Genomic DNA, 342,065 nt, shown 5'->3' with positions numbered 1-342,065 from the left:
TGTGCGGGGTCTGGGTGAAGGTGCCGGTGCCGGTGGTGTCGGTGGTGGTGGTGGCGATGGTGGTCCAGCCGGTGCTGGTCTGCTGCTGGAGCTGCATCGGGATGCCGGCGGGGGTGAGGGCGTTGGCGACGGTGCCGGTGAAGGTCACGGGGTCGCCGTCGACGGCAGCCGTGCTGCTGACGGCCGAGCTGAGGACCACCTTGGGCCGTACCGCCACCGTCGTCGTCGCACCGCTGGTCAGAGCGGCTTGCGTCGCCGTCGCCGTGGTGACGATGCGGTAGGTCGCGCTGGTGTGGGGGGTCAGCACCCACACGACCGAGCCAGCCGCGTCCGTGATGCCGGACGCGACGGGAGTCCACCCGCCTCCGCTCTGCTGCTGGAGGGTCGCCGTGACGCCCGACAGCGTCGGCAGGTTGTGCACCACTCCCTGGAAGACGACAGGGTCGGTGTCCATGACCGTCGAGACGTTCGCCGAGACGGCGACGGACGGGTCGGTGGCAGAGGTCGGGGCCGTGGGCGGCGGGGCAGGGGCGCCGGCAGGTGCCGGAGGGGCCGCGTCGAGCGCGGGGTACGCACCGGCCGCCGGCTCGGGGAAGCCCGTCCCGGAGTCCATGCCGAGGACCTGCAGCTCCATCGCCGGCTCGGAGGCGAGCCCGTACCAGGGGTTGGGGCCGTCGTACTGGAAGTCGGCGGTGTAGTTGGCCTCGATCGTCGAGAGCTGGCTCTGCGCGGCGACCTCGAGGTCCGACCGGCCGCCCCGCCCGGCGAGGATCCCGAGAGCTGGGGTGATGAAGTACCGCCAGTGCGTGCCCGTGTGGCGAGTCCCGTTGCTCGTGTCCAGCTGCCACGTGCTCTGGTCAGTGCGCTGCAGCAGCTGGTTCGTCAGCAGGTTGAGCAGCCGCAGCACCCGGGGGCTGCCGGTGAACAGGTACAGCGCAGACAAGAAGTCGTCCTGCACCATGGTGTACTCGCCGTCGAAGCCGGTGCCTCCCGCTCCCTGCTCGGCGAAGAAGCCCGCGCCGTCCGAGCCGTCGGCGCGCGTGGGCGGAGTGGTCAGGATGAGGCCGGTGCCGGGCCAGACGGTCTGGTTGGACGTGACCGCGAAGGAGAGCGCCGTCCACGTGGCGTCTGCGTACTTCTGGTTCCCCGTCATGCGGTACGCGGCGGCCATGACGGCCGCATTGCCGAGGTTGATGTTGCCGTTGGTGTACCAGCGCAGGTTGCCGTTCTTCACCAGGTAGTCCGCCGCACCGGCGACAGCAGCAGTCCACGAGGCCTTGTGCGCGTCGTCGAGGGATGACTGCATGGCGAGGTACGCCTGCGCGATGCTCACGCAGATGAAGGTGGTGTTGACCTCACTGCCCGAGGTGGTCACGGACGTGCCGAAGGAGCCGTCGCTCAGACGGTGGTCGCGGATCATGGCATCGACTGAGTCGACCGCCAGCTGGCGCTGAGCGGCACTGCCGCCGGCGACAGCCCCGGCGACACCCGGACCCATCAGGACGCGCCAGACGTCCGAGACCGCGGTCGGCACGTTCCAGGACCCGTCCGCGTACCAGTTGTCGTCCTTGTCGTCGACCTTCGCCACCAGCCTGTCCACCTCGCTGCTGACGAGCGTGCGGAGGCGAGCGTCCGCCACGCTCCGGAAGCTCGAAGCGTCGGCATGGGCAGGCAGGGGCAGGGCGAGGACGGAGAAGCAGGCAGCGGCGGCGATGCCCTTGATCAGGCGACGGGGAGCGGTGCGGGTGGTCCTGGGGAGCATGACCTATGTCTCGGTCTCATCGGATGCTCATCTGGAGCCCGACCGCCACTCCAGAGCCATCTCCACCCGTCTGGGCGCGTCCATCCTCACGCGTGACACTCGGTGACGAGCGGGGCGTAGCGGGAGGATCGCGGCCAAGGGGACGCGGGACCCGAGCCTCCTCGTCCGGGACGTACTTCTCCTCGGGGGCGCAACCGCGCTAGGTTGGACAGGTCCCCAACGTGGTGGTGCGCGCGCCGGCCCGCCCGGCGCGTGCTTCGGCCCATCGGACGTGACGGGAAGGGACCAGAGCGTGCGCATGACGACCGCTGACGCAGTGGCGCTCCTCCGAGCGGATCTCGCCGCCTACCGGGAGGACGCCGACCGACCTCCCCGGACGGCGATCGACCAGGTCGTGCGCGTCGTGCTGCTGCAACGTCTGCAGGCCGTCGCGCTCTTCCGTCTCGCGCAGTTCGTCTTCCCCCGCTCCGCTGTCTTGGCGTACCTCATCAAGGCGGTCAACGTCGCCCTCACCGGTGCGGACGTGTCGCACGAGGCGGCGGTGGGTCCTGGGCTGCAGCTCTACCACCCGACAGGGGTCGTCATAGGTCCGCGGGCCCGCATCGGCTCGAGGTGCCGGATCATGGCGGGGGTCGTGTTCGGACACGGTCGCGGAGGTTCTCCGCGGGTTGGCGACGACGTCTTCATCGGGTCCCACGCCGTGCTCGTCGGAGGGATATCAGTGGGTGACCGTGCGTCGATCGGCGCGCAGGCCGTCGTCACCGTCGACGTGCCTGCTGGCGGCGCGGCGCGCGCTCCCCGCAGCGAGATCAAGGGCCCTCGCGAGCCCGCGGTGCTGGACCTCGACAAGGTCGCGCAGTGATCGGGCGGTGGCAGGACCTGCGTGAGCACGTGCAAGCCGATCTCGGGCGGTACCGCGGCAACGTGCTCCGCACGCTGGTGACCGAGCCGCAGACCAGGTGGCTCGTGCGCCTGAGGGTGACCGAGTGGTGGTGCAACACCCGCCGTTCCCCCCTGGGACGTGCCGTGGGCGTCCTGCTCCGGCTGCGCTTCATCGCGCACAGCCGTCGCATGGGGTACACGATCCCCTTGAACATCGTCGATGCAGGACTCCGCCTCCCGCACTACGGCACCATCGCCGTCAGCGGCGGGGCGCGAGTCGGGCGGAACTGCCAGATCCTCCACGGGGTGACCCTGGCCGGCACGGCCAAGGGGGCGCCCGTGCTGGAGGACGACGTCTTCGTTGGCCCCGGAGCCACGGTGCTCGGACCGGTGCGGGTCGGCGCAGGGGCCCTCATCGGAGCGAACTCGCTCGTGACCAAGGACGTTCCTGCGGGAGCGACGGTGCTCGCGTCGCCTGCCGAGCCGCGGGTCCTGGACCTGCGCCGGGCCCCTGCCGTCAGCTCCTGACAGGTCGGACGCGGCGCAGCGCGGTGCTTCCCGCAGTGGTCGCCGGAGGAGCGGGGAACCCCGGGGCGAGCCGTGCGACCAGGAGCTGCAGCTCCAGCGCCGGCTGCGAGGACAGCCCGTACCAGCCGTTCGGGCCGTCGTACTGGATGGGCATGGTGTAGTTCTCGTGGACGGCTCGGGTGAACTGGGCCTGCGCGCGGCTCTGCAGATCAGGACGGCCGCCGCGCCATGCCATGAGGGCCAAGGCAGGCGTCGTGAAGAAGCGCCAGTCTCTGCCCGTGTGCCTGCTGCCGCCGCTCGTGTCGAGGTGCCAGTCGCCCACGTCGACCCGCGACATCATCTGGTTCACCAGCAGGTTCACGAGTCGGAGCACCTCAGGTCGACCGCTGAAGAGGTAGAGCTTGGACAGGAAGTCCGCCTGCACGGTGGTGTACTCCGGGTCGTAGCCCGTCCCGCCGGCACCGGTCTCGGCGAAGTAGCCCCTGCCGTCCGCCCCGTCGCCACGTCGTGGAGCCTGCGTGAGGATGAGCCCCGCGCCAGGCCACCTAGACTGGTCGGGAGCGACCGCGTAGGACAGAGCGGTCCACGTGTCCTGCGCGTACTCGGCGCGACCGCTCAGCCGGTAGGCCGCAGCCATGACGGCCGCGTTGCCGATGTTGATGTTGCCGTTCGTGTACCAGTGCAGGTTCCCGTTGCGGACGAGGAAGTCCGCCGCGCCGGTGACGCTGTCGCGCCACCGCAGGGCAGTGGCCGCGTCGAGCCCCGGGCCCAGCGCGAGGTAGGCCTGCGCGATGGTGGTGGACAGGAAGACCGTGTCGACGTCCCCCGACGACGCGGCGATCGAGGTGCTGAAAGCGCCGTTCGGCAGGCGGTACTTGCGGATGGTGGCGTCCACTCCCGCGATGGCGAGGCGCCGCAGCGCCGTCGCTCTCGCCCCGGTCGTCCGCGAGCTGGCGACGGCTGCGGCTACCGCGACCCCCAGTGACGCACGGCTGCTCGCCAGGACGGCAGTCGGTGCGGTCCAGGTCCCGTTGGCGTACCAGTCGGTGTCGCTCGCGGACGTCCTCCTGGTGAGGTCGTCGACCTGACCGAGCAGCAGGTCCTCGAGTTGTCGTGCCAGAGCCGTCTGCGCGGTCGGAGCCGCCACCGCGGCGGCGCGTGTCCTCGCCGAGGTCGTACCTGCCTCAGCGGGGAAGGAAGGGCTCGAGAGAGCAGCCGCTGTCGCGAGCAGGCAGATGAGGGGCGAGCGGAAGCGGACTGCCATGCCGCACACGTCGTCCCGTTGGCCGGGCGCTGTAGCCGCGTCACCCGGCTGCCGACCTGGACCACCCACCCGGCCCAGCGGGACGACCGTGCCGAGAGGCACAGCGCCCTGTTGTCATGACGCCCTGCCGCCCCCTAGGTTCGAACCGACGCCAGTCCATCTGAGGGGGCACCCGTGGTGCGCAGCAGGATCGTCGCCGGCGCAACGACTGCAGGTCTGCTCCTTCCCGCCGCGCTCACGGCGGCAGCATCCCCGGCTGGTGCCGCCGTGCGCACCTCGGTCATCGGCAACGGTCCCGCCTCCGAGGCGGTGACGACGGGCCGCGGGCGCGACGTCGCGTTCACGAGCGAGGCCAGCAACCTGGTCCCGGGCGACCTCAACGGCCGCAGCGACGTCTTCGTCCGCGGCCTGAAGAGCGGGAAGACCCTGCTGGTCAGCGCCTCGACCACGGGAGGGACGGCGCACGGCACGTCGTTCGAGCCCTCGATCTCCGACGACGGCCGCTACGTCGCCTTCAGCTCCACGGCGCCGGACCTCGTCTCCGGCCAGACGACCCCCAGCAGCAACCAGCCCTTCGGCGTCTTCGTGCGGGACACGGTGCTGGGCACCACCCGGCAGGTCCCGCTCCCGCCGTACACCGGCTCCGTGGACTACGGCGACCCGTTCCCTCACCTGTCCGGGGACGGCCGCTACGTCGCCTTCACCGCGCAGTCCGACGACTTCCCGGAGGAGCCCTTCTACCCGGTCCAGGTCTACCGCTACGACCTCGCGACCGGGGAGCTCCGGCTGGTCAGCGCGTCCAGCGCAGGGGTCCCTGGGGATGACGGCTCCCGGGTCGGGGACATCAGCGCGGACGGCCGCTACGTCGCCTTCGAGACCCTCGCGAACACGTTCGGCGGTGGGCAGTGGCGGATCGTGCGCAAGGACATGGTCACCGGCGCCCTGGTCCAGCTGGGCTTCAGCCCGCAGGAGACGAACCCGCTCGGGACCGCCTCCTCGGCCATCGACCTCGACGGCAAGGGCGACACCGTGGCGTACTGGCGGCGGGTGTTCGCCTACGAGGACGGGCCGCCGTTCCGCTCGCCGGTCGTCGTGAGGGACGTGGCCAGCGGGAGGGAGCGGTCGTTCGGGCTGCCGGCGGACCCCACGGCGAGCGGGGATGCGAACCACCCGGCGCTCTCCGAGCACGCCACGGCAGTGGTCTACGACTCCAGCACGCCGGGGCTGACGGCGGACGACCCCGACGGTGAGGGGCGGGACGTGTTCCTCACGACCCTCGGAGCGGGCGGCAGCACCACCCTGGTCGCGGCGGGAGCGGACCGCCCCGACATCTCCGGCAACGCCGCCTACGTCACCTTCCAGACCTACGCCGCCCTCGTGCCGCAGGACACGAACGCCACCTCGGACATCTACCGCAAGGACCTCGCCACGGGGGCTGTCGACCTCGTGAGCGTGGGCTGACGCCACCCCCTCGCAGTCCCACCGCCCCGGAGGTCCCCGTGCGCTCGAAGCGGCTCGCCGTCGTCACCGCCATCGCCGTGCTGGCCCCCGCCGGCCTGCTCGCCGCGCCCAGCGCCGCGGCCGCCGACCGGACGCCGGTCGTGGGGAACGGCCCGTCTTACCAGGCGCTGACGACGGGCCGCGGGCGCGACGTCGTGTTCTCCAGCGAGGCCACGAACCTGGTCCCGGACGACCGCAACGGCGCGACCGACGTCTTCCTCCGCAACGTCAAGGCGGGGAGGACGCTGCTCGTGAGCGCGTCGGTGCACGGGGGGACGGGGAACGGGCTGTCGTACGACCCGTCGGTGTCCGACGACGGTCGCTACGTCGCCTTCTCGTCGTCCGCGACAGACCTCGTCCCGGGGGACGTACGGCCGCCTGACGACCCGCTCGTCGGGAACTTCGTGCGCGACACGGTGCTCGGCACGACGCGGCGTATCCCCTTCCCGACGCCCAGCGGCACGCCCCTCGAGACCGCCGCTTCCCACCCGCGCATCTCCGGGGACGGCCGCTACGTCGCGTTCACGGCGGACTCGGCCGAGTTCACCTCCACGCCCTTCTACCCCGAGCAGGTCTACCGCGTCGACCTGCAGACCGGTGAGCGGCGACTGGTCAGTGCGACGAGCTCCGGGGCGCCCGGCGACGACGGTTCGCGCGTCAGCGACATCAGCGCGGACGGCCGGTACGTCGTCTTCGAGACGGTCGCGGCCGCGTTCGGCGCCCGGAGCCTGAGCGACTGGCAGATCGTCCGCAAGGACATGGTGACCGGAGCCGTGGTCACCGTCGGGTCGAGCCCCTTCGAGCTGTCGCCCTACTCCGCCGGGCCCACCGGCGCGGTGGTCGACGCCGGGGGCGGAACCGTGGCGTACGAGCGGCGCATGTACGAGCCGGAGGACGGGCCGCCGTGGCGGACGCCCGTCGTCGTCCGCGACGTCGCTCCCGGGACGGACCGCCTGCTCGGCCTGCCCCCCGACCCCGACGGCAACGGCTCCGCGCTGCACCCGTCGCTCTCGGAGCACGGCCGCGAGGTGGTCTACGACTCCACCACCCCCGGCCTCACCCCGGACGACCCGGACGGGGCGGGCACCGACGTCTTCCTCACCAGCCTCGCGCCGGGCGGAGGGACACGGCTCGTCGCAGCGGACGCAGAGCTCCCGGACATCTCTGGCAACGCGGCGTACGTCATCTTCCGCACCCGCGACGCCCTCGTGCCGAGCGACACCAACGGCACGTACGACTTCTACCGCAAGGACCTCGCGACCGGCGCGGTCGACCTCGTGAGCGTCGGCTGACCCGCCGCGCGGACGGCGGATACGGTGGGCGCGTGCAGATCCCCGTCCGGTCGGCATCGGCGCTGACCCTCACCGTCCTGCTCGCCCTCGGTGCCGCGGGCTGCGACCCGTCACGACCCGGTGCCGCCGCCGTCGTGGGCGGGACCCGCATCTCCGCAGCCTCGATCTCGAGGCAGGTCTCCGACCTCGAGGCGGAGTCGCCTGGGGCCACGGGGTCGGACGCGGTGCAGAAGACCCTGGAGTACGCCGTCCAGCGCGTCCTCTTCGAGCAGGTCGCGGCGCGACAGCACCCGGCCGTGACCGTGAGCCAGGGCGACCTCGACGCGCTGCGCGCCCAGGCGGTGGCCCAGCTCGGCGGCGAGCAGCAGCTCCAGCAGACGCTGCTGCAGCAGGACGTGCCGAGATCGGGCACGGACGACTACCTGCGGCTGGTCGTCCTGTCGCAGAAGGTCGGCGCCGTGCTCGTGCCCGGCGGTGCGGAGGTGGCCGACCAGCGCGACGCCGCCATCAGCAAGGCCCTCCAGGAGCAGGCGGTCCGCTCGGGCATCCACGTCAGCCCGCGCTTCGGGAGGTGGGACCCGCGCAGCGGGATCGTGCCCCTCGCCAGCGGGGGGCTCGCGACCCCGGCCGCGGGCTCCGGCGCGGGAACCGGCTCCAGCGCGGGATGACCGAGCTCGTCGCCGTCCTGGTCTCGCGACGGGTCGCCCCCGGTCTGCTCACCGCCGAGGCCTGGGACGCGCTGCGCGCCGCGTCCGCGGTGGCGTTCCACCCCTCGGCCGCCCCGCACGTGCCCGCCCTGCGGGCGGCCGGTCTGGCGGTGGAGGAGTCCGTCGACGCACCGGGCGACGGCGCCTGGGTCGTGGACGGGGAGGTCGCTGCGGCCGTGCCGGACGGGTCCGCGGTCGTCGTGGGAGCCGTCGAGCTGCCGGGCTCGCGGCTGCTCGACCTCGTCGCGCTGATGGACCGGCTCCGCAGTCCCGGGGGCTGCCCCTGGGACGCCGAGCAGACGCACGAGAGCCTCGTGCAGTACCTCGTGGAGGAGACCTACGAGGTCATCGAGGCCATCGAGCAGGGGTCAGCGACCGACCTGCGCGAGGAGCTCGGCGACCTCCTGCTGCAGGTCGTCTTCCATGCGCGCATCGCCGAGGAGCGGACCGAGGAGGAGCGCTTCGGCATCGACGAGGTCGCCACCGGCATCACGGACAAGCTCGTCCGCCGGCACCCCCACGTCTTCGCCGGGACCCCGTCCGACGCGCACACGGAGCGGGGTTGGGACGCGATCAAGCGGCAGGAGAAGGGGAGGGCGTCGGCGGTCGACGGCGTGCCCATGGGGCAGCCGGCGCTCGCCCTCGCGGCCAAGGTCCTCGGCCGGGTCGACCGCGCCGGGCTCGACGTCCCGGTGCAGGGGGACGACCCGGGCGACGACCTGCTGCGCACCGTCGCCCGGCTGCGCGCCGACGGGGTCGACCCGGAGGCGACGCTCCGCGCGGCCGTGCGGCGCTACGCCGCCACCGTCCGCTCCGCTGAGGGCGCTAGCGGACCGTGAGGACGCGGACGGGGCTCGTCGTCCGCGTGCCGGCCACCCGCCACTGGTAGCTCGCGGTCACCGCGGGGACGAGCCGCACCGAGACGCTCCCCGTCTGGTCCGGGCGCAGGGTCCGCAGCCGGTGCCACGACCCCGTCGTCCGGGTCCACAGCTCCAGCCGCGCCGAGGTGACCGCGCCCGCGGTCGCGCGGGCGCGGGCGCGGAGGACGACGGCGGACCCCCTGGTCGTCCGCCGCGGGAACGCGTCGACGAGGATGCTCGCCCCGGGCGCAGCGGCGGCCCGGACCGCGGGCAGCGCGGCTCGGCAGGCGGTCGCGCTGGCGAAGGAGCGGAAGGCCTGCCACCCCGTACTCGCGCAGTCCGCTGCCACGGCGGAGCGGACGAAGACCTGCAGCAGCCCGTAGTTGTCGCCCGGGATGCTGTCTTGGATGCGCAGGGCGAGCCGGTGGCCGCTCCCGGCGAGCGCGTACCGGTAGGCGTGGTCGGGGCTCGGGCGGCTGCCGACCGCGGTCAGCAGGGCCGGGTGCTGGAACCCCGCTCCGGCGTCGACCTGCAGCCCCTCCCGTGCCGGCAGCGCGACCGGGAACTGCGGGCAGGCGTAGGGCACCCCGAACGTCCACTCCGCGTCGGAGCCCGCGTACGCCTGGCGGACGGAAGGCGAGCTGGGGGCCTGCGCGCTCCTGTCGGGGTGGCCGCAGACCGTGCCGTGCCGCCAGAAGTCCGCGCCCCACTTGGAGTACGTCCCGCGCACGACCACCACGGCGTACTCGCCGGTGGCCCAGGTGCGCGCCGTCCGGACTGCCGGCACGGGCGCCGTCGCCGTCCCCCCGGCCGAGGTGTCGAGCCAGAGGGTCTCCGGCTTGGCGACGGGCGGGGCAGCGGCGCCCGCCGGCGCGGCGGGCAGCACCGCGAGGGCCGCACCGAGCACGGCGACGGCGAGACTCCCAGCGCGTACGCGCTCCATGCATCCTCCTGGTCGGCGTCGAGACGCAGAGTCTGCCCATTCTCGAGCACGCGCGAGGGCGCTTCGACCACACCGGCGGCGACTCCGTCCCCTCGTCCGCCGGTAGGCTCTAGCCGCATCCCCTCCGTCAACGTCGCCCGGGGCATGCGCCCCGGACCCGTCAAGCGACAGCCAACGATGAGGAGTACGACGTGGCGAGCATCGACGCCGTAGGAGCGCGGGAGATCCTCGACTCGCGAGGCAACCCGACCGTCGAGGTCGAGGTCGCCCTCGACGACGGCACCATCACCCGCGCCGCGGTGCCGAGCGGCGCCTCGACCGGTGCCTTCGAGGCCGTCGAGCTGCGTGACGGCGAGTCGCGCTACGGCGGCAAGGGCGTCGAGAAGGCCGTCACCGCGGTCCTCGACGAGATCGGCCCCGAGCTGCTCGGGATCGACGCCAGCGAGCAGCGGATCATCGACCAGACGATGATCGACCTCGACGGCACGCCCAACAAGGCCCGACTCGGCGCCAACGCGATCCTCGGCGTCTCCCTCGCGGTGGCGAAGGCCGCTGCGGAGTCCGCGTCGCTGCCGCTGTTCCGCTACCTCGGCGGCCCGAACGCCCACGTGCTGCCCGTGCCGATGATGAACATCCTCAACGGCGGTGCGCACGCGGACACCGGCGTCGACATCCAGGAGTTCATGGTCGCGCCGCTCGGTGCGCCGACGTTCCGCGAGGCGCTGCGCTGGGGCGCGGAGGTCTACCACTCGCTGAAGTCCGTGCTCAAGGCCGAGGGCTACGCGACCGGCCTCGGCGACGAGGGCGGCTTCGCCCCCGACCTGCCCAACAACCGCGCCGCGCTCGACCTCATCGCGCGCGCCGTCGACAAGGCGGGCTTCACGCTCGGCACCGACGTGGCGCTCGCGCTCGACGTCGCGGCGACCGAGTTCTTCGCAGACGGCACGTACTCCTTCGAGGGCAAGAAGCTCTCGTCGCAGGAGCTCACGGCCTACTACGCGGAGCTCGTCGCGGCGTACCCCCTCGTCTCGATCGAGGACCCGCTGTCCGAGGACGACTGGGACGGCTGGAACGCCCTGACCGTCGAGCTCGGCGGCAAGGTGCAGATCGTCGGCGACGACCTGTTCGTCACCAACCCCGAGCGCCTCGGCCGCGGCATCGCCGCAGGCACGGCCAACGCGCTGCTCGTCAAGGTCAACCAGATCGGCACGCTGACCGAGACCCTCGACGCGGTGTCGCTCGCGCAGCGCGCCGGCTACCGCGCGATGCTCTCGCACCGCTCGGGCGAGACCGAGGACACGACGATCGCGGACCTCGCGGTCGCCACGGACTGCGGCCAGATCAAGACCGGTGCCCCGGCCCGCTCGGAGCGCGTGGCCAAGTACAACCAGCTGCTCCGCATCGAGGAGGAGCTCGACGACGCGGCGGTCTACGCCGGTCGCTCGTCCTTCCCGCGCGCGGCGCAGGGCTAGATCCCCTGCCCCTGAGGCAGACTGCTGCCGTGACTGCACGCCGGACCCCTGCTCGCGCCGCTCGCCAGCGGCCGGGCTCGGGTCCGGCGCGCGGCCCGGTGGCGCGTCCCGCCGCCCGGCGTGACGCCCCTCCCGCCCGGCCGCGGCCCCGCGCCCTCGTGCCCCGCAGCGGGCTCACGACACGGGCCGCCGTGCTCGCCCTGGTCGTCTGCGTGCTCTCGCTGTCGCTGGCGTACCCCCTGCGCGAGTACCTCGCCCAGCGCTCGGAGATCGCGGCCCTGCGCACCAAGGTCGCCCAGCAGCACGCCGACCTCGACGTCCAGGTCGCCGACTACCAGCGCTGGCAGGACCCCGCCTTCATCGCCGCCCAGGCCCACGCCAGGCTGCACATGGTCTACCCCGGTGAGCGCCAGTACGTCGTGGTCGGCGCCCCGAGCAGCCGCTCCACCGCTCCCGCGCGCGCGACCGCCGTCTCGTCCGAGCGGCCGTGGTTCGGCAACGTCCTCGAGTCGGTCCGCGCCGCCGACACCGCCAAGTGACCTCGCCCGTCGACCCGCGCGACCTCGAGGCCGTCCGGCTCCAGCTGGGCCGCTCGCCCCGCGGCGTGCGCGCGGTCGCGCACCGCTGCCCCTGCGGCAACCCCGACGTCGTCGAGACCGAGCCTCGGCTGCCGGACGGCACGCCGTTCCCGACGCTCTACTACCTCACCTGCCCGCGGGCGACCGGCGCCACGAGCACGCTGGAGTCCGCCGGGACCATGCGTGAGATGACCGAGCGGCTGGTCGGGGACGAGGAGCTGCGGGCGGCGTACGCCGCTGCCCACGAGGACTACCTGGCTCGGCGGGCCGCGGTCGAGGACGTCCCCGAGATCGAGGGCGTCAGCGCGGGCGGCATGCCGGAGCGGGTCAAGTGCCTGCACGTCCTCGTCGGCCACGCGCTGGCGGCGGGGCCCGGCGTCAACCCGCTCGGCGACGAGGCGGTCGCCGCGCTGGGGGAGTGGTGGCGGGCGGGACCGTGCGTCACACGTACGGGTGGTGCTGGCCCGTCCCTGTAGATTCCGGCATGCCCCCGGATGTTCCGGGGCACGTCGACACGAACCACGCATCCTGGAGGTCCTGTGAGCCGGAGCCGCCCGCGGCCGCTGTCCGCTGCCGCCCCGGCCCTGCTCCTCGCCCTCGTGGGTGCGGCAGCCGGTGCCTCCCCCGCGCTGGCCGCCGGGTCGTCGGCGCCGAGCGGCAGCGCCGCGGCCGCGCCGTCGCCGAGCGCGACCTGCTCGTACGGCCGTAGCGCCTTCAGCTACACCTTCGACGGAGCGTCCGGGACGGCGACGATCACGCCGAAGGCGGACGCCTGCCCCGACGCCCTCGCGACGCTCGTCTCGTACGTCCGCGACGCGCCTCCGGCGCAGTACCCGCAGACCCGCTTCGACGTGGTGCGGGGGTTCGGGACGCTGCACGTGCGCGTCCCGGCGTGCGCGCAGGTGGACCTCGTCATGGGTCCCGCTCCTGAGCGGCTGACGTCCACCCTCTGGCCGGTCGGGACCTTCTACTTCATCGGCTACCTGTCCCCGCTGAGCACGTGCAGCACCACGCCGTCGGACAGCCCGACACCGACGTCCAGCCCCAGCCCGACGGGCACGTCGTCGAGCCCCTCGCCCACGTCCGCGAGCCCGAGCCCCACGACCAGCCCGAGCCCGACGACCACGTCGCCGAGCCCCTCGCCGTCGGAGCTGCTCCCGTCCGACGCGCCGTCGACGGGCTCCGCTTCGCCGACGGTCCCCTCCGGGGGGACGACGACCACCTCCCCCTCGTCGACGGCCCCTGCGTCCTCGCCCGCCGCTGCGCCGCCCGCTCCGTCGGGCACTCCCACCCCCCGGACCCCCGGTGACGTCGTGCCACCGACCACCCCTCCGGCGGCGTCCTCGCCCGCTCCGTCCGCCCGGCCCACCGAGAGCGCGGCCGGTGACTCGCCCGCAGCCTCACCGACCCGGCCGTCCTCCAGCCCCTCCGCCACCGAGAGCACGGCGCCCGACGCGCCGACCGTGACGACGCCGGCCCGTCCGGTGCCCGGGGAGCTCGCCCACACCGGCGCCGGTCCCCTCGGCGCGCTCGCCGTGGTCGGGGCGGTCCTCCTCGCCCTCGGCACTGCCCTCGCCTCGGTGCGCCGCCGGCTGTCCTGACCCTGTCGGGGCCGCCCAGTAGGGTCGGGCCGTGACCTCCCGCCGCGTCGCCGCCATCGACTGCGGCACCAACTCCATCCGCCTGCTCGTCGCCGACGTCGACGCCGAGACCGGCACGCTCGTCGACGTCGACCGGCGCATGGAGGTCGTGCGGCTCGGCCAGGGCGTGGACCGTACGGGCCGCATCGCCCCCGAGGCGCTCGAGCGCACGCTCGCCGCGACGCGCACCTACGCGGAGGCGCTCCGCGAGCACGGCGCGACCGCGGTCCGGTTCGTCGCGACGTCGGCCAGCCGCGACGCCGAGAACCGGCAGGACTTCGTCGACGGCGTCCGCGACGTCCTCGGCGTCGAGCCCGAGGTGGTGACGGGCGAGGAGGAGGCAGCCTTGAGCTTCGCCGGCGCCACCCGTGAGCTGACGGCGGCGGGCGTGCCGGGCCCGTACCTCGTGGTCGACATCGGCGGCGGCTCCACGGAGTTCGTGCTGGGCGACGCCTCGGGCGTCCGCGCAGCGCGCTCGGTCGACGTGGGCTGCGTGCGGCTGACCGAGCGGCACGTGCGCCACGACCCTCCGACCACGGACGAGGTGGCCGCGGTCCGCGCCGACGCCGAGGCCGCCGTCTCGGCCGCCGGAGCCGAGGTGCCGCTGCGCGAGGCGCGCACGCTGGTCGCGGTCGCCGGCACCGCGACCACGGTGGCCGCGATGGCGCTGGACCTGCCGCGCTACGACTCCGCGCTCATCCACCGCAGCCGCATCGCCGCCGACGACGTCCGCGACGTGACGTCGCGGCTGCTGCTCGCGCCGGCGGCGGAGCGTGCGGCCCTGCCGTTCATGCACCCGGGGCGCGTCGATGTCATCGGTGCCGGCGCGCTGGTGCTGCAGACCGTCGTGGACCGGCTCGCGGTGACCGAGGTCGTCATCAGCGAGCACGACATCCTCGACGGCATCGCCTGGAGCATCGGCTGAACCTCGGCTGAGCCGGCTGACCGGGGGACTGGAGGCCGCCGCAGGGGGCAGAACCCCCTCGACGGCCCCACCGAGCAGGAGGACACCATGACGGTCACTCCCGACGAGCCCACCGGCTCCACCACGGACGACGAGGGCGTGGGTCTCATCGCGCCGGCGATCTCCGGCGGCAGCTCCAGCGGCACGGGGCCCGGCGTGGTCCCGGTGGCGCCCATCGTCGAGGGCGGTGGCGAGGGCGTGCGGGACGACGACCCGGACGACGAGGCCTTCCGCAGCGGCGAGACCGAGGTCGGCGGCAGCGACGGCCCCGTCGGCGGGACGCCCGGCCCTGCCTGAGCGCGCTCGAGCCGGCTCGGGTCAGAGGTCGCGGGTCCGGGCGGCGGGGACGCCGGCGTACAGGCCGTCGGGCTCGGTCGAGCGCGTCACGACCGCTCCGGCCGCGATGACGCAGCCCGGCGCGACCGTGACGCCGGGCAGGACCACGGCCCCCGCTCCGATCCACGAGCCGCGCCCCACCCGCACCGGAGCGCGGCGCAGGTCGCCGGCGCGCTGGTCCGGGCCGGCGATCTCGTGCGTGGTGCCGAGCAGGCGGACCCCGGGAGCGAGGTAGACCTGGTCCTCGACCACGACTGACCCCTCGAGGTAGCACTGGGCGTTGACGTACGCGCGGTCGCCGATCTGGACGTCGCCGTAGACGAGGCAGCCGGGGCCGACCCGCGTGCCCGCGCCGACCTGCACCCCGAGGGCGACCAGTGCGCGGCGCCGCTGCTCCATCGACACCGGGAGGACCGGCATGACGTTCTGCAGGAGCCACTTGCGACCCGAACTCGTGCGCATGCCCGTCCCCTCGCCCCGTCCGTCCTGGCAGGACTAGACCATGGTTCCGCCGCCGGCAGGGGGGCCGGGCCCGGCCCTGCCCGGTGAGCGGCACCCCTTCGTCCCGCCCGGCTCCGGCTGGCCCGGCGACCCCGCCACGCCGTCGACCCCCGTCGCGCGCGACGCCGACGAGGTCCTCGAGCTCGCGCGCACGGACGACCTCGCCGAGCTCGACGCCCGGGTCAGCGTGTGCCGCGCCTGCCCGCGCCTCGTCGCCTGGCGCGAGGAGACCGCGCTCGCCCGCCGCCGCGCGTACGCCGACCAGGCCTACTGGGGCCGGCCCATCGCCGGCTGGGGCGACCCCGCGCCGCGGCTGCTGGTCGTCGGGCTGGCGCCCGCGGCCCACGGCGGGAACCGCACGGGCCGGATCTTCACCGGCGACGCCAGCGGGGACTTCCTGTTCGCGGCGCTGCACCGCGCGGGTCTCGCCGCGCTGCCGACGAGCCTCGCGGCGGGGGACGGGCAGCGCCTGCTCGGCGTGCGGATGCTCGCCGCCGTGCGCTGCGCACCGCCCGACAACAAGCCGACGCCGGGGGAGCGGGACACGTGCGCGCCGTGGCTCGACCGCGAGCTCGAGCTCGCCACAGCGAGCGCCTCCGTCGCCGTGGCCCTGGGCGGCTTCGCCTGGCAGGCGCTGCTGGCGGCGCTGGCGCGGTCGGGGGCCGCAGTGCCCCGGCCCGCGCCACGCTTCGGCCACGGAACCGAGGTGCGCGTCGGCTCGTTGACCGTGGTGGGCAGCTACCACCCGAGCCAGCAGAACACCTTCACCGGCAGGCTGACCCCGAGCATGATGGACGCGGTCCTCGGGCGCGCGGCGCAGCTCGCCGGGCTGCCGCTCGCGGCCGTCGCGGACGAGCCCGTTTCGGCTGCGTCGGTCCGCTCCGATACCCTGCTCCCATGACCGTTCGACCGGAGACCTCGGGCCGACCGCGCATCGTGATCGTGGGCGGCGGCTACGTCGGCATGTACACGGCGCTGCGCCTGCAGAAGAAGCTGCGCAGCGACGAGGCCGAGGTCGTCGTCATCGACTCCCGGTCCTACATGACCTACCAGCCGTTCCTCCCCGAGGCCGCTGCGGGCAACATCGAGCCGCGCCACATCGTGGTGCCGCTGCGCCGCGTGCTGCCGAGCGCGAAGATCGTGACCGGTGACGTCACCGGGATCGAGCACGGCCGCAAGGTCGTCAAGGTCAAGCCCCACGACGGCGAGCCGATCGAGCTCTCCTACGACCACATCGTGGTCGCGCTCGGCTCGGTCGCGCGCATCCTGCCGATCCCGGGCCTCGCCGAGCAGGGCATCGGCTTCAAGCGCGTCGAGGAGGCGATCTTCCTCCGCAACCACGTGATCGACCAGCTCGACCTCGCCGAGTCCAGCACGGACCCGGAGCTGCGCAAGCGCGCGCTCACCTTCTGCTTCGTCGGCGGCGGCTACGCCGGCATCGAGGCGTTCGCCGAGCTCGAGGACATGGTCCGCTACGCGACCCGCCTCTACGAGACGATCACCCCGCAGGACCTGCGCTGGGTGCTCGTCGAGGCCGCCGACCGGATCCTCCCCGAGGTGGGCCCGGAGATGGGCGTCTGGACGCTCGACTCTCTGCGCGCCCGCGGCTCGGAGATCAAGCTCAAGACGTTCCTCAACTCGTGCGTCGACGGGCACGTCGTGCTCTCCGACGGCACCGAGTTCGACACCAACACGGTCGTCTGGACCGCCGGCGTCAAGGCCAACCCGGTCCTCGGCACGAGCGACCTGCCGCTCGACGAGCGCGGCCGCCTCAAGTGCACCGCCGAGCTCGCGGTCGACGGCGCCGACGGCGCCTGGGGCGCGGGCGACTGCGCCGGCGTCCCCGACCTCACCAAGGGCCCGGGCGAGTTCTGCAGCCCCAGCGCCCAGCACGCCGTGCGCCAGGCGCCGGTGCTCGCGGACAACATCGTGGCGACGCTGCGCGGCGAGCCGCTGAAGAAGTACGAGCACAAGTACGCCGGCTCCGTCGCGGGCCTCGGCCTGCGCAAGGGCGTGGCCAACGTCTACGGCGTCAAGCTCAAGGGCTGGCCGGCGTGGATGATGCACCGCGTCTACCACATGAGCCGCGTCCCCACGCTGCGCCGCAAGATCGAGGTCCAGCTGGACTGGGCGGCCGCGCTGCTCTTCCGCCGCGACGTGGTCTCGCTCGGCTCGCTGCAGCGCCCGCGCCGCGAGTTCATCGAGTACGCGCCGCGCCCCAAGGCCGACCCGGCCCCCGCCGCCGCCGACAAGCCCGAGCAGAAGGTCATCTCCGGCCCGGGCAAGGGCGCCGGCCAGTAGCGTGCCCCAGCTCGCCGTCACGGTCCTCGGCGAGGACCGGCCCGGCATCGTCGCCGAGACCACGCGCGCCCTCGCCGCGGTCGGGGGCAACCTCGAGGACTCGACGATGACGCTGCTGCGCGGCTCGTTCGCCATGGTGCTCGTCGTCACCGCGGAGGCCGGCGCCGCCGAGGTCGAGGCCGCGCTCGCGCCGCTCGCGGACGACGACCGGCTCGCCGTCAGCGTCCGCGAGGTCCACCCCTCCGCGGGGGAGCGGGCGGCGGGCAGCGCGTACCTCCTGTCCGTGCACGGCGGCGACCGCCCGGGCATCGTCTCCGCGCTCACCGGCGAGCTCGCCGCGGTCGGCGGCAACGTCACCGACCTCACCACGCGGCTGTCCGGCGAGCTCTACGTCCTGCTCGCCGAGGTCGACCTGCCGGAGGGCACGGACGTCCCCGCCCTCGAGGCGGCCGTCCGCAGCGCCGCGACGGGCCTCGGCGTCGACGCGACGCTGCGCCCGCTCGACGCCGACCTGCTCTAGGCCGCTTCCGTGACCAGCGCGACCAGCGGCAGCCTGCTGCCCGAGCTGCCCGGAGGGCGCGTCCTCCCCGTCGTCCGGGCCCCCGCCGCCGTGCTCTCGGCCCCCTCGCCCGAGGTGGACCCGCTCGACCCGGACGTCGTGCAGCTCGCCGCCGACCTGCTCGCGACGCAGCGGGTCTCGCCGGGGTGCGTGGGGCTGGCCGCCCCGCAGGTGGGCGTCGCCGCGCAGCTCTTCTCGCTCGACGTCACCGGGCACCCCAAGGCGCGGACCGTGCACGGCACCGTCGTCCTGGCCAACGCCCGCGTCGCGGAGGCCAGCCGGTGGGAGCGCGGGCGCGAGGGCTGCATGTCGGTGCCCGACCTGACCGGTGACGTCAAGCGCGCGGGCCGGCTCGTCGTCGTCGGGCGCGTGCCGGGGACGGGCGAGGAGCTGGTCGTCGACACCGACGCCTTCGAGGCCCGGGCCTACCAGCACGAGATCGACCACTGCGCCGGCCTGCTGTTCCTCGACCGGGTCGCCGGCGCGCACGCGCTGCACCAGCGGAAGACCTACCTGTGACCGGTCGCGCGCCGCTGCCGCGCGGCACCCGCGCGGTCTGGCATCGTGCTGCAGTGGTCCGCCCTCTGGGGGACGTGGACCAGGGTCGTCTCCTCCCCCAGCCCGACGACGGGCCCGGCGCGCCGGGTGGAGGCTACCGAGCGTGAGGACGACGACGCCCCGGCACCGCGCCCTGCCCGCACCCCGCCGCGCCCCGGACACGGCGGAGGCGACGGCTCCCGTCCACGCCGACACCCGGCCGGCGGTCCTGCTCGTGTCCGCGAGCATGGGCGCGGGGCACGACGGGGTGGCCTACGAGCTGGCCCGCCGCATGCAGGCGTCCGGCGCGCGGGCCGACGTCGTCGACTACCTCGACTTCCTGCCGCTGCGCCTCGGGCGGGTGGTCAAGCGGGCGTACCTCGCGCAGCTGCGCTACGCGCCGGAGACCTACGAGTGGCTCTACGCCAACCTCGACCGCAACCGCGCCATGGAGGCGGTGGCGGACGCGTTCGCCGGGCTCGCGCGGCGCCGCCTGCTGCGCGCCGTGCGCCGGGGCCGCTACGGGCTGGCGGTCGCGACGTACCCGCTCGCCGGGCAGGCGCTCGGCCGGCTGCGCCGCGAGGAGCGGCTCGACGTCCCCGCGCTGACCTTCCTCACGGACCCCGACGTCCACGAGATGTGGCTCGACGAGGGCACCGACGCGTACCTCGCGGTCTACACGAGCACCGCCGAGGAGGCGCTGCGGCGCGGCGCGCGCGCCGCGCTCGTCGTCGGTCCGGTCATCCCGCCGGTGCACGCCTCGCCGGTGACCGCGGCCGAGCGCGAGTGCGCGCGGCGCTCGCTCGGCCTGGCCGGCACCTCCGACCCCGTCGTCCTCGTCGTCGCCGGCTCCTGGGGCGCGGGTGACGTCGAGCGCACGGTCGCGGCCCTCGCCGACGGCGCCGCCGCCCGCGCCATCGTGCTCTGCGGTCGCAACGCCGAGCTGCGCGAGCGGCTCGAGGAGCGCACCGACGCCCTGTGCGTCGGCTGGACCGACGACGTACGCCGGCTGCTCGCCGCCTCCGACGTCGTCGTGCACAACGCCGGCGGCCTGTCGAGCCTCGAGGGCTTCGGTGCGGGGGTGCCCGTCATCGGCCACGCCTGCCTGCCCGGGCACGGGCGGCGCAACGCCGCGGTCATGCGCGACAACGGCGTCGCGGCGATGGCCGCCGACGACCGCGAGCTCGTCGGGCTCGTCCGCCGCTACGCGGGCACCGACGAGGGCCGTGCCATGTCGGGCCGGGCGCGGGCGCTGTTCCAGGCCGACCCGACCCCGCTGCTCCTCGAGCGCGCGCGGCCGGTGCCGCAGCGGCGTCGACTGGCGGCGGCTCCGCGCCGCGTGCCCCGTGCGGTGACGGCCACCGCGGTGCTGGCCGCGCTGGCCCTGCCGGTCAGCGGGCCGTCCTTCGCCTTCGCGGTCTCCGAGGCGGCGGAGCACGGGATCGGCGTGACCCGTCCGCCGCAGAGCACCGACGCGGTCTTCGTCGGCGCGCTGCTCGACGCCCGCGAGGTCGCGTCGCCGGAGGCCTCGGCCGCACTGGTGCGCCGGGGGATCAGTGCCGTGGTCCCGGGCGCCGTAGCCGCGGCAGCGCCCGACTCCGTGCGCCGCATGCGCGCGGACGGCGTCAGCATCCTCACGGGCCCGTGCCCGATGCGCGGCGGCCTCCACCTCATGGCCGACCGGCGCCGGGTCCTCGACAGCGCCCGGCTGGTCGCCAGCGCGAGCGGGCAGAGCCGCGCCCCCGTCGTCGTCCCTCCCGACAGCCCGCGCTCGGTGCTGCTGACGCGCACCGCGACGACCGTGGGCCTGGCCGACGCCGTCGTGCAGCCCGACGTCCTGCCGCGCCTGCGCGACGCCGAGGAGGTCGTGCTGGACCTCCGCGGCGTCGACCCGTCCGACGTCGACACGGACATCGCGGCCTTCGAGGCGGACGCCCGGGAGCAGGGCCTGGCCGTCAGGCCGTGGGGCGGGCTGTGGCGGCTCTGAGCCTGCTCCGCCGGAGGGGCGCGGCGCTCGCGCTGCCCGCCGCACTGGGGGCCGTGCAGGCCGCGCCGCTGCTGACCTTCGTCCCCCCGCTCAAGCCGCTGTGGCCGCGCGTCAACGGCGCGGGGAGGACCGACCACGTCGCCCTCACCTTCGACGACGGCCCCGACTCCGCGAGCACGCCCGCCTTCCTCGACCTGCTCGCCGAGCGGGGCGTCCGCGCGACCTTCTTCCTGCTGGGCACCATGGCCGTGCGCCACCCCGGGCTCGCCCGGCGCATCGTCGACGAGGGGCACGAGGTCGCGGTCCACTCGTGGGACCACCGCAACCACCTGCGCCACCTGCCCGGGCCGGCGACGCGCGAGCAGCTCGAGCGGACGGTCGACCTGCTCGAGGCGCAGACGGGCGTACGGCCCAGGTTCTTCCGCCCGCCGTACGGCGCGCTGACCGCCGCGGACCTCGTCGCCGCGCGCCAGCTCGGGCTGCAGACCGTCCTCTGGACGGCGTGGGGCCGCGACTGGGAGGAGCAGGCGACGCCCGAGTCGGTCGCGGCGCTCGTCGGGCGCGACCTGCGCGGCGGGGCGACCGTGCTGCTCCACGACTCCGACTGCACCTCCTCGCCGCTGTCCTGGCATGCCACGCTCGGCGCGGTGCCGCTGGTGCTCGACGCCTGCGAGCGGCTCGGGCTGGCCGTGGGCACCGTCGGCGAGCACGGCCTCACGCCTCCTCCGATCGCGGCCTGACGGGTCGCCCGGTGTCCGTCGCCCTCGCCGTCGGCTGCGCGGCTGGTTCTGCGGCGTGCTTCGGCCTCGCGAGCGCGCTCCAGCACGCGCAGGCCGGACTGGTGCAGAAGCGCGGGCCGCTCGACCCGGCCCTGCTCGGCAGCCTCGCCCGGCGTCCCGCGTGGCTCGCGTCCTGGCCGCTCGAGCTGACCGCGATCGTGCTCCAGGCCCTGGCGCTGCGCTGGGGTGCGGTGACGCTCGTGCAGGCCGTCATCGTCGCCGGCCTGCCGGTCGCCGTCGTGGTCGCCGCGCTGCTCGCCCGCCGGCGTCTCGCCCTCGCCGAGCTCATCGGGGTCGTGGCGTGCTGCGGCGGGATCCTGCTCGTGCTCGCGGGGCTGGCCCGGGTCTCCGCCCGCTCGGCCTCCCCCGATGCGCCGCCGAGCGCCGTCGCCGTCGTGGTCCTGGTGGCGCTCGGGGGTGCGCTGCTGGTCGCCGCCCGCGAGTGGACCCGCGGCGCGGGAGCGATGACGGGCGCCGCGGCCGGTGTCGCGGCCGGTGCGGCCGCCGTGCCGCTGGCCGTCGCCGTGCGCGGGCTGTCCGGCTCCGGGCTCGGGGTGCTGCTCGGCTGGTCGCCCTGGCTCGCGCTCGCCGCGGGGACTCTCGGGCTGCTGCTGAGCCAGGCGGCCTTCCAGCACGGGAGCATCGGCGCGCCGCTCGCGGCGCTGACCGTGGTGGAGCCCGTGGTCGGTGCCGTCCTGGCTGCGGCCCTGCTGCGCGCGCCGCTGGCGCACGGGGTGCACGGGTGGGCCGAGCTGGTCGCGGGCGCCGTCGTCGCGGCCGGTGGGGTCGTGCTGCTCGCCCCATCGGCAGCCGTGGAGACGCCGGTGTGACGAGTGCGAGCGGCGTACCCCCGGTGGGGTTCGAACCCACACTCGACGCTGTTTAAGAGCGCTGCCTCTGCCAGTTGGGCCACGGGGGCGTACGCGACCATCCTGCCGCGCACGCCCCCGCCGCTCCTAGCGAGCAGAGGACCTACCGGCCGCCTTCGATCTTGCGGCTGCGCTGCTGCACGCCCGGCACGCCGTACGGGTAGTCCGCCGCCCCCGGGTCACTCGCCTCGTCGAGCCGCGCGGTCTGCTCGGCGGAGAGGTGCAGGTCGGCCGCGCCGAGGTTGTCCTGCAGCTGCTCGAGGCTGCGCGCGCCGAGGATCGTGGACGTCACGGCGGGCCGGTCGGTCACCCACGACAGCGCGACCTGCGCCATGGACGCTCCGGTCTCCTCCGCCACCCCACGCACGGCCTCGACGACGTCCCACGTGCGCTGCTGCACGCTGCGCCGGGCGTACGACTCGACGCCCCGGTCGGGGTTCTCCCCGAGCCGGGTCGCGCCGGTCGGCGGGGTGTCGGGCTGGTACTTGCCGGTGAGCCAGCCGCCGCCGAGCGGCGACCACGGGAGCAGGCCGAGGCCGTTCTCCTGCGCGGCCGGCACGATCTCCCACTCGATCTCGCGGACGAGCAGGTTGTACTGCGGCTGCAGCGTCACCAGCGGCGCCCAGCCGCGGACGGCGACGATGTCGCAGGCCTTCTGCAGCTGCCAACCGGTGAAGTTCGAGACGCCGGGGTAGACGATCAGCCCGGCGCTGACGGCGTCGTCGAGGAAGCGCAGCGACTCCTCGACAGGCGTGTACGGGTCCCACGCGTGCAGCTGGTAGAGGTCGACGTGGTCGCGGCCGAGCCGGCGCAGCGACGCCTCGAGCGCGTGGCGCAGGTGCCGGCGCGAGGTGCCGAGGTCGTTGGGGCCCGAGCCCATGGGGAAGCGGCCCTTGGTCGCGAGCACGACCCGGTCGGTGACGTCGGCGGGTCGGGCGGCGTACCAGCGCCCGATGATCTCCTCCGAGACGCCGGCCGAGTAGACGTCGGCGGTGTCGACGAGCGTCCCGCCGGCCTCGACGAACGCGTCGAGCTGGGCGAAGGACACCTCCTCCGAGGACTCCGAGCCGAACGTCATGGTGCCGAGGGCGAGGTTCGAGACGGCCGCCCCGCTGGCGCCGAGAGTGCGGTACTGCATGTGCTGCTCCTTCGCATCGATGCGGTTCGAGCAGCCTAGGAACGGCTCAGGGCACGAGCACCGGCGGGTACGCCTCGGCCGTCCCCGGCAGCGCCGTCCCGCCCCGGCTGACGACCGCGAGGGCGAGCTCCTCGTCGTCCGTGCCGGGCTGGTCGCGCACGACGAGCCGGGTCCCGTCGGGCAGCGTACGGGCGGCGAGCGCGCCGCTCTCGACGCGGACCACGGCGTGACCGGGCTGCGCGGGGTCCCAGGTGTAGACGTCGGGGCCGACGAGCGGGCTGTGCGGGCACGGCGAGCCCGGGTCGCCGTTCGAGCCGGAGTTCTCCCAGCCGAACGTCAGCCGCCCGGTGGGAAGCCAGGAGACCTGCGTGGTGAAGACCTCGACACCGTGCCGCAGGGCGGCGGGGAGGTGCGGGGTGACCGTGCGGCCGGTGCGCAGGTCGAGCACCGTCGGCAGGTGCTCGTCGGCGCAGGCACCGCCGCGGAAGCCGTCGTCGTACGCCAGGTGCGTCCCGTCCGGAGAGAGCGCGGCCTGCCCGGCGCCCACGTTGCCCGCGGTCGTCGTGACGCGGTGGGCGCGGCCGGACCAGTCGACGGTCCAGACCTGCAGCGGACCGCCGTACGCGCTGACGCCCGCCGGGTCCGGCAGCAGCAGCACGACGCCGGAGCTGCGGACGCCGGCCAGCGTCCAGCCGACGGGGCGCTGGAAGGCCGGCTGGCGCGGCAGCCCGCGGACCGTCGCGAGCGAGGTGCGGCGGAGCGTCGCGTCGAAGCGCGCGACCCGGCCGGTGGACCCGTCGCTCGACAGCGTCAGCAGGCCCACGGTGCTGCGGTCGTCGACGGCCACGCCGACCTGGCAGGCGGGGCAGCCGGCGCGGGCGACGGTCGAGCGGGAGGGGACGTCGACGACCGCGAGCCAGAGCCGCGGCGAGTAGTCCCGGTCCTGGCCCTGCACGAGCAGGCGCGTCGGGCTGAGCCAGCCGACGGGGGAGCTGGGGTGGCGCCCCGCGGGGCCGGGCGGGGTGGGCAGGGCCACCGGACCGGAGGCGTCGGCGACGGCCACTACGCCGTACGCCATCGCCTGGTCGTGCCGGACGTACGCGACCGGCGTGCCGGACGGCGTCGCGGCGTGCGCAGGCGCGGCGGGGGTCACCAGCAGGGCGGCGAGCAGCAAGGTCCGGCGCATCGGGCATCTCCTCGGGCGTGGGGCGCGCGAGGCAGAGGATGGCAGGTGGCCGGCTGATACGTGCGGAACTAAGCGAGCCGGGTCTAGCGTTGATCCGGATGCAGGGCCCCGCACGGTGCGGTCGCCCCACGGAGGTGCCTCGTGGCCAGCAGGAACCCGGTCTTCAACCGCAGCGCTGCGTTCTCGCAGCGCGGCGGGTACGCGACGTTCCGGGACGTCCCCACCCCCACGCCCGGCTCGCTGGAGGACATGTACCGCCGCCCGGCGGCCAGCGCGGTCGACATGGGCCGCATGACGGTGGACGACGCCGTCATGAAGACCCTCATCAGCTTCGTCGTCCTCGTCGGCTTCGCCGCGCTCGGCTGGTTCGTGCCGGCGCTGGCGTTCGTCGGGATGATCGTCGGGCTCGTGCTCGGCCTGGTCGTCTCGTTCAAGCAGTCGACCAACCCCGCGCTCGTGCTCGGCTACGCCGCGGCCGAGGGCCTGTTCGTCGGTGGCATCAGCAGCGTGTTCCAGGACCGCTGGCCCGGCATCGTGAGCCAGGCCGTCATCGGCACGCTCGTGGCGTTCGGCGCCATGCTCGCGCTCTACGCGACCGGCGTCGTCAAGGCGACCCCGAAGTTCGTCAAGGTCGTCGCCACGGCGGGCCTCGCCTACATGGGCATCGCGCTCGCCTCGCTCGTCGGCGCGCTGTTCGGCGTCGGCGGCGGCTGGGGCTTCTACGGCGTCAGCGGGCTCGGCCTGCTGCTCTGCGCGGCGGGCGTGGCGCTCGCGGCGGCGTACCTCGTGCTCGACTTCGACTTCGTGGAGCAGGGCGTCCGCAACGGCCTGCCCGAGCGCTACTCCTGGCTCGCGGCCTTCGGCCTCCTGGCGACGGTGGTCTGGCTCTACGTCGAGCTGCTCCGCCTGCTCGCGATCCTGCGCGGCAACGACTGACGCTGGACCAGCGTCGGTCCCGTACGGGCCGGTCCCCCTCGGGGGGCCGGCCCGTCCGTGCTTCCCCGCACCCCTCCCCGTGATCATGCACATCCTGGGACGGGTGCCCCACGCGTGATCATGCAGATCCTGGCGCACAGGACCTGCATGACCACGAGCCTCAGGCGGCGTACGGGACCTCGGCGCGCGCTGCCCGCAGCGCCCGCCCCCACCACAGCAGCTGGTCGAGCAGGGCGTCGAGGTCGCCGATGACGGGCACCTCACCGCGCGCGCGGCCCTCCTGGTCGAACGCCGCGTAGACCGCGGGGACCGCCACCTGGTCCCGGACGGTCGTCCCGTGCAGCTCGACGACCACCTGGCGCAGCTGCTCGACCGCGCGGACGCCGCCGAAGGCCCCGCCGTACGAGACGAACCCGACCGGCTTGGCCGCCCACTCCCAGTAGGTCGCGTCGATCGCGTGCTTGAGGGCGGCCGGGTAGCCGTGGTTGTACTCCGGCACGACGAGCACGAAGGCGTCCGCGGCGCTGAGCCGCGCGGCGAGGGCGGCGGCCGGGGCGTCGTACTGGCCGGAGCGGGGCGGGAGCGCGGGACCGTCGGCGGGGAGCTCGAGGTCCGCGACGTCGAGCACGTCCAGCTCGAGGTCCGCCCGGTCGCCGACGGCGTCGACGAACCAGCGGGTCACGGCCGGCGCGTACCGGCCGGAGCGGCTGCTGCCCGTGACGACGGCGAGGCGGAGGGGGACGGGGGCGGTGGTGGTGGTCATGGGCCGAGCCTGCGCCGCTCCGGCCGGGAGCGGGAGAGGCGGGCTCGGCCCGGGCCGGCTGAGCCGGGGTCTGCCAGGCCCTGGCTACCTCGACGGCGACCAGCGACGATGGGGGAGTGAGCACCGAGCTGGGGGAGTTCCTCCGCACCCGCCGCGAGTCCGTGCGACCCGAAGACGTCGGGCTGCCGGCAGGCCGCGGACGTCGTACGCCCGGGCTGCGCCGCGAGGAGGTCGCGTCGCTGGCCGGGCTGTCGGTCGACTACTACACGCGCCTCGAGCAGGCCCGCCGTCCGAGCCCGTCGCGCCAGGTGCTCCTGGCCCTGGCCCGCGCCCTCCAGCTCACCGAGGCCGAGCGCAGCCACCTGCTCGCGCTGGGTGGGTACGGCGCCTGCCAGGGCCTCGGCATGTCGCGCGAGGTGCCGCAGAGCATCCTGCAGCTGGTCGACCGGCTCGACCACGTCCCGGCGCTCGTCATCTCCGCGGCCCGCGACGTGCTGGTCTGGAACTCCTTGGCAGCAGCGCTCTTCGGCGACCTCACGCGCCTGGCGCCGGAGGACCGCAACCTCGTCTGGCTCACCTTCGTCGGCTGCGGGGAGGACCGCTTCGCGCACGCGGACCGGCCCGGCTACGCGCGTGACAGCGCGGCGGAGCTCCGGGCCGCGTCCGGGCGCTACCCGCAGGACCAGCAGCTGCAGCGGCTCGTCCGCCGCCTGCTGGAGCGCAGCCCGGAGTTCGCGGAGGCGTGGGCGCGCCACGAGGTCGCCGAGCACCAGAGCCGGACCAAGCGGATCATCCACCGCGAGGTCGGCGAGCTCGTGCTGGACCAGGAGCTGCTCGTGCTCCCCGAGCAGGAGCAGCGGCTCATCCTGCTGACGGCTGCGCCGGGCAGCGCGTCGTACGAGCGCCTGCAGCTGCTCCGCGTGCTGGGGACGCAGCAGCTCTCCGCCGTCTCCTGACTCTCGTGATCATGCACGTCCTGGCCCCTGGACGTGCTCGGGGTCGCCCGGCAAGTGCCTGACAAGTGCGTATCAAGGGGGCGGGGACACGCTCTGGACCTCGGACCACCGACTCCAGGAGAACCCCGTGAACCGCACCCGCACCCGCACTCTCGCCGCCTCCGCCGCCGTGCTCGCCACCGCGGTCGGGCTCGCCGCGCCCGCCTCGGCGGCGCCCGCCAAGAAGGACGGTCGCGACCCGCAGACCGTCGCGCTCGTCGCCTCGATCGCCAGCACGTACGGCGTCTACGACAAGGACCTCGACCGGGCGTACGCCGACGGCTTCCAGCAGGCCGGCGAGTGCGAGGCCGACCCCGCCGGCAGCGGCGCGAAGGGCATCGCGTTCGTCGACTGGCAGCAGGTCGTCGACGGCTTCGACCCGGCGCACCCCGCCGTGCTGCGCTACCGCACCGACGACCACGGCCGCTACCGGCTCGTCGGCGCGGAGTTCCTCGTCTTCGACGCCGACCAGGACGCGAGCACCGTCGAGCCGCTGCGCTTCGGCAGCGTCCCGCTCAACGGCCCGCTGCGCCTCGACGGGGACGGCCCGCTCGTCTACGAGCTGCCGGTGTGGGCGTGGAAGCACGAGGTGGCCGGGACGTTCGCCGACTGGAACGCCCAGGTCAGCTGCCCCGACCTGCACTGAGCCCCGGCGTGGTCATGCACGTCCTGGGACCCCCAGGACGTGCATGATCACGGGGAGGGATCTGTCAGGGGAGGGTCAGGACGACGGGGCCAGCGACCTCGTGCCCGGGAACGCCTTGCGCAGCTCGGGCAGGAGCTCCGACTCCGACCACGCGAGGAACTCCTCCTGCGTGTCCGCGCCGATCTGGCAGAGCGCCACGTGCGTGAAGCCCGCCTCGTCGAAGGCCTTCAGCGCCTCGACGATCGCCGCCGGGTCGTCCCCGCACGGGATCGACTCCGCCACGTCCTCGGGCCGCACGAACTGCGACGCCGCCGCGAAGGCTGCCGTCCCCGGCAGCTCGGCGTTGACCTTCCACGTCAGCCCGAACCAGCGGAACTGGTCGTGGGCGCGCTGCACCGCCGCGTCCTCGTCGCGCCCGAAGCTCACCGGCAGCTGACCCACGCGCGGCTTGCCCGCACCGCCTGCGGCGTCGAACAGCTCGCCCAGCTCGGGCTTCGGCTCGGTGGCGATCATCAGGTCGGCGTACTCACCGGCCAGCGAGCACGACTGCGGCCCGGAGACCGCGATGCCGATCTGCACCTGCTCGTCGGGCAGGTCCCAGAGCTTCGCGGACTCGACGTCGTAGTGCTGGCCGTGGAACGTCACGTAGCCGCCGTCGAAGAGCCCCTTGATGATCTCGAGGGCCTCCGTGAACATCTCGTGACGCACGTCGACCGGCGGCCAGCCGAGGCCGACCACGTGCTCGTTGAGGTTCTCGCCCGCGCCGAGCCCGAGCGTGAACCGCCCCTCCGACAGCAGCGCCAGCGTCGCCGCCTTCTGCGCCACGACCGCCGGGTGGTAGCGGAACAGCGGGCAGGTCACGTACGTCATGAACGGGATGCGCTCGGTCGCCTGCGCGACTGCGCCCAGCACCGACCAGGCGTACGGCGCGTGGCCCTGGCTGTCGAGCCAGGGGAAGTAGTGGTCGGAGGAGACGAGGAAGTCGTAGCCGACCTGCTCGGAGCGGACCGCGTCGCGCACCAGCTGCCGGGGACCCGCCTGCTCACCCATGATCGTGTAGCCGATGTCCATGCTCGGCAGGGTTCCCGGTCGCAGGTTGGCCAATCCAGCCGGCAGGACCTCCCGCTGGAGGGCCGTGCTAGCTGAAGGAGCGGTGCGCCCGGCGCAGGTCGTGCTCGTGCACGATCGCGGCGGCGTAGCCGTGCGGGAGGTCGTGCTCGGTGCGCAGCCACTCCACGCGCTCGTCGAAGCGGAGCAGGCTCGGGCCGGCCTCGAGGGCCTGCAGCCAGTCGCCCACCTCGCGCCCCGTCGTGGTCGGGATGCGCGAGATCAGCTGCGCGTGGGTCTCGTCGGAGTGGCCGTGGGACATGCATGCCTCCTGGGTGACGACGCTGTCCTCATGAGGGTGCCTGCAGGAGTCCCCGCTGCACAAGTACGCGGCTGGCAGGATCGGTCCGTGGCGACCGAGGACCTGCAGACCGAGCTGCGCCGCGCCGTCGACCGGCTGCGCACGACCGCGCTCAGCGCGCTCGCCCGGCCCGGCGCCGACGGCCGCACGCCCGCCGACGCGGCGTACTCGGTGGCGCAGGAGCTCGCGGACGCCGCCGCGCGCCTGGAGGGGGAGCCTGCCCGGCCGCTGCCGCGGCTGGGCGACCCGGTCGTGGCGGACCAGCTGGCCGTCTGCGGGGCGGACCTGCTCGCGCTCGACCCGCCGGCGTCAGTGGCCGAGCGGCTGCGCGAGCGGGTCGCCGGCCTGCGGCGTACGGACCCCTAGGACGTCGAGCACGGCCGGCAGCAGCGCCTCGGCCACGGCGCGGTAGCCCGCGGCGGACGGGTGGAAGCCGTCGGAGCTGAACATCTCGCCCGGCCGGGTGTGGAAGTCGCGGCCGAGCAGGTCGCCGAGCGGGACGCTGGTGCCACCGGCCGCCACCGTCGCCGCCGCCTGCTGGGCCGCGAGCCGACGGGACGCGACCCGGGCCCAGGTCCGCAGCGGCTGGGCGATCGGGCGCACGGTCCCGAGGTCGGGGCAGGTCCCGACGACGACGGCGCACCCGCCCGCCCGCAGGGCCCGGACGGCCGCCGCCAGGTGCGCCGCCGCGACCTCGGGGCGCACCCGGTGGGTGACGTCGTTCGCGCCGGTCATGACGACGGCGACCTCGGCGCCGGCGGACAGGGCGGCCTCGACCTGCGGCCGGAGGTCGGAGGTCTGCGCGCCGACGACGGCGAAGGTCCTCAGCTCCACCCGGCGCCCGGTCGCGGCGGCGAGCCCGCGGGCCACGAGCACCGCGGGGAGCTCCAGTGCGTCAGCGACACCGAGGCCAGCCGCGCTCGAGTCCCCGAGCACGGCGAGGCGGATCGCGTCGGCACCGTCCCCGTGCGTCCCGTCAGCGGCGTACGGCGTGGACAGCCGGCCGATCCTGCGCCGCGCGAGGCGCACCTCGGCCCTGACCAGCGCGCGCAGGGCGGCGCTCACGCCGACGAGGCCCGCGACCGCGAGCGCCCCGCTCCGCCTCCGCATGCCGACCTCCCCGGGATCAGGTCCAGTAGAGCAGCCGCGCCTGCGGCAGGTGCTCGGCCAGCATCCCCTCGAGGCTTTCACGCAGCTCGCGCATCGTCTCCTTGGGGTAGACGTGCTTGACGCTGCCGAACTTCGTGCGCTTCTGCGTGCGTCGCGACTCGTCGAGGTCGAGCTTGGTGCGGGGGTACCACTCCAGCAGGGTCTCCTTCGAGCCCGGCGTGAAGCGGTGGGTGATGCACTCGATGGTGAGGTCCGCGGTCGCGGGGATCGCGCCGGCGGCGCGGGCGAGCAGGTCGGCGTACGCCTCCTGCCAGCCGTCGACCGGCATGACCGGTGCGACGACGAGGCCGACGGGGTAGCCGTCCGCGGCGAGCTTGCCTGCGGCGGTGAGCCGGTCGTCCACGGGCGCCGTACCGCCCTCGAAGCGGGTCGAGACGGGCGCGGCGTTGACGCTGACCCGCACGCGGGTGCGGCCGCGGTGGTCGAGGCCGAGCAGCGGGTCGACGTCGGCGTACTTCGTCGTGAAGCGCAGCTGCACCGGCCCCGCGAACTCGTGCGCGCCAAAGTGCCTGACCGCAGCGGATAACGAGCCCGTCACGTGCTCGATGCCGAGCGGGTCGGTGTAGCACGACGCCTCGAAGGTCGTGCCCTCGTGCGCGCGCTCCGGGCTCGCGCTCGTGACCGTGCCGGCGCCGACCTTGACGTCGAGCTCGCCGAGGATCTCGTCGAGGTTGGCGTACGCCCGGGTGATCGGCGGGCCGCTCAGCGAGCCGGCGAGGTAGCAGTACTGGCAGTGCGCGGGGCACCCCTCGGCGAGGTCGAAGCGCCAGTCCGCGCTCGGCGGGATCGGCTGGGGGCGGCGCTTGGAGGGCGGGGAGACGACGACGGCGAGCGTCTGCTTCGCCAGCGCGTACGTCGCCCGGGGGTCGCCCTCGTCGGTGCGCGGCAGCCGGTCGCCGGGCAGCAGCTGGATGTCGGTCACGCCGGCCGCCGCGCAGCGGGCGACGATCTCCTGCCCGTGCGGGCGCTCGGCCGCCGACCTGGTCACGAGGACGCGCTTCGGCGTCCAGAGCTTCATGCCCTGTCCAACACCGTGCGGCGCCCGTGCCTGCCCTGTCGGCGGTATGAGGTGCGCAACTAGGCTCGTGGGCATGGACTACGCCGCCTCCGTCGTCGACCTCATCGGCGGCACCCCGCTGGTGCGCCTGAACAAGGTCACCGAGGGCATCGCCGCCACCGTGCTCGCCAAGGTCGAGTACTTCAACCCCGGCGGCTCGGTGAAGGACCGCATCGCCGTGCGGATGATCGAGGCGGCCGAGGCGTCCGGCGCGCTGCAGCCCGGGGGCACGATCGTCGAGCCCACCAGCGGCAACACCGGCGTGGGCCTGGCGATCGTCGCCCAGCAGCGCGGCTACCGCTGCGTCTTCGTCTGCCCGGACAAGGTCGCGGTCGACAAGCGCAACGTGCTCAAGGCGTACGGCGCGGAGGTCGTCGTCTGCCCGACCGCGGTCGAGCCGTCGGACCCGCGGTCCTACTACTCGGTCTCCGACCGGCTGGCGCGCGAGCTGCCCGGGGGCTGGAAGCCCGACCAGTACTCCAACCCGGAGGGGCCGCGCTCGCACTACGAGACCACCGGGCCCGAGATCTGGAAGGCGACCGACGGGCGCGTCACGCACTTCGTGACCGGCGTCGGCACCGGCGGCACGATCACCGGCACCGGGCGCTACCTCAAGGAGGCCTCCGGCGGCGCCGTGCGCGTCATCGGGGCCGACCCGCAGGGCTCGGTCTACAGCGGCGGGACGGGTCGTCCGTACCTCGTGGAGGGCGTGGGCGAGGACTTCTGGCCCACCGCGTACGACCCCGCGGTGCCGGACGAGATCATCGCCGTGTCCGACCGGGACTCGTTCGCGATGACGCGGCGGCTCGCGCGCGAGGAGGGGCTGCTCGTCGGCGGGTCGTGCGGGATGGCCGTGGTCGCGGCGCTCGAGGTCGCGCGCGCGGCGGGTCCCGACGACGTCGTGGTCGTGCTGCTGCCCGACGGCGGCCGCGGCTACCTCTCGAAGATCTTCAACGACGACTGGATGGCGTCGTACGGCTTCCTGTCGACCTCCGCCGAGGCGACCGTCGGCGACGTCCTGCGCGCCAAGGACCACTCGGACACGCCGGCCTTCGTCCACACGCACCCAGGCGAGACCGTGCGCGAGGCGGTCGACATCCTGCGCGAGTACGCCGTCTCGCAGCTCCCCGTCGTACGCGCCGAGCCCCCGGTCAAGGCCGCGGAGATCGTGGGCTCGGTCTCGGAGCGCGACCTGCTCGACGCGCTGTTCGCCGGGCGGGCCTCGCTCGCCGACCGGCTCGAGCAGCACATGGCCGAGCCGCTGCCGATCATCGGCTCGGGGGAGTCCGTGTCCGCGGCGGTCGCGGCACTGGAGAGCGCGGGCGCGGCGGTGGTCATCGCGGACGGCGACCCGGTGGGCGTCATCACGCGGCAGGACCTGCTGGCGCACCTGGCGCGGTAGGTCGTCCTGGCTGCGGCCCGCAGGATCGAACAAGGTGCCCCAGTGGCGGTGGGAGCCGTACTGGGTGCCCTTGTTCGCTCGGGAGGCGCGGCCCCCGGAGTGAACAGGGTGCCCCAGTGGCGCTCCGAGGCGTACTGGGTGCCCTTGTTCGGTCAAGGGGGGCGGGCGGGCGCCGGGCTGGAATCCCGCACGCCCGCCGAGCGTTCACCAGGCATGTTCGGACGCCTGAAGACCGCCCCCGTCACCCGCGAGCAGGCCCTCCCCGGCCGCGCCGTCCGCCCCTACGCCGTCCCGTCGACGCACACCGTGCTCGGCACGCCCGTCGAGGGCCCGTTCCCCGAGGGGCTCGAGACCGCGTACTTCGCCATGGGCTGCTTCTGGGGCGCGGAGCGCGCGTTCTGGCAGGTCCCGGGCGTCTACAGCACCGCGGTCGGCTACCAGGGCGGCTACACGCCGAACCCGACCTACGAGGAGACCTGCACGGGCCTGACCGGCCACACCGAGGCGGTCCAGGTCGTCTACGACCCCGCGCAGGTGTCGTACGAGCAGCTCGCCAAGGTCTTCTGGGAGTCGCACGACCCGACGCAGGGCAACCGGCAGGGCAACGACGTCGGCACGCAGTACCGCTCCGCGGCGTACTGGACCAGCGAGGCGCAGCGCGAGGCGATCGAGCGCACGCGCGGGACGTTCCAGGAGCGCCTCGCCGCCAAGGGGTACGGGCCGATCACGACCGAGGTCGGCCCCGCGGGCGAGTTCTACTACGCCGAGGGCTACCACCAGCAGTACCTCAGCGAGGCGAAGAACCCGTACGGCTACTGCGGTCTCGGCGGCACGGGCGTCTCCTGCCCGGTGGGCCTCCAGGCCTGAGCAGCCGGGCTAGTCCTTGAGCGGGTCGTGGCCCCAGTTCATCAGCGACGCCCTCCAGCGCGAGCCCTCGACGTCCTCCTTCGTCGGGCGCTGCGCGAGGTGGCGGTGGACGTAGGCCACGACCCGGCCCATCTGCTCCTCGTCGTCGGCGTCGAGGTCCGAGCGCCCCTTGCGCAGGATCTCGACGATCCGCCGGCCGCTCTCGTGTCCCGTGGACTCCTTGCCGCCGGGCGCTGACTTCTTCTCGCCCCCGGCGATCCCGACGGAGCGCGACTCCTCGGTCTCGAGCCACTGCTCGAGCTGGTGCGGGGTCATGTTGACCGCCTCGCGGAAGCGGGCGTACGTGTCGTCGTCGGCCATGCTCCAGGGTCTTCCCCCGGCTCCCGGCCCGCACCCCGGAGGTAGCGTGGCGGCATGAGCGAGCGGCACGGCTTCGAGACCCTGGCGATCCACGCGGGCCAGGAGCCCGACCCGGTGACCGGCGCAGTGGTGCCGCCGATCGTGCAGGCGAGCACCTACAAGCAGGACGGTGTCGGCGGCCTGCGCGGCGGCTACGAGTACAGCCGCTCTGCCAACCCGACCCGCACCGCGCTCGAGGAGTGCCTGGCAGCGCTGGAGGACGGCTCGCGCGCCCTCGCGTTCGCCAGTGGCCTCGCCGCCGAGGACACCGTTCTGCGCACCCTGCTGAGGCCCGGCGACCACGTGATCGTCCCGAACGACGCGTACGGCGGCACCTACCGGCTGTTCGCCAAGGTGTGGGCGCCCTGGGGCGTCGAGTACGACCCCGTCGACCTGCGTGACCTCGACGCGGTGCGCGCGGCGGTCCGGCCGGGGCGTACCAAGCTGGTCTGGGTCGAGACGCCGTCCAACCCGCTGCTCTCGGTCGTCGACATCGCCGCAGTCGTGCAGATCGCGACCGACCACGGCGCGCAGGTGCTGGTGGACAACACCTTCGCGTCGCCCTACCTCCAGCAGCCGCTGTCGCTCGGCGCCGATGTCGTCATCCACTCCACGACGAAGTACCTCGGCGGCCACTCCGACGTCGTCGGCGGTGCCCTCGTCGTCCGCGACGCCGAGCTGGGGGAGCGGCTGGCGTTCCACCAGAACGCGGCCGGGGCCGTCCCCGGCCCCTTCGACTCCTGGCTCGTCCTGCGCGGGGCGAAGACGCTCGGCGTCCGCATGGACCGGCACTGCGCCAACGCCGAGCGGGTCGTCGAGCTGCTGACCCGCCACCCGGCCGTCAGCGAGGTGCTCTACCCGGGGCTGCCGGGCCACCGCGGGCACGACATCGCGAGCCGGCAGATGCGGGCGTACGGCGGCATGGTGTCGTTCCGCCTCGTCGACGGCGAGGCCAAGGCCGTCGAGGTGTGCGGCCGCACCGAGGTCTTCACGCTCGGGGAGTCCCTCGGCGGGGTCGAGTCGCTCATCGAGCACCCGGGCCGCATGACGCACGCATCGGCCGCAGGCAGCCCCCTCGAGGTGCCCTCCGACCTCGTCCGGCTCAGCGTCGGCATCGAGACCGCGGACGACCTGCTCGCCGACCTGGAGAAGGCCCTGGCGTAGCCGCGCTGAGCCGTTCGCGGGACGCGCGTCCCGCGGAGTACGGCTGCGGCCGCCCCCTGCCGATGAGAGCGGGGTGAGCAGTCAGCAGCTGGACCGCACCGTCGCGGTCCCCGACGAGGTGCTGCTCAGCGTGCTGCTCGACCACACCTCCGACCTGCTGCTCGTCGTCGCGCCTCCGGGCGAGGTGGTCTACGCGAGTCCCTCGCTGCTCGCCCAGCTCGCTGACGGTGACGCGCTCGTCGGGCGCACCGCGCTGCACCTGGTCCACCCAACGCAGCGCGAGCTCGCCCGCGAGGTGCACTACCGCTGCCTGCAGACGGGCCAGCCCGAGACCGTCGACCTCCAGCTGCTGCTGCGCACCCCGTCGGTCGAGCTGGCCTACGAGCCGGGCCGCTGGTTCCAGGTCACCATGCACCCGCGCCCGGGCCTCGGCCTCGTCGTCACCGGCCACGACATCAGCGCCCGCATCGCGCACGCGAAGGAGCTCGAGCACCTCGCGTTCCACGACCGGCTCACCGGCCTGGCCAACCGGGTGCGGCTGGAGCGCGAGCTCGACCGGCCCGTGCGCGGCCGCCGCGCGATCATGGTGCTCGACCTCGACGGCTTCGCCCGCATCAACGAGCGCGTCGGCGAGACCGGCGGCGACGCCGTGCTCCGCTCGACGGCCTGGCGGCTGCGGCGGATGATCCCGGCGGGAGGGCTGTGCGCGTACCTCGGCGGGGACGAGTTCGCCCTGCTGCTCACCGGGATCCGCTCTCCCGCCCAGGCGGAGGTGCTGGCCGAGCAGGTGGTCGGGGCGCTCGCCGAGCCCGTACGCGTCGGTGACGACGTCCTCACGGTGACCGCCAGTGCCGGGCTCGCGATCGACGTGGGCGACGCGCTGCACGGGGACGAGCTGCTGCGCCGCGCCGACTCCGCGATGCACCTGGCCAAGCAGCAGGGTCGCGGCCGTACCGTCGTCTTCGACAGCGCCGCTGCTGCTCGCGCCGCCGCTCGCGCGGAGGTCGCCCGGCGGCTCGCCGCTGCCGCTGACGAGGACGAGCTCGTCCTGCACTACCAGCCGCTGCTCGCGCTGGCGAGCGGCCGGGTCCACGGTGCGGAAGCCCTGCTGCGCTGGGACTCCTCGACCGGCATGGTCCCTCCGGACGAGTTCATCCCCGTCGCCGAGGAGGCCGGGCTCGTCCACGAGCTGGGCCGGTGGGCGCTGCGCCGCGCGTGCGCCGATCTGGTCGCGCTGCCCGGGCTGACCGTCTCGGTCAACGTGTCCGCGCGCCAGCTGCACCACGACTCGTTCGCGCGCAGCGTCGAGCAGGCGCTCAGCTCCTCCGGCATCGCGCCCGAGCGGCTCGTCATCGAGCTGACCGAGAGCGCCGTGGTCGAGGATCCTGCTGCCGCGCAGGCAGTCCTGGGCCGGCTGCGCAGGCTCGGGGTCGGCATCGCGCTCGACGACTTCGGGACGGGCTACTCGTCGCTGAGCTACCTGCTGCACCTGCCGGTGGACACGCTCAAGGTCGACCGCTCGTTCGTCGCGGACATCGTCACCGACCGGCGTACGCAGCTGCTCGTCCACGGCATCACGACGCTCGCGCACGACCTCGGCATGTCCGTCACGGTCGAGGGCGTCGAGACCGAGGAGCAGCTGGAGGCGATCCGGCAGACCGGGTGCGACGCGGTGCAGGGCTACCTCATCGGGCGCCCGGTCCCGCTCGCCGCCCTCTCCTCGTGATCATGCGCGTCCTAGGCGCCCAGGACGTGCATGATCACGGGGAGAGGGTGGGATCGAGCCGCGGAGCCCGGGGGTCACGCGGCGCGGCCGCGGGGGTCAGGCGGCGCGGCCCCGGCCGCCGCGGCCCTTGCGCATCCGCAGGTAGTCGCTGACGACGTACGACCCCAGCCGCTGCGCCGACGGCTGCAGCACGCGGCCGCCGTTGCGGCGCGCGACCTCCTGCACGAAGTCGACGAGCCGCGGGTCGTCGTCGAGCAGGAAGAAGTTCAGCCCCACCCCACGCCGCGTCATGCGGTCCACCTCGGCGACGGTCGCGGCGATCGCCTCCGGCAGCGGCGGCCAGTCGAACCACGCCTCGCCGCTCGGCAGCAGGTGCGCGGTCGGCTCGCCGTCGGTGACGACCAGCACGACCGGCTCGGCGTCGCGGTGCTCGTCGAGGAACCGCCCGGCCAGCATCAGCGCGTGCTGGAGGTTGGTGCCCTGCACCATGTCGGCGTCGAGACCGGCCAGCTCGCCCGGCTGCACGACGCGCGCGTAGCGCGAGAACCCGATGAGGCGCACGGCATCCTGCGGGTACTGGCCGGTGACGAGCGCGTGCAGGGCGAGCGCGGTCTGCTTCGCCGCACCCCACGTGTCGCGCAGCACCATCGAGTAGCTCATGTCGACGAGCAGGACGACCGCCGCGCTCGACCGGCGCTCGGTCTCGACCACCTCGAAGTCGTCCACCTCGACGCGCACGCGGCCGGCCGCGGCCCCGCCACGGCGTACGGCGTTGGTGAGGGTGCGGACCACGTCGATCGGCTGCTCGTCGCCGAAGCGCCACTGCCGGCTCGCCCCCGTCGGCTCGCCGGCGGCCCCCGCGTCGTGGACGTCGTGCGACCCGCGCTGGGCGGCCTCGAGGTCGGCGAAGACCCGGCGCAGCGCGGTCTGCCCGAGCCGGCGGATCGCCTTCGGGGTCAGCTGCAGGTCGCCGCTCTGCCGGCTGAGGTAGCCCTGGCGCTCCAGCTCGCGCTCGAGGTCGCGCAGCGCCTCGAGGTCGTCGACGGCCTTGCGCCCGAGGGCGCGGCGGACCGCCTCCTCGTCGATGTCCTCGAGGCTGGCGCCCGGGTAGTCCTGCCCCATCGCGGACTCGAGCTCGTCGAGGTCGGCGAGCTCCTCCAGCGCGGTGGTCGCGTCGCCGAGGCCCATGCCCTCCTCGCCGCGCATCCGCTCACGGCCCTGCCAGTCGAGGTCGGGCCGCCGGCCGCGCAGGTGGCCCTGCAGCTGCGACATCATGTTGGCGAGGTCGAGGTCCTGCATCGCCTGCTGCATCAGCGACCCGAGCTCCGAGCGCTGCTCGGGTGTCAGCGAGTTGAGCAGCCGCTCCGCTGCCGCAGCGCGGCGGGCGAGCGAGTCCACGAGCTCGTCGAGGTCCTCGGGGCCGTCGGGGAAGAACTCCCCGTGCTTGGCCATGAACTCGTCGAAGTCCGCCTGCGTGTGCTCGCCGCGGGCGTCCTTCGCGAGCATGTCGTTGAGGTCGGACATCATGTCCTTGACCGCCTGCATCGCCTCGGGGTCGGGCGACTCCAGGGCCTGCTTCATCCCGCGGAACTGGCTGTCGAGCGTCTCGCGGCGCAGGAGGTCCTGCAGCTCCTGGAAGCTCTGCTGCGCCTGCGGCGACCTCCACTGGTAGTCCGCGAGCTCACGGACGGCGCGCGAGGTCTCCCGCGGCAGCGCGTCGAGCTGCGCCTCCCGGAAGCGGGCGTCGTCGCTCGGGTCGGGGAACAGCTGCGCGCGCTCCTGGCCGACCGCCTGGTCGAGCAGCCGGCGCACCTCCTCCAACGTGCCGTCGAGCCGGCCGCGGCGCTGGGTCTGCTTGCGCTGCTGGCGGACCCGGCGCAGCAGGTCGTCCAGACCGCGCCGGCCGTCCATGCCGCGCCGCATGAGGTCGTTCACCGCGTCGCGCAGCGACGACCCGCGCATGACCTCGTCGCCGAGGGCGTCGAGCGCCCGGCGGACGTCGTACGGCGGGGCGAGCGGGTCCGGGCCGTCGTGGTACTGGCCGTAGCGCGAGGACACGCTCAGCCGCCGTAGACCGCGCGGCCGGCGTCCTCGTCCTTGGAGATCCTCCGGTTGAGGAAGAGCCCCTCGAGGGCGAAGTCGAGCGCGCTCGCGGCGTAGACGGGTGCGTCGACGTTGTCGCCCATGCCGAGCCGGTCGAGGATGCCGCCGAGGCCGGGCAGCGGGCCGACCTGCTCGAGCAGGCGCGTCCCCGGCACCAGGTCCCCGGTCTCGACGACGAGCCCCTCCTCGAACTTCTGCAGCAGCCCGGTCAGGTCGCTCGCCGAGAGGTGCGCGCGGAACGTCTCGACGGTGGCCCGGCGCAGCAGGTGCGCCAGCACCTCGCGCTCGTTGCCCTCCTCGGTCACCTCGAACTCGACCTTGCCGAGCAGGGTGTCGAGCACGGCCGGGAGGTCGGAGAAGCGCGCGACGGCAGGGGACTCACCGGTGAGCGCGGCGCGGCGCAGCGCGGACGCCGCGACCGTCTCGACGGCGGCGACGGAGAAGCGCGCCGAGACACCGGAGCGCGCGTCGACGCTCGGCGACTCGCGCACCAGCCGGGTGAAGCGGGCGACGGTCTCGACGAGGTGCTGCGGCACGACCGCGGGCAGGGCGGCCTCCTGCACGACGAGCTCCACCTCGGCGTCGAGGTCCAGCGGGTAGTGCGTGCGGATCTCCGCGCCGAAGCGGTCCTTCAGCGGGGTGATGATCCGGCCGCGGTTCGTGTAGTCCTCGGGGTTCGCGCTCGCCACGAGGATGAGGTCGAGCGGCAGGCGGAGCTGGTAGCCGCGCACCTGGATGTCGCGCTCCTCCAGCACGTTGAGCAGCGCGACCTGGATGCGCTCGGCGAGGTCGGGCAGCTCGTTGATGGCGAAGACGCCGCGGTTCGTCCGCGGCACCAGGCCGAAGTACACCGTCTCGGGGTCGCCGAGCGTGCGGCCCTCGGCGACCTTGACCGGGTCGATGTCGCCGATGAGGTCACCGACGCTGGTGTCCGGCGTCGCGAGCTTCTCGCCGTAGCGCTCGCTGCGGTGCTTCCAGGCGACGGGCAGGTCGTCGCCGCGCTCGGCCAGCAGGCGGGTGCAGCGGCCGCAGACCGGCGCGTACGGGTGGTCGTTGATCTCGCAGCCCTCGACCACGGGCGCCCACTCGTCGAGCAGGGTGATGAGCGTACGGATCAGGCGCGTCTTGCCCTGGCCGCGCTCGCCGAGCAGCACCACGTCGTGGCCGGCGATGATCGCGCGCTCGAGCTGGGGGAGGACGGTCTCGTCGAAGCCGACGATGCCCGGGAAGCGCCCCTCGCCGGAGCGCATCGCGGCGAGCAGGTTGTCGCGGAGCTCTTCCTTGACCGTGCGGTGGACGTGTCCGGAGGCGCGCAGGGCGCCGAGGGTGGCGGCTCTCACGCTCCGACCGTACGTCCGGCGTCCCGCCCGCGCGAGAGGGCGGCTGTCCGCGCAGAGCGGAACCCAACGTTGTGGTGCTGGTTCGCGTGATGGCACCGAACCAGCCACACAACGTCGGGTGTCAGCGGGCGGTCACCGGCAGCCAGTAGAAGACGATCAGCGCGGCGAACACCAGCAGCCCGAGCAGCGGCACCGCGGCCCCCAGCGCGGTGCCGGCCGCGTACAGCGCAGGGCCGAGCAGGAAGCGCCGGCTGACCGCCCGCGCCCCCGCGGGGTCGATCGAGGTGCCGAGCAGCTGGTGCCCGCGCCGCGCCCACTCCCAGATGGCGTTGAAGAACACCCCGCCCACGACCAGCGTGCCGCCGTAGAGCACGACGGCAGTGCGCTCGCCGTGCCCGTCACGCAGGGCGGCGGCGAGCACAGCAGCGGCGAACGGGAGGAACGAGACGTTCATCAGCAGCAGCGTGTTGAGGAACAGCAGCGGCCGGTCGGCCGCGCGGATGTGCTCGAACATCACGTGGTGGTTCGCCCACACCAGCCCGACCAGGAGGAACGAGACGCCGAAGGCGAGGTACGACGGCCACAGATCGAGCAGCCCGTGCGCCAGGTGCCTCGTGTCCTCCGGCACGCGGATCTCCAGCACCAGCAGGGTGATCGCGATCGCGAAGACGCCGTCGCTGAAGGCCTCGACGCGCGAGGTGCTGGCCGCGGGCACGGCCGCATCCTGCCAGGACCGGGCGGTGCGGTGGGAGACGCTCCCGTAACAGGACGGATCCGCGCCGGAGAAGTCCGGGTGCGATCCTCGGCCCATGGACCTCGTGCCTCCACCGGAGCACAGCCCGACGCGCGCCGAGCTCGAGGTGACGACCCTCGGGCCGCGGGCGTACGGGTCGCCGCTGGCCGGCCTGCTCGCGGGCCGCCGCACGACCGAGCACTACGTCGCCGAGGACGACCGGGTGCTGCTCGACGACACGGTGTCTGCCCTCGCTGCCCACGAGGGTCTCGCCGACCTGCCGTCGTTCGAGCCCGGAGGGCCGCGACGCCGGCTCTTCTTCGACCCGCGGACCGTACGCGCCGGCATCGTCACGTGCGGAGGCCTGTGCCCGGGCCTCAACGACGTGATCCGCGCGCTGACCCTCGAGCTGACGACGCACTACGGCGTCCGGCGGGTCCTGGGCTTCCGGGACGGGTTCCGCGGCCTCGTGCCGCGCTACGGCCTCAGCCCGGTGGCGCTCACCCTCGAGTCCGTCAGCGGCATCGGCGAGTCCGGCGGGTCGGTGCTCGGCAGCTCGCGCGGCGAGCAGGACCCCGAGGAGGTCGTGGACACCCTGCAGCGCTGGGGGATCGACGTCCTGTTCGTCGTCGGCGGCGACGGCTCGATGCGCGGTGCGCTGCGCATCGCCGAGTGCGCGCGCAGCCGCGGGGCGGCCATCGCCGTCGTCGGGGTGCCGAAGACCATCGACAACGACATCCCCTTCATCGAGCAGAGCTTCGGCTTCCAGAGCGCCTACGCGGCTGCCGCTGAGGCGATCCGCGCCGCGCACGTCGAGGCGCGCAGCGCGCCCGCGGGTGTCGGCCTGGTCAAGCTCATGGGGCGGCACAGCGGTTTCATCGCCTGCTACGCCGCTCTCGCCCACCGCGGTGCTGACGTCGTCCTCATCCCCGAGGTGCCGTTCGCGCTCGACGGGGAGGGCGGCCTGCTCGACCACCTGCACCGGCGGGTGCGCGACCAGGGCCACGCGGTGGTCGTGGTCGCCGAAGGTGCCGGCCAGGAGTACCTCCCGGCCTCGCGGCAGCGCGACGCGTCGGGCAACGCGAAGCTCGGCGACGTGGGCGTGCTGCTGCGCGACCGGATCCAGGAGTCCTTCGCCCGCAAGGGCGAGGAGCTCAACCTGCGCTACATCGACCCGAGCTACGCGATCCGCAGCGTGCCGGCCAACGCGTACGACAGCGTCTACTGCATGCGGCTGGCCCACACCGCGGTGCACGCGGCGATGGCCGGACGGACCGCGATCGTGGTCGGCCGCTGGCGCGGCCGCTTCGTGCACGTGCCGATCCCGCTGGCGGTCAGCGCGCGCAACACCGTCGCCCCCGACGGCGACCTCTGGCTGGCCGTCCTCGAGGCGACCGGCCAGCCGCCCCGGCTGGGCCCTCCGCTGCTGGAACCGCTGCCCGCGCAGTGGAACACCCCGGCTGTGCGGACGGCCTAGCTCGGGGTCAGGGCAGCAGAGCCGCGAGCACGAGGGGCTCGGCCTGTCCCTCCCAAGTGCCGGTGAGCACCGGCGCGCCCGCAGGCACGTCCCAGCCGCCGTCGAGGTGGCGGCGGACGACCAGCTCCGACCCGGCGCCGCCGCTGCCGCGTACCGACGCGGAGGCCGCCCGCGGCACGAGCTCGCCGTCGGTCTCGACGTACTCCTGCGCCTCGCCGGCGCCGGTGCGTACGGCGTCGGCGAGCAGCGCGACCGCCACCGGGTCCGCGCACCCGTCGTAGACCCAGCGGTGCCCGAGCACCGAGTGCTGCGTGGTGCCGACGAGGTGCTCGTCGGCCCCGTCGAGCGGCGCCGCGCGGTAGGTCAGCGGCACCTGCCACCGCCCGCCACCGGACACGAGCAGCACCTCGACCCCGACCTCGCCGGCGGGATCGTCGAACCGGTACGCGCCCAGCCGTTCCAGTGGTGCGGACCCGGCGTACCAGGACTGCCGGGGGAGCCACTGCTCGAGCAGCTCGAGCTTGCCGGGGGTGAGCTCCGCCCGGTGGATGATCGCCATGGCCCGGAGGCTAGCGCCAGGCACCCGACGTCGTGGCCCTGGTGCGGTGCCGGAGCGCGAACCAGGGCCACGACGTTGGGTACCGAGGGTCAGCCGGTCGTGGTCGGCGCGCCCACCACGGGCGCGGTCTGGCCGGCGAGCCGGGCGACCATGGCCTCGCCCAGTGCTGCGAGCCACGTCGGCGAGAGGTGGGCGTCGTACTGCGCCTCGGTCTTCCCCCAGACGTTCAGGTCGGACTCCGCCACGACGTCGCCGTCGCGCGCCAGGACGACCCACTGCCACTGGCCGTTGCCGTCGTCGGCCACGACGGTGAACTCCTTGACCGCGACCCACCCCGGCCCCGCCCCCAGGACGCTCGCCTGGTGGTCCTTGCTCGTGCAGGTCAGCAGGCGGAGCGCGGAGGCGTAGACGGTGTCCGCCTTGCCCGGCGCGAGCTTCGCGACGACCTCGCCCAGCTCGAAGTGCTGGCCCTTGGCGTCGTCGGCGGAGGTGAAGTCCGTGGACGCCGCGCCGACGTACGCACTGGCGTCGGCAGTGCCGCGGAAGCCGCGCGCCGAGCCGGCGCCCGGCCCCTTCTGCGCCGGCCAGCCGAGCAGGGGCGGGGTGAGCAGCTGCTCAGCCTGCGCGGAGGCGGCGGCGGGCAGGTCGACCTCCGCCGGGCCGGAGCCCGACGTGCTGTACGTGTCGGGGTCCGTGCACGGCGCCGGCACCGGGGTGACGACGACGTCGGGCTCGTTGCCAGCGACGACGGTGCGGCCGTGCCCCTGCGCGAACGGCCCCCAGTCCTCGGCGGCCGCGGTGCCGGTCAGCGCGGCGGCCACGACGACCGCCGTGCTCCCCGCGGTGGCGCGACGGACGACGTGCCGGCGCTGCGCGCGGCGGACGAGGTGTGCCGGGGCGGCTCCGGGGTCGACGGGCAGTTCGTCGTCGAGCCGGTGGAAGGCCTCAGCGAGGCGCGGTTCGGACACGGGGTTCCTCCGGAGTCGGGTCGTGGAGCGAGTCGTCGAGCAGCGGCGCGAGCGCGCTGCGGGCCCGGAACAGCCGGGACTTCACCGAGCCGAGCGACGTCGAGGTCTCGACGGCGATCTGCTCGAGGGGCAGGTCGTAGAGGTAGTGCAGGACCGTGACGACGCGCTGGGCGTCGGGCAGCCGCTGCAGCGCGGCGACGAGCGCGACGCTGTCCGGTGAGAGGCCGGGTACGTCGGGCGGCGGACCGTGCCGCCGCCAGGCCGCCGCCGACGTCCGCGCCCGCCGCCACCTGCTCACCGCGAGGCGCAGCGCCACCGTGCGCAGCCACGCCTCGGGCGCGTCGACGTCACCGAGCGTGCGGCGCTTCGTCCAGGCGCGGACGAAGGTCTCGCTGACGACGTCCTGCGCCTCGCCGAGGTCGCCGGTCACCGCGTACACCGCCCGGACCAGCCGGGGCTGGCTGGCGGCGTACAACTGGCTGAACTCGTCCTCCGTCACGCCCCCACGCTCCTCCGCTCGCTGCTCCCTACGACCGGTTGACGCGCCCCGAGGGGTCCTGGTTGCGGTCCGACCGCGCACCGGTCCGCCGAGCGGGCGCCCCTTCGGGCAGCGTGCGGGAGGAGCGGCGTCGCGCGGGCGCCCGACCTCCTAGCGTCACGTCGCAGCCAGCACCGCTCCCACCTGGAAGGACCTCCGTGCACAAGCGCATCCTCGCGGCACTGCCCGCGGCCGCCCTGCTCCTCGCGGCCGCCCCCGGCGCCGCCTCGGCCGCCGACCCGGCCGCGGCCCCCGGTGCCGACGTGACCGTCTCGCTGACCGCGAAGGCGTTCCACCTCTCGACCACGAAGGTCACGCACTCCGGCGCGGTCTCCTTCGCCGTCTCGACGCCGACCGTGCCCGCTGACGAGACGGTCGGCTTCCTCGTCTTCAAGCCCAAGAAGGGCTACACCTCGAAGCAGATCGCGGGGTGGATCCGCGTGGTCAGCGGCGACGGCACGACGCCCGCCCAGGCAGCCGCCACCACCCGCAAGCTGCACGCGGGCGCGACCTTCTACGGCGGCGCCGACGTCGGCAAGGCGACGCCGCTGACCGCGTGGCTCACCCTCACACCCGGCACCTACTACGCCATCGACGAGGCGAGCTTCTCGGTCCGCACGCTCACCATCAGCGGGGCCGCGACGCACACCGCCCCGAAGTCCACCGCAACGGCGACGATGGTCGACGGGGAGCGGTTCCGCCTGCCGTCCACCCTGCCGAAGTCCGGGACGCTGCTGGTCAAGAACACGAGCGACGACCTGCACTTCCTCTTCCTCGAAGGGCTGAAGAAGGGCTCGACGAAGGCGAAGCTCGCGGCCTTCCTCAAGCTCGCCGCCGCCGGCAAGAACCCCGGCCCGCCGCCGCTCACCGGCATCGCCTTCGGCACCGACGTGCTCTCGCCCGGGCAGTCCCAGCTGCTGACGTACTCCGCGCCCGCCGGCCCGTACGGCGGCTTCTGCTGGGTGCCGGACGAGACGACCGGGATGCCGCACGCGCTCATGGGGATGTGGGCCTTCAGCCCGCTGAAGTAGCCGCAGGACAGCAGGAGGGCCCGGCAGGAGAGATCCTGCCGGGCCCTTCTTGTGCGGGTCTGCGTCAGTCGAGCGCGAAGACCGGGGCGACCTCGGCTGCCTCGCCCTCGGCGCGCTGCTCCGGCGAGGGGGTGCGCCCGCGCAGCGGGACCTCGCGCAGCAGCAGGGAGAACACGAACGCCACCACGGCGACCGGGATCGACCAGAGGAAGACGCTCTGCAGCGCGTGGACGAAGGACTCGACCACCTCGCCGTGCACGGGCTCGGGGAGCTTGACGATGGCCGCCGGGTTCTCCAGCTGCTTCGGGTCGCCGAGCCTGGCTGCGGCCGACGCCGGCACCCGGTCGGCGAGCTCGTTGCCGAGCCGCGAGGTGAGGACCGCCCCGAGCACCGCGATGCCGAAGGTGCCGCCCATGCTGCGGAAGAACGTCGACATCGAGGTGGCCACCCCGAGGACCGAGAAGTCCACGGCGTTCTGCACCGCGACCATGAGCACCTGCATCACGAGGCCGACGCCGGCGCCGACGACGAACATCGCGATGCCCGAGTAGAGCGCCGAGGTGTCCGCGGCGAGCCGTGACATGAGGAACAGCCCGATGGTGAAGGTGATCGTCCCGATGATCGGGAAGACCTTGTAGCGGTTGAAGCGCGAGATCAGCCGGCCGGACGTGATCGAGGCGATCGCGATGCCGAGCATGAGGGGCAGCATGCGCAGGCCCGACTCGGTAGGGGAGTAGCCCTTCACGATCTGCAGGTAGAGCGGGATGTAGATCGTCGAGCCGAACATCACGGTGCCGAGGACGAAGCCGATGACGCTCGTCACCGAGACCACGTCGTTGCGGAACAGGTCGAGCGGCACGATCGGCTCGGCCGCGCGGCGCTCCTGCAGGACGAAGACCACGCCGAGCACGACGCCGAGGGCGGCGAGGGCGAGCGAGCGGCCGTCGACCCAGCCGTACTCGGTGCCGGCCCAGGACAGGTAGAGCAGCAGCGAGGTCACGGCGGCGACGAGCAGAGCGGCACCGGTGTAGTCGACCTTGTGCTGCTGCTTGTGCACCGGCAGCTTCAGCACCGCGGCGACGACGACGAGGGTGACGGCGCCGACGGGCAGGTTGACGTAGAAGATCCAGCGCCACGACAGGTGCTGGGTGAAGAAGCCGCCGAGCAGCGGGCCCGCGACGCTCGCGAGGCCCCAGACGCCGACGAACGGCGCCATGTACTTCGGGCGCTCGCGCGGCGGCACGATGTCGCCGATGATCGCGAACACCAGGGCCATGAGGCCACCGGCCCCGATGCCCTGCAGGGCCCGGGTCGCGATGAGCTCGCCCATGTTCTGCGACGCGCCGGCGAGCGCGGAGCCGAGGAGGAACGTGACGATCGCGAACTGGAACACCAGCTTGCGGCCGAACATGTCGCTAACCTTGCCGTAGAGCGGGGTGGCCGCCGTCGAGGTCAGGAGGTACGCCGTGGCGACCCACGACAGCTTGTCGACGCCGCCGAAGTCGCTGACGATGCGCGGGAGCGCCGTCGAGACGATCGTCTGGTCGAGCGCCGCCAGCAGCATGCCGAGCATGAGCGCACCGATGACGGTGATCAGCTGGCGCTGCGGCAGGTAGGTGGGGGTGGGGGGTGCGGTCGTCGCACTCATCGGGGGTCTCCCGTCTCGCGGTCGCTGACCGGGGTGGTCGCGACCGGGGTGGTCGTGCGGGTGGTGGGCGCCTTCGCGAGGTCGTCGGCGAGGCGGCGGAGCAGCTGCTCGAGCTGCGACAGGTCGGTCGGGTCCCAGGACTCGACGGCGGAGGTGAGCATGGCGGTCCGGGCCGCGATGCTGGCGGCGTGCGCCGCGCGCCCCGCCTCGGTGCACGTCACCCGGAAGGCACGCCCGTCGGCGGGGTCGCGCTCCCGGCTCACGAGGTCGAGGCGCTCGAGCGCCTGGAGGTGCCGGCTCACGGTGGAGCCGTCCAGGCACATCTCGGCCGCGAGCTCGCTGGGCCGGACGGCGCCCTTCGCCAGCAGGTAGTGCAGGACGAAGGACGCAGCGCCGTCGACGCCGGTCTCGGAGCCGGCGCGCTTGAGCGTGCGCAGGCTGCCGTAGAGCGCGGTGACGACGCCCTCGACGGTGCTCTCGAGACCCTCGACCGGCGTCTCGAGCGGAGTGCTCGTGCTGGTTGCTTGGGCCATGCAAGGAACTGTAGGGCGGATGCCTGCAGCATGCAAGTTCTTTTCCGCGGCCCCGTCGAGGACCACTCGGACGGGCGCGTACGGAGCGGCGGGCGCGCCCGCCCCGCTGGGAACGGGGGCACCCACTGGCACTCCGGCCGCCACTGGGTGCCCCTGTTCGATGGAGGGGCCGCGCACCGCACGCGAACAGGGGCACCCAGTTCCGGCCGGAGCCGTCCTGGGTGCCCCCGTTCGCTGACCGGGCGGGAGGAGCGTCAGCGGGCGTACGGCGCCGCCGCCTTGACGACGACCGTGATCTCCTTGCCGTTCGGCGCGGTGTACGACGTGGTGGACCCCACCCGCTGGCCGAGGATCGCCGCGCCGAGCGGGCTGTCGGGGGAGTAGACGTCGATGTCGCCGGAGATGCCCTGGCGCGAGCCGAGCAGGAAGCGCTCCTCGAAGCCCGCGACGTCCGCGGTCACGACCATGCCGGGCGCGACGGTGCCGTCGGCGGCCTTGGGGGCGCCGATCTGGGCGCGCTCGAGCAGCTGCTGCAGCTGGCGGATGCGCGCCTCCTGCTTGCCCTGCTCCTCCTTCGCGGCGTGGTAGCCGCCGTTCTCCTTGAGGTCGCCCTCCTCGCGCGCCGCCTCGATGCGCTTGACGATCTCGGCCCGGGCCGGGCCCCGGAGCTGCTCCAGCTCGGCCGTGAGCCGGTCGTACTGCTCCTGCGTGAGCCAGGTGGTGCTGGTCGTCTCGCTCATCGGGTCCTCCTCCGTCGTGCCATCCGGTCGGGCTCCGCGCGGTCGCGGTGCCGCCCCGGCGTCGTCGTGGGCGAGCCCCGGTGGTCGTCAGCGACCGCCGGGGCGTGGGAACCGTCCACCCTACCCCTGCCGCCCCCTGCTGCCGCACCCCCGCTGGTGGGACCCCTACGGTGCCGCGGGCCGGGCGACCGAGCAGGACACGACGTCCACCCCGCTCGCGGGGGAGACCGTCGGGACCACGACGCGCGCGGTGCGCGTCCGGCTGCCCGCCGGCAGGACGACCCGCAGCCGGCCCACCGTGCCGCCGCTGCCGTCGGTCGCGCGGACGGCGCAGGCGAGCGCCTCCCCGGCGGGACCGGTGGCGGTCAGGTCGGCGGACAGGCTGGTCGGACCGAGGCGCATGAAGCGGGCGACGCTGCCGGTCGGTCCGGAGCCCGTGCCCCGCAGCGCGACCCAGGCGAGGAACGCCACGAGCAGGGCGGCGACGGCGGCACCGCCCACGACCAGCGCCCGGCGCGCACCGGGTCGCGGGTCGCCGTAGCGCTCGGCCGGGCGCGCCCGCGCTGGTGCAGGTGCGGCCGGGCCGCCCGCCGCGCTCCCGCTCACCGCTCGCCCCCTGCTGCTCGCCCCCGCTGCGGACCGCCGCGCCCACGCCGGGGGCAGCCGCGCCGCCGGTGGGGGAAGATGGCCTGCGACCCATCCTGCCACCAGCCCGAGGGAGTGCGCGTTGCCCGACCGCCTGCGCCTGCTCGCGGTGCACGCCCACCCCGACGACGAGTCGAGCAAGGGTGCCGCCGCCATGGCCCGCTACGTCGCCGAGGGCGCGGACGTCCTCGTCGCCACCTGCACCGGCGGTGAGCGCGGCTCCGTGCTGAACCCGCGCCTCGCCGAGGACCCCGCGGTGCTCGCCGACCTGCCGGCGATCCGCGCCCGCGAGATGGACGCCGCCCGCGAGATCCTCGGCGTCCGCCAGGTCTGGCTCGGCTACGTCGACTCGGGGCTCCCGGAGGGCGACCCGCTCCCCGCGCTGCCCGGGGGGTGCTTCGGCCTGCAGGACCCCGCCGTCGCGGCGGAGGCGCTCGTGCGGGTCATCCGCGAGTTCCGCCCGCAGGTCGTCACGACCTACGACGAGAACGGCGGCTACCCCCACCCCGACCACATCATGTGCCACCGCATCACGAGCATCGCCTTCGACGCGGCCGGCGACCCCGCGGCGTACCCGGAGGCCGGGGAGCCCTGGGCGCCCTCGAAGCTCTACTACAACCAGGGCTTCACCCGCGCCCGCACGCTCGCCCTGCACTCGGCGATGGTCGAGGCGGGCCTCGAGTCGCCGTACGCCGAGTGGCTCGAGCGCTGGGCGGAGCGCCCCGAGCGTCCGATCACGACCCGCGTGCCCTGCGCCGAGTGGTTCGAGGTGCGCGACCGGGCCCTGCTGGCGCACGCGACGCAGATCGACCCCGACGGGCCGTTCTTCGCCTGCCCGATCGAGCTGCAGCAGAAGGTCTGGCCCACCGACGACTACGAGCTCGCCCGCTCGACCGTCGGCGTACGGTTGCCGGAGGACGACCTGTTCGCGGGCGTCCGCGACCTTGAGGAGACGGCATGAGCGCGTACGCCGCGGCGCACACCGCGCAGGCCGGGGCGCGCGTGCTCGCCGCGCTCGACGAGAGCAAGGTCACCCCTGGTGTGACCGGCTTCCTCGTCGTGGCCCTCCTCGGCATCGCCCTGTGGTTCCTCCTGCGCTCGTTCGTCCGCCACCTCGGCCGGGTGCGCTTCGACGAGGACGCCGTCGAGCAGCGCGAGGTGGGCCGCGCGGGTGCCGCCTCCGCGGACGGGCGTCGGGCCCGGGAAGGCCGCCGGACCCAGGACGGACGTCACCCCTAAGGACGGATCAGGGCGCGGGGCGCCCGGCCGATGACACCAGTGGAGGCCGACAGCGGAGCCTCCCCGGATCATCGGAGAACCCCCCGTGCTCACACCTGCCGGAACCCTCGGCACCCGGCTGCGGCTGCTGGCCCTCAGCGCGGCTGCCGTCGCCCTCGTCCTGCCGGCGACCCCGGCCGGCGCCACTGACCTCGCGACGACCGCGTCGTGCGCGGTCAAGCCGACCACCGTCACGAAGCCGACGGTCAAGAAGCCCGCGGCGAAGAAGCCGACGGTCAAGAAGCCCGCGGCGAAGAAGCCGACGGCCAAGAAGCCCGCGGCCAAGAAGCCGACGGCCAAGAAGCCCGCGACGAAGAAGCCGGCGGCCACCAAGCCGTCGGTCGTCAAGCGGTCTGTCGTCGCCCACGTCGCGAAGGCGCCCGTCGCCACGAAGGCGGTGACGAAGAAGCCCCTTCCGAAGCCGCTCGCGAAGAAGCCCCTCGTCAAGAAGCCGCTGGTCAAGAAGCCGCTGGTCAAGAAGCCGCTGGTCAAGAAGCCGGTCACGAAGGCCCCGGTGGCACCGCGGACCTCCGCCTGCCCCCTGCCGGTGATCCCGGTCGTCGCCGGCGCCCTCGCCGCGCAGCCGGGTCCCGTGAGCGCGCCCGTCGACCGTCCGCTGGTCCCGTCGGTGCAGCCGCTGGGCCGCACGCTGGCGTCGTACTTCGGCATCCACGGCGCCCCCGACGGCTCGGCGCAGCGCGGCTTCGGCAGCGTCCGCCTCTGGGACACCGGCACGACCTGGAACGACCTCGAGCCGGCGCAGGGGGTCTGGAACTGGGCGCCGCTCGACGCCGCCGTCGCCGACGCCCAGGCCCGCGGCTACTCGCCGATGCTCGTGCTCGGGCAGACGCCCACCTGGGCCTCGTCCAACCCCTCGGCGCCCGGGTACGGCGACGTCGCCGGGGCGAGCGTGCCGCCGGCCGACCTCGGCCAGTGGACGGCGTACGTGTCGGCGGTCGCGAGCCGCTACAAGGGCCGCATCGCGGGCTACGAGATGTGGAACGAGCCGAACTTCGTCGGTGACTACTGGCACGGGACCGAGCAGCAGCTCGCGACGCTGACGAGCCTGGCCCACGACGCGGTCAAGGCCGCTGACCCCAAGGCGCTCGTCATCTCGCCCGGGTTCGCGACCCGGACCCGCGGCCAGCAGGGGTGGCTCTTCCGCTACCTCGACGCGGTGGACGCGAGCGACCTCGACGTCGTGTCGCTGCACCTCTACCCGATGCCGCAGCAGACCCCCGAGGTCGCCGCTGCGCAGCTGCAGAGCGTCGTCGACGCCCTGCGCAGCCGGGGCATCTCGAAGCCGGTCTGGAACACCGAGGTCAACTACGGCGTCACCGGCGGGACCGCGGACGCGGTGCCCGTGCCGGACCCGATGGGCGGCGCGTACATCGTGCGGACGCTGCTCGCGGACCGCGCGGCCGGCATCGACCGCGTGTTCTGGTACCGCTGGGGGGTCTCGCGCATCCTCGGCATCGGCGTGTACGGCGACGCCAGTGGTCTCACCCCGGCCGCGCAGGCGTGGTTCCACGTCGCCGGATGGCTGACCCACTCGGTCCTCGTCGGCTGCACGACGCAGGGCGAGGTCAAGGCCTGCACCCTGCGTCCGGACGGCGGCGGCTGGGCGCAGGTGCTGTGGTCCACCGGCGGTGACCACACGCTGAGGGCCCCGGCGGCGACGACGGGCACGGTCGGGATCGACGGCAGCACGGCCAGCGTCGCGCCCGGCGCGCCCGTCACGGTCACGGGTGTCCCGGTGCTCGTCGCGGGTGGGGGTGCCCACCTCGGCACCCTCGCCACCGAGCTGCCGAACTAGCGCTCCGCCCCCCTCGGCCCGGCCCGCTGCTCGCGGGCCGGGCCGACGTGCGCTGATCTGTGCATGAGGCCAAGCATCTCCGTTTCTGCTGCTACTCGGCGGGAACCACGACTCCATGGCTGCATCCGAGGTGCCTCCGGGCCAGCGGCACGACCCCTCGAGCTGGTCGGCTCGCCTGCCCCTGGTCGCGCTGGCCGCGGTCGGGCTCGTCGTGGCGACGTACCTCACCGTCGCGCAGCTGGGTGGCATCGCCTCGGCGTGGGACCCGGTGTTCGGGGACGGGTCGGACCGGGTGCTGCACAGTGCGTTCTCGGAGTCGCTGCCGGTGTCCGACGCCGGGCTCGGCGCCGCGGCGTACGCCGTGGAGGTGGTGCTCGGGCTCCTCGGCGCTCCGGGCCGTTGGCGGCGCTCGCCCTGGCTCGCGCTCGCGTTCGAGGCCGTCGTCGCGGGTGCTGCGGGTGGCGGCCTCGCCCTCGTGGTCGTGCAGGCAGCCGTGGTGCACCACTACTGCTCGCTGTGCCTGCTCTCGACCGCCGTGTCGGTCGCCATCCTGGGCCTCAGCCGGCTGCGCGAGGCGCGAGCGGCCACGGGGGAGGTGCTGCGGCGGCGGGCGACCGGCGTCGGGTGGCGCGACGCCGTGCTCGGCGAGGCCGCGGGCCGCCCGGTCGACCTGGTGCGGGGCGCCCGGCTCCAGGAGGCCCGCGCGACCGTCGCCGCTCTCACGCATCTCGCGGCCGGGCTGGTGCTCGTCGTCGTCGCCACCGGTGCGTACGAGCAGCACGGGGGGACCGGGACCCAGCTGTGGCGCGACGTCGTCGTCGGTGCGGTGCTCCTCGTCCTGGGCGCGGCCGGGAGCCGGGCGCCGCTGGCGGTACGGCGCTCGCCGACCGTGGCCCTGCTGCTCGGGCTGCTCCTCATCGGCTGCGCGGCCGCTGCGGACGGCACGCCCGACGGCCGGTACGCGGTGGCGCTGTGGACGGAGCTCGCCTGCGGCCTCGCGGTCCTCCTCGCGGCGGCGGTCCAGCTCGCGAGCGGGTTGCGTGGTCGGCACCTGCTGGCGGAGTCGCACCCGCAGCACTGAGCCGCTCTGACCGGGCGCTGAGCCCTCCTCAGCTGTCCCAGCTGACCGGCGGCTCCTCCTCCGGTGCCTCCCCGGTCACGCGTGACAGGGCCTGCATCCCGGCCCGCAGGTCGACCAGCTCCTCGTCGCTCAGCTGGGCGAGGATCTTGCGCAGCTCGCGCTTGCGGTACTCCGTCATCCGCCGCAGCAGGCCACGCCCCGCGGGCGTGAGGGTGAGTCGCAGGGCGCGCCGGTCCGCCGCCTCCACCGAGCGGTTGAGCAAGCCCTTGCGCACCAGGCGGTCCACCAGCCGCGTCGCCGTCGACGTGTCGATCTCCAGCTCCGCCGCGAGGTCGGAGAGCCGCAGAGGACCCTTGCCGCGGACGAGGGTCAGCGCGCGCAGCTGCGGCAGGGTGACGTCGTCGGCGTGCGCGACGAGCGAGCGGGCCGCGATGCCGACGAGCACGCGCCCGCCGTTGATGACGGCGTCGAGGTCATCGTCCTCCATGGCGCCAGCCTGTCAGACGGGACCGCTCTGCGGCAGGCGGACGCAGGACCAGCGGTCTGCGATGCGCCAGATGGTGGCCGACGGCACCCACCCGTGCCCAGTCAGTTGCACTGCTGCACATGATCTGCGCTCCGTCCGGGAAGGACGAGGGAGAACAGCCCGCCCTCGCCCGTGGAGTCCCGCGTGTCCTCGCTGCCGTCCCTCGTGCTGCTCGTCATCTTCCTTGCCTGCGCGGCCGCGATCTGGGGCGCCGGCATCAAGCTCTCCGACACCACGGACGTGCTCTCGGAGCGGCTCCACCTGGGCTCGGCCCTCGGCGGCGTGGTCCTGCTGGCGATCGCGACGAACCTCCCGGAGCTCGCGATCACGGCGAGCGCCGCCCTCGCCCACCAGCTCGACGTCGCCGTGGGCAACATCCTCGGCGGGATCGCGGCGCAGACCGTGGTCCTCGTCATCCTCGACGCCGCAGGGGTCCGGCCGCGCAAGCCGCTGACCTACCTCGCCGCCTCGCTGACCCTGCTGCTCGAGGGTGCCCTCGTCGTGGCCCTGCTGCTCGTCGTCGTCGCCTCGACCCAGCTGCCGAAGGACCTCATCGCGGCGCGGCTCACGCCCGGTGCCGTGCTGATCGCCGTGCTCTGGGGCGTCGGGCTCTTCCTCGTGCGCAAGGCCGGGCAGGGACTGCCCTGGCACGAGGGGGGTGCCGCGCCGGACAGCCAGCAGCAGCCGCAGGGGCACTCGCAGACGACGAAGGAGGGGACTGCCACCAAGCAGGGGCAGCGGACGGGCACGGTCGCGACCGTCTTCGTCGTCGCCGCCGTCGTGACCCTCGTCGCCGGCGTCCTCATCGAGCGCAGCGGCGAGGAGCTCTTCGGCCGCTGGGGGATGTCGGGCGTCCTGTTCGGCGCGACCGTGCTCGCCGCCGCGACATCGCTGCCCGAGATCTCCACCGGCCTGACCTCGACGCGGATGGGCGACTACAAGCTGGCGGTCAGCGACATCTTCGGCGGCAACGCCTTCCTGCCCGTGCTCTTCCTGGTGGCGACCGTGCTGTCCGGGTCGTCGGTGCTCCCCGACGCCCACCGCTCTGACATCTACCTGACGGCTCTCGGTGGGCTGCTCACCGTCGCGTACATGACGGGGCTGGTCTTCCGCCCCCGCAAGCAGTACGCGCGGATGGGCCCCGACTCGATCGCCGTGCTCGTGCTCTACGTCCTCGGCATCGTCGGGCTCGCCCTGGTCTCCGACTGACGCGGACGGGCTCGCGCGGCGGGCCTAGGAACTCAAGCGGAGTGCGGTGTTCACCAGTCCGACGTGGCTGAAGGCCTGGGGCACGTTGCCGAGCTGACGCCCGCTCGTCGGGTCGTACTCCTCGCTGAGGATCCCGAGGTCGTTCCGCAGCGCCAGCAGCCGCTCGAAGACCTGCCGGGCCTCGTCCGTGCGGCCGGTGCCGTGAAGGGCGTCGGCGTACCAGAAGGTGCAGGCGAGGAAGGCGCCCTCGGTGCCGGGGAGGCCGTCGACGCCGCCGTCCGCGCTCGGGTCGTAGCGCTGCAGGAACCCCTCGTGCATCAGCTCGCGCCCGACCGCCTCGACGGTGCCGACCACGCGCTCGTCGTCCCAGCCGAGGAAGCCGACGCGGGGGATGAGCAGCAGGGACGCATCGAGCCCCTGCGAGCCGTAGGACTGGGTGAAGGTGCGCCGGTCCGCGTCGTACCCGCGCGTGCAGACCTCGTCGTGGATCTGCTGGCGCAGGGCCCTCCAGCGCTCGAGCGGGCCGTCGAGACCGTCCTGCTCGACCGACCGCACCGCCCTGTCGACGCCGGCCCAGGCCATGACCTTGGAGTGCACGAAGGGGCGCCGCGGGCCGCGCACCTCCCACAGGCTGCTGTCGTCGTCCTGCCAGTGGCCCTCGAGGAAGTCCAGCAGCACGCGCTGGACCGCCCACGCGTCCTCGTCGGAGTCGAGCCCCGCCTGGCGCGCCTGGTAGAGCCCGTCGATGGTCTCGCCCCACACGTCGAGCTGGAACTGGCCCGCGGCCGCGTTCCCGACGCGCACGGGGGAGGAGCCGGCGTAGCCCGGCAGCCAGTCGACGGTGTACTCCGTCAGCCGCCGGGTGCCGTCCACCGCGTACATGATCTGCAGGTCGGCCGGGTCGCCGGCGACGGCGCGGAGCAGCCAGTCCCGCCAGGCCTTCGCCTCCTTCGTGTAGCCGCCGCCCAGGAGCGCCTGCAGCGTGAACGTCGCGTCGCGCAGCCAGGAGAAGCGGTAGTCCCAGTTGCGCGGGCCGCCGAGCTGCTCGGGCAGCGAGGTCGTGGCCGCCGCGACGATCCCGCCGGTGGGGGCGTAGGTGAGGGCCTTCAGCAGCACCAGGGAGGAGCGCACCTCGGACTGCCACTCCCCGCGGTAGGAGCAGTGCGCGAGCCAGCCGCGCCAGAAAGCCTCCGTCTCCGCGAGGGCCCGCTCGGCCTCAGCCTGCCGCGGGCGCGGCTGGTGCGAGGGGGCGTAGGTCAGCACGAAGGGCACCCGCTCACCCGCAGCCACCTCGAACTCCGCCTGGTGCTGCTGGCCTTGCGGCTCCAGGACGACAGGAGTGCGCAGCCAGACGGCGTCGGGGCCCGCGACCGCGCGCAGGTCCCCGTCGTCGTGGCGGACCCACGGCAGGATGTGGCCGTAGTCGAAGCGCAGGCGCAGCTCGGTGCGCATCCGCACGCGGCCGGAGACCCCCTCGACGATCCGCACCACGTCCGCCGCTTCCCCGCGCGGGGGCATGAAGTCCAGCACGCGTACGGTCCCTGCGTCGGTGCGCCACTCGCTCTCGAGCACGAGGGAGTCCTCGCGGTAGCGCCACGAGGTGCACGTGCCGCCCGCCGCGGGTGCGAGGAGCCACCGTCCGTGGCCCTCGTCGCCGAGCAGGGCGGCGAAGCACGCGGGGGAGTCGAAGCGCGGCAGGCACAGCCAGTCCACGGAGCCGTCGCGCCCCACGAGTGCAGCGGTGTGCAGGTCGCCGAGCAGCGCGTAGTCCTCGATCCGCTTGCTCACGCCTGCTCTCCGAGCGTCAGCACGACCTTCACGTCCTCCTCCTGCGCGGTGAAGCCCTCGGCGAACTGCTGGAGCGGCACCCGCCGGGACACCAGCCGCTCCAGCCAGGGCACGTCCGCCTTCGCCAGCGCTTCCGCGGCCAGCTCGTAGTGGTGGAGGTTGGCGTTGACCGAGCCGAAGACCACGTCGTTCTCCAGCACGATGTCGCGGTTGAGCCCACCGATGTCGAGCGACAGCGGCCGCCCGACGGAGGAGACGCCGGTGAGGCAGACGATGCCGTACGCCGCGGTGTGCGCCATCGCCCCGGCGACGAGGGTGGGGACCCCCGTCGCCTCGATGACGACGTCGGGGGCACCGCCCGCGACCGCGTCCTCCAACGAGCCGGAGTGGTACGTCGCCCCCAGGTCCCGCACGAGCCCCGGCTTCGGCCCGTCGGTCACGCGGTCGAGCACGTGCACGTCCAGCCCGCGCTGCACGCCGAGCAGCGCGGCGAGCAGGCCGATCGGGCCGGCACCGGTGACGAGGACGCGCCGCGGCTCGAACCACGCGCGCCGCCCGATGAGCTCGACCTCGTCCCAGGCCTTCGCGACGACGGTCGTGGGCTCCATGAGCATGCCGACGTCGGCGAGCAGCGGGTCGAGCTTCACCGCGTAGTCCTCCTCGACGACCCACTGCTCGCTGGCGTAGCCGTCGATCTCCTTGATGCCGCGCTCGGTGTACTCGCCGTTGCGGCACATGTCGAACTGCCCGTGAGCGCACGCACCGCAGGGCTCGGGGTCGGGCCGGCGGACGACGCCGACGACCAGGTCGCCCGCGCTGAACGACGAGCCCTCCGGCGCCTGCCGCACGCGGCCGAGCGACTCGTGGCCGAGGACGAGGCGGTCGCGACCGGGAGGCGCCCAGCCGTACTCGCCGGAGGCGATCTCCTTGTCCGTGCCGCAGATCCCCACCGCGAGCCCGTCGACGAGCAGCTCTCCCTCGCCCGGCTGCGGGTCGGGCACCTCGGTGACCCCGACGGATCCTGCGGTGCCGGGCACGACGGTCAGGGCGCGCATCGGTCGTCTCCTCCTGCTGGACGGCGTCGCGCGGCTCCTTCCCCGTCCCGGGCCGGTCCACGCCGGGAATGGTTGCCGTGGTGCACACGACTGAGGGCAATCGGAGCAGTACCTATCGGTCGATAGTCATCAAGACAGGCGAGCAGCGGCCGACAAGGTGACGGAGGGACGGCCCCTCGCGCTCGTCGTCAAGGAGTGTCCCGATGCCTGGTGCCCGTACGCCCCTGCAGCGCGTCCTGGACCTCCCGGTCCTCGTCAAGATCCTCGCCGCGGTGTCCGTCGCCGTCCTCGTCTCCGTGGTCGTGGGCACGGTGGGCCTGGTCAAGCTGTCCGCCACCGCAGGGCAGGTGCAGGCGATGTACGAGGTGCAGGTGAAGCCGCTCGGCGTGCTCGCCCAGGCCGAGCGCGAGGCGATGCAGGTCCGCCTCGACCTCTACAAGCACGCGACGACCTCCGACCCCGCGGGCAAGGCGGCCTTCGAGGCCGCGATCGGCCAGGACGAGACCACGCTGGCCGCGCTCGCCGCGCGGTACCGCCCCACCGCGGCGGACCCGACCAAGGTGGACGCCTTCACCGCGGACTGGCGCACGGTGCACCAGCTGATGACGAGCACGATGCTGCCGCTGAGCCGGGCGAACGACCTCGCCGGCTTCCAGCAGGCGCGCGACAAGGAGTTCTCGCCCGCGGCGCAGAAGGCGCTCGGGGACCTGGATGCGGCGTTCGCCGCCGAGAGCGCGCAGTCCGCAGGACGCGCGACCAGCGCGCAGCGGGACTTCAGCAGTGCGCGCACGCTCATGGTCGCCCTGCTCGTCCTCGGCGCGGCGCTGGCCCTCGGGCTCGGCGTCCTCGTGGCCCGACGGATCGTGTCCACGCTGGGCGCCGTCGCGGGCATGACCGCCGCGCTCGCCCGCGGCGACCTGACGGCACGGGTGGAGGTCGACTCGCGCGACGAGGTGGGGACGATGGCGAGCGACCTCGGCGGGGCCGTCGAGTCGCTCCGCACGACGGTGCGCGCCCTCGAGGAGAACGCCGTGGTGCTGGCCGGATCCAGCCAGGAGCTCTCCGCCACGAGCACGCAGATCGCCGCAGCCGCCGAGGAGGCCAGCGCGCAGGCCGGCGCCGTGTCCGCGACCGCGCAGCAGGTCGGCGCCAACATCGCCACCGTCGCCGCCAGCTCGGAGGAGATGGGCGCCTCGATCCGGGAGATCTCCGGCAACTCGACCGAGGCCGCCCGCGTCGCCGCCGAGGCCGTCGCCCTCGCCAGCAGCACCGGTGTGACGATGGCCCGCCTCGGCGAGTCCTCGGCCGAGATCGGCAGCGTCGTGAAGGTCATCAACACCATCGCCGAGCAGACCAACCTGCTCGCGCTCAACGCGACCATCGAGGCGGCGCGCGCCGGCGCGGCCGGCAAGGGCTTCGCGGTCGTCGCCGGTGAGGTGAAGGACCTGGCGCAGGAGACCGCTCGCGCCACCGACGACATCGCGCGACGGGTCGAGGCGATCCAGCTGGACACGGTCGGCGCGCAGCGCGCGATCGAGCAGATCGCTGAGGTCATCGGGCGGATCAACGACTACCAGACCACCATCGCCTCCGCCGTCGAGGAGCAGACCGCGACCACGGGCGAGGTCGTCCGCAACGTGAGCGACGCCGCGACGGGTGCCGGCCAGATCACGGACAACGTCACCGGGGTGGCCGAGGCCGCGCAGACCACGGCGGCCGCCGTGACCCAGGCGCAGGCCGCGGCGAACGACCTGGCCCGCATGAGCAGCGAGCTCCAGCAGATCGTCGGGCGGTTCACCGTCTGACGACATCGCTGGAGCCCGGGCCCCGGCCGTTCCGCGCGGCCGGGACCGGGGCAGGCTGCGTACGTGCCGAACCGCCTCGCGTCGTCCACCAGCCCGTACCTCCTGCAGCACCAGGACAATCCCGTCGACTGGTGGGAGTGGGGCGACGACCCGCTCGCCGAGGCGCAGCGGCTCGACAAGCCGCTGCTCATCTCGATCGGGTACGCCGCCTGCCACTGGTGCCACGTGATGGCCCACGAGTCGTTCGAGGACCCGCAGACCGCGCGGGAGATGAACGACGCGTTCGTCTGCGTCAAGGTCGACCGCGAGGAGCGCCCCGACGTCGACGCGGTCTACATGGAGGCCACGCAGGCGATGACCGGCGCCGGTGGCTGGCCGATGACGGTGTTCGCGACCCCGGACGGGCAGCCGTTCTTCTGCGGCACCTACTTCCCGCCGCGCCCGGCGCACCGCATGCCGTCGTTCCGCCAGGTGCTCGCGTCGGTCTCCTCGGCCTGGAGCGAGCGGCGCGAGGAGCTGCGGGCGTCGGCGGCGTCGATCCTCGCCCAGCTGCAGGAGCGGGCGCAGCTGCCGGTGGGCGAACGCCCTCCCGGCGAGGACGACCTGCGGGCAGCGGTGGCGGCGCTCGCGCGCGAGCACGACGGCGTACGCGGTGGCTTCGGCGGCGCACCCAAGTTCCCGCCGTCCACGGCCCTGGAGTTCCTGCTGCGCCACGCGGCGCGCACCGGTGACGCGACCGCGCTGGCCCTCGCCGGCCACACGCTCGAGGCGATGGCACGCGGCGGGATCTACGACCAGCTCGCGGGCGGGTTCGCGCGCTACTCCGTCGACGACTCGTGGACGGTGCCGCACTTCGAGAAGATGCTGTACGACAACGCCCTGCTGCTGCGGGTCTACCTCCACTGGTGGCGCCTCGATGGCAGCCCCCTCGGCCGCCGCGTCGCCGAGGAGACCGGGGAGTTCCTCCTCCGCGAGCTGCGCACCGCCGAGGGGGGCTTCGCCAGCTCGCTCGACGCCGACAGCGAGGGCGAGGAGGGGCGCTTCTCCGTCTGGACGCCGCAGCAGCTCGTCGACGTGCTCGGCGCGGACGACGGGGCATGGGCGGCGGAGGTCCTCGGGGTGACCGCCGCCGGCACCTTCGAGCACGGCACGAGCGTGCTGACGCTGCTGGCCGACGCCGACCCCGCACGGCTCGCCCGGGTCCGCGCCGCGCTCTCCACCGCCCGGGAGCAGCGCGTCCGGCCGGGGCGCGACGACAAGGTCGTCACCGCGTGGAACGGCCTCACGATCGCCGCGCTGGCGGAGGCGGGGGCGCTGCTCGACCGGCCCGAGTTCGTCGCCGCAGCACGCGAGGCCGCGGACCTCGTGCTCCGCCTGCACCGTCCAGGTGGCCGGCTGGTCCGGACGAGCCGGGGTGGCGTAGCGGGCACCGGCGTAGCCGTCCTCGAGGACCACGGCGACCTGGCCGAGGGGCTGCTCGCGCTCCACGCGGTGACCGGGGACGCCGCGCTGCTGCCCGTCGTCCAGGAGCTGATCGACACCGCGCTGCAGCGCTTCGCTGCCGCAGACGGCGGTCTGTACGACGCCGCCGACGACGTCGAGCTCGTGCGGCGCCCCCGCGACCCGCTCGACGGTCCGACGCCCTCGGGGGCCTTCGCGCTCGCCGGGGCGCTGCTCTCGTACGCCGCCCTCACCGGCTCCGCGGCGCACCGGGCCGCGGCCGAGCGCGCCCTCGCCCCCGCGGCGCTGGTCGCCGCGCGCTACCCCCGCGCCGGCGGCTGGGGGCTGGCGGTCGCGGAGGCGCTCGTGGCCGGCCCGCTGGAGGTCGCCGTCGTGGGGGAGGGGTCGTCGGCCCGCGAGCTGCACCGCACCGCGCTGCTCAGCCCCTCACCGGGCGCGGTCGTCGCGGTCGGCCAGCCCGGTGCAGGCGGCGCACCGCTGCTCGCCGACCGGCCGCTCGTCGGCGGTGCTGCCGCGGCGTACGTCTGCCGCGGGTTCGTCTGCGAGCGGCCGGTCACCTCGGCCGAGGAGCTCGCGCGCAGCCTCGGCGTTCGCCGGGCGTGAACCGCCCTGGTGCAAGTGGTGCAAGCGAGTAATCATCGCTGCATGACACACCAGGAGCACGACGCCATCCGCGGCTGGTTCGCCGGCCGCCTGCCCGACGGCCTGTTCGCAGGCACCCCGGAGGTCACGGTCGACCGCGAGGAGGTCCTCGTCGTCGGACCGCTGGACGAGCCCGCCCTCGCCGAGGGGGCGTCCGACGCCGAGCGCGCCGCCGCGCTGCAGGGCCGGGTCAAGCGCTACCGCGAGGAGACCCGCGAGCAGCGCATGGCGCTGGCCGCCGAGGCCGAGCACCGCTTCGGGCGCAAGGTCGCCTGGGGCGTGCGGGCCGGCGGCGAGACGTGGATGTTCACCAACCTCGCCGTGCCGGTGATGACGCGGCTGCGCCAGCGCGAGCGGGTCGTGCTCGACACGCTCGTCGACGCCGGCGTCGCCCGGTCGCGCGCGGACGCGCTGGCGTGGTGCGTGCGCCTCGTCGGCCAGCACGCCGACGAGTGGCTGGGCGAGCTGCGCCAGGCGCTCGAGGAGGTCGAGCGGGTGCGCGGGCGGGGGCCTGGGCGCGACAGCGCCTGATCCGAGTCCGTCTCGGGGAGCTGAGGGGCCGTCCGGCTCAGGGGGCCGAGCGTCCGCCGGTCGTCGGCAGGCCCACGGCCCGCCAGGCCTTGAACCCGCCCACGAGGTCGGTCGCCCGGTGCACGCCCAGGTCCTGGAGCGACGCCGCCGCCAGGCTCGAGGTGTAGCCCTCCGAGCAGAGCACGACCACCTGCAGGTCGTACGCCGCCACCGGCAGCCGCGCCTCGCTGGCCGGGTCGAGCCGCCACTCGAGCACGTTGCGCTCGATGACGAGGGCGCCCGGGACCTCGCCCTCGAGCGCGCGCTGCGCGGCGGGGCGGATGTCGACGAGCAGCGCGCCCTGCTGCCAGGCGGCGTGCGCCTCGAGCGGGCCGAGCCGGACCAGCCGGGAGCGCGCCTCGGCGAGGACGTCGGCGATCGAGCGGGCGCCGGCGGGCCGGGTCGCGGTGGCAGTGGTCACCAGTCCGCCCCCGCCCGCTCCGTCGCGCCGGCGACCAGGCGGTCGCCGGCCCACGCGTACCGCGTCATCGTGCGCAGCGCGGGGGCGTAGACGTGCATTGTGACGGCAGGGCCGCCGGTCGCGGCGACGTCGTGCACGTGCTTCTGGCCGAACGGCCGCAGCGTGCCCTCGGGGAGGGTCCGGGTGGCGGGCGACGTCGCGCCTGGGCCGCCGAGCCCGGCGAACGTCGTCTCCGCGACGCTGCCCTGGAGGACGAGCATCGCGCCGGAGCTCCCGCCGTGGTCGTGCGGGCCGGTGGACTGACCGGGCAGCCAGGAGAGCAGCCACGCCTCGTACGCGTCGGTCGCGACCAGCCGGACGTACCACCGCTCGGCGGGGTCGTACTGGACGAGGTCGCGCCAGCCGGAGGCGCGGGCGACGGCGCGGGCCGTGACAGCGAGGTCGAGGAGGTCCGCGCGCGCCGGTGACGCGGGCGCGGCGGGGAGCAGGGGCGTGCGGGCGGGTGCCAGCGAGGGCGCGGTCATGGGGGAGTCCTGGGGAGTGCGTCGCGGTGCCGCCCGCCCGGGCAGGGCGCAGCGGCGGGGCTAGGAGGCAGCCGTGCGACGACAGCGCTCGTCGAACGAGTCGGCGCGCTGCGCCGACCAGTCCCGAGTGCTGCGGATCCCGTGCATGGGCAGCAGCGTGCGGTGCGCCCCGCGCTCCCGGCAACCCCCACCCCCGGTGCGTCCAGATGGTGGACACCACGGGGCACCCCTTGACACTGCGTCCGCCCCCCCGCAGCATGGTCGCCATGTCGCGCCAGCCTTCCACCGCCGGTGACCTCCTGGTCACCCGGCGGTTCGTCGACCTCGGTCGACAGGCCAGCGCGAACTGTTGTCGCCGGTGAGAGGTGCGGGCGTGCGCCCGCGACGCGAGATGCCGGTCCCCCGTGCAGTGCTCTGCAGCGGACCGCCCCGTCCTCCCTCCCGGCGCTGACCCCCTGACGGGCCGCCGGTGCTTCCTCCCGGCTCGAAAGGCCTCCTGTGCCCACCGCTGCACCGCGCGACCCGCGCGCCACGTCCACCCCTGCCACGCCGGCCCCGGTGCCGTTCCGCCCGGCGTACCCGGAGATCGAGCTCGCGTTCCACGAGCCGTTCTTCTTCACGGCCCGCCGCCCGGCCGCCTCCGTGCAGGCCCAGGGCGGTGCCCGGTGACCGCCGTCCCCGTCGCCCCGGCCCGGCTGCCCGAGCCCGTTCCCCAGCCCGACCTGCTCCGCGCGACCCTGCGCCGCCAGGCCGTGGGGGTCGTCGTCGTCAGCACGTTCGCGGACGACCGTCCGGTCGGTCTGACGGTCGCGTCGTTCACCAGCGTGTCGCTCGAGCCGGCGCTCGTCTCCTTCTGCATCGCGGAGTCCTCCCCGCTGATCGACACGATCGAGGCCAGCGACACGTTCGTCGTCAACCTGCTCGCCTCCGAGCAGGCCGCGCTCGCGGCCCGCTTCGGCTCGGGCGCAGGGGAGCCCTTCGCCGGCGTGCCGTGGACGAGCTCGCCGGCCGGACCGCGCGTCGACGGCGCGCTGGCCTGGCTGTCGTGCACGACCTCGACGCAGATCCCCGTCGGGGACCACCTGCTCGTCATCGGTGCCGTGACCGGGCTGCGTCCCGGGCGCCCGGGGCGCCCGCTCGTCCACAGCGACGGGCGCTTCGCGACCACCGCACCGCTGGGCGTGCCGCAGCCCGGCCCCGCCGGCCGGCCCGCGCTGCGCCGGGTCTGACCAGCGCGTCCCGCGCTGCGTCCGACCAGCGCGTCCCGCGCTGCGTCCGACCAGCACGTCCCGCGCTGCGGCGGACCAGCGGGGGCCGCCCGGCCCGCGGGATAGGGTGCCCCGACACGGGTGCGACGCCGGCCGCCTGACGGTGGCGCCGCCGTACGGGGAAGGAGCGCGCGTGGGCCTGCGGGACGTCGCCTACGGCGCGTACGCCCGCCGGGTCGCGCGCCGGCTCGACCCCACCGGGGTGCCGAAGCACGTCGGGATCATCCTCGACGGCAACCGGCGCTGGGCGAGGTCCGTGGGCGAGCACCCGCACGCCGGCCACCGCCGCGGCGCCGACAAGATCGCCGAGGTGCTCGGCTGGTGCGAGGACGCCGGCGTCGAGGTCGTCACGCTGTGGCTGCTCTCGACCGACAACCTCACCCGCCCCGCCGCCGAGCTCGGCCCGCTGCTGCGCATCATCGAGGACGTCGTCCGCGAGCTCGCCGCCCACGGGCGCTGGCGCGTCCACCACGTCGGTGCCCTCGAGCTGCTGCCGCGCGACACCGCGGAGCTGCTGGCGGCCGCCGAGCGCGAGAGCGGCAGTGCTCCCGGTCTGCTCGTCAACGTCGCGGTGGGCTACGGCGGGCGCCGCGAGATCGCCGACGCGGTGCGCTCGCTGCTGCAGGAGCACGCCGCGAAGGGGACCTCGATCGAGGAGCTCGCCGAGGCCCTCGACGTCCAGCACATCGCCGAGCACCTGTACACCCGTGGTCAGCCCGACCCCGACCTCGTCATCCGCACCTCGGGGGAGCAACGGCTCTCGGGGTTCCTGCTGTGGCAGACCGCGCACTCGGAGTTCTGGTTCTGCGACGCGCTGTGGCCGGACTTCCGCTACGTCGACTTCCTCCGAGCGCTGCGCGCGTACGCCGCCCGGCAGCGCCGCTTCGGCAGCTGAGACTCCCGCAACCGCAGCGCCTTCATCCGTTCACGTGACATCCAGGCGCGCCTGCCGTGCGCGCCGCCGGCAGGACCGTAGGCTCGCAGTCGACGGCGGGCACGGGCCCGCCGCCTCGGGAGGCCCGCCTTGCCCAGCCGATCGCGCCCCGCTCAGCGGGACCGTCGTGGGGAGAGGGGGCCGGCACCCGGCTCCCGGGTCCGGTCCCGGTCGAGCGCCGTGATGCCGAGCGGGACCACACCGCCGGCTGGCTGAGATCGGGCGGGGTGCGCGCCCGTGGGGAGAGTCCCGTGGTTCCAGCGACTCCTGCGACTCCTGCCGTCCAGAGCCGTCCCGCGGACGGCCGACGCACCTACGTCCTCGACACCAGCGTGCTGCTCAGCGACCCGCGCGCCACGCTGCGCTTCCACGAGCACGAGGTCGTCCTGCCGCTCGTCGTCATCACCGAGCTCGAGGCCAAGCGGGCGCACCCGGAGCTCGGGTGGTTCGCCCGCGAGGCGCTCCGCATGCTCGACGACCTGCGCATCGTCCACGGCCGGCTCGACGAGCCCGTCCCCCTCGGCGAGGACGGCGGCACGCTGCGCGTCGAGCTCAACCACAGCGACCCCTCCGTGCTCCCCGCGGGGTTCCAGCTGGGAGACAACGACACCCGGATCCTGTCGGTCGCCCGCAACCTCGCCGCCGAGGGCCGCGACGTCGTCCTCGTCTCGAAGGACCTGCCGCTGAGGGTCAAGGCCTCGGCGGTCGGCCTCGTCGCCGAGGAGTACACCAGCGGGCAGGTCGTCGAGTCCGGCTGGACCGGCATGACCGAGCTCGAGGTCAGCGCGGACGTGCTCGACGCGCTGTACGCCGACGAGCGGACCGACCTCCCCGCCGCGCGCGACCTGCCCTGCCACACGGGCCTGCGGCTGCTCAGCGACCGCGGCAGCGCGCTGGGCCGGGTCACGGCGGACAAGCAGGTCCGGCTCGTCCGCGGCGACCGCGAGGCGTTCGGGCTGCACGGCCGCAGCGCCGAGCAGCGCATCGCGCTCGACCTGCTGCTCGACCCTGACGTCGGCATCGTCTCGCTCGGCGGCAACGCCGGCACGGGCAAGTCCGCGCTCGCGCTCTGCGCCGGGCTCGAGGCCGTGATGGAGCGCCGCCAGCACAAGCGGGTCGTCATCTTCCGACCGCTGTACGCCGTGGGTGGCCAGGACCTCGGCTACCTCCCGGGCTCGGAGTCCGAGAAGATGACGCCCTGGGCGCAGGCGGTGTTCGACACCCTCGGTGCGCTGGTGTCCTCCGACGTCGTCGACGAGGTGCTCGACCGCGGGATGCTCGAGGTGCTGCCGCTCACGCACATCCGCGGCCGCTCGCTGCACGACTCGTTCGTCATCGTCGACGAGGCGCAGTCGCTCGAGCGCAACGTGCTGCTGACCGTGCTCTCCCGCGTGGGCCAGGGCTCGCGCGTCGTGCTCACCCACGACGTGGCGCAGCGCGACAACCTGCGGGTGGGCCGGCACGACGGCGTCGCCTCCGTGATCGAGGCGCTGAAGGGCCACCCGCTGTTCGCGCACGTGACCCTGACCCGCTCGGAGCGCTCGCCCATCGCCGCGCTGGTCACCGAGATGCTGGGGGACCTCGCCCTGGGCTAGCCCCGCACGTCGCCCGTGATCATGCACATCCTGGGCCCCCTCCGCGGTAATCACGGACACCCGGCGCCCCCTCCGCGGTGATCATGCAGCTCGTGGCTCCCTCTCGCGGTGATCATGCAGATCCTGGCTCCAGGACCTGCATGATCACGCCCAGGGACGGGGTCGGCGCAGTCGGGGTGGGCGGACGCGAGCGCGGCGCCGTGATCGGGAGCGCGCCCCTGCTCCGCGGTGATCATGCACATCCTGGTCATCCAGGAGTGCATGATCACGCGCAGCCCTGGGACCCACCATGTGCATGATCACCGGGAGGGGGCGGTCCAGGACGTGCATGATCACGGGGAGGGGGGTGAGCCCAGGACGTGCATGATCACGGGGTGGGGGGTGAGCCCAGGACGTGCATGATCACGGGGAGGGCCCGGCCAGGGCGGGTCAGCCCTCCGAGGGGTGCGTCATCGACAGCACGTCGAGCGCAGCGTCGAGCTGCTCGACCGTGAGCTTGCCCTGCTCGACGTAGCCGCGGTCGAGCACGACCTGGCGGATCGTCTTGCGCTCGGCCAGCGACTGCTTGGCGACCTTCGCCGCCTCCTCGTAGCCGATCCACCGGTTGAGCGGGGTGACGACGGACGGGGAGGACTCGGCGTACTCCTTGCAGCGCTCCTCGTTTGCCACCAGGCCCTCGACGCAGCGGTCGGCGAACAGCCGGGAGATGTTCGCCAGCAGGCGGATCGACTCGAGCACGTTGCGCGCGAGCACGGGCAGCATGACGTTGAGCTCGAAGTTGCCCGCGGAGCCCGCGAAGGCCACTGTCGCGTCGTTGCCGATGACCTGCGCGCAGACCATGCACAGCGCCTCGGGGATGACCGGGTTGACCTTGCCCGGCATGATCGACGAGCCCGGCTGCAGGTCGGGGAGGAACAGCTCGGTCAGGCCCGTACGCGGGCCGGAGCCCATCCAGCGCACGTCGTTGCTCACCTTGTAGAGCCCGACGGCGATCGTGCGCAGCTGGCCGGAGAGCTCGACCAGCCCGTCGCGTGCGCCCTGCGCCTCGAAGTGGTTGCGGGCCTCGGTGAGCGGCAGACCGGTGGCGGAGGCGACCTCGGCGATGACGCGGGCGGCGAAGCCGGCGGGGGTGTTGATGCCCGTCCCGACCGCGGTCCCGCCGAGCGGGAGCTCCGCGACGCGGGGGAGCGAGGACTGCAGCCGCTCGATGCCGAACCGCACCTGCGCGGCGTAGCCGCCGAACTCCTGCCCCAGCGTGACCGGCGTCGCGTCCATGAGGTGCGTGCGCCCCGACTTGACCGTCGTCGCCCACTGCGCGGCCTTGCGCTCGAGCGCCTCGGCGAGGTGGGTCAGCGCCGGCACGAGGTCGTTGACGACCGCGCTGGTGGCCGCGATGTGGATCGAGGACGGGAACACGTCGTTGGACGACTGCGAGGCGTTGACGTGGTCGTTGGGGTGCACCGGCGAGCCGAGCCGCTCGGTCGCCAGCGTCGCGATGACCTCGTTGGTGTTCATGTTGCTCGACGTGCCGGAGCCGGTCTGGAACACGTCGATCGGGAAGTGCGCGTCCCAGTCGCCACGGGCGACCTCCTCGGCCGCGGACTGCACGGCCTGCGCGACGTCCGGCTGGAGGATGCCGAGCTCGGCGTTGACCTTGGCGGCCGCCGCCTTGATGCGGGCGAGCGCCTCGATGTGGGCCCGCTCGATGGGCTGCCCCGAGACGGGGAAGTTCTCGACCGCGCGCTGCGTCTGCGCCCGCCACTTCGCCGCCGCCGGGACCCGCACCTCACCCATGGAGTCGTGCTCGACCCGGTACTCGCCGTCCGCTTCGATCGTCATGACCGACGATCGTGCCAGATCCGCCGGGGACCGCCCGCGCTGACCAGGGCCGACCGGTGAGGACAGGGCGCTGACCCGGCGCTGACCCGGCGCTGGCCCGGCGCAGGCGTACGGCCCGGGACCTCCGACTGCGCGGCACGAGTGCACTTCGCTGCTCTGCGTGGACGTCCTCTCACCCAGCGCTCATCCTCGGAGCAGGCGGACCGCACCCGGCGGCCGCAGGGGGAGGAACCACATGAGCAAGGTCCTGCGCGGCGCGGCGGCGCTGGCACTGGTGGCGGCCGTCGGCGGGGGGACCGCCGGCCTGCTGGGCGGAGGGTCGGACCACGCCTCGTCCGGCGCCGTCTCGGCGCTGTCCCGCTCCTGGTCGAAGTAGCCCTCGGCCCGGCCCGCCCCGGCGAGCGGAGCAGGCCCAGCGGGCAGGGGGGTCGCGGGGGAGTCCCCCTGCCCGCTGGGGCAGACTCGGCGCCATGCCGTTGAGCGGAGAGTACGAGCCGAGCCCCGAGCAGTGGGTCCGCGACCAGGTCGAGGCCTACGAGCGGACCGGGGGCCAGGAGAAGGGCGACCTGCGCGGGGTGCCCGTCATCGTCGTGACGAGCAGGGGGGCGCGGAGCGGCAAGCTGCGGAAGAACCCGCTCATGCGCGTCGAGCACGCCGGGACGTACGCGGCGGTGGCCTCCAAGGGCGGCGCGCCCGAGCACCCCACGTGGTACTGGAACCTCGTGGGCGAGCCCCTCGTCGAGGTGCAGGACGGCCCGGCGCGCCAGGACTACCGCGCCCGCATCGCCGAGGGCGCCGAGCGCGCCGAGTGGTGGGAGCGCGCGGTGGCGGTCTGGCCGGACTACGCGGCGTACCAGACGAAGACCGACCGGGAGATCCCGGTCTTCCTGCTGGAGCCCGTCGAGGGCTAGGCGGACCGGACTGGGCGGACCGGGCTAGGCGGACTGGGCGCGCAGCCGGGCCTCGACCTCGGCGCGGGTGGGCGGGTTCGCACCCGCCCGCTCGCAGGTCAGCGACCCGACGGTCGCGGCCTGCCGCACGAGGTCGAGCAGGGCGGCCTCGTCGAGCGCGTCGAGCTGGCCGATCCGGGCGATGGTGAGCAGCCCCGCGCGGCGCAGCGCGTCGAGCAGGCCGGCCTCGAAGGCGTCGCCCGCGCCCACGGTGTCGACGACCTCGGTGGGCTGGGCCGGCAGGTCGACGCTGACCGACCGGGTCGCGGCCCACGCGCCGTCGCCGCCGCGGGTGACGACGACGAGGTGGGTGCCCGTACCGCGCAGCCACCGGGCGGCGGCCGCGCGGAAGTCCTGGTCGGGGTAGAGGAACGCGAAGTCCTCCTCCGAGGCCTTGACCACGTGCGACAGCGAGGCGGCCTCCTCGACGCGGCGCACCAGCGCCGGCACGTCGGGCGTCAGCCCGGGGCGGGCGTTCGGGTCGTAGGACACCACCACCTCGCGGCGCGCCTCGCGCATCGCGGCGAGCACGACCGAGGCCCCGGGCTCGATGGTCAGCCCCAGCGAGCCCGTGTGCAGGGCGCTGGTGCCAGGGGGCACGGGCAGCGCCGGCAGGTCCCACTCGAGGTCGAACTCGTACGACGCCACGCCCTCGGGGTCGAGCGTCGCCGTCGCCGTGCTGGTGCGGGGCAGCCCGGCGGGCTCGCCCAGCAGCGTCACGCCCTCGGCCTTCGCGTGGTCGAGCAGCGCCTGGCCGCGCGCGTCGGGGCCGACGCGGGTCGCGAGCGCCACCTCGGCGCCCTGCCGGGCGAGCCCGACGGCCACGTTGAAGGGGCTGCCGCCGAGGTGCTCGCTGGCGCTGCCGTCCGTGCGGCGCACGACGTCGATGAGGGACTCGCCCACGACGGTGATCACGGTGGTCTCCCGGTGCTCGCGGCTCAGCGCGCGTGGTCGAAGTCGATGGAGGAGTAGGCCCGCAGCTTGGAGAGCTGGTGCTCGGACTTGATGCTGCGGATCGTGCCGGACTTCGAGCGCATGACGATGGAGTGCGTGTGCGCGGCGCCGTGCTGGTAGCGCACGCCGCGGACGAGCTCGCCGTCGGTGATGCCCGTCGCCACGAAGAAGACGTTGTCGCCGCCCACGAGGTCGTCGGTGCGCAGGACGCGGTCGAGGTCGTGGCCCGCCGCGAGCGCGCGCTCCCGCTCGGCGTCGTCGCGCGGCCAGAGCCGGCCCTGGATCTCGCCGCCGAGGCACTTCAGCGCGCAGGCCGCGATGATCCCCTCCGGCGTCCCGCCGATGCCGAGCAGCAGGTCGACGCCGGTGCCCTCGCGCGCGGCCATGATCGCGCCGGCGACGTCGCCGTCGGAGATGAACTTGATGCGCGCGCCGGTCGCGCGGACGTCGGCGATGAGCTGCTGGTGGCGCGGCCGGTCGAGGATGACGACGGTGACGTCCTCGGGGCGCCCGCCCTTGGCCTTCGCCACCCACTTGATGTTGGCGCGGATCGGCGCGGTGATGTCGACGACGTCCACGGCCTCGGGACCGACGGCGAGCTTCTCCATGTAGAACACCGCCGAGGGGTCGAACATCGCCCCGCGCTCGGCGACGGCGAGCACGGACACCGCGTTGTCCATGCCCTTGGCGCACAGCGTCGTGCCGTCGATCGGGTCCACCGCGACGTCGCACTCAGGCCCGTCGCCCGAGCCGACGACCTCGCCGTTGAACAGCATGGGGGCGTCGTCCTTCTCGCCCTCGCCGATGACGACGGTGCCCTTCATGCTCACCGTGGTGATGAGCTGGCGCATGGCGTTGACCGCCACCCCGTCGGCGCCGTTCTTGTCGCCGCGGCCCACCCAGCGGCCGGCGGCGAGCGCCGCGGCCTCGGTCACGCGCACCAGCTCCAGGGCGAGGTTGCGGTCGGGGGCCTCGGACCCCACGCGCAGGACGGGCGGGACGTCCGCTCCGACGGCCATCGGTGCTCCTCGCGCTCGGGGGTGCTGGCGCCGTGATCATCCGGCGTACGCGCATCGTAGTTGCCGCCCCCGACAGCGGCGGCCGTCCTCCGGGTGCCGGGGCTCCGGCGGCGTGCGGGACGATGGGCGGGTGAGCACGAGCACGACGGCCGTCGACGCCCCGTGGCGGCGCGGCCCGCGCGTGCGCTCGCTGCTCGGCGTGCTCGCGGTCGTGACCGTCTCGGTGCTCGTCCTCCCGCGCGAGTCGGCGAGCCCCGCGACCTCCGTGCCGTACGCCGGCGCCCTCGCGCGCGCCCGCCACGACGCGCCCTTCGACGTGCTCGCCCCCGTCGGCCTGCCGGCCGGCTGGCGCGTGACGGGCGTCCGCCTCGACCACCACGACGGGCGGTTCCACTGGCACCTCCAGCTGGCCGCGCCCAGCGAGGCGGTGGCCTCGGTGGACCAGTCCGACCGGCCGGTCGGGCCCTTCGTGGGAGAGATGACCGAGCACGGCGGCGGCCAGGGCGTCGTCACCGCCGGGTCGCGGACGTGGGTGCGGACGTACTCGCCGCTGCGCGACCACCGCGCGCTCTGGAGCTCCTCGCTGCAGCTGCTCGGCAGCGGGCCGGACGCCGCGGTCGTCGTCGGCGGGACCGCCAGCTGGTCCGAGCTCGAGCTCGTCGCCGCCGCGCTGCGGGGGCGGTCCGGGGCGCTGGCGGCGGGCTGAGCCGCTAGGCCCGGTCGCCTGGCCCCGGGGTCCCGCGGGTCCCGGTCGCCTCCGTCTGCACGGCCTCGTCGAGCCGGCGCCGCGCGCCCTCGAGCCACTCCTCGCACACCCGGGCGAGCTGCTCCCCGCGCTCCCACAGCGCCAGGGCCTCCTCGAGCGTGCCGCCGCCGGCCTCGAGCCGGCGCACCACCTCGGCCAGCTCGTCGCGCGCCTGCTCGTAGCCGAGCGGCTCGTCTCCCGTCTCGTCAGCCACCGCGCCACTCTAGGGTCCGGCGCCGCTGCAGCCCGAGCCCCTCGACCCAGTCCGCGACCGCGGTGGTGCCCCACGCGGCGCAGGAGCGCAGGGCCGCGGCGCTGAGGCGCGAGGCGCTGTCGTCGTCGCCGACGGCGGCCGCCGCCATGGCGAGGTACGCGTCGACGGGACCGAGCTGCACCCCGCTGCCGGCGCTGACCGTGCCCCCGGACAGGTCCGCCAGCAGCCGGCGCCCGCGCTCGGCCAGGTCGGGCAGGCCGAGCCGCCAGCCGGCCTCGGCCGCGGCGGCCGCCTGGACCGAGGCGATGAAGTCCTCGCGCTCGAGGGGGAGCGGTTCCTCCGCGAGGTGGGCCCGCGCTGCGGGGAGGTCGCCGGCGCGCAGCAGGGCCAGCAGGACGGCGGACTGCAGCGGCGAGCCGGGCGGGACGGCCTCGACCAGGGGACCGGGGTCGACGGGGCCGCCGCTCCAGAAGGACAGCGCGGCCGTCGTGCTGACGAGGACCTCGCCGCGGTAGGGGACGTCGGCGGTGATCACCGTGCGCATGGTGCGCCCGGCGAGCTCGCGGGCGTCGTCGGCGCGTCCGCGCATCGCGAGCCAGCCCGTCCCCAGCGTGCCGAGGACGGCGAGGAGGTACGGCGAGCCCAGCCGCTCGGCGTGGCGGCGGGCGGCCGCGACGTCGCGGTCGTGGTCGGCGACGTACCCGGCCTCGGCGGCGGCGGAGGCCCGCTGCAGCAGCGCGGCGGTCAGCCACGCCTCGTCGCCGACCGCGGGGGCGAGGACGAGCGCCTCGGTGAGCAGGGCGATGCGCTCGAGCGCGTTGCCGGCCCACCAGGTCGCGCCGGCGGCGAGCTGGCAGGCACGGGCGAGGGCGGCCTCGTCACCGTCCCGGCGGGCGAGGCGGAGCCCCTCCGCCGCGAGCGACTCGCGCCGCTGCCGGCCGCCGGGGGCGTAGTGCACTTCCGCGGCCAGCGCCAGGAGCACCCGTGCGCGCAGCGGTCCGTCCTCGGGCGGCAGGCGCTCGAGGGCCTCCTCGAGGGCCGCGACGGTGACCGGGTCGACCTCGCCGTACGGCCGCGGCAGCCACAGCGAGGTCTCGGCCGCCACCAGCGCCGCGCGGGTCAGCGGCTCGGGCCCGGGGAGGAGGCGCGCGGCGTCCAGCGCCGCGTGCAGCGCCGCGCCGAGCCCCCGCAGGTCCCCGGCCCAGCGCAGGGCCTCGGCCTGCGCCATGCGCAGCTCCCAGCGCTCGGCCGGCGTCGAGGCGGGGTCGAGGGCCTGCGCCGCGAGCGCGTCGTCGAGCAGCCGGGCCGCCTCCTCGTACGCGTGCAGCGCCGTGGCGTAGCGGCCCGCCTCGACCGCCGCGCGCCAGGCCCGGCGGGCGTGCCGGGGGCCCGCGTGCAGCCAGTGCCACGCGACCTCGGCCGAGCGCGGCCCGACGACCCGCTCCCCCTCGAGGCCCTCGTGGCCGTCCTGCTCCTCGAGCGCCCGGGCGACGGCGGCGTGGGTCCGCGCCCGGGAGGTCGCCGGCAGCGCGTCGTAGACGGCGTCGCGGACCAGGGCGTGGGAGAAGCGGAACTGCTCCGCGGCCTCCTCCACCACGAGGCCCACCGCGGCGGCGGGGGCGAGGGCACCGAGCACGTCGTCCTCGTCCCGACCGCCCGCGGCGGCGACGAGCGGCACGGCGTACGAGCGCCCGACGACCGCCGCGACCCCGAGCGCCTGCCGCGTGCCCTCCGGCAGCTGGTCGACCCGGCGGCGCACGACCTCCCCCACGCCCTGCGGGACGACGGCGGGGTCGCCGGCGCCCAGCCGCAGCAGCTCCTCGAGGAAGAAGGGGTTGCCGTCGGCGCGGTCGCGCAGCGCGGCTGCCTCCCCGCCAGCGGGCTCGCGGCCCGTCGAGCGGCGGACGAGCTCGGCGGTCTCCTCCTCGGTGAGGCCGGCCAGCTCGACCCGGAGCGCCGACGCGCGGGCCAGCGCCTCGCCGACCTCGGCGAGCGCTCCCGTCGGCTGCGGGCGGGCGCGCCGCGTGACCAGCACGACCAGGCGGGCCGGCTCGGTGGTGTCGAGCAGGTAGCGCAGGAGCCGCAGCGAGGACGCGTCGGCCCAGTGCAGGTCCTCGAGGACGACGAGCAGCGGCAGCCGGGCGGCCGCCGCGCGCAGCAGCCGCGCCACCGCGTCGTACGTCCGGAAGCGGTCGCTCCCGCCACCCTCGGCGGGGGAGCCGAGCCCGGGCAGGACCGCCGCGTCGATGCCGGCGACCTCGGCGAGCCCCTCGAGCTCGACGTGGCCGGCGAGGCCGCGCAGCACGCCCGTCCACGGCCAGAGCGGGGGAGCCCCCTCGTCCTCGGCGCAGCGCCCCAGCAGGACGGTCCAGCCCGCGGCCGTCGCGCGCTCGGCGAACGCCGAGGCCAGACGGCTCTTGCCGATGCCGGGCTCGCCGACCAGCGCGGCGCACCCCTGCCCGGCCGCGAGCAGCCCGTCGAGCGCCCGGAGCTCGCGCTGCCGCCCGATGAGCCCGGTGCGCGCAGGCGGAGCCGGAGCTGGGGTGACCGCCGGGGGCTGCTCCTGGCGGAGCACCGCGGCCTCGAGCTCCACCAGCGCGGGCCCGGGGTCGATGCCCAGCTCGTCGCGGAGCAGGCGACGGACCTCGCGCAGCTCGGCGAGGGCGTCCGCCTGGCGCTGGGAGCGCGCGAGCGCGGCGACGCGGAGCAGCCACAGCCGCTCGCGCAGCGGGTGCTCCTGCAGGGCGGCCGCGAGCCCGGTCACGACGGGGGCGGGCTGGCCGAGCGCGAGGCGCAGGGCGGCGGCGTCCTCGAGCGCGACGAGCCGGAGCTCCTCCAGGCGCACGCGCTCCGAGGCGACCGTGAGCCCGTCCCCCAGCTCGACGTACGCGGCGCCGCGCCACGCCGCTCGTGCCTCCTCGACCTGCTCGAGCAGCTCCGCCGCCCGCGTCCGGGCGGCCGGGTGGACGGGCGCGGGCACGCCGTCCCCGAGCAGGCCGGTGGTCTCCGCGTGCACGGCGAGCACCGTGCGGGCGAACCGGTGCGCGTCCACCGCACCGTCGGGCAGCTGCAGCTGGTAGCCGGCGCCGGAGCGGAGGAGCAGCTCGGGGCGCGCGCGCGAGGCACGGCCGGGTTCGAGCAGCTGGCGCAGGCGGGCGACGTACGCGTGCAGCGACGCGACCGCGTCCCGCGGGGGCCGCCCGGCCCAGACCAGCTCGGCGAGCGCATCCGTGTCGACGGGTCGGCTGCAGTGCAGGGCGAGCGCGGCCAGCAGGGCGCGCTGCTTCGGCGGCCCCGCCTCCAGCTGCGCGGTCCCCCGCCGCACGCGCAGCGGGCCCAGCACGTCGACGGCGGGCACCTCCAGCGCCGGGACGTCCAGCAGCTGCGCGTCGGCGGCAGGCGCGGGAGAGGGGTCCGGCACCGGCACAGCGTACGGAGGACGGAGGGCTCGCGCGGGCGCACTGCGGAACTCCGCCTCGGGCCCGACCGGCCCGGGAGCGGCGCCCGTCGGCCGCGCCTCCCCGCGCGCCAGGACCGGCCCCGCCCGCGGGACTAGGGCCCGGACCGGCCGCGGCGGGCGGGGGGCCGTGCCCCGCTCACGGCGGCGAGCTCGCCCTCGGCGAGCCGGAGCCGCAGCGCCGTGCCGCCGGGCGCGTCGGCGGGGTCGCGCACGACGACGCCGGCGGCGGTCTGCACCACGGCGTACCCGCGCGCGAGGGTGGCGGCGGGCGAGAGCGCCGTGACGCGGGCGCGGGCGTGGCGCACGTCGTCGCCGGCCCGCTCGAGCCGGTGGCGCAGCAGCGTGCGCGCGCGCTCGCGGTCGGCACCGACGCGGGCGGCCTGCTCGTCCAGCAGCCGGTGCGGCGCCGCGAGCACCGGCCGCGACCGCAGGGCGTCCACGCGGGCCTGCTCGCGCGCCACGCGGGCGACGACGGCGCGGCGCGAGCGGTCGCGCAGCGTACGCAGGCCGGCGAGCTCCTCGGCGAGGTCGGGGACGACGCAGCGCGCGGCGTCGGTCGGCGTGGACGCCCGGACGTCAGCGGCGAGGTCCACCAGCGGGGCGTCGACCTCGTGGCCGATGGCACTGACCACGGGGGTGGCGGCCTGCGCGACCGCGCGGACCATGGCCTCGTTGCTGAAGGGGAGCAGGTCCTCGACCGAGCCTCCGCCGCGGGTGAGGACGATGACGTCGACCTCGCGGTCGCGGTCGAGGCGGCGCAGCGCGTCCACGACCTCCGTCACCGCGCTCGGCCCCTGGACCGCGACCTCCTCGATGCGGAACTGCACGGCCGGCCAGCGGCGGCGGGCGTTCTCCACGACGTCGCGCTCGGCCGCGCTCGCGCGTCCGCAGACGAGCCCGACGACGTGGGGGAGGAACGGCAGCGGCTTCTTCCGCTCGCGGTCGAACAGCCCCTCGGCCGCGAGGACGCGCTTGAGCTCCTCGAGCCGCGCGAGCAGCGCGCCGACGCCGACCGGGCGCACGTCGTCGGCGCGCATCGACAGCGAGCCGCGCTCGGGCCAGAAGCTCGGGCGGGCGTGCACGACGACCTGGGTGCCCTCGCGCAGCGGCGGGGCGAGGGCGTCGAGCAGGTCCGCGGGCACAGTGACGCTCAGCGACATGTCGGCGGCGGTGTCGCGCAGGGTGATGAACGCGGTACGGGTGCCGGGCCGCCGCGTGCACTGGGTGACCTGGCCCTCGACCCAGACGGCGCCGAGCCGGCCGATCCACCCCGCCAGCAGGTTGCTCACCGTGCGCACCGGGACCGGGGTCTCCGGGCTCGTCTCGAGTGGCACCCGCCGAGTATGCGCGACCTACCATGGAGCCATGACGTCTCCCGCTCCGGCCAAGCGCGTCCTGCTCGCCGCTCCGCGCGGCTACTGCGCCGGGGTCGACCGCGCCGTGGTGACGGTGGAGAAGGCGCTCGAGCTGTACGGCCCGCCGGTCTACGTCCGCAAGCAGATCGTGCACAACACCTACGTCGTGCAGTCGCTGGAGGCCAAGGGCGCGGTGTTCGTCGAGGAGACCGAGGAGGTCCCCGAGGGCTCCACGGTCGTCTTCTCCGCGCACGGCGTGGCGCCGAGCGTGCACGAGGAGGCCCGCCAGCGCGGGCTCAAGGCCATCGACGCCACCTGCCCGCTGGTCACGAAGGTCCACCTCGAGGCGCGCCGCTTCGCCGCGGAGGACTACGACATCCTGCTCATCGGCCACGAGGGCCACGAGGAGGTCGTCGGCACGACCGGCGAGGCGCCGGCGCACATCACGCTCGTCGACGGTCCGGAGGCGGCGGACGAGATCGAGGTGCGCGACCCGTCCCGCGTCGCCTGGCTCTCCCAGACCACGCTGTCGGTGGACGAGACGCAGGAGACCGTGCGCCGGCTGCGCGCGCGGCTGCCGCTGCTCATGGACCCCCCGAGCGACGACATCTGCTACGCCACGCAGAACCGCCAGACCGCCGTGAAGCAGATCTCCGCGCAGTGCGAGCTCGTCATCGTCGTCGGCTCCCGCAACTCCTCCAACTCCGTGCGCCTCGTCGAGGTCGCGCTGGAGTCGGGGGCGCGCACGTCCTACCTCGTCGACGGCGCCGACGAGCTGCGCGACGAGTGGCTCGACGGCGTCAGCACCGTGGGGCTCACCAGCGGGGCCTCGGTGCCCGAGGTGCTGGTGCGCGACGTGCTCGGCTGGCTCGCGGAGCGCGGCTACGCCGAGACCGAGGAGGTCGTCTCCGCCGAGGAGAGCCTGCTGTTCGCCCTGCCCGTGGAGCTGCGCCGCGACCTCAAGGCCGCTAGGCAGGCCGCCGGCTGACCTGGGGCTCCTGCTCCGCCGCGTCGCCGGCGGCGTCGTCCGTCGGCTGCTCGGACGCACTGCCGCCCTGCTCGCCGGCTTCGTCGGCTGCCTCCTCCGCGCCACCCTGCAGCGGGACGAGGACGGGCGCGGGCGCCGCGCGCCGCTCGAGCGCCCACCGGGTCCCGGCCGCGCCGCAGCCCGCGGCGAGCGCGAGCAGCAGCAGCGGCGCCCCGGTGCCCAGCGCCCCGCCGAGCGCGAGGGCGAGGCCCAGCGGGAAGCGGCTCTCGTGCGCCGCCGCGGTCAGCGGGACGCAGAGGAAGGCCGCCACGGCGTACGCGAGCGGCGGGAGGATCGCCGCGAACACCAGGTCGCGGCCCGCCAGCCGCAGGCCGAGCGCCCCGGACCCCACGACGAAGGCCGTGCCGAAGCCCCAGCCGAGCGAGCCGGTGAGCGCCACGTCGACGAGGCCGCCGAGGAACGCCGCCGTGCTGAGCAGCAGCCCGGCTCCGGAGGCGGGCAGTCCTGCGTCGGGGTCGGGGAAGAGCGGCACTCCCCGACGGTAGCCAGCGGGCCGCGCCCGGCCGGGCTGCCACGCCGGGCGTCAGGCGGCGCCGTCGTGCGCCTCGTCGCGGTCGTGCTGCGGCGCCCCCTCCTCCGGGAGCTCGGCGGTGACGGGCCGCGGCACGACCTCGAGCGGGACCGGGGGGACGGTCCGCTCGGCGGCCGCCTCCGAGACCGCGAGCGCGGCCAGCGTGCGGGTCGCCGGGACGACCGAGCGCTCGAACGAGCCGACGGTCGCGTTGTAGTCCTCCACCGCGCGGCCCAGCGAGCGGCCGAGCTTGTCGACGTGACCGCCGAGGCGCCCCAGGCGCCGGTGCAGCTCGCGCCCCGTCGCCACCACCTCCCGCGCCCCCTCCGCGAGCGACGCCTGCTGCCAGCCGAAGGCGACGGTCCGCAGCAGCGTGAGCAGCGTCGTGGGCGTGGCGATGACGACACCGCGCCCGAGCGCGTCGTCGAGCAGCGCGGGGTCGTGCTCGAGGGCCGGGGCGAGGAACGCCTCTCCCGGCACGAAGAGCACCACGAGCTCGGGACCCGGCTGGAGCCCCGCCCAGTAGTCGCGCGCGGCGAGCGCGTCGACGTGGGCGCGGAGGGCGCGGGCGTGCCGGCGCAGCCCGTCGGTGCGGTCGGACCCGTCGGGGCGCTCGAGCGCCTCGAGGTACGCCGTCAGCGGCACCTTCGCGTCGACGGCGACGGCGCGGCCCCCGGCGAGCCGCACGACGAGGTCGGGCCGGACCGTGCCGTGCGGCGTCGCCAGCACGACCTGCTCGTCGAAGTCGCAGTGCGCGAGCATGCCGGCCAGCTCGACCACGCGCCGCAGCTGCATCTCGCCCCAGCGGCCGCGCGCGTTGGGGCTGCGCAGCGCCCCCGACAGCGCCGCCGTCTCCGCCCGCAGCCGCTCGGACGCCCGCTGCACCCCCACGACCTGCTCGACCAGCCCGGCGTGGGCGGCGGCGCGCTGGGTCTCGAGCTGGCGCAGGTGGGCCTCCATGCGGCCGAGCGCCTCGTGCACCGGCGTGACCAGGTCGGCCACCTGGCGCTGCTGCTCGCCCACCCTGCTGCCGCCGACCGCCGCCGCCTCCCGGAAGCGCGCGTCGGCGAGCTCGAGCAGCCGCCGGTCGCGCGCGTCGAGGGCGTCGGGCGTCAGCCCGCGGCGGGCGCCGAGCAGCAGCCCGAGGCCCACGCCCGTGGCGAGGCCGAGCGCCGTGCCGAGCAGGAGCAGGAGGACACCGCTGGGACCCATGGGCCCAGGGTGCCGGGAGGCACCGACAGTGCGGGGGAGGCGGCGCGCGGTCGGTGCTCGTGCGACGTTGATCGGGCTGCCCGATCGACTGCCCGCCCGACCGCACGGGATGACCGCGACCCCCACGAGATCTCGTGGGGATGGCGCACGCCTCGTGCGGTCTGGTGCGCGGCGCTGGTGGTCGGGCCGCCCGTTCGTCACTGGTCGGGCCGCCGTACGCGCTGGTCGGGCCGCGGCGCACCAGGTCCCTAGACTGTCCCGTCGTGGCTCTCACCATCGGCATCGTCGGTCTGCCCAACGTCGGCAAGTCGACGCTCTTCAACGCCCTCACCCGCAACGACGTGCTCGCCGCGAACTACCCGTTCGCCACCATCGAGCCCAACGTCGGCGTCGTCGGCGTCCCGGACCCCCGGCTGGGCACGCTCGCCGAGCTCTTCTCCAGCGCGAAGACGATCCCCGCGACGGTGAGCTTCGTCGACATCGCGGGCATCGTGAAGGGCGCGAGCGAGGGCCAGGGGCTGGGCAACAAGTTCCTCGCGAACATCCGCGAGGCGGACGCGATCTGCCAGGTCATCAGGGTCTTCACCGACCCCGACGTCATCCACGTCGACGGCAAGGTCGAGCCGCAGGCCGACCTGGAGACCATCAACACCGAGCTCATCCTCGCCGACCTGCAGACGATCGAGAACGCCCTGCCGCGCCTGCAGAAGGAGGCGCGGATGCAGAAGGACAAGCAGGCCGTCGTCGCCGCGGTGGAGAAGGCGCGCGAGGTGCTTGACGCCGGGCAGACGGTGTTCGCGAGCGGCATCGACCGCGAGCCGCTGCGCGAGCTGCACCTGCTGACGGCCAAGCCGTTCCTCTACGTCTTCAACCTCGACGACGAGGAGCTCGGCGACGCCGACCTCAAGGCCCGGCTCCAGGAGCTCGTCGCGCCGGCGGAGGCCGTCTTCCTCGACGCGAAGCTCGAGGCCGAGCTCGTCGAGCTCTCGCCGGAGGAGGCCCTCGAGCTGCTGCAGTCCAGCGGCCAGGAGGAGTCCGGGCTCGACCTGCTGGCCCGCGTCGGCTTCGAGACGCTCGGGCTGCAGACGTACCTCACGGCGGGCCCGAAGGAGGCGCGCGCCTGGACGATCCGCAAGGGCGCCACGGCCCCCGAGGCTGCGGGTGTGATCCACACGGACTTCCAGCGCGGGTTCATCAAGGCCGAGGTCGTCTCGTTCGACGACCTCGTCGCCGCCGGCACGATGGCCGAGGCGCGCTCGCGCGGGCGGGTGCGCATCGAGGGCAAGGACTACGTCATGGCCGACGGCGACGTGGTGGAGTTCCGCTTCAACGTCTAGCCGGAGCGGCGAGGGCGGGCACCCACTGAACCTTCCGGGTGATCAAGCGTCTCCTCAGGTCACCGGGGCCAGGGGGCCCCAGCACGCCTGGGGGGACGATGCACCGGACTCTGCTCGTGGCACTCGCGTTGACCGTGCTCGCGCCGACCGGCCCGGCGCACGCCGACGACGGCCGCTTCCCGCTGCCGGCGCCGCCCGCTGAGGACCTGGTGGTCCAGACCTCCGCCTGCGACGGGTGCGACTCCGTGAGCTACCGCGCCCCCGCGGACGCCCAGGACGACCGCGCCGTCCTCACCCGTGGCCCAGCGGGCGCGCTGCCGTCGCCCGACGGCGGCAGGCAGGCGTACGTCGCCCGTCGAGCCGGCGCGTGGCAGGTGGGGCTCGCCGGTCCGGACGGCGAGGACCCGGCGCTCGTCGCGACCCTCCCTGGCGAGGACCCCGTGACCGTCGCCGACTGGTCGGCGGACGGCTCGACGCTGCTGCTCGTGCAGGCCCCCGACCCGCGCGCCGTCGTCGACGGCGCGTACCTGCTCGCCGCCGGAGCCGGTGGCGACCCGCAGCCCCTGGTCCCCACCGACCGGGCGGCTGCGCTGGGCCTGCGCCCCGGGATGGTCTTCGCCCCGGGCACCGCCGACCGCGTCGTCGCCACGGGGAGCCTGCAGCAGACCCCGGTCTCCGACGCTGCGTACCTGCTGCAGCCCGGTCAGGCGCCGGTGACCCTCGTGCCCGGGACCGCGCGGTTCTCCGACGCGACCAGCAAGGCCGGCCCCTCGTGGTCGCCGGGGGTCGCCGTATCGCCCGACGCTCGCAGGATCGCCTTCGACGGCGGTCCGGTGCAGTCCCTCGTCACGGGTGAGGTCCTGCGCTGGTCCGGCGCTGCGTCGCCCGTCTTCTCCCGCGACTCGCGGTGGCTCTACGGCGTCGACCGGGGGCAGGTGCGCCGGTACGACCTCGAGGGGAGCACCGAGTCGCAGGTGCTCGCCCCCGTCGGCAGCTCCTGGCCCAGGCTCGTGCGGGCAGTGCCGGGGCAGCCGGTGGACACGGTGCGGCCCGTCCGGCTCGCCCTGCAGCTGCGGGGGCGGGAGGTCGCCCTGTCCTGGTACGCGACGCCGGGCGCTGCGGCCTTCACGCTCCAGCGCTACGACGGGGAGCGCGCTGCCGGACCAGCGACGCGGGTCCCGCTGGCTGCCGGGGCGGCGAGCGTCGTCGACAGCGTCGTCCCCGGGCGCACCTACACCTGGCTCGTCACCGCCCTGGACGACTCGGGCGCGCCGAGGGGAGCCGCTGTGCGCACGGCCACCGCGACCGACCCCCTGAGCCCGATCGTGCCCACCGTCGTGTCGGACGTCTCGGCCACAGGGAGGTACGTCCTCCGCTTCAGGCCGACCAGCGGACCGCCGGCCGCCGTGGGACAGCTGCTGCCCGACGGCGTGGCCCCGCCCTCCTGCGCGGGCGGGTGGGGGCTGCCCGGCTACGGTCCGCTGCCGGCAGGGGTGGGCCCGGGCCAGCGGGACACCTCGCCGGTCGTCGCGTGCGACGCCTACTCCAACCGCACGAGCCCCGTCCCCGTGGTGGCCACGGGCCCCCTCGACGACGACACGGGCGTCCGTACGGGCCGGTGGAGGCGCTCGTCGCCCGCCGACCGTTGGGCGTCCACGCTGAGCACCAGCGCGAGCCGGGGCGCCGCGCTGACGTTCCTCGTCCGCGGCACGGCGGCCGGTGCCCGGGGCGAGCGGCGGTTGTGGCTCGTCGGCGACACGGGCCCGCGGCAGGGTTCGCTGCAGGTACTCGTCGACGGCAGGCGCACGGCCACGGTCTCCACGCGGGCCGCTCGCGCCGCCGTCCGGCAGCACCTGTGGACCGGGGTCGTCGATGCGCGCTCCCACCGCGTCCGGGTCGTGGTGGTCGGGGACGGACTCGTGGCTGTCGACGCGCTGGGAGCCTCCGCATGAACCGCCCGCTCGGGCTCGTCGTCGCCCTGGCCGCGGTCCTCGCCCCACCCGCGCTGCCCGCCTCTGCCCGCGCGGGAGCGGCGACGCCGTCGGTGGACCGCGTCCTGCTCCTCACCGCACCGCCGAGCGGGATGCCGCTCTCGCCGGCGGGTCCGTCCGCGGCCGCCGCCGTCAGCCTGAGCGCCGTGGCGAGCGACCGCCCGGGCTACCGCGAGTGGCTGGCACAGGTGCCGTACGCGCAGGACGTGCTGCTCGCGGCAGACGGCAGCACCACGGCCACCACGACGCGCGACGACCAGACGTGGGTGGGGGTCCGGAGCACCGACGGCACCCGCGAGCGGAGCTACCCCTTCCCCGGCAGGGGCCACCCCGCCCTCCTGGCGGCGGAGTCGACCGACGGGAGGACGCTGGTCCTGCGGTCGGCGCAGAGCGCGGGCACCGACGAGTACCTGCTCTGGAGGCCCGGCGCGGCCGCGGCCGCGAGACGCATCGCCGACGCTTCCGGACCCGTGGCCGTCGACCCCTCGAGGCCGGGCACCGTCCTCCTCGCCTCCGCCGCTGACGGGGTCCGGCGGTGGGCCGCGGGTCGCCTCACGACCCTGGTCAGCCCGAAGGAGCTGGGCTCGCTGGTAGGGGAGCCTGCCGCGGTGGCGGCGTCCCCCGACGGCACGCGGGTCGCCGTGGAGGACTCCGCGGGGCACCTGGTCGCGTTCGACGCGGAGGGGAGGCCGCTGCGGCGGACGCCCGTCGCGGTCCCGAGCCAGCCGACCGCGCGGCCGCTGCTGGCCTTCTCCCGTGACGGGGAGGCCGTCTACGCGACGACCGGCGCCCCCGGCCCCGACCCCGCCCTCAGCGCGCTGACCGGGCTGGTCCGTGTGCCGGTCACGGGTCCTGCGCGGACGACGACCCTGCTCCGGCCGGGCCAGCAGTCGGTGTCCGCCCTCGCGGTGGCGCCCGGGAGGCCTCGTGACCCGCAGGCGCCCGCCGGCCTTGCCGTCACCCAGGCCCTCGGGGGCGTCGCCGTCGGGTGGCCCGCTCTGCCCGCCGGCTCGCGCGCCCGACTGGTGCGCTACCCGGGCGACGTCGCCGCCGGCCGCGGCACGGCCCTGCGGCTCCCGCACGGTGCGCGACGACTGGTCGACCCGCTCGTCGCGGGTTCGCGCGCGACGTACGTCCTGTGGGCGGTCGACAGGAGCGGCCGCGCCCACGGCCCGCTGACGGCGCACGTGGTCGCCCTGTCGCGGCCCCGCGCGACGGGGGTGGTCGTGCCCAGCGATGCCGGACCCGGAGTCCTCGGTCCCCTCTCCTGGAGGTCCCCAGGAGCACCCGCCGGCACGCACTACCTCGTGTCCGACGGCCGCTGGGCGTACAGCGGCAGCGAGACCGCGCTGGCCACGTCCGCCTACGGTCCGGGCGTCGGCGGCACGTACTCCATCACGGCCTTCGACCCCTTCGGGAACGCCACCGCGGTCGCGCGCACCTCGCTCGCTGCCGAGACGGACCAGGCCGACGGCAGCTTCACCGGACGCTGGACGAGGGTGGCGGACGCGGGTGCGTGGGGCGGCTCGCTCAGCGGGACGACGGAGCCGGGAGCCGCCCTGCGCAGCGGGGTCGCCTTCGTGGGATCCGCCGACCCCCTGACGCTCTACGTCATCGGCGAGCAGGGGCCCGACCACGGCGAGCTCGCGGTCGAGCTCGACGGGAAGCGGGTGGCGGTCGTCGACACGCAGGCGCCGGCGCTCGTCGAGCGCGCCCACCTCTGGTCGGCCACCCTGCGGACAGGCCCGGGCGACCACACGCTGCGGGTCGTGGCCCTCGGCACCGCCGGGCGGCCCCTCGTCGTCGTCGACGCCTTCGCGGGGACAGGGGTGACGAGCGGCCTTGGACCGGAGTAGCCGTCACCCCGGTGCCAGCAACCCCGCCCGCTGCGCGCGGAACACCGCCTCGGTCCGGCTGGCGGCGCCGAGCTTGGCCATGACGTTGGACAGGTGGACGCTCACGGTCTTCGCGCTGATGAACAGCCGCTGGCCGACCTCGCGGTTGCTCAGGCCCTGGGCGACCAGCTCGAGCACCTCGCGCTCGCGGGCGGTGAGCAGCTCCGCCGACGGCGCGCTCCGGAACCCGAGGGCGGCGACCTCCCGCAGCAGGGGCGCTGCGCCGAGCCGCGCGGCGACCGCTTCGGCCGCTGCCGCCTGCTCGGCCCCGCCCCGGCCGGTCGCGCGCAGCACCGCGGCGAGCCGCGCCTGCGACCGGGCCGTCTCGAAGACGTGCCCGAACTCCGCGGAGCGGGAGGCCGCCTCCTCCCAGGCGGCGACCAGCTCGTCGGCGGACACCGGTCCGCCGGTGGCGTGCTGCAGCCGCAGGTGCTCGGCGTGCACCCGGGCCAGCCACGCCCGTGCCTCCGGACCGGTGCGCGTCGCGGCGGCGACCGCGAGCTCCGCGTCCGCCACCAGTGCCGCCGCGGGCGTGAGCGCGACGCCCGCCGTCGCGTACTGGCCGAGCAGCAGCGCGCTCAGCCGGACCAGCGCGCCGGGGTGCTCGTCGGCCCAGGCGGCCCGGAGGACGCGTACGCCGTCGCCGTGCAGCGCGGCCGCCGCCTCGAGCTCGCCCCGGTCGCCGAGCAGGTCGATGCCGGCGGCCGTGCAGTTGAGCGCGAGCAGGCTGTCGTGGTCCCACCAGCGGCGCAGCTCGGACAGCCGCCCTGCTGCGCTGCCGTCGTCGCCGCGCCCGGCGAGCAGGTAGAGCCCGGCCGCGGCGAGCACGGCCTGCGGCAGCGGCGGCGCCTGCTCGCCCTCGAGGGAGACCAGCCGCCCGGCCTCCTCCCACTCGCCGCGCACGTACGCGACGAGCGCGGCGAGCACGCGGCTGCTGATGGCGTACGGCGCCCACGGCTGGTGCGCCTCCACGGCCCGCGCCGTGATCGTCGAGAGGTCCTGCTGCGCCTGGGCCAGCCGGCCCTGCTCGTAGTGCAGCGTCCCGAGGCTGAACCCGCCGCGCAGCTCGGTGCCGACGTCACCGGCTGCGCGGGCGGCTGCCGTGCTCGTCAGCAGGCCCGCCTCGGCCTCGCCGCCGGCGGTGGCGAACTGCAGGCGGGCGAGCGTCGTGCGCGCGTCGACGAGGACGGCGGGGAGCTCGAGCTCGGTCGCGAGCTCCACCGCCCGCAGCGCCCAGTCCGCAGCGTCCTCCTGGCGCCCGCGGCCGAGCCACCCGCGCGCGTGGAGGGCGAGCAGCCGGGCGCGCAGCTCGCCGGGCAGGTCGTCCGGCGCGCGCTCCAGCGCCGTGCTCGTGAGCTCCACGGGGTCGGCGACGCCGTCGACCAGCAGCAGCGCCGCGGCGAGCTCGACGACGACGAGGGTGCGGCGGGCGGGGTCCGCGTCCTCGGGCAGCCGGGCGAGCAGGTCGCGCAGCAGGACGACGCCGCGGTGGAGCTCCCCGGCCGAGACCGCGGCGGCCGCCGCGCGGACGACGAGGTCCAGCTGCTCGCCGGCGGGGTCGGCGTCGCCGCCCTCGGCCAGCAGCTCCAGCGCGTGCTCGTAGTGCAGCAGCGCCTCCGCGAAGCCGCCGACCCCGGCCGCCTCGTCGCCCGCGCGCACGCTCGCCGGGAGGGCGGTGGCGGTGTCGTGGGCTGCGGAGGCGTGCCGGGCCAGCTCCGCGGCGCTGCCGGGACGGGTGGCGCCGGCGAGCGCGGCGGCGTACCTGCGGTGCCAGCGCACCCGCTCGCCCGGCAGCAGGTCGTCGTAGACCGCCTCGGCGAGCAGCGCGTGGCGGAAGGCGTACGTGTCCGCGCCCGCCGTCAGCACGTGCGCGTCGACGGCCTCGCGCGCTGCCGCGTCGAGCTCGCCGTCGGGCAGCTCGGCGACCACCTCGAGCAGCGCGTGCGAGGTCTCCCGGCCGCCGACGGCCAGCGTCCGCAAGAGGGTACGGGCCGGTGCCGACAGCGCGTCGAGCCGCAGCAGCAGCAGGTCCGCCAGGTCGGCCGAGAGGGCGCGCTCCCCGCTGCCGGCCGCGGCGACGAGCTCCTCGGTGAAGAACGCGTTGCCCTCGGCGCGCTCGACGATCCGCTCGACCACGCCGTCGGGCAGGCCGGTGCGCAGCGCCTGGACCAGCCGGCGCACGTCCTCGCTGCCGAGCGGGGCGAGCGCGGTGCGCGACACCCCCGCCAACCGCGCCCAGGTGGGCACGTCGGCGCGCAGCGGGTGGCGGCGGTGGAGGTCCTCCGCGCGGTAGGTGACCAGCACCGAGACGGGGGAGCCCGGCAGCCGGGCCAGCAGGTGGCCGAGAAGGCCGCGGGTGGAGGCGTCGGCCCAGTGCGCGTCCTCCACGACGAGGAGGACGGGGCGCTCGGCGCCGAGCCGGCGCAGCAGCGCCCAGACCGCGTCGACGAGCTCGGGGCGCGACGGGGCCCGGCCGCCGCTGTCGCCCGGCAGGAGGGCGACGAGCGCGGGGTGCTGCTCCTGCACGGCGGCGACGGCGCCCGGCACGTCGTCAGCGGCGGCGCCGACGATCTCGGCGAAGGGCAGGTGGGGCAGCGAGTCGCCCCCGAAGTCGAGGCAGTGCCCGACGAGCACGCGCCAGCCCGCGTCGCCCGCGCGCGCCCGCAGCTCGTCCGCCAGGCGGGTCTTGCCGACGCCGGCGTCGCCCGCGAGCAGCACGCCCCGGCCGGCGGGGGCGGGCACGCCGAGCAGCTCCTCGACGCGGGCGAGGTCCGCCGCCCGGCCGACGAGCTCGCCCTGCCCCGGAGCAGCCACGGCGCCATTCTGCCCGTCCTGCTGGTCGACCCGCCCGGGGCCGCGGGGCCCTGGCTGTCGGCCGTGCCGCGTACGGTGCTGCCCGTGCCGCTCCCGCTCGTCACCGCCACCACCTACCTCGCGCCCCTGCGCGAGGGCGGCTCGCTGCCGGGCCTCGTCGAGGCCAGCGACGAGGGCGTCTACGTCGTGAAGTTCCGCGGGGCCGGGCAGGGCCGCAAGGCCCTCGTCGCCGAGGTCGTGGTGGGGGAGCTCGCCCGCCGGCTCGGCCTGCCCGTCCCCGACCTCGTGCGCGTCGAACTCGACCCGGGCCTCGCGCCGGGGGAGCCCGACGAGGAGGTGCAGGACCTCCTGCGCGCCTCCGCCGGGCTCAACCTCGGGATGGACTACCTCCCGGGCTCCTTCACGCTCGACCCGGTGGCCGACGCCGGGCTCGTCCCGCCGCCCCTGGCCGCGCGGGTGCTGTGGCTCGACGCGCTGACGCTCGACGTCGACCGGAGCTGGCGCAACCCCAACCTGCTGCGCTGGGGCTCCCGGCCGTGGCTCATCGACCACGGTGCGGCGCTCTACTTCCACCACGACTGGCCGCGAGCGCGGGCGGGAGCCGCCCGGGCGTACCCCGTCGGGGCGGACCACGTGCTGCTCGGCCTCGCCGGCCCGCTGGCGGAGGCCGACGCCGCGCTGGCCCCGCGGGTGGACCGCGGCCTGCTCGACGAGGTCACCGCGCTCGTGCCGGACGAGTGGCTGGCGGGCGAGGAGGGGTTCGCGGGCCCCGAGGAGGTGCGCGCGGCGTACGCCGAGGTGCTGCTCGCGCGCCTCGAGCAGCGCGCCGCGTGGCTCGACCCGCTCGAGCGGCTGCGGGAGGAGGTGCCCGGTGCCCGGGCCCGCTGAGCGCGTCCCCTTCGAGTGGGCGCTGCTGCGCGTCGTGCCCCGGGTGGAGCGCGGGGAGCTCGTCAACGCCGGCGTGCTGGTCTACTGCCAGGCGGCCGACGTGCTCGAGGCCCGGCTCGCCCTCGACGAGCCGCGGCTGCTCGCGCTCGACCCGCACACCGACGTCCCCGCCGTGCGCGCGCACCTCGACGCGGTGGCCGCGCTGTGCGCCGGCGACCCCGCGACCGGCGCCAGCGGGCAGCGCTCCCGCGGCGAGCGGTTCCGCTGGCTCGTCGCGCCGCGCTCCACCGTCGTGCAGGCCGGGCCCGTGCACACCGGGGTGTCGGCGGAGCCGTCGGCCGAGGGTGCGCGGCTGCTCGCGCGCCTCGTGCTGCCCGTGGGAGGTGCCGGGTGACCCGGCGGGGGTGGGCGCTGTTCGCGGCGATGTGCCTGGTCTGGGGCGTGCCGTACCTCCTCATCAAGGTCGCGGTCGACGCGGGGCTCGCCGCCCCGGTCGTCGTCGCCGGCCGCTGCCTGGTGGGCGCGGTGCTGCTGCTGCCCTTCGGGCTGCGGCGCGAGCCGGTCCGCCTGCTGCTCCGGCACTGGCGGGCCCTGGTCGCGTACTCCGCGCTCGAGCTGGCGGGTCCCTGGCTCATGCTCACCGACGCCGAGACGCGCATCTCGAGCTCGCTGGCCGCCCTGCTGCTGGCCGCCACGCCCGTCGTCGCCGCGGTCGCCACCACGCTGCTCGGGGACGAGCGGCTCGGGCGCCGCCGCGTCGGCGGGCTCGTGCTCGGCGCGGTCGGGGTCGCCGCGCTCGTCGGCATCGACCTCGGCTCGGTCGACGCGCGCGCGGTGGTCGAGGTGCTGCTCACCGCAACCGGCTACGCGCTGGGCCCCATGGTCGTCGCCCGGCGCCTGCGCGGGGTCCCCACCATGACCGTGATCGTCGCGAGCCTCCTCCTCACCGGCCTGCTCTACCTGCCGCTGGCGCTCGCCCAGCGGCCGGCGCACCTCCCGGCGCACGCCGTCGAGGCGGTGCTCGCGCTGGGCGTCGTCTGCACGGCGCTGGCGTTCGTGCTGTTCTTCGCGCTCATCGCCGAAGTCGGGGCCGCGCGTGCCCCGGTCATCACCTACGTCAACCCGGCCGTCGCCCTCGTGCTCGGCGTGGTCCTGCTCGACGAGCCGCTGACGCTCGGCATCTGCCTCGGGTTCCCGCTGGTCGTGCTGGGCTCGGTGCTCGCGACCAGCCGGTCCGCGCCGCGAGGTGACGGAGCGGCGGCCGCGCCGGAGCCGGCAGCGGAGGGAGCGGCCGCGCCCGGCGTGCCCGGAGCTGCGACGCGGGACGTCCCCGCGTGAGCGACCCGCCCGTGCCGCCGGAGCTCGCGGGGCGGTGGGAGCTCCCCGGCGGCAAGGTCGAGCCCGGCGAGACCGAGGACGCGGCGCTGCGCCGGGAGTGCCGCGAGGAGCTCGGCGTCGAGGTGCGCGTGGGGGAGCCCGTCGGCGGGGACTGGCCGGTGCGCCCCGGTGTGGTGCTCCGCGTGCGCCGCGCCGAGCTGGTGGCGGGCGAGCCGCGCCCGCTGCAGGACCACGACGAGCTGCGCTGGCTGGCGCCGGGGCGGACGCACGAGGTCGAGTGGCTGCCGGCGGACCTCCCCGCCGTCGCCGCGCTCGCGGAGCCGGAGGAGCAGCCCCCCTGAGCGGCGGCCCGCGCCCTGCTCCGGCGCGTCGCGCGCTGACCAGCGGGCGGACCGGTCCTCCGGGGTGCACGATCTCCTCGAGGCGTCCCTTGTGGTGCACTTCGTGGCCGTTACATCATTGGTATCGCATGGCGATATTCCCTTTACATACTGTCGGGTAGTGTGCTCCGAGCCCACCGATCCGGCGGGCTTGACGAGTGCTGGGTGCAGTCCTGGTCGCACCGACCAGGCGCAGGAGCCGACGCCGACCCGGCGGCGGTCGCCGAGGACGAGGAGAACATGTGATGCAGAGTCGAGTGCTCGGCCGTTGGGCCGTCGGCGCGACGGCGCTGTCGCTGGCGCTGGCCGCGTGCGGTGGCAGCAGCGGCGGGAGCAAGGGGGGCAGCGGCGGGTCCACCGCCGCGGCCACCACGGCCGCCAAGGACGGCGGGACCGTCTCGATCAGCCTGAGCGACCCCCAGTTCCTCACCCCCGGCAACACGCAGGACACGAACGGCGCCGAGGTCCTCGACGCGCTGTTCACCGGCCTCATCAAGTTCGATGCCCAGAACAAGCCCGTCCTGACCGACCTCGCGCAGTCGATCGACTCGAAGGACGGCCTCACCTGGGACGTCAAGATCAAGTCCGGGTGGACGTTCTCCAACGGCGAGCCGGTCACCGCCGACTCGTTCATCAACGCGTGGAACTACGCGGCCTACGGCCCCAACGGCCAGCAGAACTCGTACTTCTTCGGCCCCGGTGACCTCGACATCAAGGGCTTCGACGACCTGCAGGCGGCCAAGGAGGGGGAGACCCCCAAGGCCAAGGAGATGTCCGGGCTCAAGAAGGTCAGCGACACGGAGTTCACCGTCACGCTGGCCAACGCCACCAACATCTTCAAGCAGATCATCGGCTACAGCGCGTTCTACCCGCTGCCCAAGGCCTTCTTCACCGACCCCAAGTCGTTCGAGAACGCCCCGATCGGCAACGGCCCCTTCAAGATGAAGGGCACCTGGGTCCGCAACCAGTTCATCGACGTGGTCCGCAACGACTCCTACGCCGGCGCGCAGAAGCCGCACGTGCAGGAGATCGACTACAAGATGTACAAGTCGGCGGAGACGTCCTACAACGACCTGACCGCGGGCGCGCTCGACATCGTCACGCAGATCCCGTCGACGGACATCGCGCGGGCGAAGCAGGACCTCGGCGACCGCTACCAGGAGTCGCCGTCGTCGAACTTCGGCTTCCTCGGGTTCCCGACCTTCGACCCGAACTACAAGGACGTCAACGTCCGCATGGCCATCTCGATGGCCATCGACCGCGCCGCCCTGTCGAAGACCATCTTCAGCGGCACGCGCGTCCCGGCCGACGACTTCATCGCCCCGATCATCCCCGGCTACCGCAAGGGCGCGTGCGGCCCCGCCTGCACGTACGACCCGGCCAAGGCCAAGCAGCTGTGGGACGCGGCGACGACCAAGCCGAGCACCATCACGCTCTACTACAACGCCGACGGCGGTCACAAGCCGTGGATCGACGCCTCGTGCAACAGCATCCAGCAGGCGCTGGGCGTGTCCTGCGTCGGCAAGGCCGCGCCTGACTTCGCGACGCTGCAGAACGACCTCAACAAGGCCAAGAAGCAGCACGTCTCCTTCGGCGCCTTCCGCCTCGGCTGGTCGATGGACTACCCGTCGATGCAGGACTACCTCGGCCCGATCTTCCAGACCAACGCGTCGAGCAACTACACCGGCTACAGCAACAAGGCCTTCGACGACCTCGTCAACAAGGGCCTGACCGAGGCCACGGAGGACGCGGCGGAGAAGGACTGGCAGCAGGCCGACGACATCCTCGCCAAGGACGTCCCGGTGGCTCCCGTCTACTTCGGCAGCAACCAGTTCGGCTCCTCGGACAAGGTGGCCAACGTGCACGTCGACCCGTTCTTCCGCGTCGACAAGTTCGCCCTCTCCACGAAGTAGGCTCTCGCGCGGGGGGCGGGCAGGTGATACCTGCCCGCCCCTTCCGCGCGTCGGGGTCCAGTCCCGCCCCCGGGCGGAGCCGGCCGACCCGCCCCGGGCAGCTCCACCGCCCGCCGCAGTTCGACCGCTCGATCCAGGGGCATCCTTCGACCGGGACGCGTCCGCCAGGGCGCGCAGCCCTTCCCTCCGAGGAGGTGGCCGGTGGGGCGCTACACCGTCCGTCGGCTTCTGCAGATCGTGCCGCTGCTGTTCGGCACCACGTTCCTCATCTTCGTCATGATCTACGCGCTGCCCGGGGACAAGGTCACCCGGCTGACGGGCTCGGAGAAGGCTCCGAGCGCGGCCCGCATCGCGTACCTCAAGCACGAGTACAACCTCGACGACCCGCTGGTCGTGCAGTACGGCAAGTACATCGGCAAGCTCGCCACCGGTGACTTCGGGCTCACCAACACCCAGCAGCCGGTCACCCAGCTGCTGAAGAACGAGTACCCCGTCTCCCTCAAGCTCGGCCTCGTCGGCATCATCATCGAGGCCGCCATCGGCATCACGATCGGCGTTGCCGCCGGACTGCGGCGCAACGGCGTCGTGGACAAGACGGTGCTGATCGTCACGCTCGTCATCGCCGCGATCCCGTCGTTCGTCATCTGCTTCGTGCTCCAGCTGCTCATCGGCGTGGAGCTCCGGCAGGTCTTCCACCTGCCGGTGTCCGGGATCTCGCGGGGCTTCCCGGTCTCGTTCTTGCTGCCGGGCGTCTGCGTCGCCGCACTGGGCCTGGCCGTGCTCTCGCGGCTGACCCGCACGACGATCGTGGAGAACCTGCGCTCCGACTACGTCCGCACGGCGGTGGCCAAGGGCCTCCCGCGCCGGCGGGTCGTGGGCGTGCACACGCTGCGCAACACGCTGATCCCGATCGTCACCCAGATCGGCTCCGACCTCTCCTCGATCATGGGGACCGCCGTCGTGACCGAGACGATCTTCAACCTGCCCGGCATCGGGTTCCAGGTCGCCCAGTCCGTCCGGGCGGGTGACACCCCCACGGTGGTGGGCATCGTCACGCTGCTCGTCCTGATCTACGCGGTGGTCAACCTGCTGATCGACCTGCTGTACGCCGTGCTCGACCCGCGCATCCGGTACGAGTGAGGAGGCTGCGATGAGTGACGTCGACACCCACGCGACCGGTTCGGACGGCAGTGCCGTCGTCAACCCGGGCGCCGTCCAGGGCCTGCAGACCCTGGGCGCCCCCGGCGGCGACGTCGGCCAGGGCAAGCCCGTGGCCGAGCGGCAGGGCTCCCTGTGGAGCGACGCGTGGCGCGAGCTGCGGCGCAGCCCCACCTTCTGGATCTCCAGCGCCGTGATCCTGGTGTTCCTCGTGATGGCGGCCTTCCCGGCGCTGTTCACGCTGCGGATGCCGGCGAGCGCGCGGAACCCGTACGACCTCCACCAGTGGAAGTGCAACCTCAGCAACAGCCTCAAGGGCAGCTCGAGCGGGCACCCCATGGGCTTCGACTTCCAGGGCTGCGACGTCTACGCCCAGACCATCTACGGCGCCCGCGCCTCGATCTCGGTCGGGTTCCTCGTCGTCATCCTCGCCACGCTGATCGGCGCGACGCTGGGCATCGTGGCCGGCTACTACGGCGGCTGGGTCGACGGGATCATCTCCCGCGTGGTCGACGTCTTCTTCGGCCTGCCCTACGTCCTCGGCGGCATCGTCATCCTCACGATCCTGCAGCTGCCGGGCATCACCGGCGTGGTCGTCGCGCTGACCGCCCTGGGCTGGGTGGGCACCGCCCGCATCGCCCGCTCCTCGGTGATCTCGGTGCGCGACGCCGACTTCGTCGTCGCGGCACGCTCGCTCGGCGCGAGCTCGACGCGGATCCTGCTGCGGCACATCGTCCCGAACTCCCTCGCCCCGCTCATCGTCATCTCGACGGTCGGGCTGGGCGCGATCGTGGCGAGCGAGGCGACGTTCTCGTTCCTCGGCATCGGGGTGCAGCCGCCCACGATCTCGTGGGGCACGCTCATCTCGGACGCCTCGGGCAACTTCATCCAGGCCGCGCACCCGCTCCTGTGGCCGTCGGGCACCCTCACCGTGGCCGTGCTGAGCTTCATCGTGCTCGGCGACACGGTCCGCGAGGCCCTCGACCCCAAGCTGCGCTGAGCGCACCCCTCCCTCACGACAGAAGGCCCGCATGACGACCTCCTACCTCGAGTCCTCGCCCGACGGCTCGGCAGCCGAGGACTCCTCCGCGCCGCTGCTCGAGCTCGACGACCTCCACGTCGAGTTCCGTACGCGCGACGGCGTCGCCCGCGCCGTCAACGGCGTGAGCTACACCGTCGAGGCGGGCAAGACGCTCGCGGTGCTGGGCGAGTCCGGCTCCGGCAAGAGCGTGACGGCGCAGGCGATCATGGGCATCCTCGACACCCCGCCGGCCTTCATCCCCCGAGGCGAGGTGCGCTTCAAGGGGCGTGACCTGCTCGCGATGCCCGAGCGGGAGCGGCGCGCGATCCGCGGCCAGCGGATCGCGATGATCTTCCAGGACGCGCTGTCGGCGCTGAACCCCGTCTTCCCCGTCGGGGACCAGATCGGGGAGATGTTCCGGGTCCACCGCGGGATGTCGAAGCGCGACTCCCGGCTGCGGGCGATCGAGATGATGGACCGCGTCCACATCCCCGCGGCGCGCCAGCGGGTGCGGGACTACCCGCACCAGTTCTCCGGCGGCATGCGCCAGCGCATCATGATCGCCATGGCCATCGCCCTCGGTCCCGAGGTGCTCATCGCCGACGAGCCGACGACGGCCCTCGACGTGACCGTGCAGGCGCAGATCATGGACCTGCTGCGCGAGCTGCAGGCCGAGACCAACATGGGCCTCATCCTCATCACCCACGACCTCGGCGTCGTGGCCGACGTGGCCGACCGCATCGCGGTGATGTACGCCGGGCGCATCGTCGAGGAGGCCTCGGTCTACGACATCTACAGCCGACCCGCCCACCCGTACACCAAGGGGCTGCTCGAGTCGGTGCCGCGCGTGGACCAGAAGGGCCAGAAGCTCAAGGCCGTCGAGGGCCTGCCGCCGAACCTCATGCGCATCCCGTCCGGGTGCCCGTTCCACCCGCGCTGCCCGTACAAGCAGGAGCCGGTCTGCACGACCGAGCTGCCGCAGCTCTACCCCACCGGCGCCGACAGCGGCGCTGCCTGCCACTTCTGGGAGGACGTGCGCCGCGAGTCCACCGCGGAGTTCGCCCTCGCCGGGAAGACGCAGGCCCAGCTCAACCAGGAGGGGGGACGGCGTGGCTGAGCCGATCCTCGAGGTCCGCGACCTCGTCAAGCACTTCCCGCTCACCCAGGGTGTGCTGTTCAAGCGGCAGATCGGCGCGGTGCGCGCGGTCGACGGCGTCAGCTTCGACCTCGCCAAGGGCGAGGCGCTCGGCGTCGTCGGTGAGTCCGGCTGCGGCAAGTCCACGCTCGCGAAGCTGCTGATGTCGCTGGAGAAGCCGACGTCCGGCACGGTGAAGTGGCGCGGCAAGGACATCTTCTCGCTGCGCGGCAAGGAGTTCCGCGAGATGCGGCGCAGCATCCAGATGGTGATGCAGGACCCGTACTCCTCGCTCAACCCGCGCATGACGGTCGGCGACATCATCGGCGAGCCCTACGAGGTGCACCCCGAGGTGGCGCCGAAGGGCGACCGCCGCCGGCGCGTCCAGGAGCTGCTCGACCTCGTCGGGCTCAACCCGGAGCACATCAACCGCTACCCGCACCAGTTCTCCGGCGGCCAGCGCCAGCGCATCGGGATCGCCCGCGGGCTCGCCCTGCGCCCGGACATCGTCATCTGCGACGAGCCGGTGTCCGCGCTGGACGTCTCCGTGCAGGCGCAGGTGATGAACCTGCTGGCGGACCTCCAGAAGGAGCTCGACCTCTCCTACGTCTTCATCGCCCACGACCTCTCGGTCGTGCGGCACATCTCGACGCGCGTCGCGGTCATGTACCTCGGCAGCGTCGTCGAGATCGGGACGGACGAGAACATCTACGACCACTCCACCCACCCGTACACCCAGGCGCTGCTGTCGGCGGTGCCGGTGCCGGACCCGACGCAGCGCAACAGCCGCGAGCGGATCCTGCTCCAGGGCGACGTCCCGTCCCCGGCGAACCCGCCCTCGGGCTGCCGCTTCCGCACGCGGTGCTGGAAGGCCCAGGACATCTGCGCCACCGAGCCCCCGCCGCTCGTCGACCGCCCGGCGCACGGGCACCCCAGCGCCTGCCACTTCGCGGAGGAGAAGAGCGCCGCGCAGCTCGCCGGCTGACGCCGTGATCATGCACGTCCTGGGTGGCCATCACGAGCGCAGGACGTGCATGATCACGAGAGGGGTCTGGCGTCAGGTGAGGTGCGTGCGCAGGAACTCCACCTGCAGCAGCATGAGGTTCTCGGCCACGACCTCCTGCGGGGTCATGTGCGTGACCCCCGACAGCGGCAGCACCGAGTGCGCCCGACCGGCGGCGAGCAGCGCCGAGGAGAGCGCGAGCGTGTTCGCGACCACGACGTTGTCGTCGGCGAGCCCGTGGATGAGCAGCAGCGGGCGGGTCAGCCGGGGGGCGTCGTCGATGAGGGAGATCGCGGCGTACCAGTCGGGGTGCTCGTCGGGCGTCCCGAGGTAGCGCTCGGTGTAGTGCGTGTCGTAGAGCCGCCAGTCGGTGACTGGCGCGCCGGAGACGGCCGCGTGGAAGACGTCGGGACGGCGCAGCACCGCGAGCGCCGCGAGGTAGCCGCCGAACGACCAGCCGCGGATCCCGACGCGGCCGAGGTCGAGGTCGTCGGGGAACCGCTCGGCGGCCGCGTGGAGCGCCGTGACCTGGTCCTCGAGCACGGCGTCCGCCCAGCCGCCGCCGGCGATGGCCTTCTCGAACGCGGGGCCGCGCCCGGGCGTCCCCCGGCCGTCCGCGACCACGACCGCGAAGCCCTGGTCGGCGAACCACTGCGGCTCGAGCCACATCGCCTGCGAGCGGACGACCTCGCGGTGCCCGGGGCCGCCGTACGGGTCGAGCAGGACCGGGAGCGGCCCGGGGAAGCGGTCGCGGTCCGTGGGCAGGTGCACCGCGGTCCGCAGCTCGCGCTCGCCGGCGTGGAGGATGCTGCGCGGTGACACCGACGCCATCGGGTACGCCGCAGCCAGCGAGCGGATGACGTGCTCCTCGCCGCCCCGGCCCTGGACGGTGGTGCGGGTGCCCTGCCACGCGCCGGAGGCTGACGCGAACACCGTGGTGCCGCCACCCCGCACGGCCGTGTGCACGCCCTCGTCCCCGCCCGCCGGCACCGGTACCGGGGTGCAGCCGCCCTCCGCCGTCCACTGCCACACCTGCACGTCCACCGCGTCCGGCGTCGCCCGGAACAGCACGCCGTCGTCCGCGGCGAGGACCCCCTCGACCTGCAGCCCGTCGGGCGAGACCGGCTCCCCGTCGACGGCGAGGTGGCGCGTCTCCCCGCGGTCGAGGGTGTGCACCAGCCGGCCGTCCGGCAGCAGCGCGGGCGACCCGGGCACGAGCTCCACCCAGTGCTCGTCGGCGTCCTCCCGGAGCACGCGGAGCGCGGCCCCGCCGGAGAGCCCCAGCACCTGCGTGCGCCGCTGGTCGCGCGACTGCACGTGGAGCAGGGCGTCATGGCCCGCGCGCCAGGAGACGGAGACGAGGTACGGGAACGCCGCCGTGTCCCACGGCACCGGCGTCACCGAGCCGTCGAGCCCGAGCAGGGCGAGCGAGACGTCGGCGTTGGCCGTACCGGTCGCCGGGTAGCGGACCGCGGTCGGGGCCACGGCGGGTGTCGCGGGGGAGGAGATCCACCACTGCTGCACCGGGGACTCGTCGACGCGCGCGGCGAGCACCGAGTGCGAGTCCGGTGCCCACCAGAAGCCGCGCAGCCGGCTCATCTCCTCCGCGGCCACGAACTCCGCGAGCCCCCACGTGACCTCGGGCGCGTCCGGGGACGCCAGCACCGTGACCTCGCCGGTCGCGAGCTCGACGACGTGCAGCGCACCGCCCGCGACCCAGGCGACGCGGCTGCCGTCGGGGGAGGGCCGGGGGTCGACCACCGGACCCGGCACATCGAGCACGCGCGGCTCCCCGCTCTGGAGCGGAGCGACGACCAGCCGGCCGCCGAGCGCGAGCGCGGCGGTGGCGCCCGCCTCGTCCAGCGCGTACGCGGTCACCCCGCCCGCCGCCTCGCGCAGCCGCTCGCGCCGCGCGCGCTCCTCGGGGGGCAGGTCCGCGTCCGAGGCGTCGAGCGTGGCCGGGTCGACGACGAGGCGCTCCTCGCCTGTGGCGACGTCGAGCAGCCACAGCCGCCCGACGCGGTCCTCGGGCCCGCCGGAGCGGACGAACAGGACGCCGTCGCCGCCCGGCAGCACCGACACCGTGCGGGGGGCGCCGAGCCGGAACCGCTGCGTCCGCGCGGAGAGCCGCGGATAGGTGACCTCGCCATCGCTCATGCCCGCATCCAACCAGCCGATGGGCAGCGCGAGCAGGACGGCGGTGCAGCACCGCCGCGGGAGCGGGTCGACCAGGAGGGGGACGACGGATGCGCTGGCGGGACGTGACGTCGCCGCGAGGGCCGCGCCAGGCCCTGGCCGCGATCTACGCCGTCGGCGCCGTCCTCACCCTGGGCACGTGCTGGGTCCCCGGCTGGCTCGAGCGCGGCCGCCTCGTCGTCACTGGCGTCGGCGTCGCCGCCGCGCTCGCCTCCATCCTGCTCGTCGTCTGCCGCCAGCTCGCCGACCGGCTGGTCCAGCCCGTCATCGCCGGCGGCGCGGTGCTCATCGCCGCCGAGACGTGGGCCACGGGCGGCGGAGTCGAGTCGGCGACGTACGCCAGCTTCAGCGTCTGGGCGGCGATGTTCGCGGCGCTCTACCTGCGGCCGGTCGCGTACGCCGCGCAGGTCACCTGCTCCGTCGTCATCACGGGCAGCGCGCTGGCCCTGGCCGCGCACGAGCCCACCGTGGTGCCGTTCGTGCTGCTCGCGGGGCTGCAGGTGACCAGCGGCCACCTCATCCGCGTTCTCGTCCGCCGGCTCACGCTGCTCGCCCACCGCGACGCGCTCACCGGCCTGCTCAGCGAGTCGGGGCTCCGCGCGGTCGGCGCCTCGCCCACCGCCAGCCAGGTCCGCGCCCTCGTCCTGATCGACGTCGACGGGTTCTCCGAGGTCAACGAGGCGGTGGGCCGCGAGGGCGGGGACGAGATCCTCACCGCGTTCGCCGCCGAGCTGCCCCGCCTCGCGCCAGGCGCCCCCGCCGTCGCCCGGCTCTCGAGCGACGTCTTCGCGCTGCTGCTCGTCGGCGGCGACGCGGAGCCGGCCGCGGTCCAGGCCCTGGCCGAGCGCGCGTCGGAGCAGCTGCGCCGCGCGTACTCCGTCGGCGGGATCGAGATCGACGTCGAGGTCGTCGTCGGCGCCGCTGTCGCCAGCACCGGCGAGCTGTTCGACCTGCTGCTGGACCGGGCGACCTCCGCGCTGAGCGCGGCGAAGCGCGAGGACCGCGCGGTCCGGGTCTGGAGCTCCGACCTCGCGCGCAACGCCGCCGACGAGCTGGTCCTGCAGTCGCAGCTGCGCCGCGGCATCCCCAAGGGCGAGCTCGTCCTGCACTACCAGCCGCAGTACGCCGCCCACTCCGGCGCCCTGACCGGCGTCGAGGCGCTGGTCCGGTGGGAGCACCCGGAGCGCGGTCTGCTCGGCCCGTACGCGTTCCTCCCGCTCGCGGAGCGCAGTCCCGTCATCGTCGAGCTCACCACCTGGGTGCTCTCCCGGGCGGTCGCGCAGGCGGCCTGGTGGCGCCAGGTCGCCGAGGTGCCCGTCTCGGTCAACCTCTCGCCTCGGCTGCTCGCGCACGAGGGGCTCGTCGACCTCGTCCGCGCCGTGCTCGCCATGCACGGCCTCCCGGCCCGGCTGCTCACCCTCGAGGTCACCGAGACCGCCGTCATGGCGCAGCCCGAGCGGGCGCGCGAGGTGCTCGGCGAGCTGCGCGCCCTCGGCGTGCGGATCTCGCTCGACGACTTTGGGACGGGCTACACGAGCCTCGCGATGCTCGCCGACCTGCCGCTGGACGAGCTCAAGGTCGACCGCCGCTTCGTCTCCGCGATCCTGACCGCGGACCGCGACGCGGCCATCGTGCGCTCGATCGCTGCGCTCGCCCGCCGGCTCGACCTCGAGCTCGTCGCCGAGGGCGTCGAGGACGAGGAGACCCGCAGGCTGCTCGCCGAGTGGGGCTACGACGTGCTGCAGGGCTTCCTGCTCGGCCGTCCCTCGCCGGTCGAGGGGCTCGGCCCGGCGCTCGGGCGCGCCCGCGTCCCCGCGCTCGCGGAGCCGCTCCCGGCCGACGTGCAGGTGGTCGACGAGGCGGCCCGGCTGCGGGCCCTGGCGCGGGTGCGCACCGACCGCTCGGAGTTCCTCGACTCCGTCGCGCGGCTCGCCGCGCAGCTCTGCGGGACGCCGATCGCCCTGGTCGACCTCGTCGGCGAGGAGGAGCTGGTGTTCGTCGGCGCGACGGGGACCGTCCTGCCCGGCGGCCCGCGCGAGCACTCGTTCTGCACGCACCTCGTCGCGGCGCAGCGCCCCGTCCAGGTGCCCGACGCCCGCCAGGACCCGCGCTTCGCCTCCAACCCCCTCGTCACCGGGGCGCGCGGGGTCCGGTTCTACGCCGGCGCCCCGGTCCGCTCCCAGGGTGAGGTCGTGGGCACCGTCTGCGTGCTCGATCGCGCGCCCCGCACCCTGGACGGGGAGCAGCGCGCGGCGCTGGAGGACCTCGCGCGCATCGTGGAGGCGCACCTCGAGGTGCAGGCCGCGGTCGGCGGGTAGCCGCTGTCCTCGGGAGGCGCCGCACGCGGGCGTAGGGTCGGGCGCATGACGACGCCGATCGCGCCGGACGGCGCCGAGGAGCCCGCCGGCGCGCCGCTGGCCAGCACCGATCCCTTCGCCGCCGAGCGCGACGTGCTCGACGAGGCCGCCGCCGCCGTCGAGGCCGCGCCGCTCACGGCCGAGGCGGAGCAGGAGATGGCCGTGCTCGACGTGCCGCGCCGCCTGCTGCTCGTGCACGCGCACCCCGACGACGAGACCATCGGCAACGGCGCGACGATGGCGACGTACGCCGCGGCCGGCACCCACGTCACCCTGCTCACCTGCACCCTCGGCGAGGAGGGCGAGGTGCTCGTCCCCGAGCTCGCGCACCTCGCCGCCGGCCGCGACGACACCCTCGGCCAGCACCGCGCGGGCGAGCTGGCGGGGGCGATGGAGGCCCTGGGCGTCCGCGACTCCCGCTTCCTCGGCGGCGCAGGCCGCTTCCGCGACTCCGGGATGATGGGCGTGCCGAGCAACGAGCGCCCCGACTGCTTCTGGCAGGCCGACCTCGAGGAGGCTGCCGCCCTGGTCGCCGAGGTGGTGCGCGAGGTGCGCCCGCAGGTGGTGGTGACCTACGACGAGAACGGCGGGTACGGCCACCCCGACCACATCCAGGCCCACCGCGCCGCCATGCGCGGAGTGGAGCTCGCGGCGGACGAGGCGTTCGCCGACGGCCGGGAGCCGTGGGCGGTGAGCAAGGTCTACTGGACCGCGTGGCCGGAGTCGCGGATGCGCGACGGGCTGCGCCGGCTGCGCGACGAGGGCGACGGCACGACGTTCTTCGGCATGGACCCCGAGGGCCCGCTGCCGGACACGACGCCCGACGAGCTCGTCACGACGGTCGTCGACGGGACCGCGCAGGTCGACGCGAAGCTCGCCGCGATGCGGGCGCACGCGACGCAGATCGCCGTCGACGGGCCGTTCTTCGCGCTGTCCAACAACCTCGGCAACGAGGTGTGGGCGCTCGAGCACTACCGGCTGGCGCGGGGCGAGCGCGGGCCGGTGGACCCGGAGTCGGGGCTCGAGACGGACCTGTTCGCGGGGCTCTGAGCCTGCCGGTACGCCCGTGACGCGGCGACGACCTCCTCCGTCGCGCTGCGCAGGCGGCGCAGCACGTCCTCGCCGACCGCGGCCCCGACCGCGTCGGCCCAGGCGTGCTGGGCCTCCCTCAGCTCCAGCAGCGTGGCGCGGCCCTGCTCCGTCGGGGTGAGCAGCTTCGCCCGGCGGTGCTGCGGGTTGGGGACGTACGCCGCCCACCCCCGCTCCACGAGCACGTCCGCGCTGCGCTGCACGCTCTGCCGGGCGAGCCCCAGCCCCACGCGCCGCGCGACCTCCGAGACGGTCCGCGGCTCGTCGAGCGTCGCGCCGAGCACCTGCCACAGCGCGGGGGTCAGCCCGGTGCCCGCGGTGATGTCGTGCGCCGCGGCGAGCAGCTCGCCGTTGAGCTCGAACGCCGGCAGGACCAGCGCGGTGAGCGCGTCGCCGGCGGGCGTACGGGTCACGCCGCGCCCGTCAGCTGGTCGAAGTAGCGGCGCTCGCCGGTCGTGTAGAGGCCGTACCACGCGTCCAGCACGTGCGGCGGGAACAGCCCGATCTGCGCGAACACCGCGCGGGCGAAGTCCACGGGCGCGGTGGCCGGCGCGGTGACGAGCCCGCGGTCGACGACGACCCGGGCCTCCTCGTAGCGGTCCGCGCCGGCGTAGCCCGGTGCTCCGGCGAGGAAGTCCGGCGCGTTGCTGGTGTGCTGGCGGTCGTCGAGCAGGCCGGCGCGTGCCAGGCCGTAGGTCGCCCCGCAGACCGCGGCGACCGGCACGTCCCTCGCGAGGCAGTCCGCCGCCAGCGCGAGGACCTCCTCGTGGCCCTCGCCCCAGGTGGCCGCACCCGGCAGCACGAGCACGGCGAGCCGAGCGGGGTCGAGGTCGGCCACCGCGACGTGGGGCGTGACGCGCAGCCCGCCCATCGTCGTGACCCCGCTGGGCTCCCCGGCGGTGACCAGGCGGAAGCGGTCGCCCCCGCCGAACGACGTGACGCCCGCGGTGACGTAGCCGAACTCCCAGTCGGCGGCGGTCTCGGGCAGGTAGAGCGCGACGTCCTGCACGGCCCCTCCTCGTTGTCAGGATGCTGTCATCTTCGTGCTTTGACAGGGGACTGTCAACCGTCACCCGTCCGGGTGGGATGCGCCTGCACCACCCGTTCGGCTCTGCAGCCCTCCTCCGCCGCCGGGGAGGATCGGGCCACCGGTCGCGTACCCGTCGGACAGCGCAGCGCTGCCGACCGCGCGCCCGGGGGAGAGGACGACATGGCGCAGCCGCTGGCGAACGAGGTCCTGGGCGGGGTCGACGTCCTCCGCGACCGGGAGGTGCTGCGGATGCGGCGCCTGCGCCGGATCCTGCTCGTCCTGCTGCCGGTGCTGGCGTGGGTGCTGTGGCGCGACCTCAGCGGGGACCCGCTGTCGTTCGGCCTCCCGCAGGTCGACTGGACGCTGGCCGGCATCGTCGTCTACCCCCTGGTCCTCATCGGCCTGGCGCTCTCGCAGATGCGGATGGGCGGCCGCTCGCCGCACCAGCTCGTGCCGCCGGAGCGCATCGGGCTCACCTTCGACGACGTCGTCGGCATCGACCCGATCAAGGCGGAGGTCGAGCGGACGCTGCAGCTCTTCCTGGCGCACAAGCAGTTCTCGGCGGTGATGGGCGGTCGTACGCGGCGCGGCCTCCTGCTCGAGGGACCGCCCGGCACGGGCAAGACGTACACCGCGAAGGCCCTGGCCGCCGAGGCGGGCGTGCCGTTCCTCTTCGCGACGGCCACCACCTTCATCTCCGGCCTGCAGGGCGCGTCGCAGCGCAAGGTGCGGCAGTACTTCCGCGCCCTGCGCAAGGCCGCGCGCAAGCACGGTGGCGCCATCGGCTTCATCGACGAGATCGATGCGATCGCCCTGTCGCGCCACGGCGTGGTGAGCGGGGCGTCGGTGTCCTCCGCGCCGGTGTCCTCCGCATCGGTGTCCTCGGCTTCGGTGTCCTCGGCGTCGGTGCAGTGCTGCGGCGGGCTCGAGGGGCTGCCGATGGCGGTCGCTGCTTCGACCGTCGTCTCGGGGTTCAGCGGTGGCGGCGACGCGCAGCACGTGGTCAACGAGCTCCTCGTGCAGCTGCAGTCCTTCGACGAGCCGACCGGCTGGGAGCGCGCCAAGACCTGGCTCGCGGCCCAGGTGAACCTGCTGCTCCCGGAGGACCGGCGCATCGAGGTGAGGGTCAGCCCCGCACCCAACGTGCTGCTCGTCGCGAGCACCAACCGGGCAGAGCTGCTCGACCCCGCGCTGCTGCGCCCCGGCCGCTTCGACCAGCGGCTCTCCTTCGACCTCCCGACGAAGCGGGGGCGGCGCGAGCTCGTCGAGTTCTTCCTGCGCAGCAAGGCGCACGACGAGGGCATGGCCACCGACGAGACGCGCGAGGCGCTCGCCGCGATCACGACGGGCTACAGCCCGGCATCGCTGGAGGGCCTGCTCGACGAGGCGCTCGTGCAGGCGCTGCAGCAGGGGCGTACGGCGATGACGTGGCAGGACGTCGAGCGCGCTCGCATGCTCCTGGAGGTCGGGGTCGCGCAGCCCGTCGACTACACCGCTGCCGAGGCCGAGCTCATCGCCACGCACGAGGCTGGTCACGCGACCGTCGCCTGGCTCGTGGCACCGCACCGCCGGCTCGAGATCCTCACGATCATCAAGCGCCGCAGCGCGCTCGGCCTGCTGGCGCACGGCGACCGCGAGGACGTCTTCACCCGCTCGCGCGCCGAGCTCGCCGGCCTGGTGCAGATCGCGTTCGGGGGCCAGGTCGCCGAGGAGCTCTTCTTCGACGAGGTGTCGACGGGCCCGTCGGGCGACCTGCAGTACGCCACGGGCATCGCCGCGCAGATGGTCGGCTCCGCCGGCATGGCGGGCAGCCTGCTCTCGCTGACCGGCAAGGGGTCCTCCCTGGTCGAGTCCGTGCTGGGCGACGGCGAGGCGCGGGCCCGCGCGGAGGAGCTGCTGCAGGAGCAGAAAGCCGTCGTGCGCGACCTGCTCGAGGCCAACCGGCACCTCGTCGCCGCTCTGCGCGACGCGCTGCTCTCGCGGCACGAGCTGATCGGGACGGAGATCACCGACGTGCTGGAAGGTGCAGCGCAGGCCGGGGTGGTCGGCGGGGCTCCGGTCGCCGGGCAGCTCGAGATCGACCTGCGGGACGGCGCGCGGCAGCGCACGGAGTAGGGCGTCGCGCCTCGTCACCACAGGCGCCTCGTGGTGCCGGGGCTGCGGTCGGTGGCGTGGGTCGCTGGTACGGGGTCTCTGCCGTCGGGTGGTCGCCAGCGGAATCGTCCTGCTCGGTCGGGGTCGGGTTCGAGCTGCCAGCCTCCTTGGTGGAGCAGGTGGTGGTGGCGGCTGCAGAGCAGGCACATGGTGGTGATGTCGGTGAGGCCTCCGTCGGACCAGTGGATGACGTGGTGGGCTTGGACGCGGCGGTTGCGGCAGCCGGGGGCGATGCAGCCGCCGTCGCGTACCCACAGCGCTTTCAGTTGGGCTCGGGTGGCGAGGCGGGTCTCGCGGCCGAGGGCGAGGGGGACGCCGGGCGCCACGCGGATCTCGGGGTCCTGCGCCGGCTTGTCGGCGTGGGGGCTGAGCGTGGCGGTGAGCAGGACGCTGACGTCGGCGGTGCAGGTGAGGTAGCGGAGCTCCTCGGCGGTGAAAGCGGTGCCGAGGATGGCGCTGATGCCGGTGTGCCCGTCGCCGGGGTCGAGCTCGTCGCGCAGCGTCGGGAGGTCGACGACGAGGGTGGTGTCGAGGCGCAGGCTGGTGACGCCGGGCTGGGAGCCGAGGTGGGTCTGGACGATCTCGATGAGGGCATCCGCTTGGCGCTGGGCGGCGGTGCGGGGGTCGACGGTCTGCCCGGGCTCGGGGTTGGGTCGGGATCCGGCGCGGATCGCCTTCTGGACCAGCATGCCGTGCGCGCGGTCGAGCCGTCCGGTGATGATGACCGTGCCATCGAGCCCTTCGGAGAGCAGCAGGTAGCGGCCCTCATGGATCCGCTGCGCGCGCTCCTCGCGGGACTCGTCGGCCTCGACCGCGGCTTCGAGCCGGCTCACCGCGGTGCGCACGTCGGCGGGCGCCGCGGCCTTCGCCAGAGGCACGAGCGTGTCCTCGGCTTCGAGCATGACGTGGGCGCCGAGACGCTTGTGCCCTGTCGCCATCTCGTCGACGTGCCGTGCGCTCACGGTGCCCGCGGCCAGTGCTGCAGCGGTCTGGGGCAGGTCGCGCAGGGCCCGCGCCGCGGTCACCGCTCGGCGGGCGTCGAGGGCGTCCATGCGCGCGTGGTGCCGGAGCCACGCTTGCGCGGTCACCTGGTTGTCGGCGACGAACTCACCAGCCGTGTCGAACTCGGCGAGCTCGGTGAGGAACTCGGCCTGCAGCCGGGCGATCGCGGCGTGCTTCTCGAGCAGCGCGATCCCGCGCGCCGTCCCCGATCGGGGGTCGCGCGACGGGCTGCTGTTCGAGCTCATGCCGACAACGTACAAGCCACCACTGACAGAGTCGGGTCAGCAGAACCGGCTGCCGCACAGCCACTCCTCGGCCGCCCGGAGTGATCCCACTTGATCGGGGACCTCGATCAAGTGGGGGTGCTCCGCGGCCCCCAAGAGCTGCATGATCACGGCGGGGTGGGGGTGGGCCGCCCACACGAACTGACCGCCGCCAGCACCGGATTCCACCCCCTCGGCCACCACCTGGTGCGGTCGCACACCACTCCGTACCGCTCGACCTCCAACTCGATCGGGCAGCCTGATCAATTTCGCGGCCGCCACCGAGCGAGCGCCCGCCGCGGCGGGACCTAGCATCGGGCGGGTGGCCGAGTCCCTGCGCACCACCGCCGCGGTCGTGCTCGCGGCCGCGACCGGCGCGCTCGCGGGCACCGTCGGCTCCTTCGTCCAGGCCTGGCGCGTGCAGGGCGTGACGGTGGGCGTCGTGCTGGCGCTGCTGTGGTCGGTCGGGGCGGTGCTTGCCTGGTCGCGCTGGCCCGGCTCGCGGGTACCCGGGGTCGTCACCGCCATCGCCTGGATCGCCGTCGTCGTGCCGCTCTGCAGCCGCCGCGGGGAGGGCGACCTCGTCGTCGCGGGGGACGGGCCGGGGTCGACCTGGGCCTACGCCGGCATGCTCCTCGTCACGGCGACCTGCCTGGTGACCACCTTGCGGAGGGCGGCGCGGTAGTCTCCTGCCGCAGCCCGAGGCTGCCCAGCACGCCGTGGAGGAGAGCGACCCGTGACCTACGTCATCGCCCAGCCCTGTGTGGACGTCAAGGACAAGGCCTGCATCGAGGAGTGCCCTGTCGACTGCATCTACGAGGGCGAGCGGATGCTCTACATCCACCCCGACGAGTGCGTCGACTGCGGTGCCTGCGAGCCGGTCTGCCCCGTCGAGGCGATCTTCTACGAGGACGACGTCCCGGAGCAGTGGAAGCCCTTCCACGCGGCCAACGTCGAGTTCTTCGGCGACCTGGGCTCGCCCGGCGGCGCGAGCAAGCTCGGCCTCATCGAGAAGGACCACCCGCTCGTGGCCGCGCTGCCCCCGCAGACCGAGGGGTGAGCTCGCCCGCTCGAGGGGTGCTCCTGCCGGACTTCCCCTGGGACCGGCTCGTCCCCGCCAAGCAGCGGGCGGCGGCCGCGCCCGGCGGGCTCGTCGACCTCTCGGTCGGCACCCCCGTGGACCCCGTGCCCGCGCTGGTGCAGGCGGCGCTGGCCGCCGCCGCTGACGCCCCCGGCTACCCGACGACCCACGGGACGCTCGAGCTGCGCACGGCCGTGGCCCGCTGGTTCGAGCGCCGGCTCGGCGTCCCCGGGCTGGACCCCGCCGCGGTGCTGCCGACGGTGGGCTCCAAGGAGCTCGTCGCGTGGCTGCCCACCCTGCTCGGGCTGGGCGCGGGCGACGTCGTCGGGCTGCCCGCCGTCGCGTACCCGACCTACGCCGTCGGCGCGCTGCTCGCGGGCGCCGAGCCGGTGGCCACGGACTCCCTGACGGCGCTGGGCCCAGCGCCCGTGCGCCTGCTCTGGGTCAACTCGCCGGCCAACCCCACCGGGCGCGTGCTGCCCGTGGAGCACCTGCGCAAGGTCGTCGCCTGGGCCCGCGAGCGCGGGGTCGTCGTCGCCTCCGACGAGTGCTACGCCGAGCTGTCCTGGTCTCCCGACGCCCGGCCGGTCTCGATCCTGCACCCGGACGTCTGCGGCGGCTCGCACCAGGGCCTGCTCGCCGTGCACTCGCTGTCGAAGCGCAGCAACCTCGCCGGCTACCGCGCCGCCTTCCTCGCGGGCGACCCCGGGATCGTCGCCTCGCTGCTCGAGGTCCGCAAGCACGCCGGCATGATCGTCCCGGCGCCGGTGCAGGCCGCGATGGTGGCCGCGCTCGACGACGACGCGCACGTCGACGAGCAGCACGCGAGGTACGCCGCCCGCCGCGAGCTGCTCCGCACCGCGCTGGTCGCCGCCGGCTTCCGCATCGAGCACTCCGAGGCCGGGCTCTACCTCTGGGCCACCCGCGACGAGCCGTGCTGGCAGACCGTCGACGCCCTCTCCGCCGTCGGCGTCCTCGTCGCTCCCGGCGAGTTCTACGGACCGGCGGGGGAGCGGCACGTGCGCGTCGCGCTGACGGCGACCGACGAGCGCGTGGCCCGCGCGGCCGAGGCGCTGCGCGCGCTGGCATGAGCGGCATCACCGAGCGGCTGCTGCACGTCAGCTCGGTCTGGGTCTACCTCTGCGTCGGGCTCGTCGTCTTCGCCGAGGACGCGTTCTTCGTCGGGTTCGTGCTGCCCGGCGAGACCGTCGCCGTGCTCGGCGGGGTCGCCGCCTCCCGCAGCACGGTCTCGCTGCCGCTCATGCTGGCCGTCGTCATCGGCGCGGCGGTCCTCGGCGACTCCGTCGGGTACGAGGTGGGGCGCACGCTCGGCCGGCGCCTCCTGCGCTGGCACCGGCTGGACGGGCGCCGCGAGCGGATCGAGCGGGCTCAGGCGTTCCTGGGGCGCCGGGGTGGGCTCGCGGTCCTGCTCGGGCGCTGGACGGCCTTCTTCCGTGCGGTGATGCCCGCGCTGGCCGGCAGCTCCCACATGCCCTACCGCACGTTCCTCGCCTTCAACGCCATCGGCGGGATCCTCTGGGGCTCGGTCGTCGTCATGCTCGGCTACCTCGCCGGCGACTCCTACAGCCGCGTCGAGAAGTACCTCGGCCGCGGCACCGCCGTCGCCCTCGCGGTCGTCGTCGTCGCGGGTCTCGGCTTCTGGTCGTGGCGGCGGCACCGCTCCGAGTAGTCGCGCAGGAGCGAGCGCCGCTCACTGCAGCAGGCTGACCCCGCGCGCGATCACCAGCACCGACAGCAGGATCGCCGACACGGACTGCACCGCCATCATCAGCTTCGCCCGCCACGACAGCGGCATCGTGTCCGTCGGGCTGAACGCCGAGGAGTTGGTGACCGAGACGTACAGGTAGTCGACGAAGCCCGGTCGCCAGTCCGACGCGCGGGACGAGCGGCGCGCCACCTCGCGCACGGCGTCGTGGTCCTCGTCCTGCGGGAAGCGGAAGTCCGCCGTCGGGAGCTGGTCGCGCGGCACCTGCGTCCGCGTCACCGGACCACCGCGGTCCAGCTCCCAGAACCCCAGCGCGAAGACCAGGATGTTGGTCAGCCACACCTGCGCCGCGCTCGTCAGCAGCGCCTTGCCCTGCTGCTTGCTGCCGTCGACCAGCTGGAGGACGAGCTCCACCAGCGCGACGGCGTTGGTGCAGGCGATGAGCAGCAGCACCACGATGGACATGGTGCGGAAGCGCCTGTCCTTGCGGGTGAGGCGCCGCGGGTTCACCGCGAGCACCGGCACGAACAGCAGTGCCTCCAGCGCGGGGATGACGAAGCGCGGGCCGACGATGAGCTTCTCGGGCAGCAGGGCGTACAGCGCGATGGCGGCGACCACCGCGAGCGCCGCGGGAAGGCGGATCTCGCCCGGGTGGGAGTACTCCTCCGCGCCGGGCGACACCTGCTGCTCCTCGCTCACGACGGCTTGCCTACCCGCTCCCGCGCGGGTCAGGCTTGCGCCGTGACCGACGACCTCCAGCGCTTCGTGGCAGCCCAGGACTCAGGCGGGACCTACTCGGAGGCGTTGGCCGAACTGCGGCGGGGGCGGAAGACCAGCCACTGGATGTGGTTCGTCTTCCCGCAGCTCGCCGGGCTCGGGTCGAGCGCCATGGCCCAGCGCTACGCGCTCTCCGGACTCGAGGAGGCCCGGGCGTACCTCGCGCACCCCGTGCTCGGGCCGCGTCTGCTCGCGTGCTGCCAGGCCCTCCTCGCCCTCGACGTGACCGACCCGGTGGCAGTGCTGGGGGGCATCGACGCGCAGAAGCTGCGCTCCTCCATGACGGTGTTCGCCGCCGCCGACCCGGCGCTCGAGGAGCCGGACGCGGTGCTGCAGCGGTTCTTCGGGGGCCAGCGCGACGAGCGGACGCTCGAGCTTCTCGGCTAGCCCCCGCGGACCACGTCGACGTGGACGTGGTCGCGGTGCTGCTTGATGGCGTTGCTCGGGTCGTCGCTGACGTAGGGCCGCCAGCCCTCCTTGCTGCGCGCCGCTGTCCAGATGCGGTCGTCGTAGATGACCGTCGCGAGCTGGAGCGAGCCGGAGTTGGCGACGAGCCAGTGCGCCATCGCCCACCCGTCGCGCCGCTGCGCCGGCGTCACCGGCCGGAAGAAGATGTCGATGGCGCGGCCCTCGTAGTGCGCGGAGCGCTCCATGTGCCCGGTCGTGACGCCGCCCGGAGCGAACCCGCCGAGGGACTGCCTGCCCCACACGCGCTCGACGGCGGAGCGGACGCGTACGGCGCGGGGCGTGAGGCCCGTCGCGCCCTCCGGCTCGACCTTCCCGCTCGCGACCTTCGTCCGGCAGCTCAGCGCGGCCTGCGCCGAGCCAGTGAGCGCGGCGCTGAGCACCGTGGCATCCCGCTCGTGCTTCGCGTACGCGCCAGGCAGTCCGCTGCGCTGGACCGCCTGCGCCGCGCGGGTCAGCGGCATCCGCTCCCAGCCGTCGACCCGCTCCAGCGCGGCGTAGAACTTCCCGGCCGCGTAGACGGGGTCGCGGATCTGCACGGGGGTGCCCCAGCCCTGCGAGGGGCGCTGCTGGAAGAGCCCCACGCTGTCCCGGTCACCCGAGGACAGGTCGTGCAGCTTGGACTCCTGCATCGCGGTCGCGATCGCGATGGTCACCCCCCGGACGGGCACGCCGCGGCGCAGCCCGACCGCGGCGATGGTCGCGGCGTTGGCCGCCTGGTCGCGCTCGAGCCGGACCTGCCGGCTCCCTGCCTCGACGACGCACGGCTTGCTGCCGGTGGGCACGAACGGCAGCTGCGGCAGGCTGTCCGGCAGCAGCGCGTCGAGCGCGTGCTGCGTGGCGGACACGACCCCGAGACCGAGCAGCAGCACCAGGGCCGCACCGAGCCACCGCTGGTCGAAACCGCTGCGCTGCCGACGCTTCTGCGCGGGGCGACGGCGCGCGGGGGCAGCCTTCGGTGCGGACCCGGGCTTCGGCCTGGACCCGGGCTTCGGCTTCGTCTGCGCAGGGCTCACCCGACGGCTGCCGCCCGGTCAGTCGTTCGCGTGGAGGACGGCGTTGAGGCCGCCCCAGTCACCGGTGCGGGGTACCGCCTCGACCCCGCCGGTGAGCGAGTTGCGGCGGAACAGCAGCCCGGCGACGCCGGACAGCTCGCGGGCCTTGACGACCCGGCCCTCGCCGACGCCGACCTTCGTGCCGGCGGTGACGTAGAGCCCGGCCTCGACGACCGAGCCGTCGCCCAGCGAGATGCCGGTGCCGGAGTTGGCGCCGAGCAGCGCGCCCGCCCCGATGACCACGCGCTCCTTGCCGCCGCCGGACAGGGTGCCCATGATCGAGGCGCCGCCGCCGATGTCCGAGCCGTCGCCGACGACGACGCCCTGGCTGATGCGCCCCTCGACCATGGAGTGCCCGAGCGTGCCGGCGTTGTAGTTGACGAAGCCCTCGTGCATGACGGTCGTGCCCTCGGCGAGGTGGGCCCCCAGCCGCACGCGGGTCGCGTCGGCGATGCGGACCCCGGTCGGGACGACGTACGCCGTCATCGCCGGGAACTTGTCGACCCCGAGCACCTGCGGCGCGCGACCCGCGGCCGCGAGGCGCAGCCGGGTCAGCTCGAAGCCCTCCACCGCGCACGGCCCCTGGTCGGTCCAGACCACGTTGGGCAGCGCGGCGAAGATGCCGTCCAGGCTGATGCTGTTGGGCTGCACGAGCCGGTGGGAGAGCAGGTGCAGGCGGAGGTACGCGTCGCTGGTCCCGCCCGGCGCCGCCGCGAGCGGAGCATGCAGGTCGGCCTCGACCTCGACGACCTCGGTCCGGACGCCGCGGGCCTCGTCCTCGCCCGCGAGCTCCTCCAGCGCCTGGCGCACCTCGGTCTCGTCCGCGCCCTCCCCGCGGCGGCCGAGGGCCGGGGCGGGGAACCGGGTGTCGAGCACCGCGCCCGAGGAGGTCACGGTCGCGAGGCCGGTCCCGTGCGCGTGCGTCGGGGTGCTGGGAGCGGTCGAGGAGGTCGTGTCGGACACCCGGATACGGTACCCGCGTGGCCCTCCTGGACCTGACCTCCGACGCGGTGGCACTGACGGCCGCCGTGTGCGACATCCCGTCCGTCAGCGGGGACGAGCGCACGCTCGCCGACGCCGTGGAGACCGCCTTGCGCGGCTGCCCGCACCTGCGCGTCGAGCGCGACGGTGACGCGGTCGTGGCGCGCACCTCCCTGGGGCGGGGCACTCGCGTGGTGGTCGCGGGGCACCTCGACACCGTGCCGTTGGCGGCGGGCTCGCTGCCGACGCGGTTGGAGGACGGCGTCCTGCACGGCCGGGGCACCGTCGACATGAAGGGCGGCGTCGCGGTCGCCCTGCACCTCGCGGCCACGGTCGCCGAGCCCGTCCGCGACGTCACCTGGGTGTTCTACGACCACGAGGAGGTCGAGGCCGCGCGCAACGGGCTCGGCCGGATCGCCCGCACGCACCCCGAGTGGCTCGAGGGCGACTTCGCGATCCTCATGGAGCCGAGCGACGGCGTGGTCGAGGGCGGCTGCAACGGCACCCTGCGCGCGACGATCTCGGTCCCGGGGGTCACCGCGCACTCGGCCCGCGCGTGGATGGGCCGCAACGCGATCCACGACGCCGCGGAGGTGCTAGCCCGGCTGCAGCGCTACGAGCCGCGGACCATCGAGGTCGACGGGCTGGCCTACCGCGAGGGGCTCAACGCCGTGGCCATCACCGGCGGCATCGCCGGCAACGTCATCCCCGACTCGTGCGTCGTCACCGTCAACTACCGCTTCGCGCCCGCCTGGTCGGTCGAGGAGGCGGAGGCGCACGTGCGCGAGGTGTTCGCGGGCTTCGCCGTCGAGGTCACCGATTCCGCGCCCGGCGCGCGGCCAGGGCTGGACTCGCCTGCCGCTGCGGCCTTCGTCGCGGCCGTCGGGGGGGAGCCGAAGCCGAAGTACGGCTGGACCGACGTCGCCCGGTTCAGCGCCCTCGGGGTGCCCGCGGTGAACTACGGCCCGGGCGACCCGCTGCTCGCGCACAAGGACGACGAGCGGGTCCCCGTGCAGCAGATCACCGACTGCGCGGAGCGGCTCCGGGCCTGGCTCACCACGCCCTGACGCTCGCCCCCCTTCCTCCCGTGATCATGCACGTCCTGGGGCCCGAGCGCGGGTTGCACGCAGGTGGCGGGCGGGCGACCGCGCCGTGAACGCGGCCGCCCGCCCGCCTCAGGGGGCCTTCGGTCAATAGGCTGACCCGCATGGCTGATGAGGGACGCCGCCCGGAGAGCTCGCACCGCCCGCGCCTGGAGCGGCAGCGCGGGCCGGTACGGCTGCGGGGCGACCAGGTGCCGCTCAGCACCACGGACCAGCGCCTGCTCGACAGCCGCGGCCCCTCCGACTGGGTGCACACCGACCCCTGGCGCGTGCTGCGCATCCAGAGCGAGTTCGTCGAGGGCTTCGGGGCGCTGGCCGAGCTGGGCCGCGCCGTCAGCGTCTTCGGCAGCGCACGCACGCCGGCCGACTCCCCGGAGTACGCGATGGGCGAGGAGCTCGGCCGGCTGCTCGTCGACGCGGGGTACGCGGTCATCACCGGGGGTGGTCCCGGCGCGATGGAGGCGGCGAACCGCGGCGCCTCGGAGTCCGGCGGCGTGAGCGTCGGGCTGGGCATCGAGCTGCCGTTCGAGCAGTCGATGAACGAGTGGGTCGACCTCGGCGTGAACTTCCGCTACTTCTTCGCCCGCAAGACGATGTTCGTGAAGTACAGCGTCGGCTTCATCGTGCTGCCAGGCGGTTTCGGCACCTTCGACGAGCTGTTCGAGGCGTTGACCCTGGTGCAGACGCAGAAGGTCACGCAGTTCCCGGTCGTGCTCGTCGGAAGGGCGTACTGGCAGGGACTCCTCGACTGGCTGCGCGGTCCGGTGCTCGAGGGCGCCAAGGTGCGCGAGGCCGACCTCAAGCTCATCACCCTCGTCGACGACCCCGCTGAGGCCGTGCAGATCATCGTGCAGGCCGAGGCCGACCGCGACGCGGGGGAGCAGCTCCACGAGGAGCAGATGGCATCTGTCCGCGGCACCAAGTACGACGGAGCGTGAGATGGCGGCGATCTGCGTGTTCTGCGCCTCGGCCGAGGCGATCGACGAGTCCTACAAGGAGCTCGCCGCAGAGGTCGGCACGCAGATCGCGCGGCGCGGCCACTCGCTGGTGTCGGGCGGCGGGCGCGTCTCGATGATGGGGCGCGTCGCGCGTGCGGCGCGGGCGGGCGGCGCCAGGACGTACGGCGTCATCCCGCGCGCCCTGCACGAGCTCGAGGTGGGGGACACCGACTCCGACGAGCTCGTCCTCACCGACACGATGCGCGAGCGCAAGGCGCTCATGGACGAGCACGCCGACGCCTTCCTGGCGCTGCCCGGCGGGATCGGCACGCTCGAGGAGCTCTTCGAGATCTGGGTGGCGCGCAGCCTCGGCATGCACAGCAAGCCCGTGGTCGTGCTCGACCCCGACGGCACGTACGCGCCGCTGCGCGAGCAGGTGGAGCTCCTGGCGCAGCGGGGCTTCGTGCGGCCCGAGGCGCTGCACGCGTGCCACTGGGCGACGACGCCGGAGGAGGCGCTGGACACGGTCGAGCGGGTCTGGGCCGAGGAGGGACACGACCCGAGCCGCGAGCGCGCGGTCGAGGAGATGCTCGAAGCGGACCTCTAGCTGGTCCGGGCAGCCGCTCGCCGCCGGGCGCAGCCGTGAAGTTGATCAGGCTGCCCGATCGAGTACGGGCCCGACCGCGCGAGATGAGCGCCGTACCGGTGGAATCTCGTCCGCACGGCGACCAGTTCGTGCGGCAGCCTGATCAACTGCCCCGCTGACGGGCGGGTCCGTGGGCGCACGGACCGGCGCGTCCGCAGCGCAGGCCCCGCCCTACGCCATGCCAGGCCCTACGCCATGCCCCGCCGCACCACCGCCGGCTGCTGGGTGCCCCGGATGCAGCCCACCATGTCGAGCACCCGCCGCGTGGCCACCACGTCGTGCGCCCGGAAGATCCGCGCTCCCAGCCAGGCCGAGACCGCGGTCGCGGCGAGGGTGCCCTCGAGCCGCTCGTCCGCCGGCAGGTCCAGCGACTCGCCGACGAAGTCCTTGCGCGACAGGGCGACCAGCACCGGCCAGCCGAGTCCCGTGAGCTCGTCGAGCCGCCGCGTGACCGCGAGCGAGTGCCGCGTCGCCTTGCCGAAGTCGTGCGCGGGGTCGATGACGATGCCGTCGCTCCGCACCCCGGCCGCCTCGGCCCGCTGCGCGAGCGCGACGAGCGCGTCGCGCACGTCGGCCACGACGTCGTCGAAGGCCGGCCGGTGCGGGTCCGTACGCGGTGGCAGCCCCGCGGTGTGCGTGCACACGTAGCCCACGCCGTGGCGCGCGGCGACCTCGAGCAGCCCGGGCTCGTGGCCGCCCCACGCGTCGTTGAGCAGGTCGGCACCGGCCCGCGCGACCGCGTCGCCCACGTCGGCCCGCCAGGTGTCGACGCTGATGACGACGTCGGGGTGGCGCTCGCGCACGCGCCCCACGAACCCGACGACCCGGCGGGACTCCTCCTCGGCGCTGACCACGTCGCCGTACCCGGCCTTCACGCCGCCGATGTCGACGATCGCGGCGCCCCCGGCCACCGCCGCGTCGACGGCCTCGAGCGCGGCCTCCTCCGCGTAGGTCGCGCCCCTGGTGAAGAACGAGTCGGGCGTGCGGTTGACGACGGCCATGACGACGAGCTCGTCGGGCCCGAACGTCCGCGTCCCCAGGCGCAGCGGCGCTCCGGACATGCTCGTGCAGCCTCCTGTCGGCGGGTGGTGGCACGATCCTCTCGTGAAGGTCGTGTTCCTGCTGCTCCTGCTGGCCATCGTCGCCGGCGTCGCGCTCGTGGCCGCGGGTCGTGGCACCTCCCTGTCGGAGGTCGAGCCCGACGCGCCGCCGGTCGGGCTGCCTCAAGGCCCGCTCGCCCCGGACGACCTGCACCAGGTGCGCTTCCCCTCCGCGCTGCGCGGCTACCGGATGCGCGAGGTCGACGAGGTGCTCGACCGCCTGGCTGAGGAGCTCGGCAGGCGCGACGAGCGGATCGCCGAGCTCGAGGGGGCCGTGCCGCCGCGCCGCCCCGAGGAGCACGTGCCGACCACGTCGTCCACCACTCCGACCGCCACGACCGACCTGACGAAGGGCGAGGGCTGATGGCCACGGTTCGCGACTCGGTCGAGGTCCCCGCCTCCGCGGACCGCGTGTGGGCCGTGCTCACCGACTGGGAGCGGCAGGGCGACTGGATGCTGCTCACCCGCGTGCGCGCCACGGCGCAGGACGGCCAGGGCGTCGGCGGCGGCATCGAGGGCTGGACCGGCGTCGGGCCCGTCGGCGTGCTCGACACGATGGTCATCCGCACCTGGGAGCCGCCCCGCCGCTGCGTCGTCGCCCACACCGGCAAGGTCGTGCGCGGCTCCGGCATCTTCGAGGTCGAGCCGCTCGGGCCGGCGCGCTCGCGCTTCACCTGGGTCGAGGAGCTCGACCTCCCCCTGGGGGCGTTCGGCCGGGCCGGGTGGGTGCTCGCGCGCCCGGTGTTCCTCCTCGGCGTGCGCTGGTCGCTGCGCCGGTTCGTCGCGCGCGTCCAGGGGTGAGCGGCTCGGACGCCGTCCCGGGTCCGGACGGGCTCCCGCGCTGCCCCTGGGCGGTGTCGGGGGACCCCCTCTACCTCGGCTACCACGACGACGAGTGGGGCCGAGCGGTCCACGGGGACGCGGCGCTCTACGAGCGGGTGTGCCTGGAGGCGTTCCAGTCCGGGCTCGCCTGGATCACGATCCTGCGCAAGCGCCCGGCGTTCCGCGCGGCGTTCGCCGGCTTCGACCCGGAGCTCGTCGCCCGCTTCGGCGACGACGACGTCGCGCGGCTGCTCGCCGACGCCGGCATCGTGCGCAACCGCGCCAAGGTCGAGGCCGCCATCAGCAACGCGCGCGCCGTCCTCGACCTGCAGGAGCAGGGCACCAGCCTCGACGCCCTCGTCTGGTCGTACGCCCCGCCGCCCGCCGCCCGTCCCGCCACCACGGCCGAGGTGCCGGCGGTCACGCCCGCGTCGACGGCCCTGGCGAAAGACCTCCGGCGCAGGGGTTTCCGCTTCGTCGGGCCCACCACGGCGTACGCCCTGATGCAGGCGTGCGGGCTGGTCGACGACCACCTTGCACGCTGCACCGTCACGATCCGGCGATAATGGACGGGACAGACGACGCCGTCGCTGCCCCCGCGGGGGTGCGGCGGCGCCGCCCAGCAGGAAGGGGAGACGCATGGCGGCCATGAAGCCGCGGACGGGCGACGGCCCGCTCGAGGTCACCAAGGAGGGGCGCGGCATCGTCATGCGCGTCCCGCTCGAAGGGGGTGGCCGGCTCGTCGTCGAGCTCAACGCGGAGGAGGCCGCGGCGCTCCGTGACGCGCTCTCGTCCGTCGTCGCCTGACGCGGGTGCCGCCGAGCAGGGGGTCGCAGGGACGGGCGCCGCAGGGCGCGCCGTCGGCCCGGCCGTCCCGCGGCCGAGCCGCCGCGCCGCTGGCGCGCGCTGACGCCCTGCCGGTCGTCTCCGTCGCGGACGACGGCCCGCTCGGGCAGAGCGGCGCCCAGGTCGTCGCGGTCGCCCTCCGGTCCGGGGACGGGTCTCCCGTCGCCGGACCGGAGGCGTCCGCGGTGGCCGCCGCCGGCGGAGCGGACGTCGACGCGGCGCTCGCCCGGGCGCAGGCCCGCGGCAGCGCCGGCGAGGTCGTCGACCTCCCGTTGACGGGTGGCGGGCCGGAGCGCCTGCTGATCGTCGGCACCGGCGGGGCCACGCCCCTCGAGCTGCGCCGCGCCGGGGCCGCCCTGGCCCGCCGTGCCGCCGCCCCCACCCTCGCCACCACCCTCGTCGCCGGCGCCGACCCCGCGGGCGTCCGCGCGGGCGTCGAGGGCGTGCTCGCCGCGGCGTACCGCGCTCCCCGCCGTGGGCTCACCGGCACCGACGAGTCGCGCCTGCGCAGCGTGCGCGTCGTGCTCCCGCGCGGTCGCGCCCGCGCCGCCGCCGAGGAGGCCGTGCGGCGCGGCGTCGTCACCGCCCGTGCGCTGGCCGTCGCCCGCGACCTCGCCAACACCCCCGCCGACCTCGCCGGCCCCGTCGAGCTGGCCCGCGAGGCCGAGCGCCTCGGCGCAGCGGCCGGGCTCGAGGTCCGCGTCCGCGACGAGACCGACCTGCGGGACGGGGGCTTCGGCGGCCTGCTCGCCGTCGGCTCCGGCTCCGCGCGGCCGCCGCGCCTCGTCGAGCTCTCCTACGCCCCGCAGGCCGCGGGCCCGCGCGCCCGGCACGTCGTGCTCGTCGGGAAGGGCATCGCGTACGACTCCGGCGGCCTCTCGCTCAAGCCGCGCGAGGCCATGGTCCCGATGAAGACCGACATGGCGGGCGCGGGCGCGGTGCTCGCCGCGATGACCGCCCTGCCGGAGCTCGGCGTGCGCGTCCGGGTCACCGCCCTGCTCGCGATCGCCGAGAACCTCCCCAGCGGGTCGGCCTACCGCCCGGGCGACGTCGTCACCCACTACGGCGGGCGCACGACCGAGGTGCTCAACACCGACGCCGAGGGGCGCATGGTGCTGGCCGACGCGCTGGCCTACGCCGATGCGGAGCTCGCCCCCGACCTCGTCGTCGACCTCGCGACGCTGACCGGCGCGGCCTCGCTCGGGCTCGGCCGGCGCCACGGCGCGCTGTTCGCGACCGACGAGGCGCTCGCCGCTTCGCTGCTCGCCGCGGCCGACGCGAGCGGGGAGCGGCTGTGGCGGATGCCCCTCGTCGAGGACTACCTGCCGGCCCTGCGCTCGCCCGTGGCCGACCTGGCCCACGTGCCGCACGACAGCAGCGTGGGGGGCGGCGCCATCACGGCGGCGCTGTTCCTGCGGTCCTTCACCGGTGGGCGGCCCTGGGCGCACCTCGACATCGCCGGGCCGGCGCGCGCCGACGGCGACGAGCACGAGGTGACGAAGGGCGGCACGGGCTTCGGCGCCCGCCTGCTGCTGCGCTGGCTCGAGACCGCCCGCTGAGCGGGGGCTCAGCCGCGCTTGACCGCGGCGAGCAGCCCGTCGCCCACCGGCAGCAGCGCCGGCACCAGCCGGTCGTCGGCCTTCACGGCCGCGAGCAGGTCGCGCACCGCAGTGGTGCGCTCGTCGCGCTGCGCGGGGTCGGGGACCCGCTCGTCGGCCAGGGCGCCGTCGACGGCGAGCAGACCGCCGGGGCGCAGCAGGCGCAGCGCCTGCTCGAGGTACGCGGCGTACTCCCGCTCGTCGCCGTCGGCCAGCACGAGGTCGTAGCTGCCGTCGGCGAGGCGGGGGAGCACGTCGAGCGCGCGACCCGAGATCACCCGGGCGCGGCCGGGCGCGAAGCCCGCCGCGGCGTACGCCTCCTTGGCCGCGCGCTGGTGCTCCGGCTCGATGTCGACGGTCGTCAGGACGCCGTCGGGGCGCATGCCGCGCAGCAGCGCGACGCCCGAGACGCCGGTGCCGGTGCCGATCTCCACCACGGCGCGGGCGTCGAGCGCCGCGGCGAGCAGGCGCAGCGCGGCGGCGGTGCCGGTGCCGACGGGGGTGACGCCGAGCTCGGCCGCCCGGGCCCGTGCCTCCGTGAGGACCTCGTCCTCGCCCGCCCAGGTCTGCGTGTAGTCCCACGTCGCGTCGCGCACGGGGGCAGCCTAGCCACGAGGAGGCGTGCGGACGGCCCACCCGTCCGGCGGGTGCGGAGTCACCGCTACGGGGAACCCGCGGCCCGCGCGCGACGTTCGACAGGATGAGGAGCCGGGGACCCGGCCGCGAGGACGGAGGACGAGTGGGAGCACCGCGTGCCGAGCGCACGGCCGCGCCGGAGCAGGCGGCCTGGACACCGCCCAGCTGGGACGAGGTCGTCCGCACGCACTCCACGCGCGTCTACCGGCTCGCCCTGCGGCTCACGGGCGACCGGCACGACGCCGAGGACCTCACCCAGGAGGTCTTCGTCCGCGTGTTCCGCTCGCTGTCGTCCTACGCGCCGGGCACCTTCGAGGGCTGGTTGCACCGCATCACCGTCAACCTCTTCCTCGACGGGGTCCGCAAGCGCTCGCGCGTCCGGCTCGACCCGCTCCCCGACGACGCCGACGTCCGCCTCGCGGGACGGCAGCCGAGCCCGGAGGCGGTGCTCGTCGACAGCGGGCTGGACCCCGACGTCGAAGCCGCGCTGGCCGCCCTGCCGCCGGACTTCCGCGCCGCGGTGGTGCTCTGCGACATCGAGGGGCTGAGCTACGAGGAGATCGCCGCGACGCTGGGCGTGAAGCTCGGCACCGTGCGCAGCCGGATCTCCCGGGGCCGCGCGCAGCTGCGCGCCGCGCTCGCCCACCGCGAGCCCAGCGTCCGCCGCACGAGCACGAGCAGCAGCACGACCACCACGACGGGGGCCGCGCCGGCCCCCGCACCCGACGCGGAGGTGAGCGCATGACCTGGCCCACGGGCTTCGGCAGTCCCCTGAACGGCCACCTCGGCTCCCGCGTCGACGCGCTCGTCGACGGCCAGCTCGCCCACGGCGAGCGCGAGCGCGCTCTCGCCCACGTCGCGCACTGCCCGTCGTGCCGCCGCGAGCTCATGGCCGCCCGCGAGGTCAAGGCCACGCTCGGCCGGCTCGGCGAGCCGCCGGTGCCGGGGGACCTCACGAGCCGGCTGCTCGCCGTGGCCGGCCCGGACGACCTCGGCGGGCCGCTGCCGGGACCGCCCCCCGCGCTCGCCAGCAGCCGCCGCGTGCCGGCCGGCGCGGTCGGGGCGCTGGGCCTCGCCGTCGGTGCCGTGCTGCTCGTCGGCCTCCCCTCCGCCGGGTCGGGGGGCGGGCCCTCCCCGCGCGCGACCCCCGCGGTCCGCGGCACGGGCGCCCGCGCCGGGACGACGGCCCGTACCCCGGTCCGGGCGCAGAGCGCCGCGGTCGTCCGCACGTCCAGCGGTGTCTCCACGGCCGCCCGCCCGGAGCAGCGCCGGGCCGCGGAGCCGCCGCTGCTCGGCGTCGAGAGCGCCCGCCACGAGCCCGTGCTCGCCCAGCTCACGGCGGTGCGCGCGGCCGCCGCTCCCACCGGGACGCGCGCGCAGCGCTAGCGGCTCGCGCGCGACCCGCAGCACCCCCGAGGTGAGCGGGAGCGCGGAGCAGGGGACCCTTGTCCCGAGGGCGCGCACGCGCCCACGAGGACGGGTACGCGCGCGATGACGAACAGGGAACCAGTCCCCGAGGGGGCGTGGTGGGCCGCCACGGGCGACGACCCGTGGGCCGCGCCGCAGCCGGCGCCCGCGCAGCAGCCCGACCGCGGGGAGCCCTCGCCCCACCCCGAGGCCGCCACCCAGCCAGTCCCGCCGCCCGCGACGCAGCCCTGGCAGGCGCCCCGCACCCAGCCGCCGTACGGCCAGCCGCCGTACGCGCAACCCCAGTACGCCCAGCCGCCGTACGCCCAGCCGCAGTACGCCCAGCCGTACCCGCCCCTCCCGCCCGTCGGCCCGCACCTGCCGGGCCACGCGCCGTACGACGGTCGCCCGATCCCGTGGGCAGCGGCGCCCCTGCCGGCTCCCGCTCCCGCCCCGGTGCGCCGCGGCCTCCCCGCGGCGGCCGTCGTCGTGCTCAGCGTGGTCCTCGCGCTCGTCGCCGGGCTGGTGGGCGGGGCGCTGGGCTACGGCGCGGCCCGACGCTCCGACGACGGGACCGCCCGCGCGCTGCCCGCGGTCAGCGGACGGGCCACGCCGCCGCGCCCTCCGGGCAGCGTCGCCGCGATCGCCGCCGACCTGCTCGAGCGGGTCGTCTCCGTGCAGGTCTCCGACGGCTCGGGCTCCGGGATCATCATCCGCGGCGACGGCTACGTCCTCACCAACAACCACGTCATCGCCGAGGCGCGCAGCGGCGGCCCGGTGCGGGTCGTGTTCCAGGACGGCTCCAAGGCGGCGGCGACGATCGTCGGTGCCGACGCGAGCTACGACCTCGCGGTGCTGCGGGTCCGTACGGGCCGCACCCTGCCGACCGCGACGCTCGGGGACTCCTCCGCGGTCGTCGTGGGCGACCCGGTCATCGCGGTGGGCTCGCCGCTGGGGCTCTCGGGCACGGTCACCACGGGCATCGTCAGCGCGCTCGACCGGCCGGTGACGGCGGGCAGCAGCGGGGGAGGGGGCTGCGGGTCCTCGTCGTCGTCGTACTACAGCGCGATCCAGACCGACGCGGCGATCAACCCCGGGAACTCCGGCGGCCCGCTGGTCGACGCCCAGGGCGACGTCATCGGCATCAACAGCGCGATCTCCAGCCTCGGGGGAAGCGAGGGCCAGCAGACCGGCAGCATCGGGCTGGGCTTCGCGATCCCGAGCAACCAGGCCAAGCGGATCGCGGAGGAGATCATCCGCAACGGCGTCGCCGTGCACCCCGTCCTCGGCGTGGCCATCGACTGCGCGTACACCGGGGAGGGCGCGCGGCTGCAGTCGGTCACCGCGGGCGCTGCGCGCTCGGCCGGGCTCCGGGCGGGGGACGTCGTGACGGCGGTGGACGGGCGGCAGGTCGCCGACTCGCAGGAGCTCATCGTCGCGATCCGCGCGCACGTCCCCGGCGAGACCGTGACCGTGGCCTACCGCCGGGGGAGTGGGACGGGCAGCGCGCGGGTGGTCCTCGGCCGACAGCGCGGGAGCTAGCGGTTACGCTCGGAGCCAGGGAGCAGCAGCGGCCGCTCCCGTGCCCGTGGGAGGCGACGTGTTCGGGATCAGCGGCATGGAGTTCGTGGTCCTCGCGGTCGTCGCGCTGGTCGTCATCGGGCCGGACAAGCTGCCGGGCTTCGCGCAGGACGCCGGCCGGTTCGTGCGCCAGGTGCGGCGGATGGCCAAGGACGCGCAGGCCGACGTCGCCGAGCACCTCGGGCCGGAGTTCGCCAACATCGACGTCCGCGACCTCAACCCGCGCGCGTTCGTGCAGAAGCACCTGCTCGACGACCGGCTCGACGAGGAGCTCGCCGAGCTGCGGGCGCTGACCTCGCTCGACGACGCCCCGCCGCCCCCGCGCGCCGCCCGCAGCGAGGCCGCCGGCGGTGCGAGCGCCGTGGACCTGCACAAGCCGGGCGTCCCGCCCGTCCGCCAGCGTCCCGCCGGGTCGCCGCCGCCCTACGACGGCGACGCGACCTGAGCCTGCTGCGACCTGACCGCAGCGGCTAGGCGCTGACCGGCGTCAGGCCGAGCGGCCGGCCGGCGAGACCGCGCGGCGTGCGGCCGAGGCGCAGCGCGACCTCGCGCAGCGTGACCGCCGCCGGCGCGGTGGGGTCGGCGAGCACGAGCGGGAGCCCGCTGTCGCCGCCCTCGCGCAGCCGCGGCTCGATCGGGATCGAGCCCAGCACCGGGACCGGCAGGCCGAGCGCGGCCTCGAGCGCGCCGGCGACCGCCGCGCCGCCGCCGCTGCCGAAGACGTCCAGCCGGTGGTCGCGGCCCTCGGCGGCGCAGTGCGGGCAGGGCAGGTAGGCCATGTTCTCGATGACGCCCGCGACCCGCTGGGACGTCTGCCGCGCGAGGGTGCCGGCGCGCTCCGCGACCTCCGCTGCCGCGGCCTGCGGCGTGGTGACGACGAGGACCTCGGAGCTCGGCAGCAGGTGCGACACCGAGATCGCGATGTCGCCGGTGCCCGGCGGCAGGTCGAGCAGGAGCACGTCGAGGTCGCCCCAGGCGAAGTCGGTGAGGAACTGCTCGAGCGCGCGGTGCAGCTTCGGGCCGCGGAACGCGACCGGGGCGTTGTCGCGGACGAACAGCCCCATCGAGACGACCTTCACGCCGAGCGCGACCGGCGGCATGATCATGTCGCCCACCTTGGTGGGACGGCCGGTGACGCCGAGCATGCGCGGGATCGAGAAGCCGTAGATGTCGGCGTCCACGAGCCCGACGGACAGCCCGTCGGCGGCCATGGCCGCGGCGAGGTTCGCGGTGACCGAGGACTTGCCGACCCCGCCCTTGCCGCTCGCCACGGCGTACACCCGGGTCAGCGAGCCCGGCTGCGCGAACGGCACGGCCCGCTCCGGCACGCCGCCGCGCAGCGTGGTCTTGAGGGTGCCCCGCTGCTCGTCGGTCATGACCCCGAGCCGCACCTGCACGCCCGTCACGCCGGGCACGCGCTCGACCGCGGCGGTGACGTCACCGACGATCCGCTCGCGCAGCGGGCAGCCCTGGGTGGTGAGCAGGACGACGACGTCGACCCGGCCCCCGTCGACGGAGACCGACTCCACCATCCCGAGCTCGGTGATGGGGCGGCGGATCTCGGGGTCGAGGACGGTCGCGAGCGCCGCGCGCACCTCGTCGGGCGTGGGGGCAGTCATGGCGAGCATGCTACGTCGGGCCCGCGCGCCCGCCCCCGCGCCTCCGAGTGGTGGACGACCGGCGGTGCACCACGTTGCTGGCTGTGCGGACCCGATATCGTCGGGTGATGCAGACTTCGGCCCCTGGGCAGCGCGCCCCGGAGCGGTTGTCCTCGGGGGAGATGCAGGCCTGGCGCGCGTTCCTGCGCGCGCACGCGGTGCTCACGCGCAACCTCGAAGGTGACCTGCTCCGCGAGCACGAGCTCCCCCTCCCGTCGTACGACGTGCTCGTGCAGCTCGTCGAGTCCCCGGAGCGCAAGCTGCGGATGACCGAGCTCGCCGACGCGGTGATGCTGTCGCGCAGCGGGCTGACCCGGCTCGTCGACCGGCTGGAGCGCGAGGGCCTGGTCGTGCGCGAGGCGTGCCTCACCGACGGCCGCGGCCTGTACGCCGTGCTGACCGACGCGGGCTACGCGCGGCTGCGTGAGGCGTCCGGCACGCACCTGCGGGGGATCCAGCGCTGGTTCGCAGCACGGCTGGGCAGCGACGACGTGGCGGCGCTGCAGCGGATCCTCGGTCGGCTGCTCGAGGAGCCGGGCCAGCCGTCGGTGCTGAGCGCGTAGCCGCAGCCCGGTCCGCGGGGCCCGTCCCGAGCAGGTGGGGCCCGTCCCGAGGACATCCCCTCGGGACGACCCCCCGTTGATCGGGGACCCCGATCAAGTGGGGTCACGCGCTACGCGTAGCGCGGCACCACCCGGGCGACCTCGGCGAAGGTCGTCGTGCCCTTCGCGGCCAGCGCCAGCGCGCTCGAGCGCAGCGAGCGGAAGCCCTCGGCCTCGGCCGCCGCGGCGAGCGCGTGCTCGCTCGGGTCGCGCAGCAGCACCGAGCGCAGCGAGGGCGTCACCTCGATGACCTCGTAGATGCCGCTGCGGCCGCGGTAGCCCGTGCCGGCGCACACCGAGCAGCCCTCGCCCTTGCGCGGCGTCGCGCCGTCGAGCGACGAGGGGTCGAGCCCGAGGGCCGCCACCTGCTCGGCCGAGAGCTCGTCGGGGCGCGCGCAGCTCGCGCAGACGGTGCGGACGAGCCGCTGCGCGACGACGCACGACAGCGACGAGGCGACGAGGAACGGCTCGATCCCCATGTCGACGAGGCGGGTCAGCGCGGCGACGGCGGAGTTCGTGTGCAGCGTCGAGAGCACGAGGTGGCCGGTCATCGACGCGGTCAGGGCCAGCTCGGCGGTCTCGCCGTCGCGGATCTCGCCGACGAGGACGACGTCGGGGTCCTGGCGCAGGATCGCGCGCAGGCCCTTCGCGAACGTCATGCCGGCGCGCTCGTTCGTCTGCGTCTGCGTGATGCCGGGGATCTGGATCTCGACGGGGTCCTCGAGCGTGACGATGTTGCGCTCGGGGGTGACGATCTCGGACAGCGAGGCGTACAGCGTCGAGGTCTTGCCCGAGCCCGTCGGCCCGGTGATGAGCATGAGGCCCTGCGGCTCGCGCATCGAGGCGCGGATCTTCTCGAGGTGCTCGGCGTCCATGCCCATGGAGTCGAGGTGCTTGATCTGCTCGGCGCCCATGAGCAGGCGGATGACGACCTTCTCGCCGTGGATCGAGGGCATCGTCGAGATGCGGGTGTCGACCGAGCGGGAGTCGACGCTGATGCGCGCGCGGCCGTCCTGCGGGATGCGCCGCTCGGCGATGTCGAGGCCCGAGGTGATCTTGATGCGGCTGACGACGGCGGGCGCCGCGCGCCGCGGGACGGTCATGACGTCGCGCAGCATGCCGTCGATGCGGTAGCGGATGCGCAGCACGTCGCGCTGCGGCTCGATGTGGATGTCCGAGGCCCCGGCGCGTACGGCGTCAGAGAGCACCATGTTGACCAGGCGCACCGTCGGCGCGTCGTCGATGCTGCCGCTGATCTCCTGCGCGTCGTCCTGGTCGGGCGAGATGCCCTCCAGGACCGTGGCGACGTCGGCGTTGTCCTCGGACAGCGACCACGCGCGGTGCAGGTGCTCCTTGATCTGCGAGCTGGTCGCGACGAGGACCTCGAGGCGCGGCGCGTTGGTGTAGAGCCGCACGTCGTCGAGGGCGAGCACGTTGGTGGGGTCCGAGGTCGCGACGCGCAGACCGCCGTCGGAGAGCTTGTCGACGACGAACACGCCCGTACGCTCCGCGACCGCCCGCGGCAGGCTGCGGGCGACCTCGGGGCTGACGACGATGCCGCCGAGGTCGACGAGCTGGATCGCGAGGACGTCCGCGAGCGCCTGCGCGACCTGGCGCTCCGAGGCCAGGCCGAGCTCGCTGATGATCTCGCCGAGGCGGCGGCGCTCGCCGCTGGTGTCGCTGCGCTGCGCCTCGAGCGCGCGGTCGAGGTCGCCCTGGGTGAGGACGCCGGCCTCGATGAGCACGTCGCCGATCCGGCGGCGGGGGCCGGTCGCGTACGACGGGGTCGAGGGCGCGTAGCCGCCCTGGGCCGGGAGAGTCGCGCCCGTCCCCACCTGTCCGCCAGACGTCCTCATCACGCTGCTCCCATCGGCTGACCGGGGGGCCGACCTGAGCGTGCCGGGGTCAGCCGCCTAGCGGCCGATAGGTGCCGAGCGCGACGCTGACGGCGACGGCGGCCCCGACGAGCAGCATCGCGCCCCCCACCGCGGCGGCGTCGAGCGGCCCGAGCCGGGACCGGCGGGCCCGGCTGCGCGGGACGCCCGAGTCGAAGCCGCGCGCGTCCATGGCGAGCGCGAGCCGCGAGGCGTGGCGCACGGTGCCGACGAGCAGCGCGAAGGCCCGTCGCCCGAGCAGCTCGACCGCGCGGACCGGGCTGCGCCCGGCGTCGAGGCCGCGGGAGCGCTGGGCGAGGCCGAGCACCTGCCACTCCTCCTGCAGCAGCGGCAGCATGCGCAGCGCGGCCAGCACGGCGTACGCGGGGCGGGGCGGCACGCGCAGGTGCTGGACCAGCGCGTCGGCGAGCTCCGTCGGGTCGAGCGCGGTGAGCAGGAGCAGCCCGGGCAGGCCGACGGCGAGCACGCGCAGGGCGGTGGCGAGCCCTGCCAGCCCGTCGAGCCCGCCGCCCGGCGCGAGCAGCGCGTTGGAGAACCCGACGCCGACGGCGCCGAGGACCACGACGACCGCGCCCGGGACGAGAGGGCGCCACTCGCGGACGCGCACGAGGGCGAGCAGCAGCACCGCGCCGACGAGCACCGCGGGCGTGACCGGGTCGAGGGCCGCGAGCGCGCCGAGGCCGAGCACGAGGCAGGCTGACGCACCGGCGAGCGGGTTGAGCCTCACGGCAGCACCACCTCCCGCGCCCCGAGCGCCGCGACGAGGGCGCGGTCGTGGGTCACCGCGGCCACCGAGGTGCCCTCGCGCAGCAGCTCCTGGAGCAGGGCGACGAGCTCGGACCAGGTACGTGCGTCCTGCCCGAACGTCGGCTCGTCCAGCACGAGCACCGCGGGGTCGCGGGCGAGGACGGTGGCGACCGAGAGCCGGCGCTGCTCGCCGCCGGACAGCGTGTGCGGGTTGGCCCGCGCGAGGTGCGCGAGCCGCAGCCGCTCGAGCAGCTCGGCCACCCGCGCGGGGTCGGTCGTCGTCCCGCGTGGAGCCAGGGCGACCTCGTCCTCCACCGTGCCGGTGAGGAACTGCTGGGCGGGGCGCTGGAAGACGCTGCCGACGGTGCGAGCGAGCCGGGCGGCCCGCCAGCGGTGCAGCGGCTCCGGCTCCCCGGGGACGACCACGGGGCCGTACGCCGGGCGGAGCAGCCCGCCGAGCGCGCGCCCGAGCGTCGTCTTGCCGGCGCCGTTGCGGCCGGTCACGGCGACGGCCTCGCCCGCGCGCAGCTCGAGGTCGAGCGGGGCCGGGGTGTCGCGCTCGGCGCCGCGGTGCCGGTGGCCCACCCCGCGGGCCTCCAGCACGACGGCGCCCGGCGAGGGGACGAGCGGGGCGGGCACCGGCTCGTACCCCGGCACCCAGACGCCGTCCTCGGCCAGCGCGCGGCCGCGCTCGCCGGCGAGCACGGCGTCGGGCGGCCCGTCGGCCTCGACGCCGGTCGGCCCGAGCACGACCACCCGGTCGACGAGGTCGAGCCAGGGCCCGGGGCGGTGCTCGACGAGCAGGAGCGTGGCGCCGCTCTGCTCGAGCACGTCGCCGACGGCGCGGCGCACGTCGGCGACGCCCTCGGGGTCGAGGTTGGCGGTGGGCTCGTCGAGCAGGACCAGGCCCGGGCGCAGCGCGAGCAGCCCGGCGAGCCCGAGCCGCTGCGCCTCGCCGCCGGACAGCCCGGCGGTGGGGTGGTCGAGCGGGTGGCGGAAGCCGACGGCGTCGACGGCGGCGCGGACCCGCGGCCAGATCGCGTCGGGTGGCACGCCCCAGCTCTCCAGCCCGAAGGCGACGTCGTCGCCGGCCCGGGCGAGGACCAGCCCCGCCTGCGGGTCCTGCTGGAGCAGCCCGGCCCGGGCGCGGGCCGCGCGGGCCGACGTGCCGTCGAGCAGCAGCTCGCCCGCGCTCTCCTCCGCCGTGGCGGGGTCGAGCAGCCCGGCGACGCCCGCCAGCAGCGTGCTCTTGCCCGCACCGGAGCGCCCCACGACGAGGACGCGCTCACCGGCGCGGACGGCCAGGTCGACGTCGCGGACCGCCCACGCGCGGCGGCCGGCGTGCCGCCACCCCCACCCGCGGGCGCGGACCTCGACGGGCCGCAGCCCGGCGGCGGCGGGAGCGAGGCCGAGCTGCCCCACCGGCCTCAGACCAGCTCGCGCTCGCGCCCGGACGGGAACGCCGCGAGCGCGCCCGTCGGCGCCAGCGCGCGGACGAGCAGCCACGACACCCAGCCGGAGAGCACGGCGCCGGAGACCGCGACGATCGGGACGTAGGCCAGCTTCCATCCCGCGGACCAGTCGGCGTAGTAGCCGGCGATGTCGAGGACGGCCGCGGCGACACCGCCGAGGGCGCCGCTGAGCAGCGCGGTCGGGAGGTTCCAGCGGCGGTAGCCGAACGCGGCGAACGCGGCCTCGGCGGCGAGCCCCTGCAGGACGCCGTAGACGAGGACGAGCGCGCCGAACTGGTCGAGCAGGAGGTACTCCACGAGCGAGGCGACGAACTCCGCCAGCAGCGCCGCGCCCGGGCGCCGGACGACGAGCGGCACCAGGCTGCCCGCGAGGAACCACGCGCCGTAGAGCACCGCCTGCGCCGGCGGGAACCAGCCGAACGCCCCGCTCACCGCGTCCCACAGCGCGGACCAGCCGCGGAAGACGACGCCGCAGGCCACGGCGAGGGCCGCGGCGACGAGCATGTCGACCGTGCGCCAGCGCCCGACCGGGCGGGTGAGCACGCCGTGCACGGCGGCACCGACGAACGCCAGCGCCAGCACGGCGGTGACGAGCGCGGCCGTGCGGCTCGCGCCGTCGACCTCGTGGCGGGTCGCGACGTACGCGACGACGGCCAGCGCGACCGCGAGCAGACCGCCGAGGGCGAGCTCCGACGGGCTGGCCGAGCGCCGGGCGGCGCTGGTGGACGTACGGGTCGTGGCCATGGGCCGGGTCCCTCCTGCGTGGTGCGGACAGGAGGGGAGACGTGCACGGCGAAAGTGGACCGGCTCCCTGCGCCGGCATGACCCGGATCAGGTTGGAGGGTCTGTGGACCTGGTGCCCACACTCTCAGCGCTGCGGCGCTCCCCTGCGGTTGTGCACGCGAAGACTACCGGAGTGGTCATGTCGGTGCCCGCCCGGCCGATCCGGGGGACATGCGTGGGGGGAAGCGCACACCAGGTGCGCTGGACATGCGGCGCCTGACGGCCCGGAGCTTCGGTGGCTCCGCGCTCGTCGGGTGCGTCTCCATGCTGCTCTCCCTGCCCGACGTCGAGGGCGGCCAGGGGCTCGCGACCGCCTGCATCTCGGTGGTGGCCCTCCTCACCGGGATCGCGTTCTTCGTGCTGCCCTTCTCGCGGTGGCCCCGGGCCGCGGTGACGCCCGCGCTGCCGCTGTTCGCCGGGCTCGTCGCCTGGGCGAACGCCATCGCGCCCAACCCCTTCGACTCCGGCTTCTTCCTCGTCGCCCTCGCCGTCCTCGTCGGGATGGCGCTGCCCAGCGGGGGCTCGCTGCTCGTCGCCCCGCTGCTGTGCGTGGCGTTCTACCTCCCGGTCGCGCAGTGGGCGGACGCCGCCCAGACCACGGAGCTCCGGCGCGCGGTGCCCGACGTGCTCGTCGTGTGCGTCCTCGTCGGCGAGCTCGTCGCGTACCTCGTCACCAAGCTGACCCGCGCCGCAGCCGAGCTGCACGAGCACGACGAGCGCCGCTTCGCCGCCCTGGTCGAGAACTCCCCGGACATCACCATCATCGTCGGGCGGGACCGCCGGGTGCAGTACGCGAGCCGCGCCCTCGAGGAACTGCTCGGCGTCCCCGCCGACACGCTGCCGGGCGTGCTCTTCGACGAGCTGCTCGACTCCCGGCTCCACCCCGCCGACCGCGCCATCCCCGTCGGCTACCTCGGCCCCGGCGAGCACGACATCCGGGTGCGCGAGGCCGGCGGCGGCTGGCGCACGATCGAGTACGTCATCTCGCCCGGCCAGGACGGCTCGATCGTCGTCAGCGCCCGTGACGTCACCGAGCGCCGCCGGCTCGAGTCCGAGGTGCGCGAGCGCGCCCTGCACGACGGGCTGACCGGCCTGCCGAACCGCGCCCTGCTCGAGGAGCGGCTCGCCGGGCTCGACGCGGAGGGGGCGGCGTACGCGCTGGTCTACTGCGGCATCGACGGCTTCCGCACGATCAACGACCGGCTCGGCCGCGCCGGCGGCGACCTCGTGCTGCGCACCGTGGCCGGACGGCTCGCCGCCGTCGCCCCGGGGACGGGTTCCCCGGCCCACCTCGAGGGCGACGAGTTCGCCCTGCTGCTGCCCGGCGTCGCGCTGGAGGGCGCGGAGCAGGCGGCCTCCGACCTGCTGGCGGCGGTCGCCCGGCCGATCGAGCTGCCCGGCATCGGGCGCACGACGCTGACGGCCAGCCTCGGCATCGCGGGGACCTGGTCGGGCGGCCCGGACGCGGAGCGCGACGTCCTCGGCGACGCCGACATCGCGATGTACGACGCCAAGTCCGCCGGCGGAGGGGTGGCCCGGGTCTACGGCCCGTCGCTGCGCCAGGAGCTCATGGCGGACCTCGCGCTGCGCGAGGGGGTCGCGCTCGCCCTGCAGGAGGAGCAGCTGCGGCTGCACTTCCAGCCCATCGTCGACGTCGCGACCGGCGTGCCGCACGGCATGGAAGCGCTCATCCGCTGGCAGCACCCGGAGCGCGGGCTCGTCGGGCCGTTCGCCTTCCTCGAGACCGCCGAGGCGATGGGGCTCATGGGCGCGATCGACCGGTGGGTGCTGCGGACCGCCTGCTGCACGATGGCGCGGCTCTCCCGCACGGTCCCGGAGCTCGCCACCGCGTACGTCAGTGCCAACGTCTCACCCGCCCGGCTCGAGGAGGACGGCTTCGCCGGCGAGGTGCTGGCGGTCCTCGCCGAGAGCGGGCTGCCGCCCGAGCAGCTCGTGCTCGAGATCACCGAGAGCGCGGCGCTCGGCGTCGAGCGCGTGGTCGAGGCCGTCCGCCAGCTGCGCGCGATGGGGATCCGCTTCGCCGTCGACGACTTCGGGACGGGCTACTCGTCGCTGAGCTACCTGCAGCGCCTGGACTTCGACATCCTCAAGGTGGACAAGAGCTTCACCGACGAGGTCACCGAGCAGCAGGAGAGCGCGCACCTCGTCGAGGTCATCGCCCGACTGGCCGACTCCCTCGGGCTGCACACCGTCGTCGAGGGCGTCGAGACCGAGGTGCAGGCCGCCGCGCTGCGCCGCCTCGGCGTCGCCTCGGCGCAGGGCTACCTCTACGCCCGTCCGGTCGCCCCCGAGGAGCTGGCCCGCGTCCTGCCGGCCATCGCGGCCGCGCGCGTCTGAGCCCTACCGGTCGTCCGACGGGTCCTCGCCGTCGGCGGCCGGCAGGCGGTCGTCGAGCTCCTCGAGGATCGCGCGCAGCTCGCTGCGCAGGAAGTCGCGGGTCGCGACCTCGCCGAGCGAGATGCGGATCGCGGCGACCTCGCGGGTGAGGTACTCGGTGTCGGCGATGCCGCGCTCGCTGCGCGAGCGGTCCTGCTCGTAGGTCACCCGGTCGCGGTCGGCTTGCCGGTTCTGCGCGAGCAGGATCAGCGGCGCGGCGTACGACGCCTGCAGGGACAGGATGAGCGTGAGGAACTGGAGCGGGTACGCGTCGAAGCGCAGCCGGTCCGGCGCGAGGACGTTCCAGCCGATCCACACGCCGATGAACAGCGACATGTAGCCGATGAAGGTCCAGGTGCCGAGGAAGCGCGCGATCCGCTCCGACACCGCGCCGAACCGCTCGGGGTCGACGTTGGGGCGGCGTACGCGACCGGTCCGCTCCCGGGGGACGTCGAGCGCCGCGGCGGTGCGCCGCGGCTCACGCGCCACCGCTGACCTCGACCTCCGCTGCGGACTCGCGCCAGTCGTCGGGCAGGAGGTGGTCGAGGACGTCGTCGACGGTCACGGCGCCGAGCAGGTGGTCGCGCTCGTCGACCACGGCGATCGCGACGAGGTTGTAGGTCGCGAGGTGCTGGGTGACCGCCTTGAGGCTGGTCTGCGGCAGCAGTGGGGCGATGTCCTTGTCGACCACGCCGGACACCAGGCTCGAGGGGGGTTCGCGCAGCAGCCGCTGGATGTGGGCGGTGCCGAGGTACTTGCCCGTCGGCGTCTCGAGCGGCGCGCGGCAGACGTAGACCGCGGAGGCGAGGGCGGGGGAGAGCTCGGGGTTGCGGACCCGGGCGAGCGCCTCGGCGACGGTGGCGTCGGGCGGGAGGATGACCGGCTCGGTCGTCATCATGCCGCCGGCGGTGAGCTCGTCGTAGCTCAGCAGGCGGCGCACGTCGGCGGCCTCGTCGGGCTCCATCAGCGCGAGCAGCCGCTCCTGCTCGGCCTCGGGCAGCTCGCCGAGCAGGTCGGCGGCGTCGTCGGGGCCCATGGCCTCGAGCACGTCGGCGGCGCGGCGCTCCTCGAGCTGGCCGAGGATCTCGACCTGGTCGTCCTCGGGCAGCTCCTCGAGGACGTCGGCGAGCCGCTCGTCGTCGAGGGCGGCCGCGACCTCCGCGCGCCGCTTGGGGGAGAGGTCGTGCAGCACGCTGGCGAGGTCGGGCGCGCGCATCTCCTCGAACGTCGCGAGCAGGCTGGCCGCGCCCTGGTCCTGCTCGACCAGGGTGAAGCCCGTGACCGCGTCCCAGTCGACGGTCGCGGTCTCGCCCTTGCGGCGCAGCCCCTGGCGCAGGTCGCGCGAGAGCCCCTTCGCCGGGCGGCGCACGTGGACCTTCTGCACGACCCAGTCCTGGGTGCGCTTGGTCTGCTCGAGCGCGACGTCCTCGACGGTGACGGTGGCGCCGTCCTCGAGCAGCGTCACCTTCCGGTCGAGCATCTCGCCGAGCACCAGCGTCTCGGTGGGGCGCTGGCTGAACTTGCGCATGTTGAGCGTGCCGGTCGTGATGACCTGGCCCGGGTCGACCGCGGTGACGCGCGTCATCGGGAGGAACACCGGGCGGCGGCCGAGGACCTCGACGACGAGGCCGAGCACGCGCGGCCGCTTGCCCGCGCGCAGGGCGGCGACGACGTCGCGCACCTTGCCGACCTGGTCACCGGTCGGGTCGAAGACCCCTGTCCCCGCCAGGCGGGAGGCGAAGACCCGGGTGCTCGTCACGCTCGCAGGGTAGTCGACCCGACCCACGTCCCCACGGCGGTCGCGAGTGCCGGGAGCGGCACCGCGCCGGTGCCCAGCACCGCCCCGTGGAAGCCGCGGACGTCGTACGCCGCACCCAGCTCCTGCTCCGCGGCCGCACGCAGCCGGAGGATCTCGCGGTAGCCCGTGTAGTACGACAGGGCCTGCCCCGGCATGCCGAGGTAGCGGTTGATCTCGGACTCGAGGAACTGCTCGGGCAGCGGCACGTGCTCGACGAAGAAGGCCAGCGCCCGCCCGCGCGACCAGCCGAGCGCGTGCATGCCGGTGTCGACGACGAGGCGCGCCGCGCGGGTCATCCGCATCGCGAGCGCGCCCAGCCGGTCGAGGTCGCTGGTGTAGAGCCCCATGTCCTCGGCGAGGTGCTCGGCGTACAGCCCCCAGCCCTCGGTGTACGCCGTCACGTTGCTCTCCCGCTGCAGCGCGGGCAGGTCGAGCTGCAGCTGCGCGCGCGAGAGCTGGAGGTGGTGACCCGGCACCGCCTCGTGGTACGCGGTGGCCTCCAGGTCCCAGCCCGCCCCGGCGCCCGGCTTGAGCGCGTTGAAGAGGTACGCGCCCGGCCGCGAGCCGTCGGGGGACGGCGGGAAGTACATCGGGGGGAGCCCCGCGGCCGCGAGGTGCTCGGTCATCGGCTCGATCGTGCACGGGCCGGGAAGCGGCTCCGGGAACCACGCGGGCGCCGCGGCCTCGGCGCGACGCACGGCGGCGCTGGCCGCCGCCATGGCCTCTCCCGCGTCGCGCTGGGCGGACGCGCTGCGGGCGCCCGCGAGGACCTCGGGGAGCCCGACGGTGCCGAGCCGCGCGCCCAGCTCGACCATCCGGGCCGCCAGCTCCTCGACGGCGTCCTGCCCGGTGGCGTGGATCTCCGCGGCGTCGAGCGGCAGCGTCGTGTGGACGCGGACCAGCCGGGCGTAGTCCTCCTCGCCGCCCGGCAGGTGCACCAGGCCGCAGGCCTCATCGGCGCGCGAGAGCGGGCGCAGCTCGTCCGCGACGACGTCGCGGTAGCGCCCGAAGGCCGGCCGCACGACCGTGCGGGCCAGCTCGTGCACCTCGTCGCGCCAGGCGCTCGCGCCGTCCCACCCCTCGGGTGGAGCGACGGACGTGACCGGGTCGCCACCGGAGGACGGGTCGGAGGCGAGGTAGCCCCCGAGCTGGGCGAGCACGACATCGACCAGCGCGGCGACCGGGGTGCGTCCCTGGGCGGCGCCCTCGCGCAGCCGCTCGAGGCAGCCGTCGACGTACGACGGCAGGGCCCGCAGCCGGTCGAGGTAGTCCTCCGCGGCGGCGGGACCGGAGATGCCGGATTGCGAGGCCACGAGCAGCGCCGTCGCGGGGCCCGGGCCCATCGTCGACACCACGTGCTCCACGGTCGCGGCGTCGAGCGCGTCCACCGCCGAGGCGACCGCGTGGCGCGCCGTCGCGAGCGTCACCGCCTCGGGACCGGCGGCGGCGTCCAGCCCCTCCGCCGCGCGCGCGAGCTGCAGGAGCTCGTCGCGCTGGGCGTCCTGGGCGGCGCGGCGCACGTCCGGCACGTCAGCGTCGTGGCCCGGCGCGCCCATCATCGAGGCCTCGAACGGGTCGCCGGCGAGCAGCAGCGCGTGCACCTGGTCGGCGAGTGCGCGGGCCGTGCTCGTGCTGCTGGTGGGCTCGTCCGTGCTCACGGGGTGCGCCTCCTGCCGTCGGGACTCGGTCGGAGCCCAGCCTGCCACCCGTTCGTCCAGCACGCCCCGGACGCGGCGGTGGACCCGTCCGCCTGGAAGATCTTGCTGCTCTTCTCCATCGGCGACGACGGCGAACTACCTGGAGCAGAGGACCTCTTGTGCGTCCTCTGCCGTGGAGTCGGGTGTTGACCCCTGACGGGGGGCTGTCTACTGTGCAAGAACTTGCAGACGATGACGTGCTGCCGACCCAATGGAGGGTTCATGACCCGCAGACCGCTGGCGCTCGCCGCCGCCGCGGCCCTCGCCGCCGGACTGGCCGGACCGGTCCTCGCCACCACCAGCGCGGCACCGGCCGCCGCGTCCCCGCCCGCCGGGCAGGACGACACGATCGTCCACCTCTTCGAGTGGAGCTGGCGGTCCATCGCGAGCGAGTGCACGAGCACCCTCGGGCCCAAGGGCTACGGCGCCGTCCAGGTCTCCCCGCCGCAGGAGCACATCGTGCTGCCGGACAAGGGATACCCGTGGTGGCAGGACTACCAGCCCATCAGCTACAAGCTCGTCACCCGCCGCGGTGACCGCGCGGCCTTCGCGTCGATGGTGTCGACCTGCCACGCGGCAGGCGTGAAGGTCTACGTCGACGCCGTGCTCAACCACATGCAGGGCGCCGGGCAGTCGGGGACGGGCAGTGCGGGCAGCAGCTTCTCCGACGAGAACGACCCGGGCGTGCCGTACAGCTCGTCGGACTTCCACAGCCCGTGCGCGATCCAGAGCTGGACCGACCGCTCCCAGGTGCAGGGCTGCCAGCTGTCCAACCTCACCGACCTCAAGACCGAGTCGAGCTACGTGCGCGGCAAGGAGGACGGCTACCTCAACGACCTCATCTCGCTCGGGGTCGACGGCTTCCGCCTCGATGCGGCCAAGCACATCCCCGAGGCCGACATCTCCGCCATCGAGAGCGGGCTGAGCAAGCAGGTCTACGTCTATCAGGAGGTGATCGAGGGCGGGCAGGGCGAGATCAGCCCGACCGAGTACACCCCGACCGGAGACGTCACGGAGTTCCGCTACGGCGACACCGTCGGGAACGCCTTCCGTGGTGGCAACCTCTCGGGCCTGCAGGGCCTCCCCTCGCAGATGCTGCTCGCCTCGGACAAGGCGCAGGTGTTCATCGACAACCACGACACCGAGCGGAACGGGCGCACCAAGCTCAACTACACGAACGGCGACCGCTACTACCTCGCCGAGGGCTTCATGCTGGCCTACCCGTTCGGCACGCCGTCGGTCATGTCGGGCTACGCGTTCTCGAACCCCGACCAGGGCCCGCCCGCGACGAGCGACGGCACCACGACGGCGGCGGTGTGCGGCAGCGGGACCTGGACCTGCCAGCACCGAGACCCCCGGATCGCGGGCATGGTGGGCTTCCGCAACGCGACCCGAGGGGCAGCGGTCACCGACTGGTGGAGCAACGGCGGGTCGCAGATCGCCTTCGGGCGAGGCAGTTCGGGCTACGTCGTCTTCAACACCGACGGCTCGTCCCTGACGCGGACGTTCCAGACGAGCCTGCCCGCCGGGACGTACTGCGACCTCATGACGGGCCAGCTCTCCGGCAGCAGCTGCACCGGCGGCACCGTCACCGTCGCGTCCGGCGGGACGTTCACCGCGACCGTCGGCGCGAACCGCGACCTCGCCATCGACACCGCCCAGCGGGTGGGCACCACGACGTCCCCCACGCCGACGCCGACGCCCACCCCGACCTCGTCGACGGGCACCGTGCAGGCGACGTTCTCCGTCAATGCCACCACGACGTACGGCCAGGGCGTCTACGTCGTCGGTAGCATCCCTGCGCTCGGCTCGTGGGACCCGAGCAAGGCGGTCGCGCTGTCGAGCGCGGCGTACCCGGTCTGGCGCGGCTCGGTGACCCTGCCGGCGGGGACGCCCTTCCAGTACAAGTACGTCAAGAAGGACGCGAGTGGCACCGTGACCTGGGAGACGACGGGGAACCGGAGCGTGACCACTCCGGCATCGGGGAGCGTCGGCTTCAGCGACAGCTGGTCCACGACGACGAGCCCGACGCCGACGCCCTCGGCGAGCGCGACTGCCGGCGCCGTGAGCGCGACGTTCGCGGAGTACGCCACCACGACGTACGGGCAGGGCGTCTACGTCGTCGGCAGCATCCCGGCCCTGGGCTCGTGGGACCCGAGCAGGGCGGTGGCGCTGTCGAGCGCGGCGTACCCGACGTGGCGGGCGACGGTGACCCTGCCGGGCGGCACGTCGTTCGAGTACAAGTACGTCAAGAAGAACCCTGATGGCAGCGTCGTCTGGGAGAGCGGGTCGAACCGGACGCAGACCACGCCGGCCTCCGGGTCCGCGTCCTGGTCGGACAGCTGGAGGTAGCCGCCTGGCGGTCGCGGCGTTCGCGGCTGCGGTGCGGGGGTAGGTCCGGGGCCATGAGCCTCGACCAGCCCCGGTACGCAGCGCCCGAGCGCCGCGACCGCGTGCCCGTCCGCACCATCGCCGCGACGATCGGCATGGTGCTGCTGACCGTGCTCGCGCTGCTCGTCGTCCAGCGCATCGCGCGCACGCTGGTGTGGCTCGCGATCGCGCTGTTCTTCGCCGTCGCGCTCAGCCCACTGGTCGACCTGGTGCAGAACCGCCTGCGGTTGAAGCGCTCCTTGGCCACCCTGCTCGTCTACGTCGTCGGCCTCCTGCTGCTCGCGGGGCTCGTCACCGCGTTCGTCACGCCGTTGGTCAACCAGGTGGGGCAGCTGTCGAACGAGATCCCCAAGTACGTCCAGGACGCCCAGACGGGCCACGGGCCGTTCGGCAGCCTGCTCAAGCGCTACGACGTCGACCAGTACATCACCAAGAACCAGGACAAGATCCGGTCCGCGCTCGCGGGAGCGGGCGTGCCCGCGCTGCACTACGTCGCGGTCGCGGGTGAGGCCGTCATCGCCCTGGTCACGATCACGGTGCTGTCGTTCCTCATGGTCCTCGAGGGCCCGAAGCTCACCGAGGCCGCGGTCGCCCAGCTGCCCGACGACCGGCAGACGCGCGTCCGGCGCGTCGCCCACGACTGCGCGCGCACCGTCACGGGCTACATCACCGGCGCGCTGCTCATCGCCGTGATCTGCGGGGTGCTGACCTTCGCGGTCCTCTACTTCACCGGTGTGCCGTTCGCCGGCGTGGTGGCGCTCTTCGTCGCGGTGTGCGACCTCATCCCGCTGGTGGGCGCGACCCTCGGGGCGGTCGTCGCCGTGGTGGTCGCCCTGTTCGCGGGGGTCCAGGAGGCCATCATCGTGGCCGTGTGGTTCGTCATCTACCAGCAGCTGGAGAACCACCTGTTCCAGCCGGTCGTGCAGTCGCGCACGGTCAAGCTGAACCCGCTCGCGGTGCTGGTCAGCGTGCTCGTCGGCGTCGAGCTCGCCGGGATCCTCGGCGCGCTCGTCGCGATCCCCGTGGCGGGGATCATCCAGGTCATCATCCGCGACGTCTACGACGTGCGCCGCGGTCAGCCCAAGCAGCAGCCCACCGTCGGCGAGGAGCGCCGTCCGGTGGGCTGATGCTGGGTGGTGCTGGTGCTCGTGGTGCTGTGGTGTGGTTCAGGCAGCGGCCCGGCGCTGCACCGGGGAGCTGCGGCGGGCCAGCAGGGCCCGGATGTGCACGGGGTCGGAGACCACGTTCCCCGTCGCGCGGGGGTCCTTGCTCATGGTCGGCATCGCGGGTCCTCGTCGATCCGGGTGTCGTCAGGCCGCGCGGTGGCGGCCGCGGGGCGCGAGGAGGGCGAGGGTGCGCTCGGGGGTGTAGATCTGCAGGCCCGAGGGACGGTAGGTGCTGCTGTTCATGGGGTTCTCCTGAAGCGTTCCGGTGTGGATCTGGTGGGCTGCCGGCGCTCCGCCTGACACATGATGCTTCGGTGAGCGGCCGTCCCCCCGCGCAGGGCCGGGCGAGCGACATCGTGCGACCCACGCCGTACCGGGACCTTCGGCCCACCCTCGGCGGTGATCATGCACATCTTGGGCGGCCCTCGCGCCCGCCCGACATCCCCGTGATCATGCACATCGTGGGTGCGCGCCGCCCAACATCCTCGTGATCCTGCAGACCTGAGGCGCGGGCTCGCGGCACGTTCCTTGCCGTCTTCAGGAGAGGACGACGTACGGGCCACCCCCAAGATCTGCATGATCACGAGGAGGGGTCAGCGGCCCCACCGCCCCAAGATGTGCATGATCACGGGGGAGAGGTGGGTCAGTCCGTGGGCTCCACCGCGCCGGCGCCGGGGGCCACGTCCTCCTCCGGCGGCACCACACGGTCCTCCGTCGCCCCGCCCGTGGACCTGGCACCACCGGACAGGGTCTCCACGTCCGGGTCCTCGGACACGATGCGGTCCTCGAGGTCCTCGACGCGCACGCGGTCGTCGGGGGAGTCGGTCGGCTCGAACGGCGTGGTCGTCATGATCAGCGTCGTACCCCCGGCGCCCGGGTACAACGCGGGCATGGCGCAGAACATCACCCCCGGCCGCAGCGGCCGGCTGACCCTCCCCACCCCGCCCACCGGCCTGCCCGTCGGCAGCTTCGACACCTACGAGGCGGCGCAGCGCGCCGTCGACTACCTCTCCGACGAGAAGTTCCCCGTCGAGGGCGTGACCATCGTCGGCAGCGACCTGCAGCTCGTCGAGCGGGTCACCGGGCGGCTGACGTACGGCCGCTCGGCCGCCGCCGGCGCTGCGAGCGGTGCGTGGTTCGGTGCCCTGGTCGGGCTGCTGCTCGGGGTCTTCGCCTCGCACCAGGACAGCACGTTCGCGCTGCTGCTCTCCGGCATCCTGTACGGCGCGGTGTTCGGCGCCGTCTTCGGCCTGATCTCGTTCGCCGCGACCGGCGGGCGCCGCGACTTCACCTCCGCCACGCAGGTGGTGGCCAAGCGCTACGACGTGCTCTGCGACTCGCGCACGGCGGAGGAGGCACGCCAGCACCTGGCCCGGCTCAGCCTGCGGAGCTAGTCAGAGCCAGCCGTTGCGCTTGAACCCCCGCCAGAGGAAGGAGCAGACCACGGCGATGAGGCCGAGGGCGTACGGGTAGCCGTAGGTCCACTGCAGCTCCGGGATGTGCTTGAAGTTCATCCCGTAGATCCCCGCGATCATCGTGGGCACCGCCGCGATGGCGACCCACGCGGAGATCTTGCGCATGTCCTCGTTCTCGTGGATCTGCACCTGGGCGAAGGCCACCTGGAGGATCGACGTGAGCAGGTCGTCGTAGCCGCCGACCTGCTCACGCACCCGGGTGAGGTGGTCCTCCACGTCGCGGAAGTACTGCGTGAGGTCGCCGTGCCCCACGGCGTACCGGTCGACGAGCATCCGCATGGGCATCTCGAGCGGCGCGACCGCGCGGCGCAACTCGAGGACCTCGCGCTTGAGCTGGTAGATGCGCTCGATCTCCCGGGTCCGCTCCGGGGAAAGCACGGACTGCTCGATCTCGTCGACGTCGTCGTGCACCGCGTCGGTCACGGCGACGTAGTCGTCGACGATCCGGTCGGCGATGGCGTAGAGCACGGCCATCGGGCCGATCCGCACCAGCGCCTCGTCCTCCTCGACGCGGCGGCGCAGCCCCTTCAGTGAGCCGTGGTCCCCGTGGCGCACGGTGACGACGAAGTGCTCGCCGACGAAGACCATGACCTCGCCGGTCTCGACGATCTGGCTGGTCTCGGTGACGCTCTCGTGGGGGACGTAGTTGACCGTCTTGAACACGGCGAACAGCGAGCCCTCGTAGCGCTCGAGCTTGGGGCGCTGGTGCGCCTGCACCGCGTCCTCCACGGCCAGCGGGTGGAGCCCGAAGTCCTTGGCGATGGCGGTGAGCTCGTTCTCGCTCGGCTCGTGCAGCCCGATCCAGACGAAGCCGTCCTCCTCGCGGGCCCGGCGCAGGGCGTCCTCGTAGGACTCCTCGTCCTCGCGCCGCTTGCCGTCGCAGTAGACCCCGCAGTCGACGACGGCACCGCGACCGCGGTCGATGCGGGTCCGGGAGGCGTCGGGGGACCCGGCGGTGCGCAGCCGGGTGAGCGAGCCGAGCATCGTCCGCGACAGGGGCGGTCGCATCGTCATGGGCCCTCCCTCCGCCGCCGGCTGCCGTCCCCGACTCTAGGCGAGGCCCCACGGCCGCGGACGTGGAGTCGCTAGCGTCGCCCCATGGGAGTCGCCCCGCCCGGTCTGCCGCGCCTGCTCCTCGACCAGGCCGGGGCCTGCGCGGCCAACGGCTCACCGATGTACGCCGCCCTCCTCGAGCGCGCCGCGGCAGACTGCGCCGCCGGCGGGGTGGTCGCCGACCTGCTCGCGCCGTGGGCCGGTGCGGGCGTCGGTGATGCGGTGCCGCTCCGGTTCACCGGCGCCCTGCACCGCCTCGTGCTGGAGCGCCGGGCGCCCGAGCTCGCGCTGCACTACCCCTCGGTGGGCGGCAGTGCCGCCGACCCCGACGGCCTGTGGGACGCCGTACGACGCCTGCTCGCCGCCCGCGGTGACGAGGTCGCGCCCCTGCTCGACTCGGTCCCGCAGACCAACGAGGTCGGGCGGGCGGCCGCGCTGGCGGGCGTCCTGCGCCACCTCGCCGCGCGGGGCGAGCGCCGGGTCCGCCTGGTCGAGCTGGGGGCCAGTGCCGGGCTCAACCTGCTCGTCGACCGCTTCCGGGTGACTGGCGCGGGGCAGCCCTGGGGGCCCGAGGGCTCGCCCGTCGTGCTCGCCGACGCGTGGGCCGGGGACGCCCCGCCGGCCGGCCAGGTGGAGGTCGTGGACCGGCTCGGCGTCGACCTCGCCCCGGTCGACGCGACGAGCCCGCAGGGGCGGCTGCTGCTCACGGCGTACGTGTGGGCCGACCAGGTCACCCGCTTCGAGCGGCTGCGCGCTGCGCTGGAGCTCGCCCGGCGCGACCCGCCGCGCGTCGTGCGCGGCTCGGCAGCGGACCTGCTCGACGCGCTCGAGCCGGACGCCAGCGCGATCACCGTCGTCTGGCACAGCGTCTTCTGGCAGTACGTCGCGCCGGGCGAGCAGCAGCGCCTCCGCGAGCGGGTCGACGCGCTCCTGCGACGGGACGCGCTGCTCACGCCAGCCTCGAGACGGGAGCCAGCGACGCGGGCGCCGGGCGCCGGTTCGACGTCGTCCTGGAGCACGGCGGTCGGCGGACGGTGCTCGGCACCGCGCCCCCTCACGGCGTGCCCGTGACCTGGGCGGACGGCTGACCCAACCTCCCAAGGGGTCCCGCACGTCCTCCTGGTCATGAGGATCCCCCGCGCCCTGAGCGCGCTCGCCGCCCTCGTTGCCGTCCCGCTCCTCGCCGCCGCTGCCCCGCCGCCCGGCACCCCGTCGGGGCCGCCCCCGACGAGCCCGGCGACCGTCGTCAGCGAGGCGCAGGTCGTGGGGCCCGGCACCTCCCTGACGGGGTCCGCCACGGCGACGCTCACGGTCGGGGTGCACCTCACCAGCACCGCTCCGGTCAAGAGCACCCTGTCCGTCGGCAGCGACCACGCCATCCTCTGCCCCTGCGTGGTGATCCGCGCCGACCGGACGCTGGACCCGCTGAGCCCGCCGATCCGCGTCGTCACGCTCCACCTCGACCTCGGCACCGACCGCGACGGGCACTGGACCGGGACGACGAACGTTCTCGCCGCGGACGCGGGTCGCTGGCACATCGACGCGATCGGCGCGGGGGACCGGTACGCCCTGGACAGCGCCGGGTACCCCGCCCCGGCTCCCGCTGCCGCGGTCCTCGGGGGGACTCCGCCCTCTACCGTCGTCCATGGCGGGCAGTGGACGCGGGTGCAGGTGAGCGCCGTGCGCCCCGCCGGGACTCGGACCAGCGCCGGCCGACGGCAGTACGCCTACCGCATCACCGGGACGGCCACCACGGCGTACGGGACGCCCGCTGCCGGCGCCGTCCTCTACCTCTCGTCCGAGTGCCCGGGCCACCTCGGCCTGCCCTTCTGGCGTGCCCGGGCGAGGGCCGACGGCGGCTTCGGCGCGGTGGTCTGGTTCGTCCGGCCGCCCTCGAGCGTCTGCGCCGAGCTCGCGCCGAGCGCCTGGACCGGGGTGACGCCCGGCATGGTGGACGCCGTCCCGCTGCGACTCCCGCGCCCGACCCTCGCCGTCTCCGCGCACGTCGTGCGCCGCGGCGGCCGCGTCACCCTCACCTCGACGGGGTTCGCCTCGAGCGCGAAGCCGGTCCTGCAGCGCTGGGACGGCCGGGACTGGGTGGACGTGCGCACCGCCTCGCGCCGCGGGCGTGCGGTCATCGCCGTGACGACGCCGCCCAAGGGCACCTCCGCGTACCAGTTCACCTGGCGGGGCCGGACGACCCCGAGCGTGCTGCTCACCGCACGCTGAGCGGCCCTCGCGCGGACCTTGACGGGGGCGCGGGGGGCGAGGAACGTGAGGGGGCATGAGAGGCACGCCGACGTGCCCCCGCTGCGGCGGCACGGTCAAGCCCCCCGGGCTCTGGTCCAGCTCCTGGACCTGCGCCAGCCACGGCGAGGTGCTGCCCCAGCAGCCCGCCCACCGGCCCAGCGTCGAGGGTCTCGCCGACCTCGTCCAGCGCGCCCGCGTCCCCGTCTGGCTGCCCTGGCCGCTGCCGCACGGCTGGGTGCTGACCGGGTTCTCGTGCGTCGGTGACGAGCGCTCGGGCGCGCGGGCGGTGGTGCTCGCCCTCGGCGGCCCGGCCCCGCTCGGCGGCGCGGGCGAGCTGCTCGTCGTGGCGGAGGAGCCGGGCATCGGGCTCGCCGCCCGCTACGCCGGGCTGACCACGCCCGACCCGGGCCCGCTCGACGGCCCGCCGGCGGCGAAGGTCGACGTCGCCAGCCACCCGACGGCGCTGTGGTGCGTGGCAGGTGCGGGACCCTGCGCGGCGTACGCGGGGGAGGCCCTGGGGAACTGGCTCTGGCTGCTCAGCTGGCCGGAGCGCTCGGCGGCGCTCCTGCTCGAGGAGCTGCGGCTGGTCGACGCCCGCGAGCTCGGGCACGAGACCGACCTGGTGCCGACCGGCGCGCTCTCGCCGCGGCTGGCCGGGGCGCCGCTGCCGGTCTGACGCTGCCGGTCGGCGCGGGTCCCGTACGGCGCCCGGGCGCAGCCGTCCCGCTACGCTCGGCTCGCCATGCGGATCGACCTGCACACCCACTCCAGCGCCTCCGACGGCACCGACGCGCCCGGCACCGTCGTGCGCGACGCGGCCGCCGCGGGGCTCGACGTCGTGGCGCTCACCGACCACGACACCACCCACGGGTGGGACGAGGCGGCCGCGGCCCTGCCGCCGGGGCTCGCGCTGGTCCGCGGCGCCGAGATCTCCTGCCGCTTCAGCGACGTCAGCCTGCACCTGCTGGCGTACCTGTTCGACCCGGAGGACCCGGCGCTGGCCGCGGAGCTGTCCCGCGTACGCGACAGCCGGGTCCCCCGGGCGCAGGAGATGGTCTCCCGGCTGCGCGCGGCGGGCGTCGACGTCGGCTGGGACGACGTGCTGGAGCAGGTCGAGGACGGCGCCACCGTCGGGCGGCCGCACATCGCCGACGCGCTCGTGCACCGCGGCGTCGTGGAGGACCGCGGCGAGGCCTTCCGCGGGCTGCTGAACTCCCGCAGCGCCTACTACGTCCGGCACCACTCGCTCGACCCCATCGCGGCCATCCGCACGGTGCGCCGCGCAGGTGGGGTCCCCGTGCTCGCGCACCCCTTCGCCCGGCACCGGGGCAAGGTGCTCGACGACTCCGCCGTCACCGCGATGGTCGAGGCCGGGCTCGCGGGCCTCGAGGTCGACCACCGCGACCACTCCGCCGAGGACCGGGCCCGGCTGCTCCGCCTCGCGCGGGGGCTCGGGCTGCTCGTCACCGGGTCCAGCGACTACCACGGCAGCGGCAAGGAGAACCGGCTCGGCGAGCACACGACCGACCCCGCCGTGCTCGACGCGATCGTCGCGCAGGCCTCCGGCGTGCCCGTCCTGCAGGGCTGAGCATGGGCAGCGCCGACGCGAAGCTCTTCGGCGAGGTCGTCGTGACGCTGTTCGTCATCATGGACCCGCCCGGGACCATCCCGCTGTTCCTGTCGCTGACGGCCGGGCACACGGTCGCGGCGCGCACGCGCACGGCGTGGCAGGCGGCGTCGACGGCGCTGCTCGTCATCGCGGTGTTCGCGGTCTTCGGCGAGCAGCTGCTGCACTACCTCGGGATCACGCTGCCGGCCCTGCAGTGCGCCGGCGGGCTCCTCCTCCTGCTCGTCGCCCTCGAGCTGCTCACCGGGGACGAGAGCGAGCCGAAGGCCGGGCAGGGCACCAACGTCGCGCTCGTGCCGCTCGGCACGCCGCTGCTCGCCGGGCCGGGCGCCATCGTCGCCGTCATGGTCTTCGTCCGCCGCGTCGACACCTGGCACGGCGCGCTCGCCCTCGCCGGCGGCGTCCTCGCGGTGCACCTCGTGCTGTGGCTGGTGATGCGCTACAGCGTCGTCGTCATCCGGGTCATCCGGGACTCCGGCGTCCTGCTGGTGACCCGGATCTCCGGCCTGCTGCTCAGCGCGATCGCCGTGCAGATGGTGGCGAACGCCGTCCGCGCGTTCATCACCGGCTCGTCCTGACGGCCTCGCGCTCGGGCACGGCCGCGGGCGCCCGCGAGGTCACGCGGCGCAGCACCGCGAGGCCCACGGCGCCGCCCACCGCCGAGCAGCCGCCCGCGACCAGGACCTGCGCGGGCACCGGCAGCCCCGAGAGCCCCGCGGCCAGCAGCGCCCCGCCCGCGCCGGCCGTGGTGCGCAGCCCGGCGCTCAGCGTGAAGACCTGCGCGCGCACGGCCGGCGGCGAGAGGGTCTGGCGCGCCGTGAAGATGGCCCCCATGAACGGCCCGGTCGCGAAGCCGCCCAGCGCGAACAGCACGGCGACCGCGGCGACCGAAGCGGGGCTGCGGCCCACCACGGCGGCCGCGGCGGCGAAGCCCGCCCCGCTCGCCACCAGCGTGAGCATCGAGACGAGCGGCGCGCGCTCCGGCGGCTGGGGGCGCACGGTCCACGCGAGCGAGCCGAGCAGCGAGCCGGCCGCGGTGCACGTCATGAGCACCCCGGTCAGCCCGGTGCGGCCCGTCGACACGGCGACCCCGGCGGCCACCACCGGCAGGGCACCGAGCGTCACCATCTCCAGCGTGCTGGTGAAGGTCACCACCGCGAGCACGGGCTCCGCGACCACGGCGCGCAGGCCCGCCGACACGCTCGGCGGCTCCTCGTGCGCCGCCCGGACGTGCCGGCGGCCGGTCGGCAGCGCGGCGAGCACCAGGGCGCCGAGCGCCGCGCAGCCCGCCATCGCGTACGCGCCGACGCGCGCGTCGATGAGCGCGAGCGCCGCAGCCGCGGCCGGCCCGCCGATCGCGGCCGAGTTGTAGAGCAGGCTGTCGAGCCCGAAGGCGCGCGGCAGCTGCGCCTCCGGCACGAGGCCCGAGAGGTGGCTCGTGAGCGCGCCGGTCAGCGCGGGACCGCAGCAGCCGCCGGCGACGAGCACGGCGACGACGAGCACGTCGGGGGCGCGACCGAGCAGGGGCGCGGCGAGCGCGAGGCTCAGCCCGAAGCCGAGCGCCAGGGCCGCGATCGCGCGCTGGGGACGCCGGGAGCGGTCCGTCAGCACGCCGACCGCGGGTCCGGCGAGCACGTGCGGGACCATCAGCGCGGCGATGAGCACGCCCCCGAGGCCCGGGCCGCGCCCGCTGTCCACGGCGAGGGTGACGAGCGTGACGCGGGCGCCCTCGTCCGCCAGCCGGACGAGGACGGCTCCGGTGGCGTACTGGGCGAGGGTCGCAGCCCCCCTCACCGCGCGACCTGCGGGCAGGACCGCTCGGCGGCGCGCACGACGGTGGCGAGCACGTTGTCGTCGTACCCCGACGTGGTCCCCGCGTAGCCTCCCGGCTCCAGCGTCCCGGTGAACTGCAGCAGCGCCGCGCCGCTGAGGTCCGCGGGCAGCCGCAGACGGGCGCAGCTCGGCACGTCGAGCAGCACCGGCACGAGCACCGGGCGCGAGGACAGCTGGATCCCGAGCGCCGACTCCGCGCGCACGCGCACGCCGGGGAGGGCCCCGTGCACGCCGGTGAGCCGGGGGCGCAGGCCAGCCGACGGCGACTGGCCGCGCAGCGCGAGGACCAGCCGGTACGCGCCGCGCCCCACCTCCGCGCTGTGCACCACCGTGACCGAGACGAAGGCCGCGGAGAACGAGCGCGGCGCGCAGGACGGCGCCTGCAGGGAGTCCACGGTGACGAGGTAGTCGTCGACGGGCTGCAGGGTCCGGGTGCGGGTGCGACCGTCCGCGGTGCGCGCCGTGACGACGATCGGGCCGCCGGGCGTGGGCGAGCTGCCGGTCGTGCAGGGCGAGGGCAGCGCCGCCGACCCCGTCCACGAGGCGCCCGCCGGGATCCCGGGCGGTCCGCTCAGCGGCAGCCCCCCGATCGTGACGGAGACCCCGGACAGGGGCAGCGTGCCGGCGTTGCGCACCACCGCGTACACGCTGCCGGGGTCGCCCTCGCTCGCCGAGGCCCCCAGCACGACCACGTCGAAGACGGAGCGGGCGGCGGCGGCCTGCCGGGCGCGGTACTCCTGCCGCGCGTGCGACACCCCGCCCCACCCGCCCGCCGCGACCCCGACCGCCAGTGCCAGCAGCAGCGCGGCGGCACGACGGGGCGACGACGGCCGCGGCGCCGGGGGCGCGGGCCGGTCGTCGAGCAGCTCGACGGGGCCGACCGGGGAGTCGGGCTCGCCGTCGACGAGGTCCATGGGGGGAGCGTAGGACGGTCCTCGCGGGGCCGCTCAGCCAGTCGCGCTCACGTGAGGTCGATCTCGAACCACACGCACTTGCCGCTGTCGTCCTCGTCGAGGCCCCAGCGCGAGGCGAGCGCGTCGACCAGGCGGAGGCCGCGACCACCCAACCGCTCCTGCGACATGCTGCTGCTGGTGGGCAGGTGCAGCGCCGCCTCGCGGTCGGCGTCGTGGACCTCCACGTGGACGCGCCCGGCGGGCAACCCGATCCGCAGCTCCACCGGCGGCTCGCCGTGGAGGATCGCGTTGGTGACGAGCTCGCTCACCAGGAGCACGGCGCTGTCGGTGACGTCGCTGTCGACGCCCCTGGCGCGCAGGTGCGTGAGCATGGCCCGCCGCGCCTCCGCGACCTGGCGAGGGTCGGCCGAGAGGGGCGTGCGCAGGTCGACCGTGGCGCGGATGACCGGCCCTCCTCCCTGACGGCGGGGGGCCCGGACGACCCCTCCGCCCTCCTAGGTGCCCGGTCCTGCCGCCGTTTGCACCTCCTGCCCGGAGATCGCAACCGGAAGGGCGCTCAGGGCAGGAGGCCCCAGTGCCCGAGGAGCAGCTCGGCCGTCGCGGCCGGCGCCTCGTAGGCGGGGGAGTGGGCGGCGTCGGGCACCACGGCGTACGCCGCCCCGAGCCGGCGCGCCATGTCGGCCTGCTGCTCGGCGGGCCAGGCGTTGTCGTCGACGCCGTGCGCCACGAGCACGGGGACGTGGGCGTCCTGCAGCGCGCGCGCCAGCCCGTCGACGCCGTCGGCGTGCTCGAGCAGGGTGCGGGCGACGACGAGGTAGTGCTCCCGGTCGGTGCTGGTCCAGCGCCGCCGCAGGAAGTCCTCGACCTCGGGCGCCTGCTCGGGGCGCGGGTCGAGCTCGCGGCGCGCCTGCCAGGCGTGCTCGAGGTCGAGCCCGGGGAGCCGGTCCAGCAGGAGCCGCGCGTCCCGGCTGCGTCGGCCCTCGGGCAGTGCCGCGGGGCCGGAGCAGAGCAGGACCAGCGAGGCGAGCCGCTCGGGCACCGCCGCGGCCGCCGCCTGGGCGACGAGCCCGCCGAACGAGTGCCCCAGCAGGTGCGCCCGCCCGCCGAGGACGTCGAGCACCTCGACGACGTCGGCCGCCAGGCGCGGCACGGTGTACGCGTCGGGGGCGTCGTCGTGGTGCGACTCGTGCTGGCCGCGCTGGTCGACGGCGACCACGCGGACACCTGCGTCGGCGAGCAGCGGCAGCAGTGGGAGGAAGTCCTCCTTCGACCCCGTGAACCCGGGCACGAGCAGCGCGGTGGCGCGGGCGGCGCCCTCCGGCCGCGCGTCGAGGGCGGCGAGCCGGGCGCCGTCGGCGAGCGGCACGGACAGGTCGGTGACCCGCTCGCCCCGGCGGACGCTGCGCTGCTCCACTACTGCCTCACGCCCCGGGCGTCTGCTCCGCCTCCGCGGGCGCGCCCGCGACCGGCTGGCCGCTGCGGGTGCGCCGCCGGCTGCGCGAGCGGCTGCGGGGCGCGCGCTCCTCGGTGGCGGGAGCCGCCTCGGCCGCCGACCCCTCGGTGGACGCGCCGGAGCCGGAGGAGCCGGAGCCGCCGCGCCGGCGCCGGCTGCGGGAGCCGTCCCCCTCGGTGCCGCCGCCGCTGCTGCCGCCGGTCGTGCGCGGGCGGCGCTGCCCGGTCTCGCCGAGGTCCTCGACCTCCTCGGCGTCCAGCCCGGCGCGGGTCCGCTCGGCCCGCGGCAGGACGCCCTTGGCGTCGGCGGGGATGTCGAGCAGCGAGAGCAGGTGCTCGGAGGTGGAGTAGGTCTCGACCGGCGTGTAGAACGACAGCCCGAGCGCCTTGTTGATGACCTGCCAGCGGGTGATGTCCGCCCAGTCGACCAGCGTGATGGCCACGCCGGACGCGCCGGCCCGGCCGGTGCGGCCGATGCGGTGCAGGTAGGTCTTCTCGTCCTCGGGGCACTCGTGGTTGACCACGTGCGTGACGCCCTCGACGTCGATGCCGCGGGCCGCGACGTCGGTCGCGACGAGGATGTCGACCTTGCCGTTGCGGAACGCGCGGAGCGCCTGCTCGCGCTGGCCCTGGCCGAGGTCGCCGTGCACGGCAGCGGCCGCGAACCCGCGCTCGGTGAGGTCCTCCGCGACGCGGGCGGCGGTGCGCTTGGTGCGGCAGAAGACGATGACGAGGCCCCGGCCGCGGGCCTGCAGGACGCGGGCGAGCAGCTCGGGCTTGTCGAGCTGGTGGGCCTGGAAGACGTGCTGCTCGGTGTTGGCCACCGTCGCGTCGGCGTCGTCGGGGTTCGTCGCGTTCACGCGCACGGGCTGGGTGAGGTACTGCCGCGCCAGGGCGACGACCGCGCTCGGCATCGTCGCGGAGTAGAGCAGCGTCTGCCGGCCGTCGGGGATGCGCGAGAGGATCCGCTCGACGTCGGGCAGGAAGCCCAGGTCGAGCATCTCGTCGGCCTCGTCGAGCACGAGCATGCGGACGTGGCCGAGCTCGAGGGTCCCCTGCTTGGCCAGGTCGAGCAGGCGCCCGGGGGTGCCGACGACGACCTCGACGCCCTTGCGCAGCATCTCGACCTGCGGCTCGTACGCGCGGCCGCCGTAGACCTGCGCCACGCGCACGCCGCGCCGCCCGCCGGCCGCCTCGAGGTCCTTCGCGACCTGCACGGCGAGCTCGCGGGTCGGGACCACCACGAGGGCCTGCGGCTTGCCGGGGTCGGGGAGCTCCGCGAAGCCCTCGTCCTCGGGCGCGAGGACCTGCTGGACGATCGGGATGCCGAAGGCGAGCGTCTTGCCCGTCCCGGTCTTGGCCTGCCCGATGATGTCGTTGCCCGCGAGGGCGACGGGCAGGGTCATCTCCTGGATGGGGAAGGCGTCGACGATGCCGACGGCCTCGAGGGCGTCGGCGATCAGGGGGAGGACGCCGAGGTCGCGGAAGCTGGTCAGGGCGGGGAGCCTCTCGGACGCGCGGCGGGAGCCGCCGCGAGGGGGTGCCGGCGCGGGTGCGCGCACGGATCTCAGTCCCATCGTACGCGCAGGTGCGGTGCCGCTGGCCGCTCCGCCGCGGCCGGCTCCCCCGCGCGCCCGCCAGTTGATCAGGCTGCCCGATCCAGTGCTGCCCCGCTCCGAGCAGATGGGGCTCGGCTCGAGCGCATGTCGTCGCGCTGGAGCCCAGTTGATCTTCGTGAGCCTGGGCGCGGGGACTGGTCCCGCTGCGCTCGACGGTGAGCTCACTGCGCTCGCGCTCCGCCCAGTCGATCGGGGACCCCGATCAACTGGGGGTGGCATCGAGGAGATGTCCTCGTGCTGACCCCCAGTCGCTCGTGCCGGGCCCCGTTCGATCGGGGACCCCGATCGAACGGCACGACCGACGGGCAGGATCGACCGGGACGCGGAGCGGCGTACGAGCCCCGGCCGAGCGCGGTGCGCCGCAGGGCCGCGCCGCCGCACTAGGCTCCCCGCCGTGGAGCAGGACGACGCCCTCGCCGGGCGGGCCGACGACGCCGTCGAGCAGCGGTCTCACGACGCCCTCGACGGGCGTGCCGACGACGAGGGCTACCGGCGCGGGGTGACGGCGCTGCTCGGGCTGCTCGCGGTGGGCGAGCTGCTCGGCTTCGAGCGGCTGGCCGCCGACGCCGCGAGCGCGCCGACCCTCACCGACCGGGCCGCCCTGCAGGCGCTGGCCGCGCAGGAGCAGGCCCACTTCGCCCAGCTGCGCGCGCGGCTCGCGGAGATCGGCGGCGACATCGAGTCCGCGATGGGGGAGTTCCTCCCGGTCTTCGAGGAGTTCCACCGCCGTACCTCCCCGAGCGACTGGCTCGAGGGTCTCGTCAAGGCGTACGTCGGGGACGCGATCGCCCGCGACTTCCTCCGCGAGGTCAGCGTCGCGGTGGGTCCGTCCACCCGCGCGCTCGTGCTCGCCGCGCTCGAGGACGCGGGGCAGGCCGACTACGTCGTGCGCCGCGTGCGCGCCGCGATCGAGGCGGACCCGACCGTCGCCGGGCGGCTGGCGCTGTGGGGGCGTCGCCTGGTCGGCGAGGCGCTGAGCCAGGCGCAGCGCGTCGCGGGGGAGCACGCCGAGCTCACCGACCTGCTCGTGGGGACGCCTGACCGGCCGGGCATGGACCTCGGGGAGCTCGGGGCGCTGTTCACCCGGCTCACCGAGGCGCACACCCGGCGCATGGCCGCGCTCGGCCTGTCGGCCTGAGCCGCGCTCGGCCTGTCGGCCTGAGCCGCGCTCGGCCCGACGTCCTGAGCAGCAGGGCGCCCCGGAGGGGCCCCGTCAGAGCGCGCCGAAGCCCACCCGGCGCACCTCGGGCTCGCCGATCTCGACGTACGCCAGCTTCTCGACCGGCACGACGACGCGGCGGCCCTTCTCGTCGGTGAGCGTGAGCACGCCGCCGTCGGCCAGCGCCTGCGACACGACCGAAGCCACCTCGTCGGCTCCCTGCGCGCTCTCGATCACGAGCTCGCGCGGCGCCTGCTGGACCCCGATCTTGACCTCCACGGCCGTCTCCTCCGTCGTCGCTGCTGGCCGCGGCGTCCCCGCGGCCGGTCCCGGCTGCACGCTACCCGGCGGCGCCCCCAGCGGCGCCCGCGGCGCGTTCGCCCGGAGCGGAGCGCTCCTCCGGCTCGCCATCGGCGGCGGGCAGGCGGCGCAGGCCGCGCCAGGCGACCGACGCGACCAGGCCGGCGGCGTCCTCGAGCGGCACCGGGCGCTCCTGCGTCAGCCACCAGCGGGCGGCGTGCTGCTGCAGGCCGACGAGCCCGGCCGCGAGCAGCCGGGCCTGCTGCTCGTCGAGGCCGGCGTCCGCGCGGATGAGCCCGCTCACCGCGTCGACGCAGACGTCGGTGACGCGCGCGAGGCGCTCGCGCACCTGCGGCTCGCTGGTGAGGTCGGACTCGAACACGAGGCGGAACGCCCCGGCCTCGTCGTCGGTGAAGCGGAAGTACGCCTCGGCCGTCGCGAGCGCCCGGTCCCGGTTGACCGTGGTGGACGCCAGGGCCTCCTGCACGGCCTCGGTCAGCGCGTCGCAGGCCTCGTCCAGCAGGGCGAGGTAGAGCTCGAGCTTGCCGGCGAAGTGCTGGTACAGCACGGGCTTGCTCACGCCCGAGCGCTCGGCGATCTCGTCCATGGACGCCGCGTGGTAGCCCTGCGCGACGAACACCTCGCGTGCGGCGGACAGCACCGTGCGGCGCCGCTGCCCGCGCGAGGGGCGGGGCGGGTCGGCGCTCAGCGGTAGTCGTCCTCGTCCAGCGGGACGGACTGGTGCTGCTCCACGACGTCGGCCGGGTCGGCCTCGTCGGGCAGCGCGCCGGGGTCGCTGGGCGCGCCGACCTGCTGGTCGGCCGGCTGCGCCTGCTCCAGGGCGTCGGCCGCGGGCAGGTCGTCGCCGGTGACGTCATCGGCGGGCGGGGTCGTGGGGTCGCTCACGGCTCTCCTCGGGCTCGGGGCGCGGGTCGGCGCGCCGGGGCACGTCCGTCGCTGCGATCTTCCCGCGAGCGGGCGTCCCATGCCAGGCGCCGTGCCGTCCCCGACGCCGCCCGGCCCCCCCCCAGCCGGACGGGCGGCGTCTCGGCCTCCGGGACGGGTGTCCGGCGTACGGCCGGTGCTGCGATGCTTGTCCCCGCTCCCTGCCGGGCGGTGCGTGCCCTCGGTACGTGCCACGGCCGACCGGACCGCCGGGGGGAATGCCGCGCCGCCGACCGCGGTTGCGGCGGGAAGACGGAAGGAGTCCTCGTGCCTTTGCCCCCGCTCGTCGAGCCCGCAGCCGAGCTGACGGTCGACGAGGTGCGCCGCTACTCGCGCCACCTCATCATCCCCGATGTCGGGATGGCCGGTCAGAAGCGGCTGAAGAACGCCAAGGTGCTCGTCGTGGGCGCCGGCGGCCTCGGCAGCCCCGCGCTGCTCTACCTCGCGGCGGCCGGCGTCGGCACGCTCGGCATCGTCGACTTCGACACGGTCGACGAGTCCAACCTGCAGCGCCAGGTCATCCACGGCCAGTCCGACATCGGCAAGCCGAAGGCGGTCTCCGCCAAGGAGTCCGTGGCCGAGGTCAACCCGTACGTGAACGTCGTGCTCCACGAGGAGCGCCTCGACGAGGACAACGTGCTGCGGATCTTCGAGCCGTACGACCTCATCCTCGACGGCACGGACAACTTCGCGACCCGCTACCTCGTCAACGACGCGGCGGTCCTCCTCGGCAAGCCCTACGTCTGGGGCTCGATCTACCGGTTCGAGGGCCAGGTCAGCGTCTTCTGGGACGAGCACGGGCCGAACTACCGCGACCTCTACCCCGAGCCCCCGCCCCCCGGGATGGTCCCGTCCTGCGCCGAGGGCGGCGTCCTCGGCGTGCTGTGCGCCTCGATCGGCTCGATCATGGTCACCGAGGCGATCAAGCTCATCACCGGGATCGGCGAGCCGCTCCTCGGCCGGCTCATGGTCTACGACGCACTCGAGATGTCCTACCGGACGCTCAAGCTGCGCAAGGACCCCAGCAGCCCGAAGATCACCGAGCTGCTCGGCGACTACGAGGCGTTCTGCGGTGCCGTGTCCGAGGAGGCCTCCGAGGCCGTCAAGGGCTCGACCATCGGGGTCCAGCAGCTCGAGCAGTGGCTCAAGGAGCGCACGGAGGGCGAGCGCGACTTCGTCCTCGTCGACGTCCGCGAGCCCAACGAGTGGGACATCAACCGGATCCCCGGCGCGGTGCTCATCCCCAAGGGGGAGTTCCTCAACGGCTCCGCCCTGGAGAAGCTCCCGCAGGACAAGCAGGTCGTGCTCCACTGCAAGACGGGCGTGCGCTCCGCCGAGGTGCTCGCGGTGCTCAAGGGCGCCGGCCTCGCCGACGCGGTGCACGTCGGTGGTGGCGTCTCCGCCTGGGTCAGCCAGATCGACCCGAGCCAGCCGGCGTACTAGACCGGAGCTCCACGAAGGGCCCGCGCGACTCCGGTCGCGCGGGCCCTCGCGCGTCTGCGCTAGCGTCCGCCGCGTGCAGCCCACGCCCTTCGCCGAGCGCGTGCTCGACCTCGTCGCGCTCGTCCCCGTCGGCTGCGTGACGACGTACGGCGACGTGGCCGAGCTGCTCGGCGAGGGCGGCCCCCGGGGCGTCGGGGCGGTCATGGCCCGCTGGGGCGGGGGAGTGCCGTGGTGGCGCGTCATCCGCGCGGACGGGACACCCCCGCCGCACAAGGCCGAGGAAGCGCTGCGGCTGCTGGGGTCCGAGGGCGTACGCGCCGCGGGAGGCCGGGTCGACCTCCGGCGGCACCGCTGGGACGGCGAGGCGCGGCAGGCCTAGGAGCCGCCGCGGGCCTCGCTGCTCCCTGGAGTCCCGGGGTGCGAGGGGCTCAGGGTCAGCGGCCCCAGAACTTCCACCACGGACGGCGCTCCTCGTCGTCGTCGACGTCCGCGACGACCGGCGGGCGCGCCTCGGGCGTGAGGATGTCGCCCGTCTCCGTGTCGTACGCGGTGACCCGCAGCGCCCGCGCCAGCTGCAGCACCGCCTCGACGGCCTCGCCGCTGTCGCCGGTGACGTACATCGAGACGTCGTGCACCTGCGGGGCCTTGCCCAGCAGCGCCTCGACCTGCCAGTCGGCGCCGGTGAGCCGGACCCACAGCGGGTCGCTGAGGTCGGCCTGCGGCAGCGCGGCGCGGACCCGGTCGCGCACCTCGTCGTGCGTCCCGATGGCCGGCGGCTGCCAGCCCTCGGGGATCTGCTCGACGTTGCGCGCGCCACCGGGTCCGCGCAGGGCGTAGATGTCCCAGGTCATGCCATGACCCTACGAGCAGGACGTCCCGCGCCCCCGTGCCGCCTCCACTACGGGGTGGGCATGCCGCCGGTGACCGCGAGGGTCTCGCCGGTGACGTAGCTCGATTCCTGGCTCGCGAGGAAGACGTACGGCGGGGCGAGCTCCGCGGGCTGCGCGGGGCGGCCGAGCGGGGTCTGCTCGCCGAACGACGGCAGCTTCTCCGGCGGCTGGCCACCGGCGACCTGCAGCGGCGTCCACACCGGGCCGGGAGCGACGACGTTGACGCGGATGCCCTTGGGGGCGAGCTGCTGCGCGAGGGCCTTCGAGAACGTGTTGATCGCGGCCTTCGTCGTCGCGTAGTCCACGAGGATCGGTGCGGGGGAGTACGCCTGGATCGAGGACGTGTTGATGATCGACGAGCCGGGCGTGAGGTGCGGGACGGCTGCCTTGACGAGCCAGAACAGCGCGTAGACGTTGGTCTTCAGCGTGTCGTCGAACTGCTCGTCGGAGATCTCGGTGATGTCCTCGTGGAACTGCTGCTTCCCGGCGACGTTGACGAGGACGTCGAGCCCGCCGAGCTCGCTCACGGCCTTCGCGACGAGGGCGCGGCAGTAGTCGCGGTCCTTGAGGTCGCCGGGGACGGTGACGGCCTTGCGGCCCGCCTTCTCCACCAGCTCGACGACCTGCTGGGCGTCCTCCTCCTCCTCGGGCAGGTAGGACAGGACCACGTCGGCGCCCTCCCGCGCGTACGCGATGGCGACGGCGCGCCCGATGCCGCTGTCGGCACCGGTGATGAGCGCCTTGCGCCCCTCGAGGCGGCCGGTGCCGCGGTAGGACTGCTCGCCGTGGTCGGGCTGCGGGTCCATGTCCTCCGCGAGGCCCGGACCGCCCTGCTGCTGCTTGTCGATGTCGGGGTCGGGGTACTGCGTCGTCGGGTCCTGGAACGTGTACTGGTCAGCCATGCTCCGAGCCTGCCCAGGGCGGAGATCGACATTCCGGCGCCTAACCGACGCCGCGGAACGTCCGCCGGTACGCCGAGGGCGTCGTCCCCACCTCCTTGCGGAAGTGCAGCCGCAGGTTGTCCGCACTGCCCAGCCCCGCCCGTCCCGCGACGAGCTCCAGCGGCAGGTCCGTCGTCTCGAGCAGGCGCCGGGCCAGTCCGACCCGCTGCACGAGCAGCCAGCGCAGCGGGGAGCACCCGGCCTCGGTCGACCAGCGGCGGGCGAGGGTGCGCGGGCTCACGTGCGCGTGCGCCGCGAGATCGGCGACCGTGAGCGGCTCGGCGAGGCGCTCCGCGGCCCAGGACCTGGTCGCTGCCAGCGAGTCTCCCGCCTCGGCCGGCAGCGGGGCGTCGAGGTACTGCGCCTGTCCGCCGTCACGGTGGGGCGCCACGACCACCCGGCGGGCGATGGAGGCCGCGACCTCGGCGCCGAGGTCCTGGCGGATCACGTGCAGGCAGAGGTCGAGGCCCGAGGCGACGCCGGCGGAGGTGAGGATCTGGCCCTCGTCGACGTAGAGCACACGCGGGTCCACGTCGACGAGCGGGTACTCCCGCGCCAGCGCCTCGGCGTGCATCCAGTGGGTGGTCGCCCGGCGCCCGTCGAGCAGCCCGGCGGCGGCCAGGGCGAAGGCGCCGGTGCAGATCGACATCACCCGAGCGCCGCGGCGGGCGCAGGACCGCAGCGCCCGCAGCACCTCCTCCGGCACCCCGTCCGGCGGCGCGTGGAAACCCGGCACGACGACGGTGTCGGCGCGTCGCAGGGCGCCGAGCCCGGCGGTGGCCACGACCGGGAAGCCGGCGGTCGTGCGCACCTGGCCGGCGCGTACGCCGCAGACGGTGACGACGTAGGGCAGCTCGTCGGTGTAGCTGAAGACGTGCGCCGGGATCGCGAGGTCGAGCGTGACGACCCTGTCGAGCGCGAGCACGGCGACGCGGTGTGGCGCCACGGCAGGAGCGTAGTGGCAGGATCCTCCCGAAGGATGGCTCTCCGGCCAATGGCGGTGCTCGCCACCAAGGGCCACGATCTCCTGCATGAGAGCAGAGATCCTGGTGTTCGACGGTTTCGAGGACCTCGACGTGTTCGGACCGCTCACGCCCCTGCGGCTCGGCGGGTGGGACGTAGTCCTGGTCGGGGTCGACGGGGCGGGCAGTGTCCGGTCCAGCGCCGGCGTCCGCATCGAGGCGGCGGAGCTGACCGCGCCCGACGTGCTCGTCGTGCCCGGCGGCGGCTGGCTCGACCGCGCGGAGCAGGGGGCGTGGACGCAGGCGCACCGGCCCGAGACGCAGGACCTGCTGCGGGCCAGCGCTTCCTCCGGCGTGGTGCTGGCGAGTGTCTGCACCGGCGCCCTGCTGCTCGCGGTCGCGGGCCTGCTCGACGGCCGGCCCGCGGTGACTAACGCGAGCGCCCTGGACGACCTCGCGGGCTACGGCGCGGGCGTCGTCGCGGACGCCCGGGTCGTCGACGACGGGGACCGCGTGACCGCGGGAGGGCTCACCGCCGGGCTCGACCTCGGGATCTGGTTCGTGGAGCGGTACTCCGGGCGCGAGCGCGCTGAGGCCGTGGCTCGCAGCATGGAGTACGTGCCGCAGGGCCGGGTCGCGGTGGTCCGCCGCCTCGAGCAGGCGGGGGGCGGTTCCTAGCCCGCTGCCAGGCCTCGCACAGCCTGCGCACAGGGACGGCCGTCACCGTCTGGCCCGTGATCCCGCTGCCGTACGCCGACGGGGCCCGCCGATGAAGCGGACCGTCCTCGTCCTGAACGTCGTGCTCGCCCTCCTGCTCGTGGGAGGAGGTGCAGGAGCGTGGCTGCTGGTGACCCACCCGGCTTCGGCGCAGCAGACGGCGACGACGCGTACGGCGACGGCCGTCCGCGGGACTGTGAGCCAGTCGGTCACCGCGAGCGGCAACGCCGAGCCCGTGCAGAGCGCCTCGTTGTCGTTCAGCAGCAGCGGCACCGTGACCTCGGTCCTGGTGAAGGTCGGCGACAAGGTCCGCAAGGGCCAGCAGCTGGCGACGATCAACACCACCACGGCGGACGCGGCGCTCGCGTCAGCCGAGGCGCAGCTCGCGTCGGCGCAGGCCGACCTGACGAGCAAGGAGGGCGGAGCCGACTCGACGACGGCGACGAAGGACGCCCTCGCGGTCGAGCAGGCGGAGCTCTCGGTCGCGAAGGCGACGACGGCGCTGGCCCAGGCCAAGGCCCAGCGGGCGCTGGATGCCAAGCAGCAGGCGGAGAACGTCGCCGCGGCGGTCAAGGCCGCAGCCGCCACGGCGACGAACGCGGCGGCGCGGCCGGCCGCGAGCGCGCCCGCCGGCGGCTCGTCCGGGTCGAGCGGGTCCTCCGGCTCGGGAGGGTCCAGCGGTTCCTCAGGCTCCAGCAGCGGCAGCGGTTCCTCGGGCTCGTCCGGATCGTCGGGCACGTCCTACGTCGACGCCGTGACCAAGGCCAAGCAGCAGCAGGCGCAGGTCGCGCTGTCTGACGCGAACTCCGTGGAGTACGCCCAGCAGTCGCTCGACGAGGCGCAGAACTCCCTCGCCCAGGCGAAGGCGACGCAGACCTCCGACGCGGCGGGCGGGAGCAGTGCTGACATCGCCCAGGCGAAGGCGTCGGTCGAGAGCGCGCAGCAGGCCGTGACCAACGCGCAGACCGCGCTCGCCGGGACCACCCTCACCGCGCCCTTCGCGGGCACGGTCACCGCGGTCAACGGCGCCGAGGGCGACACCGTCGGCAGCAGCGGCAGCGTGAGCGGCGGCAGCGGCTCAGGGTCCAGCGGCTCGGGGTCCAGCGGCTCGGGCGGCGCCGGCGGCGGCTCGACGTCGTCCAGCTCGTCCTCGGGCTCCTCGTCCAGCGCGTTCATCTCGCTGGTCGACGCCTCCGCCCTGCAGGTGACGGCGAACGTCGCCGAGGCCGACGCCGCGAAGGTCAAGGCCGGGCAGACCGCCAGCATCACGTTCTCCGCGACCGGCACCACCGTGTCCGGGTCCGTCAGCGAGGTCGCCGTGGTGGGCACGACGAGCAGCAACGTCGTGCAGTACCCCGTCACGGTCTCGATCGGCTCCGTACCCGCCGGGGCGAAGCCGGGCGCCTCGGTCAGCGTCACCATCACCACCGGCAGCGCACCGGACACGCTCTCGGTGCTGAGCAGCGCGGTCACCACTCGCGGGACGACGAGCACCGTGACGGTGGTCAAGGACGGCAAGCGCGTCGTGACCCCGGTGACCGTCGGCCTGGTCGGCAACACCTCCACGCAGATCCTCAGCGGGGTCAGCGCGGGAGACCAGCTCGCCGTGGCGACGACCACGACGTCGGGCGCGACCACCGGCGGTGGCAGCGGCTTCGGCGGCGGCGGGTTCGGCGCAGGCGGGTTCGGCGGCGGGCCGGGTGGACGGTGAGCGCCGCGCCGGTCATCGACCTCCGCGCCGTGATGAAGGTCTACGGCTCCGGTGACACCGAGGTGCGCGCAGTCGCGGGGGTGGACCTCGTCGCCGAGCGCGGGGAGTACCTCGCCATCATGGGCGCATCGGGCTCCGGCAAGTCGACGCTGATGAACATCCTCGGGTGCCTCGACGCGCCGACGAGGGGGCGCTACCTTCTCGACGGGTACGACGTCGGCCGCCTCACCGAGCGCCAGCTGTCCATCGTGCGCAACCGCAAGATCGGCTTCATCTTCCAGTCCTTCAACCTCATCCCGCGCACGTCCGCGCTGGCGAACGTCGAGCTCCCCCTCGCGTACGCCGGGGTGAAGCCGGCCGAGCGGCGGGAGCGCGCGCTGGCCGCGCTCGAGCGGGTCGGGCTCGGCGAGCGCGTGCACCACCTGCCCTCGGAGCTCTCCGGCGGCCAGCAGCAGCGCGTCGCGGTGGCGCGGGCGATCGTCACCGACCCGGTGATGCTGCTGGCCGACGAACCGACGGGCGCGCTGGACTCCCGCAGCACCGGCGAGGTCCTCGACCTGTTCGACGCGCTGCACGCCGCGGGCCGCACGCTCGTCGTCATCACGCACGAGGACGAGGTGGCCCAGCGGTCGCGTCGCGTCGTCCGCATGCGCGACGGGCTCGTCGCGTCGGACACGGCGTCCCTGCAGGCCGTCTCGTGAACCTCCGCGAGAGCCTGCGGTTCGCCCTGCGCGGCATCGCCGCGAACAAGCTGCGCTCGGCGCTCACGACCCTCGGCATCCTCATCGGCGTCGCGGCCGTCATCGTGCTCGTCGCCGTCGGCACCGGGTCGAGCAAGGCCGTCGCCGACCAGATCAACCGGCTCGGCTCGAACGTGCTGACGGTGACCGCCTCCCAGGGCGGCACGGGAGGACGCCGTGCCACGGGCGGGTTCGGCGGCTTCGCGCCCGGCGGCGCGGGGCGGGTCAGCTCGGGCAGCCAGACGCGGACGGCGGAGCTCACCCTCGACGACGCGCTCGCGCTCACCGACGAGGCCTCGGCGCCGGACATCCTGTCCGTGGCACCGGTCGTCTCTGTGTCGTCCGTGACCGCGACGTACGACGGGGCGACCCACAGCGTCGGCAGCTTCGTCGGCACCTCGCCGAGCTACCTCGCGATCGACGACGACAGCGTGCAGAAGGGGGCGCCGTTCAGCGAGGACGACTACGCCCAGCGTCGCCGAGTGGCCCTGCTCGGCACCGACGTGGCGACGGACCTGGTCGGTGGCAACGGGTTCGACGCCGTCGGCAAGACGATCCACCTCAACGGCGCGGAGTTCGAGGTCGTCGGCATCCTCACCGACAAGGGGACGACGGGGCCGGTGAGCGGCGACGACCGCATCGTCGCACCGCTGCCGGCGGTGCAGGACACCCTCGCGGGGTACGCGTCGCTGTCGAGCATCTCGGTGAAGGCGAGGTCCGCCGGGGCGGTGGGCAACGCCGAGGCGGAGGTGGCGGACATCCTCGACGGCCGGCACCACGTGACCGCCGCGACCGCGGACTACACGGTCCGCTCGTCCTCGTCGATCCTCTCGGCGGCGACGTCGAGCAACCGGACCTTCACCGTGCTCCTGGCCTCGGTGGCCGCGATCAGCCTGCTGGTGGGCGGGATTGGCGTCATGAACATCATGCTCGTCACCGTCACCGAGCGGACCCGCGAGATCGGCATCCGCAAGGCCATCGGGGCCAGGAAGGGCGACATCGTCGGGCAGTTCCTGCTGGAGGCGGTGCTGCTCTCGATCCTCGGCGGGCTCGCGGGGGTCGCGGTCGGCCTGCTGGGCTCGAGGTTCTCGATCGTCGGGGTGCACCCGGTGGTCGCGCCGTACTCCATCGCCCTGGCGTTCGGCGTCTCGGTGCTCGTCGGTCTGGTCTTCGGCCTCTACCCCGCCAACCGGGCCGCCTCGCTGCGGCCCATCGACGCGCTGCGCTACGAGTGAGGGACGGCATGGACAGGACAGGTGCGGAGACGGGCGACCTGCTCGGCAGGCACGCCGCGGACGAGGCGCACACGCAGGTGCTGCCGCCGGTGGAGGGCGCCGTCCCCGCGGACTACCTCTCCTCGGAGGACACCTCCACGGGCGCGAGGAGCGGGGACCTCGACGAGCTGCTCGCGAGCACCGCGGGGCCCGCCCTGCCGCGGACGACGCGGGTGCTGGGCGGCGCGGTGCTGGTCGTCCTGGTCTTCGTCGCGGGCGCGGCGCTCGAGCGCCACGAGCTGCGCTCCTCGGGGACGACGCCGGCGGCCGGGGCGCGTGCCGGGGGGCTCGGCGGTCTCGGTGCCGGCGGGTTCGGCGCTGGTGGGTACGGCGGGTTCCGCCAGCGGACCGGCACCGGCACCGGCCGGGGGAGCGGGGCGGAGGCCGGCGGTGCCGCCGGGGAGCTGCCGGGCGGCGCTCCGGCGGGCGCACCCGGTACGGGCGGTGCCGCCGGCTCCAGCGCCGCGGCGGGCCCCGCGGTCGTCGGCACCGTGGTCAAGGTCTCCGGGAGCACGGTCACCGTGCGCAACTTCGCCGGGAAGCTCGTCACCGTCCAGGTGCCGGCCGGCACGAGCGTGACTCGGACGACGACCACTCCGCTCCGCGCGCTGGAGGCCGGCTCGACCGTGTCCGTCAGCGGCACGGCCGGCACCGACGGCAGCGTCACGGCCAGCGCGTTGACCCAGAGCGCCGGATGACGGCCGCCGCCCACCGCCCCACTCCTCGCACACCACAGAGACGGAACCCCATGCTCTCCACCACCCGGGCCAGGTCGGTCCTCGCCGCCGGCGCCGTCGTCCTCGGCGGCAGCCTCGTCCTCACCGCCTGCGGCGGGTCGGGCGGCTCGAGCGGCTCGAGCGGCACGGCGTCGGCTGCCGCGCCTGCTCCTGCCGCGAGCGGCGCCCCGCGCTCCGGCGGCTTCCGGCAGGACCCGCAGATGGCCGCGGAGTTCACCAAGATCCGCCAGTGCCTGCAGGCGGCCGGCATCCCGGTGCCGACGCCGAGCGCCCGCCCGGGGTACACCCCTGGAGCGAGCCCGCGCCCCCGCTTCACCCCTGGAGCCACGCCGCGCCCGGGCTTCACGCCCGGTGCGCGCGGCGGGCGCCCCGGCGGCTTCGGCGGCGGCGGCCTGGGGCGCATCACCCAGGACCCCCAGGCCCAGGCCGCGATCAAGGCGTGCGGCCTGACCCTCCCGACCTTCGCCCCTCGGCCGGCGGCGTCCGGGGCCGCGGGCGGCTGAGGCGCGGCCCCGGGAGTCGCCCGCCCGCGCAGCGGCTCGGCGGGGGCGTGGCTGTCAGTGGCGTGTGGTGCCATGTCCCCGTCATGCCGAGCACGTCGCCAGCCCCCGCCCGAGCGCGCCGCGCCGCCGTCCCCGTGACGGCGGCGCAGGCCGCGCTGTTCGACCTCGCCCCGCCGCCGGGCTACGTCCTCGTCCCGGGCGCCACCGCCCCGTCCGCGCCCCCGGTCCTCGACGCCGCGCAGGCCGCCGTCGCCGCGCACCGCGACGGCCCGCTGCTCGTCCTCGCGGGGCCGGGGACCGGCAAGACGACGACGCTCGTCGAGTCGGTCGCGAGCCTGGTGGAGGACCCGGAGCGGCCGCTCGACCCCGCCTCCGTGCTCGTGCTCACCTTCAGCCGGCGTGCGGCCGACGAGCTGCGCTCGCGCACCACCGCCCGGCTCGGCCGTCCGACCGGTGCGCCCGTCGCGTGGACCTTCCACTCCTTCGCGTACGCGCTGGTGCGCGCCCACGCGCCCGCCGAGGGCGAGCCGCTGCGCCTGCTCAGCGCCCCCGAGCAGGAGGTCGTCGTCGCCGAGCTGCTCCGCGGCTCGCAGGAGGGCGAGGGCTCCGTGCGCTGGCCGGACCGGCTGGCGGCGGCGCTGTCCACCCGCGGGATGGCCGACGAGGTGCGCGCCGTCCTCGCCCGGGCACGGGAGCTCGGCCTCGAGCCGCCGGACCTCCAGCGGGCGGCACGGGCGGCGGGTCGCGAGGACTGGGCGGCGGTGGCCGAGTTCCAGGCGGAGTACCTCGACGTCCTCGACTCCTCCCTGGCGGTGGACTACGCCGAGCTGGTGCACCGCGCCGGGCTGCTGGCCGAGCAGCCTGCGGTCCGGGCGGCCCTGCGCGAGCGCTACCGCGCGGTGCTGGTCGACGAGTACCAGGACACCGACCCCGCGCAGGAGCGGCTGCTCCGCGCCCTCGCGGGCGACGGCCGCCACCTCGTCGCGGTCGGCGACCCGGACCAGTCGATCTACGCCTTCCGCGGCGCGGACGTCAGCGGGATCCTCGAGTTCCCCACGCGGTTCCCCCAGCACGACGGCACCCCCGCCCCCGTGCGCACCCTGGCGGTCTCGCGGCGCGCGGGGGAGCGGCTGCTCGCGGCGAGCCGGTCGGTCGCCTCGCGGGTCCCCGTCCGGGCGCTCCCGCGCGACGCCGTGCGCGCGCACCGCGCGCTCGCGCCCGGCAGCGCCGAGCCGGGGGAGGTGCGGGTGCTCACGTTCCCGACGGCGGCCGCCGAGGCCGGGGCCGTCGCCGACCTGCTGCGCCGCGCGCACCTCGAGGACGGCACCCCGTGGGGCCGGATGGCCGTGCTCGTCCGCAGCGGCCCGCGCTCCGTGCCGCTGCTGCGCCGGGTGCTCGGCGCCGCAGGCGTGCCCGTCGAGGTCGCCGGCGACGAGCTCCCGCTCGCGCAGGAGCCCGCGGTCGCCCCGCTGCTGCTCGCCCTGCGGGTGGCGGCCGGGATGGGAGCCGACGGCGGCCGCGCCAGCACCGACCAGGTGCGCACGCTGCTGCTCTCGCCGCTCTGCTCGGCCGAGCCGGGCGCGCTGCGCTCGCTCGCCCGCGAGCTGCGGGCCCAGCAGCGGACCGCCGGGCTGGCCCCGGCCTCGTCCGACGAGCTGCTGCGGACCGCCGTCGAGCACCCGGAGGAGCTCGCCCTGCTCGAGGACCGCCTGGCCGCGCCCGTGCGGCGGCTGGGCCGGCTGCTCGAGCGCGCCCGGCAGTCGCTGGCGGACGGCGGCACCGGCGAGCAGGCGCTCTGGGCGCTGTGGAGCGGGACGGCCTGGGGACGCCGGCTGGAGCGCGCCGCGCGCGCCGGCGGACCGGCCGGGCGCAGCGCCGACCGCGACCTCGACGCGGTGTGCGCGCTGTTCGAGGCGGCGGCGCGGCTCGAGCAGCGCCCCGGTGTCCGCGGTGCCCGCCTGCTCCTCGAGGAGCTCGAGGCGCAGCGCATCCCCGGGGACACCCTCGCCGAGCGGGCCGTGCGAGGCGAGGCGGTCCGCGTGCTCACCGCCCACCGCTCCAAGGGGCTCGAGTGGGACGTCGTCGCCGTCGTCGGGGTGCAGGAGGGCTCCTGGCCCGACCTGCGCCGCCGCGGCTCGCTGCTCGAGCCCGACCGGCTCGGCGTCGACGGGCTGGTCGAGCCGCCCTCCCCGAGCGACCAGCTCGCCGAGGAGCGCCGGCTGCTGTACGTCGCGGTGACCCGCGCCCGCCGCCTGCTCGTCGTCACGGCGGTGGCCAGCGGCGACGACGACGGCGAGCGCCCCTCCCGCTTCCTCGAGGAGCTCGGGGTCCCGGTCGAGCCGCAGGGCCGTCGTGCCCGGCGCCCGCTCACCGCCGCCGGGCTCGTCGCGGAGCTGCGCCGCGTCGCCGTCGACCCGGACGAGCCCGAGGGGCTGCGCCGCGCGGCCCGCGCCCGGCTGGCGCGCCTCGCGGCCGCGACCGATGCCGCCGGGCTGCCCCTCGTCCCGGCCGCGCACCCGTCGCGCTGGTGGGGGCTCGTCGCCACCAGCGACCCGGGCCGTCCGCTGCTGGCCGAGGGGGCGCCGGTGGCGCTGTCCGGCTCCACGCTGCAGCGGCTGGGCGACTGCCCCCTGGCGTGGTTCCTCGAGCACGAGGCCGCCGCCGTCAGCGCGCGGACCACCGCGCTCGGGTTCGGCAGCATCGTCCACGTCCTCGCCGACGAGGTCGCCCGCGGCACGCTGCCGGCCGACCCCGCCGTGCTCGACGCGCGCATCGACGCGGTGTGGAGCGAGCTCGCCTTCGAGGCGCGCTGGCAGTCGGCGCAGCAGCGCGCCGAGGCGAGCGCCGCCGTCCGCCGCTTCCTCGACTGGCACGCCCTGACCGCGCAGCGGGGGCGCCGCCTGCTGGGCTCGGAGGAGCGGTTCGAGGTGCAGGTCGTCCTGCCCGACGGGCCGGTCCGGCTGCGCGGGAGCGCCGACCGGCTCGAGCTCGACGGCGACGGCCGCCTCCACGTCGTCGACTTCAAGACCGGCCGCTCGGCGCCGGGCCCCGGCGAGGTGGCGCGGCACCCGCAGCTCGGCGCGTACCAGCTGGCGGTCGAGCACGGCGCGTTCGCCGACCTCCCGGGTGCGCCGCCCGCGGGGTCGCCGCCGGGCGGGGCCGAGCTCGTCCACCTGCGCCTCGAGTCCGCGGGCTCGGTCAAGGTCCAGTCCCAGGCCCCGCTGCAGCCGGCGGACGACGGCGGTCCCAGCTGGGCCGAGGAGCTCGTCGCCGACGCCGCGGGCGCGGTGCGCGCCGAGCGGTTCGCCCCGACGCCGGGGGAGCAGTGCTCGCGGTGCTCGTTCCGCCGCGCCTGCCCCGCGCAGCCCGAGGGACGGCAGGTGGTCGAGTGAGCGCGCCGCTGCGCCGTCCCGAGCAGCTGCGCGACCTGCTCGGCGTGCCCTTCAGCGAGCCGCAGCTCGCGGCCGCCACCGCGCCCCTCGCGCCCGGCGTGGTCGTCGCCGGTGCGGGGAGCGGCAAGACCACCGTCATGGCCGCCCGGGTCGTCTGGCTCGTCGGCACGGGCGCGGTGCCCGCGGGCCGGGTGCTGGGCCTGACCTTCACCAACAAGGCCGCCGCCGAGCTCGACGCCCGGGTGCGCGCCGCGCTGGCGCGCGCCGGGCTGGCGCCCTCCCCGGTCCCCTCCGCTCCCCCCGCCGGCCGCACGAGCGGGACGTCCGAACGAGGCGAGGGCATCGAGGGCACGGACGAGCTGCCCCCGACCATCTCGACCTACCACGCCTTCGCCGGCGAGCTGGTGCGCGAGCACGGGCTGCGCCTCGGCGTCGAGCCCCGTGCGGCCCTGCTCGCCGACGCCACGCGCTTCCAGCTCGCCGAGCGCGTCGTGCGCCGTGCCCCCGGGCCGTTCCTGGCGCTGACCAAGCAGGTGGCCTCGCTCGTCACGGACCTGCTCGACCTCGACGGCGAGCTGGCCGAGCACCTCGTCGAGCTCGAGGAGCTGCGGGCCGAGGACCGCGCCCTCATCGCCGAGGTGGCCGCCGCACCCCGGCAGACCCGGAAGGTGCTGGGGCTGGCCGAGACCGCGCAGGCGCGGCTCGAGCTGTCCACGCTGGTCGAGGCCTACCGGGCGGAGAAGTCCGCCCGGGCGCTGCTCGACTTCGGCGACCAGCTCTCGCTCGCCGCGCGGCTGGCCGAGGGGCACCCCGAGGTGGGCGAGGCGCTGCGCGAGCGCTACGCCGTGGTGCTCCTCGACGAGTACCAGGACACCTCCGTCGCGCAGCGGCGCATGCTCACCGGCGCGTTCGGCGGCGGCCACCCCGTCACCGCGGTGGGCGACCCCTGCCAGGCGATCTACGGGTGGCGCGGCGCGTCGGTCGCCAACCTCGACGAGTTCCCCGAGCACTTCCCCGACCGCGACGGGCGGCCCGCGCCGCGCTACAGCCTCGTCGAGAACCGCCGCAGCGGCTCCCGGCTGCTCGAGCTCGCCAACTCCCTTGCGCGGTCGCTCCAGGTGCGCCACCAGGTGGAGCCGTTGCAGCCGTGCGCCGCGCGCCAGGGCCAGGGGACGGCGGTGGTGGCGCTGCACCGGACCTACGCCGAGGAGGTCGCCTGGTGCGCCGACCAGGTGCGCGCCGCCCTCGACGCGGGGACGCCGCCCGCGGAGGTGGCCGTCCTGGTCCGCGCCCGCAGCGACTTCGCCGCGCTGCACGCGGCGCTGGCCGAGCGCGACGTGCCCGTCGAGGTCGTGGGGCTCGGCGGGCTGCTGGCCCTGCCCGAGGTCGCCGACGTCGTCGCCCTGCTCGAGCTCGCGACCGAGCCGACGGCCAACGCCGCGCTCGTCCGCCTGCTCACCGGACCGCGCTGGCGGGTCGGCCCGCGCGACCTGGCGCTGCTCGGCCGACGGGCCCGCCAGCTGGTGCGGCCGGTCGCCGGCGGGCCCGACGAGGAGGCGAGCGGCACCGCTCGCGTGGACGCCGCGCTCGCCGAGGCCGTCTCCGGGGTCGACCCGGCCGACGTCGTCGCCCTGCTCGACGCGGTGGAGAGCCCGGGGGAGCAGGCGTACAGCCCGGAGGCGCGCGCCCGGTTCGCGGCCTTCGCGGCGGAGGTCGCCCAGGTGCGCCGCATCCTCGGGGAGCCGCTGCTCGAGGTGCTCACCGCGATCCCGGCGCTCACCGGGCTCGACGTCGAGCTCGCCGCGAGCCCCTCGGCGGTCGCCGCCGGGCGCGCGGAGTCGCTGTCGGCGTTCCTCGACGTCGCCGCGCGCTTCGTCGACCTCGACGGGGCGGCCTCGGCCACCGCGTTCCTCGCGTTCCTGCGCGCCGCCGACGAGTTCGACCGCGGGCTCGACACCACCGCCCCCAGCACCGCCGACGCCGTCAAGCTGCTGACCGCGCACAAGTCCAAGGGGCTCGAGTGGGAGGTCGTCGTCCTGCCCAGCCTGAGCAAGGACGTCTTCCCGGCCAAGCGCGGGCGGGCGCGCTGGACCAGCACCTCGAGCGTGCTCCCCACGCCGCTGCGCGGGGACGCCGCGACCCTGCCCGCGCTCGACGGGCTGACCGGGCCGGAGATCGACGCGTACGTCGCCGCGGAGCGCGAGGCCTCGCTCGTCGAGGAGCGCCGGCTGGGCTACGTCGCCCTGACCCGCGCGCGCAGCACGCTCATCGCCAGCGGCTCCTGGTGGGGCCCGACGCAGAAGCGGCCGCGCGGCCCGTCGCCGTACCTCGAGGAGGTGCGCGCGCACTGCCTCGCCGGCGGAGGGACGGTGGCCGCCTGGGCGGAGCCCCCGGAGGCGGACGAGGCCAACCCCCTGCGCGAGCAGGGGACGGGCGCCTGGACCTTCCCGGCCCCGCTCGAGCCCGCCGCCCTCGAGCGGCGGCGCAGCGCGGCCGGCGACGTCCTCGCGCTGCTCGCCGAGGGGGGAGCGGACGCAGCGGACGACGGGCTCGACCCGCGCGAGGCCGAGGTGGTCGCCGGGTGGGACCGCGACCTCGAGCTGCTCGTCACGGAGCTCGAGCGGCTGCGCACGCCGGTGCGGGAGGTCCCGCTGCCGGCGACGCTCTCGACGACGCAGCTGCTCCGGCTCGCGCAGGACCCGCAGGGGCTGGCCGCGGACCTCGTCCGGCCCGTACCCCGTCCGCCGGTGGCGGCCGCTCGGCGCGGCACCGCGTTCCACTCCTGGGTGGAGGCGCGCTTCGCCCAGCAGCCGCTGCTGGCGGCCGACGACCTGCCGGGCGCCGCCGACGAGGGGCTGGAGCTGGACGCTCCGCTCGAGGAGCTGCAGCGCGCGTTCCTCGCCACGCCGTACGCCGAGCGGGCGCCCCACGCCGTCGAGGCGCCGTTCGAGGTGGTGCTCGGCGGCCGCGTCGTGCGCGGGCGCATCGACGCCGTCTACCGCACGCCGGACGGCGACGAGGTCGTCGACTGGAAGACCGGCCGCGAGCCGGCGGACCCGCTGCAGCTGGCGGTCTACCGGCTCGCCTGGGCCGAGCTGCACGGGCTGGCACCCGAGGCCGTGACCGCGAGCTTCGTGCACGTCCGCACCGGCGAGGTCGAGCGGCCCGCGCGGCTGCCCGGGCGTGCGCAGCTGGAGCGGCTGCTCAGCCGTGCGACGGCGGGAGCGCCCGCACCAGCTCCACGCTGAGCGCCGCGTGGTCGCCCACGGGCAGCGCGTGCGAGCACGAGGAGGCCACGCGCCAGCCGCCGGCGCCGACCCGGTCGCCGAGCACGCCGTCGAGCGAGACGCGCGGCGCGGCGGCCGGCCAGCTCGCCTCCCGCGTCAGCCGCTGCCACCCGCTGGCCGCGGCGGCCAGCGAGGTCGGCAGGTTGAGGTCCCCGAGGAGCACGCGCGGCCCGGGCAGCTCCGCCCGGGCCCAGGCCACGACGCGGCGCAGCTGCCAGGCGTTCCACCCGGGCACGAACGACAGGTGCGCGGTGATGACGCTGAGCGGTCCGGCGGCAGTCTCGACCACGGCGGCGAGCGCCGCCCGCGGCTCGTCGGCGACCGGGACGACGACCGGGCGTCCCTTCGGCCCGGGCACGACGAGCGGCAGGCCGAGGGGCGCCCCCGGCAGACCGATCGAGGCCCAGCGCAGCACCGGCAGCCGGGAGACGAGGGCGACGCCGTACTCCGGGCCGACCGGGGCCACGGGCAGCGGCACCGCGGGCACCGGCAGCGGTGACCAGTCCTTGCGCCGACCCGGTGTGCCGCGCACCGTCGCCACGAAGCGCACGTCCGCGGCGCCGAGCACGTCGGCGGCCAGCCCGGCCTGGTCGACCCCGCCCGAGCGGGGCTGGTGCCGGTCGACCTCCTGCAGCGCCAGCACGTCGGCGTCGACCAGGCCGTACGCCGCCCGCAGCGCGTCAGCGTCAGGGGCGCCCGACCGCGGGGCCACGCCGTGCAGGAGGTTCGCGGTCGTCAGGCGCAGCCGGTCGCTCACCTGCCCAGCATCCCGGCAGCACGGCCGGCGGGCGACCCCAGCGCCAGCCCGGCTGAGGGGCGGCTAGCGCGGCAGCACGCGGATGCTGCCCGAGTTCGCGCTCACGTCGATGTGCCGCGACGACCGCGAGTCGGTCGGCACGGTCACGCGGGTGGAGCCCGAGTCGGCGGAGGCGCGCACCGCGTACGCCTCGCTGGCCGGCACCCGCAGCGTCACCGAGCCGGAGTCCGCGCTGACCTCGACGTCGGTCGGCGGGGCGTCCAGCGAGACCGACACCGAGCCGGAGTCGGCCGAGACCGCGACGGTCTGCGCGCGCGTGCTCTCGACGTGCACGGAGCCGGAGTCGGCGGAGAGATGGAGGTCTCCGATCACGTTGGTGACGTGCACGCTGCCGCTGTCGGCGGAGACGCGGACGTCGTTCCAGATGTGGTCGACCGTCACGCTCTCGCCGCTGACGCTCACGGCCGCGGTGCGCGGGACGCTCAGCACGAGCCGGCTGTCGGGGCCCCAGGAGGCGGCGAAGCTGCACGACGTGTGCACCTGCAGCGTGCCTCCGGCGTCGAGGTGCACGTCGTGGCGCGGGCGGCCGAAGGACCAGAAGTCGTGCCAGCGCAGCGAGGCTCGAGTCGGACCGCCGCCGTCCTCGTCACCGAGGCCGAGCACGGAGACCGAGCTGTTGCACAGCCCGCTCGCCGACACGTGCACGGTGCGGATCGTGCCCGATCCGCTCACCGTGCCGTAGCTCACCTCGTCGTGCCGGCCCATGACGCTCGCGAGACTGAAGGCGCCCCACCCGGTCGCGAGGACGGCGACGACCAGGCCCACGACCAGCAGGGGCTGCCGGGCGCGGTGCGGGGGCGCCGCGGGTGCGGGTGCCGGGGGGAGGGTCGTGCTCATGACGGCGTACCTCCACACGGGACGACGGCGGTGAGGACGGTCGGGCCTCCTGGCGGGCTCTCGACGGCGAGGGTCCCGTCGACGGCGGCGAGGCGCTGGGCGAGGCCGCGCAGGCCCGTACCCCCGTCGGCGGAGGCGCCGCCGCGGCCGTCGTCGCGCACCTCGACCTCCAGCCGGTCGCCCCGGCGCCGCACGGTCACGGCCGCGGTGCTCGCGCCGGCGTGCTTGGCGACGTTGGTGAGCGCCTCGACGACGGTGAAGTACGCCGCCCCCTCGACGTCCGCGGCCGGCCGCGGCTGCACGTCGACGTCGAGGACGACCGGCACGGGCAGCCGGGCGGCCACCGGTCCGAGAGCCGCCTCGAGGCCGCGGTCGGTGAGGATCGAGGGGTGGATCCCGCGGACGAGGTCGCGGATCTCGGCGAGCGCCTGCTTCGCCTCGTCGGAGGCCTGGGCGAGCAGCAACCGGGCGCGCTCGGGGTCGGAGTCGAGCTGGTGCTGGGCCCGGCCGAGCGACATCGCCAGCGAGACGAGCCGCTGCTGCGCCCCGTCGTGGAGGTCGCGCTCGATCCGCTGCCGCTCGAGGTCGGCGGCGGCGACGGCACCGGCGCGGGACTCCACGAGCGTGTCGACGCGGGCGACGAGCGCGGCCCGGTCGTCAGCGCCGAGCAGCCCCCGGGCGAGCCCGACGTCGACGAGGACGGCCAGGCGCACCGCGGGGACGACCAGGGCGAGCGCGACCAGCCCGAGCAGGGTCCACGCGGCGAGCAGCCAGCCGGAGTCGAGCAGGCCCACGCGGCTGCGGTCGAGCAGGGTCGACCAGCCGAGCACGCTGACGAGCGCGACCCCGGCACCGGCGAGCACGACGGGGAGCAGCGAGACGACCAGGGCCACCGGCAGCGCGCACAGGTGGTACGCCACCTGCTTCCACTGCGCCCGGCTGCGCAGCCGGGCACCGACCCGGGCGACGAGGCCGGGGGCGCGGGGGACCGGCCGCGCGGGGGCGGGGACGACCACGCCGAGCACGGCGGCGAGCCGGGCCCGCTGCGCCGCCGCGAGCCGGTCGCTGACGAGCAGCGTGAGGGCCAGGAGCGGCAGGCCGAGGAGGAACGCCGCGACCAGTCCCGCGGACACGCTGAGCATCACCACGACGACGATGAAGCCGACGAGCGCGACCCAGGGGTCGAGGGCGACGTGCGCGACGGCCGCGAGGAGCGGGGGGCGCTCGCGCGGAGCGGGCGCGGGCTCCGGGGCGGGTTCCGGGATCATGCTCCGAGGCTAGGGAGCCCGAGGTGCCTCCCACCATGAGGCGGGCAGCCGGGACCAGGGTGGGGTTTCCCCCACCCGGCGGCGGTGGAGGGCCGCCGGCAGCACTGGCCTAGTGTCGGGCGGGTGGACGAGGCGCAGGACGTACGGACCTTCATCGACAGCAACGCCGACCAGTGGCTGGCGGGGCTCCAGGAGTGGCTCCGCATCCCCAGCCAGTCCGGAGACCCTGCGCTCGCGGGCGAGGTGCGGCGCAGCGCGGAGTGGCTCGCCACGGCGCTGCGGGAGGCCGGCTTCCCGACCGTCGAGGTCTGGGAGACGCCCGGGCTCCCCGCGGTCTACGCCGAGTGGCCCGCCGACGACGCCGGCGCCCCGGTCGCCCTCGTCTACGGCCACCACGACGTGCAGCCCGTCGAGCCCCTCGAGCAGTGGACCGCACCGCCGTACGACCCGGTCGTCGTGGACGGCCGGCTGCTCGGGCGCGGCGCGGCCGACGACAAGGGCCAGGTCGCGATGCACCTGCTCGGGCTGCGGGCCCACCTCGCCGCCACGGGCCGCAGCGCCCCGGCCGCCACGGTCAAGGTGCTCGTCGAGGGCGAGGAGGAGTCCGGCTCGCCCCACTTCGTCGACCTGCTCCGGGCCCAGCGCGAGCGGCTGCGCTGCGACGTCGTCGTGGTGTCGGACACCGGGCTGTGGCGGGCGGACGTGCCCTCGACGGTGATCGGGCTGCGCGGACTCGTGTCCTGCCAGCTGGACCTCGTCGCCCGCGACGTCGACCTGCACTCCGGCAGCTTCGGCGGCGCGGTGCTCAACCCGGCGACCGCGCTCGCCCGCATGCTCGCCACGCTGCACGACGAGTCGGGCCACGTGGCCGTGCCCGGGTTCTACGACAGCGTGCTGGAGCCGGGCGAGGAGGAGCGGGCGATGACCGCCGCCCTGCCCTACGACGAGGCGCAGTGGCTGGCCGACGCGCACTCGACCGTGCCCGCCGGCGAGGCCGGGTGGTCGACGCTGGAGCGGGTGTGGGTGCGGCCCACGGCGGAGGTCAACGGCTACTGGGCCGGGCACACCGGCGCCGGCACGAAGACCATCATCCCGCGCGAGGCGCACGCGAAGCTGAGCTTCCGGCTCGTCGCCGCGCAGGAGCCCGACCAGGTGCGCGCCGCCGTCGAGGCGTGGGCGCACGCCGCCGCGCCGGCAGGAGCGACGGTCACGCTGACGTGGGAGGGCGACGGCGTACGCCCCTGTGCCACGCCGCTCGGAACCCCTGCGCTGCAGGCACTCCACCGGGCGATGGCCCGCGCGTGGGGTACGGACGTGCTCGTCACCCGCGAGGGCGGCTCCGGGCCGGAGGCCGACCTGCAGGACGTCCTCGAGGCGCCCCTCGTCTACCTCGGGGTGAGCCTGCCGGACTCGCGGGAGCACGCGCCGAACGAGAACGTCCCCGTCGAGATGCTGCTCAAGGGCGCGGAGTCCGCGGCGTACTTCTGGAGCGAGCTGGCGGCGCAGGCGTGACCGAGATCCTGCCCCCCGCCAAGGAGTTCCTCGACCTCCCGCTCTCCCGTGCGGCCCTCGACCGCTCGGCGCACCTGCGCACGCAGCCCGAGGAGCTGGAACGGCGGTGGGCCGACCCGCGTACCCGCGTGCTGCGGCTGCTCCCGAAGGGCCGCTTCCTCGTCGACGGCGACCCGCCCGCGCTCGTGCTCGTCGCACCGCGCGAGGAAGCCCTGCAGCGCAGCCTGTTCCTCGGGCTCGACGACGCAGACGTGGCGTACTACGCCCTGCTGCCGGACGATGCTGGCGCTGACGGCGCTGACGACGCTGACGACGAGCGCGCGGTCGGCCTGCGCGACGTCGGTGCGCTGCTCGGTGCCCGCGATGTCGGGCTGGCCGTCAACGCCGTCGCCCTCGCCAACTGGCACGCGACGCACACGCACTGCCCGCGCTGCGGCGCGCCGACGCGCGTCACCGACGGCGGCCACGTGCGCGTCTGCGAGGCCGACGGCACGCAGCACTACCCGCGGACGGACCCCGCCGTGATCATGGCGATCGTCGACGAGGCCGACCGCCTGCTGCTCGGGCGGCAGGCCTCCTGGCCCGAGGGGCGCTTCAGCACCCTGGCCGGGTTCGTCGAGCCGGGGGAGTCGCTGGAGCAGGCGGTCCGCCGCGAGGTGGCGGAGGAGGTCGGCGTGAGCGTCGGCGACGTCGTCTACCTCGCCAGCCAGGCCTGGCCCTTCCCGGCGAGCATCATGCTCGGCTTCGTCGGCCGGGCGCTCACGACCGAGCTGCACGCGGACCGGACCGAGATCGAGCAGGCCCGCTGGGTCACCCGCGAGGAGCTGGGGCGGGCCGTCGACGACGGCAGCCTGCTGCTCCCGCCGGGCGTCTCGATCGCCCGCAAGCTCATCGAGCACTGGTACGGCGCGACCCTCGACGCCGAGGTCGCCTGGCGCTGACCGGTTCGGCCTATCCAGCGGCAGGCGCGGACGCCCGAACCTCGGGCATGACCTCGTCTCCCGCGCGCCGTGCCCTGGCGCTCCTCGCCGTGCTGCCGGTCCTCGGCTTCGCCGGCTCGCCGGCCCTCGCCGCCACGAAGAAGGCCGACAAGCACGCCCCGGCCGCTGTCTCGTGCGGCGGGCAGCGGGCGACCCTCGTCGTGCCGGTCAAGGGCCCGGCCGTCGTGCGCGGGACCGCCCACCGCGACGTCATCGTCGTGCTGGGCGGCAGCCACACGGTGCTCGCCGGAGCGGGGGACGACCTGGTGTGCGGCGGTCCTGGCAAGGACGTGCTCCACGGCGGCCCCGGCAACGACGTGCTGCTCGGCAACGGCGGCGACGACACGCTGCTCGGCGAGGACGGCGACGACGTCCTGCTGGGCGGCGCGGGCAAGGACGCGTGCACCGGCGGCGGGGGGACCGACGTCGTCGACGGCGTGAAGGACCGCGCGGGCAAGGTGCGCGGCCCCTCGGCGCGACCCTCGGCCTCCGCCGGCAGTGACGACGGGACGGACGGCACCGGCGACGGGACGGACGACGGCACGGACGGCACCGACGACGGCACCGACGGCACCGACGACGGGGCGCTCCCCGGCGGCAGCGACGACGGGACCGTGACCGGCGGCAGCGACGACGGCACCGGCCTCGGCAGCGACGACGGGACCGACGACGGCGACGCGGGCCGGCGCGGCGGGAGGGACCCCCGCCCCGCGTCGAGCCTCGCACCGAGCCCGGCGCCCAGCCCCGTGTCGAGCGCCGTCACCGCACCCCCGGCTCCCGCCGCTCCCGTCTCCGGCCCGACGCCCTCCCCGTCCGACCGGCGAGGTGGCCGCCGCTAGCCTGCGCAGATGCGTCCCGACCTCGAGGCCCAGCTGCTCGCCCGCGCCGCCCGCTCGCAGGCGGAGGGGCGGCTGCCGTCCCTCGCCGCCGGCGTCGTGCAGGACGGTTCGCTGAGCTGGTGGTGCGGCCGCGGCTGCATCGACGGGACGCCCTCGGGCAGCGAGCCGGACGCCGACACGCAGTACCGCATCGGCTCCATCACCAAGACCTTCGTCGCCGTCCTCGTCATGCGGCTGCGCGAGGAGGGCCGGCTCGAGCTCGACGACCCGCTCGAGACCCATGTCCCCGGCACGCCGTTCGGGGACCGCTCCCTGGGCCAGCTGCTCGCGCACGCCGGTGGTCTCACGGCCGAGTCGCCGGGCGACTGGTGGGAGCGCACGCCCGGCGTGCCGTTCGACGAGCTGGCGCAGCGGCTCACCACCGAGCACGAGAAGCTCGCGACCGGCACCCGCTTCCACTACTCCAACCTCGGGTTCGGCCTGCTCGGCCGCGTCGTCGAGGTCGTGCGCGGCCGGCCGTGGCTCGACTGCGCGCGTGAGGAGGTGCTCGAGCCGCTCGGCATGGTGCGCACCACGCCGCGCCCGGAGGCGCCGGCGGCCCAGGGGTTCGCCGTCCACCCGTGGGCCGACGTGGTGCTGCCCGAGCCGGAGGAGGACGCCGTCGCGATGGGGCCGGCCGGCCAGCTCTGGTCGACGCTCACCGACCTCGCCAAGTACGCCGGCGTCTTCCTCGGCCGCGCCCCGCAGGTGCTCTCGCCCGAGACGGTCCGCGAGATGTCCGTGCCCGGCGTGGTCGACGCGCGGCCCTCGGGCTGGAGCGCGTACGGGCTGGGCCTGCAGGTGCACCAGCGCCCCGACGGCCGGCGGCTGACCGGTCACGGCGGGTCGATGCCCGGGTTCCTCGCGTCGTTCCTCGTCGACGCCGAGCAGCAGACGGCCTCGATCGTCATGGCGAACGCCACGAGCGGGCTCGACGGCACCATCGGTGCCGACCTGCTCGACCTGCTCAAGGAGCGCGAGCCGTACGTCGTCCCCGCCTGGCGGGCCGTCCCGGAGCAGCCGGGCGACCTGGAGATCGCCGGCCCGTGGTACTGGGGCGTGACGCCCCTCGCCGTCCGGCTGCGCGGCCTCGACGCCCTCGACCTCGTGCCGCTCGGCCCCGCGGGTCGCGGTGCCCGCTTCGTCCGGGTGGACGGGGCGTGGGTCGGGCTCGACGGCTACTACGCGGGCGAGACGCTGCGCGTGGTGCGGACGCCCGAGGGGGCGGTGTCGCACCTGGACCTCGCGACGTTCGTCCTCACCCGCGAGCCGTACGAGCCGGCCGCGGTCCAGCCCGGCGGTGTCGAGGCGCCGGGCTGGCGCCCGCTCTGCTGAGCGCAGCAGGCGGCGGCCCGGTCCTCAGCCTCCCAGCGGCAGGGTGGCGCGGACGTCGCCCAGGCCGCGCGCCAGCACCAGCTCCCCGCCGTCCGCGAGCCGGGACCAGCCGCCGGCCGCGGTGTCCCAGCGGCGCCACAGCCGCTCGTCGGTCGCGACGACGACGGCCGCGCTCTCGCCGGGGGCGAGCGCGACGGACGCCCAGCCGACGAGGCGGACCGGCTGGTCGTCCTCCGCGGGCCGCAGGTAGGCCTGCACCACCTCGCGCCCCGGACGGCTGCCCGTGTTGGTCACGTGGACGCGCACCCGCGGGCTGCCGCCGTCGGCGGCGAGCAGCTCGGCCCCGGACCACTCCCACGTCGTGTAGCCGAGCCCGTGGCCGAACCAGAAGGCCGGCTCGGGCGCCGCACCGGCCGCGTAGCCGCGGTAGCCGATGGCCGTGCCCTCGGCGTACTCCAGCTTCCCGTCGACCGGCGTGACGGACCAGGCGGGGGAGGCCCCGTCGGCGGCCGGGAAGCTCGTGACGAGGCGCCCGGCGGGCTCCTGGTCGCCGAGCAGCGCGGCGGCGACCGCGTGGCCGCCCTCCTGCCCCGGCAGGCCGGCCCAGAGAACCGCGTCGACCTCGCCGAGCCACGGCATGAGGACCGGGGTCGCCGCGTTGACGACGACCACGGTGCGCCGCGCCGCGGCCGCGACCGTGCGGACCAGCTCGTCCTGCGCCCCCGGCAGGGCCAGCGTGTCCTTGTCGACCGCCTCGGTCTCCTGCTCCTCGGTGAGGCCCACGACGACGACCGCGACCTCGGCGCCCCGAGCGGCGGCTGCCGCCTGCTCGAGCACCTCGGCCTGCGGGCGCGGCGCCGGGCGTGCGATGACCGCGAAGATCCCCGCGCCGCCGAGCGGGCGCTCGGGCGTGGGCTCCGCGAGTCGCGCGGTGGCGTCGAGGACGAGGCCGCCGTCGGTCTCGACGAGCGAGGTCGTGGCCGGCGGCCGCAGCATCTCCTCGCCGAAGCCGGTGCCGGCGACCCGCAGCTGGTGCGCCGAGCGGGCGTCGCCGACGGCGAGCTCCCAGTCGGCCTGGCCCATGACACCGACCTCGAGGCGCCCCGGCCCGGCGACGACGGCCTGGAAGCGGACCGCGGCGACGCGCTCGGGCAGGTCGTCGTCGAAGCCGACGGCGGTCACGGCGGGGGCGCCGGCGCGCTCCTCGAGCACCCGGCCGTCCGCGGCCAGCAGCGTCACGCGGACGCCGGGCTGCCCCGTCACCGGGTCCTGCACGAGCTCGGGGCGGGCGGGCACCGGGCGGGTGCGCACCTCGACGCCGTCCACGACCGTCAGCGCGTCGCCGAGCAGCGCGCCGAGGCCATCCGCGACGCTGACCTGGTACGGCGGGTTGACCTGCGCGGAGCCGCCGCCCATGTCGATGGTCTCGACGGCGTGGCGGCCGATGAGCGCCACGCGGGTGCCCGCGGCGAGCGGCAGCGTCCCGTCGGTGTTGGTGAGCACCGTCATGCCCGCGGCGGCGAGCCGGGTCAGCTGCTCGCGACGCTCGGGGCTGTCGGGCGCAGGGACGGACGGCCAGCTGCGCTCCTCGCCGAGCGCGCCGACGCGGCCGGCCAGGCGGAGCAGCCGCGCCAGCGCGTCGTCGACGCGGGCCTCGGGGACCTCGCCGCGGCGTACGGCGTCGACGAGGGCCTGCCCCCACGGGCCCAGCGGACCGGGCATGACGAGGTCGAGGCCGCCGTTGGCCGCGGGCGCCGCCGTCTTCGTCGCGAACCAGTCGGACATGACGAGCCCGTCCCAGCCCCACTCGCCCTTGAGGACCCCGTTGATCACGTGGTCCTGCTCGGTGGCCGCCACCCCGTTGACGTCGTTGTAGGCCGCCATCACCGTCCAGGCGCCGCCGTCGCTGACCGCGATCTCGAACGGCAGCAGGTAGAGCTCGCGCAGCGTCGCCTCGTCGACGACCGAGTCGACGGTGTTGCGCTCGGTCTCCGACTCGTTCGCGACGAGGTGCTTGAGGCAGGCGGCGACGCCAGAGCCCTGCATGCCCCGGACGTACGCCGCGGCGAGCCGCCCGCTGAGCAGCGGGTCCTCGGAGAACGCCTCGAAGAGGCGCCCGCCGAGCGGCGAGCGGTGCAGGTTGATGGTCGGGCCGAGCACGACGTGGATCTGCTGGGCGGCGGCCTCCTCGGCGAGCAGCCGGCCGACCTCGGCGAGCACGGCCTCGTCCCACGCGGAGGCGAGCAGGGTGGCGTTGGGGAACAGCGCGACGACCCGGCCGCCGGAGAACTTCAGTCCGCGCACGCCCGTCGGTCCGTCGGAGAAGCGCAGCTCGCCCAGCCCGAGCGCCGGCTCGGGGGCGAGCGTGAACGCCGTGGCCCCCGTCAGCAGCTCGACCTTGCGCTCCAGCGGGAGGCGCGCGGTGCTGGGGACGGACGGGCTCGGCGTGCTCGCCAACGGGACCTCCGAAGATCGACTGACACGAGTAACTTGCTCGTGCCAGTACGGTAGGTCGGATCCCTGCCCCTTGTCGAGCGGCAGGACGCGACGGGGGGAGCACGGGTGCCGCGGCGACCGACCAGCGCCGACGTCGCGCGCGAGGCCGGGGTGTCGCGCGCGACCGTCAGCTACGTCCTCAACGACACGCCCCACCAGTCCATCCCCGAGGTGACCCGCACCCGCGTGCGCGACGCCGCCGCGCGGCTGGGCTACGCCCCCTCGGTCGCGGCCCGGGTGCTGCGCCGCGGGCGCTCCGACGTCGTGCTGGCGCTGCTGCCGGACTGGCCCATCGGCCCGTCGGTCGGCACCATGCTCACCGAGCTCTCCGCGGCCCTCGCCGCCGACGGGCTCACGCTCGTCGCCCACCCGTACGACCGGGCGGGGCGGCCCGCGGCCGACATCGCCGGCGCGCTCGGCCCCGCGTGCGTGGTCGTGCTCGACGCCCTCGCCGAGGAGCAGGCCGACGCGCTGGAGGCCGCGGGCATCGCGCTCGTCCAGGGGCTGCTCAGCGGGCCCGGCGACGTGGAGCGCCGCGTCGGCCGCGCGCAGGTCGAGCACCTGCTCGAGCGCGGCGCGGCCCGGCTGGCCTACGCCTGGCCGGCCGACGTGCGCGTGACGGGGTTCGCCCGCGAGCGGCTGGCGGGGGTGCGCGCCGCGGCCGAGGAGGCGGGGACGGGCGGCGTCGACGTGCGCGAGGTGGCCCTCGACCCGGCCGCCGCGGCGACCGCGGTCGCGGCGTGGACCTCCGGGCGGGTGGGGGTCTGCGCGTACAACGACGAGGTGGCGCTCGCCGTGCTGGCCGGTCTGCGGGTGCACGGGGCGCGGGTGCCCGCGGGCGCCCTCGTCGTGGGCGTGGACGACGTGCCCGCGGCCGCCCTCGCGGTCCCGGCGCTGAGCACGGTGGCCGTCGACCTCGGCGCGCTCGCGGGGCACCTCGCCGATGCGGTCGCGGCGGCGCTCGGCGCGACCCGGACCGGCCCCACCGCCGCGGGCGAGCTGGTCCGGGTCGTGGCGCGCGCGACCTCGTGAGCGCGGCGGGTCAGACGCCCGCGAGGCGCGACTGCACGTCGCGCAGGCTCGGGTTGGTCAGCGCCGAGCCGTCCGGGAAGACGACCGTCGGGACGGTGCGGTTGCCGCCGTTGACCTGCTCGACGAGCTTCGCGGCCTCGGCGTCCTGCTCGATGTCGACCTCGGTGTAGGCGACGCCGGCGCGCTCCATGGCCGACTTGAGCCGGCGGCAGTAGCCGCACCACACGGTCGAGTACATGACGACGGACGCCATCCCGGCTCCTCCTGCTCCTCGTGCGGCGCTGCTCGCCGCCCGTCACTGCTGGAACCCCCCAGTCGGGCGGATCCTTCCCGCGACGGGCGCGGCTGTCCCCAGGGGGCGCCGTCGCGCGCGGCACTGTCGCCTGCGGCTGGGAGGATGGGGCCGTGACGGCAGCCGACGCGATCCTCGACGGGCTCGACCCGGAGCAGCGCCAGGTGGCCGAGGCGCTGCACGGGCCGCTGGTCGTCCTGGCCGGCGCCGGCACCGGCAAGACGCGGGCGATCACCTCCCGCATCGCGTACGCCGTGGCGAGCGGCACGTGGAGCCCGCAGTCGGTCCTCGCGGTCACCTTCACCTCGCGCGCGGCGGGGGAGATGCGGACCCGGCTGCGCGCGCTGGGTGCGGAGGGCGTGCAGGCGCGCACGTTCCACAGCGCGGCCCTGCGCCAGCTGCAGTTCTTCTGGCCCCGCGCGGTCGGCGGCGAGCTGCCGCAGCTCGCGCCCTACAAGGCCCCGCTGGTCGCGGAGGCGGCGGGCCGTCTCCGGCTGCCCACGGAGCGCACGGCCGTGCGGGACTACGCGGCCGAGGTCGAGTGGGCCAAGGTCACCCAGGTCCACCCCGACGACTACGCCGCGGCGGTGGCGCGGGCCGGGCGCACGCCGCCGGCCGGGCTCGACGCGGCGGCGACGACGCGGCTGCTCACGGCGTACGAGGAGGTGAAGCAGGCGCGCGGCGCGATCGACTTCGAGGACGTGCTCGTGCTGCTCGTGGGCCTGCTCGCCGAGGACCGGTCGGTGGCCGACACCGTGCGCCGGCAGTACTCCCGGTTCGTCGTCGACGAGTTCCAGGACGTCAGCCCGCTGCAGCACAGCCTGCTCGACCTGTGGCTCGGCGACCGGGAGGACCTCTGCGTCGTCGGGGACCCGAGCCAGACCATCTACTCGTTCACCGGCGCCACGCCGGACTACCTGCTGGGCTTCCGGCGCCGCTTCCCGTCGGCGACCGAGGTGCGCCTCGTCCGCGACTACCGCTCGACCCCGCAGGTCGTCGCCGTCGCCAACGGCCTGCTGGAGCGCGCACCCGGCCCGCGCGGCCAGCGACTCGAGCTCCTGGCGCAGCGCCCGTCGGGTCCGGCGGTGCGCTACCAGGAGCACGCCGACGAGGCGGCGGAGGCGGACTGGGTGGCCTCCGAGGCGAAGCGGCTCGTCGCAGCGGGCACCCCAGCGAGCCAGATCGCGGTGCTGTTCCGCACCAACGCGCAGAGCGAGGCCTACGAGCAGGCGCTCGCGGACGCGGGCATCCCCTACGTCCTGCGCGGCGGCGAGCGCTTCTTCGAGCGGCGCGAGGTGCGCGAGGCCCACCTGCTGCTGCGCGGCGCGGCCCGCTCCGGAAGCGGCGACGACCCGGCCGGCGAGGCGGCGCGCGCCGTCCTGTCGAGCACGGGATGGTCTGCCGAGGCGCCGTCCACGAGCGGAGCGGTGCGCGAGCGCTGGGAGTCGCTCGCGGCGCTGGTCCGGCTGGCCGACGAGCTGCCCGCGACCCGGCCCGGCGCCACGCTCAGCGACCTCGTGCTCGAGCTCGACGAGCGCGCCGCCGCCCAGCACGCCCCTGTGGTCGACGGCGTGACGCTCGCGTCGCTGCACGCGGCCAAGGGGCTCGAGTGGGACGCGGTCTTCCTCGTCGGCGTCGTCGAGGGGCTGCTGCCGATCTCGTTCGCCGAGACGCCGGAGGCCGTCGAGGAGGAGCGCCGGCTGCTCTACGTCGGCGTCACCCGGGCGCGCACCGCCCTGTCCCTGTCCTGGTCGCGCGCCCGCGGGCGCCGGCCCTCCCGCTTCCTCGACGGGCTCCGGCCCGCGGAGGCCGGGGCGGCGCGGGGACGTGCGGGAGCGAGGGGGGAGCGCCCTGCTCGGGGGAAGGCGCCGCTGCCGACCACCTGCCCGGGGTGCGGCCGTCCCCTCTCGACGCTCGCCGAGCGGCGGGTCGGGCGGTGCGACGACTGCCCGCCGGCGTACGACGAGGAGCTGTTCGAGCGGCTGCGCGCCTGGCGGCTCGAGCAGGCGCGCGAGCAGTCGGTGCCCGCATTCGTCGTCTTCACCGACGCGACGCTCGCGGCCCTCGCGGAGAAGCGCCCGCGCGACGAGCGTGCGCTCGCGGCCATCCCCGGCATCGGTGCGTCGAAGCTCGCGAAGTACGCCGCCGGCGTCCTCGAGGTCCTCACCGCGGAGTGAGGGTCAGCCGCGGGCGGCCGCCTCGAGAGCGCGGATGTCGAGCTTGCCCATCTGCATCATCGCCCGCATCACGGGGACGGCGACGGACTCGTCCGCGAGCAGCTCCGGCAGCCGTCGTGGCACGACCTGCCAGGAGAACCCCCACCTGTCCTTGAGCCAGCCGCAGGGTCCCTGCTCGCCGCCGTCGGACAGCGCCTCCCAGTAGTGGTCGACCTCGTCCTGGTCCGCGCACATCACCTGGACGGAGACGGCCTCGGTCGGGCGGTAGAGCGGACCGCCGTTGAGCCCGAGGAAGGGCCTGCCGTCCAAGGAGAACTCCACGGTCAGCACCGTGCCCGGCTCGCCCGGGCCGGCCTCGGTGTGGCGGTGCACGGCCGTCACCTCGGACCGCGGGAAGACCTCGACGTAGCGGCGCGCAGCCTCCTCGGCGGCCCCGTCGAACCACAGGCACACGACGGTCTCCGGCATGTCTCCTCCTCGCTGCTGCTGCGGGCGCGTCAGGGGTGGGACGACGCAGCGGAGCCGGACTCATCGTGGAGCGGCTGGCAGACCGCGGGATCTCGTTGCGGCTGCACGTGTCCTCCTCCTCGAGGACGACATTTCGCGGACGGGTGCTAAAAGGGCTTGCTCCTGCTCGAGCGCCCCCGCTACGGTCGTGATCGCCGCCGGAGGATCCGGCAGCGCGCCCGGGTCGACCGGGCCGGCCCCGCAGGAGGTGACGCGCCATGGAGACCATGACGTACGCGTCCGCTCCCGCCGCGCCGAAGATGCGCGCTGCCGTCACGATCCCCTGCTACGCCGCGGATGTCGCCGCTGCCGGGGTCGTCGCTGCCGACGTCATCGCCGTCGATGTCGTGAAGGCCGATCTCGTCGCTGCCGTCGCGCATGTCGATGAGAACGCCCTGGCGACGACGTCCTCCATGACGGGTGGCGTCGTCGGCTCGACGCCGGCAGTGGCAGCAGTGCCGGCAGCGGGCTGGGCCGGCACGACGGCCATCGCGAAGCAGGGCGTGAAGCAGGACAAGCGCCAGGCGCGCCGCCTCGGGCGCCACGGGTTCCAAGCTCGGAGACCTCCGGTCTGAGAAGACCAGAGCGTGCCTCCCAGGGCCGCGGAACCCGATCACCTCGGGCTCCGCGGCCCTTTCTGCATCTCCCCGACAGTCCAGATCTCCGAAGGAGGCACCGTGCAGCTCCTCGAGCTGTCCCTCACCATCGAGGACGTCGACGACGACATACCGTGTCGCGGCGACGACCCCGAGCTGTTCTTCGCCGAGTCCCCCTCGGACGTGGAGCTGGCCAAGGCCCTGTGCCGCACCTGCCCCGTCCGCGCCTCCTGCCTCGACGGCGCGTTGCTGCGCCAGGAGCCCTGGGGCGTCTGGGGCGGCGAGCTCTTCGTCCAGGGGGTCGTGGTCGCGCGCAAGCGCCCCCGCGGCCGCCCGCGCAAGACGGAGGTCGCGGCCTGATGCTCGACGCCGTCGCCCTCCTCTGCCGTGCGCAGGACCTGCCTGTGCCCGGCCCGGCGGACTCCGGTCCGCACCACGACCCGCTCCAGCGCGTACGTACCGCACCGGCCGACGCGCTGGCAGCTCCCGCACTCCCCAGAAGGCAGATCCCGATGCTCCTCCACGAAGCCCTGGCACTCGCGCAGTGTCGACCGACCAGCTCCCGACCGGCCCCGTCCACGCCGCACGACCGGCACCGGCGCGAGCTGCTCGCCCGGCGCCGGCTCGACCTCGCCCTCCGTCGCCTCGACCGGGCCTCGGGCGAGGTCACCCGGCTCCAGTCCCAGCTCGAGGCCAGCGTCTGACGCCGGACCTCCAGCGAGCGACGGCCGGAGGATCCCTGCAGCAGCAGGGGTCCTCCGGCCGTAACGAGCTGCGCCGCGCTGGCCTGCGCCGAGCGTCCGGCGCGCCTAGCGCCGGGCGCGCGCCTTGCGCGAGCCCAGCAGGGCCACCACCAGCACCACCAGACCGAGCAGGAGCAGGACGCCTGCCGTCATGCCCAGGAAGAGCACGACCCCCATGACCAGCACACCCCTTCCCCACTACGTCGTCCGTCGCATCCTCGCAGCAGCCCTGCTCGAGCGGCGGACCCAGGTCCCCGTCCGCGGGCTGCGCGGCTGACCCTGCCCGCACGACCCCTGCTCGACGGCCCGAGTCGCCGTCGCGGGCCGTCGAGCATCAGGCGGTCTTGCGGGCGCGCCGCCCCTCGGTGGCCGCGGGAGCGTCCTGGGACGCGGCGCCACCCGCGGTCGCCTTCCGGGCGGGCGCCTTCTTGGCGGGAGGCCGCTTCGCCGCCGCCTTCGTGGCAGGCGCGCCTGTCGCACCCTCCCCCGTGGTCGAGGCCTTCCGCGCGGGGGCCTTCTTCGCGGGGGCCTTCTTGGCGGGTGCCTCCTCCGCGGCAGCCTGCTCCGCCGCAGCCCTCCTCGCGGGTGCCTTCTTCGCGGGCGCCTCCTCCACTGCGGCCTTCTCCCCAGCGGCCTTCTTCCGAGCGGCCCTCTTCGGAGCGGCCTTCTTCGGAGCGGCTTCCGCCGGAGCCCGCTCCGGCGCCGCGGCCTCCCCTGCACCGGCGGCGGAGCCGGTGCCCTCGTCGCCGCGCCGCGACCGCGCCGCCTCCACGCTCGCGCGCAGCGCGGCCATGAGGTCGACGACCGTCCCGCCGGTGTCGGCCTGCTCCGCGGGCTCCTGGACCGCGCGCCCGGACACCTTCGCCTCGACGAGCTCCTCCAGCGCCACGCGGTAGTCGTCGCTGAACTGCTCGGGGTCGAAGTCGCCCGACAGCGTCTCGATGTAGGACTGCGCCATCGCGACCTCCTGGTCGCGCACCTCCACCGCCTCGTCGGGCGCGAAGGCCCCCGCGTCGCGCACCTCGTCGGGCCACAGCATCGTCTGCACGAGCAGCGCGCCGTCCTTCGGGCGCAGCACCGCCAGCGACTCGCGGTTGCGCAGGGCCACCTTGACGAGCGCCGCCCGGCCCGCGGCCTCGAGGGCGTCGCGGAGCAGGACGTAGGGCTTGGTGCCCGGCCCCTCGGCGGCGAGGAAGTACGGCTTCGACAGGTAGATGCCGTCGACCTGGTCGAGCGGCACGAACTCGAGCACGTCGATGACGCGCTTCGTCGGCAGCGGGAGGGCCCCGAGGTCGTCGTCGGTGAGCACGACCATCTCGCCGTCGGGCAGCTCGTAGCCCTTGACGATGTCGCGGTACGCGACCTCCTCGCCGTCCACCGAGCACACGCGCTTGTAGCGGATGCGCCCGCCGTCCGCGTCGTGCACCTGGCGGAACGAGATGCCCTTCTCCTCGGTGGCGGCGTAGAGCCGCACCGGGATCGACACCAGGCCGAAGGAGACGGTGCCCTTCCAGATCGCCTGCATGGGGGCAGTGTCCCCGATCGCGGGCAGCATGGGAACAGGCGCGCCGTCCCGGCGCCCACCAGCGGGGACGGAGGCGGCGTGGCGGGGACCAGGACGACGAGGACGACGAGGACGACCGTGGAGGTGGAGGGCCGCCAGCTCGTGCTCTCGAACCTCGACAAGGTGATGTACCCGGCGACGGGGTTCACCAAGGGCGAGGTCGTGGACTACTACGCGCGGGTGGCGCCGGTCATGCTGCCGCACCTCGCCGGCCGGGCGGCGACGCGCAAGAGGTACCCCGACGGCGTGGACGGCGGCGACTTCTTCGAGAAGAACGCGCCTCGCCACACCCCGGACTGGGTGCGGACGGCGACCCTCGACTCGCCGGGCAGCACCAAGGGCCGGAGCACCATCGACTACGTCGTCGTCGACGGGCTGCCGACGCTCGTGTGGCTCGCGAACCTCGCCGCCCTCGAGCTCCACGTGCCCCAGTGGCGGGTCGACGCGGACGGCGCGCCCGCGGGCGCTGACCTGCTCGTGCTCGACCTCGACCCCGGGGCCCCGGCGGACGTCGTGCAGTGCTGCCAGGTCGCGGTGCTGCTGCGCGACACCCTCGCCCGGCCGGAGTGGGGCGGGCTGGAGGCGTGGGTGAAGACGAGCGGCTCCAAGGGCCTCCAGGTCTACGTGCCCGTCGCCCCCGTGCCGTGGGAGCGCACGCACGCGTTCGCGCACGCCCTGGCCGAGCACCTCGAGCGCGTCGAGCACGAGCTGGTGGTGTCGCGCATGACGCGGTCGCTGCGCCCCGGCAAGGTGCTGCTCGACTGGAGCCAGAACAACGGGGCGAAGACCACGGTCGCGGCCTACAGCCTGCGCGCCCGGGAGCGGCCGACCGCCTCGACTCCGGTCACCTGGGACGAGGTCGCCGGCTGCCGCTCGGCGGAGCAGCTGCGCTTCACGGCGCCGGAGGTGCTCGACCGCGTCGAGCGGCACGGGGACCTCCTGGCGCCGGTCCTCACGCAGCACCAGCGGCTCCCCGAGCCGCCGACGGCCTGACCGGCTCCGCGTCCCGTACGTCCGGTGAGCCCGTCTCGTCCCGCACGCCCGGCACACCGGGGGCCCCGGCGTCCGGCGCCGGCACCACCGGGAGCACCGCGGGCGGCGGCTCCGGCCCGAGCGCGGCGTCGGCTCCGCACGGGCAGCAGGGGTGCGGGAGCCAGCGGCGCTCCCGCACCACCCCGACGGGCGGCGGGACCTCCAGCGTCACGACCGCGCCGGAGCCGTCGGGCGCGTGCGCGTCCTCCCCGTCGAGGTGCGCGAGCGCCCGCAGCGCGGCGAGGGCGGCGGCCGCGCTCAGCAGCGCGCCGTCAGCGGCCCGGGTGCGCGGACCGGCGGCGTGCAGCTGCGCGGCGACCCGCGGCCAGGCCGGGTCGCGGTCGGTGCGGTGCAGGTCGAGGCAGCGCAGGCAGGCCGTCGCCCCGGGGACCACGAGGGGACCGACGACCGGCGTGCCGTCGCGGACGCCGAGCAGCAGGTGCGGCGCCCCTCGGCGCACCAGCCGGTCGACGAGGGCGGGAGCGGGCGGGGCGTCCCCCGCGAGCACGGTCAGGTCGGGCGCGTCGCGCGCGAGCCGGCCCGGAGGAGCGCCGGCCCTCCGGCGGACCTGGCGCAGCCGTGCGGCGAGCTCGGGAGGGACGGGGGCCTCGCGCTGCAGCAGGTCCGCGGCGGCGAGCGCCCGCGGCCGGCCCTCGTCGCCGGGCCGGTAGCCGCCGGGCAGCAGGTCGGCGGGGGCGACGAGCGCGTCGTCCTCCACCTCCACGCGACCCACGCCCCCGGCGGCGAGCAGCCGGGCGACCGCCGCGCCGGCGCGCCCCGCCCCGAGCAGGAGCACCGAGCTGGCTGCGCGGCGCTGCAGCCGCTGCCGGCCGGACGGCGGAAGCGCCCAGGCGGCGACGTCGGGGGCCAGCCGGTCGCGCGAGGCGAGGGGGAGGCTGCGCAGCACGGCGCCCCCGGACGGGGAGGAGGCCAGGAGCCCGGCCTCCTCCAGCAGGTGGAGCAGCCGCGCCGACCGGGGCCCTGCCGACGGGTGCCCCAGCAGCTCGTCGTGCTCGACCGAGCCGTCGAGCCGCCCGAGCAGGTCGAGCTCGGCCGGGCCCAGCCCGCCGATGACGACCGCGCGCTCCGGGTCCACGCCGAGCTGCACCTCCGTGGCGGAGCGCCGGAGCACGACGACCGCCTCGGGCAGCCGCGGCCGCGCCTGCGCTGGTCCCATCCCGGCACCTCCTCGGCGCCGGGCTGGTCGGGACCGGCCCGTCCGGTCGCCCTCGGCGCTGGCCCAGCCTCGTCGCTCGGGCGGGGCGCGGCGAACGGCTGTCCACAGGCCGCGCTCAGGGCCGGTCGTCCACAGCTCCGGGTGACGGCCTGGACAGCAGGAGGGGCGGTCGCCGTACGGCGACCGCCCCTCCTGAGCGCCCCCGCGGAGGGGGCCGGGTCGTGCGTCAGGCCTTGCCGAGGATGCGGTTGAGCTTGGTGCCGCACACCGGGCAGGTGCCCTGCGCCATGCGGCGGCCGGACTCGCTCACCTTGACCTCGCCGGTGAACTCGCGCTTCTCCTTGCACTTCACGCAGTACGCGTCGCCGCTGTAGCTCTCGGCCATGGGGGACTCCTCGTCGTCGGGGGGCGGCCGTCGCGCGCCCCCGATGGGCTCCGGCCCGGCGGTCGCCGAGCGGGCGGTCAGGTTCGGCGTCACCCTACGACACCGCTCCACGGGCTCCGCGGAGCGGCGCGCCAGGCACTGCGCGGGCCGTGCGCGGCCCCTCCCCGCCGGGGCCGCGGGGGCCCGGCAGCAGGTGTCGCGCGGATCGTCCCGTCCTGTCCGCCCTGGCACGGTAGCGTCCCTCCATGAGGACGGCGCAGCGGGGCGCGGCCCGCGCCGAGCTGGAGCTGCAGCACGCCCTCGCGCTGCAGAGCGCCCCCGACGACGCTCCGGCGCCCGTCGCGGTGGCCCAGCCGCCCGAGCCCGCCGAGCCGCCGGAGCCCACCGAGCCGCCGGGTGCCGGCGGGCCGCCCCCCGCCGTCCGGGTCGAGGTCCGCCGCAGCTCCCGCCGGCGGCGGACGGTGTCGGCGTACCGCGACGGCGACGCCGTGGTCGTGCTGCTCCCCGCCGGCCTGCCGCCCGCGCAGGAGCAGCGGTGGGTCCGCACGATGCTCTCCCGCCTCGACGCCCAGGAGCAGCGGCGCCGGCCGGGCGACGGCGAGCTGGCCGCGCGCGCCGCCGACCTCTCCCGGCGCTACCTCGGCGGACGCGCCGTCCCGAGCAGCGTGCGCTGGGTCGACAACCAGGCCAACCGCTGGGGCTCGTGCACGCCGTCCGACGGGACCATCCGCATCTCGCGCCGGGTGCAGGGCCTGCCCACGTGGGTGCTGGACTACGTCCTGCTCCACGAGCTCGCCCACCTGCTCGAGCCGGGGCACGGGCCGGGGTTCTGGGCGCTGCTGGAGGCGTACCCGCGCACCGAGCGCGCCCGCGGCTTCCTCGAGGGCGTCGACTCGGCCGCCGGCACGGGGCCGGGCGCCTAGCCCCTCGGCTGCGGCAGCAGCAGCGCCGCGGCGACCAGCCGGCGCACGCTGTCGTCGGTCCCCTCCGGCAGGGCGTCCGGGGCGAACCAGCGCAGGTCGCTCGACTCCTCGCTGATGCGGGTCGTCGCGCCGCGGGGGGCGAGCACGGCGTACTGGACGTCGAGGTGGGCGACGCTGCTCCCCGGTCCCGCGCACGGCACGTGGTGGCGGTCCAGGCGGAGGGGCTGCGCGGGCTCCGGGAGCCCGTCGATGCCGGACTCCTCGCTCGCCTCGCGCAGCGCGGCGGCCGCCAGCGTGGCGTCACCCGGCTCGCAGTGCCCGCCCGTCTGCAGCCAGCGGCCGAGCCGGCGGTGCAGGGTCAGCAGGACGCGGCCGTCGGGGTCGACGACCAGCGCGCTGGCCGTCAGGTGGCCGGGGAGGCACGAGCGGGTCATCGCGTCGGGGTGGGCCGCCAGGTGCTCGAGGTACGCGGTGCGCAGCTCCTCCTGCCCGGCGTCCGGCGGCTCCCAGGTGCGCAGCACCCGCACCGCGTCGTCGTGCAGCGTCACGCCTGCGGCCCGTCGCCGTCCGGTCCGAGCAGCTCGTCGAGGTCGACCTCGACGCTGGAGGTGCTCGCGAACAGCTCCGGCTCGTCGAGGTCCGAGGTTCCCGGCATGAGGTCGGGCGCCGTCCAGAGCGCGTCGCGCCCGTCGGTGCCCCTCGCCCGGGCGACGAGCTCCCAGAGCCGGGCGGCGTCGCGCAGCCGCCGCGGGCGCAGCTCGAGGCCGACGAGGTTGGCGAACGTCTGCTCCGCCGGGCCACCGGTCGCGCGGCGCCGGCGCACCGCCTCGCGCAGGGCGGCAGCGTGCTTGAGGTGCGGCTCGGCGGCGGCGGCCGTGACCGTGTCGACCCAGCCCTCGACGAGCGCGAGCAGCGTCTCCAGGCGGGTGAGCGCCAGCTGCTGCTCCGGGGTCGGGTCCGGGGCGAACAGCCCGGAGCCGAGCGCCTCCTGCACCGCCGCCGGGTCGCTCGGGTCGAGCTGGGAGACCGCGCTCTCGATGGCCGCGGCGTCGATCGCGATCCCGCGGGCGTACGCCGTGACGTCGCCGAGCAGGCGCGGGCGCAGCCAGCCCGCGGCGGCGTACAGGCGCTGGTGGGCGGCCTCGCGCAGCGCGAGGAAGACGCGCACCTCCTCCTCGGGGACCTCCAGCCCGGCGCCGAAGGCGGCGACGCCGGAGGGGAGCAGCGCGCTGCGTCCCGTGCCGGCGAGCGGCAGCCCGACGTCGGTGGACCCGACGACCTCGCCGGCCAGCGCCCCGAGCGCCTGGCCGACCTGCGCGCCGAACATCGAGGCGCTCATCGCCTTGAGCATCGGGCCGAGCTGGCTCTGCAGCTGCTGGGCGAAGGTCTCCGGGGAGACGCCCGCCCCGAGCAGGCCCTCCATGCCGGGCGGGAGCCCCTCGGCGCCGGCACCGGAGAGCTGGTCGCGCAGCGCGGCGGTCATTGCCTCCTGGACCCGCTCGGCGACCGGCTCCGCCAGCTCGTGCCAGACCGGCAGCGTCCGCTCCACCCACTCAGCGCGGCTCCAGGCCTCGACCCGGCCGCCGGCGGCCGGCAGCGTGGTGGCGTCGTCGAGCCAGAGCTCGGCGAGGCGCAGGGCCTGCTCGACCAGGCTGCGGTCGCCGAAGGAGGGGGAGGGGTCACCGCCGGCCACGGCCTGGCGGGCCGTGTCGCGCGCGAGGTCCCAGTTGACCGGGCCGCCCTGCCACGACAGCAGGCGCCCGATCTGCGCGAACGCCTCCGCCATCTGGGAGGGGTCGCCGAAGGCCCCGAGCCCGAACGGGTCGCCCGATCCGCCGGAGCCCTCCCCGCCGCCGGTGCCCGGGCCGAAGCCGAAGGGGGTGCTCATGCCGCGCTCCTCGCCGTCGTCCCCGCGGTCGCGGCGGGGCGGGGCGCCGTCGTGCGCCGCACCCGGACCGTGTGGGGGAGGGCCGCGCAGGGCAGGATGGGGATCCTCATGGACCCCTCGAGCACCGCGGCGCGCGCCCTCATGCGCTTCACCGTATCCGCGCGCGCCGGCTCCCCGGCGGCCCGCGGGGGGTCGCGGTGACGCTGCCCCCGTCCGCTGAGCGTGGCGTTCGCGGACAGCGCACGCCCGGGCTGCGGGTCGCGGTCGCGGGGGCGGACGGCCCGGTCGGCGCTGCGGTGGTCGCCGCCCTGGCGCAGGACCCGGGCGTCGCCGAGGTCCTGGCCCTCGTCCCCGAGGACGCCTCCGAGCCCGGCGGTACGGGCCCCGACGCTGCCGCACCCGACGGGGCCGGGCTCGACGGTGCCGCCCCTGCCGGCTCGGGGTCCGAGGGCCCCGGCGCGCGGGTGCTCCCCGTCGACCTGCACGGCCCGGGCCTCGCGGCCGTGCTCGACGGCGTCGACGCCCTCGTCGCCCCGAGCCGCGCGGTGCAGCCCGTGCTCGCGGCGGCGACGGCGCTCACCGCCGCGGCGGCGGCCCGCGTGCCCCGCGTCGTCCTCGTGACGAGCGCGGAGGTCTACGGCGCGCTGCCGGACAACCCGGTCCCCCTCGACGAGGACGCCCCGCTGCGGGCGGCGCCCGGCGAAGGGCACCTGCGCGACCTGCTCGAGGTCGAGGCGATGGCGGCCCGCGCGCCGCTCGCGCACCCCGGTCTCGAGGTCGCCGTGCTCCGGCCCGCGACGCTCGTCGGACCAGGGCTCACGCCGGCGCTGGCCGGGCACTTCGCGGCCCCGCGCCTGCTCGTCGTCCGGGGCAGCGTGCCCCGCTGGCAGTTCTGCCACCTCGACGACCTGGCCACGGCCGCTGCGCTCGTGGTCACGTCGGGCCTCGCCGGACCGCTCCCCGTCGCGAGCCCCGGGTGGCTCGAGCAGGAGCAGGTCGAGGTGCTCTCCGGGCTGCGCCGCATCGAGCTGCCCCCGGCCCTCGCCTTCAGCACGGCCGAGCGGCTGCACCGGGTCGGCGTCGTCCCTGGTCCGGCGACGGACCTGGCCTACGTCGTGCACCCCTGGGTCGTGTCGCCGGCACGGCTGGAGGCGGCGGGCTGGGTGCCGGCGCACGACAACGTCGCGGCGTTCCGCGCCCTGCTCGACGCGCTCGACGCCGACGGGCGGCGCGGCCTCGGGCGCGACGCGACGCTCGCGTCCGCCGGTGCCGCGGTCGCCGTGGTCGGGACGGCCGCGCTCGTGCGCGCCGCCCGCCGGCGGAGGTCGGGGCGGTGAGCGCGGCCGGAGCCGTGCGCCTGGTCGACGTGCGCGAGAGCGCGCTCGACGTCGAGGAGGTGCGGGGCGCCGTCGCGGACGAGCAGGCCGGCGGTGTCGTGGTCTTCGTCGGTGCGGTCCGCGACGCGGACGGCGGGAAGGGCGTGCGCGGCCTGGCCTACACCGCCCACCCCTCCGCCGTCGACGCCCTGCGCGAGGTGGCCGAGGAGGTCGCGACGGGCGAGGTCGTGGCGGTGGCCGTCGTGCACCGCACCGGCGAGCTCGGGCTGGGCGACCTCGCGCTGGTCGCCGCCGTCTCCGCCGTCCACCGTGGCGAGGCCTTCGCCGCCTGCGAGCGCCTGGTCGACGAGCTCAAGCGCCGCGTCCCGATCTGGAAGCACCAGCGCTTCACCGACGGCACGGAGGAGTGGGTGGGCTCGCCGTAGCCGCCCGGTTGCAGCGCGTGCCCTCCGGGCACCACCAGACTGGGAACCCCGCGGGAACACTCCTCCGCACCTGCGGCGTTGTCCGACCGCCAGCACCACGACCGCCCTGCCCTAGACCAGAACGCCTGACCGGACCAGACCGACGGAGCGAGACCCACGTGACCCCCCTGCTCTGGGACGCGATCCCGGTCGTCGCCGTCGCGCTCGCGATCGTGCTGGTGGCGCTCTCGCGGCGGACCCGCCGACCGGAGGGCACGGAGGAGACCGTGCGGCGCCACGCGCGGTTCCGCGAGGCCCTCCGCACGGCGAGCGGCGAGCGGCCCGGCCCCCCGGCGGCCGGCGCGTGACCACCGTCGACACCGCGCCGGCGAGCGGTCGCCGGGTGCGCCTCGCGCCGCTCCAGCCGCGGACGCTGAGCCTCGCGGTCGCCGCCGCGCTCGTGATCGCGCTGACCGCGCTCGCGGCGCTGCTGCCCGTCCCGTACGTCATCCTCACGCCGGGGCCCACCGCCAACACGCTCGGCGTCGACGGCAGGAACGGCGACGTCATCTCGATCTCGGGGCACGCGAGCTACCCCGCGAGCGGTCACCTCCAGCTGCTCACCGTCAGCCTGTACGGCGGTCCCGGCCGCAGCGTCGACCTCCTCCAGGCCCTGCGCGCGTGGTTCGACCGGGCCGACGCGGTGCTGCCCGAGCGCTCGCTGTTCGCGGACAAGAGCGAGAAGCAGGTGAAGCAGGAGGACGACCAGGAGATGCAGCTGTCGCAGAGCACGGCGGTCACCGCCGCGCTCAACCAGCTGCGCATCCCGATCGGGCGGCGGCTCGTCATCCAGGCCGTCGCGGGGGACGCGCCGGCGAAGGGCGTCCTGGAGCCCGGCGACCAGATCGTCCAGGTCGACGGCAAGGCCGTGTCGACCCCGGACCAGGTGCGCGCCGGCATCCAGGCCCACGCCCCCGGCCAGACCGTCGCGGTGCAGGTGCTGCGCGCCGGCAAGACGCTCGACCTCACCGTGCCGACGCGCGACGCGAGCGGCAAGGCGCAGGTGGGGATCACGCCCGCGCTGGACGCGGTCTACCCCTTCAGGGTCTCCATCCGGCTGCAGGACGTCGGCGGTCCCAGCGCCGGGATGATGTTCACGCTCGGGATCATCGACAAGCTCACGCCCGGCGACCTCACCGGCGGCGCTTTCGTCGCAGGCACCGGGACGATCGACGACGCGGGCGACGTGGGGGCGATCGGCGGCATCCAGCAGAAGCTCGTCGCCGCGCGGCGTGCCGGCGCGACCTTCTTCCTCGCGCCCGCCGCGAACTGCGGGGAGACCAAGGGCGCGGTGCCCTCCGGCCTGCAGGTCATCAAGGTCGCGAAGCTGCAGGACTCCCTCAACGCGCTGCAGGCCATCCGCGAGCACCGCACCGCGAGCCTGCCCAGCTGCAGCTGAGCCCGGTGCAGTCGCGCCAGGTCGAGGTCGCTCCAGAGCGGCTCGTGCGCTGGGTCGAGGGCTTCGCGGCCCGGCACGGCGCGCCGGCGGCCGACGTCCAGGGCGCTCGCCTGGTCCTGGCCGCGCCAGACGGGGCCAGCGCGGAGCTCGCGGCGCCGTACCCGCCCGTGCCTGAGCTGCCCACCGACCCTGCGGCCGCCGCTGAGGTCCTGGCGGCGCACGCGGCGCTGACACGGCGTACGGGCGTCCTGCTCGTCCGCCGCGGCGGGCACGCCGCCGGCGTCTTCACCGGCGCCACCCTCGAGGGGGGCCGCGCCGGGTCGCGGCACGTCCAGGGCCGTACCGCCGCCGGGGGCTGGTCGCAGCAGCGGTTCGCACGGCGGCGCGAGGGCCAGGCGAGGGTCGCGTACGCCGCGGCCGCCGACCTCGCCGCCGCCGTCCTCGTGCCGGAGGCCGCCACGCTCGCTGCGCTCGTCACGGGCGGCGACCGCCGCTCCTGCGAGCTCGTGCTCGAGGACCCGCGGCTCGCGGTGCTGCGCCCCCTCGTCTCCGAGCGCCGCCTCGACGTGCCGGAGCCGCGCCGCGCGGTGCTGGAGGAGTGCGGGCCGCGGCTCGTCGCGGTCCGGGTCCTCGTCCGCGAGCCCTAGCGTCCCGGGCGACCCCGGTCAGCCGAAGGTGGCGGCGAGCGCCTCGCGCAGGCCGGGCACGAGGTCCTGCCCGACGAGCACCTCGAGGTCGTCGTCGTGGTCGCGCAGCCGCACGACGCTGGCGCGCTCCCCGTCGCGCAGCACGCCGACCGCGAGGCGCACCTCCTGGCGCCGGGGGTGCTCCGCGACCCAGCGCAGGGCGTCCTGCTCGTCGTCGGGTATCGCGCCCTCGGCGTCCGCGGGCAGCACGAGCCGCTCGACCACGAGCGCCGCTCCGACCACCGCGTCCGGCCAGGCGATGCCGCCCAGGAGGTCCTCGAGCGAGTCGGCGCTGGGCAGGTCCTCCTGCTCCACGGGGGTGTACGCGCCGGCGTCCGCCAGGGAGGCGGCGAGGCCGGGCTCGGCGGCCAGCAGGTCGCTCGTGGGGACGAGCGCGAACAGCCGCGGGGGAGCGTCCCAGCCCCCGCGGGCCACGTGCCGCTCGACCTCGACGACGACCTCCTCGAGCGGGCTGGGGGGCGTGCTGGTCATGGCCGGGAGTCTGGCAGACGCGCTCAGCGGGGAACCCACAGCACGGGTGGGTAAGTTGAGCCGACGACCGGTCCCGTCCGGGCCCGGCGAGCCGAACCGGTAGGTGCTGTCCGCGTGAGCTTCTCCATGCCGAGGGACCCAGGACGGCCGCGCGCGTTCGTCCGCCGCAGGGGGCGCGTGCTCGTGCCCACCGTGATCATCCTGGTCCTGCTGGTCATCGGCTTCTTCGCCTTCGCCGCGTACTACAGCGAGCTGCTGTGGTACCGCTCGGTCGACGAGTCCGGTGTCTTCGTCCGCCGCATCGGCGTGCACGTCGGGCTCTTCCTCGTCTTCGGGGCCGTGCTCGGCGGGGTCGTCGGCGGCAACGCCTACCTCGCCTTCCGGCTCCGGCCGGTCTACATCCCGAGCTCGCAGGAGCAGCAGAGCCTCGACCGCTACCGCATGGCGCTCGAGCCGGTCCGCCGGCTCCTGCTCATCGCTGCGTCGGTGCTGCTCGGCGTCATCGCCGGGCTGTCCGCGGCGACGCAGTGGAAGACCTACCTGCTCTGGCGGCACAGCACGCCGTTCGGCAGCAAGGACCCGCAGTTCGGGCTCGACACGTCGTTCTTCGTGTTCAAGCTGCCGTGGTACCGCTTCCTGCTCGACTACGGGTTCTCGCTGCTGCTGCTGACGATCGTGGCGGCGACCGTCGTGCACTACCTCTACGGCGGCATCCGCGTGCAGAGCGGCGGTGACCGGACGAGCGACGCCGCACGCGTGCACCTCAGCGTGCTGCTGGGGCTGTTCGTCCTGCTGAAGGCCGTGGCCTACGTCCTCGACCGCTACTCCCTCGAGGTCTCCGACAGCACCGTGGGGCGCAGCGACTTCACCGGGCTGACCTACACCGACATCAACGCCGTGCTGCCCGCGAAGACGATCCTCGCGTGGGTCGCGCTGATCTGCGCCGTGCTCTTCTTCGCCAACGTGTGGCGCCGCACCTGGCTGCTGCCGGGGCTCGGACTCGGCTCCCTGCTCGTGGCCGCGGTGCTCATCGGCGGGCTCTACCCGGCGCTCTTCCACCAGCTGCGGGTCAAGCCCAGCGAGGCAGACAAGGAGTCGGGCCAGATCACGCGCAACATCGCGGCCACGCGGACGGCGTACGGCCTGGACCGCGTCGTCGCGAAGTCCTACACCACCGCGCGCGACACCGACGTCGCCGCGGCCGCGAGCAGCCCGACGCTGGCGGCCGCGCGGCTCATCGACCCGTACGTCGTCTCGCCGACGTTCACCGCGTCCCAGCAGAGCCAGACGTGGTACGAGTTCCCCGACCCGCTCGACATCGACCGCTACACCATCGGCGGCAAGCAGGTGGAGACCGTCGTCGCGGTGCGCGAGGTCGACGCGAGCAAGCTCAACCAGTCGCAGCGCAACTGGACCAACGAGCGGACCGTCTACACCCACGGCTACGGCTTCGTCGCCGCCCCCGCGGCGCAGCCCGACACCGAGGGCGAGCCGAAGTTCTTCGCCGCGGACGCGTTCGGCGAGTACCAGCAGCAGATCTACTTCGGGGAGGAGTCGCCCGAGTACTCCATCGTCGGCGCCCCTCCGAGGAGCCAGCCGGTGGAGGCGGACGACCCGAACGCCGGCACCACCTCGACCTACCAGGGGAAGGGTGGCGTCCCCATCGGCGGGCTGTTCGACCGCCTCGTCTACGCCGCGAAGTACCGCGACACCAACCTGCTGCTCTCCAGCCGGGTGAACTCCGCGTCCCAGATCCTCTATGACCGGCAGCCGCGCGAGCGCGTGGAGAAGGTCGCCCCGTGGCTCACCGTCGACGGCGACCCGTACCCCGCGGTGGTGAACGGCCGCATCGTGTGGATCGTCGACGGCTACACGACCTCGAACTCCTACCCCTACTCCACGCGCCAGGAGCTGGGAGCCGCCACGACGGACATCGTGACGAAGACCTCGAGCGTGGTCGCCGCGCAGGACGACCGGCGGGTCAACTACATCCGCAACTCGGTCAAGGCGACGGTCGACGCGTACTCGGGCAAGGTCACGCTCTACGCCTGGGACGAGACGGACCCCGTGCTCAAGGCCTGGCGCAACGCCTTCCCGGGCACCGTGCTGGACCGCAGCTTCCTGGAGAAGGACACGCAGCTGCTGTCGCACGTGCGCTACCCCGAGGACCTGTTCAAGGTGCAGCGCGAGCTCTACTCGCGCTACCACGTCACCGACGCGAAGGTCTTCTACAGCAACAACGACTTCTGGCGCATCCCCAGCGACCCGACGAGGAGCGACGAGACGCAGGACGTCCCGCCCTACTACCTCACCGTGCAGATGCCGGGGACGGCGAAGCCCTCCTTCTCGCTCACGACGCCCTTCGTGCCGATCGGCAACCGCGAGAACCTCACGGCCTTCATGTCCGTGGACAGCGACCCCACCGACTCCACCGCGTACGGCACGCTGCGGGTGCTGCTCGTGCCGACGTCGGGCTCGGGCTCGCAGACCTTCGGCCCGCAGCTGGCGCAGAGCTCCTTCAAGAGCAACGTGGGGATCGCGCAGCAGATCAGCCTGCTCTCCCGCGGTGGCGCCTCCGAGGTGGACTACGGCAACCTGCTGACGCTGCCCGCGGGCGGGGGGTTCGTCTACGTCGAGCCCGTCTACGTCAAGCCCGCGTCGGGGACGGCGCGCTTCCCGACGCTGCAGCTGGTCCTCGTGTCCGACGGCACGAACGCGGCCTACGGCAGCACGCTCGAGGCGGCCCTGCAGAACCTCGCGCAGGGCGGCTCCCCGACGACGGGGGCGACCGGCGGCTCCGGGGGCACGGGCAGCTCCACGAGCCCGACCCCCAGCCCGTCCGCGAGCAGCGGTGGGACCACGACCGGTGGGGCCACCGCCGTACCTGCACAGGTGACGGCGCTCGTGGACGAGGCGCTGCGGATCTACCAGGAGGGCCAGCGGGACCTGCAGGCCAAGGACACGGTGGGCTACCTCTCGGCCCAGACCCGGCTGCAGGCGGTCCTGCAGCAGCTCCAGCAGCTGACGGGGTCCGCGACGCTGCCGAGCGTCGGCCCGAGCTCGTCGGCCAGCGCGACGCCGAGCGCGGTGCCCAGCCCCTCGCCGTCGGGCTGACCGCCCGCGATTTGGTCCGTCCCCGTCGGTCGCGTATGCTGGCAGAGCCGACGCGGGGTGGAGCAGCTCGGTAGCTCGCTGGGCTCATAACCCAGAGGTCGCAGGTTCAAATCCTGCCCCCGCTACACAGGGTCCTCAGGCCCCTCACTTCCGAGTGGGGGGCCTGAGGCGTCTCCCGGCCCGTTCCCTGGCGCGTCGTCCGTGCCGTGCTAACGCTCCGCGCCGGACCCGGACGCGCACGTGGACCGCCCACGCTGCAGCGCGACAGGTCGAGGGTGCGCCACGCACGACGAAGGGCCAGCGGCTGCTGCCGCTGGCCCTTCGTGCGATGTGCAGTCCCGGCTCAGCCGGGGGATGTGCAGGTCCCGGCGAGGCCGGGAGTCGTCAGGACGACGTCAGATGACGCGGACCTGCGAGGCCTGCGGGCCGCGCTGGCCCTGCGTGATCTCGAACTCCACGCGCTGGTCCTCGGCGAGGCTGCGGAAGCCGGTCGCCTCGATGCTGGTGTGGTGGACGAACAGGTCCTGGCCGCCACCGTCCTGCGCGATGAAGCCGAAGCCCTTCTCGTCGTTGAACCACTTCACGGTGCCCTGAGGCATGGGATCTCCTGTGGGGGAGGGGTTCAGGTGCTGCGGACGCCGCACCCGGGTCTGACCGGCACCGGGGGCGTCACCACTCGGGAGATGCCTCGATCGCCTGCTGTCTCACTCCGCGGCGTTCGAGAAACGAGCGTGAAGCAAAAACCAACCACTGACGACAGTACGAGGTCATCCAGCCCCTGTCAAAGACGGCGCCGCCCTGGGCTGCCGGACGGAGGGCCGAGGTGGGCCGACCCGGCACGCGGCCGCGGAGCGTACGCCCGGAGCCGGTTGTGCGCCTGCCGGCGTGGGCACGACTGGCGGTGGAGGCCCGTCGAGCAGCGGCGGGCCGTGACGCTGCGGAGGACACCGGTGCGGCAGTGGTCGGTCTCGCACGAGCTCCCCGGTGACGAGCGCGCCTGCGGCGTCGCGCGGCAGTTCGTGACCTCCTCCCTCGCGCGCTCGACGCAGCGCGACCTCCTCGACGCCGCGCTGCTCGCCGTGACCGAGCTCGCGAGCAACGCCCTGCGCCACGGCAGACCGCCCTTCCGGGTCGGCGTCTCGCTGGACGACGACCAGGTCCAGGTGCACGTCTCAGACGCCGACCCCCACTGCCCGCAGGCCCGTCGTGCCGGCGCCCACGCCGACCCGCTGGCGGAGTCGGGGCGGGGGCTGGAGATCGTGCAGGCCCTGGTCCAGCACTGGGGGTGCCGCCACCGGCCGGACGGCAAGGAGATCTGGTTCGAGCTGGGGGAGCCCGCCGCCCTGCCGGCCGGCTGACCGGACCCGCTGGGTGGCGGGACGGGCTCGCTGACAGGACCGGCTGGCTGGCGCGACCGGTCGGCTGACGGCGGATCTCGCGCGCGCGGAGCGCCTGCGCGGCCGTACCATGTGCGCAGACACCGGCGTCGACCCGTCGGGCCGCTCCTCGAGCGCCCGATCCTCCGCCGGACCACGACCCCGCCGCTGCGGTCGAGATCCTCCCTCCCCGGATCCTCGAGAGGACCGCCATGACCGACCCCCGCGGCTTCCTCAAGGCCCCGCGCGAGAGTGCGCCCCGTCGTCCGGTCGAGGTGCGGATCCGCGACTGGCGCGAGGTCTACGAGGAGATGAGCACCGAGTCGCTGCGCACGCAGGCCGGTCGCTGCATGGACTGCGGCATCCCGTTCTGCCACAACGGCTGCCCGCTCGGGAACCTCATCCCGGAGTGGAACGACCTCGCCTGGCGCGACGACTGGGCCGACGCGATCGAGCGCCTGCACGCGACCAACAACTTCCCGGAGTTCACCGGCAAGGTCTGCCCCGCGCCCTGCGAGTCCGCCTGCGTGCTCGGCATCGGCGACGACCCGGTGACGATCAAGATGGTCGAGGCGGCGATCGCCGACCGCGCGTGGGACGAGGGCCTGGTCCAGCCGAAGCCGCCGACCCGGCTCACCGGCAAGACCGTCGCGGTCGTCGGCTCGGGGCCCGCGGGCCTCGCGGCCGCCCAGCAGCTGACCCGGGCCGGCCACACCGTGGCGGTCTACGAGCGCGACGACGCCCCCGGCGGGCTCATGCGCTACGGGATCCCGGAGTTCAAGATGGAGACGCGCTACCTCGAGCGCCGCATCGCGCAGATGCGGGCCGAGGGCACGCGCTTCCGCTGCGGCGTCGAGGTCGGCGCCGACATCACCGCCGAGGAGCTGCGCGAGCGCTACGACGCCGTGCTCCTCGCGGTCGGCGCGACCGCCCGCCGCGAGCTCGACGTCCCCGGGCGCGAGCTGGCCGGCGTCGTGCAGGCGATGGACTACCTGCCGCACGGCAACCGCACGGCGCGTGACGCGACGTACGTCCCGGCGATCACTGCCGAGGGCAAGGACGTCGTCATCATCGGCGGCGGCGACACCGGCGCCGACTGCTACGGCACCGCCATCCGGCAGGGCGCGCGCTCCATCACGCAGATCGACATCAACCCCCAGGCGCCCACCGACCGGCCCGAGCACGACCCGTGGCCGGTGCACGCCCGGGTGCTCCGGCTCTCCAGCGCGCACGAGGAGGGCGGCGAGCGGGCGTACGCGCTCAACACCGTCGAGCTCGTCGGCGACGGGGCGGGCAGCATCGCCGAGATCGTCGTCGTGGAGGGCACCCGCGTCGAGCGGGTCTTCACCCCCACCGCCGGGACCGAGCGGCACTTGCCGGCCCAGCTCGTCATCCTCGCGCTGGGCTTCACCGGGCCCGAGCGCAGCCCGCTGCTGGCCGGCCTCGGGGTCGAGCTCGACGCGCGCGGCGGGCTCGTCCGCGACGAGGACTACATGACGCGGGTGCCGGGCGTCTTCGTCGCCGGTGACGCGGGCCGTGGCCAGTCCCTCGTGGTGTGGGCGATCGCCGAGGGCCGCGCGGCGGCGGCGGGCATCGACGCGTACCTCACCGGGGCCACGGAGCTGCCGTTCCCGATCCCGCCGAGCGCGCGGCCGCTCGCGGTCTAGGGCTGCGCCCAGGGCACCACGCAGGCGACGCCGGGGACCTCGAGCACCTGCTCCGGCTCGCCGCCGTCCTCGGGGAGCACGACGAGCCGTCCGGCCCGCTGCACGGCCACGAGCACCCGCCCTGCCCACAGGCAGAAGTCGCGCAGCTCGTCGCCCTCGACCACGACGTGGGCGGCGGGTGCGCCGCCGGCGGCGAGGTCGAAGCGGCTCAGGCAGCTGTGGTGGCGGTTGGCGACCCAGAGCCAGCGCCCGTCCGGGCTGGTCCGCAGCGCGGAGACGCGCGCGTCGTGCTCGCGCCCGGCGGCGCACGACGGTGCTGCTGCGAGCAGGGTCCAGCCGCCGTCGGCGCGGCCGTAGTGCAGCACGGTGCCGTCCAGCTCCCCGGTGACCCAGCGCGTCCCGTCGGGGTGCTCCGCACTGCTGCGCGGGCCGCTGCCCGCGGGAGCGGCCGCCTCCTGCACGACGCGTGCGCCGTCGGCGGAGACCTCGAGGTCGACGACCAGGTCGCGCCCCAGGTCGGCGACCCAGGCCCGTCCCCCGCCGAGCAGCGCCGAGTGCGCGCGGGGCACGCGGCCGTCCCGCCGCTCGAGGCGGAGCACGTCGTGGCGCACGAAGCGCCCGGCGCCGTCGAGCCGGGAGACGGTGACCGCGCCGTCGCCGTAGTGCGAGGTGACGACGTGGGTGCCGTCCGCGGCGACCGCGACGTGGCACGGGGCCGCGCCGCCGCTCGGCACCGTCTCGAGGAGCTCCAGCGAGCCGTCGGGGCCGAGGGCCACCGTGCTGAGCGTGCCCTCGTCGCCCTCCCCGAGGACGTACGCGACCGGCAGCACCGGGTGCGTCGCCAGGAAGGACGCGTCACTCAGCGGCAGGGTCGCGAGCAGGTCGCCGACGCCGTCCTCGGGGTCCAGCGCGTACGCCCGCACGGCGCCCGGCTCGCCGGGGGTGTCGTACGACCCGACGAGCAGCAGGCTCCGCGTCATGATCGTCATCCTGCCAGCAGGGGAGTGCCCGTGCGCCGCGGGGTGCTGGACCGGTTCAGTCCGCAGGTGGTCGCGCGGACCCCACGCCGGCCGGGGACGCGGTCAGACGGGACGGACCGAGCGCGCGTGCGGGCCCTTGTCCGTCTGGACGACCTCGAAGGCGACCCGCTGCCCGTCGTGCAGGCTGCGGAACTTCCCCTCCTCGGCGATCTCCGAGAAGTGCACGAAGACGTCGTCGCCCCCACCGTCCGGGGTGATGAAGCCGAAGCCCTTGTCCGCCTTGAACCACTGGACGGTCCCGTTGCCACCGGAGCCGGCCCCGCCGCTGCGGCCGCCGCTGCGCGGGGCGTGCTCGCGCGGGCCGCTGTCGCGCCCGCCTCGCCGGTCGCCGTCCCGGCCGCGCGGGCGGTCGCCGCCACCCCGCCGGTCGTCACGGTGCCGGTCGTCACGGGGCGGAGCGGGTGCCGCGCCGGTCACGCGCACCTTCTCCGCCTGCAGCCCGCGCTCGCCGGGCGCGATCGAGAACTCGACCTTCTGCCCCTCGCGCAGCGTGCGGTAGCCGGTGGCACCGCTGATCTGGGTGAAGTGGACGAAGACGTCGTCGGGCGTGATGAACCCGAAGCCCTTCTCCTCGTCGAACCAGTGGACGGTGCCGCTGATGACGAGGCGTGATCCGGGCTCCTCGGGGAGCACCTGCACCTGCTCGGCCTGCGGGCCGCGGGGGCCCTCGCCGAGGAAGTACTCCACCCGGTCGCCGCCCTCGGGCAGCGCGCCCGGGGCGAGGGCCGAGGAGTGCACGAACACGTCGGCGCCCTCGTCGTCGGGCGAGAGGAAGCCGAAGCCCTTGTCCGGGTCGTACCAGGTGACGGTGCCAGTGACCGCCCCCTCCCGCGGCTCGTACGGGCCGGCCGGCTCCGGCTCGACCGCGCGCACGTCGGCCGCCTGGGGGCCGCGCTCGCCCTCGACGAGGTCGAACTCCACGCGCTGGCCCTCGAGCAGCGTCCCCAGCCCCTCGTGGAACGCCGAGACGTGGACGAACACGTCGTCGCCGCCGTCCTCCGGGGTGAGGAAGCCGAAGCCCTTGTCCGCCTTGAACCACTGCACCGTGCCGAGCATCGTCCGCTTCCCTCCGCCTCCCCGGCGCACGTCGCCGGGCCCCGCCGACCGTCTCGCGGGCATCCCAGGATGACGCACGGGCGGCGCGGAGGGCCAACCCGCGCGCCGTACCAGCGCCACGACGGGGCAGGGACGACGACGGCGGCCGCCTCCCGGAGGAGGACGACCGCCGTCGTGGCGGCTGCGCGCCGTCAGATCGTCGCGGAGACCGAGGGCTTGGCGTTGATCGTCGCCGTGTCGTCGCGGACGGCCGCGCCGAGCTCCATCAGGCGCGCCATCGCCTCACGGCCGTGGTGGCCGCAGAAGAGCAGCTCGCCGCTCTCGAGCCGGGCGCGCACGAAGGCCTGCGCACCGCACTGGTCGCAGCGGTCCGCGACAGCCAGGGGGGCGAGGTCCTCGCCCATGCTCTCGACGTCGGGCCGGGCGCTGAGAGTGTTCGTCATCTGCTCTGCTCCTGTCTCGCCGGTCTCCCGGCACCGTTCCGGCTTCCGAACTGCTCCGCGCCGTTGCGTCTGCCTATGCAACCAGGAAGTGGGCCGCTTCGTTCCCCGGACCCACCGGTGTTCACCCCTCGGACCCCGTCCGCAGGGCCCAGGCGACCGCCTCGCGCAGCGAGCCGGTCCGCCGCACCCGCTCCCGCTGGGCCGCCGCGGAGGTGCCGCGCGCGAGCAGGGCGGTGGTCGTGGCCTCGACCTCGGGCCACGTCCCGTGGTCCTCGAGGTCGTCGCGGAGCAGGGCGAGCAGGGCCCCCACGGCGGTGTCGGGCGCGACGGGCACGCCGGCGAGCGGGTCCAGCAGCGGCCCGCGCAGGCCGTGGCGCGCCGCCGTCCAGCGCGCCGCGCGGGCGAGCTCGGGGCGCAGCTGCGGGACCGGTCGTCCCTCGCGGGCGTGCGCGGCCAGCACCCGGGTCAGCGACCCGCACAGCGCGGCGTGCAGGACGACGTCGTCCACGCGCGTGCACACGTCGCCGACGCGGAACTCCAGCGTCGGGTAGCGCGCGGAGGGCCGGACGTCCCAGTAGAGCCCGTGCGCGTCGTCCACCACGCCGGCGCCGACGAGCTCCTCGACCGCCCGCCGGTAGCCCTCGGCGTCGCCCAGCAGCTCGGGCGGCCCGCTGATCGGCCAGCGCGACCACCACGTGGTGCGCCAGCTCTCGTGCCCGGTGTCGGCGCCCTCGTGGAACGGCGAGCTGCCCGTCAGGGCGACCAGCACGGGCAGCCAGGGGCGCACCCGGTCCATCACGGCGACGGCGGTGTCGAGGTCGGGCACCCCGACGTGCACGTGGCAGCCGCAGATCGTCTGCTGCAGGGCCATCGGCCCCCAGCGGTCGAAGAGGTCGAGGTAGCGCGCCTGCCCCGTGAGCCGCTGGTCCTCCCAGTGCAGCTCCGGGTGCGTGGAGGCGGGGAGCGGCGCGGCACCGTGCTCGGCGCAGGCCGCCCGGGCCGCCGCCCGTCCGGCCAGCACCTCGCGGCGCACCTGCTCGAGCGAGGTGCAGACGCCGGTCGTCACCTCGATCTGCGCGGTCGAGATCTCCGGGTGCACGGTGCTGCCCCAGCGCCCCTGCTGCAGGTCCTCGGCCAGCCCGGGGGAGTCGAGCGGCGCGAGCGAGGTGGCGTCGACGACGTGGAACTCCTCCTCGACGCCGAACGTCGCGCCGACCGCGCTGGAGACGGGCTCCCGCTCGTCCTGCTGCACCGGCACTGCCCACCTCCTCGTCCGCGACGCCCCGGAGGGGCTCAGCGCTGCACCAGCAGGACCGGCTCGCTGCCGACCTCGAGCCCCTCGTGCCCCCGCAGGGCCCGGCGCGAACCGTCCAGCGCCCGCAGCTCCCTCGTCCGGCCGGGCACCGTCACGCGGACGGGTGCACCGGTCGCCCAGACCAGCGTGTCCCGCTCGCCCTGCGCTGCGCGGGTCAAGGTGCAGGAGACGAGCCCGCGCGCCGCGTCGTCGGTGCACCCGCCCCAGCCCGCGCCCGTCAGCCAGGACGCCACTGCGGCGTACGCGCGGCCGCCGTCGTCCGTGCTCCCGTCGGAGCGGGTGAGCCGGAGGCCGACGTACTGGTTGGTCCAGCCGTACCAGGAGGTCCGCACCACCCCGGCGCGGAGCAGGGCGACCAGCGAGCGGGCGACGTACGCCCTGGCCTGCCCCCCGGTCAGCAGCCACGCCGGGCGCGTCGCGGTCGGCTGCGCCAGCCCCCACCCCACCTCGGTCGCCCAGAGGGGAAGCCCCGCCGGGACGAGCGCGCGCACGGCGGCGACCGTCGTGACGAGCGACTCCGGGGTGCTGCCCTGCTCCGGGTACGCGTGGAAGGCGACGACCTGGCTCCCGGCCAGCCCGCCCGCCGCGACGAAGCGCCGCATCCACTCCTCCGCACCCGGCGAGGTGGCCGCGAGCGCCGGCGCGACCACCGTGGCCGCCGGGTCGGCCGCGTGCACGGCAGCGGCCCCCGCCGTGCTCAGCCGCGCCGTCGTCTCCGGCGAGGAGGTCGAGAACATGCGCAGGTTCGGCTCGTTGCCGAGCTCGTAGGCCTCGATGCGCCCGCGGTAGCGCTGGGCGACCGCCGTGACGTACGCCGTCCACGTCGCCGGGTCGGCGGGCTCGGACGCGCTCGTCGCCCCGCCGTACGGCGAGGCGTCGCCGGGTCGCGCCGCCGCCCACGCCGGCGTGAGGCCGAGCGTGAGCAGGACGCGCACCCCGTGCTGCTGCGCGGCTGCGACCAGCGCGTCGAGCCGCTCCCAGTGCCACTCGCCCGGCGCGGGCTCGAGGTCGGCCCAGGTCGTCCCGCTGTCCCACAGCCGCAGCGAGCCGAAGGGCGCCTCCGGCCAGCGCGCGGGGTCGACCGCGTTGAGCCCGAGCTGCTCAGCGCCGACCCGCGGGCCGTCGACCAGGGCGAGCGGCGCCGGGTCACGGCGGGCGCGCACCGCCGCGTACGCCGCGAGGGCGGTGAGCAGGAGCAGCACGAGCAGCACCGCCAGGACAGCCAGGACGGCGCCCCGGCGGGTGCGGGTGCGGGTGCGGGGGTCGGGCGGCAGCTCCTCCTCCAGCCCGGCCGTCACGGTCATGCCGCCGATCCTGCCAACCGGCCCGCGACCACCGGCGTTGGGGCCCAGGGCCCCGGACCTGAGAGGATGGGGGGTCAGGCGGCGCCCCGCTTGGCGCCCGAAGGTGCTGGATGAGGAACCGCGATGAGCGAGCCGACCGAGACGACGACGACCGACACGACGACCGACACGACCGACATGACGACCGGCGCACCGGTCGAGACGCACGAGACGACCGCGCCGGCCGAGCAGCCGGTGCAGGAGCAGCCGGACGACGAGCACGGCGGCTTCTCCGACCTCGGCCTGCGTCCCGAGCTGCTCACCGCGCTCTCGGCGCTCGGCTACGAGGAGCCCACCCCGATCCAGCGCGAGGCGATCCCGCCGCTGCTCGAGGGCGCCGACCTGCTCGGCCAGGCCGCGACCGGCACGGGCAAGACCGCGGCGTTCGCCCTGCCCGTCCTGCACCTGCTCGCCGCGGGCCCGCGCGACGGCCGTCGCCCGGGCGCGCTCGTCCTCGTCCCGACGCGCGAGCTCGCCGTCCAGGTCTCCGAGGCCACGCACAAGTACGGCAAGGACCTCGGCATGCGGGTGCTGCCGATCTACGGCGGCCAGCCGATCGGCCACCAGCTGCGCGCGCTCGACCGCGGCGTCGACGTCGTCGTCGCCACCCCGGGCCGTGCGCTCGACCACCTCTCCCGCGGCACGCTCGACCTCTCCGAGGTGCACGTCGTCGTCCTCGACGAGGCCGACGAGATGCTCGACATGGGCTTCGCCGAGGACATCGAGGCGCTGCTCGAGGCCGCGCCCGAGGGCCGGCAGACGGTGCTGTTCTCCGCGACGATGCCGGTGCGCGTCGAGGCGATCGCCCGCAAGCACCAGCGCTCCCCGCGGCGCATCCAGATCGAGCGCGAGCGGCCGACGGGCGGGGAGTCGCCGCTGGTCCGCCAGGTCGCGTACGTCGTCCCCCGCGCCGCGAAGCCCGCCGCCCTCGGCCGGCTGCTCGACGTCGAGGCACCCCAGGCGGCGATCGTGTTCTGCCGCACCCGCGACGAGGTCGACACGCTGACCGAGTCGCTCAACGGGCGCGGCTACCGCGCGGAGGCGCTGCACGGCGGGCTCTCGCAGGAGCAGCGCGACCGCGTCGTCGGGCGGCTGCGCGCCGGCACCGCGGAGCTGCTCATCGCCACCGACGTCGCCGCGCGCGGGCTCGACATCGACACGCTGACCCACGTCGTCAACTACGACGTGCCGTCCGCGCCCGAGGCGTACGTCCACCGCATCGGCCGCGTGGGCCGCGCCGGCCGCGCCGGCGTGGCGATCACCCTCGCCGAGCCGCGCGAGCACCGCATGCTGAAGACGATCGAGCGCGTCACCCGCGCGACGATCCCGGTGGAGAAGGTCCCGACGGTCGCCGACATGCGCGCCCGCCGGCTCGAGATGACCCGGGCCGCGGTCGAGGAGGCGCTGGTCGAGGACGACCTCGACGGCTTCCGCGTGGTCGTGGAGACCCTCGCCGCCGAGTACGGCCTGATGGAGATCGCGCTCGCCGCCGTCAAGCTCGCCCACGAGGCGGGCGGCCCGACGAGCGACGAGGAGGAGATCCCCGACGCGACGCTGCGCCCCGTGCGCGACGACCGCACCGGCGGTGCCGGTCCGGGCGGTCGGAGCGGCGCGAGCCGTGACCGCTTCGCCGGCCGCACCGGCGGGCCGACCACGCGGCTGTGGATCTCGCTCGGCCGCATGGCGGGCGTCCGCCCGCAGGACCTCGTCGGCGCCATCGCCGGTGAGGCGGGGCTGCCCGGCCGGCAGATCGGCGCGATCGAGATCGCCGACAAGTTCTCGCTCGTCGAGGTGCCGGAGAGCGCGGCGGACCGCGTGGTCGACGCGCTGCGCGGCTCGACCGTGAAGGGCCGCCCGGTCAACGTGCGCCGCGACCGCGGGCCCCGCCGGGAGTAGCCGCCGCGCCAGACGGACGCTGTCGCGTCCCGGCTGGGCCGTACGGGTCCTTCCTGAGCGTCCGCTGTGCCCGAGAGCGCGGGGCGACCGTTACCTCCTCGCAATCAACGGGAGGAGGGGGCAGGATAGGAGGGTGGGACTGTCGGTGCTCCGGTGCGGAGGCGACGAGGCCCCGGAGCAGGCCCCGTCACAGGCGGTGGGTGCCCCGGGCGCGGACGCCTGCCCGGACCGTGCGCGACCGACCGTCGAGCACGTGTCCCTCCGCACCCCGCCCGGGGCGACCGACCGGCTCGGGGTCTCCTCCCAGCGGCGCTGGACCCGCGTGCTCGTGCGCGTCGGCCTGCCGGCCCTCGTCGTCGGCGGCGTGCTGGCCATGGCCATGCGCGACCGCTCGACGCTGCGCGAGGGCCTGGCCGCCCTGCCCTACGCCGACGTCTCCTGGCTGCTGTTCGCCGCCGGGCTCGCCGCCCTGCTCTGGGTCGCCGGGACGGTGAGCCAGCTCGGCGCCCTGTCCGTCCGCCCGCCGGTGGGCCGCCTGCTCGCGGTGCAGGTCGCGGCGTCGTTCGCCAACTCCCTGCTGCCCGCGGGCACCGGCGGCCTCGCCGTCAACGTCCGCTTCCTGCGCCGCTTCGGGCTCACCCGGGAGTCCGCGATCGCGGCGCAGGCCCTCAACACGACGGTCGGCGCCGTCAGCCACGTCGCCATGCTCGGCGTCGCCCTGCTGCTCGCGCCGCACGTGCTCGTCCCGCAGGCCATCCCCGGCATCGGCCCGGCGCTGCACGCCTTCGGCCACTCGCACGCCGGCGTGGTCGCGCTCGCCGTGGCGGTGACGCTGCTCGCGAGCGGGGCCGCCGTGAAGGCGCTCCCGGCCCTGCGCACCGAGCTGCGCGTCCTGCTCGCCGTGCTGCGCGACCCGCGGCGCGGCCTCCAGCTCTGGGGCGGCGCGGTCAGCGCGCCCCTGCTCCACGCGCTCGTGCTCGTCGCCGTGCTCCACGCGCTCGGCGCACCGCTGCCGGTGTCCGCGACGGTGCTGACCTACCTCGCCGCGTCCGCCGTCAGCGCGTTCGTGCCCTCGCCCGGCGGCGTCGGCGCCCTCGACGTCACGCTCTCCGGCGCGCTCGTCGCCGCGGGCGCGGACACGACGACGGCGCTGTCCGCGGTGCTCGCCTACCGGCTCGTCACGGTGTGGGCGCCGCTGCTCCCTGGCGCGCTGGCGCTCGGCCTGCTGGTCCGTCGCCGGATCCTCTGACCCCGCCCTCCCGGGCGGCCCGCTGCGGCGTCAGCCGCGCGGCGAGCGGGAGCGCCACCGCGGCCACCGCCACCCCCGCGACGATGTCGAGGACGTAGTGGTTGGCGGTCACCACGACGACCGAGGCGGTCACCAGCGGGTAGCAGCGCCAGAGCCGGCGCAGCACCACGCTGCCCACCGCGAGGCTCGCCGTCACCGCCACCCAGGTCGCCCAGGCGAGGTGCAGCGAGGGCATCGCGGCGTACTGGTCGGCGGGGACGGGTCCCGCCGGGGAGGAGCCGAGCCCGGAGGCCTCGATCGCGTCGACGAAGTGCCGGCCGGGCAGCAGCCGCGGCGGCATGCAGGGGTAGAGCGCGAAGATGACGAGGCCCGCGACGTTGATGAGCACGAGGGCGTTGCGCGCCACCCGGTAGCGGTCGGGGTGGCGCCACCAGAGCCAGCCCAGCACGCCCATCGTGATGCAGATGTGGGCGCTCTGGTACCACAGCGACGCGACCCACTCGAGGACGTCGTGCCGGCCCACCCAGGCGTTGGCCGCGTGCTCGGCGTCGATGTGGAGGCGGGTCTCGAGGCGCAGCACGTCCTCGCCGTTGCGCTGCGCGAGCCCGACCCGGGGGTGGGACTTCGAGCGCACCCAGTCGTAGGCCCAGAGCAGCGCCAGCACGACGACGAGCTCGCCGAGGACCGGCGTCCGGCCCTCCTGGAACCGGCGCCAGCCCCGCAGCACCCTCACGCCGCGTGCACCGACTCGTCGGCCCCGGCGCGGGCGTAGAGCTCCTCGGTGCGGGTGAGCAGGGCGTCCCACGTCATGCCAGGCAGGGTACGGCGGTTGTGCCGGGCCATCGCCGCCCGTCGCGCTGCGTCTGTGGCGAGGGTCACGACGGCCGCGGCCATCTCGGCGTCGCTGGAGACGAGCAGGCCCTCGGTGCCCGAGGTGACGAAGCTGCCGACGCCGCTCTCGGCGCGCGCGATGACGGGCAGCCCGGCACTGCGCGCCTCCAGCGCGGCGATGCCGAACGACTCGAGCACGGCGGGGGCGACGAACAGGTCGGCCCGCGCGAACAGCGCGCGGATCTCGTCGCGGGGCAGCCGGCCGGCGAACTCCACCCAGTCCATGCCGTGGCGGCGGGCGTAGCGCTCGAGCCCGGCCCGCTCGGGGCCGTCGCCGACGATGACGGCCCGCAGCTGGATCGACCCGGGGAGCTGCGTGCGCGCGTCGCGCAGCAGGTGCAGCAGGGGGCGCGGCCGCTTGCGCGCGGCGAGCCGGCCGACGGCGACGACGACGACCTCGTCGGCCGGACGGGGGCGCGGGTGGACGATCCAGTCGGCGGGGTCGACGGCGTTGGGCAGCACGCTGACCGAGCCCGGCCCCACGAGCCGGCGCAGCGGCTCCGCGGCGACGTCGCTCACCGCCGTCCACTGGACCGGGAAGCGGCTCCAGCGGGTCACCCGGTCGAAGGCGCGGAAGGCCGGCTCTGCGTACGCCGCGAGCGAGTGCTCGGTGACGACCGCCGGCAGGCCGGCGCGCACGGCGCCGTGGATGCCGGCGAAGGCGAACGGCGACCAGACCCCGGCGTGCGCGTGCACGACGTCGTAGCCGCCCTCGGCGAGCGTGCGGTAGACCCGCGGCACGGCCAGCGGGTTGAACGCGCTGCTCGGACGCAGGCCCTCGACGAGTCGGCGCACGGGCACCGGCCCCTCGGGCTGGTCGCCCACGGGCGTGGACGTCAGCACCTCGACGTCGTGGCCCTGCTCCAGCTGTCGCCGGGCCAGGTCGCTGACGTGCATCTCGATGCCCCCGAGGCGGGGGAGGTACATGTCGGTGACGTGGGCGATCCTCACGCGCGCCCCCTGCAGCCGCCGCCTACGCTGCGGCGGTGCGGTACACCCTCGTGTCCTTCCACGCCCACCCCGACGACGAGGCCCTGCTCACGGCGGGCACGCTCGCCCGAGCGGCGGCCGAGGGCCACCGCGTCGTGCTGGTCGTGGCGACGACGGGCGGCGCGGGGCTCGCCTCCAGCGAGGTGCGCGCGAAGGGGGACCTGGCCGAGCAGCGCATGGCGGAGCTGCGCCGCTCCGCCGCCGAGCTCGGCTGCGCGCGCGTCGAGCACCTGGGCTACGCCGACTCGGGGCTCACGCCGGACCAGCGCGCGGGCGCGGGTCCCGACGCCTTCGCCGCCGCGGACGTCGACGAGGCCGCGGCACGGCTCGCCGCCCTCCTCCTGGAGGAGGAGGCCGACGTGCTGACGGGCTACGACGCCTCGGGCGGGTACGGCCACCCCGACCACGTGCAGGTGCACCGCGTGGCGCGCCGCGCCGCCGAGCTCGCGGGCACGCCGGTCCTGCTCGAGGCGACGGTGGACCGCGGGCGGCTGCTCCGCGCTGCTCGGCTGGTCCATCGGCTCCCTCGGGTGCCCGCTGAGTTCTCCCCGCGGCGCCTGGCCACGGCCTATGTGGAGAGCAAGGATCTCACGCACCAGGTCGACGTCGCGCCCTACTGGAGGAGGAAACGCGGGTCGATGTCGGCGCACGCCTCCCAGGCCACCGCCGACGAGGGGGCGCGGACGCTCGGGGTGTTCCTCCGGCTCCCCGCGCCGCTGTTCCGCCTGGCCTTCCGGCGCGAGTGGTTCGTCGAGGTCGGGCGCGCGCCGGGGCGGCCCCTGCTGGACGACCCGTTCGCGACCCTGCGGGAGCGCTAAGCCCGCGGCCCGCTGCTGCCGACATGCCTGCATGAGCACCACGACGCGCCCCGCAGCGGTCCTCGGCTCCGCCCCGCTGCCCGCCCTCCTCGTCCGCGACCGCTGCGACAAGTGCGGCGCCCAGGCCTTCGTCCGCGCCCGGCTCGCGGGCGGGGAGCTGCTGTTCTGCGGCCACCACGCCCGCACGTACGCGCCGGCGCTCGCCGCCGCGGGCGCCGTCGTGCGGGACGACACCCACCTCATCAACGTCAAGCCCTCGCAGTCCGCGAACGCCGACTAGCGCTGGGGCAGTCGATCGGGCAGCCCGATCGACTGCGACGGCCTGCCGCCCAGTTTGATCGGGCAGCCCGATCAAGTGCGCGGCCGGCCGCACGGGGTGGTCGCCGTACGGATGGGATTTCGTGCTGCCGGGCACCACTTCGTCGGGCGCACTGCTCGTCCTGCTCGTCGGTTGCCCTGCTCGTCCGGCGGCCAGCTCGCGCTGGACGACTCCACCGCCGCCCTGCCCACGGCTCCCCGTGCCCCGGTCCCCCACCGCGGGAGTCGCGGAGCCGCGCCAGGGGTAGGTCGACCCCCATGAAGGCACTCACCTGGCACGGCAAGCGCGACGTCCGCGTCGAGGAGGTCCCCGACCCGCGGATCCAGGAGCCGACGGACGCGATCATCAAGGTCACGTCGACGGCGATCTGCGGCTCGGACCTCCACCTCTACGAGGTGCTGGGCCCGTACCTCCACAGCGGCGACATCCTCGGCCACGAGCCGATGGGCGTGGTCGTCGAGGTGGGCTCCGAGGTGACGAACCTCAAGCCCGGCGACCGCGTGGTGGTGCCGTTCAACATCTCGTGCGGGCACTGCTGGATGTGCTCGCGCGGGCTGTTCGCGCAGTGCGAGACCACGCAGGTCCGCCAGTTCGGCAAGGGCGCGTCGCTGTTCGGCTACACCGAGCTCTACGGCCAGGTGCCGGGCGGTCAGGCGGAGTACCTCCGCGTCCCGCAGGCGCAGTTCGGCCCGATCAAGGTGCCCGACGGCCCCAGCGACCAGCGCTTCCTCTACCTCTCCGACGTGCTCCCGACCTCCTGGCAGGCCGTGCAGTACGCCGACGTCCCCCGGGGCGGCACCCTCGCCGTCATCGGGCTCGGCCCGATCGGGCAGATGGCCGTGCGCGTCGCGAAGCACCTCGGCGTCGAGCGGGTCATCGGCGTGGACTCCGTGCCCGAGCGCCTCGCCTTCGCCAAGCGGTACGGCGCCGAGGTCCTCGACATGACCGAGGTCGACGACGTCGCCGACACCCTCATCGACCTCGTCGACGGGCGCGGCCCGGACTCCGTGATCGAGGCGGTCGGCATGGAGGCGCACGGCGGCGCCGGGGGCATCGTCGGCAAGGCCGGGCAGACCGCCGTGGGCCTGCTCCCCGACGCGCTCGCCAAGCCGCTGATCGACAAGGCGGCGCTCGACCGGGTGGACGCCCTGGTGACGGCGCTGAAGGGCTGCCGGCGCGGCGGGACCGTCTCCATCTCCGGCGTGTACGGCGGGGAGCTCGAGCCGCTGCCGATGATGGAGATCTTCGACCGCGGGCTGCAGCTGCGGATGGGCCAGGCGCACGTGCGCCGCTGGACCGACGACATCCTCCCGCTCGTGCTCGACGACGCCGACCCGCTGGGCACCGAGGACTTCGCGACGCACCTGCTGCCGCTGGCCGACGCCCCGCACGGCTACGAGATGTTCCAGAAGAAGGAGGACGCCTGCGTCAAGGTCGTGCTCCAGCCCTGATCGGGGGCTTGACGCAGGGCACGGGCAGGACCGACAGTGCTCGGGCGGTCGCTGAGTGTGCTGGTACCGGCACTCGACGACCGCCCGTCCGGACCACGAGGAGGCGTTCCCATGGCGGAGTCGAGCAGGGCCCGCAGGCCGGCCGCGCGGCGCGGCAGCGGCCCCCTCACCACGCAGCCGGCCGCCGACGTGCCGACGGCCTGCCCGCACTGCCACGGCAGCCGCGTCACGCGCATGGCGATCACCCTCACGGACGGCACGCCGGTCACGCTGATGAGCTGCAGCGACTGCGACACCCGCTCGTGGTTCGACGGCCCGCGCATGCTGCAGCTGCAGGACGTCGTGGACCGCTCGACCAAGGACGGCGCGCAGGGCCTCGACCTGCGCGACCGCAAGCGCACGGACGCCGTGCCGCCGGCGCACGCCAGCCGCCGGCAGAGCTAGCCCCCACCGCGTGACGGGCTAGGGCGCGGCGAGCGCGCTCGGCCCGATGCGGTGGCCCGCCTCCTGGGCGGCGAGCGCCAGCGCCCCGAGCACCTCGGCGCGGTCGCCCAGCGTCCCGGCCAGCACCGTCACGGCCTCCGCGGCGCCCTGCTGGGCGTGCTCGTCGATGCTCTCCCGCACGCCGTCGAGCAGCGGCTGGCCCACCGGACCGAGCAGGCCGCCCATGACGACGGCCGCCGGGTTGAGCGCGTTGCACAGGGGGGCGACGACCCGCCCGATCTCCCTCCCGGCGCTGCGCATGGCGGCGACGGCGGTGGGCTCGCCGGCGCGGACGCGCTCGAGCAGCCGGGGGAGGGTGAGCGCCGGCCCGCCGGGCGGGGTGAGGTCGGCGAGCAGCTGCGGGACGCGGACCACCGCCTCGAGGCAGCCCGTGCTGCCGCACCGGCAGGGCAGGCCGTCCGTACGGACCTGGACGTGCCCGATCTCGCCCGCGATGCCGCTCGTGCCGCGGTGCAGCCGACCGCCGAGGACGAGCCCCGCGCCGATGCCGGTCGCCACCTTGACGTAGACGACGTCGCCCAGTCCCTTGGCGGCGCCGAACGCCGCCTCGCCGAGCGCGCCGAGGTTGGCGTCGTTCTCCGCCGTGACCGGGATGCCGATCCGCCGCTGCAGCTCGACCGCGGGGTCGATGCGCGTCCAGCCCGGCAGGATGACGCCGGAGAGCAGGTTGCCGGTCGCGGGGTCGAGCGGGCCGGGGACGCCGAGCACGACCCGCGAGAGCTGCTCGCGCTCGAGACCGGCCTCGGGGATGACCCGCGCGAGCAGCGCAGCCGCCTCGTCCAGGGCGTCGCGGCCGGACCGCGGGGTGTCGAAGGGCTCGACCCGCTCGGCGAGCACGCGCGGTGCGAGCGCGGCGACGGCGACGCGCACGTGGCGCTGGCCGAAGTCGACGGCAGCGGCGTACCCCGGCGGGGGAGCGAGCGTCACCAGCGTCGCCGGGCGTCCGCGCCCGCGGCGGCCGGGGTCCTCGGCGCGGACGTCCTCGACGAGGCCGCCGTCGCGCAGCTCGGTGAGGATGCTCGAGATCGTCGTGCGCGACAGCCCGGTCGTGCGCCCCAGCTCCGACTGGGTCAGGGCCCCGCTCCGGCTGAGCTGCTCGAGCACGCGCTGGCGGTTGAGCTCGCGCAGGGGGTCTGCGCTGACCGCGGGCGTCGTGCTCACCCGCAAATCGTACGCCCTCTTGGCAGAAATAGCGGTGATCTTCCCGAGCATGATCGCGACGGCCGCGGGGAGGGTGCTGGTCATGGCCGACCGCTGGTACCGCAACGCCGTCGTGTACAGCCTCGACGTGCACACCTTCCAGGACAGCGACGACGACGGCGTCGGGGACCTGGTGGGGCTGACCGAGCGGCTGGACTACCTCGCCCGGCTCGGCGCGACCGCGCTGTGGCTCAACCCCGTCCACCCCTCGCCCGGGCGGGACGGCGGCTACGACATCACCGACCACTACGAGGTGGACCCGGCGATCGGGACGCTCGGCGACTTCGCCGAGCTGCTCAACCAGGCCGACTCGCGCGGGATGCGCGTCGTGCTCGACCTCGTCGTCAACCACACGAGCAGCGAGCACCCGTGGTTCCGGTCGGCGTCGACCGACCCCGACTCGCCGTACCGCGACTTCTACGTCTGGTCCGACACCGAGCCGCCCGCCCGCCACGAGGGCATGGTCTTCCCCGGCGTGCAGACGGAGACCTGGACCTACGCGGAGGGCGTGGGGCGGTGGTACCACCACCGGTTCTACGACTTCGAGCCCGACCTCAACATCGAGAACCCCGTCGTCCGCCGGGAGATCCTCAAGATCGCGGCGTTCTGGGTGCGGCTCGGCGTCGCGGGCTTCCGGATCGATGCGGCACCCTTCGTGGTCGAGCTGACCCGGCCCGACCGCGCCGACGGCGAGCACGACCACGACTTCTACACCGAGCTGCGCCAGCACCTGTCGTGGCGCCGCGGGGACGTGCTCCTGCTCGCCGAGGCCAACGTGCCGGAGGAGGAGCAGCTGCGCTACTTCTCCTCGGGCGGCAGCGAGGCCGACCGGATCCAGATGCTGTTCTCCTTCGACCTCGACGCCGCCGCGATGGTGTCGCTCGCACGGCAGGACGCGACCGCTGTCGAGGACGCGCTGCGCGCGGTGCCGCAGCTGCCGCGCCACGGGCAGTGGGCGACGTTCCTGCGCAACCACGACGAGGTCGACCTCTCCACGCTGCCCGAGGACGCCCGGCGCGACGTCTTCGCCGCCTTCGGTCCCGACCCCGACATGCAGGTCTACGGCCGCGGCATCCGGCGCCGGCTCGCGCCGATGCTCGGCGGCGACCGGCGCCGGCTGGAGATGGCCTACAGCCTGCAGTTCGCGCTGCCGGGGACGCCGGTCCTGCGCTACGGCGACGAGATCGGGATGGGCGAGGACCTCGCGCTGCCCCAGCGGGAGGCGATCCGTACGCCCATGCAGTGGAGCGGCGGCCCCGGCGCCGGGTTCTCCCGCTCGGAGCACCTCGTCAAGCCGCTGGTGAGCGACGAGGAGTTTGCCCCCGACCGCGTCAACGTCGCGGACCAGCGGCGCGACCCCGCCTCCCTGCTGCAGTGGTTCGAGCGGATGCTCCACACGCTGCGCGAGTGCGCCGAGATCGGGACCGGGCGCCACGAGGTCGTCGAGCTCGGCGACGGGGCGCCGCGCAGCGTGCTCGCCCACCGCGCGCGCGGCGCCTCCGGCGACATCGTCTTCCTCCACAACCTCGCCGACGAGCCCGCCGCGGTCGACCTCTCCGCGCTCGGGGAGACGGCGGTCGAGGTGCTCGGCGCCGACGGGGCCGGGCAGGGGAGCACCGTCGAGCTCGCCGAGGTCGCGCTCGGGGGCTACGGCTACCGCTGGCTGCGCCTGTCCGGGCTGCTCGGCTGACCCGGGCGGGGAGCCCGCCGCCGGTCGCGGCCCACGGCGTCGGGGCGATGCGGTAAGCATGTCCCCATGGCCCAGGAGCAGCAGGCACGTCCCCTGACCGGCACCGCGCTGGGCGTCGACATCGGCGGCAGCGGGATCAAGGGCGCGCCGGTCGACCTGGCCACCGGCGCCTTCCTCGCCGAGCGCGTCCGCATCCCCACGCCGCAGCCCGCGACGCCCGAGGCCGTCGCCGCGACGGTCGGCGAGGTCACCCGCTCGTTCGACTGGACGGGACCGCTCGGCTGCACCGTCCCCGCCGTCGTGCGCGGCGGGGTCGCCCGCAGCGCCGCCAACATCGACCCCAGCTGGATCGGCACCGACGTGGTCACGCTGGTCTCCGGCGCGACCGGTGCCGGACCGGTGCTCGCGGTCAACGACGCGGACGCCGCCGGCTTCGCCGAGGTGGCGTACGGCGCGGCGAAGGGCCGCGACGGCGTCGTCATCGTCGTCACCCTCGGGACCGGCATCGGCACGGCGGTCATCTCGGACGGGCGGCTGCTCCCCAACACCGAGCTCGGGCACCTCGAGCTCGACGGCCACGACGCCGAGCGCAAGGCGGCCGACTCGGCCCGCGAGCGCGAGGACCTCTCGTGGAAGGAGTGGGGGCACCGCCTGCAGCGCTACTTCTCCCACCTGGAGATGCTCTTCTCGCCGTCGCTGTTCGTCGTCGGCGGCGGCGTGAGCAAGAAGGCCGACAAGTTCCTCCCCCTGCTCGAGCTCGAGACGGAGATCGTGCCGGCGGCGCTGCGCAACGACGCCGGGATCGTCGGCGCGGCGCTGCTCGCCGCCCAGCTGCCCGGCGGGGCGCCGGAGGCGGGGGGCGCGCCGAGCGCGCTCGAGCCCGGCGGGGCGTGAGCGGAGGCGGCCGTCACCGCCGCACCCCGCGCGCCGACTACGCGGGGCGGCACCGTCGGATGCCCGCCGCCTCCCCGGACCGCTCGCTCCTCCTCCGCGGCGCCGTCGTCGCCGTGCTCGGCGTGGCGGCCGCCGCCGGCTCCCGCACGTGGCTCGTGCAGGCGTTCTCCATCCCGTCCGAGTCGATGGAGCGCACGCTGCACGGCTGCGCCGGCTGCTCCGGCAACGACCGGGTGCTCGTCGAGAAGGTCACCCGGCGGGTCTCGGGCGTGCGCCGCGGCGAGGTGGTCGTCTTCCGGACGACCGGCACCGCGTACGCCGCGCTGGGCGAGCGCGACGTCGTGAAGCGGGTCGTCGGGCTGCCGGGCGACACCGTCGCCTGCTGCGACGTGCAGGGCCGGGTGACGGTCGACGGGCGCGGCCTGGCCGAGCCGTACGTCTACGAGGACGACCACCGCCGGTTCGGCCCCGTCGTCGTGCCCGCCGGGCAGATGTGGGTGATGGGCGACCACCGCAGCGACTCGCGCGACTCGCGCTCGGTCGGCCCTGTGCCCGAGGGCAACGTCGTCGGCCGCGCGGTGCTGCGCTTCTGGCCGCCGTCGCGCGCGGGCCTGCTCTAGCTCAGGCCAGCCGGGCGAGCAGCGCGTCGTGGAGCAGCCCGTTGCTCGCGAGCGCGCTGCCGTGGCCGGGGCCGGGACGTCCGGTGAGGTCGGTGAAGCGGCCGCCGGCCTCCCGCACGAGCAGGTCGAGCGCCGCCAGGTCGTGGAGCGCGACGTCGGGCTCGGCCGCAGCGTCGACGACGCCCTCGGCGAGCAGGGCGTAGGACCAGAAGTCGCCGTAGGCCCGGGTGCGCCACGCCCCGTCCAGCACGCCGAGCCACGCCCCGCGCCGCTCGCCCCAGCCGACGAGGTCGGAGTACGACACCGACGCGTCCGCGAGCCGCGCCACCTGCGAGACCGCGAGGCGCGTGCCGTCCGCAGGACCCGTGCCGGCGTACGCGCCGGTGCCTCGCGCCGCCCACCAGCGGCGGCCGAGCGCGGGCGCCGAGACCACCGACACGACGACCTCGCCGTCGAGGGCGAGCGCGACGAGCGTCGCCCAGACCGGCACGCCCCGCACGTAGTTCTTGGTCCCGTCGATGGGGTCGAGCACCCAGCGGCGCGGCCCGCTGCCGGTGTCGGCGTACTCCTCGCCGTGGACCGCGTCGCCGGGCCGCTCCCGGGCGAGCAGCTCGCGCGCGGCGCGCTCCGCGGCGGTGTCCGCGTCCGAGACGGGGGTCGCGTCGGGCTTCGCGCTCACCTGGAGGTCGAGCGCCCGGAAGCGCGCCAGCGTGATGGCGTCGCAGGCGTCCGCGACGGCGTGGGCCAGGGCGAGGTCGTCCACGCGGTCGTCGCGGTCGTCGCTGTCGTCGAGGTGGGGGGAGGGCACCGGCTGACGCTAGCGCCCCGCTGGACGCCGAGGGCCGTGCAGGGGGCAGGATGTCCGGCGTGACCAGCGAGACCCGGCTCGCGGCCCTCGCCGCCGCGGCCACGGGGCTGCAGCGCACGGCGTCCGCCGCCGCCGCGCTGGAGGTCGTCGCGCGCGCCGCCGGTGCGGACGCGGCCGTCGTGTGGCCCGGGTCCGCGGGCACCGTCGACGCCGTGTCCTGGGAGGGGGCCGCGCCCGAGCGGCCCGCGGCGCGCGTCCCCTTCGGCGAGGTCGAGGACTGGAGCGACGCCGACGGTCGCCGGTGGCGCGTCGCCGGGCTGCCGGGCGGGGGCGCGCTCGCCCTGGCCGGTGGCCCGGACGAGCCCGAGCTGCTGACGGCGCTCGCGGCCCTGCTCGAGCCGGCGCTCGCCGTGGCCTCCGCGAGCGCGCTCGTGCAGCGCGCCCTGCTGCCCGAGGCCCTGCCGCGGCTGCCCTCCATCGAGCTCGCCGCGCACTACGCCGCGGGCAGCGCGGGCGGTGGCGGGGACTGGTACGACGCGTTCGAGCTCCCCGACGGCCGGCTCGGGCTCGCCGTCGGCGACACGATGGGCCGTGGGGTGGGCGCGGCCGCGCGGATGGGGCAGGTGCGCGCGGCGCTGCGGGCGTACGCGCTGGAGGGGCACCCGCCCGCCGAGGTGCTCCGGCTGCTCGACGCCTTCGTCCGCACCTTCGACGAGGCGGCCTTCACGACCTGCGCGTACGTCCGCTACGACCCGGAGTCCCGGCGGCTGAGCGCCGCGACCGCCGGCCACGTGCCGCCGCTGGTGCTGGAGGCGGACGGCACCGGCGCGTACCTCGACCTGGACCCGGGCGTCCCGCTGGGCGCGGGCACGATGCGCCAGGGGTTCTCCGTCGACCACGTCTCCGGGCTCGCCGTCGACGCGACCGTCGTGCTGCTCACCGACGGCGTGCTGGGGGCGGGGGTCGACGACGGGCTCGCCCGCGTGCGCGCGGCCGCCGCGGGAGCCGCGGGGGGCGGGGCGGAGGCCGTCGCCACCGCGGTGGCGGCTGTGGCGGCTCCCGGAGCCGCGGACGACGTCGCCCTCGTCGCCATGCGGGCCCGGTCGCAGTCGCCCACGTCGGAGGACGGCACCCGCTCGCTCGACGTCGAGCTGCCGCCGAGCGTCCACGCCGCGCGCGTGGCCCGCGCCCGGGTGCTCGCGGCCCTCGCCGACTGGGGGCACGGCGGCTCGGACGACGCCGGCGGCCCGGGGGCGTTCGAGGCCGTGGACGCCGTGGTGCTGCTGACCGACGAGCTCGTCACCAACGCGGTGCTGCACGCGCAGTCCGCGCTGCGCCTGCAGCTGCAGGGCCGGCGCGACGTGCTGCGGGTCTCCGTCACGGACGAGAGCCCCCGGCTCCCCGCTCCGCGCCACCAGGAGCCGATGGCCGAGGGCGGGCGCGGGCTGCGCCTCGTCGAGCTGCTCGCCTCGCGCTGGGGCGTCGACCCGCTGCCGCTCGGCAAGCGGATCTGGTTCGAGGTCGACCTCGCGGCTGGCTAGACCGCCTCGGTGCGGCTGCGGAGCAGGCGGCGCAGCGACTCGAGCCGGGCGGGGGAGCTCGCGCCCGTCGCGACCCAGGCGTCGAGCGCGCACTCGGGCTCGTCGTGGGTGCAGCCGCGCGGGCACTCCTCCAGCCCGCCCGCGAGGTCCGGGAAGGCCGCCACCACCCGCGTCGGGTCGACGTGCGCGAGCCCGAAGCTGCGGACGCCGGGAGTGTCGATGACCCACCCCTCGCCGCCGGGCAGCTCCAGCGCGACCGCGGAGGTGGAGGTGTGCCGCCCGCGGCCCGTCACGTCGTTGACCGACCCCGTCGTGCGCACGGCGCCGGTCAGCGCGTTGACGAGCGTGGACTTGCCGACGCCCGAGTGCCCGACGAGGACGCTCGCTCGCCCCTGGAGGCGCGCGCGGAGCTCCTCGACGCCCTCGCTGCGGCGCACGGCCACCCACGGCACCTCGAGCGCGCCGTACGCCGCCAGCAGGGCGTCCGGCGGCTCGAGGTCGACCTTGGTGATGCAGAGCAGCGGGACGAGCCCCGCGTCGTACGCCGCGACCAGGCACCGGTCGAGCAGCCGCGGGCGGGGCTCGGGGGAGGTGGTCGACGTGACGACGACGAGCTGGTCGGCGTTGGCGACGAGGACGCGCTCCACCGGGTCGGTGTCGTCGGCCGTGCGGCGCAGGACGGTGCGCCGCGGCTCGACGCGGACGATCCGCGCGAGCGCGTCCGGCCCGCCGGCGAGGTCGCCCACGAGCGCGACGTCGTCCCCGACGGCCACGCCCTTGCGCCCGAGCTCGCGGGCGCGCATGGCGGTGACGACCGAGGCGTCGGGCAGCCGGCAGGTGTAGCGGCCGCGGTCGACGGCGGTCACGAACCCGGCGGCCGCCGCCTCGTGCGCCGGCCGGTCCTTCGTGCGCGGGCGCGACTTGCCGCGGCCCGGGCGTACGCGGACGTCGTCCTCGTCGAGCTCGCGCCCCCTCCCGGCCACGTCGCCCGCTCTAGCCCAGGGCGCGGGCCCACATGCCCGCGAAGCCCGGGAGCGTCTTGCTCGTGGTCTCGATGTCCTCGACCTCGACGCCCGGCACGACGAGGCCGAGCACGGCGCCCGCGGTCGCCATGCGGTGGTCGGCGTAGCTGCGGAAGACCCCGCCGTGGAGCGGGCGCGGGCGGACCTCGAGCCCGTCCGGGGTCTCGGTGACGTCGCCGCCCAGTCCGTCGAGCTCGCGGGCCAGGGCGGCCAGGCGGTCGGTCTCGTGCCCGCGCAGGTGGGCGATGCCGCGGAAGGTGGAGGGGGTGGAGGCGAGCGCGGCCACGGCGACGAGCACGGGCGTGAGCTCGCCGACGTCGTGGAGGTCGGCGTCGATGCCGCGCAGCTCGCCGGTGCCCCGCAGCTCGAGGCCCTCGTCGTCGAGCGTGACCGCCGCGCCCATCGCGCCGAGCAGCCAGCGCAGGGCGTCGCCGGGCTGCGTCGTGCGGCGCGGCCAGCCCGGGACGCGCACCCGGCCCCCGGTGACGAGGGCGGCGGCGAGGAAGGGGGCCGCGTTGGACAGGTCGGGCTCGACGTCGAGGTCCCGCGCGCGCAGGCGACCGGGCTCGACGCGCCAGGCGCCAGGAGCCGAGTCGTCGACGACGACCCCCGCAGCGCGCAGCATCTCGACGCTCATGTCGATGTGCGGCTGCGAGGGGACCGGAGGTCCCTCGTGCCGCAGCGCGAGGCCCTCGCCGAAGCGGGCGCCGGCCAGGAGCAGGCCGCTGACGAACTGGCTCGAGGCGCTCGCGTCGATGACGAGGTCGCCGCCGCGCACCGCTCCGGTGCCGTGGACCGTGAACGGCAGGGTGCCGCGGCCGTCGTCGTCGACCGCGACCCCGAGGCCGCGCAGCGCACCGACCACGGTCGCCATCGGCCGGACGCGCGCGTGGGGGTCGCCGTCGAAGCGGACGTCGGCGTCGAGCAGCCCCGCGAGCGGCGGGACGAAGCGCATGACGGTGCCGGCCAGGCCGCAGTCGACGTCGAGCGCCGGCCTGGCCGCTCCGGGAGCGGCACTGTCGGTGGAGGGTGGCAGGGTCCCGGGCGTGACCCTCCAGTCCTCCCCGAGCTCCTCGACGCCCGCCCCGAGGGCGCCGAGCGCCGCGGCCATGAGCCGGGTGTCGCGCGCCCGCAGCGGGCGGCGCAGGAGCGAGGGGCCGTCGGCGAGGGCGGCGAGCACGAGGGCGCGGTTCGTCACCGACTTCGACCCGGGGACGGGGACGACCGCGTCGACCGGGCCGCTCGCCAGCGGCGCGGGCCAGAGGGGGAGCTGGGCGGTCGTCACGTGCACGGAGCCTAGGCCCCGTCCGCGCGGCTCAGGCGACGGCCTTGAGCGCGCGGGTCGGGGCGGCGGCGGCGACGCGCTTGGCGCTCGTGGCCGCGTGGCGGGTCCGCCAGGCGATCGAGGGGTTGCCGCCGGTGTCGACCGCCGCGAGGAGCAGGCCCCCGAGCAGGCCGAGGTTCTTGAGGAACTGCGTGCGCTGCTGGGCGGCGGACGCGGCGTCGGTCTGCTCCCAGAAGCGGTGGCCGGCCAGGGTCGTCGGCACGATCGAGCCGGCGAGCAGCAGCGCCGAGACGCGGGGGAGCCGGCCGAGGGCCAGCAGCGCCCCCGCGCCGACCTGCACGGCGCCGTTGATGCGGACGAGCTGCGTCGCGTCCTCGGGCAGCCAGGAGACCTTGCGCGCCACGGGGGTGGCGACGGGCTCGGCGGCCTCCGCCTTGCTCTCCGGGTCCTTGAGCTGGGCGATACCGCCGGAGACGAAGGTGGCGGCGAGCATGGGGCGCGCGAGGCGGCGTACGAGCGGCATGCGGTGCCCCTTCCCCGGGTGCGGCCGGAATATCCAGTGGACTCCGGACGCTGCGCCTGCCAGACTGCTGGCTGTACGATACAGTTTCGTTTCGCGGTGGCGACCGAGCCGCGCAGACCGCTGGGCGGAGGGCCTCCCGGCCGTCCGTCCCGAGCGCGAGCGGCCCAGCCGCCCGACCGCGGACGAGCCCGCCGGGCCCGCACCGCCAGCCCGTACCGACCTGCGAGGAGGGGACCCGTGCCGCCGACCGGTTCGCCGCGCCACGAGGCGATCTGCCGCGCCGCCCTCGAGGTGGTCGCGGAGGACGGCTACGACCGCATGAGCATGGACGCGGTCGCGGCCCGGGCGCGCGCGAGCAAGGCGACGATCTACCGGCACTGGGCGGGCAAGCGCGACCTCGTCCTCGACGCGCTGCACCTGCGCGGCCCGTCCTGCGTGGTCGTCCCGGACACCGGCACGCTGCGCGGCGACATCCTCGCCACGCTCGGGATGGTCGACACCGGCACCATGCGCGAGGACATGCTGCTCGTCAGCGGCGTCCTCCGCGCGCTGGCCGGGGTGCCCGAGATCGCGGACGCCGTGCGCGAGCAGATCCTCGAGGCCAAGCGCGACCTCTCCCGCACGCTCGTCTCGCGCGCGGTGGCACGCGGCGAGGTCCCCCCGGACGCCGACCCCGACGTGTTCCACGTCGTGGCGCCGGCGCTCGTGTTCTTCCGCGTCACCGTCCTCGGCCAGCCCGTGGACGAGGAGTTCCTCACCTACGTCACCGACGACGTCCTCATCCCCCTGTTGACCCGCCAGCGCCCGGTGCCAGCCCGGGCCGAGCAGAAGGAGTCCGCATGACCTCGACGAGCCTGGAGCAGGGCGGGCAGGTGACGGAGGCGCCCGACCCCCGCCGCTGGCTGGCCCTCGGCGTCATCGCCGTGGCGCAGCTCATGATCGTCCTCGACGCCACCATCGTGAACATCGCGCTGCCGAAGGCGAGCGCGGACCTCGGGATCTCCACCGCCGACCGGCAGTGGATGGTCACCGCCTACACCCTCGCCTTCGGGGGCCTGCTCCTGCTCGGCGGCCGCATCGCCGACTACAACGGGCGCAAGCGCACCTTCATCATCGGCCTCATCGGCTTCGCCGTGGCCAGCGCCATCGGCGGCGTGGCGCAGAGCGAGGCCATGCTGTTCGCGGCCCGCGCGCTCCAGGGCGCGTTCGCCGCGATCATGGCGCCGGCGGCGCTCTCGCTGGTCACCGTGACCTTCACCGAGCCGAAGGAGCGCGCCAAGGCCTTCGGCGTCTTCGGCGCGATCTCCGGCGGCGGCGCGGCGCTCGGCCTCATCCTCGGCGGCGTGCTCACCGAGTACGCCTCCTGGCGCTGGTGCCTCGGCGTGAACTTCCCGATCGCCGTCGCGACGGCGTTCGCCGCTGCGGCCGTCGTCCACGAGAGCAAGGCGCACGGCGACACCCGCTACGACATCCCGGGCGCGCTGCTCGCCACGCTCGGCCTGGTCAGCCTCGTCTACGGCTTCACCGAAGCGGCGAAGCAGAAGTCGACGATCAACCCCAAGACGCACCAGCCCGACATCGTCGGCTGGACCGGCGCGAGCACGATCGCGTTCCTCGTGGCCGCCGTCGTCCTGCTCGTCGCGTTCTTCGTCTGGGAGTCCCGCGCGGCCAACCCGATGCTGCCGCTGCGCATCATCCTCGACAAGAACCGGGGCGGCTCCTACCTCGTTTTCCTCCTGGTGGGCGCCGGGCTGTTCGCGATGTTCCTGTTCCTCACCTACTACTTCCAGCTCAACCTGGGCTACTCGCCGCTCAAGGCCGGGTTCGCGTTCCTGCCCTTCAGCCTCGGCATCATCGTCACCGCCGGCGTCGCGGCCCAGCTGCTGCCCCGCGTCGGCCCGCGCCCGCTGCTCCTCACCGGCCTCGTCATGGGCGTGCTCGGCATGCTCTGGCTGACCCGGCTGGAGCAGACGAGCTCGTACTGGGCGCACGTCCTGCCCTCCGAGGTCATCATCAGCGTCGGCATGGCGCTCGTCTTCATCCCGGCGTCGAGCACGGCGCTGGTCGGGGCGGGCGGGCACGACGCCGGCATCGCCTCGGCAGTGCTCAACACCTCGCAGCAGATCGGTGGCTCGCTCGGCACCGCGCTGCTCAACACGCTGTTCGCCTCGGCGGTGACGAGCTACATCACCACCCACGTGGCGGCGGCGACCACCAAGCCCGCGCAGGCCGCGCTCGCCCTCGAGTCGACGATGCACGGCTACCGCACGGCCTTCTTCTGGGGCGGCGTGCTGCTCTTCGTCGCCCTCGTGGCGGCGGCGCTGCTCGTCACCGCGCACAAGGAGGACGTCCCCACCGACGGGGCGATGGCCGTCGCCTGACGCGCCGGCCCTGCACGGCGGACCCCGTCCGCGCACGTCCCGCTCCCGCCCGCGGCACCTCCCCGGTGCCGCGGGCGGTGGCATGCTGGGCCCCGTGTGCGGTCGCTACGCAGCCAGCCGGAACCCCGACGACCTCGTCGAGGAGTTCGACATCGCGCGGCTGGTCGACCCGGACCTGCCGCCCAGCTGGAACATCGCGCCGACGGACCCGGTGCGCATGGTGGTCGAGCGCGCCCACGACGAGGTCCAGGAGCGCCAGCTGCGCCTCGCCCGCTGGGGTCTCGTCCCCTCCTGGGCGAAGGACGTGAAGATCGGCAGCCGGCTCATCAACGCCCGCGTCGAGTCCGTGGCCGAGAAGCCCGCGTTCCGCCGGGCCTTCGCCGCCCGGCGCTGCCTGCTCCCCGCCGACGGCTACTACGAGTGGTACGCGCAGGAGGCCGGCGGCAAGCAGCCGTTCTTCATCACCCGGCGCGACGGGCGCAGCCTCGCCATGGCCGGGCTCTACGAGGTGTGGCGCGACCCCGCCGGCGGGCCCGAGGCGCCGCTGCTGTGGACGGCCACGGTCATCACGACGACCGCCGAGGACGAGCTCGGCCACATCCACGACCGCATGCCGATGCAGGTCGAGCCCGACGGCTGGGCCCGGTGGCTCGACCCGCACGTCTCCGACCCTGCCGAGCTGCACGGGCTGCTCCTGGCCGCGCCCCCCGGCACGCTGGAGGCCCGCCCGGTCTCGACGCTGGTCAACAGCGTCCGCAACGACGGCCCCGAGCTCGTCGAGCCGCTCGCCCCGGCGGACGAGCCGACGCTGTTCTGAGCCGTGCCGCCCTCCCGCCCTGCCGGCGCCGGCGCTCCCGAGCCGGACGCGGTCCTGGACGTGCCGACGCCGCTGGGACCCGCCCGGGCGCACGTGCACGACGCGGCGGGCCCGCCCCGCGCCACCCTCGTCCTCGGGCACGGTGCAGGACGCGGCAGCGACACCCCGGACCTGCTCGACCTCGCCCGCGCGCTGCCGCCGCGCGGCATCCGCGTGGTCCGCGTCGACCAGCCCTGGGTGGTCGCCGGCGGGCGCGTGGCCCCGGCGCCCCCGCGGCTCGACGCCGCGTGGCTCGCGGCCGTGCCCGCGCTGCCGCTCGCCGGCGCCCTCCTCCTCGGCGGCCGCTCCGCGGGGGCGCGCGTCGCCTGCCGCACGGCGCGGCAGCTGGGGGCGGCGGGCGTGCTCGCCCTCGCGTTCCCGCTCCACCCTCCTGGTCGGCCCGAGCGCTCGCGGGCGGAGGAGCTGACGGGGGCGGGGGTCCCCGTCCTCGTGGTCCAGGGCGAGCGCGACGCCTTCGGGCGGCCGGAGGAGCTGCCCGCGGGTCGCGGGCGGCGGGTCCTCGGCGTCCCCGGTGACCACGCGCTCGCCGGGGGCGTGCCGGCCGCGGCGCTCGCTGAGGTCGCGAGGTGGGGAATCGCCCGTGCCCGTCGAGGTGTTGGAGCAGACGGGAGCCGGGCCGCAGGGGGTCCGGCCGTCGGGACCGCGGGCGACGAGCCCGCTCGGCCCTGACGCAGGTCGGACCACACCCGGCGGCGCGCACGGCGCGCCCGGACGGAGGAGGAGCCCATGCTCGCCGCGAGCACGCTGCACCGGGGGGAGGTCGCGCACCTCTCCTGGCGGCAGTGGCCGGCAGGTGCCGGGGGGTCGGCACCGATAGGCTCGTCCCCGATGAGCACCGAGACCGACGCCGAGCGGACCGCGCGCTTCGAGCGCGACGCGCTGCCGTTCGTGGACCAGCTCTACTCCGCGGCGCTGCGCATGACGCGCAACCCCTCGGACGCCGAGGACCTGGTGCAGGAGACCTTCGCCAAGGCGTACTCCTCGTTCCACCAGTTCACCGAGGGCACCAACCTCAAGGCGTGGCTCTACCGGATCCTCACCAACACCTTCATCAACACCTACCGCAAGAAGCAGCGCGAGCCGCAGCAGTCGGACTCCTCGGAGATCGAGGACTGGCAGATCGCCGCGGCGGGCGGCCACACCTCCGGCGGGCTGAAGTCCGCCGAGGCGGAGGCGCTCGACCACCTGCCGGACAGCGACGTCAAGGACGCGCTCCAGTCGATCCCCGAGGACTTCCGCATCGCGGTCTACCTCGCCGACGTCGAGGGCTTCTCCTACAAGGAGATCGCGGACATCATGGGGACGCCCATCGGCACCGTGATGTCGCGCCTGCACCGGGGTCGCCGCCAGCTGCGGACCCTGCTCGAGGACTACGCGCGCGAGCGCGGGCTCGTGCCGGCCAACGGCGGTCAGGAGGGGTCGCGATGAGCTGCGGCAACCACCACGAGACCCCCTGCGTCGAGGTCCTCGCGCAGGTCTACTCCTACATCGACGGCGAGCTCGGCGGCTCCGACTGCGCCACCGTGAAGCACCACCTCGACGAGTGCTCGCCCTGCCTGCGCGAGTTCGGCATCGAGGAGGAGGTCAAGGCGCTGGTGCGGCGCTCCTGCGCCGACCCCGCTCCGACCGAGCTGCGGGCCAAGGTGCTCCTCCGGATCCGGCAGGTCTCCGTGGAGCTCGGCCCGGTCGAGTAGCCGACCAGGCCCACGCGGCCACCCCGGCGGCGGCGAGCACGTCGCCGGGGCTCGCCACCTCCCTGCGCCACGGGGCGGCCACCGGGAGGCGGTCGGCGAGCCAGGGCAGCCGCGTACGCCCGTCCAGCGCCTCGTGGGCCGGGTCCTCCGCCAGGCGGAGCTCGGCTGCCGGGACGCCGGCGCGCGCAGCCGCTGCCGTGCTCACCGGCATCGCCCCGTTCGCGACGACGACCGCGGCGTTGAGCAGCAGCCCGGCGCCCAGCAGGAGCGAGCCAGCCGTCCGCCGGTTGGCCAGGACGGCCCCGGCTGCGAGCAGGGTGCCGGCGCTGGAGACGACGGTCCACGCCGTCCCGCTCGCGCCGAGGGCCGCCGCCGCCACCTCCAGCAGCACGGCGAGCACCAGCACCGCGGCGCCGCGCAGCCGCTGCTCCGCGAGGAGCCGCACCCGCCCGCCGGTCCCCAGGGACAGCGCCAGCGCGAGCAGCGCGACGGCGAGCACGAGTCCCATGCCGCTATCCTGCCCGCCGGCCGGCCAGGTTCGGCTCAGGACCGGCCTCCACCCGCCGAACCTGCGGGTGTGACCCCGCCGCCGTCCGTCCTGCCCTTCCTGCAGGCGCTGAGCGAGCTGCGCGGGAGCGACCTGCACTGCAAGGTGGGCAGCCCCCCGCGGATCCGGATCGACGGCCGGCTGCGCCGGCTCCAGGCCGACGTGCTCACCCCGGCGGACACCGAGGCGATGCTCGCCGAGGTGATCCGCCCCGACCTCGTCGGCGCCTTCGCCCGCTCCTCCGAGGCGGACTTCGCTCACTCGGTGCCCGGTCTCGGGCGCTTCCGCGTCAACGCGTACCGCGCCCGCGGGTCCGTCGGCCTCGTCTTCCGCCGTGTGCCGGAGGGCGCGATCCCGCTCCCGGAGCTCGGCCTGCCGCCGATCGTCTCGACCATCGCCAACGAGGCGCGCGGCCTCGTCCTCGTCACCGGCCCCACCGGGTCCGGCAAGTCCACGACGCTCGCCGGGATGATCGACCACATCAACTCCACGCGCGAGGCGCACATCGTCACGGTCGAGGACCCGATCGAGATCCTCCACGCCGACAAGGTGGGGATGGTCAACCAGCGCGAGGTCCACATCGACACCGAGTCCTTCTCGACCGCGCTGCGCGGGGCGATGCGCCAGGACCCCGACGTCATCCTCATCGGCGAGATGCGCGACGCCGAGACCGTGCGGGCGGCCATCTCCGCGGCCGAGACGGGCCACCTCGTCCTGTCGACCCTGCACACGATCGACGCGCAGGAGACGGTCAACCGGGTCATCGACGTGTTCGCGCCGCACGAGCGCCAGCAGGTGCGGCACTCGCTCGCCGGCGCGCTGCGCGCGGTCATCTGCCAGCGGCTCGTCCCGCGCGCCGACGGCAAGGGCCGCAGCGTCGGCATGGAGGTGTGCATCGGCACCGGCCGCGTGCTGGAGGCGATCGCCGACCAGGAGAAGACCTCCGGGATCACGCAGATCATCGCCGAGGGCGGCTTCTACGGCATGCAGACCTTCGACCAGCACCTCGTCTCGTTCGTCCGCGACGGCGTCGTCCGCCTCGAGGACGCGCTCGAGGCATCGAGCAGCCCGCACGACCTGCAGGTCGAGCTGCGCCGCCTCGGCCTCGTCGCCTGAGCCGGCGCGGGGTAGGGGCCCCGCCAGCGGGCAGGCTGCGCAGGTGGGACCCCTCGTCGCGGCCGTGACCGCCTGGCTGCGCCGCGTACGCCGTCGGCTGACCGGGCGCGACCTCGCGCTCGTCGGGGCGGGGCTCACGTTCTACGCGGGGATCGCGGTCGTCCCCGGCCTGCTCGTGGCGTCGTGGGCGGCCGGGCTGCTCGTCGGCGAGCCGCGCATGGTGTCGTTCGCCGGGTCGCTGGGGCGCGCCCTCCCGGACAGCCTCGGCGCGCCCGGCGTCGCCCGCCGGCTCGTCGACACGGGCGCCCACCTGCACTGGGTGCAGGCGCTGGTCGCGGCGTTCCCCGCCTCGCTGTACGGCGAGGGCCTGCGCCGCTCGTTCCTCAGCCTGGAGGACGCGGGGACCGAGCGGCTCGTGGGCTGGCGCGGCCGGGTCCGCGTCCTGCCGCTCATCGCCGTGGCCCCGCCGCTGCTGCTGGCCGTGCTCGGCATCACCCCGCTGCTCGCCCGCCTGCTGCGCGGCAACGCGGCCGCCCCGACCGCGCTGGGGGTCTTCGTCGCGCTCGTCGTCGACTGGCTCGTGCTGTCGGTGCCGGTGACTTGGGCCTACCGGGTCGTGGGGCGGGGTGTCGGCTCCTGGGTGGCGGCGCTCGCGGCAGGGCTCGTCGCGGCGTCGTTCGTGAGCGGGTTCCTCCAGGGGTTCGTGCTCTTCCTCGCGCTGCCGATCGACCTCGAGGCGCCCTTCGGCGGGCTGCCTGTCGTGGGCGCGATCGTCGCGGTCGGGCTGTGGCTCTGGGTGCTGCACCTCGTCGTGCTGGTGGGCTACGCGATGGCCCTGGAGTTCCGTGCGGAGGACTGGCGGGAGGTGCGCGGGAAGCGCACCGCCCACCAGCCCGGGACGGGTGTCAGCTGATCTTCGGCAGCACGTGCTCGCCGTAGAAGTCGATGACCGCCGGCTGGTCGCGCTCGCCGGAGTGGACGAACGGCAGCACGCCCATGTCGAGGAGACCCTGCACGGCGTCGACGTGCACCTGCGCGCTCGCGCCCTTGGGCCAGGTCGACGTGACCTGCGCCATCGAGAACATCCGCTCCGCCTTGTGCTGGATGCTCAGCGGGTTCGGGTCGTAGAGCAGCGTGGGGTTCCAGGAGTCGTAGGTGAAGCGCCAGCGCTCGGCGGCGTAGTGCAGCGGGGTCGGCAGCGTCGTGGTGCTGACGAAGAGCTCCGCGTAGCGCAGCAGGGTCGCCGGGTCGCGGCCCGAGTCCTGCGCGCCCTTCTGGAACGCCGCCTGCAGCGCCGGGTCCATCTGGTCCTTGGCCGAGCCGATCCACCCGTCGCCGTAGCGTCCGGCGTTGTACGCGCTGTTCGGCCCGCTCGCCGCCATGAGGATCGGCACGGGCTTCGTCGGCACGTCGTAGAGCTGGAACTGGTCGACCGAGTAGTACTGGCCGGTGAACGTCGTCCGCTGGCCCTTCCACAGCTCGCGGATGAGCTGCACGGCCTCGACGAGGCGCGCCGCCCGCTCGGCGTACGGGCCGAACTGCCCCGTCGCCGCCCGCTCGTTGAGCGCTTCGCCCGCACCCACCCCGAGGAAGACCCTCCCGGGGGCGAGGATGCCGAGGCTCGCCCAGGCCTGGGCGACCTCGCTGGGGTGGTGGCGGTAGATCGGGCAGGTGACGCCCGTGCCGAACGTCGCCGTGCGCGTCGACTGGCTGAGCAGGGCCTGCGTGATCCACGGGTGCATGGCGTGGCCCTGGACGTCCTCCCAGGGCTGGATGTGGTCCGAGGTCCACAGGTAGCCGAAGCCCGCCGCCTCGGCCTGCGTGGACCAGGCGACGAGCGACTGGGTGCGGAACTGCTCGTGGGAGAGCACGAAGCCGACCGGCTTCTTCCCGGCCGGGGCCTTCGGCGGGGCGGCGTACGCGGTGGCGGGCGCGGCGGCCACGGCGCTGACCGCGGCGAGGCCGGCGAGCAGCGCGCGCCGGGAGACGGTGGGGGAGGGGGCCGCTGGGCTCGGCGCGGCTGCCGGAGTGGGGGGCATGCCGGGGTTGTTCCCAGCGCACCGGTCCGCACTCAGACGTACCGGGACAGACCGGACGGGTCCGCCCGCCTCCGGTCCGAACGGGGTGCCCCAGTGGCCGTGGGAGCGCCACTGGGTGCCCCCGTTCGGACGCGCGGCCCGCGCCGCCGATCCGAACGGGGTGCCCCAGTGGCCGTGGGAGCGCCACTGGGTGCCCTTGTTCGGTCAGGGGGAGGGGCGGTTAGGGGGAGGGGCGGTCAGGGAGGGGCGGGAGAGCAGGGGGCCGGGGGGGGGCGGCGGCCCCCGGGGACGCCACGGGCCCGCCTCCGACGGACGGAGGCGGGCCCGCGGACGGGAGCGCAGAGGCTCAGGCGGCCTTCTTGGTCTCCCAGAAGATCGTGTCGATCTCGGCGATCTTGTCGAGGAGCTTCTGCGCCTCGGCCGGGTCGACGGTGCCCTTGCCGCCAGCGGCGCCGGCGAGCTTGGTCGCCTCGTTGAACAGCTGGTGCAGGTGCGGGTACTTCTCGAAGTGCGGCGGCTTGAAGTAGTCCGTCCACAGCACCCAGAGGTGGTGCTTGACCAGCTCGGAGCGCTGCTCCTTGATGATGAGGGCGCGGGTGCGGAAGACCGGGTCCTCGTTGCCCTGGTACTTCTCGCAGATCGCCTTGACCGACTCGGCCTCGATGCGCGCCTGCGCCGGGTCGTAGACGCCGCAGGGGAGGTCGCAGTGCGCGGAGACGCGCACGCGGGGGAACAGTCGTGCGAGCACGGAGCCCACCTTTCAACTGGGTGAGGATCTACCTCCAGGGACACTACCCCCGGACGGCGCCGGGGCAACGGGAGGGGCGAGGCTGCATGGGCTGGCTGCGCGCGGTCGTGGAGGGTCGCTCGATGCTGCCGCGGCTGCGGCCGGGCGACCGGCTGCTGGTCCGCACCGGCCGCGAGCCGCGCCCGGGCCGGGCCGTCGTCGTCCGGCTCCCCGACCGGCCGCTCGCGGTGAAGCGCGCGGGGGTTCGCGACGCGGACGGGTGGTGGGTCGAGAGCGAGAACCCGGCTGAGGGCACGGACTCCTGGACGATCGGCCGCCCGGTGCCGCCCGGGGACGTGCTCGGCGTCGTGGTGCTGCGCTACCGGCCGCTGCGCTCGTTCGGGAGGATGTGACGCAGGTAGGCGCCCGGGTCCCCGAGGTAGCGCCGCCAGTGGTCGACGATCTCGAGCTCCTCCCAGGCCGCCTCGTGGTAGCCCTGGTCGTCGAGCTCGAGGATGGTGGCGCCGGGCAGGGCGCACAGCAGCGGCGAGTGCGTCGCGCAGACGACCTGCGAGCCCTTCTCGACGAGCTCGGCGAGGACGCCGACGAGCGCGAGCGAGGAGGAGAACGACAGCGCCGACTCCGGCTCGTCGAGCACGTAGAAGCCCGCGGAGTCGAAGCGGGTGAGCAGGACCTCGAAGAAGCCCTCGCCGTGGCTCATCTCGTGGAAGGCCGGGTCCCGCTTGCCCGGGTTGGCCTCGAGGTACGTGTAGAGCCCGTGCATCGTCTCCGCGCGCAGGAAGAACGACCAGCGGGGCGCGTCGATCCCGCGGACGAGCTGGAGGTGGTCGGAGAGGTCGGACTCGCTGCGCCGGGTGCTGAGCTGCGCGCCGCGGCTGCCGCCCTCGGCGTTCAGGCCGTACGCCATGGCGAGCGCCTCGACGAGGGTCGACTTGCCGCTGCCGTTCTCGCCGACGAGGAAGGTGACCCCTTCGGGCAGGTCCAGCCCGTCCCGGAGCAGCTGACGCACCGGCGGGAGGTCGTAGGGCCAGCCCGTGGGCAGCTCCTCGCCCGCACGACGCTGGACGCGGCGCACGGGCCGGCGGTCGAGGCCGGTCATCCGCTCCTCACCAGGTGCGGCCCCGGCCCGCGAGCTCGGCGCGCTCGCCGGGCCGGTCGAGGTGCGCGGTGTGCCGCAGCGTGACGCTCATCCGCGGCGCGGTCACGGCGGCCTCCTTCGGCACCGTGTGCTCCCACTCGTGCTGGCAGGCCCCGCCCATGACGAGCAGGTCACCGCCGGTGGGGTGCAGCTCGAGCGCGGTCCGCCCGCCGCGCGGACGCAGGAGGAAGCGCCGGGTCGCGCCGAGCGACACGGTGACGACCAGCGGGTCGCGGTGGGAGTGGCGGTTCCGGTCGCCGTGCCAGGCGACGCTGTCGCGCCCGTCGCGGTAGAGGTTGACCCAGATCCGGTCGAAGGTGACGCCGTAGCGCTCGGACACCGCCGCTGCGACGTCGCGCAGCGCGGCGGGTGCCGCGCCCGCCCCGCGCGAGTCGACCTCCACGTCGAAGCCCGCGGTCATGCGGGGCTCCAGCACCTCGTTGTCCCACACCCGCACCGTGCGCCGGGTGAAGCGGCCCGTGCCCAGGAGCTCCTCGAACAGCGCGTCGGCGCCACCGAGCCAGCTGGGGCACGAGTCCACCCAGCTGCGCTCGTCGAGCGCGATCCTCCGCAGCCCGGTGAAGGCACGGTCGGGCCGCACCGCGCCCTCGTCGAACAGCGAGCCCTGCAGGCCGACCGCTTCGATCATGTGTTCGAGTGTAGGTCGCGGGACCGCGGACGCGCTAGTCCTCGTCGTCCGCCCGGGCCAGCCAGGTGGCGAGCCGCTCGACCGGCACCTCGAACTCCGGGAACAGGTCGACGAACACCCGCAGCCGCTCGGCGAGCCAGGCGAGGGTGACCTCCTCGTCACCCCGCCGGGTCTCCAGCTCCTCGAGCCCGCGGTCGCTCGCGTACACCCCGCCGTCCTCAGCGGTCGAAGGCCGCGGCGACGAGCGCCTTCTGCTCGGCCTCGTGCGCCCGGTGCGACCCGACCGCCGGCGAGGCCGACGCCGGGCGGGACACGACCCGCAGCCGCCGCCCGTCGAGCCGCTCGGTGAGGTTGAGCAGGACGAAGGACCAGGCGCCCTGGTTCTGCGGCTCGTCCTGCACCCAGACGAGCTCTGCCCCGGAGTACGGCGCCACCGCCTGCAGCAGCTCCTCGACCGGCAGCGGGGCGAGCTGCTCGAGCCGGACGACCGCCGTCCGCTCGTCGGCGCGCTTGGTCCGCTCCGCCACGAGGTCCCAGTAGACCTTGCCGGAGCAGAGCACGACGCGGTCGACCCGGCGCGGGTCGAGGGCCGCCGTGTCCGGGATGACCGGCTGGAAGGTGCCCGAGACCAGGTCCTCCGCGCTGGAGACGGCGGCCTTGAGCCGGAGCATGGACTTCGGCGTCGCGACGACGAGGGGGCGGCGCGGCTCGCGGTAGGCCTGCTGGCGCAGCAGGTGGAAGTGGCTCGCCGGCGTCGAGGGCTGCGCGACCGTCATGTTGTCCTCGGCGCACATCTGGAGGAAGCGCTCGATGCGCGCGGAGGAGTGGTCCGGCCCCTGGCCCTCGTAGCCGTGGGGGAGCAGCAGCACGACCGAGGAGCGCTGGCCCCACTTCTGCTCCGAGGACGAGATGAACTCGTCGATGATCGTCTGCGCGCCGTTGACGAAGTCGCCGAACTGCGCCTCCCACAGCACGAGCGCCTCGGGACGCGCGACGGAGTAGCCGTACTCGAAGCCCAGCGCCGCGAACTCCGAGAGCAGCGAGTCGTAGACGTAGAACCGGCCCTGTCCCTCGCCCAGGTTGGCGAGCGGCGTCCACTCGGCGCCGGTGCTGCGGTCGATGAGGACCGCGTGGCGCTGGACGAAGGTGCCGCGGCGGCTGTCCTGTCCGGCCAGCCGGACCGGCACGCCCTCGAGGAGCAGCGAGCCGAAGGCGAACAGCTCGCCCATGCCCCAGTCGATCCCGCCCTCGCTCGCCATGGCGGCCCGGCGCTCGAGCAGGGACTTGAGCTTGGGGTGGACGGTGAAGCCGTCGGGGATGTTGACGTGCGCGTCGGAGATCCGCTTGACGACCTCCACCGGCACGGCCGTCGGCCGCGGCTCGGCGTGGGGGCGCTGCTGCTGCTCCTCCGGCGCGTCGAGCGCCGCGGGGGCCCGGCCCGTACCGACCTCGCGCGTCTCCAGGAAGACCCGCTCGAGCTGCTCCTGGTAGTCGCGCAGCGACTGCTCCGCGTCCTCGACGCTGATGTCGCCGCGGCCGATGAGCGCCTCGGTGTAGAGCTTGCGCACCGAGCGCTTGCCCTCGATGAGGGCGTACATGAGCGGCTGCGTCATCGAGGGGTCGTCGCCCTCGTTGTGGCCCCGGCGGCGGTAGCAGACCATGTCGATGACGACGTCCTTGCGGAACTGCTGGCGGAACTCGAACGCCAGTCGCGCCACCCGGACGCACGCCTCGGGGTCGTCGCCGTTCACGTGGAAGATCGGCGCCTGGATCATCCGCGCCACGTCGGTCGAGTAGAACGACGAGCGCGAGGAGGCCGGCGAGGTCGTGAAGCCGACCTGGTTGTTGACGATGACGTGCACGCTGCCGCCGGTGCGGTAGCCGCGCAGCTGCGAGAGGTTGAGGGTCTCGGCCACGACGCCCTGGCCCGCGAAGGCCGCGTCGCCGTGCACGAGGATCGGCAGCACCGAGTAGCCCTCGTCGCCGCCGCCCTTGTTCAGCCGGTCCTGCTTCGCGCGCACGATGCCCTCGAGCACCGGGTCGACCGCCTCGAGGTGCGAGGGGTTCGCGGCGAGGTAGACCTTGCACTCCTTGCCACTGGGCGAGGTGAGCCGCCCCTGGGTGCCGAGGTGGTACTTCACGTCGCCGGAGCCCTGCACCGAGCGCGGGTCCTGGTTGCCCTCGAACTCGCGGAAGATCTGCCCGTAGCTCTTGCCCGCGATGTTGGCGAGGACGTTGAGCCGACCGCGGTGGGCCATGCCGATCGCGGCCTCGTCGAGCCCGCTGTCGGCCGCCGCGGAGATGAGCGCGTCCATCAGCGGGATGAGCGACTCGCCGCCCTCGAGCGAGAACCGCTTCTGCCCCACGAACTTCGTCTGCAGGAAGGTCTCGAAGGCCTCGGCCGCGTTGAGCCGGCGCAGGATGCGCAGCTGCTCCTCGCGGTCGGGCTTGTCCTGGACGTGCTCGACGTGGTCCTGGATCCAGCGGCGCTGCTCGGGGTCCTGGATGTGCATGTACTCCAGGCCGACCCGGCGGCAGTACGCGTCGCGCAGCGTCCCGAGGATGTCGCGCAGCAGCGCCATCGGCTTGCCGCCGAAGCCCCCCGTCGCGAACTCCCGGTCGAGGTCCCACAGCGTGAGGCCGTGGTTCACGACGTCGAGGTCGGGGTGGCTGCGCTGGCGGAACTCCAGCGGGTCCGTGTCGGCCATGAGGTGCCCGCGGACGCGGTACGCGTGGATGAGCTCCTGCACGCGCGCGGACTTCGCGATGTCGTTCTCGTGGCTCGCCGCGACGTCCGCCGCCCAGCGCACCGGCTCGTACGGGATCCGCAGGGCGCGGAAGATCTCGTCGTAGAACCCCTCCTCGCCGAGGAGCAGCGCGTGCACCCGGCGGAGGAACTCGCCCGACTGGGCGCCCTGGATGATGCGGTGGTCGTAGGTGCTCGTCAGCGTGAGCACCTTGCTGATGGCGAGCCGCGCGAGGGTCTCGGGCGAGGCGCCCTGGTACTCCGCGGGGTACTCCATCGCGCCGACGCCGACGATCGCGCCCTGGCCCTTCATCAGGCGCGGGACGCTGTGGACCGTGCCGATGGTCCCCGGGTTGGTGAGGCTGATCGTGGTGCCGGCGAAGTCGTCGGCGGTGAGCTTGCCGCCGCGGGCGCGGCGCACGACGTCCTCGTAGGCCGTCCAGAACTGCGCGAAGTCCATCGCGCCCGCGCCCTTGATGGCGGGGACGAGCAGCTGGCGGGTGCCGTCGGGCTTGGCGAGGTCGATCGCCAGACCGAGCCCGATCTGCGCGGGGCGCAGCACCGCGGGCTTGCCGTCGACCTCGGTGTAGGCGGCGTTCATGTCCGGCATGCCGGCGACCGCGCGGACCACGGCGTAGCCGATGAGGTGCGTGAAGCTCACCTTGCCGCCGCGGCCGCGGCGCAGGTGGTTGTTGATGACGATGCGGTTGTCGATGAGCAGCTTCGCCGGCACCGCGCGCACGCTCGTCGCGGTGGGGACCTCGAGCGAGGCCTCCATGTTGGTGACGACGCGGGCACTCGGGCCGCGCAGCGGCACGGTCTGCGGCTCGGTCGCGGGGGCCGGGGCGGGCTTCGGCGCGGGCGGCGGCGCGGGGTTCGCGGCGCGGTTCTCGGCCGGGCGGGCGACGGCGGCGGGGGCGGGAGCGGCGGCGGCCGCGGGGACCGGGGCGACGGCGGCGCGGGCGGGCTGGGACGGTGCGAGCGGTGCGGGCTGGCCGGAGGCGGCGGGCTGGGGGGAGGGCGCGGGCGGGGCGGCGGGCGCTGCTGCTGCGGGCCGTGCCGGGGGCGCGGGTGGTGCTGCCGGAGCCGGGGCGGCCGCGGTCCCCCCGTCGGTCCCGCTCTGCCGCTGGGCGAAGACGTCCCACCACGCCCTGTCGACCGAGTCGGGGTCCGCGAGGTACTGCTGGTACAGCTCGTCGACCAGCCACTCGTTGGGGCCGAAGCCCGTCGCCGATGGACTCTGCGAGGACGTGGGCTGGGACACGGCGGCGTTCGCCTACTTCCGCAACAATCGACAAGGGGCCGGTCGACCGGCCAGGACAGCCTGGTCAAGGGTAGTACGCACGCTTGCGCGCTCAGCCCTCGGGGGCGAGGGCCGCGCGCAGCAACCGGTCCCAGTCGCCGTCCGCCGGGTCGTACGCCGTGGTGCCGTCGGCGAGCCGGACGTACGGGCTCCCCTCGACGCCCAGCTCGGGCACGAGCGCCCAGTCCTCGCGCACGAGCTGCTCGCCCTCGCCGAGCCGCTCGCGCAGGGCCGCGGCGTCGAGGCCGTCCACGTCCTCGGCCAGGGCGAGCGGGTCGCCGCCGCCCGCGTCGCGCAGCCGGCGGTCCAGCTCCTCGGAGGCCGCGAGCGAGCCGATGCCGGGCAGCTGGGCCGCGCGGACGGCCGCGTGCTCGACGGGGACGTCGTCGGTGCTTGCGCCGTGCGCCCACACGAGCGGGAACGCCCTCAGCTCCACCGCGACGACGGTCTCGAGCCCGAGCTCCTCGCGAGTGCGCCGCATCGCCGCGAGCCCGCGGGTGGCGGCCGGGCAGCTCGGGTCGCTCCACACCTGGAGCGTCCCGGGCCGCGGGGCGGCGGCCTCGTGGAGCCCGGTCACGAGCTCGAGGTGGCGTCGGCGTACCGGAGCAGGGCGCCCACCCCGTCGGTGAGGTCGATGCGCCCCTTGGGGACGACCACCACCCCGGCGTCGGTCGCGACGGCGGCCGCGACGAGCGCGGCGTCCGCGCGGACGGCCTGACCGCCCTCCACGCCCATCGCGGCGAGGTCGGCCTCGCTCGTGGCGAGCTGCTCGGGGGAGGCGCCGACGTACAGCGTCGAGTCGTCGTCGAGGTCGGGGGTGACGAGCAGCGCGTCGACCTGCCCCTTCTGCAGCGCCTCGACGACCGCGGCGCGGCCGCTGAGCGCGGCGCCGTGCCCGGCGCCGGTCTGCTCGCGGAAGCGCGACACCGGGTCCTCGGACTGCCGGGTGACGTGCGCGGCGAGCACGCGGCCGAGCTCCTCGCGCACCGCCTCCTCGCTGCTGCCGGCGCCGCGGCCGCCGGACTCGAGCGGCACGTACGCCGCGCGCCCGCGCTGGCCGAGGGCGTCGGCGAGCTTCTCGCGGACCTGCGTGTCGCCCGTGACCGCGAGGATCTCGATCCCGGTCTCGGCGAGGATCCGGTCGAGCTCGGCGGCGACCTGGTCGGCGTTCTCCTCCCAGAGGTTCTCGGCCCGCTGCTGGTAGCGCTTCTGCGACCAGCCGCCGGCGTTCACCTTGCGGCCGTGGTGCGTGCCGCCCTGGACGGTCTCGTGCGCCTGCGTCTCGCCGAGCGGCCCGACGACGTCGATGTCGGCGCCCGTGCGGTCGAGGTGCACCAGGACGTACGGCGCGGTGCGGCCGAGCGCCACGACCAGCGGGGCGAGGTCGGGCAGCAGGGCCCAGGAGGCGCGCTCGGGCATCCGCAGCGGCAGCACGGACTCGAACAGCAGGCCGTCGGCGCCGCCGACGAGCACCGTGGTGGTCCCGCCCGGCACGCCGGTCGGGCGCAGTGCGCTCGGCTCCAACGCCTCGATGACGTCGCGCGGCGCACCGGCCTCCTCGAGGGCGGCGCGCTGGGCAGCCCAGCGCAGCTCCACCTCGTGGTCCCCGGTCTCGGTGGTGCGGGTGGAGTCGAGGTACACGGTGGCCAGCGGGCCGCGCTCGTCGTAGAGCGCGCGCAGGTGCGACAGGCGGGTCATGCGAGGTCCTCCGTTGCGGGGATGTCGTCGGCCGGGATGGTGTCCGGGACGTGCTCGACGGTGTCGGCCGGGGCGTCCGCCGTGATGCCGAGACCGTCGGTGAGGGTGAGGAAGGCGCGCGCGTACGGGCTGTGGTGCGTCTGCGCGCGCACGCGGTCCCAGTCGACCTGCTCGCGCAGCGCGCGCGAGACCGCGAGCAGCGGCGCCAGGTCGCAGTGGTGGGCGGAGAGGGCGAGCAGCTTGCCGATGAGGATGTCCGCCGCGTCGAGCACGGGCATGCGCACGCTGCCGACCTCGACCTCGTCGCAGCGCCCGAGCATCGCGTCGTCCACGGGCCGGCCGTTCATCTGGTGGATGAGGTCGACGAGCAGGTCGCCGTGGAAGACCTTGACCAGCCAGTCCTCCGCGCAGCGCTCGTGCCGCAGCCCGGCGTCGCCGAGCGCGTCCAGCGCCTTGGGCACGTCGCGCTCGCGCAGGAAGAAGTCCGTGTCGTGGACGCTCGGCGGCCCGCCGCGGGCGTAGACGGCGTAGCCGCCGGCGAGGGCGAAGGGGACCTGCGCCTTCTTGAGCGTCACCGCGACGAGCTTCGTCGTCTCGATGAGGTCGGGCTCGAGTGCGCTCATGCGCTGACCTGTACCCGGGCCCCCTGGGGGGACACATGCGTCGTGACCGGGACGAAACGGGCGGTCCGGCCGCGCATCCGGTACGCCGGTGCGGGGTACCGGCTCCGGCATGACCATCGAACGCGGCAGTGACAAGCACGGGCCCCGCACCGACGACGGGCTGGCCGGCGAGGTCGAGGGGCTCGTCCGCAGCGGGCACTCGACCCACGCGGAGGAGTGGAAGGACCCGGAGCCCTCGGGCGAGGACCAGCCGACGGCCGACCTCTCCGCGGAGGGGACGCTGACCGGCGGCACCCCTGCCGGCGTGGACGCGGGCGACGTCGAGGGGCGCAGCGAGCTCGCGTCGTACCTCGGCAAGGAGGTGTGGCCCGCGACGGCCGACGCCCTGCGCGAGGTGGCCGTCGAGCGCCAGGCGACCGACCGCGTCCTGCAGGAGATCGCGCGCCTGCCGCAGGACCGCGAGTACGCGAACGTGCAGGAGGTCTGGGAGGCGCTCGGCGGGGGCCGCGAGCAGCGCTTCTGACCGCGCCGCGGCCGCGCTCGCCCGGGATACTGGCGAGCGCGGTGGTTGCCCGGGGGTACAGACTGGGACGGACACCCGACGCTGCAGCAAGGAGAGCCGTGTCCACCGCCGCCGCCGCTCCGGTCGAGAGCGAGCCCGTCTCTTACGAGCACCGCCAGATCCTCGCCATCATCAGCGGGCTCATGCTCGGCATGTTCCTCGCGGCGCTGGACCAGACCATCGTCTCGGTCGCGATCCGCACGATCGCCGACGACCTCAAGGGCTTCGACATCCAGGCGTGGGCGACCACGGCGTACCTCATCACGTCGACCATCACGACGCCGCTCTACGGCAAGCTCTCGGACATGTACGGCCGCAAGCAGTTCTTCATGCTCGCGATCGGCATCTTCATCGTCGGTTCGGCGCTCTGCGGGCTCTCGCAGAACATGTACGAGCTGGCGGGCTTCCGCGCCCTGCAGGGCCTCGGCGCGGGCGGGCTCTTCTCGCTGGCGCTGGCCATCATCGGCGACATCGTGCCCCCGCGGGAGAGGGCCCGCTACCAGGGCTACTTCCTCGCGGTGTTCGGCACGTCGAGCGTCCTCGGCCCCGTGCTCGGCGGCTTCTTCGCCGGCACCGACAGCATCATCGGGATCACCGGATGGCGCTGGGTCTTCTGGGTCAACGTGCCGATCGGCCTCATCGCGATGGTCGTGGTCGCGCGGGTGCTGCACCTGACCCCGCACCGCAACGAGCACCGGATCGACTGGCCCGGGTCGCTCTCGCTCGTCGTCGCGCTCGTCCCGCTGCTGACCGTCGCCGAGCAGGGCCGCACGTGGGGCTGGGGCTCCGGCCGCTCGCTCGCCTGCTACGTCATCGGCGCCATCGGCCTGGTCGCGTTCCTCCTGGCGGAGCGGGCGTACGGCGACGAGGCGCTGCTGCCGCTGCGGCTGTTCAAGGGGCGGACGTTCGCGATCGCCAGCCTCAGCAGCACGATCGTCGGCATGGCGATGTTCGGCGGGCTGCTCGTCCTGCCGCTCTACCTGCAGGTGGTCAAGGGCTCCTCGCCGACCAAGGGCGGCCTGCAGACGCTGCCGCTCGTCCTCGGCATCATGATCGGCTCGGTCATCAGCGGCCAGCTCATCGCCCGGACCGGCCGCTACCGCATCTTCCCCATCATCGGCAGCACGCTCATGGTCGTCGCGCTGTTCCTCTTCAGCCGCGTCGGCGCCGACACCTCGCTGGTGCTCGTCATGATCGTCATGCTCATCATGGGCCTCGGCCTCGGCGGCAACATGCAGCCGGTCGTGACGGCCGTGCAGAACGCGTCGTCGCCGCGCGAGATCGGCGTCTCGACCGCCGCGGTGACGTTCTTCCGGCAGATGGGCGGCACGGCGGGCGCGGCCATCTTCCTCTCCGTGCTCTTCAGCACGATCGGCGGCCGGATCGGCGACCAGTTCACGAAGGCGCAGCGCACGCCGCAGTTCCAGGCCGCCGCGCAGGCCCACCCGGACCAGGCGAAGTCCCTGCAGGGCAGCGGGTCGGGCTCCTCGCTGGAGGACACGTCGTTCCTCAAGCACCTCGACCCGGCGCTGGCGCACCCGTTCCGCGCGGGCTTCGCGTCCTCGATGGACCTCATCTTCGTGCTGGCCGGGTTCGTCATGCTCGCCGGGCTCGTCGTCATCCTCTTCCTGCCCGACCTGCCGCTGCGCAGCCGCTCCGCGGCGCAGGCCCGTGCGGAGGAGGCCGTCCCCGCGACCTGACGCGCGTCGGGCGGCCGGTCCACGCGGTCGGCCGCCCGCGGCGTACGCGGTGGGGGCGCGGCGGCTGGTATCGTCTGCGTCGCCCGAGCCCCCGTAGCTCAGGGGATAGAGCATCGGCCTCCGGAGCCGTGTGCGCAGGTTCGAATCCTGCCGGGGGCACCTCTGCTGCCAGCACCCCCACTTGATCGGGGTCCCCGATCAATCGGGGCCCAGCCCGAGGGCATGTGCTGGACCTGAGCCCCACTTGCTCGGGATCAGCTCGCCCGCAGCCCACTGACGGCCACCTCGAGCTTGCGCCGGAGCAGCGCCGGCCGGCCGAGCTCCGCCCAGCTGATGCGGACGAAGCCGTAGCCGGCAAGCCGCAGGTCGTCCTCGCGCTCCTTCTCGCGGAGCAGGGCGCGGCGCCCCTCCTCCAGGGTGCCGTCGAGGTACTTGACCTTGCCTTCGAACTCGAACACCGTCCGCAGCGCGCGGCTGAGGAAGTCGACGCGCCAGGCGCGTCCGGAGGCCCCTTCGACCACGGCCTGGAGCTCCAGGTCGGGGATGCCGATGCTGCTCAGGTCGATGCGCGAGAGCGTCTCCCCGGGCGACTCCGCGCGGCCGTCGGCGAAGCGGACCACCCGCGCAGCACCAGGCGACCCGGGCCAGGTGCGGACGACCTCGAGGTACGCGCGGAGCTCCTCCTTGCCGACCGCGCCCGTGTTGAGGGCGGCGTCCGCCGCGACCAGGGCGTCGCGGAAGGGCAGCGCACGTCCGAGGTCGAGCACAGTGCGCGCCACGCTGGTCAGCGGCGGGTCAGCGACGAGGAGGGACCCCTCGGGAAGGGGCGACTGGTAGACGCGCAGCGCCGGGCCCGAGCGCTGCGTCCCCTCCGGCAGGGTGATCTCGACCGGTCCGGGCAGCTCCAGCAGGGGCAGGCCGTGGAGCAGCGCGGCCGAGCGGTGGCTGGCGACGCCGCCGGGTCCCAGCTTGAGCAGGTGGGCGAGCACCAGGGCGCGGTGCCGCTCGGCTGGAGTGCGCAGGCTGCGGTGCGCCTCCGCGTCCATGTACACGCCGTGCCGCAGCCGCACCCAGAGCCCGCGGCGCAGCCGGTGGCGCACCTCGTCCTGGCTGTAGCCGGCTCGCAGGGCGGCCGCACGGGTGAACGGGCGCGTCGTGTCGAGGAGCTGCAGGGCGTCGGGCACCGCCGCAGTGTCGGCGGGGCGCGCCCCCGCGTACCGCGTCCGCCACCTGCTTGTGGACGACTCGCCTGTCCGGCGTGGCTGTGGACGAGGTCGCGGCCTCGTGCCCGACGGTCTGCTCATGTCGAGCAGATGGGGCCCGTTCCCAGCGCATGTGCTGGACACGAGCCCCATCTGCTCTTCCCGGAGCCCCGTTCGATCGGGGGCCCCGATCAACTGGGGGTGCGGCCGCTGAGCGGCGACCGCCCGCGGGCTCAGCCCGCGTCGTCGAGCTTCAGCACCTCGTCCGGGCTCAGCGCCAGGTCGACGGCCTTCAAAGAGTCCTGGATCGTCTCCGGCCGGCTCGAGCCGGGGATCGGGATGACGACGGGGGACTTGGCCAGCTCCCAGGCCAGGCAGACCTGCTGCGGCGAGACGCCGTGCGCGTCGGCGACCTCCTTGAACGCGGCGAACTTCGAGCCGAGGTCGGCCGCCGAGGTGATGCCGCCGAGCGGGCTCCACGGCAGGAACGCGATGCCGAGCTCGTCGCAGAGCTCCAGCTCCGGCTCCGAGGAGCGGAACGACGGGGAGAACTGGTTCTGCACGGACACGAGCCGGCCGCCGAGGATCTCGTTCGCCTGCCGGATCTGGTCCAGGTTGGCGTTGGAGATGCCCGCCATGCGGATCTTGCCCGCGTCGAGCAGGTCGCGCAGGGCCTCGATCGGCTCGGCGTAGTCGACCTCGGGGTCGGGCCGGTGGTACTGGTACAGCCCGATCGCGTCCACCCCGAGCCGCTTGAGCGAGGCCTCGCACGCGGACTTGATGTAGTCGGCGTGCCCGTTGACCGTCCACGAGCCGTCGCCCGGGCGAAGGTGGCCGCCCTTCGTCGCCACGAGGACCGAGGACGAGTCCCCGCTCCAGCTCGCCAGGGCCTTCGCGATGAGCGACTCGTTGTGCCCGACCTCGTCAGCCCCGATGTGGTACGCGTCGGCCGTGTCGATGAGCGTCACGCCCGCATCGAGCGCGGCGTGGATGGTACGGATCGAGCGCTCCTCGTCGGGCCGGCCCTCGATGGACATCGGCATGCCGCCGAGGCCGATGGCCCCGACCTCGACGTCCCCGATACGGCGCTTCTGCATGTGCTGGTCCTTCCACTCGCAACGACTGTCCGAACGCCTGCTTCCCCGTCATGCCCTGTTCTAGCCTTGTCCCATGCCGCGACCCGCCCGGGTCCTCGTCGTCGACGACAGCGCCAGCGTCCGGGACCTCATCTCGCTCAACCTCTCGCTCGAGGGCTTCGAGGTCGTCACGGCCTGCAACGGGCGCGAGGCCCTGGACCGCGTGCACGACCTCGCCCCCGACATCGTCACGCTCGACGTCACGATGCCGGACATGGACGGCTTCGGCACGGCGGAGCGGCTGCGCCAGGACGAGCGCACCCGCGAGCTGCCGATCGTCATCGTCAGCGCGTGCGCGCAGGAGAGCGACTTCAAGCGGGCCGAGGAGATCGGCGTCGACGCGTACGTCACCAAGCCCTTCGACCCCGAGGACCTCGTCCGCATCGTGCTCGGGCTCACCGATGGCGGCGCAGAACGCGGCTGAGCGGGGGGTGCCCGCCCCGGTAGGCTCGTGCGGTGACTCCCGCTGAGCTTGCCGAGGCCATCCGCTCGGCCGTCGCCGCTGCCGCGGCGGCGGGCGAGATCGACGTCGAGCCCCCCGCGAGCGTGACGGTCGAGCGACCCCGGCAGAAGGCCCACGGCGACTACGCCACCAACGTCGCGCTGCAGCTGGCGAAGCAGGCGGGCAAACCCCCGCGCGCCGTCGCCGAGGTCGTCGCGACCCGGCTGCGGGAGGCCCCGGCCGTCGCCGGCGTCGAGATCGCCGGCCCCGGCTTCCTCAACATCACCCTCGCCGCGGCCGCCGCCGGTGCCGTGGCCGGCCGGGTCGTCGAGGCGGGGGAGGCGTACGGCCGCAACGACTCGCTCGCGGGCCAGCGCATCGACCTGGAGTTCGTCAGCGCCAACCCGACCGGTCCGCTGCACCTCGGCCACGTGCGCTGGGCGGCGGTCGGGGACTGCCTGGGCCGACTGCTGTCCGCCAGTGGCGCCACGGTGACGCGCGAGTTCTACATCAACGACCAGGGCGCGCAGATGGACAAGTTCGCCGCGTCCATCCGCGCCCGGGCGCTCGGGCAGGAGCCCCCCGAGGACGGCTACCAGGGCGCCTACGTCGCCGACCTGGCCAAGGCCGTGCTCACCGCCCGCCCGGACATCCTCGACCTGCCCGAGGGCGAGCAGCTCGCGGCCTTCCGGGAGGAGGGCTACCGCGCCCAGCTCGCCGAGCAGCAGGCGACCCTGGACAGCTTCCGCACGCACTTCGACGTGTGGTTCTCCGAGCGGACGCTGCACGCTGGTGGCGGCGTCGAGCGCGCGGTCGAGACGCTGCGCGCGCAGGGCCACATCGAGGACCGCGACGGCGCGGTGTGGCTGCGCACCACCGACTTCGGCGACGACAAGGACCGCGTGCTCATCCGCGCGGACGGGGTCCCGACGTACTTCGCGGCCGACGCGGCGTACTACCTCGACAAGCGCGCGCGGGGCTACGACACCAGCATCTACATGCTCGGCGCCGACCACCACGGCTACGTCGCGCGGCTCAAGGCCATCGCGGCCTGCGCAGGAGACGACCCCGAGCGGGCGATCGAGATCCTCATCGGCCAGTTCGTCAAGGTGGTGCAGGGCGGGGGTGAGCTGCGGCTGTCCAAGCGCGCCGGCAACGTCGTGACGCTCGAGGACGTCGTCGAGCTCGCGGGCGTCGACGCGATCCGCTACAGCCTGGCGCGCTCGTCCACCGACTCCACGCTCGTGCTCGACATCGACCTGCTCACCAAGCAGGCCAACGACAACCCCGTCTTCTACGTCCAGTACGCCCACGCGCGGATCGCCTCCGTCCTGCGCAACGCCGCCGAGCACGGCCTGCAGCGCGGGGAGTCCTACGACGCGGGCCTGCTCGACCACGAGCGGGAGAACGACCTCCTGCGCGCGCTCGCCGAGTTCCCGCGGGTCGTCGCGACCGCCGCCGAGCTGCGCGAGGTGCACCGCGTGGCGCGCTACCTCGAGGCGCTCGCCGGGACCTACCACCGCTTCTACGACGCCTGCCGCGTCCTGCCGATGGGCGACGAGGAGCCGGGCGAGCTCAACCGCGCCCGGCTGTGGCTGTGCGAGGCGACGCGGCAGGTGCTCGCGAACGGCCTGGCGCTGCTGGGCGTCTCGGCGCCGGAGCGGATGTAGCCGTGCGCGCCCACCCCGCCGGGGCCCTGCACGGCCAGGCCGGCCCGCTCGCCCCCGCGTGGCTCCAGGAGCCCCGCGACGTCAACGGCCTCGTGCCCGCGCTCTGGGCCCAGGGCGTCGAGCGCGGTGACGATGGTGCCCTGCGCGTCGCCGGCGCCGACGTCCGCGAGATCGCGGAGGCGCACGGCACCCCCGCGTACGTCATGGACGAGACGGACTTCCGCAGCCGTGCCAGGGCGTTCGCCGCCGCTTTCGCGCCCGCCGACGTCTTCTACGCGGGCAAGTCCTTCCTCTGCACGACCGTCGCCCGCTGGCTCGTCGAGGAGGGCCTCGGCATCGACGTCAGCACGGGCGGCGAGCTCGCGGTCGCGCTGGCCGCCGGTGTCCCCGGTGAGAAGCTCCTGCTGCACGGCAACAACAAGTCGGTCGCCGAGCTGCGCAGGGCCGTGGCCGCCGGTGTCGGGCGCATCGTCGTCGACTCGTTCGAGGAGATCGACCGGCTCGCCGAGGTCGCGCGCGAAGCCGGTGTGCAGCAGGCAGTCCTCGTGCGGGTGACCCTAGGGGTCGAGGCGCACACCCACGAGTTCATCGCCACGGCGCACGAGGACCAGAAGTTCGGCTTCTCCGTCTCCGCGGGGGACGCCGAGGAGGCGGTGCGCCGCGTCCTGGCCGCACCGGCGCTCGAGCTGCGCGGCCTGCACAGCCACATCGGCTCGCAGATCTTCGACACCTCCGGCTTCGAGATCGCCGCACGGCGCCTGCTCTCCCTGCACGCGAAGATCCAGCGCGACAACGGGATCGTGCTCCCCGAGGCCGACCTCGGCGGAGGGTTCGGCATCGCCTACACGACAGCCGACGACCCGTCGACCCCGCAGGAGCTGGCGAAGGGGCTGCGCGAGATCGTCGAGCGCGAGTGCGAGCAGCTCGACATCGCGGTCCCGCACCTCGCCGTCGAGCCGGGCCGCGCGATCGTCGGGCCCACGACGTTCACGCTCTACGAGGTGGGCACGGTCAAGCAGGTCGCGCTCGACGCCGGCGCCCGGCGCCAGTACGTCGCGGTCGACGGCGGCATGAGCGACAACATCCGCACCGCGCTCTACGACGCGAGCTACTCCGCGACGCTCGCCTCGCGCAGCTCCAGCGCCCCGCCGGCGCTCAGCCGCATCGTCGGCAAGCACTGCGAGAGCGGCGACGTCGTGGTCAAGGACGAGTTCCTGCCCGCCGACGTCCAAGCGGGGGACCTGCTGGCCGTGCCGGGCACCGGCGCGTACTGCCGGTCCATGGCGAGCAACTACAACGCGGTGCCCCGCCCGCCGGTCCTGGCCGTGCGCGACGGGCAGGTGCAGGTGCTGCTGCGCCGCGAGACCGACGACGACCTCTTGCGCCTCGACCCGGGGGCCGGACCGCAGGGAGCTGCATGATGGTGGAGCCCGCCAAGGAGCCGCTGCGCGTCGCCCTGCTGGGCTCGGGCGTGGTCGGCAGCTCCGTCGCCCGCCTGCTCGTGGAGAGCGCCGACGACCTCGCCGCCCGCGTCGGGCGTCCGCTCGAGATCGCCGGCATCGGCGTACGCCGTGAGCGCTCGCGCGCCGACGTGCCCGTCGACCCGGCGCTGTTCACGACCGACGCGATGGAGCTCGTGACCCGGCCGGGCATCGACCTCGTCGTCGAGGTCATCGGCGGCATCGAGCCGGCCCGCTCGCTCATCCTCGCCGCCATCAAGAACGGCGCGTCCGTCGTCACGGCCAACAAGGCCCTGCTCGCCGAGGACGGCGCCACGCTGTACGCCGCGGCGGAGGAGGCCGGGGTCGACCTCTACTACGAGGCGGCCGTCGCCGGCGCGATCCCGATCCTGCGCCCGCTGCGCGAGTCGCTCGTCGGCGACCGCGTGCAGCGCGTGCTCGGCATCGTCAACGGCACCACCAACTTCATCCTGTCGCGCATGACCGAGTCGGGGGCCGGCTTCGCCGAGGCGCTCGACGAGGCGACCGCGCTGGGCTACGCCGAAGCCGACCCCACCGCCGACGTCGAGGGCTTCGACGCCGCGGCCAAGGCGGCGATCCTCGCGAGCCTCGCCTTCCACACCCGCGTGCCGCTCGACGCCGTGCACCGCGAGGGCATCACCGAGGTGACCGCGGCCGACGTCGCGAGCGCCCGGGCGATGGGCCGCGTCGTCAAGCTGCTCGCCATCGCCGAGCTGGTCGACGGCGGGGTCAGCGTGCGCGTGCACCCGGCGATGATCCCGGCCACGCACCCGCTCGCGGGGGTCGGTGACGCCTTCAACGCGGTCTTCGTCCAGGCCGAGGCCGCGGGCGAGCTCATGTTCTACGGCCGGGGTGCCGGCGGCGACCCGACCGCGAGCGCGGTGCTGGGTGACCTGGTCGCCGCAGCGCGCAACCGCGCCGGGGAGTCGAGCGGGCCGGGGGAGTCGACGTACGCGTCGCTGCCCGTCCGCCCGATGGGCGACACGGTCACCCGCTACCACGTGAGCCTCGACGTCGACGACCGTCCGGGCGTGCTCGCGGCGGTCGCGCAGTCGTTCGCCGGGCACGGCGTGAGCATCCAGACCGTGCGCCAGGAGGGCCACGCGGACGACGCGGTGCTCGTCCTCGTGACGCACACGGCCCCCGACGCGGCCCTCGCCGCGACGGTGGAGGAGCTGCGGGCCCTCGAGATCGTCCGCGACGTCAGCAGCGTCATGCGGGTCGAGGGCGGCTGAGCCCCGGCTCCGGCCGAGGACGCGCTGCCCCGAGGGGCAGAGGGTGAGACGGGTGCGACCGGGACCTTGTGCCTGGTCAGGGGGCACGGCAGGGTGACCAGCACCACACCCGACCCAGGAGTCCGCATGCCCTCGTCCCGACGGTGGCTCGGCGCCGCGCTCGTCGCCGCCCTGCCCGTCCTCGCCCTGTCCGGGCCCGCCTCCCCGGCCTCCGCCGGCACCCCCGGCACCTGGACCAACGTGTCCGGCCTCAGTGGCGCGACGACCAACCCGAACATCTCGATCTCCGACCCGCCGGTGATCGCGCGGGTGGGCAGCGGGCTGCTCGCCCTGTGGCGGCAGAACGTGGACGGCTCCGCGGAGGTCTACCGCAGTGCCAGCCTCAGCGCCGCGGGCAAGGTCACGTCCCCCGCGGGTGACGCGCTGGCCGGCTGGGGCGGGCTCATCGGGCAGCCCGTGGTCCTCGCCCTCGGCGGCCAGACGGCGCTCGCGTTCTCGGGTCTGCCCCCGGTCGACGGCAGCGCCAATGCGGCGTGGAGCAGCGGGCGCGGCTTCCTCGCGACCAGCTCCGACGGCGGGCGCACGTTCACCCCGCAGCCGGGCGCGCTCACCTCGTCGACCTCGACCTACGCGGGCTACGGCTTCGACGCGATCCCGTACGCCGGCTCCGTCCTCACCGTGACGTCCGGCTCGGGGCTGGGACTCGGCGAGTACTACCAGACCGCCCTGCAGCCCGGCCCCGCCGAGTCCGCCATCGAGGTGCCGCAGGACCCGCAGATCACCATCCCCGGCGGCGATGGCTGCTGCAGCTACGACAGCGCGGTGGCGCAGGACACCGTCAACGGCTCGGTGTGGACGGCGTTCTACGCCAACGCCAGCGCATCCAGCCAGCAGGGCGTGTTCTACGCGCCGCTGCTCCCCACCGCCGGGACGCCGAAGCAGGCTCCCGGGACGCTCGTGAAGGGCGAGAGCAGCTCGCTCTCGCCCGACCGCCGCGTCGGCCTGGCCGCCCGGGTCGGCGGCGGGGTCTACCTCGCGTACACGACGGGGTACCCGACGGCGCACGCGATCCTCGTGCGCAACGTCGAGACCGGGAAGTCCCTGCGCATCCGCGCGGAGGACGCCGGCCAGGTCGGGATCTCCTCCACGCCGGACGGCCGGCTGTGGGTCAGCTGGACCGAGGGCAACGTGGCGTACGCCGCGCGCAGCAACCCCTCCGCCACGGCGTTCGGCGCGACCGTGAAGATCGGCGCACCGCCGTCCACCGACACGCTCTGGCGGCTCACCTCGGTCGCCGGCGTGGACGGCCGGCTCGACGTGCTGGCCACCGCGAGCACGCACACGAAGGCCGGGGACTCCCCGAACAACGTCTGGCACACGCAGGTCTACCCCGCGCTCACCGCCACCGTCGTCTCCGACAGCGCGAAGGCGGGCAAGGGCGGGTCGGTCTCCGTCCTCGTGACCGACGCCGGGACCCCGGTCAGCGGCGCGAAGGTCCGCCTCTCCGACGGGGTGACCGCAACGACCGGGAGCAAGGGCACGGTGTCGCTGAGCGTGCCGAAGTCCGCGAAGAAGGGCAGCCTCGGCGTCACCGCGACCAAGGCGCACTACGGCAGGGGCGTGACGAAGGCGAAGGTCTCCTAGCCCGTCCGCGCCCGGGTGGGCGCGCGGAGCCCCCTCCGCGCGTCCACCTCCCGGACGGCGGCACCCGGGCACCTCCCGTGCTCGGTACGCTGTCGCCCGGCCCGCGCGCATCCCGGTGGGTCCGTCCCCAGGCTCCCCGGAGGCACGCGTTGAGCCAGCGCAGCACGTGGCGCGGCATCGTCGAGGAGTACCGCGACCGGCTCCCGGTGCCCGAGGGCACGCCCGTCGTCACCCTCCACGAGGGCGCCACCCCGCTCGTCCCCGCGCTCGAGCTCTCCGCGCGGACCGACTGCGAGGTCTGGCTCAAGGTCGAGGGCGCCAACCCCACGGGCTCGTTCAAGGACCGGGGCATGACGGTCGCGATGAGCCTCGCCGTGGGCGACGGGGCGAAGGCCGTGATCTGCGCCTCGACCGGCAACACGAGCGCGAGCGCTGCCGCGTACGCCGCCCGGGCGGGCATCCGCAGCGCGGTCCTCGTGCCGCAGGGCAAGATCGCCGCCGGCAAGCTCGCGCAGGCCGTCGTGCACGGCGCGACCATTCTCCAGGTCACCGACGGCGGCTTCGACGAGTGCCTCGTGCTGGCCCGCGAGCTGTCCGCGCGCTACCCGGTCGCGCTCGTCAACAGCGTCAACCCCGCCCGGCTGCACGGGCAGAAGACGGCGGCGTTCGAGGTGGCCGAGGCGCTCGGCGACGCTCCGGACGTGCACTGCCTGCCCGTCGGCAACGCGGGCAACGTCTCGGCGTACTGGATGGGCTACCGCGAGGACCTCGCGGCGGGCAACACCACGCGCACCCCGCGGATGTGGGGCTTCCAGGCCGCCGGCGCTGCGCCCCTCGTCTCCGGCCAGCCCGTCCCGCACCCCGAGACCATCGCCAGCGCGATCCGCATCGGCAACCCCGCCTCCTGGGCGCTCGCCGTCGCCGCCCGCGACGAGTCCGGCGGCGTCGTCGAGGCCGTCACCGACGACGAGATCCTGCGCGCGCACGCGCTGCTCGCCGACCGCGAGGGCGTCTTCGTCGAGCCCGCGTCCGCGGCGGGCGTCGCGGGGCTGCTCGCGAAGGCCAGCCGCGGCGAGGTCGCGCCGGGCCAGCGCATCGTCTGCACCGTGACGGGGCACGGGCTCAAGGACCCGCAGTGGGCGATCCGCGACGGGGTCGAGCCCATCGCCGTGCCCGTCGACGCGACGGCCGCCGCGGCGGCGCTCGGCCTCGCCTAGCCCGTGCCCTCCGTCCGCGTCCCCGCCACGTCGGCGAACCTCGGCCCCGGCTTCGACGCCCTCGGCCTCGCCCTGGGCCTGCACGACGAGCTCGACGCCGAGGTCCTGCCCGGCACCCTCGAGGTCCACGTCACGGGTGAGGGCGCCGAGGACGTGCCGCGGGACTCCCGCCACCTCGTCGTGCGCGCGCTGGCGGCGGCGTTCAGTGCCGCCGGAGCCGAGCTGCCCGGCCTGCGGCTGACCTGCCGCAACCGGATCCCCCACGGGCGCGGGCTCGGCTCCTCGGCGGCCGCGGTCGTCGCCGGCGTGCTCCTCGGCCGGGAGCTGCTCGCCGAGCTCGGCCACGGCCCGCTCGACGACGCCGCCGCGCTCGAGCTCACGACCGCGCTCGAGGGCCACCCGGACAACGTCGCGCCCTGCCTGCTCGGCGGGTTCACCATCGCGTGGACCGACGAGCGCGCGCGTGCCGTGCGCCTCGACCCGCACCCCGCGGTGCGCGCCGTCGCCTACGTGCCCGAGCAGCCGGTCTCGACCGAGCACGCGCGCAGCCTGCTCCCCGCGGTCGTCCCGCACGCGGACGCGGCGTACAACGCCGGACGGGCCGCGCTGCTCGTCGAGGCGCTGACCCGCAGCCCGCACCTGCTGCTCGCGGCGACCGAGGACCGGCTGCACCAGGCGTACCGCGAGCCGGCGATGCCGGCGAGCGCCGCGCTCGTCGCGGCCCTGCGGAGCAGTGGTGCCGCCGCCGTCGTCTCCGGCGCCGGACCCACCGTGCTGGCGCTGCACGTCGACGGCGACCCCGAGCCGGGGGACGCCGCGGGCTTCCGACGGATGCCGCTCGACCTCGTGGCCGCAGGCGCGCAGGTCGGCTGAGCACCACCCCGCCGGTGGATCATCGCGAGATCTTCGCGGGTCGGGAAGCAACGGATGGGTGCTCGCGTTATAGTCGTCACGCACCGGTCGAGCTCTGGCCGACGGTGCCGTTCCGCTCCCTGCGCTCGACGGGCTCTGGGGGAGCTCTGGGGGAGCTCTGGCCCGCGAGCGCCACCTCTCTCCGAGAGCGTCCTGCGACGCGCGCCGGCTCCTGCCCCGCACGAGCGCAGCCAGCGGTACGAGATCCCGCCCGTCGCCATCCGGCGGCTGGCACCGCATCCCCCGCCCCAGCGGCGGGACCCGGCGCAGCGCCGGGACGCCGGACGACGTCGCACCCGCTCTCCGCGGGCACGTCCTCCGAGCTCCTCGAGGGAAGGACCCTTAGTTGAGCGACACCATCGACCTCCTCGAGACCGCGCCCGGCGCGGCCGGGGAGGACCGCGAGGCGGCTGCCCCCCGCACCCGTCGTCGCGGCGCCGGCCTCTCGGCGATGCTCCTGCCCGAGCTGCAGTCCCTGGCTGCCGAGCTCGGCATCAGCGGCACCGGCCGCATGCGCAAGGGGCAGCTGGTCGAGGCCATCCAGGCCAAGCAGGGCGGCGCCCCTGCTGCGGCGGCTCCGGCTGCTGCCGCGACCGCGGCGGCTCCGGCTGCTGCTGCGCCGACGGCGGCTCCCGCTGCCGCCCCGGCTCCCGAGCAGGCGGCCGAGGTCCCCGCCGCCCGCGAGGGACGCCCCGCCCGCAGCCGCGCCCGTCGCGGTGAGCAGCCGGCACTGCCCGGCACCGACGAGGGCGCGACGGCGCCGGCAGCGTCGACGCAGTCCGAGGCCGCCCCCAGCCAGCCGGCCGGCAGCGCGCCGGTGGCGAGCCAGTCCTCGGTCGCCGAGCCCGCCGCCGAGCAGGCCGCCCCCGCGGAGCCGGCGCGCGGCGAGCAGCAGGGCCGTACCGAGCAGGGCCGTACCGACCAGCAGGGCCGTAACGAGCAGGGCCGCAGCGACGAGCGCGGCGACGGCGAGGGCCGGCTCAGCCGGCGCGAGCGCTTCCTGCGCCGCCAGGAGGAGCGCGAGGCCCGCGAGGGCGGCGAGCGCACCGAGGGTGGCGAGCGGCAGGACCGCGGCGAGCGGCAGGACCGCGGCGAGCGCGGCGACCGGCAGGACCGCGGCGAGCGCGGCGACCGGCAGGACCGCGGGGACCGGCAGGACCGCGGCGACCGCCAGGACCGCGGCGAGCGGCAGGACCGTGGCGAGCGCGGGGACCGGCAGGACCGCGGCGACCGTACGGACCGGCAGGACCGCGGCGACCGTACGGACCGGCAGGGCTCCGACCGGCAGGGCTCCGGCCCGGACGACGACGACGAGTTCGACAGCCGCGGGCGTCGGCGGCGCGGGCGCTACCGCGACCGCCAGGGCCGGCGCACGCGCGGCCGCGACGGCGGGATGGTCGACGCGCCGGACATGGAGATCGGCGAGGACGACGTCCTCGTGCCGGTCGCGGGCGTGCTCGACATCCTCGACAACTACGCGTTCGTGCGCACGAGCGGCTACCTCCCGGGCCCGAACGACGTCTACGTCTCGCTCGCGCAGGTGCGCAAGCACGGCCTGCGCAAGGGCGACGCCATCACCGGGGCCGTCAAGCAGGCGCGCGACGGGGAGGCCCGGCGCGAGAAGTTCAACGCGCTGGTCCGCCTCGACACGGTCAACGGCACCGAGCCCGAGCAGGCCCGCAAGCGGGTGGAGTTCGGCAAGCTGACGCCGCTGTACCCGCAGGAGCGGCTGCGCCTCGAGACCGACGCCACGGCGCTCGCGCCGCGCGTCATCGACCTCGTCGCGCCGATCGGCAAGGGCCAGCGCGGGCTCATCGTCTCCCCGCCGAAGGCCGGCAAGACGATCATCCTGCAGGCCATCGCCAACGCGATCGCCACGAACAACCCCGAGGTCCACCTCATGGTCGTGCTCGTCGACGAGCGCCCCGAGGAGGTCACGGACATGCAGCGCTCGGTGAAGGGCGAGGTCATCGCCTCGACCTTCGACCGGCCGGCCGAGGACCACACGATGGTCGCCGAGCTCGCGATCGAGCGCGCGAAGCGGCTCGTCGAGCTGGGGCACGACGTGGTCGTGCTGCTGGACTCGATCACGCGACTGGGCCGTGCGTACAACCTCGCGGCGCCGGCCTCCGGCCGCATCCTCTCGGGTGGTGTCGACTCCGCGGCGCTCTACCCGCCGAAGAGGTTCTTCGGCGCCGCGCGCAACATCGAGCACGGCGGCTCGCTGACGATCCTCGCCACTGCGCTGGTCGAGACCGGCTCGCGCATGGACGAGGTGATCTTCGAGGAGTTCAAGGGCACCGGCAACATGGAGCTCAAGCTCGACCGCAAGCTGGCGGACAAGCGCATCTTCCCGGCGGTCGACGTCGACGCCTCGGGTACGCGCCGCGAGGAGATCCTCATGGGCCGCGACGAGCTCCAGGTCGTCTGGAAGCTGCGCCGGGTGCTCAGCGCGCTCGAGCAGCAGCAGGCGCTCGAGCTCGTCATCGGCAAGCTGCGGGACACCCGCTCCAACGCGGAGTTCCTGCTGCAGATCCAGAAGACGACGCCGGCCCCGCCCGGCAGCCCGGTCGCCGCGGTCGACTGACCCGCTCGGCCCCGCCTCGACCGAACGGGGGCACCCAGTGGCGCTCCGGCGCCCACTGGGTGCCCCCGTTCGGTGCTCCGCACGCACGCAAGTGGCACGGCGCGCAGCCGAGCACGAGCAGATGGGGCTGACCCCGAGCACATGTCGTGGGGACGAGCCCTCCTTGCTCGTGCTGGGGCCCCAGTTGATCGGGCAGCCCGATCAACTGGTGGCAGGGCGGGACCCGGGGCGCCGGGCGCCCCGTTCCCCGCGCCTGATCGAACGGGGGCACCCAGTGGCGCTCCGGCGCCTACTGGGTGCCCCCGTTCGGCGTCGAGGGCGGCGCGCACCAGGGCGTACCGGCCGGAATGCCAGGCAGGGCCCGGTGGTTCCACTGTCTGGCACACTGAGTGCACAGCGGTTCCGGTCCACGGCGATCTCCCTGCCGACCCGGCGACCACCCCGACGAAGGAGAGCCCCATGAAGGCCGAGATCCACCCGGACTACGCGGTGACCACGGTGACCTGCACCTGTGGCAACACGTTCCAGACGCGGTCGACCGCGAAGGGCGGCGTCATCAACGCCGACACGTGCAACGCGTGCCACCCGTTCTACACCGGCAAACAGCGCATCCTCGACACCGGCGGCCGCGTCGCCAAGTTCGAGCAGCGCTACGCGAAGCTCCAGGCCGCGAAGAAGAAGTAGCTGCCCTGACGGCGCCGGCCCCTCCTCGAGGGGTCGGCGCCGTTCTGCGTCTCCCAGCACCCCAAGCAGCACCCCACCAGCAGCACCGGAGCAGCGCATGAGCGGGCAGACCACCGGCACCGCGGCCCTCGACGTCCTCCTCGCCGAGCACGCCGACCTCGAGCAGCGGCTCGCCGACCCGGGCGTCCACGCCGACCAGGCCGAGGCCCGTCGGTTGGGGCGCCGCTACGCCGAGCTGAGCCCCGTCGTGGAGTGCGCCCGCCAGCTGCACGCGACCGAGGACGACCTCGCGACCGCGCGGGAGCTCAGCGCGGAGGACGCGGCGTTCGCCGCGGAGGTCCCCGAGCTCGAGGCCAGGCGCGAGGAGCTCGCCGACCGGCTGCGTACGCTGCTGCTCCCGCGCGACCCCGACGACGACCGCGACGCGATCCTCGAGATCAAGGCCGGCGAGGGCGGCGAGGAGTCGGCGCTGTTCGCGGGCGACCTGCTCCGCATGTACCTCCGCTACGCCGAGCGGCGCGGCTGGAAGGCCGAGGTCATCGACGCCGAGGAGAGCGACCTCGGCGGCTACAAGGACGTCAAGGTCGCGGTGAAGGCCCGCGGCGAGGTGACGCCGGGCGAGGGCGTCTGGGCCCGGCTGAAGTACGAGGCCGGCGTCCACCGCGTGCAGCGCGTCCCGGTCACCGAGTCGCAGGGCCGGATCCACACCTCGGCCGCGGGCGTGCTCGTGCTGCCGGAGGCCGAGGAGGTCGACGTCGCGGTCGACCCCAACGACCTGCGCATCGACGTCTACCGCAGCTCCGGGCCCGGCGGGCAGAGCGTCAACACGACCGACAGCGCCGTGCGCATCACGCACCTGCCGACCGGCGTGGTCGTCTCCTGCCAGAACGAGAAGAGCCAGCTGCAGAACAAGGAGTCGGCGATGCGCATCCTGCGCGCCCGACTGCTGGAGCGGGCCCGCCAGGAGGCCGACGCCCTGGCGAGCGCCGAGCGCAAGAGCCAGGTCCGCACGGTCGACCGCTCCGAGCGCATCCGGACCTACAACTTCCCGGAGAACCGCATCGCGGACCACCGCGTCGGCTTCAAGGCGCACAACCTCGACGCGGTGCTCGACGGCGACCTCGACGCGGTGCTGCAGGCCCTCATCGACGCCGACGACGCGGCCAAGCTGGCTGCCGCCGGCGGCTGAGCGTGACCGACGTGCGCACCGCCGTGCGCGAGGCCACGGCGGTGCTCGCGGCGGCCGGCGTCCCGTCGCCCGCGGTCGACGCCGCGGAGCTCGCCGCCCACCTGCTGGGCGTACGCCGAGGTGAGCTCGCGCTGCCGTCGGTCGCCGAGCGGCCGGTGCCCGACGCGTACGCCGGGCTGGTGGAGCAGCGCGCGGCCCGCGTGCCGCTCCAGCACCTCACGGGCGTCGCGTGGTTCCGGCACCTCGAGCTGCACGTCGGTCCGGGCGTCTTCGTCCCGCGCCCGGAGACCGAGGTCGTGGCGCAGGTCGCGGTCGACGCGGCGCGCGTCCTGCCCTCACCCGTCGTCGTCGACCTCGGCACGGGGTCGGGGGCCATCGCGCTGAGCGTGCTCGACGAGGTGCCGCACGCCCGCGTCCACGCCGTCGAGGCGGACCCGCTCGCGCACGCGTGGGCGGCGCGCAACGCCGCAGGGACCGCGCTCGACCTGCGGCTCGGCGACTTCGCCGACGCCTTCGCGGACCTCGACGGCACGGTCGACGTCGTGGTGAGCAACCCGCCGTACATCCCGCCGGACGCCGTGCCGGTCGACCCCGAGGTCCGCGACCACGACCCGGAGCTCGCGCTCTACGGCGGGGGCGAGGACGGGCTGGCCGCGCTGCGCGTCGTGGCGCGTACCGCGCAGCGCCTGCTCGTCCCCGGCGGGCTCTTCGTCGCGGAGCACGCCGACACGCAGGGGGAGTCGGCGGTCGCCGCGCTGCGCGGCGCGGGAGGATGGGTCCGGGTCGCCGCGCACCGCGACCTCGCCGACCGTCCGCGCTTCGTCACGGCCCGCCGTGCCGGAGCGCACTCCGAGGAGGACTCCCCGTGACCCGCCTGTTCGACCTCGCCGACCCGGCCGAGCGCGCCGAGGGCATGGAGGCCGCCACCCGTGCCGTACGCCGCGGCGAGCTGGTCGTCATGCCGACCGACACCGTCTACGGCCTGGGCTGCGACGCCTTCGACGCCGAGGCCGTCGGCCGGCTGCTCGAGGCGAAGGAGCGCGGGCGCGACTTCCCCGTGCCGGTGCTCGTGGGCAGCGTGCGCGCGCTCGACGGGATCGCCTTCGGGCTGACCCCGCAGGCGCGCGAGCTCGTCACCGCGTTCTGGCCGGGCGCGCTGACGCTCGTCTGCACGGCGCAGCCCTCGCTGCAGTGGAACCTCGGCGACACCGGCGGCACGGTCGGGGTCCGCATGCCGCTGCACCCCGCGGCCCTGGAGCTGCTCCAGGAGACGGGGCCGATGGGCGTGAGCAGCGCCAACCGGCACGGCCTCCCGCCGGCGACGACGGTGGAGGAGGCGCTCGGCATGCTCGGGCCGGCCGTGGCGGTCTACCTCGACGGCGGCGCGACGGAGGACAGCGTCCCCTCGACGATCGTCGACGTCACCGGCGCCGTGCCGAAGGTGCTCCGGCAGGGCGCGCTCGACCTGGCGCTGCTGCGCGAGGTCGTGCCGGACCTCGAGCCTGCCGCCTAGCCGCCCGCGTGCGCTCCTACCTGCTCACCGCCCTCGTCGCGGCGACAGTCACCTACCTGCTCGTCCCGCTGGTCCGCCGCGCTGCGGTCGCCGCCGGGGCGATGACGCCGGTGCGGGAGCGCGACGTGCACAGCGAGCCGGTCCCGCGCGGAGGTGGGCTGGCCATGCTCGGCGGTCTCGCCGTGGCGCTGCTGGTGGCGAGCCGGCTGCCGCTGGTCGACGAGGTCTTCCGCGACACCTCCGATCCTGAGGCCCTGCTCTCGGGCGCGACCCTCATCACGCTGCTCGGCCTCGCTGACGACAAGTGGGGCCTCGACCCGCTGACCAAGCTGGCGGGGCAGTGCGTCGCGGCCGGCGTCATGGTGCTGCAGGGCGTCCAGCTGCTCTGGCTCCCGCTGCCGGGGGAGACCTACGTGCTCACGCCGGTCGAGGGCACGGTGCTCACGGTGCTCGTCGTCGTCGTCATGATCAACGCGGTCAACTTCGTGGACGGCCTCGACGGGCTGGCGGCCGGGATCATGATGATCGCGGCGGGCGCGTTCTTCGTGGCGTCGTACCAGCTCTCGGTGGACGCCGGTGTGCCGCGCGCCGCCACGCCCACCCTCGCCACGGCCGCGCTGGTCGGGATGTGCGCGGGCTTCCTGCCGCACAACTTCCACCCGGCGAAGGTCTTCATGGGCGACACCGGCGCGATGCTGCTCGGCCTGCTGTTCGCCGCGGCCGTCGTCAGCCTCACCGGGCAGGTGGAGCCGCGCGACTTCAGCGCCCACCTGCTGGGGCCCGCCGTCCTGCCGCTCGCGCTGCCCGTCGTCGTCGTGCTGGTGCCCCTGCTCGACCTCGGCATGGCGGTCGTGCGCCGCACCTGGGCCGGCAGCTCGCCCTTCGCGGCGGACAAGCGCCACCTGCACCACCGGCTGCTCGAGATCGGCCACTCGCACCGGCGCGCGGTGCTCATCATGTACGCCTGGTCGGCCCTCGTCGCCTTCGCGGTCGTGCTGCTGCCGCGCACGCCCGGCGTCTGGCCGAAGGCCGCGCTCGCGGGGGCCGTCGTCGTCGCGCTGGTGCTGACGCTCGGCGTCGACCGGGGCCGCTGGGTGAGACGCGAGCCGGGCGGCCGGAGTTCCCGCGGGACCCGTGCGTGATCTCACTTAGGGCCGTGCGCTGAGCGTGAGGAGGGGCTCCCTCCCGCGTGTTAGGTTCGACCCGGACGGGGACGCGGCGCGCTCCTCGTTCGTTGGGACCCGCCCCCTCGACCGACGACGACCGAACGGGACGCGCATGCACAGCTACGACGCAGCGGTGCTGCGTGCTGCTGCGCTCCCTGCGGGCGCGGTGGCCGTGGTGTGCAGCGCGGTCTGCCTGCTCGTCGCCGGTGGCCCGGGGCTCGCCGGGGCGGTGCTCGCGACGACGGTCGTGCTGGCGGTCTTCACGACGACGCTGTGGATGTGCTCGCGGACGCGGTCCACGGCTCCCGGCCTGGTCACGGCAGCGGTCCTCGGTGGCTACCTGCTCAAGGTGCTCGTCCTGGGCGCCCTGCTCGCGGTGGCCGGCTCCACCTCCGCGGTCTCCGGCGGCGCGGTCGCCGCGACGCTGGTCGCGGTGACGCTCGCCTGGATGGCGGGGGAGGTGCGCGCCTTCACCCGGCTGCGCACGCCCTACGTCGAGCCCGTCGGCTGGCCGGTGCCCGCAGCTGCGCGCCCGGCCGAGCGGACGCGCGCATGACGCCCGACCGCTCTCCTGCTAGGGTGCGCCCCGGACACGCGGTGGCGCCCCGCTCGGACGACGGCTGGGGCGTGCTGTCGTACCTGCTCACGGGGGTCTTCCTGTGGGGCGGACTGGGGTGGCTCGGCGACGACCTCCTCGGTACGGCGTTCCTGCTGCCGGTCGGGCTCGTGCTCGGCGCGGCGCTCGCGGTCTACACGGTCTACGTACGGTTCGGCCGGGACCCGCTCTCCACTCCGGAGTGCGGCACCCGGCCTGAGGCACAGGAGGGGCGGCGATGAGCGCGCTGGTACTCGCGGCGGCGAAGGGCTACGAGCCCCCGTCCACCGAGAACTTCTGGCAGCCGCTCATCGGCTCCGGGGCCTGGGCGATCACCCGGCCGATGGTCCTCATGGTCATCAGCGTGGTCCTGCTCGCGGTGGTGCTGCTCGGCGTGAGCCGGCGGCTCAGCGTCGTGCCGGGCCGGGCGCAGTTCGCCACCGAGGGCGTCTACGACGCCGTCCGCAACGGCCTCGGCCGCGACATCATCGGCGACCACGACTTCCTCAAGTTCCTGCCGCTGCTGTTCACGCTGTTCACGCTGATCCTCGTCAACAACGTCTTCTCGATCATCCCCGTGATCCAGTACCCCACGATGAGCCGCATCGGCTTCCCGGCCGGGCTGGCGCTCGTGGTCTACATCGTGTTCCACGCGATCGGGATCCGGAGCAAGGGCCTGGTCGGCTACTTCACCAGCCTCGCCCCTCCCGGGCTGCCGAAGCCGCTGCTGCTGCTCATCTACCCGCTCGAGCTCATCACCTACTTCTTCACGCGGCCGGTCACGCTGGCCCTGCGACTGTTCGGCAACATGTTCGCGGGCCACATCCTGCTGCTGCTGTTCATCACCGGCTTCGACTACATGCTGCGCACGAGCGACTCCTGGGTCCTCCACGTGCTCTCGATCGGGCCGTTCGTCGGCACGTTCGTCATGACCGCGTTCGAGCTGCTGGTGCAGGTGCTGCAGGCCTACATCTTCACGCTGCTGGCGGCGCTCTACATCGCGGGCGCCCTGGCGGACGAGCACTAGGCGCTCCACCCCGTAGCCTTCCCGCAGACTGACCCGCCGCTCCGACCGGAGCGGCACCCCCCGACCACGCAGGACCCCCTGCGACCGATCGAGAGGAACCCCACCATGGGCGGCAACATCGCGATCCTGGGCTACGGCCTGTCGGCCATCGGCCCCGGCATTGGCGTCGGCCTCATCTTCGCGGCCTACATCAACGGCGTGGCGCGCCAGCCCGAGGCCCGCGGCCTGCTGCAGCCGATCGCCTTCCTCGGCTTCGCGCTCGCCGAGGCGCTGGCCATCTTCGGTCTCGCCCTCGCGTTCGTCTTCAAGTGACGGTCCCGTCCTCCCGGCTCCGCACCTACTGACGAGGACTCGCCACCATGCACACGCTGGCAGCTGAGAGCGGTTGGGGCACCAAGGCCCCGATCATCCCGCACCCCGCCGAGCTCATCCTCGGCCTCCTCGCGTTCGCGCTGCTCTACTGGCTCGTCGCGAAGTACGTCGTGCCGCGCTTCGAGGCGGCCTACGCCGAGCGGTCGGCGCAGATCGAGGGCGGCATCGCCCGCGCGGAGCAGGCCCAGGCCGAGGCGGACGCGGCGCGCCAGCAGTACACGCAGGCGCTCGCCGAGGCCCGCAGCGAGGCCGCGCGCATCCGCACGGAGGCGCAGGCCGAGCGCAAGTCGATCGTGGACGGCGCGCGCGCCGAGGCCGAGCAGGCCGCGGCGCAGGTCCACGAGCGGGGCGCCGCCCAGCTCGCCGCCGAGGTGAACCAGGCCCGGAGCGAGCTCTCCCGCGAGGTGAGCCGCCTGGCGGTCGACCTGGCCGGCCGCATCGTCGGCGAGAACCTCGCCGACACCGACGCCACCCGCCGCACGGTGGACCGCTTCCTCGCCGACCTCGAGGAGCGCACGCCGGCCGTGACGGAGGGGCAGGCCTGATGCACGGCGTCAGCCGCGTCACCCTCGCAGCGCTGCGCGAGCGCCTCGCCGCCCGCGAGGTGGGGCACGGCAGCGCCGAGCAGGTCGAGCGCGAGTCCGGCGAGCTGCTCGCGGTCGCCGCGCTCCTCGGCCGCGAGACGCACCTGCGCTCCAGCCTCGCCGACGCCTCGGCGGACCCGGCCGGGCGCGCGCAGCTCGCCCACGCGGTCCTCGACGGGCGGGTCTCCGAGCAGAGCGCCGAGATCGTGGCCGAGGCCGCGCGCGGCCGCTGGTCGCGCCCCTCGGAGCTGGCGGACGCGCTCGAGTCGCTGGGGGCGGAGGCCGCCTTCGCGCTCGCCGAGTCCGCGGGCACGCTCGACCGGGTCGAGGACGAGCTGTTCCGCGTGGCCCGGCTGGTGTCGAGCAGCCCGGACCTCCGCCGCACGCTGTCTGACCCGGGCCTGCCCCTCGAGGGCCGGCGCGGGCTGCTGGGCCAGCTGCTGGGCGACCGCGTCGACGCGACGACGCTGCGCCTGCTCGACCACGTCGTAGGCTCGTTGCGGGGACGCCAGCTGGAGGACGCCCTCGACGACCTCGTGGCCCTGGCCGCCGTGCGCCGCACGGAGACCCTGGCCGAGGCCACGGTCGCCGTGGCGCTCACGCCGGAGCAGGAGCAGCGGCTGGCCGCGGTCCTGGGCCGGGTCTACGCCACGCAGGTCAAGCTCCAGGTGGTCGTCGACCCGACCGTGCTGGGCGGCGTCGTCGTCCGCGTGGGCGACGAGGTCATCGACGGCAGTGTGCTGCACCGGGTCGAGCAGGCCCGGCAGACCACCGCCGGGCTGTAGCAGAGCGCCGCACGACGGCGGGCTGCAGGGGCCGTACGCCCCGAGCGGGACGCAGGAGCACGAGTACGCCACGGGGTGGGGCCCTCCTCACCGCACACGAGACACGGGAGCACGACCGATGACGGAGCTGACGATCCGCCCGGAGGAGATCCGCGACGCGATCGAGCGCACCCTGGCGCAGTACGCGCCGGAGACGACGCGCGAGGAGGTCGGCACGGTCCTCGAGGCCGGTGACGGCATCGCCCGCATCGAGGGCCTGCCCTCGGTCATGGCCAACGAGCTGCTGCGCTTCGAGGACGGCAGCCTCGGCCTCGCGCTGAACCTCGAGGAGCGCGAGATCGGCGCCATCGTGCTCGGCGAGTTCGCCGGCATCGAGGCTGGCCAGCCGGTGCACCGCACGGGCGAGATCCTCTCGGTGCCGGTCGGCGACGCCTTCCTCGGCCGCGTGGTCGACCCGCTCGGCAACCCGATCGACGGCCTCGGCCCGATCGAGGCCAGCGACCGCCGCGCGCTCGAGCTGCAGGCCGCGACCGTGGTGCAGCGCAAGGAGGTCAAGCAGCCGCTCCAGACGGGCATCAAGGCGATCGACGCCATGACCGCCATCGGCCGCGGCCAGCGCCAGCTCATCATCGGCGACCGCCAGACCGGCAAGACCGCCATCGCCCTCGACGCGATCATCAACCAGCGCGAGGCGTGGCGCTCCGGCGACCAGGCCCAGCGCGTGAAGTGCGTCTACGTCGCCATCGGCCAGAAGGGCTCGACGATCTCGCAGGTCCGGGCGGCCCTCGAGGAGGCCGGCGCGCTGGAGTACACCACCATCGTGGCCGCCCCCGCCTCGGACCCGGCGGGCTTCAAGTACCTCGCCCCCTACACCGGCTCGGCCATCGGCCAGCACTGGATGTACCAGGGCGACCACGCGCTCATCGTGTTCGACGACCTGTCGAAGCAGGCCGACGCGTACCGCGCCGTCTCGCTGCTGCTGCGCCGCCCGCCGGGCCGCGAGGCGTACCCCGGTGACGTGTTCTACCTCCACAGCCGGCTGCTCGAGCGCTGCGCGAAGCTCTCCGACGAGCTCGGCGGCGGCTCGCTGACCGGCCTGCCGATCATCGAGACCAAGGGCAACGACGTCTCGGCGTTCATCCCGACCAACGTCATCTCCATCACCGACGGGCAGTGCTTCCTCGAGACCGACCTGTTCAACCAGGGCGTGCGCCCGGCGATCAACGTCGGCATCTCGGTCTCTCGCGTCGGCGGCTCCGCGCAGATCAAGGCGATGAAGAAGATCGCCGGCCGTCTCCGCGTGGACCTGGCGCAGTACCGCGAGCTCGAGGCGTTCGCCGCCTTCGGCTCCGACCTCGACGCGGCGTCCAAGGCCCAGCTGGCCCGCGGCTCGCGCCTGGTCGAGCTGCTCAAGCAGCCGCAGTACTCGCCGTTCTCGGTCGAGCGCGAGGTCGTCTCGATCTGGGCCGGCACCCAGGGCAAGCTCGACGACGTCCCGGTCGAGGACGTCCGCCGCTTCGAGGCCGAGTTCCTCGATTTCGTCGGCCGCGAGCACGCCGGGGTCTTCGCCGCGATCGTCGAGACCAAGGAGCTCTCCGACGACACGGTGTCCGAGCTCGACGCGGCGGTGACGGCGTTCAAGAAGCAGTTCACGACCTCCGAGGGCGAGCAGCTCGTCAAGGACGAGCCGGTCGCCGCCAAGGACGCGGGCGACGTGACGCGCGAGGGCGTGAAGCGCCACGTGCGCACCGAGGACCAGGTCAAGCAGGCGGCCGGCCCGGTCGGTCGCGGCGGCGCGTCCGAGACCACCCCGGGCTGATGCCGGCCCAGCTGCGCGTCCTGCGCCGGCGGATCCGCTCGGTGCAGGCGACGAAGAAGATCACCCGCGCCATGGAGCTCATCTCGGCCTCGCGGATCGTCAAGGCGCAGGCGCGGGTCAACGAGAGCCGCCCGTACGCCGAGGAGCTGACCCGCGCGCTGACCGCGGCAGCGTCCAAGGCGACGGTCGACCACCCGCTCGTCAGCGAGCACGAGTCGCCGAAGCGCGCCGTCGTCATCCTCGTGACGTCGGACCGCGGCCTCGCCGGCGCGTACTCCTCCAACGTCCTGCGCGAGGGGGAGGCCCTGACGGGCCTGCTCCGCAGCGAGGGCAAGGAGGCCGTGCCGTTCCTCGTCGGGCGCAAGGCGGTGAGCTTCTACCGCTTCCGCGGCCGCAGCAACGGCGGGGAGTGGACGGGCTTCAGCGACGCGCCGAAGTACTCGGACGCGAAGGCGGTCGCGGACGCGGCCGTGGAGCTCTTCCTGCGCGACACCGAGGCCGAGGACGGCGTGGACGAGGTCCACATCGTCTACACCGAGTTCGTCAACATGGTGACCCAGCGCCCGGTCGCGCACCGGATCCTGCCGCTGGTCGTCGAGGAGACGACCGAGGAGCCCGAGGGCGGCCCGCTGCCGCTCTACGAGTTCGAGCCCTCGGCGGAGCAGGTGCTCGACGCGCTGCTGCCGAAGTACGTCGTCAGCCGCGTCTGGAACGCGCTGCTCCAGGCCTCGGCCTCGGAGCACGCCGCCCGACGGCGCGCGATGAAGGCGGCGACGGACAACGCCGACGAGCTGGTGAAGGCCTACACGCGCGAGGCCAACGCCGCCCGCCAGGCCGCCATCACCCAGGAGATCAGCGAGATCGTCGGTGGCGCCAACGCGCTCGCCGACGCCACGGCCGGTTCGTGAGGAAGGACGAAGCATGACCGCGACCCTCGAGGAGCAGACGGGCACCGGCTCCACCGGAGCGACCGGCCGCGTCTCCCGCGTCATCGGCCCGGTGGTGGACGTGGAGTTCGCCGCCGACACGATGCCCGACATGTACAGCGCCCTGCACGTCGACGTCACCCTCGGCGAGCTGAGCAAGACCCTCACGCTGGAGGTGGCCGCCCACATCGGCGACAACCTCGTGCGGGCCATCTCGATGCAGCCCACGGACGGCCTCGTCCGCGGTGCCGCGGTGACCGACACCGGCGCGCCGATCTCGGTGCCCGTCGGCGACGTGACCAAGGGCCACGTCTTCAACGCGCTCGGCGAGTCGCTCGACGTGCCGACGGCCTCGCTCGAGGTCAAGGAGCGCTGGCCGATCCACCGCAAGGCGCCCGGCTTCGACCAGCTCGAGTCGAAGACCAACATGTTCGAGACCGGCATCAAGGTCATCGACCTGCTCACGCCGTACGTCCAGGGCGGGAAGATCGGCCTGTTCGGCGGCGCCGGCGTCGGCAAGACGGTCCTCATCCAGGAGATGATCTACCGCGTCGCCAACAACCACTCCGGCGTCTCGGTGTTCGCCGGCGTGGGGGAGCGGACCCGCGAGGGCAACGACCTCATCGCGGAGATGACCGAGACCGGCGTCATCAACCAGACCGCGCTGGTCTTCGGCCAGATGGACGAGCCACCGGGCACCCGGCTGCGCGTGGCGCTGTCCGCGCTGACGATGGCGGAGTACTTCCGCGACGTCCAGAACCAGGACGTGCTGCTCTTCATCGACAACATCTTCCGGTTCACGCAGGCCGGCTCGGAGGTCTCGACCCTGCTCGGCCGCATGCCGAGCGCGGTGGGCTACCAGCCGACGCTGGCCGACGAGATGGGCGTCCTGCAGGAGCGCATCACCTCGACGCGCGGGCACTCGATCACCTCGATGCAGGCGATCTACGTCCCCGCCGACGACATCACCGACCCGGCCCCGCACACGACGTTCGCGCACCTCGACGCGACGACCGTGCTCTCGCGGCCGATCTCGGAGCTCGGCATCTACCCGGCCGTGGACCCGCTCGACTCGACGTCGCGCATCCTCGACCCGCGCTACGTCGGCGACGAGCACTACGCCACCGCGCAGCGCGTCAAGGAGATCCTGCAGCGCTACAAGGACCTCCAGGACATCATCGCGATCCTCGGGATCGACGAGCTGTCCGAGGAGGACCGGCTCCTCGTCAACCGCGCCCGCCGCATCCAGCGCTTCCTCTCGCAGAACACCTTCGTGGCCAAGGCCTTCACCGGCCTCGAGGGCTCGTTCGTCCCGCTGTCGGAGACGATCGAGGCGTTCACGAAGATCGCCGACGGCGAGTACGACGACGTGCCGGAGCAGGCGTTCTTCCTCTGCGGTGGCCTCGAGGACCTCGAGCGCAACGCAGCGGAGCTGAAGAAGAACAGCTAGCCGCCGGGCGGCCGTCCGGACGCGAGTACGCTGGGTCCCCCAGGTGCTCGCGCCCGGACGGCCCGCTCTCCGCAGCCTGTCCGTGGTGGGGGACGTGCCCCCTGGTCCGAGGAGAAGACCGTGCCGCTGAACGTCGAGCTCGTCTCACCGGAGCGCCCGCTCTGGTCCGGCGAGGCGTCGATGGTCGTCGCCAAGACCGTGGAGGGCGACCTCGGCGTCCTGCCCGGTCACGCGCCGCTGCTGGCGGTGCTGGCGAACGGCGTGGTCCGGATCGACGCGACCGAGGGCGAGGGCGTCAGCGCGCTGGTCCTCGGCGGCTTCCTCAGCGTGGCCGACGACCGCGTCTCGATCCTCGCGGAGTCCACCGAGCGCGTCGACGAGATCGACACCGCAGCAGCGGAGAGCGCGCTGCGCGAGGCCGAGGAGTCCGGCGACGACGCCGCAGCCGACCAGGCCCGAGCCCGGCTCGCGGCGGCGCACGCCGCGTCCTGACGGAGCTGCCGATGGCCGTCCACGACATCCTCGACGCCCTCGGCCTGCTGCTGCTCCTCGTCCTGCTGGTGCTGCTCGGCTTCGCCGTGCGGCGACGCCTCCTCCAGCGCCGCGGCGGCACCTTCGACTGCAGCCTGCGCAACCCCCGCCGCCGTGCCCCGAAGGGCTGGATGCTGGGCGTGGGCCGCTACTCCAGCGACACCATCGAGTGGTACCGCGTCTTCAGCTTCTCCCCGCGCCCGCGCGACGTCGTGGGCCGGCGCGGGCTCGAGGTGCTGGCCCGCCGGGCCCCCTCGGGCGCCGAGGCCCTCGCCCTGCTGCCCGGCGCCGTCGTGCTCGACTGCGCGGAGGGCGAGCGCCGCGTGGAGCTCGCCATCGGCTCGGACGCCCTGACGGGGTTCCTCGCCTGGCTCGAGTCCGCCCCGCCCGGCCAGCACTCGTCGTTCGTGGCCTGAGCCCCTGCCGCTACCCCCAGTTGATCGGGGTCCCCGATCACGTGGGGCTCGTCCCGAGGAGATCTCCTCGTGATGACCCCCGTTTGATCGGGGGCCCCGATCAAATGGGGGCCGCGGGGGTCAGCCCGCGGAGGGGCCGCCGGGCTGCCAGAGCACGTCGCCCTCCTGGGCGTTCGCCGTTCGGGCCAGGATGAACAGCAGGTCCGACAGCCGGTTGAGGTACGTCCCCGGCAGGTCCCCGAGCTCCGCCCCGGCCTCCCGCGCCGCCCAGACCGCCCGCTCCGCCCGCCGCACCACCGTGCGCGCGGTGTGCAGGAGGGCCGAGCCGGCCGTACCGCCCGGCAGCACGAACGAGCGCAGCGGCGGGAGCACGTCGTTGGCCTCGTCGCACCAGCGCTCGAGCCGCTCGACGTACGCACCGGTGACCCGCAGGGGAGCGCCCGGCTCGCCCGGCCCGGGCTCGCCCTCGGCCCGCGGCCGGCAGAGGTCCGCGCCGAGGTCGAACAGGTCGTTCTGCACCCGCAGGAGCACGGCCGCGGTCCCCTCGGGCAGCGCGCCGAGCGCGAGCGCGCAGCCGATCGCGGCGTTGGCCTCGTCGACGTCCGCGAAGGCCACGAGCCTCGGGTCGGTCTTCGCGACCCGGGAGCCGTCGCCCAGCGCGGTCGTGCCGTCGTCACCGGTGCGGGTGTAGATGCGCGTCAGGATCACCACCCTCGGGAGCCTACGATGAGTCCCGATGGAGCGCTTTCGGGTCGTCGGCGGTGGCCGTCTTCAGGGTGTGGTCCGCGTCACCGGGGCCAAGAACAGCGTGCTCAAGCTCATGGCCGCCGCGCTGCTCGCCGAGGGCGAGACGGTGCTCGCGGACGTGCCCGACATCCTCGACACGCGGATCATGGCCGAGCTGCTCCGCCGGCTCGGCTGCCGGGTCGACCACGACGCCGCTGCCGCGACCGTGCGCATCGACGTGCCGGGCGAGCTCGGCAGCGAGGCGGACTACGACCTGGTCCGGCGCATGCGCGCCTCGATCTGCGTGCTCGGCCCGCTGCTCGCCCGCTGCGGCAAGGTCAGCGTGGCCCGGCCGGGCGGCGACAACATCGGCTCGCGCCCGCTCGACATGCACATCGCGGGCCTGCAGAAGCTCGGTGCCGACGTCGAGTCCGAGCACGGCAACATCGTCGCGACCGCGCCCAGCGGGCTGACGGGCGCGACGATCTGGCTGGACTTCCCCAGCGTGGGCGCGACCGAGAACATCCTCATGGCGGCGGTGCTCGCCCGCGGTACGACGGTCATCGACAACGCCGCCCGCGAGCCCGAGATCGTCGACCTCTGCCTGATGCTCGAGCAGATGGGCGCCCGCATCTCCGGAGCGGGGACCTCGACGCTGGAGGTCGAGGGTGTCGAGCGGCTCTCCCCGACGCACCACGTCAGCGTGCCGGACCGCATCGTCGCCGGCACCTGGGCGTACGCCGCGGCCATGACCCGCGGCGACGTCACCGTGCGCAACGGCCGGGCCGAGCACCTCGAGATCGCCCTCGACAAGCTGGCCACCGCCGGCGCGGACGTGAGCCGCGTCGAGGTCGACGGCGAGCCGGGCTTCCGGGTGGTGATGGACGGCCGGCCGCGCGCGGTCGACGTCGTGACGCTGCCCTTCCCGGGCTTCGCCACGGACCTGCTGCCGATGGTGCTCGCGCTCAACAGCGTGGCCGAGGGCGCGGCCATCGTCACCGAGAACGTCTTCGAGGCGCGGTTCATGTTCGTCGACGAGCTGGCTCGGCTCGGCGCCGACGTCCGCACCGACGGCCACCACTGCCTGGTCCGCGGGCGGGAGCGCCTGTCGGGGGCGCCGGTCCGGGCCCACGACATCCGGGCGGGGGCGGGGCTCGTCATCGCCGGCCTGGTCGCGGACGGGACGACGACGGTGGGGGACGCGTACCACGTCGACCGCGGCTACCCCGGCTTCGCCGAGCAGCTGCGCTCGCTGGGCGTCGAGGTCACCCGTGAGACGGACCCGGACGCCGACCTGCTCGACGGCTGAGCGTCAGGCGCCGGCGAGGATCCGGCGCGCCGTCCGCTCGTCGGTCGCGAAGACCATCACGCGCGGGCCGTCGGTCGTCGGCGCGACGGTCGCGCGCAGCCCGGCGTCCTCGAGGGTGCGCCGCTGCACCTCGGCCTCGACGAACGTGCCGGGCGCGCTGACCGCGACGAGCAGGCCGTACTCCTCCGGCGTCCCGCGCTTGCCCTGCTTGGCGACCAGCGAGCCCCCGTGGCCGAAGGCCCAGCGCAGCAGCAGGGCGAGGATCCCCACCACCGCGAGGGCGAGGACCGGCCCGAACAGGAAGTCGTAGTCCTGGAGCCGGATCTCGAGCACCCGCCCATCCTGCCCCTCAGCGCGACACGCCGCAGTCCCGGCGCAGTGGCCTAGATCACCCCAAGCGTCGCGTACCGTCATCGGAGGCGACGAAGGCGTCGCCGCGACGCAACCGATCCGGCCGCGGGAGCGTCTAGACAGGTGTGGAGGCCGTACGGGGGACCGATGACCGCGTGCCGAGGGGTGCAGGAGGTGAGCGGGCGGTGACGAGCGAGCGCGCGACCGACCAGCGCACCATCGACCTGTCCCGTGCCGAGCGGCCCGCTGCCGCCCTGCGGATCACCACGACCGGCAGCAGCCACGACCAGCGGGTCGCCCTCCGCGGCAGGCTCGACGTCAGCACCGTGGGCGACGTGCGGACCTGCCTGCACGACCTGCTCGGCGAGGGCACCGGCGACCTGCTCGTCGACGTCGCGGACGTCGACGTGGCCGACGCGACCGGGCTCGGCGTCCTCGTGGGCGCGCACCGCCGGGCCGAGCGGCTCGAGCGCCACCTCGTGCTCGTGGGCGTGACGCCCAAGCTGACCCGCCTGCTCCGCCTCACCCGCCTGCACCGGATCCTGCGCGTCCGCGTGGAGGCTGCCGCGGCCTGACCGCTGGCCGTCACGCGGCGCGGTTAGGGTTCGCGCTGTGCATGCGCAGGTCCAGGCCCTCGCTCTCGTCGTGGTCGTGGCGTTCGTCTACGCCCTCGCCCGGCGCGTCGGCGCGCTCCCCCCGCTGCTCCTCGTCCTCGTGGGGCTGGTGGCGTCGTTCGTCCCCGGGGTGCCGGAGTACTCCCTCGACCCCAGCGTCGTGCTGACGCTGTTCCTGCCCCCGCTGCTGTACGCCGCGGCGATCCAGACCTCGCTGCCCGGGTTCCGCGCGAACCTGCGCCCGATCGGCCTGCTCGCCGTCGGCTGCGTGCTGTTCACGACCGCGGTGGTCGCCGTGGTCGCGCACGCGGCCGTGCCCGGCCTCCCGTGGGCGGCCGCCTTCGCGCTCGGCGCGATCGTGGCGCCGCCGGACGCCGTCGCCGCGACCGCGGTGGCCCGCAAGGCGGGCCTCCCGCGGCGGGTCGTGACGATCCTCGAGGGCGAGAGCCTCGTCAACGACGCGACCGCGCTCACCGCCCTGCGCGTCGCCGCGGGCGCGGTCACCGCCGCCACGAGCTGGCCGCACGCCGTGCTCGAGCTCGTCGTCAGCGCGGTCGGCGGCGCCGTGGTCGGGCTGCTCACCGCCACCTTCGTCACCTGGCTGCGGCGCCGGACGACCGACACCGTGCTCGACAGCACCGTCTCGCTGCTCACCCCCTTCGCGGCGTACGCGGCGGCGGAGTCCTGGGCCTCCGGCGTGCTCGCGGTCGTCGTCGCCGGCCTGCTGCTCGGCCACCGGTCGCCGCTCCTGCAGTCGCCGCAGTCGCGCCTGCAGCAAGCGAGCCTCTGGCGCATGATCGAGTTCCTGCTCCAGGGCGTGCTCTTCGCGCTGCTCGGGCTGCAGCTGGCGCCCGTCCTGCGCGGGCTCGACGAGGACGCGGGGGTCGCCGTGCGCGCGAGCGTGCTCGTCGCGCTCGCCGTCGTCCTGACCCGTCCGCTGTGGGTCTTCCCCGGCACCTACCTGCCGCGGCTGGTCCCGCGCATCGCCCGCACCGAGCCCCCCGTCCCGTGGCAGAGCCCCGTCGTCATCTCCTGGGCGGGCATGCGCGGGGCGGTCAGCCTCGCCGCGGCCCTCTCCCTCGACGAGCACTTCCCGCACCGCCGGCTCGTCATCGTCATCACCTTCGTCGTCATCGGCACGACGCTGCTGCTGCAGGGCTCGACGCTGCCGCTCGTCATCCGCCGCTCGGGGCTGCAGCCGGCCGACCCGACCCAGGACGTCCTCGCCGAGGCGGCGGTCAAGCAGCGGGCCGCCCGGGCCGCGGAGGCCGAGCTCGACCTCGCCGTGGGCGAGACCGACCTCCCGCACGGGGTCGAGGACCGGCTGCGGGCCGGTGCCCGGCACCGCGCGCTCGCGGCCTGGGAGCGGCTGGGCGGGGGACCGGGCGGCTCCGGGCAGGGGGACGCGCCGACGGAGCGTCCCTCGGACGCCTTCAAGCGCGTACGCCGGCGCATGCTCGACGCCGAGCGGCGGGTGCTCGTCACCGCGCGCGACGAGGGGCACATCGACGAGGAGGTCATGCGGGCGATCCTGCGCGACCTCGACCTCGAGGAGGCGATGCTCAGCCGCGACGAGGGGGAGTGAGGTCGAGCAGGCCGAGCTCCATCGCCCGCGTGACGGCGTGCGTGCGGTCGGCGACCTCGAGCTTGGCGAAGGCCCGCAGCAGGTGCGTCTTGACCGTCGCCTCGCCGATGTGGAGCGCGAGCCCGATCTCGGCGTTGGACAGCCCGCGGCCCACGCCCTGCAGGACCTCGAGCTCGCGGGCGCTGAGCGAGGGGCGGGCGGGAGAGCGCACGTGGGTCAGCAGGCGCTGGGCGACGGGAGGTGCGAGCACGGTCTCCCCGCGCGCCGCGGCGCGGATCGCGGCGAGCAGCTCGTCCTGCGGGGCGTCCTTGAGCAGGTAGCCCGTGGCGCCCGCCTCCACGGCGCGCAGGATGTCGCCGTCGGTGTCGTACGTCGTGAGCACGAGCACCCGCGACCAGCCCCCGGCGACGATCCGCGCCGTGGCGGCGGCGCCGTCGAGCACGGGCATCCGCAGGTCCATGAGCACGACGTCCGGGTGCAGCTGCTCCGCCAGCGCGACGGCCGCCGCTCCGTCGGCCGCTTCGCCGACCACCTCGACGCCGTCACCGGTGAGCAGCGTGACCATGCCGGCGCGGACGACCGGGTGGTCGTCGACGACGAGGACGCGCACCGCCGGCCCGCTCACCAGTCCATCGTCGCAGCCGGCTGGGCGGGCAGCACGACCGCCGGCGCGGCGAGGTCGCGCACGTCGATGCAGACCTCGGTGCCGCGGCCGGGTGCCGTCACCAGCCGGAGACCCGCGTCGAGGGCGCCGAGGCGGCTGCGCATGCCGAGCAGGCCGTAGCCGGCGCCGCCCTCCACCGCGGCGGGGTCGAAGCCGCGACCGTCGTCGCGCACCCGCAGGCAGACCTGGTCGTCCTCGAAGCGCAGGCCGACCTCGACCGCGCACGCCTCGCTGTGCTTGCGGACGTTCGCGAGGGACTCCTGGGCGGCGCGCAGCAGCACGACGTCGACCTGCGGCCGGAGGGGGCGCGGCGTCCCCGTCACGACGTAGGCCGTGGTGACGCCGGTCTCGCTGCGGAAGCGGGTGACGAGCCGGCCGATCGCGTCGACGAGGCTCGCCTCCTGCAGCGGCGCGGGAGCGAGGGCGGCGACCAGCGCCCGGGCCTCGGCGAGGTTGTCGCGGCCGAGCGACTCCAGCGCCGTGAGGCGGTCCGCCGCGAGCCCGGTGTCGCCGCCCTCCAGGGCCCGGGTCGCGACGCGGGAGAGCATGACGACGCTGGCGAAGCCCTGGGCGAGCGTGTCGTGGATCTCGCGGCTGAGCCGCTCGCGCTCCTCGAGCACGCCCTCGCGGTGGTGGGCCTCGGCGAGCTGCTCGCGGGTCGCCTCGAGCTCCTGGATGAGCGCGCCGCGCGCCTCGCTCTCGCGGAACACCCCGGAGATGAACAGCCCGAGCAGGGCCGCCACGACGAAGTTGACGGTCGCGGCGATGGTGCCGCTCACCCAGGCCCCCGAGGTGTCCTCGGCACCGTGCCAGACGGCCACGCCCAGCGCGCTGCTCAGGGCCGCGGCGGCGACGAGGGCGTCGCGGCGCCGCTGGAGGATCGCGAACGTGTGCGGGTAGAGCACGAACAGCAGCATGTAGGCGCTGTCGTCGGTCCAGACGGCGCCGACGAAGCAGGCGTAGGCGACCGCGACGTACGCGTAGCCGGCGGGGGGCGTGCGCTGCTGCTCGATCGCGCGGACCCCGAGCGCCGCGTACGCCGTGATGAGCAGCGCGCAGCAGGCCGTCGACGCCCAGTGCCCGGCCAGCACCGTGAGCAGCGTGACGACCGTGAAGAGCCCGAAGCTCGTGACGTGCCAGCCGCGTCGGCTGCGCGCCCAGACGTCGGTGCCCACGCCCGCCCCGGTCACCGGGCCTCCCGCTGCCAGCGGAACGTCCGGACGGCGACGAGCAGGCCGGCGAGGGCCCAGGCCGCGAGCACGAGCGCGATCCGCCCGTGCTCCCAGCTGTGCGCCGGCTCCTTGCCCTGGAAGGAGTCGGGCAGGAAGACCGAGCGCATGCCCTGGGTGAGCCACTTGAGCGGGAACAGCGCGGCGACGTGCTGCATCCACGAGGGCAGCTGGTCGTACTGGAAGAAGACGCCCGAGATGAACTGCAGGACGATCGCGACCGGCGAGACCACCGCGGGGGCCGACTTGCCGTTGCGCACGATCGAGCTGAAGGCGATGCCGAGCATCGTCATGGCGGCGCTGCCCAGCAGCACCAGCCAGACGAAGGTGACCCAGCGGCCGCCGTCGCTCGGCAGGTCCAGCCCGAAGAGCAGGTGGCCGAGCACGATGAGCAGCGTCAGCTGGCCGACCGTCGTCGCGAGGATCAGCGCGATCTTGCCGATGAAGTAGGAGCTCCGCGGCATCGGCGTGCCGACGAGCCGCTTGAGCGTCCCGTTGTCGCGCTCGACGGGGACCGAGATGGCGAGGTTCTGGAACCCGCTCGTCATCAGGCCCGAAGCGATCATGCCGGCGACGAAGTACTGCCGGAAGCTCACTCCGGGCGCGATGGCGCCGCTGAACACCGAGCCGAAGATGAACATGAGGATCAGCGGGAACGTGAAGATGAACACCACGGCCTCGCGGTCGCGGAAGAACTGCTTGGTCTCCACCTCCGCGCGGGCCAGGCCCACGGACAGCGCGGTGGGGGAGCGGCGGGGCGGGGCTGCGACGCCCTCGGTGGCGATGCTGGACGCGCTCACGCCGGCTCTCCGATCATGCGCAGGTAGGTGTCCTCGAGGGTGGGCCGCTGCACGAGCAGCCCGGGGACCTCGGCGCCGTCGAAGCGGGCAGCGAGCTCCCGGACCGTACGCGTCGGCTCGGTCGTCCGGATCTCGCGCGGCCCCTCGACGGGGTCCGTCCAGCGCACCACGGCGGGCGCGTCCTGCCGCCCGCCGAGCGTCTGCGGCGTCGCGACCTCGACGATGCCGCCGCGGGCGATGACGCCGACGCGGTCGGCGAGGTGCTCGGCCTCGTCGAGGTAGTGGGTGGTGAGCAGGATCGTCGTGCCCTCCGCGGAGAGCCGCTCGATGAGCTGCCAGAACTGCCGTCGCGCCTCGGGGTCGAAGCCCGTCGTCGGCTCGTCGAGGAAGAGCAGCTCGGGGTCGCCGATGATGCCGAGGGCGACGTCGAGCCGGCGCCGCTGGCCGCCGGACAGCGCGCGGGTGCGGGAGGCGCGCTTCTCCTCCAGCCCGGTGGCGACGAGCACGGCGTCGACGTCGCGGGGCCGCGGGTAGTAGCGGGCGAAGTGGCGCACGGTCTCCTCGACGCTGAGCTCGGCGAAGTCGTCACTGCTCTGCAGGACGATGCCGATGCGGCGCCGCCAGGCGAGGTCGTCGTCGGCGGGGTCCGCCCCGAGCACGCTCACCTCGCCGGCGTCGCGCGGCCGGTAGCCCTCGAGGATCTCGACGGTCGTCGTCTTGCCGGCGCCGTTCGGGCCGAGCAGCGCGAACACCTCGCCCTGGCGCACGTCGAGGTCGATGCCCGCGACGGCGGGCGTGCCGGCGTACGACTTCTGCAGGCCGCGTACGGTGATCGCGTCGCTCATGCGCACAGCGTGCCGCTGCCTGCGCGTGCCGCGCTACGACCGTTCGCCCGGCAACCTGTGTCCACCGTCCGGTGGACCCGCACCCTCGTGATCATGCACGTCCTGGGCGCCCAGGACGTGCATGACCACGGGGAGGGCGGGCCCCAGGATCTGCATGATCACGGGGGAGTCAGAAGAGGCGGGCCTCGGCGTCGTCCACCCCGCGCAGCGCGTCGTAGTCCACGACGACGCAGCGGATCCCGCGGTCCTCGGCGAGCACGCGGGCCTGCGGCTTGATCTCCTGCGCGGCGAAGACGCCGGTCACGGGCGCGAGCAGCGGGTCGCGGTTGAGCAGCTCGAGGTAGCGGGTGAGCTGCTCGACACCGTCGATCTCCCCGCGCCGCTTGATCTCGACGGCGACCGCCGCGCCGGCGGAGTCACGGCAGAGCAGGTCCACGGGACCGATGGCCGTGGCGTACTCGCGGCGCACCAGCCGCCAGCCGTCGTCGCCGAGCACGTGGGGCTGCTCGGCCAGGAGCTCCTGGAGGTGCGCCTCGACGCCGTCCTTGACCAGCCCGGGGTCCACGCCCAGCTCGTGGGAGGAGTCGTGCAGGACCTCGGCGATCGAGATGAGCAGCCGCTCGCCGGCCTTGTTGGTGACGGTCCAGAGGATCGCGCCGGCCTCGTCGGTGCCCTCGGCCAGCGAGCACGGGGGGCTCATCCAGTTGAGCGGCTTGTAGGCCCGGTCGTCGGCGTGCACCGAGACCGACCCGTCGGCCTTCACGAGGACGAGCCGGGTCGCGAGCGGGAGGTGGGCGGTGAGCCGGCCGACGTAGTCGACGCTGCAGCGGGCGATCACGAGACGCACGCGCTGCAGCCTAGGCCGCGCAGGCGGGTGGGACGGCTCAGGCGGTCTGCGCCGGCTGCGGCGGGCCCGGGACGACCACGAGGGCGGTCAGGCCGAGCAGCGTGAGCAGCCGCAGCACCGCCGGGCTCGGGTCGCGCACCTCGAAGGTCCCGCCGCGCCGGTGGAGCACGGCACGCGCGTGGAGGAGGGGGGAGATGCCCGCGGCGTCCGCGAACGTCACCCCGGCGGTGTCGACGACGAGCGAGCTGAGCCGGGGGCTGCGCCGCGTGCGCAGCAGGTCGTCGAGGAGGGCGTCGAGCAGCCCGCTGGTGGCGACGTCCAGCTCGCCGCGCAGCGCGAGGGTGGCGCGCTCCCCGTCGCCCTGGACCTGCAGGCCCAGCGACGCCGGAGGGGGGACGGGCCGCAGCCCCCCGACCGCAGCGGCGGGCTCGTCCTCGCCCGGCTCAGCCGCTCCGGGGCCGGTCTCCCCGGAGTCGGTCAGCACGAGGGACCAGTTTCCCTGCTCGTCGGGCCCGGCAAACGCCACCCGGGACGAGGACCACCCGTCCAGCAGCAGGTCCGCGGGGCACGGGCGGTGCGAGGTGGTCATGCCTGGACAACGGGCGCCCGCGCGCGGGTGGTTCCCGCCGGCCGTCCCGCGTGCGCGAGGATGGTGGCGTGGCGAGGCGCAACCGGCGGGCGGACGGTCCGCCCGCCGCAGGGCGGCGGGCCGGCCAGGCGCCGCGCCTGCTGGGCACCGCGCAGTCGCCCGCCGACCGCGTCGACGTCCTCGACGGCGCGCCCCACTACGTGCGCGCCGTCACGGGCGCGGCGGCCACCAAGGCGTACCGCTGCCCCGGGTGCGACCAGCTCGTCCCGCCCGCGACACCGCACCTGCTGGTCTGGCCGGTGGGCAGCAGCGGGATCGACTGGCGCCGGCACTGGCACACGCCCTGCTGGGCCGCACGCGACCGGCGTCGCCCGGCGCGCTGAGCCTCCCTAAGCTGCTCGGGTGCGGATCAGCGGAGACGGGACGCCCCTGGTGCTGCTCCACGCGCACCCCTTCGACGCGCGGATGTTCGACCCGGTGCACGACGGGGGCGTGCCCGGGGTGCGCCTGCTGACGCCGGACGTCGCGGGCTTCGGCAGCAGCGCGGTGCCGGCGACCGAGCCGAGCCTCGAGTCCGTCGCCCGCCAGGTGCTCGCCGTGCTCGATGCCGAGGGGCTCGGCCGCGCGCTCGTCGGCGGGGTGTCGATGGGCGGCTACGTCGCGATGGCCCTGCTGCGCCTGGCGCCACGACGGGTCGCGGGCCTCGTGCTCACGGCCACGCGGCACACGGCCGACGACGTGCACGCGCGGGAGCGCCGCGAGCTCGTGGCGGCGCGGGTGCTCGCCGAGGAGGGCGTGGCGGCCGCGGTCGCGGGCGTGCCCGGCCTGCACGGTGCGCGCACCCGTGCCGAGCGCCCGGCGCTCGTCACCGCGGCGGAGGCGCTCGTCCGCGAGCAGCGCCCCGAGGCGGTGGCGTGGGCGCAGCGCGCGATGGCCGCGCGGCCCGACTCGGCCCGGGACCTCGCCCGCGCCGGGGTCCCGGCGCTCGTCGTGGCGGGCGCCGAGGACGAGGTGGTCGCGGCCGGGGAGTCGCAGGCGCTCGCCGCGCTCGTCGGCGCCGAGCCGGTCGTGCTGCCGGCCGGGCACCTCGTGCCGTGGGAGGCGCCCGCCGCGTACGCCGCGGTGCTGGCCGGCTGGGTCGCCGCCCGCTAGCGCTCGACCAGCTCGACGAGCACCCCGCCGGTGGCGCGCGGGTGCAGGAACGCCACCCGTGCCCCGCCGCCGCCGCTCGTCGCCCCGGGCGGCACGACGGCCTCCCCGAGCTGCGCGAGGGCGGCGTCGAGGTCCGCCACCGCGTACGCGACGTGGTGCAGGCCCGGGCCGCGGCGCGCGAGGAAGCGGCCCACCGGCGTGCCGGACGAGGTCGCCGCGACGAGCTGCACGCGGGTGCCCCCTCCGGGTGCCGCCAGCAGCGCCTCGCGCACCCCGTGGCCGGGGACCTCCTCGACGCCGACGAGCTCGAGCCCGAGCAGGGCGACGTGCTGCGCGACGGCGGCGTCGAGGTCCGCGACGGCGGTCGCGACGTGGTCGACCGAGAGCACCCGGACGCCCGCGGGAAGGTACGGGCCGGCTGCGGCGCTGTGCTGGTGCGGGGGCACGGGCCTCCTCGTGAGCCTGACAGGATGGAAGCATGACGCAGCCGACCTTCAACGCCTACGGCGCCGTCGACCTCGGCGCTCTCGCCGCCCGCGCGCAGGCCCGCGCCGCGACGCCGCCGCCGGCAGCGGCGACGACGGGCGAGGCCCCCGCGGGCGGGGGCGGCGGCTGGGTCGTCGACGTCACCGAGGCCGACTTCGCCGAGGTCGTGCTCGCGCAGTCCGAGACCGTGCCCGTCGTACTCGACTTCTGGGCCGACTGGTGCGGCCCGTGCCGGCAGCTGAGCCCCGTGCTCGAGCGGCTCGCCGAGGCGGGCGGCGGGCGCTGGCTGCTCGCCAAGATCGACGCCGACGCCGAGCAGCGGCTCGCGGCGGCCTTCCGCGTCCAGAGCATCCCCTCGGTGTTCGCGGTGGTCCGTGGCCAGCCGGTGCCGCTCTTCCAGGGCGCGCTGCCCCCGGCCCAGGTCGAGGAGTACATCGACCAGCTGCTCCAGCTCGCCGCGGCCAACGGCGTCACCGGCGTCCTGCCCCCGACGGGCACCGCGCCCGCCGCCGTCGCGGCCGAGCCCGAGCCGGTCGGCGACCCGCGCCTCGACGCGGCGTACGACGCGGCGGAGGCGGGGGACTTCGGCGCTGCCGCCGAGGCCTTCCGGAAGGTCCTCGCCGAGACCCCGGGGCTCGAGGAGGCGGTGTCCGGCCTCGCGCAGGTCGAGCTGCTGGACCGGGCGGCGGGCCTGGACCAGGCCGCCGTGCTCGCCGCAGCCGCGCAGGACCCCGGGGACGTCGCGGCCGCGCTCGACGCCGCCGACCTCGAGATGGCGTGCGGGGACCCGGAGCGCGCGATGCAGCGCCTCGTGGACGCGGTGGCGCGCAGCGCCGGCAAGGACCGCGATGCCGCGCGCGGCCGGCTGCTCGAGCTCTTCGCGCTCGTCGGTGCGGACGACCCGCGCGTGGTGGCGGCGCGCCGGGCGCTGGCGCGCGCGCTGTTCTGAGGCGGCCCGACCCGTGTGACCCTCGCCACTGGGCGAGCGGGAGGCCTTCTTCCGGGTGATCCGGCTGTGGGACCATGTGCTGGGCGTTGTCCAGCTCCGCCCACCCTGAGACGATGGCGTCTCCCCGACCACTCGAGGAGACCGCATGACCCAGACCACCAGCGAGACCGCCGCACCTCCCGCGCCCGCCGTCCTCGTCGACGAGCGCCCCTGGGGCCGCTTCGAGCAGCTGGCCCTCAACGAGCAGGTCACGGTCAAGATCATCACCGTCGACCCCGGCCACCGCCTCTCCCTGCAGACCCACACCTCGCGCGACGAGTCGTGGAAGGTCCTCGAGGCCGGTCTCGTCGTCGAGATCGGCGACCGTACCTGGAGCCCCGAGGTCGGGGAGCAGGTCTGGATCCCGCGCGGCACCGCGCACCGCGTGAGCTGCACCGGCACCGCGCCGGCGCGCTTCGTGGAGGTGGCCTACGGCCACTTCGACGAGTGCGACATCGTCCGCCTCGAGGACGACTACTCGCGCGAGGCCGTCCCCAGCGCCGTGCCCGAAGGCACCCCGAGCGCCTGATCGCGCAGGTTTTCCCCGGCCGTCACACGGCCGCAATACGGACAGACCAGACTGGTCGTCATCCGATCCACCGCACGAAGGGGGCCCCGATGGACCGCAACCCCACGACCTCGTCCTCCGGATCGCGCGCGACGACGCCCGTGAAGCAGCACCTCAGCACCGTGGCCAACCCCAAGCGGACCCGCCTCGCCTGAGCTGCTCCCGCAGACCCAGCAGCCGAAGGGCCGGCTCCTCCTCGGAGGAGCCGGCCCTTCGGCGTGCAGCGGGTGGTGGGCCTCCGCCCGTCAGAGGTCGCGCAGCGACCCGGTCGGCGCGAGCCAGGCACCCTGCGGCGGCAGCGCGTCGAGCCGCGTGCGGTTGAGCGGCGCGGTGAAGACCCCGGGGACGTCCTCGAGGTCGAGGAAGGCCAGGCGGTCGCTCTCCTGCGCGTAGCCCGCGATCTCGGCGAACGAGAGCACGACGACCTCGACGCCGGTGTCGGCTAGCTCCTCGAGCGGCCCGCGGAAGTTGCGCCCGTCCCCGCTGGCCACGACCACGCGCGCGAGGCGGCGCTCCTGCGTCCGCCGCTCGATGTGCTCGAGCATGTCCGCGTCGACGTCGTCGGCGGGCGCGAGCTTGGGCCGCGCGAAGACCGCGTAGCCGAAGCCCCGCAGCGTCTCCACCCACCCGCGCATGTTGACGGCGTTGGCGGGCGGGACGTTCGCGAAGACGCAGGCCTCGACGTCGCGCTCCCCGGCGGTACGCACGAGCCAGCGGCCGAGGGCGTCGAAGCGCGGCCGGGAGTCCGGGCCGGGGCGCGCGCCGATGACCTGGGCGAGCGTCATGTCGATGTTCGGCGCGTCCCAGACGAGCAGGTCGAGGCCCGGGTCGCTCGGCCCGCTGCCGCGTACGTCGTCCTCGAGCAGGGTGTCGGTCATGGGCCCATGCTCGCAGGCCGCGCGCCGCCCCCGGCCCTCCGCACGCGTCAGCCCTTGCGGCAGGGGATGTTGCTCACGCCCCCGGCGGCTCCGGCAGCGTCGTTGTCGCAGGAGACGACCGTCGTCGCGGCCGTGCTCGCCGGGTAGACGCCGACGACGACGCCGGGGACCCCGCCCTGCACGCTGTTGCCGCGGAACTCGTTGAGATCGCCCCAGCCGGCGGCCAGGTGGTGCACCTGGAAGGCGTCGAGCCGGGTGCCCGAGCCCGAGTTGCCGGTCACCAGCCAGCGGTTGCCCTTGACGTCGACCCAGGAGTCGGCGGAGTTCTTGCCGCTCGTGCCGGCGTCGGTGAAGACGTTGTCCTTGATGAGGCCACCGGTGGTGCCCTCCTTGATGTCGATGCCCTCGGCGGCCGTGTGCGAGATGCGGTTGCCCTCGATCCGCACGCCGTCGGAGCGGTCGGGGCCGCCCCCGCCGTACTTGCCCCAGTTGGAGGTCGCGGACCCGACGTAGACGCCCTCCCCGAACTGCGGCGAGGTCAACCCGGTGTTCGAGACGTCGCAGTCCACGACCACCCCGTGGGCGGAGGCCGAGCGGAAGTGGATGCCCTCCTGGCCGATCGAGTCCACCGCGAGGTGGGAGAGCACCGAGCCGGTGGAGCCGTCGAGGACGATGCCCTTCTTGGCGTTGCGGACGGTGAACCCCTCGAGCCGCCACGAGTCGCCCGTGACGTGCAGGCCGTAGCTGCCGCCCTTCGGGCTCCCCGTCGTGATGACGGCACCTCGCCCGCCGCGCAGCACGATAGGCGCGGCGGCCGTGCCGTCGGCCGCGGCCTCGAGCTGGTGGTCCGCGGTGTACGTGCCGTCGGCGAGCACGATGAGGTCACCGGCCCTCGCTCCGGCGAGCGCCTTCACCAGCGAGGCGGTGTCGCTCACCTGGACGGTGCGCAGCGGTGCCGGGTCGGGCCCGGGCAGCGGAGCGGCGAGCCCGCCGGCCTGCGCCGCGGTGTCGCCCGGCGCCGGCGCGGCGACGGTGAACTGCGCCGAGCGGTCCTCGCGGCCGCCTCCGGTGTCCACCCGCGCCTCCAGCGTGTGCTTGCCGGGCGCCGGGGACAGCGTGATCTGGAACGGCGCCTTCTTCGTCTTGTCGACGTACGAGCCGTCGAGCAGCCAGCGCACCGAGTCCACGCCCTGCGCGGGCACCGTCACCAGCAGGCTGCCCGACACCGTGCGCCCGCTCAGCGAGCCCAGGTCGACCGCCGTCGTGCCCGGCGGAGCCCCGGTGGGGGCGGCGGAGGACCCAGTGCCGGACCCGCTGCCGGACCCGCCGCTGGAGCTCGGCTCCGAGCTGCTGCCCGGCTCGGTGCTCGCACTGCTGCTGCCAGCGGGGGCGCTCGCGGCACCCGACCCGGCGGGCGCGGGCGTGGTGCTCGCGCTCGACGGGGCCGGACCACTGCCGGTGGACGAGCCGCCGCCGCCCGTGCCGCGTCCGATGAGGACGCCCGCGACGAGCACGACGACCGCCGCCAGCGCCAGGAGGACGACGCGGGTCGGGGGCACCCTCATGCGTCGGCGCCCTCCGGATCACGGTAGTGGACGCCGTTGGCCGTGAGCGACCGGCCGCTGTGCAGGAAGGTGTCCTGCCCGTGGCTGCCAGCGCCGACCGAGGCGCGGGTGTGCTGCTCGGGCAGCACGATCGACTCGGCCTGCAGGGACATCTGCGCGCTGTACGGGTGGCGCCCGAGCTCCGGGTGCGCCTTGCGGCCGCGCACGGCGGTCGCGCCGATGAGGAGGAGCACGAACAGCCAGATGACGGTCATCGGCCGGGCGAACCGCTTGAGCTTCACGAGCACCGGGCTCGTGTCGTGCCACTGGGCGGTGTCGTTGGTGCCGATGCTGACCGCGCCGGTCGCGCGCCGGTGGTCCAGCGCGCTGAGCCCGCGGCCGGCGAGCATGTTGCCGCTGACCTGGCTCTTGCCGAAGTGCCCGACGAGGGTCAGGGCGTGGTCGCGGACCTCGGTGATGGTGTTGCGGGTGAGCGACACCGTCGAGGCCCGGGCGTAGATGCCCACGCGGCCGCCGCTGACGACGTTGCCGACCGCCTCGACGGAGACCCCGTCGCGCAGCGACAGGCCCTGCCGCGCCTGCCCCGACACCTCGTTGCCGACGATGCGGACCTTCTGCGCCCCGTCGCGGACCACGATGCCCATGTCGTTGCCGGACACCGCGTTGCCCTGTACACCGATGTTGATGCCGCCGACCACCTCGATGCCGTCGTGCGCGTTGCCCTTGGCGATGGAGTTGGTGACGCTGTTGTTCCCGTAGCTGCCGAGCGGCGAGCCCATGGCGCTCGGGCCGTCGGCGAGCGAGCTGCCGGCGAGCGAGAACCCGTTGCCGCCGTTGTGCTGCGAGGTCGACTCGTTGATGACGAGGCCCGTCGCCGCGCGGTTGACGACCACGCCGCTGCCGTTGTTGTCGCGCGAGGTGACCCGGTCGACGGTGCTGCTCGTGACGAACCGGTGCAGCACCAGGCCGTCCACGCGGCTCTTCTGGATGGTGGTGTCGCTGATCTGCACGCCGCGCGCGCTGGCCACGAACAGGCCGTAGGCGTCGTCGGTGATGGTCGTGCCGGTGATGCTGGCCGACACGTAGCTCGAGCCCGGCGCGTCGACGTCCAGCGTGGGCGTCGGCAGCGTCCCGGCCGGCGAGACCGCGGCGGTGTCGCGGCCCGGCGTCTTGGGCACGCCCGTCGGGCTGGCCTTCGGCACCGTGGTGCCGTTCGCCTTCGCGACGTCACGGGCCGCGGCGCGGTCCTTCGCGGGGTTGCCGCGGATCGCCTGGCCCATCTTGTCGAGCTGGCCGGTGTCCGGGCGGTCGGTACCCGTGAGCGCGATCCCGCCGGTGCGCCCGCTCCAGAAGCCGAGGTCGGACACGCGGGCCTGGGAGAGCACGAACTGCCCGCCCAGCGCGCGGATGTACGCGCGGCCGTCGCTCGTCGTGAGGTCCGGCTGACCGGTGCGCTCGTCCCAGCTGGTGATCGTGACGGGGCGCTGCTGAGAGCCCGTGAGCTCGAGGCGGCCACCGATCGACACGATGCTGACGAAGCCGCGGGTGCTGCTCTCGAGGCGCAGCACCAGGCCGCCCGGCTGGTTGAGGAACAGCGAGGCGCCGGACTGCACGACGAGGTTCTCGAGCAGCAGGTAGGAGCCGTCGGCCTGGCGCACGAAGGTCTGCGGAGCCAGCGTGAGCAGGTCGCGCACGGTGTAGGGCTCCGAGCGCGGGGTCAGCACGAGCGTGTAGCCCGAGCCGGTCGACACGCGGTACGGCGTGGTCAGCGTGGAGGAGTCCCAGCGGGCCAGGCTCGACAGCGTCTTCACCGTGAGCAGGCGCTGGTCCTCGTCGGAGACGATGGGCCCCTCCTGCGCCGGGTTGCCGCCGTAGCCCTTGAGGATCCGGTCCTGCTCGGGGTGCTGGATGCTGTCGGCGCCGGCGTTGACGGCGTCGGCGCTGCCGGCGTCCGCCCCTGCGGCCGCCTGGTCCGAGGCCGTCGTGGACGAGCTCGTCGGAACGGGTGCCCCGACCGCGTGGGCCGGCAGGGCGACCGGAGCGGTAGCGAGGACCGTCAGGAGGCCGAGGGCCGCGCGGCGGCCCCAGCGGGAGTGTCCGAGCGTGGTCACGCCGTCTCCAGGGTGAGGGTGCTGGCGGTCTGGCCCTCGCCGCCGACGGAGTCCGAGCTCCGGGTCAGCCAGCCCTGCTTGTTCATCGTGACGAACGCCCACGCCTTCACGGGGAGCGCGATGAAGATGACGACGAGCGCGAGCAGCGGGAGCAGCAGGATGTGCTTGGGGTTGCGGCGCAGGTGCGACCACCCGCGGACTGCGCGGCCGAGGAGCATCCAGCCGAAGGCGAGGCCGAAGCCCGCCCAGCTCAGCTCCAGCCGCGAGAAGATGAGGTAGCCGAGGGTGAGCCCCATGGTGACGGGCGTCAGCAGGATCTGGAGCACCGTGACCTTCGTCACGAAGGGCACCCGCCACAGCCAGCCCTTCCACAGCGCCGTCAGGTAGCAGCGGTAGGAGTTCCGGCTCCAGCGGACGCGCTGCTTCACGAACGCGCGCAGGCTGTCGGGGAACATCGAGATGGCGCGGGCGCTCGACTGGTGGACGGTGCGGAAGCCGGAGGCGAGCACCAGCCACGTGAGGCGGCCGTCGTCGCCGGCGATGCACCTACGCCCCATGAAGAACTCGTCCTCGAGCTGCGGCACGACCGGCAGGATCGCCGCCCTGCGGTACGCCGCGGTGCGGCCGGAGACGCAGGCGACGGCGCCCGCCGCCCCCATGGCCGGCACGTAGTCGTAGTAGCGCAGGTCCACCAGCCAGTCCGCGATGCGCCGCCAGACGCTCGTCTCGGGCTGGTAGACGTTCTGCTGGGTGCTGACCGCTCCCACGCGCGGGTCCTCGAACGGCATCTGCACCGCGTCGAGGAGCCCCCGGCGCCACGCGGTGTCGGAGTCCACGAGGACGACCACGTCGCTCGTCGCCGCGCGGATGCCCACGCCGAGCGCGGACCGCTTGCCGCGGTGGACGAACGGGATGACGCGCAGCCGCGGGTCGTCGACCTCCTTGAGCCGCGCGATGACCTCGACGTCCTCGACGTCGGGGACGATGACGACCTCGGTGGGGTCCTGCGAGAGCCAGGTCCGCAGGCAGCGCAGCAGGATGTCCGGGTCCTCCCGGAAGGACGGCACCACGACCGAGGTCGTGGTGCGGTAGTCGTTGACGATCGGCTTCGCCCGTCGCGACAGCACGAACCGGTAGGCCCACAAGGACCAGACCAGGATCCCGGCGAGCCCGACCGGTGCGGCCTTGTGCCACGACCCGCTCGAGAACTCCGTGCTGACGCTCGTCACGACTTCCGCGAACGCGCTCATCGAGTCCCCCCTCAGTGGTCCGTCACGCAGCGTGCATCAGCACTGCTCCGCCCCCGAGGAGAGGCTAAGGCAGGAAAGCGCGGTCGGGAACAGGAACTGCCCGTCCGGCCTGGACATCCTGGTGCACACCAGACGTCCTGAGGGCCTCGTTGCGACGAACGGGTGACGGCGAGGAAACGCACAGTCACGGAGAGCCAGGACTCAGCGCTTGATGATGAGGCCCTTCGGAGGCGGCATCAGCTTGTCGAGGGCGATGCCGCACCCGATCACCGTGATGGGGTCGTTCGCGCCCGGCACGATGACGCCCTTGACCACGGGGTGCCCCGCCGCGCTGACGAGGAGCGACGCGCCGACCTTCGACCCGGTCAGGGTGACCACGGGGAACCCGTCGTAGGTCTTGCCCGGCGTGACCGTCGGGTCGCCGGAGACCCCCAGCCCGCGGGCCGGGTCGAGCAGGTCGAGCCACGCGGGCAGCACGGGCGAGGTGCTGGGCAGCGTGACGTAGCGCTCCCCGGAGATGGCCTTGGCGCGAGCCAGGGGGATCCCGACGACCTGCGCCAGCACCGCCGGCTCGGCGCGCACCCACACCGTCCGGCCGATGCGGCGGATGCGGATCTTGCTGTCGTCGAACCACGCGGTGCCGTCGTAGTCACGGGTGCTCGCCAACGAGGCGATGCGCACCTCGTGGCCGCCCTGCACGATCGTGCGGCCCTTGACGCGGCAGGCCTTGCCGGAGGCGAAGGTGGCGAGCGTCTTCGCCAGGAGGGCCTTGGCGCCGCGCGTCGTGGGACCCGAGGGCGTCGAGGGCGTCGGCTCCGCCGACGTGAAGGTGCCAGGGCGCGGCGTCGGCGAGCCCGTCGGTGCACCCGCGTGCAGGGCGAGCGCCGTCGGCGCGCCCGTGGGCGTCCCGTCGCCGGCCGAGCACGACGCGAGGACCGCGAGCAGCGGCACGACCGCGAGCCCCGCGAGTCGAGGCCTCCGACCGTCCACCGCGCACCCCTTCGCCCTAGGACCCCTGCTGCTGCGGAGCTCCGAGCGCATGCTAGCCCCGGCCCGCGCGGGCGAGAGGGGGTTCGGCCACCCGTCAGCCCGACGGGGCGCGCTCAGCCGACCCGCGTCGATGCCTCGAGGGCCGGGTCGGTGTAGCCGACGACGGCTGCGGCGCCGCCCGTCGTCTCGTTGCTCCTGAGCGCGTCACCGGGCCCGCCGACGAGCAGGGCCGGCCCCGACGGCGGGGCGTCGCCGGTGTTGTCGTCCACGATCCACCCCGAGCCGAGCAGGCGGACCCAGGGCCCGCCGGGACGGCTGAACGAGGTGCCGTGGACGCCGCCGCCGGTCGCGCCCGCCGCGACGACGACGCCCTGGCCGACCACGGTGCACCCGTCGACGAGGACGTCGCTCGGCTGTGCGGCGGCCCCGGCTGCGCCGACCTGCACGGCCGGGCCCGAGGTGCCGCCGAGGCTGCTGCGCAGGACGTAGACGAGGCGTGCGCCCCCGGTGACGCGCACGCCCGCCTGCCGAGCACGCAGGACCGTGAGCCGGTCCAGCGTGACGTCCTGGCCGCCCGCCACCACGACCGCGGGCGCGCTCCCTGCCCGCAGCTGCGCGGTCTTCACCCGCACGTGGCTGCCCGTGACGGTGAGCGGACTGCCGCCGGTCGTCGTGATGACGGTCTGCCGAGCTCCGGTCAGCACGACGGGATCGGCGGCGGTACCGGACTCGGAGACCACGAACGGGCCGGTGTAGGTCGCGCGGACGAGGTCGATCCGGTCACCGGGCCGGGCGTCGCGCAGCGCCGCGCGCAGGGCCGCAGAGTCGGCTGCGCGGACGACCCGCAGCGGCTTCGGTGCGGGGACGGGCGACTCGGGCGCGCTGGGCGTCGGGAGAGGGGTCGCGGGACCGCTGGGCGCGCCGGCCGACCCCGTCGCCGAGGGCTGCGGCGTCGCGGTCCCCGGCTCCGTCGTCGTCGGTCCCGTCGTCGTCGGGGCGCTCGACGTCGGGCCCGGTGTGCTGGAGGAGGGGCGCGGCGCGGGCCCCCCGCCGGACCCGCTGCACGCGGCCAGCGCGAGCGCGAGGGCGGCACTGCCGAGGACGGCAGCACCGCCGCGCCCCTGGCGCGTGGAGCGGGGGGTCAGCACGGCGACAGGGGCTACGGCCGCCCCAGCGAGCGGTAGGTCCAGCCCGCCGCTCGCCACGCCTCGACGTCGAGGGCGTTGCGGCCGTCGACGATGTTGCGCTGGTGCACCATGCTCGCGACGGCAGCGGGGTCGAGGTCGCGGAACTCGCGCCACTCCGTCAGGTGGAGGACGACGTCCGCGTCGGCGACGGCCTCGACCACCGAGCCGACGTAGCGCAGGGTCGGGAAGACCCTGGCGGCGTTGGCGTTGGCCTGCGGGTCGTAGACCGCGACGCGAGCGCCCTGCAGCTGCAGGCTCGCGGCGACGGCCAGGGCCGGGGAGTCGCGGATGTCGTCGCTGTCGGGCTTGAACGCCGCCCCGAGCACGCCGACCCGCGCGCCGAGGACGTGACCGCCGAGCAGCTCGCGGGCGAGGTCGACCGTGCGGCTGCGGCGCCGCATGTTGATGGCGTCGACCTCGTTGAGGAACGTGAGCGCCTGGTCCGCGCCCAGCTCGCCGGCGCGGGCCATGAAGGCGCGGATGTCCTTGGGCAGGCAGCCGCCGCCGAAGCCGAGGCCGGCGTTGAGGAACCGGCGGCCGATGCGCGCGTCGTAGCCGATCGCGTCGGCCAGCGTCACCACGTCGCCGCCCGCCGCCTCGCAGACCTCCGCCATGGCGTTGATGAAGGAGATCTTGGTCGCCAGGAAGGAGTTCGCCGCCACCTTGACGAGCTGCGCGGTCGCGAAGTCGGTGACCACCACCGGGGTGCCCTCGGAGATGGGGGTCGCGTAGACGGTGCGCAGCACTTGCTCGGCGTGCTCGCTGCGGACGCCGAAGACCAGCCGGTCGGGGTGCAGGGTGTCCTCCACCGCGAAGCCCTCGCGCAGGAACTCGGGGTTCCAGCAGAGCTCGGCCGCCGCGCCCACCGGGGCGAGCTCGGCGATGCGCTCGGCGAGCCGCTCCGCGGTGCCGACCGGGACGGTCGACTTGCCGGCGATGAGGCACGGGCGCTCGAGGTGGGGGGCGAGCCCGTCGACCACGGCGTCGACGAAGCGCATGTCCGCGGCGTTCTCGCCGGGCTTCTGCGGGGTGCCGACGCCGATGAAGTGCACGTCACCGAACGCCGCCACCTCCTCGTAGGAGGTGGTGAAGCTCAGGCGGCCCGTCGCGATCTGCTCCGCGAGCAGGGTGTCGAGCCCCGGCTCGTAGAACGGCAGCTCGCCGGCGTTGAGCGCATCGACCTTGGCCTTGTCGACATCCATGCCCAGCACCTCGAAGCCGAGGGCGGACATGCACACCGCATGGGTGGCACCGAGGTAGCCGGTGCCGAGCACTGTGATGCGCAGGTCTGACATGGCGGCATGCTACAGGTCGAGCTCCGGCCCCTCCCGGGGTTTCGATCATCCTCCCCGGCCCCTGCTGGCGGGGACGCGCCGCTGCTGGTCTACTGCCTGCCGACCGCGTACCGAGTCCCCGGAGTGCTGAATGAACGACCACGCCGACCTGCTCCGCCAGCGCCTGCTCAGCAGCGCGCAGGTCAAGCAGCGGCTCGCGGAGGACGACCAGGCGCTCGAGCAGCTCGCGGAGGTCGCGCGGGTTCTCGTCGAGTGCGTACGCGCCGGTGGGACGGTCTTCTTCTGCGGCAACGGGGGTTCTGCCACGGACGCCGAGCACATGTCGGGCGAGCTGCTCGGGCGCTTCGGCTACGACCGGCCGTCGATGCCGTCCTACTGCCTGTCCAGCAACGTCTCCGCCCTCACGGCGATCAGCAACGACTACTCCTTCGACATGGTGTTCGCCCGCCAGCTCTCGGGGCTGGGCAAGCCCGGCGACGTGCTGGTCGGGCTGTCCACCAGCGGGAACTCGCCCAACGTCGTCCGCGCCGTCGAGCAGGCGCAGCAGATGGGCGTCGTCAGCGTCGCCTTCACGGGCGCGGGTGGCGGGAAGCTGGCGGGGCTGGCGGACCACGTGCTCCTCGCCCCGTCCGACGAGACCCCGCGGGTGCAGGAGTGCCACATGGCAGTCGGTCACACGCTCTGCGAGATCGTCGAGCGCGAGCTCCACCCGCAGGAGTAGGTATCTGCAGGGACGGACCGCGCTCCTCCTGGGCAGCGGCGGCACACGGCCGCCACGCAGGACCCCCAGGAGACCGAGATGCCCGCATGCACGTCCGCCCGGACCGGCTCGTCGGCCCGCGCCCCGCGCGTCCTCGCAGCGCTGCTCACCGCCGTCCTCGCCCTGCTGGCGGGGGCCCTGTCGCTCGCCGCGGCCGGCCCCGCGAGCGCCGCCACGTGCCTCACCTGCGGGGACGGCGGCGACCCGGCCCCGCGCCCCACGACCACCCGCCCGACCTCCCCGGTCCCCACGCCCAGCCCCACGGCCAGCGCGGCTCCCGCGCTCCAGCCGATCCTGACGCGCGGGCCGCAGACCGACTGGATCGACGGGGACAGCGACCAGGTGATGACGACCTCGGTGACGTGGGTGCGCTCGACCGGCACCTTCACGGCGACCACCCGGATCACGAACCACGCCTACGCGTCGGGCTTCACAGGAGGCGTCGTCGTCCTGGCGGTCGACGCCGCCGGGCGCACCGTGGGCTCTACGCAGCCCCAGCAGTGGGGCGTGGACTGCAACGCGTTCTACTGCAGCGGGCCCACCGACCGGACGCTCGCCTGGAGCGGTCAGCTGACCGGCGTCCCGGCCACGGCGGCCTCGCTCACCATCGTCCAGTGGCACTGGGGCAAGAACCGCTTCCTGGGGGACTTCGCCGCGATCACCGACCGGCTGCGCACCGCGGTCGTCGGGGGCGAGATGACCGCGCAGGTCGTGGCGCTGTTCCACTGAGGACGCACGGAGGGCCTCGCTCCGGACGGAGCGGGGCCCTCCGGCGTGCCGGTGGTGCCGGGCGGTCAGGCGGGCTTCAGGAACACCGCCCCCAGCGGGGGGATGCGCATCTGCGCCGACGCGGGCAGCCCGTGCCACGGGACGGCCTCGGCGTGCACCGCTCCGGCGTTGCCGACCCCGGAGCCCGCGTAGACGTCGGCGTCGGTGTTGAGCACCTCCTGCCAGACGCCCTCGTGCGGCAGCCCGAGGCGGAACTGCTCGTGGGGGACCGGGGAGAAGTTCACGACGACGGCGACGGGCGACCCGCTCGAGTCGTAGCGCAGCCAGGAGAAGGTGTTGCCGGCCGCGTCGTTCGCGTCGACCCACCGGAAGCCCGCCGGGTCGCGGTCGAGCTCGTGGAGCGCCGGGTCGGTGCGGTAGAGGGCGTTGAGGTCGCGGACGAGCCGCTGGACACCGGCGTGGTCGGGGTTGTCGGTGAGCCACCAGTCGAGCGAGCGGGACTCGGACCACTCCGACTCCTGGCCGAACTCCTGGCCCATGAAGAGCAGCTTCTTGCCCGGGTGCGCCCACATGAACGCGAGGTAGGCCCGGAGGTTCGCGAGCTGCTGCCAGCGGTCACCGGGCATCTTGCGCAGCAGGGAGCCCTTGCCGTGCACGACCTCGTCGTGGGAGATCGGCAGCACGTAGGACTCGGAGTACGCGTAGACCATGGAGAAGGTCATCTCGCCGTGGTGGTACTGCCGGTAGACCGGGTCCTGGTGCACGTAGTCGAGCGAGTCGTGCATCCAGCCCATGTTCCACTTGAACCCGAAGCCCAGGCCGCCGGCGTACGTCGGCTGCGTGACGCCGGGCCAGGCCGTCGACTCCTCGGCGATGATCGTGGTCCCCGGGTTGCGGCGGTACGCCGTGGCCGTCGTCTCCTGCAGCAACCGGACGGCGTCGAGGTTCTCGCGGCCGCCGTACTGGTTGGGCAGCCACTCGCCGTCCTTGCGGGAGTAGTCGAGGTAGAGCATCGAGGCGACGGCGTCGACGCGCAGGCCGTCGACGTGGAACTGCTCGAGCCAGTAGAGCGCGTTGGCCACGAGGAAGTTGCGGACCTCGTTGCGCCCGAAGTCGAAGACGTAGGTGCCCCAGTCGGGCTGCTCGCCGCGGCGGGGGTCCGGGTGCTCGTAGAGCGCCGTGCCGTCGAACCTGCCGAGCGCCCACTCGTCCTTGGGGAAGTGCGCCGGGACCCAGTCGACGATGACGCCGATGCCCGCGCCGTGGAGCCGGTCGACGAGGTAGCGGAAGTCGTCGGGGGAGCCGAAGCGCGAGGTCGGCGCGTAGTACGACGACACCTGGTAGCCCCACGACCCGCCGAAGGGGTGCTCCGCGACGGGCAGGAACTCCACGTGTGTGTAGCCGAGCTCGGCGACGTAGCCGACGAGCTCGTCGGCGAGCTGGCGGTAGGAGAGCCCCTGCCGCCAGGAGCCCAGGTGCACCTCGTAGATGCTGACCGGGGCCTTGTGCAGCTGCACCTGCTCGCGCTGCTCGATCCAGCCGCGGTCGTGCCACTCGTAGTCGGACTCCCACACGACCGACGCGGTCGCCGGCGGGGTCTCAGTGTGCTGCGCCATCGGGTCGGCCTTCTGCCGCCAGTGGCCGTCCTGGCCGAGGATCTCGTACTTGTAGTGCGTCCCGACGCCGATCCCCGGGACGAACAGCTCCCAGATCCCGCTGGAGCCCAGTGAGCGCATCGGCGTCGCCGTGCCGTCCCACCCGTTGAAGTCGCCGACCACGCGCACGGCCTGCGCGGAGGGCGCCCACACCGCGAACGACGTGCCCGTCGAGTCGCCCAGGACCGAGGGGAAGCGCCGCACGTGCGAGCCGAGCACGCGCCACAGCTCCTCGTGCCGGCCCTCGGCGATGAGGTGGAGGTCCATCTCGCCCAGCGTCGGCCAGAAGCGGTAGCCGTCGTCGACGACCTGCTCGTCGCCGTCGCCGTAGGCCACCCGCAGCCGGTAGTCCGGGACGGTGCTGCCGGGGACGACGCCGGTCCAGACGCCGCGGTGCTCGTGCTGGAGCGGGTGCGCGGTCGTGCCGCCGGCGCCGTCGGAGAGCAGCACCTCGACCGAGCGCGCCCACGGGCGCAGCACCCGGATCGTCACACCCTCCTGGCCCGGCGTGGGGTGCGCGCCGAGGACCGCGTGGGGGTTGTGGTGCCCGCCGCCGACCAGGCGGTCGAGCTCCTCGCGGGCCACGGGAGCGGGCGCGTCGTGCCGGACCTCGATGCCGGGGGTGTCGGTGCGGGTCGTGTCAGCCACGGGAGTGCTTCCTCCGTCGTCGGTGCGGGGGCGCGTCGGGTCGGTCATGCCGTCGCCGGAGCGGCGAGCCGCTCGATCGCGCCGAGCGGGATGCGGATCCAGCCGGGTCGGTTGCGCGCCTCGTAGATGAGCTCGTAGACCGCCTTGTCGGCCTCGTACGCGCAGATGAGGTCGCCGTCGTCGCGCGGGTCCCGCCCGGAGGCCGCGGCGTAGCCGTCGCAGAACGCGCTGCGGTTGCGCTCGGCCCACTCGTCTGCGCGGTACTCCAGCTGCGGGTCGCGCGGGCGGTCCATGAGCTGGAAGCGCGCGGCGTAGTCGAAGGAGCGCAGCATGCCGGCGACGTCGCGGATGGTGGAGTCGGGCCGGCGCCGCTCGTCCAGCCCCTTCGCCGGCTCGCCCTCGAAGTCCAGCAGCCGCCAGCCCTGCGCGGTCCGCATGACCTGGCCGAGGTGGTAGTCGCCGTGGATGCGCTGCGCGAGCACCGGGTCGGTGCGCTCGGCGAGCGCGGCGTACTTGCGGGCGAGGGCGTCGGCGTGCGGCTCGAGCGCCGGCACCTGCCGCACCGCCTCGCGCAGCCGGCCGAGCATGCCGTCGGCGACGGCCTGCAGCTGCGCGGATCCCCAGCTCTGCGTCGGCAGCGCCTCGGCGAGCGCGGCGTGGACCTTCGCCGTCGCCTCGCCGAGCCGGCACGACTCGGCGGCGAAGTCGCCGCCGACCTCGTCGGCGTGGAGGTCGGCCTCCGCGAACAGGTCGCGGACGCTCACCATCGCGAGCTCCCAGCCGCCGCTCGCGCCGGAGAGGAACTCCTGCATCATGCCGAGGTCGCCCTCGACCTCGACGCCGTCGACGTGCCAGCGGCCGGCCAGGTGGGCGTACGGCGTGGCGATCTCCGCGCAGCCCACGCGGGCCAGGGCCTCGTGCACCTCGATGTCGGGGTTGACGCCGGGCGCCAGCTTGCGGAACGCCTTGAGGATGCCGACGCCGCCGAAGACCAGCGAGGTGTTGGACTGCTCGCCGCCGAGGACGGTCGTGGAGGCCGCGTCGGGCACCCGGGCGACGCCGGCGAGCGCGGTGGCGGACACCGTGCCGCTCGTCCCGCCCTGCTTGAGCAGGTCGAGGAGGAGCGGCGTCGCCTCCTTGTCGTGCAGCCCGTCGTAGACCCAGTAGTGCCGGCCGTCGACGTCGCTCTCGCCGATGAGCACGTGGCCGAGGTGCTCGGCGGGCTCGGGGCGCAGCGACGCGAGGACCTGGTACGCCTCCTGCTGGCGGCGCTGCCCGCCGGCCGCGTCGAGGTCCACCTCGTCGTACTCGAGGCTCACGACGACGAGGCGCACGGGTGACGGGTCACCACGCAGCTCGGCCAGCTGCTCCACTCCTGCGACGTGCCAGGGGCGGCCCTTGCCGCCGAACCAGCGCTGGGTGTCGATCCAGTCGTGCAGGAGCTGCGCATCCACGTCAGCCGACCTCCGTCGTGGGCTTGCTGAGCCGGAACCAGAAGAACCCGTGACCGGGCAGGGTGAGCAAGTAGGGGAGTTCCCCGATCGTCGGGAAGTTCACCCCGCCGAGCGCCTCGATCGGGTGCCACCCCTGCCACCGGGACAGGTCGAGCTCGACCGGCTGGGGGAACCGTGACAGGTTGTTGACGCAGAGCACCACGTCGTCACCGAAGACGCGCATGAACGACAGCACGGTCGGGTTGGACCCGCCGAGGTCGTCGAAGCTCCCCATGCCGAACGCGGGGTTCTGCTTGCGGATCTGGATCATCCGCCGCGTCCAGTGCAGGAACGACGTGCTCGAGGCCATCTGCGCCTCGACGTTGGTGACCTGGTAGCCGTAGATCGGGTCCATGATCAGCGGCAGGTAGAGCTGGCCGGGGTTGGCCTTCGAGAAGCCCGCGTTGCGGTCCGGCGTCCACTGCATCGGCGTGCGGACGCCGTCGCGGTCACCGAGCCAGATGTTGTCGCCCATGCCGATCTCGTCGCCGTAGTAGAGGACGGGCGACCCGGGCAGCGCGAGCAGCAGGGCGGTGAACAGCTCCAGCTGGTTGCGGTCGTTGTCGAGCAGCGGGGCGAGCCGGCGCCGGATGCCGATGTTGGCCTTCATGCGGGGGTCCTTGGCGTACTCCGCCCACATGTAGTCGCGCTCTTCGTCGGTCACCATCTCGAGCGTGAGCTCGTCGTGGTTGCGCAGGAAGATGCCCCACTGGCAGTTGTCCGGGATCTTCGGCGTGGAGGCCATGATCTCCGAGATCGGGAAGCGCGACTCCCGGCGCACGGCCATGAACAGCCGCGGCATCACCGGGAAGTGGAACGCCATGTGGCACTCGTCGCCGTCCTCGCCGAAGTACTCGACGACGTCGTCCGGCCACTGGTTGGCCTCGCAGAGCAGCACCCGGTCGGGGTAGAGCCGGTCGACCTCCGCGCGGATCTTGCGCAGGAACTCGTGCGTCTCGGGGAGGTTCTCGCCGTTGGTGCCCTCGCGCTCGTAGAGGTAGGGCACGGCGTCGAGCCGGAAGCCGTCGACGCCCAGGTCGAGCCAGAAGCGCAGCGCCTCGAGCACCGCCTCCTGCACCTGCGGGTTGTCGAAGTTGAGGTCCGGCTGGTGCGAGAAGAACCGGTGCCAGAAGTACTGCTTGCGCACCGGGTCGAACGTCCAGTTCGAGGCCTCGGTGTCGACGAAGATGATGCGCGCGTCCTGGTACTTCTGGTCGGTGTCCGACCACACGTAGAAGTCGCCGTACGGGCCGTCGGGGTCGTTGCGCGAGGCCTGGAACCACGGGTGCTGGTCCGAGGTGTGGTTCATGACGAAGTCGATGATCACGCGCATGCCGCGCTTGTGGGCCTCGTCGACGAACTGCACGAAGTCGCCGATCGTGCCGAACTCCTCGTGCACGTCGGTGTAGTCGGCCACGTCGTAGCCGCCGTCGCGCAGCGGGGACTTGAAGAACGGCGGCAGCCAGAGGCAGTCGACCCCGAGCCACTGGAGGTAGTCCAGCTTCTCGATGAGCCCAGGCAGGTCGCCGCTGCCGTCCCCGTTGCCGTCGTTGAAGGCGCGGACGAGCACCTCGTAGAACACCGCGCGCTTGAACCACAGCGGGTCGCGGTGCTCGTCGGGCAGGTCGGCGAACGAGTCGATGGCGAGCTCGGTGTGGCCGGTGGACGGCGTCGCCGACGCGGGCTGCGCCGGGGCTGCCGGGACGGGGGAGGGCGTCGTCATGGACAAGGGAGGCGTCAGACCTTCCGGACGGTGAGCACGTGGGCGGGCTCGGTGTAGGGGTCCAGCAGCACGTAGTCGTGCTCGCCCCACCAGAAGGTCTGGCCGGTGACCTCGTCGTGGACGGCGAACTGCTGGCCGGGGGTGAGCCCGAGCGCGGAGAGGTCCAGGTGGACCACGTCCGAGCGGGCGGCGTGCGGGTCGAGGTTGACGACGACGATGACGACGTCGTCGGTCCCGTCCTCCAGCACCTCGCGCTTGGAGTAGGCGAGGACGTGCTCGCTGTCGGTCGGGTGGAAGTGCAGGTTGCGCAGCCGCTGCAGCGCCGGGTGGTCGCGGCGCAGCTGGTTGAGCAGCCGGAGGTACGGCGCCAGGCTGCGTCCCTCGCGCTCGGCGGCGGCGTAGTCGCGCGGGCGGTACTGGTACTTCTCCGAGTCGAGGTACTCCTCCGAGCCCGGGCGCAGGGCGACGTGCTCGTAGAGCTCGAACCCGCTGTAGATGCCGTAGGTCGGGCTCAGCGTGGCCGCGAGGGTGGCGCGGATCTTGAACGCCGCCGGGCCGCCGTACTGGAGGTAGGCGTGGAGGATGTCCTGCGTGTTCGTGAAGGCGTTGGGGCGCAGGAAGTGCGACGTCTCCTGCGAGAGCTCGGTGAAGTAGTCCGTGAGCTCCTGCTTCGTGGTCCGCCAGGTGAAGTACGTGTAGGACTGGTGGAACCCGACCTTGGCCAGCAGGTGCATCATCGCCGGGCGGGTGAAGGCCTCGGACAGGAACAGCACCTCGGGGTTGGTCGCGTGGACCTCGCGCAGCAGCCACTCCCAGAACTGCACGGGCTTGGTGTGGGGGTTGTCGACGCGGAAGATCGTGACGCCGTGCTCGATCCAGTGGCGCACGATGCGCAGGACCTCGGTGTAGATCCCCTGCGGGTCGTTGTCGAAGTTGATCGGGTAGATGTCCTGGTACTTCTTCGGCGGGTTCTCGGCGTACGCGATGGTGCCGTCGGCCCGCGTCGTGAACCACTCGGGGTGCTCCTGGACCCACGGGTGGTCGGGGGAGGCCTGCAGCGCGAGGTCGAGGGCGATCTCCAGCCCGTTGTCGCGCGCGGCGGCGGCGAAGGCGTCCCAGTCCTCGATCGTGCCGAGGTCGGGGTGCACGGCGTCGTGGCCGCCCGTCGGGGCGCCGATCGCCCACGGCACGCCGGGGTCGTCCGGGCCCGGGTCGAGGGTGTTGTTGCGGCCCTTCCGGGCGGTGGTCCCGATCGGGTGGATCGGCGGGATGTAGACGACCTCGAAGCCCATCGCCGCGACCGCCGGCAGCCGCTCGGCGGCGGTGCGCAGCGTGCCCGAGCGCGGGGGGTCGAGCGAGGCGCCCTCGGAGCGGGGGAAGAACTCGTACCAGCTGCCGTAGAGCGCGCGCTCGCGCGACACCTCCAGCGGGTACGCGGGGGACTCGGTCACGAGGTCGCGCAGCGGGGCCGCGGCCAACACGAGCTGCACGGCCTCGCTCGTCCCCGCGGCGAAGCGCGCCTCGGCCGGGCGCGAGCCGTCGCGGAGCCCGGCGGCGCCGTCGTGCAGCACGGCGGCGTCCTCGGCGCTGCGACCGGACCCGGCGGCCGCGCGCTCGAGCAGCCGGGCGCCCTCCTCGAGCATGAGCTCGACGTCCTGCTGCACGGGGATCTTGATGCCGGCGTCGTGCAGCCAGGTGGCGTACGGGTCGCTCCAGGCCTCGACCGTGATGGTCCAGCGGCCCTCGCGGTCGGCGACGACCTCGGCGTCCCACAGGTCGAGCCCGGGACCGCGCTTGACCAGCGGGGTCCAGGGGCCGGGGCGGCCGTCGGGGTCGCGGAGCACGACATTGGCGGCCACCGCGTCGTGGCCCTCGCGGGTCACGGTCGCGGTGACGGGGAACCGCTCGCCCACCACGGACTTGGCGGGGTAGCGGCCGTCGGAGACGACCGGGCTCACCCCGTCGATGGGGATGCGCCCGGTCACGACGTCGGGCGTCCACCGCACCGAGGGGGCGGCGGGCGCGGGCTGCGCGGGGGAGACCGTCGGCTTCGCGGTCGCGGAGGTCGCGGGAGTCGTCGTCACGGTCGGGCACCTACCCAGGAGACCGCCGGGATCACCGGCGGGAGACGGACGGATCTTGTGCAGCGGGTCGCGCGGCGGCGGGGCGTCGCAGGGGCGAGTGGATCATCGCCAGACTGGCACGACGACGGTCCGTCGTCACCCCCGGGGGCGTGCGGCGCGTGGCCGGCGGGCCGCCCCGATGATCTCCGGGCTCAAGGGTGTTTGATCGCGATCCGAACGGCGAGTGACACTGTGACGACTCCCCGGGAGCAGACCGGGGTGCTGGCCCGTCGGAGTGCCGTCGTCCGAAGGGTCGGTCTAGTGCGAGGAGATGACCAGTGAGAGCCATCCGCCGCTTCACCGTGCGCACGGTGCTCCCGGAGGCGCTGTCGCCGCTCGGTGAGCTCGCGCTCAACCTGCGCTGGTGCTGGCACCCCGACACGCAGGACCTGTTCCGGGCCATCGACCCGGACCAGTGGGAGGCGGTCGGCCACGACCCGCTCGCCCTGCTCGGTGCGCTGCCGCCGGCGCGGCTCGAGGAGCTCGCGGAGGACCGCCGCTTCGTGCGCCGGGTGGCGGACGCCGCCGAGGAGCTGCGCGACTACGTCACGGGCGCGCGGTGGTACCAGTCGCTGCGCGAGGGCGACCCCGGCTCGCCGGGCGCCGTGCCGCGCTCCATCGCGTACTTCTCCCCGGAGTTCGGCATCACCGGGGTGCTGCCGCAGTACTCCGGCGGTCTCGGCATCCTCGCCGGCGACCACCTGAAGTCGGCCTCGGACCTCGGCGTCCCGATCGTCGGCGTGGGCCTGCTCTACCGCGCCGGGTACTTCCGCCAGTCGCTGTCGCGCGAGGGCTGGCAGCAGGAGCACTACCCCGTGCTCGACCCGAACGACCTCCCGATCTCGCTGCTGCGCGAGGCCGACGGCACCCCCGTCGAGGTCTCCCTCCCGCTGCCGGACGGGCGCGCGCTGCACGCCCGCGTCTGGCGCGCGCAGGTCGGCCGGGTGCCGCTGCTCATGCTCGACTCCGACGTCGAGGCCAACGAGCCCGCCGAGCGCGAGGTCACCGGCCGGCTGTACGGCGGCGGGACCGAGACCCGCCTGCTGCAGGAGCTGCTCCTCGGCGTCGGCGGCGTGCGGGCGCTGCGCGCGTACTCCCGCGTCACGGGCGCGCCGGAGCCGGAGGTCTTCCACACCAACGAGGGCCACGCCGGCTTCCTCGGCCTCGAGCGCATCCGCGAGTACGTCGCGGCCGGCCTGTCGTGGGACGAGGCCCTCGAGGCCACCCGCGCCGGCACGGTCTTCACGACGCACACGCCCGTGCCCGCCGGCATCGACCGCTTCCCGCGCCACCTGGTGGAGCAGCACTTCTCCGGCGAGCTGGCGCCCCCCGGCGTCGGCGTCGAGAAGGTCCTCAGCCTCGGAGCGGAGTCCTACGAGGGCGGCGACCCCGGCGTCTTCAACATGGCGGTCATGGGCCTGCGCCTCGGCCAGCGCGCCAACGGCGTCTCGCTCCTCCACGGCGACGTGTCGCGCGGGATGTTCCAGGGGCTGTGGCCGGGCTTCGACCAGGACGAGGTGCCCATCACCTCGATCACCAACGGCGTCCACGCTCCGACCTGGGTCGCCCGCGAGGCGCTCCAGGCAGCGGAGCGCGAGGGCGGTGCGCGCGACTGGGAGGGCCTGTCCCGCCTCTCCGACAGCGCGCTCTGGAACGTCCGTCGGGTGCTCCGCGGCAAGCTCGTCGAGGACGCCCGCGCCCGGGTGCGCGCCTCCTGGCTGGAGCGCGGCGCCTCCGAGGCCGAGCTCGGCTGGGTCGACTCCATCCTCGACCCCGACGTGCTGACCATCGGCTTCGCGCGGCGCGTGCCGTCGTACAAGCGCCTCACGCTGATGCTGCGCGACCCCGCGCGGCTCAAGGCCCTGCTGCTGCACCCGGAGCGCCCGATCCAGATCGTGGTCGCCGGCAAGGCGCACCCCGCCGACGAGGGCGGAAAGCGCTTCATCCAGGACCTCGTGCGCTTCACCGACGACCCCGAGGTCCGGCACCGCATCGTGTTCCTGCCGAACTACGACATCGCGATGGCCCAGACGCTGCTGCCGGGCTCGGACGTCTGGCTCAACAACCCGCTGCGCCCGCTGGAGGCCTCCGGCACCTCGGGCATGAAGGCCGCCCTCAACGGCGGGTTGAACCTCTCGATCCTCGACGGCTGGTGGGACGAGTGGTACGACGGCGAGAACGGCTGGTCCATCCCGACCGCCGACGGCGTCACCGACCCCGAGCACCGCGACGCGCTCGAGGCGTCGGCGCTCTACGACCTGCTGGAGAACCAGGTGACGCCGCGGTTCTACGACCGCGACGGCGCCGGGGTCGCGACGCGCTGGGTCGAGATGGTGCGGCACACGCTGCAGTCGCTCGGCCCGAAGGTGCTGGCGTCGCGCATGGTCCGTGACTACGTCCTCCAGCTCTACGCACCCGCGGCGGCCTCGACCCGCGCGCTCGGCTCCGACCTCTCCGGGGCGAAGGCCCTGGCGGCGTGGAAGGGCGAGGTGCGCGGCGGCTGGCACGGCGTGCGCGTCGACCACGTGGAGACCGAGGGCATCGGCGACGCGCCGGAGGTCGGCTCGGTGCTGCAGGTCAAGGCGTTCGTCTCGCTCGGCGCGCTGACGCCGGCCGACGTCGAGGTGCAGCTGGTGCACGGCCGGGTGGACGCCGACGACCAGCTCACCGACGTCGCGGTGGCGCCGCTGGTGCTGGCCGAGTCCTACGAGGGCGGGCGCGCCCGCTACGAGGGCACGCTGCCCCTCGCGCGGACCGGTGCGTTCGGCTACACCGTCCGCGTGCTCCCGGCGGTCGCGCGCCTCGCGTCGCCCGCCGAGCTCGGGCTCGTGGCCAACGCCGTCGCCTCCGAGCCCGCGGCCGTGGGGGCGCCCCCGCTGCGCTGAGGACCTGCGGGGTCGGGCGCACGGCACGGACGAGGACGCGGGGAGGCGGGCGGATGACGCTCATCGAGGACAGCTGGGACTCCGACGAGGAGCTCCCGTGGCCCGGCTCCCCGCGCCCGCTCGGCGTGCGCTGGGACGGCTCGGGCAGCAACGTCGCGGTGTGGTCCGAGCACGGCGAGCACGTCGACCTGTGCGTGCTGCACGACGACGACGCCGAGGAGCGGATCCCCTTGCGGGAGCGCTCCTACGGCGTGTTCCACGGCTACGTGCCGGACGGCCTGCTCGCCCCCGGCGCGCGCTACGGCTTCCGCGTCGACGGGCCGTGGGAGCCCGAGCAGGGGCACCGCTTCGACGTGGGCGTGCTGCTGCTCGACCCGTACGCGCTGGCGGTGGAGCGGCTCCCCGACGGACGGCTCGTGTCGGTGGTCGTCGACCCGGCGTACGACTGGGGCGACGACCGCTCGCCGCACACCTCGTGGACCGACACCGTGGTCTACGAGGCGCACGTGCGCGGCCTGACGAAGCTGCACCCGGCGGTGCCGGACGACCTCCGCGGGACGTACGCCGGGCTCGCCCACCCCGCAGTGCTCGAGCACCTCACCTCGCTCGGCGTCACCGCGGTGGAGCTGCTGCCGGTGCACCAGTTCGTGTCCGAGCCGTTCCTCGGCGAGCGCGGGCTGACGAACTACTGGGGCTACAACTCCATCGGCTTCTTCGCCCCGCACGACGCGTACTCCGCCCACGGCACTCGCGGGCAGCAGGTGCGCGAGTTCAAGGACATGGTGCGCAGCCTGCACTCCGCGGGCCTCGAGGTCATCCTCGACGTGGTCTACAACCACACCGGCGAGGGCGGGCCGGACCAGCCCACGCTGTGCTTCCGCGGGCTGGACAACGCCATCTACTACCACCGGCACGGGGCGGCCAACGCGGACTACACCGGCTGCGGCAACACGCTGAACGCCTCGCACCCGCAGGTGCTCCAGCTGGTGCTGGACTCCCTGCGCTACTGGGTGCAGGAGATGCACGTCGACGGGTTCCGCTTCGACCTCGCGCCGGCGCTCACCCGTGGGCCCGGTGGGGAGGTCGACCTGCACGGCCCGTTCCTCACCGCCATCCGCCAGGACCCGGTGCTGCGCGACGTCAAGCTCATCGCCGAGCCGTGGGACGTGGGCTGGGGCGGCTACCGCGTGGGGGAGTTCCCCAGCCCGTGGGCGGAGTGGAACGACAAGTTTCGCAACGGTGTTAGGGACTTCTGGCGCGGTGCCAGCTCGGGTGTCCGCGAGATCGCCTACCGGCTCTCCGGGTCCAGCGACATCTACGGCACGCGCCGCCCGCACGCCTCGGTCAACTTCGTCACCGCCCACGACGGCTTCACCCTGCGCGACCTGGTGTCCTACAACGACAAGCACAACCTCGCCAACAACGAGGACGGCCGCGACGGCACCAGCGACAACCGGTCCTGGAACAGCGGCGCCGAGGGCCCGACGGACGACCCGGCGGTGCTGGAGCTCCGCGCCCGCCAGGAGCGCAACCTGCTGGTGACCCTGCTGCTGGCCACCGGCGTCCCGATGATGACGGCGGGCGACGAGATGGGCCGCACGCAGCAGGGCAACAACAACGCCTACTGCCAGGACAACGAGCTCTCCTGGGTGGACTGGGACCTCGACGCGTCGCAGAAGTCGCTGCTCGACTTCACCCGCCGCACGCTGGCCCTGCGGCAGGGCAACGTCGCCCTGCGGCAGAAGCACTTCTTCGAGGGCCGGCCGCTCGAGCCGGGCGGTCCCAAGGACATCGCCTGGTTCACCGCCGAGGGCCGGGAGAACGACGAGGGCACGTGGTTCGACCCCTCGACGTCGACCGTCGCCGCTCGCGTGTCCGGCCGGACCGTACGCCGCCGCGGCCCCCGCGGAGAACGGTTGCACGGCAGCACCTTCCTGCTGGTGCTCCACGGCGGGGCAGAGGACCGGCAGGTGACGCTGCCTGCGACCGGCAGCTCGTCGGGGCACTGGACGCTCGTCATCGACACCGCCGACGATGCCGCGCCCGCACGGGAGTACGCCGTGGGGGAGCGCGTCCGCGCGGTGGGCCGGTCGGTGCTGGTGCTGCGGGCGGACTGAGGCTGGGGCGCGGCCCCTTTGTCCGCCCTCCCGTGCGCCACTCGCCCCTCCGTCCGCTCGCCCCCGCCCCTGCCGCCCCCACCCCTGCCGCGAAGTTGATCACGTAGCCCGATCGAGTTCAGGCCCGGCCGCACGAGGTGGTCGCCGCGGGGGTGGAACCTCGTGTGGTCGGCGCTCAGCTCGTGCGGCTACCTGATCAACGGCGTCGCCGGCGCGGAGCGGACCCCGCCCGTCGGACTCCGTGCACCGCCGCCCGTGCGCGCCCGCCGCCGTGAGCCACGCCGGGTCCCCGCGCCCGGGAGACACCCCCAGGATGTGCATGATCACGGCAAGGGGTCACGGAAGAACCGCGCAGGGGCCCGCCGCGCACGCGCCCGTCAGCGGCTGACACCCTTGCCCCGTGCCCGCCCAGCCCCGCCGCCTGCCGATGGACAACCACGTCCACACCCAGTTCTCCTACGACCGCCGCGAGCAGTCCTCGATGCGCGGCGCGTGCGAGCGGGCCCTGGAGCTCGGCATCCCCGCTCTCGCGTTCACCGACCACCTGGACTTCACGGTGTGGCAGCAGGGCGACCACGTGGGCGAGCTCGGGGTCGAGATCGAGTACCCGCCGCGGACGACCCTGCTCGACGTCGACGCCTACCTCGCCGAGCTCGAGGAGTGCCGCGGCCGCTACCCGGACCTGCGGATCCTCAGCGGAGTCGAGTCCGGGGAGTGCCACCTGTTCGCCAGCAGCCTCGACGCGGTCCTGCGCCGCGGGCGGTTCGAGCGGGTGCTCGGCTCCTGCCACGCGGTGGTCCACGAGGGCGCGCTCGTCGAGGTGGACACGCTGTTCGACGTGCTGCCGGTGGCCGAGGTGATGCAGCGCTACTTCGCCGAGGTGCTGCGCCTCGTCGAGGGCAGCAGTGCGTTCGAGGTGCTGGCGCACTGCGACTTCGCCCGCCGCTACATCCCGGAGGGCGCGGACGAGTACCTCGAGAAGGACTACGAGGAGGAGTACCGCGCGGTGTTCCGCGCCCTGGCCGCCTCCGGCCGCGCGCTCGAGGTCAACACGAAGAGCCCGCTCGCCTCCGTCGACCTGGTGCGCTGGTGGCGGGAGGAGGGCGGCGTTGCCGTCTCCTTCGGCGGGGACGCGCACGTGCCCTGGCTCGTCGGGCAGCGCTTCGCGGAGGCCGTCGACGTCGTGGAGCAGGCGGGCTTCCGGCCGGGGCGCGACGCGTACGACTTCTGGCGCCGCTGAGGCCGCTGCCCCTTGGGGCACGGGCGGCGCGCAGGCGTGCCCGCCAGGCCTACCGTCGAGGGACCACGACCCTGGACGGTGCCCCATGTCGGACCCGACGCCGCAGCTCCCCCGGCGCATCTGGGTGCAGGAGGTCGCCGTCTCGGCCGAGATGCTGCGGACCGAGGTCGAGATGGCGCGCGCCGCCGGGCTCGACCCCCAGCAGGAGGCCGCCGCCGTGGGCGTCCTGCGGCTGCTCGACATGGCCCGCGCCGCGGCGTACCGCAAGGGTCCGGTCCCCGGCTGGTTCTCCCAGCACTGGAACGGCACGCTCGTCGAGGCGGCGTACCTCAACCTCCACGCGGCCCGCGCGCTCGCCGTCGAGGTGCTCGACGAGCCCGCGCTGGCGGCGGAGATCGCGCCGGCCATCGCTCGCGCGCAGACCGCCATGCACCCCAGCGACCAGCGGCGGGTCACCGCGGACGAGCTCGCCGCCGCGCCCCTCGCGGCTCGGCGGGCGCTGGTCCGCCGGCTCGTGCGCGACAGCTACGAGGCGCTGGACCTGCAGCACACCCGCCTGCGCAGCTTCCGCAACATCGTCGTGCTCTGCGCCGCGCTCGTCACCATCCTCGTCGTCGCCACGGTCGCCGTCGTCTCCGCCCGGCCCTCGATGCTGCCGCTCTGCTTCGCGCCCCAGACCGGCAGGCTGGTGTGTCCCAGCGGGACCGCGACCGGTCCGCAGAGCGCCGACGTGCTCGTCGTCGCCCTCATCGGGCTGCTGGGGGGCGCCCTCTCCGCGACCGTGGCGGTGCGCAACCTGCGGGGGAGCTCCTCGGCGTACGACGTCCCCGCCGCGCTCGCCGTCCTCAAGGTGCCGCTCGGCGCCTTCACCGCGATCGTCGGCATCCTCGTCATCCGCGGCGGCTTCATCCCGGGGCTCACCGCCCTGGACACCCAGGACCAGATCCTCGGGTACGCGCTGGTGCTCGGCTTCGCGCAGCAGGCCTTCACCCGCCTGCTGGACTCGCAGGCCCAGACGCTGCTCACCCAGCTGCCGGCCAAGGACCCGCGATCGGAGCCGCCGGCGACGTCGGCGCGACCCACGACGGTCGCCACCGCAGCGGGCACCGTCGGGGCGGCCGACGCCACCGGGGACGTCATCGAGGCGCCGTCGCTGCCCACCCAGCGCGACGTGACCGCCGGCGCGGCCGACGGCCCGGACCAGCAGCCGGGCGGCCAGCAGCCGGGGGACCAGCCCGACGACCAGGTCGTCGACCTCCGCGACGACGCCGACCCCACCACCAGCGACGACGGTCCGCTGGAGGACGGCTCGCCCGTCCTGCCGGACGTCGTGGGCGCGGACACGCGCTGATGCGTACCTACGAACAGGCGCGGGCCGTCGCCCTGCACGAGTCGGTCAGCCCCTCGCGCCCGTCGTGGTGGCGGCACTGCCAGGTCTTCGCGCGCCAGTGCGTGGGCGCGGCGCCGTTCGGGGACAGCGCCCGGCTCGCCTGGCTGGGGGTCCCGGAGCAGCACCGGCACACGAGCTTCCCGCCGCCCGCGGGCTCCCTCGCGTACTACGGCTCGATCGAGTCGGGCGCCGGGCATGCGGTCTTCGCCGTCGACGGCGGCTACGTCTGGTCGACCGACATCGAGCGGCGTGGCAAGGTCGACAAGGTGCCGTGGGACACGGACTTCTGGAAGCACCCGTACCTCGGCTGGATCGACGCCTGCCGCTGGGGCGCGCTCCCGGTCCAGCAGGGTGAGACGCTCGCCCTCCACGCGCCGCGCCCGCCCGCCTACCGCCGCGGTCGGCGCGTCTACGCGAGCCGGATGCGCCAGGGCCAGCGGGACTCCGACAGCGTCTGGAACCTCCAGGTCGCCCTCGCGGCCAAGGGCTACCGGCTGCACCACGGCCCCAGCGGCGACTACGACCGCGCCACCCGCGAGGCCTGCGCGGCCTTCCAGCACCGGCGGGGGTGGCGGGGCAAGGGCGCCGACGGGATCGCCGGGCCGCTCACCGTGCACGCCCTCGGCCTGGTCTGGGTGGCCGGCTGACGCGGCGGCGCGCCTAGCATGGGGGCGATGGCCTACCTCGACCACGCGGCGACGACTCCTCTGCGGCCCGAGGCCGCGGAGGTCCTCACGCGCCTGCTGGGCGTGACGGGCAACCCGTCGAGCGTCCACGCCGACGGCCGCGCCGCCCGCCGCCACGTCGAGGAGGCGCGCGAGCAGGTCGCTGCGGCGGTCGGGGCACGGCCCGCCGAGGTGGTCTTCACCGGCTCGGGGACCGAGGCGGACAACCTCGCGGTCAAGGGGATCTTCTGGTCGCGACGGGCGGAGGACGCCCGGCGTACGCGGGTGCTCGTCAGCCCCCTGGAGCACTCGGCGGTCTCGGCCTCCGCGCACTGGCTCGCGCAGGCCCAGGGCGCCACGGTCGAGACCGTGCGCGTCGACCCCCACGGCCGGCTCGACCTCGACCACCTCGCCGAGCTCGTCGCGGCCGACCCCGGCAGCGTGGCCCTGGTGAGCGTCATGGCCGCCAGCAACGAGATCGGCACCGTCCAGCCGCTCGCCGAGGTGGTCGCGGTCGCGGCGCCGCACGGCATCCCCGTGCACAGCGACGCGGTGCAGGCCCTCCCGGCGGTGCCGCTCGACGTGGCGGCGCTCGGTCTCGACGCGCTCGCGGTCAGCGCGCACAAGGTCGGCGGCCCGCTCGGGGTCGGCGCTCTCGTGCTGCGCGGGGCGACCGCGGTCACCCCCGTGCTCCACGGCGGGGGCCAGGAGCGCGACGTCCGCAGCGGCAGCGTGCCGCATGTGCTGACCGCGGCGTTCGGCGCGGCCGTCAGCGCCTCGCAGGCCGCCCGGCAGGAGGAGGTACGCCGGCTGCGCGAGCTCCGTGACCGGCTCGTGGCGGGCGTGCAGGGCCTCGACCCGTCGGCTCGACTCAACGGTGACCCTGCCCACGGGCTGCCCGGCCTCGCGAGCGTGGTCTTCCCCGGTTGCGACGCGCAGGCCGCGCTGCAGCTGCTGGATGCCGAGGGAGTCTCGTGCTCGGCGGGTTCTGCCTGCCACGCGGGCGTCTCCGGCCCGAGCGACGTGCTCCTCGCCACGGGGCTGGAGCCCGAGGACGCGGCGGCGACCCTGCGCTTCAGCCTCGGCCACACCTCGACCGCGGCAGATGTCGCTGCGCTGCTGGAGGTCCTGCCCACTGTGCTCGACCGGGCGCGGCGTGCCGCGCTGCTGGGGGTCTGAGATGCGCGTGCTCGCGGCCATGTCCGGAGGGGTGGACTCCGCGGTCGCCGCTGCGCGCGCCGTCGAGGCCGGGCACGACGTCACGGGCGTGCACCTCGCGCTCTCCTCGACGCCGCAGGCACTCCGCAGCGGCGCGCGCGGGTGCTGCACCGTCGAGGACTCGCGCGACGCTCGTCGAGCGGCCGACGTGCTCGGGATCCCGTTCTACGTCTGGGACCTCGCCGAGCGGTTCCGCGCCGACGTGGTCGAGGACTTCGTCAGCGCGTACGCCGAGGGGCGCACCCCGAACCCCTGCCTGCGCTGCAACGAGAAGATCAAGTTCGCCGCGGTGCTCGACCGCGCGCTGGCGCTCGGCTTCGACGCCGTCTGCACCGGCCACTACGCCCGTGTCGTCGACGGGCCACAGGGTCGCGAGCTGCACCGGGCCGCCGACCCGGACAAGGACCAGTCCTACGTGCTCGGCGTGCTCGACGCCGAGCAGCTCGCAGCGGCGATGTTCCCGCTGGGGGACAGCAGGAAGTCCGCCGTACGCGACGAAGCCGCCCGCCGCGGCCTCGCTGTGGCGCAGAAGCCGGACAGCCACGACATCTGCTTCATCCCCGACGGCGACACCGCGGGCTTCCTGCGCCGGCGGCTGGGCGACGCGCCGGGTGCCGTCGTGACGGAGGACGGCGAGCAGCTGACTGAGCACGACGGTGCCTTCGCCTTCACCGTGGGTCAGCGCAAGGGGCTGCGCATCGGTCGCCCCGCGGCTGACGGGCGTCCGCGCTACGTCCTGGACGTGCAGCCGGTCAGCCGCACCGTCGTGGTCGGCCCAGCAGAAGCCCTCGACGTCACGCAGATCTCGGCCGTGCAGCCGCGCTGGCCCGGTGCCGTCCCGACGGGGACGTTCGCCTGCGCGGCGCAGGTCCGTGCCCACGGCGAGCCGGTGCCCGCCGTTGCGACCGTGGCGGACGGGCGGACGACGGTCGAGCTGCTCACCCCCGTCCGCGGAGTCGCCCGCGGTCAGGCGGTCGTGCTCTACGACGGCACGCGGGTCATCGGCTCGGCCACGATCGACGCGACCGGCCGGTGAAGCGCAGCAGGGCGCTCCACCACGTGCGCACCGTGGTCGACGGATGCGCTGCCCAGCCGCGGTTCGGGGCGTTCCACGTCGTCGCCGCGTGGCTGCACGGCCCCCTGCTCGACGGCGCCGAGGACGTCGAGACGGTCCAGCTCGCGCTCGTGACGGACCTGCCGGCAGCGGAGGTCTGGTGGCGTGCGGTGCCCGCGGGTGCCGAGCACTGGCTGCAGGCGACGAAGCTCACCGGCCTGCCGCTCGACGTCGCCTGGCGCTCGTCGGCCGGCCCGTCGCTGGCCCCCGGGATCGAGCGGCCGCTGCTGTTGTGGGACACCGCTGGTCCGCGGGAGGACGCCCTGGCAACGCTGGAGTCCTCCGCCGCCGGCTCCCTGCGCCTGCCCGTCCCGTCCGAGGGCGAGCGCGCCTCCGCCCTCGCCGCCGAGCGGGCCACGAGCCGCGACGCGCTGCGGCGGACCACCGCGGCGTACCGCGCCGGGCGGTGGGCGCCGGGCGACCTCGCCCGCCTCGCCGACCCGCTGGCCACGGCGGCTGCGGGCTACCTCGAGCTGACGGAGGAGCCGGCATGAGCCGCGCACCGCGCTGGGCGTGGGTCCCGGCGGCCACCGCCCCGGTCGCCCTCATCGGCGGCTGGACGCTCGCCGCCCGGCTGCAGGACGGCTTCGACTCCCGGCGGGAGACCATCTCCGCCCTCGCCGGGCTCGGGATGCCGCACCGCGTCGTCATGACCACCGGCCTCGCGCTGCTCGGCGCCGCGCACCTCGGCACCGCTGCGGCCCTGTCGCCCGCGCGTCCGGCGGGCCGCCTGGTGCTGGCCACCGGAGGCGCGGCGACGGTGCTGGTGGCGGCGTACCCGCTGCGGGAGGGGGGCGGGCCCCCGGAGCACGCCGTCGCCGCGGGCGTCGCCTTCACCGCCCTCGCGGTCTGGCCGGCGCTCGCCGCCCGTCGCGGCGGACCGCTGCGGCCGGTGCCGGCGGCCGTCGCGACCGCGGGCCTGCTCGGTCTCGTCGGCTGGTTCGCCGCCGAGCTCAGCGCGGGCACCGACCGCGTCGGTCTCGCCGAGCGGGCGGCGGCCGGCGCGCAGGCCCTCTGGCCGCTCGCCGCCGTCGCCCTCGCGCGCCGCGTCGAGGAGCCCTAGGAGGGCAGCTCCGTCCACCGGCAGCCGGTGAGGACGGCGACCCGGCGCAGCCGCGCGACGACCAGCCGGGCGCGCGGCGGCCAGCCCCGGGCTGCGGTCGCGTCGACGCGGACCGACCCGGTGAGCATCTCCCGCCGTACGTCGCGCACGACGTCGGCCAACGCGCCTCGGGACGGGCTGTCGGGAAGGGTCACCACCTCAGCTCCCGGCGGGCAGCAGGCTGCTGGCCGGGGTGGTGGTGCTCCCGGATGCCGCGTGCACCCGTACGCGCAGGCCGTCGAGCTGGGCGCCCTCGCCGCCCGGCCACCACGCCGCCCACCAGCCGCGGCCGGTGCTCGCCTGCACCGTGCTGCCGTCCGGCAGCAGCACGTCGACGCCCGTGACGGCGCTGCCCAGCCGGCCGATCGCCTCCGAGTGCTGCAGGCGCCCGTCACCCGCGGCACCGCTGGTCTCGAGGGTGGCGCTGCCGCTCGCAGGGGAGGGCGCCCGGTCGGGCCAGTCGGCGAGCTGGAACCAGCCCGTCGGCTCGGCCGGGTCGAGGTCGACGCACTCGACGAGGGTGGCGCCCTTCACGACGAGCGAGAGGGTCGCGACGCCGCGACGCTCGGCGAGGACGACGTCGGAGGCGGACGGTCCTCCTGCCGGTGCGGCGTCCCAGCTGCGGGCGCAGCGCTGCGCCAGGGCAGCGCGGTCGGCCTCGGGCACCACGCTCGGGTGCGCCGTCCAGGAGGCGTACGCCGTGCTGCGCGACGCGCCCCCCGGCAGCAGCGAGGGCCCCACGACCGCGACGGCGGTGACCCCGGCGACGGCCACGGCGCCGACGAGCAGGCGGCGGCGGTGCCGCACGACGGGGGTCTGGGCCGGAGCGGCGAGGATCCGGTCGAGCTGGGCGGCGGCGCGCACGTGCTCGGCGGTGGTCAGCTCGCGCGCCGGGCTGGGATCGAGCGCGGCGAGGGCGCGCAGGTCGGGGTCGAGGGACGTCATCGGGAGGCCTCCTGGCCGGCAGGGGTGGGGGCGGGGGCGGGCGCCGCGTCGAGCGCCTCGCGCAGGCGGCGGCGGGCGCGGGTCAGGCGCATGGCGAAGGCGGAGCGCCGGCAGCCGACGACCCGGGCGGCCTGGTCGGCGGTGAGCCCGTCGAAGGCCACGAGCGCGAGGGTCTCCCGGTCGCGGGCGTCGAGCGCGCTCCACGCCCGGGCCAGGTCGACGCGGGAGCCTGCGGCCTCCGCGTGGTCGGGGACGTCGCCCGGCAGGTGCGCGGCCGCCCGGACGTCGAGGTCCGCGCGGCGGCCGCCGGCGCGCAGGTGGTTGGCGAGGGCGTGGCGGGCCACGCCGTACAGCCAAGGGCGGGCGTCGTCGTGCGCGGCGGGCACGTCGGGCAGGCGCCGCCAGGCCGTCAGGAAGACGGTGGCGACGACGTCCTCCGCATCCGCGGGGGGTACGCGGCGCTCGACGAAGCGCAGCAGGTCGGGGTAAGTGCGGGCGTGGAGCTCCCGGAAGCGGTGCTCGTCGGCACTGCTGCGTCCGGCGCTCATGCTGTCTGTCTCGCTGTCCGTCTGGGTGTCACGCCACCTCATGTCCGGCAGCCCGCCGACTGCCACATCCTCCCAGCGCGTGCTCGCGGGCGGGTGCTGTCGGTGGCACGTCCTACGCTTCCCGCGTGAGCACCGAGGACATGCCGGCCCCCCTGCCCGCCGGCGTGGCGACGGGGGTCGGCTCGCTGCCGGGCACCGACCCGCGCGCGGCCGTGCGCCTCGTGCTCGACGAGCTGCGGGACCTGCCGCACCTGCCCGAGCTGCCGGCGCGCGGGCCCGGCGCCGACCTGGTGGGCCGGGTGGTCGGCCTGCTGGCCGGCCTGCACGGCGACGTCCAGCCGAGCGGGTGGCGCCTGGTGCCCGGGGCGGGCCGCGACGAGCGGCTCTCGGTCTCCTGGCTGGCGGAGGACCTCGACGCCCTCGAGGAGCTGGCGGGCGGCTGGTCCGGGTGGCTCAAGCTGCAGGTCTGCGGCCCCGTCACGCTCGCGGCGAGCGTGGAGCTGCCGCGCGGCGGGCTGCTCGCGCGCGACCCGGGCGCCCGCCGCGACGTCGCGGCCTCGCTGGCCGAGGGGGTCCGCCTGCACGTCGAGGACGTCCGCCGCCGGCTGCCGGAGGCGCAGCTGCTCCTCCAGGTCGACGAGCCGTCGCTGACGACCGCCCTGGCCGGCCGGCTGCCGACGGCCAGCGGCTTCGGCGCGCTCCCCGCGCTCGAGACCGGGGAGGCGGAGGCCTCCCTGCGGTCCCTCGTCGAGGCGGCGGGCGTCCCGGCCATCGTGCACAGCTGCGCCCCCGCCGTCCCCGTCGCCCTGCTGCGCCGCACCGGCGCCGCGGGCGTCTCGCTCGACCTCGCGCTCGTGGCGCCGGACGGGGAGGAGGCGCTCGGGGAGGCCGTGGACGCCGGCACGCGCCTCCTGCTCGGAGCGGTCCCGTCGACCGGTGCGCCTGGACGCTCCGAGGAGGCGGCCGCGCGCGTCCGCGCGCTGTGGCGCCGGCTCGGGTTCGCCCCCGCGCTGCTCGGGGAGGCCGTGCTGGTCACCCCGGCGTGCGGCCTGGCCGGCGCGACCCCGCCAGGGGCGCTGGCCGCCCTGCGCACCGCCACCGCCGCGGCCAAGCGGCTGACCGACGACCCGGAGGGCTAGCGATGGTGCAGCAGACGTCGAGCGGGGTGCCGGTCGAGGCCGAGCAGCGCCACGCGGAGCTCGCCCGCGAGCTCGACGAGCACTCCTACCGCTACTACGTCCTCGACTCGCCGACCGTCAGCGACGGCGACTACGACCGGATGATGCGCGAGCTGCAGGAGCTCGAGGACGCCCACCCGTCGCTGCGCACGCCGGACTCGCCGACGCAGCGGGTGGGCGGCACGTACTCCACGCTGTTCACGCCGGTCGAGCACCTCGAGCGGCTGCTGAGCCTCGACAACGCCTTCACCGAGGAGGAGGTCGGGGCCTTCGCCGCCCGCGTCGCGCGCGAGGTCGGCGAGGGCGAGGCGGACTGGCTCTGCGAGCTGAAGATCGACGGCCTCGCCGTGGACCTCGTCTACGAGGACGGCCGGCTCGTGCGCGGCGCGACGCGCGGCGACGGGCGCACCGGCGAGGACATCACGCCCAACATCCGCAGCCTCGACACCGTGCCGAGCCGGCTCACCGCGCCGGCCGGGGGGCGCGTGCCGCGGCTGCTCGAGGTGCGTGGCGAGGTCTTCTTCCCGACCGACCGGTTCCAGGAGCTCAACGCGACCCTCGTCGAGCAGGGCAAGCAGCCCTTCGCCAACCCCCGCAACGCCGCCGCGGGCTCCTTGCGGCAGAAGGACCCGCGGGTGACCGCGTCCCGTCCGCTCCGGCTCACGCTCCACGGCATCGGCGTGCGCGACGGGTTCGACGTCGGCCGCCAGTCCGACGCCTACGCGCTGCTGCAGGAGCTCGGGCTGCCGGTGTCGAGCCGCTACGAGGTGCACCCCGACCTCGCCGGCGTGCACGCCTACCTCGAGCACTGGCGCGAGCACCGCCACGACGTCGAGCACGAGATCGACGGCGCCGTGCTCAAGGTCGACCAGCTCGGGCTGCAGCGGCGCCTCGGGGCGACCTCGAAGTTCCCGCGCTGGGCGATCGCCTTCAAGTTCCCGCCGGAGGAGGTCAACACCACGCTGCTGCGGATCCTCCCCAACGTCGGGCGCACGGGCCGGGTCACGCCCTTCGCGGAGCTGGAGCCCGTGCAGGTGGGTGGCGTCACGGTCTCGCGGGCGACGCTGCACAACGAGGACGAGGTGCGCCGCCGCGACGTCCACGAGGGCGACACCGTCGTCGTGCGCCGCGCAGGCGACGTCATCCCCGAGGTCGTGACGCGCGTGCCCGACCTCTCGCCGGCCGACCCCCCGCCCTTCGTCATGTGGACGCACTGCCCGGAGTGCGGCACCGAGCTCTACCGCCCGGAGGGCGACGTCGACTGGCGCTGCCCCAACACCGCCGGCTGCCCCGCGCAGCTCCGCGAGGCGGTCTTCCACCTGGCCGGGCGCAGTGCGCTCGACATCGACGGCCTCGGCTACGAGACGGCCATCGCCCTGCTGGAGAACGGCCGCATCTCCGACATCGGCGGTGTGTTCACGCTGCAGCGCAACGACTTCGAGGGGCTGCGCGGGTTCGGGCAGAAGAAGGTCGACCAGATCCTCGGCTCGCTCGAGGTCGCGAAGCGGGAGCGCCCGCTGTGGCGGCTGCTCGTCGGGCTCTCGATCCGCCACGTCGGACCTCCGACGGCGCAGGCCATCACCCGCGTCTTCCCCTCCCTCGAGCAGCTGCGCGCTGCCAGCGCCGAGCAGATCGCGGAGGTGGAGGGCGTCGGCCCGGTCGTCGCCGGGGTCATCGCCGACTGGTTCGCGCAGCCGCAGCACCAGGAGCTGCTCGACCGGATCGAGGCCTCCGGCATGCGGACCCGCGACGAGGTCGCCGACGTCGGACCGCGCCCGCTCGACGGGCTCAGCGTCGTCGTGACCGGCACGCTCGAGGGGTTCTCCCGCGACAGCGCGACCGAGGCGGTGCAGGACCGCGGCGGCAAGGTCAGCGGTTCTGTCTCGAAGAAGACCGCGTTCGTCGTCGTGGGGGAGAGCCCCGGCAGCAAGGCGGACAAGGCGGCCTCGCTCGGCGTGCCCGTGCTCGACGAGGCGGGCTTCCGTGTCCTGCTCGAGCAGGGTCCCGACGCCGCGCGGGAGGTGGCCGTCGCGCCCGCGGCGGAGCCGGAGGCAGGGGTGCCCGCAGCGGCGGACGGAGGCGCAGCGGCCGAGCCGGAGGCCGGGACGGAGGGGTGAGCGCGCTCCCTAGGATGGGGTCATGCCGTCCCTGTCACGGGACGAGGTCGCGCACCTCGCCCGGCTCGCCCGCCTGCACCTGCCCGACGACGAGCTCGCGCACTACGCCGAGCAGCTCGAGGTCATCCTCGGCGCCGTCGCGCAGGTGAGCGAGGTCGCGGGGGCCGACGTGGCTCCGACCTCCCACCCGCTGCCGCTGCGCAACGTCACCCGCCCCGACGAGGCCCGCCCCGGTCTCGGCCAGGAGGCCGTGCTCGCCGGCGCCCCGGCGAGCGAGGAGGGCCGCTTCCGCGTGCCCCGCATCCTGGGGGAGGAGGCGTGAGCGAGCCGCTCAGCAGCGAGGCCGCCGCCGAGGTCGTGCGGCTCACCGCCAGCCAGGTCGCCGCCGCCGTCGAGTCCGGTGCGGTGAGCGCCGTCGAGGTCGCCCAGGCGCACCTCGACCGGATCGCCGCCGTCGACGACGACGTCCACGCGTTCCTCCACGTCGACACCGAGGGTGCGCTGGCTGCCGCCCGGGCGGTGGACGAGCGCCGCTCCGCCGGAGAGCCGCTCGGCCCGCTCGCCGGCGTCCCGCTCGCGCTCAAGGACGTCCTCACCCAGCGCGGGATCCCCACGACCGCGGGCTCCCGGATGCTCGAGGGCTGGCGCCCGCCCTACGACGCGACCGTCACCGCGCGGCTCAAGGCCGCCGGCGTCGTCATCCTCGGCAAGACCAACATGGACGAGTTCGCGATGGGCTCGTCGACCGAGCACTCGGCGTACGGCCCGACGCACAACCCCTGGGACCTCGACCGGATCCCCGGCGGGTCGGGCGGCGGCTCGGCGGCGGCGCTCGCGGCGTACGAGGCCCCGCTGGCGATCGGCACCGACACCGGCGGCTCGATCCGCCAGCCCGGCGCGGTGACCGGCACCGTCGGCGTGAAGCCGACCTACGGCGGGGTGTCGCGCTACGGCCTCATCGCCTTCTCGTCCTCGCTCGACCAGGCGGGCCCGTGCGCGCGCACGGTGCTCGACGCCGCGCTGCTGCACGAGGTCATCGGCGGCTACGACCCGCTCGACTCGACCTCGATCGACGCCCCGGTGCCGCCGGTCGTCGAGGCGGCCAGGCGCGGTGCCCGCGGGGACCTGAGCGGCGTGCGGATCGGCGTCGTGCGCGAGCTGTCCGGAGAGGGCTACCAGCCTGGCGTCGAGGCGCGCTTCCGCGAGGCCGTCGAGCTGCTGACCTCGCTCGGGGCGTCCGTCACCGAGGTGAGCTGCCCGCACTTCGGCTACGCGCTGGCGGCGTACTACCTCATCGCGCCGAGCGAGGCGTCGAGCAACCTCGCCCGCTTCGACGCGATGCGCTACGGCCTGCGCGTCGGTGACGACGGCGAGCACAGCGCCGAGGAGGTCATGGCGATGACCCGCGCCGCCGGCTTCGGGCCCGAGGTCAAGCGGCGCATCATGCTGGGCACCTACGCGCTGTCGAGCGGCTACTACGACGCCTACTACGGCTCGGCGCAGAAGGTCCGCACGCTGATCTCGCAGGACTTCGCCGCGGCGTACGACCAGGTCGACGTGCTCGTCTCGCCGACGACGCCGACGACGGCGTTCCGGCTGGGCGACAAGGTCGACGACCCGCTGGCGATGTACCTGAACGACCTCTGCACGATCCCGTCCAACCTGGCCGGGGGAGCGGCGATCTCCGTGCCGTGCGGGCTGTCCGACGACGACCTGCCGGTGGGCTTCCAGGTCATGGCGCCCGCCCTCGCCGACGACCGGCTCTACCTCGTGGGCGCCGCGCTCGAGGCCGCGCTGGTCGACCGCTGGGGCGGCCCGCTGCTCGACCGCGCCCCTGCTCTGGAAGGAGCGTCCTCATGAACGACCGGCCCTACGAGCCGCCGCAGGAGCTCGTGCCGTTCGAGGAGGCCGTGGCGGACTTCGACGTCGTCATGGGCATCGAGGTGCACGTCGAGCTCTCGACCGCGTCGAAGATGTTCTGCGGGTGCCCCACGGAGTTCGGCGCCGAGCCCAACACCCAGGTCTGCCCGGTGTGCCTGGGCCTGCCCGGCGCGCTGCCCGTGCTCAACCGCACGGCGGTCGAGTCGGCGATGCGGATCGGCCTCGCGCTCGGCTGCTCGATCGCGGAGGAGTGCCGCTTCGCGCGGAAGAACTACTTCTACCCGGACATGCCGAAGAACTTCCAGACCTCGCAGTACGACGAGCCGATCGCCTTCGACGGCGTCACGACCGTCGAGGTCGAGGGGCGCAGCTTCGACATCGCGATCGAGCGCGCGCACATGGAGGAGGACACCGGGAAGTCGCTGCACGTGGGCGGCGCTACCGGCCGGATCCACGGTGCCGACCACTCGCTGGTCGACTACAACCGCGCGGGCATCCCGCTCATCGAGATCGTCACCAAGCCCATCGAGGGGACGGGAGCGCTCGCGCCGCAGGTCGCCCGGGCCTACGTCGCGCACCTGCGCGAGCTGGTCCGCGGGCTCGGCGTCTCCGACGTCCGCATGGAGCAGGGGTCGCTGCGCGCCGACCTCAACGTCTCGCTGCGCCGCTCGCCGAGCGACGAGTTCGGCACGCGGTCGGAGACGAAGAACGTCAACTCCCTGCGCTCGATCGAGCGCGCCGTGCGCTACGAGATCACGCGGCACGCGGGCGTCCTGTCTTCGGGCGGGCGCATCGTGCAGGAGACCCGCCACTGGCACGAGGACACCGGTGTCACGACCTCGGGCCGCTCGAAGGAGCAGGCGGAGGACTACCGGTACTTCCCCGAGCCGGACCTCGTGCCGGTCGCCCCGGCGCGCGAGCAGGTGGAGGAGCTGCGCGCGTCGCTGCCCGAGCCGCCGTCCGTACGCCGGGGCCGGCTCGCCGAGGCCTGGGGCTTCAGCGAGCTGGAGTTCCGCGACGTTGTCAACGCGGGCGCGCTGTCCGTCATCGAGGAGACCGTCGAGGCGGGCGCCTCGCCGGCCGCGGCCCGCAAGTGGTGGACCGGCGAGCTCGCCCGCCGGGCCAACGTCGACGGCCTGGAGCTCGAGGAGCTCGCCATCACGCCAGCCGCCGTGGCCCGCGTGCAGGCGCTCGTCGAGTCCGGTGCGCTCAACGACAAGCTGGCCCGCCAGGCGATCGACGGCGTGCTGGCGGGGGAGGGCACCCCGGACGAGGTGGTCGCGGCGCGCGGGCTGCAGGTCGTGTCCGACGGGGGCGCGCTCACGGCTGCCGTGGACGAGGCGCTCGCCGCCAACCCCGACGTGGTCGAGAAGATCCGCAGCGGCAAGGTCGCGGCCGCCGGCGCGCTCGTGGGCGCCGTGATGAAGGCGACGAAGGGGCAGGCCGACGCGGCGCGGGTGCGCGAGCTGGTGCTGGAGCGCGTGGGGGGCTGAGGCCCGTACGGCGGCGTGCCTCGTCGCGGGCGCCGTCTCGGCCCCAGTTGATCGGGTAGCCCGATCAACTGGGGGGCCACTACGAGCAACTGGGGGTCATCTGGAGCGGATTCGCTCGAGGTGACCCCCGATTGCTCGTGCCGAGCTTCCCCCTCGCCCGTACGGGGCGCCCCCAACGCGTCGGCCGGCGGCGGCCGGCAGCCCGGTTGATCGGGGGCCCCGATCAACGCGGGCCCAGCACGAGGACGTGGGGGTCACCCCGAGCACATGCGCCCGAGGTGACCCCCACTCGATCGAGGCCCCCGATCAACTGGGGGCCGGCCCGGGCGTCAGCCCAGCAGCGTCACGTCCAGCGCGTCGATCTCGGCGTAGAACGAGACCTTCGTCAGCGTCACGGTGTTCCAGCCCTTGTGCAGCCGGATCTCCGTGCTCAGCGTCTGCCAGTCGCCCCACCGCGTGTGCGGGAAGAACACCGTGCCCTGGTCCTGGCCGTTGACGGTCACCCGGTCCGAGGAGCGGAGCAGGTAGCCGCCGCGCTCGGAGCCGTTGGCGAAGCGGATGCCCAGCTGGGCCTTCTGCGTGTGCGGCGCGTACACCTGGACGCTCACCGAGCTGTCGGGGAAGTCCAGCCCACCCACCTTGGCGCCGCCAGAAGCACTGTCGTCGCCGACCACACGCGCGTGGGTCACGGTGCCGGCCTCGGCCTCGTACCGCGTCGCCCCGACGGGGTTCGCCGGGGTGACGAAGGGCAGCGGCTGCGGTGCGTGGTCGTACACGTCGATGGCGTCGATCTCGGCGTAGTAGGTCGCCTTGGTCAGCGTCACGGTGTTCCAGCCGGCCTTCAGGTCGACGCGGCGCTCGGCGTTCTGCCAGTTCCCCCACGTGGTGTGGGGGAAGACCACGTCGGCCTGCGCGACCCCGTTGATGCTGAGGTGGTCGCTGGACAGCACGCGGTTGGGCCCGTCGAAGGACCCGTTGGCGTACCGGATGCCGATCGTCGCCGGTCCCGCCGCGTCGCGGTGGACCCGCACGGTCACCGAGCTGTCCGCGTTGTCGAGCCCGCCGACCTTCTTCCCGCCCGAGGCGCTGTCGTCGCCCACGACCCGCGCGTCGGTGATGGTGCCGTCCTCCGCCTCGTAGCGCGTCGCCTCGGCCTGCACGACCGGCGTCCCGTCGGCGCTCCACGTGAGCGGGCTGGTGTACATCGCGCGGTACGTGAACGTCGGGTCCCAGCCGTGGAAGATGATGACCGTGCTGCCGTCGGGCCGGGTCACGACGTCCTGACCGCCGGGGCCGCGCACGTCGCCCTGGAAGCGGTCGGAGGTCATGAGCTCCCCCCGCTTCGTGTACGGGCCGGTGATGCTCGTCGCGGTCGCCCAGCCGGTGCGGTAGTTCCCGCCGTAGAAGTCGTTGGCCGAGTAGAAGAGGTAGTACGTGCCGCCGTGCTTGACGAGCGTCGGGCCCTCGACGACCGCGCCCTCCCAGGGCTGGTCGTTGTGGATGAGCTCCGTGCCGGGCCCGGTCAGCGTCGTGCCGTCGGCGGACAGCGGCTGGACGTAGATGGTCGCCGGCTTGCTGCAGCAGTTGCCGTCGGCCTTCCACAGCAGCCAGAGCTGGCCGCCCTCGCGGTAGGTGGCCGCGTCGATGGCACCGCCGAGGTCCGGCGGGTTCGTCTGCGTCGGGCAGACCAGCGGCTGGTCGCCCACCGGCGTGAACGGCCCGGCCGGGGTCGACGCCGTCGCGACGCCGATGCACTGCTTCTGCGAGGCCGCGTCGCGCGCGGTGTAGTACATCGCGAACCCGCCCGGGACCTGCTGCACGTCCGGGGCCCACACGCACGAGTCGGTCGCACCGCCGGGCGCGAACGAGCACGGGCCGGTCCACGCGCCGAGCTGCGGGAGGGCGTCCGGCTGCGGGGTCCAGTGGCGCAGGTCGGTCGAGGTCTGGTGCTGGATGTTCTGGCCGTGGTCGTTGGTCGCGTACGCGTGGTAGACCCCGTCGACCAGCAGCACGTCCGGGTCGGGGACGTTGCTGTCGATCACCGGCGCGATCGGGAGGTGGCTCCCGTCGTCGCGCTTGGCCGCCGCGGAGGCGGTGCCGGACAGGGCCGGGGCGGCGAGGCCCACGGCGAGCAGGGTGACGGCGAGCCGCGCTCGCCACCTCCGGGACTGCGGTGGCACAGCGTGCCTCATGACAAGGGACCCCTTCGACGTCGTCGTCCGTTGGTGCCCCACAGACTGCTCGGCGACCGATCGCTCGTCAACCACCGGCGCGCATCCGACGACGCAAGCGTGCAGGAACGATCACCGGGATCGCAGAGGCCAGGGACCCGTCCGTCCCGGCGGGCGCTCCGAACCCCTCTACGGAAGACTCGCTCCTGCGAACCCTTTGCAACTACGTCCTGCTGGCCCTAGGGTCCAGGAGGAGCCGAGCCCGAGCCGGAGGAGCAACGCCGTGGCGCTGATGACCGTCGAGACCCCGGCGGACCGCCCGACCCTCGTGGGACGCGTCCGTGCGCGGCTGTCCCGGGGCGAGTGGGCCTCGCTGCTCGGCATGGCCGGGTTCGTCCTGCTCCTCCACGTCCTCGGCTGGGGCCTGCTGGTCGGCGTCATCGCGCCGCACCACTACCGCATCGGCCCGCAGGAGGTCTTCGGCGTCGGGCTCGGGCTGACGGCGTACACCCTCGGCATGCGCCACGCCTTCGACGCCGACCACATCGCCGCGATCGACGGCACGACCCGCAAGCTCATGGCGGAGGGGAAGCGTCCGCTGTCGGTCGGCTTCTGGTTCTCGCTCGGGCACTCCAGCGTCGTGTTCGGGCTCTGCGCGCTGCTCGCGATCGGCGTCCGGGCGCTCGCCAGCCAGGTCGAGGACGGCTCCTCGCGCCTGCAGCAGGTCACCGGCCTCATCGGCACCAGCGTCTCGGCGACCTTCCTGCTGCTCATCGGGCTGCTCAACCTCGTGGTGCTGCGCGGCATCCTCGGGGTCTTCCGCCAGATGCGCAGCGGCACCTTCGACGAGGCCGAGCTCGAGCGCCAGCTCGACAACCGCGGGCTGCTCAACCGCGTGCTCGGCCGAGTCATGCGGGGTGTGAGCCGTCCGTGGCAGATGTACCCCGTGGGCCTGCTGTTCGGCCTCGGCTTCGACACCGCGACCGAGGTCTCGCTCCTCGTGCTCGCCGGCGGAGCTGCCGCCTTCTCCCTGCCCTGGTACGCGATCCTCGTCCTGCCCGTGCTGTTCGCCGCGGGCATGAGCCTGCTCGACGCGATCGACGGCTGCTTCATGAACTTCGCCTACGGCTGGGCGTTCTCCAAGCCGGTGCGCAAGGTCTACTACAACCTCACCGTCACGGCGCTCTCGGTCGCCGTCGCGCTCGGCATCGGCGCGATCGAGGTCGTCTCGATCCTCGTCGACCGCTTCGGCATCACGTCCGGCCCGCTCGCGACGGTCGGCTCGCTCGACCTCAACTACGTCGGCTACGCGATCGTCGGCCTGTTCGTCGTGACCTGGGGCGTGGCGCTGGGGCTGTGGAAGTGGGCGCGCATCGAGGAGAAGTGGACAGCCGGCCTCGTGCAGGCCGACTGACCGCCTACGGCGTCCCTCCGCCCGCACCGGGCGCTCCGCGGAGCGCCGGGTAGCGTGCCCGCGTGCACGCGCTCATCTGCATCGACGGCATCACCGCGCCCGACGGCGTCCGGGTCACCCGCTGGGACGGCCGCAGCGCGCTGCCTGACGACGTGGCGGACGTGGGGTTCCTCGTCCCGCCGTACATCCGGTCGACCGAGACGATCGCGGCCGCGGTCCCGCACCTGCCCGCCCTCCAGGTCGTGCAGACGCTGTCCGCGGGGGTCGACTCGTTCCTGCCGCTGGTGCCCGACGGGGTGACGCTCTGCAACGCCAAGGGCGTCCACGACGCCTCGACCGCCGAGCTCGCCGTCGCGCTCGCGCTGAGTGCGCTGCGCGACCTGCCGGCGTTCGCGCTGGCGCAGGACCGCGGGGAGTGGAAGCCGCGCAGTACGCGGGGGCTGGCCGACCGGCGCGTGCTCATCCTCGGCTACGGCTCGATCGGCGCCGCCGTGGAGCGGCGGCTCGCGGGGTTCGAGGTGGAGGTCACGCGCGTCGCCCGCCGCCCCCGGGAGGGCGTCCACGGGCTCGACGAGCTGCCGCAGCTGCTGCCGCACGCCGAGGTCGTCATCGTGCTCGTGCCGCTCACCGACGCCTCCCGCGGGCTCGTCGACGCGGAGTTCCTCGCCGCCCTGCCGGACGGCGCGGTGCTCGTCAACGTCGCGCGCGGGCCCGTCGTGGACACCGACGCACTGCTCGCGGAGCTGCAGTCGGGCCGGCTGCTCGCCGGGCTCGACGTCACCGAGCCCGAGCCCCTGCCCGCGGGCCACCCGCTCTGGTCCGCCCCCGGACTCGTGCTCACCCCGCACGTGGGCGGCGGCACGTCGGCGATGCACCCGCGCGCGCAGGCGCTCGTCACCGCCCAGCTGGCCCGTTGGGCCGCCGGCGAGCCGCTCGAGAACGTCATCACCGGTGACTACTGACCCGACGGTCCGCGACCGCATCGCGCGCGGGCGGTTCGTCTCCGTCGAGCTGCTGCCACCGCGTACCCCCGCGGGGGAGGAGGCGCTCGCCGCCGCCCTGCGCGAGCTCGCGCCGGTGCACCCGGCGTTCGTCGCCGTGACGTACGGCGCGGCCGGCAGCGACCGCGGCCGCACCGAGGCGCTCGTCGAGCAGCTCGCCGGCACCGACGTGCTGCCGCTCCCGCACCTCACCTGCGCCGCGCACCGCCGCACGGAGCTGGTGGGCATCCTCGACCGCTACATCGCCGCAGGGGTGACGAGCCTGCTCGCGCTGCACGGCGACCCGCCGCTGACGGCGACCGAGCCGCTGCCGCCCGGCGAGCTCCGGTACGCCGTGGAGCTCGCCCGCCTCGCGCGCGACCGGGGCATCCCGTGCGTCGGCGTGGCCGTGCACCCCGAGGGCCACCCCGCCGCCGACACCCGGGAGCAGGACCTCGACCACCAGGCGGCCAAGCTGCGCGAGGCCGACTTCGCGCTGACGCAGTTCGTCAACCGGGCCGAGGACTACCTGGGCTTCGTCGACGAGATGGCGGCGCGCGGCGTCACCACGCCGGTCGTGCCCGGCCTGCGCGTCATCAGCACCGTGCAGCAGGCCGAGAAGATGGCGCTGATGTCGGGCGCCCCCGTGCCGCAGGAGCTGCTCGACCGGCTGCGCGCGGTCGACGGCGACCGGGAGGCGGGCCGTGCCGTCGGGGTCGCCCACACGACCCGCGTGGCGCGCGAGCTGCTCGCCGGAGGGGCGCCGGGGCTGCACTTCTACACGATGAACCGCGCCACGGGGACGCTCGAGGTGCTCGCCGGGCTCGACCGGGCCTGACGTCCCCGCACGTCCACGCCTCGGTCGGCCCGTCCGAGCGGCGGGACCGGCGCGTACGATCACGACGGCCAACTCCGGCGCACGCGAAGGACATGGGCATGGTGGACCTCAAGCCCCGCAGCAGGGACGTCACCGACGGACTGGAGAAGACCGCGGCGCGCGGCATGCTCCGCGCGGTAGGCATGCAGGACGAGGACTTCGCCAAGCCGCAGATCGGTGTCGCGTCCTCCTGGAACGAGATCACCCCCTGCAACCTCTCCCTCGACCGCCTCGCCAAGGCGTCGAAGGACGGCGTCCGCAAGGCCGACGGCTTCCCCATGGAGTTCGGCACGATCTCGGTGTCCGACGGCATCTCGATGGGCCACGAGGGGATGCACTTCTCCCTGGTGTCGCGCGAGATCATCGCCGACTCGGTCGAGACCGTGATGAGCGCCGAGCGCCTCGACGGCTCGGTCCTGCTGGCCGGCTGCGACAAGTCGCTGCCGGGCATGCTCATGGCAGCCGCGCGCCTCGACCTCGCCAGCGTGTTCCTCTACGCCGGGTCGATCCTGCCCGGCAAGGCGCGCATGTCGGACGGGACGGACCGCGAGGTCACCATCATCGACGCGTTCGAGGCCGTGGGCGCGTGCGCCCGCGGGCTCATGTCGCGCGAGGACGTCGACGCCATCGAGCGGGCGATCTGCCCCGGCGAGGGCGCGTGCGGCGGCATGTACACCGCGAACACCATGGCGGCGGCCGCCGAGGCGATGGGCATGTCGCTGCCCGGCTCCGCCGCCCCGCCCGCCGTCGACCGCCGCCGCGACGGCTTCGCGGTCGCCTCCGGTGAGGCCGTGGTCGGCCTGCTGCACAAGGGGATCACCGCGCGGCAGATCCTCACCAAGCCGGCGTTCGAGAACGCGATCGCGGTCGTCATGGCGCTCGGCGGCTCGACCAACGCGGTGCTGCACCTGCTCGCGATCGCCCGCGAGGCCGAGGTCGACCTGACGCTGCAGGACTTCATCCGCATCGGCGCCAAGGTCCCGCACCTCGGTGACCTCAAGCCCTTCGGCCGCCACGTGATGTACGACGTGGACCGCATCGGCGGCATCCCCGTCGTCATGAAGGCGCTGCTCGACGCGGGCCTGCTCGACGGCTCGACGCTCACGGTGACCGGCAAGACGATGGCCGAGAACCTCGAGGAGCTCGCTGCCCCGGCGCCGGACGGCACGGTCATCCGCCAGCTGTCGAACCCGATCCACAAGACCGGCGGCATCACGATCCTCCACGGCACGCTCGCCCCCGAGGGTGCGGTCGTGAAGTCGGCGGGCTTCGACAGCACGGTCTTCGAGGGCACCGCGCGCGTCTTCGACGGCGAGCGCGCGGCGATGGACGCGCTGGAGGACGGCACGATCGTCGCCGGTGACGTCGTCGTCATCCGCTACGAGGGCCCGAAGGGCGGCCCCGGCATGCGCGAGATGCTCGCCATCACCGGCGCCATCAAGGGCGCGGGGCTCGGCAAGGACGTGCTCCTGCTGACCGACGGCCGGTTCTCCGGCGGCACCACGGGCCTGTGCGTCGGCCACGTCGCCCCCGAGGCCGTCGACGCGGGCCCGATCGCGTTCGTGCGCACCGGCGACCGCATCCGGCTCGACGTCGAGAACGGCCTGCTCGACGTGCTCGTCGACGACGCGGAGCTCGAGTCGCGCAAGGAGGGCTGGGCCCCGCCGGCGCCGAAGTACACGACGGGCGTGCTGGCGAAGTACCGCAAGCTCGTGGGCTCGGCCGCCACCGGCGCCACCTGCGGCTGACGGACGACGGGGCAACCCCCTTCCCCGTGATCATGCACATCTTGGGGAGGGGCGTGTCGCGCCCCGCCCCTGCGGCGGGGTGCACGCCCCACCCCTTCCCCGTGATCATGCACGTCCTGGGCCGCCCAGGACCTGCATGATCACGGGGGGGTGGGCGGCCACGCACGAGGGGCGCACAGGATGTGCATGATCATGCGGAGGCATGGGGGGTGCCGTGTCGAGCGGGGCGCCCAGGATCTGCATGATCACGGGGAGGGGCGTGGGCCTCGCGGCAGGGGCGAGTGGACAGGACGGCGGGGCGTCGGGCAGGATGGGACCGTGCAGAACCTCCTCGTACTCATCGGGCGCGCTGGCTGACGACCTAGCCGAGCGCGCTACCCCTCGTCGCCCAGTTCATCGGGCCGGGGGGTTTTTTGTTGGCCGAGGACCGTACGTCACACTGGAACCGCAGTCGAGGAAGGTGGAAGAGTGGCAGAGCAGCTCACCGGCGCGCAGAGCCTGGTCCGCTCCCTGGAGGCCGCCGGCGTAGACACCGTCTTCGGCATCCCCGGCGGCGCGATCCTCCCGGCCTACGACCCGCTGTTCGACTCCGAGAAGATCCGGCACATCCTCGTCCGCCACGAGCAGGGCGCGGGACACGCCGCCGAGGGGTACGCCGTGGCCACCGGCCGCGTCGGCGTCTGCATGGCGACGAGCGGGCCGGGCGCGACCAACCTCGTGACGCCGATCGCCGACGCGTACATGGACTCGGTGCCGATGGTCGCGGTGACGGGGCAGGTCCCCAGCGCCGCGATCGGGACGGACGCCTTCCAGGAAGCCGACATCAGCGGCATCACGATGCCGATCACCAAGCACAACTTCCTCGTGACCGACCCGGCGGAGATCCCGCGGGCGATCGCCGAGGCCTTCCACATCGCCTCGACCGGCCGACCGGGCCCGGTCCTCGTCGACGTCGCGAAGGACGCCCTGCAGAGCCTGACCACCTTCACCTGGCCGAGCAGCATCGACCTCCCGGGCTACCGCCCGGTGAGCAAGCCCCACGGCAAGCAGGTCCGTGAGGCGGCGAAGCTCATCCTGTCCAGCAAGCGCCCGGTGCTCTACGTCGGCGGCGGCGTCATCCGCGCCCGCGCCTCCGCGGAGCTGCGCCAGCTCGCGGAGCTCACGGGCATCCCCGTGGTGACGACGCTGATGGCGCGCGGGGCCTTCCCCGACAGCCACCCGCAGCACCTCGGCATGCCGGGCATGCACGGCACCGTCGCGGCGGTGACGGCCCTGCAGAAGGCCGACCTGCTCATCACGCTCGGCGCGCGGTTCGACGACCGCGTCACCGGCAAGCTGTCGAGCTTCGCCCCGCTGGCGAAGGTCATCCACGCCGACATCGACCCGGCCGAGATCTCGAAGAACCGCACGGCGGACATCCCCATCGTGGGGGACTGCCGCGAGGTCATCAGCGAGCTCACCGCGGCACTCAAGGCGGAGTTCGAGGCGCAGGGCCACGGTCTCGACCTCGCCGCATGGTGGGCCACGGTCGGGTCGTGGCTCGAGCGCTTCCCGCTCGGCTACGACGAGCCCGACGACGGCTCGGTCTCGCCGCAGTACGTCATCTCCCGGCTCGGCAAGATCGCCGGCCCCGAGGCGATCTACGCCTCCGGGGTGGGCCAGCACCAGATGTGGGCCGCGCAGTTCATCGACTACGAGAACCCCAACACCTGGCTGAACTCCGGCGGTGCCGGGACCATGGGCTACGCCGTTCCCGCCGCGATGGGCGCCAAGGTCGGCCGTCCTGACGCGACGGTGTGGGCGATCGACGGCGACGGCTGCTTCCAGATGACCAACCAGGAGCTCGCCACCTGCGCCATCAACGACATCCCGATCAAGGTGGCCGTCATCAACAACGGCAGCCTCGGGATGGTCCGCCAGTGGCAGACGCTGTTCTACGGCGGGCGCTACTCCAACACCGACCTGCAGAGCCGGCGCATCCCGGACTTCGTCAAGCTCGCCGACGCGTACGGCTGCGTGGGCCTGCGCTGCGAGAGCGCCGAGCAGGTCGACGCGACGATCGAGAAGGCCATGTCGATCGACGACGCCCCCGTCGTCATCGACTTCGTCGTCCACCAGGACGCGATGGTCTGGCCGATGGTCGCCGCCGGCACCAGCAACGACGACATCATGGTGGCCCGCAGCCTCGCTCCCGTGTGGGACCGCGAGGAGAGCGAGACGGGCGTGGAGGTCCAGTGAGCAAGCACACGCTCTCCGTCCTGGTCGAGGACAAGCCCGGGGTGCTCGCCCGCATCTCGGGGCTGTTCTCCCGGCGGGGCTTCAACATCGACTCGCTGGCGGTCGGCCGCACCGAGACCCCGGGCGTCTCCCGCATGACCGTCGTGGTCGAGGTCGACGAGCTCCCGCTCGAGCAGGTCACCAAGCAGCTCAACAAGCTGGTCAACGTCATCAAGATCGTCGAGCTGGAGCCGTCGACCTCGGTCCAGCGCGAGCTCCTGCTGGTCAAGGTGAAGGCCGACCTGCAGACCCGGTCCCACATCCTGGAGACCGCCCAGCTGTTCCGCGCCAAGGTCGTCGACGTCGCCACCGATGCCGTCACGATCGAGGCCACCGGCAACGGCGAGAAGCTCGCGGCGCTCCTGCGCGTCCTCGAGCCGTTCGGCATCAAGGAGCTCGTGCAGAGCGGGATGGTCGCGGTCGGCCGCGGCTCCCGCTCCATCGCCGACCGTGCGCTGCGCCCGGTCGAGCGCAGCGCCTGAGACTCGCGTCCCCCCACCCCACCGCAACAGGAGAACCCCCAGTGGCAGAGCTGTTCTACGACGACGACGCCGACCTCTCGATCATCCAGGGCCGTACGGTCGCGGTGATCGGCTACGGCAGCCAGGGGCACGCGCACGCGCTGTCCCTGCGGGACTCCGGCGTCGACGTCCGCGTCGGCCTGCCCGAGGGCTCGAAGAGCCGCGCCAGGGCCGAGGCCGAGGGCCTGCGCGTCGTCACGCCGGCCGAGGCGGCCGCCGAGGCCGACCTCATCATGATCCTCACGCCGGACCACGTGCAGCGCCACGTCTACTCCAGCGACATCGAGCCCAACCTGCAGGACGGCGACGCGCTGTTCTTCGGCCACGGCTTCAACATCCGCTTCGGCTACATCAAGCCCCCGGCCGGCGTCGACGTCTGCATGGTCGCCCCGAAGGGGCCGGGCCACCTGGTGCGCCGCGAGTACTCCGAGGGTCGCGGCGTCCCCGTGATCGTCGCGGTCGAGCAGGACGCGACCGGCTCGGCCTGGCAGCTCGCCCTCTCCTACGCCAAGGGGATCGGCGGCCTGCGCGCCGGCGGCATCAAGACCACCTTCACCGAGGAGACCGAGACCGACCTGTTCGGTGAGCAGGCCGTCCTCTGCGGCGGCATGTCCGCCCTCGTGCAGACCGGCTTCGAGATCCTCACCGAGGCGGGCTACCAGCCCGAGGTCGCGTACTTCGAGTGCCTCCACGAGCTCAAGCTCATCGTCGACCTCATGTACGAGGGCGGCATCGCCAAGCAGCGCTGGTCGGTGTCCGACACCGCGGAGTACGGCGACTACGTCTCCGGCCCGCGCGTCATCGACGCCTCGGTGAAGGCGCGCATGAAGGACGTCCTCACCGACATCCAGGACGGCACCTTCGCCGCCCGCTTCATCGCCGACCAGGACGCCGGTGCGCCGGAGTTCAAGGCGCTGCGCGCGCAGGGCGAGCAGCACCCGATCGAGGCGACCGGCCGCGAGCTGCGCAAGCTCATGAGCTGGGTCAAGTCGTCCGACGACGACTACACCGAGGGCTCCGCCTCGCGCTGACGCTCGTGCTCCCGGGTGCTGGCGCACCCACCACAGACCCCGCGGCGCGCCCACCCGGCGCACCGCGGTAGCGACCGGCCCCGAGCCGGCGCGCCCCCGGAGGGGCCGTCCCCGACACCACGGGGGACGGCCCCTCCGTCCGTTCCTGAGAGATCTGCCTGCCCTACAGCGACTTCTGGTACGCCGCGAACGCCCGCGTCGCGAGCGTCGCCATGACCACGGCCAGCGCGGCGAGCAGCCCGAGCCGGCCCAGGACCGCACCCCAGTCGGTGCCCGCCGACAGCGAGTCCCGTGACGCGACCACCGCCCAGTCGACCGGGTTGACGCGGGCCGCGGCGCGTACCCAGCCGGGGGAGAGGCGCACGTCCATCAGCGCCGACGAGACGAACTGCAGCGGCAGCACGAGGAACTGGCTGATCCCGATGAGCGCCTCCTGCTGGCGCAGCAGCAGGGCCAGGGCGTTCGACAGCGACGCCACGACCACGCTGACGAGGACCGCGGCGACCAGCGTCACGACGGCACCGCTCCACGCGTGCGCGAAACGCGCACCGGTGGCCACCGCCAGCCCGAGCACGACCAGGGTCTGCACGACCGTGACGATCGCCTGGTAGGCGAGGCTCCCGACCATCAGCGCGCCACGGCGTACGGGCGAGGCGAGCAGGCGGTCCATCACCCCGCGCTGCATGTCCTCGATGAACACCGTGCCTGCCCAGCCGCTGGAGAACAGCGCGGTCATCATGACGACGCCGGGCGTGAGGAACTCGAGGTAGGACCCGGAGCCGTGCGCGAAGCCGGGGATGGAGACGACGGGCTTGAACAGCTGCCCGAACAGCAGCAGCCAGATCACCGGCTGCACCAGGGTGAAGGCCGCATAGGCGGGCTGCCGCCGCAGGGTCAGCAGCGCCCGGCCGGTCAGCAGCCGCGAGTGCCCTGACAGCGAGGACCGCTGCGCCGCAGGCACTCCTTCGAGGGCGACGGCGGTCACGCGGCCACCCCCAGCCCGTGCCCCACGTGGTGGAGGTAGACGTCGTCGAGGCTCGGACGCGCGACGCCGAGCGCCACGACCTCGACGCGGCCGGAGTCGAGGGCGGTGAGGACCGCCGGCAGCGCACGGGACCCGTCATCGGCGCGCGCCCTCAGCGAACTGCCGTCGACGGACACCCCCCGCAGACCGGGTACGCGGCCGAGGAGCCCCGCCGCCGTCATGGCGGCCGCAGGGGACGCCAGCGAGACGGTGACGGTGTCGCCGTGCAGGCCGCTCTTCAGCTCGTCGGGCGTCCCCTCGACGACGACGCGGCCGGCGTCCACGAGCGCGAGCCGGTCGGCCAGCGCATCTGCCTCGTCGAGGTAGTGCGTCGTCAGCAGCACGGTCATCCGCTCCTGGGCGCGCATCGCGCGGATCTCCTGCCACAGCGCTGCTCGTGCCTCGGGGTCGAGGCCGGTGGTCGGCTCGTCGACGACGAGCACCTGCGGACGGTGGACCAGCCCGATGGCGACGTCGAGCCGGCGGGCCATGCCGCCGGACCAGCCGCGTACGCGCCGGTGCGCCGCGTCGGCGAGGCCGAACCGCTCGAGCAGCGCGTCGGTGCGTGATCCGGCATCACGGCCGGTCATGCCCTGGATCCTGCCTGCCAGCAGGAGGTTCTCGCGCCCGGTCAGGAGCGGGTCGCTGGAGGAGCGCTGGCCCACCAGCCCGACGGCACGCCGGACGGCGACCGGGTCGCGGGCGACGTCGTGGCCGGCGACCTGCGCGCGTCCGGAGTCGGGCCGGGCGAGCGTGGTGAGGATGCGCACGGCGGTGGACTTCCCGGCGCCGTTGGGGCCGAGCAGGCCGAGCACGCTGCCGGCGGCGACGGTGAGGTCGAGCCCGTCGAGGGCGCGGACGGGCTCCTTCCCCTTGCCGCCGGGGTAGGTCTTGACGAGGGACTCGGCGGTGATCGCCGAGGGTGGTGCGGACACGGGTCCTCCATGGGATGGGGACCGCGGACGTACCCTGGTCGTGCGTCTCGGGGCGGGTCGTCTGCGGTCCGTCGCGGGATCCCCCTGGCCGGTGTTCCAGCACCGGCCAGGGGTCTTGTTCTCTGCGGCTACAGCGGCTTCTGCCGCGGCACGCCGGTCTGCAGGGCTCGGGCCTCCTCCCCGAGGGTGGCGACGGGGTCGCCGAGGATGTCGGCGAAGCTCATGCCGCTCGCGCGCAGCTCGTGCATCCGCCGCCAGCCCGCGGACCCGCCGAGCTCGTCGCTGCGGATCCGCCGGGCGAGGTCGGTGACGAAGGCGAGCTCGGCCTGCAGCATCGCGAGCCGGTAGAGGCTCTCGATGACGAAGAGCTCCGGCAGCCGCATCTCCTGGGTCTCCGCGTGCGCCGCGTCGAGCGCGCGGATCTCGATGCGCAGCCGCTCGCAGCGGCCGTCGAGCAGGCGGGCGACCTCGTCGGGCTCGAGCAGCGGCAGCAGCGAGAGCCCGGCCTCCAGTGAGGTGTAGTCCCGCTGCGGGGTCGAGAGCAGCTCGGCCAGCCAGTCCTCGCACTCGGCCGTGCCGGCGGGGGTGATCTCGTAGACGGTGCGCTCGGGACGCCGGCCGTCGCGCGCGGTCTCCAGCGGGCGGACGAGCCCGTGCTTCGTCAGCGACTCGACGACGGAGTAGAGCGAGCCGTAGTTGAGCTTGATGCTCTGCTCCTTGCCGCGGCTGCGCAGCGTGGTCGAGATCTCGTACGGGTGCATGGGCCGCTCGGTCAGGCAGCTCAGCACGGCGAGCGCGAGGGGGTTCGACACCCGACGACGGGCCACGGCTCCTCCTCCGGCTCGACTACTCGGGATCGAGTATTCGGCGGGGAGGGAGCTTCGTCAAGGTGCTAGTAGCCCAGCCGCTGCGCGATCGGCACGCCCTTGCGGGTACGCGCGTACTCGTAGCCCGCTCCGAGGCAGAACGTCGCCTCGCGCAGCGTGCGCGCGCAGCAGGTGGGGTCGCCGAGCCCGTCGCACCGGCGGCCCGCGGCCTCGTGCACCTCCTCGCTGATCCGGCGCAGCACCCAGAAGGCCCCGACCCTCAGCACCATCGCGGCCGCCTCCGTGGACTCCTCCGGGCCCGGGCTGCTCCTCCCGGCCTCCAGCGAGGCGACCGCCCGGCCGGCGCCGAGGCAGTCGATGACCCAGCGCGCGGGGACGGAGGACCCGCTCGAGCGGAACGACCGGAAGAGCAGGGGCGCGAGCAGGCAGTGGTCGTCGAGGGCGTCCTCGCGCAGCTCGGGGTCGCGCGCGTCGGCCCACGCGCGTTCCCAGAGCGCCTGGTGCTCCGCGGTGTAGCCCACGGGCAGGGAGGCGGCCAGCGCGGCGCGGACGAGCGGGACGCAGCCCGGAGCGGGCTTGCCGAACATCAGGGAGCCCTCACCGCAGGTGACGCTCCTCCCGTCGGTGCACGTGCTGTCGTTGCCTCGGCCAACCGCAGGGGTGGGATCGAGGCCCGGACGGGTGACGGCTAGGCTTCCGGCGTACGTCGGCCGGGGTGCCCCGCGAGGGGCTGAGAGCCATACCCGCCGCACCTGATCCGGATCATGCCGGCGCAGGGAGACCGACGGAGGGGAGATCCATGGCTGCCGTTCCCGACCTGTTGACCGCTGTCCGCGAGCAGGGTCCGCTCGTCCAGTGCATCACCAACTACGTCGCGATGGACCTGGCCGCGAACGCGCTGCTCGCGGTCGGAGCCTCGCCCGCGATGGTGTCCGACCCGGCGGAGTCGGCCGAGTTCGCGGGCATCGCCGCGGCGCTCACGGTCAACACCGGGACCCCCTCGCCCCGCTGGGTCGAGGGCATGCAGGTCGCGGCCGACGCCGCGGTCGCCGCCGGGCGTCCGTGGGTCCTCGACCCGGTGGCGGTCGGCGCGACCGCGCTGCGCAACGAGATCTGCACCGACCTGCTGGCCCGTCGGCCCTCCGTCGTCCGCGGCAACGCGAGCGAGGTGCTCGCGCTCGCGGGCCTCGCCGGCGTCGCGAGCAGCGGCGGGCAGGGCAGGGGAGTGGACGCCGGGGACAGCGTCGACGCCGCGCTCGAGGCGGCCCGCGGCCTCGCCGTACGCAGCGGCGCGGTCGTCGTCGTGACCGGCCCCACCGACCTCGTGACCGACGGGGAGCGGCTGGTCCGCATCACCGGCGGCTCGCCGCTGATGGCGCGGATCACCGCCACCGGGTGCGCGCTCACGGCCGTCACCGGCGCGTACGCCGCGGTGGGCGGTGCGTTCGACGGCGCCGTCGCCGCCTGCGCGGTCTTCGCCGCAGCGGGAGGCAGGGCGGCCCAGGGCGTCCGCGGGCCGGGCTCGCTGCGCGTGGCCCTGCTCGACGAGCTCCACCTGCTGGACCAGGACTCCTTCACCGGCGTCGAGATCGAGGAGGTCGCATGAGCGACGCGTACCGGCTCTACCTCGTCACCGACCCCCGGCTCGGGGGCGACCGGCCGCTCGAGCAGATCGTCGAGGCCGCGGTCGCGGGCGGCGTCACCCTCGTGCAGCTGCGCGACAAGGACGCCGAGCCCGCGGCGGTCGAGCGGAGGGCCCGCTCCCTGCTCCGCCTGCTCGACGGGACAGGGGTCCCGCTGCTCGTCAACGACCACCTCTCCGTCGCGCAGACCCTGGGGATCGGCCTGCACGTCGGCAGTTCCGACTCCCCGCCGGACCTCGCGCGCACGCTGCTCGGCCCCGACGTGCTCATCGGTGCGAGCCTCGGCGGCGGTCGGGCGATGCCCGAGGCGCACTGGGAGGCCCTGAGCTACGCGGCGGTCGGCCCGGTGTGGGCCACGCAGACCAAGCGGGACACCGGTCCGGCTGTCGGCACCGAGGCGGTCGAGCGCGTGACCGGCAGCCTCGCCCTGCCCGTCGTCGCCATCGGCGGGATCACGCCGGCGCGGGCCAGGAGTGCCGTGCTGGCAGGCGCCGCCGGAGTAGCGGTGGTGTCGGACATCGTCGCCGCGGCCGACCCCGCAGCAGCTGCTCGCGAGCTGCGCGAGGCGGTCGACGCCGCGCTCGCGGAGCGCGGGTGAGCGCGCCGGTCGCGCTCAGCGTCGCCGGCTCCGACCCCTCGGGCGGCGCCGGGATGCAGGCCGACCTCAAGGCGTTCTCGGCGATGGGCGCGTACGCCGCGGCCGTGGTCACCGCGCTGACCGCGCAGAACACCCTCGGAGTGCAGGGGATCTTCCCGGTCCCCGCGGAGTTCGTGCAGCAGCAGCTGGACTCCGTGCTCTCCGACCTCGACGTCGCCGTGCTCAAGACCGGGATGCTCGGCAGCCCCGAAGTCGTCGAGGTCGTGGCGGAGGCGGTCGCGCGCCACGACGTGCCCGTGCTGGTGGTCGACCCGGTGATGGTCGCGACGAGCGGGGACCGGCTGGTGAGCGAGGAGACGGTCGACGCCGTGCGCGAGCTGCTCCTCCCGCACGCGACGCTGGTCACGCCGAACCTCCCCGA

Annotated in this window: 326 protein-coding genes, 3 tRNA genes, 2 pseudogenes and 2 riboswitches (1 of these 333 running past the window's edge); of the genes and pseudogenes, 197 read left to right on the top strand and 134 right to left on the bottom strand. The window is 74.9% G+C overall.

Annotated features, from left to right (window positions below; genetic code table 11):
- Positions 1-1,639 (bottom strand): annotated as a pseudogene (locus EV189_RS13755) (hypothetical protein); the annotation flags it as partial.
- A 421-nt stretch (positions 1,640-2,060) separates the two neighbouring features.
- Between EV189_RS13755 and EV189_RS20995 the strand changes: the two are divergent.
- Positions 2,061-2,624, top strand: a complete 564-nt coding sequence (locus EV189_RS20995; protein ID WP_130493496.1) for a serine O-acetyltransferase — start codon at positions 2,061-2,063, stop codon at positions 2,622-2,624.
- A 62-nt stretch (positions 2,625-2,686) separates the two neighbouring features.
- Positions 2,687-3,172: a serine acetyltransferase gene (locus EV189_RS13745; protein WP_130493495.1), complete on the top strand. Its 486-nt coding sequence runs from the start codon at positions 2,687-2,689 to the stop codon at positions 3,170-3,172.
- Here the strand turns inward: EV189_RS13745 and EV189_RS13740 are convergent.
- Complete coding sequence (locus EV189_RS13740; RefSeq protein WP_165400296.1) at positions 3,162-4,319, bottom strand: hypothetical protein; 1,158 nt, start codon at positions 4,317-4,319, stop codon at positions 3,162-3,164. The two genes, EV189_RS13745 and EV189_RS13740, sit on opposite strands and share 11 nt — an antisense overlap.
- Positions 4,320-4,610: 291 nt before the next feature.
- On the opposite strand from EV189_RS13740, the gene EV189_RS13735 reads away from it, so the two are divergent.
- From EV189_RS13735 to EV189_RS13720, 4 genes are read left to right on the top strand one after another with little or no spacing between them, the layout of a single operon-like run.
- The gene (locus EV189_RS13735; RefSeq protein WP_130493493.1) at positions 4,611-5,897 is read left to right on the top strand and encodes a TolB family protein; all 1,287 of its coding nucleotides are present in this window, start codon (positions 4,611-4,613) and stop codon (positions 5,895-5,897) included.
- A 38-nt stretch (positions 5,898-5,935) separates the two neighbouring features.
- Positions 5,936-7,228, top strand: coding sequence for a TolB family protein (locus EV189_RS13730; RefSeq protein ID WP_130493492.1), 1,293 nt, complete (start codon positions 5,936-5,938; stop codon positions 7,226-7,228).
- Between the two features lie 32 nt (positions 7,229-7,260).
- Positions 7,261-7,896: a hypothetical protein gene (locus tag EV189_RS13725; protein WP_130493491.1), complete on the top strand. Its 636-nt coding sequence runs from the start codon at positions 7,261-7,263 to the stop codon at positions 7,894-7,896.
- Positions 7,893-8,774, top strand: coding sequence for a MazG family protein (locus EV189_RS13720; RefSeq protein ID WP_130493490.1), 882 nt, complete (start codon positions 7,893-7,895; stop codon positions 8,772-8,774). Before EV189_RS13725 ends, EV189_RS13720 begins: the two co-directional genes overlap by 4 nt.
- Here EV189_RS13720 and EV189_RS13715 read toward each other — a convergent pair.
- Positions 8,761-9,738 carry a hypothetical protein gene (locus tag EV189_RS13715; protein ID WP_130493489.1) on the bottom strand — a complete coding sequence of 326 codons (978 nt, stop codon included), beginning with the start codon at positions 9,736-9,738 and terminating at the stop codon, positions 8,761-8,763. The two genes, EV189_RS13720 and EV189_RS13715, sit on opposite strands and share 14 nt — an antisense overlap.
- Positions 9,739-9,929: 191 nt before the next feature.
- Here EV189_RS13715 and eno point away from each other — a divergent pair, with 191 nt between their 5' ends.
- Genes eno through EV189_RS13700 form a run of 3 tightly spaced genes read left to right on the top strand, consistent with a single transcriptional unit; the run spans position 9,930 to position 12,264 of the window.
- Positions 9,930-11,210 (top strand): phosphopyruvate hydratase, encoded by a 1,281-nt coding sequence (gene eno / locus EV189_RS13710; protein ID WP_130493488.1) that lies wholly within the window; start codon positions 9,930-9,932, stop codon positions 11,208-11,210.
- Between the two features lie 29 nt (positions 11,211-11,239).
- The gene (locus tag EV189_RS13705; RefSeq protein ID WP_165400295.1) at positions 11,240-11,749 is read left to right on the top strand and encodes an FtsB family cell division protein; all 510 of its coding nucleotides are present in this window, start codon (positions 11,240-11,242) and stop codon (positions 11,747-11,749) included.
- Positions 11,746-12,264 (top strand): DUF501 domain-containing protein, encoded by a 519-nt coding sequence (locus tag EV189_RS13700; RefSeq protein ID WP_231116374.1) that lies wholly within the window; start codon positions 11,746-11,748, stop codon positions 12,262-12,264. The genes EV189_RS13705 and EV189_RS13700 overlap by 4 nt, the downstream gene beginning before the upstream one ends.
- A 242-nt stretch (positions 12,265-12,506) precedes the next feature.
- Here the strand turns inward: EV189_RS13700 and EV189_RS13695 are convergent, their stop codons facing one another.
- Together EV189_RS13695 and EV189_RS13690 are read right to left on the bottom strand one after the other, a co-directional pair.
- Positions 12,507-12,704 carry a hypothetical protein gene (locus EV189_RS13695; RefSeq protein WP_130493485.1) on the bottom strand — a complete coding sequence of 66 codons (198 nt, stop codon included), beginning with the start codon at positions 12,702-12,704 and terminating at the stop codon, positions 12,507-12,509.
- 63 nt (positions 12,705-12,767) lie between these two features.
- Complete coding sequence (locus EV189_RS13690) at positions 12,768-13,223, bottom strand: hypothetical protein (protein WP_130493484.1); 456 nt, start codon at positions 13,221-13,223, stop codon at positions 12,768-12,770.
- Positions 13,224-13,251: 28 nt separating this feature from the next.
- On the opposite strand from EV189_RS13690, the gene EV189_RS13685 reads away from it, so the two are divergent.
- The 3 genes from EV189_RS13685 (at position 13,252) to EV189_RS20250 (ending at position 14,689) form a co-directional block, all read left to right on the top strand.
- Positions 13,252-13,389: an LPXTG cell wall anchor domain-containing protein gene (locus EV189_RS13685; protein ID WP_130493483.1), complete on the top strand. Its 138-nt coding sequence runs from the start codon at positions 13,252-13,254 to the stop codon at positions 13,387-13,389.
- A gap of 31 nt (positions 13,390-13,420) precedes the next feature.
- On the top strand, positions 13,421-14,353 hold the full coding sequence (locus EV189_RS13680; RefSeq protein WP_130493482.1) for a Ppx/GppA phosphatase family protein: 933 nt from the start codon (positions 13,421-13,423) through the stop codon (positions 14,351-14,353).
- Positions 14,354-14,440: 87 nt separating this feature from the next.
- Positions 14,441-14,689, top strand: a complete 249-nt coding sequence (locus tag EV189_RS20250; protein WP_165400294.1) for a hypothetical protein — start codon at positions 14,441-14,443, stop codon at positions 14,687-14,689.
- A 21-nt stretch (positions 14,690-14,710) separates the two neighbouring features.
- On the opposite strand, the gene EV189_RS13670 is transcribed toward EV189_RS20250, so the two are convergent.
- The gene (locus EV189_RS13670; protein ID WP_130493481.1) at positions 14,711-15,190 is read right to left on the bottom strand and encodes an acyltransferase; all 480 of its coding nucleotides are present in this window, start codon (positions 15,188-15,190) and stop codon (positions 14,711-14,713) included.
- Between the two features lie 40 nt (positions 15,191-15,230).
- Here EV189_RS13670 and EV189_RS13665 point away from each other — a divergent pair, with 40 nt between their 5' ends.
- The 7 genes from EV189_RS13665 (at position 15,231) to EV189_RS13635 (ending at position 22,222) form a co-directional block, all read left to right on the top strand.
- Complete coding sequence (locus EV189_RS13665) at positions 15,231-16,130, top strand: uracil-DNA glycosylase (protein WP_130493480.1); 900 nt, start codon at positions 15,231-15,233, stop codon at positions 16,128-16,130.
- On the top strand, positions 16,127-17,530 hold the full coding sequence (locus EV189_RS13660) for an NAD(P)/FAD-dependent oxidoreductase (RefSeq protein WP_130493479.1): 1,404 nt from the start codon (positions 16,127-16,129) through the stop codon (positions 17,528-17,530). Before EV189_RS13665 ends, EV189_RS13660 begins: the two co-directional genes overlap by 4 nt.
- Position 17,531: 1 nt before the next feature.
- Complete coding sequence (locus EV189_RS13655) at positions 17,532-18,050, top strand: glycine cleavage system protein R (RefSeq protein WP_130493478.1); 519 nt, start codon at positions 17,532-17,534, stop codon at positions 18,048-18,050.
- 9 nt (positions 18,051-18,059) lie between these two features.
- Positions 18,060-18,608, top strand: coding sequence for a peptide deformylase (locus EV189_RS13650; RefSeq protein ID WP_130493477.1), 549 nt, complete (start codon positions 18,060-18,062; stop codon positions 18,606-18,608).
- 142 nt (positions 18,609-18,750) lie between these two features.
- Positions 18,751-20,613 carry an MGDG synthase family glycosyltransferase gene (locus tag EV189_RS13645; RefSeq protein ID WP_130493476.1) on the top strand — a complete coding sequence of 621 codons (1,863 nt, stop codon included), beginning with the start codon at positions 18,751-18,753 and terminating at the stop codon, positions 20,611-20,613.
- Positions 20,601-21,353 carry a polysaccharide deacetylase family protein gene (locus EV189_RS13640; RefSeq protein ID WP_231116373.1) on the top strand — a complete coding sequence of 251 codons (753 nt, stop codon included), beginning with the start codon at positions 20,601-20,603 and terminating at the stop codon, positions 21,351-21,353. The genes EV189_RS13645 and EV189_RS13640 overlap by 13 nt, the downstream gene beginning before the upstream one ends.
- An 11-nt stretch (positions 21,354-21,364) precedes the next feature.
- The gene (locus tag EV189_RS13635) at positions 21,365-22,222 is read left to right on the top strand and encodes a hypothetical protein (protein ID WP_130493475.1); all 858 of its coding nucleotides are present in this window, start codon (positions 21,365-21,367) and stop codon (positions 22,220-22,222) included.
- 15 nt (positions 22,223-22,237) lie between these two features.
- On the opposite strand, the gene EV189_RS13630 is transcribed toward EV189_RS13635, so the two are convergent.
- The 3 genes from EV189_RS13630 to EV189_RS13620 form a co-directional block, all read right to left on the bottom strand.
- Positions 22,238-22,311 (bottom strand) — tRNA-Leu (locus EV189_RS13630).
- Positions 22,312-22,364: 53 nt separating this feature from the next.
- Complete coding sequence (locus tag EV189_RS13625) at positions 22,365-23,399, bottom strand: aldo/keto reductase (RefSeq protein ID WP_130493474.1); 1,035 nt, start codon at positions 23,397-23,399, stop codon at positions 22,365-22,367.
- Positions 23,400-23,445: 46 nt separating this feature from the next.
- Positions 23,446-24,585, bottom strand: coding sequence for a TolB-like translocation protein (locus EV189_RS13620; protein ID WP_130493473.1), 1,140 nt, complete (start codon positions 24,583-24,585; stop codon positions 23,446-23,448).
- 141 nt (positions 24,586-24,726) lie between these two features.
- Here EV189_RS13620 and EV189_RS13615 point away from each other — a divergent pair, with 141 nt between their 5' ends.
- Positions 24,727-25,521, top strand: coding sequence for a Bax inhibitor-1/YccA family protein (locus EV189_RS13615; protein WP_130493472.1), 795 nt, complete (start codon positions 24,727-24,729; stop codon positions 25,519-25,521).
- 160 nt (positions 25,522-25,681) lie between these two features.
- Here the strand turns inward: EV189_RS13615 and EV189_RS13610 are convergent, their stop codons facing one another.
- A complete protein-coding gene (locus EV189_RS13610) occupies positions 25,682-26,284 on the bottom strand; it encodes an NADPH-dependent FMN reductase (RefSeq protein WP_130493471.1) in 603 nt (200 codons plus the stop codon).
- Between the two features lie 116 nt (positions 26,285-26,400).
- Here EV189_RS13610 and EV189_RS13605 point away from each other — a divergent pair, with 116 nt between their 5' ends.
- Together EV189_RS13605 and EV189_RS13600 are read left to right on the top strand one after the other, a co-directional pair.
- Positions 26,401-27,240, top strand: coding sequence for a helix-turn-helix transcriptional regulator (locus EV189_RS13605; RefSeq protein WP_130493470.1), 840 nt, complete (start codon positions 26,401-26,403; stop codon positions 27,238-27,240).
- Positions 27,241-27,367: 127 nt separating this feature from the next.
- On the top strand, positions 27,368-27,925 hold the full coding sequence (locus EV189_RS13600; protein WP_130493469.1) for a hypothetical protein: 558 nt from the start codon (positions 27,368-27,370) through the stop codon (positions 27,923-27,925).
- Between the two features lie 75 nt (positions 27,926-28,000).
- Here EV189_RS13600 and EV189_RS13595 read toward each other — a convergent pair whose 3' ends face one another.
- On the bottom strand, positions 28,001-28,996 hold the full coding sequence (locus EV189_RS13595; protein ID WP_130493468.1) for an LLM class F420-dependent oxidoreductase: 996 nt from the start codon (positions 28,994-28,996) through the stop codon (positions 28,001-28,003).
- Between the two features lie 67 nt (positions 28,997-29,063).
- The gene (locus EV189_RS13590) at positions 29,064-29,294 is read right to left on the bottom strand and encodes a DUF4287 domain-containing protein (RefSeq protein ID WP_130493467.1); all 231 of its coding nucleotides are present in this window, start codon (positions 29,292-29,294) and stop codon (positions 29,064-29,066) included.
- A gap of 87 nt (positions 29,295-29,381) precedes the next feature.
- Between EV189_RS13590 and EV189_RS13585 the strand changes: the two genes are divergently transcribed.
- Positions 29,382-29,699, top strand: coding sequence for a hypothetical protein (locus EV189_RS13585; RefSeq protein ID WP_130493466.1), 318 nt, complete (start codon positions 29,382-29,384; stop codon positions 29,697-29,699).
- On the opposite strand, the gene EV189_RS13580 is transcribed toward EV189_RS13585, so the two are convergent.
- On the bottom strand, positions 29,643-30,443 hold the full coding sequence (locus EV189_RS13580) for an SGNH/GDSL hydrolase family protein (protein WP_130493465.1): 801 nt from the start codon (positions 30,441-30,443) through the stop codon (positions 29,643-29,645). The genes EV189_RS13585 and EV189_RS13580 overlap by 57 nt on opposite strands.
- 16 nt (positions 30,444-30,459) lie before the next feature.
- Complete coding sequence (locus EV189_RS13575; protein WP_130493464.1) at positions 30,460-31,521, bottom strand: SPL family radical SAM protein; 1,062 nt, start codon at positions 31,519-31,521, stop codon at positions 30,460-30,462.
- A 73-nt stretch (positions 31,522-31,594) separates the two neighbouring features.
- Between EV189_RS13575 and EV189_RS13570 the strand changes: the two genes are divergently transcribed.
- Positions 31,595-32,962 carry a cystathionine beta-synthase gene (locus EV189_RS13570; RefSeq protein WP_130493463.1) on the top strand — a complete coding sequence of 456 codons (1,368 nt, stop codon included), beginning with the start codon at positions 31,595-31,597 and terminating at the stop codon, positions 32,960-32,962.
- A gap of 213 nt (positions 32,963-33,175) precedes the next feature.
- The gene (gene msrA / locus EV189_RS13565) at positions 33,176-33,829 is read left to right on the top strand and encodes a peptide-methionine (S)-S-oxide reductase MsrA (protein WP_130493462.1); all 654 of its coding nucleotides are present in this window, start codon (positions 33,176-33,178) and stop codon (positions 33,827-33,829) included.
- Positions 33,830-33,838: 9 nt separating this feature from the next.
- Here the strand turns inward: msrA and EV189_RS13560 are convergent, their stop codons facing one another.
- Positions 33,839-34,189, bottom strand: coding sequence for a DUF3140 domain-containing protein (locus tag EV189_RS13560; RefSeq protein ID WP_130493461.1), 351 nt, complete (start codon positions 34,187-34,189; stop codon positions 33,839-33,841).
- A 54-nt stretch (positions 34,190-34,243) separates the two neighbouring features.
- Here EV189_RS13560 and EV189_RS13555 point away from each other — a divergent pair, with 54 nt between their 5' ends.
- Positions 34,244-35,392, top strand: a complete 1,149-nt coding sequence (locus EV189_RS13555; RefSeq protein WP_130493460.1) for a cystathionine gamma-synthase — start codon at positions 34,244-34,246, stop codon at positions 35,390-35,392.
- Between the two features lie 73 nt (positions 35,393-35,465).
- Positions 35,466-37,118 carry a putative bifunctional diguanylate cyclase/phosphodiesterase gene (locus tag EV189_RS13550; protein WP_130493459.1) on the top strand — a complete coding sequence of 551 codons (1,653 nt, stop codon included), beginning with the start codon at positions 35,466-35,468 and terminating at the stop codon, positions 37,116-37,118.
- 96 nt (positions 37,119-37,214) lie between these two features.
- On the opposite strand, the gene EV189_RS13545 is transcribed toward EV189_RS13550, so the two are convergent.
- The 3 genes from EV189_RS13545 to EV189_RS13535 form a co-directional block, all read right to left on the bottom strand.
- A complete protein-coding gene (locus EV189_RS13545; protein WP_165400293.1) occupies positions 37,215-39,176 on the bottom strand; it encodes a VWA domain-containing protein in 1,962 nt (653 codons plus the stop codon).
- A gap of 2 nt (positions 39,177-39,178) precedes the next feature.
- A complete protein-coding gene (locus EV189_RS13540; RefSeq protein ID WP_130493458.1) occupies positions 39,179-40,561 on the bottom strand; it encodes a magnesium chelatase in 1,383 nt (460 codons plus the stop codon).
- Positions 40,562-40,682: 121 nt separating this feature from the next.
- Positions 40,683-41,276, bottom strand: a complete 594-nt coding sequence (locus EV189_RS13535; protein WP_231116372.1) for a TMEM175 family protein — start codon at positions 41,274-41,276, stop codon at positions 40,683-40,685.
- Between the two features lie 94 nt (positions 41,277-41,370).
- On the opposite strand from EV189_RS13535, the gene EV189_RS13530 reads away from it, so the two are divergent.
- On the top strand, positions 41,371-42,771 hold the full coding sequence (locus EV189_RS13530) for an ATP-dependent 6-phosphofructokinase (protein ID WP_130493457.1): 1,401 nt from the start codon (positions 41,371-41,373) through the stop codon (positions 42,769-42,771).
- A 7-nt stretch (positions 42,772-42,778) separates the two neighbouring features.
- On the opposite strand, the gene EV189_RS13525 is transcribed toward EV189_RS13530, so the two are convergent.
- The 3 genes from EV189_RS13525 to EV189_RS13515 form a co-directional block, all read right to left on the bottom strand.
- Complete coding sequence (locus EV189_RS13525) at positions 42,779-43,330, bottom strand: CG0192-related protein (protein ID WP_130493456.1); 552 nt, start codon at positions 43,328-43,330, stop codon at positions 42,779-42,781.
- An 89-nt stretch (positions 43,331-43,419) separates the two neighbouring features.
- The gene (locus EV189_RS13520) at positions 43,420-44,298 is read right to left on the bottom strand and encodes a hypothetical protein (protein ID WP_130493455.1); all 879 of its coding nucleotides are present in this window, start codon (positions 44,296-44,298) and stop codon (positions 43,420-43,422) included.
- On the bottom strand, positions 44,276-44,797 hold the full coding sequence (locus EV189_RS13515) for a SigE family RNA polymerase sigma factor (RefSeq protein ID WP_130493454.1): 522 nt from the start codon (positions 44,795-44,797) through the stop codon (positions 44,276-44,278). The genes EV189_RS13520 and EV189_RS13515 overlap by 23 nt, the downstream gene beginning before the upstream one ends.
- A 197-nt stretch (positions 44,798-44,994) precedes the next feature.
- On the opposite strand from EV189_RS13515, the gene EV189_RS13510 reads away from it, so the two are divergent.
- Complete coding sequence (locus EV189_RS13510; protein WP_130493453.1) at positions 44,995-45,867, top strand: hypothetical protein; 873 nt, start codon at positions 44,995-44,997, stop codon at positions 45,865-45,867.
- 64 nt (positions 45,868-45,931) lie between these two features.
- Here EV189_RS13510 and EV189_RS13505 read toward each other — a convergent pair whose 3' ends face one another.
- The 4 genes from EV189_RS13505 to EV189_RS13490 form a co-directional block, all read right to left on the bottom strand.
- On the bottom strand, positions 45,932-47,515 hold the full coding sequence (locus EV189_RS13505) for an MDR family MFS transporter (RefSeq protein ID WP_130493452.1): 1,584 nt from the start codon (positions 47,513-47,515) through the stop codon (positions 45,932-45,934).
- Entirely contained in the window at positions 47,512-48,048 is a 537-nt protein-coding gene (locus EV189_RS13500; RefSeq protein WP_130493451.1) for a MarR family winged helix-turn-helix transcriptional regulator, read from the bottom strand. The genes EV189_RS13505 and EV189_RS13500 overlap by 4 nt, the downstream gene beginning before the upstream one ends.
- Positions 48,049-48,302: 254 nt before the next feature.
- Positions 48,303-48,788, bottom strand: coding sequence for a transcription elongation factor GreA (gene greA / locus EV189_RS13495; RefSeq protein ID WP_130493450.1), 486 nt, complete (start codon positions 48,786-48,788; stop codon positions 48,303-48,305).
- Positions 48,789-48,953: 165 nt separating this feature from the next.
- The gene (locus tag EV189_RS13490) at positions 48,954-49,394 is read right to left on the bottom strand and encodes a DUF4307 domain-containing protein (RefSeq protein WP_165400292.1); all 441 of its coding nucleotides are present in this window, start codon (positions 49,392-49,394) and stop codon (positions 48,954-48,956) included.
- A gap of 121 nt (positions 49,395-49,515) precedes the next feature.
- On the opposite strand from EV189_RS13490, the gene mca reads away from it, so the two are divergent.
- From mca to EV189_RS13470, 4 genes are all read left to right on the top strand, one after another.
- The gene (mca, locus tag EV189_RS13485; RefSeq protein ID WP_130493448.1) at positions 49,516-50,394 is read left to right on the top strand and encodes a mycothiol conjugate amidase Mca; all 879 of its coding nucleotides are present in this window, start codon (positions 49,516-49,518) and stop codon (positions 50,392-50,394) included.
- On the top strand, positions 50,391-50,672 hold the full coding sequence (locus EV189_RS13480; RefSeq protein ID WP_196788574.1) for a hypothetical protein: 282 nt from the start codon (positions 50,391-50,393) through the stop codon (positions 50,670-50,672). The genes mca and EV189_RS13480 overlap by 4 nt, the downstream gene beginning before the upstream one ends.
- Before the next feature lie 85 nt (positions 50,673-50,757).
- The gene (locus EV189_RS13475) at positions 50,758-52,527 is read left to right on the top strand and encodes a GH39 family glycosyl hydrolase (RefSeq protein ID WP_130493447.1); all 1,770 of its coding nucleotides are present in this window, start codon (positions 50,758-50,760) and stop codon (positions 52,525-52,527) included.
- Positions 52,528-52,642: 115 nt separating this feature from the next.
- Entirely contained in the window at positions 52,643-53,608 is a 966-nt protein-coding gene (locus EV189_RS13470; RefSeq protein ID WP_130493446.1) for a vitamin K epoxide reductase family protein, read from the top strand.
- A gap of 28 nt (positions 53,609-53,636) precedes the next feature.
- On the opposite strand, the gene EV189_RS13465 is transcribed toward EV189_RS13470, so the two are convergent.
- Positions 53,637-54,095 (bottom strand): MarR family winged helix-turn-helix transcriptional regulator, encoded by a 459-nt coding sequence (locus EV189_RS13465; RefSeq protein ID WP_130493445.1) that lies wholly within the window; start codon positions 54,093-54,095, stop codon positions 53,637-53,639.
- Positions 54,096-54,278: 183 nt separating this feature from the next.
- On the opposite strand from EV189_RS13465, the gene EV189_RS13460 reads away from it, so the two are divergent.
- Positions 54,279-55,343, top strand: coding sequence for a sodium:calcium antiporter (locus EV189_RS13460; RefSeq protein WP_130493444.1), 1,065 nt, complete (start codon positions 54,279-54,281; stop codon positions 55,341-55,343).
- A gap of 24 nt (positions 55,344-55,367) precedes the next feature.
- On the opposite strand, the gene EV189_RS13455 is transcribed toward EV189_RS13460, so the two are convergent.
- Complete coding sequence (locus EV189_RS13455) at positions 55,368-57,131, bottom strand: glycoside hydrolase family 15 protein (RefSeq protein WP_130493443.1); 1,764 nt, start codon at positions 57,129-57,131, stop codon at positions 55,368-55,370.
- The gene (locus EV189_RS13450) at positions 57,128-58,186 is read right to left on the bottom strand and encodes a glucose 1-dehydrogenase (protein WP_130493442.1); all 1,059 of its coding nucleotides are present in this window, start codon (positions 58,184-58,186) and stop codon (positions 57,128-57,130) included. The genes EV189_RS13455 and EV189_RS13450 overlap by 4 nt, the downstream gene beginning before the upstream one ends.
- Positions 58,187-58,389: 203 nt before the next feature.
- On the opposite strand from EV189_RS13450, the gene EV189_RS13445 reads away from it, so the two are divergent.
- The 3 genes from EV189_RS13445 (at position 58,390) to EV189_RS13435 (ending at position 62,625) form a co-directional block, all read left to right on the top strand.
- On the top strand, positions 58,390-59,991 hold the full coding sequence (locus tag EV189_RS13445) for a methyl-accepting chemotaxis protein (RefSeq protein ID WP_130493441.1): 1,602 nt from the start codon (positions 58,390-58,392) through the stop codon (positions 59,989-59,991).
- Positions 59,992-60,054: 63 nt separating this feature from the next.
- Positions 60,055-62,055, top strand: coding sequence for a thioredoxin domain-containing protein (locus tag EV189_RS13440; RefSeq protein WP_130493440.1), 2,001 nt, complete (start codon positions 60,055-60,057; stop codon positions 62,053-62,055).
- A gap of 42 nt (positions 62,056-62,097) precedes the next feature.
- Positions 62,098-62,625: a hypothetical protein gene (locus EV189_RS13435; protein ID WP_130493439.1), complete on the top strand. Its 528-nt coding sequence runs from the start codon at positions 62,098-62,100 to the stop codon at positions 62,623-62,625.
- A 37-nt stretch (positions 62,626-62,662) separates the two neighbouring features.
- Here the strand turns inward: EV189_RS13435 and EV189_RS20730 are convergent, their stop codons facing one another.
- Both EV189_RS20730 and EV189_RS20725 read right to left on the bottom strand, forming a co-directional pair.
- Entirely contained in the window at positions 62,663-63,088 is a 426-nt protein-coding gene (locus tag EV189_RS20730; RefSeq protein WP_407938144.1) for a rhodanese-like domain-containing protein, read from the bottom strand.
- Positions 63,082-63,609 carry a cysteine dioxygenase gene (locus EV189_RS20725; RefSeq protein WP_130493437.1) on the bottom strand — a complete coding sequence of 176 codons (528 nt, stop codon included), beginning with the start codon at positions 63,607-63,609 and terminating at the stop codon, positions 63,082-63,084. The genes EV189_RS20730 and EV189_RS20725 overlap by 7 nt, the downstream gene beginning before the upstream one ends.
- Positions 63,610-64,107: 498 nt before the next feature.
- Between EV189_RS20725 and EV189_RS20245 the strand changes: the two genes are divergently transcribed.
- The 4 genes from EV189_RS20245 (at position 64,108) to EV189_RS13410 (ending at position 67,406) form a co-directional block, all read left to right on the top strand.
- Positions 64,108-64,278, top strand: a complete 171-nt coding sequence (locus EV189_RS20245) for a hypothetical protein (RefSeq protein ID WP_165400291.1) — start codon at positions 64,108-64,110, stop codon at positions 64,276-64,278.
- On the top strand, positions 64,275-64,838 hold the full coding sequence (locus EV189_RS13420) for a flavin reductase family protein (RefSeq protein WP_165400290.1): 564 nt from the start codon (positions 64,275-64,277) through the stop codon (positions 64,836-64,838). Before EV189_RS20245 ends, EV189_RS13420 begins: the two co-directional genes overlap by 4 nt.
- 172 nt (positions 64,839-65,010) lie before the next feature.
- Positions 65,011-65,772: an isoprenyl transferase gene (locus tag EV189_RS13415; RefSeq protein WP_130493435.1), complete on the top strand. Its 762-nt coding sequence runs from the start codon at positions 65,011-65,013 to the stop codon at positions 65,770-65,772.
- 290 nt (positions 65,773-66,062) lie between these two features.
- Positions 66,063-67,406 (top strand): PhoH family protein, encoded by a 1,344-nt coding sequence (locus tag EV189_RS13410; RefSeq protein ID WP_130493434.1) that lies wholly within the window; start codon positions 66,063-66,065, stop codon positions 67,404-67,406.
- Positions 67,407-67,835: 429 nt separating this feature from the next.
- Here EV189_RS13410 and EV189_RS13405 read toward each other — a convergent pair whose 3' ends face one another.
- Positions 67,836-69,245, bottom strand: a complete 1,410-nt coding sequence (locus tag EV189_RS13405) for a class II fumarate hydratase (protein WP_130493433.1) — start codon at positions 69,243-69,245, stop codon at positions 67,836-67,838.
- 235 nt (positions 69,246-69,480) lie between these two features.
- Here EV189_RS13405 and EV189_RS20240 point away from each other — a divergent pair, with 235 nt between their 5' ends.
- Positions 69,481-69,621: a hypothetical protein gene (locus EV189_RS20240; RefSeq protein WP_165400289.1), complete on the top strand. Its 141-nt coding sequence runs from the start codon at positions 69,481-69,483 to the stop codon at positions 69,619-69,621.
- A gap of 94 nt (positions 69,622-69,715) precedes the next feature.
- Entirely contained in the window at positions 69,716-70,156 is a 441-nt protein-coding gene (locus EV189_RS13400; protein ID WP_130493432.1) for a nitroreductase family deazaflavin-dependent oxidoreductase, read from the top strand.
- A gap of 24 nt (positions 70,157-70,180) precedes the next feature.
- Here EV189_RS13400 and EV189_RS13395 read toward each other — a convergent pair whose 3' ends face one another.
- Together EV189_RS13395 and glpX are read right to left on the bottom strand one after the other, a co-directional pair.
- The gene (locus tag EV189_RS13395; protein ID WP_130493431.1) at positions 70,181-71,110 is read right to left on the bottom strand and encodes a carbohydrate kinase family protein; all 930 of its coding nucleotides are present in this window, start codon (positions 71,108-71,110) and stop codon (positions 70,181-70,183) included.
- Positions 71,111-71,133: 23 nt separating this feature from the next.
- Positions 71,134-72,168: a class II fructose-bisphosphatase gene (glpX, locus tag EV189_RS13390; protein ID WP_130493430.1), complete on the bottom strand. Its 1,035-nt coding sequence runs from the start codon at positions 72,166-72,168 to the stop codon at positions 71,134-71,136.
- 130 nt (positions 72,169-72,298) lie between these two features.
- Between glpX and EV189_RS13385 the strand changes: the two genes are divergently transcribed.
- Entirely contained in the window at positions 72,299-72,874 is a 576-nt protein-coding gene (locus EV189_RS13385; RefSeq protein ID WP_165400288.1) for a DUF4245 domain-containing protein, read from the top strand.
- A gap of 4 nt (positions 72,875-72,878) precedes the next feature.
- Here EV189_RS13385 and EV189_RS13380 read toward each other — a convergent pair whose 3' ends face one another.
- From EV189_RS13380 to xseA, 3 genes are all read right to left on the bottom strand, one after another.
- Positions 72,879-73,127, bottom strand: a complete 249-nt coding sequence (locus tag EV189_RS13380) for an exodeoxyribonuclease VII small subunit (protein WP_130493428.1) — start codon at positions 73,125-73,127, stop codon at positions 72,879-72,881.
- Positions 73,120-76,548, bottom strand: coding sequence for an ATP-binding protein (locus EV189_RS13375; RefSeq protein WP_130493427.1), 3,429 nt, complete (start codon positions 76,546-76,548; stop codon positions 73,120-73,122). The genes EV189_RS13380 and EV189_RS13375 overlap by 8 nt, the downstream gene beginning before the upstream one ends.
- Before the next feature lie 131 nt (positions 76,549-76,679).
- Positions 76,680-77,921, bottom strand: a complete 1,242-nt coding sequence (xseA, locus tag EV189_RS13370; RefSeq protein WP_130493426.1) for an exodeoxyribonuclease VII large subunit — start codon at positions 77,919-77,921, stop codon at positions 76,680-76,682.
- 31 nt (positions 77,922-77,952) lie between these two features.
- Here xseA and EV189_RS13365 point away from each other — a divergent pair, with 31 nt between their 5' ends.
- Positions 77,953-78,930: a 4-hydroxy-3-methylbut-2-enyl diphosphate reductase gene (locus EV189_RS13365; RefSeq protein ID WP_130493425.1), complete on the top strand. Its 978-nt coding sequence runs from the start codon at positions 77,953-77,955 to the stop codon at positions 78,928-78,930.
- Here EV189_RS13365 and EV189_RS13360 read toward each other — a convergent pair.
- Together EV189_RS13360 and EV189_RS13355 are read right to left on the bottom strand one after the other, a co-directional pair.
- Complete coding sequence (locus EV189_RS13360; protein WP_130493424.1) at positions 78,911-79,462, bottom strand: DUF6542 domain-containing protein; 552 nt, start codon at positions 79,460-79,462, stop codon at positions 78,911-78,913. The two genes, EV189_RS13365 and EV189_RS13360, sit on opposite strands and share 20 nt — an antisense overlap.
- Positions 79,463-79,513: 51 nt before the next feature.
- Complete coding sequence (locus EV189_RS13355; RefSeq protein WP_130493423.1) at positions 79,514-80,713, bottom strand: DNA recombination protein RmuC; 1,200 nt, start codon at positions 80,711-80,713, stop codon at positions 79,514-79,516.
- 263 nt (positions 80,714-80,976) lie between these two features.
- On the opposite strand from EV189_RS13355, the gene ychF reads away from it, so the two are divergent.
- From ychF to EV189_RS13340, 3 genes are all read left to right on the top strand, one after another.
- Positions 80,977-82,050 (top strand): redox-regulated ATPase YchF, encoded by a 1,074-nt coding sequence (gene ychF / locus EV189_RS13350; protein ID WP_130493422.1) that lies wholly within the window; start codon positions 80,977-80,979, stop codon positions 82,048-82,050.
- A gap of 116 nt (positions 82,051-82,166) precedes the next feature.
- Positions 82,167-84,002: a TolB-like translocation protein gene (locus EV189_RS13345; protein WP_130493421.1), complete on the top strand. Its 1,836-nt coding sequence runs from the start codon at positions 82,167-82,169 to the stop codon at positions 84,000-84,002.
- On the top strand, positions 83,999-85,897 hold the full coding sequence (locus EV189_RS13340; RefSeq protein ID WP_130493420.1) for a hypothetical protein: 1,899 nt from the start codon (positions 83,999-84,001) through the stop codon (positions 85,895-85,897). The genes EV189_RS13345 and EV189_RS13340 overlap by 4 nt, the downstream gene beginning before the upstream one ends.
- Before the next feature lie 3 nt (positions 85,898-85,900).
- Here EV189_RS13340 and EV189_RS20990 read toward each other — a convergent pair whose 3' ends face one another.
- The gene (locus EV189_RS20990; protein WP_165400287.1) at positions 85,901-88,750 is read right to left on the bottom strand and encodes a helix-turn-helix transcriptional regulator; all 2,850 of its coding nucleotides are present in this window, start codon (positions 88,748-88,750) and stop codon (positions 85,901-85,903) included.
- Positions 88,751-88,834: 84 nt separating this feature from the next.
- Here EV189_RS20990 and EV189_RS13330 point away from each other — a divergent pair, with 84 nt between their 5' ends.
- The 9 genes and pseudogenes from EV189_RS13330 (at position 88,835) to EV189_RS13290 (ending at position 97,568) form a co-directional block, all read left to right on the top strand.
- Positions 88,835-89,638, top strand: coding sequence for a HipA family kinase (locus EV189_RS13330; protein WP_130493794.1), 804 nt, complete (start codon positions 88,835-88,837; stop codon positions 89,636-89,638).
- Complete coding sequence (locus tag EV189_RS13325; RefSeq protein ID WP_130493418.1) at positions 89,622-90,032, top strand: DUF3037 domain-containing protein; 411 nt, start codon at positions 89,622-89,624, stop codon at positions 90,030-90,032. The genes EV189_RS13330 and EV189_RS13325 overlap by 17 nt, the downstream gene beginning before the upstream one ends.
- Complete coding sequence (locus EV189_RS13320; protein ID WP_130493417.1) at positions 90,029-90,976, top strand: DMT family transporter; 948 nt, start codon at positions 90,029-90,031, stop codon at positions 90,974-90,976. Before EV189_RS13325 ends, EV189_RS13320 begins: the two co-directional genes overlap by 4 nt.
- Positions 90,973-91,317 carry a (deoxy)nucleoside triphosphate pyrophosphohydrolase gene (locus tag EV189_RS13315; RefSeq protein WP_130493416.1) on the top strand — a complete coding sequence of 115 codons (345 nt, stop codon included), beginning with the start codon at positions 90,973-90,975 and terminating at the stop codon, positions 91,315-91,317. Before EV189_RS13320 ends, EV189_RS13315 begins: the two co-directional genes overlap by 4 nt.
- Before the next feature lie 284 nt (positions 91,318-91,601).
- A complete protein-coding gene (locus EV189_RS13310) occupies positions 91,602-93,269 on the top strand; it encodes a peptide ABC transporter substrate-binding protein (protein WP_130493793.1) in 1,668 nt (555 codons plus the stop codon).
- Between the two features lie 201 nt (positions 93,270-93,470).
- Complete coding sequence (locus EV189_RS13305) at positions 93,471-94,409, top strand: ABC transporter permease (protein WP_130493415.1); 939 nt, start codon at positions 93,471-93,473, stop codon at positions 94,407-94,409.
- Positions 94,410-94,419: 10 nt separating this feature from the next.
- On the top strand, positions 94,420-95,427 hold the full coding sequence (locus EV189_RS13300; RefSeq protein WP_130493414.1) for an ABC transporter permease: 1,008 nt from the start codon (positions 94,420-94,422) through the stop codon (positions 95,425-95,427).
- Positions 95,428-95,458: 31 nt separating this feature from the next.
- Positions 95,459-96,481: pseudogene (locus EV189_RS13295) on the top strand (ABC transporter ATP-binding protein); the annotation flags it as partial.
- On the top strand, positions 96,459-97,568 hold the full coding sequence (locus tag EV189_RS13290) for an ABC transporter ATP-binding protein (protein ID WP_407938143.1): 1,110 nt from the start codon (positions 96,459-96,461) through the stop codon (positions 97,566-97,568). The pseudogene EV189_RS13295 and the gene EV189_RS13290, both read left to right, overlap by 23 nt.
- A 72-nt stretch (positions 97,569-97,640) precedes the next feature.
- Here EV189_RS13290 and EV189_RS13285 read toward each other — a convergent pair whose 3' ends face one another.
- Positions 97,641-99,743, bottom strand: a complete 2,103-nt coding sequence (locus EV189_RS13285; protein ID WP_130493411.1) for a S9 family peptidase — start codon at positions 99,741-99,743, stop codon at positions 97,641-97,643.
- Between the two features lie 104 nt (positions 99,744-99,847).
- On the opposite strand from EV189_RS13285, the gene EV189_RS13280 reads away from it, so the two are divergent.
- On the top strand, positions 99,848-102,100 hold the full coding sequence (locus EV189_RS13280) for an EAL domain-containing protein (RefSeq protein ID WP_165400286.1): 2,253 nt from the start codon (positions 99,848-99,850) through the stop codon (positions 102,098-102,100).
- 195 nt (positions 102,101-102,295) lie between these two features.
- Positions 102,296-103,189, top strand: a complete 894-nt coding sequence (mshB, locus tag EV189_RS13275; RefSeq protein ID WP_196788580.1) for an N-acetyl-1-D-myo-inositol-2-amino-2-deoxy-alpha-D-glucopyranoside deacetylase — start codon at positions 102,296-102,298, stop codon at positions 103,187-103,189.
- Here the strand turns inward: mshB and EV189_RS13270 are convergent.
- Both EV189_RS13270 and EV189_RS13265 read right to left on the bottom strand, forming a co-directional pair.
- Positions 103,111-103,641, bottom strand: a complete 531-nt coding sequence (locus EV189_RS13270; protein ID WP_130493409.1) for a MarR family winged helix-turn-helix transcriptional regulator — start codon at positions 103,639-103,641, stop codon at positions 103,111-103,113. The two genes, mshB and EV189_RS13270, sit on opposite strands and share 79 nt — an antisense overlap.
- On the bottom strand, positions 103,638-104,237 hold the full coding sequence (locus EV189_RS13265) for a DJ-1/PfpI family protein (protein WP_130493408.1): 600 nt from the start codon (positions 104,235-104,237) through the stop codon (positions 103,638-103,640). Before EV189_RS13265 ends, EV189_RS13270 begins: the two co-directional genes overlap by 4 nt.
- Positions 104,238-104,438: 201 nt before the next feature.
- Between EV189_RS13265 and EV189_RS13260 the strand changes: the two genes are divergently transcribed.
- A complete protein-coding gene (locus EV189_RS13260) occupies positions 104,439-106,373 on the top strand; it encodes an AAA family ATPase (protein ID WP_130493407.1) in 1,935 nt (644 codons plus the stop codon).
- 14 nt (positions 106,374-106,387) lie between these two features.
- Here EV189_RS13260 and EV189_RS13255 read toward each other — a convergent pair whose 3' ends face one another.
- On the bottom strand, positions 106,388-107,659 hold the full coding sequence (locus tag EV189_RS13255) for an HNH endonuclease signature motif containing protein (protein ID WP_130493406.1): 1,272 nt from the start codon (positions 107,657-107,659) through the stop codon (positions 106,388-106,390).
- Between the two features lie 340 nt (positions 107,660-107,999).
- Between EV189_RS13255 and EV189_RS13250 the strand changes: the two genes are divergently transcribed.
- The 4 genes from EV189_RS13250 to EV189_RS13235 are packed head-to-tail and all read left to right on the top strand — an operon-like array spanning position 108,000 to position 110,448.
- Positions 108,000-108,362: a DUF6113 family protein gene (locus EV189_RS13250; protein ID WP_130493405.1), complete on the top strand. Its 363-nt coding sequence runs from the start codon at positions 108,000-108,002 to the stop codon at positions 108,360-108,362.
- 51 nt (positions 108,363-108,413) lie between these two features.
- Positions 108,414-108,737 carry a ferredoxin gene (gene fdxA / locus EV189_RS13245; protein ID WP_130493404.1) on the top strand — a complete coding sequence of 108 codons (324 nt, stop codon included), beginning with the start codon at positions 108,414-108,416 and terminating at the stop codon, positions 108,735-108,737.
- Positions 108,738-108,754: 17 nt separating this feature from the next.
- Entirely contained in the window at positions 108,755-109,849 is a 1,095-nt protein-coding gene (gene dapC, locus EV189_RS13240) for a succinyldiaminopimelate transaminase (protein ID WP_130493403.1), read from the top strand.
- Positions 109,846-110,448 carry a DedA family protein gene (locus EV189_RS13235; protein WP_130493402.1) on the top strand — a complete coding sequence of 201 codons (603 nt, stop codon included), beginning with the start codon at positions 109,846-109,848 and terminating at the stop codon, positions 110,446-110,448. The genes dapC and EV189_RS13235 overlap by 4 nt, the downstream gene beginning before the upstream one ends.
- Positions 110,449-110,469: 21 nt before the next feature.
- Here EV189_RS13235 and EV189_RS13230 read toward each other — a convergent pair whose 3' ends face one another.
- Complete coding sequence (locus EV189_RS13230) at positions 110,470-111,183, bottom strand: DUF1345 domain-containing protein (RefSeq protein WP_130493401.1); 714 nt, start codon at positions 111,181-111,183, stop codon at positions 110,470-110,472.
- A 42-nt stretch (positions 111,184-111,225) separates the two neighbouring features.
- Between EV189_RS13230 and EV189_RS13225 the strand changes: the two genes are divergently transcribed.
- The gene (locus tag EV189_RS13225) at positions 111,226-111,648 is read left to right on the top strand and encodes a DUF1810 domain-containing protein (RefSeq protein ID WP_130493400.1); all 423 of its coding nucleotides are present in this window, start codon (positions 111,226-111,228) and stop codon (positions 111,646-111,648) included.
- On the opposite strand, the gene EV189_RS13220 is transcribed toward EV189_RS13225, so the two are convergent.
- Complete coding sequence (locus tag EV189_RS13220) at positions 111,645-112,742, bottom strand: hypothetical protein (RefSeq protein WP_231116370.1); 1,098 nt, start codon at positions 112,740-112,742, stop codon at positions 111,645-111,647. The two genes, EV189_RS13225 and EV189_RS13220, sit on opposite strands and share 4 nt — an antisense overlap.
- An 18-nt stretch (positions 112,743-112,760) precedes the next feature.
- Positions 112,761-113,744, bottom strand: a complete 984-nt coding sequence (gene dapD / locus EV189_RS13215) for a 2,3,4,5-tetrahydropyridine-2,6-dicarboxylate N-succinyltransferase (protein WP_130493399.1) — start codon at positions 113,742-113,744, stop codon at positions 112,761-112,763.
- A 17-nt stretch (positions 113,745-113,761) separates the two neighbouring features.
- On the opposite strand from dapD, the gene dapE reads away from it, so the two are divergent.
- The 3 genes from dapE to EV189_RS13200 all read left to right on the top strand — a co-directional run bounded on the left by dapE (position 113,762) and on the right by EV189_RS13200 (position 116,410).
- A complete protein-coding gene (gene dapE / locus EV189_RS13210; RefSeq protein ID WP_130493398.1) occupies positions 113,762-114,829 on the top strand; it encodes a succinyl-diaminopimelate desuccinylase in 1,068 nt (355 codons plus the stop codon).
- Positions 114,830-114,969: 140 nt separating this feature from the next.
- Positions 114,970-115,803, top strand: coding sequence for an LOG family protein (locus EV189_RS13205; RefSeq protein WP_130493397.1), 834 nt, complete (start codon positions 114,970-114,972; stop codon positions 115,801-115,803).
- A 1-nt stretch (position 115,804) separates the two neighbouring features.
- Positions 115,805-116,410, top strand: a complete 606-nt coding sequence (locus EV189_RS13200) for an LOG family protein (protein ID WP_130493396.1) — start codon at positions 115,805-115,807, stop codon at positions 116,408-116,410.
- Between the two features lie 227 nt (positions 116,411-116,637).
- On the opposite strand, the gene folP is transcribed toward EV189_RS13200, so the two are convergent.
- Entirely contained in the window at positions 116,638-117,510 is an 873-nt protein-coding gene (gene folP, locus EV189_RS13195; protein ID WP_130493395.1) for a dihydropteroate synthase, read from the bottom strand.
- A 43-nt stretch (positions 117,511-117,553) separates the two neighbouring features.
- Between folP and EV189_RS13190 the strand changes: the two genes are divergently transcribed.
- The 5 genes from EV189_RS13190 (at position 117,554) to EV189_RS13170 (ending at position 120,776) form a co-directional block, all read left to right on the top strand.
- Positions 117,554-117,913 (top strand): DivIVA domain-containing protein, encoded by a 360-nt coding sequence (locus tag EV189_RS13190; protein WP_231116369.1) that lies wholly within the window; start codon positions 117,554-117,556, stop codon positions 117,911-117,913.
- Positions 117,913-118,350, top strand: coding sequence for an SRPBCC family protein (locus tag EV189_RS13185; RefSeq protein WP_130493393.1), 438 nt, complete (start codon positions 117,913-117,915; stop codon positions 118,348-118,350). Before EV189_RS13190 ends, EV189_RS13185 begins: the two co-directional genes overlap by 1 nt.
- Positions 118,347-118,937 carry a DNA-3-methyladenine glycosylase I gene (locus tag EV189_RS13180; protein ID WP_130493392.1) on the top strand — a complete coding sequence of 197 codons (591 nt, stop codon included), beginning with the start codon at positions 118,347-118,349 and terminating at the stop codon, positions 118,935-118,937. The genes EV189_RS13185 and EV189_RS13180 overlap by 4 nt, the downstream gene beginning before the upstream one ends.
- 73 nt (positions 118,938-119,010) lie before the next feature.
- Entirely contained in the window at positions 119,011-119,178 is a 168-nt protein-coding gene (locus tag EV189_RS13175; RefSeq protein WP_130493391.1) for a DUF3117 domain-containing protein, read from the top strand.
- A 5-nt stretch (positions 119,179-119,183) separates the two neighbouring features.
- On the top strand, positions 119,184-120,776 hold the full coding sequence (locus EV189_RS13170) for a leucyl aminopeptidase family protein (RefSeq protein ID WP_231116368.1): 1,593 nt from the start codon (positions 119,184-119,186) through the stop codon (positions 120,774-120,776).
- Positions 120,777-120,784: 8 nt separating this feature from the next.
- Here the strand turns inward: EV189_RS13170 and EV189_RS13165 are convergent, their stop codons facing one another.
- On the bottom strand, positions 120,785-121,411 hold the full coding sequence (locus tag EV189_RS13165; protein WP_130493390.1) for an O-methyltransferase: 627 nt from the start codon (positions 121,409-121,411) through the stop codon (positions 120,785-120,787).
- 143 nt (positions 121,412-121,554) lie between these two features.
- Here EV189_RS13165 and sigE point away from each other — a divergent pair, with 143 nt between their 5' ends.
- From sigE to EV189_RS13145, 4 genes are all read left to right on the top strand, one after another.
- Complete coding sequence (gene sigE, locus EV189_RS13160) at positions 121,555-122,196, top strand: RNA polymerase sigma factor SigE (protein ID WP_231116367.1); 642 nt, start codon at positions 121,555-121,557, stop codon at positions 122,194-122,196.
- Entirely contained in the window at positions 122,193-122,837 is a 645-nt protein-coding gene (locus EV189_RS13155) for an anti-sigma factor family protein (protein WP_130493388.1), read from the top strand. Before sigE ends, EV189_RS13155 begins: the two co-directional genes overlap by 4 nt.
- A gap of 105 nt (positions 122,838-122,942) precedes the next feature.
- On the top strand, positions 122,943-124,400 hold the full coding sequence (locus EV189_RS13150; RefSeq protein WP_130493387.1) for a S1C family serine protease: 1,458 nt from the start codon (positions 122,943-122,945) through the stop codon (positions 124,398-124,400).
- A gap of 58 nt (positions 124,401-124,458) precedes the next feature.
- A complete protein-coding gene (locus EV189_RS13145) occupies positions 124,459-124,884 on the top strand; it encodes a sec-independent translocase (protein WP_130493789.1) in 426 nt (141 codons plus the stop codon).
- A gap of 25 nt (positions 124,885-124,909) precedes the next feature.
- Here EV189_RS13145 and EV189_RS13140 read toward each other — a convergent pair whose 3' ends face one another.
- Positions 124,910-126,067: a P-loop NTPase gene (locus tag EV189_RS13140; RefSeq protein WP_130493386.1), complete on the bottom strand. Its 1,158-nt coding sequence runs from the start codon at positions 126,065-126,067 to the stop codon at positions 124,910-124,912.
- Between the two features lie 98 nt (positions 126,068-126,165).
- On the opposite strand from EV189_RS13140, the gene EV189_RS13135 reads away from it, so the two are divergent.
- Entirely contained in the window at positions 126,166-126,660 is a 495-nt protein-coding gene (locus tag EV189_RS13135) for a MarR family winged helix-turn-helix transcriptional regulator (RefSeq protein WP_130493385.1), read from the top strand.
- 110 nt (positions 126,661-126,770) lie between these two features.
- Here the strand turns inward: EV189_RS13135 and EV189_RS13130 are convergent, their stop codons facing one another.
- The 4 genes from EV189_RS13130 to EV189_RS13115 are packed head-to-tail and all read right to left on the bottom strand — an operon-like array spanning position 126,771 to position 131,557.
- Entirely contained in the window at positions 126,771-128,555 is a 1,785-nt protein-coding gene (locus EV189_RS13130) for a GspE/PulE family protein (RefSeq protein WP_130493384.1), read from the bottom strand.
- Positions 128,556-128,604: 49 nt separating this feature from the next.
- On the bottom strand, positions 128,605-129,321 hold the full coding sequence (locus tag EV189_RS13125) for an energy-coupling factor transporter transmembrane component T (RefSeq protein ID WP_130493383.1): 717 nt from the start codon (positions 129,319-129,321) through the stop codon (positions 128,605-128,607).
- A complete protein-coding gene (locus tag EV189_RS13120; protein ID WP_231116365.1) occupies positions 129,318-130,763 on the bottom strand; it encodes an ABC transporter ATP-binding protein in 1,446 nt (481 codons plus the stop codon). Before EV189_RS13120 ends, EV189_RS13125 begins: the two co-directional genes overlap by 4 nt.
- Before the next feature lie 5 nt (positions 130,764-130,768).
- Positions 130,769-131,557 (bottom strand): ECF transporter S component, encoded by a 789-nt coding sequence (locus tag EV189_RS13115; RefSeq protein ID WP_231116364.1) that lies wholly within the window; start codon positions 131,555-131,557, stop codon positions 130,769-130,771.
- A 46-nt stretch (positions 131,558-131,603) separates the two neighbouring features.
- A riboswitch (TPP riboswitch) is annotated at positions 131,604-131,712 on the bottom strand.
- Positions 131,713-131,803: 91 nt separating this feature from the next.
- Here EV189_RS13115 and EV189_RS13110 point away from each other — a divergent pair.
- Entirely contained in the window at positions 131,804-133,954 is a 2,151-nt protein-coding gene (locus EV189_RS13110) for a putative bifunctional diguanylate cyclase/phosphodiesterase (RefSeq protein ID WP_165400285.1), read from the top strand.
- A 3-nt stretch (positions 133,955-133,957) separates the two neighbouring features.
- Here the strand turns inward: EV189_RS13110 and EV189_RS13105 are convergent, their stop codons facing one another.
- The 3 genes from EV189_RS13105 to EV189_RS13095 are packed head-to-tail and all read right to left on the bottom strand — an operon-like array spanning position 133,958 to position 137,449.
- Positions 133,958-134,482 (bottom strand): DUF1003 domain-containing protein, encoded by a 525-nt coding sequence (locus EV189_RS13105; protein WP_130493381.1) that lies wholly within the window; start codon positions 134,480-134,482, stop codon positions 133,958-133,960.
- Positions 134,472-135,752: a magnesium transporter MgtE N-terminal domain-containing protein gene (locus EV189_RS13100; RefSeq protein WP_130493380.1), complete on the bottom strand. Its 1,281-nt coding sequence runs from the start codon at positions 135,750-135,752 to the stop codon at positions 134,472-134,474. Before EV189_RS13100 ends, EV189_RS13105 begins: the two co-directional genes overlap by 11 nt.
- On the bottom strand, positions 135,749-137,449 hold the full coding sequence (locus EV189_RS13095; protein WP_130493379.1) for a DUF885 domain-containing protein: 1,701 nt from the start codon (positions 137,447-137,449) through the stop codon (positions 135,749-135,751). The genes EV189_RS13100 and EV189_RS13095 overlap by 4 nt, the downstream gene beginning before the upstream one ends.
- A 261-nt stretch (positions 137,450-137,710) precedes the next feature.
- Here EV189_RS13095 and EV189_RS13090 point away from each other — a divergent pair, with 261 nt between their 5' ends.
- Both EV189_RS13090 and EV189_RS13085 read left to right on the top strand, forming a co-directional pair.
- Positions 137,711-139,840, top strand: coding sequence for a carbohydrate-binding module family 20 domain-containing protein (locus EV189_RS13090; protein ID WP_130493378.1), 2,130 nt, complete (start codon positions 137,711-137,713; stop codon positions 139,838-139,840).
- Between the two features lie 53 nt (positions 139,841-139,893).
- On the top strand, positions 139,894-141,006 hold the full coding sequence (locus EV189_RS13085) for an AI-2E family transporter (protein ID WP_130493377.1): 1,113 nt from the start codon (positions 139,894-139,896) through the stop codon (positions 141,004-141,006).
- A 682-nt stretch (positions 141,007-141,688) separates the two neighbouring features.
- Here the strand turns inward: EV189_RS13085 and EV189_RS13080 are convergent.
- Positions 141,689-141,895, bottom strand: coding sequence for a hypothetical protein (locus tag EV189_RS13080; protein ID WP_130493376.1), 207 nt, complete (start codon positions 141,893-141,895; stop codon positions 141,689-141,691).
- A 40-nt stretch (positions 141,896-141,935) separates the two neighbouring features.
- Between EV189_RS13080 and EV189_RS13075 the strand changes: the two genes are divergently transcribed.
- A complete protein-coding gene (locus EV189_RS13075) occupies positions 141,936-142,439 on the top strand; it encodes a general stress protein (protein WP_130493375.1) in 504 nt (167 codons plus the stop codon).
- On the opposite strand, the gene corA is transcribed toward EV189_RS13075, so the two are convergent.
- Positions 142,440-143,534 carry a magnesium/cobalt transporter CorA gene (gene corA / locus EV189_RS13070; RefSeq protein ID WP_231116363.1) on the bottom strand — a complete coding sequence of 365 codons (1,095 nt, stop codon included), beginning with the start codon at positions 143,532-143,534 and terminating at the stop codon, positions 142,440-142,442. It lies immediately after the preceding gene.
- 84 nt (positions 143,535-143,618) lie between these two features.
- Here corA and EV189_RS13065 point away from each other — a divergent pair, with 84 nt between their 5' ends.
- From EV189_RS13065 to EV189_RS13045, 5 genes are all read left to right on the top strand, one after another.
- Complete coding sequence (locus EV189_RS13065; RefSeq protein ID WP_130493374.1) at positions 143,619-144,644, top strand: DUF2332 domain-containing protein; 1,026 nt, start codon at positions 143,619-143,621, stop codon at positions 144,642-144,644.
- Between the two features lie 54 nt (positions 144,645-144,698).
- Entirely contained in the window at positions 144,699-145,802 is a 1,104-nt protein-coding gene (locus EV189_RS13060; protein WP_130493373.1) for a hypothetical protein, read from the top strand.
- Between the two features lie 55 nt (positions 145,803-145,857).
- Positions 145,858-146,499, top strand: coding sequence for a DUF6758 family protein (locus tag EV189_RS13055; protein ID WP_130493372.1), 642 nt, complete (start codon positions 145,858-145,860; stop codon positions 146,497-146,499).
- A 66-nt stretch (positions 146,500-146,565) separates the two neighbouring features.
- A complete protein-coding gene (locus EV189_RS13050; protein WP_130493371.1) occupies positions 146,566-147,411 on the top strand; it encodes a PHP domain-containing protein in 846 nt (281 codons plus the stop codon).
- 2 nt (positions 147,412-147,413) lie between these two features.
- Complete coding sequence (locus tag EV189_RS13045) at positions 147,414-148,028, top strand: MarC family protein (RefSeq protein WP_130493370.1); 615 nt, start codon at positions 147,414-147,416, stop codon at positions 148,026-148,028.
- On the opposite strand, the gene EV189_RS20235 is transcribed toward EV189_RS13045, so the two are convergent.
- The 5 genes from EV189_RS20235 to EV189_RS13025 all read right to left on the bottom strand — a co-directional run bounded on the left by EV189_RS20235 (position 148,012) and on the right by EV189_RS13025 (position 153,211).
- Entirely contained in the window at positions 148,012-149,244 is a 1,233-nt protein-coding gene (locus EV189_RS20235; RefSeq protein ID WP_165400284.1) for an MFS transporter, read from the bottom strand. The genes EV189_RS13045 and EV189_RS20235 overlap by 17 nt on opposite strands.
- Positions 149,241-150,197: a hypothetical protein gene (locus tag EV189_RS20230; protein WP_165400283.1), complete on the bottom strand. Its 957-nt coding sequence runs from the start codon at positions 150,195-150,197 to the stop codon at positions 149,241-149,243. The genes EV189_RS20235 and EV189_RS20230 overlap by 4 nt, the downstream gene beginning before the upstream one ends.
- 47 nt (positions 150,198-150,244) lie before the next feature.
- Positions 150,245-150,622: an ATP-binding protein gene (locus EV189_RS13035; RefSeq protein WP_269204191.1), complete on the bottom strand. Its 378-nt coding sequence runs from the start codon at positions 150,620-150,622 to the stop codon at positions 150,245-150,247.
- A gap of 131 nt (positions 150,623-150,753) precedes the next feature.
- Positions 150,754-151,611 carry an alpha/beta fold hydrolase gene (locus EV189_RS13030; RefSeq protein WP_231116362.1) on the bottom strand — a complete coding sequence of 286 codons (858 nt, stop codon included), beginning with the start codon at positions 151,609-151,611 and terminating at the stop codon, positions 150,754-150,756.
- Between the two features lie 7 nt (positions 151,612-151,618).
- Positions 151,619-153,211: a DEAD/DEAH box helicase gene (locus EV189_RS13025; RefSeq protein WP_231116361.1), complete on the bottom strand. Its 1,593-nt coding sequence runs from the start codon at positions 153,209-153,211 to the stop codon at positions 151,619-151,621.
- A 451-nt stretch (positions 153,212-153,662) separates the two neighbouring features.
- On the opposite strand from EV189_RS13025, the gene EV189_RS13020 reads away from it, so the two are divergent.
- A complete protein-coding gene (locus EV189_RS13020; protein ID WP_130493366.1) occupies positions 153,663-154,406 on the top strand; it encodes a ferritin-like fold-containing protein in 744 nt (247 codons plus the stop codon).
- 75 nt (positions 154,407-154,481) lie between these two features.
- Here EV189_RS13020 and EV189_RS13015 read toward each other — a convergent pair whose 3' ends face one another.
- The 3 genes from EV189_RS13015 to EV189_RS13005 form a co-directional block, all read right to left on the bottom strand.
- The gene (locus tag EV189_RS13015) at positions 154,482-154,706 is read right to left on the bottom strand and encodes a DUF3107 domain-containing protein (protein WP_130493365.1); all 225 of its coding nucleotides are present in this window, start codon (positions 154,704-154,706) and stop codon (positions 154,482-154,484) included.
- A gap of 61 nt (positions 154,707-154,767) precedes the next feature.
- Positions 154,768-155,436, bottom strand: coding sequence for a TetR/AcrR family transcriptional regulator (locus EV189_RS13010; protein ID WP_130493364.1), 669 nt, complete (start codon positions 155,434-155,436; stop codon positions 154,768-154,770).
- Positions 155,433-155,633, bottom strand: coding sequence for a hypothetical protein (locus EV189_RS13005; RefSeq protein ID WP_130493363.1), 201 nt, complete (start codon positions 155,631-155,633; stop codon positions 155,433-155,435). Before EV189_RS13005 ends, EV189_RS13010 begins: the two co-directional genes overlap by 4 nt.
- A 306-nt stretch (positions 155,634-155,939) precedes the next feature.
- On the opposite strand from EV189_RS13005, the gene moeZ reads away from it, so the two are divergent.
- Positions 155,940-157,115, top strand: a complete 1,176-nt coding sequence (moeZ, locus tag EV189_RS13000) for an adenylyltransferase/sulfurtransferase MoeZ (RefSeq protein WP_130493362.1) — start codon at positions 155,940-155,942, stop codon at positions 157,113-157,115.
- A 73-nt stretch (positions 157,116-157,188) separates the two neighbouring features.
- Positions 157,189-157,494 carry an MGMT family protein gene (locus EV189_RS12995; RefSeq protein WP_130493361.1) on the top strand — a complete coding sequence of 102 codons (306 nt, stop codon included), beginning with the start codon at positions 157,189-157,191 and terminating at the stop codon, positions 157,492-157,494.
- A gap of 55 nt (positions 157,495-157,549) precedes the next feature.
- Here EV189_RS12995 and EV189_RS12990 read toward each other — a convergent pair whose 3' ends face one another.
- The 3 genes from EV189_RS12990 to EV189_RS12980 are packed head-to-tail and all read right to left on the bottom strand — an operon-like array spanning position 157,550 to position 159,892.
- Complete coding sequence (locus EV189_RS12990) at positions 157,550-157,966, bottom strand: beta-ketoacyl-[acyl-carrier-protein] synthase family protein (protein ID WP_130493360.1); 417 nt, start codon at positions 157,964-157,966, stop codon at positions 157,550-157,552.
- 47 nt (positions 157,967-158,013) lie between these two features.
- Positions 158,014-158,907 (bottom strand): SDR family oxidoreductase, encoded by an 894-nt coding sequence (locus tag EV189_RS12985; RefSeq protein WP_130493359.1) that lies wholly within the window; start codon positions 158,905-158,907, stop codon positions 158,014-158,016.
- Positions 158,908-158,947: 40 nt separating this feature from the next.
- Positions 158,948-159,892: a GlxA family transcriptional regulator gene (locus tag EV189_RS12980; protein WP_130493358.1), complete on the bottom strand. Its 945-nt coding sequence runs from the start codon at positions 159,890-159,892 to the stop codon at positions 158,948-158,950.
- Positions 159,893-159,977: 85 nt separating this feature from the next.
- Here EV189_RS12980 and EV189_RS12975 point away from each other — a divergent pair, with 85 nt between their 5' ends.
- The 8 genes from EV189_RS12975 to EV189_RS12940 all read left to right on the top strand — a co-directional run bounded on the left by EV189_RS12975 (position 159,978) and on the right by EV189_RS12940 (position 172,230).
- Positions 159,978-160,586: a DJ-1/PfpI family protein gene (locus EV189_RS12975; RefSeq protein ID WP_130493357.1), complete on the top strand. Its 609-nt coding sequence runs from the start codon at positions 159,978-159,980 to the stop codon at positions 160,584-160,586.
- A 91-nt stretch (positions 160,587-160,677) separates the two neighbouring features.
- Positions 160,678-162,336 (top strand): HlyD family efflux transporter periplasmic adaptor subunit, encoded by a 1,659-nt coding sequence (locus EV189_RS12970; protein WP_130493356.1) that lies wholly within the window; start codon positions 160,678-160,680, stop codon positions 162,334-162,336.
- 32 nt (positions 162,337-162,368) lie between these two features.
- Positions 162,369-163,037 carry an ABC transporter ATP-binding protein gene (locus EV189_RS12965; RefSeq protein WP_130493784.1) on the top strand — a complete coding sequence of 223 codons (669 nt, stop codon included), beginning with the start codon at positions 162,369-162,371 and terminating at the stop codon, positions 163,035-163,037.
- On the top strand, positions 163,034-164,311 hold the full coding sequence (locus tag EV189_RS12960; protein WP_130493355.1) for an ABC transporter permease: 1,278 nt from the start codon (positions 163,034-163,036) through the stop codon (positions 164,309-164,311). The genes EV189_RS12965 and EV189_RS12960 overlap by 4 nt, the downstream gene beginning before the upstream one ends.
- Before the next feature lie 8 nt (positions 164,312-164,319).
- Positions 164,320-165,048 carry a hypothetical protein gene (locus EV189_RS12955; RefSeq protein WP_196788573.1) on the top strand — a complete coding sequence of 243 codons (729 nt, stop codon included), beginning with the start codon at positions 164,320-164,322 and terminating at the stop codon, positions 165,046-165,048.
- A 50-nt stretch (positions 165,049-165,098) separates the two neighbouring features.
- Positions 165,099-165,590 (top strand): hypothetical protein, encoded by a 492-nt coding sequence (locus EV189_RS12950; protein WP_130493354.1) that lies wholly within the window; start codon positions 165,099-165,101, stop codon positions 165,588-165,590.
- 83 nt (positions 165,591-165,673) lie between these two features.
- Positions 165,674-168,982 (top strand): ATP-dependent helicase, encoded by a 3,309-nt coding sequence (locus EV189_RS12945; protein ID WP_130493353.1) that lies wholly within the window; start codon positions 165,674-165,676, stop codon positions 168,980-168,982.
- Complete coding sequence (locus tag EV189_RS12940) at positions 168,979-172,230, top strand: ATP-dependent helicase (RefSeq protein WP_130493352.1); 3,252 nt, start codon at positions 168,979-168,981, stop codon at positions 172,228-172,230. The genes EV189_RS12945 and EV189_RS12940 overlap by 4 nt, the downstream gene beginning before the upstream one ends.
- On the opposite strand, the gene EV189_RS12935 is transcribed toward EV189_RS12940, so the two are convergent.
- The 3 genes from EV189_RS12935 to EV189_RS12925 form a co-directional block, all read right to left on the bottom strand.
- The gene (locus EV189_RS12935) at positions 172,187-173,026 is read right to left on the bottom strand and encodes an endonuclease/exonuclease/phosphatase family protein (protein WP_231116358.1); all 840 of its coding nucleotides are present in this window, start codon (positions 173,024-173,026) and stop codon (positions 172,187-172,189) included. The two genes, EV189_RS12940 and EV189_RS12935, sit on opposite strands and share 44 nt — an antisense overlap.
- Positions 173,027-173,089: 63 nt before the next feature.
- Positions 173,090-173,923, bottom strand: coding sequence for a DUF4097 family beta strand repeat-containing protein (locus tag EV189_RS12930; RefSeq protein ID WP_130493351.1), 834 nt, complete (start codon positions 173,921-173,923; stop codon positions 173,090-173,092).
- Positions 173,920-175,191, bottom strand: coding sequence for a sensor histidine kinase (locus EV189_RS12925; RefSeq protein ID WP_130493350.1), 1,272 nt, complete (start codon positions 175,189-175,191; stop codon positions 173,920-173,922). The genes EV189_RS12930 and EV189_RS12925 overlap by 4 nt, the downstream gene beginning before the upstream one ends.
- 123 nt (positions 175,192-175,314) lie before the next feature.
- Here EV189_RS12925 and EV189_RS12920 point away from each other — a divergent pair, with 123 nt between their 5' ends.
- The 4 genes from EV189_RS12920 to EV189_RS12905 are packed head-to-tail and all read left to right on the top strand — an operon-like array spanning position 175,315 to position 179,896.
- Positions 175,315-176,703: a M20/M25/M40 family metallo-hydrolase gene (locus EV189_RS12920; protein ID WP_130493349.1), complete on the top strand. Its 1,389-nt coding sequence runs from the start codon at positions 175,315-175,317 to the stop codon at positions 176,701-176,703.
- Positions 176,700-177,644 carry an NAD(+) diphosphatase gene (nudC, locus tag EV189_RS12915; protein WP_231116357.1) on the top strand — a complete coding sequence of 315 codons (945 nt, stop codon included), beginning with the start codon at positions 176,700-176,702 and terminating at the stop codon, positions 177,642-177,644. The genes EV189_RS12920 and nudC overlap by 4 nt, the downstream gene beginning before the upstream one ends.
- Before the next feature lie 47 nt (positions 177,645-177,691).
- Entirely contained in the window at positions 177,692-178,522 is an 831-nt protein-coding gene (locus EV189_RS12910) for a calcium-binding protein (RefSeq protein ID WP_130493348.1), read from the top strand.
- Between the two features lie 9 nt (positions 178,523-178,531).
- A complete protein-coding gene (locus tag EV189_RS12905; protein ID WP_130493347.1) occupies positions 178,532-179,896 on the top strand; it encodes a serine hydrolase domain-containing protein in 1,365 nt (454 codons plus the stop codon).
- A 24-nt stretch (positions 179,897-179,920) separates the two neighbouring features.
- Here the strand turns inward: EV189_RS12905 and EV189_RS12900 are convergent, their stop codons facing one another.
- Complete coding sequence (locus EV189_RS12900) at positions 179,921-182,353, bottom strand: beta-glucosidase family protein (protein WP_130493346.1); 2,433 nt, start codon at positions 182,351-182,353, stop codon at positions 179,921-179,923.
- A 105-nt stretch (positions 182,354-182,458) separates the two neighbouring features.
- Here EV189_RS12900 and EV189_RS12895 point away from each other — a divergent pair, with 105 nt between their 5' ends.
- Positions 182,459-183,424: a LacI family DNA-binding transcriptional regulator gene (locus EV189_RS12895; protein ID WP_130493345.1), complete on the top strand. Its 966-nt coding sequence runs from the start codon at positions 182,459-182,461 to the stop codon at positions 183,422-183,424.
- 10 nt (positions 183,425-183,434) lie between these two features.
- On the opposite strand, the gene EV189_RS12890 is transcribed toward EV189_RS12895, so the two are convergent.
- The gene (locus EV189_RS12890; RefSeq protein WP_130493344.1) at positions 183,435-183,677 is read right to left on the bottom strand and encodes a mycoredoxin; all 243 of its coding nucleotides are present in this window, start codon (positions 183,675-183,677) and stop codon (positions 183,435-183,437) included.
- Between the two features lie 152 nt (positions 183,678-183,829).
- On the opposite strand from EV189_RS12890, the gene EV189_RS12885 reads away from it, so the two are divergent.
- Complete coding sequence (locus tag EV189_RS12885) at positions 183,830-185,893, top strand: ATP-dependent DNA helicase UvrD2 (RefSeq protein ID WP_196788572.1); 2,064 nt, start codon at positions 183,830-183,832, stop codon at positions 185,891-185,893.
- 3 nt (positions 185,894-185,896) lie between these two features.
- Here EV189_RS12885 and EV189_RS12880 read toward each other — a convergent pair whose 3' ends face one another.
- Positions 185,897-186,361 carry a VOC family protein gene (locus tag EV189_RS12880; RefSeq protein ID WP_130493343.1) on the bottom strand — a complete coding sequence of 155 codons (465 nt, stop codon included), beginning with the start codon at positions 186,359-186,361 and terminating at the stop codon, positions 185,897-185,899.
- A 257-nt stretch (positions 186,362-186,618) separates the two neighbouring features.
- Between EV189_RS12880 and EV189_RS12875 the strand changes: the two genes are divergently transcribed.
- The 3 genes from EV189_RS12875 to EV189_RS12865 all read left to right on the top strand — a co-directional run bounded on the left by EV189_RS12875 (position 186,619) and on the right by EV189_RS12865 (position 187,700).
- Entirely contained in the window at positions 186,619-186,975 is a 357-nt protein-coding gene (locus EV189_RS12875) for a hypothetical protein (protein WP_130493342.1), read from the top strand.
- A 102-nt stretch (positions 186,976-187,077) separates the two neighbouring features.
- Positions 187,078-187,356, top strand: coding sequence for a WhiB family transcriptional regulator (locus EV189_RS12870; RefSeq protein ID WP_269204188.1), 279 nt, complete (start codon positions 187,078-187,080; stop codon positions 187,354-187,356).
- Complete coding sequence (locus EV189_RS12865) at positions 187,356-187,700, top strand: hypothetical protein (protein ID WP_130493341.1); 345 nt, start codon at positions 187,356-187,358, stop codon at positions 187,698-187,700. Before EV189_RS12870 ends, EV189_RS12865 begins: the two co-directional genes overlap by 1 nt.
- 373 nt (positions 187,701-188,073) lie before the next feature.
- Here the strand turns inward: EV189_RS12865 and ku are convergent, their stop codons facing one another.
- Positions 188,074-189,264 carry a non-homologous end joining protein Ku gene (gene ku / locus EV189_RS20985; protein WP_130493340.1) on the bottom strand — a complete coding sequence of 397 codons (1,191 nt, stop codon included), beginning with the start codon at positions 189,262-189,264 and terminating at the stop codon, positions 188,074-188,076.
- A 117-nt stretch (positions 189,265-189,381) separates the two neighbouring features.
- On the opposite strand from ku, the gene ligD reads away from it, so the two are divergent.
- Complete coding sequence (ligD, locus tag EV189_RS12855) at positions 189,382-190,296, top strand: non-homologous end-joining DNA ligase (RefSeq protein ID WP_130493339.1); 915 nt, start codon at positions 189,382-189,384, stop codon at positions 190,294-190,296.
- Here the strand turns inward: ligD and EV189_RS12850 are convergent.
- Together EV189_RS12850 and EV189_RS20225 are read right to left on the bottom strand one after the other, a co-directional pair.
- The gene (locus EV189_RS12850; protein WP_130493338.1) at positions 190,256-191,512 is read right to left on the bottom strand and encodes a TOMM precursor leader peptide-binding protein; all 1,257 of its coding nucleotides are present in this window, start codon (positions 191,510-191,512) and stop codon (positions 190,256-190,258) included. The genes ligD and EV189_RS12850 overlap by 41 nt on opposite strands.
- Before the next feature lie 226 nt (positions 191,513-191,738).
- Entirely contained in the window at positions 191,739-191,897 is a 159-nt protein-coding gene (locus EV189_RS20225) for a DUF5679 domain-containing protein (protein ID WP_165400282.1), read from the bottom strand.
- A gap of 245 nt (positions 191,898-192,142) precedes the next feature.
- On the opposite strand from EV189_RS20225, the gene EV189_RS12845 reads away from it, so the two are divergent.
- On the top strand, positions 192,143-192,820 hold the full coding sequence (locus tag EV189_RS12845; RefSeq protein WP_130493337.1) for a M48 metallopeptidase family protein: 678 nt from the start codon (positions 192,143-192,145) through the stop codon (positions 192,818-192,820).
- Here the strand turns inward: EV189_RS12845 and EV189_RS12840 are convergent.
- Complete coding sequence (locus tag EV189_RS12840) at positions 192,817-193,368, bottom strand: NUDIX hydrolase (RefSeq protein WP_130493336.1); 552 nt, start codon at positions 193,366-193,368, stop codon at positions 192,817-192,819. The two genes, EV189_RS12845 and EV189_RS12840, sit on opposite strands and share 4 nt — an antisense overlap.
- Positions 193,365-194,708, bottom strand: coding sequence for a zinc-dependent metalloprotease (locus EV189_RS12835; RefSeq protein ID WP_130493335.1), 1,344 nt, complete (start codon positions 194,706-194,708; stop codon positions 193,365-193,367). The genes EV189_RS12840 and EV189_RS12835 overlap by 4 nt, the downstream gene beginning before the upstream one ends.
- Positions 194,709-194,905: 197 nt before the next feature.
- Here EV189_RS12835 and EV189_RS20700 point away from each other — a divergent pair, with 197 nt between their 5' ends.
- The 5 genes from EV189_RS20700 (at position 194,906) to EV189_RS12810 (ending at position 198,555) form a co-directional block, all read left to right on the top strand.
- Positions 194,906-196,045, top strand: a complete 1,140-nt coding sequence (locus EV189_RS20700) for an NAD-dependent epimerase/dehydratase family protein (protein ID WP_130493334.1) — start codon at positions 194,906-194,908, stop codon at positions 196,043-196,045.
- Positions 196,042-196,470 carry a molybdenum cofactor biosynthesis protein MoaE gene (locus tag EV189_RS12825; RefSeq protein WP_231116356.1) on the top strand — a complete coding sequence of 143 codons (429 nt, stop codon included), beginning with the start codon at positions 196,042-196,044 and terminating at the stop codon, positions 196,468-196,470. The genes EV189_RS20700 and EV189_RS12825 overlap by 4 nt, the downstream gene beginning before the upstream one ends.
- Before the next feature lie 158 nt (positions 196,471-196,628).
- The gene (locus EV189_RS12820; RefSeq protein WP_130493333.1) at positions 196,629-196,817 is read left to right on the top strand and encodes a hypothetical protein; all 189 of its coding nucleotides are present in this window, start codon (positions 196,629-196,631) and stop codon (positions 196,815-196,817) included.
- Complete coding sequence (locus tag EV189_RS12815) at positions 196,814-197,908, top strand: YlbL family protein (RefSeq protein WP_231116355.1); 1,095 nt, start codon at positions 196,814-196,816, stop codon at positions 197,906-197,908. Before EV189_RS12820 ends, EV189_RS12815 begins: the two co-directional genes overlap by 4 nt.
- Positions 197,909-197,913: 5 nt before the next feature.
- The gene (locus tag EV189_RS12810; RefSeq protein ID WP_231116354.1) at positions 197,914-198,555 is read left to right on the top strand and encodes an acVLRF1 family peptidyl-tRNA hydrolase; all 642 of its coding nucleotides are present in this window, start codon (positions 197,914-197,916) and stop codon (positions 198,553-198,555) included.
- A gap of 18 nt (positions 198,556-198,573) precedes the next feature.
- Here the strand turns inward: EV189_RS12810 and EV189_RS12805 are convergent, their stop codons facing one another.
- On the bottom strand, positions 198,574-199,086 hold the full coding sequence (locus EV189_RS12805; RefSeq protein ID WP_130493332.1) for a PPA1309 family protein: 513 nt from the start codon (positions 199,084-199,086) through the stop codon (positions 198,574-198,576).
- Positions 199,087-199,263: 177 nt separating this feature from the next.
- On the opposite strand from EV189_RS12805, the gene EV189_RS12800 reads away from it, so the two are divergent.
- On the top strand, positions 199,264-202,200 hold the full coding sequence (locus EV189_RS12800; protein WP_231116353.1) for a UPF0182 family membrane protein: 2,937 nt from the start codon (positions 199,264-199,266) through the stop codon (positions 202,198-202,200).
- Positions 202,201-202,251: 51 nt separating this feature from the next.
- Positions 202,252-202,325 (top strand) — tRNA-Met (locus EV189_RS12795).
- A 270-nt stretch (positions 202,326-202,595) separates the two neighbouring features.
- Here EV189_RS12795 and EV189_RS12790 read toward each other — a convergent pair.
- The gene (locus EV189_RS12790; RefSeq protein WP_130493330.1) at positions 202,596-202,799 is read right to left on the bottom strand and encodes a cold-shock protein; all 204 of its coding nucleotides are present in this window, start codon (positions 202,797-202,799) and stop codon (positions 202,596-202,598) included.
- Positions 202,800-203,129: 330 nt separating this feature from the next.
- Here EV189_RS12790 and EV189_RS12785 point away from each other — a divergent pair, with 330 nt between their 5' ends.
- Together EV189_RS12785 and EV189_RS12780 are read left to right on the top strand one after the other, a co-directional pair.
- Positions 203,130-203,558, top strand: a complete 429-nt coding sequence (locus tag EV189_RS12785) for an ATP-binding protein (protein WP_165400279.1) — start codon at positions 203,130-203,132, stop codon at positions 203,556-203,558.
- 230 nt (positions 203,559-203,788) lie between these two features.
- Positions 203,789-205,243 (top strand): glutamate synthase subunit beta, encoded by a 1,455-nt coding sequence (locus EV189_RS12780; RefSeq protein WP_130493328.1) that lies wholly within the window; start codon positions 203,789-203,791, stop codon positions 205,241-205,243.
- Here EV189_RS12780 and EV189_RS12775 read toward each other — a convergent pair.
- From EV189_RS12775 to EV189_RS12745, 5 genes are all read right to left on the bottom strand, one after another.
- Positions 205,240-206,223, bottom strand: a complete 984-nt coding sequence (locus EV189_RS12775; RefSeq protein WP_165400278.1) for a lactonase family protein — start codon at positions 206,221-206,223, stop codon at positions 205,240-205,242. The genes EV189_RS12780 and EV189_RS12775 overlap by 4 nt on opposite strands.
- Before the next feature lie 102 nt (positions 206,224-206,325).
- Entirely contained in the window at positions 206,326-207,339 is a 1,014-nt protein-coding gene (locus EV189_RS21160; protein WP_407938133.1) for a cold-shock protein, read from the bottom strand.
- A 191-nt stretch (positions 207,340-207,530) separates the two neighbouring features.
- Positions 207,531-207,782, bottom strand: coding sequence for a DUF7455 domain-containing protein (locus EV189_RS12755; RefSeq protein WP_231116352.1), 252 nt, complete (start codon positions 207,780-207,782; stop codon positions 207,531-207,533).
- Between the two features lie 121 nt (positions 207,783-207,903).
- Positions 207,904-209,040, bottom strand: coding sequence for a carboxylate-amine ligase (locus tag EV189_RS12750; RefSeq protein ID WP_165400277.1), 1,137 nt, complete (start codon positions 209,038-209,040; stop codon positions 207,904-207,906).
- Between the two features lie 35 nt (positions 209,041-209,075).
- The gene (locus EV189_RS12745; RefSeq protein ID WP_130493325.1) at positions 209,076-210,401 is read right to left on the bottom strand and encodes a glycosyl hydrolase; all 1,326 of its coding nucleotides are present in this window, start codon (positions 210,399-210,401) and stop codon (positions 209,076-209,078) included.
- A gap of 177 nt (positions 210,402-210,578) precedes the next feature.
- Here EV189_RS12745 and EV189_RS12740 point away from each other — a divergent pair, with 177 nt between their 5' ends.
- Together EV189_RS12740 and EV189_RS12735 are read left to right on the top strand one after the other, a co-directional pair.
- On the top strand, positions 210,579-212,336 hold the full coding sequence (locus tag EV189_RS12740) for a DEAD/DEAH box helicase (RefSeq protein WP_130493774.1): 1,758 nt from the start codon (positions 210,579-210,581) through the stop codon (positions 212,334-212,336).
- Positions 212,337-212,589: 253 nt separating this feature from the next.
- Complete coding sequence (locus tag EV189_RS12735) at positions 212,590-213,585, top strand: lysylphosphatidylglycerol synthase transmembrane domain-containing protein (protein ID WP_130493324.1); 996 nt, start codon at positions 212,590-212,592, stop codon at positions 213,583-213,585.
- Here EV189_RS12735 and EV189_RS12730 read toward each other — a convergent pair.
- Together EV189_RS12730 and EV189_RS12725 are read right to left on the bottom strand one after the other, a co-directional pair.
- Positions 213,515-214,318, bottom strand: coding sequence for a phosphatase PAP2 family protein (locus EV189_RS12730; protein WP_165400276.1), 804 nt, complete (start codon positions 214,316-214,318; stop codon positions 213,515-213,517). The genes EV189_RS12735 and EV189_RS12730 overlap by 71 nt on opposite strands.
- Entirely contained in the window at positions 214,315-215,427 is a 1,113-nt protein-coding gene (locus EV189_RS12725) for a glycosyltransferase family 4 protein (protein ID WP_130493322.1), read from the bottom strand. Before EV189_RS12725 ends, EV189_RS12730 begins: the two co-directional genes overlap by 4 nt.
- Before the next feature lie 35 nt (positions 215,428-215,462).
- On the opposite strand from EV189_RS12725, the gene EV189_RS12720 reads away from it, so the two are divergent.
- The 4 genes from EV189_RS12720 to EV189_RS12705 all read left to right on the top strand — a co-directional run bounded on the left by EV189_RS12720 (position 215,463) and on the right by EV189_RS12705 (position 218,498).
- On the top strand, positions 215,463-216,284 hold the full coding sequence (locus EV189_RS12720; protein ID WP_231116350.1) for a PIG-L deacetylase family protein: 822 nt from the start codon (positions 215,463-215,465) through the stop codon (positions 216,282-216,284).
- A gap of 31 nt (positions 216,285-216,315) precedes the next feature.
- Positions 216,316-216,564 (top strand): DUF7455 domain-containing protein, encoded by a 249-nt coding sequence (locus tag EV189_RS12715; RefSeq protein WP_130493321.1) that lies wholly within the window; start codon positions 216,316-216,318, stop codon positions 216,562-216,564.
- A gap of 296 nt (positions 216,565-216,860) precedes the next feature.
- A complete protein-coding gene (locus EV189_RS12710) occupies positions 216,861-218,054 on the top strand; it encodes a zinc-dependent alcohol dehydrogenase (RefSeq protein WP_130493320.1) in 1,194 nt (397 codons plus the stop codon).
- Positions 218,055-218,165: 111 nt separating this feature from the next.
- Positions 218,166-218,498, top strand: a complete 333-nt coding sequence (locus tag EV189_RS12705; RefSeq protein WP_130493319.1) for a hypothetical protein — start codon at positions 218,166-218,168, stop codon at positions 218,496-218,498.
- A gap of 18 nt (positions 218,499-218,516) precedes the next feature.
- Here EV189_RS12705 and EV189_RS12700 read toward each other — a convergent pair whose 3' ends face one another.
- Positions 218,517-219,803 (bottom strand): ROK family transcriptional regulator, encoded by a 1,287-nt coding sequence (locus EV189_RS12700; RefSeq protein WP_231116349.1) that lies wholly within the window; start codon positions 219,801-219,803, stop codon positions 218,517-218,519.
- Between EV189_RS12700 and EV189_RS12695 the strand changes: the two genes are divergently transcribed.
- The 3 genes from EV189_RS12695 to lepB all read left to right on the top strand — a co-directional run bounded on the left by EV189_RS12695 (position 219,802) and on the right by lepB (position 222,962).
- The gene (locus EV189_RS12695) at positions 219,802-221,448 is read left to right on the top strand and encodes an alpha-amylase family protein (protein WP_130493318.1); all 1,647 of its coding nucleotides are present in this window, start codon (positions 219,802-219,804) and stop codon (positions 221,446-221,448) included. The genes EV189_RS12700 and EV189_RS12695 overlap by 2 nt on opposite strands.
- Positions 221,449-221,514: 66 nt before the next feature.
- Positions 221,515-222,342 carry a polyphosphate--glucose phosphotransferase gene (gene ppgK, locus EV189_RS12690; protein WP_130493317.1) on the top strand — a complete coding sequence of 276 codons (828 nt, stop codon included), beginning with the start codon at positions 221,515-221,517 and terminating at the stop codon, positions 222,340-222,342.
- 59 nt (positions 222,343-222,401) lie between these two features.
- Positions 222,402-222,962 (top strand): signal peptidase I, encoded by a 561-nt coding sequence (gene lepB, locus EV189_RS12685; RefSeq protein WP_130493316.1) that lies wholly within the window; start codon positions 222,402-222,404, stop codon positions 222,960-222,962.
- A gap of 1 nt (position 222,963) precedes the next feature.
- Here the strand turns inward: lepB and EV189_RS12680 are convergent, their stop codons facing one another.
- Positions 222,964-223,770, bottom strand: a complete 807-nt coding sequence (locus EV189_RS12680) for an inositol monophosphatase family protein (protein ID WP_231116348.1) — start codon at positions 223,768-223,770, stop codon at positions 222,964-222,966.
- A 59-nt stretch (positions 223,771-223,829) separates the two neighbouring features.
- Here EV189_RS12680 and EV189_RS12675 point away from each other — a divergent pair, with 59 nt between their 5' ends.
- Positions 223,830-225,311: an ATP-binding SpoIIE family protein phosphatase gene (locus tag EV189_RS12675; protein ID WP_130493315.1), complete on the top strand. Its 1,482-nt coding sequence runs from the start codon at positions 223,830-223,832 to the stop codon at positions 225,309-225,311.
- On the opposite strand, the gene rsgA is transcribed toward EV189_RS12675, so the two are convergent.
- Genes rsgA through EV189_RS12660 form a run of 3 tightly spaced genes read right to left on the bottom strand, consistent with a single transcriptional unit; the run spans position 225,308 to position 228,141 of the window.
- Positions 225,308-226,294, bottom strand: a complete 987-nt coding sequence (gene rsgA, locus EV189_RS12670) for a ribosome small subunit-dependent GTPase A (RefSeq protein ID WP_130493314.1) — start codon at positions 226,292-226,294, stop codon at positions 225,308-225,310. The genes EV189_RS12675 and rsgA overlap by 4 nt on opposite strands.
- Before the next feature lie 10 nt (positions 226,295-226,304).
- On the bottom strand, positions 226,305-227,618 hold the full coding sequence (gene aroA, locus EV189_RS12665) for a 3-phosphoshikimate 1-carboxyvinyltransferase (protein ID WP_196788571.1): 1,314 nt from the start codon (positions 227,616-227,618) through the stop codon (positions 226,305-226,307).
- A gap of 31 nt (positions 227,619-227,649) precedes the next feature.
- Positions 227,650-228,141 carry a DoxX family protein gene (locus tag EV189_RS12660; protein ID WP_130493312.1) on the bottom strand — a complete coding sequence of 164 codons (492 nt, stop codon included), beginning with the start codon at positions 228,139-228,141 and terminating at the stop codon, positions 227,650-227,652.
- A 237-nt stretch (positions 228,142-228,378) separates the two neighbouring features.
- Here EV189_RS12660 and EV189_RS12655 point away from each other — a divergent pair, with 237 nt between their 5' ends.
- From EV189_RS12655 to rsrA, 6 genes are all read left to right on the top strand, one after another.
- Entirely contained in the window at positions 228,379-228,984 is a 606-nt protein-coding gene (locus tag EV189_RS12655; RefSeq protein ID WP_165400275.1) for a TetR/AcrR family transcriptional regulator, read from the top strand.
- Positions 228,981-230,522 carry an MFS transporter gene (locus EV189_RS12650; protein ID WP_130493311.1) on the top strand — a complete coding sequence of 514 codons (1,542 nt, stop codon included), beginning with the start codon at positions 228,981-228,983 and terminating at the stop codon, positions 230,520-230,522. Before EV189_RS12655 ends, EV189_RS12650 begins: the two co-directional genes overlap by 4 nt.
- A gap of 94 nt (positions 230,523-230,616) precedes the next feature.
- On the top strand, positions 230,617-231,339 hold the full coding sequence (locus EV189_RS12645) for an SOS response-associated peptidase (RefSeq protein WP_130493310.1): 723 nt from the start codon (positions 230,617-230,619) through the stop codon (positions 231,337-231,339).
- Between the two features lie 3 nt (positions 231,340-231,342).
- Positions 231,343-232,068: an alpha/beta hydrolase family protein gene (locus tag EV189_RS12640; protein WP_231116347.1), complete on the top strand. Its 726-nt coding sequence runs from the start codon at positions 231,343-231,345 to the stop codon at positions 232,066-232,068.
- A gap of 159 nt (positions 232,069-232,227) precedes the next feature.
- Positions 232,228-232,827 (top strand): sigma-70 family RNA polymerase sigma factor, encoded by a 600-nt coding sequence (locus tag EV189_RS12635; protein WP_130493309.1) that lies wholly within the window; start codon positions 232,228-232,230, stop codon positions 232,825-232,827.
- Positions 232,824-233,093, top strand: a complete 270-nt coding sequence (gene rsrA, locus EV189_RS12630) for a mycothiol system anti-sigma-R factor (RefSeq protein ID WP_130493308.1) — start codon at positions 232,824-232,826, stop codon at positions 233,091-233,093. Before EV189_RS12635 ends, rsrA begins: the two co-directional genes overlap by 4 nt.
- Here the strand turns inward: rsrA and EV189_RS12625 are convergent.
- Positions 232,984-233,601 carry a DUF5317 family protein gene (locus tag EV189_RS12625; RefSeq protein WP_130493307.1) on the bottom strand — a complete coding sequence of 206 codons (618 nt, stop codon included), beginning with the start codon at positions 233,599-233,601 and terminating at the stop codon, positions 232,984-232,986. The two genes, rsrA and EV189_RS12625, sit on opposite strands and share 110 nt — an antisense overlap.
- A gap of 69 nt (positions 233,602-233,670) precedes the next feature.
- Between EV189_RS12625 and EV189_RS12620 the strand changes: the two genes are divergently transcribed.
- Together EV189_RS12620 and EV189_RS12615 are read left to right on the top strand one after the other, a co-directional pair.
- Positions 233,671-234,756: a type IV pilus twitching motility protein PilT gene (locus EV189_RS12620; RefSeq protein ID WP_130493306.1), complete on the top strand. Its 1,086-nt coding sequence runs from the start codon at positions 233,671-233,673 to the stop codon at positions 234,754-234,756.
- Positions 234,757-234,799: 43 nt separating this feature from the next.
- Positions 234,800-235,669 (top strand): YhjD/YihY/BrkB family envelope integrity protein, encoded by an 870-nt coding sequence (locus EV189_RS12615; RefSeq protein ID WP_231116346.1) that lies wholly within the window; start codon positions 234,800-234,802, stop codon positions 235,667-235,669.
- Here EV189_RS12615 and EV189_RS12610 read toward each other — a convergent pair.
- Together EV189_RS12610 and sodN are read right to left on the bottom strand one after the other, a co-directional pair.
- A complete protein-coding gene (locus tag EV189_RS12610) occupies positions 235,662-236,795 on the bottom strand; it encodes an LLM class flavin-dependent oxidoreductase (RefSeq protein ID WP_130493305.1) in 1,134 nt (377 codons plus the stop codon). The two genes, EV189_RS12615 and EV189_RS12610, sit on opposite strands and share 8 nt — an antisense overlap.
- A gap of 346 nt (positions 236,796-237,141) precedes the next feature.
- The gene (gene sodN / locus EV189_RS12605; protein WP_231116345.1) at positions 237,142-237,543 is read right to left on the bottom strand and encodes a superoxide dismutase, Ni; all 402 of its coding nucleotides are present in this window, start codon (positions 237,541-237,543) and stop codon (positions 237,142-237,144) included.
- 86 nt (positions 237,544-237,629) lie between these two features.
- Here sodN and EV189_RS12600 point away from each other — a divergent pair, with 86 nt between their 5' ends.
- A complete protein-coding gene (locus tag EV189_RS12600; protein ID WP_231116344.1) occupies positions 237,630-237,935 on the top strand; it encodes a S24 family peptidase in 306 nt (101 codons plus the stop codon).
- Here EV189_RS12600 and EV189_RS12595 read toward each other — a convergent pair.
- From EV189_RS12595 to EV189_RS12570, 7 genes are all read right to left on the bottom strand, one after another.
- Positions 237,902-238,642: an AAA family ATPase gene (locus EV189_RS12595; protein ID WP_130493304.1), complete on the bottom strand. Its 741-nt coding sequence runs from the start codon at positions 238,640-238,642 to the stop codon at positions 237,902-237,904. The genes EV189_RS12600 and EV189_RS12595 overlap by 34 nt on opposite strands.
- Positions 238,643-238,649: 7 nt before the next feature.
- On the bottom strand, positions 238,650-239,330 hold the full coding sequence (locus EV189_RS12590; protein ID WP_130493303.1) for an alpha-ketoglutarate-dependent dioxygenase AlkB: 681 nt from the start codon (positions 239,328-239,330) through the stop codon (positions 238,650-238,652).
- Positions 239,331-239,364: 34 nt separating this feature from the next.
- Positions 239,365-239,538 (bottom strand): DUF6104 family protein, encoded by a 174-nt coding sequence (locus tag EV189_RS20215; RefSeq protein WP_165400274.1) that lies wholly within the window; start codon positions 239,536-239,538, stop codon positions 239,365-239,367.
- Between the two features lie 10 nt (positions 239,539-239,548).
- On the bottom strand, positions 239,549-243,340 hold the full coding sequence (locus tag EV189_RS12585) for a multifunctional oxoglutarate decarboxylase/oxoglutarate dehydrogenase thiamine pyrophosphate-binding subunit/dihydrolipoyllysine-residue succinyltransferase subunit (RefSeq protein WP_130493302.1): 3,792 nt from the start codon (positions 243,338-243,340) through the stop codon (positions 239,549-239,551).
- Positions 243,341-243,431: 91 nt separating this feature from the next.
- Complete coding sequence (locus EV189_RS12580) at positions 243,432-243,956, bottom strand: hypothetical protein (RefSeq protein WP_130493301.1); 525 nt, start codon at positions 243,954-243,956, stop codon at positions 243,432-243,434.
- Entirely contained in the window at positions 243,953-245,077 is a 1,125-nt protein-coding gene (locus EV189_RS12575; RefSeq protein ID WP_130493300.1) for a baeRF2 domain-containing protein, read from the bottom strand. The genes EV189_RS12580 and EV189_RS12575 overlap by 4 nt, the downstream gene beginning before the upstream one ends.
- Entirely contained in the window at positions 245,074-245,700 is a 627-nt protein-coding gene (locus EV189_RS12570) for a nucleotidyltransferase (RefSeq protein ID WP_196788570.1), read from the bottom strand. Before EV189_RS12570 ends, EV189_RS12575 begins: the two co-directional genes overlap by 4 nt.
- A 109-nt stretch (positions 245,701-245,809) precedes the next feature.
- On the opposite strand from EV189_RS12570, the gene EV189_RS12565 reads away from it, so the two are divergent.
- The 3 genes from EV189_RS12565 (at position 245,810) to EV189_RS12555 (ending at position 248,121) form a co-directional block, all read left to right on the top strand.
- Complete coding sequence (locus EV189_RS12565; RefSeq protein WP_130493299.1) at positions 245,810-246,223, top strand: DUF2795 domain-containing protein; 414 nt, start codon at positions 245,810-245,812, stop codon at positions 246,221-246,223.
- Positions 246,224-246,321: 98 nt separating this feature from the next.
- Positions 246,322-247,962: an MDR family MFS transporter gene (locus EV189_RS12560; protein ID WP_231116343.1), complete on the top strand. Its 1,641-nt coding sequence runs from the start codon at positions 246,322-246,324 to the stop codon at positions 247,960-247,962.
- Between the two features lie 87 nt (positions 247,963-248,049).
- Positions 248,050-248,121: transfer RNA gene (locus EV189_RS12555), tRNA-Arg, on the top strand.
- Between the two features lie 95 nt (positions 248,122-248,216).
- On the opposite strand, the gene EV189_RS12550 is transcribed toward EV189_RS12555, so the two are convergent.
- Both EV189_RS12550 and EV189_RS12545 read right to left on the bottom strand, forming a co-directional pair.
- The gene (locus EV189_RS12550) at positions 248,217-249,146 is read right to left on the bottom strand and encodes a type IV toxin-antitoxin system AbiEi family antitoxin domain-containing protein (protein ID WP_130493297.1); all 930 of its coding nucleotides are present in this window, start codon (positions 249,144-249,146) and stop codon (positions 248,217-248,219) included.
- A 251-nt stretch (positions 249,147-249,397) separates the two neighbouring features.
- Entirely contained in the window at positions 249,398-250,261 is an 864-nt protein-coding gene (locus EV189_RS12545; protein ID WP_130493296.1) for an aldo/keto reductase, read from the bottom strand.
- A 73-nt stretch (positions 250,262-250,334) separates the two neighbouring features.
- On the opposite strand from EV189_RS12545, the gene EV189_RS12540 reads away from it, so the two are divergent.
- The 24 genes from EV189_RS12540 to EV189_RS12425 all read left to right on the top strand — a co-directional run bounded on the left by EV189_RS12540 (position 250,335) and on the right by EV189_RS12425 (position 274,545).
- Positions 250,335-250,724 (top strand): response regulator, encoded by a 390-nt coding sequence (locus EV189_RS12540; RefSeq protein WP_130493295.1) that lies wholly within the window; start codon positions 250,335-250,337, stop codon positions 250,722-250,724.
- 32 nt (positions 250,725-250,756) lie between these two features.
- Complete coding sequence (gene argS, locus EV189_RS12535; protein ID WP_130493294.1) at positions 250,757-252,412, top strand: arginine--tRNA ligase; 1,656 nt, start codon at positions 250,757-250,759, stop codon at positions 252,410-252,412.
- A 2-nt stretch (positions 252,413-252,414) separates the two neighbouring features.
- Positions 252,415-253,833 (top strand): diaminopimelate decarboxylase, encoded by a 1,419-nt coding sequence (lysA, locus tag EV189_RS12530; protein ID WP_130493293.1) that lies wholly within the window; start codon positions 252,415-252,417, stop codon positions 253,831-253,833.
- Entirely contained in the window at positions 253,830-255,128 is a 1,299-nt protein-coding gene (locus tag EV189_RS12525; protein WP_231116342.1) for a homoserine dehydrogenase, read from the top strand. The genes lysA and EV189_RS12525 overlap by 4 nt, the downstream gene beginning before the upstream one ends.
- Positions 255,129-255,254: 126 nt before the next feature.
- Entirely contained in the window at positions 255,255-256,772 is a 1,518-nt protein-coding gene (locus EV189_RS12520) for a hypothetical protein (protein ID WP_130493292.1), read from the top strand.
- A 149-nt stretch (positions 256,773-256,921) separates the two neighbouring features.
- On the top strand, positions 256,922-257,989 hold the full coding sequence (thrC, locus tag EV189_RS12515; RefSeq protein WP_130493291.1) for a threonine synthase: 1,068 nt from the start codon (positions 256,922-256,924) through the stop codon (positions 257,987-257,989).
- A gap of 3 nt (positions 257,990-257,992) precedes the next feature.
- A complete protein-coding gene (thrB, locus tag EV189_RS12510) occupies positions 257,993-258,862 on the top strand; it encodes a homoserine kinase (protein WP_130493290.1) in 870 nt (289 codons plus the stop codon).
- A 385-nt stretch (positions 258,863-259,247) separates the two neighbouring features.
- Positions 259,248-261,488 (top strand): transcription termination factor Rho, encoded by a 2,241-nt coding sequence (gene rho / locus EV189_RS12505; protein ID WP_130493289.1) that lies wholly within the window; start codon positions 259,248-259,250, stop codon positions 261,486-261,488.
- A 459-nt stretch (positions 261,489-261,947) separates the two neighbouring features.
- Entirely contained in the window at positions 261,948-262,172 is a 225-nt protein-coding gene (gene rpmE / locus EV189_RS12500) for a 50S ribosomal protein L31 (RefSeq protein ID WP_130493288.1), read from the top strand.
- 97 nt (positions 262,173-262,269) lie between these two features.
- Positions 262,270-263,361 carry a peptide chain release factor 1 gene (prfA, locus tag EV189_RS12495; protein ID WP_130493287.1) on the top strand — a complete coding sequence of 364 codons (1,092 nt, stop codon included), beginning with the start codon at positions 262,270-262,272 and terminating at the stop codon, positions 263,359-263,361.
- A 2-nt stretch (positions 263,362-263,363) separates the two neighbouring features.
- Positions 263,364-264,230: a peptide chain release factor N(5)-glutamine methyltransferase gene (gene prmC / locus EV189_RS12490; RefSeq protein ID WP_130493286.1), complete on the top strand. Its 867-nt coding sequence runs from the start codon at positions 263,364-263,366 to the stop codon at positions 264,228-264,230.
- Complete coding sequence (locus tag EV189_RS12485) at positions 264,227-264,874, top strand: L-threonylcarbamoyladenylate synthase (RefSeq protein ID WP_196788569.1); 648 nt, start codon at positions 264,227-264,229, stop codon at positions 264,872-264,874. The genes prmC and EV189_RS12485 overlap by 4 nt, the downstream gene beginning before the upstream one ends.
- Positions 264,875-264,882: 8 nt before the next feature.
- Positions 264,883-266,016: a glycosyltransferase family 4 protein gene (locus EV189_RS12480; RefSeq protein ID WP_130493284.1), complete on the top strand. Its 1,134-nt coding sequence runs from the start codon at positions 264,883-264,885 to the stop codon at positions 266,014-266,016.
- Positions 266,017-266,152: 136 nt separating this feature from the next.
- The gene (locus EV189_RS12475) at positions 266,153-266,596 is read left to right on the top strand and encodes a hypothetical protein (protein ID WP_130493283.1); all 444 of its coding nucleotides are present in this window, start codon (positions 266,153-266,155) and stop codon (positions 266,594-266,596) included.
- Positions 266,597-266,619: 23 nt separating this feature from the next.
- Positions 266,620-266,877, top strand: a complete 258-nt coding sequence (locus EV189_RS12470; RefSeq protein ID WP_231116341.1) for an AtpZ/AtpI family protein — start codon at positions 266,620-266,622, stop codon at positions 266,875-266,877.
- A complete protein-coding gene (gene atpB, locus EV189_RS12465; protein WP_130493282.1) occupies positions 266,874-267,662 on the top strand; it encodes a F0F1 ATP synthase subunit A in 789 nt (262 codons plus the stop codon). The genes EV189_RS12470 and atpB overlap by 4 nt, the downstream gene beginning before the upstream one ends.
- A gap of 105 nt (positions 267,663-267,767) precedes the next feature.
- Positions 267,768-267,974 (top strand): ATP synthase F0 subunit C, encoded by a 207-nt coding sequence (atpE, locus tag EV189_RS12460; protein ID WP_130493281.1) that lies wholly within the window; start codon positions 267,768-267,770, stop codon positions 267,972-267,974.
- Between the two features lie 47 nt (positions 267,975-268,021).
- On the top strand, positions 268,022-268,579 hold the full coding sequence (locus tag EV189_RS12455; protein ID WP_130493280.1) for a F0F1 ATP synthase subunit B: 558 nt from the start codon (positions 268,022-268,024) through the stop codon (positions 268,577-268,579).
- Positions 268,579-269,403, top strand: a complete 825-nt coding sequence (locus EV189_RS12450) for a F0F1 ATP synthase subunit delta (RefSeq protein ID WP_130493279.1) — start codon at positions 268,579-268,581, stop codon at positions 269,401-269,403. The genes EV189_RS12455 and EV189_RS12450 overlap by 1 nt, the downstream gene beginning before the upstream one ends.
- A gap of 118 nt (positions 269,404-269,521) precedes the next feature.
- Positions 269,522-271,222 carry a F0F1 ATP synthase subunit alpha gene (gene atpA / locus EV189_RS12445; RefSeq protein ID WP_130493278.1) on the top strand — a complete coding sequence of 567 codons (1,701 nt, stop codon included), beginning with the start codon at positions 269,522-269,524 and terminating at the stop codon, positions 271,220-271,222.
- The gene (locus EV189_RS12440; RefSeq protein WP_130493277.1) at positions 271,222-272,130 is read left to right on the top strand and encodes a F0F1 ATP synthase subunit gamma; all 909 of its coding nucleotides are present in this window, start codon (positions 271,222-271,224) and stop codon (positions 272,128-272,130) included. The genes atpA and EV189_RS12440 overlap by 1 nt, the downstream gene beginning before the upstream one ends.
- A 13-nt stretch (positions 272,131-272,143) precedes the next feature.
- A complete protein-coding gene (gene atpD / locus EV189_RS12435) occupies positions 272,144-273,598 on the top strand; it encodes a F0F1 ATP synthase subunit beta (RefSeq protein WP_130493276.1) in 1,455 nt (484 codons plus the stop codon).
- A 120-nt stretch (positions 273,599-273,718) separates the two neighbouring features.
- A complete protein-coding gene (locus tag EV189_RS12430; RefSeq protein WP_130493275.1) occupies positions 273,719-274,090 on the top strand; it encodes a F0F1 ATP synthase subunit epsilon in 372 nt (123 codons plus the stop codon).
- A gap of 11 nt (positions 274,091-274,101) precedes the next feature.
- Positions 274,102-274,545, top strand: a complete 444-nt coding sequence (locus EV189_RS12425; protein ID WP_130493274.1) for a DUF2550 domain-containing protein — start codon at positions 274,102-274,104, stop codon at positions 274,543-274,545.
- A gap of 120 nt (positions 274,546-274,665) precedes the next feature.
- Here the strand turns inward: EV189_RS12425 and EV189_RS12420 are convergent, their stop codons facing one another.
- Positions 274,666-275,256 (bottom strand): cob(I)yrinic acid a,c-diamide adenosyltransferase, encoded by a 591-nt coding sequence (locus EV189_RS12420; RefSeq protein WP_130493273.1) that lies wholly within the window; start codon positions 275,254-275,256, stop codon positions 274,666-274,668.
- A gap of 25 nt (positions 275,257-275,281) precedes the next feature.
- Between EV189_RS12420 and murA the strand changes: the two genes are divergently transcribed.
- The gene (gene murA, locus EV189_RS12415) at positions 275,282-276,580 is read left to right on the top strand and encodes a UDP-N-acetylglucosamine 1-carboxyvinyltransferase (RefSeq protein ID WP_130493272.1); all 1,299 of its coding nucleotides are present in this window, start codon (positions 275,282-275,284) and stop codon (positions 276,578-276,580) included.
- A 3-nt stretch (positions 276,581-276,583) separates the two neighbouring features.
- On the opposite strand, the gene EV189_RS12410 is transcribed toward murA, so the two are convergent.
- Entirely contained in the window at positions 276,584-276,913 is a 330-nt protein-coding gene (locus tag EV189_RS12410; protein ID WP_231116340.1) for a hypothetical protein, read from the bottom strand.
- A gap of 278 nt (positions 276,914-277,191) precedes the next feature.
- Between EV189_RS12410 and EV189_RS12405 the strand changes: the two genes are divergently transcribed.
- Complete coding sequence (locus EV189_RS12405; protein ID WP_130493762.1) at positions 277,192-277,506, top strand: anti-sigma factor antagonist; 315 nt, start codon at positions 277,192-277,194, stop codon at positions 277,504-277,506.
- 37 nt (positions 277,507-277,543) lie between these two features.
- A complete protein-coding gene (locus EV189_RS12400) occupies positions 277,544-279,130 on the top strand; it encodes a Na+/H+ antiporter (RefSeq protein WP_130493271.1) in 1,587 nt (528 codons plus the stop codon).
- On the opposite strand, the gene EV189_RS12395 is transcribed toward EV189_RS12400, so the two are convergent.
- The 6 genes from EV189_RS12395 to EV189_RS12370 form a co-directional block, all read right to left on the bottom strand.
- Positions 279,108-279,758: a response regulator gene (locus EV189_RS12395; protein WP_407938142.1), complete on the bottom strand. Its 651-nt coding sequence runs from the start codon at positions 279,756-279,758 to the stop codon at positions 279,108-279,110. The two genes, EV189_RS12400 and EV189_RS12395, sit on opposite strands and share 23 nt — an antisense overlap.
- Positions 279,752-280,984 (bottom strand): sensor histidine kinase, encoded by a 1,233-nt coding sequence (locus tag EV189_RS12390; protein WP_130493269.1) that lies wholly within the window; start codon positions 280,982-280,984, stop codon positions 279,752-279,754. Before EV189_RS12390 ends, EV189_RS12395 begins: the two co-directional genes overlap by 7 nt.
- The gene (locus EV189_RS12385; protein ID WP_231116338.1) at positions 280,981-281,823 is read right to left on the bottom strand and encodes an ABC transporter permease; all 843 of its coding nucleotides are present in this window, start codon (positions 281,821-281,823) and stop codon (positions 280,981-280,983) included. The genes EV189_RS12390 and EV189_RS12385 overlap by 4 nt, the downstream gene beginning before the upstream one ends.
- Positions 281,820-282,668 carry an ABC transporter ATP-binding protein gene (locus EV189_RS12380; protein WP_130493268.1) on the bottom strand — a complete coding sequence of 283 codons (849 nt, stop codon included), beginning with the start codon at positions 282,666-282,668 and terminating at the stop codon, positions 281,820-281,822. Before EV189_RS12380 ends, EV189_RS12385 begins: the two co-directional genes overlap by 4 nt.
- A 169-nt stretch (positions 282,669-282,837) precedes the next feature.
- Complete coding sequence (gene nucS, locus EV189_RS12375; RefSeq protein WP_130493267.1) at positions 282,838-283,515, bottom strand: endonuclease NucS; 678 nt, start codon at positions 283,513-283,515, stop codon at positions 282,838-282,840.
- Between the two features lie 37 nt (positions 283,516-283,552).
- Positions 283,553-284,104 carry an STAS domain-containing protein gene (locus EV189_RS12370; protein WP_130493266.1) on the bottom strand — a complete coding sequence of 184 codons (552 nt, stop codon included), beginning with the start codon at positions 284,102-284,104 and terminating at the stop codon, positions 283,553-283,555.
- A gap of 68 nt (positions 284,105-284,172) precedes the next feature.
- Between EV189_RS12370 and EV189_RS12365 the strand changes: the two genes are divergently transcribed.
- The gene (locus EV189_RS12365; protein ID WP_231116337.1) at positions 284,173-284,487 is read left to right on the top strand and encodes a hypothetical protein; all 315 of its coding nucleotides are present in this window, start codon (positions 284,173-284,175) and stop codon (positions 284,485-284,487) included.
- A 19-nt stretch (positions 284,488-284,506) separates the two neighbouring features.
- Entirely contained in the window at positions 284,507-285,256 is a 750-nt protein-coding gene (locus EV189_RS12360; RefSeq protein WP_231116336.1) for an alpha/beta fold hydrolase, read from the top strand.
- On the opposite strand, the gene EV189_RS12355 is transcribed toward EV189_RS12360, so the two are convergent.
- A complete protein-coding gene (locus EV189_RS12355; protein ID WP_130493265.1) occupies positions 285,253-285,702 on the bottom strand; it encodes a VOC family protein in 450 nt (149 codons plus the stop codon). The two genes, EV189_RS12360 and EV189_RS12355, sit on opposite strands and share 4 nt — an antisense overlap.
- 32 nt (positions 285,703-285,734) lie before the next feature.
- Here EV189_RS12355 and EV189_RS12350 point away from each other — a divergent pair, with 32 nt between their 5' ends.
- Together EV189_RS12350 and EV189_RS12345 are read left to right on the top strand one after the other, a co-directional pair.
- Positions 285,735-286,691: a tetratricopeptide repeat protein gene (locus EV189_RS12350; protein ID WP_130493264.1), complete on the top strand. Its 957-nt coding sequence runs from the start codon at positions 285,735-285,737 to the stop codon at positions 286,689-286,691.
- Positions 286,692-286,836: 145 nt separating this feature from the next.
- Positions 286,837-287,259 (top strand): phosphomannose isomerase type II C-terminal cupin domain, encoded by a 423-nt coding sequence (locus EV189_RS12345; RefSeq protein WP_130493263.1) that lies wholly within the window; start codon positions 286,837-286,839, stop codon positions 287,257-287,259.
- A gap of 284 nt (positions 287,260-287,543) precedes the next feature.
- On the opposite strand, the gene EV189_RS12340 is transcribed toward EV189_RS12345, so the two are convergent.
- From EV189_RS12340 to EV189_RS12310, 7 genes are all read right to left on the bottom strand, one after another.
- The gene (locus EV189_RS12340; RefSeq protein WP_130493262.1) at positions 287,544-288,176 is read right to left on the bottom strand and encodes an NYN domain-containing protein; all 633 of its coding nucleotides are present in this window, start codon (positions 288,174-288,176) and stop codon (positions 287,544-287,546) included.
- Positions 288,177-288,223: 47 nt separating this feature from the next.
- On the bottom strand, positions 288,224-289,741 hold the full coding sequence (locus tag EV189_RS12335) for a right-handed parallel beta-helix repeat-containing protein (RefSeq protein WP_130493261.1): 1,518 nt from the start codon (positions 289,739-289,741) through the stop codon (positions 288,224-288,226).
- The gene (locus EV189_RS12330) at positions 289,738-291,852 is read right to left on the bottom strand and encodes a right-handed parallel beta-helix repeat-containing protein (RefSeq protein ID WP_130493260.1); all 2,115 of its coding nucleotides are present in this window, start codon (positions 291,850-291,852) and stop codon (positions 289,738-289,740) included. Before EV189_RS12330 ends, EV189_RS12335 begins: the two co-directional genes overlap by 4 nt.
- Positions 291,849-293,102, bottom strand: coding sequence for a glycosyltransferase (locus EV189_RS12325; RefSeq protein WP_130493259.1), 1,254 nt, complete (start codon positions 293,100-293,102; stop codon positions 291,849-291,851). The genes EV189_RS12330 and EV189_RS12325 overlap by 4 nt, the downstream gene beginning before the upstream one ends.
- 201 nt (positions 293,103-293,303) lie before the next feature.
- Entirely contained in the window at positions 293,304-294,092 is a 789-nt protein-coding gene (locus EV189_RS12320; RefSeq protein WP_130493258.1) for a hypothetical protein, read from the bottom strand.
- Between the two features lie 113 nt (positions 294,093-294,205).
- Complete coding sequence (locus tag EV189_RS12315; protein WP_130493257.1) at positions 294,206-295,240, bottom strand: right-handed parallel beta-helix repeat-containing protein; 1,035 nt, start codon at positions 295,238-295,240, stop codon at positions 294,206-294,208.
- Positions 295,241-295,251: 11 nt separating this feature from the next.
- The gene (locus tag EV189_RS12310) at positions 295,252-296,574 is read right to left on the bottom strand and encodes a UDP-glucose dehydrogenase family protein (RefSeq protein ID WP_196788568.1); all 1,323 of its coding nucleotides are present in this window, start codon (positions 296,572-296,574) and stop codon (positions 295,252-295,254) included.
- Positions 296,575-296,704: 130 nt separating this feature from the next.
- Here EV189_RS12310 and EV189_RS12305 point away from each other — a divergent pair, with 130 nt between their 5' ends.
- Together EV189_RS12305 and EV189_RS12300 are read left to right on the top strand one after the other, a co-directional pair.
- Complete coding sequence (locus EV189_RS12305) at positions 296,705-297,295, top strand: D-sedoheptulose-7-phosphate isomerase (RefSeq protein ID WP_130493256.1); 591 nt, start codon at positions 296,705-296,707, stop codon at positions 297,293-297,295.
- Between the two features lie 78 nt (positions 297,296-297,373).
- A complete protein-coding gene (locus EV189_RS12300) occupies positions 297,374-298,063 on the top strand; it encodes a hypothetical protein (protein ID WP_130493255.1) in 690 nt (229 codons plus the stop codon).
- Between the two features lie 65 nt (positions 298,064-298,128).
- On the opposite strand, the gene glgB is transcribed toward EV189_RS12300, so the two are convergent.
- From glgB to EV189_RS12280, 4 genes are read right to left on the bottom strand one after another with little or no spacing between them, the layout of a single operon-like run.
- Complete coding sequence (gene glgB / locus EV189_RS12295; protein WP_231116335.1) at positions 298,129-300,366, bottom strand: 1,4-alpha-glucan branching protein GlgB; 2,238 nt, start codon at positions 300,364-300,366, stop codon at positions 298,129-298,131.
- Between the two features lie 44 nt (positions 300,367-300,410).
- Positions 300,411-301,820, bottom strand: a complete 1,410-nt coding sequence (locus EV189_RS12290; protein ID WP_130493253.1) for a maltokinase N-terminal cap-like domain-containing protein — start codon at positions 301,818-301,820, stop codon at positions 300,411-300,413.
- A 1-nt stretch (position 301,821) separates the two neighbouring features.
- Positions 301,822-303,582: a maltose alpha-D-glucosyltransferase gene (treS, locus tag EV189_RS12285; protein WP_130493252.1), complete on the bottom strand. Its 1,761-nt coding sequence runs from the start codon at positions 303,580-303,582 to the stop codon at positions 301,822-301,824.
- Between the two features lie 14 nt (positions 303,583-303,596).
- Positions 303,597-305,666 carry an alpha-1,4-glucan--maltose-1-phosphate maltosyltransferase gene (locus EV189_RS12280; RefSeq protein ID WP_231116334.1) on the bottom strand — a complete coding sequence of 690 codons (2,070 nt, stop codon included), beginning with the start codon at positions 305,664-305,666 and terminating at the stop codon, positions 303,597-303,599.
- A gap of 317 nt (positions 305,667-305,983) precedes the next feature.
- Between EV189_RS12280 and glgP the strand changes: the two genes are divergently transcribed.
- The 9 genes from glgP (at position 305,984) to EV189_RS12235 (ending at position 317,397) form a co-directional block, all read left to right on the top strand.
- Positions 305,984-308,590: an alpha-glucan family phosphorylase gene (gene glgP / locus EV189_RS12275; RefSeq protein ID WP_130493251.1), complete on the top strand. Its 2,607-nt coding sequence runs from the start codon at positions 305,984-305,986 to the stop codon at positions 308,588-308,590.
- Positions 308,591-308,643: 53 nt separating this feature from the next.
- Positions 308,644-310,707 carry a glycogen debranching protein GlgX gene (gene glgX / locus EV189_RS12270; RefSeq protein ID WP_130493250.1) on the top strand — a complete coding sequence of 688 codons (2,064 nt, stop codon included), beginning with the start codon at positions 308,644-308,646 and terminating at the stop codon, positions 310,705-310,707.
- Between the two features lie 400 nt (positions 310,708-311,107).
- On the top strand, positions 311,108-311,947 hold the full coding sequence (locus tag EV189_RS12265) for a PHP domain-containing protein (protein WP_231116333.1): 840 nt from the start codon (positions 311,108-311,110) through the stop codon (positions 311,945-311,947).
- Between the two features lie 85 nt (positions 311,948-312,032).
- Positions 312,033-313,298: a hypothetical protein gene (locus EV189_RS12260; protein ID WP_130493249.1), complete on the top strand. Its 1,266-nt coding sequence runs from the start codon at positions 312,033-312,035 to the stop codon at positions 313,296-313,298.
- On the top strand, positions 313,298-313,984 hold the full coding sequence (locus EV189_RS12255) for a peptidoglycan-binding domain-containing protein (protein ID WP_130493248.1): 687 nt from the start codon (positions 313,298-313,300) through the stop codon (positions 313,982-313,984). Before EV189_RS12260 ends, EV189_RS12255 begins: the two co-directional genes overlap by 1 nt.
- 27 nt (positions 313,985-314,011) lie before the next feature.
- Entirely contained in the window at positions 314,012-315,181 is a 1,170-nt protein-coding gene (locus EV189_RS12250; RefSeq protein WP_130493247.1) for a cysteine desulfurase family protein, read from the top strand.
- 1 nt (position 315,182) lies between these two features.
- The gene (mnmA, locus tag EV189_RS12245; protein WP_130493246.1) at positions 315,183-316,256 is read left to right on the top strand and encodes a tRNA 2-thiouridine(34) synthase MnmA; all 1,074 of its coding nucleotides are present in this window, start codon (positions 315,183-315,185) and stop codon (positions 316,254-316,256) included.
- A complete protein-coding gene (locus EV189_RS12240) occupies positions 316,253-316,828 on the top strand; it encodes a DUF7711 family protein (RefSeq protein ID WP_130493245.1) in 576 nt (191 codons plus the stop codon). Before mnmA ends, EV189_RS12240 begins: the two co-directional genes overlap by 4 nt.
- Entirely contained in the window at positions 316,825-317,397 is a 573-nt protein-coding gene (locus tag EV189_RS12235; RefSeq protein ID WP_130493244.1) for a DUF998 domain-containing protein, read from the top strand. The genes EV189_RS12240 and EV189_RS12235 overlap by 4 nt, the downstream gene beginning before the upstream one ends.
- On the opposite strand, the gene EV189_RS12230 is transcribed toward EV189_RS12235, so the two are convergent.
- From EV189_RS12230 to EV189_RS12220, 3 genes are read right to left on the bottom strand one after another with little or no spacing between them, the layout of a single operon-like run.
- Entirely contained in the window at positions 317,394-317,591 is a 198-nt protein-coding gene (locus EV189_RS12230) for a hypothetical protein (protein WP_130493243.1), read from the bottom strand. The genes EV189_RS12235 and EV189_RS12230 overlap by 4 nt on opposite strands.
- 4 nt (positions 317,592-317,595) lie before the next feature.
- The gene (locus EV189_RS12225; RefSeq protein ID WP_130493242.1) at positions 317,596-318,381 is read right to left on the bottom strand and encodes a hypothetical protein; all 786 of its coding nucleotides are present in this window, start codon (positions 318,379-318,381) and stop codon (positions 317,596-317,598) included.
- Positions 318,378-318,929 (bottom strand): RNA polymerase sigma factor, encoded by a 552-nt coding sequence (locus tag EV189_RS12220; protein ID WP_130493241.1) that lies wholly within the window; start codon positions 318,927-318,929, stop codon positions 318,378-318,380. Before EV189_RS12220 ends, EV189_RS12225 begins: the two co-directional genes overlap by 4 nt.
- A gap of 125 nt (positions 318,930-319,054) precedes the next feature.
- Here EV189_RS12220 and EV189_RS12215 point away from each other — a divergent pair, with 125 nt between their 5' ends.
- From EV189_RS12215 to gatB, 5 genes are read left to right on the top strand one after another with little or no spacing between them, the layout of a single operon-like run.
- On the top strand, positions 319,055-320,068 hold the full coding sequence (locus EV189_RS12215; RefSeq protein ID WP_231116332.1) for a uroporphyrinogen decarboxylase/cobalamine-independent methonine synthase family protein: 1,014 nt from the start codon (positions 319,055-319,057) through the stop codon (positions 320,066-320,068).
- Between the two features lie 2 nt (positions 320,069-320,070).
- On the top strand, positions 320,071-322,224 hold the full coding sequence (gene ligA, locus EV189_RS12210; protein WP_130493240.1) for an NAD-dependent DNA ligase LigA: 2,154 nt from the start codon (positions 320,071-320,073) through the stop codon (positions 322,222-322,224).
- 22 nt (positions 322,225-322,246) lie between these two features.
- Positions 322,247-322,546: an Asp-tRNA(Asn)/Glu-tRNA(Gln) amidotransferase subunit GatC gene (gene gatC, locus EV189_RS12205; RefSeq protein ID WP_130493239.1), complete on the top strand. Its 300-nt coding sequence runs from the start codon at positions 322,247-322,249 to the stop codon at positions 322,544-322,546.
- Positions 322,543-324,084, top strand: a complete 1,542-nt coding sequence (gatA, locus tag EV189_RS12200; protein ID WP_130493238.1) for an Asp-tRNA(Asn)/Glu-tRNA(Gln) amidotransferase subunit GatA — start codon at positions 322,543-322,545, stop codon at positions 324,082-324,084. The genes gatC and gatA overlap by 4 nt, the downstream gene beginning before the upstream one ends.
- Positions 324,081-325,598, top strand: a complete 1,518-nt coding sequence (gene gatB / locus EV189_RS12195; RefSeq protein WP_130493237.1) for an Asp-tRNA(Asn)/Glu-tRNA(Gln) amidotransferase subunit GatB — start codon at positions 324,081-324,083, stop codon at positions 325,596-325,598. The genes gatA and gatB overlap by 4 nt, the downstream gene beginning before the upstream one ends.
- Before the next feature lie 329 nt (positions 325,599-325,927).
- Here gatB and EV189_RS12190 read toward each other — a convergent pair whose 3' ends face one another.
- Complete coding sequence (locus tag EV189_RS12190) at positions 325,928-327,778, bottom strand: family 43 glycosylhydrolase (RefSeq protein ID WP_231116331.1); 1,851 nt, start codon at positions 327,776-327,778, stop codon at positions 325,928-325,930.
- A gap of 283 nt (positions 327,779-328,061) precedes the next feature.
- Between EV189_RS12190 and nicT the strand changes: the two genes are divergently transcribed.
- The 7 genes from nicT to ilvC all read left to right on the top strand — a co-directional run bounded on the left by nicT (position 328,062) and on the right by ilvC (position 336,617).
- Positions 328,062-329,183, top strand: a complete 1,122-nt coding sequence (nicT, locus tag EV189_RS12185; RefSeq protein ID WP_196788579.1) for a Nickel transporter NicT — start codon at positions 328,062-328,064, stop codon at positions 329,181-329,183.
- 62 nt (positions 329,184-329,245) lie between these two features.
- Entirely contained in the window at positions 329,246-330,145 is a 900-nt protein-coding gene (locus EV189_RS12180) for a 2-hydroxyacid dehydrogenase (protein ID WP_130493235.1), read from the top strand.
- Positions 330,135-331,001, top strand: a complete 867-nt coding sequence (locus tag EV189_RS12175) for a methylenetetrahydrofolate reductase (RefSeq protein WP_130493234.1) — start codon at positions 330,135-330,137, stop codon at positions 330,999-331,001. Before EV189_RS12180 ends, EV189_RS12175 begins: the two co-directional genes overlap by 11 nt.
- A gap of 98 nt (positions 331,002-331,099) precedes the next feature.
- The gene (gene ilvD / locus EV189_RS12170; protein ID WP_231116330.1) at positions 331,100-332,788 is read left to right on the top strand and encodes a dihydroxy-acid dehydratase; all 1,689 of its coding nucleotides are present in this window, start codon (positions 331,100-331,102) and stop codon (positions 332,786-332,788) included.
- A 468-nt stretch (positions 332,789-333,256) separates the two neighbouring features.
- The gene (locus EV189_RS12165) at positions 333,257-335,026 is read left to right on the top strand and encodes an acetolactate synthase large subunit (RefSeq protein ID WP_130493232.1); all 1,770 of its coding nucleotides are present in this window, start codon (positions 333,257-333,259) and stop codon (positions 335,024-335,026) included.
- Positions 335,023-335,547 carry an acetolactate synthase small subunit gene (gene ilvN, locus EV189_RS12160; protein WP_130493231.1) on the top strand — a complete coding sequence of 175 codons (525 nt, stop codon included), beginning with the start codon at positions 335,023-335,025 and terminating at the stop codon, positions 335,545-335,547. The genes EV189_RS12165 and ilvN overlap by 4 nt, the downstream gene beginning before the upstream one ends.
- Positions 335,548-335,588: 41 nt before the next feature.
- A complete protein-coding gene (ilvC, locus tag EV189_RS12155) occupies positions 335,589-336,617 on the top strand; it encodes a ketol-acid reductoisomerase (protein ID WP_130493230.1) in 1,029 nt (342 codons plus the stop codon).
- 163 nt (positions 336,618-336,780) lie between these two features.
- Here ilvC and EV189_RS12150 read toward each other — a convergent pair whose 3' ends face one another.
- From EV189_RS12150 to EV189_RS12135, 4 genes are all read right to left on the bottom strand, one after another.
- Complete coding sequence (locus EV189_RS12150) at positions 336,781-337,602, bottom strand: ABC transporter permease (protein WP_231116329.1); 822 nt, start codon at positions 337,600-337,602, stop codon at positions 336,781-336,783.
- Positions 337,599-338,576: an ATP-binding cassette domain-containing protein gene (locus EV189_RS12145; RefSeq protein ID WP_130493229.1), complete on the bottom strand. Its 978-nt coding sequence runs from the start codon at positions 338,574-338,576 to the stop codon at positions 337,599-337,601. The genes EV189_RS12150 and EV189_RS12145 overlap by 4 nt, the downstream gene beginning before the upstream one ends.
- Before the next feature lie 128 nt (positions 338,577-338,704).
- Entirely contained in the window at positions 338,705-339,403 is a 699-nt protein-coding gene (locus tag EV189_RS12140) for a PadR family transcriptional regulator (RefSeq protein WP_130493228.1), read from the bottom strand.
- Positions 339,404-339,468: 65 nt separating this feature from the next.
- Positions 339,469-339,990 carry a hypothetical protein gene (locus EV189_RS12135; RefSeq protein ID WP_130493227.1) on the bottom strand — a complete coding sequence of 174 codons (522 nt, stop codon included), beginning with the start codon at positions 339,988-339,990 and terminating at the stop codon, positions 339,469-339,471.
- A gap of 114 nt (positions 339,991-340,104) precedes the next feature.
- Positions 340,105-340,200: riboswitch (TPP riboswitch) on the top strand.
- A 2-nt stretch (positions 340,201-340,202) separates the two neighbouring features.
- Here EV189_RS12135 and thiM point away from each other — a divergent pair.
- The 3 genes in view from thiM to thiD are tightly spaced (each overlapping or abutting the next) and all read left to right on the top strand, a layout consistent with a single transcriptional unit that may run on beyond the window.
- Entirely contained in the window at positions 340,203-341,009 is an 807-nt protein-coding gene (gene thiM, locus EV189_RS12130) for a hydroxyethylthiazole kinase (protein ID WP_130493226.1), read from the top strand.
- Positions 341,006-341,644 carry a thiamine phosphate synthase gene (thiE, locus tag EV189_RS12125; RefSeq protein WP_130493225.1) on the top strand — a complete coding sequence of 213 codons (639 nt, stop codon included), beginning with the start codon at positions 341,006-341,008 and terminating at the stop codon, positions 341,642-341,644. The genes thiM and thiE overlap by 4 nt, the downstream gene beginning before the upstream one ends.
- Positions 341,641-342,065, top strand: the 5' portion of a protein-coding gene (gene thiD, locus EV189_RS12120; RefSeq protein ID WP_130493224.1) for a bifunctional hydroxymethylpyrimidine kinase/phosphomethylpyrimidine kinase. 394 nt of this gene lie beyond the right edge of the window; 425 of the gene's 819 nt are visible here — the first part of the coding sequence; its start codon is at positions 341,641-341,643; its stop codon lies off the right edge, out of view. Before thiE ends, thiD begins: the two co-directional genes overlap by 4 nt.

It is taken from the genome of Motilibacter rhizosphaerae (assembly GCF_004216915.1).
GTDB lineage: Bacteria > Actinomycetota > Actinomycetes > Motilibacterales > Motilibacteraceae > Motilibacter > Motilibacter rhizosphaerae.
The sequence above is the reverse complement of the archived record's forward strand: the minus strand, read 5'-3'. Positions and strand labels throughout refer to the sequence as shown.

What these genes read in the sequence shown, in the direction of transcription:
- EV189_RS12225 (WP_130493242.1), bottom strand. Translation starts at nt 318,381, where the DNA reads ATGACGTCCCTCGACCCCGACCTGCGCGCCCTCGCCGCGCTCGATCCC.
- EV189_RS12340 (WP_130493262.1), bottom strand. Translation starts at nt 288,176, where the DNA reads ATGACCGACACCCTGCTCGAGGACGACGTACGCGGCAGCGGGCCGAGC.
- EV189_RS13260 (WP_130493407.1), top strand. Translation starts at nt 104,439, where the DNA reads ATGGCGCAGCCGCTGGCGAACGAGGTCCTGGGCGGGGTCGACGTCCTC.
- EV189_RS13560 (WP_130493461.1), bottom strand. Translation starts at nt 34,189, where the DNA reads ATGGCCGACGACGACACGTACGCCCGCTTCCGCGAGGCGGTCAACATG.
- EV189_RS13525 (WP_130493456.1), bottom strand. Translation starts at nt 43,330, where the DNA reads ATGGCGATCATCCACCGGGCGGAGCTCACCCCCGGCAAGCTCGAGCTG.
- EV189_RS12635 (WP_130493309.1), top strand. Translation starts at nt 232,228, where the DNA reads ATGAGCACCGAGACCGACGCCGAGCGGACCGCGCGCTTCGAGCGCGAC.
- EV189_RS12450 (WP_130493279.1), top strand. Translation starts at nt 268,579, where the DNA reads ATGCACGGCGTCAGCCGCGTCACCCTCGCAGCGCTGCGCGAGCGCCTC.
- EV189_RS12625 (WP_130493307.1), bottom strand. Translation starts at nt 233,601, where the DNA reads ATGGGACTCGTGCTCGCCGTCGCGCTGCTCGCGCTGGCGCTGTCCCTG.
- EV189_RS13115 (WP_231116364.1), bottom strand. Translation starts at nt 131,557, where the DNA reads ATGGCCACGACCCGTACGTCCACCAGCGCCGCCCGGCGCTCGGCCAGC.
- EV189_RS12775 (WP_165400278.1), bottom strand. Translation starts at nt 206,223, where the DNA reads ATGACGCGGAGCCTGCTGCTCGTCGGGTCGTACGACACCCCCGGCGAG.
- EV189_RS12305 (WP_130493256.1), top strand. Translation starts at nt 296,705, where the DNA reads ATGAACGACCACGCCGACCTGCTCCGCCAGCGCCTGCTCAGCAGCGCG.
- EV189_RS13130 (WP_130493384.1), bottom strand. Translation starts at nt 128,555, where the DNA reads ATGAGGACGTCTGGCGGACAGGTGGGGACGGGCGCGACTCTCCCGGCC.
- EV189_RS13500 (WP_130493451.1), bottom strand. Translation starts at nt 48,048, where the DNA reads ATGGCCCAAGCAACCAGCACGAGCACTCCGCTCGAGACGCCGGTCGAG.
- EV189_RS12805 (WP_130493332.1), bottom strand. Translation starts at nt 199,086, where the DNA reads ATGACCAGCACGCCCCCCAGCCCGCTCGAGGAGGTCGTCGTCGAGGTC.
- gatC (WP_130493239.1), top strand. Translation starts at nt 322,247, where the DNA reads ATGCCGTCCCTGTCACGGGACGAGGTCGCGCACCTCGCCCGGCTCGCC.
- EV189_RS20225 (WP_165400282.1), bottom strand. Translation starts at nt 191,897, where the DNA reads ATGGCCGAGAGCTACAGCGGCGACGCGTACTGCGTGAAGTGCAAGGAG.
- folP (WP_130493395.1), bottom strand. Translation starts at nt 117,510, where the DNA reads ATGTCCGGAGCGCCGCTGCGCCTGGGGACGCGGACGTTCGGGCCCGAC.
- EV189_RS12700 (WP_231116349.1), bottom strand. Translation starts at nt 219,803, where the DNA reads ATGACCAGCACCCTCCCCGCGGCCGTCGCGATCATGCTCGGGAAGATC.
- EV189_RS13470 (WP_130493446.1), top strand. Translation starts at nt 52,643, where the DNA reads ATGGCTGCATCCGAGGTGCCTCCGGGCCAGCGGCACGACCCCTCGAGC.
- EV189_RS12705 (WP_130493319.1), top strand. Translation starts at nt 218,166, where the DNA reads ATGGCGGAGTCGAGCAGGGCCCGCAGGCCGGCCGCGCGGCGCGGCAGC.
- EV189_RS12660 (WP_130493312.1), bottom strand. Translation starts at nt 228,141, where the DNA reads ATGCCGCTCGTACGCCGCCTCGCGCGCCCCATGCTCGCCGCCACCTTC.
- EV189_RS12970 (WP_130493356.1), top strand. Translation starts at nt 160,678, where the DNA reads ATGAAGCGGACCGTCCTCGTCCTGAACGTCGTGCTCGCCCTCCTGCTC.
- EV189_RS13055 (WP_130493372.1), top strand. Translation starts at nt 145,858, where the DNA reads ATGAGAGGCACGCCGACGTGCCCCCGCTGCGGCGGCACGGTCAAGCCC.
- EV189_RS12425 (WP_130493274.1), top strand. Translation starts at nt 274,102, where the DNA reads ATGGCCGTCCACGACATCCTCGACGCCCTCGGCCTGCTGCTGCTCCTC.
- EV189_RS12310 (WP_196788568.1), bottom strand. Translation starts at nt 296,574, where the DNA reads ATGTCAGACCTGCGCATCACAGTGCTCGGCACCGGCTACCTCGGTGCC.
- EV189_RS12260 (WP_130493249.1), top strand. Translation starts at nt 312,033, where the DNA reads ATGTCGGACCCGACGCCGCAGCTCCCCCGGCGCATCTGGGTGCAGGAG.
- EV189_RS12380 (WP_130493268.1), bottom strand. Translation starts at nt 282,668, where the DNA reads ATGAGCGACGCGATCACCGTACGCGGCCTGCAGAAGTCGTACGCCGGC.
- EV189_RS13505 (WP_130493452.1), bottom strand. Translation starts at nt 47,515, where the DNA reads ATGAGTGCGACGACCGCACCCCCCACCCCCACCTACCTGCCGCAGCGC.
- EV189_RS12835 (WP_130493335.1), bottom strand. Translation starts at nt 194,708, where the DNA reads ATGAGCACCCCCTTCGGCTTCGGCCCGGGCACCGGCGGCGGGGAGGGC.
- EV189_RS12370 (WP_130493266.1), bottom strand. Translation starts at nt 284,104, where the DNA reads ATGACCACCTCGCACCGCCCGTGCCCCGCGGACCTGCTGCTGGACGGG.
- atpB (WP_130493282.1), top strand. Translation starts at nt 266,874, where the DNA reads ATGAGCGCGCTGGTACTCGCGGCGGCGAAGGGCTACGAGCCCCCGTCC.
- murA (WP_130493272.1), top strand. Translation starts at nt 275,282, where the DNA reads ATGGAGCGCTTTCGGGTCGTCGGCGGTGGCCGTCTTCAGGGTGTGGTC.
- EV189_RS12740 (WP_130493774.1), top strand. Translation starts at nt 210,579, where the DNA reads ATGACGACCGGCGCACCGGTCGAGACGCACGAGACGACCGCGCCGGCC.
- EV189_RS20230 (WP_165400283.1), bottom strand. Translation starts at nt 150,197, where the DNA reads ATGGACCTCGTCGACGGCGAGCCCGACTCCCCGGTCGGCCCCGTCGAG.
- mshB (WP_196788580.1), top strand. Translation starts at nt 102,296, where the DNA reads ATGGCCGTGCTCGACGTGCCGCGCCGCCTGCTGCTCGTGCACGCGCAC.
- lepB (WP_130493316.1), top strand. Translation starts at nt 222,402, where the DNA reads ATGCCCGCCGCCTCCCCGGACCGCTCGCTCCTCCTCCGCGGCGCCGTC.
- EV189_RS12650 (WP_130493311.1), top strand. Translation starts at nt 228,981, where the DNA reads ATGACCTCGACGAGCCTGGAGCAGGGCGGGCAGGTGACGGAGGCGCCC.
- greA (WP_130493450.1), bottom strand. Translation starts at nt 48,788, where the DNA reads ATGAGCGAGACGACCAGCACCACCTGGCTCACGCAGGAGCAGTACGAC.
- EV189_RS12600 (WP_231116344.1), top strand. Translation starts at nt 237,630, where the DNA reads ATGGGCTGGCTGCGCGCGGTCGTGGAGGGTCGCTCGATGCTGCCGCGG.
- EV189_RS20250 (WP_165400294.1), top strand. Translation starts at nt 14,441, where the DNA reads ATGACGGTCACTCCCGACGAGCCCACCGGCTCCACCACGGACGACGAG.
- ppgK (WP_130493317.1), top strand. Translation starts at nt 221,515, where the DNA reads ATGGCCCAGGAGCAGCAGGCACGTCCCCTGACCGGCACCGCGCTGGGC.
- nicT (WP_196788579.1), top strand. Translation starts at nt 328,062, where the DNA reads ATGACCGTCGAGACCCCGGCGGACCGCCCGACCCTCGTGGGACGCGTC.
- EV189_RS12845 (WP_130493337.1), top strand. Translation starts at nt 192,143, where the DNA reads ATGAGGACGGCGCAGCGGGGCGCGGCCCGCGCCGAGCTGGAGCTGCAG.
- EV189_RS13450 (WP_130493442.1), bottom strand. Translation starts at nt 58,186, where the DNA reads ATGCGCGCCCTGACCGTCGTGCCCGGCACCGCAGGATCCGTCGGGGTC.
- EV189_RS13465 (WP_130493445.1), bottom strand. Translation starts at nt 54,095, where the DNA reads ATGGAGGACGATGACCTCGACGCCGTCATCAACGGCGGGCGCGTGCTC.
- EV189_RS20995 (WP_130493496.1), top strand. Translation starts at nt 2,061, where the DNA reads ATGACGACCGCTGACGCAGTGGCGCTCCTCCGAGCGGATCTCGCCGCC.
- EV189_RS12345 (WP_130493263.1), top strand. Translation starts at nt 286,837, where the DNA reads ATGACCCAGACCACCAGCGAGACCGCCGCACCTCCCGCGCCCGCCGTC.
- EV189_RS12780 (WP_130493328.1), top strand. Translation starts at nt 203,789, where the DNA reads ATGACCGACCCCCGCGGCTTCCTCAAGGCCCCGCGCGAGAGTGCGCCC.
- EV189_RS12540 (WP_130493295.1), top strand. Translation starts at nt 250,335, where the DNA reads ATGCCGCGACCCGCCCGGGTCCTCGTCGTCGACGACAGCGCCAGCGTC.
- EV189_RS12990 (WP_130493360.1), bottom strand. Translation starts at nt 157,966, where the DNA reads ATGACCTGGGACATCTACGCCCTGCGCGGACCCGGTGGCGCGCGCAAC.
- EV189_RS13090 (WP_130493378.1), top strand. Translation starts at nt 137,711, where the DNA reads ATGACCCGCAGACCGCTGGCGCTCGCCGCCGCCGCGGCCCTCGCCGCC.
- thiE (WP_130493225.1), top strand. Translation starts at nt 341,006, where the DNA reads ATGAGCGACGCGTACCGGCTCTACCTCGTCACCGACCCCCGGCTCGGG.
- EV189_RS13080 (WP_130493376.1), bottom strand. Translation starts at nt 141,895, where the DNA reads ATGACGACCACGCCGTTCGAGCCGACCGACTCCCCCGACGACCGCGTG.
- EV189_RS12975 (WP_130493357.1), top strand. Translation starts at nt 159,978, where the DNA reads ATGAGAGCAGAGATCCTGGTGTTCGACGGTTTCGAGGACCTCGACGTG.
- EV189_RS13110 (WP_165400285.1), top strand. Translation starts at nt 131,804, where the DNA reads ATGCGGCGCCTGACGGCCCGGAGCTTCGGTGGCTCCGCGCTCGTCGGG.
- EV189_RS12595 (WP_130493304.1), bottom strand. Translation starts at nt 238,642, where the DNA reads ATGACCGGCCTCGACCGCCGGCCCGTGCGCCGCGTCCAGCGTCGTGCG.
- EV189_RS13580 (WP_130493465.1), bottom strand. Translation starts at nt 30,443, where the DNA reads ATGCGGAGGCGGAGCGGGGCGCTCGCGGTCGCGGGCCTCGTCGGCGTG.
- EV189_RS13575 (WP_130493464.1), bottom strand. Translation starts at nt 31,521, where the DNA reads ATGAAGCTCTGGACGCCGAAGCGCGTCCTCGTGACCAGGTCGGCGGCC.
- EV189_RS12235 (WP_130493244.1), top strand. Translation starts at nt 316,825, where the DNA reads ATGAGCCGCGCACCGCGCTGGGCGTGGGTCCCGGCGGCCACCGCCCCG.
- EV189_RS13340 (WP_130493420.1), top strand. Translation starts at nt 83,999, where the DNA reads ATGAACCGCCCGCTCGGGCTCGTCGTCGCCCTGGCCGCGGTCCTCGCC.
- atpE (WP_130493281.1), top strand. Translation starts at nt 267,768, where the DNA reads ATGGGCGGCAACATCGCGATCCTGGGCTACGGCCTGTCGGCCATCGGC.
- EV189_RS12570 (WP_196788570.1), bottom strand. Translation starts at nt 245,700, where the DNA reads ATGAGCGCACTCGAGCCCGACCTCATCGAGACGACGAAGCTCGTCGCG.
- EV189_RS13365 (WP_130493425.1), top strand. Translation starts at nt 77,953, where the DNA reads ATGACGTCTCCCGCTCCGGCCAAGCGCGTCCTGCTCGCCGCTCCGCGC.
- EV189_RS12710 (WP_130493320.1), top strand. Translation starts at nt 216,861, where the DNA reads ATGAAGGCACTCACCTGGCACGGCAAGCGCGACGTCCGCGTCGAGGAG.
- EV189_RS12610 (WP_130493305.1), bottom strand. Translation starts at nt 236,795, where the DNA reads ATGCCCCCCACTCCGGCAGCCGCGCCGAGCCCAGCGGCCCCCTCCCCC.
- EV189_RS13590 (WP_130493467.1), bottom strand. Translation starts at nt 29,294, where the DNA reads ATGTCCCACGGCCACTCCGACGAGACCCACGCGCAGCTGATCTCGCGC.
- EV189_RS13610 (WP_130493471.1), bottom strand. Translation starts at nt 26,284, where the DNA reads ATGACCACCACCACCGCCCCCGTCCCCCTCCGCCTCGCCGTCGTCACG.
- EV189_RS13155 (WP_130493388.1), top strand. Translation starts at nt 122,193, where the DNA reads ATGACCTGGCCCACGGGCTTCGGCAGTCCCCTGAACGGCCACCTCGGC.
- EV189_RS13060 (WP_130493373.1), top strand. Translation starts at nt 144,699, where the DNA reads ATGAGGATCCCCCGCGCCCTGAGCGCGCTCGCCGCCCTCGTTGCCGTC.
- EV189_RS12745 (WP_130493325.1), bottom strand. Translation starts at nt 210,401, where the DNA reads ATGACCGTGACGGCCGGGCTGGAGGAGGAGCTGCCGCCCGACCCCCGC.
- EV189_RS12525 (WP_231116342.1), top strand. Translation starts at nt 253,830, where the DNA reads ATGATGGTGGAGCCCGCCAAGGAGCCGCTGCGCGTCGCCCTGCTGGGC.
- EV189_RS12350 (WP_130493264.1), top strand. Translation starts at nt 285,735, where the DNA reads ATGACGCAGCCGACCTTCAACGCCTACGGCGCCGTCGACCTCGGCGCT.
- EV189_RS13625 (WP_130493474.1), bottom strand. Translation starts at nt 23,399, where the DNA reads ATGCAGTACCGCACTCTCGGCGCCAGCGGGGCGGCCGTCTCGAACCTC.
- EV189_RS12590 (WP_130493303.1), bottom strand. Translation starts at nt 239,330, where the DNA reads ATGATCGAAGCGGTCGGCCTGCAGGGCTCGCTGTTCGACGAGGGCGCG.
- EV189_RS12985 (WP_130493359.1), bottom strand. Translation starts at nt 158,907, where the DNA reads ATGGCTGACCAGTACACGTTCCAGGACCCGACGACGCAGTACCCCGAC.
- EV189_RS12255 (WP_130493248.1), top strand. Translation starts at nt 313,298, where the DNA reads ATGCGTACCTACGAACAGGCGCGGGCCGTCGCCCTGCACGAGTCGGTC.
- thiM (WP_130493226.1), top strand. Translation starts at nt 340,203, where the DNA reads ATGGCTGCCGTTCCCGACCTGTTGACCGCTGTCCGCGAGCAGGGTCCG.
- EV189_RS12910 (WP_130493348.1), top strand. Translation starts at nt 177,692, where the DNA reads ATGACCTCGTCTCCCGCGCGCCGTGCCCTGGCGCTCCTCGCCGTGCTG.
- EV189_RS12930 (WP_130493351.1), bottom strand. Translation starts at nt 173,923, where the DNA reads ATGAGCACGACCCTCCCCCCGGCACCCGCACCCGCGGCGCCCCCGCAC.
- EV189_RS13065 (WP_130493374.1), top strand. Translation starts at nt 143,619, where the DNA reads ATGGGAGTCGCCCCGCCCGGTCTGCCGCGCCTGCTCCTCGACCAGGCC.
- EV189_RS12755 (WP_231116352.1), bottom strand. Translation starts at nt 207,782, where the DNA reads ATGACGAACACTCTCAGCGCCCGGCCCGACGTCGAGAGCATGGGCGAG.
- EV189_RS12335 (WP_130493261.1), bottom strand. Translation starts at nt 289,741, where the DNA reads ATGAGGGTGCCCCCGACCCGCGTCGTCCTCCTGGCGCTGGCGGCGGTC.
- EV189_RS13480 (WP_196788574.1), top strand. Translation starts at nt 50,391, where the DNA reads ATGAGCGCGTACGCCGCGGCGCACACCGCGCAGGCCGGGGCGCGCGTG.
- EV189_RS13400 (WP_130493432.1), top strand. Translation starts at nt 69,716, where the DNA reads ATGCCGTTGAGCGGAGAGTACGAGCCGAGCCCCGAGCAGTGGGTCCGC.
- gatB (WP_130493237.1), top strand. Translation starts at nt 324,081, where the DNA reads ATGAACGACCGGCCCTACGAGCCGCCGCAGGAGCTCGTGCCGTTCGAG.
- EV189_RS13660 (WP_130493479.1), top strand. Translation starts at nt 16,127, where the DNA reads ATGACCGTTCGACCGGAGACCTCGGGCCGACCGCGCATCGTGATCGTG.
- EV189_RS13620 (WP_130493473.1), bottom strand. Translation starts at nt 24,585, where the DNA reads ATGCGCCGGACCTTGCTGCTCGCCGCCCTGCTGGTGACCCCCGCCGCG.
- rsrA (WP_130493308.1), top strand. Translation starts at nt 232,824, where the DNA reads ATGAGCTGCGGCAACCACCACGAGACCCCCTGCGTCGAGGTCCTCGCG.
- EV189_RS13175 (WP_130493391.1), top strand. Translation starts at nt 119,011, where the DNA reads ATGGCGGCCATGAAGCCGCGGACGGGCGACGGCCCGCTCGAGGTCACC.
- EV189_RS12520 (WP_130493292.1), top strand. Translation starts at nt 255,255, where the DNA reads ATGCCCTCGTCCCGACGGTGGCTCGGCGCCGCGCTCGTCGCCGCCCTG.
- EV189_RS13670 (WP_130493481.1), bottom strand. Translation starts at nt 15,190, where the DNA reads ATGCGCACGAGTTCGGGTCGCAAGTGGCTCCTGCAGAACGTCATGCCG.
- EV189_RS13435 (WP_130493439.1), top strand. Translation starts at nt 62,098, where the DNA reads ATGACACACCAGGAGCACGACGCCATCCGCGGCTGGTTCGCCGGCCGC.
- EV189_RS13405 (WP_130493433.1), bottom strand. Translation starts at nt 69,245, where the DNA reads ATGACGATCGAAGCGGACGGCGAGTACCGGGTCGAGCACGACTCCATG.
- EV189_RS13300 (WP_130493414.1), top strand. Translation starts at nt 94,420, where the DNA reads ATGAGTGACGTCGACACCCACGCGACCGGTTCGGACGGCAGTGCCGTC.
- mnmA (WP_130493246.1), top strand. Translation starts at nt 315,183, where the DNA reads ATGCGCGTGCTCGCGGCCATGTCCGGAGGGGTGGACTCCGCGGTCGCC.
- EV189_RS13150 (WP_130493387.1), top strand. Translation starts at nt 122,943, where the DNA reads ATGACGAACAGGGAACCAGTCCCCGAGGGGGCGTGGTGGGCCGCCACG.
- glgX (WP_130493250.1), top strand. Translation starts at nt 308,644, where the DNA reads ATGACGCTCATCGAGGACAGCTGGGACTCCGACGAGGAGCTCCCGTGG.
- EV189_RS13665 (WP_130493480.1), top strand. Translation starts at nt 15,231, where the DNA reads ATGGTTCCGCCGCCGGCAGGGGGGCCGGGCCCGGCCCTGCCCGGTGAG.
- ku (WP_130493340.1), bottom strand. Translation starts at nt 189,264, where the DNA reads ATGCAGGCGATCTGGAAGGGCACCGTCTCCTTCGGCCTGGTGTCGATC.
- EV189_RS12850 (WP_130493338.1), bottom strand. Translation starts at nt 191,512, where the DNA reads ATGGGACCAGCGCAGGCGCGGCCGCGGCTGCCCGAGGCGGTCGTCGTG.
- ilvD (WP_231116330.1), top strand. Translation starts at nt 331,100, where the DNA reads ATGGTGGACCTCAAGCCCCGCAGCAGGGACGTCACCGACGGACTGGAG.
- EV189_RS13085 (WP_130493377.1), top strand. Translation starts at nt 139,894, where the DNA reads ATGAGCCTCGACCAGCCCCGGTACGCAGCGCCCGAGCGCCGCGACCGC.
- corA (WP_231116363.1), bottom strand. Translation starts at nt 143,534, where the DNA reads ATGACGATGCGACCGCCCCTGTCGCGGACGATGCTCGGCTCGCTCACC.
- EV189_RS12965 (WP_130493784.1), top strand. Translation starts at nt 162,369, where the DNA reads ATGAAGGTCTACGGCTCCGGTGACACCGAGGTGCGCGCAGTCGCGGGG.
- EV189_RS13075 (WP_130493375.1), top strand. Translation starts at nt 141,936, where the DNA reads ATGGCGCAGAACATCACCCCCGGCCGCAGCGGCCGGCTGACCCTCCCC.
- EV189_RS12875 (WP_130493342.1), top strand. Translation starts at nt 186,619, where the DNA reads ATGGAGACCATGACGTACGCGTCCGCTCCCGCCGCGCCGAAGATGCGC.
- prfA (WP_130493287.1), top strand. Translation starts at nt 262,270, where the DNA reads ATGAGCGGGCAGACCACCGGCACCGCGGCCCTCGACGTCCTCCTCGCC.
- EV189_RS12565 (WP_130493299.1), top strand. Translation starts at nt 245,810, where the DNA reads ATGACCATCGAACGCGGCAGTGACAAGCACGGGCCCCGCACCGACGAC.
- EV189_RS13140 (WP_130493386.1), bottom strand. Translation starts at nt 126,067, where the DNA reads ATGCTCGCCATGACTGCCCCCACGCCCGACGAGGTGCGCGCGGCGCTC.
- EV189_RS12865 (WP_130493341.1), top strand. Translation starts at nt 187,356, where the DNA reads ATGCTCGACGCCGTCGCCCTCCTCTGCCGTGCGCAGGACCTGCCTGTG.
- EV189_RS13235 (WP_130493402.1), top strand. Translation starts at nt 109,846, where the DNA reads ATGAGCGGCATCACCGAGCGGCTGCTGCACGTCAGCTCGGTCTGGGTC.
- EV189_RS12545 (WP_130493296.1), bottom strand. Translation starts at nt 250,261, where the DNA reads ATGCAGAAGCGCCGTATCGGGGACGTCGAGGTCGGGGCCATCGGCCTC.
- EV189_RS13310 (WP_130493793.1), top strand. Translation starts at nt 91,602, where the DNA reads ATGCAGAGTCGAGTGCTCGGCCGTTGGGCCGTCGGCGCGACGGCGCTG.
- EV189_RS13695 (WP_130493485.1), bottom strand. Translation starts at nt 12,704, where the DNA reads ATGACGAGGTCCACCTGCGCGCACGCCGGGACGCGCACGTGCAGCGTC.
- msrA (WP_130493462.1), top strand. Translation starts at nt 33,176, where the DNA reads ATGTTCGGACGCCTGAAGACCGCCCCCGTCACCCGCGAGCAGGCCCTC.
- EV189_RS13045 (WP_130493370.1), top strand. Translation starts at nt 147,414, where the DNA reads ATGGGCAGCGCCGACGCGAAGCTCTTCGGCGAGGTCGTCGTGACGCTG.
- glpX (WP_130493430.1), bottom strand. Translation starts at nt 72,168, where the DNA reads ATGGCCGTCGGAGCGGACGTCCCGCCCGTCCTGCGCGTGGGGTCCGAG.
- EV189_RS20240 (WP_165400289.1), top strand. Translation starts at nt 69,481, where the DNA reads ATGAGCAAGGTCCTGCGCGGCGCGGCGGCGCTGGCACTGGTGGCGGCC.
- EV189_RS12890 (WP_130493344.1), bottom strand. Translation starts at nt 183,677, where the DNA reads ATGGCGTCCGTCGTCATGTACTCGACCGTGTGGTGCGGCTACTGCCGC.
- atpD (WP_130493276.1), top strand. Translation starts at nt 272,144, where the DNA reads ATGACCGCGACCCTCGAGGAGCAGACGGGCACCGGCTCCACCGGAGCG.
- EV189_RS12475 (WP_130493283.1), top strand. Translation starts at nt 266,153, where the DNA reads ATGCACAGCTACGACGCAGCGGTGCTGCGTGCTGCTGCGCTCCCTGCG.
- EV189_RS13530 (WP_130493457.1), top strand. Translation starts at nt 41,371, where the DNA reads ATGGACCTCGTGCCTCCACCGGAGCACAGCCCGACGCGCGCCGAGCTC.
- EV189_RS12955 (WP_196788573.1), top strand. Translation starts at nt 164,320, where the DNA reads ATGGACAGGACAGGTGCGGAGACGGGCGACCTGCTCGGCAGGCACGCC.
- EV189_RS13205 (WP_130493397.1), top strand. Translation starts at nt 114,970, where the DNA reads ATGGCTGATGAGGGACGCCGCCCGGAGAGCTCGCACCGCCCGCGCCTG.
- EV189_RS13445 (WP_130493441.1), top strand. Translation starts at nt 58,390, where the DNA reads ATGCCTGGTGCCCGTACGCCCCTGCAGCGCGTCCTGGACCTCCCGGTC.
- EV189_RS13185 (WP_130493393.1), top strand. Translation starts at nt 117,913, where the DNA reads ATGGCCACGGTTCGCGACTCGGTCGAGGTCCCCGCCTCCGCGGACCGC.
- EV189_RS20725 (WP_130493437.1), bottom strand. Translation starts at nt 63,609, where the DNA reads ATGACCGCGCCCTCGCTGGCACCCGCCCGCACGCCCCTGCTCCCCGCC.
- EV189_RS13715 (WP_130493489.1), bottom strand. Translation starts at nt 9,738, where the DNA reads ATGGAGCGCGTACGCGCTGGGAGTCTCGCCGTCGCCGTGCTCGGTGCG.
- EV189_RS13135 (WP_130493385.1), top strand. Translation starts at nt 126,166, where the DNA reads ATGCAGACTTCGGCCCCTGGGCAGCGCGCCCCGGAGCGGTTGTCCTCG.
- EV189_RS12945 (WP_130493353.1), top strand. Translation starts at nt 165,674, where the DNA reads ATGCCGAGCACGTCGCCAGCCCCCGCCCGAGCGCGCCGCGCCGCCGTC.
- EV189_RS13050 (WP_130493371.1), top strand. Translation starts at nt 146,566, where the DNA reads ATGCGGATCGACCTGCACACCCACTCCAGCGCCTCCGACGGCACCGAC.
- atpA (WP_130493278.1), top strand. Translation starts at nt 269,522, where the DNA reads ATGACGGAGCTGACGATCCGCCCGGAGGAGATCCGCGACGCGATCGAG.
- EV189_RS13570 (WP_130493463.1), top strand. Translation starts at nt 31,595, where the DNA reads ATGGACTACGCCGCCTCCGTCGTCGACCTCATCGGCGGCACCCCGCTG.
- EV189_RS21160 (WP_407938133.1), bottom strand. Translation starts at nt 207,339, where the DNA reads ATGCTCGGCACGGTGCAGTGGTTCAAGGCGGACAAGGGCTTCGGCTTC.
- EV189_RS12300 (WP_130493255.1), top strand. Translation starts at nt 297,374, where the DNA reads ATGCCCGCATGCACGTCCGCCCGGACCGGCTCGTCGGCCCGCGCCCCG.
- EV189_RS12790 (WP_130493330.1), bottom strand. Translation starts at nt 202,799, where the DNA reads ATGCCTCAGGGCACCGTGAAGTGGTTCAACGACGAGAAGGGCTTCGGC.
- treS (WP_130493252.1), bottom strand. Translation starts at nt 303,582, where the DNA reads ATGACGACGCCCTCCCCCGTCCCGGCAGCCCCGGCGCAGCCCGCGTCG.
- EV189_RS12575 (WP_130493300.1), bottom strand. Translation starts at nt 245,077, where the DNA reads ATGACCCGCCTGTCGCACCTGCGCGCGCTCTACGACGAGCGCGGCCCG.
- EV189_RS13555 (WP_130493460.1), top strand. Translation starts at nt 34,244, where the DNA reads ATGAGCGAGCGGCACGGCTTCGAGACCCTGGCGATCCACGCGGGCCAG.
- EV189_RS12440 (WP_130493277.1), top strand. Translation starts at nt 271,222, where the DNA reads ATGCCGGCCCAGCTGCGCGTCCTGCGCCGGCGGATCCGCTCGGTGCAG.
- rpmE (WP_130493288.1), top strand. Translation starts at nt 261,948, where the DNA reads ATGAAGGCCGAGATCCACCCGGACTACGCGGTGACCACGGTGACCTGC.
- EV189_RS12250 (WP_130493247.1), top strand. Translation starts at nt 314,012, where the DNA reads ATGGCCTACCTCGACCACGCGGCGACGACTCCTCTGCGGCCCGAGGCC.
- EV189_RS12325 (WP_130493259.1), bottom strand. Translation starts at nt 293,102, where the DNA reads ATGAGCGCGTTCGCGGAAGTCGTGACGAGCGTCAGCACGGAGTTCTCG.
- EV189_RS12950 (WP_130493354.1), top strand. Translation starts at nt 165,099, where the DNA reads ATGCTCTCCACCACCCGGGCCAGGTCGGTCCTCGCCGCCGGCGCCGTC.
- EV189_RS13355 (WP_130493423.1), bottom strand. Translation starts at nt 80,713, where the DNA reads ATGGGTCCCAGCGGTGTCCTCCTGCTCCTGCTCGGCACGGCGCTCGGC.
- EV189_RS13200 (WP_130493396.1), top strand. Translation starts at nt 115,805, where the DNA reads ATGGCGGCGATCTGCGTGTTCTGCGCCTCGGCCGAGGCGATCGACGAG.
- EV189_RS12695 (WP_130493318.1), top strand. Translation starts at nt 219,802, where the DNA reads ATGGCCGACCGCTGGTACCGCAACGCCGTCGTGTACAGCCTCGACGTG.
- EV189_RS13595 (WP_130493468.1), bottom strand. Translation starts at nt 28,996, where the DNA reads ATGGACATCGGCTACACGATCATGGGTGAGCAGGCGGGTCCCCGGCAG.
- EV189_RS12715 (WP_130493321.1), top strand. Translation starts at nt 216,316, where the DNA reads ATGAGCACCACGACGCGCCCCGCAGCGGTCCTCGGCTCCGCCCCGCTG.
- ligA (WP_130493240.1), top strand. Translation starts at nt 320,071, where the DNA reads ATGGTGCAGCAGACGTCGAGCGGGGTGCCGGTCGAGGCCGAGCAGCGC.
- EV189_RS12455 (WP_130493280.1), top strand. Translation starts at nt 268,022, where the DNA reads ATGCACACGCTGGCAGCTGAGAGCGGTTGGGGCACCAAGGCCCCGATC.
- EV189_RS12135 (WP_130493227.1), bottom strand. Translation starts at nt 339,990, where the DNA reads ATGTTCGGCAAGCCCGCTCCGGGCTGCGTCCCGCTCGTCCGCGCCGCG.
- EV189_RS13255 (WP_130493406.1), bottom strand. Translation starts at nt 107,659, where the DNA reads ATGAGCTCGAACAGCAGCCCGTCGCGCGACCCCCGATCGGGGACGGCG.
- EV189_RS12925 (WP_130493350.1), bottom strand. Translation starts at nt 175,191, where the DNA reads ATGATCCCGGAACCCGCCCCGGAGCCCGCGCCCGCTCCGCGCGAGCGC.
- EV189_RS13720 (WP_130493490.1), top strand. Translation starts at nt 7,893, where the DNA reads ATGACCGAGCTCGTCGCCGTCCTGGTCTCGCGACGGGTCGCCCCCGGT.
- EV189_RS12220 (WP_130493241.1), bottom strand. Translation starts at nt 318,929, where the DNA reads ATGAGCGCCGGACGCAGCAGTGCCGACGAGCACCGCTTCCGGGAGCTC.
- EV189_RS12880 (WP_130493343.1), bottom strand. Translation starts at nt 186,361, where the DNA reads ATGCCGGAGACCGTCGTGTGCCTGTGGTTCGACGGGGCCGCCGAGGAG.
- EV189_RS13285 (WP_130493411.1), bottom strand. Translation starts at nt 99,743, where the DNA reads ATGAGCGATGGCGAGGTCACCTATCCGCGGCTCTCCGCGCGGACGCAG.
- EV189_RS12905 (WP_130493347.1), top strand. Translation starts at nt 178,532, where the DNA reads ATGCGTCCCGACCTCGAGGCCCAGCTGCTCGCCCGCGCCGCCCGCTCG.